A 461,373-nucleotide genomic window follows, 5' to 3' on the forward strand; every position below is an offset into this window, starting at 1 on the left:
ACTGGCTGTCTCTGCGCAGTGATTTTAAGCAAGATCAAAGCGATCTAGGTTCATCACCTTAGTCCACGCCGCCACAAACTCGGTGACAAATCGCGTCTGCGCATCGGCACTGCCATAGACCTCTGCCAAAGCACGTAGTTGGGAGTTAGAGCCAAAAACTAAATCAGCCCTCGTGCCCGTCCATTTCACTTCGCCTGTGCTGCGGTCACGACCTTCAAACTCTTCTTCAGATTTTGACGTCGCCTTCCACTCGGTGCTCATATCTAGCAAATTCACGAAGAAGTCGTTACTAAGTGAACCCACATTTTTGGTGAATACGCCGTGTTGAGTTTGACCATTATTAGCTCCCAACACCCGCATACCGCCAATAAGCACTGTCATTTCTGGCGCGCTCAATGTCATCAGCTGTGCACGATCAAGCAATAATGCCTCTGAAGCGACCGAGTATTTACCCTTCAGGTAATTACGGAAGCCATCGGCGATTGGCTCTAGTGCAGCAAATGACGCGACATCGGTTTGCTCCTGCGATGCATCCATACGGCCCGGCGTAAACGGCACAGTCACAGAGTGCCCAGCGTTCTTGGCAGCCTGTTCGATACCCACACTGCCAGCCAACACGATCAAATCAGCGAGCGACACTTTCTTCGTTCCGCTGTTAAATTCACTCTGAACACCTTCGAGCGCTGCAAGTACCTTGGCCAATTTTGCGGGCTCGTTCGCTTCCCAGTCTTTCTGTGGAGCTAAACGAATACGAGCGCCATTTGCACCACCGCGCATATCCGAACCGCGGAAAGTAGAGGCCGAGGCCCACGCTGTAGAAACTAGCTCAGCAATCGACAATCCCGTCGCAGTGATCTTGGCTTTAAGCGCGGCAATATCGCCATCGTCCACCAATGCATGATCCACTTCTGGAATCGGATCTTGCCAGATCAGTTCCTCCGCCGGCACTTCTGAACCGAGGTAGCGCACCCGTGGCCCCATATCGCGGTGGGTTAATTTGTACCACGCCCTTGCGAATACGTCGGCAAACTCTTGGGGGTTCTCGTAAAAACGTCGAGAGATCTTCTCGTAAGCCGGATCAGCACGAAGTGCTATATCTGTGGTCAACATGGTGGGCACATGACGTTTAGTATCGTCATAGGCATCGGGAATCACACCCGCTCCAGCGCCATCTTTAGGCTGCCACTGGTGGGCACCCGCAGGGCTCTTAGTCAGCTCCCACTCATAGGAAAACAGGTTTTCAAAATAGTTATTACCCCACTGAGTGGGTGTACTAGTCCACGTCACTTCCAGACCACTGGTAATGGCATCTGCACCTTTACCGCTGGCGTAGCTGCTCTTCCAGCCGAAACCCTGCTGCTCTATGCTTCCGCCCTCCGGCTCAACGCCAACCAGGCCGGCATCACCTGCGCCATGGGTTTTACCAAATGTATGACCACCAGCAATGAGTGCCACAGTCTCTTCGTCATCCATCGCCATACGGGCAAAGGTTTCACGAATATCGACGGCCGACGCCAGAGGATCAGGCTTACCATTTGGGCCTTCTGGGTTCACGTAAATTAGCCCCATTTGCACTGCGCCAAGCGGGTTTTCTAAATCTCGATCACCGGTGTAACGCTTATCATCAAGCCACTCACCTTCAGCGCCCCAATAAATATCTAACTCAGGCTCCCAAATATCTTCGCGACCGCCGGCAAAACCAAAAGTTTTAAAGCCCATGGTCTCTAGCGCTACATTGCCGGTGAGAATCATCAGGTCAGCCCAAGAGATTTTCTTACCGTATTTTTGCTTAACGGGCCATAGTAATCTGCGTGCCTTATCAAGGTTGCCGTTGTCTGGCCAGCTATTGAGGGGCGCGAAACGCTGACTACCACTGCCAGCACCGCCTCGACCGTCAGCAATACGGTAGGTACCCGCGCTATGCCATGCCATACGAACAAATAAAGGACCGTAATGACCGAAATCTGCAGGCCACCAGTCTTGGGAGTCGGTCATTACCGCCGCGATATCACTCTTCAAAGCAGCTAAATCAAGGCTTTTAAATTCTTCAGCGTAGTTAAAATCATCGCCCATAGGGTTAGACTTGGCCGAGTGCTGATGCAACATATCGACCCGAAGTTGGTTTGGCCACCAATCGCGATTTGTGGTTCCTGAACCCGCAGCGTGGTTCACCGGACATTTGTTATTTGACATAAAATCGTTTCCCTTCGTTAGTAAAAGTCTTATTTGCCCTACCTTTATAGCCCTAGCAAGCCCAGCTATCCAACTGTACTTATCAATCGAGCTGATAGGTTTTAACTGTTGACGATGCTTTCAGAAACTAACAGCACCAAAATCTCCACGCAGATTGTTACGCGGCGCAAGGATACTCAGACCATCAATGAACCCTAAGTAGCTAAAATAACAGCAGAGTTTGATCTAAGTTATTTTTAGTAAGCCGGCAGATTTGAGCCCCGCCCTCGCAAAAAGGCGATACAACGCCCGCCAAAAAAAGGGCATTAGGTAATACTGACCAAGAATACGCACTCCGCGGGCCGCCCCAAAAACGCACCACCGCACTAAAATACAGCACAGCCAACACTGGAATAAAAATGATTACTGCTTGCTCCAAAACCCAACTTGTCGACCGGGATAATGGCGACCAGAAAAGACCTCTAAAAGGCTTAAAAAATGTAGCCAAGATCGCCACCCATCAGATATAGTAAACGTGTAATTTGGTAACACTCGGCGACACACATTACCCCAGTAAAACGAGACCAGCTTGACGTAGCAAACTGCATATGATGTTGGCTAGCACGCTTATACCTACTGTTTAGGAGAACCTACCGGTTTCTGTCTTAGGTTTACGTTCAACTCTTAGCCTTATGTAATCTACAATTTATGGAATCGCACACATCTACTACCAAGCAAGAAAAGCATCCCGCAGCATTTCTATGGGAGCTAATATCACCCGACAAACATTTCTTTAATGTTGCCATTGTCTACAGTGTCGCCATCAGTATTTTGACACTATCGGTGCCAATTGCGGTACAAACACTCATCAATACTCTGGTTAATATAAGCTCACTAAGAGCTATTATTATCCTGTCGATTCTTTTGTTTTTAGGCCTATCAATTTCTGCTGCATTGTCCGCCATGCGAACGCGCACTATGGAGTATTTTCAACGCAGAATTTATGCGAGATTAACCGCAGAAGTGAGCCTGCACACCATCTATGCCCGTCATGAATACTTCGCAGGACGCAGAAATACCGACATAACAAACCGCTACTTCGATATCGTTGTACTCCAGAAGAACATACCCTTTCTATTAGTGGATGGCTTCGCTCTGCTATTGCAAATGATTGTAGGTTTTACTTTAGTATCGTTTTATCACCCCGTTTTATTAATGTTTAATCTTGGGGTAATACTATCGCTACTATTAATTTGGCGGCTTTGGGGGCACTCTGCGATAAATACCGCAGTAGCACTTTCTCACGCAAAATATCAAACATCTAAATGGCTGGATAGCCTTGCCTATGCACACGAGTTCTTTAAATCAACACGACATATTGATTATGCCCTAGAGCGCACCGAGCAGCTCACCGCGGAATATGTTAAAACGCATAGCGACCACTTTAAGTATACCTTCTCCCAAACTATCGCCTTCCTAATGCTCTATGCAGCTGCAAGTGCAGCCCTCCTAGGCATTGGAGGATGGCTGGTTACTATCAACCAACTATCACTAGGCCAACTCATTGCAGCCGAGTTAATCTTAGCCGCTATTTTGTTTGGCCTATCCAAGACCTCTGAATACCTTAAATTCTATTATGAAATGTGCGGTGCGGCCGACGAACTAGGAAAGATATTTTCAATTCCTCAAGAGAATATCGAAATGAGGGCCAATCGCACTATGGAGGGAAGCTATTTAAGCTTCGAGAACGTCACCCTCGACAATAACCCCTGTAAATTCAATTTCACCATCCCAGAAAAGACTAAAATTGTAGTTCACGCTGAAAACGTAAACACCCAATACAGCTTTATCCACCTTCTAAAGCGCAACATTCATCCACAGTCTGGGGCTATTCAACTGGCAGGCGTCGACTTTAGCGACTTCGATGTCTATCGTTTGCGTCAGGATATCGTCGTCATCGACAGAGCACCCATCGTAGAGTGCACTATCGAAGAATACTTAGATATGTCACAACCTGGATCAGCAATAGCCGAAATGCGATCGGTATTGATGCAGGTAAATATTATGGACGAGATTGATAAGTTACCACAGGGTTTAAAAACCTTACTATCGCCTTTAGGGGACCCATTATCACCCGCATCTTTTTTACAACTTAAGCTCGCGGCAACCCTATTGACGCAACCCAAAATACTAATACTGACACCGTTTTTTGACTTGCTTACCAAGGAGTCAATCAAAAGCATTATGAACTCAATATCTGAATTACCGCTTACCGTTTTGTATTTCACTAAACAAGATCACAGTGACTCAGTCGATCACCAATTACAGCTTGGTGAAACAAAGCAGACATTAATCGCAGGAAAAAACTCACAAACGATACTCCCGCTGAATGACCCAGGAGTTGACCGTGAGTAAGCTGACAGAAGCTAATAGGAAAAAATTTAAAACTCTAGAGGCTCAAAGACTTCCAAGCGCCGCACGCTTGAGCGCGATTCTAACCGCAGCGGGTATTATCGTAATCGCTCTGATCTTATGGTTCACCCCATGGATACAAACTGCAGCTGGACTTGGAAAAGTTAGCGCACTTAAACCCGAAGATCGTATTCAAACAATTAGCGCACTGGTAACGGGTCAAATAGGCAACTGGCATGTTCAAGAAGGTCAGCCGGTCAAAAAAGGTGACCCTATCGTCACCATTGTCGATACAGACCCTAATCTTATAGAGAGATTAAGCGCTGAAAAAGCAGCTGTTGTTTTCGAATATCAAGCCAATATTGTAGCGACAGAAACAGCGAGAATTGATTTTGAAAGACAGAAAAAACTATTTAAACAAGGCTTGGTGTCTCGTCGCGATCTTGAGCTAGCAGATATAAAACACGAGGAATCAAAAGCAAAGCAAGCAAAGACAATGGCGAAGGTCAATCAGGTGGATGTACGCCTGTCTAGGCTTTCATCTCAAACCAAGCTTGCCCCAGGCGATGGCACGATTTCCAGACTTCGATCCGGAGGCACAGCAACTTACATCAAAGCCGGTGAAGAGCTAGCGACATTTATCCCGCGAAACATTAAACGAGCGGTGGCAATGGAAATAAGCGGTTTAGATGCACCACTAGTCAAACCTGGGCAAAAAGTTCGCCTAGAGTTCGAAGGCTGGCCAGTCTTACAGTTTAGTGGTTGGCCCTCAGCCGCGGTGGGTACTTTTGGCGGCCTGGTAAAATTTATCGAACCCGTCGCGTCACTCAAGGGGACATTCACTGTCTGGTTAATTCAAGACCCAGATGACAAATCGTGGCCAAGTGATGGCTTTGTATCCCTTGGTAGCAAAGCAAAAGGCTGGATATTATTAAGTGAGGTCAGTCTAGGTTATGAAGTATGGCGGCAGCTTAACAACTTCCCACCAGAATTCGCTGGCGTCGAAAACGGCCAAAATGGAAAATAATTCGAACGGTTTCATAAGCGTTGTAGCAACTATATTTTTGCTCGTCTTTTCGCTTATACCGTCTACTTATGCCGCGCAAACACTAACTCTCAATGATGTACTACTATCTGCTAATAGCTACTACCCAGATATTTTAGCAGCGCAACAAGAACTACAGCAAGCGAGAGCAGATCGCTTATACGCGCAAGGCGCATTCGACATTGAACTGCAACAAAATACTAGGGCGCGCACCTCAGGCTATTACGACGGCCTATCCGTGGCCCAAAAAGTAATTAAACCTTTACGTTATTCAAATGCAAAATTATTTGCCGAATATCGTATTTCCGACGGCCAATTCCCGATTTATGAAGACGAATTTGTCACCCTAGACCGCGGCGAATTCAGCATGGGTGTATCTTTGTCATTACTGCGAGACGGAGATATTGATAAAAATCGTTTGGCGCTTATTAACTCAGATCTAAATGTCGACATGGAGGAGTTGCGCCAAGAAACGACAATCAACAATATCGGAGTTCAAGCAGCCATTGCGTACCTAAACTGGGTAAACGCACACAAACAGCTTGAGGTGTATCAAAGCTTATTGAAAACTGCCAAATATCGCCACAATGCCATCCAAAAACGAGTCATTCTAGGAAGCTCCGCAGAAATAGAATTATTGGATAATGAGCAAAACATCTTAAAACGTCACTCCCAAGTATTAAATGCCGAGAACGAGTTAGAGCTGACATCTATTGGATTATCAATGTACTGGCGAGACCAACAGGGTCACCCAAAAAAGCCAAGCGCTGAAATCCAGCCCCCCAAGCTGAATGATCTAGCGGCAGATATACGAATAGATATGAACACTTTGATAACCGATGCCCTTTTACAACATCCAGAAATTCAGCAAATCGAGAACGCCTTAAAACAAACAGAAAACACCAATCGATTTCACAGGAATCAGCTCCTACCCAATCTCGATATCTACGCCAAGGTAGGTCAAGACATCGGCGCGGGCAGCGAAACCCGGGACGACTTGGATTCGTTTATTGGTCTTCAATTTAGTATGCCGCTTGAAAGGCGCGCGGCAAGAGGAAAGCTAGATAAAAGCACAGCAAAAATAAAACAGTTAAACTATCTTAAACAAGGTCTAGTAGAATCGCTAAGCGGATCGCTACATCAAGCACACGCAAAATATATCAACAAAAGATCTCAAGCTGAAGTGTCGCTACGCCGCGCCGAAATCACCAAGCAACTAGAGCAGCAAGAAGAAAAGCGCGCTGAACAAGGCGCCAGTAACATTTTCTTGCTTAACGTACGACAAGAGAATAGCGCTGAAGCGCAAGTTGAAGCGATTACGGACCAACTCAAGAGTATTCTAGCCGGCATAGAACTTCTTGGTCGTGCATATAAAGTTAACGAACTTTATTCGGGGGAACTCGCTAGGTAGTGAGTTTGGTATTGCGCGCTTAAAAACACCAAATATCATTATGGAAGCTCAGATTTAAGCTGCCTGTTGCCCATTTCATAGGGGTCTGCAAATTAGATTGTAAGCTAAAGCCTTATCAGTCCAGATCATTTTATCAATAAGTAAATTGATCACGCCCCCCTAACACTTTACACCAAGCACTGATATATTCAGCGCACTGGATGCGAGTGCAGTTGAGACCTAGTTTTGGTGCCGCGCGACTTCCCATAGATTCTAACCATCGACACGCATAGACATACCGACTATCGCCCAGCTTTAGCCCTTTAAAACCAAGCTAATCTATAGGATTAGATAGAAACCATTCTGATTAGATTCGACTGTTTTGTATAAGTATGAGAGTGGCTGTTTCGGCTGGGGCTGGGGTTTAAGCTATATGTTGGGACGGATGTACAGCGGCATAGCTGATAACTATAGCGCTGCGGTGACAGACTGCAACGCTATAGTAACCAGGGAGCCTTAAACTTTCGTTTATGCCACTTAGTTTTAAAGGGCTTATTTTGCGGCCAGATACTGTCGCCAGGAACCAAAATGGCTGATATCTTCTGCGCCGGCTAGACCTGACGCTTCGCAGATAAAGCCACTCACCTGACTGCCGTCTTGCAAGCTGACTTTACCGATACCCAAAGGTGCAGGGATACCCGCTACAAAGCTGCCGAACTCACTGGCGGGTACGGACCACACTTCGACCTCAATAGCGCAGCCCTCGCCTTGCGGCGCAATCACCATACCGGGTCTAAACGGCGGACCACCGGCTAGTGCATAAAGTTTATAGTCTGGCGACGACATAGTTTGTGACAGCAGATAGCCGCCGCGCTCGGTCAACTGCCAGTTAAGCGGCTGTCCCTGTAAATGGGCGCCACACACCGCTACCGCAATGCGTTGCGAGTTATTCACAGGCACGCTCGACAAGGCTTGATAATCAGACTGTAATTTCCCCAGTGGTAATTTAAGGAGTTGCTGAATGCGGTTTGCCACCGACAATAGACGTCGATCACTAAATGCCTCGCCCACTAATGTTAAACCAAAGGGAAAACCACTCTCCGTAAACCCTGTCGGCACTGCCACGCCCGCCAAGTCGAATAGGTTCATATAATTAGTGTAATAGCCTAAATTACTATTTAGCTTAATAGGCTCGGCATTCACTTCATCAATACTGTAGGGTCGGCCTGCAGTTGGTGTTAACAAACAGTCTACGCTCGCCAATACCGCAGTCGCCGCTTTACGCAGCGCTTTTAATCGATACTGCGCCTTAAAGGCATCAACCGCAGAACCTTTGTCACCCGCCGAAATTATAGTGCGAGTAACATCGAGTAGTGCCTCTGGCCGTTCTTGAATCAACGGCGAAGTGGCGATATAACGCTCTGCGACCCAGGGCCCTTCATATAATAAACGTGCGGCTTCTATAAACGGCGCAAAGTCCACTTCGACCAACTCCACCCCGCTCTCCGCAATCGCGTCAAGCGCTTTTTGATAGCAGGCGGCGTAGTCCTCATGACCGAAGAAGGCCAGTTGATCGGCGGCTAACACGCCCATCCGCAAAGGGCCCTGCCATTGTCCGTAGTGCCGAGTGCTATTGGCAAAGGGATTGGCACGGCTATAGGCATCAGCAGCATCTTCGCCCTCGGCGACGGTCAAAATAGCGTTGGCATCGTCGCACTGCAAAGCGAAAATCGTGATGCAATCCAAAGACCGACAGGCCGGCAACATACCACTGGCAGACAACAAACCAATACTCGGCTTTACGCCCACCAAATTATTAAAACACGCTGGCACACGGCCGGAACCTGCCGTGTCTGTGCCCAGTGAAAACGTCGCCATACCCAGCGCTACTGAGACCGCAGAACCGGCACTGGAACCGCCGCTTATCATACTAGCGTCAAAGCTATTTCTGCACGCTCCCCAGGGAGAGCGTGTGCCGACGAGGCCAGTGGCAAACTGATCAAGATTAGCTTTACCGACCGGAATAGCGCCCGCATCAATAAGGCGCTGCACCACAAAAGCCGAGCTTTCCGGTGTATAGGCGAAGCTTTCGCAGGCAGCGGTGGTTGGCACACCCGCCAAATCAATATTATCTTTTATGGCAAAGGGAATACCGTAAAGAGGGAGGTCCTGCGCAGAAGCGGACTCCAAGCGCTGAAAATAGGGTTCCAGCTCTACCATCGAGAGTGGGTAAATCCAAATATTGTGATCGCGATATTGTTCGCAGCGCTGAGCAATAACTCCAAACACCTCACGCGGTGTTGTCGTGCCTGCCAAATAAGCGGCGCGCAATGTCGTCAGGGAAAGGTTCATGCTAAGTCCTCCAGAATAAGTACAGACTGACCGGCACTCACTCTGGCGCCCTCATGTAGTAATTGTTTTTTAACGCGTCCGGCCTGTGGCGCGAATACCGCGATTTCCATCTTCATAGACTCCAGCAATAACAGTGGCTGCCCCTCAGTCACAAGGTCACCTTCTTTTACTAACAATTGCCAAACGCTACCCGCCACCGAACTATCTACGGGGATCTCGCCTTCCTGCAGGCTAATGACATCAGCCGAGTCATCTATTTCGGGCGCTTCGTAATGGAATTGCCCATCCGCATGCCAGCGCGCTAATTCCTCAGCAAAGGCCTGCTCGCGCTGCTCGGTATGAGCGGTGATCTCCTCGCGGTTATCCACCAGCATTTGCTGATAATCCGCGAGAGAAAACTCACCCTCTTCTATGCGCAGCGAATACTTGCCCAAAGGGAAATCATCACGAATTTGCAGCAGCTCTTCCTGGCTGACTTCATAGAAACGAATCTGATCAAAAAAGCGTAGCAGATAGGGCTCGGTGAATTCCTTGGTGCGACGGTAGCGGTTCCACATTTGCAACGTTCTACCAATAAACTGATAGCCGCCCGGCCCTTCCATGCCATAAACACAGAGATAGGAACCACCGATGCCCACCGAGTTTTCAGCAGTCCAAGTACGCGCTGGATTGTATTTTGTGGTCACCAAACGGTGGCGAGGATCAACCGGCGTCGCCACCGGTGCGCCCAAATACACATCACCCAAACCCATGACCAAATACGAGGCATCAAACACGATGTCTTTGACCTCCTCGATACTATCAAGGCCATTAATACGCCGAATGAACTCTAGGTTGCTCGGACACCAGGGAGCATTTTCACGCACCGATTGCTGGTATTTAATAATGGCTTGACGACAAGCTTCATCATCCCAACTCAACGGCAAGTACACCGTCCGCGACGGCACATTGAGCTGCTCCAGCTGCGTTGAAAGATGTTTCTCGGCCACGCTCAATATCGCTAGCAAGTCTGCTAAGGAAATTATCTGGGAGTCGTAATGGAGCTGTAAAGATCGTATGCCCGGTGTCATTTCACGCACCCCAGTCACAGCATTTTCCTGCAAGTATTGCATCAGTGCGTGGGCGCGAAAACGCAGGCGAATATCGAGTTCCAAGGGGCCGTATTCAACTAATAAGAAATGATCGCCAGCGACCCGATACAAGACTTCATCGCCGACCTCCTCGGCGCTCAGACGCTGCACAATAGGCGATGGCAATTCACTCACGGGCGTCATCACTACCGGGGCCGCCGCGAGTGTTTCAATACTGGCTTGCTGGGCAGCCTCGGCCGCTACCGCGTCTTCAATAGTAACCGCCACAAATTGTAATTTATCTCCGGCGCGCAACTGGCCGAGCTTCCAGAGGTCGGCGCTGATGACGGTAGCGGGACACACAAAACCGCCTAATGACGGGCCGTCGGGACCCAGAATAACCGGCATATCGCCGGTAAAATCAACGGTGCCAAAGGCATAGGCATTGTCGTGAATATTCGACGGGTGCATACCCGCCTCGCCGCCACTATCACGCGCCCAATTTGGTTTGGGACCAATCAAACGCACGCCGGTGCGGCTGGAGTTATAGTGCACTTCCCACTGGGCGCCAAAAAACGCTTCAATATCTGCGGGAGTAAAAAAGTCTGGGGCGCCGTGTGGTCCATAGATCACCCTTAAGCTCCAGTCCTGGGTGATTTCAGGTTTAAGCTGAGCGGGTAAATGATTCGCCTCAGACTGCGTGTTAGCTAATGACAAGACATCACCCACCCGCAGCGCGCGACCGCTGTGACCGCCGAATTGACCAAGGGTGAAAGTCGAACGCGACCCTAAATATTCCGGGCATTGAATGCCACCGGCCACAGCCAGATAAGCTCGAGCGCCTGAACTAATACGGCCCAGAGTAAGCGTCTGGCCAGCCTCAATATGTAAAACCTGCCAAGGTAATACTGACATTCCGTCCGCTCCGGCGCTTCCACCAAACACAGTTGCCGGTATCTCTGCGCCGCCAATCACCACATCGGTGGCCACACTAAATTGCAGACTGGGACCTTGCAGTGTCATTTCCAAACCAGCGGCGCGGCTGTCATTACCCAGTAAGCGATTAGCTAAACGGAAGGAATAACTGTCGAAGGGCCCGGATGGCGGCACGCCGACGTCCCAATATCCACTGCGGGCAGGATAATCCTGCACGGTGGTTTGAGTCCCCGCCTGTAACACAGTCATCCGCTGCGGCTGCCACTGAAAATCGTTGAGGTAGCGAGTGGTGATCAGCCCTTCTTTTAGTAAGGGGTCATCTAGCAGCGCCCGCAGATATTCACGGTTGCTAACGATGCCATATAACTCGGTTTCATCTAGGGCTGCAGCCACGCCTTGCAAGGCCGCGCTGCGCTCTGGCGCATGGAATATAACCTTGGCCAACATGGGATCAAAATACGGTGACACTTCAATGCCGCTGTCTAGCCAATGATCGATGCGCAGTCCCTTGGCTTCTGGAAAAGAAACCTTACTAAGCAAACCTGCACAGGGCTGGAACTGGCGATACGGATCTTCGGCATAAACTCGCACTTGCACTGCATGCCCCTTGGGCACCAAGGTTTTGCGCAGTTCAGCAAGATCCGGCAGATCGCCCGCGGCTAACATAAGCATCCATGCAACTAGGTCTATTCCCCACACTGCCTCAGTGACGCCATGCTCTACTTGTAAACGGGTATTCACTTCCAAAAAGTAAAATTCGCGACTGTCTTGATCGTATATAAACTCGACGGTGCCAGCATTGCGATAATTTATTGCTGACAGTAAATCCTCGGCTTGGGTGTAGAGTAAGTGGCGAACAGAATCCGGCAGATTCGGCGCCGGGCATTCTTCCACTACTTTCTGGTTTCGACGTTGAGCCGAGCAGTCGCGCTCACCAATGGCGACCACTTGACCGTAACCATCGCCAAATACCTGAACTTCAATATGCCTAGCGCGGGCGATAAACTTTTCCAGAAACACGCCGTCGTTGGAAAAATTATTGCCGCCCAGTTTTTTAACTTTTTCAAAGCCGCTGCGCAAATCGTCTTCGCTATGACAAACCTGCATGCCGATACCACCGCCGCCGGCAGTACTTTTTAACATTATTGGGTAGCCAATCCCCGCCGCCAAGCTAACAGCGCTTTCCAGATCATTTAGAAGTCCGGTTCCGGGGGGCAGTGGCACGCCCACCGACTCAGCAATTTCTCGCGCTTTATGTTTTAAACCAAAATCGAGCATGTGCTGTGCGGTCGGGCCGATAAAGGCAATACCCGCTGCCTCACAACTGCGAACAAAAGCGGCGTTCTCACTGAGAAAGCCGTAGCCAGGGTGGATAGCTTCTGCGCCACAGCGCTTGGCAATATCGAGGATTTTATCGGCATTGAGATAAGTTTCGGCAGCACCGCCGTCACCTAAGCTATAGTTTTCATCAGCGTTGCGGACATGCAAACTACGGGCATCGGCTTCGGCGTAAACCGCAACGGCGATAATATCAAAATCTTTTAGGGTGCGAATTATCCGCGTGGCAATTGCGCCACGGTTCGCAATCAAAACTTTCTGGAACATAGCAATCCGTTAACGGGCCGTCCCGTTGTGCTATACGACAGTGGCCGTCCACTGAAGCGTTAACAAAACAATGTTTATGCCGAGCTCAAGCTGCGTCCCACACTAAATATTCAATAGGAGTAGGGTTGTAGGCATTGCAGGGATTATTCAACTGGGGGCAATTAGAGATAAGCACGTAAATATCAGCTAAGGCTTTCAGCTCCACGTATTTACCGGCGCCAGAAATACCATCGGCAAAGCTCAGGCCGCCATCTGCGGTGACCGGCACATTCATAAAGAAATTGATATTGTGGGTAATATCGCGCTTGCTCAAACCGTATTCTGGCTTTTCGGCAATGGCCAACATCCAGCTATCTCGGCAGGCGTGCATACACCGTTTTTCCAAATCGTAACGCACGGTATTACTCTCGGTGGCGCAGGCACCGCCAAGGGTATCGTGGCGGCCACAGGTGTCAGCAACAATTTCTAGCATGGGCTGATTTTTATTGCTGCGCAGTATTGAGCCCGCCGTCAAATACACATTGCCCTGCTCGCGAATAGTATCGGTGGCACTGTATCGTTCAGCCGGATCGTCGGCACAATAAAACAAGGTGTCCGCCGCCTGATTACCCTCTAAATCTAATAATCTAAAAACTTGTCCGGCGCTGACTTTACCCAGGTAATAATCACCCGCCAATACCACTTCACGGAATACCGCCGCTGCTTCTGGCAAGTTACTTTCTTTAATCATAATGCAGCCCTCTTCTCAGCTGCCTAGGTAATACAAGGCATTATTTTTAAAACCGCGACGGTTTTCGTCACAGTGATTCAGGCATATATCATTGTCAGTCATCGGCTCGGCTGAGCCCAGTTCAATACCAATACGATGACGGGGATATTGCTCCGCCTGCCGCAAGGGATGCGGGCAGGCATGTATCAACACTAAGGCGTCCATTTCAAGCCTCAGCGTGACGCTACTGCCCGCTGGACTAGCATGTTCTGCCAGCGACATATTGCCGTCGGCATCGGTCACCACTTTGCTGAACCAGTTGATATTGGCCGCCATGTCCGCGCCGCCCATGCCGTACTTTGCCAATTCGGTTAAAAAGGCATCGTAGCCATTCTGGTGCCAGTCATTGCGGTCGCGCTGATAATTGCGCGCGCCCCAGCGATCTGCCACTTGAGCCGCATGACTATTACCACACACCGTGTCATGCCAACCGGCGTCATCACTGATAATGGATGCGAAAATCCGCCCCATATCAGAATACAAGCAATGACCTTGGGAGAGTTTAAACGTGTGCTGACATTTGAGTGTATCTGGGGCGTTATACCGCTCCAATAAATTGCGCGGGTTATAAAAGAGCATACCCGCGTTGCCACCGCCATCTATATCACGCAAGGTGATCTGAGTACCCCGCCGGAGCTCGACAGACCAATGGCCGCCGGCGGGTAGTACTGTTTCATAATTTTGCATTTTTTAAACGTACTCCGGCTGCTCGGCTTCCATCAGACTCTCGTCAATTTCATCGAGTAATTCTTGGGCACACTCTCCCACTGGCAGATCGTAGGTAATCCCGGCGCCGTAAGCATTAGGTGCTTGTGCATCCACCCGACGTTTATCAAATACCCACAGTCGAGTTCCCAGATGGAAGCCCTCTTTTAAGTCGTGGGTAACCATAAATATAGTGAGCTTATGTTTACTCCATAGATCCAGTACCAACTCGTGCATATCTGCACGAATACCGGGATCAAGGGCGCCGAAGGGTTCATCTAGCAATAGAATTCGCGGTTTTAAAATTAAGGCTTGAGCAATCGCCAAACGCTGACGCATACCACCAGAGAGCTCATCGGGGTAACGATGTTGCATATGACTAAGGCCGACAATATTCAACAGCTCGGCTGCCTCTGCCTTTGCGGCCTTTTTAGCACTTCCCCAGAGGAAGCCCGATTTGGTTTTTTCAAACACCCGGGCAATCACCACGTTTTCTAAAACACTTAAATGCGGAAACACGGAATACTGCTGAAACACCACGCCGCGATCTGCATCAGGCTCTGAGGGAATAGGTTTTCCGTCGAGTAAAATACTACCCTGCGATGGCGTTTCAGTACCCAGAAGCATTTTTAGAAAGGTACTTTTACCGCAACCTGAGGCACCAACCAGCGTGACAAATTCGCCCTCTTTTACCGAGGCAGAAATATTCTCCAGAATGACATTGTCGCCATAGCGTTTCCAAATATTGTTAATTTCTATCATGACTTACCCTCCTGCTGAGCGTGCCACGGAAAGGCCAAACGACTGAGCTTGGCAAGCAGATAATCGATAGCGAAAGCTAACACCGTAATCCATGCAACATAGGGCAAAATAACATCCATAGAAAGGTAGCGCCGCACCAAAAACACCCGGTAGCCCAAACCATCTGTCGACGCAATCGCTTCTGCAGCAATGAGGAATAACCACGCCGTGCCCAATGACAGACGCACTGCATCGATCAGTCTTGGCATTAACTGGGGTATCAATACCCGCAAAATAATCTGGCCACTATTAGCGCCCAAGGTTTGTGCTTTAACCAACTGTTCACGGGGAATCTCCAGAGTACGCTTTTGAATATCTCTGGCGATAAAGGGCGTTACGCCGATTGCAATGAGCGCCACCTTAGAGACCTCACCCAATCCGAATACAATAAATAATACTGGCAGCAAAGCCATGGGTGGCACCAGCGATATGACCGTTAGCAGTGGCGCAAAACTGGCATTTAAAACTGGCAAGGCGCCGGTCATCAATCCAAAGAACATGCCCAGTGACGCAGCAATCAGCATACCCAATCCCAGACGCTGTAAGCTGCTGAGGGTATCCTGCCAAAACAAATAATCGCCGGTGCGCTTGCTGGGTTCAAATGCTAGGCGTTGGATGGCATCGCCCATTTGCGCAAAACTAGGTAGTAATTTATCAGCGGCGTTTTCAGCGAGCCGCGCATCTGACGCGGAAATATATAGTAATAGAATTGCCGCAAATGGCAGCAGAGCCAGACCAATTCGCCATATCCGTGAGGGTGTGAAATTGATAAGTCGTTTCATAATCACCTTACCTTGTTAACTGCATTCCCTGTTAAATAGCTTGCTAGCCACGCGCCGCGATTCCATTTAAATCATCACGACACATGACTAGCAAAGGCGTCTTACAATTTGCCGTCAGCGGCCATTTGCATATAGGTAGGGTCAAAGCGGAGCTTAATGTTTTTACTATTACCAAACACGCCCGCTGGGGTTTCTATACCAATGAATCCAGCATCTGGAGCGCCATCGCCCAAGAGACCATGCTTAAAGGAGAACTCTGCAACATTCTTCATGGTGGTTTTGAGTGCGGCACTGTTAGTGAATTCAACCGCGCTGGCTGGGGTATAAAACATTTTGGTGCTGGCGAGTTGCGATTCATAACCGGCTAAGTCGGTACCAGAGGCAACACCCATTTCGGTACGTGCAGCAATACCCTTCTTACCCGCGTCACTCATAGTGGCCATGATTTCATACCAAGCACCGGTCAAGGCTTTACCCAAATTAGGATTCGCTTCGAGGACTTCGGTATTGATAACCAATAGGTCGATTATTTCGCCGGGGATCATCGAAGAATCAAAGACTTTATTCGAGCCAGGCATGTTCAAGATTTCGCTTAGCAGAGGATTCCACGTCGCCACCGAAGTCACACCGGCGGTGGGGAATACCGCAACCATATCAGCGTCTGAGGTATTTACGACGGTGACATCCGACTCAGTCATACCCACGCTTTCTAAGCCGCGAGCAAGTAGATAATGGGAAACGCTTAGCTCAACCAAGTTGACCTGCTGGCCCTTAATGTCCTTAAGCTCTTCGTAACCTTTAAGCACAACCGCGTCATTACCGTTGGAGAAATCGCCAACAATTAAGGCGGTACTGTCAACGCCACCGGCAGCAGGAATGGTCAGAGCGTCCATATTAGTCATGGAGCAAGCTGCAAACGCACCAGTGGTGTACTGGTTAATAGATTCGATGTAATCGTTGATTTGAACGACTTCTATATCGAGGTCGTATTTTTTAGCCCATTTATCGATAATTTTCTGCTCGGAACCGTAGCCCCAAGGCATCCAACCTACGTAAATGGACCAACAAATTTTGAAGCTGTCAGTAGCGGCAGCAGAGAACGACGAAAACGTCAGGGTAAGCAGTAAAGCGGCAATTCGCTTCATAAGTAAACCTCCAGCGGTTTTACACAGATTCATAGAGCACTCCTGGCGGATATCGCCGATCGTCTCCCGGGCTTTTATCCCGCCGTGTAACCTTGTGGTTTAGCAGTGCTGCTAAACGCGCCGAAGGTCGAAAGCTCTCGGACCAGTCACCTCAACAATAATTGAGGTCGGAACCCTAGCTTTCCATTTCCAAATTGTAGTTCGTCCAATGTTCACCAAGAGTGCGGACACAATTACTAATACAGATTTCGTGCCAACCTCAAAGAAAGCTTACTATATGGGCTTATTAGATAGATTAAGGGGGATTACAGAAACCATATAAACGAGCACAAGCTTTAAAACGCACCAAAAAAGAACGCACGCAGCATCATAATGAGACAAAATCACCGCCACTTTCACAGTCAATAGTTAGCCAGTGGATGAGATTACTTGATGATTTAGGAGATTTAGATTGGAGTATTAAAAGCCTGAAACAACTGCGCTTTCTGAATCAGCGCGGTGCCGCGGCGCTTATTAGACCTCGTATTTATGTTCTGCTTGCTAGCGCAGACATTTGCTAACGATAATCACAGCTTTATTATTATTGCATTTCATCGCCCACTTCCTTTCTTGGTCTTTTCTGGGATGGGCGTATACCGCATATTTTTAACTTCGCTCAAGCTTGCAATTAGCTCGGTTTGAAACTGTATTAGCAGCATTCTCTGCTTCTCGCTTTTCTAAAAAAGAGAATGCCTGACAATTCCCTGCAGGCATACGACACCCTTTTGTCTTTCGAGCAGTACCGTTATTATAAAAATAGATTTTAAGCATTACGCTGAAAAATCCGTGTTGCAAAGCACTCTTTTCATCGTTGAGCTAGGATCTTAAATTGGCTTTAGATGCGAAGCGTGCATAAGTTTTGATCAAACTTACAAGCAAATAAAACCACTCTGCAGTATAGGCATTACCTTCCTGAACGCTGCTGCCATTAGCAGTGCCTTGTTTGCCATCCGAGCCAGAGCTACCACCGCAGGCGGTGGTCAGCAGTATCATAAGGAATCCGGCATATTTGATGATGTACTTGCACATGGTTTTAATCATTTCTGCACTCGTTACAGTACTCAATATACGTTGCCAGGAGTGCGGAACAGGTCGAGGTTTACGCATTCTGCCATGGCGGCGTAGCCTTCAGGGCTGGGATGCAGGTTATCGCCGCTGTTGTATTCAGGGGCGAGATAGCCGGGTTTTTCTGGATCTTCGAGGCAGGCGTCGAAATCGACGATGCCGTCGCTGAATTGTTGTGTGCGTATCCATGCATTGACGACATCACGACTGGCGCGGGCCTCAGCGGTGCCGTGCATCACATCAATATCGATGGGCAGGTCGCCAATCAGGGGTAGGCCATCTGTCACCGCGCCTTCGGCCGGCGGGATGGTGCCGAGTGTGATTTTCATGCCAGCAGCATGGATGTCTTCAATCAGTTCGATGTAACCGGCAATCATGTCTTCCGGGCTAGGTGCGGCGCCCGGTTTTGGGTTGCCGAAGTCGTTGGTGCCGATCATCGCCAGCACATGCGTTGCGCCGGTAATGGCGAGGACGTCATAGTCCAGCCGGTTAAGCATGGCTACGCCAAATTGCGGCAACCAGCCGTCGTTCAATAATTGATTGCCACCTATGCCGGCATTGGCGACAGTTAATGGCAGGCCAGCTTCGTGAATACGGCGTTGCAAGTGGTTGGGGTAGCGTTGGTCGGTGGAGGTCATGCGGGCAGCTTCGCCACTCAGGAACTCGGTCGTGGAGCCGGAGCCATCAGTAATGGAGTCGCCCACAGCGACTAGGGTCATCACTTGCTGAGCCGCGGCCACTTCTAGGGCTTCAATGGCCAGAAAGTTACTGGCGTAGCCGTCGGGTACTGCTTGAAACATCGTGCCATTCGGGTCGGTGCTGTGATCCCCTGGGAGACTCATGTAAAGAATTTCGTCTGCGCCCAGATGGCGTGTGATCTGCAGTGTGACTTCAGGTGCGTAAAAGCTGATGCCGACGCGTTCAAAGGCACGGATTGGATAAGCAATGACGTCGGTAACAACCGATTCACCTGCTGGAATGGTGATGCGGCTGTTGCCATCCACCGTCAGCAGACATTCGCTGTCAGGCACTAGCTCGGGTGCGCCGGGTGTGACTTCCTGGGCGATGTGAATACTCTCTAGTGTGACAGGCAGGCTGGAGTAGCGATTCGACAGCCGCAGCTGCATGACTTCTCCATCCCAGTGTGGCGCGAAGAACTGACGAACAGTTAGTGCGGTAATAGGGTGGGTGATAAGGGCGTCGGTAGGTGCAGTGCGCCAGCTGGTGACCATGTGCTGGTCCGCAGGTATCGAATCTACCGGTGAGCAACGCTCATGAGCAGCGGAAGATGTATCGCCGGATTGCCCCTTGTTAACACTTGCGTTGCTTTGGCTATTGTTACCGCCGCAGGAGATTATGGCCAGGCAGGCGCACAGTGCCAAGCTGGCCCTAATTGCATGTAAGGACGTATATAGACGACAAGCCACAGGGTGGCTTGTAAATAGATATGTCACGGGCAGTGCTCCTGCGAGAATATGTACTGGATCTATACTGGCGTTTATTTTTTTATAAGGGGTGATCCCCTGTTCCGCCACTAACTGACACTATGCAGTGTCAAATGTATATGTGATACTTCTTCGTGTCAAATATGTATCTTTGAGCAATAGCCATGAGTTCTATGTCAACAAAATCAGCGCCCGCACCGCAGCGCAGCGGTAAGTACGCCGGCAAGGCAGCTAGTACTCGTCAGGCAGAACGCCGAAAAAAGATACTATCCGCCGGTATTAAACTAATCGGCCGTGAAGGCTATGCCGCAACAAGTATCGATGCGATTTGCCATGAAGCTGGGCTGACCAAACGTTACTTTTATGAGTCCTTCTCGAACAGCGATCAATTGCTTGTTGAGGCTTATCGGACAGTAACCCAGGAATACCTGAGTACGATAATGCTAGCGACAAGGCCGCACCTCAAAGATTCACGCAAGCTGGTGCGGGCCGGATTACAGCAAGCGTTCAGGTTTGTGAAAGACAACCCAGATAAGGCCCGCCTCATCATGATTGAAGCCATGTCTGTTCGGAGTCAGCTGGGTCGGATGTATGGTAAAAGCTACAACGAGTTTGTGGAGCTACTAGTAGGATTTACCAAACCATTTTTGCCTGATAGTGGGCCCGGTGACGTCCTGCTCGCGGTCATGGCGAAAGGTGCCATTGGGGCAATAATTCATTTGTGCCAAGGCTGGATTGCGACTGGCTTCAAGCAACCCCTAGATGAGTTGGTGGCAGGGGCAGAGCTTATATTTAGCGGTATGGGTCGCGAACTGGGGATACCGGCCTGAGCGGATCCATCCTCTACTCCGAATCAATCTGTGGTACCGCGCCTGCGCTATCAATAATCACGATGATTGGGTAAACGGCATCGCATCAAGATGTCGCGAGACACTTGGCCAGATTTGTAGGTTTTGAGAGGTTTTAATTAGTCCAGAGCGCTTGGATGAGGAGGCAATCAAAAGAGCGATGACCAAGCTGCCGCTAAAGGTCAGATCTTGAATAGCCTTCCACTTAATAGTGGCATCTGATGCTTTCTTTGATTCACTTTGAAGGTATTAAACAGTTGTTGTTTAAGCACTCGCTTAGCTCAGCCTTTGTTTTCAAAACTAAAGGATAAAAAAACAGTGCGGCCAACGCCAATACTCTGCGTCGCCCACACTGTTTTTAGTATCAGCCCTTTTTAGGAGCGCCAGACTCACCAGGCCAGCGCGAACCACCAATGGTATCGGCAAACGGCTGGAAGCCTTCTGGATCTAAAGGCCCTTCTAGCGTTATCCGGCGATCTAGAAATGTCGGCGTCCACAAATGTGCTTCAGGCTCGCTACGTACTGGCAATTTACTTGCCACAGGATCCCAAGGGCTGTCATTCAGGGTTAGCTTGCCGCTTAGTTTTTCTACATAGGCGGTGCCATATTTACTGTAAACACGCACAACATGTGGGGGAAAATCGTAGTCGTTAGAGGTCATATCAACCCCGCGCAAGCACTTAATCCACCACTCATTGGTTTCAAACTCGGGCGGAATTTCACCCGGTCCAGTAACCTGGCCAGTATATTCTAGAAAGGTATAACCGCGGTGAGTGACGCTAGCACTAACGCTGTCCATCAGGCGGTAGTATTTAGTTTCACCATAGTATTTAGGCTGCCCCCAACGCTCATGGCTGCCGTATATTGCCGCCTCTTGATCAATAGCAATAGCAAGTGTGTACTCGCCTTCAATACCATTGTAGTTGGCGTCCACATTGACCACACAGCCATATTCTGGCTCATTAAGCACCGGAAAGTTATAAATCGTTAGCGTGACTTTGGGTGTTTTTCCCGGTGTAATCCCAGGCGGTAACAAAGCCGCAATACTAGCAGGATCAGTGAGGTAGCTTATTTTCAGCATCGGCCAATTCAGGATATCTCCGGGTACACCTGCTGGCTTAATCGGATTTGTCATTACTATCTCCTCGTTATCATTAAGGTATCGGGTTTACTATTTTTAATTTTTACGCTATGGCGCTAAGCAACATAGAACTGCTGAAACCATTTGCGGTATTTTGCAATCGGGCCGTCGCCGTCGCATAGCGTTGGGTCTTCTAGGTAAACCTTGTTTTCCCAGATGGGAATGTCCTGCTGAACTTGGTGGACTATTTCATCGCGGAAGCCATTGGCATAGAGCTTGTGCTCGTCTGACTGCTGCTTAGGCATGCTAAAGCTGAATCGCATATGCATACTTTGTTCGTCAATGGGCGTCACAGTACCCATCATTACAATTTCAAATAAGCGCGAGAATTTTTGATAGGTTTGTCCTGGGCCATACGATGAGCTGACCAAGCGGCCCATATCGTAATTTTCACCACTGCGATCGACATTGCCAAACTCGTCAATGGCCTCACTCAAGCTGTCCATGATAGTGCTGCGCTCGTGGCCGTTGATGGTCACTTCGCCCATTGGCATTTCTGGTGCCGAATGCACGGTCACAAAATGCGCTATATCTACCGCATTCTCACCGGTTTCCTGAATGATCGAGTTAATCCGCCAGTCATAGACGTCCAACTCCGTCCATTCCCCTGACTCTAGTTCTGGGTGGGGCTCGACCTCCCAGAGCGGATCAATGCCCTCGGGGTGATACCAGGCCCAAATCATTTGATTAGCTTCAGTTACCGGATAACGACCAATCGCCTGCTTGCCATCGAATCTTGGCGGCATATTCTTGGCGTATGGCACCTTGGTACAAAATCCCTCACCGTTGTATTCCCAGGCATGGAAGGGGCAGCTAATACTCTCCCCTTTTACCACGCCACCGTGCCCAAGGTGGGCACCTAGATGCGGGCAATGCGCGTTGAGCAGAGCGGCCTCACCCGACTCAGTGCGGAACAGCACCAAATCTCGACCAAAATACCGTAGCGGTTTAACGTCGCCAATTTTTAATTGCGCGGTGTATTCAATTGCAAACCATCCAAAAGGAATTGGCTTGTCGTAACGCGTAGTCATACTTTTCTCCCACACTGGCCCACTGAATAGCGGCGCCACTAAAAGGTAACCGCAGTGTAAAAAAAGTATAGGGTTTACCTTTTAAGGTCAAGGGAAGATTTGAAATATGTGGATTAAAGATCATTCACACAGTAAATAAGTGGTCAAACCGCTTTGCCCAGAAGCTAAACGCCCTACAGGCAAATTAAGCCGCGAGGAATGCCCACACGCGCCTTCTGATGTACTACAGTCTGATCGTGATCACATGCGGGGATTTTTATAATTCTATTTTTGGGACTATACCGCTCATAGTCCCCCGGTCTAGACGCGAAGCGCTTTGCCTTGATCCAGAGCACTTACGGCCGTTACCATAATAAAAACACCCTCGTTAAGATGAAATAATAAAAATGACAAAATCAGAAAACCAACGACTTCACTATTTCATAGATAAACAGGAAATATTAGAGTTAATTAACCGATATTGCCAAGCGGCTGACAGGCATGACCCAGAAGCCCTACGCGCGCTCTACCATACCGACGCGCTTGATGACCATGGCGCGTTCTTTAAGGGCTTGGCCATGGATTTTATCGACAAGCTACCTGAAATCCAGGCGCCTATGGAAATACTTCATCACAACGTAACTACGGTCAATATCGAAATTGATGGGGACTATGCTGAGGGTGAAGTCTACATTTTGGCCTTCCATAAAGCTGCCGGCCCGGACGGCAGTATCGATGTGCTGATAGGTGGCCGCTATTTTGACAAATATGAAAAACGGGATGGCAAATGGAAATTCGCCCACCGCGCAGTTGTCACAGACTGGGTGCACATTCAAGACCCGAGCGCCGTCAATTTGGAGCATCCTTTTATTGCGGGCTCGCATATAGGTCGCCCAGGAGCCGATGATCCTTCCTATACGTTTTTTAAGCTCATTAAGCGCCAGACACCTTAAAACGACATCGCTTTCACCATTCGGGTTTCACGCCACAGCTTATAGTTACCCGCTATAGGCCGGTATGGCAGCACAAAGGAAAGCGTTGACTTATGATGCACTCAACGAGTCGGCCCCTCCCCCATTTGCCGGAGGTTCATTTCAACATGCTATTTTTCAAGTAGGTTTGCAGAGTTTGAAACCGTGCCAAGGTGTCGTAATCCTCATTGTGAATCCAGTTCAAAGTAATCAAATTGCTCATACCCACCGTCATCTCAGCGCAAAATTGTGGGCTAAGTTCGGCTTTTAGCTGCGCTTTACCATGGCTAAATAAGCGCAAAAAGCAGTTACTCATAAACTCGAGCTGACTCGCGCCCTGGCTTAAGTTAGTTGACAGCGACCCCACTAAATAGCCAATTAACTCGCGCTCTAGTTTGCTGGCGTTACTATTTCGCGTTGCCAACACCCCCAGCACAAAGTCCAGTTGCTCCGCTAAATCGTCACTCTGCTCTATGGCTTCGGTAATCAGATCATCGGTGCGCTGCAGCAGCTCTGACTGACAAATATCCACCAGCAGATCATGCTTAGAACCGTAGTAGTTATAGAACGTTTTTTTAGCAATATCGACACAATCGCAAATGGCATCAATCGTGATGCCATCGACGCCATGCAAACTGATTAAGTGCAGGGTTTGCTCACAAATATTTTCGCGGACCGCCTTTTTCTTTCTTTCTCGACGTCCAAGCTGTGTTACTGGCAAAATATTTCCCTCAAAACCCAATTTTGGCCTGCGATAGTAACGCAAGCACGGTGGGACAGCCAAACAGGGCTGACACTTAATATCAGCCACTGATCAAGCACCTTAGCTAAAGTACATTCGGAACCGTGGGGGTGGTTTTATTTAAGATGCTATCAACCCGAGCGACAAAACCGGCTCTGGCTTTGTCAGACATTGGTGCGATCCAGAAGACATCGTCACGCACGCCCTGTATAGCAAACTCCGCCACTTCTTCAGGCTCAGTAGTCTCCAACTGCATATCGTACTGGGCCATTATCGCCTTCATATCCTCGACAGAATGAATACCTGAATCAGGCTTGTCGGGATTACCCGGCAGGGCCGCTGGACGATTGCGCTCTGAATTAAAAATACCGGTATTGACTACATTGGGGCCGGGGAATAACGCATTGACCTTAACAGGCGACTGCTGAGCCTGGAGCTGGTAATGCAAATTTTCAGTAATGGCCTGTACCGCCGCCTTGCTAGCCGTATAAATCGGGGTATCGGGCAGCATAAGAAACGCGCCATTACCCGAGCCCGTCACCACAAAATGGGCCTCTTCGTTTTGGGCCACTAATTTAGGCAAGAAGGCATTGATAGAATGAATTAGGCCCCAGGTATTTACCCGAAATCCCCACTCCCAGTCATTTAGCTCGTAGTCCCACATATTACCTGCTTCGCCAGTGCCCACACCCGCATTAGCAAACACCAAATGCATAGCGCCGAAGCGCGTCATAACGGCATCTACAAGCGCATTCATTGACGTTGCATCGGTTACATCGGCGCGCTGACCCATGCACTCACAGCCCAGCGCCTCTAGCTCGGTGATGGTGCGGTCTAAGGCTTTTGTCTCAATATCAGCTATTACTACTTTAGCGCCTTCTTTGGCAAGCAAAAGGGCTATCGCTCGGCCTACGCCGCTTGCTCCACCAGTAATGACTGCCACTTTATTTTTAAAGTCTTTCATACCTTGAGTCTTCCCCTGCCATTTTTAATATTAAGTAACTTGAGAATAAAATTACACTGTAGTATATTTTTTTGCAAGCCGATAAAGTTATCAGCAATCAGTGCAATCTGAGAAGCCATACCGTCATCAGAGAGGATCAACCATGTCCCAAAGTGCCAGCACGCTACCACCAATCGAAACACTGTTTGATCCAAACTCGAAAGCGTATAGCGAGAACCCCACACCGCAATGCCTCGCGATGGCAGCGCGTGGTCCACTGGTTTGGTATGCGCCGTGGCAAGCGTGGATAATGACGCAAATGCCCGACATCATGGACTGCTGGAAGCGCGAATATCTGTCTTCAGACTTTTACGATTGGGAGTTTGCCCCACCGCGCCCCACCGAAGAAAACTGGAATAAATTTGAAAAAGCGCTGGTAGGCCATAGTTTATTGGCTGATCCCGATCATCATCGCTTGGTGCGCCGTATCACCTCTCCAGCATTCTCTCGCAATGTCGTTGAGAACATTCAGCGCCAAATAGAGCCTCATGTTAAACGCCTTTTTGACGACATAGGCACGCCTGAGTCCTTCGACTACATCACTGAGATAGCGGAGCACATCCCGTTTATCTCGATTACTGCCATGGTCGGCATACCTGAAAAATACTGGCCAGAAATGAAGCGGGTTACCCAAACATTTACCGAGACATGGAACCCAACGATCTCTGAAGAGCGTCGCCTGCGAGCACAAGAACACAGCAACAAGGCCATCGACATACTTCAGGTGGTCATTGCGGAACGCCGTGAAAACCCGCAGGAAGGTGACTTCCTCAGCGCCTTGCTAAAAATTGAAGCTGAAAATGACAGCTTTAATGAATGGGACGTCATCACCCTCATCCTCGCCCTAATTGGCGCCGGCGCAGACACGACATTGATCGCCCAGCAATGGTCGGTGTATGCGCTGCTAAAAAACCCGGATCAGATCCCCGCCGCGCTAGAATCTGCAGATGCATTTTCAAACGCCTTCAGTGAAATCAGTCGCTGGTCAGGCAACTCGAAGATGGGCTTTGCGCGCTACGCACCAAGCGATATGCAGCTACTGGGGCAAGACGTGAAGAAAGGTCAAATGGTATTGATGATGCCACACCTTAAGGATCACGATCCCAGCTACTTCGACAGTCCTGAAAAGCTGGATGTAAAACGTAAGTTTGAACCCGATGTGCTGTTTGGCTACGGTCCGCGCTTTTGCATCGGCGCCGCACTCGCCAAACGCCAGTTGTATTTAACCTTGGGAGAAATGTTTAAGCGCTTTCCAAACATCTCACTGGCTGAAGAGCCCGAGCGAGATTTAGAGGATCACAACGCCGTGGTGTTTAAGCGCTTAATTCTTAATACCAACCTAAAGTAACTCATGTCAGTCAGGCACAGGATGTGCCTGACTGCATAGACTCACCTAAGCCGTCGACCTAGCGAGTAACCAAACCACCTCATCGGCAGAGACACCGCCTTTTAGGCCGCCATCTACCGGCACTCTTTCCAGACATTGCACTGTGTAGCTTTTATCGTAATGGTCGCGCAGCTCAACTTCGCTAATCGAGAAAGGCGGCCCCTGTTGTAACTCCTGCTGGTACTCAAAACAAATTATCAGCTGTGGCGCCGATAGAGTGATATCCATCATATGCCGACTGTATTTTGCCCTCATATCTAGGGGCAGAGCCACCAAGGCAGCACGATCATAAATCGCGTCTACGCTGCCGAGCAACTCCGCAGACACATCGAAGATATCACCCACAAATATATCGATATTTTCTGCGTGGTAACGCCGTAACTCGCCCGCGACTAACACGTCGGGAACAACACCCAACTCCTCGAACAAGGCCTTAACCGCGATCTCGCTCAGTTCAGCACCCACAACACGGTATTTATTTATCAATAGCCATGCAATATCTTTGGTCTTGCCGCACAGGGGAATAAACACCCGACTGCCTGCGCTTAAATTCAGTTTAGAAAAATGCGCTTTAAGCAGAGCATTGCCTTGTTTCTGGTGAAAACCAATCTCGTTGGCATCCCAGCGTTCATGCCAAAATTCTGCGTCCATGGACAACTCCTTTTCTAGTCTCACCAATCTACCGATAAACGCTATTCTTGTATGCAGTAGGACTAGAATACCTTATTCACACTCAACTTGAGCTTTGCCCAAGCACATCCCAAAGAAACCATATTAAGTGGGCTTGGCTAGGGGCAGCGTCTCTGCCTCAAGCACGCACGCACGGCGTAAATGGCGCTGATCTGCTTGATATAAATTTTCGTAACTTAACGCTTAAAACAGATAATAGTGAGGTTGAGATAATGGCCCTTTTTACTCGGTTTTTAATAGCGCAGCTGCTGCTTGCAATGTCGGCAGTTACCGTCGCACAGGGCAAAGTGACCATGCAGGGCAGCGACGGTACCGCGCTTTATGGCGAATTTTTAGAAACCTTCAGCACGCCTTGGGCAATGGCCTTATTGCCAGACGGTCAAGGTTTAGTCACTGAAAAAACAGGCACCTTATGGCTTATCGATCAATCGGGTAAGAAGCGCTTCACCGTAAGCAATTTGCCAAAAATAAATGCTCAAGGTCAAGGCGGCCTGGGTGACATTATTGTTCATCCCGACTTTATGAATAATGGCTTAGTCTTTTTATCTTATGTTGAACGCAATGCACAGAACACCAAGCTTAGTGGTGCTGTCGTAGAGCGCGCCAAGCTGACAATCACGGCCTCGGGCGCGGCTTTATCAGAGCGCAACATCATCTGGCGACAAAGCCCAAAAATGACCGGCAATGGACATTACGGCCATCGCTTGGCGATCTCCGCTGAGGGTTATCTGTTTATTACCTCCGGCGATCGCCAAAAATTTACCCCCGCTCAAGATATGGCCATGAATCTGGGCAAAATTATCAGGATCAATCAAGATGGCAGCACGCCCAATGACAACCCGTTTTACGGCGATGGCGAGATAAGCGGCCAAATATGGACCATAGGTCATCGCAATCCCCTAGGTATAGATTTTGACGCCAAGGGTAATCTCTGGGCCCACGAAATGGGACCTAGGCATGGCGATGAGCTAAATCTCATTGAACGTGGCGAGAACTATGGGTATCCGCTGGTTTCTCAGGGCGCTCACTATTCCGGTGCTGACATCCCCAATCATGAGAGCAAACCGAGCTTTGCAGCCCCGACCGCCTATTGGGTGCCTGCAATAAGCCCCGCGGGATTTATAATATACAGGGGCACTAAGTTTAGAGACTGGACAGGCGATGGCTTTGTTGGTGGCTTGTCTTCCAAAGCGCTAGTGCGAGTTAGCTTCTCTGAACATGAAAAGCCACCGATATTACGCGCGCAAGAAGCGGCTAGATACGAATGGGGAAGCAGAGTCAGAGAAATTGAGCAAAGTGAAGCTGGCGACATTTTTATACTAGAAGATGGCGACAATGGCCGCTTACTTAAATTGAGCGCACAACCATAAACCAGTTTAGCTTAAGCCTGCCGACAACAGGCTTAATGTCGATTCCGTGCCGGCGGACCTAGGCTTGGGCTTGGGCTTGGGCTTGGGCTTGCTCTTTGCTAATTTGGCGCAGCGCATTTGCAAACACCTCTGCTGGCTGTCCACCGCTGATGAGGTGTTTGTTATTCACAATCACCGCCGGCACCGACGAAATTCCCATGGTTTGGTAATGCTGCTGCTCTTTTCGAACGTCTTGCGCATAGGTGTCCGCGCTCAGAATAGCTGCCGCGGTATCTGTATCTAGGCCAATTTTTCTCACCGTATTCAAGAGCTGCTGATGGTCGCTAGGATTGCCGGATTCTTTGAAATATAAATCAAACAGCGCCAATTTAAGCTCGGTTTGTTTATTCTCTTGTTTGGCCCAATGCAGCAGCCTATGCGCATCGAAAGTATTGTAAATTCTGCCGCCGCCGCGATGGCCAAATTCATAGCCCACACTCAAACCACGCTGCTTTATGGCCGCCCTATTTTGCTCTATTTGCGCGCTATCAATACCGTACTTTTGACCGAGGTGCTCATTAACATCCTGGCCTTCAGCCGGCATACTCGGATTGAGTTCAAAGGGATGCCAGGTGATGTCGGCACTCACTTCTTTGCTTAATTGTGACAACGCGAGTTGCAAGCTGTTGTAGCCGATAATGCACCAAGGGCACGATACGTCTGACACAATATCAATTTGTAGCTCTACCATCCGATTTTCCCCTTAGACGCTGCACGATGTCGGCATAGTATCACTAAGTGCGAAGAAGCGAATTGGAGATAAATCGACTTGTCAGTAATATTCGTACATTATCCGAGCAACGTTATTATCAACAGTACGATCAATACACCTTAGGCGCTATAGCGCCGTTTTCAAGCTGATACCTAATATGAAAGTTCTACTCGTTATTACCGCATTACTCTTCCTTGTAGCCTGTTCAACGGTAGCTTTTAACAGGTCTGCCGGTTTCCAAAAGACAGAGAATGTAGTCTATAAAAAGATCGACGGCGAATCCCTAGCAGGTGATCTCTATGTCCCCAAAACTGGCGGCCTAAAGCCGGCTGTTGTGGTTGTCCACGGCGGCGGCTGGACTAACCGCAGCGGAACCATGGACGGCATTAGCACAAAACTCGCCAAAGCGGGTTTTGTGGTGTTCAATATCACCTACCGGCTGGCGCCACAGAGCCGCTATCCTGCACCGGTCAACGATGTCTCAGACGCCATCACCTGGCTATATGACCACGCTGACGAATATCAAGTAGACACCAGCAATATCAACGGTTGGGGTTACTCTGCGGGTGCACACCTAATCTTGATGGCCGGTCTAGATAAGCCACAATCACCCCATTTACGCGGCATCGTCGCGGGCGGCACGCCAGCAGACCTCACCCAATGGCCAAACTCGCCAATGGTGCGTAAATTGATTGGCGAGCCCATGGTAAACGCCGCGGAAGAATGGAAAGAAGCCTCTCCTGTTAATCACGTCGCTAAAAATTCACCCGCGGTGTTTTTATACCACGGCCAATGGGACAAGCTCGTCGAGCCAGAGCAAATGGCGTTGATGAAAAAGGCATTGGACAAGCAAGATGTTAAGGTGGAAACCTATACTGTGACCGCTCTCGGCCATCTTCTGACGTATGCAATGGCAGGCGGTGCTGAGCGTCGCGGTATCGGATTTTTACGTGAGCAGAGGCTTGCTGAATAGCAAAAAGACAAGAAAAATTTGCCTGTACAACGGGTACGCGCTGCGGCTACGCTCTCTGGGCCTTCCTTGGACCGGTTTATTCACGCCTTATACCGCAGGTATAGCCGTCCTAAGATCGCCCATCAGTTTGTGGCAACTTTCTCCACGCATATGGTATGGCGAGAGCTCAGTCAGACCTGAAAATTTCGCGTAAAGCACCCTTGTCACTTCAGTTTCAGGCAGATATGCCATCCCCCATGTTGAAAAATTCCGCTCGATCGTCTCTGTATAGTCGAGTATCAGCGGCATTTGATGGCGATCATCGCGGATAATTTTATGATAAATTTCATTGACCGCACTTCGCGATCCCTCTAAACACTGCAGAAAATAGTGTTGGTTGAAGTACAGCAAGCCCGTCACTGCCTTAGCGGCGTTATTTCGCCGCGCGGACACTAATATTTTTTCAATATCTTCTGGCTTAAAACTATTAGAAGGCTGACTGGCGTAGATTAGACGGGTCAAGAACATAGTGTGAGTCTCCAAAGCTCGACACTCATCATACAAACTTTGGAATCCTATTATATTAGCGGGATATACCTATCTAAACTTCGTGTATTACTTAGCAGTATTGCAGAGCGAGGCCTGCAATATTGCTAAGTTTCCAATACCCCTGAGCACTACCCCACGCTATTCAGAACATGGCTATTGCGCGCTATACGGAGTGCCACTGCCTAAGACTTAGCCGTGAGCTTTACCATCATTTTTGAATAACCCTTTACGAAATTCGACTGCACGTATTCGGGCTCGGCGAGCACTTCAATGTTATCAAAGCGCTTGATTAACTCTTCCCAGAGGATACGCAGCTGCATTTCTGCCAAACGGTTACCCATACAGCGGTGAACACCAAAGCCGAAGGACAGATGATTACGGGCATTTTTGCGGTCGATAATAAAATCATCGGGCTGAGCTATAACCCGCTCATCACGATTTCCAGATACATACCACATTACCACTTTGTCGCCTTTTCTGATGGTCTGACCATTCAGCTCGACGTCTTCCTTGGCAACACGGCGCATATAGGCAAGCGGGGTTTGCCAGCGAATAATTTCTGACACCATATTCGGGATCAGGCTCGGCTTGTTCTTGAGCTTAATAAATTCGTCGGGAAACTTACTGAAGGCAAATACACCGCCAGTCATAGAGTTACGGGTGGTGTCGTTGCCGCCCACAATTAGCAGTGCTAGGTTGCCGAGAAACTCCATAGGACGGTTAATCATGTCCTTGGTGTCCTCATTGGCCAGTAGCATGCTGATGAGATCGAAACCCATTTCTTCACCGGCGGCTTTTTTGGCCTCCTTTTCTCGCCACAGCGCGGAAAATGCTTTTGCGACCTCCGCCGCTGCGGTAAAGCCCTGATCAGTTGATAACTCGCCGCCGGTAAGCTCCACGCTACCACCGATAACATCTGACCAATCAGCTAGGTCACGGCGTCGCTCATAAGGGAAGTCAAACAAAGTCGCGAGCATTCTCGCGGTCAGTTCAATAGAGACTTTTTCTACCCAGTCGAAGGGTTCATCAAGGGGGAGGCTGTCTAAAACGTCTGCGGCTCGACTGCGAATCAGACCTTCCATCTCCTTAAGGTTTTGCGGTGCAACAACGCCTTGAACGGCCTGCCGCTGGACATCGTGTTTGGGCGGATCCATGGCAATAAAGGTGTCGGCATGGAGACCTTCAGGGCGGTCGCCCAGCATGATAATAGGTTCGGCCGAGAACAACTCGTGGTGCTTGTCGACAAACATAATGTCTTCATAACGGGTAACCGACCAGAATGGCCCAAAGCGGCTACTTTTTTGATAGTGCACCGGGCGTTCGTCACGCAGGCGCTTAAAGTAAGATTCCCAGCGGTTTTGCTTAAACAGGAATGGGTTGCTAACGTCGATGTCCTTGAGTTCAAGGTCTGCCACGTCGGGAATATCCGCCTCAACAAAGGGTGGAAAGTCCTGAATCTTAAATATCTTCTTCCTCGCCTTCTGATATAAATGAGCACCTTTAATTTGCACATGAATAGGCACGACCGACGCGCTCTTTTCAATTATTGAGGTGCCTTTCTCTATGACTGCTGATTTAATATTCATATGTTTTCCAACCCTGCAAAAATTTTTATTAGTGCTCTAGAGCGCATTTTTTAACCAAGTCCCTTCAGACCTTACATTTGAAATTCAGGTAGACGAACGACCATGCCATCCATAGAGGCGGAGGTTGTTACTTGGCAAGACAAACGCGAGCTAGCAGATTTTTCAGGTGTCATATCCAACATCAGTATTTCTTCTTCACTAGCATTACCAACCGCAGGCACCCATTCGGGGTCAACAATGACATGGCAGGTGCCGCAGGCACATGAACCGCCACAGTCCGCATCGATACCAGGCACCAGATTATCCATCGCGGTTTGCATCAGGGACTTACCCTCTTCAATGTCAACCACGTGCTCGGTGCCGTCATGCTCTACAAAAGTAATAATGCCCATAAAGTCCTCGACTAAATCAATAAATGAAACCCTTTGCAGCAAGCCATGTTTTAATGATTCAGATAAGGCCCGCTATTATTTGCAGCAATTAATCTACTCATAAGTAGATTAATTGTCAAGCGACGTGAATTCTGCGAAAATACGGCCTTTACACCCAGACGACCTGCCCTTTTATCAGACGTCAACGAGATCGCCATGGCACGCCCCAAAAGACAAAATAACTCACCGGAAACGCGCCAGCGTATATTAGAGGCTGCCCGCATTGAATTTGCCGCGCAGGGCATTGCCGCGCCGCTAGAAGCTATCGCGGCGCGATGCGATATTAAGCGGCCATCGTTGCTTCACCACTTTTCATCCAAGCAAGAACTGATCGCCGCCGTCACTGACGACATCCTGCGAATGACCCGGGAGCGCCTGCTCGATACCATCTCAGATCAAAACGGTGATTACGCCACCACTATGCAACAAATATTCGGTGTATTGCGTCAACTTGAACAGGAAGAAAAAGGCGTGGCGGGGGTTTTAGTTCACGCTATGTTGGCGGAAGAAGCAGGTGGTCCAGTGACCACAAGAATGGAGGAGTTCATTGATATTATTTATGCCTCCTCGGCAATGGCGGGTAGTCAAAAAACCCAGAACCCAGAAGAATTTCGAGCCGCGATAGCCCATTTGGTTATTGGTGAATTAACGCGCGAGGCACTGGGCAGCCGGGCCAAGGCACTTTGGGGTAGCGGTGATGGCTTAACCCCATTATTCACCAGCTACTTCCTCGACGACAACTCTCACAAGAAAGATCTATAAGCGGCGCGACTTACTCTTAAACTAATCCCACACCGCGCGTCCTGTCGCACCATAGCTTTGTCGCTATCTGCTCCTCACTAATTCCTTGATGATATCAATTCGTCGGCGCCAGTATCCGCGTCACCGGAGGAAGTCGCCAACTGCCATCCAGAAATTCTGCCCGCGGTGAATACAGGCGCATGGTTAAAGCAAACTGCTCTGCTGGTGACGGCAGCCAATTGACATTAGTCCCACTTGGCTGAGTTTTTTGGATTAAAATATCGAGTGAGCCATCGGCATTGAAATGCAAGTCGTCACGATCGCCTATCGCATATCGCTGAATCGGATTATCAACCAAAAACCCGTGTTGGTCATACATTGTCAGTGACCAAAATGCATCCACGGGTGGTGTCTGACCAGGTTCAAAATGGATTAGATAGGAATGCTCGCCACTTAAAGCACGCTTGCTAATATCGCTGATGGCATTGGGGTAACTTGCTTCTTCCGGCGGCAATGCGCCAAGGCCAACCATCGACACTACCGCTCGCAGCGGATAATTTATTCCGTAGACCCCAATACCGTCACGAATCACCGACCACCCGTTTTCAATTGCACGGTCAGACGCAAGCTCTTCCGCTACTTTTTCCTTAGTCATGCTCACAGCTAGATCAATCAAGCGACGCTGAATAAAGTTATACTGGCTGGCGTCAACAGACTGCCCCGGTTTCACGCCAATTTTCTCTAGCGAGCGAATCATGTCTGTGTCTGCTGCGGCTGGATACTGCTCTGCCATCAACCCTGCTACCGAAGCCAAGAATTCAATATTAGGCATTTCATTGAGACGAGTTGCGGGCCCCTTCTCACCGCGATCTGCGAGGGTTGCTAAAGAGTAAGGCTGGGCAGAACCCGCCAGCGAGCTGCTTTCGAGGGGCTCTAGACGAAAACCCTTATGTAAATTGGCAACCGCGGGTATATCTTGCTTGCCATTAGTTTGGATGCGGCCAATGATCCACACCATATTACTTGGCGCTGGTATTAACTCCATATTATCTGGCACCTCACCCTGCCAGTCTGGCCCTGCAATCAAAAAGCGGCCCGCTTGAGTGCCGTGTGTTCTCTTGCCGACCATGGCAAAGACATTGGTCCAAGCATCCATTAATGGCATAACGTAATAGCGATCACCCATATCCGGCACGGTAAGGACGATGGGTGTGGTGCTTAAATCAAGCCAGGCAATGCTGTATAAAGTATCGACATTGGGGCGCACAACATCGCGAAAGGAATGGTCAGGAAAGTCTTGAATATGATTAAACGCATTAAGCTGCATGCCAGCGCCGGCTTCGGCTAGCATTGTATCCTTGGTGAGCGACATCAGAACCAATGGGTAACCATAGAGGTAAGCATACGAGACCCGTTTCAGATATGAAACCGAATAGAACACCGTAGCCAGCAGCAGAACAATAACAAGCGCTAACTGCCATCGATAGGTGGAGAAGAACTGACGCATACAGCGTGCCTCTTATAATTATTGTATAGAGATCTCAGGCTATATTTCTCGATGCCGGAGATAAGAGAAAAATAAAGTTTGCCTAATGAATATATCGAACATCATTTTATGCAAACACGATTAGTGAGTGCTAATAAAATCCGCACAATCCTTGAGTGCCTGTTTTGCTTCCGGCAAGAACTTACAAAGCACTGGAAAGGCGTGTGGCACGTTTTTCCATTCCCTATAGGTCACATTGCCACCGGCAGCTTCAAGACTGTCCCGTAAGCGTCGTGAGTCATCCCTTAAAACTTCCACCCGACTTGCGATGATAAGACACGGTGGCAAGTCAGCAACGCTACCTTCAAGCGGCGATATTTTACTGTCATCTAAAGGATGGCCCGCCGCGTACATCGCCGCCGACTCGCTTAAAATAGTTTGATTCAGCAGTACGTCCTTGGCGTTATTCTCGACAAACGCCGCACTGGAATATTTAAAATCCAACCACGGTGAAAACAGCAGAAATGACCTTGGCATTGCCATCTTGGCATCGCGTATCTGCTGCATGCAAACCAAGGCTAAGTTGCCACCGGCGCTATCACCAGCCAAGATGATTTTCTGAGACGATCGGCCATTTGCTATCAACTCGCTATATACAGCCATCGTGTCATCGACTGCTGCCGGAAACGGATGCTCCGGCGCCAAGCGATAATCCACCATCAACATCTTTAATTTAGCCTGCTGACAGAGGTACGCTGCCATATGGCGATGGCTATTCATACCACCCATAACGAAGGCACCGCCGTGAAAATACACGCAGATATCAGTCTTATCATTGCCTTCAAGGCTTTTGGGATAAACCCATTCAACTGGGACCCCGGCGACCAGGTCCGGCTTGACTATAACGTTTTTCGAGACGGCGCCAGTATCCAGAGCCATAAACTTACGCAAGCGTTTAAAGCGTCGTTCCGGGCTTAGCCCCATATTCTGCTTTTGCTTCTGCCGAATTAACTTATTCAATATAAAACTCTGCAAACTCATTAATTCTACCGCTCAAAATGATGAAAGTGGGCCCGGCAAAGTCACTATGGGTGAGTCGCTAGGCCTTTTTTGTATGGTAATCAGATAGTCGAAAATCATTCAACTTACGCCGCATTCTAAAAGCAGTCCACGGCCAGTTAATACTATTGCGACCATTTTTGTCGATAAAATAACTTGAGCAACCACTATTCCATACCGTGCTTTGTAATGAATGCTGCATCTTCTTATTAAGCGCCGCACTCGCTGCGGGATCGACCTGAATAGTCGCTATTTTTTTCTTACTGGCCTTCGTGATGGCGCTGCAAATATACTTAATTTGCGCCTCAATAATGACAAAAGCCGATGTGTAAGTATAAAGATTGGGCCCCAGAGTAATAAACAGATTGGGGCAATCTTCTGTCATGGTTCCCAAATAAGCTTGTGGTGACCCCGCCCACAAATCTCCCAGGCGACGTCCACTCACCCCATAAATAATATTGCCTATGGGTGGATTAGACACGTCAAAACCGGTGCCAAAAATAATGACATCAACTTCGCAAGTCGAGCCATCACTGGCAGTTAGCTTATTGCCTTCAATTTTAGTGATTCCGGGCAGCACATCCACATTGTCTTTGCCCAGAGCCCGATACCAGTCGTTTGAGAGCAGAATTCGCTTACAGCCCAGCGCATAATCTGGAAGCAATTTTTTACGTAACTCCGGGTCTTTCACCCCGCGATTAATATTTTTGATTGCGGCTTTTTCAAGTTTGGTAGAGAAGCTCTTGTATTTAAGGTTGTGATTGAGAAATTCAAATTGCAGATACAGCGCCTTTCTGAACAAACTCAGCACCATGGGAAAACGGCGAAAGCGGTTTTTCCAGCGCGGCGAAATTGTAATATCGGCCTTCGGCAATACCCATGGCGGAGTGCGCTGAAACAAGCTCAAGGCTTGCACCTGCGGCTGAATAGCGGGTAAGAATTGAATCGCAGAGCCACCAGAGCCGATAACCGCAACACGCTTATCAGTAAGGTCGTAATCATTGTCCCAGGTTGCCGAGTGAAATGACTTGCCAGTAAAACTTGCCAAGCCTTCAATATTTGGGTAAATCGGCTTGTGCATCGGGCCGCAGGCCATAATCACAAAGCGAGACTTGAAGAGCCCAGCCGTAGTTTTTAAATACCACAGGTTTTCAGATGCCTCCCAGCGGCTCTCCAATAGCTCATGTTGAAAGTAGATATTGGGCATGATGCCAAACTTTTCGGCGGTGTCCTGACAATAGGTTTTAATCTCGCCCTGCTTTGCAAATACCCGCTGCCAGTTTGGGTTGGGCGCAAAGGAAAACGAGTATAAGCTTGAAGGCACATCGCAGGCGCAATCTGGATAAGTGTTTTCCCGCCACACTCCACCGACTTCTGTGGCCTTTTCCAGCACGATATAATCTTGTTTTGCCTCCTTCAGTTTAATGGCTGCACAAATGCCCGATATCCCTGAGCCAATAATAATCACATCATGGTACTTCGCGGTTGTCGCACCGTCTTTTTCTGCTGAAAACTGTGTATTCATTATGTATCGCAACCTATGCCATTTAACGCGCGCTGCTACTATAAAAGCAGTCAGATTAATTCACGCAAGATTTCCAAACGCCGACGGCTCTTAGCCCTTAAGAATTTATGACGGTCTTTACCATCACGTCACTTTCGACTTTCTTATTTTTGTCAAAGGAACGATAAAAATAGCGATACAGCACGCTACCCTCTTCCTTCGCATTTTTCCGCCAGCCATAGATTTTTGGCCGCTCATACGTAATCGCCAATTTCTTCCATAACAACCAGTCGTAGACCGCCAACATATTCTGCAAATTACAGGCAGAATTTCGGCTGCGGCTGTGGTGCTGATGATGCTGGGTTGGAAACGTCAACAGATGACACAAACCATACATGGTTTTTGAGATAATAGGATTTTTGTGATTAAGCAGTTTTAAATCGTAATCTAGGTTTGCATGGGTATGAATCCCCCACAAGCTTTTAATCGCGGTACCAATAGCCCAGGTCTCTACCAAGCCAAAATACAAACAAATATAACCGAACCAATAATTAGGCAGGGTAAAAGCCCAACCCCAGCCCACCACGATGGTCTGGCTAACACTAAGCTCCCCGCGACCATCGGGCCCGCCATGTAGATGATGAGTGCGATGAGTGACTTTATACCAGCGCTGCAGTTTTGCAAGCAGGGGATTGGCAGGTGTGCGTGCGTGGGCAAAATTATGCACCCAGCCATGCAGTAATTCATCAATCAAAATAAAGACAACAACGCTGACTAGCAGATAATCTGCTTCAATCCATTCAAGCGTGCCCCAGGCATCGGCAAAAAAGGCGGTAAACAGAAAATAGCTGCAAAGTATCAACAAGGGTCGCTCTACTATCGAGATCCACGACACCGCTATTCCCAGCATTTGCCAGTCTTTAGGGGTTTGCTTGCCATCGCTATGGGCACCTTTAAGCCACTCATATAGTAAAAACAGCCCAATCACCGCTAAAGAGATCTTTGTATAACCGTCGTCAACATGTTCCATAAAGTCTCTCGATGCCCATCTCACAATGGCAATAATGTAACCTTCGGGCTATTATTAGTAAAATTCAATAATTACATACAGTACATGCATGAAACTTAATTTACGCTCTGTCGACCTGAATCTACTGACCATCTTTGACGCCATCATGAGCTGCGGCCAGATGTCTAAGGCGGCGACGCAATTGCACATGACCCAGCCCGCCGCCAGCCACGCCTTAAAACGGCTTAGACAGACCTTCAATGACGAGCTCTTCATTCGCACTCGGCAAGGCATGAAACCCACCGCCAGAGCGACTGAAATAGCACCGGCGATCCGTGAGGTGCTGGCAAAAATCATCGACACCCTAGATGTTGGAAATATCTTTGAACCTAGGGAGTCAGACCGAATATTTAAAATAGCCTTTGGTCGCTACGGCGAGCTCAATCTACTGCCGCAGTTACTGAATAAAGTGCAGGAATTTGATACCGATATTCGCATTCACTCCCATACCGACGATCAGCAGACCGGTATAGATTTAGTCCGCGACGGCATCATCGACTTTTGTTATGACTTCATTCCGCCCGAGGACAAACGGCTGGATTTCTGCCCATTTAGAAACGAAGAAATAGTCGTCATTGCCAGAAAAAATCATCCCCGAATCAAAACGGAAATCAGCCTCAGCCAGTTTTTTTCTGAAAAGCATATCGTCATGACCTTCGGCAACGACCGGCGCGAACTGCTGGAGAAGTTCATGGCTGAGCAAGGCGGCAAACGCCAGATCTTAACAGAGGTAAACCAGTATCTTGCGGTTCCTACGGTGGTCATGCAGACCGATGGTATCGCTCTCGTTCCCAGGGGCATGGCAGAATTTAAACTCTATAAAGACGAGCTCACCATCTTACCCATGCCCTTGGCCCTGCCGTCCCTACCCACCTACCTTATTTGGCACGGCGCCAACAATCAGGACAAGGGCCACCATTGGTTGAAACAACTTATTTTGGAATGCAGCTAAGCTCACAATCAGACAGACCGTTAAGGACGCCTTAAGTGGCTTACGCCCAAGAGGGTGGGAGACACGTCAGGATGATCTACTAGTTGTATGGTTGTGGCGAAAAAAAGCCCCACAATGCACTCAAGGCTAGATTGTAGGGCTATTTTATTAGGGGCTGGTAAGAGCCCGCTGCCTTAATTTAAGATCTTGGGTTTAGAAGACTTCTATTTTTGCAGCATCTTCCGAGCATTCTGCCTAAACTCTTCGCCGCCCTCGTCGTCCTCCAGCAAATTGCCCAGACTAAATGGTACATCTACGCCCTTGGCCATTCCCGGCTGATCTTTCATCACGCTCATCCAGCGCTGCAGATTGTCCAGCCCGTCAACCGAAACCCCTGACCACTTGTGGGTACGCACCCAGCACCAGTTCGCAATGTCAGCGATCGAGTAATCATCGGCCAGCCAGGCATTTTCCGCCAAACGGCCATCTAGCACTTCAAATAGGCGCCGACTTTCATTTTGATAGCGGTCAATGGCTGGCTGTATTTTCTCAGGAAAATAGCGGTGAAAAACATTAGCCTGGCCCATCATTGGACCAACTCCGCCCATTTGGAACATTAGCCATTGAATGACTTTAGAGCGACCCTTAGCGTCAGTTGGCATCAACTTACCAGTCATCTCTGCCAGATAAATCATGATTGCGCCGGATTCAAACACCGCAAAATCGTCATTACCACGATCAACGATCGCGGGAATACGACCATTGGGGTTGATAGCAAGATAGTCCGCTGCCTTTTGCTCACCCTCACCGATATTGACGAAGTGGGTTTTATAATCAAGCGCCAAGGCCTCTAGCGTACATGACGCTTTGTGGCCGTTGGGCGTTGGCGCTGTATAGAGCTCTATCATTCTATTTTCCTTATTATTATCGAATCTAATAGCCAGATTTACCGTCAACAATTTTCTGATAGAACTCTTCGTCTAAGAGTTCATAGACCGATGAGCCCGGCTTTAAAATGTAAATCGCATCTTCAATTTGATTAATGTCGTAAGCTTCTTTGCGAAGATTACCTTTAAATAATTTAAAGGTAACGGTGGTTTCAGCCTGCCCCTGAATACGCACAAAAACTGGACGCGCAAAGGCGGCAAGCTGGCTGCAAACATAAGTTGAGAAAGAAACAGGGTCAAAGGAGACACCCTCATTCAAGGTCATTGCCGCCATGCCCGCCTTGCCTTCAATGCCCGGTATTTCAACGCCGTAGACATTGGCCATATCAACCTGATCACTGCCGTTAAGAATTTCGCCAACCTCATTGGTGGATACATTCTCGGAACGCCAGCGGAACGTATCACCAACTCTGTCAACAAATTGGTAGTGACCAAGTCCCAAGGCAAAGCCCACATCGATTTGGCGGACTAAATCGCCGGTATTAAACCAGCTGTCGCCACGCTTCACTACGTCGCGGAGGACTTTACTTGCGGTGGCACTTTTGTCTTTGTAACCGTCAAACTGATATCTATCATCAATTTTTGTGAGCAATAAGCCTGCTTCGCCTTTTTTGACCGCAATTAATTTTCCTTTAGGGCTGCGAACCATCTCATCTGCATCAATATCATATTTCACCAACATGACTTTCGCTGAGGTTGTGCCAATGGTGCGGTCTTTGTTCAATAAATTAATAAAAACGGCGTTGCCTTCACTTGAACCATACATTTCGCTAATACGACCCACCTTAAAACGATCTCGAAAGGCTCCCCACACATCGGGTCTCAAGCCATTACCCACCATAGTTTCTAAGGGGTTATTCTTCTCTGCCTCGCATACCGGCTGTGCTGCAAGATAACGGCATAGCTCACCAACATAGACAAACAAATTGGTCTTGTACTCTTGCACCTCGGGCCAAAACTTACTGGCTGAAAACTTGCGACGTAGAAAGATAGACGCGCCGGAATAGAAACACGCGCCAACGCCCGGGCCAAGCCCGGTGAAGTGATACAAGGGCAAACATATATACAAACGATCTTCGGGTTTAGCTCTAAATGCAACGCGAGAATAGGGCTCTGCTGCGCTTAAAAAGCGGCGGTGTAAAATCACTGCCGCCTTGGGAAGACCGGTGGTCCCGGAGGTAAACACGTAAAGCGCTTTTTCACCCGCGGTGATTTCGACAGTTTCTGGGGGGTTGCTAATGGGCATACTATCTATTTCCGCGGCTAGATCGCAGGCCCACTCTGGACATGTTTTTTTGCCGTGATCTTTAACCCACAAGAAATCTTTGTCCGCTAAGCCCAGCTCGCTCTTGACGTCTACAATGCTGTCAATGAGCTCTTCACCAATAATGCATTTTTTGGATTCAGTGGTGGTAACACAATGCACTAAGGGGCGACCTGTTAAACTGGTATTTATCAGTCCGCACGCTGCACCGACCTTGGCCACGGCTACAATACAGGCCAACATTTCAATGCGGTTTTCCATCATCAGGGCAACACTATCGCCGCGTTTTACGCCATGTTTCTTCAACAAATGGGCATACTGATTCGCCAGCTCATTGAACTGTCCCCAGCTTAATTCCCGACCTTCAAAGATGATCGCTGTGCGCTTCTCATATCGAGCTGCGGTTTCTTGAAACAAGCGGCCCAGGGACTTTTTATCAGCGTCCTTAGGTGGCTGAAACAGCACAGCCGGCAGAATAGGTAGAAAGTCTTTTACAACCCGAATAAATTCTTTCACTCACAGCTCCTTGAGAACATATTATTTGTTGGGATTTATATTCTGCGCAGGGAGGGATTCACACTTAGTACTGTCTTAAGGCTAAGAGCTTAGCAAGCCCATTATCCCACCCATTTTAGTAATCACCATAGACCTTATGGTCACCGAACACATTGGCTCCAATGCCGGCGCCTCTATGGTATTGAAGTCAAGACAACTAATCCACATTCCCCCAGAGCGCCGATGTAAGAAAACCACTGCGACAATGGCGACTGAGAGCGCTTTACGCTCTGCTACCATAGCACCCAATGATCAAAAATTCGCCAACATAAATCGTAATATGTGCAAGCTCAACAAAGGCCTCTACAGCAGTAAAAGCGCTTTGATATGCTATCCAGAGCTAGTCTGCGGAGCCTAACTATCCACGCAACGGCACTGCCGAGCATTACTGCCGCGACTGCGCGGCGGTCCCTGTGAGGCCGGCCTTCGGGCTTGGCGATCTCACGTAAAAACCGAAAAATTTTAATGTAATTTTAATCATTCTCTGCGCTAGCTGACCGTTAATTTGAGGCAATCACACATATCAGCTTTTAATGAGCCGCCAAAACACAGGCAGGCCATCCCTCATACCATCCTCGCCACGACCAAGCTCCTTTCATATTTCCAAGTGGCGCCAAGTACCGCTGGCTCGCTCACATCTCCCTAAGTGATCTACATTTTTCAAATTGATTAATTGTATGTTTGTATGCATGATGACAACACAATTTAGAATAAAATAGTTGCCCTCAATATGCGGAGTCTCACATGATCATTTTACATGGCAATTCAGCTTCACCCTATGTACGTAAGGTATTAGCTGTTCTTGCTCTTAAATCATTGCCCTATGAACAAACACAGCAAATGCCGTTTAGTAAAGATGCGGAATTTCAGAAAATAAGCCCTCTTGGTAAAATCCCTGCGCTGCAAGATGGCGATCTCACGATTTGTGACTCCACTGTTATTTGCGAATATCTGGAAGATGCCTACCCAGACGTAGCGGTATACCCAACAGACATTAAAGATAAAGCCAAAGCGCGCTGGCTGGAAGAACTTGGCGGCTCAAGAGTGACCGAGCTGGCATCTGGTATTTTCTTCCAACGGTTTATGCGGCCCATGGCATTTAAGCAAGAACCAGACGAAGAGCTAGTAAGTAAGATCATCAATAAACAACTGCCCCCGATTCTAGATTACTTAGAGTCACAGGTACCCGCTGAAGGCTTTATTTTTGGCAACTTAACGCTGGCTGATATTAGTCTTGTAAGCCCATTTATTAATGCCGGTTATGCAAACTATCAGATTGACGCCGAAGGCTGGCCAAGGTTTTCAGCCTTTATGCAAAGAGTTAAAGAGCATGAAGTCATGAGCCCACTACTCGCCAAAGAAGCCAAGATGCTGGGTATGTAAGCCCAGTAAACCTTGTCGATATTTTTAAACCCTTATCAGCCAGCAGGCAATAAGATTAAAAATATCGACGAGGCTTAATAAATCCATCTCTAAAGATTGCTATCAAACCAGCCCGGATCAATTGGGCCAATAAATATATTCATCGCCGGGCTCAACATATTCGTTAATGGTTTTATCCACCGCTATAGGCGCCTGTATGGTGTAGGGATACAAGGGCCCACGGCCTTGGTCGCGATGGGTATCAAGCAAACCTCGCAATTCTGCTAATACCTCAGGTCTAGACGCGGCAAGATTCACTTTTTCAGTGGGATCTTCTGCCAAATTATACAGCCAGTCTTTTTTAGGTAGCTCAGAGACCTGCAGTTTCCAATCGCCATGGCGCACTACTCGGTAATAGCCACTCTGCCAAAATAGGGTTCGCTTAGGCGTCAGCGCCGGAACACCATCAATGGCCCAGGGCATAATATTTTTGCCATCAATTTCGATATTCTGAGGGAGACTCGCACCCGCTGCCGCCGCTAATGTCGGCATAATATCAATGTGATTGACGGGCATATCCACGGTTGTGCCGGGCTGGATTTTCGCCGGCCATTTCATAAACAGTGGCACTCGAATACCACCCTCGAACATGGTTATTTTCCAACCTCGGTAGGGAGCATTAATGTCCTTCAAACCTAGGTAGCCTGCGCCGCCGTTATCACTGGAAAATACCACGATGGTATTATCGGCAAGCCCCTGCTCTTCAAGGGTTTGCATAATTCTGCCAACACTGCGGTCGATTGAACGAACCATCGCAGCGTAGACTCTCAATCGATGCGGCTTAATATCACCCACTGCCTCATAATCTTCCTTCGTTGCCTGCAAAGGGGTATGCACACCCCAATGGGCGAGATAGAGAAAGAATGGACGATTTTTATTTGCCTTAATGGCCTTGATCGATTCATCTGTCCAGTAGTCAGCCAAATAGCCATTGGGCCTAAAACGGTCGCTACCAGAATTATTAAAAGACGCGGCGTACTGCATTTGCGCCCATTCAAATTTATCTATGGGGTCAAAATCTAGTTTGGCATTGACCACATTGGGATCATCTTCGGCAAGATGCAGGCCGCTGGCCATAAACAAGCTCTCATCAAAGCCTTGATCGTTGGGGGTAAACCCTTCGCCTCTACCCAAGTGCCATTTACCAATATGCATGGTGTGATAGCCGCGCTCCTTTAGCACTTCAGCCACAGTGAGTTCAGATCCCGGCAGACCTTTTTGGTCATAACTTAATCCGCCCTCATCCGCGGCTTTATTATACTTTGCCTTGGGTAAACCGTGATCCATGCTATTTGCAATCATGGCGACGCTTGCGCCCATGCCATCTGGAATGGGGGTAAATTCAAAACCGGTGCGACTGGGGTAGCGCCCGGTCATAATCATTGCCCGAGACGCGGCGCAGATTGGCGCACCGGCATAAGATTGCTGGAACACTGCGCCCTGAGCGGCTAATTGGTCGATATTGGGCGTTTGCACTCTTCCATCGGCAACCCCGCCGCCAAAGCTAGAGATATCATTGATCCCTAGGTCGTCGGCAAGAATAACAATAATATTGGGGGCTTGGGCTGACGCTGATCCGGCGGCGACGCCTTCACCTTGCTGCCACGTAATCTCTCGGTTTGGCCCTATTGGAATCCCATTGTCTGAACGATACTTCACCAGCGCGAGCATTAAATCAATGCGATTAAGCCATGCACCGGAACCCAGTACGATTACGAATACCAGCAAGCTGAGGAGTATTTTTTTAGCCATTACATCTAACCCAATTTTTTATTGTCATTATGTTTTATTGCTAACTACCCTATGCCAATGAATCAAAGCACACAGAATTGATCATCCATTGACATCAGCACTAGACACAAAATATACACTATGTAAATATTATCGCAAGAGCCCAAGATACGTTACGATAAAAACTCAGCGGACTAACATCGCCATAAACAATGATAACTAAACTCCAAATACTCTGGGCGTCGCTCTTATTGTCAATTTCGCCAATGCTTTGCGTCGCCCAAGATATGCAGTGCCACGACTGTCACGAGCAACAAGCGTCAGCTTGGCAGGCATCTCATCATGCTAAATCTATGGAGATCGCCTCACCGGCGTCGGTATTAGGCGACTTCAAGGGCGGTGGTGCAGCGCATAATGGTAGTCAGTTTACATTTAGCCGCATGGCGCAAAAATATATTGTTAATATCCAGAACCCCAAGCTGGAAACCGAAACCTACCAAATTCAATACACTTTTGGCTTTACACCGCTACAGCAGTATTTAATTGAGCTTCCCGGCGGTAAATTCCAGGCACTTCCCATTGCCTGGGATAGTCGCCCGCAGAGCGAAGGTGGGCAGCGTTGGTACGATTTGGAGTCGGATCTACCCTGGGATCATTTTGGCTATACCTGGAACACCAGCTGCGCGGAATGCCACTCCACTAAGCTCGAAAAAAACTACAATCCGGATACTCAAAGCTTTTCAACGCGGTGGCAGGAAATCAATGTTAGCTGCACCGCCTGCCACGGCGATGCCGACAGTCATCGTGAATGGCTGAACAATGAGCAGCCGTCTTCAAGTAAGTATGCTGGGTTTCCCGCAACACTTGCCGAATCTGGAAGCTGGACTTTATATGATGGCGCAAGCATCGCTTCGCGCTCATCCGCGCCCCCAGCACAGCAGCAATTATCGAGCTGCGCACAATGCCATGCCCACCGCAGGATTATCGATGAATGGTCGCTGGACAAGGCCATCGACGACCATATTGATATCTCATTAATAAGCCCGCCACTCTACTATCCCGACGGCCAAATTCATGGCGAAGTGTTTGTGGCGGGATCGTTTATGCAAAGCAAGATGCATCAAGCCGGCGTGGTTTGCAGCAATTGCCATGAACCCCATTCACTTGAATTACGCGCCGAAGGCAATGCGCTTTGCACTCAATGTCATGTCCCTGCGGTTTTCGACACGCCGATACACCACGGCCATGTCCAAGACGCCAGCGGCAGCCAGTGCGTTGACTGCCATATGCCAACGACCACCTATATGGGAGTGGACGAGCGCAGAGATCACCGATTCGGCATACCCAATCCACAGCAGACGATAAGCGACAACATCCCCAATGCCTGCAATCAATGCCATATCGATAAAAGCCCGGAATGGGCTGCCAAATCAATTGTGCAACGGAGCGAGAAACCCGCTATTCGCGACCAACACGCTAGGGTATTTTCGCGCCACGATAGTCAGCAGGGACTGGCGACAGCCGAACTCCAAAGCATCATTAATGACACGGCACTTCCGAGTATTATTCGCGCCTCTGCGCTTATTCGAAGCAATACCGGCGCCGATCGGCAGTCGCTTATAAGCGCAATTACTCAGCTCCGCGACGATTCTCCGCTGGTCAGAATGGCTGCTGTGCGCGCATTTACGCCGCAGCCGCTGAATATTAAAAAGCAGTATTTGTGGGCGCTGGGTAAAGACCGCAGCAAATTGGTCAGACTAGAAGTAGCCAAACTGCTGAGCCCACTTAGGGCCGCCGACCCTAGTCTTGATGCTGAGCAAAGTGCGTTTCTAGAGACCTTAATCAAAGAGTATGAAACCGCGCTTTACATCAATGCCGACAATCCGGCCACGCTGCTAAATTTAAGCAGTTTGTATTTGGACACCCAACGTCCCCATAAAGCAGAACAAGCCCTGCGCAAGGCGATGGCTATCGACGCTGAATACAGCCCCGCCTATATCAATCTAGCGGACCTGTATCGCGCCCAAGGCCAACACCCAAGGTCGTTGTCGACCTTGCTTGATGCAACAGCCTTAATACCAAAGGACGCAAGCCTGCACTACGCCTTGGGGCTGGCCTATTTCCGCTCTAAAGACTATCAACGCGGTGTTGCTGCCATCAGTGTTGCCGCCACACTCGATCCCGAAAATGCCAGTTACCTCTACCTCTATGCGGTGGCCCTAGAGCAGACCGGTGAATCATCGCAAGCGATTAAGGAGCTGCATCGATTTATCGAAGCGTTCCCCGGCAATAGACAAAATCTTGAATTATTAGCGCGCTATGAAATTAAATACGGCGCTGCGGCGCATGCGCTAAAGCACCTTGAGTCTTGGCTAGCGCTAGAGCCTGACTCGGAGGTAGCGAGACAACTACACCAAGCTGCCTCTCGCCAAACCCGAAAGCCAGAATGATATAATACTGCTGCGATATATTAAGGACACACGATGGCACGCCCCTATTTAAACAAAACGGATCGTAAGAAAATGTTGCTCGATACCGCCGCTAGTATTGTCGATAAGCGTGGCTGGGGTGCATTGAGCATGATTACGCTGGCTGAAAAGGCATCTGTAAGCCGGCAGCTGCTATACCAAAATTTCAAATCAGTAGGCCAGCTGACCGAGAATACTGCTGACTATATGTTTGAAGATCTTTACTCCGCGACACAGGCGGTTTTAAGCGACAACGACAACGATATTATTCAGGCAATTCGGGAAGCCCAAGCGGTACTGCTAACCTTTCCCCCCGGCCGCGTTCAAGCACTGTGGAATATCATCTCTCACAACTCTTCCAAGGAACAACATTTCGCTAAAATCAGCCGTCGCTTCCGCCGCCTGATTTCAAACCTCTATACACCGCACATCATGAAGTTGATGAATTTAGACAAAGAACAAGCCGGCCAAACAGCGTGGCTACTTATGATGTCTTTCTGGGGCGCTCAACAGTTAGTGAACGACAAAAGCATTAGCATTGAAGACGCCACCAAACTCATTACATCCCACGTTGAGTGGATTGTGATAGGCCGCCAGGCCCAAAGCAGCCAATAATATTGAGTAAAATGACCACCGGTATTAACTAATAATAAGGAAGCCGCAGCAATGAAACGACATGCACAAGAAATAGAAAACCTTATTAACAATCTAAAGGAGCATGGGCAAGCGGGCTTAAACCCTAGCGAGTCGCAATTGAGAGACTTGCTCAGTGAAGACCGTGACGGTCCTTTGCAATTTGTGAATTTACTTGGATTTCACGACACAGCACGTTATCCCGATGGCCATGAGTTGGCCACGCAGAAGCTCAGCGGCGAAAAAGCCTATGCTAACTACGGTGCGGTAGCACTTAAGCATGTTATGAAACGCGGCGGCACGCTGGTGTGTCTGAACACGGTAGAACAAACCATCATTGGTCCCGGCCACGCCTGGCATCAGGTGGCCATCATGCAATATCCAAACACCGCTGCATTCATCGACATGCTGCTAGACCCTGAATATAGCGCCGCGCTCATTCACCGCGACGCCGGCCTACGACAAACCGAAGTGCTGGTAACACGACCACTATTATAAAAGATACGGGAATTCAGTCGCCAAAGGCGACCTACCCAGAGTGCGACATAAAATGGTTGGGGCCGTGAGAATTGACGGCCACCTCTATTTTTTGCACTGCTATTGGCCGCTACTAGCGATACTCCATTTTTGCGGAAATTCGATTGAATACCCCTGGAAAAAAGCGTTTTATCGTTGGCGCAATTGCACTAATTCCCTTGCCGACAACCACTTCGTCGCGATTATTTATCATCGCCTTAACAATGCCCTTTACACATGTTTCTACCGGCATGCCGTTGATTATCGAATCATCATTTTTATTCTGCGCCTCGCCACTTTCATTCAGGGCATTAATCGCAATATTAGTTTGAATAGAACCAGGACATACCGTCAGGCAATGAATGCCCTGCTGCGCGGTTTCTGCACGCAGGCAGTCCATAAACCCCACCACTGCGAACTTAGAACCCGAGTAACCCGAGCGCAACTTAGAGCCAATTTTTCCTGCGACACTGCTAATACAGACGATCATGCCCTGATGCTGCGCTATCATGCCCGGTAACAATGCCTTGGTCATTGCAACGGAACCAAGGTAATTCACCTCCATTAACTGACGGTAAACGGCTAAATCGGTATCAATGAACAGTGAACGCTGGGAGATACCGGCGTTATTAATCAGCACATGCACCGCGCCAATCTCTGGCAATTGGGATTGCACCGCATCAACTAGCTTATCGGCATCCGCCAAATCCAAGGGCACAACCCAATGCCGCCCCATACCCCCGGGTAGCGACTCTGCTATTTCAATCAAGGCATCGCGACGCCGGGCGGACAAAACAATACGAGCACCTTTTCCTGCTAGCTGTCGACAAAGCTCAAGGCCTATTCCTGAACTGGCCCCGGTAATCCAAATCGTCTTATTCTCGAGATCCATGGCTGCTTCCTATAATTTTCGGTGTGGCGAAATTAAGCTCGCCTAGCAATATGCTCCATGCACCACCCCATAGGCAAGTTTATAAACCGCAGCTGCTCAATAAGCCGCTAATGGCCGTTTTCACGCCAAGGGTAAAACTCAAGCAGCAAAGCGATCTAAGCCTGGTAAATTAACTTGTCGATGGCTAAAGAACGCCAAAATCATCCACATATTGAAAGAATATATGCCATATTGCTAACTTGGCTACCGAGTTTAGCGCTACATACCGACAAGAAAAATAAGGTATTAAACATCTATACCCTGACAGTAATTTAAAACACCGTTTCAAGGACAGCCCCCTTATGAGCGCCAATACACCCTATCGATTAATGGGCCGACCGGAGTCGGGTTACTCGCTGAAAGTACGATCTGCGCTACGCTACAAAAATCTTCCCTTCGAGTGGATGGATCGTTTTAAACATCAGGCCCTATACCAGCAACACGCCAAGGTACCGCTAATTCCTCTCTTGTTGCTGCCCACTGGCAGTGCCATGCAAGATTCGACACCCATACTGGAAATGCTAGAAGAACAACATCCAGAGCGATCACTCCACCCGCCGGACCCCGCCCTGCGATTTCTGTCCGAATTACTAGAAGAGTATGGCGATGAGTGGGTGAACAAACTGATGTTCCACTATCGCTGGGGCTATCCAGCTGACCAGAAACGACGGGGCACGTCACTGGGGCGCGGGGTTGTTGAGGGCAAAGGTTTTAAGCTGCTCGCGCCCATCATGACGCCAATTGCCGCGCGCTTCATTATTAAACGAATGGTGCCGCGAATGGCCTTTGCTGGTGCCAATGAAAACAATGCACCTATTCTGATTGCCTCATTTTCACAGCTGATCGATATGCTGGAAGCCCATCTCAAAACCCGCCCGTATCTATTTGGCGGCAGCCCGGCTTTCGCTGACTTTGGACTTTGGGGACAACTCTGGCAGGCCTGGACTGACGCCAGTTGCGAGACAATAATCGAGCAGCGCGCGCCCTCGGTTGTGGCATGGATCAAACGTATGGAACACCCAAGTATTGAGGGTGAGTTCGAATCCCTTGATTCCTTGACTGCCACCCTAAAACCCATTTTTGAGCGCGAGGTCGGCCCGCATTTTCTTGCCTGGAGCGTGGCCAATGCCAAAGCATATAAGGCCGGTGAAAAGCAGACCGAACTACATATGGATGATCAAAAATACTATCAAAAAACCTTCAAGTATCCGGCCAGCAGTCTCGACATCCTTAAAGAGAAATTTAAGGTCGCAGCGTCCAACCGTGGGCTCACTGATTTTCTCCAAGACACTCATTGTCTGGCCCACCTACAGGCACAGCCATGACTGCGTGAGCATTTCTTAGATGACGAACTTCAGGTGAATATTTTCAATCGATGAGATTCAGCCGAGCAAGTTCAAATCCATAAATTAAAATAAGGACAACAAGGCAATGACACAATGCACCGAGTTATGGGTTGATCGCGGCAACTATCGCAACACCAAAATAGTGAGCGAGGCCAGCCGCCCTTTAAAAGCTGGGGAGATTCTCGTCGCCATCGATAAGTTTGCCCTTACGGCCAACAATGTCAGTTATGCACTTTCGGGGGATATGATCGGCTATTGGAAGTTCTACCCCGCCGCAGATAACTGGGGCAAGGTGCCGGTGTGGGGCTGTGCGAATGTGGTGACATCTGAGTGCCACGATATTGCAGTGGGTGAGCGTCTCTGGGGCTTCTTCCCTATGGCTAGCCATGCCATTCTCGAACCCGGGAAAATCAAAGCCGAGTATTTTAGAGACGTTGCCGCGCATCGCGTCGATCTGCCTGGCCCAAGTCTTTACAGCTCCTACCGGCGGACACAGGCAGAACCTGACTTTGTACAGCAATTTGAAAATCAGCGCTGTCTGCTATTCCCCCTATTCGCCACCTCTTTCATCATCTACGACTACCTGATTGATAATGATTTCTTTGGCGCGCAGCAAGTGGTAATAGGGTCAGCATCATCCAAAACCGGATTCGGGTTGGCCATGATGTTACACAACGACTCGGCGGTGTCACAGGCCGTCATTGGCGTCACCTCAGCTCGTAATAAAGCATTTGTCGACTCCTTAGCCTGCTGCGACCAAATCATTCTGTATGGCGAAGAGCCGCAGATAGACAACACCCTAGCCACCGCCTACGTGGATATGTCTGGCGATACGAAACTGACCACCGCACTTCACCACCATCTGGGCGCCAATATGGTTGAAAGCTGCATGGTCGGTGCTAGTCACTGGGAAAGTAGTGGCGACGTCGGCGAATTGCCTGGTGCCAAACCCAGCTTCTTCTTTGCGCCCAGCCAGATTGCCAAGCGAGATCAAGAGTGGGGCCACGGCGTGGCCATGACAAAAGCTATGGAAGCCAGCTTTAAGGTCGCCTTAAAGGTCAAAGATGTCGTAGAGGTCGAGTGGATTAACGGCGCCGAGGCAGTGAATACGGCATGGCAGGATCTGCTTGATAACAAAGTGTCGGGCAGCACCGGCATTATGGCGTCAATGCTTGCTGGTAGCTAAGGCCTTGCGATGCGGCTGCTAACAATTGTTAGCAGCCGCACTCAGACACTTAGGGCGTGACGATAGAAAATACGCCTTTAAGTTTGTCCTGTAGCGCAAAAAATCGGGCCAGATCTATTTTACTGCCGTCGATAGACAACTCATCAGAAAATAGCAGATCTTTCATGTCCCCCTGCCCTAGAGCAAGATCCAAAAACAAATCATGACTTATATTGAGCGTTGCGTTTGCATCGGGATCTGCTTCTGCCTGACGATGATGCAAAACCGAATTCTTCAGTGTTAAGACGTGAGTTTCGCCTAGATCGGTAAATACGAAGTTAATCGTCATTTCCATACCGTCGGCTTTAGGGCCATTCAATTGCGCCGCCATGACATTAAAGAAATTTGAGCGCGGCGAGTGCACTACCATGTCTTTAGCCACACTCAGGTCCTGAGTCTTACCCGTTTTACCATGGCGAAGTTCGTGAGCACCAGTAAGGTAGACATCGCGCCAGGGACCCGATTCGGCTTGATACCCCAATTGATCATAATTACGCGCCAGCAAGGCTTTGGCCTCTTTGTTCTCTGGCTCGGCAAATACCAGATGATTAAGCAGCGTTGCAACCCAGCGGTAATCGCCCTCAGCAAACGCTTGCCGGGCAATATTTAAGACCTTATCTGCACCGCCCATAGAGGCAATATATCTGCGCCCAATATCCTCGGGTGGCAATGGATTAAGGTTGGCAGGATTACCGTCGTACCAACCGAAATAGCCTTGATAGACCGCGCGCGAATTGTGGGAAGTGGTGCCATAGTAGCCACGGTTTGAAAAACTTTTCTGCAGCGCAGAGGGCAACTCCAACTGCTCAGCGATTTCTATCGGCGTGTAGCCCTTATAAGCCATGCGCAGGGTTTGATCGTGAATATATTTATAGGTGTCACTTTGGACTTCTAAAAACTCAGCGATGCGCGCTTGCCCCCAGATCGGCCAATGGTGGCTGCCAAAATAGACATCAGCCTCTCCAAAGATTTCTGCTGCCTCGTCAATAAAACTGCTCCAGGCCAATGCGTCACGAACTTTAGCGCCGCGTAAGGTATAGAGGTTGTGCATATTTCGCGAAACTAATTCCGCCCCGCAAAATGCTTTTTTCTCCGGCAAATAAAAGGTGAACTCGGCTGGGGCCTCTGAGCCAGAAACATTTTGGAAGACAAAAGAAACACCATCGATAAGTAGGTTTTGACCAGTGTGATCGACTAGATCGGTGGGCGTTAAAATACCCACCGTGCCAATACCTGGCTCTTTGCCCAAGCCACTATCAACATGACCTCGCGGCGTTCTCGGCAGTGGCATACCGTACATATACTCTGCACGGCGATTCATGGTCGGCCCTGCTAAAACATTCTCACTTATCGATTCATCCATGAATCCCGCCGGAGCGATTACCCGAATATCAGCGGCCTTGGTTTGGGCTGCCGACAGCGCCCCTAAGGCACCCCCAAAATGATCGATATGACTGTGAGTAAACAGTATGGCTGAGATTGCACTATCACCAAGATGCTGGCGGGCAAACTCCACCGCCCGCGCAGCTGTCTCAGCCGTCGTCAAAGGATCGACCACAATCCAGCCACTCGAACCTTGAATGATGGTCATATTGGCGAGGTCAAACCCCCGCAGCTGATAAACACCGTCGGTGACTTTAAACAGTCCGTGGATATTATTGAGCTTGGCCTGTCGCCACAGGCTGGGATTGACACTGTCGGGAGCCTCACCGCTAATAAAGTTGTAGGCCGGCTGATCCCATATAATCTTATCCCCTTTACCGCGAACCGTGAGTGAATCGTCACTGGCAATTAGGCCTCGCTGGGCCTCAATAAAATCCTGCTCATCGGCAAAAGGCAGTTCTTGCAATACTTGGCGATTGATATCGGCGGTGTATGTCGTGGCTGGTGTACTGCCATTTTCATCGGCATCTGCAGCCCGTTCTAGCGGCGCATCACTGCCACTGCAGGCACCAAGCAAAGTCATTCCGGCGCACAGCCCCATCGCAGCCAACAGTGTGATCTTATTCATAGCCTATTCCCCATCGCCAAATTATTATTTGTAAATAACCTTAGAGACTGTACACCCGCAAAGCAAGCTCAAGAGCAAGCCAGTCATCGCATTAATACTAGGCTAATGCATAAACCTTACCCCCGCTACACCAGAGACACAAAATGATTGTGGCTTAGTAAAGATTAAGAACTTCAGGAGGAATCGACTGCCAGTGCGCGGGTGATAGAGCGACTCATAGACGCTAAATTCGATAGCAGGCAATGAGGCGTTTTTGTCTAACATTATTATTATACTGGCCATGCGATGCTTGGCAGCATCGCATGGCATAACTTGGGGCGACGCAAGGTCAAAGCTGTTACACCACCCCCATCGCTGGTTCTAACTTGCGCGCAATCGTCGGGTTTTTCTCATACCGGTGAACGTTTCCCAAACACTAATAAGAAACACTTTCAGTGCCGCTTCATTGGGGCGTGGGGCTTTACCACTTCCAATTCTGTGCAGCTGGCGCGTATACCAAGTGACCTCCATAATAGCCATCTTGTCCACCAAGGGAATGCCGGTTTTGATTGGCTTTACGGTTTGACGGGGATTATCACCAGCGAGCAAGCGCCGTGACACATCAGGTTCAATGGCGAGTATCCGCGCGATTCCACAAATATCTAGCGACCCAGATGCCAGCGCTTCATTCATACCAGCGGCACTTCTAAAGCCACCCGTCACCATCAAGGGTGTTTCAGGAATGCGTTTACGGACTTTATCGGCAAAATCTAAGAAGTAGGCTTCACGCTTGCGAGTAGACTCACGCACGCCAGTCATTGCTGGCGCCTCATATGTGCCACCAGAAATTTCAATCAAGTTAATTCCAGCATCGGTGAGAGCCGACATCACCTCTAAAGATTCTTCTTCGGTGAAGCCGCCGCGCTGAAAATCTGCGGAATTAAGTTTAATACCAATAGGAAAGTCAGGCGCAGTCGCGGCGCGCATCGCCTTCAATATCTCCAACACAAAGCGTCGGCGATTCTCGGTACTGCCACCCCATTGATCGGTGCGTTGATTAGTATGCGGAGAGAGGAACTGACTAACCAAATAGCCATGGGCACCATGAATTTGCACGCCGCTAAAACCAGCTTCACGACAAATTCCCGCAGCCTTGGCGAAACGGGCAATAATATCTTCAATTTCTTCCGCGGTCAGTTCACGCGGCGTTTCAAAAAACGCCTGCATAGACTTATTAAACTCAACAGCTGACGGCCCTACTGATTCTTTATTCAAGCCTTTGGGACACTGCCGACCGGGGTGGTTTAATTGCACCCAAATTTCGGCGCCATTTTCTTTACCCGCTGCCGCCCAAGCTTTCAGCGTATCCATATCACGGTCATCTTCTATCACCACATTACCTGGCTCGCCTAGCGCGCGACGATCAACCATTATATTTCCGGTAAACAGTAAAGCCGTGCCACCCGCACCCCAGGTTCGATAAAGCTGCACCAGTTTATCGGTAGCGCGATTATCCATTGTACCTAAGGCTTCGCTCATCGCTGATTTAGCTATGCGGTTAATGAGTGTGCTTCCGCCGGGAAGGGTAAATGCGTCGTTTAAAGTGGCCATGGGTACTCCGTACTTGAAAAATTAAATCGGGGAATATCCCCTGAAAAATGCCAGAAAATGGCAGCTGTGAAGGCGCTGTGAATGAAGACGCAAATAATAACTAAGTAAGCAATGACCAGCAGACGATCGATTTCCAATCATAATCGACCGTGAACTCTTCTTCAAACTGCATTTACGCTAAGGCAGCCACCAAGCCATGGCGTTTGAGTTCACACCCAAAATCCACGGTCAAAAAGTCCGCCTGTCCCAATTTCGACAGCCATGCATTCAAGCACTCTTTATCTGCTTGGGAATATTGCGCCACTATTTTTTGGGTGCGCTGCATGCGCCATAAAGAGTAGCTAAAGGAGGCCCGCTTATACTGGGCATCCATCATCTTAAGTTCAACAAGCCCGGTACTACGAGGCAGTTTATCACCTGATCTAAGTTGTTTAGCCGCTATAATCCCCTTAAGGTCTTGAACGGTTTTGTCCATAAAGGGCATATATTCAGTGAAGATAATTTTAATCACTGGTATCAATGTTTGCGGTATTTCATCATGCTCTAATAGCTCGCCCGATGCCTTATCTCCACGAGCCATTTTTTCCACCCATTTTTGCAAATTAGGCCGTCGGTCCAACCATTCACGTTTAGGCCATGGGTCACGGTTTAAGTGGCCAAACATAGGTCCCAACAAGCCAAAATCTGCAACTGTCGGCCGCTCACCCAATAGATAGCCATGCTCGCCAAAGTGTATCTCAAACAAATCTAATAGGTTCTTCGTCCAGGCCTCCAGCAGAGCAAGCTGCTCTGGCACCACCCCCGTGCTAGGGAGATGCCGCGCCATGTTTTGTAAAAAAGCTTTATCTGTGACTTTATTTCGTATTACGCGCGGCGCAAACGGCAATAAGCTTTTACCGCCTTCTTCACGAAGAAGATTTTCATAATTTTCTGAGTACGACCAGCGACTGTGCAAGGCCACTGGTATCCAGGCATCGTCCACCCAATTTTGAAACAGCTCAGCTACAAAGTTCTGCACTGGCCCCTCAGCCAGCACTGGAGGCTGTGGATGACGTTCTTCCAACTCCGCCATAATCAGTGGTGTATCACAAAGCCACTCACCCTGTTTGGTTTCTAGCGCTGGCATGGCTTGCCGGCCCGTATGTTTAGGGAGAGTCACCAACATATCAATCATATTGATATTTTTTTCGACGTAATCCACACCCTTATAGTTTAAATAACCGCGTATTTTTCCTGCAAAATATGAGGCCTGCCATCCGTAGTATTTGTATTGGCTCTTCATAATCTTTTACCTTATAAGAATTTCAAGACGGCCGTCGATCGCTCTATCGGCAAGCCTTGATAGTGATTTCCAAGACTCGCCGCCATCCGAGCTAGAGGGATATCCGGTATCGCGATCGGTAATAAGTAAATATGACGTGGAGCTGGCAGCGCCACGCTTTGTCCGCAGCGCCCATACAGCCCATGTCATCTGAGCGTGATTCTGCGCCCAGCTCCTGCGTGCTTATTTTTATCTACGCTTCAGCGGCTGCGATGATGTTTGGCAATCACAATAAAAACCACAGCAATAACGATCATAAACAAGCCCAGCAGTAGCTGAGCTCGAAAGCGGTCGTGTAGACCGTTCAGAACAACCTGATGCTGATGGTTATAGCCCTTTGGTGGATCGAGGACGCCGTTGTCTAATTTGTATTGTTCATACAGCGTTAACATGGCTTGAAAGCGCCCGGACTGCTCAGCACTGAGATCTCGGGTCTCACCGGGGTCGGCCACTATATTGAACAAACGCCAGGTATTGTCACCAACCGGCGCGCGGTTATAAACCAGCTTGTAGTCGCCCTGAAACAACACACCATGGCCGGCCAGCTCGTAGCCGACGTAGTCACTATCTGAGTAAATCCGATCTAGCTCAGCGGTCGCCAAGGGCAGCAGGTTCTTGCCCATTATTTGTTCCACCGGTTTACCCGCATAACGAGCGTCGGGGGCAGAAACGCCAGTCAAAGCAAGAATGGTCGGGGTAATATCAGCCACATAGGCAAAGGCATTGGAGAGATTCTGCTGCACCGCCAAGGGTTTGCCCGCCATAATCATGGGCACTCGCAAACCGCCCTCGCCCACATAAAATTTGTAATATGCCAGCGGCGAGGCACTGGCACTGGCAAAGCTCGGCCCAAGATTAACGTAGCTTCCCTTCAAACCTAGGGTGTCGTAATCCGCCGTATAATCCTGACGTGCCAACATCATCCCGGTTCTTACATTATTGAGTACCGCTGGCCCACTGGGCTCGCTGCCGTTATCGGAAGTGAAGATAAAAACCGTGTTATCAAACTCACCAATGTCTTTAAGATAGGTGACGAGCCGCCCGATATGAAAATCCATTGCCTCGACCATACCCGCGTAAACGGCCATGCGCTTGGCCTCAAAGCGTTTATCTTCTTCCGACAAGGCATCCCAGTCTCTGCTGGTATCCATGTCTACTGCCGCCACATCAGACGGGACAATACCTAAGTCGATAGCGCGCTGCCGACGAGCTTCCCGCAACGCCGTCCAGCCATTTAGATACACGCCTTCGTAGCGGTCAGTGAATTCCTGTGGCGCTTGCACCGGCATATGCACTGCCATAAAAGGCAGGTAGGCAAAGAAAGGTTGCTCGGATTGCGGTCTATCGGATTCGATAAAGCCAATCATTTTATCAACCAGAAACTCCGAAGAATAAAAATCATCGGGCAAATCTATAGGCTCACCATCGGCATACCAGTTGGCCTTTTCATAGATTGGTAAATACGGTTTTTGCTCCCAATTATCCGCGCCAGAATCTCCCATGGCGACGGTTCGCTGAAAGCCGCGGCGACTCGGGAGCTTGTCTTGGGTCTGACCAAGATGCCACTTACCCGCCATATAGGTGCGGTAGCCCGCCCCTTCCAACAATGTTGCTACCGTAACCACATTGTCACCCAAGACACCTTGATAGGCCGGGTGATGACGTTGCTGTGGCGGGGTCATTTCTGGAATATTGGCAACCCCAGCGCGATGATTATCAACCCCCGTCAACAACATCGCCCGCGCCGGCGCACAGTTTGCCGCCGTGTGATAGTTGGTGAAGCGTATGCCTTCATTCGCCAAGGCATCGAGTGACGGCGTATTGATTTCACTCCCGTAGGAAGCGAGGTCAGTAAAGCCCAAATCATCCGCCAGTATCAACACAATATTTGGACGCTTTGGCTGGGGCTTCGCCTTTGGCACCGCCTCCGCAGCAAGCACCGAGGTCGCGGAAAGCGCACATAGTAAGCCAGCACAAAAACTCATAATAGAATAACTTTTCATGGCTTGCTGACCACCGACTCCTTTAGCACCCGGGCCGCTATCAGCAGTATCACACTGAAGATAATTTCCGGCGCGATGATTTGCAGTGGCAAAGCGGCATCGTGGATTAGCCAGGCGATCATGCGCCCAAATGCAGTAAGGCCTAAGAGCAGTATGGCTGGGTAATACCATTGTGAATTGCGGGTGCTAAGGGCAATCAGCACGCAAAGACCCAAGGTAATAAAAAATGCGGATAAATCGCCAATCTGGGTACTTCGTCCGACGCCGTCCAGCAAAGGCATACCCAGCTCCGCGGCAATACCTGCCGGTGCAAGCAGCCAACGCAGCCCCATGCTCAAAAATAGCAGGCCGATAAATCCAACAATAAGTCTCAATACTTTTTTCATTCTTTTTCCCTGTGCCTGTATGCAAAAGCGTTACTGTTCGGCGAACACTAGCGCTCGGCGAGTAATTTGACGACGGTGTGTGCAGTTTCCAAACCCGAGTTTTGATTCTGTCCGGTGACGAAGCGTTGCTCTCCATCGACCACAACCCGCGTTGCAAAAATATCGCGAAAGGCGGTAGCGGCCTCGAATACGGCGCCCGCTTTGCGCAGCTCGGTTTCGGGGTGCATCGGCGTGACCTCAATACCAAGCTCTTTAATCTGTTTGTCGGTGACACCAGTAGTGCGGCGTCCGCTAATTAGGAGATTACCGTCGCTGTCCTTGGCTTTAATCAGACCGAGCGCACCATGGCAGACTGAACTGATAATCGTCTTTTTGGGGGAATAGTAGGCCTGACTGACCAACTGGCCGAGATACTCAGAATACCCCATGTCATAGGCGGCGCCCCAGCCACCCGCTAAAAAGATGACGTCGTAGTCACTGGCATCGACCGATACAATGGCGATGGAGTTTTTTACCTTCGCCTGAAACACGGTATCTTCAAGAAAGCGTTCATCTTCCGCGCTGCGGATCACCCGGCGAAAACTCAGCGGGTCGATTGGAATCTGACCACCCTCAATACTGGCCACATCCACGTCCATACCGGCTTCCTTAAAGACATAGTATGGATGCGTCATTTCTGAGGCAAAGACACCCGTTGCATCGCCCTCTGTAGATCCGGGCTCAGCCAAAAAGCCGTGACTGGTGGTAATAATAAGCGCCCGCCCACCGGCAAACTGATAGTGCTCGCCGTTATAATCAGGATGTAAGCCTGCTTTTTTCAGCACCGTTGGCAGCGCGATGGCGACGAGCGCGATGACTGACACAATAACGATAGCCGTGATTTTTATTTTTTTCATAACACCCTCTCGTCAATAATGGCCGCAGATAACCGAACATTACTGAACGCTTTTTATTATCGTCATTACACTAAGTAAAGTAACGGCCGTGGGACTTAATTATCTATTCCACGCTTGCTTGCACTAGCCTCAGCCGTCGACTTCAAATCCTAATCGCTATATTCCAATCAAATGGTTAAGCCACCATCGACAACAATACACTCGCCATTGGTGTAACTAGCTGCATCAGACACCAGGTACAGAACCGTGCCTGCCATTTCCTCAGGCTCCGCGTGGCGGCCCATAGGAATTTGGGATACTGCGGTCTGATAAATGTCATCGTTGCTGAACAAGGCCCCAGCAAATTTGGTTTTGGTAAAACCGGGCAGTAAAGCGTTTACCCGAATACCGTGTGGCGCGCACTCTTTGGCAAAGGCCTTGGTCATATTAACCACCGCCGCCTTGGTGATGGAATATATCCCCTGCAGCGCGGCGGGCTGCAGTGCATTGACCGAGGCAGTATTAATAATGACCCCACTGCCCTGCTCACGCATCAACCGTCCAGCTTCTACCGACATGAAGAAGTAACCGCGAATATTAACCTCAACGGTTTTATTGTATGCCGCTAAATCGGTGTCCAATATATGACCGAAATAGGGATTGGTGGCGGCGTTATTTACCAGGATATCCAATCTGCCATGGGTCTCGCGGATGTGAGCAAAAGCCTGGCCGATATCATCCATACTGCCAACATGACAAGCGAGCGCCTCAGCGCTTCCACCAGCCTCGATAATACTATCCACAACTGCCTGACAATCGATGAGCTTACGGCTAGACACAATGACGTGAGCGCCCTGCTCTGCCAATAGCTTGGCTATCGCTTCGCCAATACCACGACTGGCACCGGTGACCAGCGCAATTTTCTTACTAAGATTAAATAATTGAGTACTCACAAACACTTCTCCAAGAAAATTCAGTGCTAACTACACCGCGTCATAATAAATAGACTTCGCTGGGTCGGCCCTTGAAACACATGCCTCAAGGGAGTGAAAAAACCATTGAGACATCAGCGCTATTTCAATTCGCTGGAGCTTTTACCCAAAAGCTGGCGAGCAATAATCAACTGCTGAATTTGCTGAGTGCCTTCATAGATATCAATAATCTTTGAGTCACGGGCAAATTTTTCCAAGAGCTCACTTTGGCTATAACCCAATTGCCCGCAGATTTCGACACACTTGAGGGCAACGGTATTACCCATCCGGCCGGCCTTGGCTTTTGACATCGACGCATTCATTGAATTTGGCAGACGGTTATCTGCCATCCAAGCCGCTTTGAGAACAAGCAAGCGAGCCGACTCCCAATCGGCCTCCAGCTCATAAAGATCATTTTCCAAGGCACTGAGTTGGTGATAATTTTTAGTATATTTAAGTTCTAGACCGCTTTCTTTAAGTAGGTCTTGAGCCAAATCCAAGGCTGCTCGCGCTAGGCCAATCGCCTGAGCGGCAACCAGCGGCCGGGTATTATCAAAGGTCTGCATCACCCCGCCAAATGCCTTTTTTCGAGCCGCTGCGGTGGTGGCGATGTCAGGACTACCAAGCAAACTAGACTTGGGTACGCGGCAATTTTCGAACACAATCTGCGCCGTGTCCGAGGCTCGAATACCAAGCTTATGCTCTACCCGTGTCACCGTCATACCGGGTGTCCCTTTCGGCACCAAAAAGGACTTGATCGCCGCCTTGCCCATTGAGGTATCCAAGGAAGCCCAAACAACAACCTGACGACAGCGATAACCATCGGTAACAAAAATCTTCTCGCCGTTGATAAGCCATTCATCACCATCTAGAACAGCAGTGGTCTTGATATTCGCGGAATCAGACCCGCAGCCCGGCTCCGTGATTGCCATGGCGGCAAACAACTCACCCCACTCGGTTTTTTGTTCTTCGGTCGCCACCGCCTGCACGGCCGCATTCCCAAGCCCTATAACCGGAAGCGCAAGATACAGACCGGCATCGCCCCAGCACATTGCCTCGGTGGCAACCGCCATGCGCATGCTATTGCCATTGCGATTGCCTTCCTTGGGAGCGTCTTTATCGTTAGGCGCCTGTGGTGAGGATCCAACTTTCAACAAGGCCCCTAATTCCACAAGCTCTTCTGGCAGCTCCCTCTGCTCTAGCAGGTCGTACTTACGCGAAATTGGCCGCAGGCCGCCCTCGGCAAATTGATGCAGAAGCCCATCTAAATCTTGTAAATTTTTAGGTAGTTCTAAATTAATCACGTGATAAATCCTTTTTCAATTAGCGATGGGACGAGCTCAGACGATGGCCATGCCACTGAGGACTTGAAGCGCCCGCAGATTGCGATACCAAAGCTCGACAGGGTGCTCCCGTGTGAAACCATGCCCACCCAATAGTTGAACGCCATCCGTGCCAGTTTTCATACCCACCTTAATTGCCTGTCGATGAGCAAGGTAAGAGGTACGAGTAAAATCTAAACCTTGCTCAGCTTGCGAGGCCGCTCGATAAACCATTAAGCGCAGACCTTCGAGCTCAGTTGCCATATCAGCCACCATAAAGGCGACGGACTGGCGGTTGGATATCGGCTCGCCAAAAGCCACTCGCTGATTCACATAGTCTTTCACATAATCCAATACCGCTTGGCAGGTACCCACCGCAAGCGCAGCGGTTGCAATACGGCTTAAACCAAGAAAATGCTGGAGTTTAAAATCATCGCTCAGCACAGCGTCGCCAGAGACCGGCACATCATTAAGGCTTAAGCAGTAAAGTGGCAGGGGACGCAGCCCCATATAGGCTTCTTTTTCAAAGTCACAAGCCACAGTGAAGTTATCCAGCAGAAAACCCCGCGTGCCCAGCGATTCGCCGCCGCTAGATACGGCATTCGCAAACACCAATAATAGCTTCGCCTCTGGGCCGAAGGGCACCAGACTTTTCTTACCCGACAATAGCCATGAACCATCGTCTTGTTGATGCGCAGTCGTGGCAAGATTCTCAGCATCACAAGCAATGCCGGGCTCCATCAGCGCGATCCCAGCAGCTACAAAGGTGTCTTGTAACAAAGTGGCGGCGACCAGCGCCTGCTGTGATTCACTACCCCACTTCATCACCGTGTTAATGACAGCGAGAGGCGCGAGTATGGCCAGCGCCATAGACATATCGCCTTGCGCCAGATCTTCGGTAAGTAGGGTATTGGAAATGGGCTTGTGGCCGCCGCCAACGCCGCCCAATTTATCTGGAACCGGCATAAAATTCAGACCCAGCTCAGCGGTTTTATCAAGGAACCCCGTCGCTAAGGCCGCTGCTTCGTCGGCATCGCGAGCATTGGGAGCCATTTCTTCACGCGCGAATCGATGCATGACCTCTCTGGTCATGCTCTCTTCTTCGGTCGGTGTTAAATCAAACATAAGGGCGGTTTCAGTCATTATTATTCCTTAGTAATTAAGATCACACTGAGCGTGGAAATACCAAACCTGATACTGACACTCACTGCCAAAAATTGTAAGTCGGTTTACTCTAAAAGCCGAGCTGGTCTAAGCAGTCACTACACGTCAAACTAAGGCTGAAAGATGAGTAAACAACACCCCACTTTTGAGTGTGGCTAGACTCCTTGCAACATCGTCTCGCAAGCGGTGCCTTCAAGTATTTTATCTACCCTCGCGCGATCCTGATTACCCAGTGCGCGATAAGCTTCGTTAATCCACACAAGGCATTTAGCCTGATACGGGAAAGCGCGCTGCTCCCAGCGTTCGCCGTCAATTTCAGTGCTCCACGATTTCTCGCCGGCCTGCACTGCAGCCGCATTGGCCAGCAGCGCAGGGGCATAGACTCGACCCACTTCGGCCAACAATCCCTTTAAGGTATCAGGCTGATCCTCAAGGCGAGTCCAATCACTGTCTTTAGGATTCACCCCCGAAAGATCCTGCATAATATTGACCCAGGCGACGGTGCGAGGCGATAGCTTATGGGCAATACGACGGGGACTGGGATCAACACCAATTAATTGGGTGAGCTGCCCTAAAAGGCCGAAATCGCCCGCTCCGGGGCGATGGCCGAGCATATAGGGTTGTCGGCTCAAATGTTTTTCCATCGCCTGCAGAAAACGCCGATAGCTAGCCTCAATAACTGGCGCGGTAATGTCATTGGAACCGACGTAACTCAGCCTAGAAATCTGCCGACTAGTAAACATGGCTTTGAATTCTGCTGCCTGTGCATCGCTAAGGCTTATATCTGCACAAAATGGTAGCAAGGTTCCGGCATTGTCGGCATCTTCTTCAGGATACCAGCGATAGTGGAACATATACTTGGTGACCCATTCGTCGGCAAAGTCCTCAATCAAATAGTCAATAAAGGCTAATGCCGGGTCCGGTGGAATGACCGAACGGCCATCATATATAGCCTCTAAGCGCCGAATAATGGGACTTGAATCGCAGGTGGCGACTGGCTTGCCAGCTTCGTCTTCAAATAAAAATGTCGGCAAGAAAACCATCTTAGGTTTTTCAATACCCATTTTTTCCAGCACCACTTCTGGCATTCCCCAGGTCACCGCATAATGAATATGTCGATACCGCATTAAGGCAATCATTTTTAATGAATAGGGCGATGCAGTGGCGCCTATTAAGCGCAAGGGTTCACGTATGGGCATCTTAAACCTCCTAGATACTGTCTCGGCAGACAAGCCCAACAAGCATCCACATTTAGAGTACGTACTATTATTTAAATTCTACTCTGCGACGTCCTAATCATGATTAGACGCGCTACAGTTGGGCCAGTTCTCCGCAAACAATATACTATTGTCACAATTGATGCCAGATGTTAAAGCTATACTCAATTTATCTCTAGACGAGAAGATGCAGCGGGGCGAACCGGCCCCATGTAAACATTAACCTTGATTTGATTGGCAAACCTGAAGCGACGCGGCGCTGCTGGTAAATCCCGGTGAAGAGCCGATTGAAACTATTTGAGACAGCAGATTCACAGCCACTAAAGTGACCCAAAATAATTTTCGTCGTACATTGGCCCAGCATTTGAGTGTTACAATTAGACATCGGTATTTAGGGCGTCGAACTCCGTTCTATAAGGTAAGCAGAGCATACAAGATGACTACATCAAATTCGAAAATTTCGCCGGAGAGCGATGGTCGTCGTCAGCGAACAGAACGCAGCCGCACCGCCATTATTGAAGCGTCACTCAGCTTGTTAGAAGAAGGTATTCTGGTACCGACCGCACAGCAAATTTCAGATCGAGCCGGAGTGGGTATACGCACCTTTTTCAGGCATTTCGAAGACATGAACACCCTCTTCGAAGCGGTAGACGACAGCATTCGCAGCCACTACGAAATGCTCATCCTTACCGGCGATCGCAATGGTACGCTGGAAGAACGTATTGATCATGCTGTTGATCGACATGCCGCTGTTTACGAGCAAATCGCCAATATTATTTTATCAGCGGCGGCGCAGCGCTGGCGCTATGATGTACTGCGTAAAAATTATGCTCGCAGTCAACGCGGCCTGCGAAAAGACTTAGATAACTTGCTGCCAGAGATTAAAGACTTACCCCAATCAACACGCGAAGCCATTGATGCCATTGCGTCGTTTGAGATGTGGAATCGACTTCGGGAACATCAGGGCCAAAGCAAGCGCAGCACTATTAGTATTGTGAGCAGCTTACTTAAGACACTGATTATTCAATAAGCAGCATCTATAGAACCAGTCTTCGCCAACATTGACGACTAAAATCGAAATCCGTCCTAAAGCATTAGAAACATTGCGCTAGTGCTTTCTCTCGGCGAGTAGTCTCTGAATTTCTCGAGCAAACAACCAAAGTCTATCCTGCCCCCAAAGTGCAAGTACCTGCTTACCTTCGCCATCGAGTAGCCTAAAACTCGGCACTCCCCAAAGACCAGCGTCGTACATCGCGAGGCGATTTTTCTCTAGCTCTGACTCCCAAGCAGAGTCACCTAAATGCGTTTGGGCAGCCTTCCAATCCAAGCCAGCCTTTTCGACCACCCGCTGTAAACCTTTAAGTTTATTGGTGTTAACACCCTCAGCAAATGCGCAACGCAAAAAGCTAGACAGTAATTCATTGCCCTTGCCCTGCTGACAAGCCCAAGGATAGAGTGAATAACATTGCCTGACGGGATGACCTATGGGATCGTAGATCGGACCGAACGCCGTCCCTGCCGCCCTCGCCTCACGACCGCAGTCGCGCATAATATACGTGCCCTTCTCGCGCGTGGCGGGCACGCCACGCATCACCATCGGCAGTACCGGTTTAACCACTAAATTCACACCCGTGGTTCTCGCCAACTCCAGGGCGCGATCAAATATAATCGCAGTATATGGGCTGCGCAACGACGGGTAGATTTCAAATGTTAGGGTTCCGGTGTCTCGCAGCGAGCCAATTTCAATATCTTTACGGGGAGCAAGTAGCGGCTCACCCCAGCGATTATCTAGACCAAGCTCAACCAAGAGCGACTCAAGATAGCAGAGACGATCAACGCCCCAAAACCACTCATTGCCGTAGTGAAACATGGCCGCCGAGTAATGCCCGAGCGCGGTACGCCGCGCATTGCCTTGCTCAACTTGGCGAGCGGCATCTGCAGGTGCCAGCGCACCAAAGTGATCCGCAAGCGCTGTTAGGGCAGCTTGATCATGATTCCATAGCGCGGTATTCACGGCGACCACACACTCGATAAACCCCGCCGAATCCTGCTTGGCCAATATCGCATTTGCCTGCTCGACCAACTCACACGCTGGCAATTTTTGCGCAGCAGGGAATTCCAGTCCGTAATGCGGCGCAATATGACCGGCATCCTCAACTGCCAACCTCAATAGCAACTCCGGCTCTGGTGCATTATCACCAATAGGGCCAGACACCAGATGACAGATAACATCCACATCATAGCGCTCACTAAACTGCTGCAATAACTGCGCGGCGAGATAGCTATAACCATCATCTACTTGATGAAAGTATTCAATAAGCGCTCTCGATCCGGACTTCGCACGCTGCCTTTCATGTTTTTCGCGGGATTTACGCTGGTAATCGGCATGCGCCAAACGAGTCATAAACAATCTTGACGTCACCCACCGCCGCAGTCGACTTGGCTCCGAGGTCGACGCACCACCCTGATCCTTAAAGGTTTCACTCATTATTCTTATTCCTATATACGATCAATACACAACACTTCAAGGCAGCCATCAGTGCTAGCACTCATCTCAGCACCCACCCAAACATATAATGACACTATTAATGTCATTAGCGTAATTGTACCAACTGGCAAGCAATTCAAAAAGTCGTCAATAAAAAATCTCATCGCAAAGGCGGTCATACAGGCCCAAAAAGAAACCTTCGCGAAACGCGCTCGGGGGGACTAATCGAATATTATACGAAAGGCGACAACGACGCCGCCTGCAGGCTGGCTATAAATTCAGGAAAAATGATGCATGCGACAAGGAATTGCGGGAGCAGTGGCATCGTATGCCTTGTTTTTAAAAACCCGAAAACCAAAGTAAAACCGCACCCACAGGAGAAAAGAAATTGGGCAACAATAAATGTCGAGCGCCTAGATCAGCCATTCTCCCTGAAAACTGAAGACTCCCTCAAATATAGCGCTTTATGAAAGGCTGCTAGGCGGATCAGAAGGCTTTATTAGCCCGAATACCAAAATTGTGGTCTCTAGTGCCATTAGACACTCCCGCTAAATAGCGTGCTTCATACTTAAAACCACCGAAACTCCACCCTATCATCGGCCCAATCTGGTGGCCCTGCTCATTAAAAGAACCAAACTCCCCAAGGCGACCATAGTCATTAAACATCTCGACACCTAGGGTAATTCCACTATCAAGCTTCTTAGATATGCTAGCCCGGGTCTCAATTTCAGTACCGGTGAACGCCTCGTCGCTACCAAACTCCCATGCCCCAATTAGAATGCCACGAATGCGGATACCATTCGCTAGCCCCCATTGATTCGTCCAGTTAACCGCAAACATTTGCGGGTTATCACCCCTGCGCTGGCGGATATCGAAGCGCACACCGCTTGACCAAATATCATCGTCTACTTGCTTTTTAAAGTTATAAAGCATCTCTGCACGAATGTACTCATACAGAAATTCGCCACGATCACGATATTGCAGAATAATGCGGCCTCTGAACTGGTCATTAAAAGCATGTTGATAATGCAAGCGCGACGCCCAGTTGTCTTCTTGGCCATCTTCATCGGCAGGCGCCAAAGCTATACGGAGCTGCATACTACGATCGCCCGCCTTCACCCCCGGACCATGGACCCCAGAGGTGTTCGAGGCATTAACATGCATTGCGGGCGTTAGTAACAAAAAACTGATCGTGACGGCCAATATTCTGTTCAATTTAGCATCCCCATAGTCTTATATTTTTAATACATTAAAAGCAAAAATCCCTAGCTAAAAACTCTAGGGATTAAGAGTCAATATCATAAACCAAGCAAAGTGATAAATTCATTAAAAACACATTAAATTAGGATGAAATAATACACTCTATCATCATAGCTATACGAGTGATTTCAAGATCTTTAAAACCCCATTTTGCGGTACTCAATTCAATCAGTTGCCAGAAAATTTATACGCTTTAGGCAGCTAGTTTAGACCTACATAACTTGCTAGACTAAGCACCACAGATATTACGCTTTGAACCGGCAGTTTCTCACCGCTATATAGCATTTTTAATACTTATTATTAGCTAACAAAGCGTATCGAATCACAAGCATTTTTAGCAGCATTCGAGCCGTTTACTAGCTGTTATATTATCAATCATTAATGATGTCTTAATCTTACGTAGGTCAATATGTATAAGCGTAAACTTTTCTATTTTGGCCTGATCACATCCCTGGTCTTGCTACTTGCTATTCTCAGCACAGTATTATCAGCCAACCTTAATCGCAAAAACCTAAAACAAAGCAATATTGCACAGTCTTTATTGGTTGAGCATGAGCGAGTTTCAGGCATTTCATATCGACTGTTTAAACAGTTAACCGATGAAGTGATTCTTGGCCAAAGTGCCAATCAAGCTATTGTTCGCAATAAACGCGCTTTAATTAGTCAGTCGCTAAGCACCATTAGACAGCTCGAATTAGAACAGAGAGAGGCCCTCGGCGTTCAACACACCAAGGGGAGTGTTGAAGACACTGATGAGCTTGAGCTACTCATTGACGTCATTATCCGAGGATTCCAGCTGGTCTTTACAGGTAGTGAAGAAGCGCCCGTTGACCAACAGGAGCGCTTGCGTAGCTTACTGGAAGTCACGATTGACGATGAATTTAGAGAAGCTATAAATGCAGCGGTAAGCCGGCAAAGCAAGGTGGTTGCAACTATAAACGCACAGATCAATACACTTAATACTGCCATGGTCTGGTTCTCCGGTGGACTTGGCCTAATATCATTTTCTATTATTATTTATGGCTGCTACTGGCTGTTCAATCAGCTTTACCAGCCCATCATTCTAATTCGCAGTGCCACAAATGCTATTGCCTCTGGAGAGTATGACAAACCAATATCGGAGAAATTAGATCAGGAGTTTGAAGAGCTTGCCACCTCGATCAATCAGCTCGCCAAACGCTTAAAAGAGCACGAGGCCAATGAAATAAGATCAAGAAAACAACTCGAGCTTGATGTGGAGCAGCGTACTAGTGAACTCACTAAGGCTAACTTACAGCTTACTAAAATTGATGCACGTCGACGCCAGTTTATTGCTGATGTGTCCCATGAGCTGCGCACGCCCTTAACTATTATTCGCGGTGAAGCTCAGGTCACTTTACGCATGAGAACCGCAAGTCAGGAGGAGTATAAAGAGACTCTATCGGCAATTTTAGAGCAGTCCGTAAATTTAAGTAAGTTAGTTGACGACCTACTAATCCTGACCCGCGCAGAAATGCATCAACTGCAACTTCAAATAGAAAGGCTCAATATAGTCACTCTGCTTAGCGCCGAAGTGGGCCGCTGGCAGCGTCGCAGCGATGATAGACTAATAACTTTCACAGTAGACGAAACGCTGAGGGATATCGACGTAGCAATAGATAAGCCGCGTTTTCAACAAGTGATTTCTATTTTACTCGACAATGCGACCAAGTATTCAAAACCTGCCGGGGCGGTAGAAGTGGGTATTACCAAAAATGAGTCACTTGTCACCATTACCGTAAAAGACACTGGCGAAGGTATTTCTGCCGCTGAAATTGAAAATATATTTGAACGCTTTGTACGCTTTAGTCGTATTAACGAGGGCTTAGGATTAGGCTTACCCATTGCTAAAGCGATAGTCGAGGCACATGGGGGTCAAATAACCGTCAAATCTATTCAAGGAGAAGGCTCGACTTTTTCCGTTATATTACCTACCGAGTTACCCTCATGAATATTCTTATTGCCGATGACGAAAAGCCGTTGACCAATTTTTTGGCTCGCGGTCTCCGGGCAGAAGGTTATGAATGTGTCATTATTAATGAGCTACACGAAGTATTGCCTTATATTAAGAAGCACTCTCCAAAAATAGTGGTATTGGATCGTTTATTTGGGTCGGAAGATAGCTTAACCATTATCGCCGCTATTAAAGCCCTGCCCGCGCCGCCGATGATGTTAATGTTAACGGCTTTAGATGAGGTCAGTGAAAGGGTGAAAGGCTTGCAGGCCGGGGCCGACGACTATTTGTGTAAACCCTTCGACTTTGATGAGCTACTGGCACGTATTACCGCGCTGCGCAGATTGTTGGGCACCGCAGAAAAATCCCCTCAAAATACATTGAGCTTTGCTGGTTTAGAATTGCTGTTAGAGCAGAGAATTGCCATGCTAAAGGGTGAAGAGCTTTCGCTAACGAAAATTGAATATGAGCTACTACTATATTTAATTGAAAATCAGAAAAAAGTATTAACGAGGGAACGTATTCTAAGTCGTGTTTGGCAAACCCATAGCGATCCAAACACCAATATAGTGGATGTATATATTAGTCGACTAAGACGAAAACTGGATAGTGACCAAACGATCACTATCCAGACTTTGCGCGGCACTGGTTATCGCCTTAGCTTAAGCAGCACCTAGTCATCACTAGCAGACTTTAGTTGATGGGTGACAATAACTTAGGATTTACTACCAAGTTGCGTACCCCGTGGGAATAGTCTTCCTTAAAGATATTATCGTCGCACCAATCTTTTACCGAGTTAATATCCACGACCGCAACTTCTGGCCTAACGCTCCAGCTCACTTTTAAGGGCGACGCTGTTTCATTGTGTGATGGACCGGTAGTAGAACCCAAATACTCTACCGGTATGCCCGTATCAGTTGGGATATTTGGCGCCTGGTAATAGCCATTTATGGTGCTCACCGTTGTAAGGTCCTTAAAGTCTATCGCCTTTTTGTCATTCGCTAAGACAATCACCTGCCCTTCGACCCTCAAGCCGGGATTCATCGTGCTGTCAGATAAACATGCACCAAGCGTTGGTCCGGGCTTAATATCAGCGGAGGAAAACACAAAGTGAACTTCAAGGGTATCTCCTGATTGTAATGGGTCGCCCTTAGACGCGCACGCCTTACCTTTGATCGGCTTAAGTTGCGAGGAGCTCAGCTTGCCATCATATACATAGCCGGTTTCCGACCCCTTACCATCCCCGTTTCCGGCATACGTAGTAAAGTTTCCGCCCTTGTGTTCAGCATTTTTATGAAAATGGATATTACATAAATTCATTTGCGCACGGTTTGGCGCAGTGCCAAAAACTCGCTCATTCACGCCATAGCCTTGATCAATATCTCGTGGAGATTGGGGGCCAAAGCCCTTGCCGTCGGTATTAGCTTCTAGGGCAGCACGCTGCTTCTCAACCACACTGTCACTGACCGTGCTGGCCGACGCTGACATAGACACCACTAAGGCGCCACCGATAGCCACAGCGAGAATGTTTTTCTGAACATTAATATTCATCGATTTCATAATATTTATTCCTTTAAAAAGTACGGGGACCGGCCTGTTTAAGTTCAAAGCCCTGCGGCCCCCAATGAGTGAGTGTTATGCCTTTTCTCTTAAAATTTATAGCCAACTGAAACCATATATACGACTGGATCTATCTCAATCGTACTCACCGAACCTCTATCAGCACCTGCACTAAATGTAGCTTCAGTATCAATATCTATCCAGCGCACCGCGCCGTTTATGAACCACTTTTCGTCAAGGATATAATCGGCACCTATCTGAGCAGCAAGGCCAAATGAATTATCAAGAGACAAGTCACTCAAGCCAGCGGCTTCGTTTTCCGACGAAAATTCTTCGTCATAAATAAAGGTGTAATTTAAGCCAATTCCAGCGTAAGGCTGAAAGGCACTACTAGGCGAATTTAAGTAGTAGTTAACGCTAACAGTAGGGGGAAGATGTGTTACCTCGCCGAGTCGGGCTCCATTGCTAAATGACACATCGTGGCTAAAAGGTGTTGCCGCTAGTACTTCAACGTTAATCCTGTCCGTTATGAAGTAAGCGAAGTTCAATCCCAGCTGGGTATCATCTCCAATTTCAAGACTAGCGCCTTGATCGGCGCCGCCGACAAAAACGTTGGAGGTGGATTCGTCGGGGCTAACATTTGCAATACCTACGCGTGCTATTAGATCTCCTTTTTCAAATGCGACGACATGTTGTGAGGCTACTAGGGAAGCTAGGACCGCTATAGTGACACCAGACTTTTTCATTTTTGTTCTCGCAGTAAGTTATCTAAACAGATTCCATATTAAGGAAAGTATCTAAATAACTCTTAACGCCAACATTAAAATTAGATTAAGCAGTGGTGCGGGGGGGAAGAGCATTAAGGGGCATTGCTAGGCGCGCGGAGTCACATCTCAAACTACCAACCTAGCATCTACTCCCCTGCAAGGCAGAAAAAATAAGACGCTACGTGCAGACTTGAGATAACAGTAAGAGTGAAAAAAGTCAGGCTTTAACTTTTCTGAACCTTGAAAATTTGGACTTTGACCTGTTAGCCATATGGGGCATGATGCCCCCCTAGCCCAAATCAGTATCATCATCTAGAATTACTGCGCCAAGCTCGCCCGATTGCTTTCAGCCCCAAGAATTGGTCGGGGCTTACTCGGAAATTGACATTAATGGACTCGACAAGCCTGGCTAACTTGATGCTATTAAAACTTTTCTGGTCGCAGTACTTCGATATCGCTTACGAACAAGATCATCGCGTAATTGTCGTAATACTTTTGCTGTAGAAAGATGGATATTCGGGTCGCCGTGTCAGCATCACACACCACTTCTATGCGAATGTTGCCACTTGCCTCCCAGCCGGCATTACGAACCCCTCGGGTGCCTTTACCACGAGCGTCGGTAATGGTGTAACCATGGGCACCTTGACGTTCGATATCCCGGATCAAAGGCCCTTCTACGGCCGCTTCGGTGATTACCGTCAAGAGCTTGCGTGTATGTCCCTGCATTATTTTTTATCCTCCCATAGCCGCATGCGCCCATTGAGCGAGTGCATAATAAATTGGAATGCCAAACAAGACATTAAACGGGAATGTAACACCTAAGGAGGCCGCCAGCGACAATGTCGGACTGGCCTCGGGTACAGATATTCGCATAGCAGCTGGTACCGCAATATAAGAAGCACTGGCGGCCAAGGTCGCGAGCATGGTGATTCCGCCAACAGACAAGCCCAATGCCAAGCCCAGACCAGTGCCCACTAGCGACGAAAACAGCGGCATCCCAACGCCAAAAGCTACCAGAAATAATCCGTGGCGGCGCAGGCCGCCCACCTGCGTCGCCGTGAGTAAACCCATCTCTAACAAGAACAGGGCCAAAATACCCTTGAAGAGATCAAAGAATAGCGGCGTGATTGAAGACAGTCCCTCAGGTCCAGCAGCCCAACCAATGAGTAGACCGCCCACCAGCAACACAATGCTTTTTCCTAAAAAGACTTCGTGACCAACCTCACGCCAACGCGTCTGCCGAGACAGGCCACGCGCCAGAACAATACCAACTAAAATGGCGGGGATCTCCAACAACACCAAAAGTAGCGGCATGTGCTCTTCAAACGAGACCTGGCGGGAACCGAGAAAGGCGACTGCCACTGCATAGGTGCCAACGCTCACCGAGCCATAATGTGCGGCGATCGAAGCCGCATCTGCGCGCTTGAAGCGGCCTAGGTAAAGAAGTACCGGAAAGGCCAGTAGGGCAAGGAAAAAGCCCATTGCCACCACTGCGACCATATCTGGCAGCAAATCTCCGAAGGGCTGTTTGGCGAGTTCGATACCACCCTTAAGACCGATGGCGAGCAGCAGGAGTATACTCACAAATTCATAAATAGACGCAGGAAGACGCAGCTCCGAACGCAGTAAGCCGGCGACGAGACCTAGCAGAAAAAACAGGATAATAGGATCGGTCACATTCATTGCTATTCTCTATTCCATCTTTGTGTTTAATTTACAGTCAGGCCATCGATCTGACTCAATATGTACAATTATAATGACGCTTTGAATATTGCGTCGACGCCGCTTATGCAGGGCCCGCACATTCTACCCAAGCGCATCACCGATATTCCACCGATAAATATGCAACATCAGGACAACGCAATTCAGTCACTGTTCTTGACCCCATCTATGCTCCGGCGCGGCCTCGTCCACTTCTGGTCGCAATAATCGACCCGTAGCGGCATCTTGGAACCACGCTGGCATCAGGTGATGCGAATTCTGTGCCAGCAGGCAGTCCATTTCATTTCTTAGCTCAGACTCAGAAATAGTTCTGGGGAAAACCGGGATAAAATGCCCTGAGGGCGACCCTTGCTGACGTGCGCTAACGTGTCCAATCAAGGAGTCTAAAAGCAAACGACGGCAAACATCATCGCCATCCTGTTGATCTGCCGCCCCAAGCCAGCAGATTGTCCAAACACCCTGCACCCCTGCCGTCTCTCTGATGTAAATGCCCTGATCGACATCCTGATTCGGCATCGTTAGCACATCCGGATTGTCCGCGACCATATGCGGGTCAAGCCATATGCCAAGCAGCATTTCAGAACTTATTGCGAGATTATGCTTATTCTTAAACGATAAGAAATTGTTCAGCCCAATGGTCCTGTGGGGGATATCGTCCAGGCTCCGCACCAGTGCTAACATACTCATACAATACTCCTTGCGCCCTGCCGACTACCGGAGGCACGTTGTAAGCGGTCGCGCACGGCGTCCCATGCCATTTGAGACGGTGGTTGTTCGACTAGTAGGTATTCACAAGCCCAGGTATCGACTTCTCGTAAATGCGCATAAAGCGATTGCCCATAGGGCTTGGGATCGTTGGGCATCGACAACCAACGACAGCGGCTGTGATGAGGTGCTGGGTCGCTCTGGGACAACACGGCAATCGAGTGTCCGAGATCTAGCAGCGACTGGGCCGCAGCCTTAACGGCCCCTGCCTCGACTAATCTCAGCGGCGTATCTGGCGCGTAATGGGAGTCCATGCTACCCGACACTCTGGGCGCGTCCTCGGTCTTCACACCAAGTGGCTGGCCAAGAATTTGAGCAAGTATGTCAGGCATGACGCTCCCCGGACGCAGCACGCGCGGGTATTTACCACTGAGGTCGAGAATGGTGGATTCCAAGCCTAGCTGACAACAGCCACCATCGATAACACCGTCCACGGCGTCGCCAAATTCTGCCATCACGTGAGTGGCTGAGGTGGAACTCACGCGGCCGAATCGATTGGCGGATGGCGCCGCGACACCACTGCCGAAAGCTCTGAGCAAGGCCAGCGCCACGGGGTGATCCGGCACTCGCAGACCAATAGTGTCTTGACCGCCTGTTACCGCGTCCAAGACCCCCGGTGCACGTTTCAGAATCAGTGTGAGCGGACCTGGCCAGAAGCGCTCTGCCAGCTCCCAGGCGGCATCCGGAATATCTCGCGCCCAGTATTCAATTTCGCTGGCCGCCGACACATGAACAATAAGCGGGTGATCCGCAGGTCGTCCCTTTGCCGTGAAAATACTGGCTACCGCCCGCTCATTTATAGCGTCTGCTCCCAAGCCATAAACGGTCTCGGTTGGGAATGCGATCAAACCGCCGCGTCGCAAGACCCCAGCGGCGTGCGCAATACTTTCTTGCGAGCTCGTATACAGTGCCATTCTCAAACTCCTGTGGACGTCAAAGAGTCACGCCGGCGCACAAGACAAAGCACCAGCCACTCTTGCAGAATTTTTTGCATTTCCACTCCCAGTCTTATCAGCGTCAGCAGCGCTCATTTTCATTTATCTAAATCGCCTTCTACTCGCCTTACTTATCAGTGACGGCGCCCTCCGCGGCGCTGGATACCAGCTTCGCGTACTTGGCCAGCACGCCACGGGTGTAGAGCGGCGCCGGCTGTGTCCAGCGAGCGCGGCGCTCGGCGAGGACAACATCGGAGACCGCAACCCGGATCTCGCGGGTCTCGGCATCGATGGTAATAACATCGCCGTTTTCAATCAGAGCAATGGGTCCACCATCAAAAGCCTCTGGGGTAACATGGCCAACTACGAAGCCGTGCGAACCGCCAGAAAAACGGCCGTCGGTAATAAGCGCGACGTCCTTGCCAAGCCCCTTACCCATAATGGCCGAGGTCGGCGACAGCATTTCGCGCATACCGGGGCCACCTTTAGGGCCTTCATAACGAATCACGATGACATCCCCTGCCACCACCTCACCATTGAGAATCCCCGCTAGCGCCCCCTCTTCACCGTGATAGACGCGGGCAGTGCCTTCGAAGCGCAAGCCTTCCTTGCCGGTGATCTTGGCGACGGCGCCAGTGGGCGACAGATTGCCGTGTAAAATAACGAGGTGCGAGTCCTTCTTAATGGGATTATCAAAGGGACGAATGACGTCTTGATCCGCAGGATAGTCGGCGACATTGGCGAGATTTTCTGCCAGAGTCTTGCCCGTAACAGTGAGCACATCACCGTGCAGCAGGCCAATATCGAGCATCCGCTTCATGAGTGGCTGGATGCCACCAATAGCGACCAACTCCGACATCATGTACTTACCGCTGGGGCGCAGGTCGGCGAGCACCGGCGTGGTATTACCGATCTCGGTGAAGTCATCTAGCGTAAGTTTTACGTCCACCGCATGCGCCATGGCGAGCAGATGCAGCACACCATTGGTGGAACCAGCTAGTGCGATGATGACGCGGATAGCATTTTCAAACGCCTTGCGCGTCATGATGTCGCGCGGCTTGATGTCTTGGCGCAGTAATTCCACAACCTGCTCGCCAGCACGGAAACAGTCCGATGCCTTGTCACTGCTGATCGCATTTTGTGCAGACGAACCAGGCAGCGACATGCCCAGCGCCTCGATGGCTGAGGCCATGGTGTTGGCGGTATACATGCCACCACAAGAACCCGGACCGGGGATGGCGGTGTCTTCAATCTCTTTAACTTGGATTAGGTCGATGTCGCCTTTGGCGTGCTGCCCCACCGCCTCAAACACTGAGATAATATCGGTGTGGCCATGGCCGGGTTTTATGGTGCCGCCATAAACAAAGATGGCTGGACGGTTCAAGCGCGCCATGCCGATAAGACATCCCGGCATATTCTTGTCGCAGCCACCCACCGCGACGAGGCCGTCGAAGCCTTCGCAGCCGACCACGGTTTCGATGGAATCAGCAATCACCTCACGCGACACCAGGGAGTACTTCATGCCCTCTGTGCCATTGGCGATACCATCGGAGATGGTAATGGTATTAAAGATGACAGCCTTGCCACCCCCGGCGTTGGCGCCTTTTTCAGCCTCTTCCGCCAACTTATTAATATGCATATTACAAGGCGTGACATTGGCCCACGTCGAGGCGATACCGATCTGCGGCTTCTTAAAATCGTCATCAGTAAAGCCCACAGCGCGCAACATCGCACGGGCCGGAGTCGACTCCACACCATCCACAACGAGGGCGGAATACTTACGCATATTTTGGGTTATCTCAGTCATCTCAAATCCTTTATGTAGTTTTGACCCGCGTACTTATGCCACGCGGAGTAAACGAGCACCTGCCCATCGCCGCGGCGAAGTCTGCGGTCAGTATGAGTAAAGATCAGGCGCGTCATCTTCATATACAAAGCCTCAGGGGTTGCAATAGTCACAGCGACTTGCCTCGGCGTAGGCCCGATCAGTGACCTCGCGGCTGTGACGATACGCGCACTTGAGGCATCCGTGAACCTCAGCGCGGGTTTCGCGGGTCGGCGCACTGCATTCCGCGCATGGCAGGCCGGCCACTCGATCGACAATCCAGAACCCCGGGGTGCCGCAAGCCGGGCACAGCGAAGCCAGCTTTACCACCAAATCCTCGGCAGCTAGGCGGATGTTTTGCATGCGAGTGGGGTTGGCGTGGGCGCGCCCGTCGGCCTCCAAAAAAACTCGGCCGTTTGAAGATTGTTCCAGTGCCCACGCGAATGCGGCTTCTAGCTGAGTCCAGGAGTGAATGTCTTTGCGGATACGAGGATCATCCTCGGCCTCAGGGCGGATCACCACATAGTGCTCGGGAAAGCCAATTTGATTCGCAAAAGCTGCTGTCGCATTCCAGTCTGCGACCAATTGGTGGGCGGAATTCGCTTTACCGTGGGCGCGGCCTACAAGCTCTAGGCCGCGCTCATCATCGATAAACATCAGTAATTCTACATTCCAAGGTAGCATTCCGGTGAAGGGATCTGCTCCAAAGGCGCCTTCGCTGGCAAGGCCCAGCGGCACGCCAGACATGGCCATACCAATGCGCGCTTTTTTGCGCGCCGCGTCTAGCTGGGTGCCAACACGGGGGATGTCGCGACTAAAGGTCCCCAAGAGATCGGTGTCGTATCCGGTAACGCGCTCTATACGGCAGCCGAGCGCGCTATCCAACACCGGCGCCAACACCTGTTCCTTACCGTGCTGGGTAAGTAGCGCTACGCGCTGGCCGCTATACATCATGCCAGTCATGGCTTCACCGCCGACGTCATCACTCGATAGCGCACCAGCATCACAGTCAAGGTAATAACGGTAAGCGGTAAAACAAAGCCGAGCATGGCAGTGCTATACGCTGGCAGCACCGCGTGCTCGGTGGCCGCCAGAACCAGGTACAGCACATACGCCAAGTAGTAAGCAAGAAACAGCGCGCCCTCCCAGCGGGCAACCCGATGACCCGCGGCGAAAATCGGCAGGCAGGCAAGTGCTACCACCGCCATCACCGGAATATCAAAGCGCAGCAGTGACGCGGCAACGTCAATCCCACCCGGCGTAACTAGGGCTGCGATACCCGCAATCGATAGCAGGTTAAACAGGCAGCTGCCAATCACGTTGCCGACGGCGATGTCACGCTCGCCGCGCATCGCTGCCACGACTGACGTCGCGAGTTCTGGCAGCGACGTACCAGCGGCAACGATCGTCAGACCAATAATGACCTCGCTCACGCCGAACACGCGGGCAATCATCACCGCACTATCTACCAGCCACTGAGCACCCAGCACCAGCAGTATCAGGCCACTAACAATGAGCGCAAGCTGAATGGGCAGACGCTCCAGTCGCGGCACATCACCTTCACCAAAGGCCTGAACATACTCGGCCTGTACCATGGGGCTTTCCTTACGACCTTGCTGAATAGCAAACACCGTGTAAGCCACAATCCCGCCGGTCAGCAACAGACCATCAATCAGGCCAATCCGGCCGTCGAACGCCATGATCCATAACAGCATTGATGCCCCTATCATCAGCGGGACATCAATTCTGACTAACTGCTGTGACACCACCAACGGTGTGATGAGTGCGGAAACCCCAAGGACCACCAATACATTGAAAATATTACTGCCCACGATATTGCCAATGGCGATTCCGGATTGGCCCGCTAAACCCGACTGCACACTCACCGCCAGTTCCGGCGCACTGGTACCGAAGGCGACTACGGTAAGCCCGATGACTAGGGGCGAAATCCCAAAGCGCAGGGCGAGTCGCGAGGCTCCACGTACCAAGAGTTCGGCGCCAAGCACCAGCATTATCAAACCGAGTAGCAAAAACAAAATCACCATTATGTTCATACCCTTTTCACTACAATAAGCACTTCAAAATAACCTCTAATTGCTCACACCACTGGCGAGGCAAGCAAATATAGATAGATTTACCGCCGCGACAAAAGCAGCGCTATTCAACTTAGTTATCACATCATCCCCCTTAAGATGGACTATCGAGATGACCGTACAAGCGCTGCCGCTCTAGGGTTCTGCCTGCTCGCGACACCGCGCGGTTAATCGCCACATGAATGTCCGCCTCAGTGTCTTCTATTAAAATGTCGGGCCAACCCTTGCCGTGAATATGGAGATCGCAGTGCAGCGCTGCACCGCTGCTGTCAGCGTTAGAGAGACATACCGAGATCCGCTGCACCCGATCCTGAAAACGGCTCAGTGCAAACTGTAAACGACGCTCCACATGGACGCGCAACTCCTCGGTCAATATGAGACCGCGAGTCTGAATATCAATCTGCATACTTTTTTCCGCCCCGTCTCGCCTTTAGTCACACCTAGAGCATTTACCACGCATCCTAGACTTGCTTAAGCATCAAGAAAAGCAGATTATTCTTTGCGTTTACATCGTTACAGACTGATTGAGAATTTTACTGGCCATGCTGAACTACAAACAGCTTTACTATTTTTGGAACGTCGCGAAAGCGGGAAGTATCATCCGTGCAGCCGAGCGACTAAACCTCACCCCGCAAACAATTAGTGGCCAGCTCGCCGAGCTGGAGCGAGCATTAGCCACCGATTTATTTCGACGCATCGGCAGGCGTCTAGAGCTGACATCGGCTGGCAAGCTGGCACTATCCCATGCAGATGAGATATTCCAGATCGGCAATGAACTGGAACAATCCTTACGCAGCGGCGCCACCAGTGGTGAGCAATCATTCCGGGTAGGTGTTGGCGACGCAGTGCCTAAAACACTGGCGTATCAGCTCTTGGCGCCAGCTCTCGCACTGGCTGAGCCCGTCCGCCTTATGTGCTACGAAGACAAACTAGAGCGATTGTTCGCAGAGCTGGCTATTCACCAACTCGACCTGGTGATTGCAGACAGACCACTGCCCTCCGAATTAGGGGTAAAAGGCTATAACCACGAGCTGGGCCGCTGCGCCATCAACTTTTACGCGGTGCCAGATTTGGCCGCGCGCTACCGACCCAATTTTCCAAAGTCATTGGACGGAGCTCCGATGTTACTTCCCGGGGATAAGTCGGCGGTTCAAGTACCATTGATGCGCTGGTTCAGCGAACATCAGATCCAGCCACGTATAATTGGCAAATTTGACGATAGCGCACTGATGAAAGCTTTCGGTAAAGCCGGTGAGGGTGTTTTTGCAGCGCCAACCATTTTGCGTGACGAAATTAGCAGTCAGTACGGTGCCGAGGTAATTGGCTGCGCCAGTGAGGTCATACTTCGCTACTATGCCATATCCATCGAGCGCAGACTTACCCATCCAGCGGTCATGGCAGTTAGCGAAGCGGCGAAGCACTCCTTATTTGCCGACACAGATTCTATTCGCTAGTGCGGTGTTCTTCGTATGGTATTCCCTCGCGGAAATACCTGCGTGGAATCACACTTAAAAAGGCCGCGCTTATAACTCCTCCCCCGCAGTCGCCCTGAGGAAAAGCGCTACATGCTGGTCAATATTCATGGCGACCTAGCTTTTTTCCGGCTCGTTAATCTCCACCTCTCCTGGGGTGTTCGGATGGCTTTCCAGTTTGGCCAGCCGTTCCTCTTCACACTCTGATTAGTTGAGTAAGAAATAAGCCAAAAGTTTTTGGTATCTGCAGTTACCACAGGGGCGGTACTTTTTACCTACCCCGGTGCATCGACAAACGGCTGCACCGGGGCGCAGAGTTACCAGCGGTAGCTGGCTTGCAGCGCAAAAGTACGTGGGTTATTAACCAAGCCGTGATGGGTCGTCGCCCCGGTGATGGTTTTCGCGGTCGGCGCGTCAACGCCGTAGAGCACAACCAACTCATCGCTAAGGTTTTTACCCAGCAATGCCACTTCCCACTCGCCGTCTATTGACGACAGGGCAACTCGCCCATTGAATGTTTGGTAGGCGTCCTGCTTGATGCGATCATCCAAATTCGGCGAAGGGTGATAGTCGTCGGTAAAAATGACATCAATATTGGCACGCAGCATCAGTGAGTTACCCAGCGGACGCTCGTAGGCCAGCATCAGATTACCCGAGTAGTCAGCAACGTATTGGTTAGTCTTGCCACTGAAGTCACAGTTAATACCATTGGCATTGTCAGGCACCTGATCCTGAATACAGGTGCCAAACTGGTGGTCCTGAAACTCAAAGTCGAGGAAGGCCAAGCCGCCGGCCAATATCAGGTTTTCGGTCAGGGCCATCCGGCCATCTAGCTCAATACCCTGAGAAACAGCGCCGGCGGCATTACCCACATTAAAACCCAAGGTACCGTCGAAGACACTGACCTGCAGATTATCGAACTCGGTGCGGAACAGCGCCGCATTAAGCTCGGCAGCGCCTTCAAGAAGGGTGCTTTTCAGACCCAACTCAAAGCTAAGCGCTTCCTCTTCTTCAAACTCAAAGCTACCAATCAACACTTGCTGATTAGTACCTGCAGGCGCATTGGGATTAATCGGGGTAGGGTCTGCACTAGGCGACGCATTGGAGCGTGCATCAAAACCGCCTGACTTGTAACCACGGCTAGCGGAGAAGTAGGCCATTAAGTCATCAGTGGCATCCCACTGTAAATTCACCAGCGGTGCGAACTGTACTTCTTCACGCTCACCTTTCAGGTCGTGACGCTCGGCGGCAAAACTGACCGCAGCAGCGGTGTCGACTTCACCCAGCGGCTGAATTGTCCCATCCTCAAAGCCAAATTCGAGTTTGCGCGCACCTTGTTTATTTTCCCAAGTCAGGCGACCACCAAGGGTCAGGCGGAAGGTATCCGCCATATTCCAGGTTGCCTGCATAAAGGTTGAGGCGATGGTTGATTCGCTATTGAAGTTACGCGGTGTGCGGATGCCACGGAGCGCGTTACCGGCATCACCAATACCTAGCAGCTCAAAGCCACTGGAGCCGTCAGCGCCGGGATCAGCATCACCACGGGCACCACCTTCGAGCAGGTCAGCGGCGTTAACCAGTTGCGGAATAATGTCGGAGGGCAGATATAGCGAGTCGAAAAAGTCCAGTTCGCTGTATTGAAAATAGGCACCCGCAATATACTCAAAGTTGTCGCCGGCCGGGGAAATCCAGCGGAATTCTTGGCTGAACTGCTGGTACTCTTCTTGAAACTCAACTTGGAACAGCGGCGCACCGGTGAAGTCGCAGTCACAGTCTTCATCGTACTCATAACCCATAATGCCGGTGATCGAGGTAAATTGGTGGTCGTCGCGATACCAGTCGACATTGGCTGTAAAATTATAGGTGTCGTTATTGCTGAAGTCGCCGTTGCTGTGGCGCTTGCGATCAGCGGTATTGTTCAGTACACCCTCATCGGAGTCGATATCGATAATCGAGCCGTTGGGCTGAAGCTGCAGAAAATTTAACACCGGCGCCGGCAGTAAGCCGGTCAATGCCGCCAAGCCGCCGGCGTCTGGGAATGTTGTGCGATCCATGATCTCGCCGTAGGTGCGACCTTGGAATAAGAAAACATCGGAGTCAGACGCGTAATTGGTAATAATTTCAGAGTTGCGACCGACCACATCAAAGCTACCCGCCTCGATTTTAAACTTGGCCGTGACACTGTCGCTGACATCCCAGCTGAGCTTAATGCGGAAGGTTTCTTCGCTGCGCTGAGCTTCGTCGCGGTCCAACACCAAGTTATCCATAAAGCCGTCTAGCTCGCGCTTGCGCACCGCAAAACGGTAGCCCATGCGATCATTGATCGGGCCGCTGACCACCAAATCGATAATGCGCTCGCTCTGTTCCGGCTCATAGGTGACCTGAACATTGCCTTCAGCATATTCGCTTGGGTTAGCCGTTTGGATACTGATGGCGCCAGCAATACTGTTTTTGCCCAACAGGATGTTCTGCGGGCCGCGCAGTACTTCTACTCGAGACAAATCCAGAAAGGGCGCACGCGCCAACTGAGCGCGACCGAAGGCAATACCATCAACGTACATACCCACCGATTGCTCAAAGCCTTGGTTTTCACCTGAGCCGATGCCGCGAATATAAATATCAGTGCCAATGCCGGATTCCGACATGGTGAAGTTGGGTACATAGGCCTGCAGGTCCTCAATCTTAGCAATGCCCGCCTCCATCATCTTCTCCCCACCGATGGCGCTAACGGAAACCGGCACATCCTGCAGACTTTGCGCCCGCAGCTGGGCGGTAACGACAACTTCTTCAAGCATTGGCGCGGCATGTGCGAGGCTAGCAAGTAAGCTCAATGGCAGTATGGACGATAAGGCACTATTTCTTTTTTTCATTGTGGTCCTCATTTTTCTAGAAGTACGAGCATTGCCCTAAGAATAAACTCGGGCAGATTTTTATTATGTAAGTTTAGCTACTATTTAAGCTAGCTACCCAGCTCCGGTGACGCTGGTATCACTCTAAAATTGTTCATTGAATATTTCTCACGGCAGTTTTTCTCAGGAATAGCTTATTGAGACATTGGCCACAAGGTATGTTTAACAAGTTTTTCGGCGAATGAGAAGATATTACTGACAAAGATCGATAATAAGCCGCCATATTCAAAGCCCGTAACCTTCCGGCCATCCCATCCTCAATAAGGAATACCAATTGAGTGGGAGTCGCTAACAAATATTTGAGACACGATGCTTCGGCATTTTACCCATGACGTCTTTCAGCTAGGCCCGCGGGTCCAGCCCATTTATCTTCGCTGATTGGATCAAGGTCATGATATTCGCCACGTGTTGACGACTGCGCAATGGGCCCGCAAATAAGCAGTTCGAATGATCGAGCTACCACTCGTAGTAACGCGAAGAAAGTGATCAGAGGACCAGCGACAGCCCGCCAGTGACTATGGCAAAAAGAGCCGACAGCCAGATCAGTGTCATCCAAGGGAATGGCGGCTGAGGCGGCTCCACCGCCAATTGTTCCTCCAAATAGGTTCGCAGCAACTGGGTATTGCGTGTGTTGGCCTTATAAATGGCATCAAAGGCATCGCCCACTACGGGCAACAGTCCGCCGAGAAAATCAATCCCCATATTACGCAGCATCCGCAGCTTCACGTCCTTGCTAGCCCCGGCCCGCTGTGCCTCGACCAGTACGTAGCCAGAAAGCAGCAGCCCTGCCACGTCACCCACCACCGGAATCAGGCCGATCACAGCCTCGGCGCCAATCTGAAATTTGGTGAAGGGAATGCCAATGCTACTATCGGTAAAGCGGCTGAACTTATCCAATCTCTCAAGCGTCGCACGCTGTTTAGCTTCAGTTAATTTGTCCATAGTTTTCCTACTCTAGGATCAATCAGCCCCTTTGCTGCATTCTTGGTCCTCGCCCTATTAGCCCTGAAGCTAATAATCGCGCGCTGCTTGCAGACCAGTTTCGAATTCGGTCGGGGGAAGTTAATTTTCCGAAGTATATGGTTAATTTTATTCGGTATCATCATCTAGAAGGAATCAGGAGGACAGATTGTGCATATGACTGTGAGCAATACCACCTAGCCACGCGATTATCTGGCGAGCAAGATCTGCGCTCAAATAAACTTAGAAATAGTAGAGACTACTTAACAACATACCGTAGCCTCTGTCGAGACACCAAAACACCGCCATCCCGCCCATAGTATAAACCGCGACATTGCGCATAAGCGGGCCTGCGCCAGCAAACAGTTTTCGCAGTAACATAAACGCCAAGGCCAGAGCACCTACAAATAGCAACTGGCCTATTTCAATACCCACATTAAAAGAGACCAATCCCGTCAGTACATCACTTTGTGGCAAACCCAGCTCCGCAAGTACACTCGCAAAACCCAAGCCATGAATAAGGCCGAACACCGCGACTATTGGCCAGCGCACTCGCCGCGTTCCCGCTGCGCCATAGCTAAGCTCCACAGCCAGGTAAAGAATTGTGGCGGCAATTGCCAGCTCCACCCACGCCGCCACCTGGGGAATAATCCCCAAACTTACCAACGCCAAGGTTGCACTGTGGCCGACGGTAAACGCGGTAATCGTCAGTGTTAGTTGTCGCCAAGACCTCGCCAGCAGCAGCAACCCGGTAACAAACAGCAAGTGATCAAGCCCGATTAAAATATGCTCGACGCCAAGAACAAAGTACTGCTCCACAACGGCTAAGGTACTTGGCACGGCGGGTACCCTAAAGGTTTGGCCATCACGTCTTATCAGTTGGGTATATTCACGACCATCAGCGAGAGAAACCTTAATGAGTGCTGCGGTTCGACTCGCGGTTAAGCCAGTGATCTGAATATCCTGCCCCTCAAGACCGCCGGGACATTTCAACTGCCAGTGGTATTCGATAGCCGTTCCCACCGCGCGCTGAGTCGAACCTGTCAAAACAGAACAACTTTCGGGCAACACGGGCTCCGGACTCGCCTGCTCACTTGAGGCTGGCGTTCTCCACAGCACATTAAACTGCTGGTTCTTGCCGCCATCAATCTCTAACAAAGATGGGGCTAGCTTATGAGCAAAGCACGGCGCAGCGTATAAAAGAAACAATAGACAAAGTAGACGGATCATTGCAGCTCTCCGCCAGCGGTGACTCCGTAGCCGCTCCTCAATTGCACAAGATAGGCCTCAAGCGCTACTTTTTCTTGCTCCTCCTGCCAACGCTGTGCGAGCTCCCTTCGCACCGTATTAAAGTCTTGCTGCTGGCCAGTATCTATCGCCGTTACTCTAACGATGTGTTGACCAAATACCGAGGGTATCGGGCCTTGCCACACCTTGAGCAAAAACTGTTTTGAATTAAAATATTCACTGAATGACACGCCGAAAACACTCGTTACATCCCGCAATGACTTAGCAGTGAACTGCGAACCAGGCAGAAAAACATCACCCAGACCCTGAGGGGATGAATCAGCCTGCAACTGCTCAAGTGCCAATGCGGCGCGCTCAACGGGATCTCGCTCTCGATCAACGCTGAAAAATAGATGTTCAAAGGTATAGCGCGCAGGTTCTTGCCAAGCAGATAAGTCTGCCTGATAGATATCCATCAACTCTGCGTCTGTCGGGGTGCCTGTCGCCTGACTTCGACCCACACTCACCATACGCTGAAGTATACGGGCGCGTATCACCTCGTCGGACTCATGGATACCCAGTTCAAATGCCGCGCGGATTTTTTCTTTATCACTACCCTCAAAACCGAGGAAATTTGCGTTACGCAATAGACGCTGAAGAATGACACTGTCGTCACGATGAAAATTCAAACGCAATCCTTCGGCAAACAAAATACGTTTATCTAGCTCCTTCGCGACCAGCTTCTTGATGTCGTCCGGTGCTGGCATCCTAGCCGTCATAGTAAAAAAATCATCTACTAATAACTGAGTAGTAGCATCATCCAATGACACCAGCTCGTAGGTTTTTGCAAACCCCCGATACTGTTGTAACCCGAACAGCAAGATGCCAATAAGCAGGAAATGTAACAGCGGCTGCCGAAATAAAAATATCACTATCTGCCCTTGGGACCGTTTAGCCTTAAGTACCGCTAATGAATATCACTCTACGCCGTAAGCGCGAGCGTGATGTTAAAACCCTGTGAATTGTGCGCTTACTCGGTAAGCTCCTCGGCTGCCATACTGTGACAATGCGCTAACTGTTTGGCAAATAGCGCGCTCACCTGCTCCGGTTTTTCAAGACTCGGAAAGTGGTCAGTTCCGCGGGTCTCAATGACTTGCGCTTTTGCTGACTGGCGGGCACTAGCTAGCATAGCCTTCCGCCACAATACTTGGTCACGCTCCCCCGCAATCAAGCACACCGCTGCGAAATGTTCGTAATAGCTGGCATCACTTTTTAACTGCCATTGAATAATATCGGCCACTTGCAAAACCACTGTCGCATACTGCTTAGGAGTATAAGGGAAGGCGGCAACAAGCTTATTTTTGTAGGCGGTCGGCTTCCGTATCATCAAAGCCCGCCGGCGCTTTTCCTCTGGCAAGAGCCGCAGCACAGTAAAAACAAATGGCAGTAGATAGAGGCCAACCGGTTGTAAAAAACGCTCTGCATTATTAGCTAAACGCCCTTGGGGAACAACCGCCGCCTCTAGTACTGCGGTCGCCACTCGAAATAGGTCCGGTTGTTGTCGTCCAGCTTCCAAAACCACAGCGCCGCCCCGAGAATGACCATGAAGGTAGACGGCGCTATCTTTAGCAAAGTGTTCAACCACCTTGACCATACAAAACGCGTCATGGGCAATGGTTCCTGCTTTGTGCGGGTTGATCTGCCACCACACGGGTTCCGGCGACGGCCGAGCTCCAAACGGATTCTGATAGTTAGCGTTATTAATAATGATGAGCCGTGCTGGCGTCTCCCTGTGAACTTTCAAAAAGTAACGCATGTCCTCTAAAAGTCCGGGGAAGCAAATCACCGTTGGCGAGCCCTCCGAGAGCTGAGAATCAATATCCCGCTCGGGGATACAAACTAAATTATCGCCCAGCGTCAGTAATTCACCACTAAAGAATTCAGCGGTGGGCGCAGACCATGATTTGATTGCCAATAGAGATCTAGCTAAATGGACAAATAGAGCAATCCCTATTAGTGACCACAGTAGTGTTGACATAATATTTCTCTTCTCCGAATACCGGAACTATCAAACCTTTACTGGCTCTCAAAACTGCTTTAGCTTGAACAGGTTTTAGGCCAAGCGCGTTTTCAATCCGGCGCGCTCTAGTTTTGGGCCAAGTGGCAATTGGTCTAGTCTATAGCCACACTGCTCTGCGAACCAAATATTCACTTCTTCTTGTTGCTTGCCCGGCAGTTTTAAGCATAACTGCTGCATACGCTGAGCCATCCAAAGAGTGTAAGTCCAAGTGGCGCGTTTAAAGGTTTGTTCCCCCATGGGGAAACTGACCTCCTTAAGAAAGCGCGGAATTATGTCACCTGGCTGTTTGTTTGCTCTTATTACAAACTGATTAAGGTCTTGAGCAAAGGCCTTAAGCATTGGAATAAACTCTGCATACACCCGATCCAAAACGGGAACTAAGGTCGGTGGAATCTCATCATTAGGATAAAGTCCCTGCCCTACAGACTCACCACCATGAGCACGCTTTACCCATGCTTGTAATTTTGGCCGGGGCTCGAGCAATATACGTTTTGGCGCAGGGTCTCGATTCAAGTGACCATAGAAAGACGCTACTAAGCCGTAGTCAGCAATAGTAGGCTGGCCACCTAAAAGGTAATCGTGCGTTGAAAAGTGCTGCTCTAACAGATCGAGCATATTCTCAGTCCATTCCTCAATCATTTTATGTTGCTCAGGGATAAAGCCGACAACCGGGCGAGCGGCATCCAGTCCCCTAGCAATAACTTGCCCCGGTACATTTTGAATAAACTGAGGAAATCCTGGCAAAAACGCTTCTCCAGCTTCTTTTACAAATAGCGATTTGTTTTCAGGGTATGACCAACGGTAATGCATGGCGGTAGGGAGCCAGTATTCACCGGCCCAGGCTTCGAGCAATAGTGAAGCAATGTATTGTTTTGGCGTATTAACACTAATCGAATTATCTTGATGACGCTTTTCAAGCGCTTCAATAATCATGGTACTGTCTTGTAACCAAAGACCCTCTCTGGTTTCAACAACAGGCATTACCCGCACCCCAGTTTTTCTTGGAATTTTTACCAACAAGTCAAAGCCGTTTATTTTTTTATCAAAATAATTCAATCCCTTATAGTTCATATAGGCTCGCACCTTTCCCGAATACATTGAAAGCTGCCAGCTATACAGAGTGTAATCGTAATTCATCAATATATTCCTGAATAAAAAAATGTACTGCATATCAGTGAGAAGGCACAAACCTTGTTATTGATATGGTGAAAGCCTTGTCTAGAATCCAACAGTTAAAAATGGCTTTTCTAGACATGTATTTACGTCCTTTGGCAGCGACGCTCTCCGACACCATGCTCGCATTATTAAACCGTTTGAAAATTTTCTTCGCCCTAGGCGATTGCCTATGGCGACATGGCGTTTAACCGCATCAGCAATAGGCATTTTAAAAAAGCCGGCTGCAATATTGCTAACACCGACATCATGAGAAGCTAACTCTGTCAGTAAAAGGCACTAGTACACCTGAATCGCGGAACTCCAAGCGCGCTCCTGAATCGTCGCAGGAAAGTCAGGCCGGGGATTAAGTCCTGCCCGAATAGCATCCCAGGTAGACCAACGGCAACTTGGATTTTCTAATACTCGCGCGTAGTAAAATGCTCGCTGGCCCTGAGAGTAGCTAGGGTCGCGCCACACTGTGCGCAACTGCGCCGCGCCGCTAGACGCTGAAAGCTCGCAGTTGCTTAAGTCCACGTTAGCGCCGTTGTCCGGACAACGTTGAGTGACTGGATCTACGTCCACCCCGCCGGCACAAGCTGTGTCATACACCGCCTCATGAACCTCACCATCATCGTCGATCCACCCTTTTATAATTTGCAGGCGCTGCAGCGGGGCGCTATTTGCATCAGCCATTGCCCACAATATAAAAGTCGGTTGCTGCTCGTCTTGCAGCGTTAAATGTCCACCCATTGTGACACCACGCTTATAGGCCTCGGCAAGCACATCATTGCTTTTAAGCATATCGTCATCAAAGTCGCTACCAGCGAAAAAACGTAGCGAAATACGCGGTCCCGAGGTCGCAAACGTTTCGCCACGACGAAAGGCTTGATAGATATGCTCGCGGGTATTTGCCTCCGCCCACACGCCGGCTAGACCGGACGCTCCGAAGGTGGGCAGTGCGCCGCCGGTATAGGTTTTTCCGTCGACTGTTTGCACCAAATCCTGCGTAGCTAGTTTAATGGCCAGCCCTTCCCACCAAGCGAATGGAACTGAGCCACGCAGTTTTCCGTCAGCGGAGATCAAACCCAGTTTAGACACATAGTCGTCTTCGCTTACACCGCTGGCCGCATTGTGAGTATCACTTGAGCCAATCACTGCAAAGTCGTAAGGATTGCCGACGCCCATCTTTTCTAAAACCAGTCCTCGCTTCAGAGCGTGGCGCACATAACTGCCCTCAGGCACGCTCATTAAGGAGGATGCGACACGTTCATTGGTAATTTCGAAACCTGCCCATTCGTCCCGTGTCGACAAAGCGGGATGGGTTTCCGAGGTTCCCTTAATTTGAGTAATTTCGACCACCGGTTCATTACGCAAGCGCTGCTGAACATAAGCCGCGTCAATAGGGCTGCCATCGCTCTTGGTCATTTCAAACATGTGACCGTTGGAACCATTGGAATTATGAGGAATCGCTAAACTCTCTACGCCCTGCTCACGCATTGCGTCCATCCAGTCCCATAAATCTTCAGGGTTCGCAGAGTGCAAGGTAGAAAAAGGTTGCACTGGCAGTTGCTCAGTATTCCGAAAAATAACGTTGCGGTGTAGATTGCCGGCATCGGCCGCAGTAGAGGTAAATTCATAGGCCACCAAAGTGGTAAATTTACCGGGCTCGTTATAGCGTCGCGCGGCTTCCACCGTTTCGCGCCAAGCGGCCGACATCACGTCAAGCGCATCACTGACAGGAATTTCACCTGATTTAATGGCATTCACATTTTCGGGCAGGAAATTTGAAAAAGCCTTTATGCGCTTTAGGGTACTCAGCAGATCAGTACCCCGTCGCTCAGGATCATTTAAGCCGTGAATACTCTGAGATGAATTGTGCTTGGAATAATCGCTACCCACCGTGGCCGCTTCCCTAGCGACCCCCATAAACATGGCGTGATCGCTTACCGCATAGAAATCCAGCGGCTCTCGCAATTTCATTTCAAATCCAGCCGGATGCTGCAGCGGCTCGCCGCGGGCGTAGCGATAAGCATCTGCCGGCGTAGCAATAGTACCCACCGAAAAGCCATCGAATGACAAAGTAGTATGGACATGCACATCACCAAAAAACGGCCGACGCGAGCCATCCTCGACGACTCTTTGATCTTGATCTGCGGGAGCCGGCAGTGACAACACACGGTAATCTGCCTCAAATATCTTACTGCGCAGTGTGTCGACAAGGTGCTCTGCGCCGACACTAGGTTGTCGCTGACTAAACCACAGGGCCGCGCCGCCTGAACAAATCAAGACAGCCACTACAATTACTTTTTTACTCATCTAAAATTCCTTTTCGCTCGATGCCTTATTATTTCGCATTTTATTTTCAATATTTAGTTATGCTGTTCACTGCACGCTGATACCGAGCAATCTAATGTCAATGACGACGATTTCAAGGATTTATTCGAGCGAAGCTGTGTGCGCCAATTACCTTTCCTGCTCACTCAAATACCAACATGCGCACTCAATTACGCCGCTGAATTACTAATAAAAGGCAAATAACGACCCTACTGCTAGCAGCAATGACAGCAAATTTATTATTTTGATATTTCTTGAATTAATATCTTATAAAAAAATTACTCTGCCGTTGCCGGGTACACCGCTTCTTTGTCTGCTGCAGTGACGCGCTTATCAAAGCGCAGGCCACCCAGACGCAAGTAACGCAGCGCCCAAATATCGCGAATGTAATTCATATGCAAATTCCAAGGCATTTTATTGCCTTGTTTTGGCAGCGAATCCATGGCGCGCTGAACGTAGCCAGATTGCAGATCTATTTTAATTGCCTCTGTAATTCCTTCGGCAGGAATCTCGGGCCGCACCACACTGAAATCCTTCTTATCCATGTAACGGATCAGTCGGCACACGTAATCGTCTACCAAATCGGTCTTCAAGGTCCAAGATGCATTGGTGTAGCCGACCGAGAAAGCAAAATTAGGCATACTGCTGAGCATCACACCTTTATAATTGTACAAATCCGGCAAGTTGACCGGCTGCTTGTCTAAAGCCAGTGAAACGTCTTTGAGCAACTCCATCCTTAAACCAGTTGCAGTGATAATAATATCGGCATTCAGCTGCTCGCCTGACTGCAGTTTTATTCCGTCGGCATTAAAATTTTCAATATGGTCGGTGACCATGGTGACCTGACCATCTCTAATGGATCGAAATAAATCACCATTCGGTACTAGGCACACCCGCTGATCCCAAGGATTATAGCTTGGCGTGAAATGCTTCTTGATGTCGTATTCCGCACCCAGTTTCTGACGCAGCTGACCGAGTAAGAAGCGCTTGGCGACGACCGGCCGCCGCTTGGAGAGCTGATAGAAAAACATCTGCATCAGAATATTCTTCCACCGCACAATGCTGTGTGTCCATTTTTCAGGGAGTTTGCCGCGCAGGCGGTTAGCCAGCGCATCTTCCTCGGGCGCGCCGATGACATACGTCGGCGAGCGCTGCAGCATGGTCACCTTGGCGCCCCCTTTAACTAGGTTGGGTGCCAAGGTCATAGCGGTTGCGCCACTGCCGATAATAATGACCCGCTTACCCGAGTAATCCAGCTCTTCCGGCCAGTGCTGCGGGTGAATAATGGGCCCTTTAAAATCGTCTCTACCTGCGAACTCCGGCGTGTAACCTTGCTCGTAGTTATAATAACCGGTGCAAATAAATAGAAAACGCGAAGTCATACGCGTGATCTCACCGCTGGCCACCTCCTTAATATCGCACTGCCAGCATTGGGTATGACTGCACCAGTTGGCCGCGACCAACCGTTTACCAAAGCGGATATTTTTATCTACGCCAAACTCCTGAGCAGTTTCGCTTAGGTAAGCGCGAATGTCTTCACCCGGTGATATTGCCTTACGTGACGTCCACGGCTTAAATTTATAGCCGAAGGTGAACATATCCGAGTCCGACCGGATACCGGGGTAGCGGAAAAGATCCCAAGTTCCACCAATGGCCTGGCGCGACTCCACAATAGTGTAGGTCTTTTCTGGAAAGTGCTTTTGATAGTGGACAGCCGCACCGATACCAGAAATACCGGCGCCGATTATTAGCATATCGAGAGTTTCCATCGTCATTCAAACCTCACAAATGATAAGTAAATTCTGCAAACACTCGTCTGCCCGGAGCCATTACTCCAGCATGAGAGCCCGGTTGTATCGGCACATCATTACCACCCAATAGTATCGTTTTATCAGTTGCATTTTTAACACTGACAGTAAACTCCCAGTCTCCATCCAAACCGGCAAGCTTTAAGCCACCACCGACTTCGGTATGGCCACTCATAGAGGCTACCGGATCCAAATCCACGGTAGTATAAAGGTGAGAGCGGTAGGTCATTGTTATACCCACACCTATGTCCACCGGAATACTCTCTCCTAGCAATGGAATCATGCGGCTCAAACTGACCAAGGGTGCAAAACTTACCTCCCATTCCGGTGCCCGCGACAACTCCCGGCCACTCAAGTCACAGACGTCGCCAGACTCTGATTCTGTGGTAAACGGGCATTGAGCAGCGGGGTATTCGTCATAACGGGCATGTAGGTAGGCTATGGAAGCACCCAAGACCAACCAGGAATTAGGGATAAGCTGGCCATCAAGTTCAGCGCCATAGCTAGTAGCCGTCGCAGCATTACCTACCGAGAAGTTTATGCCGTCGAATAAACTAACCTGTAAATCGTCGAACTCGGTGTAAAACAAACCAATGTTAAGCGTCGCCGCGCCGTCGTAAAACCGGGTTTTCACACCGGTCTCAAGCGTGCTTGCTTGCTCCGGTTCAAAGGTGAAATTATCCTTGGTCACGGCCTGCTCGTTGTAGCCACCCGCTTTAAATGCTGTGGCATAGGTGCCGTAAAAAGTAATTTCATCGCTCAAATTGTAGCGCACGCTCAACTTTGGCGAGACATCATCTTCGGTGCGATCCCCGCGCTCATCGTAGCCTTCCTCACCAAGAAAAATATTAAACATAATGTCTGATAATGCATCCGGATGCGCTAAAATGCCCTGAGCTACCTTTCTTTCTTTAGACACGCGCAAGCCAGCAATCAGCGCCAGCTTATCCGTCACATTCCAAGTAGCCTGACCAAACAGAGCAAGCGAGCGGGTATTTTGATCAAAGAAGCGGTCATTATTCTGCGATGCAGCGGCTGCATTATTCAGCCCGAGCAGATTTGCCAGCCGGCCCACGGGACTAACTCCTCCGGTACGGGCCGCTTCCACAATTTCCAGTGCCTTCGAGGTATTCAAGAAAAGTCGAGAATTACCGATAATATCGGCATCAAACAGATAGGCCCCAGCAACCCACTCCAACCATTCCCCCTGTGGCGACGCCACACGAAATTCAGCCGAGCTCTGCGCATAGTAGTCATCTATGTCCAAGCTAATCGCATCTATGGGACCCATATCAGCATCAAACATTTGATCGCGATTAAAAAAAGAATGGCCAATAATCGCCGTCAGTAAATAATCGCCCAAATTATAATCGAACTGCAATGAATAACTGTTGCCAATGCGGTTCGTGTCTTCGCGCTGATTGATAGATCCTTGATGATCACTATTATCCGCCTCTATCTGCGGATCGTAACGGCCGAAAACATCTAGGGTGTAGTCTTCCGCCTTAATCAGTTGTAGACCGAGGCCATTGCCGTAGACCTTGGCGCGGGTCGCTGAAAAATTAATATCGAGACCTTCTACCCAGTTAGGCGCATGCAATTTGAGTCTGCTAATCCTTATATCCCTAGCTGTCTCGAACTCATCCACATTCTGCCGATGGGGGTTATCTGCCGGGTCAAGATCAAAGACTGAATTTCGCACACTGCCGTCCTTCTTGTCTTGATCATGACTTACGCGGAAATTCAAAATACCGTCAATCAAAGGGCCGGCTAGCGCGAAACGGGCGCGCTCTCTATTTAGGTCACCACCCTGCACTGCTAGCTTGCCAGTAAATTCATCTGTGGCTTGCCCGGTGGTGATATTAAGGGCACCTGCGATGGCGTTTTTGCCAAACAATGTACCCTGCGGCCCACGCAGGACTTCCACCTGCTTAACATCGGCCAAGGCCTCAAGCAGGTAATCCTGCCTTCCGTAATAAATGCCGTCGATTGCTAGCGATACCGAACGCTCAAAACCTTTATTGTTGCCCGAGCCTAGACCGCGCATCGTCACAGCACCAAAGGATGGACTCGCAGTAATAACTAAATTCGGAGCGAGCTGCGAGAGCTCATTGACGTCGGTGATGCCTTGCTCGTCAAGAAACTGTTCGCTCATAACGGTGATTGAAATTGGCACATCACGGATGTTCTCGCTACGTTTTTGAGCGGTGACCACTACCTCTTCTAAGCGCGAAGATTGTGAGTCAGTCTGGCTCACTCCGGACTGCGCCAATGCCAGCGTGGAGTGTATTAAAACTACGCCGACGGTTACTGCCGCACACTTATTGATTCGCATATTTTTCTCGCATTATTATTTTATTGTTTTATATATACCGCTCACTCCACTCCCACGCTTACTCTCGGTGGCGAGCCCAAACAGCCACCACCTTTGAGTGATTAGAATATCGCAGAGAGTGTCGCCTGAGCCTCTGAGCCTCTGTCCACTGAGGACTCTAAGTCTATCTAAAAAGGCGTTTAAACAGTGTCCGCTGGCCGCAAGTACTGACCAACTTCTTCTAGCACGCTTGTTGTATCTAAATCCCGATGGTATTTAGAAGGATGGAATCCGGGCAGAAAAAACGTTAGCCAGTCGGGCATAATCCTAAACAACATAGCCTGAGGGGGTAAAAACAGATAACTGAAACCACTTTTCCAGGTCGACAAGCGCTTGGTGTTGCCTTTCTTACGAAGGAAGATATAGGTAATTCTGAGACTGCTAAACAAGAACATCAGGCTGGTAGTGAGCATAACTAAGCGCAACACTAAGCCGCTGCCCCCGGTCGCTTTGTAGACGTCAAAAGCCACCGCGCGGTGCTCAATTTCTTCCACCGCATGCCACTGATATAAGGATCGAATAGCTGGATCCAGACCATTGAACATCACCTCGGGTTTCTTCAACACTTGATTGGCCAATACCGCGGTAAAATGCTCGAGGCATACCGTGACAGCTAGGTTGTAGCGCCGCCACGCCGCACTCTTTTTCCCAGCTTCTGTTCTCGCTCTTAGCATCTTGCCAACGAAACTCTCCACCTCATCCATAGGATAGCCGAAGCGCTTGGGCGACTCGTTCAACTTCATATGGACCAAGGAATGTTGTGCCTCTTGGGCACAGAACTGCTGGATCTCCTCATGCAGTTTTGGATCGCTAATCTCGTCCCGATACGCCAGTACCGAGCGCAAAAAGTAACGCTCGCCCTCTGGAAACGTAATCGACATAGCATTCATGAAGTGCGTTTTGAAGGGATCGTTATCAAAGTAGTATTCACCCACCTGCGAGGTATCGGGTTCAAACTTACGCACCTCGATGAGGTTATCGGTAAAGGATTGTTGCGACGCGGCTAATGTACTCATGGTACTTATTCCTCCATTACTATGCGGATAATATAATTATCCATTATAATGATGTCAACAGTCGCCCCATAAAATCGGTGCTTCAGCCACCTGCAATACCTCTTTTCAACCGTAAGCTGTCATCACATTCGCCACAAATTGCGACACCATCGCATCAAACTGCTTGCGGATCACCGGCTTGGCTGGCACGTGCAGCAGGCGCGGCACCTTGAATCCTTTTAGAACGCCCTCAACCTCCAGTGCGCAGTGAGTCCCTTTATCGTCCTCGGTAGTGGTAAAAAGCCCTGATAAAGTGGCATTGCCAACCCCCCTCAACGCCGCAAAGCGAATTAGGCCGCTGCCTTCATCTACACTGAATTCCGTTGCAAACAACAGGTCATGATGAATACCGCCGATGCCCATACGCTCGAATTCCCACCGATACCGTTGCGAGTCCAGCTCGACCAAAGGTTTAAGTTTTGGGAAGTGGCTAAGGGTTACAGGTATATCGGCAAGGTGCCCAAAGAAGTCATCCACACTCTTGGTCGTGTGGCCGATGGTTTTATACTTGATCTTTACATCCACAATTTGGTTTCCAATATCGTCAATTAAATTAGGGCTTACTAAAACTAGCGCCGCTAGTAAATCGCAGACTACGATTGACCACCCCCGGCAATAGTGATTGAATAATAGCAATCAGATAATAATATTATCCACTAAATTCGACAAAGACTACGCTTATGATCCGCCGATTATTAATACCCACAATCCTACTGATACTACTGGCGGTCACCGCCGCCATAAACGCTGAACGTATCGTTTTGACGGTAGCGGGCTATCTCGCTAAATCTCGCACCGACGTCGGACCAAACCAAAGTATTAGCTGGGAGTCAGCGCCCACACCGGCCGCTGACACTAGCAAACCTCAGGCTCCCAATATTGTATTGATTCTAGCCGATGATATGGGCTGGAACGATGTGAGTTTTTACGGCGGTGATAGCACGGTTACAACCCCTAACCTAGATGCCATAGCTGCGCAGGGCGTCACACTAACACGAGGCTACGCAGGCAATGCCACCTGCGCGCCCAGTCGCGCAGCACTGATGACCGGGCGCTATCCCACGCGCTTTGGCTTTGAATTCACGCCCACGCCACCAGGCATGATGCAGCTTGCCAAACTGGCAAGTTTGGCTGGCATCGACAACGGTAAAATGCGGCCACGACTTATCTATCCCGAGGCAGAAAGTGTTGACTACAGCGATATGGGTATGCCGGGCTCCGAACTGACTGTGGCGGAATTGCTCCAAAGCAGGGGCTACCACACCGTGCATATCGGTAAATGGCATCTGGGCCGCGGCCCCGGCATGATGCCGCAGGATCAGGGCTTTGATGAGTCACTACTCATGGCCAGCGGTCTATACTTGCCGGAAGACCACCCCGACGTGGTCAATGCCAAACAAGACTTTGACCAGATCGATCAGTTTCTGTGGGCCGCAATGCAGTACGCCGTCTCCTTCAACGGCCAGCCGGCGATGGAACCGCGCGGCTATCTGACTGATTACTTTAGCGACAGCGCGGTACAGGTCATTGCGGCCAACCGCGATCGTCCGTTCTTTTTGTACCTCGCCCATTGGGCACCCCACACTCCCCTGCAAGCCACCAAAGCCGACTACGCCGCCGTAGCGCATCTAGAGACCCACCGAGAGCGAGTTTACGCAGCTATGATTCTGGCCCTAGACCGCGGCGTGGGCAGAGTCATGGCAGCATTAAAGGCCAATGGTTTGGATGACAATACCTTGGTGATCTTTTCTTCCGATAACGGTGGCGCCGACTATATCGGCCTACCCAATATTAACGCCCCACTGCGGGGCTGGAAGCAAACGCTGTTTGAAGGCGGTATTCGGGTACCGTTTTTGGCACGCTGGCCGGGACGCATACCAGCGGGTAGCGTATTTGATCAGCCAGTACACCATTTCGATGTGTTCGCTACGGCCGCCGAGGCTGCGGGCGCCGCGCTGCCCACCGACAGAACAATTGACGGCGTCAATCTGCTTCCCTTTCTCAGTGGTCAGCGATCTGATGCGCCCCATAAAGCCTTGTTTTGGCGCAGTGGCGCATCACAAACGGCGATGGTAGATGGCTGGAAGCTAAATATCAGCGACCCACCAGGCAAGGCTTGGCTTTTCGATATGGGCAATGATCCAACAGAAAGAAATAACCTCGCCGAACAACACCCGGACAAGGTAAAGGAATTAATGGCAGCACTGCGGGCGCACAATGCCGAGCAAGCGCCTCCGGCCTGGGAAGCACTGATAGCCAACCCCGTTAATATTGATAAGGATCTTAGTCAGCCAGACGACGAAGACGACGAATATGTGTACTGGTCAAATTGACGCACCGGCGAGTTCGCCCTTTCGAGGGATTTACTTAGCCAACCTCAGATAGGCGTACTCACCGAAATTAGACGCGGGATCTAGCAGCATGACTTTTTCATAATGCGGCCGAGCCTGCGGGGACTCACCGGTGGCATCAAGTAGCTTCGCCAAGTAATAGTGAGCATAGATTTGATACATGGCGCGAACTGCCTCTGACGGCAATGACAATTCTGCGGCGCTTGCGCTGTCAACGATCCCCACTATTTCGCGCAGCGATTCCACCGCCTGCTGATCAGGTGGCAACCATTGTGAAAACATCACGCAAGCTCGGCCTCGCAGTAACTTCACATCTAATTCTTCCATCGCATTGCCAGCAGAGCATTCGCTCATTGCACGCTGATAAAGCAACAATGCTTCACCCATTGTTTTCGAGGCATCTGATATTGCACCGAGTTCCGCGCCCTGCAAAAGCAAATACAACAGCCTTGCGGTGAAAAACCAAATCGAGTTTTCATTGGCACTGTTAAGATGCTTTAAGCACTCTCCCGCGTCAGCCATGCGCTTTTGCATCATAAAAGCGACACATTTAATTGCCCAAAAATGTTGTGGGTCATTACCAGCGGCCAAACTAGCGTCGCAAAGCTGCACCGCGTGCTCGAAGTCCGCAAGCATCACCGCGGCGGCGGCATATTCCTGCGCGCGATCACTGCCAGCCCCACTCTCGCGAATACTGCGCTGCCAGTTTGCAATATCACTACCCACCCCAAAACGCTTGTAAAAGACCGCACTGGGAATATAAATAGCCTCTACGCTGTGCACCATATCCCGCTCGGTGTCATCAAGAATCTGCTGATACTTATGGCGTAAAATCTGGGTCTTGTCGGTAATAAGCCAGCGATTGAAAAGCTGATCAGCCTCTTCGTGATTTACAATACCCTTGCTAAAATCGCCAGTCACAGGCAAGGTTTTAATCAGCGAGTTGATCTGCAATTCTGCCAGCGCAACCAGTGACTTGTGAGCCTCAGAAAACAAACTCAAAGACAGCCCCATCTCACGGGCGTTCCATAACAGACTGACAATATTCTCGTCGTCAGCAGACATCTCTTCATCATCGCTAAGCAAGCCATATTGGCGAAGCTCAGCAATGAATTGATCACTAAACTTTAAGCCCCGTTGACTAGGGCTCTGACCGATCTTCAGGGGATTAATGGTGCCCCCGTGCTGCCGACTAAACTTGCCAGAGAGCAGCTGTATCTCTAAACGCCGAGGGTCGTAGTCTTGCTCAGCTATAATTTCCGCTATCTGGGTTAAAGACAGCCTCGTTTGTTTTTGAAAACGCTGAATCACGGCAATCAACTGTACATGCTGATCTGAGTAAAGCGCCAGGTTAGGGCGTGGCTTGATAGCAGGGGGCAATAAATTATCGCGCAGATAGTACTTGATCATCTCCCGAGTGGCACCAGACTTCTCTACCAGCTCAGAAATACGATAGTGCCCGGATGCGCCGCTAAGCTCTGCGCGTTTAACCATGATGTTCCCTTGATCGAATGAGTGCCGGCCCCACTAAGACTCAACAAAGCGCTTGAGCGCCGACATTTCTTTTGCGGTAGACGAGATCACTTGTGAATTAAATAAACTCGCCGGTACCCCGCCATTTAAATTAGTGTGATTCATATAGGTCACCTCGGTCAGGTCTTCTTTAAGGCGACGAAAAACATAGCGGATATTGGCATCAGCACGGACATGATCCTGAAGCGGGTAATGCGATGCATCGGAGAGAATATCAAGGATGACCACACCGCGCTCGCCGTCGATCGTCAATTGGCTGCGCGCAACTATATCACGGTCAGACAAAGGCCAAGGCATATCGAGTACGCTGTATACATAGCTCGACAGCTCTGTCGGCTTGCTCAACACCCGAGATGTCTTGCACATTTGGCGCCAGGGACTACAACCATTTTTTTGCGCATGTTTGCCATCAAAAGCCCCGACAACCGACTCAACATCAGACTTGATCAAGGTAATAGCTTTAATCGCAAAGTAAGGTGAACCCTCAACTTTACTGCTGTAAACCTGAGTTCCATCTTGCGTAGCGGCCAAGAGCCACGGCCGCGCCGCCGCAAATAACGTTGACGCATGAGCGTCAGGGGCAGCATCCGGCACCGCTTCCGCCAGAGCATTCAAACTGACCGACAAAATAACCGCCAACACTACCCGGAACCAAGCCCGCGCAAAGTTATTTACACCGAAACCAAACACGGCATTAACCCTCACCCTGTATGCTAATAAGACACGCTCACAAGCGAGCTATCATATTACAGCTAGCAGCAACCCCACAATCCTTGGATAATAGAATTATCCGCCAAATATGGATATCACCTCACAAAGACGATATATGCCGTGTGTAGTTAGCAACACACTCATCTGCTTGCTACGGAAAATATAAATCACCTTTAAATGGCGATCACGGGAGTCTGGAATACACCGTTTCACCAGCGGCGAGATCTATTTCGGGTGCGCTTATACTGGTTTCTAAAGTTGGCTATATTTATTGCCTAACTCAGATAGCCAAGCAGTAACTGTAAAAGCGCCTCTCTAAACTCATGATCTTCCAATAACTCAGGCTGTTCCAGCAAGGCGTATTGGAGATTGCCCTGCAGGGTCTGCTCAATTAATTGGCCGCGAAAACGCGGGTTGCCCTTGCATTGATGTCTAGCCAACCAGGGCTCTAACCATTGCTGCCAAGACGGATTGTTCTGCGACTGGGTAAGCTCATCAACGCGACGATGAATATCAAAGCTGTGCTTATATTCACGGAAAAAGGCGGGATCAAGTTTAAGTAGCGCGAGTAATTGTTCGCACTCTAAATCAATAATGGTAGCGAGCGTGTCACTTACGGAGAGATTTGCAAGGGTGTTAAGTTCCTTAAAACGCTTGCTGGTCTGCTCAGCTATATCCACGATAGCCTTGTCGTAAACATCGGCGAGAATAGCTTCCTTACTAGGAAAGTACTGGTATAGCGACGCGATATTAACCCCAGCAACATCGGCAATACGCTGGGTGGTCAGCTTGCCGGCACCCTCTTCATCTAGAATTTTGAAACACGCTTCTTGAATCGCATGCACAGTAAACAGAGCGCGACTCTGCTTAGGTCGCTTGCGCGCTCGTGGTGGTTGCTTATCCGTCATTACCTTAACACTCACTTAAAAATGTAAGCAGGCCATTCACACGCCCACAACATCAAAAAAATATTATTATAATTCAGCTAGTTACATGAACTTTAGAAAAGTGAGAATGCCAGTTGATAACAGCTTGCTCAAGCCTCTAGGCTGGAACCCAATTGTTAATACCGACGGACTTCTCTTATGTATTTCGACTTTGGGTATTATGCCCGGGTTTTACGGCATGTATGGTTTTTAAAAAACTGGCCCGGCCGACAGCGAACACTACTGAGGTTGCTGCTGTGGCTACCCTTGGTCACCGTATTTCACGGTCTATGCTTTTTACTTGATTATATCTTCTTCCCGCGACTGTGGTTCCAGCAGGTTAACAAGCCAGTATTTATTGTAGGTCACGCTCGCAGTGGCACTACCTTGTGTCATCGCTTATTAGCTGGAGACGGGGATAATTTCAGCTACTTTCTTTATTGGGAATTGTTTTTTCCATCACTGCTTCAGAAAAAGGTGATTCGCGGCCTGGGCCGACTCGACCGTCTATTTGGGGCGCCCTGCAAGCGCTACCTGACAAAGTGGGATGATAAGACCTTCGGTAAATTTCGTCATATTCACAATATGAGTTTATGGAACGCAGAGGAGGATCAGTTTGTAATGCGAGCCGCTTTCGTCACTCAACAGTGGGCGATTGATGTACCAATGATGGATAAGATTGACCTGTATCACCTCGACCAAATGTCCGCAAAAAAACGCCGACGCTGGATGCACCACTATCGCGAATGCCTTAAACGCCAACTGTTATTAAATGGCGGTAATCGCATCCACCTCAGCAAAAATCCGCTGATGTCTGGCTGGGTGGGCGCGATCATCGAAACCTTTGCCGATGCCCGTATTGTGGTACTGATGCGCAACCCCAACGACTGTATTCCCAGCACCTTAAAGCTGTTGGAGTTAAGCTGGCGGGCCAAGGGGTGGACGCCCGAGCAATATGACGCCTCACTGCGCGAGATGATGGCTATCTCGTTTGATTCCATGCGTCACCCCCGTCAAGTGCTCACCGCGCACCCACACACCCTTCACGCCTTTGTCGATTACCGCGACATCACCGCGGAGCCGAGACAGACCGCCCATGAAATTTATAAGGCTTTAGAAATGCCATTGTCAGATGATTTTGATGCCTATTTAAAAGCTCATGAAAACACCGAGCGCAGTCACAAAACCCACTTTGAATACACGATCAAAGATTACGAACTCTCTCATAAACAGATTGAAGCCCAACTTGACGATTTGTTTGACGAATACCAATGGCCGCGCTTAAGCGATAGAAATAGCCCTCAGACAATGGAGCAGATTAATGGATAAGCCATCAGCCAGCACTCGTAAATCCAGCAGTGCCTTGGACGCCTCAGCCAGCAAGGAAAAGCTTAAGGCCGCGTGGGATGACATGATTGCTGAACTGCAATTGGCACGTGATGCCATCGACAACCCAGACTACTTTCCACCGGAAGCCAGTGATCGCAGCTTGGCCGAAGGCTATCGTTACCTCTCCGGCTTTATTCATCACGCCGTTGAACGCGCCTTTCACGAAGACGCCGATTTCCCCGCGTTTCGCAACGGTCTGTCGGTGTATAACAAAGCAACCATCGATAATGCCGATGCGATATATTTCTATGCGCCCATCGATGGTAGTAAGCACTATAAAGTGCACGGCAACACCGCGGACAGCCGTCACTGGCGAGGTGAGCCCCGCGCGGAGCAAGGCCCCTTGGCGCCGCAGTATGTGATTTTTGAAGTCCACAAGGGCGCGATGTCTGGCGACAGCGGCAATTTGCGCGAGTTAGTAGCAGGTGACCGCACGGGCTTTGGCAGCTTGGATACGTCGTCCCTACTGGTCGAAGAAAATGGTGATTTTGAAATATTGTTAGGGCCAGAAAAACCCCAGGGCTACAGCGGCAATTTTGTGTGTACCCGCAAACCACCGAGCAAACGCGACCCGGATGGCGGCGATCGCTTTGCCAGTTATATTAGTGGTCGCCAACTGTTTTACGATTGGGGCCGTGAGCAGGCCATCCAGCTGAGTATTACTGCGCTCGACACCGAGGGCCAGCAACCGCCGGCACTGACTAGCGAACGGGGAGCACAACAGCTGCGGAATATGGGCGGCATTATTCGCGGCCAAATGCATTTTTGGCTAGCGTTCTACGATAAGGTGCTTAACTGCAATCAAAGCCATGCCGAGCAAGGCCGCTACTATATGCCGGTCAATGCTTACAACCAGCCCAACGCCGCGTCAAAGGACACCGGTGGCGGTATGAGCACCAATATTTATGCGGGAGGTATTTTTGATTTAGCGGAAGACGAGGCGCTCTACATTGAGGCCAGTTACAGCGGTGAGGCGGTGTACACCAGCATCCACCTTGGCAACCTATGGGGCGAGTCGCCGGACTACGCCAATCATCAAAGCAGTCTCAATGGCTTTCAAACCCATATGCCGGAAGATGGCGTGCAGCGCTGGGTGGTAGCACATCGTGACCCCGGCGTGCCCAACTGGATTGACACCACCGGCCTGACACGAGGCTACCTATCAAATCGCTGGGCCTACTGCCAATTACCGCCACAAGAACAGTGGCCCAATATTAAAGCGCGCAAAGTCGCCTTTGAGAATATTCCGGCCTGCTTCCCGCCGCAGACGCCACGTATCAGTGCGGCGCAACGCAAGGCGGTCATTGCCGAGCGACAACAACATGTGCAAAAACGGTTTAGAGTATTTTAATTTACAATATGATCGACGGGTACTCCGCCATCAGTGTAATAGCGGAAAATTTAACATAGGAAAAAAATAATGAATGTATTAGTTGTAGGTGGCTCAGGCCTTATCGGTGGCGAAATTGCGCTACACCTAAAAAAGCACGGTCATGATGTGACGATTATGGCGCGCAAGATTCCCCAAGCACCGGTGCTTGCGGCCCTACCCTTTTTACAGGGCGATTATGTTAATGATGACTGCGACGATGGCCGCTTAGCAGGATTTGATAGCCTAGTCTTCGCCGCCGCTGCCGATATTCGCAATCTGCCCTACGATGGCTCGGTGACACCCGAGGAGTTTTATACCAAATACAACGACGTGGCCGTACCAAGATTCTTTGCCGCCGCCAAAGCGGCCGGTATTCAGCGGGCAGTCTATATCGGCACATTTTATCCCGTGGTTGCACCAGCGCAAATTGGCCAGTGCGCCTATGTAACGTCACGCCATAATACCGATGTCGCCGTGCGTGCTTTGAACAGCGCCGACTTTAAAGTTTGCTGCCTCAATGCCCCCTTTGTGCTGGGGCAAATTCCAGGCTTGGACACGCCGCATATCACCGCCTTGCTACATTATGTACAGGGCGCAATTCCCGATCTGCCATTGTTTGCGCCACAGGGCGGCACCAACCACATCAGCTCACACTCGCTGGCCCAAGCCGCGCTCAATGCTCTGGAAAACGGTGAAGGTGGCAAAGGCTATTTAGTCGGTGACGAAAACTTATCATGGAAAGACTATCTGGAAATGTGGTGTGAGGCGGCCGGCAATCCCCGCCAATTAGAGGTGCGTGAAGACGATCATCCTATGCTGCCAAATGTGATTATGTTTGCAGGCGCTGGGGCCAGCATTCAATACGAGCCAGAAGACATGGCGGTCCTGAAATACGACCGCCAATGTATCCGGCCTTTGATACAGCAGATAGCGACTTCGTTGAGCGTTGTCGAATAAAGTCACTCGCCGAGGTGCTCTTGGCGCTTGGCGCTTGGCACTTGATGCTTGTGTCCCTACCCCCCGGCTCCGCGCATCCGTCTCCGTTTCTAGGTATGCGCGCAGTGCTTCCCCCGCTAATCAAAAATCTCAAATCAACTGGCAAATGTGATGTCGCGATCAAGTAAACTCCCATCTACCAAATGTGGTTATGGCGATTAACTGATTCGGAAACTAAATATTAAAAGACTCCAATATCTGATATAGATCAATTGCCCGATAAAGATTCAAAAAACATAGATGTAGACGGAACTTCTTTTTGCCACACCCATGCTAATACCGGGGTTATAAGAATTCTCAATGAACAGCTTCATCGCCCCAAAGTTCTTTTAAGCGCTTGTCGCGGCCACAGTTCCAACGATACGCCTTGTAACGAATTGAACTTTTCTTATAAAAATCCTGATGGTAACTTTCGTCACCTTTTATCGGATAGAAAATAGAAGCACTTAAAATGGGTGTAACAACTTTCTTATCAGGGAATTTATTCTCAACGTCTCGTTTAGATTGTTCAGCAATCTTTTTTTCCGCCTCATTGGCCACGAAAATTGCACTTAAATAACTTTCACCCTTATCACAAAATTGGCCTCTTGAATCGAAGGGATCGATATTCACCCAGTAATAATCCAGCAACTCTTGATAACTTACCTTATTGGGATCATAGGTGATCTCAACCGCTTCATAATGACCTTTGTGGTTACCATTGTATGTGGGGTTCTTTAGGGTTCCGCCCGTAAAGCCTGAGACCACATCGCTCACGCCGTCCAGCTTTTCAAAATCTGACTCCATACACCAGAAACACCCTCCCGCCAGAATAGTTTTATCTGCGGCCACATTAGAAGCATATGACAATAAGTTTGCTGCCAAGATAATAAATACCAGTGTACTTTTCATAACACCCCATTCACCTAAGTTATCATTCTGAATACCGCCATCTTGGCACATATCACCCAGCTTGTGATGGTCATTAAAGGTATATTGTTGACCCAATTTGCTCTCTCCCTATATTTTTGTTCTTGCTAAGGTATCTTCTTAGCAGCGCCTGATATACGGCGTGATAACACATAATAAAATATGCCCCCTTGGGCCGCGTCAAAGAGGAAGAAGAGATGAGTCAATGCCCTTTCGCTAACCTACTTAGCCTAGACACATACCAAAACGGAATGCCCTACGATGAGCTTGCGAAAATCCGAGCGCAGGGGTCCATGATGTATATGGAGGACCCGGAAAATGGGGTGCCCTACTGGGCAGTAGTTAAGCGTGACGCCTTAGACTATGTCTCTCAAAATCCGGATTTATTTTCTTCAAACCTGAAAGGCGCCTTCCCCATGGAAGTACCTGAAGGCGAGGAAGACATTCAGGCGATAATGCAAGAAAACATCATTATCTCTATGGATCCACCAAAACACATGAAGTACCGCAAGATAGTTCGCGATGCCTTCACCCCAAAAGCAGTAAGTAATATGGAAGACTGGCTACGCCAGAGTGCACGAAGCATTATTGATCGTGTGGCCAGCAAAGGTGAGTGTGAATTTATCGAAGATGTTGCCGCTGAGCTGCCATTGATGGCCATACTTGAACTATTGGGCGTACCACAGGAAGACCGCAAGCAGTTCTTTGAGTGGACCAATATTATGGCGTTTGCGGATGATCCCGATCTTGCCGTAAGTCGTGATGAAGCCAACACCGTGAGCTTTGAAGTGATGGGATACGCTGCCGAGCTTGCAGCAAAACAGCGCCTAAATCCGACCAGCCAAGTGGTAGAGGCTCTATTGAACGGCGAGGTCGACGGCCAAAAGGTCACTGAAGAAATGTTCGCCTGGATGTTCATCTTGATTATGGTAGGCGGCAACGAAAGCACACGGACGGCAACAGCCCACGGCATGCGCTTGCTAATGGAGCACCCAGACCAGCTGCAGCATTTGGTAGATCATCCCGAAGATATAGCCGATGCCGTTGAAGAGATGCTGCGTTACAACACCGCCTTTATTGCTATGCGTCGCACCGCGACCCAAGATATTGAGTGGAACGGCTATAACATTAAAAAGGGCGATAAAGTCGTACTGCACTATCATGCGGTTAACCACGACGAAGATGTCTTTGGCGACGATGCGATGAAGTTCGATATTCACCGCGCAAAAAGAATGCCGGCATTGCGCCGCGAAATGCGCGCCTTTGGTATTGGCGAACATTTTTGCCTAGGCATGAATTTAGCGCGCATGGAGCTCAATATCATTTTTGAAGAGTTGATCCCGCGCATTCGCAACCCTAAATTTGCCGGCGACGTGACCTATATGCGCTCGTTTTTCATTAACACCATCAAAGCAATGCCCATTACATTTGATGCAACGGCATAGTTTTCGATAGCACAAGGATAGAGCCATCGGCGGCAGGCTTTTTATAAGCCTGCCGCATTGCCCCAGACAAGCGACGGGCGCCCACCGATAAGCTGAATTTGCTTACTCACGCCCACACCGACTCCACAGCTGATGCAATTGTTGCAACTGATCATGCTCTTGCTATAGATTGGGATAAATAACAGGATTAACCCTTACTAGGCTTTTGTCTGAGCAAGAGCCTCAGCGAGGATAGAGCCGCAACACTTTCCGCATGGTATTTGCCATGAACCCTTTACCCGCCAGCGAGATGTTAAACCGTCTGCTGTAACTTCAGGAATAGCTCCCCCGCCTATGAACCCCTTTGACTTTTTTATCGCCAACGAATTTATCTTTGCGGCAACCCAGCTCACGCTTGCGATGCTAGGCATGGGGGCAACACTCACTCCCGGCGATTTTAAGGAAGTGGTACGGGATCCAAGGGGTTTTACTACCGGCGCAGTGATTCAAGTTGTCTTAGTACCATTGGCCTGCTACTTGTTCATTATTGGTTTCACCTTACCTGCCGGTGTTGCCATTGGCTTGGCGCTCTGCGCCGCCATTCCCGGCGGCACCATATCCAACATTTTTACGTTTTTTGCACGTGGCCATGTGGCGCTTTCCATCGCCATTACTGCCATCACCACATTGCTCTGTTTGCTCTCGGTGCCCATCGTGCTTGACTTGCTGGTATACCACCATCTCCCAGGAGAAGTCGTTATTCCCGCTGGGAAAATTGCTTTAGAAATATTGCTGTACCTTTTACTACCACTTGCTATTGGCATGGTGGTGTTGAATCGCGCACCCCGCCTAGCACCGATAGTCTCAAAGTGGGCCATCCGCCTGTCTTTATTTATTATCCTGTTAATCGTTATTGGCGCTTTAGGTGCGGGCCGCTTAGACATGGACGCCTTCGGCGTGCAAAACGCACTGGTGGTTTGGGCGTTTATCGTCGCAATCTGCGCGCTCTCCATTGGAGTGTCCCGCGCGATGCGGCTTGATTGGGCCGATACCGCTGCTATCAATATTGAAGTGGTACTCCGCAATATCAACTTGGGCATCTTGATAAAGGCGTCGCTCTTCCCTGCCATCGTCGGCGTGACTGATCCGGTTGGCGACATGATTTTCTTCACCCTATTATTTTATGGCGCAGCGCAAATGGCCTTTTCAGGGGTATTCATTGTCTTCTATCGCCGCGTAATCGGCGCGGACGTCACCGCCCGTGCCGAGACCTGATAAGCACACAGACATCTCAGTCTTGCCACCTGCCCGTGCGACCTTGCCCAAGCTTAATTGCCTAGCGAAGATAAAGGGCCAACACTGAGCAACAAAGCCATTTCGGGGCTAGAATCCTTAGCGACACACGATGAAATACCGATTAATAGGCTTGAATATCAATAAGTTGATTATTTTCTGAGCAGTCATAGAAATTTGAACCATATTGATCAGAAGTCGTTGACAGAACAAGGCGACATCCATATAGTACGCACCCTGAAGCGCCCGTAGCTCAGCTGGATAGAGTACTCGGCTACGAACCGAGCGGTCGGAGGTTCGAATCCTCCCGGGCGCACCAAACATAAGTCTCTGACTTGTATAAAAAAACCTAGACCTCTGGTCTGGGTTTTTTTATGCCTGAAATTTGGCTGTGACGGGCTCTACCCCATTAACGGGGGATGGCACTCATCAAACCCTGTTTATAATCCCGTCCCACCCGCAGTGAACCAGCACTCGTAATCGATAATTCTCAAAGTTCCTAAAACCATACGCTCGCCTTGAAATCATTTCCATCTTGTTGTGAAAGCCCTCAGTAATACCGTTACTTTTTCTAAATCGCCACATGGCAATAATTGGTGTCATCCAAGACGTTAGCGTCCTCGCCAGTGTGCGCAAGGGGCTGTCGTGCAGCTGCTCCAGTAGCTCAAGATAGCGCGGCAACTTCGTCTTCGCACGGCGGGCGGTTAGGGTCTTGAGTAACGTAAAGCGAATCAGCTTTTGTTTAGCCACGTAGAGCGCCTGCAATGTTGGATACTCGGCGAGGTAGTTCATGAGATTTGCATGCTGTTCATCGCTCAAATTCCACTGGTGCCGACGCATCAGGCTGATTAATCCTCTGTTTTTCCGGCCTTCGGGATCATGCTGCTGCCAGACTTTTAAAAAGTGTTGGTTAATCAATCTCACAACGTGGAATCGGTCGGCCACAATGATGGCGTTAGGGAAGTAGCGTCGGGCAATGCTGCGGTAAGTTTCAGACAGATCCATAACAACTACCTGAACCTTGTCTCGCTCCCCCAAACCCCGCAAATAGCGGCGTAAACTCGGCTCAGAGCGCCCAAGCTTCACGTCGAAGACCTTGTGGTTCTTAAGGTCGACAAACGTGGTGGCATAGCCTTTTTTACGAGTGAAGAAGTGCTCATCAATACCGAGAACCCGAGGGCATGGTCGGTTCGCCATTTCAGATCGCTTCTGAGCAATATGGTGTTGATACCAGCGCTCGACAGTGGCTGCGCTAATGAGGTGAGTTCGCGAGAGCTTGCGCTGGGTCACGCCGCCATCATGTGCCTCGAAGACTTCCAGTCGATACGCCTCAGTGGCGCGGTAACGCGGCCGAATACCCGTGAACGAATGACGGAAATAACGCTTACACTCCTGACAATGGTATTTAGGTACCCGTAGGTGCAAAGTCATCACCTGATTCCCCTGACGAGTGTGTTTCACCGTCCTGACATGGGTAGCCTTAATCCTCAGTCCATCGCCTTGGCAATGCTTACAAGGCGGCCTGTGCACAGGCTTTGCCCAGACTTCGATCCCATTCCTGCGAACTACCCGTTCAATCTCAAGGCCAGGTATGCCTATAATTCTTCCTGCGTGGGACATCGGTATTCTCCATTAAATTGATCTTCGCAAAATCATTTTAATGAATGCCGGTGTCCCCCGTTAATGATGAAGAGCCTAAGAAACCACATCGCCCTCAACATATGTTTTTCGGCCAGTGCCGGACTCAAACTGAAAATATGTAAGTGCACCAATGGCTAGGCAAACAGCCAGGACGCCGGCGGTTAACTTGATGTTCAATTCAACTGACTGCATAACGCTGCGGTTTGGGGCTGACATGGAGCACCTGCGGAATGGCAGTCCCAGCCGAAGGCGATAACACCGTCTTGTTAAGTGCGCCTATTACTAAAATCTTTTCAGGACTACTTTCCATTGCGCCGACTACCTTGACGGTACTCTCGAATAACTTCCCGAAGGAAACCAATGCCTCCAAAGAAAAACAGCCAAAAGACCACAGTTACAGCGATAAATACTAGATAGTTACCTATGGCTACACCCCAATCAATCGGTCGCGATTTTGAAATGTAGGGAACTAGCTGCATAGCTAGTCCACCGAGTAGAAACACAGTTAGGATCAATAAGTAATTTTTCGAGTCCTGCTCCATAAATCTCACTTGTACACTTAACGTTGCCAGCACACGCTGGTTTTTTGAGCGAAGCGAGAAAAACCAGTCGTGTGGCTGGCCTTGTTATGTGAGTTCACCTGCACGGATTATCGCCTCAATTTTAGACAGTTCTGAAAGTAGTTCCGATATCGCCACCTTAGCGTGCCTACTTACCTTCTTATAATCCCAGTAGTGGATTACGCACGCATTTTCATCGTTTACGGGCACAAGCCAAAGCTGCCACTTTTTCTCGTTAATATCTAAGATATCTGCCGACCTAACATCCTCACCTTTATATTCTCGCTGAATGAATATATCTGATGAGCTAGCCCATGCATTAAATGAATTATCTACTTTAGTGAAATCCATGCTATTTACACATAACGCCTTTAGCAGCGGCGGCCGGTACGGCCGTCCGGCCCCGAAGGGGCTTTACTGGCTATACTTGTTAAGTGGCGCCTCAGTTCTGGCACTGAATTAAACATACCATGACCCTCTATATAGCCTACGTGGGGTAGAAACTCTATGAGGTCAAGACCCGTTGGAAATGGAACGAGATCGTAGACGCCCGAAACTACAGTGAAACTACCCTTTTTGTTGGGTTTGGAAAACTCTGGCTTTAAGTTAACACCGTATTCGTCCCAGAATAGACACTCTCCGTTTTCTACATCAATGCCTTCACAGGCTGCAATTGCTTCAGACTTAGAGGGGAAGACCTCCAAGCCCCGATCATCGGTAGAAAACACGAATACCTTCATAGCCACTTAACGCCTAAAGCAGCGGCGGCACAGCCGTCCCGCTGCCTTTATTTGTTACATTTTGAAATATGGTGACTAGATTGCTTAACGCTTCAGGCTCCCACCTTTTCGACGAAACGCGACCGCCACTAGATGGCTCTGAGTAAATTTTAAGGCTAGAGTAAAGCTGCTCAATAAAATTGAAATCAGGCCAATCTTCACCAAGTTCCTTTGCAAGATACCCCAAACTTTTACATTTCCATAAATCGTCGGCAGCTTCATCGATATATGTCTTTTGCTTAGTCGAAATATCCGCTAACCAATCGCCACCATTCTCGCCTGTTTGAATAAAGCCTCTAATTTCGCTATCAGAAAACCGGTAGGCCTGGCTGTAGACCTCAACACAACTTTCACCTATTTCCTTTTCTATCTTAGCGATTCTATCTCGATGCATCGCTGCGATATCGGCTTCCGAGAACAATGGCACAACATAAGCAAAAACCAGGAAAAACCCAAGCGCAAAGAAAACCCCTAGAGTTAAAGATATAAATGCATATTTAACGTATTTCAAAGTGCACCACTCAAATAAATGTAACAGCAAATTCAAATGCGTTGCGCTTTATAACTCGTGTACATAGCGAGTCTAAGCCTTGAGATGATTAAGCAGGATAATTCTATTTAAATCAGAGTGATAGTAAGCCTGAGATGGTTTTTTCATTTGTGTGCATCCTGCATTTGATGTGGCATCCCCGTAGCACAGAGCATAATCACTTCTCAATAAAAATCAATTGCTTAACTGAATTCCACCAGAATTAGTGAGCGCCATGCTGCTGAATACGAGTTTGACCGCGTCAGCGACTGACCGCTATTGTGACATTAGAGCCAATCATTCCCAGTAACTAAGGGGCATCTCCTGATCTGGTAATAAGCAGACGCTCTATCATGGCGTCTCTTGGTCGATCGATATCAGACGCCCCTTAATATCTATTCCGCAAGTCGACGAGGTGCGTCGATGTTCTCATGCAGTACCCGAACGATAAGAATGTAGTGTTTTTCTAGTCGATAAAATACCAAATGGTGCTCTTGGTGAAGCTGGCGATAACCGGGGAGTACGTGACTATAATCGAGTCCCAGTTCAGGATAATCGATCAGCTGATTGATGCCACGCTCCAATTGATCCAAGTACTTATCCGCCTGATCAACACCCCACTCGTTGCAAGTGTAGACCCAAATATCGACGAGATCAGATTCCGCCTCGGGCGTTATTTCAAGACCAAGCACTACTCAGCAGCCTTGATAAGTTTACGCCCAGCCCTTTTAACAGCAGACATATCTAGCGGACGCGATTTGCCACTGGCCTCACCCTTCTTAAGCGCCTGCCTAAGCTCTAAAAGACGCTCTTGGGAATGCTGATCCTGCCTGATAAGGTGGCGGATGTATTCACTGTCGTTGCCGAAATGCCCACCATCAATCTGACACTTCACCCAGTTTTCTTGTTGTTCCGTTAGTGTGATAGTTTTCCGATGCATACTCATGGCGGATCCTACGTCAGCTTGAAAGGTATGATAATATCATACCAATACCTAGCCACAAATCAAAGCTAATATGACGCTAGGGCCTTTCACTAGCTTTTCATGCCGCATATAAAGCGAACGGTTAAAAACACGCAATACGATGAAAGTCGCAAGTATCTCTATGACCTTCACGCCTTAAGCAGAAGCGAGAGGTATTTGCGCGACCTTCTGGCTTAATGGCTTACGCTTTTTCAACGATTATCCGATAATAAAAAGTATTAGGTTTGTCAGAGGATTTTTCCGCAATCATCAGCTTTTGCTCCTCTTTACTCTTCCGCTGAAGCAATCTGTCAATTTTATTTAATGGCTGCTCTGGAAAATACATTTGTGTGGTCAGTTCAATATATCCCTTTTTGGTCACCTTAAAATGAATATGTGGCGGTCGCGACCAGCCTCCTCCAACAGGATAAATACCTGGAAACACAGTACTAAATCGAAACTCTCCGTTCCGTCCACTCGGCACTATCGCCCAGCCCTGAAAGTTGTCGTCGACAGGTGCCGGATTAGGATCATGTGGGTGAGAATATCTTCCAGCCGCGTTAGCTTGCCATAGATCGACGGTAGCGCCTTCGATAGGATTGTCTTCGGTATCAATAACGACGCCATGAATGACGATATGCTGCCCCAAGGCCTTTGCTTTGCGTCCCTTAACCTTGGTAAGGTCAAAATCTGTATCTTGCTGCGCAATCAATGGATAGAACGGACCCTCTATTTCTGTCGGTGTTTGCAAACCTAAGGTCAAATTCCCATTACTTGCAATTGCTTGACCTGCGACACCTAAACTTCCTAGGGCTCCGGCTTTGAGAAAGCGACGACGGTTCATTTAAACCTCCTTTTAGCATAACGCCGGAATCATTGTGACGACGCAGTTGCTGTACACGTTGATTGCCTTGTTATGCGCCTGAATGCTTTTTTTGAAGTCTTTCTGGTGCAATTGCCCACCATACGAACCAAATAAATAAAAATTGAAATGGTAAGCGAATATATAAAAACAACTCCGAGATATCTTTGTATTTTTCAGGGTGTAAAGCCATGTTTATATTAGCTGGATAGACGGCAACAATTAATGCGATCAAGCAATAGCCAGCGAGCAAACGAGTTTGGGGTACTAAAATACCGATTGCACCCAAAATTTCAAATACACCACTGATGATGACGAGTTCTTTGTGGTAAGCCAAATAATCCGGCATCGCCATCATAAAAAAGTCAGCCACAACAAAATGAGCGATACCGCCGATCATAAAAAATAATGCAATAACTAAAAGTGGGATGCGAGGCATCAGTTATTCTCCGGATTAAATTTTTTCACATAATGTTTCGTTAAGGGGCGAGCTTTTGCCCGTCTCAGTGAGCGAAGCGAACGATTTGAACCCGTTGTTAAAGGGCATTACTCACACTCTGTTTTTGGTAACTCAAATAAGTTGAGCTCACCGTTTAATTGCAAAAGCTTCTTGCAGCCAATAAGGCCTAGTGGTTTTCTGTTTGAATCAAGGTGGCTGTATGCCTTAGATGATTTTTGCATCCTGCATTTGGCGCGGCATCCCAGTCGCTTTGAGCATAATCACTTCTCAATAAAAATCAATTACTTAAGTGAATCACATTGGAATTAGTGAGCGCGATGCTGCTGACTACGAGATTGACAGGGAAGCCCCGTTCACTTCACCACTCCACATAGCCTTATAGCGCCATACTGTTGATTCTGCAGCCGTACCCTGTTTGATCTATATCAACGACCGCTAAGCGTCACCAGCCTAATATGATGATCATCGGGGTGGTCGGATTTTCTGGCACCCACTATGCATCGCCTTAATCATCTGAGAAGCCTTAGGTAGTGAGAGGCCCCTTGTCTTCGCGCAACGCCAGTGCGCTTATATGTCAGTTTTCCGTGCTGGCGCGGATGTGGTAGCAATCACCAAACGTCGAGAGAGATATCATGGTCAGTACTACTAAAGAAAATATTGATGCAAATCGTCAAAAAGTGATGCAGCGCCTGCGTAGTGAGCACACTTATATCGCTACCTTGCGCGAAGCGATGTCAGTCGAAATTAACAAATTGAAGCGTCGTACAGAACCAGATCTTGTGATGTTAAGAGATATGCTGCGTTACTTGATGGAGTATCCCGATGTGCATCACCACCCCCTAGAGGATCAGCTGTTTGCAAAGTTAGTTACACATAAAGATGGCGTGCGTTCAGAGGTTCTTGAACTGCTGGCTGAGCATAAAGATTTGGCCAGAGAAAGTTTGCACCTATATCACAAGCTAGATGCTTTGGTGCTCGGTGATGAAAAATTACAAAAAAACCTGTTGCGGGCAAGTTTGACAGATTTTCTAGAGCTATATGGTGAACATGTGCGCCGAGAGGAAACGATTGTTTTTCCTGCCGCTGAGACTTTGTTAAGTCCTGAGGAGTGGCGAGACATTGCCCGCAAACTGCACACGATAGATGACCCGGTCTTCGGTATGAACGTGAGTGAGCAGTATGCACGGCTGCGCCGGAGAATATCTGAAGGAGTAGACACTGCGGTAGCAAATGTTGTTATTTCAGAACTACTGGGGCTGTATGCATTGATTGATGCTTTTGGTGCTGTCTCAGAGGGCGCCGAGGAATTAATAGCATTTAATAGCCAGCAACTTCGCGACTTCAAACGGGAAAATCGTATCTTGTTCAGTGATTCTGATTCTGTGGCGGAGGCCATGAGTAATGCTATAAAAGTGAACCGCCGATTGATTGAGAAAGGCTGGTCGCAGCACTTCGAAATAATGAAAAAAACTGCGCGCGCAGCCTATCTGCCATTCGCGGAAAATGCCGGCGCGATTGTGAGTTTTAACGTTCGTGGTTAGTTAATACGGGAGCTAAGTAACTGTCCACTGTGTTAATCAGGATGATTCTACCGTTCAAAGGCCAAAACAGTGACTGACGGCTATTGCGTGTGGATTCAAATGATCAACGCAACACTCTAATCTGTAGAAGCAGAACAGGAGTGTCGTCCATGAAACAAAGAAAACGAATCCACTACTCAGAAGCGCAGAAAGCCAAAATGTGGGATCGCTGGGAAAAGGGTGATTCCATACATGCTATAGCCAGAGCCTTCGATCGCTATCATAGCTCCGCAAGTAATATCCTCACCCAGAATGGTGGTGTCAGAAACCGCGCTCCCATCTCATTGACGTTGGTAGAGCGCGAAACTATTTCAAGGGGCTTAGCTAGCCAACAAGACCTGACCCCGATGGCTTGTAGCATCATTAGCTCCAAGTAGGCGGCTGCGCCACGCTGGATGTATCGTTGTTGGCCTTTCAAAAATGGCGTCTTTCGATTTATTCTTTGCGAGTGCTTTTGTGATCGCGTCGCTTTATCCACGACCAGTCTTCTTCACCCTGCGACAGAGTCGGTATAACGGACTCCGACCGGGCTGCTAGAACGGGGCTGGTCCGGAAAGTGACTGATATGTTTTTGAGGGGCGTCGCTATAGATTTCTGTGGGAGGACGATTTTCTGAACTGGTAAGCGATCCACGGTCAGCGGGATGCTGCCGTGTGGATCGGCGATGATCGTGAGGAACTTCGCCCTGTCGTTCAACCGTAGCTGGAACGTGGACTCCGCCAGCACGTAGCCGCAGTCCGGGCCGGATGCCCCGTCGCGGTTTTTCTGCGTCGCGTCCGAGGAACTGGCGGGATGGCAGGTCGGGCGGAATCGTGCATAGTCGTCCTCTAAGAAGCAGCCGATGGCGCCATTGTTGGGATCGCCACAATCGCCAACCCACGTGTCCAGTTGCTGCTCCGTAATGGTGCTCTTGTCGTGCTCTTCAGCACCCTTTGAATGTTCACACTCCGAGGTCTTGTCCACCTCGATCTTCACCGTGGCGCGCACCACCGCCAGCGGCCGACCAATCAGCGTTGCGAGGTTAGCATCGCGCAACTCACTCAGAGAGTCCCTTTTCTCGCGGGTCACTTCAATAACCTCGAGCAGGCTTGTCAGCGGATGGGTGGTGTGCAAGCCCAAGCGGAGAAGCGTGTTTACGAGTCGTGCGAGGTGAGGGTTTGGGATATCGAGCGGCGCACCAAGCGGTGTGGCGGCGCCAGGTACACTGCTCCACTTGAGTTTAAAACCCACGTTGTTCGTCGGGACGACCGCCCCAAGGCTCCTGCCCTCGGCATCGAACACCAAGAGTGTATTGTCCAGGTGGTTCGCTAACACCCACCCGCAGATCGAAGAGGCGAGAGCCTCAGGACTCGACTCGCGCTCATCGTCGCTCGCGTCCACTAATTTGAAGGTCACGTGCATGGACTGGCGGTGTACGGGCATAAACCCACCTCATTGATACACGGGACTTGTTTCTTCCCATAGATTTGGATCGTCGATTCTGGCCAGATAACTCTGCAATAAGCGGAAAAAAGTCATTGGCTATACTTTGTAATGCTGCTGAATACGAGTTTAACAGCTTTAAACAAAATAGGCCTTATGCGCTATTCTCCACCGTATACAACGCAAATCATTAACAGGTATTACCACCTGTAAAATAAATAATTTAAGAGGATTCATTCATATCGATTGGCGGAGAATAAAATTTGTTTAAGTCGGCAGGTTTTCACATCGACAACTTCGCCGTCTTGATCCACGACTAGCCAAAGGTAATGCCGTTACCATTGATCGATATAAAACCTTCGTCAACGTATAACGTATCACCATAGCCCCGGTGATTCCGTCGCCATCAGCGTGTTTAAATAGCGCCGAATTTGATGCAACAGAGCCGGATAGCCTCACGACTACAGTGAGCCCGCGCTCGACCATTAAATCCTCTATATCGCGGGGAAACCGGTGGCACTTGTAGTTGTTGATACTCCACATTAGCAGAAACTATGAGTTAACTTGGCAATACCAACGCGGGAGCACTGGCTGTTTCTTGGCATTGAATTACCATCGATTTCAGATAAATAATTTCAAAATGAATTGATCCAGATAATTAGCTGAAAATGCCCAATTTGAAATAAGAATACCATTTACACATGAAATCAGCGGGTTCATTTTGACTGCTATTCGACACCTAGAATCGAACAACAGTCGCAGTGCTAGATAGAAGTGCTCTACTCATTTCGCCTTCCTAAAAACTAGCGGGCGCGCTATGACTGAGCCTACTGATAAAAAAGCACCAATTAAAGTGCTTAATAGCAGCGTACAGAACCACATCACCCAAGGACAAGTACCACAACGTGGGGACATATTTGGGGGCAACTACCGCATCCCAAAACACCTTACCCCCAAGTAGGAGCAATAATGGGACTCACCTACCCTGAACTTCAGCAGGCGCAGTCAAAACGCTCTAGCGCCAGCGCTTGGATATCTGTAGGCCAAGACTGCGCGAACGGTCGGCGAAAGCATAGTGACCCACCGTGCCGAGATTACTATTGGCTAGAGGCGTATCACTGGCGTAGCCAATGGTGCGCTCGTCGGTCAAGTTTTTAGCCACGAGAGCGATATCCCAACCCCGATCTATATGTGCGAATCCCAAGCGACCGTTTACTTTTACATAGCCGTCTTGCTCCATACTCGGGTCGAGATTCGGCGTGGGGTTGAACGCTGAGGTAAACACAAAATCCAAACCGCTGCGCATCTCCCAACTACGGCCCAACTCAAGACTGTAGACAAAACCGAGGTTACCGCTGATATCCGCAGCATACTGATTGGTCTTACCTTTGAAGTCACAGAACGGCACGCCATCGACATAGGAGTCGGGAAGCGGCGCATTATTTGAATAGCCACGGCCGGCATTCACCCGGTCTTGGTAGCACTGACCATTTTCGTAGTCAGTAAATTCGAAGTCCAACCAGGCCATGGAAAAGCTGACCAGCAAGTTTTCAGACAGCGCCGCACGACCATCCAATTCAATCCCCATTGTCCGCGCCTCACCGGCATTGCCGACATTAAAGCCCAGCGTGCCATCAAATACACTGACCTGCAGATCGGTGTATTCGGTGTAGAAAAATGCCACATTGAGTTCCATCACACCGTCGAACAGGGTGTTCTTGGCACCCACTTCAAAACTATTGGCCACCTCGCGATCGAATTCAAAGCTACCTACAATATTGCGGGTATTTAAGTCCGGCGTCAGCGGGTTATTGTCGTGGTCTTTAATTGCATCGTCGGGTGACGGTGATGAATTCGAGCGTGCATCGTAGCCACCAGATTTGAAGCCTCGCGTCAGTGTCGCGTAAACCATGGATTCATCAGTCGCCTCCCACTGCACCGTTAAAATAGGCGAGAAGAAGTCTTCTGTACGTTCGCCGCTCAAATCGTGGCGTTCGCTGAGAAAGGTCCTGCTGGTGATCGCGTCTAACTCACCCTCGGGGCGACGCTGGCCAGTATCGAGGTCAAAGAAGTCGAAGTAACGACTGCCTTCCTTTTCTTCATAGGAATATCGACCGCCGAATGTTAAGCGCAGCGTGTCAGCGATATGCCAGGTAGTTTGTAGAAACGCGGATGCCAAAAACGCCTCCGTCGTGAAGTCTCGTTTGGCGTTTAAACCGGCAACAATATCTCCTGCATCTCCCGGTGGAAACGACCCTCTACCACCGATACCTTCTAGGTTGCCAGCCTGTATAGCCGCCAAGGCATCGGAATAATCCAAAGCATTCAACAACTCAGGAATGGCAGTCCAGCTGCGATCAATATAGAAGCCATCTTTAAAAGTTAATGAGCTTTTGTGCAAATACAGACCACCAATAAACTCAAAATTTTCAGCGGGCGGTGATATCCAACGAAACTCCTGGCTGTACTGTTCATAGTCTTCTGCCAAATCTAACTTGAACAAATTACCACCGGTAAAATCGCAATCGCAGGTTTCAGTGAACTCGTAGTTCAAAAAAGCCGATATTGATGTGAACTCATGGTCATTCACACGGCTCTGTATTTTTAGAATATGGGCGCCCACTTTGTTATTGCTGAAGTCACCATTATTGGAACGCTTTAAATCTTGGTAGTTATTCAGCACCGAACTGTCTTCGTCAATTTGAATCACCACTGCGCCAACAGGTTGACCACCAATCACCAAACCGCCGATCACCAAATTGGTTTCATCCAGCATCTCTGCATAGGTGCGACCGTTAAAGTCATCGCCCTGAGCACCCGTTGTTACCGGGCGCACTGAAGGTCGGTCGTTAACAATTTCTATCTGCCTCCCGGTACCATCAAAAATACTCTGCTCAGTTTTAAACATCACGCTGGTGTTATCACCGAGGGCCCAATCAAGTACCAGTCGCAGGGTCATCTCGTCGCGACTTGGTTCATCGCGATTCAAAGTGAGATTTTCCATATAGCCGTCGAAACGCTTTACTCGTGCAGAGGCCCGCAGCCCAAAAGTGTCAGAGACTGGCGTCGACACCATGAAATCGTAGACCTCCTCCCCGTGACTGGGCTCATGAACAACCGAGACTAAAGCCTCAAATTCCTGTCCGGGCATTGCGCTAATAAGATTAAGCGAGCCAGCAATACTGTTCTTGCCCTGCAGAATATTTTGCGGACCCCGCAATACTTCTACCCGCGCCAGGTCCATAAACGGCGATCGCGACAGCTGGGCGCGACCATAGGAGACGCCATCAAAATACATACCCACCGACTGTTCAAAGCCTTGATTTATGCCCGAGCCAATGCCGCGAATATAAATATTGGTGCCGATAGCCGTTTCCGACATGGTGAGATTGGGCACATAGGCCGCCAAGTCTTCAATTTTGTCGATGCCCGCCTCAAATAACTTCTCACCACCCACGGCATTAACCGACACTGGCACGTCTTGCAGGCTTTCGGAGCGCATGGTCGCAGTCACCACTACCTCCTCCAGTTGAGCCGCATTAATCGGCGACGAGACCAGCGCAGACAAAAGCAGCAAGGAAACACCGAAATTAATAGAGCGTGATCCGCCTGCACAATGAGAAGCGTTGATGACAGTGGCGTAATTTTTAGACAACGAGGCTAAGCCGAATATATACATAGGAGACCTTTTCTATGCCCTTCGTAGGGACTGTTATTATTATGGTTACAGTATTTTGGTTAACGCCAACGCAGAAACAACTTTAGCACCACGGCCAGTCACGCACCCCGCAGCCACTTAACTACCTGCCTCATAACTTAAAAACACAAGCAAAAACCATACAAAATATAGCATTTATCTATCATTAATTATGCATGAAAACACACATCCACACGATCGAATCATAACCCGAAAGCCGAGGAGACTCCATTGTAGCGGCAACGTAAAACTGACAAGAACTTAGCGGCCAATCCAATACTACCCCTCGGCTGCACACAAGCTACGATCACGGTTATGCTGATACGGTCTTGCCTGGCTGTAGTAGGCAATGGACTTCATAAACACCTCTCGTAGACGTCCTGAATGCATTAACACAACCAAGGGTACTGACAAGTTAACTTTCTGAGCTGCAAACAATGACACTCCGCCAACTCAAACAACCGCCCTTTCCCATTCTGAAAACGCACCTTCCCTACGATGACGAAACGTTTCAGCTCGAATCAAATGACGACCAAGATTGAATACATTTGAAACCGCCGCATGAGCCGTCAAAAATTATTGAGCCTGCCGAGCTGACTTGAATTTCCGCATGCCTCGCTCCCTCATCCCACTCAATTCTTGCGATTTCTCGGCGCGGTTATTCTCATATACTTTGATGCTGTGCAGCGTCTCCGGTATCAACTTCCGATGAGCAACACCGCAACACCGCAGCTCCGCAATTGTTATAGGCAGCCCTCGAATAATTCAATGCGGCAGACTGCTCCATTGCCAAAGCATAGCAACAGCTACCGTTACGCTTACCCGAGATACCGATGACTACCACTAACACCGATCCCAAAAAAGTATACTGAGAACAGCGCCAGTCACGGCTATCGCAGCTACAGAATACTGCTTCTTCTGCAAAGCAATGACGGCAGCCGAGACAGCCAATGTTGTTACTGGTTAAGCTAACAAGTGCCTGACCCCTTATGTGACGCTAGAGCCAAACACACCCAGTATCTAAGGGCCACTTCCTGAACTGGCAATAAGCGGACGATAAAAAATACAACATCAGATAGAAATTGGTAGGTTTTTCTACAGCTGCAACGATCTATTGGGCCACACCGCGCCGACTATAAATTGAATATACGACATGCATTCCCGCTCAGGAAAAGCTGCTGAACCTCATCCCCTAAAGCCAACTCATCAATATTTTCAAGCGCTTTGGCAGGCATGATCATTGGGTAATTCGTGCCGAAGAGAACTTTAGTGCGACCGTGGCTGCGCATGAACTCAACCAAAGGCTTCGGATATCTCTTAGCCGTATATGCGGAAGTGTCGATGTAAACATTCTGATGCTTTGTGGCTACTGCTATAGCCTCATCTGTCCAAGGGTAACCAATGTGTCCGGCAACCACTACCAACTCCGGAAAATCCAACGCCACCTGATCTAGGTAGATTGGCCTACCGACCTCCGATGGCATGAGCGGCCCAGTGTGACCAATTTGAGTACAAAATGGGACGCCGAGATCACAACAGGCTGTGTACACGGGATAGAACCGGCGATCGGTCGGTGGAACTTCCCAGAGCCACGGCAAGACTCGTATGGCCTTGAACCCAAGCTCGTTTACGCAGCGCCGAATTTCCCGAACAGCCTCCATTGGCTTCGATATATCTACCGACCCAACTCCAACCAACCTGCCTTGGCCCTCAGCCACGAAACCCGCGACCTCGTCGTTGGAGATCATGACATTACGAGGCGCAACCCAAGCTGAAATCAGACTCCGGTTCACACCGGCCTGATCCATCATAGCTAGAGTCATCTTTACGGGGATTTCCACTGTCGGCATAGGCATCTTCGTCCACTGACGGAGTGACTCAAAGATCGGGTCTTGCGTATGTCTTAAAGTGGGGTGTTGCGCCCAAGCATCAACAATCATCGAAATTCTCTACTGGGGCCCAGGGCCAAAATAACGGACAAAGGCGTTCATTGACTGCCTTGTTATGTGTTTTTCCCCTGAACTTTGGTACGGGGGATTTAAATAGTACATAAACACTAAAATCTCATGTAAGAGTTTTTAATACAAAAACAAATGTGAACCACATGGGCCTCTTTGTATGGACTTCCCAGAGTTTACTAGCCAGTTGATCATTTGAAAATCAGCGACTGACCGCTAATGTGACGCTAGAGCCAAACAATCCCAGTATCTAGACTCACTTCCTGATCTGGTAAAAAACGGACGGTCAATGGGCGATGGATTACATCATTGCCACGCCACAAAGTGGTGATCAGGCTCCGAATTAATGGCCTTGTTAGGAATTTTCTACCCGCTTATTAGGACGCATGTTTCCGCTACTTAATCGCTCTCTAATAATATAAGAGTGCTTACGAACAAGGTCACTGACTTCAGACTTTCTTTCACTAGATTGGGCCTGTTGAATTTCGGCCAAGAACCCATATTTATATCGTTTTTCAAGTATGGGACAACTCGCACCAAGATATTCTTTCGCTAGCTCTTCTGTATCGATATATGCTGCACTAGAATATCCCGCAGCCCTCAAATTTGGACTCAACCAAACACCATCTCGTTCTTGTGGAATCAGCATTCCACCAATCTTTTGGTTAATTTCTAGCGCGATTACCCAATATTTTACCATTGCCATATTAATTTCCTAACGCCCGCATTTGTGACACTAGAGCCAAACACTCCCAGCAATAAGTGCACTGGCCCTATCCATCCACTCTGCTGGCGACATCTGCCCACCCGTTCCGGTAAAACCTGATCAGCTTGCTGCTAAGCAAAACACCTAATCGGCTTCGAGGGGAAGTCTCTTAGGACGCCAATAATAGTAAGATAGCCATAATAGCAAAGCTGTTAACGCCAACCCGCCAATAATCCCAGCCTTCTGTGAATCTTCTGGTTTCAAAATAACAGCGCCATCTACGACTAGCCCACGAACCAAATCGCTTTTAACCTTATGAATTATTGTTATTTGAGCCCCTGGATCAAGCTCTACTCCTTTAAACTTATTACAAGAAAGCCCCGCGCTGCCAAAATTCAGGTGCTCTCCGGAAGGTATTTTAATATCAAATTTATAATGATCACCTCTTAACCTAACGACACATGAAAACTCAATTAACTCGCCCGAAGTGCTCGTATCCTTACGGAGATTCAAAGCCGTAAAACTTACCCATAAAAATACAGACAACAACAACAAAAAGATCGATACAAACTTTCTAAATTTCATTTACTTGGCTCAACATGTTGGAGAGTGTAGTTTCCAATATAAGCAGCATCCAAATAGTTGTTGAGTTGGACTTCCCTTAGTTTACTAGACAAATTGATGATCTGAAAATCAGCGACTGACCGCTAATGTGACGACACTGTCATATTACTCACCTAAAGCCATATTTCCTGAGCTGCAAAGGTAATCCCCCAAATAAATTGCTTCTTTGAACAAGGCCGCTGATTAAATTCGATATACGACAGTCTTACCTATGAAATCATGAAGCGCTCGACACTGGTAACTTGAGAAAAATGTCATTATATCGATGACAACCCATAAAGTTGCCCCCCAGTCGAACCACTGAGCGATTGGAATAAGCTCATACGCATTATGGGGAGCTGCACCAGAGTAAATTGCGCTCGCCGACAACAAGGCAATCACTACCGAGAAGCCCAGCGGAACGATTTCTCTTAGCAAAGCTTGACGGTAACTCATGGAGCCTCCATGTATTGACCTTGCTTTCACCTTCAGAAGCATTTTCCCTAGTGTTTGGCCATACTTGCCATGCATCACTATTCTATAAAGACTGTAACTAACCGCACTGAATAAAAAATACACCCCAAAAACTAGATTTTTAGAATTATTGCCTTCGTAGATAAAGTCCTCAAGAAACATTAACGGAAAGAACAATAACCCATCAACTAACAACGCCCAAAAACGCGGCCAAAAAGTATCATATTGATGATCCGTCGATGTCATATATTTTAACGCCTTGTTTGATATACAGGCTAAAGACAACTAATTATAAGCTTCTTGACCGTCTTTCCCCGCTAGTACTCGTACCATAGCAATAGGATTTGATAATACGTGGATGTATGCAGCCAAGGTATTAGCCTGCCCGGACTTTTTACGTCCGCTAATGTGACGCTAGAGCCAGACGCATCAGCGTTCAGGATGCATTTCCTAATCTGGGTAATAAGCGGACGATCGAGAATACGCAATCCGATGAAGATCATAGATTATTCTGTAGCTTCAGGCATTGAGCTTCAAACCTCGTGTTAGCGCGTCCAGTGGAGATCTTTTTTTTGACCCGAAAGATTTTAATGACTTTTCATGACTTTTTTAAACCTCTTAGTATGGGGATAGAATACTCTTTAGTTTTACGATAAAAATCTTCTTTTCCAGAAACTAATGCGAAGCCAGGCACTGCAAACATTCCCGTCATTACTGAGCCATATTCATAAAAGTAGATTTCACCTGCTACGACGGATATATTTGCACGAAGATCTTTATCCGGCTCCCAAGTGCCCTTATCAAAAAGTACTGTATGCTCTCCAGGCTCTAATTCGATCTCGAAGAATCCACCATTTTTAAGACATCCAATTTTTTTACTATCTACTACCAGGTCAGGACAAAAACCCGAACCATAGAACGCAGCTTGCCTGTAAAAATACGCTATAGCTTTATCGTTCTTAGAATCCGCGACTTGTTGAAAAGCTGGCCCGGTTGCTGTACATGCCACCAATAAAGCGGCGAGTGTAAAGATTAAAAATTTCCTCATACTCTTTCCTTAGTAATAACATTTGTATATCAAGCGCGCTCGGGTTTACCGAAGTGGCAACCCAACATAACTAGCGCAACCTATTGAATTCACTTGAAATAAAGGGAGTTTATGCTGAACCGGGCTTCGATAAAGCGTGCGAGTGCATATGTTTTTTGGTGAGGTCTCATATCTCTTGCCCCAATTTCCCTATGTGGCTTATCTTACGAATCTTTTTCTTGAGAGAGCTGGAAAAACGAGCACTCTGCTCCTTTAAACCGAGCATAAATCTTCGCGAAGAAAAAATATACTGATTTATTAAGCTGGCCGCTATAACTGTATTGTATGTCCGCTTTTGTGACACTAGAGCCAAACACCTTAGCGTTCAGGCGGTGCTTCCTTAAGATGACAAACGGGCGGCGTGGCCGGCGGCCACTGTTCGACTAATAGATGCCAATGATTTACAGCGGTTGCATAGCGCTAACAGCCGTTCTACTTAGTGATCTGTAGTGTAGCGACCGGCAAAGCCAGTTATTCGTCTAAGCAGCCATTTAGGTATTGCACGGCCAGCCAGTATTGCAGCCATGTTCATTGCTCCCGGCACCACAATTACCTCGCCTTTCATGCACGCTTTGTAGCCATCAGCAGCTACCTCATTAACATCGCCAATCAAAAAATCAGGAATATTCAGACCGACGCTATGTTCTTGAGCCGTACTGAGCATATTGGTGGCCGTAATGCCTGGGCACAGCGCAGTAATACTTACGCCGCTGCCCTTAAGCTCTTCAGCCAAGGACTCGGTTAACGACAGCACAAAGGCCTTACTTGCTGCATATATAGCCAAACTGGGTATTGGCTGAAATGACGCAATAGATGCCACATTAAGAACCCGTCCCCTGCCACGCTCTACCATGGCAGGCAAAAAATAATCTAACATTTCAGTTAGGCCACTAATATTTAAATCTAGCATACGGCGGTGAGCCTGGGTGCCAATCTCAACAAACCTACCGTGTTCTAAAACACCGGCATTATTCACTAGCATATCAACTTCAATATCTTGCCGAGCTAAACTTGCGGCCAATTTTTTAGCCGCACCGGGTAGGGATAAATCTGCCGGCTCGACCCAAACCATAATGTTGTGCTCTGCTTGTAGTTGTTGCGCCAGTTCTTCAAGTTTTGCTTGCGAGCGCGCCACCAATACTAGATTGCTGCCGCCCTGCGCGAACAACGCGGCTAGGGATTTGCCAATACCAGAAGAAGCACCAGTGATAAGGGTAGTGTCCATTTTCTGCTCCATATGGGGGGGGGAAATAAACGAAGCTAGGAATCTAGTTCTACGGAAGGCTGCCACCACCACACTTTTTGCTACTCACATGTGGGTTCACATCGATATGACTAGAAATTGAGCCCGGCATTGGAACTTATACTAGCCGTCCATCGCGAATAGCGCCACTAAGCTCCTAGACCTCTCCATCGCCTGCCCAAACGATATCGCTTTGTCATCATCGGCATAGAACATGACATCGACAAATTTCTGGTACTCGCTACGGCAGGATATTGTGTTATCTACCTGTCTAAGCGCTAGGCGCAATGATTGATAGGGGGACTGCTCTAGCTTGAGCGCCCCGGACAACTGGGCAACGGCAAAAGCGGTATAGCAAGATGAACAAACATTAGGGTTTGCATAACGAACAGATCGATATTGGCCCACCGCGCTTATTACCGCGCGGCGGGCCAAATTGAATACCGGCCACAACTACGCAGCTTTAATATACGGTGCGAGATAATCAACTGAGTATGCCCACAGCTTCTCTGCCAATTCTTCATCGCGGCCAAGCTTGGTCGGCTTTGCCTCAGCGTTATTAGCAAAATAACGGCCGCCAATACCATCGAGCGATGGGTGGGTGGCGACAAAGCAGCTCGTTGAAGCGCCTTGGGGAATTGACTTGGCGATAGACATATCGAGTAGTCGTTTAACCGGCGCAGTTTTCATGGCGATACCAACTAGCCCACCCACGTCGCGAGCGAGGTTGGTGTTAATAACTCCAGGATGGATAGCATTGGCAGTAACGCCGGCGTCGCCGAGATGTCGATTAAAGGCAATGGCGGTTAATAGATTGGCCAGCTTTGCCTGCCCATAAAATTGCCACGCGCCGTAGCTTTTGGCCGCATCAAGATTGTCAAAATCAATGCCGCGTTTACTCGCTGCCATGTGTCCGGCGCTAGAGAGCATAACAATACGTGCTTTATTGGCTGCCTTTAGCTGCTCCTGAAGCAAATATACCAGCAGGAAGTGGCCCATATGGTTAGTTAAGAACTGCAGCTCTAGACCGTCTTTTACCTGCGGTTTCGGTAAGGCCATAATACCGGCGTTGCAGATAATGACGTCGACAGGGATGTTTAGGGCTTGAATGGTTTCGGCACAATTTTTTACCGACGCCATATCGCTTAGTTCGCAGACCACCGGAGTCGTTTTGCCAGTGATGCTATCGCAGGCTTTTTGGGCTTTTTCCATGCTGCGAGCGCAGGCGATGATATGGGCGCCACGCAAGGCCAATACGCGCATAGTTTCATGGCCAATCCCGGAGTTTATGCCGGTAATAACAATATTCTTACCGCTGAGATCTCTGCCCTCAGTAACGGCTTCGGCGTCAGCTTTTTTTGAAAAAATCTTTTTTCTCATGATGCTACTCTTTGTAATTAGCGGGAGGGTTAACGGGCGACTGCTATACCCTACAGCATACCCGAGGCGAGTAAGACTGCCTATTTATGGATGCGATGTAATATACGAAGTGGCTGGCCGAGACCAAACGGCCCTTTCACTACTTAATGACCGCTTGCAGATTTAAATCTGGATAACTGACTATACCATCCCCCGGATACTAATAGCCTTGGGGAACCTCACCACTGCCTCAGGTCATACCAGAATCAATGTCTAGACTAAATTACTTTTTGGCGGTCTTCACTTAGCTTGCGGTGAGGCCTAGCATGCCCAAAATATCTACAACACAGATTAAAAAATAGCTCTTAAAGCCATCAAATTAATATGTTGAATTAGGCGTAGCTTCCGGATTTACTTCACCATAAACCTCGTCGGGGTCAACGTCGTTAATGAGTAAGACTTCTCTGACTGCCTCAATATGATCCAGTACTTTTTGGTGGCTATCGCCATACTCATATTTAGTGACTTCAATGGCTTTCGGCATATAAGTAAACGCAATTTTCAGCGCGTTTAAATCCGACTCGTTCATTTTTTCACTCATGTAAACACTCATTTTTTAATGCATTGTCTGGCGATGTTACCGACATAAAATGGGCTTCGCTAGGTGAATTCAGTGCAAAGTAGCGGAGCGCGTGTTGCTCAAATCAGCTACACCTCGCAAGCAAGGATCCCACGCATCGTCTCAGACACCGCTATGCTGGGGCCACGGGATAATCGCAGTAGCCTTTGGCGCCGGGCGTATACAATGTAGACGGATCGATATTGCTCAGTGGCAAGGCATGCTGAAAACGATGCACCAGATCCGGATTGGCGATAAATGCACGGCCGAAGGAGATCCCGGCAATTTGGGGAGTAGCGAGCGCCGCTGCAGCCTCCTGCTGATTATAACTTTCGTTTAGTATTAACGGGCCACTAAAGTTGGCCTTGGCCAGGGCCACATTGTCTTGGATTTTTGGCATACGAATAACGTGTAAATACGCTAAACCCAGTGGGTCGAGTGCTTGAAGTAAAGCCGCAAAGGTTTCCTGATTATTGTCGTCTGCCAGATCATTAAAGGGGTTGCCAGGACAGATACGCATACCCAGCCGATCCGCTCCATCGACCGCCGCCATAGCGGCGACCAAGTCCAGCACAAAACGCAGACGATTTTGCAGGCTGCCACCATATTGGTCAGTTCGATGATTGGTGCCAGTGGATAAAAACTGAGCCGGTAGGTAGCCACTGGTGCAATGCAACTCCACGCCGTCAAATCCAGCTGCGAAGGCTCGACGAGTTGCGGCCACATAATCAGCAATAGTTTGTTCAATGTCCGCCTGGGTCATTGCCTCTGGCATCACAAAGTCCTGCATGCCGTCTTCGGTATACACCTGACCTTTAGCCGCCAATGCAGATGGCGCAATAGTGCGGGCAACACTGCCATCTTCAGCAACTTTGTTCGCTGGGTGGGCCACCCGACCGCAGTGCATTAACTGCAAAACAATTTTGCCACCTTGGCCGTGAACTGCCGCGCAAATATCAGCCCAGGCCTGTTGCTGGGCTGCGTTATACAAACCGGGGGTGCGACAATAACCTTTGCCCTCAGCGCTGGGGTGAGTGCCTTCGGTAATAATCAGTCCGGCACCGGCGCGCTGGCGATAGTATTCGGTCATCAAGGCATTGGGCATATCACCCATCACGTCGGCGCGGGAACGGGTCATCGGCGCCATCACAACGCGATTAGCAAGTTCAATACGCCCCAATTTCACCGGGCCTAATAATGTTGAATTTTCAATAACTGACATATTGCTGCCTTTTGGAGACTGTATTTACCGAACCCTAATTTTTGGTGCGGGCGTACCCCTGCGCAGGGTATTTAAGAATTCGTCAATGGGTGCAGGGGCAGCCACTTCAGGATTATCTTTTGGCGTATTTAGCCAAAATTCTTTCCAGCTCGGGAACAGATCATGAAAGGCGCCGTGATAGGGTTCGCGGCCCGGCCAGCGCATTTTCATATCGCCAATAGGCGGCTTATTCAAATCTGTGGCATACCAATAACAGGGCAGACGCCGTCGAAAATACCAGCGTCCATCAATACGCTGGTAATCATCCCAATACAACATTTGCATAATGACCCACTCGCCACCGCACTCATGCTCGTTCTTGGAATACAGCACACCCACGGCCTTGTCCGGATCAGTAAACTCAATAATGTGATTACCGACTTGATGCGAGGTGCCAGTGAATTGCTGACGCAGGGTATCGTCTAACCACGCCTTTAAATGACTGCGACCGCTGAGTTCGCGGCTAACTCGAATATCCTCAGCAAATAAATTTACGTGAGCATCGAGATCACGCATGTCGAGAGACAGAGAATACTTAGCAACCAACTGGCGAATTTCGTCGAGTGATTCCAGACGATCTATGCGTGCTTCGATTGACTGCGGCATCATTAATCTCCCCAGGCCGCAGCACCGGTATTCAGTTCAGCCATACGACCGCCATCAACCGGTAGCACTGCGCCGGTAATGTAGGACGCCTCATCGCTGGCTAAAAATAAAATCGCATTGGCGCATTCACGCGGATTACCAATACGTTTCAATGGAATTGTTTTCCCTGTGGCTTTCTGGCTTGCCTCATCGGGATTAACAGACTCTAGCGCGGGCGTAAGAAAGGCGCCCGGTACAACAACGTTACAGCGAACTTTAGGCGCCCATTCAATGGAGGCATTGCGAGTTAGCGCAATCATGGCCGCCTTTGCCGCGCTATAACCGGCGGTTCCCACTGATCCTGCTAAACCACACACCGAGGAGATATTGACCACCGCGCCATGATTCTCTTTCAACTGAGGATAGGATTCACGCATCAAGAACATCGCGCCATCCAGTGAAACTTGGAAGTTCTGCAGCCAAGCGCGAGTGCTATGACTAGCTATCATCCCAGGGACCATCGCCACCGCGTTATTGACAATAATATCGATGCGACCAAATTTACCTATAGTATCGGCCACTAGTGTTTTTACAGCTTCTTCTTTGCTGATATCGACCGACAGTGGCAGACACTCGCCACCCATTGCAGCAATCTGCTCAGCCACCAATGTCAGCGGTTCCATGCGGCGACTGCAAATCACCACCTTGGCACCCTCTTCGGCAAAACGAATGGCAGTGGCCGCGCCAATACCCTGTCCACCTCCGGTAATGATGGCAACCTTGTCCTGCAATCTTTTACTCATAACGCTCTCCTATGGATATTTAATCCGCTTTTTATTATTCGGCTTTAGTGCATTGATCTGCGCCACGCTGAAAATAACAACGGCCACCTATCCATACCTTATCGACTTTAAAATTGAGTAAACTGTCATCACCATCTAATGGACTGCGATCCAGTAAAACCAGATCGGCGATCTTGCCCACCTCTAGTGAGCCGCTATCCTTTTCCTTAAAGCTTTGCCAGGCAGCGTCAATGGTTACCGCGCGCAATGCCTGCATGGCGCTGATACCCTGCTGGGGGCCAAGTACAGCGCCGCTGCGAGTCTGCCGGGTGACACTGGCCCACAACAGTCGATTGACTTCCATCGGCACCACAGGCGAATCTGTGTGGACCGTAAAGCGCATTCCCCTAGCGACCGCATCCGCCATCGGACTAATCTGTGAACCACGCAAGGGGCCAAGGAATTGATCGCGATGACGATCGCCCCAAAAGAAGGTATGGGCACTGAAAAAGCTCGGTGTAATATCCAGCTTTTTCATGGCGTCAAGCTGGTCTGGGCGCGCCGTTTGCGCATGAACCAAAATAGTTCGGGTGTCTTCGCGAGGACAAGTTTGCTGCGCTGCGGCCACTGCGGCTATCACCATATCAATGGCCGCGTCGCCGTTTCCGTGCAGGGCCAGTTGCAAACCATGGCAGTACAAGGCCGTCACCTTTTCGTTCAGCTCTGCCTGCTGGTAACGCGGAAATCCTCGATACCCTTGGTCTTGCTGATCGGCTTGCTGTTGGTAATAAGGTTCAGTCAAATACGCGGTGTAACCCTGAATACTGCCATCTACGATCAGCTTAAGCGCTGATGCCGAGAATTTATCGGACTGCAAATCATCAAGATTTAATTCGTCGCTAAGAAACTCGTCAAAATTGGCATCCGCTAAAGGCCAGGTAATCACGCGCTGGGGAATACGCTGTAAACGCGAAAGCCAGTAAAGGCCCTTTAACATGCGGGTATCAACCCCACCGCTCTGCACAGTGGTCACACCCGCGGCTAGGTATTGCGCCGCCGCTGCATCTGTCATGGTAAGAAAATCAAGCGCAGAAAAGTCCATCGCCAGCGGCGCGACCAGATCCGTTGCATGCTCGAGCAGTAAACCCGTTAATTCGCCAGTCTGCGCGTCCCTAACGATCACACCACCATCGGGGTCTGCGGTATCAGTGGTAATACCCGCCAGCCGCAAACCGGCACTATTAACCACCGCCATATGACCGGAGCTATGCATCACATAAATCGGCCGAGTGGTGGATACCGCGTCCAAATCTAGCCGCGATGGGTGGCGCCCTGCCGCCAATAAAGAATCGTCATAGCCAAAGCCGAACAGCCAATCATCATCGCTGCCGTTAGCAAGTCCGCTGCGCAATAAGGTTTGGATATCCGCGATATTATTCACTGCGCCAATCGGCGGGCTGCTTAAATCAATACCGACTGCGCTCAAACCCGTACCGGGAAAATGGCCGTGGGCATCGACAAAGCCCGGCAACAAGCTCCGACCATTAAGGTTGTGCACCACCGTATTAGGGCCGCGCAAAGCGAGAATCTCTTCGTCACTGCCGGTGGCCACAATGCGCTCACCGCGCACGGCGATGGCCGAGACAATTCTATTCTCGTCGTCCATGGTGAGAATCTGAGCGTTGATAAATAATTGCGCCTCTGGCAACTCGGGTTCACTGCCCATCAGCCAGTAATAGCCGCAAACAAAGGTGATCAGCAGTAGCAAGAAGGTGGCTATAGCCAGTCTTAGCACCAGCGTTTTAATCATAATGTTACCGCCAATTCACGAGCGCTGCGCATAGCGCCTTCGATATAGCCAATATCGGCGCAATCACCAATACTATGCATTTCAAGCTTGAGGCTGGCAAATTGCTGGCGCAATTCTTTATCGGGTTCCGCGCCCAAGGCAATAATGACATTATCAGCAAAGACCTGATGCTCTGCCTCACCTTGAGTAAACAGCACTCGGTCTTTGCTAATCTCAACAACCGTGGCTTTGCGATGTAAATCCACACCACTTTCTTTTAGCTGATGCAGTACCCGCCAGCGACGCACCAAACTCAACTCTGCGCCCAGATCGCGCCCCGCTTCCAGAACGGTGACTTTACGGCCACGTTCGGCGAGTAATTCCGCTACTTCCAAACCCACCAGACCGCCACCAATGATGCAGATCTTTTTACCCAGTGGCATATAGAAGTGACTGAGCTTGCGAATAAGGTCGGTATTACGACTAAAGCCCAGCAGCCAGGACACTCGCGTAAGCAGTCGCTGGTGCCACTTCAATTTGCCGTGGGTGCTGCCCGCAAACAACATGTCGCGCAATTCTTCACCATCGAGTACGTGGCTCAAATTCTTGCCAACAATCTCAGGTGCCCGCCGTCGCGCGCCGCTTGCTAATACCACGGTATCAAACCCTGCGGCTTGAATCGCTTCGCTAGTGGCAGTTTTACCCAGCGCTATGGTGACCGGCAAATCAGCCAAGGCATTAATGAGATAGCTCAACAGACGGCCATTTGGCTCATAGGCCAATGCGGCCACTCGAGCGGTGCCACCCAATACCGTGTCGCGCTCCCAAAGACTGACTTTATGACCACGCAGAGCTAAAACCCGGGCCGCCTCCATACCACCGGGACCACCGCCGACCACCAGTATATTGCGGACTTTTTTGCTAGCGACAATCTGGCCTAATTCAGCCTCGCGTCCGACACTGGGATTAACCGCGCACAGCATGGGCTCATTGATAAAGATTTTACTCACGCACACATAGCAATAAATACAGGGGCGCACAGTGTCTTCACGACCGGCCAGTAATTTATTGGGCAAATCCGGATCTGCCAGCAACTTGCGACCCATGGCCACAAAATCGAAGTCGCCAGCGGCGATATGACGTTCGGCCAAAGCCGGCTCAATACGACCCACAGCGATAATAGGAATACTAACGGCGGCTTTAAGCGCGGCGGCATAATCAATATAGCCACCGGGTTTATGCACCAAGGGGCCTTCAGTAAAAGCAATGCCAACACTAACATCAGCATAGGCGCTAACATCAAGGGCGTGGCATCCGGCTGCCTCAAGTAACTTGGCAACGGCAATGGTATCGCTAATACGAATGCCGTCATCAATGCGAAACTCATGGGCATCGAGGCGGCAAATAATAGGGAAGTCACTGCCAATTTCCGCTTTGATTGCGGCAATAATTTCTAATAATAAACGCGCCCGATTACCCACCGAGCCACCATATTCATCATCGCGATGATTGCTGTGCGGCGACAAAAAAGACGAAATTAAATAGCCGTGACCGGCGTGCAGTTCTATGGCGTCAAAACCCGCATCAACAGTGCGCCGCGACGCCGCTACAAATTTAGCGATAACCCAGTCGATGTCGACCTTATCCATCACTTTATAGGTTGGCCCCTTGCCATCGGGTCCTGCTGCGCGAACAAAATTGTTGATTTCTGCGTGGGTCAAACTGTCGAACATATCACCGCGTTTGCGCGTGGGTATTGAGGGCACCAGCATGGGCCGACCGGCAGCGGTATCTTCTTGGGCGACTTTACCACTGTGATTTAGCTGGGCCGCAATTTTACAGCCCTGCGCGTGAACCCGGCTGGTCAGCTGTTTTAATCCCGGCATATAAGCATCAGAAGAAAAACCCACCATATTCGGCATCGCCGCGCCCTTGGGCCAGGCGACCGCAGAGGTCTCCAATACAATCATGCCCACTCCTCCGGACGCACGGGCTTCGTAGTAAGCAATAAGTCGCTCGCCAATCGAACCGTCTTCATTGGCAAACTCTGAGCCCATGGCCGCCATCACAATACGATTGCGAAGCTCTAAACCAGCAATTTTTCCCGGCGACAACAACTGCGAGTAGTGGACATTTCTAGCTGCGATCATCGTCGCCGCCCTCGATCAGAAACTGGCCGTACCAGCGGCGGAACTTGGCAAAAGGTCCATCGCCGTCACACAATAATGGCTTTTCAAGATAACGTTTATGCGCCCAGATAATTTTGTCTTCTTCCATCTGCTGACGAATATCATCAATAATCGCCTGCGCCACCCGGCTGGTTTTACCCCCGTCGCTGCGCTGAATAAACGCGTATTTAGCACGGCTGCGAATGGCGTCAATTGGGGTGATATTGGCCATCAATATCGTGTCGCAAATACCGCTGAAGCGCACCACTGAAAGACCCGGCCCCACACTGCTGTTTTCTATACGACCCTCAATGGTTCCGCGCGGCGTTTCCATCTTAGACTCAAACAAACCATGACGGCAGTGATCCTCAAAACGCATCTCTGTGGGCTCTGGAATTTCCGGGGTGCCATGCACAAAGCAAAAATGCGCGGCATCGACTGCATTCTCGCCAATCTCCTGCATATGGGTATCGAGATCCCATTCATGTATTTGCAATTCACCCCACTCGGCATTATCGACACTGACCTCCTCAATCACTATCGGCTCAAATATGGGCTCGACACCCTCGGGGTGATACCACACATAGATACAGCGATTGGCCTCACGCACATGCCAGCTTGGAATCAGCTTTTCACAACGCGCAACTCTGGGCGGCATGTTCTTGGCATAAGGAATACCCGTGCATTCGCCAGCGCCATTAAACTCCCAACCGTGGAAGGGACACACGATACTTTCTCCGACGACTCGAGAGCCGCCACCAGCATTATCGCGAATACCATAGCCAAGATGCGCCCCCATGTGTGCGCAGTAAGCGTCCAGCACCTTGGCAACACCAGATTCAGTCCGAAAAATCACCAGCTCTTGATCGAAGTATTCCAAGGGTAAGGATTGACCGACAGCCAACTCATGCGAATACAAAACCTGAAACCAACCATAAGGCATAGGCAAGTCAACCCGCGCCCGTTTTGATGAAGCAATAACCTTATTCTTAGCGCTCATGTTTTAACCTCTTACGGCGCCGCCGCCATCCACAGATAGCAGCTGGCCAGTAATAAATGATGCTTTTTCCGATAACAAAAAGGCCACGGCATTGGCAATTTCTGATGGTTCACCAAGGCGGCGCATCGGCGTCACCTTGTTCATCTGCTCTTCCGCCTTGGGTTGTTCTTTAAAATAGTTTTCCAGCCCTGGGGTGCGAATAACGCCCGGAGATACGGCGTTAATTCGCACGCCTTGAGCCGCGTATTCCGCTGCCGCGCTCTTAGTCATAATATTCACACCGCCTTTGGCCGCAGCGTAAGCGGTATTAAAGGCCTGGCCACGTAGCGATGCATTTGATGAGATATTAACGATGGCCCCCGCTCCCTGCTCGAGCATGATGTCCAACTCATACTTCATGCAGAGCCAGGTATTGGTCAAACACATTTCCAGGGTTTGATCGAAAACCGCGCGACTGAATTTATGAATAGGCCCGCTACCCTTGCTCAATGCGGCGTTATTACATGCAATATCTAAACGACCAAAGCGCTCGCATACCGCGGCCACCATGTTAGAAATCTGAGCCTCATCGCTCACATCACAGTAATAAAAAGCAGAGTCGACCCCGTGCTGCCTAAGCGCAGCTGCCGTGGCCTCGCCGGCTTCGCGATTAATGTCAATCACCGCCACACTGGCCCCATCCGCGGCCAGCTGCTCGCAGATCGCCTGCCCGATACCCGTTGCGCCGCCGGTAACTAGGGCGATTTTCTTATGTAATATGCCAGTCACGATTTATCTCCAATAGCAGTGGATGGACCAACTGCGGGTTTAAATGCGATATAAATAATAGGGAGAACCACTAGCGCCGCTACTATCCCCATCAACAGGCCTTTGGCCACGCTGTAATACAGACGACTTAATTCGCTAACACCAAAAATGCTGACAATTTCAAAAATCACCAATAGCAATGGCGCGACTAAAATCAGTCCATAGAGCGCGAGCAAGAGAGCAATAGCGATATTTCGATAGGCAGACATATAGGCAAAAAAGGTGCTGTAATAAGAGGGCGTCGCAGTATTAACCGGTATATTAAGTGGCGCTTTTTTCCGCTGCATAGGCAGAACAATCAAGGTCAAAATAAATATAAGAATCGCTGTTGTCGCCAGATAGTCAACGAATACCCCGGCTCCACCGTATATCGCCAGATGTGTTTTGCCACTACTCAAGAACCAAGCGAAAAGACCATTAACAATAGAATTAGTGACCCCGCTATGTAGCGCGGTTTTAAAGATATAGCTATTATTGTCAGCCATTGCCTACCTCAGATGCGTAATTGCTTTTAATTATTTATGGCTTCATATTACCCCTGATAATAATTCCCTAAAGCACATAATCTTTCATATCGGTCTACATTTAGCACCAGACCGGATAACGAGCGGTTAGTCATGTCTGATATCAATAAAATTCATTACATCTCCGTCGGTAAATTTCGCCGCCTATTAGACTACCTCGATAAAGTTGGCGTTGATTCTGCAGCCATAGCGATCAGCGCCGGCATGGATTCCAAGGCAATACTTAGCGCTCCCCGCGACAGTGTCTTTCCCAGCTACAAGTATTCCAATCTCTACGAACACGCTGCAGCCGCAATGCAGAAAATGGATATTGCCTTGCCCTGGGGCGCGGGCATCGGCACCGACGTATTTCGTTTTATGTGCTATAGCATTATTAATTGCACCAATCTCGGCGAAACCTTGGAACGCGCCCAGCGTTATCAAGAAATGCTCTACCCATTGACCGGATACCGAATACAGCTAAGCCGCGAAAATGGCCTTGCCCAATTGCACTATGATTTTGACATTAACACCTTCAATAGCCGCTTCAGCCCCGATTCTTGGGACCGAACTAGTCATACCGATACTGTGGCGAAAGCATCGGGGCTGCGGGTTTGGTTTGCCTTAATGGGTTGGTTAGTGGGCAGAGACGTTGAAATTTCTGCATTAAAAATATCAGCGCCACCGGTGTCTGATGCCTACAGCGAAAGCCTAGAAAATTTAACCGGTATTCAGCCGGAGTTTAATGCCGATCACACCGCCCTCTATTTCAATGAAGACTGCCTGCGCTACCGGACGGTACATACGACGGCGTCACTGGACGCCTTTCTTGAACACTCGCTATTTTCACTTATCACCCAAGACTCCAAGCCGGCCAGTACTGGCGCTGCGATTAGATCACTACTAGCCAAAAGCGGCACGGGGAGCCTGCCGAGCTTTGAAATGATGGCAGAGAATTTGCACATGTCGCCGTCAAGCTTACGACGTCGCCTGCACGGCGAAGACACCAGCTATCAAGAACTTAAGGATTTATATCGCAGTGACATTGCTATGCGCTTACTGCGCAATAAAAACTTAAAGGTGCACGAGATAGGTGAGCAGCTTGGTTTTTTAGAATCCAGCTCTTTTATCCGCTCATTTCGCAATTGGACTGGCTTAACGCCAAAGCAGTACCGCTCCCAGCTCGACGACAAAACAGAGCAAGAAGATTAATTATTTTCAAATAAAAAATGCAGTGAAATTCGCTTAAAAATGTCACCAAAGGAAGGTAAAGATAGTAGTAATACTCGGTCAAGTATCAGTTTTTTCGAGCCAGTATTACCGTAGATCCTGATCAAATAGTTACTGCTAGCACCGGTAGTCTTATGAGCTTTTCACATTAAAAGCAAAATCCCCGCAATAGCGGGGATTCTATCTGTGGTGCAAGGCAGACCGGGGTCCGTCTCATTATTCTCTAGCGCAAATCAGTAGCGGTAGCGAACTTCCATCCCGAAGGTACGCGGAGCGCCATACTGCTCGGTAATCAAGCCCAAGCCCTGAAAGTTAACTCCGTAGGATGGGTAGTCATCCTTAGTTAGATTATTTACCCAAAGCGAGACCATTAAGTCTCCGGTATCAACCGGAATCGCGCTCAGGCTAAGCCGAGCGTTAACGACGGTCCTCGCATCCATCGAGCTATTTGTATAAAGAAATGGCGTACCGTTAACCACCGAGGGTGATAAGCCAACCTGCTCCCAGGTATCCTGCCAACTTGAATCAACAAACAGGTTAAACTCACCAATCGCGGTGCGAGCGAAGGTATAGTCCAAACTCGCATTCACTTTGTTACTGGGTGAATTAGCGCGTTCGGCCTCGGCACTACCGTCAATACATTGGTTGTTCGCACAGGTATCGGGGAATTCCTCGAAGTCACCAGTGATATAGCTATACGCCAAGCTCACGATCATATCTTCCATCGGCACCACGGCCATTTCTAGCTCACCACCCCAACGCTCGGCTCTGCCCGCATTTATCGTTGTAGAGGTTACCCCACCACCAGTACTTTCAAGAGAGCTTGTCTGCAAATCGTCATACTCATAGGCATACAAGCCAGCGTTCACCCGTAGACGGTTATTCCACCAATCAGATTTAATCCCTACTTCTAGCTGATCGATAGTTTCCTCATCAAAACTATTATTAAAGACCTCACCATTAAAGCCACCGGACCGATAACCTGTTGCATAGCGAATAAAACTATTCACATCTTCAGTAATGTCATAGGCAACAGTGACGTTATAACTAAAGTTATAGAAATTATCATCGCGAGATAAAGCCCGAGCCGGTGACACACCAAAAGGCGTAGAGACCACGCCAAAGTTGTAGGCGATAGTTTTTTCCTCTTCGGTGTATCGCAGCCCTACCGTCAAGGCCAAGCGATCTTCTAAACTGGCGAAGCGATATGTACTCTGACCGAAAACCGCCAAGGAATCCGTTTCTAGGGTGTATTTTTGGGCGTCGCGACCAGATAGCGGCTGGGCAAATGACGCGCGCCGATCAAAATTAGCTTCATCTTCAAACCAGTACAAGCCAAGTACATAGTCAAGCTGCTGGGTCGCACCCACAAACTGAAATTCTTGGGAAAACTGCTCATACTTGGACCGCGTATCTTGATTACTGTGACCCGCACCCAGCTGATCCACGGCATCCCAAAGGGCGTCTACTCCGGGGAAAGACGCGCCACCGCTGCCACCGTAGTATTGCAACAAGACACTGTGAAGACTGTCGTTGTATGCGCCAATCCCGCTGGCATCTAAACTGCTATCGATATCTTCAAGATCACCGGCAACATAGGCCTCTGTCTCGCGCTGGGCGGTGATCGACCTCACGGTGACATCGCCGAGCGCACCTAGCTCGCCTAGCTCCCATTCAGCAGTAATTGCATGCCCATCGACGTCACTTTGGGCGATCGGGGTAGTATCTACCAAACCACCATCAGGGCGACCTTGGCCATTCGCCACTACCCGCTCATAGGCATCAATCGTTTTCTGAATAGAAGGCAGCCAACGGCCACTAATTCGAGGATCGGCGCCTGGTATCATCGATAATCCGGTTGCAGAAGGTTGAACGACATTGCGCAAGAAATCGAGGCGGTTACCGCCTAGGGTTGGACCCTCTGTAAACCCTACTACTTTCTGCAGGGTATTCACTTCATCCAGTTCGCTATGGTCGTAAACATAATCTACTGTCAGGCTCTCGACAGGCTGCCAGCGTAAAGCGACACGCCATGCCTGACGGTCTAAATTATCAAAATCTTCACCGCCAGAATAATTATCATAAAAGCCATCTCGATCTTTAGTCAAAAAGCTCACGGCTCCAGCCAACTTGCCCGCACCTTCACCCGCTTGACCTAGCGAGCCAAAATCAATAGTGGTTTTAAGGGTTTGTAAACCGTAATTACCGATGCCCGCTGTTACATCCACAGCGAACTCGTCTAAGGGCTTTCTGGAAATAATATTCATTGCGCCTGCGGTCGCGTTGCGGCCGTACAAGGTGCCCTGAGGACCACGAAGTACTTCAATACGCTCTATCTGCGCTATGTCTAAGGCTGAGCCAAGCATCTTGCCGATGTATACACCATCGAGATACATACCCACAGCCGGATCAAGAGAGATATTCGCAGGGGAGCCGCCGGAGATACCGCGAATACTTAGGCTGGTTACGCCTCGCGAGCCCGGCGAAGCAAAGCCGCCCATACCCGGCATCGTCGCAAATACGTCATCGGAGTTGCTAATGCCGCGTTTTTCGATGGCATCCCGGGTCAAAGCCGTCATGGCAATAGGGGTTTCTTGTAAGGATTCAACCCGTCGCTCAGCCGTGACTAACACTTCTTCAAGCACGGCTTGCGCCAAACCTGATTGAGCGCTGGCTGCGGCGCTTATTAAGACTAAGGCTTTAATCGTATTTTGACTTTTCATATACATTTTTCCGTCGTTATAATTGTTTTTAACGGCACACCCAGACTAACGTTGCGCTTTAGCGCTTATCTTTTATGCTTACAGCATAGTCCAGTTTTTCAAGGAACACAGAACAAAACAAACCAATTATATAGTCGAAACCGGTCACTCCAATTCAGCCTGATCTCGAACATAGGTCAGCATGGTAGGGACCCGTTCCCGGCCATCACGGCCGCGGTCATCGGCAGAAATGGCAAGACCATCTACACCGCCGTTCGCGCACAATGGGCGACCGGTTTTAATTTGTATTAACCACAATGCGATTTTTTGTATTCCAAATACCAAAGTCTGCCGCTAGCAAGCCAATATCGCCGTCGTGCTCGTTTGCTCAGAGCCTCTCAATACCACTATTAATGAGTGCCCTGCCATAGTTTGACGATACCGACCTCCTGCTGAATATTGGCAATCAATTCCTTGCTTTTAGCCCAAGCGGGAAGACACTTATCAAGAACTCACTGCGGCAAGAGACGCTCTCCAAGCTCGCAAGCCTCGACAATCACATGCCATCCGCGGGCGAAGGTATGCGGTGCAAGGCTGTATTCACTAGATTTTGCCATTGTTAAAACCTATATCGCATCGGGACGGAACATGGCGTCGTGACCGCCGTCTACATACAATATTGATCCACTCACAAAGCCCGCTTCCGAGCTGAGCAGAAAGCCGATCGCATTGGCAATATCTCTAACATCACCGGCCCGCCCTAATGGAATGGAGGCCAAAAAATCTCGGATAGCCCCGCCATACTTGGGATCATTCTCGGTGGCAATGGTCATGGCTGTGCGGGTGTAGCCCGGCGCAACCGCATTTATGCGCACACCGCCGCGAGCATAATCAGGCGCATGATGTCGCAACCATTTTGATATGGCTTGCTTTGAACCGCTGTAAGCGGCGTGGCCAGAGATCGTCGTCAGCGATTTGGCCAGCGCCTCACGATCATCACTAAGTAGGGCGGCAACATACTCTGGATCGGTCTCTTGCGGCGCCGAATTTGAGGATGTAAGGACCGCCGCGCCACGGCGCGTCGCCAAGGCGGCCTTCAAACCTTGAAGTAAGCTTACCGAACCATAAAAATTAACTTCAGGAATCATGGCCGTATTTGGGTTTGCACCACCAATACCAGCGCAGCAAACCAGGCCGTCCAAACCTTGGCTGCTGTGCTTAAGACACTCTTGAAGCGCCGCCTGCCGTCCGGCTTCGGTAGCAAGGTCAGCAATAATGTCACCCTCCAGACGATCAAGACGAATCACTTTCTCACCGTCATCTTCCAGGCGTTGGCTTATTGCCGCGCCTATACCCGAGGCTGCACCGCTTACAATATATAGTCCCACTTCAATTCTCCCTCGCTGACTTCGCAATCACTAAGACACCCGTGCCTGGCCGCCATCAAGCGCAATGGTTTGGCCGTTGACGTATCGACTTTGCTCACTACACAACATACTCACAAAGTCGCCAATATCTTGTTTACACTCGCCAATACGGCGCTGCGGAATCGAGGCTATAAATTCTGCCGCCTCATCCGGCCGATTTTCCGTCCACCACTTCAAGCCAGGAGACATTGCGTGAGGCATAATGACATTGCAGCGAATACCTTCCGGCCCCCATTCACAGGCGGCCGCGCGGCTGATGGATCTGATCGCTTCTTTCACCGCCGCGTAAGCGCCATAACCAGACATATCCCAACGCATGCCCGCTGAAGACGCCAGATTGATTATCACGCCGTCGCCAATTAAATGCGGATAACAGAGTTTCATTAAGCGCAAACTTGCCATTGGCCCCGACTGCCAGCCCGCCTCAATTTTGGTTTCATCTACCTCGAGCAAGGTTCCCAAGGGCACCTCTTGGGCGTTATTTACCAAAATTTGAATACCCCCGGTCTCAGCCACAACGCGTTCAACAGCGGCGACAAGATCCTGGGGATTCTTAACATCAACCCTTATGGCGAGTGACTTACCGCCAGCCTGTTTGATAATTTCTAATGTGGCTTTAAGCTTATCTAAACTGCGGCCTAACAACGCCACCGTGGCGCCACGCTCGGCCAGAGATATGGCAATACCCTGGCCGACGCCCTGTCCCGCTCCGGTGACTATTGCTGTTTTATTTTTCAAGAACTGATCAAGCATCACAAGCTTCCCTTTTTTTATGACATCGATACTAGCGGCCTTGCCAACGCAGCAAGACCACAAAAACATCTAATTTTATGTACATTTTTCTTCAAACTAAGGGCGCGAACTAAATAGACGGTGAAACTGGATGTAAATGTCCTGAGTAAAAAATTCAGGCCGAAATATGCTTGTACCGCGACCACAAACTGCCAGCGGCGCCTATAGCACCCTGAATCAGTAAATATAAAAGGAAGGCATAATGAAATTTAGTTTTAGCCCCAGCATGTGCTCAACGGAGCAGTATTTACCCCTTACACTGGCTGCAGAAGAGGCCGGGTTCAGCAGTATTTCGTTTCCAGACAGCCTCTGTTATCCAGAGCACTCATCCAGTGAGTACCCCTATAACGGCGATGGCTCCAGAGAGTTTTTAAAGGACCTACCCTTTGTTGAACCCATGGTCGCGATTCCTTTTTTAGCAGCTCACACCAGTCGTATTCGCTTTAATACCGGTATTTACAAACTCGCTGTGCGCCAGCCAGTGGTGGTGGCCAAGCAAATATCCACCCTCGCTATACTCAGCAATAATCGCTTCGATTTTGGTGTTGGTCTAAGCCCCTGGCCCGAAGATTTTGAAGCATGCCACGTACCTTGGGAAAAACGCGGACAACGCTTTGACGATCAAATACACATTCTTCGAGGATTACTAAGCGGCGAATTCTTTGCTTATGAAGGCGACCAGCTGAGCATTAATAGTATCAAGCTGTGCCCTGTGCCCAGCGCGCCGATCCCCATTATTGTTGGCGGTCACTCTGACGCGGCATTGCGTCGCGCAGCCAAATTGGGGGACGGTTGGATAGGCGCTGGCGCCAGCGCTGAGGAATACGCGGTGCTCTTGGGCAAGCTTCAGGAATTTCGCAAGCAGTTTGAGCGCGACCACCTGCCGTTTGCAATACATGTGAGTTCAGCAGACGCCTATCACCAATCCGGTCAAGACGCCCTTGCCGCCCTAAACGTCGACGAATGCCATATCGGCTTTCGCAACCCCTATGACGGCAAGCCGGACACAGAAACCGTGGAAGTTAAAATTGAGCAATTACAGGGTTTCGCGAAGAAATTTATCCGCTAAATTAAAATTCAGGGGGCTAGTCTTCCGCCGAGCAAAGTCGGCGGCAGTTTATCTGCGGTGGCGCAGAGCTCCCAAAAGCAGAGCGACATCATTTTACTTCGCTGGGATCTGCCGAATTTATAGTATTATTTTTCGGCGACCAGCTTCACTAAGCCTGATCGTGTTTTTAGCCAGTCGGCTGATTGCTGCCAAACCATCGAAGGTGCAGCGCTACCAATAATGACACCCATATGACCACCGGGCGCCACTCTAAAACTTTTGTCTTTAGAGGCAACCACATCAATGATTTTTTCTGCCGCATCCACGGGCACCAAATAGTCTGATTCACCAGCAAAAGCCAGCAAATTAGATTCAATGCTATCAAGCTCCGCTATTTTCTCACCTATCGGCATCTTACCTTTTGCCAATAGATTTTCTATCGCAGCCCCTTTAATCATGTCCTTCACTACGCCACCGGGGTAACGCCGCATATTATTTAGATAGTCAGAGGTGGTTGAATGGGATTTCACGAACTCTCTATCCCATAAACGCGTCACTAGATCCCAATAAGCCGTGACACTGCCAATCGGATCAGTGGCTTTAAAGGCTAAGGTAGTCGCCCAATCCGGCAGCGACAGCAGCGCTGGATCCAGGGTATTCAATCGCAACTTTGAGTAGCTACCTAGCAATTGTGCCGGGCCATCCAAGGCTTGAGCCACCGACGCGACCGCGCCAAGCACGCCGCTACCTGTGCCTAAATCAATGGGGCTTGCAACGGTTACTATATTTCGTACATGGGGGTCTTTAGCCTGTCCTTGATATAGCAAACTCAATAGACCACCCATACACCAGCCCATCAGCGACACATCCTGGCTACCTGAGTGCTTTCTGATTTTGGATAAAGCCAGGCCCATCATATCGTAGGAATATTCAAGCAAACCTAAGTGGGCATGCTGAGGCCCCGGCTTGCCCCAATCGATTAGATATACTTTAAATCCTGCCGCTACCATATAGCGAACCAAGCTGCGTTCAGGCAATAAATCGAAGGTCTCGGTGGTGACTCCAAGCGGGGGTACCAGCACGAGGGGCACGGCATGTTTGCGCCGCCTAATTGGCATAACGGTGCCATCGCTCATTTTAATCTCAGTTTCACCAGGCAGCTCGTAATAGCGCACCGCCATTAAGTCACCGTCATGAACAAGTTCGAACCAGGTACGTCCTGATTGAATCAATGTGTCGCGATTAAACAACCAGTCAATGCCCGTGGAAGTTGATTCTGCTAACCGCTTATTCAACAACAAGACTCTTCGCAGTATCGCGCTACTTACTTTATTCATGACACAACCTCATCACCAAGCACCAACTCTTCTAATTCATTCAGCGCAGTGCCTAGATAGACTGCTATACGCTGCAAATGTGGCAGAGTGTCACGCGCACCCACCACACCAACGTTTAAGGTCCCCCCATAATTCACACAATCAATACTGAGGGCACTGAACTGCATCAAATGATTCATCGGGTAAATTGTCTCTAAGCGCGCGCCTTTCAAAAATAAGGCAGAGTCGCAACCATCGGTGCTAGAAATCGTCAGGTTAAAACCTTTTGGTACAAACCGACCAACACCCATCAACTGCTTGGAAAACATATTTATCGATTGCACAATGTTATAGCCGTCCGAAAGCGGAGTAGGTAGGGTCCTAGCCACTTGTCGCGCCTTGTTCAAAGACGCCTTTATCACTTCAAGTCGTGAAAGTGGATCGCCAACATCCGTTGCCAATGGCAGCCGGAGCAGCTTTAACACTCTGACTGACTCAGTATCACCTAGGGCAGATACTGACACTGGCGCCATGGCAATCAGAGACTCGTCCGGCAGTGAATTATATTCTTTAAAAAACCGTCGCAAGGCTGTACCGCAGAGGTAGATGAGTACCTGCTTCCTATCACTTTGGGTAGCATCTGCCAGAGTTTGAATGCGAGCGAGTTCAATATGAAAGGTCGAAAATCGGCGCTGACCGTTGATCTTTCTATTTAGGGTTGAGCGAGGTGCATTTCTTGAAAACTGCGCACTGAGGGCCGGCAGCTGAAAAGCTGATTTTTTTAAGGCTTCAAATGTATAGGGTTTCATTACGCTTTTGAACTGATCAATACCATTGTTAGCGCCGCTGGTATCGATACCGTGTTCTGCAAGATTGTCATCGCTAGCCTCATCTTCCTCACCCTGTTTATTGGGTAGCGGCAGTGTCCAGATGGGTCTTACATCTCGCTGCCTAGCCGTCGTTGACAGGCTGGCCATAAACGTTTCAAGGAGATTTACGTCACCTATGAGCGCATGATGAACCTTTAAATAAAAGGCATAGCGACGACCCGCTATGCCCTCAATTAAATGCAGCTCCCACAGCGGACCATCCCTAACGATAGGATTACTGTGCAACCTAGATACCAATATGCCCAGCTCTTTCTCACCACCGGGCTGAGGCAATGCCGAGTGACGGAAATGATGATCTAAACTAAAATGATCATCCTTAAGCAAGCGCGAGCCAAGAATACCTTCGCCAGAAAAACTAAGCCGCTGATTCCACGGCGCGACAGCTTCACCGCCCTCGCGCATAGACGTCGCTAGATCGCTCAGATAGTCTTTATCAGCTTTAGCGGGTATTTTAAAGGTCGCCAAGACGCCCAAATGCATTGGCGTATCACTGGTCTCCATCTTCAACCAAACGAGATTCTGCGGACTCATATCACTAAGTTTCCTGGGTTTATTCGCATATTCGAAGGAAGAATAACAAGCTTTGATTGAATCTTACAGTTGACTAAGTACCTAAATATTAAAGATTAATGCTTTAGGACGGCAAACCGTTCCCGGCAAAATCAAGACCGTGCAGCTCTTAGCAAGTCAGCCATCTATCTAGCCTGAACCCACAACCATTCCATGCAAAGTGCATCCCCCCAATAAGCGGCTAGTCCGTGGGTTTACAGGCCAGACGGCAGTTGGGTTCATAGATAATATAATTGGCACAATACCTCACTGGCGATAATGAACGCACTGCAAGCCAAGACCTTAAGCTATACTGCGCGCCACTCACTTTACGACAATATATTCGGGCCACTATGCCATTTTCAAACCTTGGATTAAGTAATCCTATTCTACAAGCTATTGCAGACTTGGCTTATACAAGTCCTACCCCTATCCAGAAACAAGCCATTCCCATTATCCTTTCTGGTAAAGACCTAATTGCCACCGCACAAACCGGCACCGGCAAAACTGCGGCGTTTGTTCTACCGATTCTAGAGACCTTTAATAAAGAGCGTAAATTGCGTGGTAAACGCATACGCGCGCTAATTCTTACCCCTACCCGTGAATTAGCGGTTCAGGTGGCCGAGAATGTCGCTAAGTACAGTAAATATCTAAACCTAAGCTCTCTGGCTGTTTACGGCGGCGTTGATTCTGAACCGCAAAAGCAGCGCTTAATGGAAGGCATTGACGTTTTGGTGGCCACCCCAGGTAGATTGCTTGATCTGGCGCATCAGCGTGCACTGTACTTTGATGAGCTTGAAGTACTGGTCTTAGATGAAGCGGATAGAATGGTGGATATGGGCTTTATTGATGATATCTATAAGATCATCGCCCGCTTGCCTGACAGCCGTCAGAATCTCTTGTTTTCAGCTACCATGACCCATGAGGTTCGCGGCCTGGCCGATGAATTTTCTGATAGTAAAATGAGCTATGCAGCCGTTGAGATAACGGTTTCATCGCGGGCGTCAACAGCAGTCAATATAGATCAGTGGTTAATCACTGTAGATAAAGACACCAAGTCCGCATTGCTGAGTCACTTAATTAATGACCATAAATGGGACCAAGCCCTCATTTTTATAGAGACCAAACATGGTGCGGCTAAACTGGTCGCTCAGCTTGCAAAACGCGGCATTGAAGCAGATGCCATTCATGGTGGTAAAAGTCAGGCCATGCGTGAGAAGATTTTGGCCGATTTTAAATCTGGCGAACTAAAATATTTAGTGGCTACTGGGGTTGCCGCCCGCGGTCTAGATATTGGCGAGCTTAGTCGCGTTGTTAATTACGACCTACCCTTTAAACCAGAAGACTATATCCACCGCATTGGCCGCACCGGCCGAGCCGGCGCCACTGGTGAGGCGATCTCGTTTGTTGCTTTGAACGATTTTAAGAATCTATGCGCTATTGAACGCCGCTTAGATCGCATAATCGAACGCAAAGAGATTGAAGGCTTCCCGGTCAGAAAAATCGTTCCAGTTTCGGTTTTGAATCATGTGCGCAAGAGCAAGTCACCCACCAGGAGTTGAGTCAAGACGCCGTTAAAACCAAGGCCGTATCGAATACTCCATCAGGATTCAGTTTTTAGAACATTACTAACTGAGAAAGCGATTCGGCGTTTTTTAAATCTGAAGGTGCTGCGCCCAAAGCTAGTATTCAATCAAACCTTACAGATAAAAAAAGGGCCGTTAAAAAACGACCCTTATTGATTAGACTAACAGCCGCTAGCTAAGTCTTAACTTAAAACTCCATCTGCACGCAAAGCGGCTAGAGTTTCGCCATCATAGCCGGCTAATTCACTTAGCACTTGATCAGTATCACTACCCGGCCGTGGCGCTCCGGATTGCACTGAAGGCACGGTGCGACTGAACTTAGGTGCAGGGCCGGGTTGAGTTTCACCATTTACTTCAATGAAGGACTTACGAGCCACATTGTGCGGATGGTGTGGCGCTTCTGTCATCGACAATATTGGCGCGAAACATACGTCGGTCCCTTCAAGCAGCTCACACCACTGATCGCGTGTTTTAGTTTTAAAAATAAGCGTGAGTTTTTCCTTCAGCTCAGGCCAGCGCGTCGGATCTAATTGCGCATCAAAACTTTCGTCTAGCGCTAATTTTTCTTTCAGAATGTGGTAGAACTGAGGCTCGATTGGGCCGATAGAAACGTGCTTAGCATCACTTGTTTCATAGGTTTCATAGAAGTGCGCCCCGCTATCAAGCAGGTTTACACCGCGCTTGTCAGCCCATTGTTTCTGATTAAAGAAGCAATACATCATATGCATTAAGGCTGCTGAACCCTCTACCATTGAGGTGTCGACAACTTGGCCTTTACCACTGCGAGTGGCCTCTAATAATGCAGACACAACGCCGAAAGCCAAGAACATCCCGCCGCCGCCAAAATCACCCACCAAATTAAGCGGTGGAACCGGCTTGTCACCGTCGCGACCCATGGCATGCAGCGCACCAGACAGAGAGATATAGTTAATATCATGACCTGCGGCGCTCGCCATTGGGCCAGTTTGTCCCCAGCCAGTCATGCGGCCATATACCAGTTTTGGATTGCGCGCTGCGCAGTCATCTGGACCGATCCCTAAACGCTCGGCCACGCCGGGCCTAAAGCCTTCAATTAAAGCGTCTGCTGACTCACATAGCTTTAGCAGGGCTTCTACGCCGCGCGGGTCTTTTAAATTAAGGGCAATAGATTTTTTACCGCGCTCGCTGATCACATTAGCGACTGGCGCGTCAGCTGCGGCAGACTTTCTGGAAATGGAGATCACTTCCGCGCCCATGTCAGCAAACATCATTCCCGCGAATGGGGCAGGCCCTAGGCCCTCAATTTCTATAATTCGTATTCCAGCCAGTGGTCCCATGCTTATTCCTGTGTATTTGTTATCAATGAGGTTCAGCTCTACGCTGATTATTGCTTGTTAGTATTTACCAACTCACTGCGGCCATGACCAGAGCGAGAATTCTATGCTCTAACATCACCCAGCCCTCTATTTTGCATGCTCACACCCGCTTAGGGAACCGCTAGAAACACCGTTTTGTATTCTGATGCGGCTTAATACATATCTAGAGCGCGGATGATTCAGCAACGCCTATCACTCGACTTTTAGCAAACGCCAAGAAAGAAGCTAACTGCAAGCAAGAAGGGTAAAACTCAGAGAGAAAAAGATAAGCCTCAATCCACGACGACAATATCGCCCGCGTCGGCAACCGATTTGCGAGGCCGCAATATCAGCAACAGAGGCATAGCGCACACCACGCCAATGGCCATATAGTGAAAATCGCCAAGCATACCAATCACCGCAGACTGGCGCTGTAACTCAAGCTCAACGCCCGCTAATGCATTAACCGCATTTAGGCCATTCGAAGAATTCACATACTCTATCAATGCGGGATTAAACGGTGTGATATTTTCAGCCAGCACTGAATGCGCCATTTTTGTGCCGTAATCTTGATAGGCAAATGCTAAGGCGATGCCTACGCTGCTGCCTACATTGCGTAACAAGCTAAATAAGGATGTCCCTTCACCGCGATATTCTGGCGCCAAGGTAGAAAACGTCAGTGCAGACAGGGGCACAAAAATAAAACCCAAACCCAAGCCTTGGACCACACCGCTAATGACAATTTCCTGAGTGCCGATATCAAGACTAAAGTTCGACATCCAAAATAACGCATAGGCGAGCAAGATCATCCCGAACAAGATGGGCAGCCGGGCATCAACGCGATGTAAAATCTGCCCGGATATCAGCATGGCAATCATAGTACCGATGCCCCGTGGCGCCATGACTAAGCCCGCCGTCACCACCGGATAGCCCTGCAAGCGTTGCAAAAATGGCGGTAGTAAAGCGAAGGTCGAAAACAACACAATACCGAGCATGGCAATGAGAATTAAACCACCCACTAAATTGCGGTCTTTAAATAAATTAGGTGATATGAAAGGTTTATCGGTCGTCAGCGTGTGACTTACAAATAGATATAAGGCCGCGATAACTAAACCACATTCAATCATGATTTCGCTTGACTGGAACCAGTCCAAACTTTGGCCGCGATCCAGCATCAGCTGCAAGGATGCAATCGCAATACTAAGAAATAAGAAGCCAGTAAAATCCATGGGGGCCGAGCCCCGCGGCTTGGCATCTGGCAAGGCAGTCTTTAAGGCCATAAAGGTGGCTATGCCGATGGGTAAATTAATATAAAACACCCAGCGCCAGCTATAATATTCGGTTAACCAACCGCCAAGTGCGGGCCCAAGAATGGGGCCAATCATAACGCCAACCCCCCATACAGCCATTGCAGCGCCCTGCTTTTCAGGGGGATAGCTATCCAATAAGGTGGTTTGCGAAAGAGGTACTAAAGCGGCGCCAAAAACACCCTGAAGCAAGCGATACAAAATAATCTCTGTCAGGCTAGTGGCAATGCCACATAGCATCGAGGCTAAGGTAAAGCCCGCAATAGCAATAAGAAAAATTCGCTTAACGCCATAGCGATTAGCGAGATACCCGGTCGGGGTTGTCGCAATAGCAGAGGCAACAATATACGACGTTAACACCCAGGCAACTTGCTCCTGTGACGCCGACAAACTGCCCTGCATATGCGGCAGAGCAACATTCGCAATAGTGGTATCCAGCGCCTGCATCATGGTGGCTGACAATGTGCCAAAGGTAATTAAACCCATTGCACCAACCGCGACCGCAGGAGTAATCGCTTTAACAGTATTGCTAGCGCTCATTTTATAACTGGCCAGCAATCAACGCTGAATTGACGCCATTCTTACTGCCGTTATCGGATACGGTTCTTTTGTTACTATCTCCACCAAAGAACGCCATCAGCCATTTCATCCGCGCCGGCACACCTGTATCGACTTCTACATTGACACTCAGACCTGCGCGCAGTGGTGACTCGTTATCATGATGCTCAATGGCGAGCCGCACAGGTAGCCGCTGGACAATTTTCACCCAATTTCCTGTGGCATTCTGCGGAGGTAACAAGGCAAATTCTGCCCCAGTGGCTTGTGCAATACTTTGCACTGTTGCCGTCCAAACCTCACCGGGGTAGGCATCAATTTCTACTTCAACTTCTGCACCGGGCACCAACTTAGCAAGCTGATCTTCTTTAAAGTTCACCACTATCCAGGGCTCGCTGTGCGCGACTACGCTGATTAAAGGTAGCCCCGGCATGGCGTACTGCCCTTGCTGAGGCACCTTAGACGCAACACCCGCTATTGGCGCGCGCAGCACACAGCGCTCAAGATTCAAAGTCGCGCGATCTAGCTCGGCTTGCGCAGCCATGACCTCAGGGTGCAGATCAATATTTAGCTCATACTCACCGCCGAGTTGTGCGAGGGTTTCAGCACTGTCGCTCAGCAGTTTATTGACGGTATTACGGGCCACATTAAGATCGCGCTGCGCCTGATCTAGCGCTGTTGCCGACGCCACGCCGCGAAGATGTAAATCGTTAATTCGATGCTGCTGCTTACCCACAAATTCAAGGTCATCTTTTGCTGAGGCCAGCGCCGCTTGTTTCTGAATATACGCGGCTTTCAAGGACTCAATGCGCATATAAGCTTTCTCAAGCTGAGCCTGAGCATCATGCAGCTCGACTTCAAAAGCCCGCGAATTAATCGTTAATAGAATATCCCCAGCCTCAACATACTGGTTCTCGTTTACATTAACCGACGCAATATTGCCGCTGACTTCGGCGCCCACATTGACGACATCAGATTTGATATATGCGTTGTCCGTTGTGATATAGCGACCACCTAAGGCAAACAAATATGCCGCGATAACAACGGCAACAACAGGAACGACTATGAACAAGCGGCTGCGTAAGCGACGTCGACTCGCGATTTGTGCAGCAGTCATATCCTGTGGCGATTGATTTTCATTTTCCATTACACACCTTCCTTGCTAGAACGGACCGACTTCAACTTACTCATGCCAGGCTTCACAGCAATATCACTTGAATCACAAAAATTATTTTTTACCCTTAGCAACAGTTCTTCTAGCACTTTCGCTTCAGCAGCACTAATGCCTGCAAATGCGATCGCTCTGGTCTGCTCTGCAATACCATTTAGCTCTTCTAACAGAGGCTCCGCCTTGTCAGTCAAATACAAGCTCACCGCACGCCGATCTTGCTCCTGCCGTTCACGAAGTACCAAGCCAGCCTTAACAAGACGATCAACACTCTGGGCCACCGTCACCGGGTTGACGTCAAAATGCTCAGCCAGACAAGCCTGATTAATACCTGGCTCTCTTGACAGCTTAAGTAAGGTTAGCCACTGGGGCTGAGTGAGGTTCAAATGCTGGGCGCGACGTCGAAAGTCCTCTCTCACCAACCGCGAGGTCTCGGTCAGTGTCGACGCTGCAATTTGGAGGTGGCGAGTACTTTTCATGGTGCCATACTAGCAAATAGATAGGCACCTATTCAATAGGTGCCTATCTAAATTCATGACCTGTCTGTAAGCCCAAATCGCACTAGCTAGTAACTATCAAACTCTAGGGCTGCATGGACGCACGCGATCGAACACCACTGGGATTTCTCGGCAATCGAGAAGCCTTACCGTCCCCGCACCAGAAAAATAGCGCTGTCAGCGATAGAGAAGCGATAGAGAAGCGATAGAAAAGCGATAGAAAAGCGATAATATGGCTTTGAAAACACTTAAGCGCTTCCCACCCATGGTGGGAAGCTGTGCGCATCTGACTTAACGATGCAAAGACGCTAAATATAATTCAGCAAATTTTGGTGGCTGCTGGATCGAAATATCCATTTCCAGTTTCCGCGCTATATCACTGGCCGAAATCACACCCCGAATCTGGTGCTTCTCTCGCTCTACCACCAAGCAGTGCTGATGACCTGACTGCTTCAATACAGCCAACACATCCGCAACGGTCATCAGATCGAGGTCGCTATAATCAAACACCTTTAAATCTCGGCGCTTGCGCATCATATCCACGACCTGAAGTTCTTCACGATTAAAGCCATTGGCGACTTTTTTAATAATTTCGCCAGCACTCAAATCTTCAAGGGCTATTACACCGACAAACAAGCCATGCTCATCAATCACCAGTTTTAAGCGAACATGTGATCGCCTCATCATATTTTCCGCTTCGACCGCACTACTGTTTGCATCAATGACCAATGGCTCGTATACCGTAAAATCGGTAAACACCACGCTAGCAGGCGAATCGCCACTAATTTCTTGGAAATTATCAGGATGAACCAACTGATCAATCTGATCAGCTTCATACAATTCAAAATGTTTCATTTTGCTATCACTCTGTATATTAAAACTGACTGCCGAACGCCTTAAGCGATCAACCACGTTTCATTCTCAGAGTGCTGCCGGCGGAGCCCGAATGGGCGCATTGGCAACCGCCCCTTGCTCATGGCGATGAAAACTCGACCTTGGAGTACGACCCAGCAGTATATAAACCGGCGCATAATAGGAGTGAAGGTAGGATAGGCTAAGTGCAATATCAGGTGGTTCGGGAAAACCAGAGTCGACCTCAACAATAGCGCTAACACTGCTAGGGAGGGTATTTTTCGCAGCATCATAACTCTCTGCCAGTGCAGAGGTGCACAGCATTAGAAGAACTATGGAAAATACATTGCGCAGCATAAGCGACTCGCTCAAAGCTAAAACCAGATGCACTTACTTGAACTAATGATAACTAGCTCGCCGATACTCTCCCACAATAACGGGGAAATGCGCAAGCCTGTCACACTCAATCAAATGCAAATCTTCGGACTTTACTTACTACCAAAGGTCGAAAACCACAGCTAAGCTATACTATTTAAACGCCACGGAACAATGCGCGCACCGACAATCCTAAGCGTACCTTAAGGTCATTAAAATAGTCATATATATTATAGAGTTACGCCTCAGGCCCGACGCCACCTAGGGCGCGATGACTCAAGCTTCGCCCTCAGGTATATTTATGTAAACTTGAGACTTAACTACTGCGTAGGCGGTACTACTGCACTTACCAGAACAAACAGGTCTTATGGATAAAACCTATTATTTAGAAAGCTGTATAGCCGGCAATGACATTCCGCAGCGAATTGTCCTCGATAAGCTTCCGCTCACCATTGGGCGCAGCAGTGACTGTGCTGCAATTATTAATAGCTCGTCGCTTTCACGTGCTCATGCTCGCATTGAGAGCCGCAACGGCAAAATCGTACTCACCGATTTAGCCAGCACCAATGGCTGCTTTGTTAATCATCAACGTATAGAACACGCTACTGAACTCGAGAAAGGCGATATCGTCCATTTTGCGGGTATTGAGTATTATCTAAATATAGAAGAAGACGTTGAGGAGGAAGATGATCGCACCCGGGTTTTCATGCAGCCCTTACCAAAGCATTTCGCAATAAAAAGCAGAGAATTTACGGAGCTACTAGAACAGGAGCTTGTCACTACCTTCCAACAAATTATTACCTGCCAAAACGGTGACATTTACGGACACGAACTACTTGGTCGAGGCAAACATCCGGGCCTAGGATCGAGTCCGTACGAATTATTTAAGATTGCAGAATCACTAAACAAACAAATTGAGCTCAGTGTATTATTCCGGCGCCGAGGTTTTATACAGGCCGAGCTCGCCGGCATCGATAGACCACTGTTTTTCAACTGCCACCCTGAAGAATGCCACAAGCCTGACAAGCTCTTAATGGAACTAACCGACCTTCGGAAGCTACATCCAGGCCTCGATCTCGTTTTTGAAGTGCATGAAGCGGCGATTACCAACATCGACGCCATGGCGGAAATTCGCAAGGAATTAAGCACCCTCAATATTGGTCTAGCCTATGATGACTTCGGCGCCGGGCAAGCTCGTTTACGCGAACTCACCGAGGCTCCACCAGATATTATTAAGTTCGATATCAGCTTGGTGCGTGGCATTGGTGACAGCGAATCGCCACGGTATAAATTACTCGCATCCCTGAACAAACTTGTACAAGAAATGGGTATACGAACACTGGCGGAAGGCGTAGAAACTGAACAAGATTCCATTGCATGCAAAGACATTGGCATTGATTATTTTCAGGGCTATTTTTATGGCCGTCCTACTGCTATTACTCCCGACTAATTGGCAGGTCGTTGCCCCACCTTAAATCGACATATGACTAGAACTTTATTATCGGCCTAGCCATGTTACATACCAAACACGAAAACGCGAGCTAGGTGCTCACACCTTCAACCCGATTACGACCGCCTTCTTTAGCCTTATATAGCTGCTCATCGGCAGCGGAAATCAAGCGCTTTAAATCTTGGTCATCTGGAACGGTGCAGGCTACGCCCACACTTATAGTCACTCGATCCGCAGTATCAGACGTAGCATGGGGTATAACAAGGTCAAAAATCCGCTGACGAATTGCCTCCGCTTTTTTTAGGGCATCCTCCAGCTTTGTTTCTGGCATCAAGCAGACAAACTCTTCACCGCCGTACCTAGCGGCAATATCTCGACCACGCCACTGACTTTCTTTAAGTGCTTGCGCAACTAGTTTTAAACACGTATCTCCTTCCAAGTGCCCGTAGTGATCGTTATATTTTTTAAAGTGGTCTACATCAATCATAATCATTGCCAAGGGCTGCCCGGTGCGGCGACAAGCTCGCCACTCCGACTCTATGCGCTCATCGAATTGGCGCCGATTTGAAATTCCGGTCAAGCCATCCACAGACGCCAATTCACGCAAAGCATCAGTCTGAATTTTCAACATAAGGTGCGTCTTAACTCTGGCTTTAACCACCGCGGGATTGATGGGCTTACTAATAAAGTCAACGGCGCCCGCCTCTAAGCCTAAGGTTTCTTCTTCAGGACTATTTTGCGAGGTCACAAAAATAACCGGAATATCACTAATCTCGGGCTCCGATTTAATCTTCCGGCACACCTCAACACCATCCATATCAGGCATCACCACATCAAGTAACACTAGATCGGGGCGCTTTTGCCGACATACATCCAGCGCCTGCTGGCCACTAGTTGCCATAAACACTTCGCAGCTCGCGCCGAAGACTTGATACAAGACCTGAATATTTACCGGCTGATCATCGACGATCAGCAATTTCGGCCGCTCAGGATAGGCGCTTCCGGGAGCCAATTCTGACGAGAACAAAGAATGGGTATCACTCATAAATAAATACCTAATAAATACAACTTCCTAAATCCTTAGCTTAAATACAACGTAATCATAAGGACCGCTAGGATGATAAAATAGCCCCAACAATCTCATGTGCTTTAGCAAAATCTAATACCGAGATCGCGTCATCCAAGGCTCGTGCCTGATCACCATAACTAGCTAACCCAGCTTTCATATCAGCATGTACAGCCATTGCTCGCATATTGCTTTCTTTTAACAACATCTGTAGTTCGAGCAACTGAGCGGAATCCGGCGCGACACTACGATCACTACTGGCGCTCGCAACAGCTTGCGGCGGGGATAAACTGTCCGCCAGCGTACGTAAGACCTCGCAGGCCTCTTGCAAAAGCTTCTCTGCACTCAATAGCATGGTTTCAATAACAGCGACCTCAACCACGCTTTTGGCAGCTATTTCAGCTTCTGCCAAACAAGCCGCTAAGGCTTGCGCACCTAGGGTGCCTGAAACCCCGCGCAGGGTGTGCAGCTCGCGCACCGCGCCGGGTCGATTATTGATACGCAACAAGCCCAGAATGTTTTGAATATCATTGCTGTGTCGACTAGCAAACGTACGCGCCTGCCCAGCATATAAGCCGCGATTATTTCCCATCCGCAATAAAGCCTCTTTAAATGAGAATCCAGCAGGGGAATCCGGCAAGGCAGTGACTATTGATTCTTCCACCGGTATTGATGGAGCATCACGTTTTTCTTCACGGCCGCTGGCTTTTAAGATCGCACTCACCAACTCTGCAAGCTCAAAGGGCTTGCCAACATGGTCATTCATACCCGCAGCCAAGCACGCTGCTTTATCAGCAGGCATTGCATTGGCCGTCATCGCTATTATGGGCAAATGTTTAAGTCCTAGCGTTCCACGAATTTCTGCTGTCGCCTCATAGCCATCCATTATAGGCATTTGCAAATCCATTAAAATGACATCGAAGGGCTTAGTCGCATTGCGAATACAATCCACACCAAGCTGCCCATTATCAGCGACCTCGACTTCTGCACCTTCGATGGCCAGTAATTCCCGAGCAACCTGCTGGTTAGTTAAATTGTCTTCTACTAGCAGTATTCGCATCCCTGAGAGCGTATTTTTGGCTACCTTGCCTTCGGTACTGCTTGGCAGCAGCGAAGACAGGGTGCCAGCCTTGGCATCAATCACAGAATTATAAATATCTGAGGCAGTTACCGGCTTCATTAAAAAGCCATCCAGCGGAGAATGTTCGGCGTCCACACGCTTATCGAAGACCTCTCGCGCATGCGCAGTCACCATCACTAGACGTGGCATTGCCGATCCCAAATCTAAATCACGAATCGCTTTTGCGGTTTGCCAACCGTCGACGCCGGGCATCATCCAATCAATAAATGCGATATCAAAATGTTTGCCATTTCGAACACTTTCATTCAGCGCGGCCAAGGCCGCATCACCAGACTCCGCCTCTATCGCCGTCCAGCCCAAAGACACACAAATACCGGCAATAATCTGTCGTGCACTGGCATTATCGTCGACCACCAGAATATGTAAATGTCGACATTCCTTTGACAATTTCCGCCGCCCGGCCTCTATCAACTCTTGGTCTTCAACCTTGTCGACAATTAATGAGAATGAGAATGTGCTGCCCTTGCCTAGTTCACTCTCAACCTCTAACTCACCACCCATCAGTCGAATAAGCCGTTGACTGATAACCAAACCAAGGCCGGTACCACCAAAGCGGCGATTTGTGCCTGCCTCGGCCTGAGTAAATGATTGAAATACACGCTTTTGCTGTTCGCGAGTCATACCGATACCGGTATCACGAACACTGAAACCTAATACCAATCGCTGCTGCCGCTCATGCTGAACATAGAGCGATAACATGACTTCGCCTTTCTGAGTAAACTTCACCGCGTTACCAGCAAGATTAATCAAAATTTGTTTGATTCTCAGCGCATCACCTAACACCACTCTAGGAACCGCCGGATCGATATTGAAGAGGATCTCGACATTCTTTTCGCTAAGATTCATGCTGAGAATCACGGCGATATCACGCAGTACGTCATCAATGATGACGGGGCGAATATCGAGCAACAACTTACCCGCCTCTATCTTAGAAAAATCCAGAATGTCATTAATAATCCCTAACAAAGACTCTGCCGCAACACTGGCCTTGCGAACGTAATCAGCCTGGCGATCAGTCATATCAGTGTATGTTAGCAAATTAAGCATACCCAGAACCGCATTCATCGGGGTGCGAATTTCATGGCTCATATTTGCCAAAAACTCACTTTTCGATTTACTAGCGTCCTCCGCCACTGCTATCGCTGTTTCGAGTTCATTCTGCTGTTGCTTGTGCATGGTTAAGTCCCGCGCTATGCCCAGGTAACCAATAATTTTTTTATCGCTGCCGTATAAAGTATTACTCTTTAACATAACGGGAAAACGGGAGCCGTCCTTACGAACAAAGGTCCACTCACGTTCATAATTCACATCACTAACGACCTGCTTCCCATCGCCTCCAGCCTTGCTCAACCGCTGCAATTCAGGCTGAATCTCAGCAGGCTCGAACAAAATCCACATGGGTTTCTTATTAACAATTTCCTCTGCTTTATAGCCCAGCATTTTCTCTGCGGCAGGATTAAACAAGGTAATGGTACCGTCAGGCTTATTGGTAAATATCGCATAACCGGCATTCGCAAGAATGCCGTTTTGCAAGACAAAAGCTGCCTGTAGCTCGCGGGTGCGTAATTCAATCTGTTGCTCTAGGCTCTCATTTAATTGCTGCAATTGCTCTTGGGCCGATTTCACCTCAGAAATATCACGAATAATATTTGCAACACCAAAAACCTCTCCGTCCTCTCCCTGAACCGGAGACACGGTAATAGCAACATCAAGTAAGTCGCCATTGTCGCGCCGCCGCCGCGTAATAAAATCCGGCACAGTCTCACCGCCGGCTACCCGCTTAAATATTTCCAGCTCCTGCGCTAATAAATCATCAGGCACTATCAGTTCAATCATTCTCTTACCGATGGCCTGCTTAGCACTGTAGCCAAACATCACCTCTGCCGCGCGATTCCAGCTCTTAATCACCCCATCTAGCGTCTTACTAACAACAGCGTCGTCCGTGCCATCAACAATAGCCGCCATCGTCGCGTTCTGCTTATCAGCCAATGCCCGGCGCCTAAGGTTTGCCGCTAAAAGGTATAAAAATAATAGTGAGAAAAAAACAAAACCAAATAGAATATACAGATTTAATATTCTGGCCTCGGCCACCACCGACTCGACGACACTATCAGACGCGGTTACCACTAAATCAACAGACTGGCCGCGGTCATAGGCCACCGTACTTAGCATGGCGTAGACTGCTTGCTTATCATCTAAACGCACAAAAGCCGAATCAGTATCGTCATCACCCGTACTGAACTCGTCAGACCAGCGATAGTTATTGCCAAATTCAAATCCAAATGTTTTTTCTGGCGCCGGATGCAACAGGAAGTCGCCATCATTATTTAAAACATAAATATTTTCTTCCGCGTCTAAGTCTAGGCTTAGGGTTTGAAAAATTTCTGCCATATTCAGGTTAATAACCAAAATACCAAACAACTGCCGATTCTGATCGACTATGGGGGTGGCCAGTCGCAAAGTGGGCACGTAAGGAACTTCTATTTCGCCGTACTCGCGATTTAAATTAATTTCCGATACGTATACTTCTCCAGGCCCGCGAATGACTGCCTCTTTGAAATAGTCGGTGTCGAATTTCTGCTGCAGATTGGTGGCTGGCACATTTTGAATCCGTCCGTTTTTTCGATCGACTCGGACCAGTTCGCGGCCGCCATCATCAATACCGATATAGCGAACCTGCATGACCGACGGGTGAGTTTCCAAGTAAGCTACAAATATTTCCTGCAAGCGCGTAGACCACAATAGGGAGGAGCTACTCTGCTCCTCATCAAAACCATTATTGCGACTTGCGCGGATGATCCCGCCTATCGGCGGCGTACGCGATAGGAAATAGGCATCCTTTTTTAAACGATCGAAGTTCGCCAGCATTGCCTTGCTTCGCGCCACCGCAACGTTATCGAGATAATGTTCCAGCACCTGCCGCTGGTTCTTGCGAACATTGTGATCTGATATGGGAATCATCACTATTGCTGCTAAGGCAAAAACCAACACCACAATCAATACATATTGCCACCGCAATGTGTCTACTAAGTCTTTATAGCTTTTATACACCCGACACTCCCAGTAAAGCCCAATCTGCGCAGCGCTGACAATCACGCCACTTGCCGCAGTATTAATAAGTTTAGTATCTTATAGCGTTGGCGTGGCAAAGTCGCAGCAACTAATGCAGCAAATTTCACATGGGCGGGAGGGTATAAGCGCGACCAAAGGGAAGCTCATCGTGCTTCAAATAAAAAAGAGGCGTAACCATGTACGGATATATCGCTAATCAACTAACGCTATGGCTGGTTCGTTCAAAACACCAGAAGGGCTATACCGAAATACTGAGCGAGCGCCGACTATAGCGTTTACAGTACTGGGCTGAGCATGCGCTCTCTAGCGAAGAGGACATGCTAAGCCCACTGCCCTTATTACCAAGTACCAAGTACTCATTAGGCCAAAGCAATTTTCATCCTTGGCTCAACTAGGCACTCGGTACCAATCATTTCATCGTAGGCGGAATGATGAACCAAATAAGATTTGATCCCGCAGCCGCTTTCGAGCAACACTGATTTAATGTCGCCGATGCTACGGCGGCTTAAAGGCTTGTTATCTAGTTCATAGATTCTCAATAGTTTGCCTTCTAAAGCCACAAAAGCGACGTAAATGCCCCCTTCCACTGACATTATTACAATTTCAGTAATTGGCAGGGCTGCTAATTGATCAGTATAAACTCTTGTCATTTTCCTCACCTATTATTATTTGTGTATGGAATACTCCAAAGCACAAATACAACGACCATTACGTTAATCCTGCAGTAACGGATTCAATCTCAAGGCCTGTTTACTGCGCCGTTGTATCTAAAGCCGTGCTGTCACTGTTAAAAAGCAAGAAAGAGGCCAAATTAAATATTTTTATATGAAATATTTGACTCCTAGTTAGCAGAGCACCCGATTTGAATAAATTTGATATAATTTGGCTTTGATTTAACCAGTGGAAACCCAGCCCTATGTCAATCAAGCCTGTACTTAGCGACGCAACATTAACTGTCACGAATCGTTACGCCATACTGCGCTTTGAGCGCGATGACGTTCGCAATGCCCTTACGGGCACCACGCTGATTGACGATATCTGCGCCACCGTTGAATGGGCGAATGCCAACAAACAGATTTCCTGCCTGATTATCACTGGTAGTGGCTCGGCATTTAGCTCGGGCGGCAATGTAAAAGATATGCGGGACAAGCTAGGTATGTTTGGCGGCAGCCCTAGCGAAATTAGCGATAGTTACAAAAGTGGAATACAACGTATTTCTCGGGTCATGCATAGCGCTGAAATAGTAACTATTGCGGCTGTAAATGGCGCGGCGGTCGGCGCCGGTTTTGATCTATGTTGCATGGCTGACATTCGAATCGGCTGTGAAAACACCCGCTTCGGTGAAACCTTTATCAACCTTGGCATAATCCCTGGTGATGGCGGCGCATGGTTCCTACAGCGTCTACTTGGCTACCAAAGAGCTGCAGAGCTAACATTCAGCGGACGTATCATCGACAGCGCCGAAGCGCTAAGTCTAGGACTGTTACTTGAATGTGTACCAAAAGACACACTTATTGCATGCGCCGAACGCTACGCCAGTGAATATGCAAGTAAACCACCACAGGCATTGAGGGCTGCAAAGCGCCTAATGAAGCTCGCACAGCGCCAGGAGCTTACAGACTTTTTAGACGTATGTGCCGATGTTCAGAGCCAGTGTCATCAAACTGAAGACCACCAACGCGCACTAAATGCGTTCCTCAATAAAACCACTGCGCAATTTGAGGGCAATTAAACTGACTCACGCCTGTAGGTATCAATAAAAGGCGCCACCTCCGCAATATACCGTGAGGTGGCCCGCGGAGAGTTAGCCAGGACTCACTTCCACTTTATCAACCACGCCGCGGCCCTCTTCAAAAATTTCCATCGTGACAGTAAAGCCCCACAAACGGCTAAGGTGTTTCAATACTTCGGTGGCATCATCTGTTAACGGCCGCTCGCGAAGCTGATTATAACGGAGGACCAATGAACGATCCCCCATATGCTCATAGCGGAGTATCTGAATATCTGGGATCAGCACGTCGCGATTGTACTGCTTTGAAAGCAAACGCCTCACCTCACGGTATCCTGCCTCATTGTGGATCGCTTCAACCCGCAGGTGATCCTCTGAATGCTTGTCGGCGATGGCAAATAAATGGAATTCGCGAATCAATTTCGGAGATAGATACTGACCGATAAAAGATTCATCCTTGTAATTGCGCATGGCGAAGTCAAGGACCTCACTCCAGTCTTTGTCAACAATGTCGGGGAACCAGGCGCGATCTTCCTCATCGGGCTCCTCGCAGATTCGCCTTATATCGCGCATCATTGCAAAACCCAGTGCGTAAGGATTAATACCCGAATAAGCAGGATGATCAAAGCTAGGCTGCATCACCACATTGGTGTGCGACTGCAATATTTCAAACATAAAGCCGTCGTCAACCATACCTCGATCATATAGGGTGTTCAGCAAGGTGTAGTGCCAGAATGTAGCCCAGCCCTCGTTCATCACCTTGGTTAGACCCTGAGGATAAAAGTACTGGGCGAGTTTGCGGACAATTCTTACAATTTCACGTTGCCAAGGTTCCAAGGAGGGCGAGTATTTCTCAATAAAATACAGCAAATTTTCCTGAGGTTCAGGGGGAAAAGTGCGCTTCTTCTTTTGCGCCCCGGATTTATCCACGGCTTTTTGAGGAAGGGTTCTCCAGATATCATCATATTGCTTGTAGGCGTGCTCTTCTCGCTCATGCTGACGATGAAGCTCGTCCTCGGCCGACAGTGGTGACGGCCGATGAAAACGATCAACGCCGTGATCCATCAAGGCGTGGCAGGCGTCGATGGTCTCTTCGACACGCGCGTCGCCATAACGCTGCTCACAGTCAAAAATATACTTGCGGGCAAACACCATGTAATCGACAATCGCATCGGCACTGGTCCACTGCTTAAATAAATAATTGCCTTTAAAAAATGAGTTGTGGCCATAGCAAGCGTGCGCAATGACCAGCGCTTGCATGGGCATACTATTGTCTTCCATCAGATAGGCTATACAGGGGTCGGAATTAATCACCAGCTCATAGGCTAGGCCTCGTTGCCCCCGCCGGTAGGCCTCCTCGTTTTGGATAAACTCCTTACCGTAACTCCAGTGACTGTAACTAATGGGCAAACCAACCGATGCGTAAGCATCTAGCATCTGCTCGGAGGCAATCACCTCAATCTGATTAGGGTAGGTATCAAGGCCGTACTCTTTAGCAATAATGCCAATTTCCGCGTCATAACGCTTTAAAAGCTCAAAATCCCAATCACCACCATGGGAGAGTATGGTCTTCTTTGGTTTTACTGAGCTCATACAGACTCCTTGTGAAACAGTTCGCGTAGAACCGGGTACACATCGCTGCGATCCATCACGGTGCTCATCGCAAAGGTTTCATCTCGAATCTGACCATAAGCAGCCGCCAGCGGCGTAATACTAGAAGGACTGTCAGGCACTTCCACATAGGCAAAGTATTTACACAGCGGCAGGATATCCTTGCTCAGCCTCATTGCGCTGCGCTGCGGATCACTGCCAAAGGCATCGCCATCCGACACTTGGGCGCCATATATATTCCACTCATTCGGGGAGTAACGCTCTTGCTGAACCTCAATCATCAAATTTAGTGCCGACATCACCACCGTGCCACCGGTCTGTGGGTCGTGGAAAAAAGCGTGTTCGTCGACTTCCTCGGCATTGGATGTATGTCGAATAAAAACCAGCTCAACCTTTTCATATTTGCGGCTGAGAAAGAGATATAAGAGGGTGTAAAATCGCTTGGCGAGATCTTTCTTTTCTTCTGACATCGAAGCCGACACATCCATCAAGCAAAACATCACGGCTCTACTGATAGGCTTGGGCTCTTTAACACGATGGCGAAATCGCAAATCATATTCATCTAGAAATGGAATCCGGGCGATTCGCTCCTCAAGCGCGTCGATCTCTTCTTGATCGCCACCGGCACGTTTTAATTCTTCAAGCTCGCGCTTGAGCGGCGCCTTAAGCGCAATCCGCCGCGCCATGGCATTTTTCACCGAGCGCGGCACCGCTAAATTGGCAGGCACACCACTTGGCGTATAGCCGGCGCGGCGGTAGGTAAATTGTTCAGAATCGCCTAGCACAGTGCGCGCTAAACGCGGCAGCTCAAGGTCATCAAAAAACAGGTTCATGAACTCTTCTTTGGAAAGAGTAAACATGAAGTTATCCTGCCCTTCCTCACCCTGGCCTTCACCACCCGAGCCGCTGCCACCGCCGCCACCAGACTTAGGTTTGGCGATCATATCACCGGTGTTAAATTCTTTATTACCGGGATGCACCATTTCGCGATCGCCACCACGACCAATTCGAAACTTTGGCTCGGAAATATCTTTGGCAGGAATCCCGACCTCACCACCACGAGACATATCGGTGATAGACCGGTCTGCCACAATATCTGCCACTGAACGCCGCAGCTGCGCCTTATACCGCTTTATGAAGCGCTGGCGATTAGTCGCGTTTTTATTGCGATCATTCAGGCGGCGGTCAATAATCATTGACATGGTGCGCCCCTTTCATTGGTCGTATCGTTAACTACCCTGATTTTCTGACCCGCAGATACCACTCAGACAACAAACGCACCTGCTTAGGCGTATATCCTTTCTCTACCATACGGGTAACAAAGTTCTCATGCTTCTGCTTATCTTCAACAGAAGCTTTGGCGTTAAAGGATATAACCGGCAGCAATTCTTCGGTGCTAGAGAACATTTTCTTCTCTATAACTTCACGGAGCTTCTCGTAGCTGGTCCAACTAGGATTACGACCTTCATTTTGGGCTCTAGCGCGAAGTACAAAGTTAACAATCTCATTTCTGAAATCTTTTGGGTTGGCTATTCCCGCAGGTTTCTCAATTTTCTCAAGCTCGTCATTTAAGGTGCTGCGATCAAAGATGGCGCCAGTTTCAGGATCGCGATAATCCTCATCTTGAATCCAGTAATCGGCAAACGTCACATAGCGATCAAAAATATTCTGACCGTATTCTGAATACGATTCCAAGTAGGAAGTTTGAATCTCTTTACCCACGTATTCCGCATAACGAACCGCAAGCCAACCTTTAATAAATTCCAGATACACTCGCTGTGTGTCTTCTGGTAATTGCTCGCGAAGAATGCGCTGCTCCAGCACAAACATTAAATGTACCGGATTGGCGGCAATCTCAGCGTTGTCATAATTGAATACAGCCGACAACACTTTAAAGGCAAAGCGCGTTGACATGCCGGTCATACCCTCGTCAATACCGGCATAATCTCGGTATTCTTGGAAGGACTTGGCCGCGGGATCGGTATCTTTCAAGGACTCGCCATCATAGACTCGCATCTTGGAATATATGCTCGAATTCTCCGGTTCGCGAAGCCGAGACAAAACCGAGAACTGGGCTAACATTTCCAAGGTTCCGGGCGCGCATGGCGCAGCATGAAGAGAACTGTGGCGAAGTAATTTTTTGTAAATTTTCACCTCTTCTGAAACCTGTAAACAATACGGCACTTTGACTATGTATACGCGGTCAAGGAAGGCTTCATTGTGCTTGTCGTTGCGGAAGCTCTGCCATTCAGATTCATTAGAGTGGGCGAGAATTATTCCATTAAAAGGAATAGCCGAAAAGCCTTCAGTGCCTTTGTAATTACCCTCTTGGGTCGCTGTTAATAAGGGGTGTAACATCTTTATCGGTGCTTTGAACATCTCTACAAATTCAAGCAAACCCTGATTCGCCAAGCACAAGCCACCGGAGTAGGAATAAGCGTCTGGATCATCCTGCGCGAAGGCCTCTAATTTACGAATATCTACCTTACCAACCAGCGTAGAAATATCTTGATTGTTTTCGTCGCCCGGTTCAGTTTTTGTGACCGCAACTTGCTTCAATACCGAGGGCTGTATTCTTACCACCCTGAACTTTGTCAAATCGCCTTCATACTCCTCCAAGCGTTTAATCGCCCAAGGGGAAGATAAGCCTGTGAGGTAGCGCTGAGGAATACCGTACTCTTCTTGCAACTGCTCGCCGTCACGCAGCGGATCAAACAGGCCCAATGGCGACTCATTAATGGGCGAGCCTTTGATGGCGTATATCGGGGCTGCTTCCATTAACTTTTTCAAGCGCTCGGCAATAGATGATTTACCACCACCCACAGGGCCCAGCAGATAAAGCACCTGCTTACGCTCTTCTAAACCTTGAGCAGCATGTCTGAAAAAGGCGACAATTTGCGCAATAACGTCTTCAAGACCATAGAACTCCTCAAAAGCGGGGTATCGAGGAATAAGACGATTAGAAAAAATACGGGAGAGGCGCGGGTCGTTGCGGGTATCTATCAGTTCAGGCTCACCAATGGCGGCAAGCATACGTTCGGCTGGGGTTGCGTAAGCCAGGGGATCTTGACGGCATAGGTCAAGATAAGCCTCCAGGGACATTTCTTCGTCGCGCCCCTTCAGGTATTGCTCACGAACATTATCAAGTATGCCCATCTTTGCAATCTCCTACTGTGCTGTACTTTGACGCCAATCATTGCTGCTCAGATTGCCAAATACCAACGCCTTAAAAGTGTGTAAGCATCTTTACTCTACTCCGTTACGAAAGTCTCATCCAGTTGGTTTATCAATAAATTAGATAAATTTTTTAATAAAAAAATGCCAATATCAAAAAATCGAACACTGTCGTATCGTGATAAAAATCATCATGTGATTAGCAATAATTCTCTATCTTGGATACTACCTATTAAGTCGCACCATGTGCGTATACCCGCGCAAGTGTGAACAGGCTAGCAATGGGTATTGCCGCTCTAGTATCTCTCTATGCCGCGCGTCCACGGTATTTGGCAAGGCCCTTATTAGCGCTCTATTTGACCGAGATTGGCGTGCAACACACTGCCATTAATCACCGGATTGTGAGCACAAAAGAATAGCGTTTCGACTATCTCGACAGGGTCTATCAAGCGGCCATAACTGACCATCCCGGTGATCGCGGCCATCACCTCTGGATCATCACCAATATTGCCTCGCAACATCGCGGTATCAGTAAAACCCGGGCAGATACAGGCAGTATGGATGCCCCGGCCAATCAAGTCCTGCGTAGTCGCCCGCATTAAACCAATAACGCCGTGTTTACTGGCGATATAAGACGCACAGCCCGCCACTGCTTTCTCGCTAAGCGTGGAACCCATATATAAAATTGCCGAACCCGCCTTCATCAAGGGAATCAGCGCGGCATTCAACTGCTGCGGGGCCACCAGATTGACCTGTAACACATCCGCGAAATTTTCCGCGGCCAAGTCCCTAACCGAATCACCATCGTGACGCGCCGCATTGTGAAGTAGCACCACCGCGTCGGCATGCTTAGCGACGGCGTGTAAATCGTCGATGCAAGTATCCAGCCAATCGCGTTTTTGCATATCGACACAAATTTGCTCAGCACCCACTAAGTCGATAGGACGGCGAGACAGATTTACTACCCTATATCCCTCAGCCAGAAAGCGTTTCGCGGTTGCGAAGCCAATGCCTTGGCTGCCGCCGCTTAATATCAAAACCTTGCTCATTTCACCATCTCATGTCGTGTGATATTTAGAAATCGGAAAAGCATTGGCGGCCGCCAAGCAGCCATCAATACGTCCGCAGCGCACCATTTTGGATTCTTTTGACTTTAGCCTCTCTACTCTAAGCGCAAGACCTGGCTAGTCGCGAGTCCAGCTCGCAGAGCCCCACTGCCCCGGCCCAGATGACACTTTCATCACCAGTTCGGCAATCTCATTGCCTTCTATGAACGGCGCGTCAGTGAGTAATAGCTCTAATAAATAGCGGGCAAACTCCTCTACCGTGGTGTTGCGAACCGGCAGCACTAAGGTATCGGTTTTCAAGAAGGGTATTTCTTCACCATTAAACTCAGCAATATAGAATTCACCGCGCTCTACCACCCGCATATACGGCGACTCGGCGGGTAATAAAGTATATTCATCAAGGCGCGAGCACAGCTTACGTAAACGGGACTTTATTTCGACATAGCTAAAGCACATGCCATTGTCGCCAACATCTGCAGTGAGCACTAGACTGACTTTAAAGTTATGGCCGTGCAGACGCTCTCGGTCTGTGGCAGAAAAGATGGTGAAGTGCGCGCCAGAAAATTTTAGATCTTCTTTGCTTATTTCAATACTGGTATAGGCTTTTACAGGCATTACACTCACTATTCCCTATTGGTTGGAAGACGGCTTATTTTTAGCTCTTAGTTATTAACTTGGCCATATGTGACATCCGCTTACAAAACGCAGCACTTCTTTAGCTTAACTCAGCATCGAAGGGCTTACACCCCTGCGCTATCGTAATTCGCCAAGGCTCCCTCAACCGCCGCCAGCAGCTCAGACTCACCTAGACCATCACCATTGATGGTAATGTCGGCATAGCGACGATATAAAGGCAGGCGCTCGCTATAAACGCCCTGCAAATCCTGGCCAGGCGGGCCGGCTATACCCCGCTGGGTAAAATTCTGCACCCGCCGAATAATTTCAGACAGCGGAATATCAATAAAAACACAGGGGCCAAATTGGCGCAAATTCGCCATTGCCGCCCGGCTGTATACGGCGCTTCCCCCTGTTGCGACCACTTGGTTTACAAATTTCCCTGCCGAAAGCACCTCCGCCTCAATTGCGCGCAAATACTCATAGCCTTTGGCATCCAGCAAGGCTTGTAAACTTAGGCCCTCACGCTGCTCTATAAGGCGATCGGTATCCACGAATTGGGCGCCGCTGCGCAGTGCCAAGGCCTCGCCAATAGTAGACTTGCCTGCACCTGGCATACCGATAAGGACAACACTGGACGACGTAATTTCAGACATAGACGGGAACGACACCTTGCGAATACCAAACGCACACTCAATAAGTGGGTCACAGTGCCACAAAAGTTCGGCAAGCAAAAACAAAAAAACGGCAGCTATGGAAATAGCTGCCGCCAAGGTTTTATTCAAAGAGAACTAGATGGAAACTAAGGGTTAGAGGCAAGAATCACCCCTCTCATCACAATGCTAGGACTGAAACATTTCTAGAATTGAAGAAAAGTCGCGCTGTGCATTGCCCTTGGTGGAAAATGAAGCATAAAGACTGCGAGCGAGTGCGCCCATTGGTACTGAACTCTGGGTGGCAAGACTATTTTCCATGGCCAAGCCCAAGTCCTTCAACATCAGCTGGACCATAAAGCCCGGCTGATAGTCATTTGAAGCTGGAGCGGTCGGCATAACATCTGGATAGGGGTTGTAGTTCTCTAGCGACCAATTCTTACCCGAACTGTTTAGCATAATCTCTGACAACACTTTAGGGTCTAGGCCGTTGTTCGCGCCTAGCTGCAAGGCTTCTGCCGTGCCAACCATATGCACAGCTAACAGCATATTGTTGCAAATCTTAGCTATTTGGCCGGCGCCGTGATCACCGGCGTGAAAGATATTCTTACCCATGCCTTGCAAGACCAATTTGCCTCTAGCAAAGCCTTCGGCGCTACCACCACACATAAAGGCCAGTGTACCCGCTTGAGCGGCTTTAACCCCACCAGAAACCGGCGCATCAATCATTTCCAAACCGCGCGCTGCAGCAGCCTCACCCACGCGACGGGCGGTGTCAGCATCAATGGTGCTGCAATCCATAAACAAGGTGCCGTCAGCAGCTTTGGCCACAAGACCTTCGTCACCGAGATACAAGCCAGCGACATGCTTGCCAGCAGGCAACATGGTGATCACCGTATCGGCTCCGGCTAGGGCCTCAAGGGCGGTCGCAGCTTTTGATGCACCCTGCGCCACAACAGCATCCATAGCGGCTGCCACCAAATCGAATACTGTTACTTGGTGACCGGCTTTGACCAGATTGGCAGCCATTGGCCCGCCCATATTACCCAAACCGATAAACGCTACCTTAGCCATAATACCCACCTGTTTATTAGATCTAAGATGTCCAAACGAACACCCCTTATTATTTAAAAAATGAGACAACCGAAACCGCCTCAAAACCTTCTAGAAATACCGATCACACCCGCCGTTAAAGATCGCCCAGAGGGTTCTCTGCCCACGGCGCAGTGAAATGCTGTTCGATGAGATCTTGCGGTACATCTACTGGAGATGAATGCTGCCAAGCTGGGTTACGGTCTTTGTCGATTAACAAAGCTCTAACACCCTCGGCAAACTCTGGCTGACGAATTATCGCCGTAGACAGCAGCATTTCAGCTTGAAATGCTGCTTTTAGACTCAGCCCGTTGCAGCGACGAATCTGTTCGGCAATTAATCGTGCACTTAAAGGCGAACCCGATGCGAGTGTCGCCGCAGCTTTCTGTACCCAAGGATTCTCAGACTGAGCGGCAATAATATTGTTAATTACCCCAAGGTCGTCATCCGCCGAACACAGCTCTGCAATTTCAGAAGCAGCCGCTTCGACATTACCCTCTGGCAAAGCCGCTTTAGAACGCGCGACAAAGGTCGCCATTAAATCAAAGACACGCTCGTGGTTTTCCGCCACCCCAGTTGACCATACCGTCTCGGTTAAGGCATTAAGAACCTCGCCCGAGTATTGATGCTCAACAAAGCCTTCGGCTAAACCTAGGTACACAGCATCGGCCGCATTAAACGACGCACCCGTTAAGGCCAAAAACAGACCAGTATGACCCGGCATCCGGTTCAAAAAGTAGCTACCGCCAACATCTGGATATAGACCAATCGTGATCTCTGGCATTGCCAATCGGGTCTTTTCCGTGACAACGCGATAGCTGCCTGCCGCAAACACACCCATGCCGCCGCCCATGACAATGCCATGCCCCCAAACAATGACCGGCTTGTCGAATTGATGCAGTAAATAATCAACGCGATATTCCTGCTCAAAAAACGCCTCCGCGTATTCACAGGGGCCACCCAGTTGCTCAACAGACGACTTGTATAAAGCCTGGACGTCGCCGCCCGCGCACAGGGCCTTTTGACCTGAACCATGAATAAAGACACAGGCGATATCGCTGCGCTCGCGCCACTCACGGAGCTTAAGCAGCATCAACTCAACCATATTCAGAGTTAGTGAGTTTAGGGTTTTTTCTACATTCAGCGTAATAACACCGACCGAAGGACCACTGAGCGAACGTCGCTCTTCAAATAAAACTTCTTCTACATGAGCCGTCATTACGCGTTCTTCCACTCTGGGCTGCGTTTTTCAAGGAATGCATTTACACCTTCTTTTTGATCCAAGGTGTCAAACAACTGAATAAAACGCTCACGCTCCAGCAATAAACCCTGTGGCATCACTGCTTCGCGTGGACTGTGAATCAATTCTTTACAGAAGGTAACTGAAACGGGGCTTTGCTGAGCAACCTGCGCGGCTAAAGCCAAGGCAGCCTCTTTAGACTTGCCTGACTCAACCACTTCTTCAACGAGACCCAAGCTCAATGCCTTGTCTGCTTTAATCCGTTCGCCACACAATATAATGCGCTTAGCCCAACCTGGACCAACCAAGGCGGTCAAACGCTGGGTACCACCGGCGCAGGGCAGCAAACCCACTTTTGCTTCCGGCAGTGCCATTTGCGCATGAGCTTCTGCAATACGTATATCGCAGGCCAAAGCACACTCCAGACCGCCACCCATAGCAAAACCATTCACGGCCGCAATAGCCACACCGCGAAAATCTGCCAAGGCTTCAAAGGCCTGACCAAATTTCAAACCGATATCTTGGGCAACTGCTTTGTCGCCACTGGCAAACATTTTTAGATCTGCGCCCGCCGAGAAGAATTTCTCGCCAGCGCCCGTGATCACCAGGCTGTATATGTTTTTGTCGGCATTCAAATTAGCGATCAGTTCACGCATACCACTTAATGATTCGGCATCCCATGTATTCGCACCGGGATTGTCGATAGTGATCAATGCCGTATGGTCAATAATCTCAACTTTTAGTTTTTCTGTGGGACTGTAGTTGCTCACTTAATCACCTCCAAGGCACCATCTAACAATAAACGCCGGCCAATAATGACCCGCATAATTTCATTTGTCCCTTCCAGAATTTGATGCACGCGACTGTCGCGCACATGCCGTTCCAGCGGGTATTCTTTGATATAGCCATAGCCGCCATGCAGCTGCAGCGCGTCGTTACAAATGTTAAAACACACATCGGTCGCAAAGCGTTTTGCCATCGCGCAGTAAATACTGGCCTCAGGATCAGCGCTGTCTAATTTGAAGGCCGCCAAGCGCACCATTTGCCGCGCTGCCACCAAATCTGTGGTCATATCAGCCAATTTAAACTGGGTATTTTGGAAGTCTGCAATGGCCTGACCAAATTGCTTACGCTCTTTCACGTAGTCAATGGTTGCCTCTATGGCAGCTTGCGCCGTGCCAATCGAGCAGGTCGCAATATTAATACGACCACCATCCAAGCCCTTCATGGCAATCTTAAAGCCCTGCCCTTCGGTGCCCAGCATATTAGCGGCGGGAACCACCACATCTTCAAAGATTACAGTGCGAGTTGGCTGACTATTCCAGCCCATTTTTTCTTCTTTCTTGCCGTAGCTCACACCCGCCGCGTCCGCCGGAATAGCAAAAGCGCTTATGCCCTTGGCGCCATTGCCACCGGTGCGCAACATCACCACGAGCATGTCAGTTGAGCCAGCACCAGAGATAAACATTTTGCTGCCGTTAACAATATAGTTATCGCCGTCGGCACGCGCCGTGCTGCGCAGATTACCGGCGTCTGAACCTGCACCAGGCTCAGTTAAACAATACGAAGCCAGCTTCTCGCCCATCACCAAATCACCACAACACTCCGCTATCAGAGCCGGTTTGCCATAGCTACCGATCATGCTGGTTGCCATATTGTGGATGGTCAAAAATGCGGCGGTAGACGTGCAGCCCCGCGCCAGCTCTTCGACAATCACGCTGGTATCAAGCCGACTCATACCCAAGCCACCGGCGTCTTCGGGGGTGTACATACCCATAAAACCCAGCTCACCGGCCTGTTTCAGCGCATCTTTGGGGAAAATATGTTCAGCATCCCACTTGGCGGCATTAGGCTTGAACACACCCTCGGAAAATGACCGCGCACTTTCGGCGAACGCTTTTTGATCGTCGGAAAGGTTAAAGTCCATATTGTTCTCTTTTTATTTAGACATAGATAAAGCAGAACGCCGCAATTCCTGCGGCGTTTTGGTACAAGTAATTACTTAAACTTGGCCATAACCTTGCCAAATAGCACGTCATCAGACGGAATCACTTTTGTCACTGCCAATGGCTTAGATACCCAGGTTTCATTGATCAGGTCACGCCACGTAATATTGTTATTGGTGCTATTACCGCCCCATGAGCCACAGCCCAGAGAGAAGGTCTGACGCATACCATTCCACAGATTACCGCTGTTAGAGGCGGCCTGCGGCTGGTTAACCATCACTCGCGATGTTTTGGTCGCATAGGCGAACTTCATAATATTTTCATCGCTATACGAGTAGATACCACATGAGTGACCTTGGCCTTGATACGCTTGAATGGCGTTCGTCATGGCGATAGCGCCGTCAATATCTTTCACGGTGTAGAACGCCATCACTACTGACATTTTTTCACCAGAGAAAGGATGCTCTGGGCCGGTACCGGTTTCAGGCACGATAAAGAAGGTTTTCTCGTCAGGTAAATCAATACCCGCCATTTCCGCCAAGACGCTTGCCGGTTGCGCAACGATCCGGGGCGCAATATGACCGTCTTCCCAAATAATACTCTGCAGCTTGGCCTTTTCTTCAGCGCTACAAATATAACCGCCCTTTGCCTGAAGCTTTTCAAGCAGCGCTTCTACATTCGATTCGAAGGCAATAACGGCGTTATCTGAAGAACACGATGCCGCCAAGTCTAAAGTTTTGGAGATGCGGATTTTTTCAGCCGCTTCATCTAGATCTGCCGTGTCATCGACGGTGATAACGGCGTTACCCGCCCCCACACCCAGAGCAGGCGTGCCGCTGGAATATGCCGACGTCACCATTGGCGCGCCGCCAGTAGCCAAAATACGATCGCACTGTTTCATCAGCTCGGCAGTGCCCTCCATAGAGGGACTATCCATAGAAATAACCAAATCCTCTGGTGCACCGCAGGCCTTAAGTGCTTCGCGCATCAAATCGCAGATCATCTTATTGGTTAGCTTAGAGCGCGGATGTGGCGCAATGATGATGGAATTCCGTCCCTTGACGGCAGAAATTGCCTTAATCACCGGCGTCGCCTCTGGGTTAGTACAGGGCGTTAACGCACCAATAACACCAACAGGCTTGGCTATTTTAACGATATTGCGCTCTTTGTCGTCTTCCAGAATACCCACCGACTTGTCGTCGATAATATCAAAAAGTGCTGCGCGGGTTTTCTTGAAAATCTTGAGAAACTTACCGTCGTAATTACCGAGCTGCGTTTCTTCTACTGTGAACTTGGCAATTTTCTCTGCCACGTCCTGACGTGCAACCGACCACACCATGGCGGTAATCAACTCATCGACTTGCTCTTGGCTGTAGTTCTCAATCTGAGCCTGCGCTTTACGTGAACGCTCAACTAGAGACTTTACTAATACTGCCTCTTCGCTTGTGGCTATGGCGGTTTCAGCGGCCATGGTATTTCTCCGGGTTATTTTTATAACTAACAATAGCGCGCCCAGACTTTTGCTGCCCGCGCATAAACAGGGCTCTATATAAACACATCCCCCCAGTTGGGAGGATTGACTATATTGCCGACTTAATGGACTATATTGCGCACATGATTAAGTGCAACCCACACCCAGTTAAATAAAATAAGTTCATATTTAACAAAGGCTTAATATGAAAATTACTTCTGACTGGCCGCTCCCCCCACTGGGAATTCGCTTTCTTACACCGCAATTTGTGCAAACTCAACTCGCCGGCCACCCCCTCACCGAAGGACTATTTCCGATTGCCATGGGCTATTACCCCGCGGCCTTTGGTCATCGTATGCACCGCCAGCAACAAGACAGCTACCTTCTAATTTACTGCATTGATGGCAAAGGCACCCTGATGTGTGACGACAAACGCTACCGGATTAATAGCGGCGATATTATTCTACTGCCACCCAAGCACCACCATGCCTACAAAGCAGACTCCAAAGACCCATGGACAATCTATTGGTTGCATTTCAATGGCCGCTTGGCCGATCATTTTTACCGGCACATTCAACTGAGTTCGCCGTCATTTAATATTGGCGTGCAACCGCGAGTCATAAGGATATTTGACGGCCTTTCTGAGTTGAGACGCAGCGGATATCAATTCGCGGAATATATTCAAGGGGGCCATCAACTTCAGGCGCTTCTCAGCTACATCGCCCTGCTGGTAAGACAGCAACGCCCGCAAAGCGGCACGGCGCTGAACTGGGAAAGATTGCGAGCGACGATGCAGGAACACATCCACGGCCAACTTAATCTAGATGAATTGGCGGCCAGTGCAAAACTGTCAAAATACCATTTCACTAAAAAGTTTAAGGCGCATACCGGGCAATCACCCATACAGTATTTTATTAATATGAAAATTCAACGCGCCTGTTATTTGCTAGACAGCACCAGCCAATCGGTAAAGCAAGTTGCCTCGGCCGTCGGCTATGACGACCCTTATTATTTTTCTCGGCTGTTTAAAAAAACCATTGGCTTGGCGCCCAGTGATTACCGTCATCATCGCCGAAGCTAGGCCCTAATCCTAAATCAGTAATTCCCCCTTCATGGTCGTTACCGCATATCCCGACAAAACCACCACATCACCGTCTATGCAAATATCGAGCGCGCCACCACGGCTAGATACCTGCCGAGCAGAAAAGGTGTTCTTGCCGGTTTTAAGTGACCAATAGTGTGCCAAGGCGCAATGCGCTGAACCCGTGACAGGATCTTCATTAATACCGGCATTCGGTGCAAAGAACCGCGACACAAAATCTATCGGGGAAGCACTGTCCGCGGCGGCGGTAACGATTAAACCGCGACTCTTTAAGGCCGCAATGCTCACTAAATCTGGCACAAAGCGCTGCACTGCATCCGCACTTAGGAGTTCAATCAAAAGATCTTCCCCCGCCTCTGCGGCGCCGCGCAGCAAGCTTGGATCAACCACGCTATGCGCCCAGCGACCGGCATCTACCTGAGAGGTCATAGTGAGGGGAAAGCGCATCGCCATAACATCATTATTTCGGGTGACCGTGAGTTCGCCACTGCGCGTTATAAAACGCAGAACCTCGTCGTTAACACCAAACTCTGTCCATAGAGCATGCGCCGCCGCCAATGTCGCGTGACCGCACAAGTTGACCTCCATTGCGGGTGTAAACCAGCGCAGAGACCACTGCCCATTGGCCAAGGATTCTATGTAGGCTGTTTCTGATAGATTAAATTCAGCGGCGATCCCCTGCAGTTCCTCGTCAGTGAGGCCCACCTCTAATAGACAAACCGCCGCCGAGTTGCCGCAAAATTTCTGCTGGGTAAACGCATCTACCACCCGATATTTCATTTTAGCTCCCTAAAAATCAAGGCATATCCATGCCGTCCCACCGCAAAGCATAATACTTCACTAGATATATCTCTATCGCTAGCACTTCAACCAAGCAGACAAAGTGCTTCTGCTTTCAATGACGGCTTTAAGACTGACTCTTTTGGGATATTTAAACGAACAAAGCCCAGCAACGAGAATTGCTGGGCTTTGTTCCTTAACTCAGCAAATGCCGAGTTACGGCGGGATACTTCAAGTCGCTACTTTCCCTAGCGACTCTTTTTTATAGTGACTCTTTTTGTAATCACTGATTTCTACTCTTTTGATAACTATGACTCAGGCAGTTCTGCGTTGTGATAAATATTCTGCACATCGTCCAAGTCGTTAAGCATGTCCATGAATTTTTCAAACATGACCACGTCATCGCCTTCAACAGGAGAGGTGTTTTGGGCGAGGAACTGAATTTCATCAACGTCGAAATCAGTCACACCCATTTCAATCAAGGCCTGCTTGGCTTTAAAGTACTCGGTGTTGGGCGCAAAAACTGACACTTTGCCCGCTTCCTTCTCGATATCACTGACGTCAACATCCGCTTCCATTAAGGCTTCCAGGGTCGCCTCTTCGTCGTCACCATCGAAGACAAAAATCGCCGAGTGATCAAACATATGGCTAACACTACCCTGAGTGCCAATTTTACTCTTGGTTTTGTTAAAGCAAAGACGGACATCACCGAAGGTACGGTTTGGATTATCGGTAAGACACTCAACAATAACCATGCAATTACCGGGGCCATAGCCCTCGTAGCGGGCCAGAGAGAAGTCTTCACCGGCGCCACCTTTGGCTTTTTCAATGGCTTTTTCAATAACGTGGGTCGGCACCTGGTCTTTCTTAGCGCGCTCGATCATCCCCCGCAGCGCCAAATTCCCCGTGGGATCAAAGCCCCCAGCCTTGGCGCAGACGTAGATTTCGCGTCCGTATTTACTGTAGACCTTGGCCTTGGCATCTGAGGTTTTGGCCATCGAATCTTTGCGGTTTTGGTAGGCTCTGCCCATTGCGCTGCTCCGCTTAAAATAACAAAAACACGGATTTTACAGTCAGGTATTCAGATAGGGAAACTTTTCGTCACATTCCTGCCAATAAGCCACCTGCAAATCTGCCGTGTTCGAGCTAGATTCGCAGATAAGTCCAGTTTGTGATGCCGGCATTTATCAACGTAAAAACGCCTGACCGCCATCCACAGGCAAGGTATGACCGGTAATATAGGCTGCATCCGGCCCACACAAAAACACCACTACCCTGCCTACATCTTCCTCACAATCACCGACTCGCCCGAGCGGCACGGTACACAGAAAATCCTCAACATCATCGCCACCACTCTCTACCCAGCGACTCATGGCCGGCGACATAGCTAGCGGCATAACACAATTGACGCGGATATTATCTTCGCCCCATTCACAGGCGGCGGCACGACTCAGTGCGCGGGTTGCTTCTTTAGCGGCGGCATAAGCGCCAAAACCTGCAGAGTCAGAACGCATAGCCGCAGAACTGGCGAGATTAACGATACTGCCATCGCCCCGCAAAAAGGGGTAGCAGGCCTTCATAAAGCGGAGAGTGGCTAAAGGACCGGAATCCATGCCATCGAGGTATTCGTCTTCGTTTATTTCGAGGATATTGCCGAGCGGCACAATCTGAGCGTTATTAACTAGAATGTCGACGCCACCAAACTCATCGACGATTTCCAGCACCGCGGCGTCGATATCGTCAGAAACTGTAACATCGCAAACAAAGGCCTGGGCCTCACCGCCCCTACGGTGGATTTCTGCACAGGTGGCCTCTAAGGTGGCTAAGGTTCGACCCAGTACCGCTACCGTCGCACCTTCCGCGGCTAAAGCAAACGCAATACCAGCGCCAACGCCTTGCCCACCACCTGTTACCACCGCAACTTTACTTTGCAGAATAGCCATCACACACACTCCTAGCGACGAATGTGACCAGCCGACTGAGTTTATTCTGCCAGCTGCGCCACGCTTTTCAGAATTAACCGCACCAACAAAGTTTGTCTGCTGACACCGGTTTTTGAAAAAATCGACCGCAGGTGTGTGCGTGCGGTATTGCGGCTCATGCCAAGAGCCGCAGAAGCTTCGTCAAGACTTAGGCCATCAGAAAGCAGCAAGGAGAGTTGCGCTTCGGTTGGCGTAAATCCAAATAGTTGTATAATAACCGCAACCGGGGCCTCTGCTCCATATTCAGGGTCACTGATAAAAATCGCCACCGTCGGTACCGACTTACCTTCAGACCACTCGGTTACCGGCACCGGTCTAGCGATAACACCTAAATCAGCAAAATCGCCGTCTCGCGGCACTCTCATCGCTTCAACGACCGTCGGCTCATCACCACTGCGATGTTCCAATATCCGGTTAATTAAGCGCTGTAATTTCTTGGTGGTTGCTTGGTCACCTAATAATAGATGGCCATCTTCAACACGAACATCCGGTTCACGAATAATCAAATGCTCTGCCATGCGGTTACAACTAAGCACACGACCATTCTCATCCAGAATAATAGTCGCCAATGACAAACTTTCCACCGCACCGGCATATAAATCGCGTTCAGATTCGACTTTATTCAATCTGACATGAAATCGCAGTGCCCGCTCTAAGTGAGGAACCAGGGCATAAATCAAATCGCGATCGGCTTGATCAAAACTCGCCGAATGCTGACCGCGAGCAACCCGCAGTCCGGCATTCATCTCGCCGGGGACAACAATGTCCACCCCCAGAGAGTCGTATAAGCCCGCCGGTTGCATACATAATTTATAGAGTTCACTGTCCAACCAGCCTTCGCCGGGCACCATTTCCATTAAGCTTTTCACTTCGCCGGGGCGCAACGACTGAAAGGGATCCATAGCAAACAGGCGCTCTTGATATCGGGCGATACCCTCAAGATTACCACCCACAACCCGCAACACGCCGCGGCCCTTCTCAGACGGTTTGTTTAGAACCAAGGTTACTGACACCGCGTCCATCATTTTGCGCAGCACTGACAGGAAACCTTGCCAAGGTTCCTCTTCTAATGGACCCTGGTAAATAGTGGCAATTAATTCGTCAAATGCGGGGTTAATCAGCATATCGGCGCCAGCCAGACCTTATTATTTATTAGGGTCGCCAGTATAACTGAGAAACACGCAGACGTAAGGCCTTCGAGCGAAGGCCCATCAAGATGGTTTGATATAAACTACTAGCTCAAACTAACTATTTAAATAAGACCTCTGGCCTTAGCCATGTCTATTGCCAGGTCTTCAATCATATCTTCCTGACCACCCACCGTGCGGCGGCGGCCCAGTTCAACCAAGATGTCCCGCGATGACACCCCGTACTTCGCCGCCGCGCGTTTAGCGAATAGCAAGAAGGAGGAATATACGCCGGCGTAACCCAGGGTTAGGGAATCGCGATCAATCCGAATAGGGCTGTCCATAATGGGCGTCACCAGGTCTTCAGCAACATCCATAATCTTATAAAGATCGATGCCGTGATTCACTTCCATACGATCCATCACCGCAACCAATACTTCCAGCGGCGTATTACCTGCGCCCGCGCCCAAACCCGCCACAGAGCCGTCAATTCGATTAGCGCCGGCTTCTACCGCCACCAATGAGTTCATCACCCCTAGGCTGAGATTGTGATGCGCATGAAATCCCAATTCAGTTTCTGGCTTGAGTTCACGACGCAGTAAAGCGATGCGCTCTTTCACCTGGTCTGGCAGCAAGTAACCCGCCGAATCGGTGCAATAAATACAGTTTGCGCCGAAAGACTCCATGAGCTTAGCCTGCTCAACAATCTGCTCAGCCTCAATCATGTGGGTCATCATTAAGAAACCAACGGTATCCAAGCCCATTTGCGCCGCCATACCGATGTGCTGCTCTGACACATCGGCTTCAGTGCAGTGAGTGGCAACACGAATAGTGGTTACGCCTAAATCCGCAGCCATCTTGAGGTGGTCAACCGTGCCGATACCAGGCAGCAGCAACGCTGAAATTTTTGCATTTTTAACGACGCCAACAACTGCTTTGAGGTATTCCTCGTCGCTGTGCGCCGGAAACCCGTAATTCACTGAGGAACCGCCGAGGCCGTCGCCGTGGGTCACCTCAATCAACGGCATTCCCGCCTCATCTAAGCCCTTGGCAATAGACTTCATTTCATCCAGTGAAATTTGGTGCTGCTTGGCGTGCATGCCATCGCGTAAGCACATATCGTGTAGTACAACTTTTTTACCACGTAAATCCATGTTCCTGTCCCCTTAGACTGACGCCAATGATGGAAGTGAAAAGCGTCCTGCCAGCATTTCTTCTGCAAACATTTCTGCGGTGCGCAGACCGGCAGCAGTCATAATGTCTAAGTTACCCGCGTACTTGGGTAGGAAATCACCCAAACCTTCAACTTCCATATACATCGACACCCGATTGCCATCAAACACCGGACCATTTTTTAGCCGATAACCCGGTACATATTTTTGCACCTCGGCAACCATGTCATTGACCGACCTGCGGATCGCATCCTGATCAGGCTCGTCGTCGGTGAGACAGTGAATCGTGTCGCGCATAATCAGCGGTGGTTCAGCAGGGTTAATTACAATAATCGCCTTACCTTCACGAGCGCCGCCGACTTTCTCGACAGCACCGGCTGTGGTGCGAGTGAATTCGTCGATATTCTTGCGCGTGCCCGGACCCACTGATTTAGAACTCACGGTTGCGACAATTTCGCCGTAACTCACTGACTGCACCCGAGATACCGCTGCCACCATGGGAATGGTCGCCTGACCACCGCAAGTCACCATATTGACATTGCGACTGCCCGCAGCAAGTGCATCCTTAAGATTCACCGGCGGCACGCAATAAGGGCCAATGGCAGCGGGCGTCAGATCAATCATTAAGGCGCCCTGCTCATTCACCTTGCGAGAATTTTCGGCGTGAACATAAGCGGAAGTGGCATCAAAACAAATCTGCACGCCATCGGCTTTCATAGTGGGTAACATGCCGTCGACACCGTCTGCGGTCACTTTCAAACCCATTTCTTTGGCACGCAATAAACCTGGGGATTCTGGGTCAACCCCCACCATCCAGACCGGCTCTATCAGTTCAGAACGTAATGCCTTCATTAGCAAATCGGTACCGATATTGCCGGGGCCGATAATTGCTGCCTTAATCTTTTCCGCCATGGTGTTGCACTCTCTAAATATTAAGCTGAGACGGGGAGACCCGCCTTATACAAATTGAACTGACGCGCGGCCAATACCGTGTAATTCCATTTCCATTTTGTCGCCGGCAATCACCGGTTCTAGCGGTACCAGCGAACCGGACAAGATTACCTCGCCAGCCTTAAAGGGAATGCCAAAGCGTCCCAAGGTATTGGCCAACCACGCTACCGCAGTGAGCGGATTGCCTTGCACGGCGCTACCTAAACCTTCGCTAAGCAGGACGCCGTTTTTCCAAACCGTAATCTTCAAATTCGGCAAATCATGATCGCGGGGGTCAGCGCTAGCGTCGCCCAAGACATACACCCCGCAAGAGGCGTTATCGGCAACGGTATCTTGAATGCGGATATTCCAATCTTTAATTCGCGAATCGACGATTTCAAAGCAGGGCATTATGCATTCAGTCGCGGCCAAAACATCGGCCTCGGTCACACCGGGGCCCTGCAAATCTGCTTTTAGTTTAAAGCCAATCTCAGCTTCGGCGCGGGGCTGAATTAAATTACCGACTACCGTAACGTCCGCGCCATTGGGATAGGCCATTGCATCGGTCAAAAAACCGAAGTCGGGTTGATGTACACCCAACATGTCTTGCACTACCTTGCTGGTCACACCAATCTTTTTACCGACTACCACCTCACCGTCATCATCGACACGACGCTTAAGCATCTGCAATGAAATATGATAAGCATCATCCAAGGTGATCTCAGGAGCTTGCTCGGTTAAAGGCTGCAGGGGCTTGAAATCACGCATAGCCTCGTACAAGTGATCACCGAGGATCTTTATCTGTTCTTTCTGCATCATTAGCCATTTCTCAAAAAATCGTTGGTGGTGCGATTAAACATATCGCGGTGCTCCACCATTACCCAGTGCCCGCACTGAGAAACCAGTGTTAGGCGAATATTCGAACAGTTTTTAGCTAGGGTTTGGATACCCGTTTCTGGCATCATTTTTTCATTAACGCCCCAAAAAGCCAGAATCGGACAGCTAATTTCTGGCAGCCGCGCCGCCATATTCGGTACCACCATCGAGCTTATAACTTGACTATTCTGCTGCTGAAAAATACCCCAACGCTCATTGATCAATTGCTCGTCAACCACACTGTCGTCGTACACGAGTCCGCGGCGAATAAAATCTTCCAAGCGCTCGGGTGCCATCGGCCCGGAAGTAAACACCTCCTTCATCACCTGCATACCCGGCATATGAAAATAATCAGCCTGCTCTTCAATACCCCCAGGCGCCATCAGTACTAGTTTTTCGACTTGGGAGGGGTTATCTAGGGTGAACTTAATAGCGATCGCGCCGCCCAAAGAATTACCAATTAAGGAGCAGGAACTCACCTTTAACTGATCAAGAAGCTGCTTGATGCATTCAACAAAAAGATCGAGGTGATACTGCACATCTTCGGGCTTGTCAGAATAACCGTAGCCAATCAGATCTGGCACAATCACTCGATATCCCTGCTCAAGCAAATACGGGTAGTTGTACTTAAAATTACTATGGCCGCTGGCGCCACTGCCGCTGCCATGTAGAAACACCACTACCGGCCCGCTGCCATTATCTAAATAATGGACGCGCTGGCCATTAGGCAGATCCGCATAGTTTTGCTCGGGTAATCCCGCGACTATCGCTGCCATTATTATCGTTCTCCAGTACCAAATTTCGCAGATTTTAGGTGTCTTAACCAGCGCCACACCGCACGCCCATCAACACTTTATAAGTGCCGCAATGGTAACGGTTTGGGCCAAACACCCTAATACCTCAAATGGATGACAGCTGCGGCAACTCGCTGCGGCCCTACTGAACGACAACATCGCTGAATTGGGTTTCATCACCAAACATCAATCTTGGCGATGGCGGCAGGCGACCATCAATATCTGCCAAACCGTACTCAGCGCCAAGCTCCGCAGCAAACCAGATCTTTCCGGTGCGCGCCATACGCGCCGTATCCGCCGCCAAAGAAGCGATAACACGACCGGTAAATTCCGGCGATTCCACCATATCTATTAACTGGCTATACAACTCGGGTTCGGCAGCAAATACCGCCTGAGTGCGCTCGGTTTTTAGTAATCCCATCCACAGGGAAACAACTGCGACCTGATGAGGCTTAAAATCTACCGCCATATCGTGGGCCATCTTATCAACCGCCGCTTTGCCCGCACCGTAAGCAGGGCCATGCATATAACAACGTCCACCGGGAGACGAGGTATTGACCACTAAGCCACCATTTTTTATCAGCAGGGGCGCCGCGTAATAGGAAGCAACGTAGCTAGACCGCAAACCGACATTCAAAATATCTTGCAGGTTCAGGGGCTTCTCCCAAAAGGGGCCGGATAAGGTTAAACCATCGGGCACACACAGAGCGTTATTCACCAAAATATCGAGTTTGGCGTGATCGCGCGCAATCTGCGCAAACAGCGCAGCAACCTCATGATCATTGCTGTGGTCACACACCACCGCGATACCCTTGCCGCCGCGCCGGCTTATTTCTTCTGCCGTTGCGTAAACCGTTCCAGGCAATACCGAATCGCCCTCGGTCTGACTGCGACCGGTCACATAGACGGTCGCGCCCGCGTCACCCAGCGCCTCGGCAATACCTTTGCCTGCGCCACGACTGGCGCCAGTAACCAGCGCAATACAATCGCTACCTAAAAACATTACCGCTCCTTTTTACACTTTTTTATGTGTTTTATTATCTGTATTCAAAACTTGAAACAACATTGATAAGGCCAGATCGAAACACCGACGCTTATAGCAACAACAGGAGATAATAATAGCTATTGCCATTGATCACCCTCGCACGGATAGACGAGATAGTGGGCGCGACGACATAGGGGATTGCGATGACAATAAGATTGAAATATCTTGGAAATCAGATAAGAACATCATCGCGGATAGCAATTATGCTGACATTTACCAGAAACATCGCGCCGCATGTCGACAAAGAACTGGCTTTAGCTGCCAGCGCCAGACGTGCCAAGCATGCTGCGATTGAGTTCAAGCACCTAGAAAACGCTCATGTGCTAGGACAGGAATCGACCTACCAGCACAGCAAGGTACACGTCTTAATGTTGATATGGGGCTTACGTCAGCACCATTGGCGCGAAGTCCTGGGGCAGCTTTTCAGAATTATAGGGGCCTTGAGCACTACTGCCATTGGGCTAGTACCACGTGGCAATACCGGCGGCAGTAACATCAGCCCCTTTGCAAAACTACCGCTATCACGGGAGCATAGCGACATCATTTCTAGGGCCAAGCAAGATCGGTAATTGGATCGCTACTGCTATTTTAGCGACCAAAGGGATGCGAGCTCGCCCAGCAAACACCCAGTAGCGCTTAGACCATACCGCAGCATTTCTTGTATTTCTTAGCGCTTCCGCACGGGCAGGGATCATTTCTAGCAGGTATTTTCTCGACCACCTGAGTTCCTGCCTTACTTAGTAATAACGTCAGCGCGCTAATATCTTCCACCGCCGCATCCTTGAGATCGACCGAAATTTCGCCGTGCAAATTAGCCTCTGCCAACATCACCTCAACCTCTTTCTTGCGGTCTTCACTCGTGACAATGAGGCTCAGGGGGTATTTTTTACTACCGGCCTTAGTCATCGCCTTCGTCTGGTAACCATGGTTAATATGGCTTTGGCGCGGATCGGTGCGACCTTTAAAGAAAAACTTAGACACGTTCACTTACCTATGAATGATCAAACTGTTAGGACTTGAAAAGAGCAAATCCGCTGCGCGACAATTGTGGCCAACACCAGCGTGGCCGGCACAATACGTCGAACGCGCGTACTTGTCGCTACAAACCTGCTGCGCCCAGTAAAAAGACTTAACTGCAAACACCTATGTCGCGACACGATACAGCTGTGTTTGAGTGTGGGCAGCACAAAAGAAAATAGCGTTTCACGAGGTCACCACAATAGCAATCGACAGCCTTATAGGCCGCCGACTACTATGACTGCGACTGAGTCTGTGACGGCGGCGGGGTATTCGAACTTGGAGTGGCAGCAAAACCAATGGCGTTCCCCAGTTCAACCCGAGAGACATCTACCGCTACGGATAATGTCTGCTTGCCACCGCCACCAAACACAACACCTTTTAAGGGCGTCACATCCGAATAGTCTCGCCCCCAGGCTGTCGTAATATGCTGATCTGCCGGCATGACATCATTGGTAGGATCAAAATCCTGCCATTCGTCACCGGGAATATAGACTGCAAACCAGGCATGAGATGCGTCTGCACCCTGCATTTTTACTTGTCCAGGAGGCGGCAGCGTTTCAAGATAGCCACTCACGTAGCGGGCTGCATAGCCAAGACTGCGTAAGACGCCAATCGCCAAATGGGCAAAGTCTTGGCAAACCCCGCGACGATTTTTTAAAACTTCATCGAGCGGAGTGGCAACAGTAGAAAAACCAGGGTCGTACTTAAAGTCCGCAAAAATACGAGAATTTAAAGCGCTAACCGCCTCTAAGAAAGGCCGATTAGAACTAAACAAATCGCGGGCAAAATCCGCCAACTGAGGGGTATTAGCAATCATCGGTGAATTAAAGCAAAACTCAGAGGCACGCATATCCTCTTGCCCAGCCCCTGCACTTAGAGCGGCCAAAACCTCTGCGCAGGTAATCCCGCCGCTTAGCAAGCGCGGCTCGGATGGCGCAATTTCGACTTCACTATCTACGATTACCTCTAAGGAATGATGCGGTTTTTCCAAGGTAAAATGACACACCACATTACCAAAATAATCAACGCGCTTGATTCTACTTGTCGGCGTGGGAATGATGCGAATATCGCTGTAATTAACCCGCTGACCACTGCATTCACGGGGAATTAAATAGGCCACGTTGTAGCCCTGATTCACCTGGTCGGCGTATTCGTAACGGGTTGAGTGCTTTACCCGATATTTCATGAAACACCTCTGCCGCTCATTTCCACGGGTTGTGGCCCCGCTGCATGATCAAAATAACGATCTGCCAGTGCCTGTGAAGCCGCCTTAAGATCCCCGTCTAACTGTGTAAGTAATTTGCCTAGTTTCAAATACTCCCCGGTTTTCTCGTCGCGCGTCGCGATTTCTTCCAATGGAGTGAGCAATAAATTATTGGTCGCACGTATGATGCAGCGCATATCTTCGTTTAGCTGCACTTTTTGACTGCGACCTTCCACATCCTCCAAGTGGTTGCGCAAACTGTCCAGCTGAAACATGACTGACCGCGGGTTTTGACGATCAAACAACAACAGCTCCATGCCCTTGTCTAAGCGATATCCGCTGCGGTAGTAACGCTTATACACAATACGTGACTCTAAACTTGCCAGTACTGGCTTTAACAAAGGCAAGCCTTGGCCATCGCCTTTCTCTGTGACCAAAATATGACTAAGCAATTCAACCGTTTTTTGCGCGCGTTCTAGGCGACGACCCATTTCCATAAATCGCCAGGCCCGGCCTCGCACCATGCTCTCTTGGCTTAGACCACACAGCGCCAGCAAGCTAGTAATAAGCGGGTCGAGTAATTCTTCTGGTGCAGCTTGCAAGCTACTTTTAAGATTTTTATTGAGGTATTCCATGCCGTCGCGAATGTCGTTAATTAAGCGCAACATGTCATTTGACAGCAACTCCTTAACCCCGTCAGCAGAGTGCAAGATAGCTTCCAGACAATGCGCGATACTGCCGGGTCGAGATCGATTGGACACAATATCGAGTAACTCGTGCTCCGGCGCGTCAAAATCTGCATCTTTGGCAGTAAAACCTGGGAAAGTACCGGTAACCTTTGTGACTGACCGCAATAGTACGCGGCGATTATCCGGCGATAGTGGTTCAATGCTATTCAGCTCTTCAAAAGCTGTACGTACCAAACGTAAGCCCGACTCAGCCCGCTCGGCATAGCGACCAAACCAGAACAAATTATCAATAACACGACTTGGCAAACTGAAATTGCGATCCATCTTTTGTCGCATTAATTTTTCAGGTTCAAAGACGCTGTCTTCTACCTCCGGCTCAGACGCTAAGATCCAAGTATCTTTGCTGCCACCACCATATTGGCTAACAATATGCTGGGTGTCGGTATGGGTGCCAATATGCGTAAGCCCGCCAGGCATAACGCTGTAGGAATTACCACTGGCCACCGTGAATCCGCGCATCACTAAAGGACGGCTACTAAATACTTTGCCATCCAAGGCAGGAGTCTGAGACGGACGCACTGCGCTTTGCGCCACATAATCTATTGGATTTGCCAACACCTTCGCCAACAAATCAGCACGTTCCTGGGCATTTAACTCAGCCACGAATAGGCTGTGACGACCGGGCACACGACAAGTATGCCGGATAAGCAGCTCGTCAAAATGGGCCTTCACGTACTCTAAATCTGCCTTGTCACCGCACCACCACGTTGGTACCGAATTCAAGCGCAGATCACGACCGAGAAAGTGACGCGCAATTGCCGGCATATATTTAGCTAAAACCGGACTTTCTAAAATCCCACTACCCAGAGGGTTGGCGATGATCACGCCACCGGCGCGCGCGACTTCGGTCAAACCGGGAACGCCCTGACCAAAACTGTTCCGCGACGCCACAGGATCGGCCATGCTGTCGTCTATTCGGCGCAGTACCACATCGACTTTGCGCAGACCGTCTAAGGACTTTAACCACAGTGCGCCTTTGCGAACGGTTAAATCACGCCCCTGCACCAGGGGATAACCAAGGTAATTGGCAAGGTAAGCATCTTCAAAGGAGTTTTCTTTAAACGCACCCTGGGTAAGATACACCACTAGAGGCGCGTCTTTGGTTGGACTAAGCTCGGCTAATTTGCGACGCCACTGCAGGAAGAAATTGGACAGTCGATGAACATGAGCATCACGGAACAAACTCGGCATGACCCGTCGCAATACTGTTCTATTCTCTAAAGCATAACCCGTGCCTGACGGTGCTTGGGTACGATCACCTATCACCAACCACTCACCGCTAGCAGAGCGCACTAAATCTGCGGCATGAAATATAAGCTGATGCTCCCCCGGCAGACGAATACCATCACATGCACGAAGAAAGCCGGGATGACTAAAAATGGCGGCGGGCGGGATAACTTTGTTGTGAATGAGCGTTCGCTCACCGTAGAGATCACTAAGAATAAGATTAAGTAGCTCGGAGCGCTCACGAAGCGCATTCTCAATCGATTCCCACTCCTGACTCGATAGAATCATGGGCAGTAAATCTAAGCTCCATGTATGGCTTACATTTTGCTGATCGCCGGGGCTGTAGCTAGCGCCGTCATCACGGAGTATTCGTTTGGCAGTGCGTTGCCGCTCAAGCAGGGCATCCATACCCATGGCATTAAGTACCCGCATGGGATAGTGCCAATGTTCGCGAACATTGCCGTCTGCCCCAATGACCTCGTCATATTGGTCATGCTGCGGTTTATACACAAAACGTTCAGTTAACATGGATGTGGTGCCAGAAGCTTGCGTCGAGTAACAGAATTACCCGAGGTAAAAGGAACATCACCACGGTCCTAACCGCAATCCCCGAATCGTGGAATAATGATTATGCACCACATTGGTGCGGGAATCGCGGCCACTACCAACAGTAAATCACGAGCGGGAAGATTACCGTAAGTCCCATACCTGGGCAAACAATTGCGTGAACGAGGTATACCTAATAACGGCGCCTATGCCGGCTGAAACCAAGTATCTTGGATGGTCTGATGGACCACCATAGAATTTTTCTCAAGCTCGGTGAGATAGGCGGGGAAGCTAATGGATACGTCGCTATAATCACTCCCATCGGTCACCGTTTTCAAAAATTGGTTTAAGCCCGTAACCACCAAGTCACTGGACGGCAACTGCATTGCCGACTCCTGCATGCGCAACAGGCCACAGGCCACCGAGCGGGGAAACAGAGTATCTTCCAGCAAAAACCGCGCAGAGTCATCGCCATTTATCGCTACTTTCATGGTGCGACGATAGGGCATGGTGGCGTTTAAAGTCCCCAACACACTGCCCCAGACTGCATCCAGCACATGATTAGAGTCGCTTTCAATAAGATCGCTGGACATGCTAGCACCCGCCTCCAGAATACGGAGAGTCATATCCGCCCGCTCCAAACTGCGCCCCATATTCAAGAAATGCCACGCCGCATCTCGCCGCATTGTGTCGGCAATCAAACCATTAATCTGCTGACAGGTCTTAATAATCTCTTCCAAAAACTCATGCCGGTAACGGCGGCCTAAACCCTGGGAGATATTTTCTGACACAAAGATTTGGAATTCGTTGACCAACTCCCAACTCTCCTGGGGCACCATGTCGCGAGTGGTGCGGATATTTTCCCTAACCATTTTCAGCGATGACGCCAAAGAGCTTGGATTACTGAGGTCCTCAAGTAAAAATTTCACCACCCGCTTTTCATCTTGCACTGTGAAACGCCGGTTATATTCAGCGTGACTGCCACTGGCAATAACCAGATTGTGCCAACTGATCCCCGTATCTCTAGGTAAATCGAATAACAAACCAGTATAGACTTGTATTAAGCGCGCCATACTTTCCACACGCTCAAGGTAGCGCGCAAACCAATAAACTCGCTCTGCAACTCGCGATAACATCATTATTTTGCGTCCCCTTCCGCCACGATCCAAGTATCTTTACTGCCCCCACCCTGTGAGGAATTAACAACAAGTGAGCCTTTTTTCAAAGCCACCCGTGTTAAACCACCCGTCGTCACCGTCAAATCAGTACCCTGCAACACAAAGGGCCGCAGGTCTAAATGACGCGGCTCCGCTTCGCCCAAGCCCGTGACCACAGGCGCGGTGGAAAGCTTTAAGGTCGGCTGGGCAATATAGTTTCGGGGATTTTCCTGCACGAGTTTACGAAACTCCTCATGGTCTTTTTTGGTCGCATGCGGCCCCACCATCATGCCGTAGCCACCAGACTCATTTGCGGGTTTTACCACCAACTTTTCAATATTCTCAACAACGTATTTAAGCTGCTCAGGGTCATCGCAAAGATAGGTTTCAACATTGGGCAAAATCGCTTTTTCACCTAAATAGTATTCAATCATTTTGGGTACATAGGCGTAGACCACTTTGTCGTCAGCCACCCCCGCGCCAGGCGCATTCACCAAAGTCACATTACCGGCCTGCCAAGCGCGCATAATACCCGGCACACCTAAAATTGAATCAGGATGAAAAGCCTCTGGATCGAGAAATAAATCATCTATCCGGCGATAAACCACATCAACCCGCTCGAGACCTGAAATGGTTTTCATATAAACGCAATCATCTTCATCAACAAATAAATCACTGCCTTCTACTAACTCAACACCCAACTGCTGCGCCAAATAAGCGTGCTCGAAATAAGCCGAGTTATAAATGCCGGGGGTCAAGATGACGATTTCAGGCTGACGTACTTTGCGAGGTGACACCGATGCCAGCATGTTGAACAATTTCGTCGGGTAGTCATCGACGGGTAATATATTATTGGCCTCAAATAATTCAGGCAAAACGCGCTTACTTATCTCGCGGTTCTCCAGCATGTAAGCCACGCCTGACGGCACCCGCAAATTATCTTCCAAAACATAAAACTTACCGTCGGAGTCACGCACCAAATCACAGCCGCAGATATGTGCCCACACGCCTTTCGGCGGTGTAATTCCCACACACTCAGGACGGAAATTTTTAGAGTCTTTTATCAGGTAGGGTGGTACCACACCGTCTTTAAATATTTTTTGCTCATGGTACACATCATTTATAAACAGATTCAGTGCCCGCACTCGCTGCTTAAGGCCCTCGGCGGTCTGTTCCCATTCCTTGGCGCTAATAACCCGTGGAATAAGATCAAAAGGCCATGAGCGATCTATGTTTTCGCCATCGGAATAAACCGTAAAACTCACACCCATATCGCGGACGGTGCTCTCTGCTGCTACCCGTCGGCTCTCAAGTTCTTCGCGACTAAGCCCCCCCAGATATTTCACGACGCGCCGGCTCGCCCGGCGGGCCACTCCTTTGGGCGTTATCATTTCATCAAAAAAATCACTGCCCTGATACTGACTCCAATCGATACCGCCAGATTCCTTGTCTGCACCTTTAGTCATTTATAAAGCACCTTGCTGAAAATTATTTTATTCCAAATTCATTGCGCACCAAAATGGCGCGGGGCAGCTCTGCGTCTCGCGTTGTGTTAGCGCATAATCGTTTTTATCTAGCAGTTATGCCCCCAACAACCCCAAACCTTAGGACCCACTGCAGCAATAGACAGGCCAACTTGCACAATATTCGACAAGCTTTAGCTAATATTTATTCCCATCATCACTTTCACTTATCGTTATAGCATACGCGGCTTTTACACCCAACAGCAGCTAAAATCGCTGCAACTATGGTTTGTATCAGAAAAACTGAATAGCCGCTAGGCCCTAAGACTAAGACCGTAAATAGCTCCGCCTTAGACATTAGCCGACTATTGCTGAATTGCGAATCAATCTATCTTAGATTGTGATAACAGGGTCAAAGTGTGATGCAGCAGAATGCAGGCTGACTCTATTATGCAATTATGCAAATTAAGCCACTTTCGTGTGTTTACCGAGTAAAAACCGCTCTTCCGCCATGCCTTCAGCAACGGCGGCAGTAGAGACGCCGCTTGCCGCAGAACGTTCAAATACTTCAGTCAAGGATGCAGCAATACCGGCTATATGTGCAGATGTACTTGCAGAACTGCCCTCGGCGCGCTGATAGTAAACATCGATAATCCCACCGGCATTAATCATAAAATCCGGTGCGTATATAATACCTCGCTGCCGCAAACGCTCGCCTTGCGCAGCATTGGCCAATTGATTATTGGCAGCGCCAGCGACGATACCGGCCTGAATGATCTCCACGGTATCCGCATTGATTGCCGCGCCCATCGCACAGGGCGCTAATACATCCGCCGCAAAACCGAGAATCTCATCACAGGCGATAATATGGGCGCCAGCAAGCCTAGCCAACTCACAGTTGCGAGTATTAATATCGGCGGCGAAAACCCTCGCACCTTCCAAAATTAGCAGCGATATCAAATGCCGACCAACCGCGCCTGCACCTTGGATGGCAACGTGAACATCAGCCAAATCAGCACTTCCATGCTTAAACTTTAAAGCCGCCTTTATGCCATGAAATACTCCCTCGGCGGTATAGGGTGAGGGATCACCACCATGGCGACCACCGTCCAGAACACCCGACACATAGGAGCTAGACTCCGCGATAATTTTTAAATCGGCCACGGTGGTGCCAGAATCTTCTGCGGTGATATAACGGCCGCCAAGATCCTCAATAAAACGGCCCATCGCCAGTAGTAAATCGCGGGATTTATTTTTACTTGGATCACCCATAATGACCGCCTTCCCCCCACCCAAGGGGAGCCCCGCCAAAGCCGACTTATAGGTCATGCTCCTAGACAATCGCAGCACATCATCAAGTGCGCAGTCATCATTTGCATAGGGATACATTCGGCAGCCACCCAAAGCAGGCCCCAGATTTGAGTTATGCACCGCCACGATCGCCCGCAGACCACTGCGCGCATCATGCTTAAACGCAACAAGCTCATGACCGTCAAAATATGGCGAGTTAAATACTGTCACTCCGCACTCCCGTTAGCTCGCTATTACGATAATCAGGCGGCATTATGAATATCGACTAGCTGCACAATATCGCTAGTCAAACGCTTAATAAGTTGATCGCGGCGCACACGATACTGAGCAATAGCCTCCACTTTCACATGACCAAAACCACGAATATCATCAACCAGTTTGAATAGCTCAATCGCAATACTCACATTGTCTTTGCTGATGTGGGGTAAAACGGTATCAAGCTGGGAAATAAACTCATGGGCTAAGGACCTCTCTGCTCTGCGTTCCGCGCTATAGCCGAATATATCCCACCGAGTTCCGCGTAGGCCTTTAAGCCTAGCCAGTACCTTAAACGCCGATTGCACCCATGCGGAAAAAACTCGCTTCACCGGAAAGCCATCCGCGCCGACCTTCGAAAGCAAGGGAGGCGCCAAATGAAACTGTAATTTATAGTCACCTTCAAACGTGTTATTAAGCTTTTTCAAAAATTCACCATCAGTGTATAAGCGTGCCACTTCATATTCGTCTTTGTATGCCAGTAGTTTATGTAGAGATTTAGCAGCCACGGACGTTAGCTCAGTCGCAACGCCGTTAATAGCTTCGTCCTTAGCCCTAACCGCGTTCAACAGCTCTAAATAGTTATCGGCATACCGTTTATCTTGGTATTTCAGCAAGTGTTGATAGCGATACTGAATAATGTCCTCGACCTGATCCAGCGGCGACCAATGCTCCACTTCGACGCCGGCCGCTTGACGCACCGCATCGATATTATGTGCAGCGTGCCGCCCCCATAAAAATGCCTGCTTATTAAAATCTGCCGCCACACCATTTAAGTCTATCGCGCGATCAATCGCATCGAAGCTGACAGGCACATAGCCCTTTTGAAATGCGTAGCCCAACATAAAGAAATTGCTCGCCAAGGTGTCGCCTAGCAAATGACGTGCTAACTCGGTGGCATCGACAAAGCTCACCTTGCCCTCGCCCACCTCGTCAATAATCAATCGCTTCATAGAGTCTGCTGGAAACTCGGCATCGCGGTTGTAGATAAACTCTGCGGTGGTCATTTCGGTGTCGTTGATGACCGCAACTGTGCGCTCGACATTAACCTTGGCAATAGCCTCATCCGACGCCGACACCACCAAATCACAACCCAATAACAAATCTGCATCCCCCGCCGGGATTCGCACCGCATTAATATCTTCCTGCTTATTTGCCACGCGCAAATGGCTTACTACCGGGCCGAATTTTTGCGCCAAGCCGGTTTGATTCATGGTGGCGCAGCCTTTGCCCTCGATGTGCGCTGCCATGCCCAGGACGGCGGTAATGGTAAGCACTCCCGTTCCACCAACACCGGTAACCACCAAATTCCATGGCCTAATTATCACGGGCAACACCGGCATGGGAATAAGGCCAAAGCTGTCGGGAGCGACCGCGGTATTCTTTTTAGGCCTACCGCCAATGACCGATACAAAGCTGGGACAAAAACCATTCACACAGGAATAGTCTTTATTACACGCGCTTTGGTCTATTTGACGTTTACGACCAAGCTCGGTCTCCTTGGGTAATACCGACAAACAGTTGGATTTCTTGCCACAGTCACCACAACCTTCGCACACCGCTTCATTGATAAAAATACGGCGATTGGGATCAATCATTGTGCCTTTTTTACGACGACGACGTTTTTCTGCCGCGCAGGTTTGCTCAAATATCAGAACCGAGGCACCGGGCACGGTTTGCAACTCAGTTTCAATCGTCAGCAGGTCATCGCGATGACTAATAGTTAAGCCATTCTTTTGTGGCCAAGAATAGTTTTCAGGATGATCAGACACCAATGCGATGCGTTTAATGCCCTCGCCACGCAGTTGCATAATTAGCTGTTCAACCGTTAATGAACCATCAAGCGGCTGCCCCCCGGTCATCGCCACTGCGTCGTTATAGAGAATTTTATAGGTGATATTTACGCCAGCCGCGACGACCTGGCGGATGGCCAGACTACCGGAATGGAAATACGTGCCGTCGCCCAAGTTTTGGAATACATGTTTATTGTCAGTGAACGCGGCTTGTCCCACCCAGGTCACGCCTTCGCCGCCCATTTGGGTAAACGTAATTGCTGGTCGCGTTGGCATCCACGTGCTCATATAGTGGCAACCAATACCACCCAGCGCCACGCTGCCCTCGGGCACCACTGTGGAGGAGTTGTGCGGGCAACCAGAGCAGTAATGTGGGCTACGATTTATAAGGCCATGCTTGTTGGCGATAGATTGCTCTTTTTGATCGTAAAAGCTAAGACGCTTTTCTATTTCATCACTCTTATAAAAACGGCGAATACGCGAGGCAATGGCCCGCGCCACCATCGCCGGCGTCAATTCACTTAGATTAGGCAGCAGGTCTTTGCCCTGTTCATCAAACTCACCAAAAACACGGGGACGATCAGCTACCGGCCAGTTATAGAGTTGTCCGGTAATCTGGTCCTCGATGATGGAGCGCTTCTCTTCTACCACCAGAATTTCTTCCAAACCAGAGGCAAATTCATGGGTTGTTAAAGGCTCTAAGGGCCAGGGCATACCGACTTTGTATACGCGCAAACCGATTGCCGCCGCTTGACCCTGATCTATTCCCAGATCCTCCAAAGCCTGCAAGACGTCAAGATAAGCTTTGCCACTGGTCACAATACCCAAACGCGCCTTAGGGCTATCGATAACAATGCGATTCAGATTATTCGCACGCGCAAAGGCACGCGCGGCGTAAATTTTATATTTATTTAGTCTCAGCTCTTGCGCTAAAGGCGAATCTGGCCAGCGCGCATGCACGCCATCCGGCGGCATATCGAAGTCCTCTGGCAAGACAATTTTAACGCGGCGGGCATCTATCTCCGCTGAGATCGCCGAATCCATATTTTCGGTAATCGCTTTGAGCGCTACCCAACAACCGGCGTAACGCGACAGCTCCCAGCCATAAATACCCAGGTCCAAGACTTCCTGCACATTGGCGGGTGCCAGCACAGGAATAGACGCCCCGATAAACATATGTTCAGACTGATGCGGCAAGGTAGAGGACTTGGCGGCATGATCATCGCCAGCAATCGCTAATACACCGCCGAATTTTGAGGTTCCCACCGCATTGGCATGTTTGATCACATCCATGCTGCGATCTACCCCAGGGCCCTTGCCATACCACATGCCAAATACGCCATCATATTTGGCATTGGGAAACAGACCCACTTCCTGGCTACCGCGCACGGCGGTTGCCGCCAAGTCCTCATTCACCCCCGGAACAAAGTGAATATTGTGTTTATCTAGATATTTTTGGGCCTTCCACATGGCCTGGTCGACACCGCCCAAAGGCGAACCCCGATACCCTGAAATAAAGCCCGCGGTATTTAAACCACGTTCTACGTCGCGCTGATGCTGGAGCATAGGCAGGCGCACCAAGGCCTCAATACCCGTCATATAGGCACGGGTATGATCCAAGCTATACTTATCTTCCAGTGAGATCTTAAGGGCGTGTTCTGACAGAGGCATAGGCTTTGTTCTCCGGCAATGGCTAACAAACTTCTAGACACCAGCTTATATTTTACGCGCGGGATTAATTATTTTATTCATGCACCAATACGGCAATAAATGGTATTTTTTATACCCAAAAATCAACAGAAACACATAATTTAATACAATAAATCAAATTATCTAGCTACTAACACTGGTTTATCCCTGCCCAAAAACCTCTATGCAGAGCCCCTCGACGCCATCATGGCCAGAAACAATTCCGCCGTTGCCAAGGCATCGCTCATGGCATTGTGAGGGGGGTATTCTGGTAGATTATAGCGCTGCCGGCATTCCCCCAAACGCAGATCACCGGCACGAATTATCGGCTGCCGAGAATCCAGTCGTTTTCTTTCCAGAGCCAGGGTGTCCACCAGTGGCATTAGCAATCTTGCACCATGCAAGCGAACACACCATTGATCCAAAAATGCCATATCCATTGCAGCACAATGAAAGATCAGCACCCGCCCTTTTAATGCCTCAAAGAATAGTGGCATCACGTCACTAACAGATAGCGCATCGCCCAAATCACAGTCACGGATATGATGGAAGGTCGCACTGTGGCCAACGCTATCATTGGTACTTAATAAATAATGGGCGGCTTGGCACATATCAATCTGACCGTTTTCAAGGGGGACCCAGGCAATACTCACCACCTCGCCTTCCTTGGGATTTAAGGCAGTGGTTTCCAAATCTACCGCTAAATAGCGATTTTTATGATACTGACCTAGCCGAATGTTATTGCTACTGAGCCACAATGCCTGCAGGCTGGCATCTGCCTGTCGGCGATACCAATATTGGCGCAAACGCAGACCTAACATTTATCCCGCTCTGCGCCGCACATTAATCCAGCCCCTGCAAATAGCTAAGACGGATAGACGCTTGGGCGTCATGAACAATCTTAAACGCATCGCGAAGATTAACTTTACTCAACTTGGACAGCATTCGCGGATCGCAGTAGTTATTTACCTCCTCTCCCGCCGCAAGTTGTTTGGCCTGCAAATCAATTCTCAGCCTGGAAATAAGTGCAAACGCATCTTGCAAACTTTCCACGTCACTACTCACCATCACTTTACGCGCACCGAGCTCACGCAATCTATCCACCGTACTAACAGCGCCAATGCCGTTAGCCAGCGCCCGCAATCTAACCAGTTCAATAACAGGTAGCGCGCCACGCTTTTTAAGATTAAGTTGATCGCGATATTCGCCATTTCGCTCAACAACAAAGCGCCGTAATATTCCTAAGGGCGGAGAAGTCTGCAATACATTTCGCGCCAGGGCTGCGAGAAAAATACTGTTGCGCTGAGTGTGGCCCAGCATATGCTTTTGGAGCTTACGGGCCAATTGATCAGGGCCCCAAATTGCTCGTAGATCAAAGAAAATACTCACCCGCATTACGGCATCAGGGGTTGGATTTTCCATCCAACGATCGACGATCCTCATCCAAGATGACAAAGTCTGCCGCCATTCAGTTGTTTTAGCCATAACATCGCCGGGGCAGTAGATATAACCGCAGGCATCCAGCCCGTCACACACAAAATCGGCAAGCTGACTAAACCACTGCATATCTTCATCACTGGCATTATCGGCAATCAGCAAACCATTATCCTGATCACCCCCTAGCAACTGCTCGCCCCGAGCTTGAGAACCAAAACTCAGCCAGCAAAATTCAACAGGCGCAGGCCCTAGTTTCTGTATTGCCAATTCTATTAAGCGCCGCGTCACGGTTTCACTAACCATATTACTCAAGTGACTAATATGATTGGCGGGGATGCCCGTATTTGCCCAATGCTGAAACAATCTGGGGAGGCGTTTTTGCTGCAGGCTTAAACCAGCAATATCAGATTGCCGCGACAGGCGCTGAACAAAAAATACAGGGTCTTCTTCTCTGGCCAGAGAAATATCCGAGGCGGTGACAATACCAAGCGCGCAACCATCTTCGGCAACGGGTAGATGGTGAATACCATAACGCGTCATCATCACCACGCAGTCAAACAAGCTTTGGGCTGGTGACACCGTGCTAGGGTCAGCCGTCATTACATGGTGAATAGGCAAGGCACCACTGAGGCCGGGTGCGACACACCGCGAACGCAGATCTCTATCGGTGACAATACCGACTAATTTTTCACTTTCTACCACCAGCGCCGAAGACACTCGCTTGTCACTCATCTGCTGCGCCACAACTTGGATACTGGACTGCGGATCAACCTGCAAGAGCGTGGTACTCATCCAGTCTCTGACCGGCTGCATTAGCAGGGTTGCCGCATCGGGATGATCTTCGGCGCGGCGCAAACGCAAACTCGCCTGAACCTCAAAAAAACGGTCAAACTGGCGATGATGGCCGCAGAGATACTGGTAAAATTCCTCAGGTAAGCGGTAGACAAGACAGTCTTCCACCACTCTGAGAACACTGTCTTCGCTGCCGTCCCGAGATCCTTTTAGACGAAAGCCTTCGCCCTCTTCAACGCGCTGCAAAAGCGTGCCTCTGCCGTCAAAAATATCAACCACACCGCTTCGTAATACATACAAGCCTTCGCCATCTTTATCAGGTTGAAAACGATGTTTAACCGGGAAGTAACTCACCTTGGTATTGCGGGCACAGTTTTCTAAGTCTTCAGGAGACAGCTCGTCAAATAGCAAACATTGCGCAAGAAATTCAACAATAACGGCAGTTTCAGGACTCAGGTTTTGGTTCACGTCATCCATCCCCAAATAGCGGCAATAACACGTTCAAACAGCAACATCAGACTTTAAGCTGGCCCCGAAATCAGATAAGGCCGGCTTAGTTGTTAACGGTATGTCGAAAGTCTTGGCCGTAACCGGTTTCATAGTGGGTAAAAATCAAGCCACTACTGCCGTAGTAATAATTATCACCGGCAGCAACCACTACCCTTATTTCGGTCTTATTCTGATCATCAAGAAGGACAAGCCACTCCTTGCCGTCGCCAGCAGTTGCCATCATATCGCTGGGCAGAGCGTCGACATCATTTTCATCAGCCAGTGAAATTTTGGCATCTTGCAAGGGGAAATCTGAGACCATGCGCAATGACAGCACGCCCTCGCTGGGCCGATCTGCATGAAGCACTATTTTGAAATTACCATTAGTCAAAATACATTTGCCGCTTTCATAGCGACACTTTGAACCGGAAACCAGTGGATAGGTCTCGCCTTTTACGGGTGGTAAAGCGGGTTCGGTCACCCAAAAATCAACCGCGAAATACGCCAGAATGGCAAGGATAGGCGTGATAATCATCGCAGCTAAAAAGTGTTTATTCGTTAACATTATTTTTCATCCTAGTGTTTGAACATCGTCAAACTCAAGAAAATACGACGGCCCACACAGGCCGCCGCTAGTTCCTCTACTTCGTTTTAGTGATCCTGGGCAGCCTCAACACCAACCGGCACCCGGATAAACTCCACTAAATCTTGCACGTCTTGTGGAGGCGCTTTAGTCACAGCCGATACCGCGAAGGCCACTGCGAAATTGACAACCGCACCCACTGCACCAAACGCATTGGGCTCAATACCAAAGAACCAGTTCTCTTTCATATCACCAAGGTAGGCGGTACTGGCAACAAACATAATACCCTTGTGCTGGAACACGTAGAACAAGGTTACGCTTATACCGGCAATCATCCCCGCGATTGCACCTTCTTTGGTGATACGGCGATTAAAGATACCCATCATCAACACTGGGAAGATGGAAGACGCTGCCAAACCAAAGGCCAAGGCGACCGTCCCGGCGGCAAAATCGGGCGGATTAAACCCCAGGTACCCCGCTACACCTATCGCACCCGCCATCGCAATCCGGCTCGCCAGCAACTCGGCTTTTTCGGAGATATCCGGCATCATCACCCCCTTCAGCAAATCGTGGGATATTGCCGAGGCGATCGCCAACAGTAAGCCTGCTGCGGTAGATAATGCGGCTGCAAGACCACCTGCTGCCACCAAGGCAATCACCCAGTTCGGTAATTTAGCGATCTCGGGGTTAGCGAGCACAATGATATCTCTATCTAATGTGACCATCTCATTGCTTGTCGCATCCGGAGTGTATTGAATATAGCCGTCGCCATTTTTATCTTCAAATGCCAGCAGCCCAGTTTTCTCCCAGTTTTTAAACCATTGTGGACGTTCTGCATATTCCAAACTCTGGGCAGAGCCAGGCTGGTTAATGGTGTTGTGAAGATTCAAACGCGCCATGGCCGCAACCGCTGGAGCTGTGGTGTATAGCAAGGCAATAAAAATCAAAGCCCAACCCGCAGACGTCCGCGCATCTTTCACCTTAGGTACCGTGAAGAAACGGATAATAACGTGAGGAAGACCCGCCGTACCGATCATCAACGACAAGGTATACATGAACATGTTCAGAGTACTGCCACGCACATTATTGGTGTAGTCAGAAAAACCTATTTCAGTAACAACCTGATCAAGTCGATCCAGCAGATACACATCGGTGCCGCTAATGGTGCTGCCCAAACCCAACTGCGGAATCGGATTACCGGTTAAGTTTAAGGAGATAAACACCGCCGGAATGGTATAGGCCAGAATCAATACACAATACTGCGCAATTTGGGTATAAGTGATGCCCTTCATCCCGCCGACAACGGCGTAAATAAAGACAATCGTCATCCCAACCAATAAACCCACCTCATAGCTGACTTCTAGGAAACGGGAAAACGCGACCCCAACCCCCTTCATCTGACCAATAACGTAGGTTACCGAAATAATAATCAGGCAGACCACGGCTACCATGCGCGCGGTGTTGGAGTAGAAGCGATCACCGATAAATTCCGGCACTGTAAACTTGCCGTATTTACGCAGGTAAGGCGCTAAAAACATCGCCAGCAATACGAAACCACCGGTCCACCCCATCAGGAAGACCGAACCGCCATAGCCCATATAAGCGATCAGCCCAGCCATCGAAATAAACGACGCCGCACTCATCCAGTCAGCCGCCGTGGCCATACCGTTGGCAATAGGGTGAACACCGCCACCCGCCACGTAAAATTCTTTGGTGGAGCCCGCTCGGGCCCAAATCGCAATACCGATGTAGACCGCAAAGGTAAAGCCCACCACAATATATGTCAGAGTTTGTAATTCCATGGTGTCAGTCCTCAGCTCTCGTCATCAACGCCGTATTTACGGTCGAGTTTGCCCATTCTCGATGCGTACACGAAGGTGAGCACCACAAAAACGTATATCGAACCCTGTTGCGCAAACCAGAAGCCCACCTTAAAACCACCGATCCGAAATTGATTGAGGGTATCTACAAACAGGATCCCGCAACCGAAGGACACGATGAACCAGATAATTGAGAGCACTAACATAAGCCTGACATTTTCTCGCCAGTAAGCTTTGGCCATCTCTTTGGATTTAAACGCCATGATTATTCTCCTTCTTGTTATTTGTAAAACTGACACGGCAAGTATGCCTGCCAGCGCTGCTTAGCTTCCATTGGACTTTAGTCGTCCTATTAAAAATCATACTTCACACTGAACTGCAGCCGATCGAGATCACCGCTGTCGTCACCGTTCACAGGAGCCTCTATATTTTTAGTGGCGTGAATAAATTCGGCGCCCAAAGTAAGTGCCTTGACGGGACTGTATAAAAGATTGCCATGAACGCTTTCATAGGAGGACGCCGTAGTACCAGCGACTTGATCGGGGTTGTCTGCAGAAGAGGCTGATAATACAAAGGTACTACGCCACTTATCCGTCCAAAAATGACGATAGGAAACAAAGCCACCCACTTGATCGATGAGTTCAATATCACCCTGATCGTTTATCACGCCGTCGCGATAACCTTGTATACCTAAGTAGCGCCCCAGCGCATCACCGGCATTCAACTGCAGCTTGATATCGTCGGCGCCTAGCTTCCAGATCGCAGCAAAACTAAGGCCGTAACCTATTTCACTATCATCGCCGCTAATGGCAGCCGCCACACTATTGTTAAAGTTCTGTTTATAGGCGATCTCACGCACTAACGCTGCCAAGCTATAGGACACGTTCCCCGCACTGACGTTATAGCGCAGCACCATATCGGGCAGAGCATTATTATCATAAGCATTAGCACCCGCATCTGAACCTGCCGCGCCGTAAAGACCGCTTGAGGGGTTTTCAACTGCAAACATCAAGGAGCGTCCGTCGCTTAAACCATGAGTCCAGCGTACCTGAGGCTGGCGCTCAAATAAGGTGCCAACCGGGCCAACAAAATCTAAGGTTTCAGGGAGGGTGGAAACATTAAAGAAAGTAGACCAAGTCTGACCAGCAAGCAGCGAGCTATTTTCATCGTACTGCCAATTAACAAAGGCGTGACGAATTCGGGTCACCGATGAGTTGCTGATACGTTCGTCGCCAATCTGATTGACGCCAAAATCCATTTCCAAATGACTGGATATATTACCCGCCTCGGTAGGCGTGACAGTCTTAAACCAAATCCGTGAATGGCGCGCCTGCATATCAAAATTGACGTCCCCAGATGCGCCGCCTATAGGAATGGTGGATGGCACTAAAAAGTCATTGCCAACCGTCGCTGTCGGCCGCTCGCCGCCGCTAAACTTACTGGCCAAGGCATCCAGTTTGATATAGCCGCCAAGACTATAAGTGGTTTTACCCAATGACTTCTTATCCTTTGGAGCTTGAGTTTCAGCGAGCGCGGCTTCTAATCTAGCCACCCGCTCTTCCAGGGTTTCAGCAGATGCTGATATTGCAGAAAGGCTAAGGGGTAAAGCCGCCAGTATCGACGTTAGGGCAATAAGTCGTCGTTGTTTGTTATTATCTTTCATTGGTTTCGCTCCCGTTGGAATTTGATCATGCCCAGTGTTTATAGGCCGATAAGGGCTTGCTGAGTATTAGCCATTAGTCATGTGTAGACCAAAGTCTAAGAAACTTTCGCTCATTTACAGACCTCAATTTAAATCCACTTTTAATCAGTCGCTCGACTAAGGTCTAATTTCTATCGGCTATTGTTTAAGGAATAATTGCCAACAAAATAAAGGAGGATATGTGATGTCATCAACCCGCTACCCAGTGATAGAAGCAGTTCGCAAACAGGCTAATCTCAGTGCAGAGCAGTATGAAGCGATGTACCAGCAATCGATAAATGACCCCGATGTCTTCTGGGCCGAGATTGCTAAACGTATTGAGTGGAATCACTTCCCCACTAAAATCAAAAACACTAATTTTGATAAAGACAATCTCGACATCCGCTGGTTTGAAGACGGTCAGCTCAACGCCAGTCACAACTGTCTAGACCGCCACATAGCAAAACATGGTGATAAGACAGCACTGGTATGGGAAGCCGACAGCGAGACTGAAGCTAGTCGCAAGTACAGCTATCAACAGCTGCTCGACGAAGTCTGTAAACTCGCCAATGGCCTCAAGTCAATGGGCATCACAAGAGGCGACATCGTTACGCTTTATATGCCCATGGTGCCTGAGGCGACCATTGCCATGCTGGCCTGCGCCCGCATAGGTGCGGTTCACTCGGTGGTTTTTGGTGGCTTTTCACCTGAGGCCCTAGCGGGAAGAATCAGCGACGGAAAATCAAAACTGGTTATTACTGCAGATGCCGGACGACGCGGCGGTAAGAGCGTCCCACTCAAACACAATGTGGATGACGCTCTAGCACTATGCAAAGCAGATTACGTGCAGTCGGTATTGGTTCTCCGTCACACCAACGATGAGGTGAATTGGTATCCGAAGCGGGACGTGGAGTACCACACCTTGGTTGACGGTCAGTCAACTGCCTGTGTCGCAGAAAATATGAATGCGGAGGATCCGCTGTTTGTTCTCTATACCTCTGGCTCAACGGGCCAGCCAAAAGGCGTGGTGCACACCACCGGCGGCTATCTGGTTTACACCTCGCTAAGCCACCATTATATTTTCGACCACAAAGCCGATGACACCTATTGGTGTATGGCTGATATCGGCTGGATCACTGGCCACAGTTACGCCGTGTACGGACCGCTTAGTAACGGAGCAAGCTGCGTGATGTATGAAGGCGTGCCCAACTACCCTGACGCCGGTCGCCTAGGGCGCATTATTGACAAACATCAGGTCAATGTTCTTTACACCGCCCCGACAGTCATTCGCGCACTTATGGCAACCGCTGACGAAGCACTGGCAAGCAACCACAGAAATTCGCTGCGCTTACTTGGCACTGCCGGCGAGCCCATTAATCCAGAATCGTGGATATGGTTCTTTGAAAAATTCGGTAATGGCCGCTGCCCCATAATGGATACTTGGTGGCAAACCGAAACCGGTGGAGTCATGCTCACGCCACTCCCCGGTGTCACCGAGTTAAAACCTGGCTCGGCCACCAAGCCCTTCTTCGGTATTCAGCCCGCGCTGCTCGACAATGAGGGTAAAGTCCTGACTGGGGCCACCAACGGCAACCTAGTCATCTGTGATAGCTGGCCGGGCCAGATGCGCAGCATCCTTGGCGACCATCAGCGCTTTGCCGACACCTATTTTTCTAGCTTTGCAGGAAACTACTTTAGCAGCGACGGCGCCCGCCGTGATGAAGATGGTGACTACTGGATTACCGGCAGAGTAGATGATGTATTAAATGTATCCGGACACCGCATGGGAACCGCAGAACTGGAAAGCGCTTTGGCCGGACATCCAGCAGTTGCCGAGGCGGCCGTAGTGGGCTTCCCCCACAATATTAAAGGTGAAGGCATCTACATCTATGTAACCTTGGTAGAAGGTCAGCACGCCAGCGCTGAACTCCTTACCGAGCTACGTCAAACACTGCGCACCGAAATCGGCCCGATCGCCTCTCCCGATGTGATTCAGTGGGCTGACGATCTACCTAAAACCCGTTCCGGTAAAATTATGCGCCGCATTCTTCGCAAAATTGCCGCCGACGATTACGACAGTCTGGGCGATATTTCGACTTTGGCTGATCCCTCAGTGGTCGCCCGATTAATAGATGAGCGGCGTGCAATTTTGGGTAACGAGGTATCATAGGGACTGAAACGATATTTGCCGTTTGGCGACTAGTCCGCATAAATCGGCGGGGATCCGTTAACATGCAGCACATTATCCTGTTTTGAAAAATGACTTTTGCTATTAGCTTGCCCCGCCAGTCGGGGCTTTTTATACTCAAGGCATCAAAACAATAAAACAGCTGAGTAACTATGAGCCCACAACGCTTTGTGATTGCCGATGATCATCCACTTTTTCGCGGTGCGCTGCGCGGTGCGCTTGCTCAAGAATTCCCCCAGGCTGAGATTACTGAAGCCGGCGACATCGCCTCACTGCTCACCCGCATTGCAGAAAACGCCGACATCGACCTACTGCTTTTAGATTTGCATATGCCCGGCGCTCAAGGCTTTAGCGGCCTTATCCACCTACAAGGTCAGCACCCAGAAATTCCAGTAGTGGTTATTTCGGCATCAGACTCTGAAGACATTATGTGTCGCGCCATCGATTACGGCGCCACCGGTTTTCTGCCCAAAAGCAGTTCACCCGAGCAAATTGCCGCGGCCATTAACGCTGTCCTCACCGGCGAGCGCTGGCTGCCCAAATATGTAAGTTATAAAACTAGCGACAACCATGAAGAACGCAGCGTTGCCGCTGTCATTGCCAGCCTAACACCGCAGCAATTTAGGGTAGCCAGCTACCTTGTACAGGGCTTACTGAACAAACAAATTGCTTGGGAGCTTAATGTGACCGAAGCCACCATCAAAGCCCATATCACTGAAATCTTCCGCAAATTGGGCGTGCACTCCCGCACTCAAGCGGTATTGCTGCTAGGCAAATTAGATGTCAGCGAGCCAACAGCTTAGCAAAGATTAATATTCTAGCTGCGCATTCTACACTGCCGCTCTAATAAGGCAGATGCTAGTCACAGCGGTCTCAAAAATAGAAACCAGCAACGCAGCAAGCCTTATCAATCGGCTTTGACATCACTACTCGACGTCCCAATAAGTTTACGCATTAAGGCTCTAAGCGCCGCGGGTTTAAGCGGTTTAGTGAGGAAGCGACAGTCTGCCTGCTCCACCTCGCTACGCAGACTGTCGCTATTATCGGCACTGATGATAATTGCCGGTATTGCACTGTCCCAGTGGTATCGAAATGCACGCAGTACATCCAAGCCAGTCTCACCTTGATCAAGATGGTAATCTGCCAAAATGATGTCAGGTGCCTTATCAAGCTTCCACGCAGCCAGAGCATCCGCCAAAGATCCTGCAATACAGACATGACACTGCCATTGGTTTAGCAATGCCTGCATACCCGCGCGAATACCTGCTTCATTGTCGACGCAGAGCACATTCAGCCCCGCCAACTCTAGCTGCAACTGCGATGACTGGACCGGGCTTGCTAACTCAACCGGATCAACAATCGGCAGCGTAATACTAAACATACTGCCCTTGCCCAGCTCTGAATTAAATCCCACCGGGTGCCCCAAGAGCTGACTAATACGCTGCACAATCGACAAACCCAAACCCAAGCCGACATCGCCATCGACACCATTTGCGTCAATCGCGCGCTCGAACTCACCAAAAATCCGGCTGCGATCTTCATCGGCAATACCCGGCCCGGTGTCCCACACCTCAACCGACAATTGCCGCCCCTTACGACGACAACCTAGCACCACACGGCCCTGGCGAGTGTATCGCAAGGCATTGCCCAATAGATTCTGTATGACCCTTCGCAATAGGTGCTGATCGGTATCTACCCAGAGCGAACTGGGCAGCACTTTGAGCACAATGCCGCTGCGCTGAGCAATGACACTGAATTCCCGCCCCAAGGTATCGAGTAAATCCTGAATGGGAAAACTGCCCCGCTTTATCTCCATACGACCGGAGTCTAGTCGAGCAATTTCACGCAGCGAAGTAATCAAGTTTTCGGCACCGGCCAAAGCTTCATCAATGTGTTTTACTTCATCTATCAGGCCTGCCGCCGGGGCCTTATAAGATAGGGCCGCCGTGAATAGACGCGCCGCATTAATCGGCTGTAAAAGATCGTGACTAGCCGACGCTAAAAAGCGATTTTTACTGGCGTAAACTTGGTTTAGCTCTTTTTCTATTTGCGCACGACTGCGATTTTCCTGCTCCAATGACTCGTTGGCAGCAGCAAGTGCAGAGGTTCGCTCCTCAACCCGCTGTTCAAGTTCATCACGAGCCCCCTCAAGGGCCTTTAACACCTGCCGAAACTCGCTGATATCGGTATAGGTTGTTACATAGCCACCGCTACTCATGGGTGTGCCGCAAATCTCAATGACCTTGCCGTTGGGTAAACTCCGCTCTAAGCGATAAGCTTGACCGCTACGTAACATATTCAAACGCCGCTCGACCGCGGTATCGACATCATTCTCAGCGTCTTGCAAATAACCGCGCTCGGCATTGTAATGATAAATTCTGGCAACCGGACAGCCTATATAGAGCAAGCGCTCCGGAAATCCGAAGAGCTCAACGTAGCGGTGATTCCATGCCACCAAATCCAGATTTGCATCCACAACACTGATACCTTGAGGAATAGTCTCTAGAGTAATTTGTAGCAGATCCTGACCGAATTTTATATCGCGGGAAGTGGTGCCAATCAGGGCAACAAACTCCTCCATATCAAGGGGCTTTTTACTGCGCAATAGATCAATGGTTCGATGCGCTGACACCGCCCCAATAATAGCAGCCAATGCCTCTTCGGCCTCTTTAACAATAAACCGCGGCACCCGATCATAATGTAATAGTCGTTGACCAAGCCGCGACTCAAAACGTCGCCATAAAAGCTGTGAACGCTGTTCACCCAGCAGCGGTGTTAACAAGCGCTGCAATTGCCACACTTCGATACTTTGCAGTTCCAAATCGGATCGACGTTGACGATGCCGAATACTAAGATCGGTAAATACTCGAGCTTGACGAAGATCGATGGCCCGAAAACGCGACAACAATGACACCCCAACCAAACACGACACGTTCAGCAATAAACTCCAAAAAACACCATGGCTCAAAGGGTCTAAAAATCCGAAACCTAGGAGACTCTGAGGTGCCAAAAGTGCAAGGCCAAAGGGACCGTTTGTCACCAAAGAACTGTCCTGACCCAGCATGGCAGGCAGCAACAGACAATAAAACCAAAGACTCCCTCCAGCGATAAGGCCAGCAATGACTCCGCGCCGATGAGCTCGACGCCAATAAATTGCAGCCAACATCACTGGGGCAAGTTGAGCTGCCGCCGCAAAAGAAATAAGTCCCAGCGACGCTAGACCCTCGCGAGCGCTGAGTCCCTGCTCTAGGAACCAAGCTGCAAATAGTATCGCCACAATGGCAGACCGCCTTACCCGTTGCAGCCAACGGGCATTGACAACATGCTCACGATGAATTGCCAGCCAAAGGGGCATAACCCACTCATTGCAAATCATAATTGACAGAGTCACGCAGGCCACAATGACCATGCCAGTGGCCGCCGACAAGCCGCCCAGCATGGCTATCAGTGCTAACTCGCTATTACCCGCAGTAATCGGAGCCGACAGCACGAACATATCAGCACTCGGTAAACTACCTGGGAGTAAGGTCTGGCCTGCAAGAGCAATGGGAATAATCAGAACTGCAAACAACAGCAGATAAAGCGGAAACAACCACCGCGCTGTGCGCAGATCCCGGCGACTGTGGTATTCAACATTCATGACATGGAATTGACGGGGAAGACAGAATATTGCCGCCGCGGCTAAGATACCCTGGGTAAGAAAATTTACCGGTTCAGGAGCGTGGGCAAAAATGCCAAAATCCAGCACGTCACCTGGAGAAACTTTGCGTAAAAGCACGGTAATCGCAAATATACCCACCATGACAAAGGCCGTTAACTTCACCACGGACTCAAGCGCAATGGCAGCCATTAAACCGCGGTGCCGATGTCGCTCATCTGCCACACGCGTGCCAAAAAGTACCGTAAACACTATGAGCACTAGGGCCGCGATAAAGCTGGTATTGCCAGAGCTAGCAGGTAGTTCTGCACTCCAAATGCCCTGAACAGTCACCCACGCTTGTGCGGTCGCTTTTAACTGCAGCGCAATGTAAGGCAGGCTGCCAGCTACCGCTATGCCTGTGACCAAGGCCGCAAGAGCTTGACTTTTACCATAGCGAGAGCCGATAAAGTCGGCAATTGACGTGACTCGATTTCGCGCGGCGACCACCGACAAACGCCGCAAAAATGGCCAGGCAAAAATAAAGAGTAAAATAGGGCCCAAATAAATGGGCAGATAGGACCAACCACTATTTGCCGCTCGCCCCACCGCGCCAAAAAAGGTCCAAGAACTGCAATAGACCGCCAAGGACAGACTATAGATCAAGGCCTGCATTACGACAGGACGCTTACCACGACGATCCCCCCACCAGGCAACACCAAACAAGATGCCAATGTAGAGAAACGCCAGCAACATCAGCCACTGGTTAGATTGCACATGCATTTCCTCTATTATTCTAGAGACAGTCTAACGCAGGGCATACATCCTTGCATGCAACAACCTTGATCGGCGCTCTCTAACTTAGCAGGCAGTTTGTGACTAGGAGAATGTCCAAGCGCCGTTATCGGAAAGGCATAGCGACGCTACTCTTCGCGGAGCTTCGTTAAGCCAACAAAACGCGATAGTATCGATTGAAACTCGCCTTTGCTAATATCCACCATTTCCAGCACTCGGCCATAGAGCATAATCGTGGGCACATTTCTGCCACCTAATTCTTTTTGGGTTTCATGCAGGCAATACAGGATGGCGCGCTCCTTTTTATTTAAGCCGTCGCGAACATCTGGCAGATTTTCAAAGACACTGGAATGATAATCTTGGGGGTTTTCGTCTCTGTTCACACTGCCGCCGTGATAGTTAAGGTCTTCTTGTCGTCCATCCCCACAATTCTCCAAGACATTTGCGCGTAGCTATTATTAGAACGGCCAAGAATCACTCAAACTCGGATTGAACATTTCATCATCGCCAATACGGCTTGAAATCATTAGTTCAGCTAGGAAGTGGGCGATGCATGTAACATCAAACTGGGTAATACTATGATCTATTGTAGCAAAGCGAGAGCTGCTTGCGGGAGAGCATTGGCTTGAGCGGTGATGGCGAGACCCGCTTGCTGAAGAATCTGCGCCTTAACTAGGGTCGCCGTCTCCTGAGCATAATCCGCATCAAGTATTCTGGAGCGACTCGCGGTGAGCGATTCTGAGGACGTCTGCAGATTAATAATTGCCGAACCAATTCGATTGATCTGCGCACCGACAGTGGCGCGCTGCGAAGACACATACTCCATCGCGCGATCCATTTTGTTAATGACCTGGTTAGCGGCCGAGACTAAATCTAAATCATTTAAATCCAAGGCCAACGCACTCATCGCGCCAATATCCACCGCAACAACTTCACCAACATTAGCCCCTAACTGGAAGTTCTTGGTATTACTCGCCAACACACCCGCCGCAGCTTCGTCCCAGTTTTCAGCAAAGCCCAATAATTGATCATCGCCGGTGCGCGAGGCGAAATTCGCAACCACCGATTCCGCTGTTCGCACCGCACCGCCGTCAACATTAGCACCACCTATAGCACCAGTGTCAGAGTCGCTTAAGGAGCCACTATCAACCTGCGCCTGAATATAGGTCTGTGCCTCGGCGGTATTAAATGCGCTTGTTAAAAAATTATCTGCACTGGTGTAGGTGCCATTACTAGCAGCATCTATGGCTTCATCGAGTCCGGCATCTTGGTTATTTGTCAAATAACTCATGACATCCTTAATGCCATCCCCGCCCAAGACCTTAATTTCATCATGGAGCTTGCGAACAGCAAGAAAAGCAGCCGAGTATTCATCGCTGGAACCACCCCAAGAACCATCAAGGTCGTCCGCCACCGCCGCTAGCCCAGCCACGCCAAGAGATCCTATAGAGCTTGCTACCCGCTCGTCCGCCCCGTGAATTAGTTCGGCAGCCCCCTCCAAAAACCAGCGCTGATCATCGCTAGCAGTATCAAAAAACGAGGCAATATTCATACTGCGATACATGACTGCATGGACCATTTCATGAGCAATGATTCGATCATTATAAAACGGTGCCGTGCCGCCATCGGGCAAATTTGGCGGCGTAAAATCTGCCATATCGATTTGCAGCGTGACATCACTGGCCTTGCCCGTGAAACTACCGGGAACAACACCGGTGACTCGCGCCGCCGTGCCGCCACTGCCATCACTAAAGCTAGTCAGCTCAATACTTATCTCACCACCGTCAGCAGTTAAACCGAAATACTCCTGAATAAGGGACTCTGATTGCGACAACCAGCCAGAGCGTAAACCATCAAGTACCGCCAACTGATCACTATCGCCCAAGACACTAGACTGAGCAGTAGCAAAAACCGCCTGACCATTAAACGTAGTTTGACGGCCAACGCGATCAATCTCATCGCGAAGTAAGTCCACTTCGCTCTGCAGGGCCTGGCGATCGCTAGTACTATTGGATCCATTGGCCGCTTGAACGGCGAGTTCCCGTATACGCTGCATTGCATCAGTCACTGAGGACAAGGCACCATCGGCGACCTGCAGCATTGATACGCCGTCATTAGCATTGCGCACCGCTTGATCTAGCCCCCGAATCTGACTGGTAAAACGGGTGGAAATCGCCATGCCGGCAGCATCATCGCGTGCACTATTGATACGCAGGCCAGACGATAGGCGTTGCTGCGCCTGGACCAAGGAATTCTCCGAGACCTGCAAATTACGAGCACTATTGAGCGCCGCAATATTGGTGTTAATAGATAAACTCATAGGCGAATAAAACCTAATATCGAGTTATGACACCAACGTATCGACCGTTAGTTAAAAAACTTTAGCTGTTTTTAACAATAGACTGAAGTAAGCAAGATTAGGGTAGCGGTCATCCTGGACAAGCCCCACCCTGGCGATAACGGCTTGTGAGCGAGAATATCTGACCCAACACACGGCGAATACGTATTTTAAGTAGACCCAATAATCGCTAGTGTTTGTATAAATCTGCCACAAACTATTCAATACTTTAATTAGGCTTGCACTATGAGCACTGAACTAAGCAAGCAGGACCTTAGCATTCTCGCCATCCTCCAAACCGACGCTAGTAAAACATCAAGTGACGTTGCGGATATGGTGGGCATGTCGCAATCACCCTGTTGGCGCCGCATCAACCGTATTGAGCAAAATGGTCTGATCCGCAAGAAAGTCGCACTGCTAGATCGCCATGTTTTGGGCATGGATTTGGTAGTATTCGCCACCATCAACCTCACTGCATCAGGTCGCCAAAATCTGCAAGAGTTTGAGCTGTCGGTTGAGAATTTTGATGAGGTTGTCGAGTGCTACACCATGACCGGCATTTGGGATTACATGCTAAAAATTATTGTGAAGGACATTCGAAATTACGAAAGCTTTGTTAGAGATCGCTTACTGTGCCTACCCATGATTCGTGAAATTCACTCACATATCGCGGTAACGGAAATAAAAAACAGCACGGAGTTACCACTCAAAACCCAACTATAACCTTGTGGTTTTTTACTAAAAAGGAAACAGAAAGGAAGCTAAAACTATAAGTGATGAAGGTGGCACGTCCCTGTGCCCCCTCATATCTCGGCGCAAGCGCCGAACTATGAGATGGGGAGTAAACACGCTGAAAAATTCAGCCATGATTATTTGCAACAGCCGTCGAACTCCCGCAATGGAGTTTCGAGCCAGCAGCGCACTCTGTGTAAAAATATACATAGATATACCGCAAGACGCATCCCCCTATTTAGGGGGTAAGAAAAAGCCTAACGGTAAAGAAAGGGCTGCAACTAGCACTCAATTTCGAGGGCGGACTGAAAAATCAGGCTAGGCTTTGGCCCAGACACAGCAAAGCACTGGGGTGAGAATTAAAGCTGTCAATTAAAGTAATAAGCGCCGGATATCCGCCAATAGTTCGCCCATATAAGTAAAGAACTGACCAGCATCCACTCCATTTATCGCACGGTGATCATAGGATAAAGACACCGGCAACATTTTACGCGGCACAAACTCGCTGCCATTCCAGTGCGGCTTAACGGCAAGTTTCGACACCCCCATAATAGCCACTTCTGGCGCATTAATAATAGGTGTAAAACCGGTACCGCCAATACTTCCTAAACTGGAAATCGTAAAGCAGCCTCCCTGCATATCAGCAGGTTTCAATTTACGCTGCTTCGCCTTTTGCGCCAATTCCGCAGATTCTGCCGCCAGTTCCCACAGTGACTTTTTATCAACATCCCTAATCACCGGTACCACCAAGCCAGCCGGGGTATCGACGGCAATACCGATATTGATATATTTTTTGAAGATCATGGTCTCGCCATCGGCACTTAGCGATGCGTTAAACTTCGGGTAAGTGCGCAGAGCCAAAGCGGCCGCTTTCAGCAAAAATGGCAGGGGTGTCAGTTTAACGCCGTGCTGCTCACTTTCTTTTTTCACGCTGGCGCGAAAATCTTCTAGGTCACTAATATCCACATCATCGAACTGAGTCACATGCGGCAGATTCAACCAGCTGCGGTGCATATTTGCCGCCGTCAGTTTGGCTAGCTTACTTGTCGCCTGCACATCGATCTCACCAAACTGGCTATAGTCGATATCGGGGATAGCGGGAATACCGGCACCGCTTGCCGCTCCAGCAGACTTGCCAGTAGCGAGATCTTTAACAAATTTTTGTAAATCTTCTTTGAGAATACGTCCACGTGGGCCGGTGCCCGTGACCTGCTCTAACTCTAAACCAAATTCACGCGCCAATTTTCTAACCGCAGGTCCGGCGTAAACATCGGCGTGGCTAACGACGGTGGGCGCGGTCGGCTCCGACTTACTCAGCACAGGCGCCGGTGAAGCGGCCGGAATCACTGATTTCTCTGCAGTTTGAGCAGCTTTTTCTGGCGCTACTGCTACAGTTTTTTCAACTTCAAGCTGCTCAGCGGAAGATTGATATTCGATTTCCGCGATGATGCTACCTTGTTTGGCGCTGTCGCCGACTTTAATGGCCACCGACAAAATCTTACCGCTATGTGGGGAGGGAATTTCCATAGAAGCTTTGTCAGACTCTAACACCACCAGCGAATCACCTTCGCTAATTTCATCACCCTCAGTGATGCAAACTTCTATAACCTCGACTTGCCCATCGCCACCAATATCGGGTACTTCGATGGTTTCGCGCTTGAGACCCGCAGAAGCCGATTTTTCATTTTTTGCCGAAACGGGCTCAGCCTTAGCAGCAGCTTCCGATTCTGAGGGCTCAAGCTCTGAGGTTTCTCTAGCTTCAGCCTTTTCAGCAGATTGCGCCTCGGTACTATCGACAGCGGCACCCGCCTCTACTTCAAGTTCTAGAATCACATCACCTTCACTAACCGTGCTGCCGTCCTTAATACTAATACTAAGTACCTTGCCGGCCTGTGGCGAAGGAATTTCCATCGAGGCTTTATCAGACTCTACAACCACCAAAGAGTCTTCTTTAGCGATGACATCACCAACTTTTACACAGACCTCAATGACATCAACCTCACCGCCACCGAGATCAGGAATTTTTACCGTTTCTTTAGCCACAAATAAATCCTTCTTAAACGATTAGCTACACAGCGGATTGGATTTATCCACGTCTAAACCAAAAGCCTTAATCGCTTTTGTCACTTCGCTTAGGGCCAGCTGGCCATCGTCGGCCAAGGCTTTTAGTGCCGCCACCACAATATACTGGCGATCTACTTCAAAGTGCTGACGCAACTTCGCCCGGGTATCAGAGCGGCCGTAACCATCAGTACCAAGCACCACATAGCGAGACTCAATATAGGGCCGCAACTGCTCACCATAGGACTTAATATAGTCTGTGGCGCAGATCAATGGTCCCTGCTTGCCGCGCAACTGCTCAGTCACATAAGGCAGCCGGGGCTCACTTTCTGGGTGCAGCATATTCCAGCGATCGCAATCTAAACCATCGCGGCGCAGCAGGTTAATACTGGTAGCACTCCAGACATCAGAATCAACTTTATAATCTGCCTTGAGTATTTTTGCGGCAGCTTCTACTTCTCGTAAAATAGTGCCACTACCCATCAGCTGTACTTTCAATTTGGGCTTTTTAAGCGCCGATGGCGCGAGACAATATAGGCCCTTGATAATACCTTCGGCGCTGCCTTCAGGCATATCTGGGTGGAAGTAATTTTCGTTCATGACGGTGACGTAGTAGAAGACATTTTCCTTATCTTGATACATCCGCCGCATACCATCTTGAATGATGACAGCCAGCTCATAGGAATAAGTCGGGTCGTAAGACACACAGTTAGGAATCATATTGGCCATTAAATGACTGTGACCATCCTGATGCTGCAGGCCCTCACCATTAAGCGTGGTGCGCCCTGCGGTGGCGCCAATTAAAAAGCCCCTAGCCTGAGAGTCACCGGCGGCCCATGCCAAATCCATGATCCGCTGAAAACCGAACATAGAATAAAAAATGTAAAATGGAATCATCGGATAATGATGATTGCTATAGGAGGTGGCCGCAGCCAGCCAAGCCGAGAATGCACCCGCCTCGGTAATACCTTCTTCGAGTATCTGGCCTTGTTTATCTTCTTTGTAAAACATGACCTGATCTGAATCATGGGGGATATAACGCTGGCCCTGGGAGGAGTATATGCCCAGCTGACGGAACATGCCTTCCATGCCAAAAGTACGCGCCTCATCCGGTACAATGGGCACGATGCGAGAGCCCAATTCTTTATCTTTTACCAAACTGGACAGCATGCGTACAAAGGCCATGGTAGAAGAGACTTCACGCTTACCAGTGGACTTGAGTTGGGCGCTAAAGATGTCGATCTCGGGCGTTTTTAAAGCCTTAAACTCCGCCTGTCTGGCCGGTAAAAAGCCGCCAAGCTTTTCACGACGTTTACGCATATACACCATTTCAGGACTATCTTCGGCCGGACGATAATAAGGTACTGACTTTAAGTCGTCGTCACTTATAGGCACGCCAAAACGGTCACGGAATTTTTTCAGTTCTTCTAAATCGAGCTTCTTAACCGAATGGGCTTCGTTCTGAGCTTCACCGCCCTCACCCAAGCCGTAACCCTTAACGGTCATAGCTAAAACCACAGTCGGCCGACCTTTAGTTTCCATGGCCTGTGCGTATGCTGCATAGACTTTATAAGGATCGTGGCCGCCGCGATTAAGATACATAATATCTTCGTCTGACAGGTCTTTGACCAACTCCAGCAACTCTGGATATTTGCCAAAGAAATGTTTACGAGTGTAAGCACCACCATTGGCTTTGTAGTTTTGCAACTCACCATCGACCACTTCGTTCATGCGCCGACGCAATAAGCCAGTGGTATCTTTTTCTAATAATTTATCCCAGTGCCGCCCCCAGATAACTTTAACGACATTCCAACCAGCGCCGCGGAAGACACCTTCTAATTCCTGAATAATTTTGCCGTTGCCGCGCACCGGCCCATCAAGGCGCTGTAAATTACAGTTAACGACAAAAATGAGATTATCCAAACTTTCGCGGCCAGCCAGCGCAATAGACCCCAATGATTCGGGTTCATCACTCTCGCCATCACCCATAAAGCACCACACCTTGCGATCACCATGATCGACCAGTCCACGGCTTTGCTGGTATTTCATTACGTGTGCTTGGTATATCGCTTGGATGGGACCCAAACCCATACTGACAGTAGGAAATTGCCAGTAATCAGGCATCAGCCATGGATGGGGATAAGACGATAAGCCCTTACCATCGACTTCACGCCGGAAACTATCTAACTGCGTCTCATCAATTCGGCCTTCAAGGTAGGAGCGGGCATACATACCCGGCGAGCTGTGGCCTTGGTAGTAAATTAAGTCAGCCTGTTCGCCACCACGGAAAAAGTAGTTAAACCCCACGTCGTACAAGGTAGCGGAGGAGGAAAAGCTGGAAATGTGACCGCCCAAACCCTCGTTATTATCATTGGCGCGCATCACCATGGCCAAGGCGTTCCAGCGGATCATGGAGCGTATTTTACGTTCCATGAACAAGTCACCAGGCATACGGCGCTCATTACTCGGCTCGATGGTGTTACGAAAAGAAGTGGTTATCGCAGAGGGAAGTTCAGTGCCGGCACGCGCTGCGTGTTTGGCCAGCCTTTTCATCAAAAATGCCGTACGCGCGCGCCCGCCATTTTTTAATACGCCATCAAGGGCTTCTAACCACTCTTGGGTTTCTTGGGGGTCTAGATCTTCGCGCAAATCATGATCTTGATACATACACCGTCCTTTCCAAATACAGTGGGCTGCCCAGACCAGCAAGCATTGTGCTTAGATGTGTTCCGCTTACAACTGACTCACCGGAGAGCGATCAGCTCCGGGTGCTTGGAATCAGCCTGTGAGTGACGGTTATCACCTGGCCTAGTGGGTCAAACGCGAGCCTTTTGAGCCTACGAACACCCGAATACAGGAGTTATCAACTATGCTCAAACCCTGATTTACAGGATTTGAGCGACAGAAATTCTCACAGCTTTTTAGCCATAAATCAACTAAATGCAACTATTTTTTATATGAATCATTTGTTGCGCAGTCATTATAGACTGTATCAAAAACAAGGGCTTAGGCCCCGCTATAGACCACCGCCAAGGTATCACTCAAAACGATATGCCGGCAAGGCAGCCTTAAATTGGTCGGGTTCTCCACTCGCATTACCAATGGGCACGGCCTGCGGCCACTTGCCACTATTATAGACCAACAGCGCGCGCTGCCCGGTCTCACCAAGATCACGTTGGGTCAGCGCCAACCAGTCGCCATACTGTAAATCACCTAGCGCCTCGACTAATTGATCTCGGCTATTAAATTCCGGATAGTTGTCCAGCAAGTCCTGCCAGTGACGTCCAGCAGCATCCCACAAATTTTCTGGCTGCTCGGCAAGACGCAGGGACAGGCTAGCCTTATGTTTTTCAAAGCTTGCCTCGTCAACGCCGGCCTTTAACCACTGCTGGATATAAGTCGTAATCTCGTTTTGCACGGATGCGGGATCTAGCACCGGCGATTGAACTAAAAATATCAGGCCTGCCACGTCGCGCTGAGGATATACACTAGCGCTAACAACATAGCCCAACTGCTTGGTAGTCCGCAGCTGATGGTAGAAATCGGCGCTTAACATTTGCGCCGTTAAACCCATCGCCACCCTCGCCTGCAGGCCACTAGTCGCGCTCTGTAAATACATCAATACCGCGCTGTCGTCGTGTTCTGCTGCTATCTGTCTCACTAAGCTCCCCACCGGAAGGTGAGTAATAAATTGTGCCGGTGAACGTGTTTCTAGTGTCATGGGCAGCGCCGCATCTACCAGCCCAGCTAGGGATCTTGCGTCTGCCTCACTAAAGTTACCATCTACTAGCATACGTAAATGCAGATCTTTCATCACGCTCGCCACATGGCTGGCCACCGCAGACATTTCTGCCTTTTGGGTTGCCGCCTCGTGTGCGCTCAAACCCGGCGTTTCCCGGCTCAACATCCGCGGCAACTCGGCAATCACTTGTTGGTAAGGTGACTGCCTACGGGCGTTTTCAAACTGCCGCAGACGCTGCGCTTTCAAACGGCTAAACCGCGCTTGCTGCCATTCCGGGTTTTTCAACACCTGCAGCAGCTCGCGCAATAATTCACCCTGTTTCTGGTTAAATCCACCAACACTGAGTTGAACACCGCGCCAGCCTACCGACACATTAAAGTCCAAGCCCGCCAGCTGTGCGGGATAGGAAAGCTCGTTGAGCTGGTCTTTCACCATCTGCAGCCACAAATCGCTTTTTGCCCGCCGCTCAGCATCCGCTGCCACTTCCTCGGATTCAAGTAACAAATACACTCGGCCCTTTGGCAATTCAAAGGTGTCATCAGTATTCAGCCATAGCTCTACTGGCGTATCGGTAAGCAATTTAGGGATGGCAGAGCCATCACCTTTCTTGAGACTAAAATCTGAGGCAACAAAATTATTTTTAATTGGCAGCCCTAAGCCTGCAGTATTCGCAGAGGTCCACCCGCTTAATTGCTCAGCAGTGATGTCGCGCACACCATACGACACCTGATAGCGCGGTATCTCGAACTCGGTTTCCACGCCCGGGGCAACCAAACTAATAAAACTATTCTCTGGCGTCATGACTTCAAGAAATTCCGCTAACAACCCGGGGCGATACTCATCCATTAAATAAGGACCGCTCAATAATTCCCGCGCGGGAAATTTTTGAAGACCCATCGACAACTGCACGACTTCATTAATAGCAGCTGGCTGCGCTCGGAACATAAACTCCTGATTTGCCAAACCCGCCTGCTCGTTAAAGCGCCACTCTTCAATGCCCTTAGCCCGCAGCAGCGCAATGCCCTCATAAATCAGACCGGCAATCTCATCCACATGTTTAAGACCGGACTCCGTCAACGCAACGTCAACGCCAAACAAAGCACCACCCTGATAATCAAAACTCTGTCCAGCACGCAGGCTATCTGCCCAACCCCGAGCTTTAAGCACCGATAACAAGCTACCACTGCCTTCATGACCCAGAATATTACCAATGTAATTCAAGGGTTTGACATGCCAATACCGTTCAGCATCTGGCACGGGAAAATTTATCGATAAGGAGCGGCGATTTTGCACCGGCTGAATATTTATCCACCGCGGCAAGCTGCCCGCCGTGAACAAAGCTTGCTCAATGGGCGCAAGATCCCGGCCACGATTTTTTACCCCAGCAAACTTGGGCAGCACCATGGCCTCTAACTGATCGAGTGATTCACGACCGATCACCGTTAGAGTCATAATATTGGCTGAATAATTCTTGTCGTAAAACGCGAGCAACTGTTCGCGCAACGCGACTTCATTATCACTGCGCAAGGTCTCGAGATTGCCGACTGAAAATTTAGCAAAGGGATGATCTTGATTAATCTGCGCCTTAAAGACCGCCAACTCTCTGCGCCCATCATCACGTATACGAGCCCGGTATTCTGAGTTCACCGCATTCACTTCACGCTGAACATATTCGGCATTAAACAAAGGTCCGACAAAAAATTGCGCGAACTGATCTAGTGCCGGCTCTAAGGAATCTGCACTAATATCGAAAAAATAATTGGTATGTTCAAAAGAGGTAAAGGCATTGTGACTGCCACCATTGGCGGTTATATACGCTTGATATGCACCGGCCTCTGGGTATTTTTCAGTACCGAGAAACAACATATGCTCTAGGAAGTGGGCTAAACCTTGGTAGTCCTTAGGATCTTGTCGACTGCCAACATTAACATCTAGCGAGGCTGCCGCCTTATCGGCGGCCGAGTCTGAGATCAGCACGACTTTTAGGCCATTTTCCAATTCCGTGTAGCGATATTCTCGCTGATCACTAACGGGCTTTAATACTGCACTAGTATCCCGACTATTTAGCCAGTCAGAGCCCAGCCAGCTACACGCCGCCAACTGAAAGAAAATGACTATCAAACCCACTGATTTTAAATATCTCACAATCCTTCCCTTACCTCATTTGAGTATTAGATATCGCCTGATTCGCCTAGCAGCATGTCGTTAGGATGCAATTCTGGTGTTTTTGGGCGGGGCCAAGCATATAAAATCGCTTTTACTAGGGTTGCCAGGGGAATAGCAAAAAACACCCCCCAAATACCCCAAATACCCCCGAATGCCAGCACCGCCACAATAATGGCCACCGGGTGCATATTCACCGCCTCGGAAAACAACAACGGCACCAAGACATTTCCGTCTAGGGCTTGAATCACACTGTAGACAATGAACAAGGTTAAAAACTCCCCACCCCAGCCCCATTGAATGAAACCCACCAACAATACCGGCAGGGTCACCACCGCCGCACCGATGTAGGGAATGACAACTGAAAGGCCGACAGCAAGGGCTAGCAAGGCAGGGTAATTCAAACCAATGACAACAAAAGCGACATAGGAAACCACCCCAACAATTACAATTTCAACCGCTTTACCGCGCACGTAGTTGGCCACCTGCACATTTGCTTCCGCCCAGACTGCTTTTAATAACGGCCGCCTACCCGGAAGAAAACTTGCCATCCAACCCAATATGGTTTCTTTGTCTTTCAGAAAGAAAAATACCAGTATGGGTATAAGAACGATATTGATCATGACACCCAAGACATTGGGCAACTGGGCGATCGAGAAAGACAATAAATACTGCCCAACCGAACCCAGCTCCTTGCTCGCCAAGGCCATCCATTCTCGAATCTGTTGCTCAGTAAACATTTCCGAGCGCTGCGGCAAGAGCAACAGCAAATGCTGCAATTGACGCAGCATGACCGGCAACTCCTGAAACAAGTTGGTTAACTGCTGCCAAACCAGGGGCAGTAAGACCACCAACACCCCAAAGAAAATAGTCACAAAAACCGTATATGTAATTGTGATGGTCAGCCACCGAGAGACACCCATACCAATGAGTCGAGCCATCAGGCCTTGCATCATAAATGCCAGCACAATACTCGCCATAATCGGCACCAAGACATTTCCCAAGGTCAGCATTAGCAGCAAGCAAGCGACAATCAACAAGAGCAGAACAACCGTCTCTTCTTCTGCAAACAGGCGATCAAACCATGAACGAACGATACCCAGCATGACTGAGGTTCCTATTGGGTTGGTGATGTGAGTTGGGCAGTGTTACTTCTTTTTAAATAGATAGCGATAAGTACCGGCATTATCTTCACTTAGCAGCAAGGCATGACCGCTTTGCTTAGCAAACACCTCGAAATCTCTGACAGACCCGACGTCTGTCGCCAACACTTCAAGCACTTCGCCACAGGCCATTCGATTGAGTGCCTGCTTGGCTTTTAACAATGGCAGAGGGCAATCTAGCCCTACTGCATCTAAAAAAACATCAATATCAGTCATAATCCCCGTGCATAACATGATAAAAACGCTAGTATAGCTCGCCACGTCACCAGCCCCAAGCTAGCACTTTTACAGAATAAGAAGGTCATACGCTAGTACGCTCTTGTATGATCAAGACTCAATCCTGATTTTAGCGATGTAAGGGATATACGATTGACAGTGTTTAAACATTTACTCGGTATTGCTTTGTTGCTGAGCGCAAGCTTCAGCCTAGCCGATAACAGCTCATCAGATAATTTACCTGATCTCGGGGACGTTACCGCATCGCGCTACTCCGCCCAACAAGAGCACGACTTGGGCAGGATGTGGCTGAAAATGTTCCGCAATAGCGTGAAAACTATAAATGATCCTCTCATGCAGGACTATATCGAGTCACTGCTGTACCAACTGGTCTCAAACAGCGAATTAAAAGACCGCCGCCTTGAAACTGTGGTGGTCGACAATCCCACTATCAACGCATTCGCGGTACCCGGTGGAGTCATTGGCGTACACAGCGGCTTATTTCTCAATACCGACAACGAGGCACAGCTTGCCGGCGTTCTCGCCCACGAAATTGCCCATATTAGTCAGCGGCACTTTACCCGCTCACTAGACAAATCTGCACAAAGCACAATTCCAACTCTGGCGGGCTTACTCGCCGGCATCATACTCGCGGCAACAGCCGGTGCTGATGCCGGTATCGCCGCTATCACCGCCACCCAGGCAGCCGCCCTGGATAGCCAGTTGCGCTTTAGTCGTCAAAACGAGCAAGAAGCCGACCGCTTAGGTATGGAGACACTCGCTAAGTCCGGCATGGACCCCAGCGCTGTTCCAGCCATGTTTGAAAATATGAGCAAGAACCTGCGCTATGCCCGATCTAAGCCGCCGGAGTTTCTGCTCACTCACCCACTAACTGAAAGTCGCGTCAGCGACAGCAAAAATCGCGCTCGTCAGTATCCAAGAAGGGTCTACGTCGACAATCTCAATTACCAACTGATGAAAATGCGGGCCACCTTGTTTCACAGCCATAATGCTGAGGATCAGCTTAAAAACTGGTCCGAACCTCAAAACGTTAACGGCGAAGCCTATCGCTACGGGGTGGTCATTGCTTTAATAAAGTTGGAGCGCTGGGACGAAGCCAGAGAAAAACTCGAACCGCTGCTAAAAGATGGCGGCAATCGAATTGCCTATCGGATCGCCGAAGCTGACATCCTTATCGGGAAAAAAGAGATCGACAAGGCAATCGCCCTGCTAAGTGGCTTGTTAACCATCACCCCAGGCAACCATCCTTACACCATGGCGCTTGCCGATGCCTTGCAAGCCGCCAATAGCTACGATGCGGCCGACCTGCTACTCAGCAAACAAACACGCGAGCGATCAGAAGATCCCGATCTATGGTATCAGCTTGCAGAAGTTCGTGGCTTAGCCGGTAATATTCTGGGAGTGCATGTCGCCCGCTCAGAGTATTTTATTCTTGTCGGCCAATTTGAGCGCGCAAAACAACAGCTGCGCTACGCTTATGAGCGCACAGCTAGCAATCATATTGAACAGAGCCGAATCAGGCAGAGACTAAAAGACATTGCCGACATGGAAGAAAAGCTGAAGAAACTATAAATACCGGGCAAATTATAAATGGGAAAAAGGGCAAGCGTCATCTGAAATAAAAAGGCCGCTTAGTTCAGCGGCCTTAGATTTCATTTGGTACTGGATGCTGGCGACGATTAACGCTTGCCGGCGGCAAAATCCAACATCCGAGTGAGAGGCTTCATGGCCTGCACACCCAACTCTGGATCTATAAACACCTCATTTGAACCGCTTTCTAATGCCGCGGCCAAGTTATCCAAGGCATTCATTGCCATCCACGGACAATTTGCACAGCTTCGACACGTTGCCCCGCTGCCAGCGGTAGGCGCAATAATAAATTCTTTATCTGGCACCAACTGCTGCAGCTTATAAAAAATACCTTGGTCAGTTGCCACAATCATTTGCTTATTTGGCAGGTCGCGAGCGGCATTAATAATTTGCGTGGTTGATCCCACCATGTCACCTAGCGCAACCACGCTGGCAGGTGACTCCGGATGCACCAGTACCGCTGCATCTGGATAAACTTGTTTAAGGTCTAAAATACCCTGCGCTTTAAATTCTTCGTGAACGATGCAAGCACCATCCCATAGCAAGACATCGGCGCCCGTCTCGCGGCGAACATAATCGCCTAAATGCTTATCTGGGGCCCACAATATTTTCTGGCCTTCGCCGTCCAAATAATCCACAACATCTAAGGCAATACTGGAGGTGACAACCCAATCAGCGCGAGCTTTTACGGCCGCCGAGGTATTGGCATACACAACCACCGTCCGGTCGGGATGGGCATCACAGAAAGCAGCAAACTCTTCAATAGGGCAACCAATGTCCAAAGAGCAGGTGGCCTCTAGGGTCGGCATTAACACCCGTTTTTCTGGCGACAATATTTTTGCGGTTTCGCCCATAAACTTTACACCGGCAACCACCAATGTAGACGCGTCGTGGTCGCGACCAAATCGCGCCATTTCTAGGGAGTCAGACACGCAGCCACCCGTTTCTTCAGCTAGCGCCTGGATCTCGGGGTCGGTGTAGTAATGCGCCACCAAGACAGCATTTCGCTCAACAAGAAGGCGTTTAATTTTTTCACGCAAAGCCGCCCGCTCGTCAGCAGGTACCTGGGGTCGGTCATGCAACTGCGCCAAATGTTCGCGAACCACCTGTTGCGCTGAAGCTTGTTCCACCATAAATCCATCTCTTTGTCGCAGATACTCGGACGCGGAGTTTAACAGATTTGATGACGGCAATCCCAGCGCTAAGACCCACGCAAATAGCACTCTCTGTCATCAAGACCGAAGTTTAGCGGTGGTTTAAATGCACAATTTTTTATTCTAGCCAAGCTCGAAACACCGTAACATCAAAGCCAAAATCCATAAAAATACTTAAATATCATAGATATACGAAATAAAAACCCAAAAAATCACCTGCCGCGCCACCCATTAAATCTTAGTAAACAACTGTTGACAAACAGGCTCGCCGCAACTATTGTGCACACACGTTCACTAAAATGTGAACATACGTGTACTAACAATTTAAAACCACTGTGTTGCAACTGCCAAAACGCGCAATAAACACAGTTAAAGGAGAAGATATGAGCCTTGCCACTACAACATCCCGCAGCGCATGGCGTCGTATTGTCGATACGCCGATCATTAACGCGCTTGCAGCGCCCCACGGCATTGGTCGCTATCTCGAGGTGATCAATCCGATGTGGTCCCTAGATAAAAGCCGAATTCCCGCACGCATAAGCGCCATTACTGCAGAAACTGACGATAGTGTGAGCATCGAGCTATCGCCCAACGGCGAGTGGACTCACTTCCAGCCGGGACAATTTGTTCAAGTCTTTATTGAGATTGATGGTCGCCAACACAGCCGCAGCTACTCTCTTAGCAATAGCGCCTACAGCCGCAAACCGCGAATCACTGTCAAGGCGCATGATGATGGCTTTGTCTCTAAATACATCAATACGCATTTAAAAGTGGGAGATCGCATAAACATCTCATCTGCGCTAGGCGAGTTTGTGCTGCCTGCGCAAATTCCAAACGCACTGCTTTTCATTGCGGCTGGCAGTGGCATCACTCCCATGATGGCGATGTTAGAAACCCTGCTAGAGCACCACCACAGCGGCGCCATCACCCTGCTCTACTACAGCCGAAATAATGCAAGCTGCATATTCCGCCGGCGCTTAGAAGACTTGGCAAAGAAGCACAGCAACTTTTCATTATTCTTGGTGTTTAGCACTAGCTCAACACCGCAGACATTGCGCGGCCACTTTGATCAGAGTCATTTGCTCAGCGCGATCAGTTCAGAGAATGGCCTTGCAGAGCACACCGGCGCTATCACATTGCCGCTAACGTATGTCTGCGGTCCTGAAGGTCTAATTGACAAAGTAAGCGCCGAATACGAACTTTTGGGACATAGCGATAAGTTGCGCAGTGAGCGATTCAAGGCGCCCACCTCGCAAGCCCCCGGCGAAGCGAGCGGCAGCATTGCCTTCAAGCAAAGCCAGCAGATCATTGATAACGACGGCCGCGCGCTATTAGACCAAGCTGAGGACGCCGGCTTAAATCCACAATCAGGCTGTCGCATGGGAATTTGCCATACCTGCAGCTGCCTCAAAACCAGCGGCACCGTCCGCAATATTAGCACCGGCGAATTAAGCCACGGCGAAGAGCATATAAGACTCTGTGTTTCGCAGGCACTTGGCGATGTCGCCCTGTCGATTTAATGACCACAACAAACACCAATAGCAGCTATTTAAGGGGTAAACCCATGACTAAAATTACACTTAATGAAGACCAACTCGCCGCCTTTGGCAACGAGATAGACGCCATAAAGCAGAGCGCCTTAAAGCAACGCGGTCAAAGAGATGCAACGTACATAAAACGAATTGTATGGATTCAACGAGCGCTGGCTATCGGCTCTAGAATCAGTATTTATGCTGCATTGCCATTTTTACCTTCACTGGGCTTATCGGTCGCTAGCTGGCCGCTGTTCTGGATCCTAATCGGTCTCGGCAGTATCGGCCTGGGCGTGGCCAAAATTCTAGATAATATGGAAATTGGCCACAATATTATTCACGGTCAATACGACTGGATGGGCGATCCACGCTTCCATTCCCAGCACTACGACTGGGATACAAACTGCCCCAGCGATCAGTGGGCACACTCACATAATTATGAACACCATACCTTTACCAACGTGCTCGGCAAAGATCGTGATATTGGCTATGGAATATTACGCATGGATCCCAGCCAACAGTGGCATCCGGCCTATTTGGCAAACCCGATCTACGCCACTCTTTTAATGTTGTTTTTCGATACCGGTGTAGCCCTTCACGATGTCGAAATAGATAGCCTACGCTCAGGTAAAAAGACATTTCGTGAGACCTGGCCAAAACTAAAACAGTCACTGCGTAAAACCGCAAGAATCTTTAGCAAAGATTTTATTCTTTTTCCCGCCTTGGCTGGCCCGCTGTTTCCCATCGTAATGGCGGCAAATGCCGTGGCCAACCTCATTCGTAACATTTGGACCTTCACCATTATATTTTGTGGTCACTTTCCTGCCGAAGTGCATACATTCCCGGAACATGTCTGCGAAAATGAAACACAGGGACACTGGTATTACCGTCAACTGCTTGGCTCAGCCAACCTTGAAGGTGGCAAGCTCTTCCATATCATGAGCGGCAATTTGTCTCATCAAATTGAGCACCACCTGTTTCCAGATGTACCCGCACATCGCTATGCAGAGCTTTCCGTAAAAGTGCGCAAGGTGTGTGAGAAGTACGACATACCCTATAACACTGGCCCATTGTGGAGCCAGTACGCCTCGGTTTGGGCGAAGATCTTTAGACTTTCTCTACCCCAGCAGAACACAGCTACTGCCATTACCGCGTAAGCTAAAACCCCAGCCTGATAAATCCTCTGCTGGTCACATCCAGCAGAGGATTGTAAACTTAGCTGCTAGTTCCTGAGCGCCGCCAATAGCAAAACTGTGAAAGCGTAAGTGAGTTTGGCGAAGGTATCCTTCTCGACCAAGAATCCGGTAACACTATGAGTCGTCCCCAAAAGCGTCATCGCAGCCATGGCGATACGCTAATCAACACTCGACAGGCATTATTAGAAGCGGTTTTAGAGCTGATAAACCGCGACAAAAGCTTCGACGGTATCAGCCTGCGTGAAGTTACCCGTGAAGTAGGTATTACTCCGGGCGCCTTTTATCGACATTTTCCAGATATGGACAGCCTCGGTTTAGAACTGGTCACATCGTCGTTCAGCACGCTGCGCACCATGCTAATAACGGTACGTGCCAACCCCATCCCAGAAGAATTAATTATCCGCCGGTCCGTCGAAACCTTTATCACCTATGTGCGCGCACATCGGCGCCAGTTTCAATTTATTAGCAGAGAAGCCTCCGGTGGCGTTGCCATTATTCGCAATGCTATCAACGACGAATTCAAACAACTCGAAGTCGAACTCGCAAGCGATTTATCGAGGTTAGTAAGCAGTGAGAGCTGGAGCGAAGAAGACTTACAAATGCTGGCTAGCTTGATGATTGGGTCGATGATTCAAATCGTCACCCAACAGCTGATGGGACGACCACGCGGTGAAGACGACGCCGAATTAATTCTCAAAGCCGAAAAACAACTGCGGCTTATCGCTCTGGGTGCAAATGCCTGGCACAGCACGAGCAGCAAGAATGACGCTTGATGACCAAGACCCCCAGCTGTTGATCGATGCCGTAAATCAGATCATGCCATTTGGCAAATACCAAGGTAGGAAATTACTAGAACTACCGGAGCCCTATTTAGTATGGTTTCACAAACAGGGGTTCCCAGCAGGAAAGCTGGGGAATCAATTAGCGCTAATGTACGAAATCAAGCTTAATGGCCTTGAAAATATGCTGAGACCATTACTGCGCTAAACTCATGAAATTTATCGATGCGCCTCAGCACCTCTAAGAAACAAAAAGCTGCTGATAGCTCAGCGACCATGGCTTATCAACTCGCCAAAAATCCATTTTTCAGCATCTCTGGTCTAAACTCTCGAATAATATCTCTATCTGGCTCTAGTAAGGCTTCATTTTTGCCCTCGTAATATATCTCTGACAGAAGATCTTTAATCAAATTTATTCTGGCTTCTTTTTTGTCATTGGCTCGAACCACAATCCAAGGGGCTGACTGATTATGAGTCCGGCTTAGCATCTCATTTCGGGCCGCACTGTAATCGTCCCAGTAGTGCTGAGCTTCACGGTCTATCGGACTAATTTTCCAGTGTGACAGCGCGTCTCTCTCCCGCGCCGCCAGACGCTCGTGCTGCTCCTCTTTGCTGATATCGAGATAGTACTTGCGTATCTTAATCCCAGACTCAATTAGCATACTCTCCAAGGGTTCTACCATCGCGAAAAATTGCTCAAGGTCTGAGTCAGTACAGAAACCCATAACACGCTCAACACCAGCTCGGTTATACCAGCTGCGATTGAAGATAACGAACTCCTGTGATGCTGGTAAATGCGGCACGTAACGCTGAAAATACCAAGTATTGAGATCTCGTTCTGATGGCTTCCCCAAAGCCACAACCCGGGTTTCTCGTGGACTCAAGTGCTGGGTTATTCGCTTTATAACACCATCTTTGCCGGCGGCGTCTCGGCCTTCCATAATGACCAGTATTCGATCGTCGCAGGCAATCAAGTGACGATGTAGTTTCACCAATTCAATCTGTAAAGCGCGCAGGGTCTGCTTGTAGTTTTCCATGGTATTAACCTAATTATCTGATATTACTAACTAAGACGTTTTAACAACGATATCGTGTAGTATTTCGCCGGCCAACGCGACTCGATCTGCCGCGTTAGACATATGACGATAGACTTCTCGACGCTTCATGATTTCTAAAATAAATTGAACGCTAGCAGCAACCGCTTGACGCTCGGGCACATCAAGAGGCTCCAATAGCACCTCCAAGTCACTGGCATCCAGCCGATGGGCATCCGTTAGTGTTGCCATATAGTGGTTAGCATCAAACAATTCGACTAAGGCCGCGCGATACAGGTTTTCGATTTTACGTTCTGTTGTCCGTGCGCGATCCGCGTCGAGTTTTGCCTGTTCGGGCATCTTCTGTAAGGCGCTATACCCGGAATGCAAAGCACGGCTTCCCTCATCGAGCAGAACAGCCATGGCAAGAGTGTGCTCATCTGGGGGCAAGCCAAGCAGATACATTTCGCGCACCGTAGTCTCTGCATAGCTAAGCACATCATCAATAGCTGTTATCGAGCGATAAATATCCTCACGATCAATGGGCGTAGAAAAAGTCTGATGCAAGGCCTCCAAATTACGTTCTTTAAGGCGACCGCCCTGCCTCTCAAATATTCTTGTTTGATTGGCATAATTCTCATCCCCCGTGCGCATATAGTTAAGCAGGGACCCTGAACATTGAACCGCATTTTCACACTGCGCCACGAGTAGCGAAAAGAAATCCTCTGACTTTGGTAAGAGCCGTGAGGCAAACTTCTTCAGCAGGGAAATAGCTTCTTTTTCCGCCATGTCACCTCCATGATTTATCCAAACCTGATAATTAAAGTGCCGAGCTAAGGAGCTCAAAAAGTCCATATATGACAACGCCGAACAGTGCCGTAAAAGGAATAGTCACCAGCCAAACCATGACAATTTCCTTGGCCTTAAACCACCTAACAGCGCGCGGGTGCTCAGAGGCACCCACGCCCATAATAGCGGTGCTAACCACATGAGTCGTCGAGACCGGCCCGCCAAAGATAGAGGCGCCGAATATCACCGCGGTAGAGGCAAGTTGCACATCAAAGCCGTGCAAGGGGCCAAGCTTGTAAATGCCAAACCCCACGGTGCGCACAATACGCCAGCCACCCAGCAAAGTGCCTATAGTAATACTAGCAGCGCTCACCAAAATGACCCAGAAAGGCACACTGAAGTCACCAAGAAAGCCACCGAGCACCAGCATCAGAGTAATGATACCCATGCCCTTTTGTGCGTCGTTGGTGCCGTGGGCAAAGGCTAAGGCAGCGGCGGTGACCCACTGTGCCCGCCGTAGTTTTTTATTTGCACTGGGGGCTGCCGCCCTCAGTATAAGCCGCATAAACTTATGCAGAATAAAGCCCATGGTAAAACCGATAAGTGGCGATATCAGCAGCGCCGTGATTATTTTAAACACCCCCACTAGGCGACCTTGGCGGATCTCATCTAAACCCCAATGTATGTCACTTGCATTCGCGCCCATTAGCACCGCGCCAATTAAGCCGCCTACCAGGGCATGAGAGGAAGAGGAAGGCAGGCCAACCCGCCATGTAAGAAGATTCCACGCTATGGCGGCCAACATGCCGCAGCTCACTATGGAAACCGAGACCAGCTCCGTAAGACCGCTTAGATCAACAAAGCCGCCGATGGTGTCAGCGACAGCGGTTCCCCCGAGTATGGGTCCGAGAAAGGTAAATCCACCCACCAGTATTAAGGACTGCGCCGGCGTCATTGCCCGGGACGCCACCAAGGTGGCAATCATATTGGATGCATCGTGCATGCCATTGGTGAAGTCAAACACGATGACAACTAGAATAGAAAATATGACTAAGACGAGTATAGGTTCCATATCCAGCTATACTACTCCCTGCAAACCAAGCCGCGCGATACAATCTACCGTGATCGCGCTATTTAGAACCATCAACTATATAAGACTAGCCGAGCAACGATACGCCGCGCCAAGGTAATAGCAGCCGACTTTAGCGATGCATTAAAAATGATAAGTTATCCCCAGCAATCCCAGCTTATACTGCTCGGTCAGCTTTTTTTGACCATAACACCCTAGGATCACTCAACTCTTGATAGCAAAACAGACAGCCCATTGAAAGAAAGAATCGATAATTTTATCGCCCCACCCTGCAACGAGAGTATCGACATTCTTTATCAGGATGAACACATACTACTTATCAATAAGCCCACCGGCTTGCTGAGCCTCTCGGGCAAGAATCCCTTAAATAAAGATTCGGTGCATTTCCGCATGCGCAAGATCTTCCCAGATATCACCTTGGCGCATCGTTTAGACTTTGGTACCTCTGGGATCATGATTTTGGCCTTGAACAAGGCCATCAACGCCAAGCTGACTAAGCAGTTCCAATGCCGCAGTGTGCAAAAAACCTATCTAAGCGAATTATTCGGCCATATCGACGAAGACAGTGGTGTTATAGATGCGCCGATTGCAAAAGACGCTGAGAACTTCCCCATGGTCAAAATCTGTGAACAATCGGGTAAGCTCGCTCAGAGTCACTTCCAAGTGATCGCAAGACTAAATAATCCAACTCGCAGTCGAGTGCTCTTCACCCCCATAAGCGGTCGCACTCATCAACTAAGAATTCATAGTCTTGCCATTGGCCACCCTATTCTGGGCTGCGATTTGTATAAAAATCAGCTCTCAGAAAACTTAGCCTCAAGATTGCTATTACACGCCGACTCCTTGGAGTTTGACCATCCTGTAACGGGCAAAAGAATGTCATTAAATTGCCCATGCCCGTTTTAGCACTAATTGCAGATTGAGAGTATTTAATACTCGCAATAGGCGCCAGCTGGTTGCAATGCGTTTAACGCGAAGGCAGCCCGCCCGTTTAAATCGCCTATCACGCTAATAGGGATTACAGCGCAGCACAACCTTGCCAGTAATTTCGGCGCTATCGATGCGCTTATGCACCGCCTGGGCTTGATCTAGATCGACAATGGCGTCAATCTTGGGCTGCAAATGCCCTTGCTTTAATAGAGCGAACAAATGACTCACATCCTCCTTGAACTCTTGGGGGTGTTTTTTACGCCGGTTTTGAATATTGTAAAACTGACTCTCCTTACCATTGGGTAGCATCCGCCACCCTAGCAGTAATTTGAAAAAGCCCCAGAGTAAGGACGGCACTTTCTCTTCGCCGGTGGTTAGCTGCAAAGCACCAAAGCCAATCAGTAAGCCACCACGCTTGAGGCAGCGATAAGATCTTGACCAATTGCGACCGCCAATCGTGTCAAACACCACATCGACACCCTCGCCAGCAGTGAGGCGTTCTATCTCAGAAACAAAGTCGTCTGCCCGGTAATCTATGGGCTCCGCCCCCAATGCGCGAACTGTGTCGTGCTTAGCCTTTGAAGCCGTGCCGTACATTTTAAGACCTTGCAGCCGCCCCAGCTCCAGCAACCCTGTACCTACTGCGCCCGCCGCAGCATGGACTAGACAAGTGGAACCCGCTGGCAGCTCCCTAATCCGTGTCAGCATTTGGTAGGCCGTGGTATACGACAAAATCATCGCCACAGCCGCCGCCGGATCCAAGCCATCTGGGGCGGCAATCAATGAGTCCGCAGATACACATAGATACTGAGAATAGCCGCCTATAACCGGCATGTCCGCCACATACTGCCCTAGCTTAAAATCAGTAACCCCCTCGCCCAAGGCATCTACAACGCCAAACCAATCATAACCAGGAATAAATGGTGGTTTATCCTTTATGCCGTAATACTGACCCTGCCGAACGATGGTGTCTGTAAACCCGGTTCCAGCAGTGAGCACTTTTACCCGCACTTCGCCACGCTTTGGCAGCGGCAAAGAATCTTCTACCCTTAATTTTAGAACCTCAGGCCCACCAAACTCGGAGACCTCAATATAGTGATACGATGTGTTATTGACCATTGCGCAGTCCCTGACGATATAAAGCATTGATAATACCCTGATCACGGCACAAAAAACGCTTACCATCGCCATGTAGCCGCATTACAAGCCTTGCCAAAGTTCTCCTTTACAAGACACCTCAGCACACGCAACTAGAACAGCAGCACTAGCCGCGAAGTCGCATTGTTCCCGGCCCTCCAAACGTACAACAATCCGCAGGCGAAAATTAGAAGCCGAACCGAAAAACCGCGAGTATAAACACCGAGATCTGTGTTACTAGACATTGGTGACGGCCTACACTTTCCTTAAGACACGCATCCCCGCCCCTATCAATGAATGCTTTTTTTCATAAATTGCATAGTAATAACCGCCTCTGGTTTTAGAGCAACTGCTAGACTAAATGACACTATGGATTAAATATTTTACTACGTCATGCGCGCTGAATTCAGACAGCCTAAGAGTGAACTGTCGACTTTAACGTAGTAAATAGTTGATTTAGTTACGCAGTATTCACAGAAAATAACTTAGTCTCGACTCGACCCTATTAAAAACAGATATCAATGATATTACACAGCTAACAAGCTAGCTTTCTACGCCTGACAGCTATTTTATAAAAACCAAAAAATCAACACGCCTAAACAAGAACCCTTATTAAAAGGCGATTATCAATCATTGAGGTTACTATAATGAACACCGCACTAAATGAACCGCTACAAAAATATGATGACGCCAGTGCTATTAGAGATATCTTAGATCAGCAACGAGATAGTTTTAACTTAGATGGCTACCCCGATATAAAAATTCGACTGAACCGCTTAGATCGCTTAGCGAAATTACTTAAAGAAAACAAAGTCCTTATTTCTGAGGCTATATGCAGCGACTTCAGTAATCGCTCAAATTTTGAGAATGTGGTTTTTGATGTACTGGCGGTATTAGAGAGTATTAAGTATTTGCGTAAACGCACAGCTGGCTGGATGAAGCCAGATAACCGTGGGGCAAATTTCCCTCTTAACTTATTCGGTGCCAAGGCCCAAGTATTTTATCAACCATTGGGAGTAATCGGCATTATGGCGCCGTGGAATTTCCCTTCAAATCTCATCTTTTCGCCGCTGGCGAATGTCTTGTCTGCTGGTAACCGAGCTATTCTTAAACCCTCTGAAGTCACGCCGGCTACGTCCGCGTTGATTGCTGAGCTGGTGCCAAAGTATTTCGCGGCGGAAGAGGTGAGCGTGGTAACTGGAGGTCAAGAAACATCCGCAGCCTTTAGCGCTCAGCCTTTTGATCACCTAATCTTCACCGGAGCGCCGTCAATCGCAAAGCATGTTATGCGCGCGGCAGCTGAAAACCTCGTACCCCTAACCCTAGAGCTAGGTGGTAAGTGCCCTGTCGTACTAGGCCGCGACGCCAATATGAAAAGTGCTGTCGAGCGAATCATGACATTCAAAACCTTGAATTCCGGTCAAATCTGTCTCGCGCCTGATTACACATTTATGAAGAAAGAACAGGTTCCCGAATTTATCGAGCTCTGTAAAAAGTACGTAAAGGACACATTTGGCACACTCTCCACTAACGATGACTATTGCTCCATTATCAACCCACGTCATCGCGCAAGAATAGTCGGCTACCTAGATGATGCAAAGCAGCGTGGCACTGAAATCATTCCCTTAAGTGATGACATCGGTTTAGAAAAGCATGCGGACCACCACAAATTAGCGCCAAGTTTGGTGATCGATCCTGCGTATGACAGCAAGATCATGACAGAGGAAATATTTGGCCCCGCGCTGCCAGTTAAAACCTATGAAAATATTAGTGAAGTTATCGACTATATAAACGCCGGCGAGAGACCACTTGCACTCTACTACTTCGGGCATTCCAAGCAAGAGTCAGAGCTACTTAAAACTAATACCACGTCTGGCGGAATGGTTGTGAATGATGTCGCCGCCCATATACTTCAAGACAATCTGCCTTTTGGCGGTGTCGGCAATAGCGGCATGGGCTGCTATCACGGCTTTGATGGCTTCCGTCAGTTCAGCCACGCCAAGGCGTATTATAAGCAGGGGGCGATTAGCCTGACCTCTTTTCTAAAAGCGCCGCGATCGAATGCGGTACTTAAAGTATTTGAAAAGATTATGGGTTGAAGCCCCTAATTAGCATATGCAAACGCCGACTATAAGTCGGCGTTTTTGATTGTAAACCACGATAATACAGCGCAAGGAAAGCTTGGCGATAAAAAATTTAACTTCCGTAAGAGAGAGCTAGAATGGGAGTGTATTTCTGATCTTACGACTATCTTTAACAAGAGTTAAAGTGAGTCTAAGCAGCACTAATCTATATCAATCAGATGAAAATAGAGCATCGCAGCTACCGAAGATACAAGCGTTATCATTCCAAAAAGACCTGGAATAAATATCAAAACGTCGGCCACGGCTCCATCTCCGACCGAAATAAAATCCAGCTTAATCTGGTAGCCATCAAAAAATATACTAGCCATATAAAATAATACACCGCCCCATAAGGCTAATACGAGACCGAGGGAGATCAGCCCTTCCTGCCCTGGCGTCAAGCCCAATGCCGCCAGTGAAATCCCGAAAACAATCACTAAAATCCCGCCAAAAAATAGCCCCGCATATAACGGTCGCCAAGCGGATGAAGAGCCTAAAATCTGCAACTCAAAAAACTGAGATAGTAAATCTAGCGGGATATTAAAAAATAGCTGGAGAAGCAATACAAAACCACCAAGCAAGCCAAGCGCCAGCGACAGAACACCATGAACAAAAAGTGGAGTATTTATTATGTTTTTCATCATTATATAAAGTGTATTTTATAGCGTATCGAAAACACTACTTTTATTATAAAAACGCATCCACGATTAAAGCTTACTCCGCTCGCCCCAATGCACATCGACACCACAAGCCCCCTAACTATATCGGGGGCGATGCAGACGACGCTGTGACCGAGAAACAAGAAATCCAAGCGTTTACAAGGAGACGCCAAACAACCAGACTAACTGCGCAAAGCCTACCAAACCACCGAGCACGCCGCCCAGAAGCACCACTAATAACTGATCCTGCTCAAAAGCAGGTAATAGTAGCTGCTGAAACTCCTTGGGCTTTAAGGCCGCCATTCGCTTGCAAATCAAGTCGATAATCGGTTTCGCCAACTGTTGATTGGCCTCCGGATTATCGATTCTTTCAATGATCCGGCCCGCAGTATATTCCACTGATTTCTTCTTCAAATCTCTAAACGCTTCTGGACTGACGGCCAATTGAGCGGCGATTTTTCCCAGCATGTTTTTATTCAAGGCTCTGGTAACGTGGCGATTAACAATACGATGCACTTCCATACTGTTAGGCCCACCCCACAAATAGTCTACAAAGGCTTTAGGACTAAAGAACTGAGTGGTAAATACTTCCGCAAAGTCTCGACTCACCTCCTGCTGTCTACGCAAATAGAGGCCCTGAATTTTAAATGGACCGATCATTTTTGCCTCAGCTGGATGCGCGATCATCTTCAGCGCGATCCAGTTTGTGCCAGCGCCAACAAATACGCCAAAGGCAGGGAGAACCCAAATATGTGGAAACAGATACCAACACAAGGCCTGTATACACCCCAGGGGAAAACCAAACAATAATCCTGAACGAATAACAAAACGCAGCTCGTTGCCCGCACAACGCAGAAACAACTCATTGAGCACTTCTGGGTTATCACGCACCTGGCTCTCTGCAATGGCAGTAAAATCCACCAAATGGTCCGCGCGGTCACCAAACTCCTTGAGTATTCCCCTAGCCACATCCGGCAACTTGTCTTGAACCTTAGAAAAAACAGCCCTTTTCACCATATCAGGAGCATAATTCCAAGATTGAACGTTCTCCTCTACCAGTACATCTTCTATCCAATCATTGATATGAGGCCCGATCATTTCTTGGATATAACGAACAGAGTCACCGTCATCTAAGACCGCAACAAGTTCTTTTGGTGAGCAGATTTTGGCTACCGACATATTCACCAAATTTCGAATCAAACGTATCCGCAGACGAGGGATGATGCCCTGCCAGCCAAAAAACTGACCAATTCCCACAAAATTCACTGGGTAAAACATCATCTTGATGCCCAAGAGGTTAGTCAGCCATCCGACACCTGCCGTTAAGGGCGCTATAATTAAATACGGTATTAGCTCTGTCCAAACCACGCTCATCTCCATCTCGGTAATCAGTAATCAGTAATCAGTAATCATCTTATAAAAACGGAATTTCGCAATATAAAAAGGTATCTCAACGATAGGGGCCAATTTAAATACAAGGCAGTCAAGGCTATTGGCCATCAACAAACTCCGGTTCCCAAATAAATTCATGGAGCTGTTCGACGACACTTCGCTTGCGTTTCATAAAGACGCGCTCTTATGACTTACCATGAATATTTTGTCAGAGATGAGTGCAGCCTTCCCAGTGACTTATAGTTCTTTAAACTCTTTGGGAGAGCATCCTGTCCACTGCTTAAAGGAGCGAGAAAAATTGCTCGCACTGGCAAAACCAAGCTTATAAGCGACTTGATTAATACGCAGATCGCCAGCTTTTACATATTGCATTGCCAAATTTCGGCGGATCCGGGTAACTATGTCACCAAACGCTGCGCCCTTTTCTTCTAATTTTTGGTGCAGCGTTCTCTCACTCATCGCCAACTCCTTAGCAATATCAGCCTTGCCAAAATGGCCCTTTTCCAAGCCCTCTACCACTAGCTGTTCCACCCGATAGATAATATTCGACTTAAATATTCTATTTAACTGCTCTGTTAACAACTTGTCATTGAGCATTGCCATTTCTGGATTTGCGCTGGGCAATAACTCTATAGCGCTCCTGCGGGAAATTCTCATACCATCAAAAGGCGCATTAACAATGAATTCGCACTGCGCAAAGCCCTCAAGATAGGATTCGACATTTGGACTAGAACAGCGCCTAAGGAAAACTTGGGAGAACCCCGTCCCAACATCTCGAATCTCTCGAATAATAGAAATAACTGCAGCGACAAAACACTCTAAAACCCTATCAAATGTCTCCATCTGCGCCAAAGGACTCGCTGGCGCTGAGATCACCAAAAGAATATGCTCTTCTTCCTCGATCATATCAAAATGACCCGCTGAAATAAGATAGGGCAAAAACCGCTGCAACCGCTCAGCTACACCGATCAAGGTGGTACTGCAGGAAATAGCAAACCCTAGGGCGCTAAGATCAGCGGCCTTAATTCCGGCAAATATTTTAACCCCAATACAGGGGTCACCAGACTTATCCGTAATATAATCTATCAACGCACCAAACTGTTCAAAAGAGATGCGCTCGATCGGGTTATTAACCGACGGTATAGCTAAGCCTACGTCTGAAAAAACATTCTCCACGTTAAGCCCATGAGCCGCCAGCGATCTGGCAACTAGACCGCTAAAACTGGCCGTAAGATTTACTTCGCCGATAATATCGAGAAGATCAACTATCTCACTGGCATTTGAGCTTTGATTATTATTTTCCATAACTAGACATTCTACACCTAGCATCCCCAGCCTCAAAGCCAATAAATTGGCCTGAGCGCCATATGAATGTATTCGATGAGAAAATACCAGCAACTCGCCCCTAATGAATACATTTTCTCCGCGAGAGCATACAAATTGAGACCTATTCTAGGGAAGCCACTGCTAGTATCTAGTCATATAAATAACTAATAAATTAGTGGAGACTAGATAATGGCTAACTCATCAAGCGCGACGCAACAAAAAGACGCAAACCCAGCACCAGTAAAGAAGCTTGCTCGACTAAATTTTAACTCTCACCTAAATGACGAGTTGGTAGAGCAAACATTTGGCACAGAAATCTTACGAGAAGCGAGAGCACGGCTAGAGACCACAGAATTTCAGGAAATGCTGAACCGCCTATTTCAAACCGGCGATGTGACGTCTGATACCCTCGCCAAGAAAATGAGGGATCCCAAGGTAAAAAGCGATTATCAGACTGCCATTAGCAAAGGACTCGATGCGGTCGATGAACCATGCGAAGAACTCATTAACTTTATGAACCACGCCGTCAACATCCCGTCTTTTTTTGATCGGGAGCTTATCGAGGTCGGCGCGGAGGTCTTTTTAACCCGTTTCAACCCACTCACATTTTTTGCCTTTGGTTGGCCCTGCGCTGGACTCCAAGGCGCGTCCGTCGGTATAGCGGCGGCAGCCTGGATGACGAACCAGCCGCCAGAAGCAATGTCGCTAATGGATAATATCAAACGCGATGCAGCCTATCCCCGCTTGGTAGTGCGCTTTTTAGAAACGTTTAGATGGTTCACCGAAGTCGCCCAACCCGGCGCCGGACAGCTATACAGTAACGCCTTTGAGGCAAACTGCCGGGTACGGATGATCCACTCCCACGTACGCAATAGCGTGAAGGTCGATCAGGCTAACTGGAAGTTCACCCCGCCCCTAGGCTGGAATACCGATGAGCTGGGTACCCCACTCTCTGCCGCCGAAGGCTCAATTGTTGTAACCACATTAGCAACTGCGATCATGCTAGCTAAACGAAAATTAAGCATGCAAGTTAGTCAACGTGAAATGGATGGCCTCTTTCAATTCACCAGCTATCTTAACTATATGCAAGGGGTTCCCGAGGAACTGCTTTTCGACAATGCTCATGATACCTCGGTATACTTTGCAGCCTACCTAATGTCGATGGATCCCAACTGCTACAAAGACGCAGTAGACGCCACCTATTACGGGATACAGAATCTCCACCTTGAAAAAAGCTTGTTCCCCGATTCAAAAGTAACTCAGATACTGATGAGCGGTTTACTGCAAGCTTCGTGGCAGGAGATTTACGGCAACCGCCACCAGGAGTTTTACAAAACGCAAAAGCCGGCGCTATGGGCGAAGACACTGTTTAGATCAGTCAAGATCGGTGCCAAGGGCGTAAATATGGCCAGTAAGTATTCACCTTTTCTTAAACGCAAACTTAATGACTCAGGGCTCGCGCTGTGGAATGACCTATTCCCTAATGCTGAGAAAAAAATAAAGCAGCACTATAAATCCGTTACTAACGGTACTGAGCTAGCATAAATACTGAGCATAGGAATAAAATCGTGAATACTACATCAGCAAATATAGTAGCAAAACGCAGCGTGGTGGAAAAATCCAGCATCGCGCTAGCGCTGGATAGCAACGACAAAGCGGCTATTCGGCGCTACCAAAAAAACACACCAAAACCGGATATAAGTCATATCCCGGGAGACAACGGTCTACCCTTTTTAGGCCATTTTTTCCCATTCGTTAATGACATTCACGGCTGGCTAGATAAGCAATATCAGCAGCACGGCCCAGTTTTCAAATTTCGCAGCCCTATTATCGACGCGGTAGTCTTAATCGGACCAGAAGCCAACAAGCTTGCCTTTCAAAACGAAGGCCAAATTTTATCAAACTATCTGGCGTGGAGCCCGACGTTTGAAACGCTTTTCGATAACAGTCTGCTAGCGCGTGACTTTAAGGATCACAAAATTCATCGCAAGACCCTGCAGGCTGCGTTTAAGCGGCCTGCGATAGAAGGTCACATGGCTCTAATGAATCCTTTAATAAAGGACGACTTAGCAACATGGCCAAAGGGTAAAACCATTAACAGCATGAACCACATTAAGACACTGCTGCTAAATGCTGGCGCCAATGTTTTTCTCGGCTCTAAAACCGGCGAAAATACAGATAAGATAAACCAGGCTTTTATTGATATCGTAGCGGGCACATCTGACCCAATACGTAGCAAAGCTATTTGGTTTTCGCCCTACGCAAAAGGTGTAAAGGGAAACAAAACGATAAGTAAATATATTTTCGATAACATCAAGGAGCGCAGAGCTACCGAAAGTCGGGATATGTTTTCTTATTTATGTAATCTCCGCGATGATAATGGCGAACTAATGAGCGACAAGGCCATTAGGGACAACCTAATATTCCTATTATTTGCCGCGCATGACACTACAACCAGTGCACTAAGTGCGGTACTTTATGCGCTTGCCTCAAACCCAGATTGGCAGGAAGAACTTCGTGAAGAGATGCTCGGTCTTAATAAGGAGTTTCTTGAGTTTGACGACATAGATAAGATGGAGAAGACCAGCTGGACCATTAGTGAGGCGCTTAGAATGTACCCTGCGCTACACGGAATGCCACGCTACGCATTAAAAGAGTTTGAATTTAAGGGCCACACAATCCCAGCTAATAGTAATATTTTAGTATCAGCTGTTATGAGCCACTACATGCCGGAATACTGGACAGCTCCCTATACATTCGATCCACTTAGATTTTCACCGGAGAGAGCAGAGGATAAAAAAGACTTTTATCAATACATTCCCTTCGGTGGCGGCGCTCACAAATGCCTCGGAATGCACTTTGCTCAGGTGCAGGCAAAAATGTTTCTTTTCTATTTACTAAAATCGAATCGCGTAAGCAAAGATCCAAAGATGACATCCTACAAAGTTAACCGAGTGCCACTTGCCTTCCCTACGGATGGCTTGCCACTTAAATTCACAGCGATTTAATCTCGCCCTGCAACAGATGGTGAGCTTTAGGGTAGTCAGTCGCCCTAAAGCTCACCACCAATCAAACGACATAATTGAAAACGCCCCCAGGTTTGATATAAGCCAATGGGGGCGCATGTCTATTGACGGCCTCAGCTAAAAGGTCATCAAGAAAGGGAACAACTAGTCTTCTAATATCTAAGGCCAGACATAATAATGAAAATAAGCGCGCCGCTCACAGCAAGGATCCAGAAGTACATTGATCCACGCAGCCATTTAGGTGCGTAGTGTAACTCCATAAAATAGTCCGTGATCAAACTAGCCTTCAGGCCAACCAACATAATGACTAAAATTTCGGCGCTGCGCTTGGGCAGATGGTTAATAAACCAGTCAGCCTCAATTACTACAAACGAAAAAACCGTAATAACTAAAAGGATTATATAGACCGAAGCCGTCGTTACCAAAAAACTACGCGAACTTAGTTCACCACTCATGCTATGGCACCAAATAGAACAAAGAGAATAACAGCAGCCAAAGTAGATCTACCATATGCCAATAGACACCCACTCCTTCGAGTAAACCTATACTAGAGGAACTACCATTTGCGGCCTCCTGCTTGCATCGACTGCGCAACCAGGTGAGTAAACATGCACCGATCAGCACATGCATCAGATGAATGCCGGTGAAGGTAAAGTAGAATTCATAGAATCGGCTACTGGTGACCCCAATGCCGGCATTGATCTTTTCCACATATTCAAAGAGCTTAAAGAATACAAATAGGAGACTAAGGGCGAGTCCCGATAAGAGGGCGTTTGCGCTCGCAGATGGCTTGCCTGATCTATAAAGGATCACGGCCCTTGCTACGAAAAAGGAACTCGTCAATAGAACTAGGGTATTTATCAGACCAACACCCTGATTTAAGGACTGCGAGCCGTCCACAAAGACCTGATAGGTTTCCGGGCTCTCGAAGCGGCGCAGCATAAATGCCACAAACATCGCTCCAAAAACCACAAGATCACCAAATATAAGCACCCAAAAACCGGCCTCCACAGGTACATGAGAGCCGGCCTTGACAGTAAGTTCTCTATTCATCGCTACTAACTAGCATACGCAGATGAATTGGCTTTTGATGAAGCGCTCACTTCAACACCTTGAAGTTTCTTAACCGCACCCCAAAGCGCAACCATCATTACGGCAAAGAAGGCAAACAAGGATATATACGGCAGCCAAAATCCGAATAGACCGTCGTAGGCAAATGGGCCTTGGGTAAAGATATTAATCACACAGGCCGGAGCGCCAAGGGGAATAATCCACATACAGAAATAGCCGAACCATCTAGGGAACAAGGGGTTGGCCTGCTGATCTTTAAATACCGCAATACAAATACACATTACCTGTACAAGTGTCGCCGAGCCTACCCAGGTAGCGACTAACCAACCACCATCATGTAAGGCCTGGGTGATCTCAACCGAACGCTCGGGTCTAAACGCAGCGGTTCCCCAGAAAATCAACATCATGAAAGTGAAGAGAATACCGAATATACCGCTGGCAAGCTGGACGTTAGCCAAGATTGGCATGCCCATCGCCCGCTTCATGACTTCAGCCATAAGAACGAAGAGCGGGATTATAAACGCGAGGCCAAACATTGCGATGCTAAGACCAATTTTCTTCATTAAATTATTTTCTTGATAAAACGCTGCAATTTCGCCGGCACTGGCACTTGCCTGACCCAGCGGAGGCAACATCGGCGCGAGCACAAACACGCCAAGCACCACACAGAAAACAAAAAATCCGGTGCTATATATTGAGTATTCCGCATTTTGAAAGCGGTACTTTTCGTTATCTTTATTCATGACATCCCCACTATTATAGTTTTTAAAAAGCATCTGTAATTATGTAAATCTAACTTACTTTACTTTCTCTATCTTCCCACCGTACAACAAACTCTTTCATATCGGCCGTTTTCATCGACTCCCTATACGAAGCAACTGTGTCAGGCCACACATTAGGATTGCCATTTTTATCTAGGTAATAACTATTGCAGCCAGCCGCCCATATCGTATCTGGCATCGACGCGATCAATTTATCATTGAAGATTTTTGTGGCCTCTGCACTTGCCTGTACAGACAAGAATTCACCTGACAATATTTGCTCTATTAAAGGCATGAAATAGCCAATCTGCCACTCAGCGACTTCAATTACTGAGAAATTGGTAAGTGGGCTATTGGGGCCCATAATCATAAACATATTTGGGAACTCAGGAATTGCCACTCCCCTTAGGGCGAATTCGCCATCATCCCAAACATCATCAAGTAATACGCCAGCTTCGCCACGTATTTTCATGGGACGCATATAATCGTGCATGCGGTAGCCGGTCGCCAAAATAAGAACGTCCATTTCATGCAATTTACCGTCAGCCGTTCTTATACCCTTGGGCTCAATCGACTCGATACCCTCTGTCACCAAATGGGCATTTTCTTTTTGCATGGCGGGATAAAACGTTTCTGACCAAATAAAGCGCTTACATCCCGGCTTATAATCTGGGGTCAGCTTGGCCCTTAAGTCTGGGTCTTTAATTTCACCTAGGCGATCCATGCACTGCTGCTTGAGATTGGCAGTAGTCTGTCCCGTGGTATCAACAAGAATACCATCTACCATCTTCTCAATGCTTTTAAGCATTCTATTGGCCGTATCCTGCATACGCTGCGGATCATCTCTTAAAGCTTGGCGCTGAGATTCACTAACGTCGGGATTGCCGCCAATAAAGGGCGCAACCCAATGGGCTGTGCGTTGAAATAACTCTAGGCTTGCTACTTCATCAATAATTGCAGGCACTAATTGGGTACAGGTGGCGCCGTTACCAATAACACCAACTCGCTTGCCTTTTAAATTTAGGCTTTCATCCCACTTGCCGGTGTGAACCAAATCTCCAGCAAAATCGTCCATACCGGGTATGTCTGGATAATTGAGGTTTCTCAGCACCCCAGTCGCCATAATGACAACGTCAGCGATATCACTTTCGCCATCAGTGGTTTTGATATGCCATTTATTATCCAGAAAGTCGGCTTCAGCGACTTCCTTATTAAACTGAATATAGCTATTCAAATCGTATTTAGCAGAGACGTTGCGGCAATACGCCCGAATCTCCTGCCAAGCAGGATATTGGCGACTAAATTCTGGGCTGCGCTCAAAGGAAAAGGTATAAGACATTGCCGGCACATCGCAGGTCAGACCGGGATATTTATTGGTCTCCCAAGTACCGCCAACATTGGCATTTTTTTCATATACCGTAACATTGCTATATCCGGCCTCTAGCAACTTTATAGCGCAGGCCATTCCGGAAAAACCGGCGCCGACGACAATTACTTTCTTATTGGATTTTTTCTCAAATACCATTGCAATCTAACTCCAGCATTAACTCTTGTAGACTATCAGACGCTGCTCACATGATGCATATACTCAATCCCTATAGAATACTAAAATGCGCAAAATGAATCAGAATCAAGCAGGCTAATACATGCTCAGATAATGAGCTTATTAGCTACTAATAATTGAAGCTATAGATCTCGATCATCGCCGACTGTGCCGAGCGTCCTCGGCCACTAGGGCATGCTGTTAAACCAAAGCCAGTTTATCGATTTATATGGCCAATTAGGCGTATTTACTTTCATTTCAAACCCCCTGGTTATTCAAACCCGCGCCTTTCTTATGCGAGCGTAGTGGCGCGATCGTGAGTAATTCCATCAGCTATATAAGCTGACAATGCGTATACCGTAATCTGCGGATTAACAATGATCGAGCTTGGAAATAAGCTAGCATCCGCGACATAGAGATTTTTTATATCGTGGGTTTCACCGTTTGGACTAACTACGGCGGCGCTTTTGTCAGCACCCATTCGCATCGTCCCCTGCGGGTGATAAGACACCATACGCAAGGTATGCACTTCATTCTCCAGTTTATCTAAGGCCGGCCCGAGATCGCTCTCGGACTCAAGCACAGTTCGACTCACTGTCGGCAAGTAGACGCGCTTCGCGCCCGCAGCGAAAAATATTTTGGCCGCAGCGCTTAGTGCCTTCTTCATGGTCGGAAAATCAATATCAGCTATGGCATAGTTTATTTCTTTCTTACCGGCATTCAGACGAATGTGTCCCACATTATGATCATGAATTAAGGTCACCATCGTTGCGTAATTCTTTATCTTTGACATGAAGTCTAAATGCGCAGCGCCCGTTCCAGGCTCGGTACTGAGAGCCATTTCAATAGGACCAGAGCCTCCCCCTTCCAATATAAAACCACCTTTATCAGGGTGCATATACTCGTCAACATAGCTGCCAAGTAAGGCGCCTCGCCATGGATGTATATCTTCTTCAAATTCAGCAACTACGGCTGACGAGGGGTGACACGCAAAGTTTTTTCCTACCTGGGCGCTGCTATTCGCGATACCGCTTTCTAGGAATAACAACGGTGTCTGAATGGCGCCGGCGGCGCACACTACAATAGCCGCGTTCACCTTTATATCGGCCACAACAGCACCACTAGCGTCGCTAGTACGTGCCGACACGCCTTTAGCCACGCCTGCTTCCGTGTGGATTTTAGTAACTTTGGTGTCAGCGTAGAGGCTAGCACCCAGCTCTAAGGCCCACGGAATATATGTAACGAGCATTGATTGTTTGCGATCGGTTTTACAACCAGCCAGACAATGACCAGTCATCGCACAGGCCCGAGTATTGCGGTGCAAGCGCTTCCAAGAAATTCCCAGCTTATCGCAGCCGCGTATCTGTATGCGGCTATTGGCATTAATCTCGTAGTCTTGATTTTCGTGCACGGAGAGATTCTTTTCTACTTCTTCATAGTAGGGGCGTAAGGCTTCCATTGTGAGATTGTTAAGCCCAAACTCCTGCTGCCACTGCTCTAACACGAAATCTGGTGTGCGAAACGTCACACAGCCGTTCACCACCGTTGAACCACCTACGCACCGCCCTTGGAGGACACCTAGATCGCCATCTTTATTAGTTTGTGCGCCGCCATCCTCGTACAGAAGCTCCATCATATCAGGCAGTTCTTCGTTGAACTCGCTTGAGGGCACATAAGGTCCCGCCTCAAGAATCACCACGCTCATACCGGCCTTAGCGAGCTTATAGGCCATTACCGCACCACCCGCACCAGAGCCAATAACCACCGCGTCAGCATCTAATACGATCTTTCTATCTTTAATATCCTTAGCTTGAATAATATTTAGCATTCACAATTCCACTATTTTTATCGTTTGCATATCTGGTTTACTAAACTGGAATGGGTGCATTTCCAAGCGAGGGTAGATTCCAGCGATCGGAGACAGGGCCCTCATACTCCAAGGGCAGCCATGTTCTCTCGTCACGCCAGTAGGCTAAATAGATAAATTTCTTAAGCACCGTGGCTATAGCGCGCTGCATAGACAGGCCGTTTTGCCAATCGTCAATATATGAGCGTGCATCTTGTGCATCGAGTTTTGAAAACTGGGTAAAATGGCGGCTAAATACTGCAGAACCATAATTAAATAGCTTTAAAGCCACTTTAAGATCAGCTTGTGTCTTCGGATTCATCTCGCCGATCATAGTATCGACGTTGTTGATGATGGGGATAGATGAAGCTGCAACCATCGGGGTTCCCTCGGTAGGTAGCAAGGCTTCTATAAGCTTCTCGAGTACAGTTATCTCGGACGATCCAAGATACTCAATACCTGCGGGCGCAACACGAACTTCTGAACTACAGCCCGTCAGGCCAAATGTCATAAGCCCAGCGCCCACTGTTAAGCCAGACACCAAAAAACTCCGGCGACTAAAAGGCCGAAGCGAGCGCTCCACATCATGACTAAAGCTAGTCTTATTAGTCATCTCACAACCTTGGAATAGATTTTTAAGCTCAACTGGCTATTATTACTAACAATATCGACGCTTATCTTCGTCATACTTATGCCTTATTGTTATTAGAGTAAAAGCCGGATAAATCCGGCTTAACTAGGGTTCTCACAGTCAAAGAGATACCAAGACCCTCGCTTATGAGCAGGGGCTACTAGCGAGTAAACTTTTTGGCGTTGGCGTTATCGTGAGACCTAAAATTGACTTCAGTTTCACTGTCTTTAATCCGCATAAGCTTTTTATAGCCATGAACGAAGGTGCCGTCATGATGAAAGCGATCACTCCAAACATTATTCGGCTTATACTTGCCACGAATATCATTAAACGTTGCCCAAGCCGTCAGCGCCGCCGGTAAGTGACGGGTTACGATGTTCGGTTTTTTAATGTATTTCACTTCCGTAGACAGCTCCTCTCCCGCCATTTTCCAAAGAAAGCTGCCAACGAAATCCTGAAATATAAAATTAACCATCGGTGCTTGCCATGCGGGTGATCGCTCGGTAATAGACTCCTTAATGCCGACAAAAAACGCTTTATTAAGCTCATCGCTAAAGACTGAGGGCTTGCCTTGAGTCGCAATATAGTGATCCAGCAAATACAAGCTTTCCTCGATATTCATCGGAATGCCATTTTCGTGACCACCCATCAAATAAACCACGTAGCGCCACAGCATATCCACGGATTCCATTTGGTCTTCGCTAACCGATCCGCCATATCGCTGCAATACCAGCAAGCTCAATATGCCAAATACCGGAATGCCCACCAAGGTATCAGGCTGTGACATCGGGTCACCATCGGTATCATAATTAAAATAGTCGCCATTTTTCTTGTACATTTGATTGCGTACAAAGGCGTGCATTAGGCGCACGTGCACTGCACACTCAAAACCATAGGAGTAGCGTTTTAAGCCCTGGGGCTCAGCCAATGACGTTATGAAATGCAGACTTTCCACCATGCGATTTTCTTTCTGGCGGACAAAGCGCCCGGTGGCGCCGACCGGGATAGATGTTGCGTAACCGTGGGTGGTAAATAGCAGCGGCAAGAAAGCACCAATACTGATTGCCCAGAAAGGAATATTGCTAAAGAAAGCGCCACCGGCCTCAATCTTACTCCAATCTACCCAATCAGGAACACGATCAAGCTGCTTGAAGAGCGCGACAAAGGCAGGTGGGGGGCTATCGATGGCATCGATGCCCTCTTTCATCGCCTTGCTGAACATTTTTCGGCCTTCGCCGCCCTTCATTTCTGATATAGCAATAACGACGTTGTCCATTAACTCGTCGCCCTGCCAATAGAGATCGTTTACCCGAGCCGGGTAATCTCCCACCATCGTCGGTGCTGCATACTTACCTACGGGGCGGAGTCCCTCGAGAAGAAATTTGCGCATGCCATACCAGGCCGAGTTGTTTTTAATACGCGCTGGCGCTGGTCGCAATGGATCGGTGTCACGGCGATAATAGCAATAGGGATGAAAACCTGTGGATTCACTCTTTGGGCTAAATACTCGTGAATCACTACTGTCATTACTTAATTTTTTACCTGATGCTTCTGCAGTAGCCATGTTCTATCTCTCCGGAACGCGTCGGGCTCAATGATTATTATCTGAGCGTATTATTATCTTAACAACCATCTTAGTTAGTCCTTTCACTTTATGTATACCTCTACAAGCTCAATGAATCTAATTTAGCAGACAATGCATACAAAGGAGCCTAGGCAAAAAAATACATTAGCACGTGTATGGGTATAATTATTGAAGTAAAAATAATACTAATACTTAGTAATACCTAAGGGCAGGAAGAAAATCATTATGTATAAAACTGGCCACTATATTGCTTTCCCTTGTTCAGATGAGCTACGAGCTACCTCAAGGGAATTTATTGGGCTAATGAAAGGCCCGAGCCCTAGAACGCAAAGTAAAAAACTTACCAGTGCTCTGAGCCTGTTCGCGGATGAAATTATTGATGCATTCCTGATCGATATGGTCCGAAACACTGAACTAAACGGCCCACAGCGAAAGCTATTAGAAATGGCAGACTCAGGGCTTAAGAAAACTGCACACGCAGTGATTAATAGATTTTCAAGCAAGCTCGATATTAAACAGCAGACGGGTATTGCCGACCATATAGATTCTTGCCTACTTCCTATAGAACGGGACAATCCACATCAGGTCGAATTCGTCGCCATTCCCATTACACAGGCATTTAGTGAGGAGCTACGTGAAAGCTACAATAAGCTTCACACCGACGGCGTTGACAGCAGTATCCAGAGCATTGTGGCAAATCAAAAAGCGGTCATTGACCGTATGTTTGAATTTCTTATTGATAGGCTTTTAAGCATTGTGAAATTAGGGGCTATCGCTCAGAAAGTCGTGGGAGTGGCTGCAAGCACTTGCCTGAAGATGATGCACTCGACTACTGAAAAACTTCTTTCTGGTATGAGTGAAGCTGAACTAAAAGTAGCCGTTGGCCATTTCGAAGAAATGCTAATCACAGCGCCGCAGCAGGCAAAATGATATCGCTACTTATCGCCTTAATCGCAATTTTTTAAATGATGGACGCCATATATGCAAAACTACAATTATGATGCGGAGTTAAGACCCTACCTGTCCGTATTACCAAGCGTGATAGATCTTTCAACCACGGAGTTAATTCGAGACTTCTGGACCGATTTTGTGTCACGAAGACCACCCTTTGAGAAGTCTAAAAGCTCAAGCAAGATCAGCATTGAAAACCGCACAATACCCGGCCTTAATGGCGCACCCGCCATCGCAATAAGAATCTATCGCCCCAAAATGGCTAGCAAGGCTAAACTTCCGGGAATATACGAAATTCATGGCGGTGGTTTTGTTATTGGCGACTTAGAAATGCAAGACGCCTGGTGCGCCAATATTGCGGTAGAGGTGGGCGCTATAGTGGTATCGGTAGACTACCGACTCGCCCCAGAACACCCCTTCCCTGCAGCCACAAACGACTGCTATGCCGGCTTTTGCTGGCTGTTTGAGCATGCCGAAGAACTGGGCATCGATCCCTCACGCATCGCTATCTCGGGCCAGAGTGCCGGCGCCTGCTTAGCCACTGCGACCACCTTGAGAGCCCGCGATAGTGGCGGTCCGAAGGCCTGCTTTCAGCTACTTGAAATACCCGTATTCGATGACAGAATGGAAACTGCATCAATGCTGGAGTTTAAAAATACGCCGATGTGGAATCACCCCAATGCCATATGGGGCTGGCAACATTACCTAGGACCTGATCATTGTGGTGATGTTTCACCCTATGCTGCACCAGCGCGGGCGCAAGACCTGAGCGGCTTACCCGATACCTATATCTCCACCATGGAATTCGACCCCCTTAGGGATGAAGGCATAGAGTTCGCACTTAGATTAATGAAGGCCGGGGTATCGGTAGAGCTTCACTCCTTCCCGGGTACCTTTCACGGCTCTACCGTCATAACTGCAGCAAAAGTATCGCAAAGAAATACACGAGAAATCATTGAATCACTTAGAAATCACCTAGCCAGATAGTAGCTAGCTTGGTCGCGATTAGATGGATATTAATCTGTATCCATCTAATTGTGATCAAGGCTCAGCAATCCACGCACCAAGACCAACTCCTAAGGTGCTACACATCACTGATAGCTACGCTCACTTAGCGATATTGCCAACCCCAATACTCTGGACTTGCATTGTTCTGAGCGATGTCGAATTAACTTTAGCTTCTTCTTTCTAAGACCAACTATTACTCACAGCACTGTATCTAGTGCGCTTATCTAGCGCCTATACCTAAGGTCTAGTTCTAGAGATTATTTCTAAGGCGTAATATCAAAGATGGGTCACACAATTAACGGGCCTTAAGCCAGCGTGCTCGTTCCACAATTTTCTGTAGTTCGAGCACGCTCCTTAAATTCAAAAGCAGAATAATTTCACTATTGGCAGCAATTAATATTTCCAGGCAAGGCGCAGGCCATAAGTCATTGGCTCACCCGGCGTAATTGATCTACCGAATTCAACACCTTGAGACCCTCTAGTGCGGTCCTCGTCCGTAAGGTTGCGACCGAATAGTGTCAACCTGGTGTTCCATGGCTCATAAAGATAGCCAATTCTTGCTCCCCATAGGGCATAGCCTTCTTCAAGACTTTCTGCACGGTTACTCGGCTCGTAGAAGAACTCATCGGTGAAATACACATCAGCAGCTACCTCCAACTCACCGCGGTCAAACATCCAGGTTTTACTCAACGCTAAATTTCCTGACAGCTCGGGGGTTTTCGGAATGCGATTACCAGAGAAATCTTGATTTTGACTCGTTAGTCCAGAGTTATCAGTATAGCCCTTGGCATTTGGATAAGCAGTAAATTCGGCGGTTTCTAGCCACCCAGCGCCACCAACCAGAACCAAGCCATCGACCAAGTGCGGCGCGATAACCCAGGTCACATCAAAATCAAAACCCCGAATATGAGACTGCTCAGCATTTTCAAAACTAACCGAACCACCGGTTGTCAGTGATACAAACTGAACTTGTTGATTCTCAATTTGATAATCAAAAATGGCTGCACTAAAAATCAAAGTACCTTGCAGGAACTTGGTCTTTACGCCCAACTCCCATGCCTCTATAGACTCTGGCAGGGCGTATGTTGGCGGCCCAGTTACTGCAAAACCGTTATACGTTCCACTTTTGGTGGCTTCTTGGTAAGACAGATAGACAAGCGTTTCTTCATCAAAGGGTCTTAGCTCGAAGGACACCTTTGGACTCGTTGTCACAGTCGCTAGCTTGGTAGATACTCGATCACCTTCCTGGGTCACTGCGTAGTCATAAGTAAACAGCGTGAGCTCTTCTCCACCCGCTAGCAGACCTAATTCAGATTCAAGTAACTCGCGCCCTTCATCCTGGTGCCGCACACCCAGGGTAATATCTAACCATTCAGTCAGCGTAAACGTAGCCTGGGCAAAGAACGACTCCGAATCGGTTGCCACTAGATTTTTTGCGTACAGAACACCGGAATTTAGATTTGCTGGCAGGATACCCAAACCCAAACTATCAACCAAAGATAAGACACCCTGCAATGGCGCTAGCACCGGGTCCAACAAATTGGCATAAAGCTCCAGTCGATCTCCTGGCTCTAGATAGCCCGTGAGACCTTCGAATTTATAAGCTCCCACTATCCATCTCAGCCAGTCACTTCCCCATGAATCTGGGTTTGAAATCAATTGCAATTCTGCGGTTTGTATATCGCCACCAAAGCCTGTATTGGTAAGGCCAATACCTTCCCGACCAGATGCATCAAAATCAACGATGGTTGATGACCTTATCTGCTGATCGCTGGCCAATGCTTTTATATCGAACCACGGTGTAAAGAATTCGATCTTGCCATACAGCATTTCATTATCAACGACACTGCCGCAACAATGGTCCAGCTCGGTTTCATCATCTCCGCGTTTATAATTATTCTCTGGAATGCCAATCGCCTTACCAAGAGTGGTCGGCTCTTCAGATGGTATAACCAATGCACCGGGGGTATCTGCGTTCAGCCTTAATCCCGCAACAGTCGCATCCACCCAATCAAAAGGAGCCCAGCGCAGCTTTAATCGGTAACCTTCACTTTCATCATCATGCATTGGCCCCTCGGGATCAGGCGCGGTGTTTTTTACAAAATGTTCTGTTTTTGCGTAAACCGGAGAGAATGAAAAAGCAAAGGTCTCACCAATAGGAACACTGATATAGGCCTTAGAATGCAGGTCTGGGTAGCTTGCAACCGTTAAGTTTACCTGAGCGTCAAATTCACCGAGCAGGGGATCACGGGTCGTAATATTTAGCGCGCCACCGTTGGCGTTCCGACCAAAAAGTGTTCCCTGCGCGCCTTTTAAAACCTCAATCCTTTCAACGACGCCAAAGTCCTGGGCCAATCCGACCGCAATCGGCAAGTAGATGCCATCAATATATGTGGCCACGCTCGGATCGGCAGTCAGAAATGCATCGGTACCTACACCGCGCAAATAGATGGTTGTAAATGCCATGACATTACTGACATTCAAGGTTGGGGTTACCATCTGAAGATCACTTTGATTGAATATCCCTAGGGCATCCAAGGTCTCTTCACTAAAAGCCTGAACAGAAATTGGCACATCCTGTAGATTCTCTTCGCGCTTTTGCGCGGTCACCATAACCTCTTCCAGTAAACGGCTAGTCTTTTTAGGCTTAGCCGCCTCATTGGCGTTGCCGCCATCAGTTTCTGCAACAACCTGAGCTTGAATCTGCCCAGCGGTAACCGATGCTACAAAAAAAAGTGTAAAACTCGCTTTTCTTATGATTTTTAACACAACATTTCTCCAGGGAGTACACTAGCTCAACAGTAATAGTAATATGTTTGATGTTTGAGCTATTACAATAAAACTAACGTTTTAGTTATTTTGTTATAAAAAAATAAATATACTTATAATTTATCTATTATTATTTCGCCAAATATCATTTTCTAAACACATCAGCTATCTAGCAATTGTTCTGATCCATATTGCGGTAACACCGCCGTGGGCGGTGTTATACAACAGTCTTTCAGGCGTCAAATACCGAGCGTGCTATGATCTCTCTCATGATTTCTGAGCTACCCGCATAGATTCTAGAAATTCGAGCATTGGTATAGAGTCGGCAAATTTCATATTCTTCCATATAGCCAGCGCCACCATGCAGCTGTACACCAACATCAACCATGCGACCCTCTAGTTCACTGGTAACGAGCTTGGCCTTAGCTGCCATGTCTAATGTCAGCTTACCCTCATTGTGCATAACAACGCAGTGATCCACATAAACCTGAGCCATATCCAGCTCCGCACTCAAGGTCGCCATCTGGAAACGGGTATTTTGGAAGTCTGAAATCGCCTTGCCGAAGGCCTTGCGGTCCTTCACAAATTCTTTGGTAACAACAAAAGCCCGATTCGCCGCAGCGACGTAGCCCACCGCCGCTAATAGACGCTCTTCAGCCAGACCAATCATCAAATAATGAAAGCCCTTATGAGCATCGCCGAGGACGTTTTCCTTTGGCACTCTAACGTTATTGAAGAATAATTCGGCGGTATCCTGGGCTTTAAGGCCCATTTTCTTAAGATTGCGACCCCGCTCAAAACCTTCCATGCCGCGCTCCACAATAAACAGGCCAATATGGCGCGGGTTGTCGGGGTTAGTCTTTGCCGCCACGATAACAATATCGGCGTTAATACCATTAGATATATAGGTTTTGGAACCGCTTAGCTCCCAGTGGTCACCATTGTCCACTGCCCGTGTTTTTATACCCGCAATGTCGCTGCCGGCATCTGGCTCGGTCATTGCGACAGCTAAGATCGTCTCACCGGTCACACATTTTGGCAGCAGACGAGCCTTTTGCTCAGCATTACCAATGTTGCCGATATATGGGGCCACTAAACGGCTGTGAAGGGTATGATAAAAACCAGAATCGCTGTAAGTGGCATCCTCTTCCATCATAATTTGCTGATATCGGAAGTCTTCCAAGCCGAGCCCGCCATGAGCTTCGTCGGCCCAAGTCAAAAGAAACCCATGCTCGCCCATTTTCTTGAACATCTCGCGGGGAACAATGCCGGCTTCGCGCCACGCTTCGGTATGAGGCTGAACTTCCTTTTGTAAGAACTTACGATATTGCTCTCGAAATATATGCTGTTCTTCGGTGAATAAAGTACGTTCCACTGATATCTCCCTATGCTAGCGACTAGCAATTAAAGCACTTGTATATATGGACACACCCTATAAATAGCGCGCGATTTGTTAGTAGCAAATTACTTGATTGCCAAATCACAGAGGACTACGGTGTGTTTTGACTAGCCCAGCCTTGGGTTCTACAGCAAGCTAGGAACTTTGCTTCCACCCCAAATACCGTATATCCACAACTATTTTTATTTTGGTACTATTCATTAAATACCATTTCTAAGTATAAGATGAGCATATTTAAACTAACGGACTATGTATACCCGGTTCAATGAAATGAATACGTTTTTGCTCGCAATGCATAGAGAATTACGCAGAACAGACTCAGCCCACTATTCTGCCCCTTAAAATACAGCTAAATTTCGACGTTACGTAGAAAATCCATGTGCCTATCTAGCTCCCCAGAAGGCTCCGCGCACTTTACTGGTGCAATTACGTGGCGCTTCATATATCGCTCTATCAATACAGCTATACCCCTGACAAGAAGACCATATAGCTAGATTTCAGCATTTGACGCCATAACACCCCGCAAGTCGAAGCGACTTGACTCACTGTCACTATCCAGCGTTATATTACTGGTATTGAATTATTCCATAATTATATTCAAGCCATTATGAAAATACTGTGCAGTAAATACAGTTCTTGTGCTGTGCCATAAAAAAGTCGGGACATGTGTTCATACATTTTATTATCTGCATTACATTATTAGTAAACAAATTTTGCTAGTATCGATCACAGATCAATACGCTTTACCCAGCGAAGCAGCGACCTCAGAGCGATCAAACTATTTCCAGTAAGAATATTAGGAATAAGCAACACAGCAACGAGCAGTTTTGAGTATTAAATACACAACAATAAAAAGGCATAATGATGACTAAGAAAAAGCATTACCAGCTCCCACTTGAACGCTTAAAAATACTTGTGCATGAGCACGGCGATGAGGTCTGGCTGCATCAACCAACAAATCGAGTCTGGGCCCAGTACACTTTTAATCAGGTCTATGATTCAGCACTGCGTATCGCCGCCGGCCTTAAAGCTCAAGGTATTAACACTGGCGATCGCGTCGCAATTCTTGCTAAAAATAGCGCCTATTGGATGATCGCAGATTTTGCCTGCATGTTGGGGGGCTTTATTAGTGTGCCGATTTACGCCACTGCAGGTGAGGACACCATTAGTTACGTCATGGAGCACAGTGATAGCAAAGCGATTTTCGTCGGTAAATTAGATGATGGCACGGCAGCGGATGCCGTATTAAACGCTACTAACGTCATTGCTCTTCCTGACTATAATTTAGAAAACCGCATTCCAGATCATCGCTGGCATGATTGGCTGCTCCGCTATGAGCCACTAACAGATATTCATCAGGCGGCCGCGGATGATACGCTCACCATCGCTTACACATCAGGCAGCACCGGTAAGCCCAAGGGTGTAGTTCTATCTCACATAAATCTTGCCGCCGCCGGCCATGACACCGCAGACCTTCTAGGGGCGGGTGACAGTGAACGACGCGTGCTTTCCTACCTACCAATGGCACACATCACCGAACGCTCAATAGTGACCATGCACTCCTTGTACAAGCGGCTCACCATTTACTTTAACGAAGATCTCGCTAGCTTCGTTGAGGACCTAAATATAGCAAAGCCAAGCTTTTTTATGACCGTGCCGCGCCTATGGGCAAAGTTCCAATCTCAGGTGCTGTCAGTCATCCCCGACGAGCAGCTCCAAGAGATGCTTAAGGGCGAAGGCGGAGAAGCGGTAGCTGCGGGCATCCGCGCAAAGTTGGGGCTTAACGAATGCTCGGCCTTCGGCTCCGGCACTGCGCCCATTCCCCCCGGCCTACTCAAGTGGTTTCGGGGCATTGGCATCGATATCGGCGAAGGCTGGGGCATGACAGAAACATCTGGCCCAGCATGCTCCAACCTGCCCTACCACGCCGAGCGGATTGGGAGCATTGGCGTGCCGCTACCCTGCACAGACATGAAGATTTCCGACGAGGGCGAAATTCTTATTCGTGGCACCGCAATATTTAAAGAGTATTACAAGAATCCTGAAGCCACCGCCGAAACCTTTATTGGTGACTGGATGCGCACCGGCGACAAAGGTATCCAAAATGAGGACGGCTCGTTTAGTATTATTGGCCGCGTGAAAGAACAATTCAAAACCGGCAAGGGTAAATATGTGGCGCCGGTTCCCATTGAATGCCTAATTGGCGCTGTACCGCTTATCGAACAAGTTTGTGTAGTGGGGTCTGGTCGCGGTCAGCCAATGGCACTAGCTGTACTCGCTGATTTAGGCACTATCAACAAGGATGACGTTCGCAGCATCATTTCCAGCGCGGTTGCTGAAATGAATGCGGGCTTAGAGTCACATTGCCGTATTGATCACATCCATATATGTGATGAAGCGTGGACTATTGAGAATAATATGCTGACTCCGACGATGAAACTAAAGCGGGATATGCTCGAGGCTAAGTATCGCCATATCATTGAAGGCGAAACCAAGGAGTTGGTGGGCTGGAGCTAAAACCGCTAGCGCGGCGCACTAGAAAAATCTAGTTCGCCGCGCTTACTATCGATCTCATCGCTAAATCGTCCAGTAATACCTTCGCTAAACTGCTTAGCAAACTCCTCGCTTTAACTTCCGCTGCACTTGTTACTACAAACACTACAACCGAGCCAAGCCCAAACGGGCAGCCGAGACTGCCGCCGTGAGCATCGCCATTAAAATTAACTTAAAACGCCCAGACTATTGAGCTCAGCTAACTCGGCTTCGCCATAGCCTAGCTCCGTTAATACGGTCTTCGTGTCCGCACCAGCTTTACGTGGCGAGAACTTCACTTCAGACACGGTGCGACTAAAGCGTGGCGCCGGCGCTGGCTGCACTTCATCAGCTATTTCTATATAGGTATTACGTGCAATATTATGCGGGTGCTTAGGCGCTTCTCGGTAGTCTAGTACCGGGGCGAAGCACACATCACTACCCTCCATAATTTCACACCACTGCGCCTGGGTTTTGGTCTTCAGCGCCGCTGCTATTTTCGCCTTCAAAAGCGGCCATTCACCGGCATTGACCTGATTGGCAAAAGCCGCCGGATCTAGTTCTAGCTTTTCTATAAGCAGGGCATAAAATTGCGGCTCAATCGATCCAATAGAAACAAATTCACCGTCGATAGTTTCATATACATCGTAAAAATGAGCCGCGCCATCAAGCATATTACTCGCGCGCTTTGGCCCCCAAATACCAAGCTTGTCCATACTGTAGAACATAGACATCAAGCTGGCAGAGCCATCAGTTATGGCAGTGTCGATAACCTGACCCAGTCCAGAGTTTTTCGCTTCCAGTAACGCCGCGAGTATTCCCATTACTAAAAAATGACTACCGCCCGCATAGTCACCCACTAAATTGAGGGGTGGCACTGGGGAATCTTGTCTACCAATGGCGGCAAGGGAGCCAGTGAGTGAGATATAATTAATATCGTGACCTGCCGCCTGCGCCAAAGGCCCAGTTTGCCCCCAGCCCGTTATGCGGCCGTAGACAATTTTGGGATTGCGCTGCAAACAGACATCCGGACCAAAACCCAAACGTTCAGCAACACCGGGACGAAAGCCCTCAAAAATAGCATCGGATTGCTCAACGAGCTTCAGCAGCGCTTCAACACCCTGCTCAGTCTTCAAATTAAGAGCAATAGATTTCTTGCCACGTGACTGGCAGTCAAGGTCAGAGGGCAATCCAATGCCGTTGGCCTGTGATGAGCGTTCAACGACGGTGATCTCTGCGCCCATATCCGCCAGCAGCATCCCCGCGTAAGGTCCGGGGCCGATACCCTTCATTTCTATTATTTTAACGCCAGCTAAGGGACCCATTTTATACACTCCTAAAATCACTAATTAGTAAAAAATCAACGGCGATGAAAAACCTACAGGTTGATCATTATGATACGAACACGATTTAAAAAATTTCTTAGTCCATATTGCTACTATAACTTTCAGAAAATATGCGACGGCCGATAATCAGCTTCATGATTTCAGAACTGCCCGCCAGAATGCGGTTGATTCGCGAGTTTTGAAACATCTGACAGATTTCATACTCGGCCATATAGCCATTACCGCCGTGCAGCTGGACGCCTAAATCGAGCATTTTCCATTCAATTTCGCTAGCTTGTAATTTCGCTACAGCGGCCTTCTCAGCGCTAAGCAAATCTGTATTTGAAAGCTGCACACAATGGTCGATATATACTTCTAAGACATCGATCTCAGCTTCCATTTCTGCCATTTTAAATTGGGTGTTCTGCATCTTTGACAGCGGCTTACCGAATACTTTGCGCTGCATTACATAATCGCGGGTCAGATTAAACGCGACCCTTGCATTGGCAACGCTGCCGACTGCCGATATCAATCGCTCCTCCGCTAAGCCCTGCATTAAATGTACAAATCCCATATCGCGCTGACCGAGCATGTTTTCTTTAGGTATCTTGACGTCGCTAAAAAAGAGCTCTGCAGTGTCTTGCGCGTGCAGCCCCATTTTCTCTAAATTCCTACCCCGCTCAAAACCCTCCATGCCGCGCTCAACTACCACCAAGGTCATTGCATGGGGGTTATTGTCTGGGTCGGATTTTGCGGCAACAATTACTAAATCAGAATTGATACCATTGGAGATATAAATCTTGGAGCCATTGAGAACAAAGTGGTCTCCCGCGTCTACGAGAGTAGTGCGCATACCCGCTAAGTCACTGCCTGCATCTGGCTCGGTCATTGCTACCGCTAGGATTGATTCACCGCTAATACACTTGGGTAGCCAGCGTTGTTTTTGCTCTTCAGTAGCAAAATTTCCTAGATACGGACCAACCAGGCGGCTGTGCACGGTTAAAAATAACTCTGCACACCCGGCTCGAAATGCCTCTTCGATAAATATTTGCTCCCAGCGAAAGTCCTTATCCCCCATACCGCCGTATTTTTCATCGGCCCATATTAAAAGGAAACCTTGCTCTCCCGCTTTTCTAAACAATTCGCGATCAAAAATACCATTGATGCGCGCCTGCTTAACGTGGGGCGCAACTTCGGTTTCAAAAAACTTGCGTACTGATTCGCGAAAATAATTTTGCTCTTCCGTAAAATTGCGCATCACTCATTTCCCTGCCATCTTATTTATTATTGATATAAAAAACGGTGGCCCATTTGCACAGACCACCGTAATTTTTACAGCGTTAACTGACTATCTCGATCTTATTATGAGGCGAAGGTTTCGCCCGCTGCCAATTTCGCAGCCACTATTGCTGGCGCTTTAAAGCGTTCGCCATAGCTAGCTTCGAGCTCCGCGCAGCGATCACTAAAGCGCTGTATGCCATAGGTGTTAACAAACTGGATAAAACCACCCGTCCACATTGGCGCGCCAATACCCATGACCGAGCCAATATTACCGTCGACCACGGTGCGCAAGACACCTTCTTCAAGGCACTTCAAAGACTCAATGACTTGACGGAACAATAGGCGATCTTTGACATCTTGATCTGGAAGCGCGACCTCTGGCTTATAGTATTTCTCTATAATAACCGGCCACACAGTTTTACCAGACTCACTCCAGTCATAGTAACCACCGCCGTGATGACGGCCACCACGATCGTGCTCTTCCACCATTAAATTGACGATTTCCATAGTCAGGCTGCGATCACCCATATCTAGGCCCATCTCTTCCCACGTGGCATTCGCCTTGTACTGCAATTGCTGACTGGTTTCATCAGTAATGGTCAACGGCCCTACGGGCATGCCAATGGCCTTACCTAGGTTATCGATTTTAATCGGGTGCAGGCCTTCGTGAATAAGTCTGGCGCCCTCATCGAGGTAAGTACCAAATGTACGGGAGGTGAAGAAGCCAACCGAGTCGTTAACAACAATCGGAATTTTGCGAATTTGCTGAGTGAAATCAAAGGCTTTAGCAAGCGCTTCATCACTGGTTTTTTCGCCGCAAATTATTTCTACCAAGGGCATTTTGTCGACAGGTGAGAAGAAGTGAATACCGATGAAATTATCAGGATTCTTACTGCCTTCGGCCAGTATGGTGATGGGCAAGGTTGAGGTATTGGAACCCCATACCCCGTTCTCTGCCAAGAAGGGCTCTAACTCTTGAGTAATTTTGTGCTTGAGTTCAACATTTTCAAACACAGCCTCAATGATCAGGTCACAACCACGCAGATCTTCATTTTCAGCAGTGGGCTTAATCAGCGCCAATACTTGATCACGTTTTTCCTGCGTCATGCGGCCCTTGGCAACACTTTTATCCAACAGTTTTTGCGAGTAGGCCTTACCTTTATCAGCGCTTTCCTGCGAGATATCTTTGAGGACAACGGCGATACCGGCCATGGCTGAAACATAGGCGATGCCCTGCCCCATCATGCCGGCGCCAAGAATACCGACTTTCTTGGTCAGATTTTTTTCCTGACCTTCAGGACGACTAGATCCAGCATTGATTTTATTCAAGCCAAAGAAGAAAGTAGTAATCAGGTTCTTCGCCTCTGGCGTAGTGACCAGATGCGCGAGCCCGCGACTTTCTATCTTCATCGCAGCATCAAAGCCAACAGTGGCAGCCTGTACCGCGCAATCCAGTATTTCAGCTGGCGCAGGCATCAAACCACGGGTTTGCTTAAACAGCATGGTAGTTGCAACAGGCAGAATCTGCGAGTTGGCTGGATCACTAGCCTTGCCGCCGGGAATTTTAAAGCCCTTAACATCCCATGGCTGAACAGCGGCACTTTCGTCGCCCTTCACAGACAGGATATAAGCCTTGGCGCGGGGCACCAACTCTTCCAGGCTGGCTACCACTTCGTGAATCATACCCGCCGCCAGCGCTTTTTCTGGAACCAGCTTTTTACCCTCTACCAACAGTGGCAGTGCAGACTGCAGCCCCAGCAAACTTACCATACGGACAATACCACCGCCGCCAGGCAATAGGCCCAAGCTGACTTCTGGCAGGCCTATCTGTACCGACTTGTGGTTGTAGGCAATACGGTGATTACAAGCTAGGCATATTTCAAAACCGCCACCCAGAGCAGCGCCATTGATTGCAGCAACCACAGGCACGGGCAACTTTTCTAGGCGACGCAGCTGAGCTTTGCCCGCGTTTAAGCGATCCATCATCACGCCTTCTTGGCCCTTTTCTATCGCCAATAGGTCTTTAATATTACCGCCAGCAAAAAACACTTTTTTGGCCGAAGCGAATATCACGCCCGCCAAGCCCTGCTCTGCTTCTAGTTTTTCAATGGTCTCGCCCATAGCCACGTCATACTCATCGTTCATTGAGTTAACAGGGCCAGTCATGTCCATAGTCACGGTAACAATACCGTCGGTATCTCTTTCGTACTTAAATACGCTCATGTCACTTCTCTCAAATTTGTCTTCTGTATGCGATTTAGAACGCTGTCTATAAATCGCAAGCTAGCAAGTCGCTCGGGGCGCTCTACAGTCTTTCTATAAGGGTACTGATACCCATACCACCGCCGACACACAGTGATAGCATCGCCCGCTTCAAGTTGCGGCGCTCCAGCTCGTCAAGCATCACCGACACCAACATGCCGCCCGTCGCTCCGAGAGGATGCCCCATCGCAATAGCGCCGCCATTTACATTGGTAATTTCGTGATCGATACCTAGGTCTTTCATATAGCGCATGGCCACGGAGGCAAAGGCTTCATTGATCTCCCAAAGATCGACATCGGCGACTGTTAGGCCCGCTACTTTTAGGCACTTCATTGCCGCTGGGCCGGGGCCAGTTAGCATAATGATAGGATCGGTAGATAGCACCGCCGTGGCGACAATGCGCCCGCGTGGCGTCAAGCCCAGATCCTTACCCGCCTTCTCAGAGCCAATTAGTACTGCAGAAGCACCATCGACAATCCCAGATGAATTACCCGGGGTGTGAACATGGTTAATCTTGTCTAATTGATTGTATTTTTTGAGCATTGTGTCGTTAAAACCAAGACCGCCCATGGCCTCGAATGAAGCCCGCAGCTTGCCTAGGGTTTCAATAGTAGTACCGGGCTTAATGAAGTCATCGCGCTCGAGAATCATTAGGCCATTTTTGTCCCGCACTGGCAGCACAGACCTATCGAAGTAGCCATTGTCACGCGCGTGAGCAGCGCGGCGCTGAGACTCAACTGCGAAGGCATCAACATCTTGACGGCTATAGCCATCAAGGGTGGCAATGGTATCGGCACCAATGCCCTGAGGTACAAAGCCCACCTTTAGCATAAAACCGGGATCTTGCCCCATTGCTCCGCCGTCTGCACCCATTGGTACCCGTGACATACTCTCAACGCCACCGGCTACAATGAGATGTTCCCAACCCGAGGCAATTTTCTGCGCAGCAGTGTTTACCGCTTCTAATCCAGAAGCACAAAAGCGATTCAGCTGGACACCGGCAACGGATTCATCCCAGTCAGCATTTTGCACAATCATCTTGGCGATATCGGCTCCCTGCTCATTAACCGGCGCCACACAACCTAAAATCACATCATCTACGTAACTAGTATCAAGGTCATGACGCTGCTGAAGGCCTTTCAACAAGCCGGCGCCTAAGTCGATAGCTTTGACTTCATGTAGTGTGCCGTCAGCTTTACCTTTAGAACGCGGTGTACGCACGGCGTCAAATATATATGCCGGATTGGCAGCTTGTGTACTCATAGTAGCCTCATGTGATGGGTAAACTTTTTCAAGGTCGCTAGTGTTTAACCTGAGAGGTATTTAGGCAATGACGCCCGCCAACAAAAACAGACACTAGGTGACCCCAGAATGCTAAACTCCTGTCATGACAGACATCACCATTGCCACGCCCTTTTTGCGCCAGTCGCTGGAAGGCGCCGCCGCTGCAGGCTACGACACTAAACGCATATTAAAGGAATGCGGAATTTCCCCTGCCCTGCTGGAGCAGAACCAAGCTCGTATCGCCCTGGATAATTTTATACTGCTTCAGCAACGCGTCATGAGGGTAATGAACGATGAGGGCCTGGGCCTCTTCGATAGGCCTGTACGCTTAGGCACATTTGACCTAATAGCTCATGCGATGATGCACTGCACCACTGTCGGCGACATACTTAGGCGCATGTGTCACTACAATAATTTATTTGAAGTCGGCTTCATTCATACCGTAGAAGAAAGCGGTAGCCAGCTTATATACCGACTCCAGCGCCGCCACCCCGGCGCGGTGAAAAACAATTATATTGCGACCTCTATCGTGATGACGATCCACCGGTTTTTATGTTGGGCAAGCGTTACCAGGGTGCCGTTAGCAAGTGTTCACCTCGATTTTCCTCCTCCAGAGTGGGCCTCAGAATATCGATATATTTTCTACGGTTTCCCGGTGAAATTTAATCAAAAGTATATAGAGCTATACTTTGATCAAGATCATATGGCACTCCCCAACCGGCAAGACGTCGGCAGTCTTAAGAGCTATCTTGCGCGCGCGCCACGCAATATTTTTGTTCCAGAAAAAAATCTCAGTTATAGCAGCCAAATTCGCGGTGAGATTCTGCGCAGCATTCAGAATAATGAAGGCATTCCCAGCATGGAAGAGGTTGCTGAAAAGCTAGCAATGCACCCGCAAACACTACGCCGCCGTCTGCGTGATGAATCTACCGATTTCACCGTGGTACGCACACAGGCACGACGTGATGTCGCTATTTATATGCTTAGTAAGCCGCAATATCGCATCGAGGATATTTCAACACAACTGGGCTTTTCGGAGTCAAGCGCCTTTGTTCGGGCGTTTAAAGGCTGGATGGGCATGACGCCTATGGCCTATAGAAAAATGTGATGTATAGCCTCAACTTTCACAGTGCTGCTAGTGTGTAAGTTAAATCACTGGATTGGACATTATTATTTCAATCACTACCCAAGACTGAGTTAGTAGTATGGCAAGCTGCTAAAAAGAAAATTGATTTGCATCCAAAACTGACCCACTATTCGTAAGCAGTATTCATCCACCTCAATCGTTTTTCTTAGACCACAAACAGCTCTAGCAACGATCTATTGATGGATCGATCTATCGTGCCTATTCCGCGCTACTGCGGATGGATATTCAATGCAATTCGACACACAGCCACCTATTTTAAGCCGGGCCTCCCTAGAAGACCCACTGTACTATCTTGAAAATCTGCACACGGTCATCCACTGGGTGAGCCGTCATCACTGCGACTTACTTCAGCCCGAAGAGCTCAACCAACTCAGCGCGCTAGTGGGTATGCCATTGAGCGCACAAGCACTACTGGCAAGGATGGTGATGCGCAAAGGTGATATTTTTCGGGTGGATACACTGCAATATGACGAAATTCCGTCGACGGACGCGGCGCTAGACGCGCTTGAAGCAGCAGGCTTCGTCGATCAATCCCCAAACCTAGACGTTCAGCAGTTGTATCAGCACAGCCGCCACAAAGAGCTACAAGCACTATTGACTGCGACACAACACCCGCCCGCCAAATCGGCTCGCAAGATCGACCTGCTGCCGCTGCTTTTAGAGATGGCGGGAGAAGAGCAATCGCGGTCTTTAAAACACTGGTGGCCTCAGGCCTCATTTACCCTCGTGGCCTTAAAGTGCGACGCGCTGATGGACCGTGTGCGGCTTATGTTCTTTGGCAATCTGCATCAGGACTGGTCTGAGTTTGTCCTAGCAGAGCTGGGTCATCAGGTCTACGAGACCGTGGACTTTAAGCCCGAGTCTCGAGCTTTTCGGCATCGACAAGAAGTAGATCAGTATCTCACCATCCACACTTGCTACTCGCATCTCGCCAATGAAGTCGTTATACCTGACATTCTGCCACTCTGCTCAGATCCTATAGATAACGCTTGGCTGGAACATCGTCGCCAGCGTCTGCTTTTTCAGTTGGCACAATATGCCGAGCGCAGCGGTGAGAATGCACTGGCGACCACAATCTATGCGCAAAGCTCACTTGATGAGGCCCAGGTTCGATATTTCCGCTTACTGGAAAAGAACCTCGACGACGCCAGCGCCAACCTAGACACGCTCGAAAACGCGGCGACGCTGCTCAAGCGCCCAGAGGCGCAATTACATCTGGCTAGAATCGTTCATCGCTTGCGCCGCAAGTCGGGAATCGCCAGTAAAGCGCCACTCAAAAGGGCTATTCCCAGCCAAACGCTGACACTGGCAAATACCGGCCGACGGGTGGAAGCTGCCGTGCTAGAGGCCTTGGCGAGCCGCCCTGCAGTGACCGGCTTTTACACCGAAAACTGGCTATTTACCGGTCTTTTCGGGCTGCTGTTGTGGCCCGTACTTTACACCCCACTGCCTGGCGCCTTTTTTCACCCCTTTCAATCGGGACCGGCCGATCTATTCAGGCCCGATTTTGGCCAGCGGCGCAGCGCGCTAATTAAGCAACGCCTGGCTAGCCTCGACACTACAGAATACCGCTCGCTGATTATGCAATGCTGGCGAGAAAAGCAGGGCATCGCCTGTAAGCTAATTCACTGGTCGGCATTAAACCAAGAGCTGATTGAGCTGGCCCTAGACTTAATACCTGCTGACCACCTCAAAACCGTTTTCCAGCATTTACTCACCGACCTGCGACATCATCGCAGGGGCATGCCCGACCTGATATTTTTCGACCAATACCAACGCAGTTATGAGCTTGTTGAAGTCAAAGGCCCTGGCGACCGGCTGCAAGACCATCAGCGCTTGTGGATTGAAAGCATGCTAGCGGCAGGGCTCCCGGTCTCTATTGCCGAAGTAGTCTGGCAGCCAAGGTCATGAAGCATATCTCCGTTAGATCACTGTGCGAATTTGCCGCGCGAACAGGGAGCCTAGAGTTTCGCTACACGCCTGCACCCAGCGCTGAAGAAGGCGTCATCGGGCATATGACGGTGCAGCAACGACGGCCAGATCCCTATGTCGCAGAGTACGCCCTGAAAGGGCTATGCGAAAACGTGGAGGTCAGTGGCCGAGTCGATGGCTACTATGCGCACCAGCAAGACTGCTTCTTGGAGGAAATAAAAACCCATCGCGGCCATGTCGATCGCATTGGCCCGGGCCGCCGAGCCTTACACTGGGCTCAACTTAAAGTGTATGGCGCCCTGCTCTGCCATCGCGACACACGCGACGCGATCACCCTGCGACTGACCTATTTTGAGGTCCGTGACGAAACTGAAACCACGGACGATCGCACCTTTAGTGCAGATACGCTCTGGGACTATCTAAGCGCGCTGTGCAAACGCTACCTACTGTGGGCAGAGAAAGAAGCGCAACATCGCCAGCAACGAGACCTAGCACTGACGACACTTGAATTTCCCCACGACAATTACCGCACTGGCCAGCGGGACTTATCTGAGACGGTATACAAGGCCGCCAAGTCGCAAAGACCACTGCTGCTGCAGGCGCCCACTGGCATCGGCAAAACGGTCGGCGTTCTTTTTCCTGCTATGCGCGCCATGCCTGACGCCAATCTCGATCGCCTGTTTTTTCTCACCTGCCGCAATACCGGCAGAAAGCTCGGGCTTGAGGGGCTTCGAGTCATTCTCGCTAAACGCAGCACAAGTATCCCTATTCGCATTTTGGAGCTGTCATCACGCGAGGCGGCTTGCGATCACCCAGACAAAGCCTGCCACGGCGATTCTTGCCCCTTGGCCAAGGGCTTTTTCGACCGCTTAGATGGTGCTCGCCAAGAAGCCGTTGAGATGGGTTTTCTGGATCACCAGACACTGCGCGAGATCGCCGGCCGACACGCTATTTGTCGGTATTTTCTGGCCCAAGAAATGGCCCGATGGAGCGACATCGTAGTTGGCGATGTGAATCACTACTACGATCACTTCGCCCTTCTTTACAGCCTGACCCTACAGAATGAATGGCGGGTGATGCCACTAGTAGACGAGGCCCACAATCTAATAGACCGCGCCCGAGGGATGTACAGCATCGCGCTCAGCGAAGCTGAAATGCTCTACACCATGAGCAAGGCGCCCGCGCCCTTGCTTAAGCCACTTTCGGATTTAGAAAGTGCGTGGTCAGACATGATTAAACCGTTTTTAGAAGCAGACATAAGTGCAGACGGGGAGCAAAAGCGTCGCTATTTTTTACCCTCGGTACCGGAAGATCTTAACAATGCCTTGTATAGCCTAATTGCGGCGATCACCGACTACCTTAGCGACCACCCCACCGCCGCAGATGTTCAGCACGTTCTATTTACCGCTCTGGGTTTTCTTAGACTCGCAGAGAAATTTGGCGAACACTCGCTGTGTACATTGGAGTATTCACTCGCTAGTTCTGGCGGCCGCGTCAAAGCGGGTAGCGCAAACCTTAGCATCGATAATCTTATTCCGGCTGACCACCTTAAAGATAGGTTTACCGACGCCTGCAGCACGGTATTGTTTTCGGCGACGCTATCGCCCCCTGGCTATCATTGTGACTTGCTCGGCATGCCAGAAAATACGGTGTTTAAGGATATTGATAGCCCCTTCCACAAAGATCAAATTGATCTGCGTATCATAACCAATATCAGCACCCGTCAAAGCCAGCGGCAAAACTCCTTGTCACCAATTAGCGAACGTATTGGCAAACAGTTTCATACCGCGCCCGGCAATTACCTAGTCTACCTAAGCAGCTTTGAATACCTAAACGCAATTCATGATTGCTTTACAAAACAGCATGCCCACATCATAACCTTCAGACAAAGACCGGGCATGACGCCCGATGCGCGCGAACAATTTATTGTCGATGTGAGTGATAACACGCCGAGCGTCGGCTTTGCCGTTCTCGGCGGAGTATTCTCGGAGGGAATCGACTTACCTGGCGACAAACTCATTGGTGTCTTTGTTGCCACATTGGGACTACCGCCACATGACGATCTGCATGAAGTCTTGCGCGAGCGCCTACAGCAGCGCTATGGCGACGGATACGGTTACACCTATCTGTATCCGGGGCTACAAAAGGTGATACAGGCGGCTGGAAGATTAATCCGCACACCCCAGGATCGCGGCGTCATCGAACTAATTGATGATCGCTATAGAAAGCCCGCATTAAAACAGTTGCTACCGAAATGGTGGGGGCAGTCAGACGATTGATGGGTGAAGACAATAGGCAGTGACGCAGCTAAGTTATGTCGTCCGCCTATATCAGCAAACGCAAACCATAACCGTTTCAGGCACATCAGCTTCGAAAACGATTATACTAACGGCCCATTTCAAGCTGGCCATAATTTTGAATAACGCCTACAAAGCCGACCTAATCCTTGTGCTCGTGACCCTGTTGGCCGCCATCAGTTGGATGTTTTCCAAGGAGGCGGTATTACAGATGCCACCTCTATTATTTATGTCAGTGCGCTTTTTTCTGGCCGGCCTGTTACTTGCCTGTGTCTCTTACAAAGCGCTTGCTAAGCTCGCCTTATCCGGCTGGCTTCACAGCGCCCGAGTGGGTTTGGTGTTTGGCGTTGCTATGTGCTTTTGGGTCACGGGGCTCGCCAAAGCAAGCCATGTAGGGGAAGCCGCTTTTCTAGCCAGCTTAGGTGTGGTGATGGTTCCCATTATTGCTCGGGTGCTATTTCGCGAGGCAATTCCCCGCAGCACTTGGCTCGCATTACCGGTAGCCGTGCTTGGTCTTGGTTTCCTGTCGCTCAGCGCGCCAATGGATCGCGCCCTAAAGTTAGAAACTGCGCATATTCTACTACTGACATCAGCCACCTTCTTCGCCTTGTATTTCAACCTGAATACCCGCGTCACCAATATTCCATCGTCGATACTGAAAAATGGCGAAAGCATCAAAGGAAGCAAAGTTCCGGTGCTCGCCTTAACGACGATTGTGCTGGGCACCACAGGCATAATTACCGGCCTTGTATCGGCGATACTTGAGCCTTGGTATCCAACCTTCGCCAATCTCCAAGCCGAATTAGTGGGCTGGGTTGTGCTCTCAGCCACTATTGGCACGGCCCTGCGCTTCTTGCTTCAGACCTACGCGCAAAGTCTCACCGCCAACAGTCATGGCGTCGTTATTATGGTATTGGAACCACTGTGGACGACCCTAATTGCCATGGCTTGGTTTAGTGAAACCATGAACACAAGCCAATTAGTAGGCTGCTTTTTCATTTTATTGTCGCTAATCGTAAATCGCTTCAAAGCAATTATTCAGCTTGTGCGGCCGAGATAAGCAATGCTGGGATCAGCACGAAACGCTTCATTTTAGTTTCTATCAAGTAGTCACTTTGATGATCGTTTATGCATCGATAAAACGGATGTAGTGCATAGCAACCCCCGCCGGATCCTCTACCTGCGGATAATGCCCTATCTCCGCCAACACCCCAAGATAGTCCAATCGGCAATTAAGCTCTTTGTAACGCGCGACCATATGGGCGCCAGAAACCGGATCAACCGAGCCATTAATGAGCGCCAGAGGAATGGACGATTTTTGCAAGACAGTCACCCAGCGCTCGCGATGCAATTTACGATCTCGCATATAGGTAATTAAATTATGAAAGATATGCTTGCCGTCTTTCTCGTTAATTAGCTGCCAGAATATCGCCAACTCCTCTGCCGTCGGTTTCGTTTGCTGACCAAATACCGAGCTAAAGTTGGCACTAAACTGCTTAAAACCAGCCAATTTATTCACCAGCGGCCCCAGCGGGCTAAGCAATAATTTTTGCGTCAATAAGGCATGGTGAGTCTCTGGAAATAAGCCCCCATTTAAAAAGCAGCACGACAAGCAGCGCCCTGCACCCGCGCCTTCTTGCTGTCTGGCCAATAGCTCCTGTGCGACGGTATCGCCGTAATCGTGGGCCAATACATGGAACTCGCCCAGGGACTTAGCCGCCACCAGCGCCTCAACGATATCGGCCTGACCATGAATAGAGTAAGTACTCACATTAGGTTTATCAGAGTAGCCAAAACCCAACATATCGAGGGCAACTAAGCGAAAGCGGAGTTTCAACTCATCCCAAATGCCAGACCAATCCCAACTTGAGGTTGGAAACCCATGAATAAGCAGCAACACCGGCAACTGACTATCGCCCGTGTCTCTAACAAATATTTGATGGCCACATAAATTCAGCCACTCTCCACCGGCCTTCCAGCTGGCAAGATCGTTTTGTAAGTTACCTGCATTCTCGAAACTCATCGCTACTCCAGACTCACCATGATGTATGACTGACAACAATATTAAAGCACAGCAATTAAAGCCGAACTTGACGTCCAGTTCAAGTTTTGGCTATATTGCTAACATCGCACGTTGAACAGACGGCAGAACAAACCAATTTGAGCGCAGTGATGAAAGCACTTCCTATCCAAGCTAGAGCTAAGCAAAAACGCGCCGCTTTAATTACCGCGGCAAAAGAATGCTTTGTTGAACATGGCTATGACAACACCACGGCCAAATCAATAGCTAGCTGCGCCGGCGTGGCTACCGGCACCTTTTATCAGTATTTCGACAATAAAGAAGACATATTGTGTGTCATCGCACAGCAGCGCATCGAAGATCTCTACCAACAAGTGCCATCAGCAAAAGAGCTGTTTACCCTAAGTGAAAACGCGCAACAAAACAGCGTGAAAGCCGATGCCACCCAAGCTATTTTTCTCTATGTGCTGGAGCTTATCTACGCCTTCCACGAGGAAGAGCCCGAACTGCATCAGGTTTTAGAACAGCGCAGGGCCTTAGATACAAGACTGGCAGAGATTTTAGGTCAAGGCGAAACTTTATTGGACGAGCGCGTATTATTATTCGTGCAAAGCTTCAATATAAAGAATGCAAACGCTGTTGCGTTTAATTTATTCGCCATGGCCGAGGGTTTGGTACATCGTCACGTGTTTGGCAATTCCAGCCAATCGAAAGCGACCACACTGCAATTAGGTGCAGCCATGCTCGCCAGCTATTTTGACCACTTATAAAATAATAGGTAACAAATCATGAGCTCATTACCACCAGTCGATATCGTGATAAAAAATGCAAAGATTTTCAATAATGGTGAGCCCGCCATTATTGAAGACATCGCCATTGCCGGCGGCAAAATAATTGCTCGCGGCAATAATCTCGACACAGAACAGGCGGGACGAGTAATTGATGGGTCTGGCAAATGGCTAATGCCGGGATTCTTCGATATTCATACCCATTACGATCTAGAGCTGGAATTCGCTCCCGGCTTGCCCGAGTCCCTTCGGCATGGCACGACCAGCGTGGTCATTGCCAACTGCAGCTTGGGCCTAGCCTTTGGGAATCAGCGCAGCGGCGATATAGACCCTATTGTCGATTGCTTTGCTAGAGTAGAAAATCTGCCCAAGTCCTTTCTGCGCAGCTGTGCAGAGAAGGTCAACTGGGACTCACCAAAAGCCTATTTGGACCATTTAGAACAGCTTAACCTCGGCCCAAATGTGGTCGCTCTAGTGCCCCACTCTATGCTTCGTATTGACGCCATGGGTTTTGACAACAGCATTAGCCGCGACCCCAGTGACAATGAACTACAGACCATGCAAACCAAGCTCGGCGAGGCACTCAAACTCGGCTACGCCGGCTTTTCGACCGATGCCCTGCCCTTCCACTATCTCGCCAATCAACCCAATTGCGAAAAAACCATACCGACCCAATTCGCTAAATACGGCGAGATTAAAAAGCTGACCCAAGTCGTGCGTGAACACGGCGCCGTATGGCAGGCAACACCACCTAAAGACAGCGCCATTAACACCATCAAAACGTTTTTATTAACCAGTGGCAGGCTTCATAAAAAGCCATTGCGGACCACCGTAGTAGCTGCACTGGACGTTGCCAATAACTGGAAAATATTACGTTTAGCAAAAATGTTGGCTAAAGTTTTAAATTCCAAGCTCATCCAAGGCGACTTCCACCTCCAAGCCCTGGGCGCGCCCTTTAAAGTGTGGTCAGACGGCGCAGTAACTCCACTATCGGAAGAAATTCCCGAGCTGAGACAGCTGAACGAAACCAACTTAGAAGATCGTCCCGCTAGGCTTAAAATTCTCAATAATCCTGAATACATCAAACGCTTTAGAGCGATGTGGCTAAAAGGCAAGCAAGGCTGGGGCGTCGCAAAACTAAAACGCACTCTGAATATTGAAGATTATGCCTTTAACCGCAAGCTCAGTGATATGACCGTGGAAGGCTGCCCGATTGACCATTGGCTTGGCCTCAATATGCAAGACTTGCTAGATCGCATCATTGCAATTAAAAGCGGAAATATCCCCAGTGATATTACTGAGCAAGAACAAGACATCATTAATCGCGACTTCTTTTGGGTAAGTGATGAAGCTGACTTTATGCTGCAACTACTGAGGACCTTCGACCTTGATTTGAGCTGGAGCACGGTCACCGCGAATCGCAACCCTGAGACCACCCGCGAATTGCTAATGAACCCCTTACTTATGCCGGGCTTCAACGACTGCGGCGCACATCTAACCAATATGGCATTCTATGACGTTAATTTGCGCAGCCTGAAGCTAGCGTCTAGTGGCGGAGACCAAGACATCACTTATATTGTGAAGCGCTTAACGAAAGATGCTGCAGATTTATTTGGAGTTAAAGCGGGCACGATTAACCAAGGTGATATTGCTGATTTAATACTGGTGGACCCTGCGCAGCTTGCCAACTATGACGGCGAGGCCAATGTCATTCGCCAGCACCGTACGGAATATAATCACGAGCAATTGGTTAATCGCTCTGACGGCGTAGTACCGCTGGTGATGATTGGCGGTCATATCGCCTGGGAAAACGATGCCTTTAGCAGCGAGCTTGCAACTAAGCCGATGGGTCGACTACTGAAAGCCTCTGCGGCATAGTTAGAAGGACACTGAATAACAGTCATTTGACGATCGATTTGGCAGAGAGCGCATTACATTTAACCGCAAACGCGCTCTCTGCCACTGCATGCTAGCCATTCGCTCAAGCCAGCTGCAACCACTCTTTAAGACTGTTTCCAATATCGGCAATTTCCTCACCACAGACTTCGTGCTGCATGGGATAACTGCGGTAGTTGGGTTTAAAGCCCATGCTTTGCAGTATTTGATTGGCGGTATGACCCATCGTTTCTGGCACCATGGGGTCCTGGCTGCCATGAAAGATATGAATAGGCAGGGCCTTGTTCGCTTCCGCCAGTTTTACTTCCTTAGCTGTTGCGAAATACGTGGACATCGTCAACAAACCCGCCAAGGTCTTGGGGTAAGAAAGCGCGGCGTGATACACCACTGCACCGCCCTGACTGAAACCCGCTAACACAATGCGCTCACTTGCTATACCTGCATCCAATTCGCGCTGAATTAATTCTCCCACCGCCGCAGAAGACGACTCTATCTGCACTATGTCAATCTCGCGCTCTATCGACATAGCCAGTATGTCGTACCATGCGGGCATCACCATGCCGCCGTTTATGGTGACAGGTATCTCGGGTGCATGGGGAAAGACGAAACGAACACCGTGGTTATCTGGCAAACCGAGGTGAGGCACCACTGGAACAAAATCATGGCCGCTGGCACCCAATCCGTGCAGCCAAATCACAGCCGCATCTGCCGTACCTTTCGGTTCTATTACTTCACATTTGAGCAAGGTCTAGCTCCTGAGCGTTAATTAATTTGCGGTTAGAATATCACGGTCAGACTATTCAAGCCTGCGCTCGAATAGTCAACAATGCTATAGACCACCCTTATCGGCCAATCGACTAGAGCAGGCCTGCCCTCATTTTTCTTTGCGCGACTTTATGTCGACTATGGCCTGAAATCCATCATCGTTATCTTGAATAGTTACCCCGGACACCGAATACTTGGCATCACTAATCACCATTCCCACGCCATCCCTGACTCGCACTCGGCGGGTGATTGGCTTCGCTTGCCGAGCAAAATCCTTTGACTTTATTTCATAGTCATCTGAAATATCAATACCGGTGCCACTCACTACGCCAGACATCACTTCTGCCAGCGATTCATCGTCAATATATTGAGAAGATATCTCTTTTATCTCAGCGATTGAGGTGAGCTCTGAGGAGTTGATCTTTTCAGTGATTTTTTCATTCAATCCGGCAATATCTTGCGCATCCTCAAGTTTCGAGCTAACGCCCTTTAAAATTGAACCGCATATTTTGGCATAAGATTTTGATGTTGCTCTTGGTGAGACTTTAAGAAAAGAGTCTATCCAGTACTTAGTTTTCTTACCAAGATTATCAACGACAAAGACTCCTTGAGAGTTAGGCAGAATCAACACTCCCTTTTGTATCTTATTGAGGGAAATACCACTTCGCTCGATTATGTCAAAAGAGTTCGAAGATTCTGTTATTTCAATAAAATCATCCTTGCTTTCGATTTTGAGAATCGCAAGCGCACTAGACGCCACTCCGTCTATCTCAACATCCGAAAAAAGCAAGAAGACGACATCGCCAGCTGATATATTTTGATGCATTGAGTTTGCATATAGATGTTTTGCTACAGCCTGAGTCTGCTCTATAAAAGCACTTGGCTGGTCAAATATTTTTGCAGAGATAGTTGCCATCGCATTCAGTGATAAGTCGGACTCGTGAAAGAAGTCATATACTTCTTGCTGCTTTGAAAGTGGGATAAGGTAGTTCTGAAATAGTAGTTCAACTAATGAGTCACTGACATTCGATTCTTCATTTGCAAGACTAATGCCTTCTTCGCGTATTTTGCTGCCGACTCGATGCACTGCAACATTTGTTAGTCGCGCAGAACTTACATCCAACATTGATTACTCCACTGATCATTTATTATTGATGTCGATTACTTGCTGAATCAACACAAAAAAGTCTACATTATTAGTATTGTGACAATACGCCTTTGCCAATTACACATGTCGACGGAACGTCAAAGTCGGGACGCTTACTGTGCTTCAACACGCAAACGGCAGCGACATGCCGCGCAATGCAACAGCGACAAATCGCTGTTGCATTGCGCTTGCTAAAGACCCGAGTTCAGTACCCATCGCTCTTCAGATTTCACCGAGAAATTTTAACGACCCAAAATACCACGGGCTATGACTTCCTTCATGATTTCTGAGGTACCGGCGTAGATGGTTTGAATACGGGCATCGCGATAGAAACGCGAGATAGGATATTCGTCGGTATAACCATAGCCACCAAATAACTGCAGGCACTCGTTCACCATTTTTACCTGCATTTCAGTAGTTGCATACTTGATCATAGCGGCATCTTCGACGGTCATAGTACCGGCAGCAAACTTCGCCATATGCTGGTCAAACATCGCTTTACACAACTCTAACTCGGTTTTTAATTCAGCTAATTTAAACCGCGTATTTTGAAACTGGCTAACAGTCTGACCAAAGGCTTTGCGCTCTTTCACATAGTCACAGGTAAGGTTAAGTGCGCCTTGCGCGCTACCTATGGCGAGTACGGCGCAACCTAAACGCTCTCTGGGCAGCTCTTGCATCATGTGAGCAAAACCCTTGCCCTCTTGGCCTAGCAGCGCTGAGGCGGGAACACGCAAGTCACTAAAGAATAACTCGGCAGTGTCGCTGCTGTGCTGGCCAATTTTCTCGATTTTACTACCCCGAGAAAAGCCGGGCAGACTTGCGTCAACAAGGAATAAAGACACACCCTTAGCGCCAGCCTTGGGATCGGTTTTGGCGGCCACTACAACAAGATCAGCATGGATGCCGTTGCTGATGAATATCTTTGACCCATTAATAATATATTCATCACCGTCGCGAATAGCGCTAGTGCGCAGTGCGGCCAAATCGCTGCCAGCTCCCGGCTCTGTCATCGCCAGTGCGCCAACAACATCACCGCTAATCATACGAGGCAGCCATTGCTCTTGCTGCTCGGTGGTACCCAAATTATAGATATAAGGTCCGACAATGTTTGCATGGATATTGTAGCCCGTGGCTAAGCCCGCCAGCCCCAATAAACCCATTTCATCTTGAATCATCTGGCTGACAGCAAAGCTGGCACCAGCTGCCCCATACTCTGGCGGCATGTCTACTAACAACATACCCGCTTGGCCCATGGTGCGCCAAAATTCCCGGGGCATGATGTGATCTTTCTCCCACTGCTCATAGTGTGGGAGAACTTCTTGATTTAAGAAGCGCTGCACCATATCGCGATATAGACTAAGTTCTTCATCATTTACATGAGACGCGTTCATAGTTATTCCTTTTGATAGATGTGATTAAAATCGGTTTACCAGGTATCGACAAAGCGTCGCTCTGGACGAGGCTGCATTTTCTTACTAGCGGCCTTAATAGCCTTGGCAATGACTTTTCGGGTATGAGATGGGTCAATAACGGCATCGATTTCTAAGAACGAGGCCGCTTCAGTGGCTTTGCCCAAATCATACATTTCTTCAACAAGTTTATTGAATAGCTCTTTCTTCGCCACCGGATCTTGTTCCGCGTCGAGTTCTTTTTTAAAGCCTAAGGTAACCGCACCCTCTAAACCCATACCACCAAATTCCCCAGTGGGCCATGCCGCACTGTAACTAGGTTTGGCGAAACTCCCGCCAGCCATGGCCATCGCGCCAAGGCCGTATCCTTTACGTAGAAAAATGGTAACTAGAGGTACAGTAATAGCGGCGCCAGCAACAAAAAGACGCGACATTCTTCTGACCGCGGCGGCCTCTTCATTGCGGGGACCCACCATAAAGCCGGGAGTGTCACACAGCGAGACTAAGGGGATGGAATACGCATTACATAGCTGCATAAAACGAGCGGCTTTTTCTGAGGCATCTGAATCAATAGCACCTCCCAGTACTTTGCAGTCGTTAGCTATTAAGCCGAGAGGTTTGCCTTCAATGCGAATAAAGCCGGTAACAATACCGCGACCATCCTTTTCTCGCAGCTCAATAAAGGAGCCCGTATCTGCGATGGCATTAATAATATTGCGCACCGGATAGGCGTAGCGACGATCTTCGGGCAGTAAATGCTGCAGCGTACTCTGATCCGCGCAGCCCCATTCAGCGATGCTGCCCTGAAAAACACCCAATACTTTTTTTGCCATTGCCGTGGCTTCGGCTTCGTCTTTAACCACAATATCGACTACGCCGTTTTTACTCTGCACTTCAATAGGACCAATTTCTGTGGGTTTAAAGATACCAAGGCCGCCGCCTTCGATCATGGCGGGACCGGCCATACCGATCCAACTGGTTTGGGTGGCAATAGTAATGTCAGCGCAGCCAAACAGGGCGGCATTGCCAGCAAAACAATAGCCATTGGCTACCGCTATGCGCGGCACCACACCACTAAGACCAGCCCACAAGGCAAAGGAAAGTATATTTAATCCTGCGATTTGGGTGGTGACATCGGTATCACCGGGACGTCCGCCACCGCCTTCTGTAAACATAAGCACCGGCAATTGCTGTTCTTTGGCGACGGTTAAAATCCGATCGAGCTTGTGGTGATGAAAAAAGCCTTGGCTACCGGCGAGCACCGAGTAGTCATTGATAATAACGGCGACGTCACAGTTTTCGGGGTATAACTCACTATTGATTGTGGCAGTGCCGGTAATAACACCGTCTGCTGCCGTACTCGTTCTTAGCTCTTGCTCTTCAATGCGACCACGCTGCGCGGCGACGGCAAGCTGACCATATTCTATAAATGATCCCTCGTCGCACAAATCACTCAAGTTCTCGCGGGCAGTGCGGTAGCCTTTGTTATGCCGCTTAGCTGCTGCCTCGGAACGACCTTCATCTAGGGTGTTTCGATGACGCTTATGTAATTGCTGTAACTCAGCGCGATCGTGTTTACTATCTTTAGAGGTCACTACGATTGAATCCTTAGAGATACAGTTGCCGGAACAAGCCGCTTCATGATTTCGAGTCGGCGAAGCGAATCTCGTTAAGTCGTCTTTATTAGATTTGACGCTATTGTGGGTCTTAGAGTAAGACTCGGCAAACGGTATTTTATCTACCTCGTCTTTCATCCAAAAGAGCCACCAAAGCTTGTTAGCAAGGCCTGGAGAGAGCAGGCTAGGTGATATGCTCTCCAACATTCTAGGCAGCTAAATTAGGTAATGAGGCCTGTTACCACCAAGGATAAAACTCCGGCATATCTGTAGACGTTCGATCCTTAAACACCGGCGCCCGCTTCTCGAGGAACGATTGAACCCCCTCTTTGCCACTCGTCTGGCTGGCATAGTAGATCGCCAATGAGTCCACTTTATGCGCTTCAATTGGATGCGCCTGCGCAGAACACCGATACATCATCTGTCGGGTCATCGCGATGGCTACCGGACTGTGTTGGGCTATACGTCGCGCAATTTTGTAGGCTTCTTCCAGCAGTTGATCGGCGGGGACCACTGCGGTGACAAATCGCCCAGCCAGCGCTTGCTCAGGTTTCAATATCTCGCCGCTATAGACCCATTCCAGCGCTTGCGAAATACCCACGATACGAGGCAGAAACCAACTGGAACAGGCTTCCGGGGTGATACCAATTTTATTGAATACAAAGCCGATACGCGCGTGCTCGGAGGCTAGGCGAATATCCATGGCACAGGTCATGGTAGCGCCAATCCCCACAGCCGCGCCATTGATAGCGGCGATCACGGGTTTATTACAGTCGTAGATAGCCAGCGTCACCCGGCCGCCGGTGTCGCGTACGCCCGCGATAATCTCAGGATCCTCGAGGCGGTTCTCCATATCATCCATGGTCGGCTTCAAGCTTTCATTCAGACCGAAAACATTGCCGCTCGCAGACAGATCCATGCCCGCACAGAATGCTCGACCTTCGCCGGTTACCACCACCGCGCGCACTTCATCGTCATCGCTGGCACGGTTAAAGGCGTCAATCAATTCACCGGCCATCTCTACCGTGAAGGCATTCAGATGATCGGGACGACTCAGGGTGAGGGTTAAAATGTTATCGGCGACGTCGTAGCGCAGGGTGTTGTAAGACATAGTCATCTCCAGATTTTGAAAGAAAATTAATTACCGCTGAATTGTGGTGGACGCTTTTCGAAGAAGGCCGAGGCGCCTTCCAGTGCATCGTCGGTGCCCTGGGCAAGTAAAAACTGATCGGCATCCATATAGCTAACTGCGTTATCTAAAGCCGTGGCGCTCACATTGATCGCGCGCTTTACCATCCGCACCGGTATCGGTGGCATGGCAGCAACCTGAGCGGCCAACTCACGAGCTCGGTTCAATGCCTCGCCAGGCGCGCAAAGGTAGTCGAATAAACCCCAACGCTCAGCCGTGGTGGCATCCAATGGCTCAGCTAAAATGAGTAACTGCTTAGTTTTGGCTGGGCCGATAAGGTGGGTGAAGCGCGGCACACTTTGCCAACTCATATTCATACCCAGCTTAAGCTCTGGCACATAGAAGCAGGCATTGTCCGCCGCAACGCGCCAGTCGCAAGCCACCGCCAAGGCAGTACCGCCGCCGATACACCAACCTTCAATTGCAACAATAGTGACCGGCTCCAGCGCTTCCCACGCCGCACACATGGCAGGCCCCACCTTCACAAGTTGGCGACGTTCCGCCACGGTCATACTAGGGGCCTTAGCGGCTTCGGGATCTTTAAGATCCATACCGGCACTAAAAATAGCTGGGGCACCGGTCAGAATGATCGCGCTCAACTCGCTGTCAAATTGTAATTCCTGGGCGAGACCTGTCAGCTCCCGCATCAGCGCATTATTCAGGCTGTTAACCTTGTCGGCGGAACGGAATGTGACTTCCAGCACCCGGCCTTGCCGGTGCAAACTTAGGTATTGCCACTGCGTGTCACTCATCACTCCCTCCTCCTGGCGTTCTGCCAACCTTTTCAAGCAATCCCTGCAGGCACTTGCCGCATCGGGCCAGCACCCGCAATCACCTAGCAAACAGCAGCCCATGCGCCACTTTACCTTGTTATACATTTATCTATAAATCTTAGGTCTACACCCCATTCAGCCGCAGCGCGATCTAAACCACCCATACCCGCAACTGAGGCAACACTAAGGCGCTACATATTCACTTTTTCGCTACTTAGAAGCAAATCCATGTCAATGCAATGTTTTGTTGCACTCGACATAAAAGCTTAACAGCTGTATGAATATACAGTATTATGAATTTAAGAGGCTACATTTGTAGATCAGCCGGTGACACGAAGGCGTGATGGCAAAATTTACATAAGCTCGCAGCAACTTATAAATAAGGAGACACAGCCATGTTAGCCGAACAGCTTGTCCCAAAAGAAACGACAGAGACAACGCCATCGACGATGGTCCCAGCACTAGTTAGCCGAGAGCCTTGGTGGGCAACGGCGCCAAAGAGAGGGCAAGATGAAATGACCCTTGAGTGGGGTTATCTCGAAGTATATACCGATGGCAGCTTTCGCTTTGATCGAAGGCGACCCTCCGATTCAGAGATTATAAATCGCACATCCTGCTTGCTGTTATAAGGTTTTCAATGACTTAGCATTACCGTTGAGAACCGGCGAACAGGCGAACAGGCGAACAGGCATTAAATTAGAAGGGAATCAGGCATGGCAACCACCAATAAAATCGCGATAGACATTGAGGAAGTAACGTCAATGACCTGCGACAGTTGTAAGAAGATTTTCGAGAACCCTATTGAAATTCAAGAGTTCCAGTGCATTTTAAAAACCGCCGGTTATGGCTCAATCTTTGGCGATGGTGCGGCGGTTCATTGCGATCTTTGCCAGTACTGCCTACGCGATATGCTCGGCCCTTTTCTTAAGGTCGTTCGCCATAGCCACAGGGCATAGATCTCGACACACTCAATTGCACTGAGTACCCAGCCGCGATATTCAAGTTCATTTACCCACGCAACAATACTTATGCAGCGGGCTTATCATACTGACGGTATAAACAATCTAAAGCCTTAGCGAATATCTCCTATATTACCTCGGAGACAATGTACTTAGGATTTGGTCGGCAGACATTTATGTTTTTTTGGGTTTTACATCGCCACTCACCGTATTGGCGCATCGCCCACACAATACTACGATTTGAAAAATACCAAGCTACAAAATACTAGAACTAAAAGATCCGTATTTAGTGGGACTTCACAAACAAAGTTTTCCGGCAGGAAGCTAGATCACCAATTAGCCCTAATGAGTTCAATCACACTAAATGGCCTCAAAAATACCTTGAGACCATTATCGTGTTAAACCTTACAAACCAACTAACGGCGAATTCAACAAAGGTAGCTGAGGAACTATCGTTAAGCCCGGTGAAATAATGGTTCCGCCACCTAAAACATAGTCTACCGTAGTCAAGGGGTTATCTACCAAGACATCAAATATCGGGATTAACTGGCCTTTCAAAGGGCCACCCAAACTAAGTAATGTATCAATCGGATTTTCTCCAGAAAGCAATATGTCAGATCCAGCGATCAAAAAAACACCGCCATTTTCAAGCGACCGTGGAAATAGACCCAATTGATCGGCAGGTGTATAAAGCGTCGCCAAAGGGCCATCGTTGAGCGAGAAAAGACTAAATATTTCTGCCTGCGCAGAAGCAGTATTACTCATTGTCGATAGCGACACTGCAAGCAGGCATACCCTAACAACAGACTTAGATAAATTATTTATAAATTTCATATTTTTTTCCTTTTTATTCTGAATATCTAAAAAGGCGGATGACGCGCCGTAACGCATCCTCCGCAAGGGTAGTTAACTCACTCAAAACAGGGTATCGAAATCCCACTTTAAACGTAGACCGTAGGTGCGCGGTGGCGCTAGAGTCACGGTACGTCCAAAGTCTTGCTGCACCATCGCCTGGGTATAATCTTTGTCTTTGGCGTTATTAACAAACGCTGTCAACTGCAAGCCTAAAGGATCGTAAAAATAAGACATACGAGCTGCCCACGTCTCATACTGATCTTGAATATAGTGCGGTGAGGCTTGCGGAGTTGTGTTGTATCCGCCGTTGTAATAGTAATCCACACCGAACTCCAGATTACCGAAATCACCCATACTTAAAAATTGGTTGGCAGACACACTTGAACTAAAACGTGGCGTTCTAACAATGCGGTTGCCGCTAAAGTCACGGGCAGGATCACCGGTTAGGCTATCTTCACCAAAGTACAGACCAGTCTCATCATCAAAACCGGCGCCGTTCTTATAGTCAGTATAAAAAGCATCTAGGTACGTTGCACCACCACTAAACACCAAACCGGGGTTTAAATCAGCCATGGGCTGCCATTGGAAATCAATTTCCGCGCCCTCAATTTCAGCCGTACCGGCATTTTTAAAACTTACAATGCCACCAGATGGAATCGCAACCAAGGCCGTTAACAAACCGTCGATTTTAGTCTTAAAAATAGCGCCATTTAAGCGCAAGGTACCGTCAAACAAGTCCGACTTAAACCCGATTTCAACCGCGGTTGCTTCTTCTTTATCAACTGGATCTGGGTTAGTGAAGAAGTTCACAATATTGTAGGTAGGGCTTTTATAACCACGCTGTGCAGAAGCGAATATTTGCAGATTATCGCTAGGAAAGAACTGTATCGCTAAGCGCGGCGAAACGGTTTTTTCCTCTAGATCGGGAGCCTCAAAATCAGAGATACGAATATTCTGCGATCGATCACCGGAACGATAATACTCATTTGGTGGATCGCCCGCTGTCGGCAGCACCACGTCCAAATAGCTATTGGTAATACCACGCACCTCTTCTTGGTATCGAACCCCTGCAGTTACATTAAACCAATCAGTGGTAAACCATGTCGCCTGTGCATAAGCAGAGTTTGATTCAGTGGTGAGAATACCGCCATTACCTAGAACGATATCGGGGGTAGAATTTAGGATTGGTCCCAAAATAGGCGTCAAGAGCTTAGGCAACCCAGCAAGGTTTGCCGCCAAGCCGACAGGATTAAGCGTTAAATATAAACTACCAAAGCCGCCCTCGCCTTCAAGGCGATACAAGCCCGCAACCCACTGCAGGTCTTCTGACAACCAGGTATCTTCGTTGGACAAAACCTGTAATTCATAGGTTTTTTGATCATTAAACTGATCCGCGCTATAAAAATAGGCTTCGGCTTGCTCGGTTGAATCAAGGTCGTAATGCGCCTCATCAACAATCGCATAGTTCTCAGAATATATAAACTTCACATCTACCGGACCGGGATGCCACTCAAAAATACCACCGTATAATTCGTTCATGGTGGAGTTGCCACCGAGATCGTTATTACGCCAAACCCGATCGGGTTCGTCGGCCTCAACACCTGCAAGCAACACCGGGGAGGGCCTTGTGTTCTCTTGCGACAATGAATTACTGGTGAATTGATTTCCGTACGCAGCGATTAAGGTCATAGAAAAGCTATCTAGCGGATCCCAGCGCATTTTTACACGAGCGCCTTCAGCAAACTCGTCTTTCATGGGGCCTGGCTCGCCGAACACTTCATTTCGACCATATAGGTCTTGCGAGCTATTAAATAGGGAGACAGTAAGACCTAGGCTGTCGGTAAGGGGTAAACCTAAGTACAACTGGCTTGCTTTTGCGTTGTAGTTACCCATTTCCGTTTTTAGGTAGCCGGTAAATTCTTCCGGCGGATCTTCAGTGATAATACTGATGGCGCCCCCGGTTGCATTGCGGCCAAACAAGGTGCCCTGGGGACCTTTTAATACCTCAACGCGCTTTACAGCACCCAAAGTATCTTGCTTACCCTGGCTGGGGCCAATATTTATGCCGTCTATATAAGTGGCGATACTGGGGTCGGCGTTCGGCAAAAATGCATCTGTACCAATGCCGCGCAAATAAATAACCGTATATCCATAGGCATAAGTGAATGTAAGGCCCGGAGTAATTTTTTGAAGATCAGCTGTCGAATCAACACCCATTGCATCTAGTTTCTCGCCACTAAATGCGCTAATCATTATGGGGATATCTTGTGAATCCTCTTCGCGCTTTTGCGCCGTAACCATCACTTCTTCAATCAGTCGACTCCCCTGACCAGCGGCATTTGCCATCATTGGGATCGAAATCGCTGCACTACCACCGACAGCTAAAGCCATCATTCGATATAGGTAATTCATTATTTACACACCATTTTTATCTAATTTTTATTAACAGTACCGCAGATCTACAAGGTGTCTGCTGGCAACTACCACTTTCAGATGTAACGCTTTCAAGTCTGTTTTATCAGTGCCGCACTCAAAACTACTGCCGCCACCAGATCTGCGATAGCCAGTATTAATAGTGCCGGGGATACTCCCTGTAAAAATCCATACGACAACCAGCTGGCAGCAAACAACTTCACCAGCAAACTAATAAAGACAAGATCTCTGCTATCTTGAATTCGCAGCCTAAGCATGGAAAAACCAAGTCCTAGCACACCAGCGATGCCGACAAACGTATTTAGGGCAGTCTTTGCCGAGCCGACATAGAACTCGGTATCACCAAAAGACAGTACCAGTCCAATCACGTACTCATTCAGGCAAGGGACTGCCAAAAGTAAAAATAGTCCGACATCCGAGACGTAAAAACTACGATGACTAGGCAGCATTGTCAGTAAACGCCTTGTACGCCACGGTGGTATTCATAAAGTCGCGAAACCATAGCCACTTGCCATCTTTGCACGTGATGACATGTACAAACGGCGACTTAATTTCATTGCCATTTTTTTTCGTAGTAAGCCTCAAACTACCAACAACGATCACCCTATCGTTTTCACAGATAAACTCTTCCGGCTCAAAAACATGGATATCTACCGATGAAAGAACCGTGCTAAAAAATTTCCGGCATTCGGCCACGCCCCTATAATCACCTGCATATGGAATTTCGCTGGGACCATAAAACTCGATATGAGCGTCTTCATGGAGTAGCTCTACTATGCCGTCTACATCGTGACTACCAAATCGAAAAAACACCTCTTTAGTTAGTGCCAAGTTCGATTCTTCTAACTTTTTGGCTTCAATATCACTCATTATTATTCCTCTATTCAGCTTGAGCTATTGTGATGTTCAACTTACCAATTTCGACCTTTGATGCTAACTGGCATAGCAAGCGACTACCGGCTTTCACATGCAGTAATCCATCTAACACACTTTTCTCATCTTCATCGCAGTCAGATAATCTAGCTGTGTCAGTTGCGTCGGTGTAAACATGACAGGTTGCACAAGAGCAGCACCCGCCACATAAGGCGTCTATCTTCATTTCATCGCTTAGGACTGTGAAAAGTTCGCCAAGATCTTCCACACAGTACTCGGCGACCTCGCCAGCTCTATCCCTTACTATTACTTGCATCGCAAAATCCTTAATTAAAAAACGTCACAATCGTTTTCTATGCCTGCTTGGCAATAAGCTCTAGTGGCAATGTGCTAAACCCATAGGCAAGTAATCCACCTGACTGGCGACGAGAGTCGGCCAGACTGCCATCGACGCCAGCACATTTATCAAGAATGACATTCAACATTATTTCAGCTTCCACACGGGCCAGAGGAGCGCCTAGACAATGGTGAATACCGCGACCAAAGGTGATGTGCTTGGTAATATTTTTCCGGCCAATAATGAAATTTTCCGGTTCCGGAAAGATGCTTTCATCGTGATTGGCTGAGGCCATGAAAAACGCAACCCAATCTCCAGCTTTTATTTCTTGACCTGAAATTTCACAATCCTTTAGAACCAGACGAAAAAGACGCTGTGGAGGCCCATCTCTACGAAGACACTCCTCCATGAATGGTCGTATCAAACCGCGATCTTCATTTAGCTTTGAAAACCATGATGGATCTTCCAGCATCACACCCATCAAGTTACCAATGAAATAGGTAGTGGTCTCGGCACCGGCAACTACCAAGGTGATACAGAATAAAGTCACCTCTTCTTTAGAAAGAATATCGCCTTGGTATTCAGCGTTAATGAATGCCGTCATAAGATCATCAGAGACCTCTAGACCTGCCGCAATGTCTGCGTAGCGCTTTTCAACTTTATCGACAAAGTAGTGAAATAGTTCTTCATTGCAGGCCTGACGCTCTGCTGGCGTGAAGTCCGATGACACCATGAAAGCATTCGCCCAGCGCACAAGAAGCTTATAGTCTTCGCGGGGCAAGCCCATCAGGTAAGTCATTACCATGGCGGGAATAACCCCAGCCACTTCCACCATAAAGTCCATCTTGGTATTCAAGGACGCATCGACAATTTTGATAATGTCTGCACGCAGGCGATCAACAATGTCATCGTGAATTCGCTTAGGCGTAAAAGCCATTTTTGCTAAATTTCTAAGCGCGGTATGACGCGGACGATCATGGTTTACCAACATCAAGCTAGGCGCACTTGAATTGGCTTGCATCGGATCTTCCGATGAAAATATTTCGGGATTACGCAGTACGTAGTCAACATCTTCATAGCGTGTTACGACCCATGCTGGATAAGGCGTATCAACACCAGGCACTGTGCCGGGCGGATAATCTAGCAAGCCATTTACAGGCGGGTGAGCACGTAACTGCTTATAAACCGGGTAGGGATTACTGATACATTCCGGCGATAACATATTTCTAACAAGGAGTTCGATATCCGTCTCTGTACTACTCATAGCGTTATTACTCATATCTTCCTCATCAATTTATTAACCATTCTGAACATGCCTGAATATGGCGGTGTGACAAATCCGGATACATCGATAAATCCAGATTTATACACCGCCCTATTATTTGAAAACTCTTTGAAACCGTACTCACCGCGATACTTACCCATACCGCTGCCGCCAACGCCGCCAAATGGCAGATCATCGTTGGCATACTGAAAAATCACGTCGTTCTTAACGAGGCCGCCCGAACTGGTTTCACACGCAACGCGTCTAAATTCAGCTTCGCTGCGACCAAAGTAATAAATAACTAAGGGATGGGAGGATTTGTTGATATAGGTGATTTGTTCGCTAAGATCGCCAATCGTTTTAATAAGTAATACTGGCCCGAATATCTCGGCGCAATTAATCCCGGCATCGTCGGAGGGGTCAATTAAAACGGATAATTGGTAAGCCGATTTATTGGTCCCTGAAAATCTAATAATACGTCCGCCCTGACTCTCGGCCTCAGACACCAAATTATCTAAACGCTGTCTGTGCCGGTCGTTAACAACGGCGACTGAATCAGCAGAGCCTTGTGAAGAATCGATAATTTCAACGGCAGTTTTTAATTCCGCTAGAAATGACTCTAATCTGTCCGGCGCGATTAAAAGATAATCAGGGGCAATACAGATTTGTCCGGCATTAAAGTACTTACCAAAGGCAACACGCTTCGCGGTCAATGTTAGATCCGCCGAATTACTAACAATAACCGGCGATTTGCCACCTAACTCAAGGGTAAGTGGAACAAGGTGGTCAGCCGCATCACGCATAATATGGCGGGCGACCGTTTCGCCGCCGGTGTAAATAATATGATCAAACGGGAGTTTAACGAAGGCCTGAGCAACGTCGACGTCACCACAGGCTACCGACACTTCACCCTCGGAAAAATATTTGGCGATTAAGCTTTCCAGTAACGCCGATGTTGCTGGTGTTGCCTCTGAAGGCTTTATAAACGCGCGGTTACCTGCCGCAAGTACCGAAACCAAGGGCGAAAGCGCCAAATTTATAGGGAAGTTCCATGGACTTACAATACCCACAACACCTTTTGGAAAGGCCTCAACATAGGTCTTGGCACCACTCATTCTCAAACTTAAATCGGGTGTGCGACGCTCCGCTTTCATCCAGAACTTTAAATTCTTTAAGGCATGATTTACTGACTTAATAGTCGTAGTGATGTCGGCAAAGGAGCTCTGATCTACTGAGCGATAGCCAAAATCATGTGATAAAGCCTCGCACCATGCAGTTTCATTCTCAGACAGCATAGCTTTAACACGACCTAGGCGATCCAACCTTATGGCAAGCGAAGGAAAACGCTCCAGCTGGTAGGCACTGCGCAAAGTATCTAATTGGCGCTCAAGATGAATACTCACATCCACAACCTGCTCTAATCATTATCATTTCGAGCAAGAATATACGCCAAAAGAAATAGTGTCAACTCGACACTATTTCTTTTCATTATAATGTCACAGACCAAAGATCTTGACACTGTGTCCAATCGACCCTAAATTCACATACAAATCAATATATTGGGAAGCAAATTGAATAACCGCTGGAAAAAACACGACGACGTGCCCGTCAATCAAGAAACCGCACCAAATATGTTTTTGGACTATTTTTATCCCATTCATTTTTCTATTGGGATGAAGATTGAAGCCGGATTGATGGAGTGCGGCCGTTTAGATCGCCACCAAACTGTGATCATGTGGATACTTCGCTCAGAAACAGCTCGCAGCGGTGAGAAGGCTATCAGCCGCAAAGACATTGTGAGATTAATGACAAACTGGTATGACATCACTAGCAGCAGTGTTTCCAAAGCCTTACGCGCACTTTCCAAAGCCCCACTGAACTATATAGAGCTGGAAGAAGACCCAAATTCAGGACGTGAAAAACTCATCACACTCACCCCAGCAGGGCAGCAACACTGCAATGAAATGATCGCGAGTGCCTGCAATGTGATTAAACGTATTACTGAGAATTTTTCTGACGACGAAAATAAAATGGGCGTCTATATGTTTATGCGTATGGATGACGAATTTTCGAAAATCAGGAGCTGATACTAGCTCCCTTGTAGCTATCATCGATTAGGCTAGTGGACTATTTGTAGGCTGATGGCTCCGTTAAAAGCTTCACATACACAGTAGAGCATGCATAAGCTCAAAAGAAGTTGTCTTCGCAACTTGTCATATTACCCTCGATATGTGGCATACCGCGCCTTAGCATGAGTTATTGGCCGTATAAACGGTTGCGATGTCCGTGGACAACAGCGTAAACACCCTGGCGAAACGGCTCAATCACCGCCGGATTCGAAAGCGGAATATCCCCCCTTATTTAAATCAGTTCAATATGCTTTGCAAAATGCGAATCAATCTTGAATTGAGCGACTCTGCAACACCAAAAATTAATATTTCCCATATAAAACATAGACTTAAAATATCACAGTAGTGGCCCAGTCATTGCTTAACTAGCGCGTATGCACCGTAACTAGCGATTAAGTAACTCGAGACAAGAAATATGACTGAACATATCGGATTCCTAAGAAACCTTAGCTGGATCGCCGCTGGTGAAATGATGGTGAGAGTATCGCGTCTAATTACTACCTTAGTATTGGCCCGCTACTTAAGCCTTAATGATTACGGGCTAGCGGCCTTAGCGATAGCAACAGCTGAAATAGTCCGCGTTCTCGCTAGCAACGGTATTGGTAATTTAATCGTCAAAGCCGAAAACCACAAACTGGCCGTGGTGAGTGCCACCGTATTTTGGCTAAATTTGGCCTTAGGGCTAGTAATGTTTGCATTGCAGTACTCCCTTTCACCGCATATCGCCGCTCTATACAACGCACCCGTGCTGTCAGACCTTCTTCGAGCTCTCTCTGTCACGCACCTAATTTATCCTTTTGCCATGGTGCAATTCAATCTACTACAGCGCAGCAATCGCATGAAGGAAGCCGGGCTAATAATGGGCCTGACAGTAACTGCTGACAATCTCATTGCTGCTGGCCTCGCGATTGCAGGCTTCGGTGTATGGTCGGTTATTTGGCCAAAAATCGGTGCAGCCTTAGTCTGGGTGATCGTTATAAACCGACAAGTAACTTGGCAACCACGCTGGCAGCTTGCTCTCTCTGAACTTAAATCTATGCGCCGCTATTCTGGAGGCGTATTAATGGCTGAATGCCTACGAAACGGACGCAATCAAATTGACCTATTCATATTGGGACGAGTACTGAGTCCGGATCTATTTGGGCTATATGCCTTTGCAAGAAATGCTGGACTAGGCATTAGCTTGTCACTAACACAGGGATTTAATACTGCATTACTCCCTAAGCTATGCGAAGCACAGCGCTCAGGAGAAAACCTTGTTAAGAGCTATATCAGCGCGCTAAAAACCGGGATGACTTTCATCGCGCCAATTATCTTATTGCAAGCCGTCCTAGCCCCCATATATGTACCGTTACTATTTGGCGAACAGTGGGCCGATGCCAGCTTACTGATCAGCTGCCTTTGCCTGTCGGCAATACCACGCATGATATTTGAATCGGGCAGTATGTTTTTCAGGGCGGGCAATGATTTAAGAAAAGAAAATATATTAGCCATCACTTTCACCTCAGTATTCTGTGTGGCTATTGTCTTCGCGGCGCAATGGGGTGCACTGACAGTCACGATGACAATGATTGCCCTCTACCTGCTTGCCGCTATCGTATTAATAGAAGGTCTCGTTTCAAAAGATTACAACAGCCACAGAGCTCTGGCGTAGTTACATCAATTAAACCCCACTTCTGCATTTTCCTAGCTCTAAAAAACTGAGTCATTCCTTGAGCGCCTCCGGCGCTCTTTCCTCGAAAAATATTAAATTTTAGCAAAGCACACACAAGATATTTCAACTATTGAAATTTGCCATTTTTTTTGCGTTGCAATTTGCAAATCCAACCGATAAATAAAAATAAAAACCACCTGAATTCTATTTAAAATCGTTATAAAACAACAGCTTAAATTATAAATACAAGATGGCACACCGGTTGCAAAACTAAGAGTAAAGGCAAGTTATATAACTTTCCAACATTTGTTTTCAGGAGTTCAACCATGCAAAAAGTAAATAAAAAACCCTCAACGCTTACTCCGAAAGATATGTCATCTTTAGTGATCCCCCTACTCTCATTGCCTCTGTGGATCTACCGCAAGGGATATAAGCGGGCATACGATGTGACGGGCAGCGTGCTTCTTATTATCGCACTATCTCCCTTACTACTATTGACCGCAGTGGCAATTGTCTTAGGAAGCAAGGGCGGCATATTCTTCCGCCAGCAGCGTGTTGGTGAAAACGGTCAGCTCTTCGCGATGATCAAGTTTCGCTCAATGAGCACTGATCCCCAGTTACACGCCAAAGTTGCATCTATGGAGAGTGACCGTGACGGAGTATGTAGAAAATTCGTCAATGACCCACGAGTTACTCGCGTTGGACACATCATCCGCAAATTATCCATTGACGAGTTACCCCAATTAATTAACGTCCTGCGGGGCGAAATGTCATTAATCGGCCCCCGTCCCGCATTAGTTTCAGAGGTTGAACAATACAGCGAATACGACCGTCTTCGCTTAAAGGCCTTACCTGGAATTTCTGGACTTTGGCAGGTATCTGGTCGCGCCGACCTTAGCTTCGCTGAACAAATAGATTTGGATCTTCGTTATATCCGCGAACGAAATTTGTTCACTGATATCGCCATCACCCTAAAAACAATACCCGCGGTTCTATTCGGCGCCGGCGCTTATTAATCCCCTCTATATCGAATAAGGAGACAAACCATGGATTTCATTGATAAAGCATTCGAAAACAAGCTAAAAGCTGAAATGCTAGACCTAACTAGAGCGCCATTAGTTAGTGTAGTTATTCCAATGTATAACGCAGCAAAATACCTACCTGCCTGCCTTAATTCGGTATTAGAGCAAAGCTACCGCAACCTAGAAATCATTTGTGTAGACGACGGTTCACCAGATAACTGCGCGGATATCGTGAACAGCTATGATGACAATCGTATTGTATTAGTGAAGCAAAATAATAGAGGTTTGGCAGGTGCAAGAAACACAGGAATTCGCTGGGCAAAGGGCGACTTTGTGGCTCTATTAGATGCAGATGATACCTGGTTCCCTAAGAAGATAGAGATACATGTATCGCACTTGCGTGCGAACCCTGACATCGGCATCAGCTATAGCGGATCTCAGTTTATCGACGAGGCCGGAACAGACATGAAAATTGGTCAGTATCCAAAGCATAAAAATATAAGTGCAGACGATATATTCTGCCGCAACCCAGTGGGCAATGGATCCGCACCAGTACTACGCAAAGCGGTGTTTTCGGAGATCGCTTTTTTTAGCCCCGAACACGGTCATGCCGACGCTATGTACTTTGACGAGAGTTTTCGCCAATCCGAAGATGTTGAATGCTGGCTGAGAATTGCACTATCAACCAAGTGGAAATTTGAAGGGGTGAATGAGGTATTAACATATTATCGAGTAAATGGTGGCGGTCTTTCTGCAAACTGGCAGAAGCAGCTTGCAGCATGGGAGCGATCAGTAGAAAAAAATCGACAGATAGATCCTGATTTTGTCGCCAAGTGGGAATCCTTGGCTCGGGCCTATCAGTACCGTTACTTAGCTCGCCGCGCTATCCAGTCTAGAGATGCTAGTAGCGCAAGAATGTTAACTTTGCTGGCGTTCAAGTCGAACAGTAGCATCATTGTCAAAGATTTTAGTCGCAGCGCTATAACGGCAACATGCGCAATTCTTCTTTCGATATTATCCACACCACAGTATGAAGCCCTTGAGCGCCAGGCAATGGGTATTCCAGCTTAAGCCAAATAAAGTTGAGGTCAGTATGGATAAGCCAATTCTGCACAGTAAATTAATTATTCGTCGTCGGGTCGAGGTCGCTAAGTTTCGACCAGAACGACTCAAGCAACCTATGATTATTGGTTTAATAGTCATTCTACTGACGATAATGATAAGTCGAGAAACAGGGCTGAGTTTTTCCACCTTAAGCGAAGATGCCGGTATGTCAGACACTAAAACCTGGCTGACTGGCGCTCTGTCTACCCTTGGAATAATATTATTAGCGATTGCAGCGGGCATCATGTTATTCACAGCTGGATTTCGTAAACAGCTGGGAATATCAAAACGTAGTAGCGCAGGGTTTTGGTTATCAATATGTACCATAGTACTCATGCTAGATGATGCATTTCAACTTCATGAGACCCTAGCTGGAGAGTTATTTGGTATGTCAGACTGGATTATTCAGATGGCGATTGGCCTGATGATTATTCTCGTGCTGTGCCTGTTTCGGAGTGCCATTCAAAGCTCCTTTATTTTTGCACTACCTGCAATTAGCTTTTGGGCTGGATCGGTTTTGTTTGATTTAGTGTCTGCCGAGTTCTCCTGGTCTTCAGTACTAATGGAAGACAGTTTCAAATTATTGGGTATTTGTTGCTGGCTCCAATTTTCGATTGACATTGGCAATCGGAGTCTACGCGACATAATAGACACAACATCAAGTAGACAACGTGATACAACGAGAAAACCTTTGTAAAAAAAAGGGGGGGGGATGTCCAGCGTGCTCTTAATAGATATGACTTTATTATCCTCAGCCCAGCAACTCAAAACTGGGCGAAGAAATCCAAGCAAGCTTTAGCCTTCACTCCCTCGTGTACAAAGGATAGAATTCAATCGGTAGATCAGCTATCTAAAAACGTGGTTCTATCGATGTAACATTAATAAACTGAAATTCCCCCACGCAAACACGCAGCAACAAAATAATTTCAGCTAAAGATCCGAATAATTTCCCACTTAAGTCGCTTCAGAGGCAAGAGCCTTGTTCTAGAATCACGCAGTAAGGGAAGCACTGCTTCGGATTTGCCGGCGCGAATATTCAACTGAGCAATATGTAAAATGTGATTCGCCGTCAAACGCAGCATATCCTGCTTGCGTGAATCAGCGGAGTTCATTGCGTGAGCAAGAAGTCTTTTACTGAATGGACATTCGCTATCTGGAGGGTTTGTTAAACAGGCACGATTATCAGCATCTTGAAGATAATAGGAAGAAACTCGCTGGGAAAACGCCATAGAATAACGGTAGGCGATACGCACCCACATATCCTGATCCTCCCCCATTGGCTCGCCTTCTGGAAAGCCTCCAACTTGCTTTAAAACCACCGCCGGAACACACGCACAAGAGGGTGTGATCGGTAGTTCACCCCTGCTGGCAACGGCGAAGAAATCATACTCAAACTGGGCCGAGCGTCGTTGCAATGCATTGAATTTGGGTTGTATGACAATGTCGTCGCCTTTCTGATAGCGATGAGCGTAGGCGGTAGAGTAAGCACCACATTGAGGAAAAGCAATCAACAAGCTATCAATTTCCGACAATAAGTACGGAGCCCACAAATCATCTCCGTCCAGGAATACAATGTACTCGCCCTTCGCCTCAGAAATACCGGTATTACGTGCTTTAGACACTCCACCGTTGGCTTGGCAAATAAGCCTTATTCGGGTATCGAGCTGGCTATACTCGCGGACGATGTCGGGCCCTTTATCGGAAGATCCATCATCGACTACAACAACTTCAAAGTCTGAAACGGTCTGCGCAACTATTGAATCAAGCGTGTCTCCGATGTGGCCGGCCTTATTATACAAAGGCACAACTACAGAATACTTCGGCAACTGCATATCGCTGTTCTCAGTCATCAATAGCTGCTCCAATTACTCATTGCTTTTTCTGCTGCTGCACCAATAGCTAGTTGCGGGAATGTATAATCGTCAGCCAATATTCTCGCTAAACTTGTCTCTAGCTTCGCACCATCTATATCAATAGTGTCCATGCCAAAGTCTTCACTTTGCCCTATATCTCGGCACCAATTATGACACTTAGGGTGGTAATTCAACACGATCGCCGGGGTCCCACTTAAATACGCAAATACTGCAGCGTGTAAACGCATTGCCAAAATACCACGCAAACGACTAATTTGATTCACCGCGCGCATCGGGTCAGCTGCATAATGAATAATTTCACAGGGTATATTCTTTAATTTTTGTCGAAGATCTTGATGCACGGGGTGATCGCCCAAATCAGGATGTCCGTTAAAGTCGATTAATCTAACTTCAAACTTCTCCTGCTTGTAGAGTTTGTTCAATGTATTGGCAATAACACTATTTCGATGTAACTCTGCGTTTTCGTCACCACTAAAACGCTCTACCGGGCACAACGCAACGCCAATCGCATTATCTCGATTTGGCGCCAAAGCAGACACAAAGTCAGGCTCAATACTCATGCCAGGTGCTAGATCGAAAGTGAGGGCCACATTGGCATTCGGTGCAATACTACGAGCAATGTCAAAGCTGACGCGATCGCGCAGGCCTGTAAAATCACATCGATTTAGAAAATCAGCACAAACTCGCTCCGCCTCGGAGTCAACAAAAGGGCCGAGACCAACCCCAACTGCACAATGCTTGTTACTGCCTGCAAGCTTCAAATATTGCAATTTCTGCCGTATGTCTTTAGCCGTATGAAAAACGGAACCACCACCAATCACTATATGGCGACTATTCGTTGCTGCGATATACTTTAAAATCCGATCATGGCCTCTAAATTTCTGTTTTTTACTTTGAATAGCTGAAATATTCAAGGCATGACAAACATCACTGCCTCTCGCTGCGGTGGCTGCAATATTATTAGCCATTAGATGACGTCGCGCGCCAGCTGCCGCTGCCGCCATCAACATATCATCACCGGTATTGTGCATGCCGTAGTAACCGACCAATAGAGCGTCAAAACGTTTCATAGAACTATTCCTAAATACGGCCAACGCCGTTCCTTCGTTGCTGTTTCTCTATTATGGCTTTTGATAAGGTGTCGTTGCGAAATGCGATACCAATCAATACTAATGCGGGCCAAAAAAGATAAGCCAACATCTCAATATTTTCGCCAAAACTAAACATGATCAATATGAGAACACAAGAAAGTGCAGCCTGCGCCGTTCGGCAGTTTTGCGCCTGCACCAAAAGTAACATCAAGGTTACAGCCATAGGAATTAATAACGCTAAAAACCCAACAATACCTTTTACAAACAACAAGCCGTACCAACTGTGATGCGAGCCTATAGGCATATACTCTACTAGATGAGGCCCTCGCTCAACGACTCCGTGCCCCCAGATGGGTGCCTCATCTCGCCAGCGCTGGATAGCAATACGTGCCAATGCTGCGCGAACGCGACTAGACCCAGCACGCGCCGACTTGAACTCCTCAACTGATGATTCTGCAAAGTTCATAAGCTGTGTCGCGACAACAGCCATGGTAGAAACACCAACGCCGCCGCTTATCCATAGTGCAGGCGAATTGAGTTTTGAAATAAAATATACCGCTGGCGAAACAAACAACATTGCTACCAAGCCGGCGCGAGATTGGCACATTAATACCATTGCAATACTGCCCAAGATACCTATCCATCGCCAACGCACGTTCTGCTCTTTCAACGCAAAGACGAAATAGAAATTGGCCAATAGGCCTGCCGCCGGCGCCCAGGGTGTAAAGAATCTCCACCGCGGCCCTAGAGACTCTGGATTTATTCCATATAACTGAAACTCGAAAAACTCGGGACCGGGCCCACCAATAATTTTCAGTGGCGAGATATAAATCGTACCTGGAATCGGAGTGTAGGCAGCTACAACAAACAGCGGTATTAACAGTAATGTATGTAAACAAATTACACAGCAAGCCCGATATATTAACTCAGCTCGGATTGGTAAGGTTGCACCGATCATGATGAATAGGGCCAACAGGGCCCAGCCCTTTGCCCAGCCGATACTGGATTTTATAATTGCGGGAATACCTAGATAAAAATCTAAATGGCCTATCAGCAAGGCGACTTCCATCACAAGCATACCAACTACCCAAAGCATGACCACAGGATGAGGCTCAACCTGAATACTTTTTGCCCGCATAGACTGAGGCAACCAGAAATTGTATACCCAGTACATTATTAGTAGCCATGCGAGCACCGGTGCCACAAGGTATACAGCACCCAACATGTAAAAAGGGTAGGTCAGAATTAAAGCGTACCAAATCCACTTTTCGATAATATTTTCTGGATTAACTGCTTGCGCTTCCATAACAAGAATAGTCCGAATAGAGCCATACCGCTTCCGATCACACCACCAACTACGGCAAGAATTTTATTAGGTGAGGCTGGACGCAGCGGCAGCGACGGTGCTGCCAATACTTGAACCAATGGATAAGAGGCGAATATATCGGTCTTACCGGTATCAATTTGTGTCACCGCAGAGGTGTAGACTGCCTCCGCGATTTGATAATTTCGCTCTAGCTCGTCTAGCTGGGACGCCTCTTCAGCAAAAAGTTTAAGGCTATTTTTATGATCGATAATCGCGGTATCTAGGTGTTTAATTTTTCCTAACAGGCCTTCAATTTGTGCGAAAGACACCAACAAATCTTGGAAAAGCGCATCCTGCCCCCCAGAATTATTCATATTTATGAGTTTTATAGTACCCATGTCCTTATGTCCTACCAGCTCAAAACTTCGCTGTTGAAGCGCTGATAGTGTTCCTTTTTGACGGGCGCCTTCTGTCACTACCTGTGGATGGGCATCCCCCCACTTAGAACGAAACACCGCCAGCGTTGCGGTAGCATTTTGATAGTTTTCCAAATTCTCACGAAATTGCTGATCTGCATTGAGAATAAAGGCGCTGGCCGCGAGCTGGGGAGTGATGCCAAGATTGCGGGATAATTGATCCACATAACCACTCACTCTATCGCGCTCCGCGACACTGCCAACCCGATCTTCTTTAATTCGCTCTAAGCGTAAACTCAGCTCCTCATACTGGCGAGCAGATACGTACTGGGAATCCTGTTTGTGCAAAATTAAGGCCAGCTGGGCCTCCTTCAAGCGGTTCTTATATACGGCTAAGGCCTGTGAAACAGCATCTTCTCGGCTTTGAAGTTCATCCGCACGGAGCACCGTAATTCGATGATTGAAAGCCTCGATTAAGGCGCTTCCCTGCTTCTGCGCAAACCCCGGACTCCCGGCCTTAGTAGATACCTTAATAATCGCAGTTTCATCTACTAGCTTTATTACTGGTTGTTTAAAGTCTGAATAATCGATACCAAGTCTTTTTGCTGCAGTACCTATAACCGTGGCACTGAGAAGCATCTCTTTGTAATTAACCCTAGGATTGATCCCCTTGATCCCGAAAGGTGAACTACTACTACTGCTAGCTTCCCCAATACTTTCCAAATTCACTTTGCTCGAGCCACTTTTACCCGGCAGCACGAAAGCAAAATTGCTAACGTATTGAGGAGCAGAGGTAACGTAAAGCCCAACCAAGCCCCAGATGATCACAAACGCAACAACGCCTACGACTATATAACGAGTCCATCGTGGTTTATCAGCCCCATCATTATAAGGTTGCAAGGCTCTGCTTGGGTCAACGCTTGGTGTCATAATCCTCCTACTCCAGTAATCAGCGTAAAATCGAAAATGGCGACGCTACATCCACTATTGCTCTAGCGATGTCACGTATATTAACGATCGTTGAGTCGTAGCAGCTTACCGTATCATTCGGCAGTAGATAGGGATTATTTCCTGGTTCATCGGGGTTGCGTAGTAACTCTTCGATATTCCTCTCAATAACTTCGTTTTTGCCGGTTACAGGGTTCATTCCAACCAATACTGCATAGCGTGAGGAATTTGTCATACGAGTGCCACCGCTGCAGTTACCCGAAACAACCGCCTGCAGAAGCCTAGATCCGTAGGGCATACTACTAGAATACTGGCCAACTGCGGCAGAGGCATTATTCTTCGCACTGTCTGTTAAGTTTGAGATAAAGACACGTATCCCCTTTGGCGTTAATTGAGTAGGACGAATCAACTCAGCCTGCAAACAACCCGCAGACGGCACTATTATCTGGTCACCAGCAATCAGCGGCACATCGCCGCTACTATGCCCGGAAAAGACTCCAGCCAAATTAATTTCTTGCTGCCAGCCATCTCGAATCAAAATAACTTTATCTACCCTCGCGTCAGGACGCACTCCACTCGCGGCACGCAAGGCTTCGCTCAAATAACGCTTAGTAGGATAATCACCACTGATTCGATTTTTATCCTGATGAACTTGTTGCGGTATAAGTTCGTTAATCAACACCCGTCCCGGCTCGTAAACAGCACCTGACACCGACACCATAACGGGCGCCCACTGCAGCGGGCGAACGCTGAGCCGGAGCGTGTGCGCTAAAAAAATCTGCTTCGTAATAAGCATCATACTCAAGCGAGACTCGACTTCTTCGGTATCCAAACCAACAACCTGCAAAGGAGATAGGTAAGGAAGCTCGATATTACCGTCATGACTTACCAAATACTCCCCGCTAAACTCCTCGCCATCATGTATGCGTATATCAATTTTATCCCCCGGCGAAAGCGGGAGTAAGCGGCTGCTCGCTGCATATTGACTGCGTGGTGTGCCTGGATTCCTGAAACCGCTAGGCAGCGGCTGATTTACCGAGTAATTACTTTGGTCTCCAGCAAAGTGAGTCGTATTTTCCGTGCAGCTTGCGATTTGGAGGCGACCAGGACCCTGCGTGTCACTACTAGCTGTGGCAAGTTGCGCAATATCGGCTGGTGATGCCGGCATCTGACTATGGCGACTCGCGGGAGTAGTAGAGCATGCGCTCAATACAAGTAGCATCAGTGAGGCGCTCACCACGCGTAAGTTCAGCGCAAATGGGATAGGACGATGATTTACTTGGCAATAGACTGTCTTCATTTTGGCATTCCAAATAGATTATGGCTCGCGTGATAGGAACTGTCGTCCTTAGTTAAACTAAAGACTGCAGTGCTCGTGCCAATCACTAAAAATATTAAAATACCCATAAAAAACAGTAAGATAAGAAATAATTGTGCCGTTTATGCAATTTCGCACATTGCAAAAATAACGCCTATTCGCATTATGCGACTCATAATGCATTTAACATTGCGCAAATCAGTAACCACCTAGAAATCTCCGGAACTATAGAATCAATAGCTGCTACTTATTGACAAGCGGTGATGGCCAGACGCGAGCCATCACTGCTTGTCCGTGTATTATGCGGCAGCCTTTCGTAGGCGCATAAGAAACAGAGGATTACCAATAATATAGCGCTTCCACATTCTTCCTGGCTCTTGTATTAACCGCCATGTCCACTCCATACCCAGCTCACGCAACCAAATCGGCGCTCTTGAAACTTTATCTGCATAGAAGTCAAACAAACCACCGACAGCCATCACAACAGCAACTTTTAACTTGTGACGATTTTTCATCACCCATTCTTCTTGCAATGGCTGCCCCATACCGACAAGTAGAATATTGGCACCACTGTTGTTAATTTTTTCGATGAGGGCGTCACAATTATCTTTATCAAAGAATCCGTTGTGGGTACCGGCGCTTTGGAGCGATTTATGACGACGTAGCATCGATGCCATAGCCCCCTCGGCAATGCCTTCTTCGCCACCCAGCATATATATACTCTGCCCGTTACGTGCTAGCTGCTCACACAACAGCGGCAACATATCGGTTCCATTAATATTACCCTTGCGACGAATGCCCGTACGGCGGCAAGCTACTTCGATACCGCTGCCATCGGGAAAGACATAATCTACGCTATTCAACGTAGTTCGGAAGGCGTTGTCGTCATAAGCAAGATTGAGGGTATGAGCATTTGCAAAGAAAATGCTTGTCTGGCGGCCCGCTTTGATGTCTCCATCAATGTGGTTTAGCGCACTATCCATACTGACATTCTTGATATTTACACCAAAAATTTGAAATTCCTCGGCGTCGCGCAGTTCCGTATTGGAGCTGTAAAGCATACCTGCCAATAAAGACTTTATAACAATCGCAAGATCTGTCTTTAAACTAGCTTTACTCGAGTATTCCCTGTTGCATGCAGCCTCATCGATAAAATCCAGCCCAGAGATACGACGTAACTCAAATAAGGAGAACATACCCGGCAAGGACTCATCGGCACTAGGTGACGGCGCATGGCCGATGGCTGTAATACGATGACCTACAAGAGCAAAATCACCACGAATAACATTCAAAAGTAACAGTACTCGACTGAGAGTTGCTCGCCCACGAAGTGAGTATGTTTTGACAGGCAACTTCGAGGCACCACGTAAATTATGCACATCCAACACTTTTCGACGATACAAGTGCTGAAGAAGAATATGCGCTAAGATTAACGGGCATAATGATAGAACGGTGATCGCAGCAATAATCCGATCACCGATACGGTTGCTAACTCTCACTGGTGTTGATAATTTTTCTGATGTGAACATGGCTGCTCTCCTGTTTGTATGGAGGGTGTATCGCAACCGATGTGCCACAAACGCTTAAGAATATAAGCGCATGATATATATAGTCTTTTTATGATTTTATCGATTTTTTAAATATGTAAAAAGAAAATAAATCGCGGTATGATTTGCAAATTGCAAAGCGGCCTGCAACATCAAGGCATGCCGCTAAATTTTTAAATGAGGTTCTGCCGCATTGATCGAATCGCAGCAACATAAACAAAAAACCAATTCGGCTAGTGTTTGGGAGTACGCTTTCACCCGCACAGGAGCCACGATACTCTCAATGATTCTGTTCGCGGGTTTAATTTGGACAGCAGGGTTTCTCGAGGCCCAACAGACAAGTAGGGTACGCAGTGAACAAGAAAACGAGCTACTTAGAGAGCTTTCAATCTTAAGGGCTAATCTAGAGTCCGCCTTAAACGCCAAGCTCTATCTCGTTCAGGGCCTAAGTGCAATGGTCCACGCAAACCCCAATTTTAATGAGGAAACTTTTCAAAAATTCGCCAGTGAGTTGGGCGACGGCGTACGATCTGTTAAAAGCTTACAGCTCGCACCTGACGGCGTTGTGACCCATGTCTGGCCCAAAATGCAAAACGAGGACGCAATTGGACATGACCTATTAGCCGACCCAGAGCGTCGTGACGCAGCTGAGAAAGCAATAATTGCCAAAGGTATATGGCTTGCCGGCCCGCTGCACTTAATTCAGGGAGGCGAGGCTCTGATTGGCAGATTGCCGGTTTTCCTAGAGCGAAACGGACAAGATTTCTTTTGGGGCTTCGCTTCAATCCTACTAGACTTCCCCTCCCTGCTTAAAGAGGTTGGCATAAGCGAGTTTGCCGCAAAGAATCAGCTTGCTATTCGCGGGCGCAATGGCACAGGGGAAAAGGGTGCGGTTTTCTTCGGTAATGCATCGATCTTCACTACGGATGCATTGCTTAGTAACATTCAATTGCCGGCCGGAAGTTGGCAGCTAGCTACCTTACCAAGGATGGGGTGGACTAATACTTGGCCTGATCTCTCTCGCAATAGACAAATCGCTTTTTTTGCATCGATGTTGGTCGCTTTAATAGGGTATTCACTTCTGCGGCTACCGAGCATATTACAGCGCTCAATAAGTCGAGCTACTGAAGCACTTAGCAAAAGTGAACGGCAATTTCGTGACGCGATCGAAGCCCTTCCCGACGGTTTCGCCATCTTCGAATCTGATCGACGACTCGCGGTAGTCAATGCGCAACTGCAAAGCCATTATCACACCGTTGATCCAAATCTAGGCATCGGGGATCACTATGAAGATCTTTGGCATGCTGAAATCCGAGCCGGTCGATATTTGTTTGAAAACAAGGCTAAGGAAGATGAGTTTCTTCAAGAACAACTCACTCAAGCGACTCGAAAGGAGTTTTCTACTTCGCGGCAGTTGAAATGTACTGACGGCAGCTGGCTTCAAATATCAGAAAGCCCTATGCGCGACGGCGGAGTTGTTGCCTATTACCGAGATATATCCGAGCTCATTAAGAAAGAACAACAATTAACAGATGAGAAAATACGCGCTGAAACGGCGAATAGAACTAAAACCGATTTCCTTGCAACTATAAGTCACGAATTACGTACGCCACTAAATGCTGTACTGGGATTATTAGGACTAATGACGGAGGATAAAAACCTAAATACAGAACAAAGGGAGTTTATTACAACCGCTTATTCCTCTGCAAAGCACCTACTGAGTCTGCTAAATGAGATTTTAGATATAAGTAAAATGGAAGCAGATAAACTAGAGTTTGAGGAGGAAAGCTTTAGCCTCCACGAAACCCTCGATAATGCCATAAATTTATTGAGGGGTAACGCAACGCAAAAATCATTGATACTGGCACAAGAAATTGACTCGCAATTACAGACACTCGTAGTCGGTGATCAAGGGCGTATTCGCCAAATAGTATTAAACTTACTCGGCAATGCCATAAAGTTCACCGATAGAGGTCGCGTACAACTTAATGCTCGCTGTACAGAAAAAAACGCCGAATCGCTTAGTATTGAGATTGAAGTTATAGACACCGGAATCGGCTTCGATCCAGAAATCGCAACCGAAATATTTGAGCCCTTTGCTCAAGTTGATAGCAGCGCGATCAGACGTTTTTCCGGAACGGGCTTGGGCCTCGCCATCTGCAAGCGTTTGGTTGAAAAAATGGAAGGAGAAATATGGGCCGATAGTTCGCCGGAAGTCGGCTCAGTGTTTACTGTCCGCTTCACGCTACCGATTGCGGAATCGCAGGCACAAATAAGCGAGATAACGCACGACAAGGAAATCAAGATTACGCCGCGTGACCTAGGCTGGCGAACCATGCGTGTACTGCTCGCAGAGGACAATGCAACAAATCGAATGGTTATTCAGGCGATGCTACAGAACAGCGGTTATCATATTGATATAGCACACAATGGCTTAGAAGCTATAAAGATAGCAACAGAGCTAGCGTTTGATCTCATCCTCATGGATATTCAAATGCCCGAAATGGATGGCCTTACCGCGACCAGAGTCCTTCGCAGCAATCACAGATTTTCTGATATCCCCATTATCGGTCTCAGTGCCAACGCAATGCCTGGTTCTAAAGAAGAAATGCTGTCAGCTGGTATGACTAGCTATTTAACGAAACCCGTAGAAAAGCGACAGCTATTAAGCACCATGAAAAGTTGTTTACAATCACCCCCGTCACTGCAGAGCTAACGAGGGATATACCTTTGGGAATATTGAAATATTTCACCCTTGCAATGCCGCAATAAAATCTTTGAGCGCTTTTACGCCAGATTCAATTACCCCCCCCGCACTAGCGAGGAGATCTTTTAACTGAGCATCATCTTTTACTCCAGCGGCAATCTCTAGCCGTAGACAAAATTGTTGCATCACAGTCACACCACAGTAACTGCAACTACCTCTACAAGCATGGGCTAAATCATGGAGTTTAGGATAATCAATATCTTTGAAATCGATTTGTCTTATTTCATGATTAAATTTATTCAATTCATCAATTACCATCTGCATAATCATCTTAACCGCTTCCTCAGATGTATCCTTGAGCAACTGATTTACAACATCTCCATCTAAACTTACCGTCATCGAAAGTTCGTCTAACCCAGACGATTTATGTACAAGCGGCTGGCCTGTGTTATCTCCAAGCCAACGATTCATACAAGTCAGTAACTCATCACGATTAACCGGTTTAGCTAGGAAATCATTCATTCCCGCATCTCTACATCTTGTCTTATCACTGTCGAATGCATTAGCCGTCATAGCAACAATCGGAATGGAAGCCACGCCAGAATCCAATTCGCGAATTATTTTTGTCGCCTGTAATCCATCAAGTACTGGCATTCTTAAATCCATTAGCACCAAACTATAAGTACCTCCTTTCACCGCAAGTACCGCCGCCTCTCCATTGTTTACAATATCTAATTGATAGCCCGCACGATTCAACATAGTTTTAGCAACAAGCTGATTAGCTTCATTGTCTTCAGCAAGAAGTATTTTTGGATTAGATACATTTATTTCAGAGGAAGAAACTGGAGATAATAATTTAGCGTGCTGATCGGGATACATTAAGCGATTTACGAAGGCGCTTGGGCGAAACGGGCGGCTTAGCAATGACTGATAGCCAGCTTGACCAACTAAGAGTGTATCTGCTGCAGACAAATTCCTACCGTAAAGAATGGTCTGTCTACTTGCTACTCCGAAGTCTGCAAGAGTGTTAAGGCAAGACTGCAGTGATCCAACACTAGCTAGATCAATAATTAGCAAGATATCATCCCCAAGAATACTGGGAATTGCTTCTAGATCGCTCACATTTCCACAAGACAAGCCTAGATAACTTGCCTGATCCTCTACTGTTGCCTGTAAACGTTCATTTCTACTACATAGAAAAATTGATCGGCTGTCACTTTTTGCCATACTCAATGAAGGAGACATAGTACTACTAACATCAACAGGAATGATGACTCGGGCTAAACAACCTTGGCCACTATCACTTTCAATACTAATATGACCGTTTAAGTTCTCCGCCAACTTACGGCAAATCGCTAATCCAAGACCTGTACCGCCATACTGGGTACTGTCACTGCTATCTACCTGAGAAAACTCTTTGAATAACTCGTTTTGCCTGTCTTTTGGTATACCAATACCTGTGTCCGCGACCTCAAAAAGCAAATCCGCATGATGGTTTTCGGTCTCTATATGGTGGCAAGTAACCTTTAAGCTTACTCCTCCCGCATCCGTAAATTTCACTGCGTTATCAAGCAAATTGGTAAGTATCCGCCGAATAAAACCTTGATCCGTTGCAATCTCGGCGGGAATAGTAGGATCGAAACAAACTGAAATATCTATATCTTTGCTAGCAGCACGAATCGCAATAACTTCCACTACTTGCTCACATAGTTCAAGTAAATTAAAGCGACTGACACTAACATTAAGCTGCCCCGCTTCAATCTTTGAAAAATCGAGAATATCCTCAATGATTCCAAGCAGTCCCTGCCCCGCACTTAAGGAGGTTTGCATCAATGTACGTTGCTCGTTGTTTTCCGCACTATCTAGTAAAAGATCTATACAGCCAATGATGGCATTTAGGGGCGAGCGAATTTCATGACTCATATGTGCAAGGAAGCTTGATTTGGACTTATTACTCGCCTCAGCGATTCTGCGAGCTTTTTCAAGAGCTTCTTCTTTACTTCGGCGTTCACTGATATCCCTAATTGTGGCAGTGAAAAATATTTCCCCCTCATGCGGCACGGTCGGCGCAATTGTCAACTCACATGGAAACAAACTGCCATCACGACGAGCAGCGTCAACCTCCACCCGGGTATTGATTACCGGCCCTGTGCCACTGACATGGAATCGAACCATTCCATCATGGTGCGCCTGACGTAAATCCTTTGGAATCACTATATCTGCGACATTCTGCCCGATAACTTCGTCCCTAGGATAGCCGAAGAGTATCTCTGCCGAACGACTAAATTCTAGAATTATGCTGTTGCCATCGATGGTAATTATGGCATCGAGACTAGACTCATATAGGGAATGAGATAAAAATTCAAATCTCTTCTCACGCTTATAAATATGTCTCAAACCAATATCGTCTGGATAAATTAATAGTTTATAAGCTAGAGCATCACCTGAATAATGACGTACATTAAAGATTAATTCTTTATCATCTAAACGCGCTGGAAAACTAACCGAACTACCTTCAACTAAATCCGATTCGCGAACAATCAGCGCCAGTAACCCAGGAAAAATGGAGTCAATATCATCACCTGTTTCTAGGGCAGCTAAACTCGACAGCGTATTTTGAGCAGGCATTTCTATGTCTAAAATGTTGCCACTAAGATTCATGACGAAGCCGGCGCATACTTGCAAACCAGCAAACCCATTTAACTCACCTTCTGACATACGAATCGCTCCTCCCCATAGATTTCTACTGCTTGAGCTAGTATTTGTTACCGGCGGCGAAGCGTCAATTCAGACTTAGTCGATTCACAAACCAGCCAGATTAATGCAAATTGCTTTGCAATTTGCAATACATCTTATATGCTCATCACCATGCTTTATTAAAAATAAGACGCAAAACAGAAAAAATACCTTTGATAGCAATAGTTTAGTGTATTTTTCGCTGCTGGTTCCAAATTTGCTTTGCTTATTCGCTATTACCTTCCGAGCAAGCCATTCGCCTACTCGGTGTTATATCGAAACACAATCTAATAGGAGCGAACACATGACACTGGCCAAGCCCCATGCGCTGGTAATATTGTTAGCAGACGACAGCCTACCGGGGCTGATGACGGTGAAAATCACTCTTGAAAAAATGGGGCATACTTGCGTCACCGCAACAGACGGTAGCCAGGCTTTAACAATGGCAGCGCAACACCACTACGACGTCATCTTTCTCGACGAGCAAATGCCAGGCTTGCATGGATCTACAATATGCAGTCAGTTGCGACATGAACCTGGCCCCAATCAACATAGCCGAATCATCTCCCTCAGTGGGGAAAACAATAGTACCCAGTTGGAAAAAATATCCGAAGCTGGATTCGACGAATTGTTGCACAAACCGGTCACTCGGGAGGTTTTAGAGCAATGCCTGGGCGACAACACTAAGGTTAAAACCGGTTCGCAACCACCGGCAGCAGTCAGTAAAAACAGATTACTGAACGAATCGAGCCTAGGTGAGCTTACGGTCGACCTTGGCCTTAGCACTACATTACATCTACTAAAGCTGTTTAACACAGAGTTACAGGCGATGATTGACAGGCTCGCTGGTGCTTCAAAAAATAATGACGAAAAAGAGATTCTAGCTGTCGCTCATATTTTAAAGAACTCCGCCAAATTATATGGCGCTGACTTATTAGCGGCCGAAGCACAAAGCTTAAATGAAACAACTAAGACCGACCTGAACAGCATATTACTAGAAGGACGTCTGCTAGAGCTGCGTTGTTCACAATCACAAGCGGCCGTAACACAGTATATATTTGAAAACTCGCCAAAATAAATCGACTTAAGGCAAAAATAATGGCAATCGAAACCGAAAAACTCGTCTATGTTGTTGAGGACAGTGTTTCCAGTGGCGCACTCTACTGCAGCTATCTTGAACAGGCCGGCTATCAAACCCGTCACTTTACCGATGGTCACTCCGCACTACTGGGAATTAAAGAACAAGTGCCCGACGTACTACTTCAAGACGTCTGCCTACCCGACATTAGTGGTTTGGAAGTCATGCGTTTTGCTAAAGAGCGCAGTGATATTCCTGTCATTATCATAACCGCTAACAGCTCAATAGAGATCGCAGTAGATGCTATGCGCCTTGGAGGTTTTGACTTCATTGAAAAGCCGTTTTCCAAAGACCGGCTAATGACCTCCGTTAAAAGCGCCTGCGAGCAAATAAGAGCAGAGCAAACTAAGCAGTTAAATCAGCCCAGGAGTGTCGCATCAAGCGGGAAACCAAAGACCGTAAGAGACCATTTTGTCGGTGATTCCGTGGAAATGGCCTCAGTTTTTCAGTTGCTAGAAAGTGCCGCACGCAGCAAAGCAAGCGTATTTGTCACTGGGGAAAGTGGCACTGGTAAAGAAGTCTGCGCGCAAGCGCTGCACAATGCTAGCGCACGCGCCGCCGGACCTTTTATCGCTATTAACTGTGCAGCAATTCCTAGCGAACTATTCGAATCAGAAATTTTCGGGCATGAAAAAGGCGCATTTAGTGGCGCGGTGTCGCAACGCATAGGCGCGGCAGAGCAAGCAAACGGCGGCACGCTATTTCTTGATGAAATTTGCGAAATGGACCTAAATCTTCAAGCCAAACTTCTCCGTTTCTTACAAACAGCGTCCTTTCAGCGCGTTGGCGGACAAAAGTTAATGCACTCGGATATTCGCATTGTCTGTGCAACAAATCGAGACCCCGCCAGCGATGTGGCCGAAGGTCGTTTCAGAGAAGATTTATACTACCGCTTAAATGTTATACCGGTACAACTGCCGCCATTACGGGCACGGGGCAATGATGTTGTAGTACTAGCTCAATATTTTTTGCGAGAAAAGAGCGCCGCAAACAGCAAGCATTTTGAGAGGTTTACACCAGAAGCAGAATTAATCATAAAGAAATATAGTTGGCCCGGAAATATTCGCGAATTACAGAATGTACTCGAAAAAATAGTTGTCCTTCACGATAGCGACAAGGTCGATGAGTCTATGCTGAGTTCGCTAAATGACAACATCATCCCACTACGAAACAATAACACTGTATCTTCGGCTGCTATCGATTCAAGGAATAACCTTCAAAGCCCGCAGAGTGGTATACAAGGTTTTCAAAACATTAGACCATTGTGGCAGATAGAAAAAGAAGCCATCGAATCAGCGATTGCGCAGTGCGATGGAAATATCCCCTTAGCCGCAGCTTGTTTGGGTGTAAGTGCTTCAACAATTTACCGAAAAATAAAGGCATGGGAAAGTGGCCAGCACTAATAGGTAATGAATAATTGCTATACACCCATAAAGCTTACTGTAGCCGGGCACAACTCAGATCACCTTAAAATCAAACGCCCCTTGCTGACACAAGTATCCCGCGAGGCGCGGATCACCACGTGGCGTTAATTTAGACTTTAAGTTGCCCTTGGGTTTGCGTTTAATGGTTTTGGGCAGATATGGCCGCGACTAATAATTCCGCGCTCGCAGCCACTACAGGACAGCAGCATGGCGCTGCTTACGGCGAACGCCAGGCTATTAATCCGCCGATGGCCATCAAGGGAAAACCACCGTTGACTCACCCGCCGGCATAGTCAGCACAACGCTGCCATTACTGGCCTGCAGACTTTGACCCGCCGCCTGCACGCGCTGCCCCGCGGGCAGTCCAATTAAGCGCAACTGATAAGGACCATCACTATCTAACTCAATGCGCTTGTCTGGGCGCTCGGCGATGGCGGCTTCCTGCAAATTAATCGTTAGCGCGGCAACCTGAGTCAGACCGGCACGAAGCTCCCCTGTCGTATTTTCTAAACTCCCCAGCTCCCAACTCAGGCCATCCCGCACCGCTGGGCTAAGCGTGGTCGCGTCGGGAAAAATAAGTTCACCGACACTCGCTTTAGGTAGGATCTCTGGCTCTGGCAGGGCACCGGACTGGGCGCGAATTTCTGCATACTCGGCGCCATCAAGGGCCTGTACGTCCTCAAGCCACCAAGCGCCACGAGGCCCCAGCCCCCAGTCGAGATTCACCATGTGTGGTTCCCAGCGGTAGACTAATTCACCGGGGGCAGAGCGCCGCCGCACTTCAGAAGACTGCCACTCCACCATCCACTGCGCCGCTTTTTGAAAAGCGGAGTAGCCCGCATCTTTGAGCGTCCACACAATGTGGTCTTCCACCAAGTAGTGGTCAAAAACATAGCGATAGCCAAAGTCGCGCATGCCGTCCGCCGTAGCCCGCGCATCGGGAAATGGCACCAATTGGTCGAAGGTGCCGTGGGCCTGGTAGTAGCCATTCCACTTAAGGTTTTCCATCAATTCGGGGCCCTTGGGTTCAACGCAGCCATTGTTATCCAAGGAACAGGGCAACAGCTGAGCGCTGGCATGTGAGCCCGCTAAGATCACCCCGCCAAAAAAGACCTCTGGGTATTTCACCATCAAGTTGATGGAGCCTATGGCGCCCATGGAATAACCGGTAGTAAAAACCGCCTCGTTATCAATATTGAAATGTGCCGCCACATCTCGCCACACCTCCCAAAAGTCGAGTTCCGCGGCAGCTTCATAGTAGCCGGCAGAACCGCGACCAAGCGGCGAAACACATACCGACTGGCGTAAAGTCTCGCAGGCCGCTAGTAAGTAGTTAGGTACGCTGGCGCTGTATTGATTGTGATTTTGAGTAAAACTGTGCAACAACCAAGTGAACAGACTCGGCGTCGCCGAGGATGGCAAGTAACTGCTGGGGATATAGATACCATAGGGCTGGACAGTATCGTAGTAACCGGGGTCGGCAACTACACCAGCCTCACTGCGGTCTACACCGGCGGCGAAGCCGCCATCACCCAGTTCCGATCCAGATACCGACGATATATACCAGCGGTTACTGTAGCCATAACGCAGCGGCTCAGGCTCGGTCTCACCCATTCGCGCCCAGTCTATTTGTTGAGAAAACGCCGATACGTCACCGGTGTTTAATGCCATTGACTGATTTTCATCAAACCAGAAATTAAATAATGCAGGCTCATCTTCGTAGTCGCGAAATGCCAAGTTAAACACCGGAGGCTGATTCGGCAGGCTGCGAAAGCCAGCGTTGTCATTGAGAAAACCGCCCTCGCCGTCATTAATACCGGAGGCAACATAGAGAGTCCAAGGCGTATCCGTGGCCAAGATGTCTTCCGGCAGTGCTGCTACAAAAGTGCGCGTCTCCATATCTACCGTCACCGGCGCGACCAGCTGCGGACCATTGCCGTCGTTGTAATCAATAAATGCGCCGTTCGCCGAAAGTAGCACCAGCGCATCTACTCCCGGACTGCGAAGGCCAGCTATGCCAGGCCAGTTGTCGCTACCACCCGGCTGGTTATCAACCGCAAATGCCGCCACCGGCACACTGTGATCGATCAAGGTCTGCCAGTCCACCCGTAAAAATAGCTCGCCGTTACGACGGCCCAGCGCCACAACAAACAGGTCAGCACCGTTGCCGGCCATACTCGCCTGCGGATAGTGAAGGCTGCCACCGGTGGGCGTGCCAATGCGATAAAACGGAACATTGGGCCCTTTTGCGCCGTTAGCGTCGTAGATAAAGTCGGTCCAATAATAGGCTCCATAGGCGTAGCGCCCGGTTCCCGAGGTGCGCGGCGCGCCATCGTCGAATGGCCAGCTCGGTGGGCTAGCACGCAAGGGCAGCTCACCGAATGCCGCTGGCGGAGCACCACTGGGCACTGCACCGCGGGTTTGAACAATCTCCCCTTCCAGCGAAGCAGGGTCGACCGACGAGGAAGATTGACCGCCGCAAGCGGCAAGACTAATCAGCAGCGCAGCAAGCACCGGTACGCGGGCGCACATAGGCAATATCCTTATGTCACATTATTATTATAACGTGTGATATTACACTCCTCGGCGCCTCGACGGCAAAACCCAAACGGATGAGTAGCGCAGCTAACGATATAACCCTGTTGAGGCCGAAGAATGATGACTTCACTGACGACGCTGCGGTCCATGGCGTATATATTCCAAAAGGCGCGCCCAAGACCTCCGCTGGTATTAGTGACTGCTGCGAGATGTCGCTGTTCTCTCAGTATCAGCCCAGGTCAAACACTGAAAATACGAACGCTTGCACCGCGTACTTCTTCACGCAGCGCTTTATCAAAAAACTCAAGCCTCGCACTCCCGCATAGCCTCCCAGCCCCCGTGGACGTCATATTGAGAATGTCACCTCTGTCAGGCTGCAGTATCTGCGGAAAAGACTGGCATTCACCGCGCAACACTTTCTAAGATTGCTAACGAAAAGGGATGCAATACAGGTACTGATAATATTGATACGCTCTGCAATTTCTTTGAGTGGCTCGTAGAAGACCTATTGGTGCATCTTTCAGAACCAATGCCCAAGGTCGACTGACTGGTCAATTCAGCTGATTTGTCATTTATTGCTATTCAGTACTTGGGCACGATTTGGGCACAGTATGGGCACAAGGTGGTCACAGACAAAAAATCGAGACGAAAAAAAAGCGCTGCACATCTGCAACGCTTTGATTTTATTCGCAATTTAGTGGTGGGCCGTGATGGATTCGAACCATCGACCAATTGGTTAAAAGCCAACTGCTCTACCGCTGAGCTAACGGCCCCGAAAGAGGCGCTCATAATACTGTTTTCTAAGGAAAAAACAACCGCCTAGGAGTAAAAAAGCAGTTTAATTACGCCTTTCGGTATCGTGTTGGATCAGCGACCCCTGCTTGCTCAAAACCTTGCCGCCGCAAATAGCAGCTATCGCATCGGCCACAGGCCTCGCCGTCATCGTTAGCTTGATAGCACGAGACTGTTTGGGCGTAATCTACCCCGAGTTTTGTGCCGACATTAACGATATCGGACTTACTGAGTTTCATTAGTGGTGTATGGATATGCATGCCATGCCCTTCCACTCCCGCTTTGGTCGCGACATTAGCTAAGGTCTCGAAGGCTTCGATAAACGCTGGGCGGCAATCTGGGTAACCGGAATAGTCGACGGCATTTACACCAATAAAGATATCATCGGCCTGCAGCACTTCAGCCCAGCCGAGGGCGATAGACAAAAATACGGTGTTTCTTGCCGGCACGTAGGTGACGGGAATACCGCTTGCACCCGCGTCTGGCACCGCAATATTCATATCGGTTAATGCCGAGCCGCCAATGCTACTTAAATCGAGATTGATTATTTTAAACTCGGCCGCACCAAGGGATTCGGCAACACGTTTGGCGGCGACTAATTCGGCGCGATGACGCTGACCGTAATCAAATGCTAAGGCATAGCACTCGTAGTCCGCTGCCCGCGCTTGAGCTAGCACTGTCGCACTGTCTAGACCACCGGATAGTAGTACCACTGCTTTTTTCGACAAAACTCTTCCTCTACTTCTGTTTATACACCGCTAGGGCGTAAATACTTAATGGCCGGCCGCGTCATTCCAAAGCAATTTATGCAATTGCACTTGAAAACGCACGGGCAAATTATCTTCTACGATCCAATTCGCCAAGTCAGTTGCATCTAGCTGGCCAAAGCTCGGCGAAAATAAAACCTCTCCCGCTTTTTCCGCTAAATTATGGGCATCGAGTTGAAATCGTGCCCAGTCATAATCTTCGCGGTTGCACAGCACGAATTTGATTTGATCGTGGCGAGTCATAAAAGCGATATTATCCATAAGATTGCGATGCATTTCACCAGAGCCTGGTGTCTTTAGGTCCATCACCTTTGACACTCGTGAATCGACCTGCCCAACATCTATCGCGCCACTAGTCTCTAAAGACACTTCATAGCCGGCATCACTGAGCGCAGACAGCAGGGTGTGGCATTCTGGCTGAGCGAGGGGCTCGCCACCAGTCACACATACGTAGCGGGGCTTATAAGAGGCGACTTGCGTCAAAATATCTTCTATCTGCCGCCGCTCACCGCCATGAAAGGCGTATTCGGTATCGCAGTAAACACAGCGCAGGGGGCAGCCAGTTAGGCGCACAAATACGGTGGGCAATCCCAAGGTGCGAGATTCGCCCTGTAGGGAATAAAAAATTTCGGTAATACGTAGGCTATTTTTGATCATGGAAGCAGGCTGCCGGATACAGGATTATTACCGGAGACCAGCCGCGCAAGCTTTGCTCCGCGAAAAATTAAAAGTTCTTGCGGAGGAAGTCACGCGATTTATTCACCGCTGAATTACCGGTGTTACCGTAGCGGTCAATCACGTGGGTCAGCATTTCCTGAGCTTTCGTCTTATTGCCATTCAGAAAATAAACCGTGCCTAACTTGTACATAGCCGCAGGGACTTTGCCGTGATCCGGGTAGTCCGTCAGAAGGCGTTGAAATGCCGTCGTCGAAGCCGATAAATTCTGAGGTTTTATAGCGACATATAACTCGCCAAGCCAGTACCAGGCATTGGGGGTATAACGGCCAGCAGGGTATTTTTCTACATAGCTCGCGAACGCTGAGATTGCTTGATCGTATGACGCGCTTTTTACCAAGCCATACGCTTTTGCATAATCTGAGGATTCATCACCGTCGAGCAACACAGAGGAACTGGCTGCCACAGGCGTTGTTAGCGTGGGGCTTTCTGTTAATTCTGCGGCTTCCGCATCTGTCGTCGACGCAGCTACCATTGGATCCGCGGCGGTCGCGTCCAAACTGCGATCGACAGGACTGCCGGCAGTTAAGCGGCGATCCATATCTATATACCGATCCAGACTTTGCTGTTTGAGCTGGCGTAGCTGATACCCTTGTTCTTCCACTGTCCCCCGCAACGCCATCACTTCTTGGCGCAGCAGTTGCAGCTGCTGATACATTTCGCCCTCAATACCACGAGCTGACCGAGAATCAGATCGGGAGGACCCAACATCAACAACTGGGGCTTGCGCCCAAAGCTGTGCCGACAAACACGCTGCCGGCAGCAGTATAGACAGTGGTTTCAAAAACTGCATCAGTACGCCTTTTTATTACTTCAGTTCTACACGACGGTTTTGCGAGTAGGTTGATTCAGACTGACCGAATGCAACTGGACGCTCTTCACCGTAACTAACCGTTTCTATACGGTAGCGTGGAATACCACTGATTGCCATGTAATCAGCGACTGAAATCGCACGACGCTCACCCAAGGCTATATTGTATTCACGGGTACCGCGTTCGTCAGCATGACCTTCCAGACGCACAGGGCCAGTAGTCTTTTTCAGACGAACAATTTGCGCGTCCAATGCTTTGCGTGCCTTCATTGTTAGCGTTGCTTGGTCAAATTCGAAATAAAATACAGTTTCGAGATTCGCCATGTCGTCAGTGTTATACGAAGAATCGCTCATAGAGTCAGTAGACTCTGTGTACGTGCTCACGGTATCAGCGCTTTCCTGACCGCTGCTGTCGGTTTCTGTAGAGGCACAACCAGCTAGCATCGCACTAAAGAAAGCCACACCCAAAAACATACTTTTTGCTTGGTATTTCATCGCATTTTCCCATCAAGTTTTGATTACACACTTCCGACCAAACAATCATTGTTTAATCGGTATTCCATTCCCGGCTACTACTTCATTGAAGAAAAGGCGACCAAGCCGGTTCGCGCACATCCCCGAATCGCGACGGCAATTTATACCTCACACCACCGTCTATCGATACTGCTGCCAAGATGCCTTTGCCATCATACTGCGTAGCGTACAATAGCATACTGGCGTTTGGCGCCACACTAGGTGACTCGTCCAAATTAGTGGTAGTGAGAATTTCGACACGGTTACGCTTTAAATCCATAACTGCGATGTGAAAATTCCCATTCTTCCTATGTACCATGACTAATCCGAGACCATCTGCCAGCACTCTTGCCCTGGCATTATAATCACCTTCAAATGTAACTCGTTCTACTGACCCACTGCTAAGCTCAACTTTATAGATTTGAGGTTTTCCGCCGCGATCAGAGGTAAAAACAATCGACTTCCCGTCCGGCATCCACGCTGGCTCGGTGTCGATGGCAAAGTGATTTGTTATGCGCTGCAAATTTTCAGTCGCCAAATCCATTACATAAATATCAGGGCTGCCGTCCTTTGACAACACCATGGCCATCTTGGTGCCATCCGGTGAAAATGCTGGCGAACTGTTCAAGCCACGAAACGAAGTAAGCTGCGTACGCGCATTTGTGCGCAGGTCCTGAATATAAATAGCAGGGCGCATTGTTTCAAATGATACATAAGCAATTTTCTGACCATCAGGCGACCACGTCGGCGCCATAATTGGCTCTCGACTGTCGAATAACACCGATTCATTGGCCCCATCGATATCGCTTTTCAGCAAGCGGAAGCGGGTTCGGTTACCCCCCTCGCGAACGGCAGAAACATAAAGCAATTTAGTGCGAAAAGCACCACGAATATTTGTGAGTTTTTCATATATTTTATCGCTGACCGTGTGCGCGAGGTAGCGGGGCGTATCAATACTGACGGATTCTTTGCCAGCGAGTATAACGCGCTGGGTATTTACGTCTAAAAGCTCGTAACTTGCGGTTATCGTACCCGTGACTTCTTGGGAAAGCGTGCCAACCACAACATAGTCAACGCCGAGGCTTTTCCAGTCGCGGTAATAGACTTCAGTAGAGTTACGCGGCCGCCCCAACATATCGGAGCGGCTCAAGGGTGCAAACTGACCACTGCGATGTAAATCACTTTCAACAATGGATGCAATATCTTCCGCAACAGTCAGGCCTGACTGCCAGCCAAAAGGCACGATGGCGACTGGCACAGGGTCATCATTACCCTTGTTTATTTCAATAGTGAGGTCAGCCATAGATACCGTGCTGACCATCAGAAATATTAGTGCTGTAATAACTCGTATTAACATTACCGCCTCAAATCTTGGGGAACAAAATCAAAATTAAACCGCCGAAAATTCTTTTCGTACGCGCTAGGATCGATTTTATATAAATCACCTAGCTCATCAATTCTACTTAACTTGGTAATAGCCCTAATTGCCGACAAATCGAAGGCTGGGTTGCCACTACCTTTAATCACTTGATGACCAACAATTTCACCCGTTGGAACCGTGATGATTTGCACAGTTGCCTTCATACCATTGCGAGCCGTTGGCGGCAGTGACCAATTTTGACCTATTAAGGCTGTTATAAGCTCTATATATGTAGAAGCCAGCTCGCCCTCTTCCACCAAATCATCTTCAGATGCCAAGGCATCTGCTAGCTCTTTCTGTTGTTGTTTACGTATCTCTTCTTGCAAAACCCGCTGCTTAGCGTCGTCGCGTGCTTTTTCCTCCGCCTTTTTCTTGCGAATCTCTTCCGGCGTAGGTCCCTTTGGAATGGGCTTTGGCACCGGCTTTGGCACCGGCTTCACCTCTGGCTTGGGCTCAGGCTTTTTAACAGGCTCAGGCTTGGCCACCGGCTTTGGTATTGGCTTGGCCACCGGCGTCGGCTTAGCGGGACGCGACACCGGCTTTTCTATCACCAACTTTGCTTGAATTGCCAAAGGCTTTGCCTTGATCTCAATGACACGGTCGTTACTGGGCATCCCAAACAACAGGAAAGAAATCGCTACGCCATGTAAGACCGCCGTCACCAGTGCCGGCACCAATTTAATATCATTCATCGCGCTTACTTCGCTCCACTGCGCGACGGATCCTCAGTAATCAAGCCGATAGACGTTGCACCAGCGCCCTGCAACACCGCCATCGCTGCTACAACACTGCCATAATCTACCGAACTATCCCCTTTTACCATAATTGGCGTTTTGGGTTTGTTACGCAAAATCTTGCTCAACTTATCGCCAATTTCCGCGAGCTCGAGGGGCTCGCCCTGCTTGTCTGGGTCCCCCAAGGTCACATAATACTTACCGGCCTTATCAACCGAGACCACGATCGGGTCATCATCTGTTTCGGGGACAGGTTGCGTCGATGCCTGTGGCAAATCTACTTGCACGCCTTGTACCAACATCGGCGCCGTCACCATAAATACAATCAGCAATACCAACATGACATCAATGTAGGGAACAACATTGATGTCTGAGATTGGCTTGCGCTTATTTCGCCGAGACATAGCCAGTGCTCCTAATCTCGCGAGTGAATCTGGCGATGCAGAATACTGGAAAATTCTTCTGAAAAGGTATCGTACTTACCTGCGAGGGAGTCTACTTTTGAAGAAAAGCGGTTGTAGCAGACAACGGCGGGAATCGCCGCGATCAAACCCATTGCGGTAGCCACTAGGGCCTCAGAAATACCAGGAGCGACTGTTGCCAAGGTCGCTTGCTGCACTTGTCCAAGGCCGTGGAATGCACCCATGATGCCCCAAACTGTTCCCAGTAAACCAACATAAGGACTGGTCGACCCCACCGTAGCCAAAAAAGGCAAACCGTGTTCCATCGCTTCCTCTTCCCGAGACAGTGCCACGCGCATCGACCGCTGACACGCTTCCATCATGGCATCAGAATCAAGCTTCTTTTTTGCCAGCCGGGTAAACTCTTTAAATCCAGCTCGGAATACACTCTCCATCCCAACCACGCCGCGCTTGTCCGCGCCGTCGGTATACAAGGTATTCAGATCGGTACCCGACCAAAACCGCGACTCAAAGCGCGCCATTTCAGTTTGCGCTTGCCTAAAATACATCACCCGCTGGGCAATCTGATACCAAGACACCACTGAGGCCAGCACTAATATCAGCATTATAATCTGCACAAACAAACTGGCATGGCTAACTAATTGCCAAATGGAAAGCTCTTGTCCCACTGTTAACTCCTGTCGTTTTTGGTTATTACACTATTGTTCTTTAAGCGCCAGCACTGATAGCAATGCCGGCGGCATACGTTTTGGTTTTAAGCTAATCCTATCGACACAGGCTAGTCTAACTTGGGCTTCGCACAGCACTTCGTCGCCGCGATAAACGCGTTGATCAAAACTCAGCGACGCTTTAGCTGCGGCTATGACCTTGGCTGTGACAATAAGTTGCTCATCTAGCTTCGCTGGTCGCAAATATTTTGTAGTTAGATTAGTCACAACAAACATCAGTGAATCATCGATGAAAGCTGCTTTATCAAAACCTTGGGCGCGCATATATTCGGTGCGGGCGCGCTCAAAAAACTTTAAATAGTTCACGTAGAAAACGATGCCACCGGCATCGGTGTCTTCCATATAGACCCGCAACGGCATCTTGAATTCCACTAGGCCACGCCGCCATTGTCGTTAGTGTCGGCATTTTTGGGTAGCTCTAAGCCAAAATGACGATAGGCGTGATTCGTTACCACACGCCCGCGCGGCGTGCGCATAATAAAACCCTGCTGAATGAGATAGGGCTCCAATACATCCTCTATCGTGCCACGCTCTTCGCTTATGGCTGCGGCCAAGCTGTCTACACCTACTGGCCCACCGTCGAATCGCTCAATCATTGCCAACAGTAAACGACGATCTAAGTGATCAAAACCACTGCTGTCGACGTTCAGCATATTTAATGCCTGATCAGCGATTTCTTTAGTGACAATACCATCTGATTTTACGTCAGCGTAATCCCGCACACGGCGCAGCAGGCGATTGGCGATGCGCGGCGTCCCCCTAGACCGCAGGGCAATCTCATGAGCACCGCCAGCATCTAACTGAACACCTAAGATATTGGCCGAGCGCGCCACAATAATTGACAGATCTTTAACGCCGTAAAACTCCAAGCGCTGCACGATGCCAAAGCGGTCACGCAGCGGCGAGGTTAACAAACCGGCTCGGGTTGTTGCTCCGACTAAAGTAAACGGCGGCAAATCTAATTTAATTGACCGCGCTGCGGGACCTTCACCAATCATAATATCCAACTGATAGTCTTCCATCGCCGGATACAGTATTTCTTCTATATTTGGACTGAGTCGATGTATTTCATCAATGAACAGCACATCACCAGCATCCAGGTTGGTCATTAACGCCGCGAGATCACCGGCTTTTTCCAGCACGGGCCCAGAAGTCGTTTTTAGTGACACCCCCATCTCATTGGCCAATATATTTGCCAGCGTGGTTTTCCCCAATCCTGGTGGCCCAAATATCAGGGTGTGATCTAGGGGTTCCTTGCGCATTCGCGCCGCACTAACAAAAATATTCATTTGCTCGCACACCGCGGGCTGGCCAATATAGTCAGCTAGGGTCTTAGGCCGTATTGCGCGATCAAAGCGCTCCTCTAGCGGCTCGCCGACGTCGGGTGCTACTAGGCGGTCAATTTCTATCATGTCTGATTACGGTCTTCACTTGATCATGTTTTTTAGGGCAGCGCGAATCAATTCCTCGCTACTTGCGTCATCTGCTTTTAAGGCGCTAATCGCCTTGCTTGCTTCCTGGGGTTTATAACCCAAGGCCACCAGTGCCGCCTCTGCTTCAGCAATATTCACTTTGGCAGCACTTACTGGCATTGCAATATTGCTACTCGAGCCAGGCAATTCCCAGTCCTTGAGCCGGTCGCGCATTTCAATCACTAATCTCTCGGCGGTCTTTTTACCCACCCCCGGCAACCGCACCAAAGCAGCGGTATTACCCTCTTGTACGCAGCGCACAAAGTCATCGCTATCAATACCGGACATAATCGTCAGCGCCAATTTTGGGCCGACGCCGTTAACCTTGATCAAATCGCGAAACAAGCGTCTCGATGTCACATCACTAAATCCAAATAGCTGCTGTGCATCTTCGCGAACTATAAACTGAGTGTAAAGCGACACCACCTGCCCCAAAGCGGGCAAACCATAAAACGTCGTCATCGGCACTAGCACTTCGTAACCTACGCCATTGACGTCAATAACTATTTCTGTGGCTTGTTTTTCTATGAGCACGCCACGCAATCGGCCAATCATTTACATTCCTTCATTTAAGACGTCCACGACGCAAACGCATCGCAGGCTCAGCAGCCATCCGCTGCAATCCTTGCCGCGCATTGGCATGGCAAATTGCCGCCGCCAGCGCATCTGCAGCATCTTCCTGTGGCGCAGCAGGCAGCTTAAGTAATATTTTAACCATATGTTGAACCTGGGCTTTATCTGCCGCCCCGGTCCCGACAACCGCTTTTTTAATTTGTCTTGCGGTATATTCAGCCACTATTAAACCATGGCTTACACAGGCGACCACCGCCGCCCCGCGCGCCTGCCCCAACTTAAGTGCCGAGCCCGCGCTTTTAGCCATAAAGACTTCTTCCACCACTGCTTCAAGCGGTGAATACTCGGCAATAATGGTCGTTAAACTTTTAAAAATAATATCGAGGCGAGCAGGCAATGGACCTTGCGGCAGCCGAATAACACCACTGGTGATATAACGGTGATGATTTCCCTCCACCTCTATTACACCAAAACCCGTTTTTTGCGATCCGGGGTCGACTCCCAAAATAATAGTCATAGATCCTATAGCTTTCGCTTCTTATCCGAGTAAGCAGAGATCAATACATTCATCGTTGACCCGAGTAAAATCCTAGCAATAGACAATAATTGCAGGTGTATCAATCAAGAAATTGAGAGCAGCAAATACGCGCACCCGCCGCAGGCTCGCCCCACTGCTATTATGCACAGATTTACTGGAATAATGACACGCTCACGAAGCGCGGCTCTGGTGATGGTTTAGTGATGGTTTAGTGATGGTTTAGTAATTGACTAACAATGGTTTAGCGACGTTATGGCAATGGCGCGACGCCATTTAGTGACCACTGTTTAATGCGATGTATATATCCTCAGCGATGTCTGCATTGGTATACACATTCTGGACATCATCCAGATCTTCCAATGCCTCCACCAGACCAAGCAACGATTCAGCGCCCTTTATATCGAGTTCAATAGTCGTCGCCGGCAGCATATGGATATCTGCATGCTCATGCTCGAAACCCGCGACCGTCATAGCTTCTTTTACAGCCATAAAATCTGCAAGCTCGGTTTGCACTTCCATTGTGCGATCGTCATAAGTAATAACATCCACTGCGCCCGCTTCTAAGGCCGCTTCCATAAGCGTGTCTTCATCCAAACCCGCCGCATAGTGGATTTGGCCGATGCGAGTAAACAGATAGGCCACCGAGCCATCAGTACCGAGATTACCACCGCGCTTACTAAAGGCATGACGCACTTCGGCGACCGTCCGGTTGCGATTATCGGTCATACATTCGAGGAATACCGCAACGCCACCGCTGCCATATCCTTCATAAGTCACTTCATCGTAATTGTCGGTATCAGCATTGCCCGCGCCCCGAGCAATGGCCTTGTCGATGGTATCGCGCTTCATATTAGCGGTGAGTGCTTTATCCACAACCGCGCGCAATCGCGGGTTATCTTCTGGCATAGGACCACCTGCCCTTGCGGCAACCACTATTTCTCGAATGAGCTTGGTGAACACTTTACCGCGCTTGGCATCTTGCCCAGCTTTACGGTGCTTTATATTGGCCCACTTGCTGTGACCCGCCATATCAGCCTCCCTGTAAGTAAGGTGAAGATATTACTTATCATGGTGTATTGATAACACCCGCTGCGGCGCAGACGGGTGTTGGTAACGCAGTCAGCGCTATTATTTTTCTTCTAATTTACGCAGGCGAATATTTAACTCACCCAGTTGCTTACTATCAACCACACCCGGTGCATCGGTCATAATACAGGCCGCACTCTGGGTTTTAGGGAAGGCAATCACGTCGCGGATGGATTTGGCGCCGGTCATCAACATCACCAAACGATCTAGACCAAAGGCCAATCCACCGTGTGGCGGTGCGCCGTATTTTAAGGCATCAAGCAAGAAGCCAAACTTTTCATCGGCCTCTTCTGGACCAATACCCAGTACGCGGAATACCGCTTTCTGCATGTCACTGCGGTGGATACGCACAGAACCACCACCTAATTCAGTTCCGTTCAAAACCATATCATAGGCAATAGACAAGGCCTCGCCCGGCGCTTTTTCCAACTCTTCCGGCGAGCATGACGGCGCCGTAAAAGGATGGTGTAAAGACGTCCAGTTGCCGCTGCCGTCCTGCTCAAACATCGGGAAGTCTACTACCCACAGTGGCGCCCACTCACAGGTATATAGTTTAAGATCTTCGCCCAACTTACAACGCAAGGCACCAAGGGCTTCATTAACAACCTTAGTAGTGTCGGCGCCAAAGAAGATCAGGTCGCCATTTTCGGCCTCAAGACGCGCCAAAATAGCTGCGCGAACTGGCTCGGGTAAAAATTTCACAATCGGCGACTGCAGGCCATTTTCCAGATCAGATTTATCGTTAACCTTGATATAAGCCAGACCCTTAGCGCCATATATACCAACAAACTTGGTGTATTCGTCGATTTTCTTGCGGGTCAACGCCTCATTACCGCCAGGTACTTTTAAGGCCGCAACACGCCCATCAGCACTGTTAGCTGGGCCTGAAAAAACTTTAAACTCGACTTCCGTCATCAGGTCGCCAACATCAACCATTTCCAATGGAATACGCATATCTGGCTTGTCGCTGCCAAAGCGCGACATTGCCTCCGCGTATTTCATGGTCGGGAAACTGCCGAGATCGATATTCATTACCTCTTTAAACAGATCGCTAATCATGCCTTCGGTGACAGCCATGATCTGCTTGTCATCCATAAAGGAGGTTTCAATATCGATCTGAGTGAATTCAGGCTGACGATCCGCGCGTAAATCTTCATCGCGGAAACATTTGGCGATTTGATAATAACGGTCAAAGCCAGACACCATTAACAGCTGCTTGAACAGCTGCGGTGACTGCGGCAAGGCGAAGAACTTACCGGCGTGGGTGCGACTAGGCACTAAGTAATCACGGGCACCCTCAGGTGTGGCGCGCGTCAAAATCGGAGTTTCTATATCAAGGAAGTTCTGGCTATCTAAATAGCGACGCAGCACTGACGTAATCTTTGCGCGCAAGCGTAATTTGTCAGAAATCTGCGGACGACGTAAATCTAAGTAGCGATAGCGCAGCCGCACGTCTTCACCAACATTAGTGTGGTCGTCAAGCTGAAAAGGTGGGGTTTCCGACTCATTCAGAATTTCCAGTTCTTTACCCAGCACTTCAATCTCGCCGGTCTTCATATTGGCGTTAACCGTTGCGCCAGCGCGAGCGCGAACCCGGCCCCGAATACGCAGCACGTACTCGCCACGAACACGGTCAGCAGTGCGGAAATGCTCTTCGGTATCTGGGTCAAAAACGACCTGAACAATGCCTTCGCGGTCACGCATATCGAGGAAAATAACCCCGCCATGGTCACGGCGACGGTCAACCCAGCCACACAGGGTGACCTCCTGATCTATATGTTCACTACTCAAGCTGCCGCAATAATGACTGCGCATGTGTTCTATTCTCGCTATATCAAATGTGTATCTAGGTAATGCCATTGGCACTGCGTGCTCTGTGCCAATCGCTAAATTCTAGGGGCCGCTAATGCTATGGCTCGCCCTATCTCAGCGCTAGGAGGCTGGTGCGGAGGACGAACCACCGGCAGAGCCTTCACCTGCTAAATTCTTCTTTTTACCACTGCCTTTAAAATCAGTCTCGTACCAGCCGCCGCCTTTTAGACGAAACCCGGCCGCCGAAATCTTTTTCACCAATGCGGCGGCACCGCACTGTGGGCAGTCTTTTAAAGCAGGATCACTCATTTTCTGCAGTGCTTCATGCTCGTGTTGGCAGGCCTGACACTGGTATTCATAAATCGGCATAAGAAAACTCCCAAAACTCAAAGCAGATAAAAGAAGTCATATCGAGCCAAGCGGCGCAAAAGGAGCGGGATTATAACGCAAAGCGGGGGTGGCAATAAATGCAGCAGCGAGTTTGAGGGGAAATAAACTGTTAGAGAGGGTAAATCAGCCTCGAGCACATCAAAAAATGTCGAGGCTGACGGCAATCAGACTTAAACAGCGAAGTCTTTCAGTTTTTTCAGTGGACGAACCTTAACAGCAACACTCGCTGGCTTGGCTTTGAACATTGTTTCTTCACCAGTAAACGGGTTAATCCCTTTGCGTGCTTTGGTAGCAGGCTTTTTAACCGTGGTGATTTTCATCAGACCGGGAATCGTGAACTCACCCAGAGCACGCTTTTTAACACTGCGCTCAATCAGTACTTCTAGCTCTTCAAGAACCTCACCAACCTGCTTGCGCGTCAAATTGGTGTTCTCAGCGATCTCGGTGAGGATTTGAGTCTTGGTCATTTTCTCAGAGATAGCTGTTGTTTTGCGCTTGGGTGCGGCAGCAGCGGCAGCAACTTTCGCTTTAGCTGGAGCTTTTTTGGGGGCAGCTTTTTTGGGAGCAGCTTTTTTTATCGCCATTAGAATATTCCTGTATCACACGTTAAGTTTTATTGGCCTAAATACGGTTCTGAGCACTAAGCAGCGAGTACCGCACGCTGATCACACATCTGTGCCTGCGACTATCTATAGTAGATTGTGCTAAGCAATACAAGATTAATACGCTTTTTTCGGCCTAAAACACTACAAAAGAAGCATTATTTGTATAACACGCACTATAACTCACGTAAATTTACGTCGCGACAAACTCGGCAGACCAGCCCTACAGAGCTTAGAATTGTGTTTGAGGCCAGCCCTAAACCGAGTTTTATGGCTCGCTCAACAGGGGGACATCGCTAGCAGCGTAGGCGGCGCGCAACCGTTTTAGGTACTTATTCAGCGCATCCACGTCATAGGGTATTGCTGGGAGCAGCCCCCAGACTGGCTTCGGCCACCCCACATCATTGGAAAACCTCGCAATATGGTGAATATGAAGCTGTGGCACCATATTGCCAAGCGCCGCCACGTTTAGTTTTTCGGCATTGAGCTCACTGCGCAGCAGCGCGCACGTGGTATTAGACTCTTTTAGATACAGCTGCTGATCAGCAGCGCTAAGATCGCAGATCTCTCGCAGCTCATCACGCCGCGGCACCAATATCAGCCACAGATACTGACTATCGTTCATCAATAAGACTCGACATAGCGGTAGATCTCCCACCACAGCACAATCTCTTGCCAATACTTCATGTAATTTGAACATCACTCCCCCTGCGGCCTGTACCGCGCAAGCGATCAATCGTAAAATGCTCGGACTCTGATAAACAAGGCCAGAACTTCATTATGCGCGCTAGCCAATTCCTTATTGCCACCCAAAAAGAAACTCCAGCCGACGCTGAAGTCATCAGTCATCAACTTATGCTGCGAGCAGGCATGATACGCAAGCTCGCCACTGGGCTCTACACATGGTTGCCTATGGGCCTGCGAGTATTGCGTAAAGTCGAAGGTATTGTCCGCGAAGAAATGAATCGCAGTGGCGCGATGGAAGTCATGATGCCAATTGTTCAGCCCGCAGAGCTGTGGGAAGAGTCAGGCCGCTGGGAGCAATACGGCGCCGAACTGTTACGAATTGGTGATCGCCACAAGCGCGCTTTCTGTCTTGGCCCCACCCATGAAGAAGTCATTACCGACCTAATTCGCAATGAAATTAAGAGCTACAAACAACTACCGGCAAACTTTTACCAAATTCAAACGAAATTCCGTGATGAGATTCGTCCTCGTTTTGGCGTAATGCGCTCGCGCGAGTTTATTATGAAGGACGCCTATTCCTTCCATAACGACCAAGAATCACTGCAAGCTACTTACGATGTAATGCATGCAAGCTACACTCGCATATTCACCCGCCTAGGTTTGGATTTCCGGCCGGTGATTGCCGACACCGGCTCAATTGGTGGCAGCGGCTCACATGAATTTCATGTTCTGGCCTCTTCAGGCGAAGACGATATCGCCTTCTCTGACACCTCAGACTACGCCGCCAATGTTGAGATGGCCGAGGCACTCGCCCCTGCCGGCGATCGCCCTGCTCCCAGCGGCAACGTAGAAAAACTCTCCACCCCCGGCGCCCACACGATTGATGAAGTGAGCGCCTTGCTGAAGGTTTCAGCCAATCAAATTCTAAAAACGCTAATTGTATACAGCGATAGTGATGAAAACGGTAACAAGGACCTGATCGCTTTAGTGGTGCGCGGCGACCATAGCTTGAATGACATTAAGGCAGAGAAAATCGCCGGCGTCGCATCGCCGCTAAGCTTCGCCAGCGAAGAAGATATTCAGGCCCGCCTAAATTGTAAGCCCGGCTCTATCGGCCCCGCTGGGTTGGACATACGCGTTATTGCCGATCGCAGCGCAGCGCATAGTGCTAACTTTATCTGTGGCGCCAATGAAGACGGCTTTCATCTGAGCGGCGTCAATTGGGATAGAGACGTCAGCTTTGCTGAAACTGCAGATTTGCGCGATGTGGTGGAAGGCGACCCTAGCCCCGACGGCCAAGGCAGCTTGCTAATTAAGCGCGGCATAGAAGTGGGCCATATATTCCAGCTTGGCACTAAATATTCAGAGGCGATGAACGCGACTGTACTCAATGAAAATGGCAAAGATCAAACCATAACAATGGGTTGCTACGGCATTGGTGTCACCCGAGTTGTGGCCTCGGCTATTGAACAAAACCATGATGATAAAGGCATTCTTTGGCCAAGCAGTATTGCGCCTTTCGAGATTGCGATTGTACCTTTAAACATTCAAAAATCTGAGCGCGTTCGCGAACAAGCAGAGCTACTCTACAGCTCCTTGCTGGGTATGGGCTATGACGTACTGCTAGATGATCGCAATGAGCGCCCCGGCGTGAAATTTGCTGACATGGAGCTAATCGGTATACCTCATCGCATCGTGATCGGCGACCGCGGCCTAGACAAAGGCATGTTCGAATATAAAAACCGTCGCGCCAGCGACAATGAGGATGTCGCACTGGACGATATCGTCGACTTCATCCAGCAACAACTGCCTCGCTAAATGTTTGGAGTCAGTACCAAGCAAGCTGGCCTAGCCGTATTAATGACGCGGCTAGGCTTGGTTGTCCTACTGCTAAGTTCAACGTTTAGCCTTGCAGATGCAGTGCCTGCTATGGATGGCGGCGGCGAGACCATGACGGCGGCGCAGCAAGAGCGCGAAGAATTACGGATTTTCCTGAAACAGGCCGTCAGCGATGCAGATAGCTTTAAGGACCGTTTCGATGCCGAGGTTTGGCTATTCGATATGTCCGGCCGCATGGCGCGATTTATTAAAGACCCGCAAGCGCGACTCACTTTTCTACGCAGCGTACACCGCGAAGCCAGTGCCGCAGACTTAAGTCCCGAAATAGTATTGGCACTCATTGAAGTCGAAAGCTATTTTGATCAGTTTGCGGTATCCCGTGTCGGTGCGCAGGGCTTGATGCAAGTTATGCCCTTCTGGAAGAAAGAAATCGGACGCCCCGATGACAACCTCACCAATGCAGATACCAATCTGCGCTACGGCTGCCAGATTTTGCAATTTTATTTACAAAAAGAAAAAGGCAATCTGCATCGCGCGCTGGCCCGCTACAATGGCAGCCTTGGTAAAAGCTGGTATCCAGAGCGAGTATTTGATCGGTGGCGCCGGCATTGGTATAACGGCGAAGTAAACATTTATTAGACTAACGCGGTGGTCTGTCGCCGCCATGCTCTGGCGAACCGGGTCTGGGTGGCTTATCTTGCATGCGCCCCAGTTCTCGCAGCGCAAACTTAAGCCTCTGCTCTGGTGGTAAGGTCGCCAAGACAGTTGCCAGCACTTGGTGGCTGACCTGCTTTAAATTACTGTCAGCCATTCTAATTGCCTGAAAACCGCTATTAATTTGCACCTCAGTGGCTTGCTCGCTTTTTAATATACCCACCATGTCGCGCTTGGCAGCCCGGAGCCGCCTATACGCCTTTGCCATTTCTTTGCGATGCATCTCCAGAACTTGGCGCATAGGTTCCGCCAACTCCTTGGGCTCATCTTTCAATAATTGCTTAGCCATACCATGCATGGCATGACGCTCTTGCCCCATTAAACGATGGCCTATATACAAGCCCAACAGCAAGCCATTTAGCACTAAGGAAACTAACAGAGCGATAACTAGGCTTTTACGTGAATTCATAATTCTGTACCTGCAATCCAATTACTGACTTCATAAGTCGCCGTTGCATCAAAGATATAGATATCGGGGTCGGTATAATCAGCAAAATAACCACTCGCCCCAAGTAACACACCTAATAATGCTGAGGCCATCGCCGCCGCAAAACTCAAACGCCAAGGCGGAGTAAATGACGGCTCGCGAGGCAGCCGCTCGCCGGGCAGAGCAATGTTCGCTAGGCGCACCTGCAAAGCTGCACTTGGCTCCAGATCAGGGACAATATCTTGATACCACTTAGCGAGCTCGCTTTCTTCACACCGCGCGTCTTGCCACCGCAGCGCGCAAGAATCTATGCGCAGAAAAACCGGCAATAGCAGACGAGCTAAGAAGGGCCAATGCGAGGCATCAGCACCGTGGCGCGCCAACAGCGCAGAAAATATTTGTTCTGCCAATGTCATTCCCGACCTCCCAATCGCGTTCGCAGCTGCTGCTTCGCTCGGCTAATTAACGATTCAACCGCTTTAGCCGACAAGCCCATAATAGTTGCGATATCTTTCACCGACACGTCCTGGTAAAAACGAAATGCCATGGCTGCACGCTGATTATCTGGCAGTGATTTTAAGGCATCAAAGACAAGGGCATTATCACCCGCATTCACTATTGGCTCTGGCGCCGCAGTATCGACAATCGACTCGACCAAGTTATCATCGACTACCAAACGCTGCTGAACTCGCTGACGAAAATTGAGGGCTAAATTATTAGCCACGCGATATAACCATGTGGTCAGCTTGGCATCATCGCGCCATTCTGGCGCTTGCTTCCAAAGCCGCTCAAACACCTCTTGGCAAAGGTCTTCTGCGTCATCGCGAGAAAGCACTATGCGGTAGACAAGATTCAACACCATTTTACTATGGCGGCCCAACAGCATCGCAAAAGCCTGTTGGTCGCCATCTGCTACTCGCCGCATCAATTCGATGTCAGATAACTGCACGCTGAATCCTAAAGGTCGGCGAAAAAGGGATATTAATTACACGCCGTCACCCTTGCGGTGTTCGCCGTCATGTCCCTCACCACCGTGACCGCGCATTGCCTTAAACATTTCACGACGATCAATAGTGCCATCGCCATTGCGATCCATGCGCGTCGCCATTTCATCGGTGCTGGCGGCAAACTCGTCTGCAGAAACTTGCCCGTCCTCGTTAGCATCAGCGCGATCAAAGCGGTCTTTCTTGTTTGCTTTGCGCTCAGCCTTCATCTGCGCCTTGTACTCGGTCACTTCTTCACGGCTCAAATTACCGTCACCGTTCAAATCCATTTTTGCAAACTCCGCATTGCGATACTCAGATAGCTCAGTGGTTGTGACAGTGCCATCGCCATTGAGATCAAAATTTGGGCGCGGTTTTCGGTCTTCGCCGGCGATCGCTGACACCGCCGCTAGAGAAACGATAACGCTGAGAATTTTTTGTGCTGTATTCATATTTGTTACTCCCAAGAATCATTGCTTAGAATCATTGATTAGAATTTTGCTTCATTGCTACGGCCGTTAATGATTAAACACCGCAGGTGCAAAAATCCTTCGCAGGGAGCGAAAAATAATAACTAACATAAGAGATATACACTCGGGCTAAGTGATACTGAACTCATAGCGCCACACACCCGCCTCTAAATAACAGCGATTTCTAGGGCCAGAAAGAGTGGGATCGATCGCCGCATAGCCAACATCGCCGTCATACAACATGCAGACAACATCATTATGTGAGGATATTAGGGGCTGAAAATAAGGCACCGTGCGATCAAGATAAAAACGCCTGGCATCATGCTGGGTTCCACAGGCAGCAAGCTCGGCCAGCGTAACCACGGTGGGCGGCAATAGGGCTAGCTCACCACGCCGATGCAGCTGTAAAAAGTGCTCTGGGGTTCCCCAGAGGAAATCATCCATTTCCTCGCCATCAACAAGCACCTCAGCATTGTCACCCTCGGCAAGAAAGAACCAGGTAGCAAATCGACGACCCATGGCGGGTGGCGTTGTCCAATGCGACAGCAGCAAAAAGTCCTGCGTTCGCAAAGAAATGCTGGCTTCTTCCATGGTCTCTCTGGCGGCTGCAGCGCGAGCCGCCTGCTCCTCGTTCGCGGCGCCATCATAATCTTCAGGGTCAAGAGTGCCACCTGGAAAAACCCAATGACCGCCACCGACTTTAAGTTGCTTGTGTCTTCGCAACAGCAGGGTTTCTAGACCTGCATCGCTGTCGCGAGTAATAACGGCTGTTGCCGCCGCTCGAATATCACTTGTCATTGCTTAAAACCCATCGCGCTATATCAACAAATGATCTAGCGTCTCTATTATTGTTTCAGCACGCGGCCGGATTCGAAAGTTATCGGTTAGATCAGCGTAAATTATGGTGCCGCTTTCATCGGTCATCAACACCGTTGGCAATACCGTATCGTAACCATAGCCCAACATTCCCAGCGGCACACCGTGACGATGAACAATACCAAGACTAATTGCCGCTCGGTTATTATCATCCACATAGAATGGCATGGGCACCCCGAGACGGGATTGCTGCGCTGCACTTTTCTTTGGGCTTTGCGGACTTATCAGCACTAGCTCTACACCACGCTCACCGAAGGCATCGTAATGTTTGGCTAGATCCGCCAGCTGTGCCTGACACATTGGACACCAGTTGCCGCGGAAAAATACCCATAACACTTTTTTACCAACAAAACTCGAAGATGATAGCTGCTCGCCATTGAGGGTCGCCAGCGCGAAATCCGGTAACTGCACGCCTTTTTGCAATAACACATTATCGCTACGATCTAGGTAGGTATACCAAAACACATATACCAGCACCCCACCCAGACCAAAAAACAAGGTATAAAAGGTGGGTAGCGGCTCCATCTCTATCACGGTGAGCACCGAGCCTAAGAGCGCCATAACCACTGGTGTTGCTATAAAACGCACAACGCGGATATAGGGGAAGGTATAAACCATACTCATAAAGAGCACCAGCGGCCCAACCGCCAGCAGGGCACCCAACCAAGACAAGCTAAATGTAGCATCTCCCAGAAGGTGACAAATACTTTGGATGGAAATCGCAATACACAAGACCAGATAGGGAATTGCATACCAGCGCTTAAGCTGCGATATCAGGCCCAATATCATCAATTGTTATCCCTGCTATTCACCAAACCTCTTAGCGTTTCACTATGAAACCTGCTTATTGTATTGTAGCTTGACCCTATACGTGCTTTTTAGGCTATTGACCGAAAATAAGTGCGAGCAACGTAAGCGGCAATAGCTCATAAAAATATTAAGACTTAAACTAGCGCCGCATTGAAGGTCATAGCTTACGCCTCGGCGATGCAAAAAAACATAACAACACTAAATATATCAGATAGTTGCAAACACAGGGTGTGGAATCAAATGGCAAAACTTTCGATAATGGATTTAGGCTTTTTTCTGACTGAGACTGACGCAAGCCCCAAACATGTGGGTGGCCTGCTTATGTTTAGCAAGCCCACAGCGGCAGCGGACGACTATGTTGAAAAGCTGGTTGACGAGTATGCCTGCAACATTGATGAAATCCGCGCTCCCTTCAATCAAATCATTCAGTTTTCCGTCTTTAAAGCACCGAGCTGGGAATGTGACAAAAACTTTGATATCAGCAAGCATGTTTTTTATCACACTATAGAAGGTGATGACTTTCGCGACGGTCTTTATGACTTAATTGGTGAGTTACACAGTGTCCGTATGGATCGCAGCCGACCCATGTGGGAAATGCATGTTATTCAAGGTATTGATGACAAGCGTTTCGCACTGTACACCAAGCTGCACCATGCTTATGCCGATGGCGTGACCATGTCATCGTGGCTGGTGAATAGCCTAAGTGAATCTGCGCGAACAAAATCTGTAACACCGATATGGTCAGTTTTACCGCATAAACGCAGGCAAAGTACCGCTGACAGTATCTCAGTCATGAAGGTATTAACGCAGCTCGGCGGCCGCTACACCGATTATATAAAAGCATTTACAGGCCTCAGTAAGCTCAGCGCGCAGCTCGCTTTAGAAACTTTAAACCTAACAAAAAATGCGGTTGCCGTGCCGTTCAGAGCCAATAGTTCCACCCCGCTAACAGGGCAAGTCAGTGCCGGGCGTCAAATCGCCACTGCAGCTGTTGATATGGAGCGAGTGCATCGTCTGCGCAAACTCACTAGATCTACTCTCAATCACATAGCCTTAACGTGTATCGACGGCGCACTGCATCGCTACCTGCAAGATTGCGGAACCGACATCAACGAACCCATCACTATTCAAATGCCGGTGAATTTGCGTAAAAGTGGCGATGATAGCTTGGGTAATAAAATTGGCATAGTGCTTGTCGAACTCGCTAGTAAAACCACCGACCCCTATGAAAGATTGCGTGAAATAGGCTTTACGCTCCGCAATGTACGCTATCAAATTGATGGCGTACCACCGGCATCAGTGATGGCGTATACCGTTCTGCTCGGCGGTGTATCACTGATTGCTGAAGCCCTGAAACTGGGCGACGTACTGCCACCACTAGGTAACACTTTAGTGTCAAATGTACCGGGGCCTGCTAAGGCACTTTACTTAAAAGGAGCAAAACTTGAAGAAATGTACCCGATTAGCGCCTTAACACCGAGCAACCATCTAAATATTACGCTATACAGTTATGACGGCCGTTTACAGTTCGGCTTGGTGGCCACCACTGCCATGCCAAACCTCAATGTTCTTGGCGACTATATACACGATGCATTTGACGACCTAGAAAAGGCCGTTTCTCCATCTTTATTAGCTAACACGAAAAAATAACACCGGAATAGATACCTAAAACTCAAATAAAAACCTGGAGATTTACCATGAGTTATTTTGTCACTGGCGGTACCGGATTTATCGGTAGCGCCCTAATCGAACGTCTCGCCAAGCGCAAAGGCACTATCTACCTCCTAGTGCGCCGCGGTTCAAAACAAAAATACAAAGATCTTCTTGAAAAGAGCGGACTTAGTTCAGACCGCCTAGTGGCGATAAATGGTGATCTATCCAAACCGCGCCTCGGTATTAGCCCCAAAGATATGACAACCCTTAAGGGTTCGGTAAAACACTTCTACCACCTTGCTGCGATTTACGATCTAAAAGCTGACGCGGCGAGCCAAGAGATTGCCAATGTAGAAGGCACTAGAAACGCCATCGCCGCCGCCGAAGCCATGGATGCCAAATGCTTTAACCTAGCTAGCTCTATTGCTGCAGCGGGCTTGTATCGCGGCACCTTCCGTGAAGATATGTTTGAAGAGGCCAAAGGCCTAGAGCACGCGTATTTCCGCACCAAGCATGTCTCAGAGGGTTTAGTGCGTAACGAATGCAAAATACCCTACCGCATATACCGCCCAGCCTTGGTCGTCGGCGATTCTAAGACCGGCCAAATCGACAAGATAGACGGTCCGTATTATTTCTTTAAATTGCTGCAAAGACTTCGTAATCGTATACCGCAGTGGGTACCACTGATCGGCATTGAAGGCGGACAAATGAATATTGTCCCCGTTGACTATGTTGCTGATGCAATGGATTTCTTATCGCACAAGGCTGGCTTAGATGGCCGCTGCTTCCACTTAGTCAATACCGAGTCACAGCTAGTGGGTGAGGTTTTAAATATTTTCTCGAAAGCCGCCCATGCACCCCGCTTTGCAATGCGTATTGATATGCGGATGTTTGCCTTCATTCCAGCATCAATTCTTAATCTAGTGAAAGGGCTGCCACCTGTTCGCAGAATAATAAATGCCATTCTCGCTGATTATCAGATTCCACAAGACGCCGTGAGCTTTATGAATATGCCCACTCGTTTTGATACTCGCGAGACGCTTAAGGCATTGAAAGGCAGCGGAATCGCACCCCCAGCGTTAGAAGACTATGCGCATGTCATCTGGGATTACTGGGAGCGCAATCTCGATCCAGATCTATTTGAAGATCGCTCGCTGCGAGGCAATGTAAAAGACAAAGTTATTGTTATTACCGGCGCGTCATCAGGTATTGGTAAAGCGGCGGCAATTAAATTGGCAGCGGCCGGCGGTAAAGTCGTCTTAGTCGCACGCTCTCTTGAAAAGCTGGAAGAGACTCAAAAGGAAATAGCTGACAAAGGTGGCTCTAGCTATGCTTATAGCTGTGATGTATCCGACTTGGAGTCCTGCGACAAATTAGTCGCCACGGTGCTGGAAAATCATGGCCAGGTGGATGTACTTGTTAATAACGCGGGCCGCTCAATACGGCGCTCACTGGAATTAACGTTTGATCGCTTCCACGACTTTGAACGCACTATGCAGCTGAACTATTTTGGCGCTATTCGTTTAATTATGGGACTGGCTCCGTCAATGCTAGAGCGCAAAGTTGGTCACGTGATTAATATCTCGTCGATTGCGGTCATAGTTGGCACCTCACCGCGCTTTTCGGCATATGCCGCCTCTAAATCGGCTTTAGATGCTTTTTCTAAGGCAGCTGCAGCTGAGTTCTCTGACCGGAATATCGCGTTCACAACGATTAATATGCCACTGGTTAGAACACCGATGATTGGGCCAACATCGATCTATAACTCGGTGCCAACACTGTCTCCGGAAGAAGCGGCAGACATGATTTGTAGCGCCATTATTCGCAGACCGAAACGCATAGCTACGGGCCTTGGCATTACCATGCAAGTCCTTAACGCAATTATGCCAAAGGCGGTGGAGATCACTATGAATATGGTTTTCCGCACATTCCCAGACTCTTCAGCAGCCAAGGGCGACGGTGAAGAAATCAAGACCGAGGCGTCTACCGAGCAAATTGCACTGGCGGCCGTTTTAAAAGGCATTCACGTCTAGGTTCAAGTTCTGGCTTAACATCCACTCAGTCAGTAATAAGCGAGCGAAGCTCGCTTATTACCTAATTGAGCTCCCTTCTTTCTTATTCCGCACAGCTCCTCAATTATTGATCTAGCAATCAAAATCTTCCGTTCACATCAGCATCAAGCTAGCTTGGCTAATTGTATTTTCACTTAAGATAGTTCACCCAATAATGCACAGTAGCGCCTACGGAGTGGATCTTCAGTGGCCTAACTCTGCGAACCTTAATACGGGTAAGGTAAGGACATAAGATGCTAGGACAAACAGCTACGCCGCCTTTTAGCGACACGACGGGAATAACGGGGGGCTCAACGCAAAATTAGCGCCAATCGAGGAGAGTGTATAAAAAGACTTAATGGATACCGCTAAGCGACGCAAGAACCAATGCACCGACTGAAATAGTGGTCACCATAATTAACAAAATACCCAGTAATTTGAGGGGGCGGTATGGCTTACGCTCAACATTGTTATATCCCTGATTCAAAAAGGCGTCTACCTTAGCCTGGTCTTCTGGATACAACTTATTATGTTCGTTTTCCATCATTTCACCACTCGCGATTACAAATGACATTACCCATATACCGGGCAATAAAAAAGGCGGCCCCATTATCGCTGGTTGCCGCCTTATTCTCCAGCTTTACTGCAGTGGCCCCAAATTAGGCCGCATTCTATAGTTAAGCGAAGGCTTCCTCTGGAATATCCATTAAGCTGGCGCTGCCATTGCGAATTGACTCAGTTAAGCCCTTCGCCTGTGGCAGCAAACGCTGAATAAAGAACCGCGCCGTATGCAACTTAGCCTGTCCAAACGCATCACCTTGCTGGCTATCGCCATTTAGGACCGCGCGCGTCATCATCGCCCACATATATGTGTACAGGGTGAAGCCCATAACATGCAGGAACTCGACAGATGCGGCGCCAATGGCATTTGCATCACCGCCTTGGGCTTGTGACAAAACGAACTCGGCTAGCGACTCAAGGTTGTCAACGGACTCATTTAATGGATTTAAGAACTCATCCATACCACTAACCGCGGCGGCTGACGCAGAGAATTCCCGCATTTCAGCAATCAGCACATTGAGATTCCGTCCGCCATTTGCAGCTATCTTACGCCCCATTAAATCAAGCGCCTGAATCCCATTTGTGCCTTCATAAATTTGGCTAATACGCACGTCGCGCACTAATTGCTCCATGCCCCATTCACGAATATACCCGTGGCCACCAAATATCTGCTGGCCCGCAATAGTGCCTTCAAGGCCCTTGTCGGTTATAAAAGCTTTAGCAACCGGAGTGAGTAACTCGACCATTCCATCTGCCTTGGCCTTAGCCTCACCACTAGAAAACTTCGCTTCATCGAGCTGCTTACCAACATAGACTGCAAAGGCGCGACCGGCCTCAACGTAAGCCTTTTGTGTTAACAGCATGCGCCGCACATCGGGGTGCACAACAATCGGATCTGCTGCTGCAGCACTGTTCACTGGGCCAGAAGGCGCCCGGCTTTGAATACGCTCGCGGGCATAAATTGATGACCACTGATAGGCCGCCTCTGCCGCGCTAAGCCCTTGAATACCAACAGACAGGCGCTCGTAGTTCATCATGGTAAACATACCCTGCAAACCACGATTAATCTCGCCAATAAGATAGCCCTGCGCGCCATCAAAATTCATCACACACGTTGCAGAGGCGTTAATACCCATTTTGTGTTCGATGCTACCGCAGTGAACACCGTTATTCTCACCGCTGCTACCGTCGTCATTAACCTTCATCTTCGGAACTAGAAACAAGGAAATACCCTTAGACCCAGCAGGCGCATCCGGCAACTTTGCCAACACCAAATGAATAATATTTTCGGTTAAATCGTGATCGCCACCGGTAATGAAAATCTTGGTGCCACTAATACTGTAGCTGCCATCGGCAAGCGGCTCGGCTTTTGTGCGAATCATGCCTAGGTCGGTACCGGCGTGGCTCTCGGTTAAGCACATCGCGCCTGCCCACTTGCCCGAGTACATATTGGGCAAGAACTTACTCTTTAGCTCTTCTGTCGCATGACTCGATATCGCCAACGCCGCGCCAGAGGTAAGCGTTAAATACAAACCCATCGCGATGTTTGAGGAGTACAGCATTTCTTCAAACAGCAAAACCAACATCTTAGGCATGGTCTGGCCGCCATACTCCGGAGCGCCCGATAATCCACCCCAACCGCCTTCGGCCAATTGGCGAAACGCCTCTGGATAGCCTTTAGGTGTAGTCACAACACCATCAGTCCATTTAACGCCCTCTTCGTGCCCTGATTGGCTAAGCGGCGCCACCAAAGACTCGTTGATCTTTGCGCCTTCTTCGAGGATAGCGTCAGCGAGTTCGCGGTTAACCTCTTCCATTGCGGGCATGGTTTCCCAGAGCTGTTCCGCCTTAAAAACTTCGTGTAAAACGAACTGCATATCACGGAGGGGGGCTTTGTAGTCAGGCATAAATTACTCCTTCTAAATCAGTACGACGGCCATAAGGCCGTCGTTAAGCTATCGAGCAAAAATCATCTAAAACGCGAAGGCGTCTTCAGACATTGCCATCAAACTGTCGGCGCCGTTAAGCATCGCCAATTTATGTGACTCAGTCCTAGGTAAAATTCGCTGATAATAAAAGTGTGCAGTTTGGACCTTCGCTTTAAGGAAAGCATCATCAGCATCGCCGTCTAGGGCAACAGACGCCATACGGGCCCACATATATGCCAAGGACACATAGCCTGCGTACATCAAGTAATCAACCGATGCTGCGCCAACTTCATCTGCATTGCTCATGGCCTTCTCACCTAATTTACCGGTGATATCACCCCACTCCGCATTCAGTGTTGACAGTTTTTCGATAAACGGTGCCATACCAGGCTTATCTTTTTGATCTTTGCAGAATTGGTGAATGACCTTGGTAAACACCATCAACTGCTTGCCGCCACTACCCATTACTTTACGACCAAGTAGGTCCAAAGCTTGAATGCCGGTGGTACCTTCGTAAAGCGTAGCAATCCGTAAATCACGTACGATTTGCTCCATACCCCACTCAGAAATGAAACCGTGACCACCAAATACCTGCATACCGTAATTTGCTGATTCCAGACCGGTTTCGGTCACAAACGCTTTTGCAATTGGCGTTAGCAGTTCAGAAAGCTCTTCCGCTTTACGGCGCTCTTCTTCATCACCAGAGAAGTAAAAGGTATCAACTAGCTGCGCAACCCAATAAATAAATGCGCGACTGCCTTCTGCAAAGGCTTTTTGCGTTAACAGCATACGACGAACATCTGCGTGCACAATTAAGGGATCAGCGGGACCATCCGGATTTTTAGGACCGGTCAATGAACGCATCTGCAAACGATCGCGAGCATAAGCCAGAGCACCTTGAAACGACGCTTCACCGGCAGACAAGCCCTGAAGTGCCGTGCCAAGGCGAGCCGAGTTCATCATGTGGAACATCGCGTTCAAGCCGCGATTTTCTTCACCGACTAAGAAACTTTTGGCGCTATCGAAGTTCATCACACAGGTTGCTGATGCTTTGATACCCATTTTGTGTTCGATACTGCCGCAGTGAACGCCGTTACGCTCACCCACTTCACCGTTCTCGTCTGGCAAGAACTTGGGCACAACGAACAAAGAGATGCCTTTCGTGCCCGCAGGTGCGCCTTCTACACGGGCCAGTACCAGATGGACAATATTCTCCATCATGTCGTGCTCACCACCAGAGATAAAGATCTTAGTCCCGGTTACGTTATAGCTGCCATCGGCATTCATTTCCGCTTTGGTGCGCAATAAGCCAAGGTCAGACCCGCAATGAGACTCAGTCAAGCACATTGTGCCGCCCCAAGTACCATCAGTCATTTTTGGAAGGTAGGTTGCCTGCAGCTCATCGCTAGCATAGGTTTCCAGCAAGCGTGCCGCTGACTGTGACAAGCCGGTGTACATGCCCCAAGACCAACAGGCAGAGCTCACCATTTCAGTCACAACCAAACCGAGGGAGTTAGGCAGACCTTGGCCACCAAACTCAGTATTGGCGGTCATCGAAGTCCAGCCACCCTCGGCAAATTGCTTATAGGCTTCTTTGAACCCGTCCGGCGTAGTCACGCCAGATTCAGACCACGTACAGCCTTGTTGATCGCCAATTTGGTTTAACGGCGAAAGTACATTTTCAGAAAATTTGGCGCCTTCAGAAATGATGGCGTCCATTAAGTCCTCACTTACCTCTTCACGGGTAGCAAGACTGGCAAAGTGTTTATCGCTGTTAAGTACGTCTTTTAGTACAAAATTGATATCGCGAAGTGGAGCTGTGTATTGGGGCATGACAATGACCTCATAAGCAAAAATGTAGCAGATACCTGAATAGGTGCCAATGTTGACAGTGACAACTATAGAGCTTTTATTACGTCATGCAAGTTATTTTAGATTTTCTGGGTTGCGAAAAACCCCTATAAAGTGCCACTTAAGGTCGAGATTCCCAACTATTTCGCTAGCCAAAAAAAACCCCGGAAGACCGGGGTTTTACTATCAACGATTACTTATAGCCAAGTCCAATCAACCGCCACCCAAAAGACCGGTGAGCAAAGTAGCAAGAGAGGCTGGATCAGCTATCAAGCCAGCAATTGCATCGCTTACCGCAGTGGGGTCAGCCAAATCGGTCAGCGTTCCCAACAATGCTGTTTGATCACCAGCCGGAAGACCTGACAAAAGACCAATCAAATCAGCTTGGTCGGCGCCCGGCAAACCGGCAAGCAAGTCGGTCAAGGCTTGTGCGTCAGTTGGAAAACCGCCATCCGCAAAGCCAGTCAATATCGCAATCAACTCTTCTGGACCAGGCGTACCTTCTCCGCCACCCGCCAGACCAGTCAGTATAGCAATCAACTCTTCTGGACCAGGAGTACCTTCTCCGCCACCCGCCAAACCAGTCAATATCGCAATCAACTCTTCTGGACCAGGAGTACCTTCTCCGCCACCCGCCAAACCAGTCAGTATCGCAATCAACTCTTCTGGACCAGGAGTACCTTCTCCGCCACCCGCCAAACCAGTTAGTATCGCAATCAACTCTTCTGGACCAGGCGTGCCTTCTCCGCCACCCGCCAAACCAGTTAGTATCGCAATCAACTCTTCTGGACCAGGCGTGCCTTCTCCGCCACCCGCCAAACCAGTTAGTATCGCAATCAACTCTTCTGGACCAGGGGTGCCTTCTCCGCCACCCGCCAAACCAGTCAGTATCGCAATCAACTCTTCTGGACCAGGCGTGCCTTCTCCGCCACCCGCCAAACCAGTTAGTATCGCAATCAACTCTTCTGGACCAGGAGTACCTTCTCCGCCACCCGCCAAACCAGTCAGTATCGCAATCAACTCTTCTGGACCAGGCGTGCCTTCTCCGCCGCCAGCCAAACCAGTTAGTATCGCAATCAACTCTTCTGGACCAGGCGTGCCTTCTCCGCCACCCGCCAAACCAGTCAGTATCGCAATCAACTCTTCTGGACCAGGCGTGCCTTCCCCGCCACCCGCCAAACCAGTCAGTATCGCAATCAACTCTTCTGGACCAGGGGTGCCTTCTCCGCCGCCGGCCAAACCAGTTAATAAAGCAATGAAATCCTGCACTTGCTGCGGAGTTTGCTCAATAAACATGGCAAACAGGGCCTCAAGCTGCTCTTGACTTGGCTCTTCACCCAGCGCATCTAACAATACTTGAAGCTCTTCTGGTGCATTCTCAGACAAGGTTGCAATAAGCGCGGCAACAGCATCAGGGTCGGCAATAGTTTCGAATAAACCCTGCAACTGCGCCGCAGGATCATTGCCACCACCGCCGGGCACTGTCGGGTCAGTAGCCCCTGTAGGTGCGGCGGCCACACAGGTTTCATACACTTTCACCGCTTCAGTTAAGTCAACAGTTAGCAGCTGCGCATCAATAACCAGCTCGATACGATCGTAATCATTTGGTGCAATAAAACCGAGCAGGTATTTCACTTCATCATTTGACGCCGTGGGGTCTGGAAAGCTAAATGCGCCAGGATCAAAAAACGATGCCGGGTCAGCTGGGTCAAACGCTGGGAACAACGCATCATTACTGCGTATGAGACCCTGACCAAGCAATGCAAGTTGGTTATTTTGATCGATACCTGCCCCCCCATTTTGCTCCCCATTTAAGTAAGTCTTAACGCTAATGCGGCGTAAAATACTTAGATCAACCGTACTATTTGGAATACTGATTATGAAGCCAGCAACCTGTCCAGCAAGAATTGGCGCAGGCATATTCACTTGTAATGTCTGTGAACCAGTAAGCCCCAAACCACCATCGCCTAGGATTACGTCAAGCAGACCAACATCGTAATTAACAATAGCAAATGACGCCAGATCACGATCTATCGCATTGTCTGCCGACACGACCGAGCATCCATCTAGCAATGGCGCCGTTATGTCGGTAATCGTACAAACCAAACCAGTTTCGATTGCTGCTACCGAAGAACCCGCAGGTGCGCCAGCAGTACACTCAAAGTTTTCTGCAATAACGGTTGGGTTACACGCTACCGCATTACCGTTGCCATCAACTTCCTGGCCAGGATTAGGTAGCGGGCAATTGTCTGTGCCATTTGGCACAGTGTCACCATCAATATCATCATCACAAACGTCACCTAGACCGTCATCATCAAAGTCAGCTTGATCGGTATTTGCAACGGTTGGGCAATTATCGACGTCGTCTAAGACGTTATCGCCATCGTTATCAGCTTCACAAGCATCGCCCACACCGTTATTACCGGCATCATCTTGATCCAAGTTTGGCACTAATGGGCAGTTATCTACTGTATCTAAAACACCATCGCCATCATCATCCTGATCACAGGCATTACCCTGACCATTACCATCGGTATCGACTTGGCTTGGATTAGCATTTAACGGACAGTTGTCAGCATTATCAACAAAGCCATCGGTATCGGAATCATCACAAGCATCACCAATCCCATTAGCGGAAACAGTATCTGCTTGGTCAAAATTCGGGGTATTTGGGCAGTTGTCATTTATGTCAGCGATCAAATCACCGTCAGCATCATCCTGACAAGCATCACCAATACCGTCCAAATCACTATCAAGCTGATTTGTATTTACGACGAGTGGGCAGTTATCCGCTCCATTTTCAACACCATCGCCATCTTTATCAGAGTCACACGCATCCCCTGTACCATCGGTATCTAAATCAGCCTGACCGGCGTTAGGGTTAACACGACAGTTATCAACGGTATCTAAAACGCCGTCAGCATCAGAATCATCACATGCGTCGCCAAAACCATCTCCATCAACGTCGTTCTGATTTGTGTTTGCAACAAATGGGCAGTTATCTAAACCGTTCAACACACCATCATTATCGGCGTCCGACTCACAGGCATCACCAGTGCCATCGCCATCAGAATCTAACTGGTTTTGATTGCTAACAAAAGGGCAGTTGTCTGCTCCGTCGAGGACGTTATCATTGTCATCATCCGTATCGCATACATCACCGAAACCGTCAGAATCAGTATCTACTTGGCCGCTATTTGAGATGGCAGGACAGTTATCTATCGGGTCAGCAACACCGTCTGAGTCACCGTCTTCACAGGCATCACCGGTGCCATTATTGTCGGTATCGAACTGTTCTTGGTTCGGCACTAACGGGCAATTATCAACGTTACTTAGTACGCCATCACCGTCCACATCATCTTCACAGGTGTCACCAATATCGTTCCCATTGGCATCTTCTTGAGCGGGATTAGAAACTAATGGGCAGTTATCTACGCCGTCATTTATTCCATCGCCATCATCATCACCGTCACAAACGTCACCCTGGCCATCGGCATCGGTATCACGCTGATTAACATTGGCAGTAACGCGGCAATTATCAATATCATCAAAGATGGAATCATTGTCACTATCATCACACGCATCACCAAAAACATCGCCATCAGCGTTGCTTTGCATCGCGTTAATGACTAAAGGGCAATTATCCTCAGTATCTAAGACGCCATCACCATCATTGTCGTCATCACAAACATTACCGAAGCCATCGCCGTCCGTATCGCGCTGATCAACATTTGCGACATCGATGCAATTATCGACCGTGTCCAAGACACCATCGTTATCGGTATCAAGTTGCGCGCCAGCATTGGAGCCCGACCCTACTGAATTGCTATCATTCGCTGACTTACAAGCAGTCAACTGGAACGACGTGGCCATTACTATCAGCAATGCCACAACTAACTTCTGCAAATGCATGCCCTGCTCCTTCAAGCGATTTTATTTATTATCGAGTTGTTAAACGAAATTCAACACGACGGTTTGATGCGCGCCCAGTGGGCGTATCGTTACTGGCGATAGGTGATGACTCGCCATAGCCTCTTGCCAATAGACGGGATGATAAAACCCCATTGTTAACCAAAAATTGCTTCACCGATGCTGCACGCTGCTGCGACAAATTTAGGTTGTACGCGTCTGACCCAGCGCTATCTGTGTGTCCCGCAATTTCTACGTTTATATTATTTTGATTTTTTAAGAATGAGACGGCATTCATCAAGGTATTTTGACCTAGCGGTGTTAACTGAGCCGAATTTAATTGAAATGTAACATTGGCTATATTGATAACCTGCTGTTCGATAACGCAACCACGGCCGTCTACGCGAGCACCCGGCAAGGTATTAGGACATTCATCAAACTGATCTACCACGCGGTCGCCGTCAGAATCTTTGGGTTGCACTTCAACTTGTTTGTAAACGATTTTCTCAACGACGACTTGCTGTTTCTCTTGAGCTTTACCCAAAGCAACTTCCAAGCCCAAACCAAAACGGATATCAGATCGACCGTCTAAATAGTCATCCTGAACATAGCGCGCTTCGCCACGGTAACGCAGCCATTGCAAGTCTAGAATACGGCCTACAAATCCTAGGCCGACATTCCAGTAGAAGGAATCTTCGTCGAGCGCATCCGGCACAACGTCATTCTCGGCCACACCAACCCCAGCTAAAATGAACGGCGTGAATTGCTCTCTATCACCAAAGCCATACTGAAGGTCTACACCACCACCGGATTGGTAGAAATCACTGCCATTGTTGTCGCCCGTTTCAAAAGTGTTATCAAAATACAGGCCTTCAATATACAGCCGATCGGACAAGGGAAAAGCAACACCTAACTGCCAGCCATTATTAGTAGATTCAACATTTCGGTCAGAATCGGCATTAGTCATCGTGCCAAGACCATATATATGAGGGTACGTTACGTCCTCGCCAGCTAAAGCAGAGACAGAAATTCCACCGAGCACACACAAGAACAAAAACGGAACAGCTAGACCAATGCCTTTATACATCCCCAAACCTCAAAAATTATTTTTGCTATTATTTTTGCTATGAGCCCCATACGCAGCGTCCCTTGCTTTGCTTTCAGCCCAAGACATCCATAAGTATAAATACCTATTGACTCTAATATATCAACCTGAGTATCTCGCAAAAGCTAACAGTTGTTAATGGGGAATGAAAAAATTACCGAACTTTTTGCCTAATCCACTAAGATTGCACCGCAATGAAGCGCAACAATATGAGTATAAAGCGATCTTATTTAATAGTTATTCGAATCACCTGCACAGCGCCAGTAGCTGTGCACTCATAAAAAAGCGGAACACCATAGGAGATTATTACATTAAAGTAATGCGAGAGCAGAAAAATAGCGCAGAAGTATGACCGCGATCACAAAATAGAAATATCCAAACAAGCTGCAACAGCGTCTGCAGCCCGCTGGTCTTGCGCTAGATAAGGGACGACACCAATGCACGGTGCGTCCAGCATGGCTTTTAAGGTGGCAAGGTTTTCTTCAAAACAAGACATACCTGGATCTATCTGATTTGCTACCCAGCCCGCTAAACGCAAACCGTCCGCTCGGATAGCCTCTGCGGTAAGCAATGCATGATTAATACAACCCAACCTCATACCGACCACAAGAATAACCGGAGTTTGCAACTCAGATGCTAGGCCCGACAGCAACTCATGGCGATTTAAGGGGACCCGCCAACCGCCGGCGCCCTCAATCAAAACAAGGTCTGCCGACTGCATCATCACCCCGCGACAGATGCCCGCGAGCTGAGAAACCGTTATCCGCTTACCAGCTTGTTCCGCCGCGATATGGGGCGCAATAGCCGGTTCCAGCAATACCGGGTTAACCTGCTGATACGGCAATACTTCTGTCATCGCCGCCATCAACATGAGGGCATCTTCATTGCGCAAACCGTTGTCTGTTAGCTCTGCACCAGCAGCAACCGGCTTTATCGCAAAAGTCCGCAAACCCCGTAACGCGGCAGCTCTTAGTAAACCGCAAGCAACCAGGGTCTTGCCAACATCGGTATCGGTACCGCTAATAAAGTAATGTCGGCTAGGCAGCATGAAATACTTCGACCCTTATCATCAAGGTTTATTTTTCAACACCAAAGGTCTGCCAGGCTTCACGCAGACGCTCTTGATTCGCGCGGATATAGGCCGGACTCAAACGGTCGCCATTAAAATAGCCGTTACGTAAATTGAAAAACTCTGTCGGAATACCGTTGGGGCCAAACACCAGGCGATTGACCGGCTCACCCAATATAGTATTAATGTCGTAGCGCCAGCTTGGGGTACCTGTTATCTGAACCCCTGCGACCCGACCAACATCCTTGCGGGGTGTTAACGGTATAGTAAATCCAATACCAGCAAAATTATTACCCTCAGACTTTTTATAAATCAGATGTAGGCGCGTGTCGCCAATATGCTGAGTAAAGTCAATTTTATAACCCGAATCTTCGTTGTAAAACTCACCAGCGGTCACATTAATCTCGCTATTGGTGCTCTGGAAGAAATAGCGCCATGAGGCTAAGCGGGCATTACGGGTAATACTCGAATCATGCTTATCTTCAAAGTCAGTAAGAATAATACGGAAGCGATTCCGGCCATCACCTGGCTCCCAGCGACTCTCCAAGGATACACCATCACTAAAGTCGAAAAATCGACCGTAAGAAATCATGGTAGTAAAACCACGCCCCAAACGGAAAGTTTGACTGATAACGCGATCTTTTACACCATCGCGTATCCGCTGCTCCCTGAATACACCACCGAAAATACCGTCTTTGGTGAAATCATCGGTTTCTTGAACAGACCAATTCCTTGAAATATTAAATGCCGCACCCTGCCATAAAGGCACAACAACATCTGTTCGTGCCGCCAATGAGTAATCAAAAACACCAAACTCTGTGCCTAAGGTCGATGAAACAATGGGTTTGAGCATTACGGTTGGGCGAAATGCCAAATACTCCTTCACATCCTCAAAAGTAGACTGAACAACGTTAACACCGCTGCGACGACGCAATTTACTCGTTGGCGCCGCAACCATCACCGACTCTGGCAAGCCACCCCTACCATTCATAAACGCATCCCAAGCTCCAACCTCGCCACCAAGGCCAAAAACCGGGATACCGTATTTTTCAAGCTGCAAATAAAACCGATCGCCCTCCGGCAATATAGAGGCCGCCATACCGATTGCGACCGCCAAGCCGTCAATGACGTTATTGTTATAACTAAGGTTCTCAAAGGCGATAATCCACTCGCGACCGTAGCGTTGAACACGCACTTTTTCTAAGTTTGCGGCAATGAACTCGCGCTTTAGCTGAGCCTCGTTCTCTATGCGCGCACGCACATTTGGATCTACAATTTCAGAATCCGGAGGATACAGCAGTGGATTTTTTTCAAGCTCCGGATCTAAGCCATACTGCTCCTCAACCACAGCAACAGAGCGGGCGGCTAGGGCAACTCGGGGTTGGTCTTTTGGCAACGTACGCTGATATTTTTGTCCCAGTGGAATCTTTACATTAAAACCGTACCAATCATTTCTACCATCGACGCCCTCTTCGCCCGACAGCATCCATAACATCGAGGCCTTCCAGCCCGCTGGCAATAACGAATCTGGTGTCGACAAGCGAACACCGGTATTTTGCGAGTGACCATCATCCTCAAGTATCACGCTCAGCCATTCTGCGGCGGCGTATTCAACACCACCAAAAACCCCATCTAGGCGCAGAGTTTGACCGGCACGACCATCATATTGACCAAAACCCAAGGTCGAACGGAACTTGCCATATTGCCACGTTGTTACTGCGTATTTGGTATCGTATTCATTAATTGCACCGCCAAAATCCTGCTCACCAATGGCAAAGGAGACGCCATTTAGTAGCTCCCAAGGCAATTGTAATTTAACGTTGAATGATAGGTCAGAACCACCCGCAGTCGACCTACCGGTGACATTTCTCCCTGCGATTTCAATATGAGGGAAAATCCCTGCACCGATATTAATATCGTTCCCTTGATCGTTTAATTTTCGAATGCGCGAATACCGCCCATCAATCTGGGCATCCCAAGCAACCGTAGATGTTCCGTATTCTAAAACCGAGGCATCAGGAACGTTAAACAAACCGCTCATACCCTGCATATTCATATTTCCCTGCGCATAACCAAGAGCTGGCACAGCAGAGCACAAGATAAAAGTAGCTATATTCTTATTCAATGAACACCTCTTTTCCATTTAGCGCGGCACTATAATTTGAGCCAAATATAATTCACTAATACATAAAAAAAGGGCGACTGCAAAGCCGCCCTTCTTATCGTTACTACCGGCAAATATCAACCGCCGCTAGCGCCAGCGCCACCAGTACCAGCACCACTACCGCCGCTACCGCCGCTACCGCCACCGCCGGTACCACCAGTACCACCAGTACCACCTGCACAGCCTGCAATAGTTGGCTTAGTAGCTGCGCCACCTGTAGGTGCCGTGCTAGGAGCCGTTAAAGGATGGCCTTTCGCTCCTTTGCCAGTCATATACGCTTGAGCGCGATTGAATAAGTTATCAACCACATCCTGAGGAATAGCAGTCCCACCGGCAATCGCCGCAGATACTTCTTGAGCTAGCGCTGCAGGAGAAATTGCAGGGCTTCTCTCACTAGCAACTAGAGCTAAGCCAGCCAAATAAGCAGCGTAGATGTCTGCTGGGGTTCCAGCACTTAAATCCTCATCCCCAGTTACAACCGGAGTGGGTCCAGCCAAGAAATCTAAACCGGAAGCACTTTCATATAAACCAGGGGCAATGCGATCGGCAATCTCCTTCAGGGAAAGCGACAAAGTCTCAACCCGCTGGCAACTTGCAGGCGTGATGCTTTTGTACAAGGAAACGGCAAATTCAGTGAACGGCGTTACCGCCCAGTTATTGCCCACTAAGGCAAATGTTGCAGCATCAGGCATAATTGAACGAAGGATATCATTGTTGGCAATTAAACCAGCACTAGGATTCGCTTCATCAACATAACTACCACCAGTACAGGTGACAACTAATGGATATTCACTAGGTACGGTTACTATAGTAAAGTCCACTCGACCATCAGGGCCAGTTTTAAACGAACGGGTACCGTTAGCAATTGTTGTTACTAGACAGTCTGCACCAACTAAAGCACCTTGCGCCGCTGTAATGCTGGCCATTATTGTCTGTGGCGCATTCCCATCAGCTTTCTTGTCGGAACCACAACCAACGATAACACCCGCTGACAAAACACCTGCCGCAAGCAATTTAAGCCGCGTACTATTAAACATATTCATATTAAACTCCATTTCCATTCTCAAGACAGATTATTGCCAGCTTTGGCAGCAGATCGCTGCCCCACCCCTTTAATGGCATAAGGTTAAAAGACCTTAGCCAAACATTCAATCTCTAAGTCGCTGAATATTTTGTCATTGCTCGGCAATATTCACAACTACAACCAGCGGCACTAACTCACAACTTCGACTTTAGGAGCACATTAAGCGCTGCGGAAATCGTTTTCAAGACTAAATGCCAGCGAAACAAACTAGACTGCAACCAATACACACATGCCACTTACAAGACAGACGTGCTAGAACACTAGCCACTTTGAGTGGCATTTTTATTAAAATCACATCTATATGAGCTAAACTTAGCAAAAGATGCGCCACAAGCCTTATTACTGCATTCGCAGCGCGAAATTCACCGCAAACCGCCCGCCGACGCAATAAAAATTGAGCTTACTTTACTATAAAGTCAATATATCCGCACCAGAATAATGCGACCTCACAAGCTGCGCGCAACAAAAGGGCATAATAGGCTAGAAACTTGCCTTACTTAGTGCAGCGCAAATACCAAACCTGGTAGGTAGCCGGTAAACGTCCGCCAGGCTCTCTGAACTGCTCATAGGCGGCAGTGAGTGCTTTAATCCGTCCGCGACTCGTCAAGCCACCAGGGCGACCACTATTTACATTATGAGCGCCAATGTTTTTCAGTTCGCGGGTTAAATCCGACAAACGCTCGTATTGCATAAGCTCGCGCACTTCCTGCCATTCCTCAACTTTTAGCCCTGCATTTTCAATAGCGGACAAAATTTCTGGCTGCGGGGCAAATTGATTCACATGCTCGTATCCGTCCACCCGCCGCCATGACTCACGTAACTCATGCAATGTGTCGGGACCCAGTGTTGCGATAACTGCTGAGCCGCCGGGTTTTAACACACGCTCAATCTCCGCATACACGGCCGGTAAATTCTCACACCACTGCAGCGCTAAACTCGAGAAAATTTGATTGACACTGCTATCGGTCAAGGGAAGATCTTCGGCGTCAGCACACAACCATCCGTCAGCAAAAGCTGCGTAACGTCCTTTTGCATATGCCAACATTCCGGGGGCAAGATCCCCCGCCAGCAACTTCCCGCCACCTATATATTGACGCAGAGCTGGTAAGCTATAGCCGGTGCCGCAGCCGAGATCCAGCAGTGTTTCGCTCGGCAATGCGGGCAAGAATGAGACTAATTTATCGGCAATACGCCGTTGAAGCTGTGCGGCGCCATCATAGCTCGACGCCGCCCTGCTGAAAGATCGACCAATGTCAGACTTATTAAGATGGTAGGGCTTGGCATCGTCGAGTAGCTGCCACGAATTGACGAAATCGACGACTGTGTCAATAAATTCTTGAGGCGACGACAGAAAGGGAATGTGACCGCAGCCCATCATGACACTGCATTTGTGGTCGGCATAATTCGCAGCAAACAACTCAGCGCTAGCCACCGGCACAAGCGCATCCTCGGAGCCAAAAACATGTATTACCGGACACCGAATCGCCGCCAGCGCTGCACAGTTATCTAAAGCATTTAAATACTTGAGCCCCTGAGTAAGCGCCGAGGCATTCACCGGTATTGGCTGGCGCCTCAAAATAGCGGCTACCGAGTCTGCACGCTGATCGCCTAAAAGCTGTAATGACCGAAAGCGGCGCAGCCCCTTTACTACGTTCTTTTCAATCGCCGCCTCAAAGGCAAGGAAATCTGCCGATGGCATTGCCGCGGGCCAAACTTCATCTGCGACAAATACCGCGTTGCTCGCCACCGTAATTAAAGCACTAACGCGTTCGGGATATTTTGCGGCTATCGCCGTGGCAAACATCCCACCCAATGACCACCCACAGTAAATAGCCGAATCAGGAAGCACCGGCAAAAGCTGTTCAATCACTGAAGACGTGTCATCACCAGCGCTGCAGGCTGGACTGCGGCCACAGCTCGGCAGATCAATTAAAGTAATATGAAAGTGCCGCCGCAAGGGGGGAATGATACTTCGCCAAATTTCAGCGTCACTCGCCCAGCCGTGTAGCAATACCAGCTCAGCAGCGCCACTGCGGTAAGCGGCAAGGCGCTCACGATAAATCACCGTCATGGGAGCTGTGCCGTAACACGCAACGCTGAAGGAAGCACCTTGTGCAAGGCTGCAAGCAATACGTCTACATCTGCCACTGAGTGTCCAGCAGTTATGGTGATACGCAGCCGAGATTGCCCAACTGCAACCGTAGGTGGGCGAATAGCAGACACAAGCACACCCTCGGCCTCTAAGCCGGCACTTATCGTCATCGCAAGTGCTTCATCACCCACTAATAAAGGCTGAATCGCCGTATTCGACGCCATCAATGGCAGGGCTAACTTCGCAGCGCCATCTTTGAAGTGGCTTATCAACGCCATTAAATGCTCGCGACGCCAAGATTCGGAGCTAAGTAAATCCAAGCTGGCCAAGCTCGCCGCTGCCACAGCAGGCGGCATCGCGGTGGTATATATATAGGGCCGAGCAAACTGGATCAAACTCTCAATCAATAACTCACTGCCCGCAATAAACGCCCCAAAACTGCCAATGCCCTTACCCAATGTACCCATCAGTACCGGTAGCTGATCCTGATCCAGGCCGAAGAGCTCACAACACCCTGCACCGCCGTGCCCAAGCACGCCGAAACCATGGGCATCATCCGCCATTAAATACGCATCATATTTCTTGGCCAATGCCGCCAATTCAGGCAAGGGTGCAATATCGCCATCCATGCTAAAAACAGCGTCAACCACCAGTAAACGCTGACCGGAAGCCGGCAGTTTTTTTAGCCGGCGCTCAAGATCGTCTAGATCGTTGTGATGAAAACGCTGGAATTTCGCGCCGCTTAGAAGGCCCGCGTCGAGCAAGGAAGCATGATTTAAACGATCTTCTAAAATATGATCGCCTTTGCCCATCAACGCAGTAACAGTGCCCAGGTTGGCCATATAGCCGGTAGAAAACAGCAGGGCGCGATCTCGCCCAGTCACTTCGGCAAGACGCTCTTCTAAGCGGTGGTGCACCGCGGAATGGCCGCAAACAAGATGCGATGCACCACCGCCAACACCATAGGTTTGAGCGGCATGCTGCATCGCCGCCACGAGCTGCGGGTGATTGGCCAATCCAAGGTAGTCGTTACTGCAGAACAATAGAACTTCGCGCCCATCGACAATAACCCGCGGACCCTGCGCTGTTTCAAGCACACGCCGTTTTCGGTAGCGAGATTGTTGATGGCGCTCTGTCAGCCGGCGCTGCAGAGCCTCAATCATCATAATTAACTAGCCCGATGAGGCCTATGCCGTTGCGTCGTAAAAGAAGCGGTCGTTCTGCGCTTGCTCAACCGCGCCCAACAAGGCATCACTTTCCGCCTCATCACTATGTTCAACATGACGCTCTTCAGGCTTTATTCCTAAACGACCAAACAACTCCAAGTCTTTATTGGCTTTTGGATTTGGCGTTGTTAATAGCTTTTCCCCATAGAAAATCGAGTTGGCACCCGCAAAATAAGCCAGCGCATGCATTTCCTCGTTCATTGATTCACGGCCTGCTGACAAACGCACATGTGATTGCGGCATCATAATTCGCGCTACCGCGATAGTCCGAATAAAATCAAAGGGATCTAAATCGGCCAAATTAGCCATTGGCGTGCCTTCCACTTTCACCAACATATTAATGGGCACACTCTCCGGCTGCACCGGCAAATTAGCCAACTGCAATAACAAGCCGGCGCGGTCTTTGATCGATTCACCCATGCCGACAATGCCACCGCTACACACTTTAATACCGGCGTCACGGACATTACTCAAAGTACCCAATCTATCTTGGTAGGTACGTGTGGTAATGATTTCACCGTAAAACTCTGGCGAGGTATCTAAGTTGTGGTTGTAATAATCCAAACCCGACTCGGCAAGTTCTGATGCCTGCTCACCCGTTAACATGCCCAAGGTCATGCAGGTTTCTAGGCCCATTTCTTTCACGCCCCTCACCATCGCCGTAACATATGGCATATCTTTCTTTTTCGGTGAGCGCCACGCGGCCCCCATGCAAAACCGGGTAGCACCAGACGCCTTAGCGGCAACCGCTTCGGCCAGCACTTTCTCGACTGCCATTAACTTTTCGTTCTCAAGCCCGGTGTCATAACGGTTGCTCTGAGGGCAATACTTGCAATCTTCAGGGCATGCGCCGGTTTTAATCGACAGCAAGGTGCTGACCTGAACCGCATTGGGATCAAAATTAGCGCGGTGTACCGACTGCGCTTGAAACAACAAATCATTAAATGGCTGAGCAAATAAAGCCTGAACTTCTTCACTGGTCCAGTCTGTGCGAATTGTCGTTAAAGCGGCGGTAGTCATGATAAAGTCCAACACGAAGTTTGTTTAATTTGGCTTACTTTTAGAGCAGCAATAATAAAGGCTTACAGCAAGCTGTCAACCAGCAAGGATGCCCATGGTTAACAGATCTTCGAAAAACGATATTAAAAACCTAATCTATCAACTTATTCCTGGGCGCTGCATTCTGTGCCAAAGCCCCAGCCTGCGGCATATAGATCTATGCCAGAGCTGCGAAAACGAGCTGCCGTGGCTGGGTAGTTGCTGCGAATGTTGTGCGCTGCCCTTGGCGGAGAATCATCAACACACACGCTGCGGGAAATGCCTCCGCAACCCCCCAGCTTTTCGACACTGCATTTGCCCGCTGCGTTATGACTTCCCTGTTGACCGCCTAATAGCGGGCTTTAAACATCAAAAGAAGCTTAAGTATGGCGCAGTGCTCAGCAGACTATGGCTAAGCCACTGCCAAGCTCAAATCAATCACATTCCCGACGCGCTGATACCCGTTCCAATCCACTGGCGACGGCGCCTAATACGCGGCTTCAATCAATCTTCAATGATCGCCAAGGATCTTAGTGCGGCGTTAGATATACCGATATATCACGCCGTCAGCCACCCCCGTGCAACTCGTTCACAACAGGGTTTAAGCGCCGCCGCTAGACGTAAAAATTTGCAGCAGGCATTTGCATTTTCAAAGCATCATAACGTCAACGGCAAACATCTCGCCGTGATAGACGATGTGCTTACAACAACCGCGACAGCCAATACCATGGCCGCTATACTGGCGCGCAACGGCGCTGCCCGCATTGATATTTGGTGTTTGGCGCGCACACCTTGAGGCAAGCAATGACAAAGGAGGAGAAATAAATGCCCACACAAGCCTCTCTCCAATCCACATTGCAGACATTCACATGAGCCATAACGACTGGCTCGCCATTGCCTTAACACTCAAATTAGCGGGCTTAACAACGCTTATTTTATTAGTCATTGGCACGCCACTGGCGTGGTGGCTAGCGCATACCCGCGTTCGTATTAAACCGGTATTAGAGGCCATCATCGCCCTACCTCTGGTACTGCCACCCACCGTTTTAGGCTTTTACTTACTTATTGCCTTTGCACCGAACTCAGCCATCGCTCAATTCTGGCAACTATTAACCGGTGGCACGCTGGCCTTTAGCTTTAGCGCACTGGTCATTGCCTCGGTAATTTATTCCCTGCCCTTTGTAGTCCAGCCCTTGCAGAGTGGCTTTCAGCAACTGTCCAAACCATTAATAGAGGCCTCTGCCAGCCTAGGCGCAGGCCCCATCGACCGTTTCTTCAGTGTCATTTTACCGCTGTGTCGCAGCAATTTTTTAGTGGCCAGCACCCTCGGCTTTGCCCACACCGTCGGCGAATTCGGGGTGGTCTTAATGATTGGCGGCAATATACCCGGCGAGACTCAGGTCCTTTCCATCGCACTTTATGAGCGGGTGGAGTCTTTGCAATACGACACCGCGCACTGGTTGGCCGGCGGACTTATCGCCTTCTCCTTACTGGTGCTGAGCTTTGTGTATTTGGTAAATGGCTACCGTGTCGTCACATCCCCAGTGCAAAACAGTGAGACCGCTAAATGAGTCTCCTGCTATCTCTGCACAAGCAACTCGGCGACTTCAATCTCGATATTGATACGGCATTGCCAAGCTCGGGGGTTACTGCAATTTGCGGACCCAGTGGCAGCGGTAAGACAAGCCTACTTCGCTGCATCGCCGGTTTAGATATCGCCCCCAAAGGCATGGTGCAATTTGTAGGACAAGACTGGCAAACGGAGCGTCGCACCCTAAAAACAGAACACCGCGGTATTGGGCTTGTTTTTCAAGACGCGCAATTATTCCCGCACCTCACCGTGGCCGGCAACCTTGAGTATGCTCGCAAACGGCAATTTAATAGTGCCGGACCGTCAACTGAGCAAGTGTGTGACTGGCTACAAATTACGCCACTGTTAAATCGCTCCATCACCAAACTTTCTGGCGGCGAACGCAAGCGTGTTGCCATCGCCCGCGCACTGCTTCGTCACCCCCAAATTCTGCTGATGGATGAGCCACTGGCGGGCCTGCACGACAGTGCCAGAGAACAAATGCTTGATGTGCTGCAATCGTTAGCCAAACACTTAGCCATTCCCGTTTTGTATGTCAGTCATAGTTTTCATGAAATTAGCCGCCTGGCCGATCACGTTATTTTATTGGAAAACGGCCAGCTCATTGCCGAAGGCGATCTGATCAGCCTAAGCACTCGACTAGACCTGCCCCTCAGCCATCAGCAGGGCGCCGGGGCAGTGCTTAGCGCGCAGCTAGTGGAGCACGATGTAGATTACCAGCTCAGTACAATAGCGCTGGATACTGATCACCAGCTCACCATCAAGCAGATTAGCGCCCCAAAAGGCCAAGCTCTGCGCCTATTTGTGGCCGCAAGAGACGTTAGCATTAACTTAGAAGCACCTCAGAAAAGCAGCATAATGAATATTATGCCATGCACTATTGACGCTATCGAACACCATTCAACAGCGTCTTTAAGCGCCCAGCTCACCATTCGTTTAAAGCTAAACGAGCAATATGTGTTGGCGCATATCACCCGTAAATCCTGTGACCGCCTGCAACTTCAAGAAGGCCAACGCATCTTTGCGCAGATTAAAACTGTCGCCTTAATCAATGAATACGGGCCTACAATATGAGCACGCTAGAACAAATCGATTTCACCAACCTCAATCCCGATCGCGTCATCGACGCAGTTGAAAGCCTCGGCTATGTCAGCGATTTGCGCGTTTTTGCGCTCAATAGCTATGAAAATCGGGTGTATCAATTTGGCTTAGAAGAGAAAGAACCCATCGTGGTGAAATTCTATCGACCCGAGCGCTGGAGCGACGAACAGATATTAGAAGAACATCGCTTTACACAGCAGCTAGCCGATACCGACATACCCGTTATTCCACCCTGGCAAAATACCGCAGGTGACAGCCTATTTCATTTTGAAGGGTATCGCTTTGCCCTGTACCCACGCCGCGGCGGCCACGCGCCGGCATTGGATGATATGGACAATCTCTTCCAACTAGGCCGCCTGTTTGGTCGCTTACACTTGGTGGGCGCAAGCACAACATTCCAAGTCCGCCCCAAGCTCGATGTTGTCAGTTTTGGCGACGAAAGCCGTCGCGATATATTACTCGGTGTGATTCCTGACAGCCTGCAAGAGTCCTATGCAACAACGAGCGAGGATCTCTTAGTGCTTGTGCGCCAGCGCTTTAAAGACATTGCCCCCACGTATATTCGCACCCACGGCGACGGGCATGTCGGCAATATTTTGTCGCGCAGTGACGAGACATGGCTGGTAGACTTTGACGACAGCCGCATGGCACCGGCTATTCAAGATTTATGGATGTTCCTGTCCGGGGAACAAGACGCTCAGCAACGCGCCATCATGGAATTAGTGGAAGGCTATCAAGAGTTTTACGACTTTAATCCCCGAGAATTAGGGCTCATCGAGGCACTGCGAAGCTTGCGGATTATGCATCACGCCGCTTGGTTAGCGCGGCGCTGGGAAGATCCTGCTTTTCCCAAAGCCTTCCCTTGGTTTAATACCGAACGCTATTGGGGCGAACACATTCTACAATTAAGAGAGCAGCTGTCGTTGATGCAAGAACCCGCCTTACGCATGCCCTACTGAACGTTAAATTAGCGGGCACGCATGCCTACGCAGTTAATAATCTGCACCTTTGCGCTGCCCTGATCCAAGCCCCGAAGTTATACGTAGAGCTTGATTATATTTTCGGCACTCGCATACTAACATTCAGCGTTAGTTTCGTTGGTTTCGTCAATTTGATCTTCTAAACTAATAGTTATAATAAACATTCAGACCACTTTTGGGCCCCTGAGTACAATATAAGCTCGCCAGCATTAGTTTTTTATAACGGTTCAGGCCTGAAATCATAACAATCAGTATTAAGTCCGTCCTCTCGTCAGGGCGCAGGAGCCCAAATGTTTACTATCCGCGTAAATGGTGTTGCTCACACCGTCGATGCCAGCGAAGACAAACCTCTACTATGGGTGTTGAGAGAAAATCTAAAGTTAACAGGCACCAAATATGGCTGCGGACAAGCCCTATGTGGCGCGTGCACGGTGCACATTGATGGCCAGCCTACACGCTCCTGTGTGATGCCAATAAGCGCCGTTGGCGAAAAGCAAGTTCGCACAGTTGAAGACATCCGTAATGAGAACATCGGCAGCCTAGTACAACGTGCCTGGCAAGAACTAAATGTCCCCCAGTGCGGCTACTGTCAGTCGGGGCAAATTATGGCGGCAACAGCGCTATTAAAAGACAACAGCTCACCCAGCGATCAAGACATTGATAAAGCCATGTCAGGCAATATCTGTCGCTGCGGCACTTATCCGCGAATACGCCAAGCCATCCATAAAATCGCCACCGAGCAGCTATAGAGGTTGTTGCAATGACTAATTTAAAAAGCGTATCGCGTCGAGATTTTATCCGCGTTAGCGTGCTTGCCGGCGGCGGCCTACTGGTCGCGTGTGGCGGCGGCTCATCCGGCGGCAATGCTCCAAGCAACCCAAACGACAACGACGGCCCACCAACAACGCCTGCGGATGCCTTCCAAGTTGGCGAGTTCATGCGGATCAGTACCGACAACAAAATAACCATCCTCGTCGGCGCGGCAGAGATCGGCCAAGGCGCCCTCACGGCTATACCGATGATCGTCGCTGAAGAGCTTGACGCCGACTGGAGTCAAGTGACATCCGAGTTATCGCCGGTAGCGGCTAACTTTAACAATCCATATTTCCAAAACCTACTTCAATTCACCGTCGCAAGCTCCGCTGTTCGTGGTTATTTTGAAGGGCAACGCAGTGTCGGCGCCGCCGTTCGACAAATGCTGATCAATGCGGCAGCGAAACGCTGGGACGTCGAGGCAAGCACCCTCCGCACCGAAGCGAGCCACGTAATAGATGATATCGGCGGGCGCAGCGCTAGTTACGGTGAACTCTCTAGCGCGGCAGCTGAAGAAGCCATTCCCAACAACCCACCGTTAAAAGATCCGGCAAACTATCGCATCATCGGCACATCTCCACAGCGCTTAGACGCCGCCGACAAAACCGATGGTAGCTTTCAATACGGGATAGATGTTGATATCCCCAATATGCTCACCGCCGTTATTGCTCGGCCACCTAGATTCAACGGCCAAGCCCTTAATGTTGATGATAATGCCGCTCTTGCCGTTCCGGGGGTGAGAGGTGTTTATACTATTATCGGTGGGGTCGCCGTTGTCGCCGACGATTTTTGGGCTGCAGAAAAAGGCCGTAAAGCGCTCACGGTGCAATGGAACGAACTGCTAGCCGGCCGCACTGATTCCGATATCCAGCGCAGTGCCTATGAGCTCAGACTTAACATTCCGGGCCTTCCCATTAGAAACGATGGACTAGTGCTACTTGCGCAGACCTTAGCTAGCGAAACCCTAAGCGCAGACTATTACTTCCCCTTTATGGCTCACGCCGCCATGGAGCCACTGAATGTGGTCGTCGACTATGACGGCAGCAGCGCAGAGATTTGGACTGGCACCCAATCACCAACCCTAGACAAAATTTTTGCGGGCCTTGTTTTAGGTCTACTGCCAGGTCAAATTACGTTTCACGCCATGCCATCAGGCGGCGGCTTTGGACGCAGAGGTAACCCTCTTGCCGACTATGTACGCGACGCCTGCGCGGTAGCCAAGCAATTACAACAACCGGTAAAAGTCATTTGGACACGGGAAGATGACATGAAAGGTGGCTTCTATCGACCAGCCGCCGCCGTCAGAGTGTCCGCGTCTATCGACAGCGCCAACAATATCAGCGCATGGACCCATCGAGCAGTCACCCAAGATGTCACAGCAAGTCTTTATGGCGAAAACCTTCTCGATAACCTCGCTGATTTCACCTTACCTCCGCTTAGGGAGTTAACTGATTTTGATACCGGTATGCCCTACAAAATAGACAATGTGCTGATGGACGCCCATATCACTGCCAATCCCACCATGCCAGCACTGTGGATGCGCTCGGTCAATAAATTTTCAGACGTATTTGCACAAGAGACCTTTGTAGATGAACTGGCAATGAAAGTGGGCAAAAATCCCTACAACTTTCGGCGCGATTTGCTCTCAGAAAAACCACGCCACCGCGCGGTGCTAGACGCCGTCGCCGAGGCTGCTGGCTGGGGTTTTAGCGCCGCCGGAATCAGTCAAGGTATTGCTGTGATGGGACACTGGAATAGCTTTGTTGCACAGGTCGTTGAAGTGTCTGTCTCTGCAAATAGAGAGCTTACCGTCCATCGCGTCGTTAGCGCCGTAGATTGCGGTACTGCGGTGAATCCAGATTTAGTAATAGCCCAAGTCGAATCGGCAATTATTTTTGCGCTATCAAGTATTTTATTCGGTGAAATACTGTTAGAAAACGGTGTTGTTCAGCAAAGTAATTTTGATGATTATCCGGTTCTGCGCATGCATCAAACCCCGGTCATAGAAACCGTTATCGTCAACAGCGCTATGCCAGTGGGTGGCGTGGGCGAACTGGGCGTTCCCTGCGTAGGTCCGGCCCTTGCCAATGCCATTTACGGCGCCATTGGTGAGCGTATTCGAGAGCTGCCGCTCACCCGCAGTAATTTTATAATCGCCTAATCAGGGAGCTGACTATGACACTAAATTCCGCATCTAAGGCTCGCTGGCTGATGGCACTAACCGTTTTCATCACCGCGGCTCTAACAAATGGTAATGCACTCGCGCAATCCCCATTATTCGAGCCGCTTTACGAGGTTTTAACTCACCCAAGGTGCATGAATTGTCATACCGTCACAGACTTTCCACGACAGGGTGACGAACGCCGCCGCCATGACCAATTAGTTGTCAGGGGCGCTGACAACCATGGTGCGCCTACGCTGCAGTGCTCCGCCTGTCATCAAGACGAAAATGTGGCCGACGATGCCGTGCCAGGCGCCCCCCACTGGGCCCTAGCGCCGTTAAGCATGGGCTGGGAGGGCTTGGATGAACGCGGACTTTGTAATGCCCTTAAAGATACCAGCAAAAACGGCAATCGCAGCCTAGAGGACTTATTCGAACATATGACCAAAGACGAATTAGTGTTGTGGGGCTGGACGCCGGGCAGTAATCGCACTACCCCGCCACTTAGCCAGACAGACTTTGAAGAAGCGTTAAAAGCATGGGTCGAAGCCGGCGGGCCTTGTTAAATTAGTCCTTTTTAATACGCCTCTATCGACGTCATTAAAGGCTTACCGCGTGTTGGCTTGGCGGCACTGGTAATTTGCTATGGGTTTTCAATGCCGGGTAGCTTATTTAAGAGGCTTGTCTTTCATGTCGCGCAAATTACTAATCACCGATTCCAATGCCCGATCAAACAGTCGATCATCATCGATAAGCGCTATGGATTGATCGATAAGCGCCGCTTCTAACTCACTGCGGTTAAGCTCGGCGACCTTAATCCCCGAACGGTTTACAAAAATATATTTACCAATGCCATTGATAACGGCGGCTAAACGACAGCGCAGTATACGACCATCGTCCTGACGAAAATCAACCCAATTACCCACCCGCAAGGTTTGTATCCTGTTGGCCAACTCATCAGTCGTTTGCTGATGATTTTCCTTTGCTTTTTCAACATCTAGCTGCGGCGCTAATGGCACAGAATGGGCCTTGGAGGCAGGCCAAGCGTCATCGTCATCGAGGGTTTCAGCCAGCGACGCATCCAAATTCGCCAAATCTGCCTCATCAAAACTGGTGTCGCTCTCAGGCGCTGCAGTACCTTGGCCTTCAAGCCCCGCATCTCGTGGCGACGCCTTGCGCGAATCCCGCGAAGGCGTACTCTTCCGACTAAGCTTGGCGAGATGCAGCCGCTCTAGCTGCTCAAACCAGCGATCAGTTTCGAAGGAATTTAATGAAACTCGTGTAAACCCCAAGCGCAAGGTTTCAACCAACACTGGCAAGGTGGATATCAGTTCGTTTCGATGACCCACATCATCAGAGGGCATGACGCTCCATAGCAAGCGCTCAATCAAACCAGCATCGTCGTTAAAGCGTTCGCTATCTTTACCATGCTGGATATAACTCAGAAATAAAACCTTGCTCCAGCCCAGCTGCAATATTTTAGTTACCACCGGCGGGCAATCAACACCACCCAATTTTCGCTCTAAAATGGCCGCTATATGCATACGCGCATTTTCAGCGGCCGCCTTCCCGTCTTCCGCGTCTACCGTCCTACGCGCAACCAACTCCGCTCGCCGCTGGGCTTTCTCATTAAAAGATAAAAAGTTATCGCAGGCGTCGGCAAAGACCTGAGTATCTACACCAAAATCACGCAAGATACACATCACGACTTCTTCGGTTTTCTTATACAGCGGATCCCGCTCTGCAGCCGCCACAGGCGACCAACCAATACCTGCACTAACCAGGGCACTTAGTAATTTGCGCGCCGGATGCTCATCATGACTAAAAAGGCCCTTATCTAGCATTGCCATTTTTAATACCGGAATCTGCAAGCGGGCAATAAGTCCCTTCAAAGACTCGGCTAAAGCATCACCATCCAGAATAAATTGAAACAGGGCGCCGACGAAATTAATGGTATCTTGATCACGCTGACGCGAAAGTGCCGACACATCGGTATTAGCAACCAAGTTCACCTGCTGCAAGCGCCCTACTAACTTTTGCGCCATAACATCAAAGTCGGTTTGCGCTGAACCGCCCGATGAGTTTTTTACATTGAATTGATCGAATTGCTCATGTTGCATTTCCTGCAGCGCTACCATGAAAGAAGGCTTAGACATCGACGTCTTGGACCCACCAGTCTCGCCACCCTTCCCCAGCAAAGTATCTATCGCATCAAACAAATGCGTGACCAATTCCGCTGACTGCGAACTTTGCGGCGACGCACTCTGCGACTCCTGCTCTGCCGATAACTCAGTATTATCATCCTCTGATTTAGGCGCAGAACTCGCTGATTTTTTCTCAAGCGTTTCCAGCGGTAAACCCTGGGCAGCTAGCACCGGAACCAGCAGTTGGTATAGCTCCCCAAAACCGGCAATCACTTTGGCATCAAAAATCTTAAAAACAATTAGTTTAGCTTTAATATCTATATCTAGTGATTGACAAGCAACACCCAGAGCGGAGGCTATTTTTGCAGGCCCCATTGGTAATTCTTTTGCAGCAAGCAACGGGCCGCTAACAACCTGTTGCCAGGCGGTACATAAAATCCAGACTTCGTGGAGAAAACGGCGCTCCGCTTTATTTGCCATGCCTTCAAGTGCAATCAGCTCTTCAAGTGCTTCTGACTCCAATAATTTAAGTTTGGCTTGACCTCGCTCCAACGACGACGCCACATGGTTATTCGACACCATGGCGACAAACGCTGTGATAAACGCCTCGGAAAAACCCTTTTCAATGCTCTCACGATTAACTCTAATCTCACGCATAGCATCAAAATAAAGGTGCTGTTCGCGAGCATTACTCGCTTCGTCAGCCAGCTCGAACAAGCGGTCATCAACTTCATCAAGGAATACCGTCATACGACCTTGTAAAAAACCACAAGCCTTATCACGTATTGCCGCCAACGCATCGGGCAATGGAACGGCAGCAACAGTCGACTCTCGTCGAGCGTTTAATTTCACTACCTTGGAAGTGGGGTCAGTCATAAAAAGCTATTCTTTTAAATGAAATTACAAGAGTAAAACCTATGGTTATCAACACCTTCACCCATAAGTCGTCGCAAACTATAGAAAGTGCCGACTGCGGTATAGTTATACGTTAAAAGGTCTTTCCGCAGCCATTGTTACAACTACTTATGATGAGCAACAAACTACTACAAATAGGGCACATTTAAGCGTGTCCTGATAGAATACACAACTGCCCTTTTTATTAATCCATCGGCTTGGAAAAATACCATGCAATTTTCAGATGCTTTGCAGCGCGACATCACTGAGACCGTGCGTTTCGCGCTTGCAGAGGATATCGGTAGCGGTGACATTACAGCCCAACTTATCCCCGCCAACCACACCGCGACCGCACGCATTATTACCCGCGAAGCCGCCGTTATTTGCGGCGTTAATTGGGTCAACGAAGTTTTTCAACAGATTGATAACTCGGTCACAATTACCTGGCATATCGCAGACGGCGACTATGTTGCCGCCAACAGTATTTTATTTGAGTTAAACGGCCCGGCTCGCTCGCTGTTGACTGGCGAGCGCACCGCCCTAAATTTCCTACAATTACTGTCGGGTACGGCCACCCTCTGCAAGCAATACTCAGATTTGGTCGCTCACACCAAAGTAAGGTTGTTGGATACTCGAAAAACCATACCGGGATTGCGAACAGCACAAAAGTACGCGGTGAGCTGCGGGGGCTGCCACAATCACAGAATTGGCTTATATGACGCCTTTCTAATTAAAGAGAATCACATTGCCGCCTGCGGTGGTATCGGTGCAGCGATTGCTACAGCTAGAGATATTGCGCCACTAAAACCCATAGAAGTTGAAGTAGAGAGTCTCACTGAACTAGAGATTGCACTGAATAGCGACGCCGACATTATTATGCTCGACAACTTCAGTCTCGACGATATGCGTGAAGGTGTAGCCATCACTGCAGGCCGCGCTAAGTTGGAAGCCTCCGGCAATGTTAGCACCCAAACATTAGCGGCAATCGCAGAAACCGGTGTCGATTTTATTTCAATTGGCGCACTAACAAAACATGCCCAAGCCATAGATCTGTCTATGCGCTTTATTTAAAGCGCCGCATGGCAATAGCACCGCGGCAAACCGGAAATTATCGCTACTGAGTATAGGAGACATCGGTGCTAAAAAATGTACTTAGTGATAAAGCCACCAGACTTTTCATTGTGCTCGGGGGCTTTTTTGTTGCCAATGCGATACTCGCAGAATTAGTTGGCGTTAAAATTTTCTCGCTAGAACATAGCCTCGGTATTCCCCCTCTAAATTTCAATGCATTCGGTATAGATGGACTGGCGTTTAATTTGACGACAGGGGTTTTACTGTGGCCCTTTGTGTTTGTGCTGACCGATTTGATTAACGAATACTATGGCAAACGCGGGGTTCGCTTACTCTCGTATTTAACATCGGGGCTCATCATATATGCCTTCGCCATGGTCTTTATTGGCATACACCTCACACCTGCCGACTTCTGGCCCCAATCTCATATCAACCCAAGCCTGCCTTTAGAGGAGCAAGCGGCACTGCGCAGCCAAGTTGGCGATTACAACGCCGCCTTTAAGTTAGTCTTTGGCCAGGGCCTCTGGATTATCATCGGCTCATTGATTGCTTTCCTCATTGGCCAAATTATTGATATCACCGTCTTTCAGCGCGTGAAGCAAATCACCGGCGAAGGCATGATATGGCTGCGGGCAACCGGTTCCACCCTAATCAGCCAATTCATTGATAGCTTTGTGGTGTTGTTTATTGCCTTTTACATTGGTGCCGACTGGAGCCTACAGCTGGTGCTGGCCATTGGTGTGGTAAATTATATTTATAAGTTTCTAATGGCAATATTACTGACGCCACTGCTGTACGCAGTGCACTACGTCATTGAAAGATACCTAGGCGCTGAAAAGGCCGCGGCAATGAAACATGAGGCGATGTTAGAACCGTAGAACGCGGATACTCTTGTTAACTCGTGATGTGCCCCGCCTGAGGCCGCAAGACAATATCTTCCACCACCACATTGCGGTCCATGCGATAGATATCTAAAAAGGCGCGAGCCACATCTTCAGCGGGCATTAACTGCGCCTTAGCAACACCAGATGCCTGCCAAGATGGCGAGTACGTCGGCCCCGGAGAAACACATGAAACGCGAATACCTTTGCCTCGTACTTCTTCGCGCAGTGCTTTCGTAAACCCGCTCACCGCATGTTTAGCCGCACAATAGGCTGACACGCCAGCATAGCCTTCAAAGCCAGCAGTTGATGACATATTAAAAATATCACCCGACTGCCGCGCTAACATGCTTGGCAATACCATTCGGCTCAATAGAAATGTACTGCGCACGTTTACCGCAATAACATGGTCGAAATCTGCTGCCGTCATATCCTGAATAGCCGCGCCATGCCAACTACCGGCATTATTAATCAACACCGCGACGTCGCCCATATCGCGCTGCAATGCCAGTGAAAAATCGTTTACTTGCTGCTCATCGCTAACATCAACCGCGTAGCACCGCACCTCAGCGGCAGCGCCGCAATTGCCTGCCACCTGCTCCAGTGCGGTCTTATTTCTCGCCACCAAGGCCAAGCGCAGCGGAAAACCTGCGTTTGCAAAACACACGGCAATGGCGGCACCAATGCCTTGAGAGGCCCCACTGATAACAAAGAGAGGCGCTAAAGATTGTGCAGACATAGGACCTCACAAAATAGTTCAGGCACGTCACGTAGCCGAAAATTGTATGCCTAGCAACGCTAGGCATATTCAATAGATCAAACATCAAAAGCAATACGAGATTTCTAGGAGGAGATACTGGCACCTACAAGCCAAAGCCGATCACGCGCATTAGTATCGCTACTAAATCGACACTACATCGACTTTAACAAGCTAAAGTCGACTTGCTTGTCAGCATGGTAAGAAGAGCGAACCAGCGGACCGCTGGCAACGCTTTTAAAACCAAGTTCGTTGGCAATTCGGCCAAACTCGTCGAACTCTTCCGGCGTCACAAAGCGCTCAACCGCCAAATGATCACGGCTGGGTTGCAAATATTGGCCCATGGTAATCATGTCGATATCATGGGCACGCATATCTTTCATTACTTGGATCAGCTCTTCCGCGGTTTCGCCCAAGCCCAACATCAGACCAGATTTGGTCAATACATCAGGACGCCGCTCTTTGTATTTTTTAAGCAAATCTAAAGACCACTGGTAATCCGAGCCAGGGCGTATTTTTTTATACAGACTCGGTACCGACTCAAGATTGTGATTAAACACGTCAGGCGCTTCTTTCTCTAAAATATCTAGCGCCACATCCATTCGGCCACGAAAATCTGGCACCAAAATTTCAATCCGAACCTCAGGACTGAGGGCGCGGGTTTCACGAATGCAGTCGGCAAAATGCTGGGCGCCGCCGTCGCGTAAATCATCGCGGTCCACAGATGTCACCACCACATATTTTAATTTCATTTCGGCGATGGCTTCAGCGAGCTCGCGCGGCTCGTTCTCTGCTAAGGCATTGGGACGACCGTGAGCGACATCGCAAAAGGGACAGCGACGGGTACAAATTTCGCCCATAATCATGAAGGTGGCGGTACCCGCGCTAAAACACTCGCCCAAATTTGGGCAGGCAGCCTCTTCGCATACCGAGGCCAGTTTATGTTTGCGAAGGATACGTTTAATCCGACCCACTTCAGGACCGGTCGACATTTTGACGCGTATCCAAGATGGCTTAGTGGGCAATTCAATCGTCGGAATCACTTTAATCGGAATACGTGCTACTTTCTCCGCACCACGCAATTTCTCACCCTGAACCACTTTTTTAGCAGCGGCCTTCGATACCAGGCCTACGGCGCTGTCAGTTTCTGATTTCATAAAACCCCTGATGCGTCGGGCAAGCAGTGCTCGCTCACTTCCCGACGGTGTAAATAGCCTAATAAATTAGCCAACTCTGCCCCAAGTCTATCGGCAAGTTCATTCTGCGACTGCGGCTCCGCCGCGCTTTGACGGCGAATATCAGTCACTTCCATGCCCTGATGGCCGCAGGGATTGATGCGCTGAAACACGCTGAGGTCCATATCAATATTCAAACTCAGACCGTGGAAAGTGCTACCGCGCCGCACCCGCAAACCCAATTGCGCTATTTTGGCGCCGTTTTCAACGTAGACGCCGGGCGCGTCGGAACGCGGGTGCGAGACTATGCTCACGCTCGCCAACACAGCCACAATACTGTTTTCTATCGCCGTTACAAGGTCGCGGATACCAATACTCAAACGCCGCAAGTCTATCAAAACATAGCCTACCAACTGACCAGGCCCGTGGTAGGTCACTTGGCCACCGCGATCAACTTGTACCACCGGAATATCCCCCGGCATCAATATATGCTCCGGCTTTCCAGCTTGACCCTGGGTAAATACCGCATCATGTTCCAAAAACCACAACTCGTCAGGGCTATTAACATCCCGAATATCGGTATAGTGCTGCATTGCACGCCATACAGGCTCATAGGGTTGGCGGCCAAGTTTACGCACCCAAAGGGTATCTGGCCTGCTCATTTAAAGAACCATCTTAACAATGCCGGTTGCTTTCAATTCGGCAAATATTGTGTCGAGCTGCGGCTTACCCGTCGCGGTAATCACCACCGTCACCGATAAAAACCGACCCTCGCTACTTTCGCGTTCAGTCATCTGCGACTCGTCAATATCCCCCGCATTAGCGCGCATAATATCAATGACTCTCTGGCGTAAACCCTCGCCAGCAACGCCGATGACTTTTATTGGATATTGACAGGGAAACTCCAGCGTTGGATTGCCAGTTTCGGCTTCCCGGGATTCGGTCATAGTAAATTTATTCATAATACTGCTCGCGCGAGATTGCCCCCGCGCATTATCAAGTGATCAAGAAATCAGGTTAACAAAGAACAACACAATACTATCCCAAAGACGCTTTAAAATGCCGCCTTCCTCAACAGCCTGTAACGCCACCAGCGGCACCCGCAGTCTTTCTGCACCCGCCAAACTAACAACTAGCTCGCCATACTCTTGGTCCGCTGTAATCGGCGCAATCAACACTTCATCAACATTTAGCTGAGCATTAAGCGCGTCGCTCTTACCGCGAGGAATAGTAATAAAGACGTCTTTCTGCACCCCCAAACTCACTTCGTCGCTATCGCCCTTCCAAACTTTAGAGCGCGTTAACTCCGTGCCACCAGCGTAAAGCTGGTGGGTTTCAAAATAGCGGAAGCCGTAGGAAAGTAGTTTTTGGGTTTCACGCTCCCGAGCCTTAGCACTGCTGGTGCCCATGACCACAGAAATCAAACGCATACCCTCGCGCTTAGCAGACGTAACCAAACAATATCCAGCGTCGACAGTATGGCCGGTTTTTAATCCATCAACACTCGGATCACTCCACAACAGACCATTGCGATTACTTTGCCGAATATTATTAAAAACAAAATCGCGCTCGCTATAAAGTGCATATTCATTTTTGTAAGCAATGATTGCATTGGCCAAAGTCGCTAAATCTCGCACCGAGATGTAGTGATCTGGATGTGGTAAACCATGAGAGTTAGCGAAGTGGCTATTGCTCATGCCAAGCATCGCCGCGTGCTGGTTCATCATGCCAGCAAAGGCATCTTCACTGCCGGCAAGATGCTCTGCAACCGCAACACTGGAATCGTTACCAGAGGAAATCACCACGCCTTTATGTAAGTCACCAAGGGATACCTGCTTACCTACCTCGATCCACATTAGTGATGAACCGTTAAATATCGGGTTCTGTGCCCACGCATTTTTACTAATGGTGACCATATCATCGTTACTAACTTGACCACGTTCTAGCTCGTAGGACAGCACATAGCTAGTCATCAACTTAGTTAAACTGGCCGGTGGCATACGCTCGTCGGCATTGTGTTCAATCAACACCTCGCCGCTATTGGCGTCCATCAAAAAATAAGCCGATGCCGCGATACTTGGCGCAGCAGGAACCAAATCTGGCTGCGCAACGACGCTCGAGGATAAAACGACCGTTGCCGCGAAGACTGCAAACACTTGCTTAAACATAAGACCCTTTTCTGTTCTCGTTAACTTGATGAGTCACCGGCTTCAACCACTAAATGGGATTCACCGGACCATTGTTGTTGTAATACTTTTTTCGCAGCCTGCGCTGAATAATAATCTACAAAGGGCCCCACTCTGACGCGATGCATCGCCGCCCCTCGATCGCTGCTGCTGGCAATCACGACGGGAAAAGCCAAACCTTCACTCAGCTTCTGCTGCAAGGCGTTTGCAGAAGTAAGTTGCGAGAAAGCAGCTACCTGCAAATAGTAACGTGCCGCCTCACGAGATGCCGCATGGGTATTATCCGTATCAATGACTTCAATTTCTACCCGCGCCGTTCCCCGTTTCGCATAACCAAGCTTCACCGCTGCCGCATATGACAGGTCAATGATACGATCAGAGTGAAACGGGCCGCGATCATTTACCCTCACAATAGCCGTTCGGCCATTATCCAAATTTGTCACTTTGACATAGACTGGAATCGGCAGCGTGCGGTGGGCTGCAGTCATCTCATAGAGACTGTAGATTTCGCCGTTAGACGTTGCGTGACCATGAAACTTGGTGCCATACCACGAGGCAATACCGCGCTCTTTAAAGCCTCGATGCTGATCGACTAAACGATACTCTTTGCCATTGACCTTATAGGGACTAATATTTCCCGCCACTCGCAGCACTTCATGCCGCGGCTGAGCATCCGCAATCATATTTGGATCTAAAGTCTGCAGTGGCGCACCATCTTGCTCTATTTGATACCGCGACTTACCTTGGCCCACAGGGGCACCACGGTTCCCCGCGTCAGCAGAGGACGTATCTCCTTGTTTACTCGATGGCAGGGGCGCGCAGCCAACCGCTAGCAATAACGCAGCTATAGCAACAACACCATATTTCAAGGTGCGGATGCCTTAGCCATTTCAGCAGCAATCAATTCGCTTAGCTGGTAGGCCGCCATCGCGTACATTGAACTGTGGTTATAGCGGGTAATCACATAAAAATTCTGCAAGCCTATCCAGTACTCGGCGCCTTTGTCGCCATCTAACTTCATCGCCGTCGCTTTTTGCTCAGGCGCCAAAGCGCGATCACCAGTAATGCCCGCAGCCTTTAACTCTGCAATGGTTTTCTCAGGCTTAAGCCCGGCATTAAATAAGCTCTCATCAACGCCATCTTTGACCACCGCCGGGCTCACGACAGGTTCGTTTAAACGCCAGCCGTGGCGTTTAAAGTAATTAGCCACACTGCCAACAGCATCAACCGAACTATTTACGATGTCGACCTTGCCATCACCGTCAAAATCGACAGCATAAGCACGGTAGCTACTGGGGATAAATTGGCCATAACCCATTGCACCAGCGTAAGAACCTTTTAAGCTGAATGGCTCAATACCCTGTTCACGCACCATCAACATATATTCTTCGAGCTGACCCAGAAAGAAACTACTGCGACGCGGAAAATCAAAGCCTAAAGTCGCCAAGGCATCGACTACACGAAAACTGCCTTTATTGCGGCCATACCGGGTCTCAACGCCAATAATACCGACAATCATAGACGCGGGAACGCCGAATTCTTTTTCAGCTCGGGTCAACTCTTCGAGATGCTCCTGCCAAAACTCCACACCCTGAGCAACCCGAGAATCTTGGATAAAGATCTTCCGGTAACGCTCCCAGGTCATCACTGACTCTGCAGGCCGTGACATAGCATCCAATATCGATTGCTTAGCTTCCGACTGTTTTAAAATTGCCACCACCCAATCGCGGTCAAAATTATGCTCTTCAACCATTGTTTTAACGAAAGCCGCCGCGCCAGGATGACTGCTGTAGTCAGCCTGCGCCGCGTTGGTAATGAGCAGCGCCGCCACTGCAGCGCTGAAGATTTTTTTAACCATATGTCTGTGCTTGTTTTGTGTTTTCACGTCGCGTCCTATCATTATTGGTGCACCAAACGCTCATCGGCGCAAATACCCATCAAAACCCCAAATCCCACCAATAGAGTGACTAGTGAGGTTCCGCCTTGGCTAACTAATGGCAGGGGAACACCCACCACCGGTAATAAACCTGACACCATGCCCATATTTACAAATACATAGACAAAGAAAGTAAGAATAATACTCCCGCCTAAAAGTCGGCCGAAGCAATTTTTTGCTTGCGATGCTATCCACAGGCCCCGGCTGATAATCAAACCGTAGAGCAACAATAACAGCAATACCCCTCTAAGGCCGAATTCTTCAGCCAAAACCGCAATGATGAAATCAGTGTGGCTTTCCGGCAAAAAGTCCAAATGCGACTGGGTTCCCAACATCCAACCCTTACCCTCAAAACCGCCGGATCCGATCGCCGTTTTCGACTGAATAATATTCCAGCCAGCACCTAATTTATCGAGTTCTGGGTTCAATAATGTAAGGATACGCTGGCGCTGATAATCATGGAGGACAAACTCCCACATGGGATATGCCATCAGCGCCAATAGCCCAAGGCAAGAGGCAATAAATGTCCAACTGATACCCGCCAAAAACAACACAAAAATACCCGAAGCGGCGATCAGTATTGAGGTCCCTAAATCAGGCTGCATCACAATCATCACCGTGGGCAGCAATATCAGCAGCAAGCTGATCATGGTATGGCGGATACCTGGCGGTAATGGATGGCTTGAAAGATACCAAGCCACCGCCATCGGCAGTACTAACTTGGCCAGCTCTGATGGCTGAAAACGAAAGCCGCCTATCTCCAGCCACCGCTGCGCGCCCTTGGCGCCCACACCAGTAAGATCGACCGCCAGTAGCAGGATCAATACCCCGATGTACGCAAAGGGTGCCCAACGACGGAGCTGCTCGGGATGAAGCTGGGCAACTAAGAGCATGACGACAAAAGCGATAGACAGAAACCGGCCCTGTCTCAACACCGTGGCCATACTGCCATCACTGGCGCTATACAGCACCACCAGACCAACACCGCTTAAAATAAGCAATAAAATTAACAGCGGAATATCAATGCGCAGTCGTTGGCTAATACTGCGCTGACTGCTCATACTCCGGCTACTACCGGGCATTTGCCTTAAGAAGTCAGAATTATTCACTGGCGTCGACTCCCGCTACCGCATCCAAAAGCTGCCCCTTACTATCATGCGCAGTACCTAGAGATGGATCACCCAATAGATAGGCGTCAATCACCTTGCGCGCTGCCGGACCAGCAACGCTTCCACCATGTTCGCCATTTTCAAATACCACCGCCACCGCGATTTTTGGATCGCGGGCCGGCGCAAAGGCGATGAACAAAGCGTGATCACGATTCCGCTCACGCAAGGTACTTGAATCGTACTCTTCACCAGCCGCAATACCGACCACTTGCGCGGTGCCGCTTTTTCCAGCAAGACGATAGGCTAAACCCGCCTGCAAACTTCGACCGGTGCCACGGTCGCCATAGATAACCTGTTCCATTGAACGTGTAATACTATCCCAGTGTGCATCAGAGACATCCTCCATCTGACCCATGAGCGGCGCCACCACCGGCTCGTCGCCGACCGAAGACAACAAGCGAGGTGCATATAGATCGCCTCGCGAGGCAATGACTGAAGTCGCGACCGCCAGCTGCAAGGGGGTCGTCAACATAAATCCCTGACCAATGCCGACGTTAATCGTTTCGCCAGGGTACCAGTGGCTACCCCGACTTTTCTCCTTCCACGCCCGGGATGGCATCAAGCCCGAACGTTCATTGGTATTATCGATTCCAGTTGCGTCGCCAAGACCAAACCGCGTGCCAAAACTATGTAAACGGTCAATACCCAATTTATAAGCAAGTTCATAAAAATACACATCGCAAGATTCCACCACTGCCTGTTCTAAATCCACCGTGGCCCCGTGACCAGTGCGCTTCCAATCACGATACCGACGACTGTCGTCTGGCAAACTAAACCAACCCGGATCAGGGATACGGGTTGTCGGCTTAATCACACCGTAATGTAAACCTGCCAGCCCCCACATTGGTTTTATGGTTGATGCAGGCGGGTACTGTCCTTGTAAAGCACGATTAAATAAAGGCAGGTTCGGGTCATTTTGCAGACCCTTGTAATCAAGCGAACTAATACCATTCACAAACAAGTTAGTGTCATAGCTCGGGGCACTCACCATGGCGATAATCGCCCCGGTATGAGGTTCCATCGCAACAATAGCGCCGCGCTGTCCTTGCAATGCCTCATAGGCAACCCGCTGCACATAGGCATCTACGTTTAAGGTAATATCACCGCCGGGCAAAGGATCATGCCTTTCTAATACCCTTAAAATACGGCCATGGGCGTTACTTTCGACGTTTTGATAACCCACCGTGCCGTGCAGTAACTCCTCGTAATATTTTTCAAGACCAATTTTGCCAATGTGATGAGTCCCGCTATAATTTACTGGATCAATCACATCTAGCTCGCGCTCATTAATGCGCCCAACATAGCCCAGCATATGCGCAAATAACTCACCTTGCGGATAATGACGCACCAGCTGCGCATCAATTTCCACCCCCGGCACACGATGTCGATTTACCGCCAGCTTACCAATATCTTCCTCGCTAACCCGAAACTTCAAAGGCACGGCTTCATAGGGTCGGCGGCGACTTAGACGCTTGCGAAACTGTTCAATATCGTCATCAGATAAGGGGATAATTTCATTGATGATCGCCAAAGTATCATCCAGCGACTTCAAGCGTTCCTTCACCACGGTTAGCGTGTAACTAGGAATATTCTCGGCGAGCAGCAGACCATTGCGATCAAAGATCAGCCCGCGCTTAGGCGCAATCGGCAATAGCTGAATGCGATTGCGATCGGACTGGGTTTTATAAATTTCGTAATCAGAAATCTGTAACTGGGAATAGCGCCCTATCACGATCATCGTCATGGTCATCAGTATCAAGATTGATATGGTGACCCGGTAACGATAAACGCGACGTTCATAAAAGGTATTTTTGAGCTGCTGGCGTCTGGTCATATTACTCAGCCATCAGCGATGATAAGGGTGGTTATTGAGAATGGTCCATGCGCGATAAAGCTGCTCAGCGAATAGCACCCTCACCAAGGGATGCGGCAAAGTCATCGCCGACAGGGACCACTTTTGCTTAGCCACCGCCAAACATGAGGCGCTTAGTCCGTCTGGGCCGCCAACCAAGATACTGATATTGTCACCGTCCATCTGCCAGCTCCGCAGAGCCTCAGCCAAACCTTCAGTGCTTACCGCCTTACCTAAGACATCTAGGGCAATCACTCTATCGTCAGCTGGAATCGCCGCGATCATCGCATCACCCTCCTGGGCAATGGCACGGCGAATATCGGTATTCTTGCCCCGCTTAGGCAGGGGAAGTTCTTTAATCTCGAAATTAATTTCCGCCGGAAGACGCTTGCGATACTCCGCCACGCCGTCTTCAACCCAAGCCGGCATTTTAGTGCCGATACAAATAAGGCTAACTCTCATCGTTTCCCGGCACAGGTACCTGCCACAGACGCTCAAGATCATAAAATAAACGCGCTTCTGGCAGCATCACATGCACGACCACATCACCAAAATCTACCAGAACCCAGTCGCCGGCATTTTCGCCTTCGATTCCCAATGGCGTAATACCACGTTTCTTTACTTCCACCCAGACATTATTCGCCAGCGATTTAACATGGCGATTAGAGGTGCCACTGCACACCACCATAAAGTCGGTTACGCCACTTAGTCCGCGCACATCTAGGGCCACAATATCGCGACCTTTTACTTCTTCAAGCGAGTCGGTAACGAGCTTCTTTAATTGTTCAGCATCCATCAAACAGGAATTCCTATGTCTTTCACTGTGTATATAAACCGTGTTCAGCGATATAGTCCGCGACAACGTCGGGAACAAGGTAACGAATCGACCTGCCAGAGGCCAGCCGCTGTCTAATGTCCGTTGCCGATATCGGCAACTGAATCAAACCTAACTCAAAAAAACCACCGGCGCTTAGCACCGCTAACGCACTGGCCTTGTCAAGACGTCGCGCCTCAGCAAATTCAGCCACTGAGGCATCGGCCGCCAAGGGATGATCAGCGCGATGCAATAACAGCACATTAGCCAAATCAAACAGCGACCGCCAATCTTGCCAGCGATGTAATTGATTAAAGGCATCACTACCCATAACTACGGTGAGTGACACCGCCGCGCCCAGCTCAGCACGTAAATCCCGAAGCGTGTCGACCGTATAGGACGGCCCATCACGCAGCAATTCACGACCATCTGCATACAAACCTGATTCACCAGTTATAGCAGCGCTGACCATGGCTAAACGCTGGCTACTTTCAGCGCCGGGCTCACCACGCAGGGGTGGACGATGACTTGGCATCAACCTCAGTTCATCGACACCGAGCGCTTCTTTTATCTCTATTGCCGACCGTAAATGACCATTGTGAACGGGGTCAAAGGTGCCACCAAAAATGGCCACTGATCCACCCACGCCGTTTACTCCTGATGCTTGCGTCGACACGTCCGTCATTTAGACACGGATGTGACCGTCGCCCAACACAATATATTTCTGTGAGGTCAAACCTTCTAATCCGACTGGGCCACGGGCGTGAATTTTATCGGTCGAGATACCAATCTCAGCACCGAGGCCATATTCAAAGCCATCGGCAAACCGAGTCGAGGCGTTAATCATCACGGAACTAGAATCTACCTCGCGCAAAAACCGGCGACCGCTGGTATAGTTTTCGGTAACGATGGATTCGGTGTGCCCCGAGCTATACTGGGCGATATGGTCCATCGCTTGCTCTAATCCAGCCACCACCCGAATCGATAAAATTGGCGCAAGGTACTCGCTTGCCCAATCCTCATCGGTGGCATCGGTGGCGCCCATCAAAATCTGCCGAGTACGCGGACAGCCGCGCAACTCGACCCCTTTTTCAATCATGGCGTCAGCAATTCTAGGCAGCAATTCCTCAGCGCGACTCTCTGCGATAAGCAGAGTCTCCATGGTATTGCAGGTGCCATAACGATGGGTTTTGGCGTTTAAGGCAATAGCAAAGGCCTTGTCAGCATCGGCGGCATCATCAATATAAACATGGCATATACCATCTAGGTGTTTTATCACCGTTACAGTGGCATCACGGGCAATGCGCTCGATAAGCCCCTTGCCGCCCCGCGGCACCACCACATCGACAAATTCTGGCATGGTAATCAACTCACCCACGGCCGCTCTGTCGGTAGTTTCCAATACTTGCACAGCGGTTTCAGGCAAACCCGCCGCCTTTAAACCTTCACGGATACACAGGGCCAAAGCCTGATTGGAATGAATCGCCTCGGAGCCACCGCGCAAAATAGCCGCGTTACCCGACTTCAAACACAGACTAGCCGCCTCTAGGGTCACATTGGGCCGAGACTCATAAATAATGCCGATAACCCCGAGAGGTACCCGCATTTTGCCCACTTGAATACCACTGGGGCGATAATTCATGTCGCTGATAGCGCCAACCGGATCTGCCAGCGCAGCCACTTGGCCTAGCGCTTCAATAATACCGTCGATGCCCTTGGCATCTAAAGCCAATCTATCCATTAATGCCGCGTCTAAACCATTGGCCTCACCAGCGGCGAGATCTTTAGCGTTGGCTGCCAGTATGGCGTCGCGATGCGCATCAACTGCGGCCGCCATCGCCAGCAAAGCGCGATTTTTGACGCCACTGTCTGCAGCGGCCACTGCCCGCGATGCCTGCCGAGCTTGTCGCCCCAGCTGACTCATATACTGTTTAATATCCATTGATTCCGTCGTCTCCACACCAAACGTCGTGAAACGCAGGGGATTATTCACTGATGTCGCGCCAATCTACTACTCGGAAAGACGACACGCCCCAGCACATCTTGTCGCTGAAGATAAAAAAAGAGGGCTAGTATAACGGATTGGAAATGGTCTCACTATCGACAATCTCTACCGAGGGCATTAAGTCTAGCTAGCGAGACCGTCAAGAACCTCATGAAGTGCATCTAAACGACGCAGGGGATCATCAATACTCAATATTTGATACGACTGCTCTTCTGGCAGCGGTAAAAGCTGGGCAAGCCGATTAGCCAAAGCACCGGCCTCGTCAATATCGACAGCCATACCTAAGCGCTGCACATGGGGGTGCTCACCAAGCTGGCGAAGTAAATCACTTAATTCTTCACTGCGCTGCGGCAGCGGCTGCTCCGCTTGCTCTTGCAGCCAATCAATATCTGCCATATACAAACCGCCTTCTGCCTGACGCGCATGATTGATTTTGAAGCGGCGACCGCCTTCAACCACCACACCTAGAAGGCCATCCGGCAACTGATCCCAGTCGGCAATATGCGCCTCAGTCCCTATTAGCGCCAAACTGCTAGGTCGATCACCGGGTGACAGGACTTCCTTGCCCCCTTCCGGCATCCAAACTATGCCAAAGCTAGCTTGGGCGCGCAGAGTATCGCGCACCAGATCCAAATAGCGGCGCTCGAAAATCCGCAAACCCATACGCCCCCCAGGAAACAACACCGTTCGCAAGGGGAACAGAGGTAACTCGAAGCCCGTGATAGCCGCAGCAGCGTCTACCATTAGCCCTTCTCTCCCGCTTCAGGCCCTAGCGGTTTAATCACCAGAATGAGCTTTGGCAATAACAACATTGCGCCCAATAAAGCCGCAATCATCGCAAGCCCAGTTAGCAAACCAAAATAAATACTCGGCGTAAAATTAGACAGCGACAAAATTGAAAACCCGAATACTATAATAATTGAGGTGTAGTACATCGCCTTACCAATACTGGCATGGCTGCGATACATGGCCGCCAGATAATTGCGATCCAGCGCAAACTCTTGCTTAAAGCGGTGAACATAGTGAATGGTATCATCGACACCAATACCCACCGTGATCGCCGCAATGGTGATGGTCATCATATCCAGGGGAATTCCCACCAACCCCATACCACCCAATACCGCACCGGCTGCCAATAAATTTGGCGTTAGCGCAATAAACGCCAAGCTCAAGGAGCGGAACAACAACACAAACATCGCGAGTATCGCCACAAACACCGCGCTCAAGGTCATAATTTGCGAAGTAAACAGGCTTTGCAGCATATTGTTGTAGAGCACCAACATGCCGGTGAGATGAACCTGCTCGGGCTCAAAACCCAGTTCGTCAATTAAGTGGGCACGAATATCCGTTAATAACTGCTGGCGATGCAGCTCGCGGCTTGTTTCCTTAACCCGCACACTGATCCGCACCTGATCGACCTCTGCCGACAAATACGGATCCACCAAAATGGAAGTAATCGAGTCTGGTAGCGAACGTTGCGCCAGTGCTAACTGCAAATCATCGACGTTACCCATCACGATTTGCATCACATCGTAGAACGTTGCCAAAGACAGCACCTTTCCGGTTTCCGGAAGGCTATCTACGTAGTCATGCACCGACTGCACACGCTTCATGCCCGCAACCGTAAACCATTCACTCTGCGAGGCGCTGCTGCCGCCACCAAAGTCGCCGCCGAAGTCGTCACCAAAATCATCGCTGAAATCATTGGCGAAATCATTGCTAAACTCATTTTCAACCGCCGCGGTCTTAGCCACCGGCTTCTCTTTGGGGAGATCTAAAATAATATCCAGCGGGATGGTACCGCCCAGTTCCGAATCAATAGTCTCCATGCCCTGATAAATTTCTGTGGTGTCATGGAAATAATCAATAAAGCGGTTTTCTACTTTGAGCTGGGTAATTCCCCACACGCTCAGCGTTAACAAGCCCGCCGACACTAGCAATATTGTCTTGCCGTAATGCTCCGTTGCCGCCGCAAAATAGCGGGTAAACGTCGCCGAATCATCACTACCCCCAGTCTCAGCGCGAGGCTTTAACAACATCAGCACGCATGGCAACACAATGAATGTCATCGTCAGAGCTGCCAGCACACCTATTGTCATCATCCAGCCAAAATCAATAACCGGTCGGATTCCGCTTACTACCAGAGAGGCAAACGCCACCAAAGTCGTTAACGAGGTATAAATACAGGGCCGCAACATGATCCCGACAGTTTCGGAGACCAGGGTAAACTGATCAGCATTGGGTTGAGCCGCCGCATACTCACGAAAGCGCACCACCAAATGTATGGTTATCGAAAGGGTAATTATGAGCAACAACGCCACAAAGTTTGCAGAGATAACGGTCAAACGCCAATCTAAAAAGCTGAGCAGGCCCAGCATAAACACAACCGTCAGTACGCAGGTCGATAGCGGCAGCAGGGTCCACCGCCAACTGCGGAAAATGGTCGCTAATAAAACCACGATAAACAATAGAATACCGGTACCAAACACCCGCAAATCGCTTTTCACAAAGGCAATCATATCCACGGCAATCATCGGTACGCCGCCAAGAAACACCGTTGCATCGCCGCGGTAATCGTTAACAATAGTCCGCGCCTGCGCAACTAACTTTGCCTGTCGTTCATGAACCTCGGCAGTGTAATCTGCAAAGCTTGTTTCCAGCGTCGCAAGCTCGGTGTGCTCGGCGTCAGTTAAGGTGTTTTTGTCGGCCTTTAGCCGCAGTGCATCGCGCTCATCAAGCAACTCAAAATAACGTTCGTCACGCTGCAAATTAACCTGAAGTGCGGTAGTTCGCCCATCAGCACTGGTTAACAACGACTTATAAATTGGGCTAGTTGCCAGCTCTTGCTTAACCAGCTCGATATCGATCCCCGGTGTTCTCAAGGTCGGAATATCGCCGCCCGTTACCTGACCTAAAGACACCCGCGGGCTTTGCAATAAGGGCACATCTAGAATGGAATTAACGGAAGATACATTTGGCAGTGCGGCCATACGCCCGCGCAATTCATCGAGAGTTTTCAATTGCTCAGGAGCAAACAGGTCACTATTAGGCTGATAGGTCACCAGTAAGAAATCTTCCGAGCCGTAGCGCTTGCTAATTTCTCGGTAGTATTCAAGCGAGGTATCGCCTTCTAAAACCAGAGCATCAGCGGAGGCGTCTAGCTTCATGGTCGGAATATACGTTGCCAGCCAAGCTACGCCCCCTAATAGCAACACCATTACCCAAAAGGCATTTTTTAAAACAATGCGTTGATACAGTGAAAATAGCGCCGCAGACATGCCAAACCCTCAATAACTCGTTTATGCCGGAATGTTTTTATTTCCGGTCCTGGTTTTATTCTGGCGACCACCGGGGTGGCCTAAAAAATTAAGACTCCTCACCCCAGCGTGGCAGCAAAGTTTGCGCTACGCCAAGATGATCGAGAATACGCGCGACAACAAAATCAATCAGATCAGCCACGCTTTCAGGCTGCCGATAAAATCCCGGTGAAGCCGGCATAATAGTGGCACCCATTTGCGTCAAGCTGAGCATATGCTGCAAATGAATCGCCGATAGCGGCATTTCCCTAGGCACCAGTATCAACTGACGACGCTCTTTGAGTGCAACATCGGCAGCGCGTTCAATTAAATTATTACTTGCGCCGCAGGCAATAGCCGACAGTGTACCGGTACTGGCAGGACACACCACCATAGATGAAGGCGCGCCACTGCCCGAGGCAACCGCGGCCATCCAATCTTCTGGACCATGAACCTTAAGCTGTTCTGGCGTGCAAGAAAATCGCTCACACAAATGCTTGGATAAAACGCTCGGACGCCCAGGTAAAGGCTGATCGGTCTCGGTTGCAACAACGAGCAGGGCCGCTTTTGAGATCATAAAATGCACCTCGCAACCGGCGCCAAGCAAACACTCAAGCAAGCGCAAACCGTATTGCGCACCTGAGGCACCCGTCATTGCTAGGGTCACTGACTTCATTGCTTACTCTCCCAACGCGCTCGCAAGGCGCTCAGCAGTCGTTGGTGAACACCACCAAAGCCGCCGTTACTCATTATTACCAAGTGATCACCCGCTTTTAGCGAGCCCAGTAATTCGCGCACAGTACCATCAAGATCGGTACTTAAACGGGCAGGACTGGGACTCTCGGCAATCACTGAATCCAAAGACCAATCCAAACCCGGAGGCTGATACCAAATCACCTCGTCTGCGCAGGCGGTGGCCGGCGCCAAACGATCTTTATAGACACCCATACGCATAGTATTGGACCGCGGTTCAATCAAGGCCACAATTCGACCGCTACTCACCCTCCCACGCAAGCCCTCTAAGGTGGTTGCTATGGCTGTGGGGTGATGCGCAAAATCATCGTAAACAGCAATGCCGGCGATGGTGTCTAATAACTCCATCCGCCGTTTTACACCGCGAAACTGACACAGGGCAGCAATGCCATCTTTTGGCTGAACACCAATATGATGGGCGGCGGCAAGTGCGGCTAGGGCATTATTCACATTGTGCGCGCCGGTGTGCGACCACCTTACAGCGCCTTGCAACACCCCGCGATAAAACACCTCAAAACTCGAGAAATCATCGCTCTGCACTTCAGCCTGCCATTCCGCGAGCTGATTGCGATGACTACTTAAGCGCTCAACTTCACTCCAGCACCCCATTTCAAGTACTTCGTCGAGAGCAGCCTCTGCGGCGGGCACGATAATGCGACCAATGGCCGGCACGGTCCGCACCAAATGATGGAACTGTCGCTGAATGGCAGCCAAATCATCAAAAATATCGGCGTGATCAAATTCAAGATTATTTAGAATGGCAGTGTAGGGACGGTAATGAACAAACTTGGAGCGCTTATCAAAAAAAGCGCTGTCGTACTCATCTGCCTCAATAACAAAAAAATCACTTCCACCCAGGCGCGCGGACAAACCAAAATCATCGGGCACACCGCCAATCAAAAAACCCGGCTGATAGCCGCAGTCTTCCAGTACCCATGCCAACATACTACTGGTGGTCGTTTTGCCGTGAGTCCCAGCGCAAGCCAATACCCAACGACTTTGCAATACATGGTCACTGAGCCACTGCGGGCCTGACGTGTAGGGAATACCACGATTCAAAACATGCTCTACCGCAGGATTACCCCGCGACATCGCATTGCCAATAATCACCAGATCTGGCTCGGGTGATAAATGGGCGGGATCATAGCCTTCCATCAGAGTAATCCCCTGAGATTCCAGCTGTGTACTCATCGGCGGATACACATTGGCATCGGAGCCAGTCACGGTATGCCCCAATTCCCGCGCGAGAATCGCCAAGCCGCCCATAAACGTACCGCAAATACCCAAAATATGGAGATGCATAAATGAAAACGCCACACAGAAAATTCTGTGTGGCATGGTATCACCGCTATCGCGTCAGCTCTACGCTAACAGACCAGTCAGGACGGCCTGCTAGGTTTTGAGACCAAAGATTTTTGGACGAGCATCGAATAGCCCCAAGTCAGCGGCTCAAGCAAGCATACAATGCGACAGGAACTTTACATGGCAGGACATAAGCCCGATTAACAATCGTTTAGCCATTGCGCCACACATCTCCTAGGGCAGTAATAGGCGCAAACATTTTCATTAGCAAGCACGTTTTTCATTAAAAAAGACACCGACTAGTGAGCACTGCATCTCAGAACGCAAGCCCCAACATTGAAGCAAAATCGGGATACAGATATCATTCCACCTACAAAATCTCATGCTGCCAGCACATTCTTGTGTTGCCGACATAAAACTTATCTATCGCGGGTAATAACACCTGCTCATTTAGACAGACGCTTATTTCAGGAGCTGTAATGAAACATTTAAAGATCATACTACTAAGTACTGCGCTATCTGCGGCAAGCCATGCACACTCTCAAGCTCAATCTGCTGGGCTATTGGGAGGCCTTCTTCCTCAGGTAACCGGCATTGCCAGCCAGACTGTACTCCCAGTGGTAAACGGCCTGATCGGTGACAATGAGCTTATCGGCGGCATCGTAGCTCAAGTCAGCGACACCCTAAATACAACGCTGAACACTGTTTTACCAGTTCCAGTACAAGCCTTAGATGTAGTGATTCCACTGATCGACGAACTAACGGGTGATGGCGAAGCACTGCAACTTGGCGGCCTGACACCGGTGCTTCTTGATATTACAAACGCGGCCGTAATCCCACTACTGGGCGGATCTATGGAAGGCGAAGTGTTTTAAATCCCCAACCCTATAACTATTACGGCGCTAGCTGGTAGCTGTTAAGCTCTACGACCAGCTTGCGCCGTCGCATTTCAGCATTTACCCCCTCCCAAGAAAAACAGCATACAGCCTTCAATAGCACCCACCCTTAACAGTCGCCGGTATTGCTATGCACAAAAGACTATGACCTATCGCTAATGAGGTAAAAGCTGCCTTCTATTTAGCTATCCAGCAACTTATTCTCAATACGCTGAATTAGCTTAATCACAGGATAATTATAAAAAAAAAGCCGCTCGATAAGCACGTGAGTGCAAATCAGCGGCAAAGGTAAGGGAAATTAAAAATCTGATCAAATTACAATAATTTTTCCCGACATCCTATCGCCATGTATGGAGCAAATATATCCATACTCCCCTGGTTTATCGAACTTATATGACCAGCTAGAATCGTGGCGAAGACGAGGACTGCGAACAGTACCGATTAAAACAATATGATTTGAGCCATCATGATTCTCAAAGACGACCGTCGTACCAGCTTTCACCGTAAGTACCGCCGGAGTGAAGCGCATAAAATCGACAATAGAAACTACATTCCCGGCTTTCTCAGTGGGATCCGCATGCGGCATTTTTTCAGTGGCAGCCGCCTTTTTTGGCGCAGCCGCTGCAGACATTGCCATGCCAGCGGAGTGTCCTGCATGCGCAGCACTGCCCTTAGCGCCATCAGCACCAACGACATTAATCACACCTTTCATAGAGGAATGCAGACCACATTGATAGGGATAACTTCCCGGCGTTGAAAACATGTGCTTGAAATCAGCACCCTTCATCATTCGCCGGCTCTCTTTGCCATCGACTAGAACCGTGTGGCTAGCGCTATCCAAATTTTTCCACGTCACAGCTTGACCAGGTTTAACGGTTACTTCCTTAGGACCAAATTTATAGCCCTTAATATCGACTTTCACCGGCTCCGCTTCAGCCAACACATCAGACGAAATTACCGCGCCAAGAATCATGGTCATAGCAGCCAGCAAGGTGTAGATGCATGCATACACTTTCATAAATTCCTCCAACATGAAATCCTAGGCAAACACAATAGTCGCAAGAACATCATGAAAAATAACATTTAGTAACTAATAAATTACTTCTTCTGACGTGCCTTGCGCATGCGACTCGTGCGCCAGGTCATCCACACACCAGATATCGACAGCAATACTGCAGCAACACCGACCAAGTTGATCAACTGCGCTCCAAACGTGCCAAACAGGCGACCGCTATGTAAATCTATCAATACCTGCTCTAAGGCCACAGTAGGATGAGAAAAGGGTTCAACATCCACCTTTACATCTTCGGGTAAATCCGCAAGCGCCGACCAGGCCACTTGGCCAGAGTCATCTAATTCATTCCAGCTAAGGCCATCGCTGGTGATATAGGTGTTTTCACCTTGCAAGGCTAAATAAGATGTACCGTCGCGCTCCAACAAACCCAGACCGCGAATATGTCCCGTTGGCAACATATAGCCGCTCTGCTCTTCAATCACAGCACCTTCGGGTGACAGCAATGTCAACTTGTCGCTGGTCGCAACATACAAGGTTTCACCGGCGCCTGTTTTCACATCGACAAAACCCAGTGGCGACGGAATATGTTGTTCTAGGGAAATATCGTTCAACACAGTGTTTTCAGTCGTCGTTACCAGCCAATGATCACCAGAACTATATCCAACACTAGGCACTTCAGGATACAAACCGTATAAGGACATCACCGCAGCGGTATCAACACGAAAAGCATCCAAGCCCATACTAACGCTTTGATTCAAAAGAATACCGCTAAAGCCAAGCCAACCCATAAAAACAAAGGCAAATAAACCCAGGCGCTGATGCCATGTACGCAAGAACATCGAAACATTGAGCTTTGGCTTCCCCCCAGCAGGCTTCTTCGGTTTCTTGAGCGCTTTAACTGACGCCTTGCGTTTAACCGAAGCATCAACAGCGACATGTGCCGTAGATTCTTGTAACTCGCCTGCTAAAAGCGCATTTTGATCACGCATAGTATCTCCGTAAAAACTAAATTATTTCTTGCTTAAAGAATCTAACGTGATTGCCGTCCGCGCCATACGCTTCATCATATCTACCGACACAGTCGCGCCAGTAATATTATCAATCGGCTTATCCAATGTGTTACCTGCCGCTTTTGAACCATTAATCTGATTCAAGAAAGATGGCTCGGCAACTTGTTCACCTCTAGATTCTCGATAAATTAAAACCTTCGAATAATCAACAACGCCGTTATTTATAATAAAACCACAGGTTGTTGGTACGTATCCCTCCTTACCAATGTCATCAAAAATCCAAACAGTTCTATCACCATCCTCCCAGTAGCGAACACGTTGCTGTGGGAAAGAACGCTTAAAAACCTTCGAAATTTCTCTCTGCGACTCGCTATTCAACATCAACATTTTTGGCGCCGGCACGTTAGCCTTAAATACATCAGCCAAAAATACCTCTGGCGTTTGAAACGTTTTATAAAGTTCAAATGCCTTGACGGTAGTTGAGCAAATTAAGCCCAACACCAGAAAAATAAATATCGCTATATAGCGATGATTTGGGGCTAAAACAGCGGCATCTTTCGATGCCGCCTCGCCCGCTTTGTCGTATTGATAAAGCATGCGATCTCCTAATGTAAATTAACGAGTCACAATAGCGTGCTTATAAGGAGCCAAACCAGCAATCATTAAGTTACAAGCTTCATACGTTAAGTTAGTGCGATCACAAGCATTGTAAGCTGCTTCAACAACGGCATTGAACTGAGTTACCGTAATACCTAGGTCAGCATGTGCAGCAGCCATACTAGCTCCTTGGTACTCCTGATCATTACCGCCAAGTACTAACTGTAAAAGCTGAGTATTTAGGTACATCTGTCTTTCGATGTTGCCGTACTCACGAAATATCTTGTTGATACGGTTATCCAGCATGATGAAATGAAATAGGTTTTCTACCCAAAGGCGAACGCCTTCCGGACCGCCAAACTGCTCGAGAGCATCGCTATCGATCGGCGGGTAGGTTGGTGTTTTACCCGTTTGAGAAAAACTGGGTGCTGCAGCCACGCTCAACATAAAGGCTATAGCGATAGTGCGAAATATCTGTTTCATAATTCTCTCCTGATATTCAATTAATATGTCTTAATTACAATTAGAAACTAGCTTGTATAGACAGGTAAAAACCATGCTGATCAGGAGTCAGTGTGATGTTACCTAACATCGCATATGCCGCCGTTATAGAAAGGTTTTTACTTGGGAAATAAGCAACAAAAGCATCGTACCAGTCGCTTTCTTTCTGCGTTAAAGTTCCCGATAAAGCGCCCAGACCTAAAGTCTCAAGAGTGCCCTGCAACTGGGTCAAATCTAAACCGGCCGCGGTCACACCTTGGCCGTCTAAATTGTCACCGTGTTTAGCCCACTCAACACCAATTACCGTATCCTTACGCAGCAAGTACGCTAAAGACACTTCCGGACGAATTTCTTTATCACTGCCATTTGGCCCACCAAAACCAACCAAGCCAGTTTGGTTAGCCGCGGTATATCGAGCCGTAATGTTAATCAAGGTATTGATAGGGAAGAAGATCTTGGTAGCAGCTATATACGCTTCCCAATCCTTGCTCTTATCAGCGCCCAGGGTTCTCAACAAGTCTTCGTTCTTGTTGTCTTTATAGAAACCACCAACTGCGATCTGAGGCATAAGGCTATCGGAGTCATAAATTGCTTCACCCCATACCCGAACCTTAGCGCCAATGATGTCCATTTCAATGGTCGTATTGAATGGTTCAATACCTGTATTAATAGGCGTTCCCGCCAATGCGCCAGTTGCACCGCCAACGGTGTCAAAAACCAGACCAACCGTGTCAAACGTTGAATTGGTAGTTAATGAGCTTTTGGTATAAGACAATTCAAAACGATCCCAGAAACCCACCGCCGCACCAATAGAGTGAAGGGTATAGTTAGCCAGCGGCGCGTAGGTATAATGAATATTACCGTTAACGCCTTGATCAGTTCCGTAACCCGTGATCGTTGCCCAAGGTGTAATACCACCACCACCGGCACCATCAATCATGCTTACGCCACCTGTTGCCAGAACCTTACCGTCGTCGTACCAGCTTCCGTGAGAGATACTGCTCGCGAACATTGCTAGGGCTAATGCCGCTCCTTTACCTACAGGAAACTTACTTCTCTTTGCTTCTTCCATTTTGATGCTCCTAATCAATAGACAAACCACAATGCATAAATAAATGCCCCGCGTTTTCGCGAAAATTCTGTGCCCTGAAAATTTGTAATGACATTTTGCTATCGACTAATAAGAATCGAAATGTGAAAACCTCATCAAAAATCAAAACACGAAATCCGTCTTTTTAAGGGTGCACAAAACAACTTGCAACGGGTGTGCCATATATAAACAGGCTGAACAAGGAAGGGAGATCGAGAAAAATGGTGTGCAAACTTGGTGCGGACAACAGCCACCGAAAATTCGAGTATTGCCTTATTCTGGGGCGATATTCACATCAAAATTAATGACTGGTCATATTATGGAACCAATATCTTTTGACGGTGTAAAATTTCAGTGCGGAAATTTTATTTTCTCAACGCTATAAAATTTACCCATCAATCTCTACTGCACACTTATGCAGCCAAAAATTACCATTACAAAAACACTCCGTCGCACCAAGACTGAGCACAAAAAAAAATTCCAACACTAAAAACATCAAAAACATCAAAACCGGTAGTACACATTAACGCCTGGCAATGTTTGACAGAAAATATCGGACATAATTCCGGAACAGCATTTTCCGCATACCAAATATTACCAGTGCATTATTATAAATAGCCATTATGGTGCCAATAAGTAGATATGGCACCATAACAATACCTCGCCTCTCGGCACTACTTTAATATTTGTGCACAAAGCAGAAGCACAACATAATATTTATGCACCACTCGCAAACTAACACCTCATTTATTGCGCAAAAATGCGTCAAATATTCAATTTACTTGAGAAAAACGTTTTCCATTTGACCCAAACTTATTTGGCACTTTAATTGCTATTAATAAAGAGAATTAAAAAATCACCACATCAAAAGTCTATTTACCCAGGAGTTATAATGAAGCCTTTAAACGTAATATTACTCAGCGCAGCGCTATCTGCAGCTGGCCATGCACACTCGCAAAATCAGCTCACCGGCTTACTTGCTGTTCTTCCACTTGACGGATTGGGCAGCCTTTCTCTACCTGCTGGCGGAGCAGGACTAGGAGGCCTAACTTCCATTCTTTCACTTGACGGATTAGGTGGCCTATCACTACCCGCTGGCGGATCGGGCCTAACTACTATTATTCCACTAGACGGACTCGGCGGACTGCCATCACTATCAGGCGGATCGGGCCTTACATCACTTACCTCTGTGGTCGGCGAAGTGCTTCCTCAGGTACTAGATCTTGTTGATCAGACAGTACTACCGCTAGTCAACGGCTTGCTCGGCGGCAATCAACTGCTTGGCGGCTTAACTCCTGTGACTAGTGATCTACTAGGCTCGGTGGTAAGTTCTGGACTCCCGGTGGTAATACAAGTAGTAGGTCAAGCTGTTCCTGTACTTGATGGTGTAACCGCGTCGGGCAGCGCCTCTTCGCTACCGACTGGCGACTTACTCGGCGGCATTCTCCCAGTAGTACTTGACCTTACTAACAGCACAATCATTCCACTTCTTGGTGGCGTTGTACCGGCCGGGATCATTTAATTTTCAATAGTTTGCTATTCGCGGAGCTAGCTATCAACAGTTGCCTTTTACTTTGAAGAGGCAAAACGCTAGCTTCGCTTTTTACCCTTAGACACTTCTTCTTTAAGCCTCGTTACTTTCATCCCTAGCTGACCACCATCGTTCAATATCAGCAATCACAGTTGAGCCTCAAGACACTCGAATCTCATTAGGCAGGCTTAAAAATTGGCTTAATGTAATTTGAAAAACTAGACGCCTGAAATCCCTTGCTTAATTACTTATCAAGGAAGCAAGATACCCTGAAAATAATTACCTAGGAACATAGCTGATCGGATAATTATCATAGACAAAAACGGGAACGGACCTGCTTTCAAATTTTATCTGTTTAACACGCTGTAGAAGTTTAGATTTGAGCTCAGGGTTAAAAAAGCTTGATGAAACTACTGAAGCGTCACTAACACTGCCATCGGGCTGTATGGTCAAGGAAACAACAACAGTACCCGCACCGATAGTAGAGTCTTTTCGCGCCGCGCGATTAAATATCGCATAAAATGCGCTTTTACTTCTATCAAATGCCAGCTGGACTTCTTCTAAGCTTCGTAATTGCGGCACACCGGCGGCAGCACTACTCGCGCTCGATGAGAGATTTTGCATAGCACCATTGGCAACAGCGATTTTTTGCGTACTATGACTGCCGATATCTATCTTGCTCCCCTTATCGCTTACATTCTCGCCACTAACGATATCTGCATTTGTCCCACGGGTATTAGTACTCAACACATTAGCCGCGGTAGATGGTAGGTCATCCATGACGCGTCCTCTGTCACGCAGCGGTTTGCCAGATACCAATGTTTGAGTCTCGGTGTCGCGCAACATGGCCAGCTGTTCACTAAAAGCCAATACGCCGCTAGCGGCAGCCACTTTCTTAGCGGCGGCAATATTTCTCTCCTGATCTACACGCTCTGGAATAACATCGGCCACTGGGCTAACAGTCGGCGCTATCTCCTTCACCACCTCTATCGGTTTTTTAGGTGCTGCTGGTTTAACGGCCACTTTGGGTTTTACCACTGCCGCAGGGACAGGCGCTGGCGGTATAATTTCGAGATAGTACTCCTCAGGCTGTATTTTTTCGATATCACTAAGCGGATCGACCACCCAAAATGGCAAGCCAATAAACAGTAAGCAGGTAAACCCCAGAACATTTAGCAGGATCTTGCGAAACCGCCTCTCCGCGTCGGAATGGATCCCCCAATAATCAAAGCCTAATACTGGCTGTTTTTCTACAATATTCATTGAGCAGCACCTCGCTCTAGCGCCCTCACAGCCAAGGACACCTTCCCAAACTTGGCCTCCACACAGGTCGCAAGCACCTTCTTTAATAAGTGATACGGCGTTTTGTGATCGGCAACAATATTGACATCCAACATTGGCGCCTCACTCTGACTAAAATCTCTATCAGTTTCACTCATCCGGGAATTAAGTATTGTCGCCAATGATGCGAGGGTTCGGGTATCTTCAGACAAGGCGGCCTCAACGCTCATAACAACAATATCATCGACTAATATACTTCTATCACTTATAGCAACCGCCACTGTCCGCTTAGCTTTTTCTTGCGATATGGAATCTGGCAATTTTAAGTTCTGATACTCCGGGATAACCTCTACAACTAGCGCATTAACAAGAAGGTAACAAACCAGAATCGCAAATATATCTATCAGCGACACGACATTAATTGATACCTGTCGCTTAGCCTGTTTAAGCTTACGCAGGGTACGTCTATCGCTAGCGGTAGTACTCATTTTTCACCCCTACCGTCATTATTAAAATTTTGGGCGGCAATGTCGCCCATGGAAATAGCGGGAAAAAGGCGAGCTTCGGTCTCGGCAACTCCCACCGACGGATACATTCTTATACTATCCATCACACGTATTATCTGCTCGTACGGCACGGCGTCTTCCACTAGCAAAGTCACCCGTTCTTCCGTCGGATAGCTGGCCTTAATTGAAACTAACAGCTCAGTCAACGACGCCGCATCCACTTGTCCATCCACATGAGAAAAACGGCTTTGAGTTTCTCCTTGAGCGATCAGCACCTGGTCTTCAAACAAACTCACCGTCAGCTGAAAGTTATCGGTCGCGGCGACCGGAGTATTACTGCCTAGCGGAATTGTCAAATTTAAGGTGCTAAGTTTAGTGGCTGAAATTGATGAGCCCACTAGTAGAAAAAACACTAGCACCGCAAATATATCGATCATTGAAACGATATTAAGGTCGCTGTGAGCAGATGCTTTCAATTTTCTTTTCATCCGACGGGACCGATGTGAGTGCCGATTATCGAGCTCTTCAAAATCCGCTTCAGCTTGAAATAATGACGTCACAGCAAGCTCCTTAACATATACCTAAAAACCAAGTTAACTAAACTACTTAAAATTTACCGCGTCGCCACTACTAAGCAGTGACACAAATCTTGCGCACGCTGATTCCAAGGTATTTACCACCTCCTCAGCCTGAGTCTGTAAATACGCATGAGCAAACAAACTGGGGATAGCGACTATTAGACCAAAGGCCGTAGAACTCATCGCCTCAGAAATGCCCGCCGAAAGTAAGTTTGCTTTTTCAACGGGATCCACATTACCCAAGGCACCGAAGGCACCAATCAAACCCAATACCGTGCCAAGCAATCCTAACAAGGTGGCAACATTTGAAAATGTGGCCAAATAATGCGTTCTGCGTTCAATGGCCGGTAATATTGACATGAGGCTATCTTCGGTTGCTATTTCTAAGTCGCTGCGTCGCCTCGCCGTGCTTACTCGCTCCAAGCCTTCGCTTAAAATCCGAGCAACAGCAATTTTCGATCCACTAACCACTAGCTTAGCTTCAGCCAAATCGCTACTGGCAAGCAAGGGAGACACCCTGGCCCACAAACGGCGATTTTCTCTAAGTGATTTACCCAGAAAAATAAAGCGCTCAATGCTAATCGCTATAGACAAGGCGAGCACCAGAGCAATGGGATACATGAAGGGTCCGCCATCATTAAAAAACATAACAAAACTACTTATGGCATCCATATACATTCCTCATCGATAATCACAATAATACGTTCATTCATTTACAAGCCCTTACCAGTTATTTCTTTGCAAGCGCCATATTTTGTAGTCCCGCCGTGCTTGGTGCCATTCTGACTTAAGCTTGAATTTCACCGGATCCACAGCTTCAAAATTTTCGCTTAAGAGTCGCGGCGGGCGATCAATATCGCTCGCTTGCTCATTGCTCCATGGCATAAGGTATAAACCTACCGCTGCCGCAGCATCACCATGAACCGTCATACCCATCACGACATCTTTAGTAATGGTATGGCTGTCATCATTAGCGACCGCTGTAGACGTGATGAACATCAAAGCGATGACAAGCAAAGCATCTCTCATCTATCGACCTCACTATTTGAAGCGACATAATTAATACTTTCTTCAAGATTGCGGATCCAGGCACTCACCAAGGTATTTTCTGCATTTGTTTGCGACTGGTAAATTCGATAATGTTCGAGCGCCTCTTTAGGTCGACGCATACTTGACTCATACAGCATCGCGAGATTCAAATGCGCGTCGGAGTATGCGGGATCGATTTCGATTGCCCGCAAATACCACGCAGAAGCGGACTTATAGTCTTTTTTCACGGAACTCAGATATCCCATCCAGTTCATTGCGATGGTATTTTTGGGGCGGCGCTTTAGCGCCTCACTAAAGTAGCGTTCGGCCGCCACATAATCGCGCTGTCCAGCATAGATAATACCGAGATTGGTCCAAGGCCCAGTGTAATTTGGGGCGCTTTCGGTAATGGACTCTAGCGCTGTTTTTGCCGTTTCAAAGTCACCGGCCTGCATCGCGGCTATCGCACGCTTGAACTCTGCCGAGTACCGTGGTTTCGACTGATCGTGCCCCAGCTGCGACTCGGTACTTGCGCAAGCAAGCAGTAAAGTAGATAGGCATACAATGCAGATAATTTTAAAATAGGGAATCATAAACTTTCTCAAGCTGAGGCTGTTTGCCATATTTTGCGGGCGCCAATTTTGCTAATGCCATTAAGCTATTACGTACGCCTGAGGTCCACACACCCTGCTTCACCAGCGCCATATTTGACTCGTATTCCGCGATGGCTTTTTCTTCAAAGGGATAAGCCTGCTCTTCCAATAAAATCATGTATTGCTCAAGTACATCACCGTCCAATTTTTTAGGCACTTCAGACTCAAGTAAAGCGCTTGCAAAATGGCGGTACAATTCTCCCAGCTCATAATTAGCCGATGTTGTAATGTCTGAAAAACCGAAAGACGCAGATTTCGCCAGCGAGCCAATCGCTTTTTCCATTGCCGCCCGTCTGCGCGGCAAGCTCTTATCAATAGGCAGTGACAAAGAAATACTGTTCGCTGTACGCACATCCGCCATCGCCAATTTAAAACTGGCATCTGCAGCCATCAACTGCGAACTCTCGTTGTCTCCGCCCGCCACCTCGTCAGCTACGATAAGGGCGCGTAACCATATAAACTGGCTTTCCGAATTTATTGGATATAACTCAGCAAGAAGTAAGCGCGTCTTTTGGGCATCCTCCAGCGGCAGCGGATAACTATGTAAATAGACCTTTAGGACTCTTTCTCCATCACGACGCAGGCCAGCCGAGATATACAGATTGCCAGCTGTTAGCTGCGCCGTTCTGCGCAGATCTGCAGATGCTGCAGTCCGCCCTGCGAGTCGCTCATACACTTTTGCCGCGCGCCCTGGCCTTGCCGATTTTTGATAAGCCGTTGCCAACATTTTATCGGCGTCAATAATCATACTGTGTTCAATAAATTCAGTAGTGAAACGCTCTAAAACTTGCGCGCTTTGAGCCCAGTCACTGACTTCAAATAATTGCCCTGCAGCATTGTAAGTCGCCTCAGCCACTAAGCTCCTATCTGCTGACAAGCTTGCTGATCGCTGAAATAAAACAGCCGCGAGCCTAGCCTTGCCCTCTGTTCTCGCAAGCTCTGCTTGGCGATATACGGATATTGCCAGGCGACTCTGAGCGACGGTTTTCAATTCCCTGTCTTCGTCGCCTAGGCGAGGCACCAAAGCGGTGTAGAATGTTTCGGAATTCGAGAAGTCACTACTCAAGAAATAGCTGTCCGCTAGCAGACCAAGCGCCTTTGTATGCAACTCCTCATCAGTCCATTTACCATCTTCAAAGAGCGGCAGACAAATCTCGATCACCGCGTCAAAACGTCTTAGTTCATAGTAATCTTCAGCGGCAGCAAGCAGCACAAACGAGCGCTGGGGGTGATCTGGAAAACGGCTGGCAAGCAAGGATATTGCATCAAACACCTGAGCATGTGCCTCGCTGATGCTCTGCTCGGATGCGCGCTCCCTCTTCAAACTTTCATACCACTGACGATACGACTTTACTTGCGCCAAAGCAGAATCACCGGCACTTAGCGAGTCTTTATACTGATAAGCCAACTTTCCATATTGAAGAGCAGCCTCATTAAATCGCTCAGCCTCGTACAGTGAATCAGCATAGTGACCAAGTAGACTCTGGATCTCTTGATCCTCGGGGAAGGCCGTAATAATCGCCAGATAGCGATCAGCAACCTTTGAAAAATGCTGCTTAGCACCGGCTGCGCCGTCTTCTGCCAATTGTTGGGCTTGGGCATGCCGGAAGGTCGCGATGTCATTCATATAACTGCGTATTCGCAGCCGATGACTATCAGGGGTAGTTTCGTCCTGCCAAACCGGAGTCTCCGGGCCATAGCTAAGTAGATATTGCTCTTGGCCGGCAACCGCTAAATCCTTAAAGCCACCATCGAGATAAGAATCTATTGCCAATTCACTGAAGGACTGCGCTAAGGCGTGCGCAGGATGCAGGCTAGCAAATGATTCATAAACACTGGCCGCGTCGGTGTAACGTTTTTCACCTGCAAATATGGCGGCGAGTGTGCGATAAATCACCGGGTAGTAGTATTGATATTGTTCGCTATCGTCGGCGTGAGCAAAATAGTTATTAATGCCGTCTATCGCCGCATACTTTGAAAAGGCCTTGCTCATGCCCCGAACCGCATCGCGGACTAGCTCAGCTTTGTTCTCAGGTGCAAAAACCAGAATTTCATCAAGACTGCTAATCTCTGTATCGATATTCAACTCATCTAGAATTTTTGAAAAGGTCGTCACTGAGTCACTATATTCATCTAACTGGTAATAAGTCCACGCCAGTTTATACTGCGCTAACCACCAATATTCCTTAGCTGAATCACCTTCGGTAATACGTCTATACTCCACCACCGCTTCACCGTAGCGCTTACGCAGATACAGCATTTCAGCGGCCCTAAAGGAGGACTCCCTAAGCCGCTTTGACTGCGGATATTCAAGGGCCAAACGCCTTAGGGAATCGATAGCACGATCATCGTGGTCACTTAAATCATAGGCTCTTGCTAGCTGGTACAACACCAAGTCGGCCGCTCTATAATCTGGGTACTCTTTAAGTAGTCGGGAATATAACTGGCTTGCGGCCTGCAATTCTCGCCTAAGCTCATTCTCCTTGCTGACGACATCGTCAGATTCTGCAAGTTGCGCATCTACAAATTCAACTCTAAGATCCGCGGCGCGCCGCATAGCTTCGGCTTTTATCGCCGGAGCGGCGTTGATACTAATGACTCGCTCATAGTGTTCAATAGCGGCCAGTCTCGCTTCATCAATGGTTTGTTCTATGTTTGAAATTTCTTGCTTCGGCGCTGCACTTAAAATCAGCCGATCCGGGTTCTGCGCATTCCTATCCAAAAGCTCGCCAATGGTTTGCCTGTCACCATCGACCGAGGCCTGCGCCTGCCACGAAACACAAAAAATCAGCAGCAATAGTATTTTCATCGAATAGAACGGTGAGTTCTCGAGGAGTTTATTGAAGCGATTATCAAATATCATGATTCGTTTTCACTCCACACCACATCCAGCAACTGGCTACGAAGGCGCTCATAACTTCTAGCCAGGGCAAATTCGGCTTCTGCCGAATAGGCCTCAGTCCGGCGTCGATACTCACCGATTCGCAGTAACGCCAGATTCTCAAGTGCTTCTGAGCGATGCGAGCGATGCTTATCTATCTCCGCCAAAAGAGCTCTAGCTAGCGCGCGCGCATCATCCAGCTTGGCGCTGCGAAGTGAGCTGTTAGCGTCCAATACCGTATCGTCAATCGCGGATTTTAAGCGAGCATGAATCAGATCTAGCTGGCGAAGTTCCGCAAGCGCTTGGTGAAAACCCGGAGCATCGAGTAATAGCTTCAAATAACCCGTCGTTCTACTTGCTGTTAAATCACTAAGCCAGATATCCCAGCCATTGTTCTCCTGTGCTCCGACCCCAAGAATATTTTTTACTAGACCGCCACTACGGATATCTTTTTCGATAAATGCCAACTCAGCGTCGGCGTGCTTTAGACGATCGATAGCAGAAATATAATATTGCTCCGACCTCGCCACTTGGCCATCCCAGTGGAGCATTACATAAGGAATGATTAACATGACTTCCTGCACCGCGGGATCTAGGGTGTCGCGGCTTAACAGTTCCATCCACGGTACCATCGCTGCAAGAAGATCTTCCTCCTTCTCGCCCTTCGCGATGGCCCCAGCTCGACGAAACGGCGACTCTCTGCGCGACCATGCAATATCATCATCGGATCCCGACCAGAGATAATCACCAGCCAAAGTATCGTAGACATTAGTACTTTCTGACGCGCTTTTCTCCAGAGTGGTATTCGGGCTGAGCATGGCCCAACCCAACCCCACTAAGGCCCTGTTGGCGTAGATACTTAAACGTCTAACTTGACGAAAATGATCAATTGCACCGAACTGATCACCAGTTTCTGCAAGGTAGTATCCCAATATTAAATTGGTCTTATCCTTTAAAAAAATATGATCTATTTCGGTATATTCGCCAGCGGTAATCTCTCGCAATACTTCCACCCCAGCCAAGGGTGTATTCGATTTGAGGAGTGACACACCAAGATTATAATTGTCGTAGATGGCGTCATTAACCATCTGGCCACTATCATGTTTTATCAGCGACACCAACGGCGTAGCAATATCCGTTAAATCTACGTTTAATTCAGAGACTGCAGCTTGTAGCGCAACTTTTAACTCTGACGAAATAGCCAATTTGCCGCTCTGCTTCTGCGCTTCGGCAAATGCAGCAAGGGCATCAAAGGGTTTATGAGTCCGCGCATTGAAATACGCCGCCCGCAGTCGAGGGTCTTCACTTATTCCAGACGAATCGTTTTGAGCCAACACTGACGAACTTGCAGACAACAGTATTAGGGTAAGTAAGATAACTGATTTCATAAGCTGGGCCGCCAATCGCTCACGACCAACTCGGCGCCACCTAACATTTTCTTTAAGCCGTCGCTAAGCAAGCTTAGTTCTATATGAATTTCATCATCAACTTTGACATATTGATCTATACTGGGGAAAATTCGTTTAGTACTGGGTCCAGCGTTACTCGCCAGGGCAACAATCTCCGCCCGGATTCTATGATCACCCGCGGGCAAATTAAATCTACCGATTTCATGCAGCCCCCCCTCTAATAGAACATGCGACTCCATTTCACTATAAACGTATCGAACTGGAGCATTGTCGTCGATTTGGATTTTTGCAGCCTGCACAACAAAGGCATCGGTCTGACTACCCACATAAATATGAATAGGCTTAAGTACGGTTTCGGCATCACGCTTTAAATGCTGAATACTGGCATACAGGTTTAGGGCATCAATCTTTACACGCGCCGTATCAAAATCATCAGAAAATAACGATACCGACTTAAAAGCCAATATAATCACCATCAGAAATTGTATTTTGCTTAAAGAAAAACACACCATAACTACGCCGCCAGAATTTACTGATACTCGCCTTAAAAGAGAACTACGGCTTAGTGTTAGCAAGAGGCGCGCCAAGGATTTTTAGTCGCGAAATATTTACTGACTGAGCGTGATTTCTGATTACTTGATCACGATAAATGTGGGCTAAGACACAAAACACCGGCAGCCGAGGGAGAGTCTAAGACAGATACAGCGTGGCACTCTGCCCGAATAACTCGCAAACGCACCAAACTGGAACGCAAATCCAGTCGAGAAAAATTCATCTGCCGCACCACAACTGCACAGCGCATAAAGTCTGCTATCAGGTCTTTCTTAAATGCGCTATCCAGCCATTCAAGCCGAAAGCCAGCTAACGAAGCAGACTCCACAACAGACACAGCAGCAAAAATAGCGAGATCCCTTGCCAGGTGCGCAGGGGATTTCGGGTCAGCAGCGGCTGAAAGGTGTCTTTCATAAATTCCGGATTGGGATTCGCCAAGTCGTATACAAACTCAGACACGTCGCTGTAACGCAGCTCCGGACTGATACTTAAGGCGCGCGCCAATGAGGCGTCCAGCCACAGCGGTACGTGGGCGTTGTAAGCGCATGCGGAGACATACTCCATGCGCGAAAACGCAATCGTCGTCGCGCAGTTTTGCAGTCGACCCTGATACGGCAGCTGTCCAGTAAGCATTTCAAAAACAATCGCAGCCAATGAGAACTGATCGGCTCGACCGCTCGGCCGCCGACCTAGAATATGCTCTGGGGCAGAGTACTGCGCCGTTCCCAAAACTTTGTCGCGCTCAATAGGCACTGCTATCTCGGCGAGACCAGCCACGTAACAGGAACCAAAATCGATTATTTTCACCGCGCCATCATCGCCAACTAAAATATTATCTGGCTTGATATCTTGATGAAAAGTATCTCGTCGATGCATAGCTTGCAGGCCTTTAGCGACCGGCAGAATAATATCGAGCATCACCTGGGTCGCTGGCTTTGGGTGTTTTTGCATCCACTGCCCCAGTGTTAATCCGGGCGAGTAGTCTGACAAATAATATAAATAGCTTGGCGTTTTTGGCGGCTCAATCACCTCGATCACGTAATCACTCTGAATTCGCCGGCCGATCCAACTCTCTAATATAAAACGCTCTATATACGCAGGATCATCATTAAAATTTGGGGAGGGTGTCTTCATTACGTAGCGCCGATCTGCGAGCGGATCAAACACTTTGTAGAGCTGACTGCGCGGGCTAGCATGGATTTCGGCTTCGACTAGCAAACCATCGACCACCATGCCTGCGCTTAACGGCGGTGGAAATGGCAGCTCTGTAAGCTTGCGATATACGTCGCCAGCATCCGCCAACGGCAAAGCATCAACCCGCAATAACTGGCAGCTCAAATTATCATCACTGCCCGCCGCCAATGCTTCATCAATTAAACACTGCCCTGCGACATCGAGCTCGTCGCCATGCTCGGCGATCAAAGCCTGCATGCGACTACTACTGAGCACATCGTGAATTCCGTCGGTGCTTAAAACGAAGACATCACCAACCGCGACATCTGCGGCGCGGTAGTCGACATCTAGCTTAACATCGAGACCCATAGCGCGGGTCAGATAAGACTGACCACGGCCAACTGGCATGGCGTGGTCGCGGGTGAGCTGCTCGAGAACTCCCTCTCTTAAGCGGTATACCCGACTGTCACCAACATGAAATATATGCGCGGTTTGGGATTTAAAAATAGCGATACTAAGGGTGGAAACATAGCCTTTCTCAGCCTGCATATAATGCTGGCCCTGACCATATAACCAACGATTAAGGGCCGTCAGAACTTGCTGAGCAGACCGCTTTACCGACCAGGAATCTGGCGTTGAATAGTAATCACTTAAAAATCCGGTCACACACGTTTCTGCCGCCTCCTTGCCCGCCTCAGCAGCGGAGACACCATCTGCAATAATAGCCACCGCACCTTTGGTGGTGATTTGATCCTTTTCTGGCACGCGAATGCCTAAGCTATCTTCGTTAACCGGTTTTTGCCCAGCACTGCTGTGCTGGGCTATCGACAATTTCAAACCGCCATCAAAGTGCATTGGGTATGTTCCAGAAAGGATGCTGTTACTAACCCTAGCTTACTTCAATCAGCGCAACACTGCCGTCATCATTCACCTCGGCCGTATGGCCCGCAGGCTCTTCCATATACTGCACCGCTACAAACACGACTGCCGCGCAGGCTGCAATCACCAAGAAGAAGTCGCCATTACTAACGAAGGACAGCACCGTTAGGAAGATAACCGCGCCAACATTCCCATAGGCCCCAGTCATGCCGGCAATTTGCCCTGTCATGCTGCGCTTAACAAGCGGCACAATAGCAAATACTGCACCTTCGCCAGCCTGCACAAAGAATGAACAGCACATGGTAGCCACCACCGCCAGCCAAATCGGCCACGCAGCATCAATCTGACTCAAGACCATATAACCCAAGGTCAAACCAGAAACCAAAATTGACAGGGATTTACGGCGACCAAATCGATCGGACAAATAACCGCCACCGGGACGAGCAACCAAGTTCATAAAAGCAAAGCCCGATGCCAACATGCCAGCCTGCACCGCGCTCAGTGTAAAGGTCTCCATAAAGAACAACGGCAACATCGAGACCACCGCCAATTCAGAGCCAAAGGTCACAAAGTAAGCCACATTAAGAATAGCCACTTGCTTAAACTTGTATTGCTGCATAGGCGGAATTGGGACGTTGTTCAGGACATCACTATTCACTCTTAATATCTGGCTAACTTGCACCACAAACAAGACCGCCAACACTAGGTATAAGGCCATACAAGCGACTTCGCTCAACAAACCCAAGTTCGCCGGCGATAATTTCCATGTCAATACCGCCAGAGCGAGATACATAGGTACGCACATGGCAATATAAAAAACTAAATCGCGCTTGCTACTCACCACCAATCCACCGGACTTCTTGGGTTTAAAATAGGTAGAACCCTTAGGAGTATTGCGGGCGCGCCAGTAAAAGAAAAAACCATAAAGGAATGCCAGAACGCCGGTCGTGCCGATCGCGTAGCGCCAGCCGTCATCACCACCGTAGTACAGCGCTAAGGTAGGCAAGGTCATTGCACCTGCTGCGGAACCAAAGTTACCCCAGCCGCCATATACGCCCTCCGCCAAGCCAACTTGGCGCGCGGGGAACCACTCACCTACCAGGCGAATACCGATAACAAAGCCAGCGCCAATAAAGCCCATTAAAAAGCGTAGCAGCGCGATCATTTCATAGCTATCAGCCGTCGCGAATGCCACACACACCACACCGCCAATAATAAGTAAGGCACTGAAGACAACGCGCGGACCGAAGCGATCCACTAACATACCCACCACCACTCGCGCAGGGATCGTCAAAGCGACGTTCAAAATCATCAAGGCTTTAACCTGCTGGCTACTCAGATCAAAGGCTTCTTGAATGGACGACAGCATCGGCGCAAAGCTAAACCACACTAAAAAAGTAAGAAAGAAAGCAAACCAACTAAGATGCAGTAGGCGAATTTTATCTTGCTTGAGATCAAGCACGTTAAGGGTCGAGGAAGACATGACCAGCTCCAATAGGGATATTACGGAATCTGAGCTGAAGTCAGCAATCACTATGCCAAAGCACCCCCTATTAGCCCGCCCCTTTCTTAAGCTATTGTTTATTAATAATTTAAATTTTTAAAAACGTCCCCCTCGACATTTACGCACCAAATTAGAACACGCAGCAATCATCCAAACCCGCTTAATGCCGCACCAACTTAGGGCCTGGCGCCCCATCAAGCCCCAGACTGCGACCGGCTTTTGCTACAAAATTAGCTGCTAAATGACACAAAATATAATTTAATCTTTTTATATCAATAACTTAAATACGCACTTTTGCAGTGGCATAGCTTTTGCTTTTACGCCTACAGATAGTTTAAAAGCGCGCAAAACCGCACAAGCAAGCCCAATACACGCGCAAATATTTAAGGATGTAAGAATGACTAACAAACAACGCCTACTCATTGTTGGGAACGGTCCGGTTGGCCATCAGTTTATTGAATCGATTGTCGAAAGTGGTCAGTCAGATCGATTCGATATTACTGTCATTGGCGAAGAGCCCCGACACGCTTACGACCGAGTTCATCTCACGGCGTGGTTTGAAACCCGTGAAGCCGCCTCCTTGAATATGGTGAAAGAAGGTTTTTACAGTAATAACGGCATCACCGTTTTTAGTAATGAAAAAGTCATTGAGATTGATCGTGCCGCTAAATGTGTCAGCACCGATAAAGGCCAACAATACAACTACGACAAACTTATTTTATCCACCGGCTCTTTTCCGTTCGTGCCGCCAGTGCCTGGCCACGACCGCAAAAATTGCTTTGTATACCGAACCATCGAAGATTTGGAAGCTATTACCGCCGCCGCTGCGAATGCAAAAGTCGGCGCCGTTGTCGGCGGCGGTTTGCTCGGTCTGGAGGCAGCGAAAGCGATAAAAGACCTGGGCTTAAAAACCCACGTCATCGAATTTGCCCCTCGCCTCATGGCCGTGCAGGTTGACGAGGGCGGCGGCGCTCTGCTGCGACGGAAGATCGAAGATCTCGGCGTGTCAGTGCACACCCAAAAAAATACCCAACACATCGTTGACGGCGAAGACTGCGTTCACAAATTACAATTTGCCGATGGCGCCGAGCTGGAAACCGATATATTGGTATTCTCTGCGGGCATTCGCCCACAAGATGCACTTGCCCGCCAAAGTGAGCTCGAAGTTGGCCCGCGCGGTGGCATCGTGATTAATGACTATTGCCAAACGTCTGACCCGGCCATATACGCCATTGGTGAATGCGCACTCTGGGGTGGCCGTATTTATGGTCTTATCGCGCCTGGCTGGGACATGGCCCGCACCGCAGTAGACCATGTCTTAGGCGGCATTCAAGAAACAAGCTTCACCGGCGCCGACATGAGTACTAAACTCAAGCTAATGGGCGTTGATGTCGCGTCTATCGGTGACGCCCACGCCAGCACGCCGGGCGCCAAGTGCTATACCTTTATTGACGAAAAAGCCGAAGTTTACAAAAAAATTGTGGTTAGCCAAGACGGCCAGCATCTGCTGGGCGCGGTATTGATTGGTGAAGCCAATGACTACGGCACGCTGCTACAGTTCGCACTAAACAAAATTACGCTACCCGAACAACCGGAAAGTATGATCCTGCCCAGCTTGGACGGCAGTGCCGGCCCCGGCCTTGGGGTAGATGCCCTACCTGATGTCGCCCAGATTTGCTCCTGCAACAATGTCAGCAAGGGTGATCTTTGCGCCGCAGTGCAAGGCGGCGCTATGACGGTTGGTGATCTGAAAGCGGGCACCAAGGCCGCAACCACCTGCGGCGGCTGCACCGCACTAGTGGGGCAGGTACTCAATGCTGAACTCACTAAAATGGGTGTCGAGGTCAACACCGATCTCTGCGAGCATTTCCCATATACCCGCCAGGAAATCTACCACCTGGTTAGAGTCGGCGAAATTAAATCCTTCGATGAGCTTTTAGAAAAACACGGCACAGGCCACGGATGTGAAATTTGTAAGCCCACTGGCGCATCCATTCTCGCATCATGCTGGAATGACTACATTCTCGAGCCCAAGCACGCCAGCCTGCAAGACACTAACGATCGCTACCTTGCCAATATGCAAAAGAACGGCACCTACTCTGTCGTGCCGCGCATGGCCGGTGGTGAGGTTACCCCAGACGGCTTAATTGCCGTCGGCCAGGTGGCTAAAAAATACCAGCTCTATACAAAAATTACTGGCGGCCAGCGTGTTGATTTATTCGGCGCCACCCTAGACCAACTTCCGCTTATTTGGGAAGAATTAATCAGTGCTGGCTTTGAATCGGGTCACGCCTATGGCAAGTCTTTGCGTACGGTTAAATCCTGTGTGGGCTCAACCTGGTGCCGCTATGGCGTACAAGACAGTGTCGGCCAAGCCATCGATCTAGAAAACCGCTATAAAGGCCTGCGATCACCCCACAAACTTAAAATGGCGGTATCGGGTTGCACCCGTGAATGCGCAGAAGCGCAGAGCAAAGATGTGGGCATTATTGCCACTGAAAAGGGCTGGAACCTCTATTTGTGCGGCAATGGGGGCATGAAGCCACGCCACGGAGATCTATTTGCCTCAGATATAGACACCGACACCATGGTGAAATATATCGACCGCTTCTTGATGTTCTATGTTCGCACCGCAGACCGCCTGCAACGCACCTCAGTGTGGATGGAGAACCTAGAGGGCGGCCTGGACTATCTCCGCAAGGTCATTATCGATGACTCGCTAGGCATTTGTGCCGATCTTGAAGCCGAAATGGAAAACGTCGTGAACACCTATCAATGCGAATGGAAAACTACCGTTGAAAATCCGGAGAAGGTGAAGCAGTTCCGCAGTTTTGTGAACTCTGACAAAAGCGACCAGGAAATTGTGTTTATTCAAGAACGTGGCCAGATACGTCCCGCGACCGAAGCCGAAAAAATTGCTGACACCGATTTAATCGCCGTCGCTTAAACATCACTAACTAAGGCGCCGATCAGCCAAACACAGGAGGCTGATCGACACTACATTTATATGAGGACTACCCCATGTCGTGGACAACTGTTTGCCGCCTCGATGACATATTGCCAAACACCGGTGTTGCCGCCCTAATTGATCAAACCCAAGTAGCCATATTTCGTGTCGGTGACGCCGTTTACGCCCTGGCTAATAAAGACCCTTTTAGCAATGCCAATGTGCTTTCCAGAGGCATTATTTGCAGCATACAGGGCACGCTCGCGGTGGCTTCACCAATTTACAAACAACACTTTAGCCTTACGGCAGGACAGTGCCTAGAAGACGACAGCGTCTCTATCGACTGCTACGAAGTGCGCACCGAAGGCGATACGGTGCAAATCCTTATTAGCCATTAAGCCAGCACATCAGAACGCCGATTATCAGATTTACCCTAAGTCTCCCCCTCGTCCGGTCGCCACTCAGGTGGGGCCGGCTTTTTTGCCCCAAGTTTAGCACCAATACTATTTAGTGGACGTCATAAATAGCGGTAGTAGACTCCCCACTAAGCGCCCAGACCTATCTCCTATTCTGCTGTTTAAAGCAACACGATCCTGTGCGACAAGATTAAAGCCATTGTGTAGAGAAGCACCTAAAACTATCGTTGCCAAGACCCCGGCGTCAGACTCAGGACATAGCACGCCCTCACGCTGAAATTCAAGCAAGCGTGCCGCAAGTAAACCGTGCAGGGGATGCTGTTTGGCGGCATCATTATTAGCCACCTCACTGCGCCCCCAAAGCGGCGCTGTCAGTGGAATAATCGCAATATAAAATAACTCCGCAGCTTCATAGACACTCTGCAACCAGCTCTTCATATCAGCCTTCAGATCTGCATCAATCGCCTCCTTTACCGCTTGTACCTCCGGCAGACGCTCGCCAATCAGGGCATACAATAATCCCGCCTTATCGCCAAAGTTATTAAACACACTCGCCTCTGTGGTGCCCGCGCAACTCGCAATATGCCGAGTGGTCAAGGCGGAAATACCGTCACTTTGCAACAAGCGGTAGGCCGCATCTAATAATTTTTCCCTAACCCTGGGTCTCGCCATGTCCTCGCCTCTCAGTCCCGTCGACACCGGCTAAAACCAATTGGCATCTGCGGGGGAATCAGTTTTAATCGGCTTATGATACGCAATGAAGTTACCGCGACTGCCTCCAGTCTAGAAGCTAAACGCATACGCTGTAGCACCACCCGCCAAGGCAAGCATAAAATACCAGCTTAAGACATTGCCACTAAAAAAGTGCCACAATAGATAACAATAGCCGCCACTAAAAGATATACGGTATATATTATGTCAGACGAAAAAACAGTCATTATTGAACGCTGCCCTCCCCTACTTTGGGTAACTATAAATCGTCCGGCCGCCCGCAATGCGGTAGACGGAAAAACAGCTAAGGCCCTGGCGGATGCATTTAAAGCCTTTGACACCGACGCCGAACTTTCGGTGGCCATCTTAAGCGGAGCAGAACACAACTTCTGCGCCGGAGCTGATTTAAAAGCTGTTGCCAGTGACGACCCTGACAGACGAAATCCTCTCAATACCGATGGTATCGCCCCCATGGGACCAAGTCGGCTGGAATTGAGTAAACCTGTTATCGCCGCCGTTGACGGTTATTGTGTTGCCGGCGGCTTAGAGCTGGCCCTGTGGTGTGATATGCGAATTGCCACCGAGCGCGCAGTGTTTGGGGTATTCTGCCGACGCTTCGGTGTGCCGCTAATCGACGGCGGCACAGTGCGACTGCCGCGCTTAATCGGCATGAGTCGGGCAATGGATATGATTCTCACCGGTCGCGCTGTAGACGCTGCTGAAGCCTTTGCCATCGGCTTAGCAAACCGCGTAGTGGCTAGCGATGAGCTGCGCGATAGTGCAGAGAAGCTCGCGCTCCAGATTGCCGCACTTCCTCAACAATGCCTGCGCAGTGACCGCCATAGCACCTATCAGCAATGGGGAATGAGTGAAGCCGACGCCATCGCCAATGAATTTCGTCTGGGAATGCAGACCTTCTCCAGCGGCGAAACCGTGTCGGGAGCACAGCGCTTTGAACAAGGTTCCGGCCGTCATGGCAGCACAGAAAACTAAAGCCCCTAAAAACACATACAAGGAACAATATTCGCTACATTGAGTGATTATCCGTGGGGCTCGCTGCGCCGAAACCGCGATATATCAATCGTGCTTTACTACTAGCAAGAATGAATAAACATTATATACAACACAGAAATAAACTATAATTTGAATATCAGAAAAATAATATCTAAGAACATAATACTCACCAACACAGAAGTACACCGTGCGCATTATTCGCTTTAGTTTACTCGCCGCTCTTAGTGTCGCGGCTATTAGTACATTGCTATATAGCTACTATGGCTATAGCCCAGCGCCGCCGCGAATCCAGCTGAGCGGGGAGCTAAGTGAAAACACCATCACCATCGAAGGTAGAGAGCGCAGCTACACAGCGTATATACCGACTAAACTCGCTAAAGATCCAGCTCTGGTATTTATGCTCCACGGCTCTTTGCAAACTGTAAAAGGCGTGCGCGAGTCCACTGCCTACCAATTTGAACAGCTTGCCGAGCAACACAAATTTATTGTGGTATACCCTAGTGGATACAAAAACAACTGGAATGATTGCCAAGGCGAGGCAAATTATCCTGCGCGCGCAGAAAACATCAATGACATAAAATTTATTACATCCCTAGTAAGCGAATTCCATCAGCGCTACGGCAGCGACACCGCCAAGACTTTTATCGCCGGTTACTCCAATGGCGGCCATTTAGGTTTTCGCTTTGCCCTAGAACATCCCAATGCCGTCGCTGGCATAGCCGCCATTAGTGCAAGCTTGCCCGCCGCCGACAACCTAGCCTGCGAAGACACAGGTAAAGCCGTTCCGGTGCTCATCATGAACGGCACTGAAGACCCAATAAACCCGTATTACGGCGGCCAAGTGACCTTATTCGGCTTCGGCAACCGCGGCCGGGTGTTGTCATCCATAAGCAGTGCAGAGCACTTTGCACATAAGGCTGGCTATCATGGCGCCCCCAGCGAGACCAAACACTTCCTAAACAATCGCGCCGATGACCCCACCGCGACAAAATATTATGCTTGGCGCGACGGCGAACACCCAGAGGTGATTCTGTATACCATCGTCGGTGGCGGGCACACTATTCCTCAGGAATACTTTAGAGCGCCGCGAATTCTGGGCGCTAGCAGTAAAGAGATAAATGGTCCTGCAGAGATATGGGCATTTTTCGCACGCCAAATACGCCGCGTAGACACGGCCGGGAAGTAGCAGGGACAATGTTAGTACAAGCTTAGCTGGCGCTCTTGATATTTATTGGGTGGCAAATATATAAGCTGATCACCGCACTTAATTTCACCCGACTCTAAAATTTTGGCACATAAGCCGCCATAACCCAGCATTGCCACTAAACCGCCCTTTCCAAGCGCGGCTTCCATGCGAGAACAGGGGTGACACTGGGCTGTAGCCTGAAAAACCGCATCGCCAATTTTAAAATACTGGTGCCGCAGGGCATTGAGATTAATACCCGACACTAATAAATTTCTTCTCAATATATCCACCGGAATATGCTCAACACCGACGTTTTCGGCAATAGCGCGAATAAACTCAACACTAATAATACTCACCTGCCTGGCGGACCCCTTGCTACCCTCAAGGCGACGATCACCCCGCAAGCCGCGATCTGCAATCGCCAAGGTTTGGCTCACCGCAACCATGGGTTCCTTACGCGCTGGGCGCAGACCAATCCACTCCAAGGTGCCCGGTGACAGTTCATCGAGAAAGCGCGAAATTAAGCGACCCTGTGCATTCATTTTGATTCCTAAACCTTACTTAAACGAGGGATTGTCCGCCCTTTGACTCCGGCCATTCTGGTGGCAAATACTGCAGATCTGCGGCCTCATCAATATCATGAACCGCTGTAAATTCGGTATAGCTCATTCCACATTCCAGCAATCGCCGCCGAGTTAGCTCAGCGACCTTGTCGGTGCTCCAGGGGATATTGGTAAATAAGCGCGACTCATAGCTGCGCATACCGATTAGGGCATAACCGCCGTCTGCACAAGGCACCATGCAGGCATGGTGCTCTTGCAGCTCCGCCGCCGCCCAGCGCAATACCGAGGCATTAATTTCTGGGCAGTCACTGCCAATAATGATCACGGCATCAGTATTTACTAGACCCTGCACGGCGGCGTTGCCCATGCGTTCGCCCAAGTCATCGCCACGCTGCTCACACAAGCCAACACCATCAGGTATCTCTACTGACTGCCAGGCCGGCGACTGCGCTGAAGGGGTCATCCATAAGTTAACCGAAAAACGGTATTCAGTCGGTGTATCTATCAGCAGACTCGCGCCATCTTGAAGTATTTTAGTGAGCATCTTTTTTGCTAAGCTAGCGGCGCCATCTGCACCCAATGCTGGTATCAAACGAGTTTTAGCCAAACCCGCCAGCGGGGCTTTAGCAATAATCTGAATACCCACTTGTGGCAATGGGCGACTTGGCTCTGAACTATTCATAGCGTTTCGCTAAGCTTTGCGGCGACGCCCCCAGCCAATACATAAAACGTAAACGCCACATTAATAAAATGGTCCGCCATATACCACGACGCTGCCAGCGCCGCCCTGAGGTCGTTATTTTAGACCGCAAGCATACCGGGGCTGATAATTTTCGAAGTGCAGCCGACAAGGCAACATCCTCCATCAAGGCCTGATCCAAAAAGCCGCCCACCGCGTCAAACACTTTTCGGCGAACAAAAATGCCCTGATCACCCGTTGCAATACCGCTTAGACGGGAGCGCCAATTTATAAAGAAGGCAATAATTGTAAACATCTTAGCGTCACCGCTAATGCGGACATCAAACCGTCCCCAGGGCTGTGCATCGAGCGCGGAAATGACACTATTGAAAGCCGCATCGGGCAGCTCACTATCAGCATGCAAAAATAATAAATAATTTGCTGTTGCCGCGGCGGCGCCAAAGTTCATTTGCTTTGCCCTTCCGCGGCCACTATGTAGACAGGGAAACCCCAGCGCCGCAATGGCATCTGCGGAGCCATCAGTACTACCACCATCAACAAATATAAGCTCAATACTACGGTCAGTATCTGCTAGCTGGCTGCGTAAGGTCGAACACAGCAGCGCTAATCCGGACGCCTCATTTAATACCGGAATGACGACAGACAATGCGGGAAGGTTTCCACTTCCGCTCTCATGAATTCCCAAATGAAACGTCCATCATTGCAGGTAAATGTCGATTGCTATTCACCAACATCATTTAGATCCCAGTCATAGTCGGTATAGCTGATGCCCAAACTGCCGTCACCCAAACGCGCCACGGCAGACTTGCCGTTTACGATAATACCGGGGCCTGGGGCACTTAAACCCAATACATCTACATACGCGGCCAAGAAACTAGACAGGGACTCTGCGCCACCCCAGCCCTGCTCAAAATCTGTTTTATACCATTTAAAGATAGGTGATATATGTAATTCACCATTTGAAAAATAATTACGACTGCGGTCACTTAAAAAGTTTTGAGTAACAAGATCTAACTGGCCCTCAAGTTTTTCAGCGGTGTACGCGCTATTTAGTAAGGCTGGGCAACCAATGCTGGCACAATTTACAGCGAAGTGAATACGAGGTTCATTGTAACGACCAGAACCGCGAATCAGGCTATGTTCAATATTATCTAGACTTCGGGTCTCACCCAAAAACGGAATAAATTCTTTTTTCCAAGGCGAACTAAAGAAGGACCCCAGATCTTTTATTGACTCCAAATCCGGGTAACGCGTTAATATCAGATCTATTGTCCAGGCGTTATAGGCATTAATCAAAAGCGCCAATTGCTGGTCCTTAGACCAAGAGTCGAACACCTTAACGTCAACGGCCGACAAGCTGGCCAAATAAGCTTGAAGTATATTGCGGTCGTCTTTCATTGCCGCATAATCAACGCGACTCGCCTGCCCGTCTTGTATCATCACAACATGCTTTTGCAGCAAGTTATTCCAAGCCCGATGCGAAAATTCAGCGGCTATTGACGGCGTGACCACACACAATAGCAATACACCGTAACAGACACCGCGCAATGTCTTTTTTACTTGATATTTCACTTAGATATTAACCTCTTCGCCATGCATGAAACTTCAGCAACCATTTCATAATCCACTGCGGGGCGTGCGCTTTCTGCCACTCGCCAGCAACGTATTTATTTGCTTCCGACATACTCGGGTAGCTGTGAATAGTCGCTAATATTTTTTTCAAACCAATGCCGTGTTTCATTGCTAACACATATTCTGCCAGTAACTCGCCAGCCTGCGCGCCAACAATGGTCACACCTAAAATGCGATCTTTGCCCGGCGCGGTAAGCACCTTAATAAAGCCTTCGGCTTGGCTGTCACAGATCGCCCGGTCAAGGTCATCAATACCATAGCGAGTGACTTCATAGCTAATTTTCTTATCAGCCGCTTCCGACTCACTTAGCCCAACGCTCGCCACCTCTGGGTCAACATAAGTCACTCTTGGTATTAGGGTGTAATCTACTTTGAATTTCTTAAAGCTGCCAAATAAACCATTTACCGCCGCATACCATGCTTGATGAGCTGCGACATGGGTAAACTGATACGGTCCAACAACATCGCCCGCTAGCAAGATATGCGGAAAGCTTGTCTCTAGATACTCATTGCCCTTTAACTTAGACACCTCCATGCCCAGATTCTCCAAGCCATAGCCCTTAGTACGTGGCTTACGGCCAACCGCACATAGCAGGGCATCGAATTCAATTATCTGTTCTACGCCAGACTCGTCCGCCACGATCATAAGCTTCTGCTCGCCGTCGCGCTCGCACCGAATCGCGCGCATACCGGTGAGAATATTAACGCCATCGTCACGGAGCGACTGCGCCACTGCCGCCGAAACATCTTCATCATCGCGCACCATAATCCGAGGCAACATCTCTAGCTGGGTGACATTTGAACCCAGGCGGGCAAAGCACTGCGCTAATTCACAACCGATAGGACCACCGCCCAATACTAGCAGTCGCTTGGGTGGCGCTTCATTCTCAGCCAGTGACTCCCACAGGGTGTCACTGGTTAAATAACCCACTTCCTCCAACCCTGGCAGTGGCGGTACCGCTGGCTCCGCGCCGGCTGCAATGATGATTGCGCGCGATGTTAGGCGCTGAACACCGCCGTCATTCAAGGTAATATCAACCGTCCAGGGATCGACGAACTGAGCGTAGCCCTGCAGCACCTCAACGCCCAGCTCAGTATAACGCTCCACACTGTCATGCGGCTCTATGCGAGCGATAACATCCTTAACACGCGCCATAATGCGTCGAAAATCAATCACCGGCTCAGAGGCCGCCAAACCATATTTCTCTCCATGGCGCTGCTGCGTCGCAAGCTTTGCCGTTTTAATTAAGGCCTTACTCGGCACACAGCCGTAGTTGAGGCAGTCACCCCCCATCTTATTGGCCTCAACTAGGGTAACTTTGGCCTTAACCGCCGCGGCAATATAAGAACTGACCAAGCCGGCCGCGCCGCCGCCAATCACAATCAAATTGCGGTCAAAGTGCTTGGGCCGCGACCACTTGGCATTTTCTTTTCTAGTGCTAAGCCACCCCAAACCCTTTTTGGCAAGCAAGGGGAAGATACCCAGTAACACAAAGGAAAATAGCAAGGAGGGCGACAATATTCCCGACAGACTAGTTAAATCGCTAAGTTGGCTACCTGCGTTAACGAACACCAAGGTACCCGGCAGCATGCCGACCTGACTTACCCAATAAAACTGCCTAAGTTTGAGCGGGGTTAATGCCATTAACATATTGATTAAAAAGAAGGGAAATACCGGTACCAGCCTGAGACTGAAGAGGTAGAAACTGCCCTCGCGGGCCACGCCGTCATTAATCGCTTTTAAGCGATCGCCAAAGCGATTTTGTACGGTGTCTCGAAGCACATAGCGAGTCATCAAGAAGGCGAGCGTCGCACCGATACTTGATGCAAAAGAGGCTATCAGCAGCCCCCAGCCCAATCCGAATATCGCGCCTACCAATAAGGTCATGATCGCCGCCCCCGGCAACGACAGCGCGGTGATCAGCACATATGACGCAAATAACACCATTGCCAATATCAGCGGCTGATCAGTCCGCCAAGACGCTAAATCGACTTGTAATTGTTTTGCCCCTTCAAGATTTAAATATTCATTCAACCCTAGGGCAAAAAAGGCGAAAACTAAGACTACAATCAAGCTTAAAAACACGATTTTCTTTATCATCACGACCTCTTAGTTGCGCCCGCAAACCAACAAGCCAAAGAGAACGGGGGCTGTTGACCTTAGTAGTGTCATCTCAATCACTAATTCCAGACTTATATCTCAGAACGAAATCGAATCTCTTAAAAATAATTATTCCTATATTCCCTTCACCTCGATCTCGCTAGTAGAAGTGATAATACCAAGTTAATCATCACGGCCGGCAAAAAGACGTGGCCGAAAAATACTCAGATTAATCTACTGTTACCGCGGCAATTCGAATCATCGAATTACCATAAGAGGCGTGATCAATGCATTGTCAGCAATTTATCCAACGGCCCTTTCGACGCCAATGAATATTGAAAATACGTCGTATAAAATAAGCGCTAGCATCGGGTATGCCACTTACCCAAAGGACGGCGATAACTACGAGTCCCTACTAAAAACAGCTGACCAGGCAATGTATAAAGTAAAGCGCGGCCGCACCGCAGCGCCTTACAGTCCAATATAGAAATACTATAAATACGCCGCTACCGCTTGCACTATAGCTGGAGATTCGCCCTTAGAAACCCAAACAACTAAGGCCGATTTTTTCTGCCCTTTAGCCGGTATTATTGGCCCGGCAACACGCTTGGTTATCGTTTCCCCTAGCTTGCTTGAACCAAAAGGATACTGAACCTGGGACAAAACCACAAAGTCATGCCGCAGCACTCGACCACTATTTTCACCATCAAGTACCTTGGTCTCTAAGCCCATACCGACAATCGCGATATGTACTTGCAAATCCCCATGGTCGTCCGCCGCTGGAGTAAAACTAAGAGCAAGTGTTTCCACGTTCTTTGACCACTGCGCGGACAGCACACCCACTTGCGTATTACTACGCGGCAGTTGATCTGGCGTCACACTCTGACCGCCGTTGAACCAGCCACGCCACTCCCGGTTATTAACCACAAAACCCGGTGTATAGACCTGCGAGACCATACCGCTACGACGTAGTTGCCGCTGTCGATCAGAGAATATCGGCGCCGAAAAACGGTCATCCCAGCCTAATTGATTCCAATAGTCGACATGAAACGCCAGGGGAATGATATGCGAAAATATTGCCGGATCATGACTTAGAGACGACAACCATGCATCAGCATTAGGACAGCTGCTACAACCCTCAGAGGTATATAGCTCAATGGTAGTCGCTGCCTCTTTACCACTGCGCACCTCCAAAGCATGCGCGGGCAGAATTATGAGCAAGGTACTGAACAAGATTTGTGTTGCTGCGGACGACACCCTCTTTCCCATAACATTGCCCCGCTGTTCAAAATCGTACAACTCAGGCAGTGTTATAACGCCCGCTCACAGTTAAATAGACGCGCACAAAGCCGCTACGTTACAAATCTTCGGATGAATTCGTGATTACTTTTCCGAGCGGGATAGCGGCGTCTACAGCAGACACCGCCACGGTAAAAGGACACTACTTATTTATAGCGCGCAACATCCAGGCAGTTTTCTCATGGATTCGCATCCGGTCTGACACCAAGGACGCGGTAGACTCGTCGTCAGCCTCTTGCGCCAGCTTCAAGACCACACGACAACTCTTTACCACCTGCTCATGGCCTGTGGTTAGAATATCTACCATGGCATCCGCTGCCGGCACACCGTCGACCTCTTCGATAGAGCTTAAACGCGAAAATTCTTTATATGTTCCCGGGGCAGCAACGTCTAAGGTACGAATACGCTCGGCAATATCATCAACTGCAAGGGCTAACTCAGTGTAGTGTTCTTCGAACATGAGATGTAAATCACGGAAACGTGGGCCAGTGACATTCCAATGGAAATTGTGAGTTTGCAAATATAGGGTATAGGAATCTGCCAGTAGCACTTTTAAGCCGCCGGCAATCTGTTCGCGATTCGCTTCGCTGATACCAATATCGATTACTTTCATGCAGATTTTCCCTGTTATGGTTTGAATTGTTGTCTGCTGTACGTAAAACAGCTTAGCAACAGACTAACAGGAGCCCATTGATATTTAAAATATTAGTTTTAAATGCAATCGATAGGTGTTAGCTATAGTAGAGCAAGAATCGACTCTTTGTTTCTTATAGAGCAGCGTAGGCTGGAATGCCTTGAGGACAGAGCATAAGGTCGTTAAGCTTGCGCCACAAAATACGATTTATAGTGAATATCCGGAGTACAACATGGCTTTACTGAAGGGCAGCAATAATCGAGTTTATCGGTTTTGCCTAAGCCTAGTCACCCTGTTCGCGATAAGTGCCTGCACCAGCACACCCAAAGAGGCCCCCACCGCGCCAGGTATGCACGGCGGCTTTACCCAATGCGAAGCGCCACGTCAGCAAATGTGCACACGGGAATACCGCCCAGTGTGCGGCCATGTCGATACTGGCATACGTTGTGTGACAACGCCCTGCCCCTCTGAGCGGCATAAAACCTATGGCAATGCCTGTTCAGCCTGCGCAGAAGAGGACGTGATGGGCTACGAAATTGGCGATTGCGCCAGCTATGGAAAATAAAGTTGCCTAAAATCTTACATAAAAAAAGGCCCTAAGCGCGAGCAAAGGGCCTTTTTTATGTGACTATCACTTAACTCACAAAGCTTAGCGCTCAATAATGGCAGTGATACCCTGTCCGCCCGCTGCACAAATTGAAATCAAACCGCGACCACTGCCTTTTTCTTCCAGCATTTTCGCCAGCGTCGCCACAATCCGACCGCCGGTCGCCGCAAACGGATGACCTGCCGCCAATGAGCTGCCGTTCACGTTTAGTTTGCTAAGATCAATACTGCCGAGCGCGCGATCAAGGCCCAGCTTTTCTTTGCAGAAAGCTTCATCTTCCCAGGCCTTCAGCGTTGCTAATACCTGCGCAGCAAACGCCTCATGAATTTCGTAATAATCGAAATCCTGCAATGTCAGCCCAGCTTTCTCCAACATGCGTGGCACCGCGTAAGCAGGCGCAAGCAACAAGCCTTCTTTTTCTGAGGCGCCATTTTTGCCATAAAAATCTACTGCGGCAGTTTCAACAATCGTCAAATAAGCACGTACCGGTAGGCCACGCTCTTTCGCCCACTCTTCGCTGGCAAGCAGAACTGCCGACGCACCATCGGTCAATGTAGAGGAATTACCCGCTGTTAAAGTGCCTTGACCACTTTCTTTGTCGAAGGCTGGCTTTAAGCTAGACAGTTTTTCAAAGGTGGTATCGGGACGTAAAATATTGTCTTTCTCTACGCCGTTAAACGGTGTGATCAAATCGTCAAAAAATCCGCGATCGTAAGCCGCCGCGAGATTTTTGTGGCTGGTACAGGCCAACTGGTCTTGCTGGTCGCGGGGAATTTGCCATGCTTTGGCGGTGACTTCAGTGTGCTCGCCCATAGACATGCCAGTACGAGGCTCAGCATTAGCGGGGATCAAAACACCCACATCCTTGGGACGAAGCTGCAAAAATGGTTTCATTCGATCGCCAAAGCTGCGGGCTTTATTTACCTGCAATAAAATCCTACGTAAGCCTTCACTTACACCAATAGGTGCGTCAGAAGTGGTGTCTACACCACCAGCGATGCCGGCATCAATTTGCCCAAGGGCAATTTTATTGGCAACCACATTAATGGCTTGAAGGCCGGTGCCACAGGCTTGCTGAATATCAAAGCACGGGGTGTTTGGATCCAAAGAGGTGCCCAATACTGATTCACGTGTCAGATTGAAATCACGGCTATGCTTCATAACCGCACCGGCAACCACGTCACCAAGGCAAACATCTTGCAGATTATAACGCTGCACCAAACCTTCTATGGCAGCGGTTAACATTGACTGGTTACTCACTCCAAAGTAGGCCGTATTGGAACGGGTAAACGGAATGCGGTTACCACCGATGATCGCAACGCGCTTAATTGCCTGTGACATAATCTGACCTCAAAAATCGTACGAAGAGTAATGTGGCCGCAGTTTAGCAAGCTTATCTGCTGCGGCATTGGCTGAATCGACCACACTGCAGGTCGGCACTGTCAATCACCTTATAGCGCGCTGCGATTACAATGCGGTTCTTTATAGAGCGGCACAGCGTTTTAATGACCGCGCAAACGGTATATTGGTTTTCATTTATGGCCGTATTCCTGCCTAAAACCAAAATTAGTCTGCCAGCAGACAATGTAAGCCAAACCACTATTTTTACCACCCCTGACGGAGATCTGAGTATGAGCGATAGAATCGAGAAGCTGATTAATTCGGCGGCAGGCAAAAAGCTGCTAAGCGCGATGGGCGTCACCGTAGCCACTGACCTGCAGCGCTACAAGGCCACTCAAGCCAGTTACTTCTCAGGTGCCGTGCTACTTGGCGCAGGCGAAGACGCAAAACTGCTTGCTAATATTCAAGAAAACTTAAGCGACAGCGATGCCCAGGTTTTTTACAGCCCGGAGGCTGCAGCACAAGTCGGTGGCAGTGCAGACAGCAACGCTACAAGCGATCGCTACCAGGCACTGGTATTTGATGGCAGCGGCTTCGTTGACGCGACCGAGCTAGTCGCCGCCTACCGGTTTTTTAATGCCAGTATTCGCAAATTAAAAAGCAGTGGCCGAATCGTAATTATTGGGCGTCCACACCTGCAATGCGCAAATCCTGAAGCCGCAGCGGCCCAGCGCGCTCTAGAAGGCTTGAGTCGCTCGCTGGCCAAAGAAGTGGGCGCCAAAGGTGCTACCGCACAATTAATTACCGTCGCTGACGGCGCAGAAGCCAATATAGACAGCAGCCTGCGCTTTGTTCTGTCGCCTAAATCGGCCTATATCAGCGGTCAGGTCATTAAAGTGCGCGCAGCCGACACCGACACCGGCGCCGACTGGCACAAACCACTGGCGGGCAAAATCGCCTTGGTTACTGGGGCCTCCCGCGGAATAGGTGAAGCTATTGCCGACACCTTAGCCCGCGACGGCGCAACAGTGGTTGGCGTCGATGTTGCCCCCATGGAAGCAGAACTTGGCAAGGTTATGTCGCGCTTGAACGGTAAAGCCGTGATTGCAGATATCACCAGCGCTGACGCGCCAAGTATTATTGCCAAGGCACTTGGTGAGCTCGGCGGTGCCGACATTATTGTCCACAACGCGGGTGTTACCCGTGACAAAACCATTGCAAACATGAGCGAACAGCATTGGCAGATGACCTTAGACATCAATTTGGCTGCTGCTCAGCGCATTACTGCTGAACTACTTAAAACCAACACCATAAACGACGGCGGCAGCATAGTGGGTGTCTCATCGATGAATGGTATTGGTGGTCAGCGCGGTCAAACCAACTACGCAGCATCTAAAGCCGGTGTTATTGGCTACGTTGATTTTATGGCCCAGTCAAAAGAACTGGCAGCTAAAAACATCACGGTTAACGCAGTCGCTCCCGGTTTTATCGAAACCGCCATGACCGCAGCCATTCCCTTGTTTACCCGGATGTTTGGCCGTCGTCTTAATTCGCTATCACAGGGCGGCTTACCAGTAGACGTTGCTGAAACCATATCATTCTTCGGCAACCCCGCCTCGCGCGGTGTAAGTGGCAACACAGTAAGAGTCTGTGGCCAATCTTGGTTTGGCGCATAAACTAAGAGTAAGTTGCTAACTCTGGCTTGATAGATATGCCCCACCAGCACTGGTGGGGCATAAAAGCCGCAAGAAGAAATGTCGCCGCTATTTAAAGTGGCAGTGACGCAAAACACATGTGCCCAACTTTGTTTTTTCTTATACCTTATAAACTAGCAAAATCCACCGCAGGTAGGCATTCAAAACCCGGCTGTGCAAAAAGGTAGCCCTGCATCAATTCGACGCCCGCGTTTTGCAACCAAACCATTTCTTGTTTTGTCTCCACGCCCTCAGCCAACGGGGTGATATTGAGGTCCTTAAATAAATTAATACAATTTCTAATAATATGCTGCCGCGTTATATCTCGATCGATATTGCGACTAAGCGCCATATCGAATTTCACAATATTTGTCTGAAAATCTGCCAGTAGCCCCAAGCCCGAATACCCAGCGCCGAAATCATCAATTGCGGTTACAAAACCAGATTCATTGTAGTAATCGACGATACCCTTAACAAAACTAGTATCATCGACCTTTTCAGCTTCCGTGAATTCAAACATGATTCTATTGCTTGGAAAACCATACTTCTCCGCCGCCTCTAAGGTCGTGCGGATACAGCGCTCAGGCTTATAAATAGCACGGGGGAGAAAGTTAATGCTAAGCATCGAATCAAGCTTTAGCTTTGATGCTAGGGCTATCGCTTTAACTCGGCAAAGTTGGTCGAACAAATAACGATTATCATCATTCACTTTAGAGATTATGGAATACGCAGATTCATTATTTATACCGCGAACCAGTGACTCGTAGCCGAATATCTGCTGCGACTTACAGTTAACAATTGGCTAAAATGCCATAGTAAAGTCGAAGTCAAGACTACCTTTATCTGCACATCTACTGCAGGAAAATCTGTCATAAACAATTGGCCCTTCATCCATATTAAAACCTTCCTCTCATTATGTGCATGATACCCTCGTCCTATCCATGCCCTCCTTTGCCAGAAGCCACCACAAAGGCACCAAACTGCAGAGTAAATTTAGGGAAGATCTCCGGATCGATCAATTTTACTGACCGAAACGCGGTCTTTTATCATCCAGAACTATGGATAAGCGCGTCAATACGTGGAATCCTCTATCTTTAAACTGCACACGACTATTTTTTTAAAACACTCGTAAATTCTGTACGCATATTGAATCAAGGAGGATTCACAATGCCTATAAATAGATCTATTTTCAGCTGCCCGGTCACATCATCAGTACGAACCCTAGTCACACAAGTGGTATTGGCAGTACTTATGGGGTCTCTCATAACTCCCGCTCTCGCGGACTCCACATCTAAACCCGCCCTGATACTGGCCAAGCCCTATCACTCCGACATTAACGTGGCGGACTACTGGATAAGTGAAAAATTAGATGGCGTTCGCGCCTATTGGGATGGCGAAGCGCTTATCTCTAGGCAGGGAAATAGGTATCACGCACCTAGCTGGTTTATTGCAGAGTTTCCCAACACGCCTCTAGATGGCGAGTTGTGGATGGGGCGAGGACGATTTGACGAGCTGTCCGGCGCGGTGCGCAAACAAACGCCGCTCAAGGCCCAGTGGCAGGAGATCCGCTTTATGGCCTTTGACCTACCCGCCGCTGAAGGGAGCTTCGATGCGAGACTTCTTCAACTAAAACAGCTTATCGAGCAAAATAACTCGCCCTATCTAGAACTGGTAGAGCAGCAGAAATTATCCACCGGAAAAGCCTTACTAGCCCATTTAGACGGGGTGATTGCGCAGGGAGGTGAGGGGCTTATGCTGCATTTAGCAAGTGCACCCTACCGAGCCAAGCGCAGCGATGACCTCTTGAAGCTAAAGCGCTATCAAGATGCCGAAGCCACCGTGATTGGCCACTTACCCGGCAAGGGCAAATATAAGGGTATGTTAGGTGCTCTGCTGCTAGAAACCGAGAGTGGCCTGAGATTTAAAATTGGCAGTGGCTTTTCTCAGGAGCAGCGCAAAGCACCGCCCCCGATTGGAAGCACCATAACTTATAAATATTTTGGTTTAAGCAGCAAGGGCACGCCACGTTTCGCAAGTTTTTTGAGAATTAGAAACGAAAATTAACGCTGCTGCGCGTCGCGATGATCAGCAATTGTCATTGAGCTGGGCCGCTTTTTTCTGCTGCCGATATTCTATAGGCGTCAGTTCAGTCCAGCGCTTAAACGCTCTATAGAAGGTACTGGGTTCTGAAAACCCGGTCAGATACACCACGTCGGCAATGCTCTCATCAGTGCGCGCCAACAGCCGCTTCGCTAGCACACAGCGATAATCTGCCAGCACCTGATTAAAGCTAGTTCCCGCCTCAGTCAGTCGCGCCCGCAAGACTCTCTCATTCATATCTAAGCGCGCGGCGATATTTTCCAAGCTTGGCTGTCCAAGCTCCAGCATCTCGGCGATAATTTGCCGGACATCGCCCACCACGTCCTGACGAGAAAGGCGCTCTAGCTGTTTGCTGGCTAATTTTTCATGGAGCTTGAGCAAATCTGGCTCTGCGTGAGTGGAGGGCGTTCCAAGAATCGACGTAGCAAACACCAGTGATGATTCTGGACGTTCGAAATGCACGGGACACCCGAATACTCTTTCGTATTCGGCCACATCGCCAACCACAGCGTGCGTCAAATTAACCGAATCAGCGACAAACGCGCCGTCGGTAACAGCCTGAAAATAACGGATCAAAAACCGCGCAAAGCACTCATTGCGATGCCGAAAACTCGGATCATCGCCACCCGCAAACTCCAGAACCATTTGCGATTGAAGATCGCCTATTCGCAATTCAAACTGCATGGCGTCGGTCACCAAGCGTTGATAGTTTTGCGAACGTTTTAAGCCCTCACCAAAATTTGGACTGCTCAAAAACAAATATTCCAGCACCTGACCGCGATATACCTGAACGGCATCGGCCAAATGCAGACCAATATTTTGATCGCCACTCACCTCTTCCAGCACTCGCCAAAATAGCAGCTGAGCGGTATGGGGAAAGCGCGCGGTGCGATCCTGTAATAAAGTCGGTGAAATTTTACATTCGCTGACAATGCGATCAACATCCAAGCCCATATTCTGCATGGCCGGATATACCAGTTGAATAAGGAAACTGGAATCGCTGAGGTCTGAAAAGTTTTTGGAATGTGATGCTGTCATTCAAGCCGGTTTCTTTTATGCAAAATATCAATACTGCCAAGTATTGACCGAACTGCCGTAAACGACACTGGGCCTGGGCAAATTCTTTACACCAGACTTTTCATTATACTATATGGTTCTTTGATGTTCGTTACAAACTACTGCGCCAAGCTCAGTATGGAGATAGAGTCGAATGACCGCAAGCAATGAGTTAAGGCTAAAAACTCTGCCTAGTACACCACCCATGTTACTAAAAGCAGCGATTACCAGGAAAAAGCCAAGTAACACGCCCACTTTCCCCAGCCAAGCATTAGAAGTGGCCAATGTACAAACCAATATCAAGCAGTTGGGCCGCTACAACGAGGCCTGTGGTTTTGGCGATGACCTCAGCACCCTGTCAGTAAGTTTTTTACATATTCAGGTGTTTCGCTTGCATATGAAAATGATGCTGAGCAAGGAATTCCCCCTATCACCCATGGGCTGCGTGCATTTAAGCAACACCATTATTCAACACCGCCGTATAAGCAGCAATGAAGTTCTGCGGCTACGCTGCAAAATTGCCGACAACAAAGTCACAGATAAGGGCTATGAGTTCACCTTTCACTGCGAGGCTTTCTGTGGAGAAGAGTTGGTGTGGGAAGACACCAGTCGCTATTTATCCCGAGCGAAAACCAATGTTGCCGGCGGCCCCAAAGCAGTTAGGGCTGAGCCACGCGCTTACGCGCAGTCGCTCCCTATGGATATCAGCCGCAGAGATGCCCGCAAATACTCGCGTGCCTCCGGTGACTTTAACCCCATTCACCTGCACGACCTCAGCGCGAAATTGCTGGGCTTTAAACGCATGGTCATCCACGGCATGTGGAGCAAAGCGGCCTGCCTAGCCGCCCTAAGCGGTGAAATTAAAGAGACGGCTTACCGCTGTCATGTCGATTTTAAAACACCCATATTTCTGCCCGTGAGCGTGCGCCTTGATTACGAGGCAAACGGAGCGAATCTGGACTTTGAATTACGCGACAAAAAAGGCGTAAAACCACATCTAGTCGGCCATATCCAGCCGCTCTAAGAAAACCGCACGTGGCTGGGCGAGGCCGTCGCCAGAGTTACCGCAGTAACTCTGGCGATAAATTTTCCACCATGGCGCGGATCCCCTCGCGCCAATCCTTCCGAGTCTCACCGATTAAGGCATGCATTTGGCTAGTATCAATCGAGAGGCTACCGAATGCCGTGGCTTTCTCATTAAAAATTGGTGTAAACCCGCTTAGCTCAGTCAAATAGGCACACCACTCTTCAATACTCACTGCCTGGGAACCGCCAAAGTTTGTGGTGGTGACGTCGGTAGTGGCCGCACCCAATAAGTAGGGGATTTTTTCAATATAGTCATCGGCATGTAATAAGTTATAACTATTGGGCCCCTCCGGGTGGATATCTATCGCTATCTTTTCTTTCATCATTAGCAGGTGATAATAAGGCCAGCCACCGTTATTGCCATAGGGCACACTGAGACGCGCAATCGTGGTTGGAATCTCGAACTGCTTAGCGGCAAAACGACATACCGTCTCGGCGGCAATTTTGGCAATGCTGTAAGTCGGGAACATAGAACGGTGGTTATCACCGAGAGGGTCGCTTTCTTTACGTGGAGACAAGCCCGCGTATTCATAGACCGCCGTTGAAGAGAAGTGTAAGAACGCTTTGGCACTTTTGCAGCGCGCCATCAAATTCCCCACGCCTTCACCATTCGCAGCCAAGTCGTAAGCGAAGTTACCAGATTTGACCACTGCTAAATTCAGCACATAGTCGAATTCATCCGGACAGGCCGCCAAGCTATTTCTGTCAGCAAGGTCGGCACGAATCACCTTTATACCGCGCTTTTCGAATGCTTCTTTCGCACTGTCTTTACTAAATCGCGCCAAGGCCGTGACGTTGGCAATTTTGCTAAGCGCGTCGACTATGGGCGCAGCTACCTGACCAGTCGGACCAGTGATAAGGATATTGGCATTATTGAGATCTACGGGCGTTACCGGCATCGCTCTACTCCTAATTCATTATAAGAGATCGCTGCAGGCTTATTGTTTTATCCTAGCCAGACAACACATATTCTGCGCGAGCAAAATTATCTCCGAGTCACAGGAGTGTATCTAAGCTTTTAAGGGGTTTCGCCATCCAAACGGATGGCGAAAAAAGGAGGGAATACTAGAGGAAGCTTTCCAATTCGCGCAGCCAATCCTGCAATTTCTTCATGTTTTCTGGCCCAAGACGCCACATCCACTTACTGAGCGGATCGGCATTTTCCAGCACCGGATCAACATATTCGTATAGTACTTTTGGCCGTTTCAGAGCAGCGTCGGCTGGAATAGCCTCTACCATTAGCAAATGCTCGATCATGGTCCGCAGCTGATTATCAAACGATTGGGGGTTACCCAATTCATTGTAAGTACCCTCCAAAAACGGTGACCATTTCTTGTAGTAAATCGCCACGTTCTTTGGCTCAACGGTCGTCACAGTATTGACCAGGCCGCTCCAACGCCCGTAATTTCCCGGGTCATTCAGGTAGCCGCGCTCGGTTTTAACCGCCAAGAACGGTTCCTTGTCGTAGACCATAGGCAAATGCTTGGTCGGAAAACGGTAGGTAGCCAACTGATCAACCACTGCCACCCATTTACGCACCTGTTCTTTAGGCTGTAACAATGTGGCCAAAGGCTCAGACAAGCTCGCCGCAGCCGCACGCATTTGCTCGTCGCTACCGTTAATGGCAACTGGGGGTGCCGGCGCCTTAGCCGCTTTTTCGCTATAGTCGTCTTCAGACTCTACCGCCAAGGTTTCTTTGACTGTCTTTTCTGGCTTCGCGTCATCGACAGCCTCAACAACTGTGTCGTAATACTCACTGTTAGTAGACCGATCTAGGACATACCAAACAAACCCGGCAATCCCGACTATGACTACTACCGCAGACAAGGCTTTCCAATTCATTACAAAATCCTGTTTTGATTATGATGCAAGGGTATTCTCTGCTGTCATCCCTGGCAGGCAAGGCATTAACCCTAACGCCGGCAGCAACTACATGCAAATAATGACTTCATGTTATAACTGCCGCTTAGAATCATCAATACAGACGGCCACAAGGACCATATAACAGGGCAAATAAAATTGAAAAACGCCACAGAAAGTGGCGTTCAGAGGGCGCATTTACCAAATCACAGTAAAATCACATCCCTATAGATCGAAATCGTCAAGTAAGCCCAGCTCATCCATCAAGCGTTTCCGCTCTAGGCGCTCTTCGATTTTTCGACGAATACTGCTATCGCCTCCGGCCTTAGGTCCCCGCACGTCAAAATCAACGGATGCGTCGTCCTCTAGGGTGTCGTCAATATCATCATCGGCTAGGTCATTTGCCATTGCTTGCCCACTCCAGTACTGCGTAGATACAGAATGAACCCCTCGGCTATCCGCGGTTGTTCAGGGCACTATTTATGATGATATGAGATTTCTGTCAATACAAATTTATACCTAGAGGGTAAATATGTGATGGCTTCGATCGATTTAGCATACTGAGCAAGCACCGCCAAACAAGCTGAGCGAGGTGCGCCTGCCATCAGCTAGCTAAAGTCTGTTCAAACCATTTAGGGCGGCAGTTCGATATGCCTCCGCCATGGTCGGGTAATTAAAGGTCGTTGTCACAAAATAGCGCAGCGTATTGCCGCCATTTTTCTGTTTCATAATCGCTTGGCCGATATGAATAATTTCCGCCGCTTCGGCACCAAAGCAATGAATCCCTAATATTTCCAACGACTCGGGATGAAACAGTAATTTGAGCATGCCGACGGTCTCGCCACTGATCTGACCTCGGGCGGTGTCTTTGAAAAACGCGCGCCCCACCTCGTAAGGAATCTTGGCCTCGGTCAGCTCGCGCTCAGTCTGCCCCACCGAACTAATTTCCGGCAGGGTATAAATACCGGTAGGCACATCATCGACAAAACGACAGCTATCCTTACCTCTTGCGGAAGCGGCGGCTGATCGCCCTTGGTCGTAAGCGGCACTGGCTAAGCTCGGCCAACCGATGACATCACCGGCGCCAAAGATGCCGGGCACAGAAGTCTGATAATGTTCATCCACAATTAATTGACCGCGATGATCGGTTTCTAGGCCAATGTTCTCTAAACCCAATTGGTGGGTATTGCCGCTTCGTCCATTGCACCACAGCAGCGCATCGGCATGGATACGTTTGCCCGATTCAAGCAAGACCTCCACACCTTTATCGCTGGCCTCAACGGATTGATACACCTCGCGATGGCGAATCATGACGCCCATATTGCGAAGCTGATAGCTGAGGGCGTCAGAAATTTCGTCGTCCAAAAACTCCAGCAGACGCTCACGACTATTAATCAGCTCAATCTTGATGCCGATGCCAGAAAAAATCGACGCGTACTCACAGCCAATAACCCCGGCACCGTAAACAATAATTTTGTTCGGGGTATTCGTCATTTTTAAAATGGTATCGCTGTCATACACCCGCGGATGAGCAAAATCGATATTTGCTGGCCGATACGGTCGCGAACCCGTCGCAATCACCACACTAGCCGCAGTTAGGGTTTCAACTTGACCCTCGTCAGAAACAACTTCGATGGTATTTTTATCAATAAAATGTCCACGCCCAAAAATAAGGCGTATCTGATTGCGATAATAAAAACGACTGCGCATATCAACCTGCCGCGTAATCACTTCATTGGCGTGGCTAAGTAGGCGGGGATAACTCAGCGTGCGGGCATCACCAATATCGCGAAATGCCGGCGTATTATTGTAGCGAATCGCCTGACGCACCATGTGTCGCAGTGCCTTAGATGGAATGGTGCCCTGATGAGTACAAGCTCCGCCAACTGAATTTTGGGCTTCGATCACAGCGACTCGGTGACCGTGTTTCATCGCGTTCAGCGCCGCACTTTCTCCGGCGGGACCACTGCCTAATACTAAAACGTCGTAATCAAATTTCGTCACAGACTTTGTCCTCTACAGCAAATAAACCAATAACACAGCCACCATACGCGCATCACATCTCGGCGTGTTGATTCTGGTAATACTTTGTTTTCACTATTAAGATCACAATTTTAAACGCGACCATAACGCATTTACAGAAATTAATAGCTCATACTTTAGTCGGAGTGTTCAATGCCTAGTGCAGCCGCTAAGCACGTTCGAGAATATTTTGGGGTCCGCACTCTACTTGCGACACATGCCGATATGCGCCGCCTAAAACGCGAGACCAAGGCCACCCACCTACACGGCAATAAGCTCTGGGGAAGCGCCTATCTACTGATCGACTACCTGCAAGAAAACCCACTGCCCGCTGCCAGCAAGGTGCTTGATTTAGGCTGTGGCTGGGGATTAGCCAGCATATATTGCGCCAAGTATCTTGGCAGCGCGGTCACCGCACTCGATGCCGACCCCGCCGTATTCCCGTACTTATCGCTGCTAGCCCAGCACAACGATGTTGATATAAACACCCAATGCGCACATTTCAATCAGCTAGACGCCCACACCCTTGCTCAGTACGACACTATTATTGCCAGCGATATCTGCTTTTGGGACGACATGAGCGAACAGGTATTCGATTTAATTCAACGCGCTGTTGATGCCGGGGTTAAGAAAATCATTATTGCCGATCCTCATCGGCCACCGTTTTTAGCGGTAGCGGAGGCCTGCATTGACGATTTTTTTGCTGAGCTCATGCCTCGTGAAGCCTTGGCAAGGCGCCATCACCGCGGCAGCATATTGTTGATCGAGAACGCCTAAGAAATCTTAATAAGTCAGAAAAAATCACCGCGCGCTGTCTTTAAACTGCAACACCGTCGTCACAATACTGAAAACACATCCGCGTATTGTTTTAGTTGTGAGGATAAAACTATGCGCTTAATACAGTCGATTAATCAGTTCGATGTGCGAATGTTTCTGGCTTGCGTTAATACTCGCCACCAGCAGCACTTATCTCGTGTAGCCCGCAGTGTATCAAAAACTGGCGACGGCTACGCCCAACTCGGCCTCCCCCTTTGCGCTTACGCCATAGGTGTCAACCAAGGCCTAGCCTATTTTAGCGCGGTGATTATTAGTTTTGCCGCCTGGCTACCCGCCTACTGGGTGCTTAAAAACACCTGCCGTAGAAAACGCCCCCCAGCGGCCATCCCGGCATTCAGCGCGGCGATTATTGCCTCAGACGAATTTAGCTTTCCCTCAGGCCACACCGCCGCCGCATTTCTGCTGGCGACCATGACTGTACTGTTCTTTGGTGCGGCCGGGATACCACTGTTTATATGGGCCACCGCCGTCGGGGCGTCACGGGTTATTCTCGGGGTGCATTTCCCCACCGACACCCTCGCCGGCGCCAGCCTAGGCATGGGCATAGCATACTTAGGACATTCTATTGTCACGGCGATCTAGGTCTATCCCGCGATCCACTCGGGGGCAAGCGCCATCCACACCACTCTTTATATTTATGACCTTAGCCAGCGCGCTCCCAACACCAGAGACCGATTATGAAACTGCTTTACGGCGTACAGGGAACCGGTAACGGCCATATCTCCCGCGCCCGCATGATGGCCAAGCACTTTACGGAAAAAAATGTCGACGTCCGCTTTTTATTTTCAGGACGCGCATCCGAACAGTATTTTGATATGGACATTTTTGGTGACTACCAGCTCCGCGACGGGCTCACATTCGCCACTGACAAAGGTAGTATCAGCGCGCTAAAAACCTTGGCTCAGCTTAAACCACTGACCTTTATTCGCGATGTTCGCAATCTTGATCTGAGTAGCTATGACGCCGTGATAACCGACTTTGAACCGGTCACGGCCTGGGCCGCTAGGCTACAAAAAAAGCCTATTATAGGCGTCGGCCACCAGTATGCATTTGACTACCCAGAGGTCCCACAAAGTGGCGTGGACTTGCGCAACCGACTAATTATGCGGTTCTTTGCACCAGTGCAATATCGACTGGGCTTACACTGGAGTCACTTCAACGCCAACATCGCACCACCTATCATCAATCCCGACGAGATTCGCCAGCCCTGCACCACACCCCCACATATTGTGGTGTATCTCCCCTTTGAGGATCAGCGGCAGGTTAGTGAAGTACTAGCAAAATTCCCGAAACAGAAATTTATTCAGTACGCGCCTCAGCTAGAACGTGAGGAATGCGGAAATATCAGCCGCCGGCCCACCAGCTTGCACGATTTTAAACACCAGCTCTGTCATGCCAAGGGCGTTATATGCAATGCCGGCTTTGAGTTAATCAGCGAATGCTTGCACATGGGGATTCCCGCCTTAGCCAAGCCGGTTGCCGGCCAAGCAGAGCAATTAGGAAACGCCGCCGCCTTGAAACAGCTCGGGCTCGCCAGCGTAATGCACGATTTTTCGGCAATCGATATTGAGAACTGGCTCGCCAATACCCCCTCACAGCGGCCCGCCCACTACCCCGATGTTGCGGCGGCAATCTGCGACTGGCTGCTAAGTGGCGAGTGGCATGACAGCAGTGGTTTAGTGTCCTCACTCTGGGAACAAAGCGGTCGACCTAGTCATACGATTGCGGCAACGGGCTGACATTATTAATGAAATATAGCGATCGAGACCACCCTCAGAATCTTTCGGTCAGTATGGAAAGCGCGCTGCACGGACCCGAGCTACCCGATTTTACTGATGTTATGGACGAATGCCGCGGTCGGCTGCGCAACCGCTTGTCTGAACTGATCTCTATGGAGCAGCTTTGCCGTCAGGCCGGTGACTTAATTTCTACCCGTACCGAAGCGCTCATTGACGTTAAGGACTTCACCCTGCCCTTGGTGTCACTTACCATTGGCAACCCTCATACCGCAAAACATTGCCTACTGCTGACCGCCGGTATTCACGGCGTGGAACGCATCGGCACCCAGGTTTTACTAGCGTGGTTAGAAACGGTTATTGAGCGTTGTCGCTGGGACGCCCTTTGGCGCGCGCAGTTTAATACCGATATTGCCATCGTGGCGGTACCTATCGTCAATCCCGGCGGCATGCTTCAGGACTCACGCTGCAATCCCAACGGGGTTGACTTGAATCGTCACGCCCCTATCGACGCTGAAGACAAGGTACCTTTTTTGATTGGCGGTCAGCGCATTTCAAAAGCGATTCCCTGGTATCGAGGTAAACGTGGCGCAGAAGCTGAAGTTGAATTTGTCGCCCTGCAAAATATAATCAATCGTTACTGCCAGATAGATCGTCCGAGTATGCTTATCGATTTTCACTCCGGCTTCGGCTTTCAAGATCAGCTCTGGATTCCCTATGCCTATCGGCGCCAACCCATTGACGACATTGCTAGCTACGTTGCACTTAAATTACTGTGGGAGCGCAATTTCCCCCATCACAATTACGTCTTTGGCCCGCAGGCGATGCACTACCTAAGCCACGGTGATATCTGGGATTACTTCCATCGCCAATGCCGCGCCGACGGTATCACCCTGCTGCCGCTGACCTTAGAAATGGGATCATGGCTGTGGGTTAAAAAACACCCCCAACAACTGTTTAGCTTTGCGGGATTATTCAACCCGACTGTGCCCCATCGCCAAGCCAGGGTCTTGCGAGGCCACCTACTACTGATTGACTTCCTACTCGCCGCAGCTCGGAATATCGAGTACTGGCAGCCCAGTGGCGAGCAGGAGCGTGAAATGCAGCAGATGGCACAGAGTCTTTGGTATCGGCAGTTATGACAGCCCTAGACACCGCACAAGGCCGTTACACGCCCGATATTAAACACTGGATATTTCTTCGTGGTCTAAGTCGCGAGCAAGCGCACTGGGGAGACTTTATACAGCGCTGCGAGGCCGAACTTGGCTGGTGCTGCCACGCCATTGACCTACCAGGATTCGGCAGCGAGCATCAGCGCCCCTCGCCGCTCACTATCGCTGATATTCGCCGCGACGTTCAACAGCGACTGCCACAGGACATCATCGCCAGCGGGCAAGCCTTTGGCGTGGTGGCGCTTTCTTTAGGTGCTATGGTTGCGCTAGATTGGTTAGCGGCGGCGCCCAAAGACATTGCCAAGGCCATTTTTATCAGTAGCAGCAGCGCAGATTGCGGACTACTTAAACGCATAAAACCCAGCGCCATTCCCACCACCGCCCGCGCACTCTTAGCCACTTCACACCCTAGCCAAGAACGCGCCATACTCAAGATGGTAAGCAATAACAAAGCCCAACACGCCGAGTTACTAGACCAGTGGTGCCGCATTCGAGCACTGCGCCCAGCCAGTAAACGCAATGTACTGCGCCAGCTTATTGCCGCATCGACATTCAAATCACCGCCAGCCACTAGTATTTACAATGCTAAGGGCCATTTCATCAGTAGCCGCGCCGACCGCATGGTTTCCTATCAATGCAGTGAATACCTTGCCAAAAAATATCACTGCTGGCTGACACTGCATAATACCGCCGGTCATGACCTACCGATTGATGATGCCGCGTGGTTAATTGGCGTATTCAAAACAATCCAAGGCTAAAGTCACAGTTGCTCGCCATTTGCGGCTGTGCGCCATTCAATAATTGCGATAGCGAATACTTTATTTAGAGAAGGGAACTAGAAAGACCGCCAGAGTAGGACCGAGAGAGATCACTCACAGCCAACACGCCTGTCCTTAGTAAAATACCAAATCTACCCGCCGCTACAGCTCACTCATTAAGTCTTCAATAAAGTGGGCGGATAATTCATGTCTTCCTGCATATCCAGATTTCGCGTAGACAGTACTCGCCTGCAGCCGGACGGTTTTTTCCTTCACATTACGAAGACTGGCAACCTCCTTCATTGATAACCCTTTGATAAGCAGCAAGGCGACCTCGCTCTCTGACGGCGTCAATCCCCACTGGTTAAATTGCTCGCGAATAACGGTCAGTAGCTCTCCTGCAAGCCTTGCATTTTTAGACTTCTCTTCCCTGATAACCAAGCTCAACTGCCTGACATGTTGCAATTCACGAAATAAAATAATGGCAATAGCGACAAACACGCTGAACTCAATAAGAACATGCAGGCGACTATCTCCACCGCCGGCAATATCAGTGATGATATCGTAAGCAAAAAACAAACTTGCCGATGCCAGCACCATTGCCGGCAGATACTTGAGCAATATCTTCATCTATCTCCCGCATATCTCATACCTAGTATGCTGCCGGTATTTTCATCTATTGAACATTTTCTTCCAAATGGCCTCGCCACTCAAGGTATGGAGTATGACAGCGCCGACGTGCAGGGCTAAATATAATGGAATTAGGGATTCACCCACTTCATGCGTCTCCTCAATAAATTCAAATATACTGCTATCAACGCCGCTTCCAAGTACAAATAACGCGGTACCGCTTATCGCCATCCATGCAAACAATATTAAGCCAAAGGCTTGGGTGATGCCCGACAAGCCTTGATGAGGGCCGCGCTCGGGCACACCCAGTCTTAATAGTGTTCTCAGATCTTCTAGAGCCAAGCCCCACTGACGCCGCGAAAATGGCGACCATCCCCTGAAAGAAAGTGCTTGCTGACCGCTAAGCCCCGCCGAAATCCGCAGTAACATAAAGGCAGCCAAGGAAAGTCCCAAATAAGCATGGGCTAAATAGCCTAGCGATTCAGCACTGCCCTCAGCCCATTCGCCCGTTAAAAACGCGGTAATACCAAATACCGCAATCCCCAGGTGAATGGCCTTGGCGTACGTCGGATAAGAGTGCGTATGTTCTACCATGACAAGCTCCAAATAACAGACTAACAATTAACTTCCAGGAACTAAGTTATCCTGTATTTGCAGCAAAGGAATTGGGCAAACCCCCAGTATCAGCGCATTAGGGCATATGTCCTATGGGATTTTGCTCGCTCAATACATAGTCGATATCTCGACAAGGTCGCCGAGACGCGCAAGACGTTTTGTAAATACCAAGAAAAAATATCGGTGGTCTAGAGAAAAGGCTAATGACCCAAAGCTTGCCCCCTTTCTCAAGCGGAAACAGACTTTGGCCATATACGATCCCGAGGGAAGCTGAGCTATATATTGATTTTCATTTGGCCTAGGCTGGCGAGCTTAGGCCGCTTTTGGCTGCTGCCCCGCCGACGATGTTTCACCTAAATAGCGTTTGCGGCGAGCTGGCTTCATTTTTTCTATGTCCACCAGCACCAGGCCGTCGATGCAGTCGGCAAAGTCCGGGTCTACATTAAAGGCGGTAAAGCTTACCCCGCCGTCTTCACACAGCTCGGTATATTGCTTATACAAAGTGGGCACCGAGCAGCCCATCGTCGCCAGCTGCTCTTTAAGTGTGGCGAACTCGCCGCGATAGTCTTCACCGCCAAATACCGTTTCAGTCAATTCACTTCTGTAGGGACTGTTAGCCTTGGCCCATGGCTGCGTTGTCGGGAAGTGAGTCTGATAAAATTGAATCAACAAATCCTTCGCACCACGCGGCAGGCTATCGCTTAGGCTGACTGGGCCGAATAAGTAGCGGACCTCTGGGTAGCGACGCAGGTAAGTGCCCAGGCCCTGCCAGAGATAATCCAGACCATTTCGCCCCCAGTAACGCGGCTGCACGAAGCTCCGCCCCAATTCAGCGCCGCACTCAAAATACTCTTCCGCATAGGGGATCTGATACTCAAACAGCGACTCGCTATATAAGGTCTCTCCTTCTGCTAAATCTTTAATCCGCTTTAAACGATAAGCTCCCACCAACTCCAATTGGTTTTCATCCCACAGCACAATATGATCGTAATAGGCGTCAAAGGCGTCTACATCACGACGATGGCCAGTGCCTTCACCTACGGCGCGAAAGCTCACCTCACGCAAGCGGCCTATCTCACGCATCACGGTGCAATCGCCACTGTATTGATAGCAGTAAATTTCCATGCCGTCGCGGGTGCTACCAAGGTGGTCACATTGGCGGATAGCCCGGCGTAACTCCTGCCTGTCCTCAGGGTGAGCTACCGCCTGCGCAACAGGCATAAAGCAGGGCTCGCCACCGCGCTTGCGACGACCTAATTTGTAAATATGCTTTTTAAACAGCCTAACTTTTGCAGGCGCAGTCAAAGGCAGCTTTTCGTAGATATCGGCTTCAATTGCCGGGCCAATGGTGACTCTTACGGTACGATTACTCTGTTTGAACATCTCTCGAATCAGCCACAGCGTCGACAAGGGTTTCGCCAGCAAAGACAGAGCGTAGAAAAACACCGAATTGCGAGCGTTAATATGCACCGGCAAAATAGGCGCCTTGGCTTTACTCGCAAATTTAATGAAACCATTGCGCCAGCGGCCGTCGCGAATACCTGCAGGGCTGAATCGAGAGACTTCTCCGGCAGGAAATATGATAACCGCACCTTCCGCACTAAGATGATCGTGAATAGCTTGCAGGTTCTCTCTGCGATTACGTTTACCGCTCATATTATCTACCGGCAACAGCAATGAGCGCAGCGGCTTGATCGCATAGAGCAATTCGTTGGCGATCACTTTAACGTCGCTGCGAACTTCTGAAACCAGTTTTAATAGGGCCAAGCCGTCGAGACTACCGATAGGATGATTGGAAATTATCACCACCCGGCCGCTTACGGGAATACGCTCTTTATCCAGCGCGCTAACCGCGTAACCAAAGTCAAAGTAGTCCAGGCACTTTTCGACAAAATCTAAGCCTTGGATATAGGGGTAGTCTTTCTCGAATTGCTTAAATTCCGCCTCGTGAAACAAGTATTTCAAGAGCGCTGATAAGGTTCGCTTTATACGCGGATTGCCCTTGGAGATCTTAGGAAATTGCTCATCAATCACAGAATCAACAGAAATCATAATATCTACTCCAGGTTATTATCCGGCGCGACGCAGCGGCAATAATTGCGCTTTCGCTGGGCCGCCATTATCCGCCATGCTTTGCAATAAGGTCTGATGCTCGGTCCATTGCACCAGTTCTAAATTCCCTTGATAGGTTTCACCCAACAAGGTGCAGTTCTCAATCCAGTCGCCGTCATTGCAATACATTAGACCTTTGATATTTTTCAGTGCCGGCTGATGAATATGGCCACAGATAACACCATCTAATCCACGCCTTGAGGCCTCTTTGACCGCCGCCTCCTCAAAGACGCTAATCACATTTCTAGCATTGGGAATTCGCTGCTTTATATACGTCGCTAAAGACCAATAATTGTGGCCAAAGCGATTCCGCAACACATTAGCCCAGCGGTTCAAAAACAATAAGAAATCGTAGGCTACATCTCCCACTAGATGCTCCCATTTACGCAAGCGTATATGCTCGTCAAGGCAGTCGCCGTGGAACATCAACAAGCGTTTGCCGTTCAATGTGGTATGAATAGCTTCACGCTTTATCTCGATAGGCCCAAGAATATGGCCAACATAGTCACGCAATGGCTCGTCATGATTACCGGGTATATATACCAGCCGGGTGCCGCTACTGGCTTTCGCGAATAAAGCTCTAACCACATCGTAGTGACTGGCTGGCCAGAAGAAGCTGCGCTTAAGCGCCCACAGATCGACGATGTCGCCAACCAGATAAAGTGTTTCGCATTCAACACTGTTAAGAAAATCAAGAAGGTAGTCAGCACGGCAATCTTTAAAGCCGAGATGAATATCGGATAGCCAAATAGTTTTGTATCGCTGTCTTGTTTCCACTCACATGCATCCTCTCTATGCATTTATCGCAAGATTAGGACTTTAAGGTGACAAACAGAGGGCTTTTTGAAGACAAATTTATGACAGCGTTATGAGCGAGGAATACAGGAAAGCTTAAGTAGCATAACTAGCGGAGGTCCATACGTGAGCGCACACTGCTAGCGACTTGTTTTAGAGATCAACTCAAAAATGTATAGATTCAGTGACTATATTGGGCTTTTTTAACCAATAGCATCAGCACGCTTATAGACCGCTATGACGACAGCTAGCGTGCGCAGCCCGGATAGAATTCCGCCAAAATTTCATCGATTTTTTCAAGTGTCAAAGGCTTGCTAGCGAACGCTTTCACACCGGCAATCGCAGTCGCTCTCGCTTCGTCATCGGGATTTAAAGAGGTAGTCAACATTACTACGACGGCGCCTGCCTGATGTTCAACGGGAAGCAAAGCATATTGCTCCAAAAATTCCCAGCCGTTCAGAACCGGCATATTTAGATCCAAGAATATCAATTCGGGGGCTGTATCCCTCCTCCTAGATATAGCAGAAAGATAATCAATTGCTTCACTACCATTCATAAATTCCGTAATAGTTTCGGCGAATCCATATTTTTCAATCACCAATTTATGTATGTAATTAGTTGCTTTGCAATCATCAATTAATAAAACGTGTTTAAGCTTGTTCATTAGCGCCACCTCGCAAGCTAAAATAGAATGTGGAGCCTTCACCAACAAGCGACTCCAGCCAAATATTGCCACCGTGCATCTGCACAATTTTTTTACAGTGCGCTAAACCAATGCCCGACCCTTCAAAGTCATCGCGATTATTTAGGCGTTGGAAAATATTGAAGATTTTATCAAAATGATCTTTTTTAATACCTATGCCATTATCACGAACACAAAACAACCAAGTATTACCACTGCGCTCAGCGCTAATATGTACACGGGGTGTCACGCCTTGCCGTGAAAACTTTATGCCGTTGGATATCAAATTCTGGAACAACATACCAAGCTCAGTGCGTCTTCCCTCAATGCAGGGCAAATCAGTATAGTGTATCTCTGCATGGGTCTCATCAATACGCGCGGCCAAATCATTGCACACACAACCCAATAGTTTTTGACAATCAACTTCTTCCCATTTCGACTCAGCACCCAGGCGACTATAGTCCAACAAGCCTGTCACCAAGTCTCGCATCCTCTGGATCGATTCTAGAATAAAACCGTGAAAAATCTTAAGCTGCTCGTCTTGTTGCTCAACATTATGTTCAACCAATAGATCAACAAAACTTGCCACTGTTCGCAAGGGTTCCTGTAAATCATGTGATGCTATATAGACAAATTGCTCTATTTCTTGATTTAGCGCGATTAGTCTTTTATTACTATCTTCCAGCTCCGCTTGTGCGACCTTCCTTTCCAGCTCTTCTAGCTGAAATATTTTCTGTCGACTCGACAACTCTTTTATAAACTTATCAAACACTCGAGCGAGGTCACCCACTTCCCCATCCGCAGCCAGTGGCAAATCACTAGGACTGGCGTTTTCCCCGTGGTTAGTCAATGCATCTCGCATTCGCCCTATTGGCATAGCTATCCGCCTTGCAATTAGCAGAGCGAGTAAAATGGCTATCGCAGAGATTGCCATTAAAACCAAATATATCTTGTTCAATAACTGCGACCTAAGCCGCAAGGCATCTGCAAAATCATGGGTTGCCGCAACAATAATTCGGCTACTAAAGACGCCTGAACTGTAATTAATGACACGTAATGAATATATCTTTTGCCCTTCACCCTCGCCGACAACCCCTGTTTTAAAGGTATCACCAGAATCTGTTAGCAAGCTCTTAGCAGCGGGAAAGTCGTCTACAATATTTTCACTGCGGCCATATTCAAACTGGAACTGCTTATCAACACTGGAATGCAATATATACTCGCCGACACTATTGCTTAAAAGTACATCGGTGTCGTCACCAGCCAAGAGCCGCAAACTGTCAAAATCTTCTTGCATATTCTGGTTAATAATTAAAACCCCAAAGACAGAGCCATCATCTGCATACAGCGGCGTCGCCGCCCGAATCACCGGCCTTTCTGGTTTCATTACTTGCCCAAACTCGCGGTTCAGCTCAATATCCGACAAATACACCTCGCCAGATTGCGCCTGTATGGCCTTTTGAAAGTAAGGCCTTGCCGACTTATTTTGGAGCTCATCATCAACAACCACACGAATACTACCATTGTCGCCATAGCGATCTACACGCAGCCACTCTGAGCCATCGGCGAGTATCAAGCGGGCCTGATCATAGCGAACTTTGAAATGGAGTACTTCCGACAAGATAGTTGCCAGCTGCTTACGCCATGCCGCAACACTTAGCCCATCGCGAACATCCGAGCTAGTTTTAGCTCCGGCGTTAACAATTGCTTTAATAGGTGCAGTCCGAGACACGATCAATACATCATTAATAAGTTCTCGAATATTTGATGTGAATTTGACTTTTTCTAAGTCAGAGCTTTGATTTAGCTTGCGCTCTGCAGCCTCTAAGAGCTGCGAATCCAGCTCCTGCATAGTGATCGATATGATGACAATATTACTGGCGATAATCAGTAATACCAATGGAAATAGTATTTGTCGCGCGATACTACCCTTCTCGCCAAAAATGGTTATCCGCGACCAAACCTGCATTTCAGCGCCTTTGAATAAAAAGAGTTAACCATTCACTACTATAGGATGCAGGGAAGGTATTTTCTATTGCAATTATCGAATGTCGTATAGGTGTAAACACTCATTGCAGGGCGCAATTAGAAACGTGTTTATGAATAGAGAAGGCAACATGGACGGAATAACAAGACGCTTTATGTGCGCACTAAATCTAAAAAATGATCGACCAGTAAATCAGGGTTCGCGTCGGAAATAGGCGCGCCGTGGTTATAGCCATAACTCACACAGGCAACGGGCATTCCGGCTGCTCTTGCAGCGCGCACATCGTTGATTGAATCACCCACCATGACGGTGTTTTTAACATCGGCACCGAGTTGCTCACAGGCCAGCAATAATGGTGCCGGATCTGGCTTACGGACAGGCAGAGTGTCACCACCGACCAATGTAGGCATGAAAGTATCCATGCCAAAATGCGCCAAAATTGGATAACTGAATCGCGCTGGCTTATTGGTAACACAGGCCATCTTAATACCCTGTTCGTGCCAAAATGAGAGAGCCTGAAAAACGCCACTATACAAGGTCGTTTGCTGGCAGGTTTGCTCGCCATAGTGCTTAAAAAACACCGCAAGTAATTTATCTGTCAACTCTTCGCTTACTGACGTCTCTGGGATTTCCAAAGCGAATGACAAGGCGCGCACTACTAATTTACGCGCGCCATTACCTACCCAAGATCGGGTTCTTGCAAGACCTGCAGGCTGGTAATTTAACTGCTCTAAGCTTGCATCCAGGGCAGCGGCTAAATCCGGCACACTGTCAATCAGGGTGCCGTCTAAATCGAATAGAATCGCCTTCAGCTCACGGCCCTCAAGGAGGCTCTGCAGTTTTGTCATACGCTGGCTAGTTCACTTCGCATTTTTTCAATGACATCAACATACTCACCGCCATTGAAAATAGCCGAACCAGCCACAAATGTGTCGGCACCGGCCGCGGCGATTTCGGCAATATTCTTGGCTGATATTCCGCCGTCGACTTCCAGACGAATATTCCGACCGGATGCATCGATAAGCGCTCTCACTTCTTTGATTTTATCGATAGTTGACGGAATAAAGCTCTGGCCACCAAAACCGGGATTCACCGACATTAACAAAATCATGTCGAGCTTATCCATGACGTATCTCAATACCTCGGGGCCGACCGCGGGATTCAAGACCAAACCTGCCTTACAGCCCGCATCGCGAATCATCTGCAATGAGCGATCAATATGGGTGGAAGCATCGGGATGGAAAGTAATAATACTGGCACCAGCCTCTGCAAAGTCGGCAATCATCCGATCAACCGGCGAGACCATTAAATGCACATCTATCGGCGCTTTTACGCCGTGTTTACGCAGAGCTTTGCACACCATAGGCCCAATGGTGAGATTGGGCACATAGTGATTATCCATCACATCAAAGTGCACAATGTCTGCGCCGGCTTCTAGCACCGCATCCACTTCCGCACCCAGACAGGCAAAATTTGCCGACAGTATTGAAGGCGCTATCCAGTAATCTGCCATAGTGTTTCTCACTTAATTTATCATTTAATTAAAGTCGTTTTCCCGCGCCCAAAAGCACAAGATCGTTAAATACTCAGGCCGGCATTTTACGCCAAGCTGAGCCTAGATTCAGCTACCAGCTTGAGCCTTTAAATATACGTCTAATGCTGCAAGCCGCTCGGGGGTGCCAATATCCCACCAATTGCCCTCATACAAATCGCCGCTTACCGCCGCTCTAGCCATCGCCGTCTGCATCACCGGTTTCAAGGCGCGTTTGCCGGCGCTAAAATCGCTAAATACCGATGGCCGCCAGACACTGATACCAGAAAATGTATAACTAGCTTCATCCCCGACCACGGTCTTCTCTGTGACTAAACCCGAGGCGCTAAGCCCAAAGTCACCTAAAGGATTATGATCCGGGTTTTTAATCATCACTAAATGGGCTGCATCCGGCCGCTTGGCGATTAAAGTGGCGAAGTCAAAATCCGTCCAAATATCGCCATTAATCAGCAGAAAGGGTTCGTCATTGAAATTGCCATCGCATAACAGCGGCAAGGCCTGGACAACACCGCCAGCGGTTTCCAATGGTGTTTGCTCCCGGGATACCTTTATAACTAGCCCCAAGCGACGCCCGACGCCTGCCAAATAGGCGTCTAACTGATCTGCGAGCCAGGAACAATTCACCACAATGTCGCTAACACCAGCGGCAGCCAGCTTTTCAATATGATAGTCAATGAGCGCCTTACCACCAGCCCGTAGCAGGGGTTTGGGCGTGTGATCCGTCAGCGGTCGCATCCGCGTCCCTAAACCGGCGGCAAGAATCATCGCTTTCACAAATCAAGGCCCGTATACCAAGACTGTCCAACAATAATCGGCATCAATTTTTCTTCAAACCAGCCGCAAAACGGCTCAAATTCAGGGTACTGACTGGCCACACTGAGGGTGTAGGCGATGACTAAAGGCAAGTCGCTCAGGTAGTTAGATTTTCCGTCGCGAAGGTGCAAGCGGGCAAAAATGCCCAGCACTTTGATATGACGCTGCATGCCCATCCAGTCGACATCTTGCAAAAAGTCGGCTTCGCTAATATTACTCAATAGACCCGCCCGCATCGCCATTTGGCGATAGACACCAATCCAATCATCGACCTGCTCCGGGGACCAACTGATATAACAGTCGCGGACAAGAGATACCAGATCGTATGTGATGGGGCCCTGCACTGCGTCTTGAAAATCAATCATGCCTAGGCGTTCATCTGCCAACACCATTAAATTACGACTGTGAAAGTCGCGATGAACCAGCACTTGCGCCTGCTGCAGAGCGCGCTCGATCAATAGATCAAAGACGTTTGTGAGCATCGTTTGCTCATCGACATTTAATTTATACCCCAACAGGCCCTCAACAAACCATTCGGGAAACAGCGCCATTTCGGTCTGGAGGCGCGCACCGTCGTAATGGGGAAGCTCGTGTGCCGTCACCGGAATTGCTTGTAGGGTGAGCAGATTACGAAACGCTTGACGATAATAGTGATCCGCCGCCGCACTATTCACCAACAGCGGGCCCAAAAGCTGATCGCCAAAGTCCTCTTGTAATAAGAAGCCGCGCTCTTGATCCCAAGCTAAAAGCTCTGGCACCCGCGCGCCGTGACGATGCAATAGATCCTGAACCATTGAAAAGGCGAGATTATCTTCTTTCTCTGGCGGCGCATGCACCGCAATCACACTGCCACCGGCATTCAATGGCAGTCGGTAATAATGTCGAAAGCTCGCGTCTCCAGACACCACCTCCAGCGCACTCGCCGCATCGCTCGCCGGCAAAGCCAACTGCTGCAAGCACCAGCTATGCAGCTCGCTCAAAATTTGATCCATATCTTAATTCCGTTAACGACCTAATATTAGAGACCATTGTTATGAGGCATCTACTCAAGACTCATATATTTCTCTCTTGTGGCGCGCCCTGATTGCGGCTACCGCTGGCTCAATCACGCTCACCAGCAGTTTTATAGGCATATACACCTTTATTCTCAGCGTGTTTGCTCCCCACAAAATCATGATTCGACGCCGGCAAGGATCACTATGAGCATCACCACAGACCAGAGTTTTAGCCCTTTTATGCACTCAGGCGGGCATCCTAGCAGAGAATGCTTTATTATCCACCTTCGCCAATCCGGGCTCCATCGCCAGAATAAAATCATTTACTGATGCCAGCGTTTCGCCTAATTCTAATATCCCTGCTCACCGCCCTACCGGGGTCGGCGCTAGCACAGGTAAATGCCGCCGCAGATTGCGGTAGCACAGACGCCTCGGCACTCAATACCGACACCTCGGAATTACCAGCGTACTATCAGCACTGGCACTGGGTACCAAACTCCCACCTAAGTGAATCCGCGAAATGCGGCCTCAGCCCCGGCTGCCAAGGGCGATTTATTGAACCTGCAAGAGATTGGGAGGGGGCCGAGAAAACGCCTCTGCGCGCGCCGCTAAACGTCTCCGCGGACACCATTGAATCCGTCGGCGACAAAGCCACCATGACCGGCGACGTCCAGCTCCGCAAAGGCGATCTAAGTTTAGATGCCGGATACGCGCAATATAATCGCAGCAATAACACCGTGATGTTGCGTGACAATGTGGTTTTGCGTCAGCCAGGTATTCTACTGCGGGGTCAGTTCGCCGAAATCAACACTAACAAAGGCTTAGGCGAACTAGAACAAGCGGAAATTTTGAGTTTTGATACCGGTGCCCGCGGCACTGCGGGGCGTATTTCGCGGCCCGACTACAGCCGCTTCGAGCTCGAACAAGCGAGTTACACCCAATGTACACCTGACAATGAAACCTGGTCGCTACACGCCGACAGCATTGTTTTGGATTACGACAGTGGCCGTGGTGTCGCGCGAGGCACCAGTATTCGGGTCTACGACTTCCCAGTATTTTATACGCCCTACCTAAACTTCCCTGTCGATGAACGCCGCGCAACGGGCTTTTTATTCCCGTCTATTGGGGTGGCTGACGGCAGCCTAGACATATCAACACCGTATTACTTAAATCTTGCGCCCAACTACGATGCCATTATTTCACCGCGTTACATCGAGCAACGCGGCGAGGCCCTAGAAGCCGAATTGCGCTATTTAAATAAATACAGCGAATGGGCCGTTAACACCAGCTACCTAGCCAACGATAAACGTGAAGATATCAACCGCTGGCTATTAGGCGTAACCGAGGAAGGCTATATAAATGAGCGCTGGGGCACGGAAGTCGACTTCACTAAAGTCAGCGACGATGACTACTTTAGTGACTTGGGCCTTGCCAATCTAGCGGTCAAACGCAGCACTCACCTAAATCAACAAGCGGCAGTCAATTACAGCTCTGACGATTGGACTGGACGTATTGAAGTGCAGCGCTATCAGACCATTGCCGCGGTTGAAGATCCCTACCAAAAACTGCCACAACTGAGCCTGAACTACCAATCACCGGCAAAGAATTTCAAACTGGAACCCAGCATAGAATTTGAGTACACCCAGTTCGATCACCGCGATAAACTTCGCGATGGTGGCAGCAGAGTCACGGGACAACGCCTGTTTGGCACTGCAGGAGCCAGCCTACCCATGCGCTGGCGCTGGGGTTTTCTTGAACCCGCCATTAAAAGTCGTCATGTTCGCTACGAGCTAGAAGACGCAGATTTAGCCGGCATTGATGGCAGCCCCAGCGCCAGCAGCGGCCAATTTAGCCTTGATAGCGGCCTATATTTTGAACGCGATGTAAAAATATCTGATCAAGACTGGACCCAAACCCTTGAGCCGCGGCTGTTTTACCGCTATGCCGAATATCAAGAGCAAAGCGACCAGCCTGACTTCGACAGCTCTGCTCTGACATTTACTTATCAACAGCTTTTCCGCGACACCCGTTTTACCGGCCACGACCGACTAGACGATGCCAATCAAATTACCGTGGGCGTAAGCAGCCGCTTTATTAATAATAATGCGGGGCGCGAAGTCCTCACTGCCAGCCTTGGTCAATTGCATTATTTTGATGATGGCCGGGTCCAGCTGCCTGGCGATACCGTGCGAAAAAGCAGCAACTCCGATTTGGCTGGCCAAATTCGTATTCTGCCCGACGACAATCGCTGGTTGAGCACTGATATTCTGTATGATGCCCGCCAAGGGGTGCTCAATCAGACCAATCTGAGCTACCATCAGCGCAGCGACAACGGCACACTGTTTAACGCCGGCTATACCTTTCGTCGTAAAGGCAACAATCTCGGTGGTTTAGAGAACGACGTTAAGCAAGGCGACATTTCTTTGAGTTTGCCGCTAAATGACCAGTGGAAACTATTCGCCAAAACCCAATATGATTTCGAGGACGATCGCCCTGTCGAAAATCTTATTGGCGCGGAATACCAGAACTGCTGCTGGCTTACCCGCATTGTTTATCAACGGGCCTTGGAACCCGACGACAACAATGGGTCTAATGTAGTTAGCACCAACAATACCGGAACTCAAAATAATTCTGCTGTATTGATCGAATTTCAGTTAAAGGGACTCGGGGGCCTAGGCACCGCAGTCACCAGTGTTTTAAAGGACAGTATTTTTGGCTACTTATCTGATGACTAATATGCGTTTATTAAAAACTTTTACCGCCGTGCTATTGATTGCGCTGGCGCCATTCACCCAGGCCGAAACCGAGTGGCTAGATAAGGTTGTGGCCATCGTCGATGACGATATCATTCTCGCCAGCGAACTCGACGAACGTGTTCAGGGCATCCAAGCCAATATTGCCCGAACCGGCAAGCAAGCGCCGCCAGAAGAGGAGTTACGCAAAGAGGTTCTCGATTTATTGGTGCTTGAAAACATTCAAATGCAAATGGCCAAGCGCTATGGCCTGCGTATCGATGACGAAGAGTTAAACGGTGCGGTGGCGCGTATTGCCGCCAACAACAATATGTCGATCTCGCAGTTCCAGCAAGCACTGGTCTCTAGCGGCGCCTCTTACCTCGCCGTGCGCGAGCAAATCAGCCGTGAAATGGTTCTTCAGCGCGTGCAAATGGGTAACGTCAATCAGCGTATTCAAGTGACCGAGCAGGAAATCCGAAATTATCTGCAATCGTCAGAAGGCAAGGAAGTCACCTCGCCGGAATTCCACTTTTCACACATCCTCATTCCCGTCAGCTCAGACGCCACTGACGCAGAGAGCAAACAAGCCAAAGCCAAAGCAGCCGCAATAAGCATGAAGCTACGCGCCGGTAAAAATGTGGATAACGCCAGCGACAATATCAGCATCAGCGACCTCGGCTGGCGTAAAGGCACTGAGCTGCCCGCTCTATTTAAAGATGTAGCCGCCAAAATGAATGACGGTGATGTCTCTGAACCACTGCAAAGTGCCAGCGGTTTCCACATTATCAAACTCTTAGAAAGCCGCGGCGTTAAGCAGCTGGTGAAGCAAACCCGTGCTAGCCACATTTTGTTAAAGCCGTCAGCAATCCGCGATGAGTCACAAACTATTGCCCTAGCCAAGCAATTGCGCCAACGCGCTTTAAAGGGTGAAGATTTCCGCGAACTAGCTAAAGAGTTCTCGGAAGATATTGGCTCGGCGCAAGAAGGCGGCGATCTCGGCTGGACAACTCCCGGGCAGCTAGTGCCAGAATTCCAAGAGGCCATGGACGAAACTGCAATCGGTGAAATCCATAAGCCAGTAGCAAGTCAGTTCGGCTGGCATGTTATTAAAGTCATTGAACGTCGCAGCAAAGACGTCACCGACGACATGCGCAAACAAATAGCTCGCAACGCCCTCCACGAGCGCAAATATGCCGACGAACTGGATATTTGGCTGCGCAAGATCCGCAGCGAAGCCTTTGTCGACATTAAAATTTAATGCCTGTACGCCTTGCCATCACCCCCGGCGAACCTGCCGGGGTAGGACCAGAACTTCTAGTTAAACTAGCCCAGCAAGACTTTAATGCAGAGCTCGTGGTCTTTGCCGACCGCGAGATGTTGCGGCAGCGCGCTAAAGACATTGGCCTGCATTTAGATATCATCGATGCCGACTTTAACACCACACCGCAGCGCCATCGGGCGGGTCAGCTACAAGTCGTCAATATCCCATGCAGCAGCCCAGCCATAGCCGGCATACTCAACGCCGACAATGCCAAGTACGTATTAGAAACTCTGCGCCAAGCTACCGATGCCTGCATAGCCGGACACTGCGATGGCCTCGTTACCGGGCCAGTGCAAAAATCAATTATTAACGATGCTGGTATTGCCTTTAGCGGCCACACTGAATTTCTGGCCGAGCGCTGCAATGTCGATAAAGTAGTTATGATGCTGGCCAGTGAGCAGCTGCGTGTCGCTTTAGTGACCACCCACTTACCCTTGAGCGCGGTTCCTGCAGCTATCACTAGCGATAATCTGCAACGCGTTACTGAAATTTTACATAGCGCATTAATACAGCAATTTGGCTGCCAACAGCCCCGCATCTTGGTCTTGGGCCTAAATCCCCACGCCGGCGAAGGCGGGCATATGGGCAGAGAAGAGATCGACACGATAATTCCCTGTCTTGAGCAACTGCGACAGCGCGGCTGGCAACTAGACGGTCCATTACCCGCAGACACGGCATTTACCCCACGCCATCTTGAGCACTGCGACGCCGTACTGGCCATGTACCACGACCAGGGTTTGCCGGTGCTTAAATATCAAGGCTTTGGCCAAGCCGTAAACATTACTCTTGGCCTGCCTATCGTTCGCACCTCCGTAGACCACGGCACCGCCTTGGACTTAGCCGGCAGCGGCCGCGCCGACAGCGGCAGCTTTAACGCCGCCCTCACCACCGCCATATCTATGGCGGAGCACAGCAGCAGGAATAGTTATTAATGCAGTCGCCCCAATCACCACCGCGCCATCAGGCGCGCAAACGTTTTGGTCAGAACTTCCTCAATGATCAGGGAATTATTCGTAGTATTGTTCGCGCGATATCCCCCTTAGAACATCAACGCGTACTAGAAATTGGGCCCGGCCAAGGCGCGATCACCGAATCTATTTTAGCTACTGGCTGCCAACTCGACGTTATTGAGCTAGATCGCGACCTCATTCCCATTCTTGAACATAAATTCGGCGCAGAATCGAATTTTCGTATTCATCAAGGTGACGCGCTCAAGTTCGACTTTGGCGCCCTTGCCGCAGGTGAGAAACTGCGGGTCGTCGGCAATCTGCCCTACAATATATCGACGCCGCTGATATTCCACCTGCTCACGGCCCATGACTGCATTGCCGATATGCACTTTATGCTCCAGAAAGAAGTGGTAGATCGTCTTGCCGCCCAGCCCGGCAGCAAGACCTACGGTCGCCTTGGCATCATGGCCCAATACTATTGCGAAGTAGAATCGCTATTTGATGTACCTCCTGAAGCTTTTACCCCCCAGCCCAAGGTACAATCCGCGATCGTAAGATTAACCCCCTACGAAAAGCCGCCACTCCCAGCAAATAATGTCGAGACCTTGCAAATGGTCTTGCGCAGCGCGTTTAACCAACGCCGAAAAACCTTGCGCAACACCCTAAAAGGGGTTATCGATAACGAGGCAATAGAAAGCTTGGGAATAGATCCCGGCCTTCGCCCCGAACAGCTGGGCTTAGTGGAATATGTTGCCATCGCCAATGCGATAGACAACAACAGCCAGTAATTTGCGGAGCACACCATGCCAGAATCAGCACCAGTAGAAATTAAGGTAGAGAGCCAGTTCCTACCCGACCAATCAGAGCCCGCACAGCAACGCTTTGCCTTTGCCTATACCATTACCATCCGCAATACCGGCGAAGAAGCCGTGCGCCTGCTCAATAGGCATTGGATTATTACCGACGGCGACAACCAAGTTCAGGAAGTGCAAGGTGAAGGCGTTATCGGCAAACAGCCGCTTATTCCGCCAGGTGAGTCATTTAGCTACACCTCGGGCGCAGTCATAGACACGGCTGTCGGCACTATGGAAGGCAGCTATGAAATGATTAGCGCCTCGGGTCGGCCGTTCATCGCGCCTATTGGTATCTTCTCCCTCGCCCGCCCCTCGGCCTTACACTAAGAGCGCCAGGTGAGTCGCTATGCGGTAGGTGATTTGCAGGGCTGTTTAAAGCCCCTGCAATGCCTGCTAGAAAAGGTGAGCTTTAATCCACAGCGCGACCAGCTCTGGCTAGTGGGTGACCTTGTTAATCGCGGTCCCGACTCACTAGACACGCTGCGCTTCCTGTACAGCATTAAAGACAGCCTACATATTACCCTCGGCAACCACGACCTCCACTGTATCGCCTTGGCCCGCGGAACCACTAAGCGAGGACGCCACCCCAGCCTTGATGCACTGCTAAATGCCGCTGACTGCGCCGAGCTAATGCAGTGGTTATTGCAGCAGGCACTGGTGCTGCGTTCAGAAGATGGTCACTACCTGATGAGTCATGCAGGCATTCCTAATGCCTGGAGTAGTGAACAAGCACTGGATCTAAGTCGCGAGGTCGAAGCTGTATTACAGGGCCCAAATGTCGATGAGTTCTTCCACAATATGTACGGCGACGAACCACTGGCGTGGAACGATAATTTACAGGGTTATGAGCGTCTTCGGGCAATTACCAACCACCTCACTCGCATGCGTATCTGCGATGCCGACGGCCAGCTCGAATTAGGCTTTAAAGGTATTGCCGCAGATATCCCCCCACCCTACCGACCTTGGTTTGAATGGCAGGCCGCAGGCAGCCGCAGCGAAACCCTACTATTTGGCCACTGGGCCGCACTGGAATGTAAAACTGATCGCGACGATATTATCGCGCTGGACAGCGGCTGTGTTTGGGGACGCAATATGACCATGCTAAATATGGATAATCGCGACATTTATCGCTGCGAGTGCCAAGCCTAAACTCAAGCTACCCTCTAGCCCCACAGCAGAATGCCCTCACAAACCCCAGCAACAAGCCTAGCCACCGCGAAATGCTATACTGCCAACACATTTTTACGGCAGCAATCATACCTCAGCATGAAAACTTATCTCGTCGGCGGCGCAGTGCGCGACAAACTATTGGACTACCCCTTTCACGAACGAGATTGGGTGGTGGTGGGTGCGCGTCCAGAAGACTTACTCAAGCAGGATTTTCAGCAGGTTGGTAAAGATTTCCCGGTGTTTTTGCATCCCAAAAGCAAAGAGGAATACGCCCTTGCCCGCACCGAACGAAAATCGGGTGCCGGCTATCATGGTTTCGTCTGCGACTTTAGCCCCGACATCACCCTAGAGGATGATCTAAGCCGCCGCGACTTAACCATCAACGCGATGGCCGAAGACGACAACGGCGACATCATCGACCCCTATGGCGGCATGAGCGACCTCAACAACCACCTATTGCGGCATGTATCACCGGCCTTTAGCGAAGACCCGCTGCGCATCTTGCGGGTCGCCCGCTTTGCCGCGCGCTACGCCCATCTTGGCTTTACTGTGGCCGAGGAAACCCAAGACTTAATGCGCACAATGAGTGACAACGGTGAATTATCAACCATCGCCGCCGAACGCATCTGGGTAGAATTGTGTAAGGCGCTCAAGGAGAAATCCCCCGCTGCCTTCTTTACCGTCCTTTTAGATTGCCGCGCACTGCACGCACTTTTTCCGCTGTGGCCGCCCGCCCTAAACACCTCAATACTCGACAGCCTGGCACGCGCCGCAGATTTGAATTTGGATGCCGACATTCGCTTTGCCATCGCCTGCAGCGGACTAAATGCTGATCACTGCAAAACCTTGTGCGGCGAACTTCGCGCTAGTAATAGCGCCGCATGGCTGGCTGAACGCTTTGCTAGCAATATCCCACTGCCGAACTTAAGTAAAAGCGAGGACTGGCTTGCGCTACTTGAAGCCTTCGATTTTGCGCGGCGCCCACAACATCTTGAAGCCTTTGTCGCCGCGGCAAAATTACTGCTGCCCAAGGAAGATCGCCTAGGCCAGTTGCAACTAGCCGCGACGGCTTTGCAAGATATAAAACCGGCCGAATTTATTGCGCAAGGGTTTAAAGGCCCAAAACTAGGCGGGGCTTTGCGAGCAGAAAAAATAAGACGTTTAGGCGAGCTAGGCTGCGGCGCCTAAGACACTAGCCCGCGGATATATCGCGCCCCTGCCATTGAAACGGCACTGGCCACAACTTTTGATCAGACTGATAGTTCTGCCATAAAGTGCGGTAATTGCGACCGTCCACAGGATGACAATGGTCTGGAGCAATTTCACTCAACGGCAACAGCACAAAGGCGTTATAAAGAATTTCTGCGCGGGGCAACTCTATGCCCGCGTGGCAACCGCAGACGTCGTCGTAACTTAAAATATCAATATCTATAGTACGAGGGCTAAACTTTGCCGCCCCTAGCTGCCGGCCATTACTTAACTCTATCGCCCACATTTGCGCGGCAAAGTCTTTTAGTGACATATCCGTGGAAAACCCCACCGCCATATTCAAAAACAAGCTCCCTGGAAACCCCACCGATTCACTTTCGTAAACCCGAGACAATACCAAGGAACCAAACTGCTGATGAAGACTATCAAGCGCTATCGTCATATGCCGATAGCGCTGGGTATTGCTGCCTAGGCTAAGAAACACTTCTGCCATTAACGCTGACCACGTTCAATAATAATGCCGACATCCTTGGCCTGCCGCATAGCGCCCGGCTTGCTCAAGCTTAAGCGCAGCCAAGGCACAGCAAAGTCCGCCATAATCATTTCAGCGCAGCGCTGTGCCAGCGTCTCTACTAAGGCAAACTCACTGCGTTTCACAAAGTCTTCCACAGTCTCGGTGATCGCCTTGTAATTTAAGGTCAGAGCAATGTCATCACCGGCCGCAGCCGGGCGAATATCGGTTCCCAACTCCAAATCCAGCACTAAGGTTTGACGGTGTGCGCGTTCAAAATCGTAGATACCAATAATGGTATCTACCTGTAAACCGCGTATATAAACAATATCCATAGATAGCCTGTTGCCGGACAAAGAGTAAATCAGACTGCGCTTAATTCAGTCATCGGCCAGCGCGGCCGTATTGAAACACTAAGACCCTCGTGCTGACCCGCCTGCAAGCGACAATGACCGGCATAGGCGATCATCGCACCATTATCTGTGCAAAATTCTGGTCTTGGGTAAAATACTTCGCCACCGATCTTCGCCATTTTCTGGGCCAAGCGCGCACGCAATACGGTATTGGCGCTCACGCCACCCGCCATCACCAAGGTACTTAAGTTTTCTTGAACCAGAGCGCGGGTGCATTTAATTACCAAGGTATCCACCACTGCCTCTTGGAACGCCGCCGCAATATCAGCTTGATTCTGGGCATCGTAAGTTCCGGCTTCGCGGCTGGCCGTCACAGTATTTAGGGTAAACGTTTTCAAACCACTAAAACTAAAATCTAAACCTGGGCGATTAACCATGGGCCGCGGAAAGGTATATCGGCCCGGGGTTCCGCGCTCGGCTGCCTTCGCGACTTGCGGGCCACCTGGATAACCCAAATCCAGCATTTTCGCTGCTTTATCGAAAGCTTCACCGGCGGCGTCATCCAAGGACTCACCCAAAATACGGTATTGGCCAATGCCATCAACACGCACAAGCTGGGTATGCCCGCCAGAAACGAGCAGAGCGATAAAGGGAAAGCTCGGCGCGTTTTCTTCCAGCATCGGGGCCAATAAATGCCCTTCCATATGATGCACCGCGACCGCGGGAATACCCCAGCCGTAGGCCATGGCGCGCCCAGCACAGGCACCTACCATCAAGGCGCCGGCAAGACCGGGGCCATTGGTAAATGCTACGCCGTCTAATTGCTCACCGCGCATGCCGGCTTTATCTAAGACCTCGCGGACCAAGGGCAGCAATTTACGCACATGATCCCGCGACGCCAGCTCTGGCACCACGCCACCATATTCGGCATGCAGCGCAACCTGGCTATACAGGGCCTCAGCAAGCAAGCCTTGCTCGGAATCGTATATCGCCACGCCTGTTTCATCACAGGAGGTTTCTAGTCCTAAAACACGCACTTCCAGACTTCCCACGCTAATTGAGGGCGCATGATACTGGCTCAATCGGATTCACACCAGTTATCCCCTTAATGGCTTTGCTTTTTGCCACAACAGAGTATAGAATTCAGCGCCCTTGGAGTGCTGCTTTTTATTTAGCAGTGCAGACAGCAAATTTTGTTCCATTGATTAGGACAGGTTTAACGAATGCCTTCAGTCAAACTCAAAGAAAACGAACCATTTGATATCGCCCTACGCCGTTTTAAGCGTTCTTGCGAAAAAGCAGGCGTATTAGCAGAAGTTCGTCGTCGTGAATTCTACGAAAAGCCAACTTCTGTTCGTAAGCGTCAAGCAGCCGCAGCGGTAAAACGTCACGCTAAGAAAGTATCGCGCGACAACAAAAAGCAGCAACGCCTCTACTAAGAACTCTTTTTAAGAGTTTTTAGTAACGCATAGCGCTTTAGCTCCATCCCTCCTTTGTAAAGGAAACTCCGCGAGCCCATGGCAGATCAAACGCTTAAGAAATCTCTCACAGACGCGATGAAAACCGCGATGCGAGCCAAAGATAAAGCGACATTGAATGCCGTGCGACTCATACTCGCCGAGATAAAACGCATTGAAGTCGACGAGCGCATTGATGTAGATGATGCGCGAGTTTTAGCTGTGCTCGACAAAATGTGCAAGCAACGCCGCGATTCGATTAGCCAGTATGAAAATGCTGACCGCGAAGATCTGGCTGAGCAAGAACGCTTTGAAATGGGCGTTATTCAATCTTATATGCCCACCCCCTTAAGCGACGACGAACTGGAAGGCCTCATCAAAGAAGCCATAAGCACCAGCGGCGCGGAAGCGGTTAAAGACATGGGCAAGGTTGTTGCCCTACTCAAGCCAAAGGTGCAGGGCCGCGCAGACATGGGCGCCGTCAGCAAGAAGATTAAAGCGCTACTTGCCTAGCCCAAACCCCATTGGCAATTGATACCACCAACACCAACTGATACGCTCATTCAACCTCTGCTCCGGAAACGCTGACGTGGCCGCTAAAGGACGTATCCCCCAATATTTTATCGACGATTTGCTCTCCCGGGTCGATATTGTCGATGTTATCAATCGCCGCGTATCGCTAAAGAAAACCGGCAAGAATTACAGCGCCCGCTGCCCATTCCACGAAGAAAAAACCCCCTCCTTCAGCGTTAACCCCGACAAGCAATTTTACTACTGCTTTGGTTGCGGCGCCGGCGGCAACGCGGTGGGGTTTATTATGGATTACGAGCGCCAGGACTTTCCTAGCGCCGTCGACAATCTTGCTCACATTGCCGGGCTAGAGGTTCCCCGCGAAGACCTCAGTCCCCAGCAGCAAGTAAAGCAAGAACGCCGCAAAACCATTTACGATCTTATGGAGCAAGTTTCAGCCCACTACCAAAAGCAACTCCGCTCCGACCCACAATCTCAGCGCGCCATCGACTATCTTAAGCGTCGTGGCTTGAGCGGACGCATCGCTCGCGACTTCAATATTGGCTTTGCACCCCCGGGCTGGGACAATTTACTCAAAGCCTTTGGCGATACCGACGAGCGCAAGCAACAACTAATCGACGCTGGCATGCTGATAGAAAAGGAAGACGGTAAACTCTATGACCGCTTCCGCGACCGCATTATGTTTCCCATCCGCGACAATCGCGGACGTGTTATCGCCTTCGGCGGCAGGGTATTAGGTGACGACAAACCAAAATACCTAAACTCGCCTGAAACCGATATATTTCAAAAGGGCAAAGAACTTTACGGCCTGTATCAAGCCCGCCAAAACAACCGCCACTTAGAACAACTGCTAGTAGTAGAAGGCTATATGGATGTCGTTGCGCTCGCGCAATATGGCATTATGACCGGCATCGCCACCCTCGGCACCGCCAGTAATACCGAGCATTTACGCACCGCATTTCGCTATGCCAGCGAGCTGATATTTTGTTTTGACGGCGATGCTGCAGGCCGCAAAGCGGCAGAGCGAGCCCTGGAAAATGCCCTGCCGGTAATGGAAGACGGCCGGCGAATTCGATTTTTATTTCTACCCGAGGGCGATGACCCCGACAGCGTGGTAAACCGCGACGGCGCCGCTGGATTCCAAAAATTACTGGCCGGCGCCTCACCGCTGGAGCGCTATTTTTTTGAATCATTATATGAGCAGACCGACCCCAATACTCTAGAGGGTAAGGCACGCCTCAGCAAACTAGCACTGCCTAGGCTGCAGCTTTTACCTGAGGGCGTATTTCGCCAACTCATGCTGGACTCACTGGCAGAGCGCACTGGGCTTAGCCGCCAATCTGTCGATCAGCTGCTCAATGAAAGCCAAGCCATCGCGCAACAAGAGGAAGCGAGACCCGCCGCAGTCGAGCAACGGCGCAGCACAACACTCAAGCTGGCCGCAAAAGTACCGGGATCGCGACGCGATCCCCTTCTTTTTGCTCTGGCAATGCTGTTATTTAATCCACGCGGCGCCGCCAGCGGCCCAGCCAGCATTAGCAATATAGACGCCTCGCCATCGGCAGCCCTGCTCAATAACACCATCGCGCTACTGCGAAAACGGCCGGAATCTAGCACCGCCATGCTACTGGGTCACTGGTACGGCCAACCCGAATACGAAGTGATGACCGAGGCACTCAAGACCATTGAGCTGCTAGGCACCGAATTAAACGATGAAAAAGCGGAAACCGCATTTTTCGACACCTTGGCGCACATAGAGGCGCAACGGTCGACCCAAACACTGCGCGGCCACGTCGATGAATTACGAAACCGCAATGAAGTCGACAAACCGCCAAGCGCCAACTACCCTGAACTTAGCGAAGCAGATAAGCAGCAATTACTTACGATTCAGCAGCTTTTAAAACAAAAACACCGCCTGTAGAGTCAAAATCTAACACCACCGTATGCCTCATGGCATTTATCACGACACAGAATGAAGCTGATCAAACACCAATTACTACATTACACCACGAACGAGTCTGGAATTTACTGGTCGGATGGTGGGTGAATAGGGTATAATTTGCGGCTAATTTTTAACCTG

The 461,373-nt window shown here is 49.0% G+C and carries 393 protein-coding genes, 2 tRNA genes, 3 pseudogenes and 1 riboswitch; of the genes and pseudogenes, 108 read left to right on the plus strand and 290 right to left on the minus strand.

The genetic code is table 11. The features are described from left to right. Positions 1–24: 24 nt before the first annotated feature. Complete coding sequence (katG, locus tag AB4875_RS13680; RefSeq protein ID WP_368376614.1) at positions 25–2,193, minus strand: catalase/peroxidase HPI; 2,169 nt, start codon at positions 2,191–2,193, stop codon at positions 25–27. 687 nt (positions 2,194–2,880) lie between these two features. Here katG and AB4875_RS13685 point away from each other — a divergent pair. The 3 genes from AB4875_RS13685 to AB4875_RS13695 are packed head-to-tail and all read left to right on the plus strand — an operon-like array spanning position 2,881 to position 7,040. Next, the gene (locus AB4875_RS13685; RefSeq protein WP_368376615.1) at positions 2,881–4,587 is read left to right on the plus strand and encodes an ABC transporter transmembrane domain-containing protein; all 1,707 of its coding nucleotides are present in this window, start codon (positions 2,881–2,883) and stop codon (positions 4,585–4,587) included. Continuing rightward, positions 4,580–5,611, plus strand: a complete 1,032-nt coding sequence (locus AB4875_RS13690; protein WP_368376616.1) for an HlyD family secretion protein — start codon at positions 4,580–4,582, stop codon at positions 5,609–5,611. The genes AB4875_RS13685 and AB4875_RS13690 overlap by 8 nt, the downstream gene beginning before the upstream one ends. After that, positions 5,601–7,040 (plus strand): TolC family protein, encoded by a 1,440-nt coding sequence (locus AB4875_RS13695; protein ID WP_368376617.1) that lies wholly within the window; start codon positions 5,601–5,603, stop codon positions 7,038–7,040. The genes AB4875_RS13690 and AB4875_RS13695 overlap by 11 nt, the downstream gene beginning before the upstream one ends. A 531-nt stretch (positions 7,041–7,571) precedes the next feature. Here AB4875_RS13695 and atzF read toward each other — a convergent pair. The 9 genes from atzF to AB4875_RS13740 all read right to left on the minus strand — a co-directional run bounded on the left by atzF (position 7,572) and on the right by AB4875_RS13740 (position 19,742). Then, positions 7,572–9,371: an allophanate hydrolase gene (gene atzF, locus AB4875_RS13700; RefSeq protein WP_368376618.1), complete on the minus strand. Its 1,800-nt coding sequence runs from the start codon at positions 9,369–9,371 to the stop codon at positions 7,572–7,574. After that, positions 9,368–12,982 (minus strand): urea carboxylase, encoded by a 3,615-nt coding sequence (gene uca / locus AB4875_RS13705; RefSeq protein ID WP_368376619.1) that lies wholly within the window; start codon positions 12,980–12,982, stop codon positions 9,368–9,370. The genes atzF and uca overlap by 4 nt, the downstream gene beginning before the upstream one ends. A gap of 85 nt (positions 12,983–13,067) precedes the next feature. Then, the gene (locus AB4875_RS13710; protein ID WP_368376620.1) at positions 13,068–13,712 is read right to left on the minus strand and encodes an urea amidolyase associated protein UAAP2; all 645 of its coding nucleotides are present in this window, start codon (positions 13,710–13,712) and stop codon (positions 13,068–13,070) included. 15 nt (positions 13,713–13,727) lie between these two features. Continuing rightward, positions 13,728–14,438: an urea amidolyase associated protein UAAP1 gene (locus tag AB4875_RS13715; protein WP_368376621.1), complete on the minus strand. Its 711-nt coding sequence runs from the start codon at positions 14,436–14,438 to the stop codon at positions 13,728–13,730. Between the two features lie 3 nt (positions 14,439–14,441). Next, the gene (locus tag AB4875_RS13720) at positions 14,442–15,218 is read right to left on the minus strand and encodes an ABC transporter ATP-binding protein (RefSeq protein ID WP_368376622.1); all 777 of its coding nucleotides are present in this window, start codon (positions 15,216–15,218) and stop codon (positions 14,442–14,444) included. Further along, positions 15,215–16,039, minus strand: a complete 825-nt coding sequence (locus AB4875_RS13725; RefSeq protein ID WP_368376623.1) for an ABC transporter permease — start codon at positions 16,037–16,039, stop codon at positions 15,215–15,217. Before AB4875_RS13725 ends, AB4875_RS13720 begins: the two co-directional genes overlap by 4 nt. 101 nt (positions 16,040–16,140) lie before the next feature. Beyond that, positions 16,141–17,184, minus strand: a complete 1,044-nt coding sequence (locus AB4875_RS13730; protein WP_368377085.1) for a putative urea ABC transporter substrate-binding protein — start codon at positions 17,182–17,184, stop codon at positions 16,141–16,143. 61 nt (positions 17,185–17,245) lie between these two features. Further along, positions 17,246–17,374: riboswitch (guanidine-I (ykkC/yxkD leader) on the minus strand. A 665-nt stretch (positions 17,375–18,039) separates the two neighbouring features. Beyond that, positions 18,040–18,288 (minus strand): hypothetical protein, encoded by a 249-nt coding sequence (locus AB4875_RS13735; RefSeq protein WP_368376624.1) that lies wholly within the window; start codon positions 18,286–18,288, stop codon positions 18,040–18,042. After that, a complete protein-coding gene (locus AB4875_RS13740; RefSeq protein ID WP_368376625.1) occupies positions 18,285–19,742 on the minus strand; it encodes a GDSL-type esterase/lipase family protein in 1,458 nt (485 codons plus the stop codon). The genes AB4875_RS13735 and AB4875_RS13740 overlap by 4 nt, the downstream gene beginning before the upstream one ends. Positions 19,743–19,906: 164 nt before the next feature. Between AB4875_RS13740 and AB4875_RS13745 the strand changes: the two genes are divergently transcribed. Next, positions 19,907–20,563, plus strand: coding sequence for a TetR/AcrR family transcriptional regulator (locus AB4875_RS13745; protein ID WP_368376626.1), 657 nt, complete (start codon positions 19,907–19,909; stop codon positions 20,561–20,563). 382 nt (positions 20,564–20,945) lie between these two features. Here AB4875_RS13745 and AB4875_RS13750 read toward each other — a convergent pair whose 3' ends face one another. Both AB4875_RS13750 and AB4875_RS13755 read right to left on the minus strand, forming a co-directional pair. Then, positions 20,946–21,716, minus strand: coding sequence for an acetoacetate decarboxylase family protein (locus AB4875_RS13750; RefSeq protein ID WP_368376627.1), 771 nt, complete (start codon positions 21,714–21,716; stop codon positions 20,946–20,948). Between the two features lie 62 nt (positions 21,717–21,778). Further along, positions 21,779–22,753, minus strand: coding sequence for a Rieske 2Fe-2S domain-containing protein (locus AB4875_RS13755; RefSeq protein WP_368376628.1), 975 nt, complete (start codon positions 22,751–22,753; stop codon positions 21,779–21,781). Positions 22,754–23,139: 386 nt separating this feature from the next. On the opposite strand from AB4875_RS13755, the gene AB4875_RS13760 reads away from it, so the two are divergent. Beyond that, complete coding sequence (locus tag AB4875_RS13760) at positions 23,140–23,685, plus strand: nuclear transport factor 2 family protein (protein WP_368376629.1); 546 nt, start codon at positions 23,140–23,142, stop codon at positions 23,683–23,685. Positions 23,686–23,821: 136 nt separating this feature from the next. On the opposite strand, the gene AB4875_RS13765 is transcribed toward AB4875_RS13760, so the two are convergent. After that, positions 23,822–24,424 (minus strand): TetR/AcrR family transcriptional regulator, encoded by a 603-nt coding sequence (locus tag AB4875_RS13765; RefSeq protein ID WP_368376630.1) that lies wholly within the window; start codon positions 24,422–24,424, stop codon positions 23,822–23,824. 106 nt (positions 24,425–24,530) lie between these two features. Then, positions 24,531–25,409, minus strand: coding sequence for an SDR family NAD(P)-dependent oxidoreductase (locus AB4875_RS13770; protein ID WP_368376631.1), 879 nt, complete (start codon positions 25,407–25,409; stop codon positions 24,531–24,533). 142 nt (positions 25,410–25,551) lie between these two features. Between AB4875_RS13770 and AB4875_RS13775 the strand changes: the two genes are divergently transcribed. Continuing rightward, the gene (locus AB4875_RS13775) at positions 25,552–26,796 is read left to right on the plus strand and encodes a cytochrome P450 (protein WP_368376632.1); all 1,245 of its coding nucleotides are present in this window, start codon (positions 25,552–25,554) and stop codon (positions 26,794–26,796) included. A gap of 45 nt (positions 26,797–26,841) precedes the next feature. On the opposite strand, the gene tmpT is transcribed toward AB4875_RS13775, so the two are convergent. Then, complete coding sequence (gene tmpT, locus AB4875_RS13780; RefSeq protein ID WP_368376633.1) at positions 26,842–27,486, minus strand: thiopurine S-methyltransferase; 645 nt, start codon at positions 27,484–27,486, stop codon at positions 26,842–26,844. Between the two features lie 251 nt (positions 27,487–27,737). On the opposite strand from tmpT, the gene AB4875_RS13785 reads away from it, so the two are divergent. Further along, entirely contained in the window at positions 27,738–28,895 is a 1,158-nt protein-coding gene (locus tag AB4875_RS13785; protein WP_368376634.1) for a PQQ-dependent sugar dehydrogenase, read from the plus strand. Positions 28,896–28,953: 58 nt separating this feature from the next. Here the strand turns inward: AB4875_RS13785 and AB4875_RS13790 are convergent, their stop codons facing one another. Then, positions 28,954–29,625, minus strand: a complete 672-nt coding sequence (locus AB4875_RS13790; RefSeq protein ID WP_368376635.1) for a DsbA family oxidoreductase — start codon at positions 29,623–29,625, stop codon at positions 28,954–28,956. 178 nt (positions 29,626–29,803) lie between these two features. Here AB4875_RS13790 and AB4875_RS13795 point away from each other — a divergent pair, with 178 nt between their 5' ends. Further along, positions 29,804–30,619, plus strand: coding sequence for an alpha/beta hydrolase fold domain-containing protein (locus AB4875_RS13795; protein ID WP_368376636.1), 816 nt, complete (start codon positions 29,804–29,806; stop codon positions 30,617–30,619). An 87-nt stretch (positions 30,620–30,706) separates the two neighbouring features. Here the strand turns inward: AB4875_RS13795 and AB4875_RS13800 are convergent, their stop codons facing one another. From AB4875_RS13800 to AB4875_RS13810, 3 genes are all read right to left on the minus strand, one after another. After that, positions 30,707–31,126 carry a BLUF domain-containing protein gene (locus AB4875_RS13800; protein WP_368376637.1) on the minus strand — a complete coding sequence of 140 codons (420 nt, stop codon included), beginning with the start codon at positions 31,124–31,126 and terminating at the stop codon, positions 30,707–30,709. Between the two features lie 203 nt (positions 31,127–31,329). After that, positions 31,330–32,733: a cytochrome P450 gene (locus AB4875_RS13805; RefSeq protein ID WP_368376638.1), complete on the minus strand. Its 1,404-nt coding sequence runs from the start codon at positions 32,731–32,733 to the stop codon at positions 31,330–31,332. Positions 32,734–32,804: 71 nt separating this feature from the next. Continuing rightward, the gene (locus AB4875_RS13810) at positions 32,805–33,125 is read right to left on the minus strand and encodes a 2Fe-2S iron-sulfur cluster-binding protein (RefSeq protein ID WP_368376639.1); all 321 of its coding nucleotides are present in this window, start codon (positions 33,123–33,125) and stop codon (positions 32,805–32,807) included. Between the two features lie 195 nt (positions 33,126–33,320). Between AB4875_RS13810 and AB4875_RS13815 the strand changes: the two genes are divergently transcribed. Beyond that, the gene (locus AB4875_RS13815) at positions 33,321–33,926 is read left to right on the plus strand and encodes a TetR/AcrR family transcriptional regulator (protein WP_368376640.1); all 606 of its coding nucleotides are present in this window, start codon (positions 33,321–33,323) and stop codon (positions 33,924–33,926) included. A gap of 94 nt (positions 33,927–34,020) precedes the next feature. Here the strand turns inward: AB4875_RS13815 and AB4875_RS13820 are convergent, their stop codons facing one another. From AB4875_RS13820 to AB4875_RS13835, 4 genes are all read right to left on the minus strand, one after another. Continuing rightward, a complete protein-coding gene (locus tag AB4875_RS13820; protein ID WP_368376641.1) occupies positions 34,021–35,412 on the minus strand; it encodes a DUF1254 domain-containing protein in 1,392 nt (463 codons plus the stop codon). A 120-nt stretch (positions 35,413–35,532) separates the two neighbouring features. Continuing rightward, positions 35,533–36,432 (minus strand): alpha/beta hydrolase, encoded by a 900-nt coding sequence (locus tag AB4875_RS13825; RefSeq protein WP_368376642.1) that lies wholly within the window; start codon positions 36,430–36,432, stop codon positions 35,533–35,535. A gap of 58 nt (positions 36,433–36,490) precedes the next feature. Beyond that, a complete protein-coding gene (locus AB4875_RS13830; protein ID WP_368376643.1) occupies positions 36,491–37,975 on the minus strand; it encodes a flavin-containing monooxygenase in 1,485 nt (494 codons plus the stop codon). 97 nt (positions 37,976–38,072) lie between these two features. Next, entirely contained in the window at positions 38,073–38,984 is a 912-nt protein-coding gene (locus AB4875_RS13835; RefSeq protein ID WP_368376644.1) for a sterol desaturase family protein, read from the minus strand. A gap of 88 nt (positions 38,985–39,072) precedes the next feature. On the opposite strand from AB4875_RS13835, the gene AB4875_RS13840 reads away from it, so the two are divergent. After that, positions 39,073–39,975, plus strand: a complete 903-nt coding sequence (locus AB4875_RS13840) for a LysR substrate-binding domain-containing protein (protein ID WP_368376645.1) — start codon at positions 39,073–39,075, stop codon at positions 39,973–39,975. A gap of 203 nt (positions 39,976–40,178) precedes the next feature. Here the strand turns inward: AB4875_RS13840 and AB4875_RS13845 are convergent, their stop codons facing one another. Continuing rightward, positions 40,179–40,862 carry a glutathione S-transferase family protein gene (locus AB4875_RS13845; protein WP_368376646.1) on the minus strand — a complete coding sequence of 228 codons (684 nt, stop codon included), beginning with the start codon at positions 40,860–40,862 and terminating at the stop codon, positions 40,179–40,181. Positions 40,863–40,887: 25 nt separating this feature from the next. Next, a complete protein-coding gene (locus AB4875_RS13850) occupies positions 40,888–42,681 on the minus strand; it encodes a long-chain-acyl-CoA synthetase (RefSeq protein ID WP_368376647.1) in 1,794 nt (597 codons plus the stop codon). 783 nt (positions 42,682–43,464) lie between these two features. Here AB4875_RS13850 and AB4875_RS13855 point away from each other — a divergent pair. After that, a complete protein-coding gene (locus tag AB4875_RS13855) occupies positions 43,465–44,103 on the plus strand; it encodes a glutathione S-transferase family protein (protein ID WP_368376648.1) in 639 nt (212 codons plus the stop codon). Between the two features lie 117 nt (positions 44,104–44,220). Here AB4875_RS13855 and AB4875_RS13860 read toward each other — a convergent pair whose 3' ends face one another. Then, a complete protein-coding gene (locus AB4875_RS13860; protein ID WP_368376649.1) occupies positions 44,221–45,894 on the minus strand; it encodes a sulfatase in 1,674 nt (557 codons plus the stop codon). Positions 45,895–46,085: 191 nt separating this feature from the next. On the opposite strand from AB4875_RS13860, the gene AB4875_RS13865 reads away from it, so the two are divergent. The 3 genes from AB4875_RS13865 to AB4875_RS13875 are packed head-to-tail and all read left to right on the plus strand — an operon-like array spanning position 46,086 to position 49,472. Then, on the plus strand, positions 46,086–48,323 hold the full coding sequence (locus AB4875_RS13865; protein ID WP_368376650.1) for an ammonia-forming cytochrome c nitrite reductase subunit c552: 2,238 nt from the start codon (positions 46,086–46,088) through the stop codon (positions 48,321–48,323). Positions 48,324–48,356: 33 nt separating this feature from the next. Continuing rightward, positions 48,357–48,956: a TetR/AcrR family transcriptional regulator gene (locus tag AB4875_RS13870; RefSeq protein ID WP_368376651.1), complete on the plus strand. Its 600-nt coding sequence runs from the start codon at positions 48,357–48,359 to the stop codon at positions 48,954–48,956. Between the two features lie 51 nt (positions 48,957–49,007). Next, positions 49,008–49,472: a DUF1330 domain-containing protein gene (locus AB4875_RS13875; protein WP_368376652.1), complete on the plus strand. Its 465-nt coding sequence runs from the start codon at positions 49,008–49,010 to the stop codon at positions 49,470–49,472. Between the two features lie 112 nt (positions 49,473–49,584). Here the strand turns inward: AB4875_RS13875 and AB4875_RS13880 are convergent, their stop codons facing one another. After that, positions 49,585–50,382 (minus strand): SDR family oxidoreductase, encoded by a 798-nt coding sequence (locus AB4875_RS13880; protein ID WP_368376653.1) that lies wholly within the window; start codon positions 50,380–50,382, stop codon positions 49,585–49,587. Between the two features lie 341 nt (positions 50,383–50,723). Here AB4875_RS13880 and AB4875_RS13885 point away from each other — a divergent pair, with 341 nt between their 5' ends. Further along, the gene (locus tag AB4875_RS13885; RefSeq protein ID WP_368376654.1) at positions 50,724–51,746 is read left to right on the plus strand and encodes a glutathione S-transferase family protein; all 1,023 of its coding nucleotides are present in this window, start codon (positions 50,724–50,726) and stop codon (positions 51,744–51,746) included. Positions 51,747–51,852: 106 nt separating this feature from the next. After that, positions 51,853–52,953 carry a DUF2855 family protein gene (locus AB4875_RS13890; protein ID WP_368376655.1) on the plus strand — a complete coding sequence of 367 codons (1,101 nt, stop codon included), beginning with the start codon at positions 51,853–51,855 and terminating at the stop codon, positions 52,951–52,953. A gap of 49 nt (positions 52,954–53,002) precedes the next feature. On the opposite strand, the gene AB4875_RS13895 is transcribed toward AB4875_RS13890, so the two are convergent. From AB4875_RS13895 to AB4875_RS13940, 10 genes are all read right to left on the minus strand, one after another. After that, complete coding sequence (locus AB4875_RS13895) at positions 53,003–55,003, minus strand: alkyl/aryl-sulfatase (RefSeq protein ID WP_368376656.1); 2,001 nt, start codon at positions 55,001–55,003, stop codon at positions 53,003–53,005. Positions 55,004–55,363: 360 nt separating this feature from the next. Beyond that, positions 55,364–56,593, minus strand: a complete 1,230-nt coding sequence (locus AB4875_RS13900) for an NADH:flavin oxidoreductase/NADH oxidase family protein (protein ID WP_368376657.1) — start codon at positions 56,591–56,593, stop codon at positions 55,364–55,366. A gap of 172 nt (positions 56,594–56,765) precedes the next feature. Continuing rightward, complete coding sequence (locus AB4875_RS13905) at positions 56,766–57,875, minus strand: glutathione S-transferase family protein (protein ID WP_368376658.1); 1,110 nt, start codon at positions 57,873–57,875, stop codon at positions 56,766–56,768. Between the two features lie 239 nt (positions 57,876–58,114). Next, positions 58,115–59,917 (minus strand): arylsulfatase, encoded by a 1,803-nt coding sequence (locus AB4875_RS13910; protein WP_368376659.1) that lies wholly within the window; start codon positions 59,915–59,917, stop codon positions 58,115–58,117. Further along, positions 59,914–60,303 carry a hypothetical protein gene (locus AB4875_RS13915; protein ID WP_368376660.1) on the minus strand — a complete coding sequence of 130 codons (390 nt, stop codon included), beginning with the start codon at positions 60,301–60,303 and terminating at the stop codon, positions 59,914–59,916. Before AB4875_RS13915 ends, AB4875_RS13910 begins: the two co-directional genes overlap by 4 nt. Before the next feature lie 47 nt (positions 60,304–60,350). Then, positions 60,351–61,199 carry a type 1 glutamine amidotransferase domain-containing protein gene (locus tag AB4875_RS13920; RefSeq protein ID WP_368376661.1) on the minus strand — a complete coding sequence of 283 codons (849 nt, stop codon included), beginning with the start codon at positions 61,197–61,199 and terminating at the stop codon, positions 60,351–60,353. 167 nt (positions 61,200–61,366) lie between these two features. Then, positions 61,367–62,131: an SDR family oxidoreductase gene (locus AB4875_RS13925; protein WP_368376662.1), complete on the minus strand. Its 765-nt coding sequence runs from the start codon at positions 62,129–62,131 to the stop codon at positions 61,367–61,369. Between the two features lie 119 nt (positions 62,132–62,250). Further along, a complete protein-coding gene (locus tag AB4875_RS13930) occupies positions 62,251–63,453 on the minus strand; it encodes an acyl-CoA dehydrogenase family protein (RefSeq protein WP_368376663.1) in 1,203 nt (400 codons plus the stop codon). Positions 63,454–63,489: 36 nt separating this feature from the next. Further along, positions 63,490–64,614 (minus strand): acyl-CoA dehydrogenase family protein, encoded by a 1,125-nt coding sequence (locus AB4875_RS13935; protein WP_368376664.1) that lies wholly within the window; start codon positions 64,612–64,614, stop codon positions 63,490–63,492. A gap of 176 nt (positions 64,615–64,790) precedes the next feature. Next, positions 64,791–65,834: a glutathione S-transferase family protein gene (locus AB4875_RS13940; RefSeq protein WP_368376665.1), complete on the minus strand. Its 1,044-nt coding sequence runs from the start codon at positions 65,832–65,834 to the stop codon at positions 64,791–64,793. 454 nt (positions 65,835–66,288) lie between these two features. Here AB4875_RS13940 and AB4875_RS13945 point away from each other — a divergent pair, with 454 nt between their 5' ends. Further along, positions 66,289–66,882, plus strand: coding sequence for a TetR/AcrR family transcriptional regulator (locus tag AB4875_RS13945; RefSeq protein ID WP_368376666.1), 594 nt, complete (start codon positions 66,289–66,291; stop codon positions 66,880–66,882). Between the two features lie 78 nt (positions 66,883–66,960). Here AB4875_RS13945 and AB4875_RS13950 read toward each other — a convergent pair whose 3' ends face one another. Continuing rightward, entirely contained in the window at positions 66,961–68,340 is a 1,380-nt protein-coding gene (locus tag AB4875_RS13950) for a DsbA family protein (RefSeq protein ID WP_368376667.1), read from the minus strand. Between the two features lie 486 nt (positions 68,341–68,826). Continuing rightward, positions 68,827–69,555, minus strand: coding sequence for a hypothetical protein (locus AB4875_RS13955; RefSeq protein ID WP_368376668.1), 729 nt, complete (start codon positions 69,553–69,555; stop codon positions 68,827–68,829). 454 nt (positions 69,556–70,009) lie between these two features. Here AB4875_RS13955 and AB4875_RS13960 point away from each other — a divergent pair, with 454 nt between their 5' ends. Continuing rightward, positions 70,010–71,569: a sensor histidine kinase gene (locus AB4875_RS13960; protein WP_368376669.1), complete on the plus strand. Its 1,560-nt coding sequence runs from the start codon at positions 70,010–70,012 to the stop codon at positions 71,567–71,569. Next, complete coding sequence (locus AB4875_RS13965; protein ID WP_368376670.1) at positions 71,566–72,249, plus strand: response regulator transcription factor; 684 nt, start codon at positions 71,566–71,568, stop codon at positions 72,247–72,249. The genes AB4875_RS13960 and AB4875_RS13965 overlap by 4 nt, the downstream gene beginning before the upstream one ends. A 16-nt stretch (positions 72,250–72,265) precedes the next feature. Here the strand turns inward: AB4875_RS13965 and AB4875_RS13970 are convergent, their stop codons facing one another. The 10 genes from AB4875_RS13970 to hpf form a co-directional block, all read right to left on the minus strand. Further along, a complete protein-coding gene (locus AB4875_RS13970; RefSeq protein WP_368376671.1) occupies positions 72,266–73,132 on the minus strand; it encodes a delta-class carbonic anhydrase in 867 nt (288 codons plus the stop codon). A gap of 89 nt (positions 73,133–73,221) precedes the next feature. Next, positions 73,222–73,878, minus strand: coding sequence for an OmpW family outer membrane protein (locus AB4875_RS13975; protein WP_368376672.1), 657 nt, complete (start codon positions 73,876–73,878; stop codon positions 73,222–73,224). 444 nt (positions 73,879–74,322) lie between these two features. Further along, positions 74,323–74,625 (minus strand): P-II family nitrogen regulator, encoded by a 303-nt coding sequence (locus tag AB4875_RS13980; RefSeq protein ID WP_368376673.1) that lies wholly within the window; start codon positions 74,623–74,625, stop codon positions 74,323–74,325. A 6-nt stretch (positions 74,626–74,631) separates the two neighbouring features. Further along, positions 74,632–75,582, minus strand: a complete 951-nt coding sequence (locus AB4875_RS13985; RefSeq protein ID WP_368376674.1) for a sodium-dependent bicarbonate transport family permease — start codon at positions 75,580–75,582, stop codon at positions 74,632–74,634. A gap of 186 nt (positions 75,583–75,768) precedes the next feature. Continuing rightward, positions 75,769–76,308: a hypothetical protein gene (locus AB4875_RS13990; protein WP_368376675.1), complete on the minus strand. Its 540-nt coding sequence runs from the start codon at positions 76,306–76,308 to the stop codon at positions 75,769–75,771. After that, positions 76,305–77,300 carry an L-threonylcarbamoyladenylate synthase gene (locus AB4875_RS13995; protein WP_368376676.1) on the minus strand — a complete coding sequence of 332 codons (996 nt, stop codon included), beginning with the start codon at positions 77,298–77,300 and terminating at the stop codon, positions 76,305–76,307. Before AB4875_RS13995 ends, AB4875_RS13990 begins: the two co-directional genes overlap by 4 nt. Positions 77,301–77,448: 148 nt before the next feature. After that, the gene (gene ilvD, locus AB4875_RS14000) at positions 77,449–79,128 is read right to left on the minus strand and encodes a dihydroxy-acid dehydratase (RefSeq protein WP_368376677.1); all 1,680 of its coding nucleotides are present in this window, start codon (positions 79,126–79,128) and stop codon (positions 77,449–77,451) included. A 132-nt stretch (positions 79,129–79,260) separates the two neighbouring features. Beyond that, on the minus strand, positions 79,261–80,109 hold the full coding sequence (locus AB4875_RS14005) for a DUF6671 family protein (protein WP_368376678.1): 849 nt from the start codon (positions 80,107–80,109) through the stop codon (positions 79,261–79,263). After that, a complete protein-coding gene (locus AB4875_RS14010) occupies positions 80,106–81,191 on the minus strand; it encodes a calcium/sodium antiporter (RefSeq protein WP_368376679.1) in 1,086 nt (361 codons plus the stop codon). The genes AB4875_RS14005 and AB4875_RS14010 overlap by 4 nt, the downstream gene beginning before the upstream one ends. Before the next feature lie 142 nt (positions 81,192–81,333). Further along, positions 81,334–81,645 (minus strand): ribosome hibernation-promoting factor, HPF/YfiA family, encoded by a 312-nt coding sequence (hpf, locus tag AB4875_RS14015; RefSeq protein WP_368376680.1) that lies wholly within the window; start codon positions 81,643–81,645, stop codon positions 81,334–81,336. Positions 81,646–81,781: 136 nt separating this feature from the next. On the opposite strand from hpf, the gene nhaR reads away from it, so the two are divergent. Further along, on the plus strand, positions 81,782–82,693 hold the full coding sequence (gene nhaR / locus AB4875_RS14020; RefSeq protein ID WP_368376681.1) for a transcriptional activator NhaR: 912 nt from the start codon (positions 81,782–81,784) through the stop codon (positions 82,691–82,693). A 335-nt stretch (positions 82,694–83,028) separates the two neighbouring features. On the opposite strand, the gene AB4875_RS14025 is transcribed toward nhaR, so the two are convergent. From AB4875_RS14025 to AB4875_RS14050, 6 genes are all read right to left on the minus strand, one after another. Continuing rightward, positions 83,029–85,581, minus strand: a complete 2,553-nt coding sequence (locus AB4875_RS14025) for a TonB-dependent receptor (RefSeq protein ID WP_368376682.1) — start codon at positions 85,579–85,581, stop codon at positions 83,029–83,031. 525 nt (positions 85,582–86,106) lie between these two features. Continuing rightward, positions 86,107–86,562, minus strand: coding sequence for a DUF4112 domain-containing protein (locus AB4875_RS14030; RefSeq protein ID WP_368376683.1), 456 nt, complete (start codon positions 86,560–86,562; stop codon positions 86,107–86,109). A 261-nt stretch (positions 86,563–86,823) separates the two neighbouring features. Next, on the minus strand, positions 86,824–87,810 hold the full coding sequence (locus AB4875_RS14035) for a HupE/UreJ family protein (protein WP_368376684.1): 987 nt from the start codon (positions 87,808–87,810) through the stop codon (positions 86,824–86,826). After that, positions 87,807–88,739, minus strand: a complete 933-nt coding sequence (locus AB4875_RS14040) for a peptidyl-prolyl cis-trans isomerase (protein ID WP_368376685.1) — start codon at positions 88,737–88,739, stop codon at positions 87,807–87,809. Before AB4875_RS14040 ends, AB4875_RS14035 begins: the two co-directional genes overlap by 4 nt. A gap of 98 nt (positions 88,740–88,837) precedes the next feature. Continuing rightward, positions 88,838–89,845, minus strand: coding sequence for an alpha/beta fold hydrolase (locus AB4875_RS14045; protein WP_368376686.1), 1,008 nt, complete (start codon positions 89,843–89,845; stop codon positions 88,838–88,840). 75 nt (positions 89,846–89,920) lie between these two features. Further along, on the minus strand, positions 89,921–91,024 hold the full coding sequence (locus AB4875_RS14050) for a glutathione S-transferase family protein (RefSeq protein WP_368376687.1): 1,104 nt from the start codon (positions 91,022–91,024) through the stop codon (positions 89,921–89,923). 77 nt (positions 91,025–91,101) lie between these two features. Here AB4875_RS14050 and AB4875_RS14055 point away from each other — a divergent pair, with 77 nt between their 5' ends. Further along, the gene (locus tag AB4875_RS14055) at positions 91,102–91,251 is read left to right on the plus strand and encodes a hypothetical protein (protein WP_368376688.1); all 150 of its coding nucleotides are present in this window, start codon (positions 91,102–91,104) and stop codon (positions 91,249–91,251) included. An 88-nt stretch (positions 91,252–91,339) separates the two neighbouring features. On the opposite strand, the gene AB4875_RS14060 is transcribed toward AB4875_RS14055, so the two are convergent. From AB4875_RS14060 to AB4875_RS14080, 5 genes are all read right to left on the minus strand, one after another. Next, positions 91,340–93,358 carry a DUF3604 domain-containing protein gene (locus tag AB4875_RS14060; RefSeq protein WP_368376689.1) on the minus strand — a complete coding sequence of 673 codons (2,019 nt, stop codon included), beginning with the start codon at positions 93,356–93,358 and terminating at the stop codon, positions 91,340–91,342. 296 nt (positions 93,359–93,654) lie between these two features. Next, on the minus strand, positions 93,655–95,151 hold the full coding sequence (locus AB4875_RS14065; protein ID WP_368376690.1) for a flavin-containing monooxygenase: 1,497 nt from the start codon (positions 95,149–95,151) through the stop codon (positions 93,655–93,657). A gap of 7 nt (positions 95,152–95,158) precedes the next feature. After that, the gene (locus tag AB4875_RS14070) at positions 95,159–97,519 is read right to left on the minus strand and encodes a TonB-dependent receptor (RefSeq protein WP_368376691.1); all 2,361 of its coding nucleotides are present in this window, start codon (positions 97,517–97,519) and stop codon (positions 95,159–95,161) included. 179 nt (positions 97,520–97,698) lie between these two features. Further along, positions 97,699–98,574 (minus strand): metal-dependent hydrolase, encoded by an 876-nt coding sequence (locus AB4875_RS14075; RefSeq protein WP_368376692.1) that lies wholly within the window; start codon positions 98,572–98,574, stop codon positions 97,699–97,701. 105 nt (positions 98,575–98,679) lie between these two features. Next, entirely contained in the window at positions 98,680–99,138 is a 459-nt protein-coding gene (locus tag AB4875_RS14080) for an SRPBCC family protein (RefSeq protein ID WP_368376693.1), read from the minus strand. A 155-nt stretch (positions 99,139–99,293) separates the two neighbouring features. Here AB4875_RS14080 and AB4875_RS14085 point away from each other — a divergent pair, with 155 nt between their 5' ends. Next, complete coding sequence (locus AB4875_RS14085) at positions 99,294–100,946, plus strand: sulfatase (protein ID WP_368376694.1); 1,653 nt, start codon at positions 99,294–99,296, stop codon at positions 100,944–100,946. 30 nt (positions 100,947–100,976) lie between these two features. On the opposite strand, the gene AB4875_RS14090 is transcribed toward AB4875_RS14085, so the two are convergent. The 3 genes from AB4875_RS14090 to AB4875_RS14100 all read right to left on the minus strand — a co-directional run bounded on the left by AB4875_RS14090 (position 100,977) and on the right by AB4875_RS14100 (position 104,116). Beyond that, positions 100,977–102,458 carry a MerR family transcriptional regulator gene (locus AB4875_RS14090; protein ID WP_368376695.1) on the minus strand — a complete coding sequence of 494 codons (1,482 nt, stop codon included), beginning with the start codon at positions 102,456–102,458 and terminating at the stop codon, positions 100,977–100,979. 33 nt (positions 102,459–102,491) lie between these two features. Further along, positions 102,492–103,202: an START domain-containing protein gene (locus AB4875_RS14095; protein WP_368376696.1), complete on the minus strand. Its 711-nt coding sequence runs from the start codon at positions 103,200–103,202 to the stop codon at positions 102,492–102,494. A gap of 281 nt (positions 103,203–103,483) precedes the next feature. Further along, complete coding sequence (locus AB4875_RS14100; RefSeq protein ID WP_368376697.1) at positions 103,484–104,116, minus strand: TetR/AcrR family transcriptional regulator; 633 nt, start codon at positions 104,114–104,116, stop codon at positions 103,484–103,486. A 177-nt stretch (positions 104,117–104,293) separates the two neighbouring features. Between AB4875_RS14100 and AB4875_RS14105 the strand changes: the two genes are divergently transcribed. The 3 genes from AB4875_RS14105 to AB4875_RS14115 all read left to right on the plus strand — a co-directional run bounded on the left by AB4875_RS14105 (position 104,294) and on the right by AB4875_RS14115 (position 107,852). Beyond that, positions 104,294–105,463, plus strand: a complete 1,170-nt coding sequence (locus AB4875_RS14105; protein WP_368376698.1) for a sulfotransferase family protein — start codon at positions 104,294–104,296, stop codon at positions 105,461–105,463. After that, positions 105,456–106,874 (plus strand): hypothetical protein, encoded by a 1,419-nt coding sequence (locus AB4875_RS14110; RefSeq protein WP_368376699.1) that lies wholly within the window; start codon positions 105,456–105,458, stop codon positions 106,872–106,874. Before AB4875_RS14105 ends, AB4875_RS14110 begins: the two co-directional genes overlap by 8 nt. 69 nt (positions 106,875–106,943) lie before the next feature. Further along, complete coding sequence (locus AB4875_RS14115; protein ID WP_368376700.1) at positions 106,944–107,852, plus strand: NAD-dependent epimerase/dehydratase family protein; 909 nt, start codon at positions 106,944–106,946, stop codon at positions 107,850–107,852. A 336-nt stretch (positions 107,853–108,188) separates the two neighbouring features. Here AB4875_RS14115 and msrA read toward each other — a convergent pair whose 3' ends face one another. Beyond that, on the minus strand, positions 108,189–108,878 hold the full coding sequence (gene msrA / locus AB4875_RS14120; protein ID WP_368376701.1) for a peptide-methionine (S)-S-oxide reductase MsrA: 690 nt from the start codon (positions 108,876–108,878) through the stop codon (positions 108,189–108,191). 119 nt (positions 108,879–108,997) lie between these two features. Between msrA and AB4875_RS14125 the strand changes: the two genes are divergently transcribed. The 3 genes from AB4875_RS14125 to AB4875_RS14135 all read left to right on the plus strand — a co-directional run bounded on the left by AB4875_RS14125 (position 108,998) and on the right by AB4875_RS14135 (position 111,836). Then, entirely contained in the window at positions 108,998–110,245 is a 1,248-nt protein-coding gene (locus tag AB4875_RS14125; protein ID WP_368376702.1) for a cytochrome P450, read from the plus strand. A 333-nt stretch (positions 110,246–110,578) separates the two neighbouring features. Next, complete coding sequence (locus AB4875_RS14130) at positions 110,579–111,499, plus strand: bile acid:sodium symporter family protein (protein WP_368376703.1); 921 nt, start codon at positions 110,579–110,581, stop codon at positions 111,497–111,499. Positions 111,500–111,759: 260 nt separating this feature from the next. After that, a tRNA-Arg gene (locus tag AB4875_RS14135) sits at positions 111,760–111,836 on the plus strand. Positions 111,837–111,946: 110 nt separating this feature from the next. Here the strand turns inward: AB4875_RS14135 and AB4875_RS14140 are convergent. Continuing rightward, complete coding sequence (locus AB4875_RS14140) at positions 111,947–113,137, minus strand: ISL3 family transposase (protein ID WP_368376704.1); 1,191 nt, start codon at positions 113,135–113,137, stop codon at positions 111,947–111,949. A gap of 75 nt (positions 113,138–113,212) precedes the next feature. Continuing rightward, on the minus strand, positions 113,213–113,374 hold the full coding sequence (locus tag AB4875_RS14145) for a hypothetical protein (RefSeq protein ID WP_368376705.1): 162 nt from the start codon (positions 113,372–113,374) through the stop codon (positions 113,213–113,215). A gap of 14 nt (positions 113,375–113,388) precedes the next feature. On the opposite strand from AB4875_RS14145, the gene AB4875_RS14150 reads away from it, so the two are divergent. After that, positions 113,389–113,571 (plus strand): hypothetical protein, encoded by a 183-nt coding sequence (locus tag AB4875_RS14150; RefSeq protein WP_368376706.1) that lies wholly within the window; start codon positions 113,389–113,391, stop codon positions 113,569–113,571. Between the two features lie 213 nt (positions 113,572–113,784). On the opposite strand, the gene AB4875_RS14155 is transcribed toward AB4875_RS14150, so the two are convergent. From AB4875_RS14155 to AB4875_RS14185, 7 genes are all read right to left on the minus strand, one after another. Then, complete coding sequence (locus AB4875_RS14155; protein ID WP_368376707.1) at positions 113,785–114,069, minus strand: hypothetical protein; 285 nt, start codon at positions 114,067–114,069, stop codon at positions 113,785–113,787. Between the two features lie 20 nt (positions 114,070–114,089). Beyond that, positions 114,090–114,458 carry a hypothetical protein gene (locus AB4875_RS14160; protein ID WP_368376708.1) on the minus strand — a complete coding sequence of 123 codons (369 nt, stop codon included), beginning with the start codon at positions 114,456–114,458 and terminating at the stop codon, positions 114,090–114,092. Between the two features lie 13 nt (positions 114,459–114,471). Next, entirely contained in the window at positions 114,472–115,008 is a 537-nt protein-coding gene (locus AB4875_RS14165) for a hypothetical protein (RefSeq protein ID WP_368376709.1), read from the minus strand. Positions 115,009–115,421: 413 nt separating this feature from the next. Continuing rightward, on the minus strand, positions 115,422–115,718 hold the full coding sequence (locus AB4875_RS14170) for a type II toxin-antitoxin system RelE/ParE family toxin (RefSeq protein ID WP_368376710.1): 297 nt from the start codon (positions 115,716–115,718) through the stop codon (positions 115,422–115,424). Beyond that, positions 115,718–115,972, minus strand: a complete 255-nt coding sequence (locus AB4875_RS14175) for a type II toxin-antitoxin system ParD family antitoxin (protein ID WP_008252542.1) — start codon at positions 115,970–115,972, stop codon at positions 115,718–115,720. The genes AB4875_RS14170 and AB4875_RS14175 overlap by 1 nt, the downstream gene beginning before the upstream one ends. A gap of 220 nt (positions 115,973–116,192) precedes the next feature. Further along, a complete protein-coding gene (locus tag AB4875_RS14180) occupies positions 116,193–116,834 on the minus strand; it encodes a dioxygenase family protein (protein WP_368376711.1) in 642 nt (213 codons plus the stop codon). 70 nt (positions 116,835–116,904) lie between these two features. Next, positions 116,905–117,291, minus strand: coding sequence for a DoxX family protein (locus AB4875_RS14185; protein ID WP_368376712.1), 387 nt, complete (start codon positions 117,289–117,291; stop codon positions 116,905–116,907). Between the two features lie 653 nt (positions 117,292–117,944). Here AB4875_RS14185 and AB4875_RS14190 point away from each other — a divergent pair. Continuing rightward, complete coding sequence (locus AB4875_RS14190; RefSeq protein WP_368376713.1) at positions 117,945–118,853, plus strand: hemerythrin domain-containing protein; 909 nt, start codon at positions 117,945–117,947, stop codon at positions 118,851–118,853. A 149-nt stretch (positions 118,854–119,002) separates the two neighbouring features. Next, a complete protein-coding gene (locus tag AB4875_RS14195; protein WP_368376714.1) occupies positions 119,003–119,269 on the plus strand; it encodes a hypothetical protein in 267 nt (88 codons plus the stop codon). A gap of 58 nt (positions 119,270–119,327) precedes the next feature. Here the strand turns inward: AB4875_RS14195 and AB4875_RS14200 are convergent, their stop codons facing one another. The 21 genes and pseudogenes from AB4875_RS14200 to AB4875_RS14290 form a co-directional block, all read right to left on the minus strand. Further along, positions 119,328–120,314, minus strand: a complete 987-nt coding sequence (locus tag AB4875_RS14200; protein ID WP_368376715.1) for a hypothetical protein — start codon at positions 120,312–120,314, stop codon at positions 119,328–119,330. A gap of 284 nt (positions 120,315–120,598) precedes the next feature. Then, positions 120,599–120,848, minus strand: a pseudogene (locus tag AB4875_RS17400) (DDE-type integrase/transposase/recombinase); the annotation flags it as partial. A gap of 481 nt (positions 120,849–121,329) precedes the next feature. Then, positions 121,330–123,993, minus strand: a complete 2,664-nt coding sequence (locus AB4875_RS14205; protein WP_368376716.1) for a TonB-dependent receptor — start codon at positions 123,991–123,993, stop codon at positions 121,330–121,332. A 471-nt stretch (positions 123,994–124,464) separates the two neighbouring features. Beyond that, positions 124,465–124,758: pseudogene (locus AB4875_RS17405) on the minus strand (transposase family protein); the annotation flags it as partial. A 386-nt stretch (positions 124,759–125,144) separates the two neighbouring features. After that, the gene (locus AB4875_RS14210; RefSeq protein ID WP_368376717.1) at positions 125,145–125,804 is read right to left on the minus strand and encodes an amidohydrolase family protein; all 660 of its coding nucleotides are present in this window, start codon (positions 125,802–125,804) and stop codon (positions 125,145–125,147) included. Between the two features lie 520 nt (positions 125,805–126,324). Further along, positions 126,325–126,675, minus strand: a complete 351-nt coding sequence (locus AB4875_RS14215) for a hypothetical protein (RefSeq protein ID WP_368376718.1) — start codon at positions 126,673–126,675, stop codon at positions 126,325–126,327. Between the two features lie 144 nt (positions 126,676–126,819). Continuing rightward, the gene (locus AB4875_RS14220; RefSeq protein WP_368376719.1) at positions 126,820–127,260 is read right to left on the minus strand and encodes a hypothetical protein; all 441 of its coding nucleotides are present in this window, start codon (positions 127,258–127,260) and stop codon (positions 126,820–126,822) included. A gap of 222 nt (positions 127,261–127,482) precedes the next feature. Next, on the minus strand, positions 127,483–127,998 hold the full coding sequence (locus AB4875_RS14225; protein ID WP_368376720.1) for an RDD family protein: 516 nt from the start codon (positions 127,996–127,998) through the stop codon (positions 127,483–127,485). Positions 127,999–128,350: 352 nt separating this feature from the next. Further along, complete coding sequence (locus AB4875_RS14230; protein WP_368376721.1) at positions 128,351–128,800, minus strand: DUF2846 domain-containing protein; 450 nt, start codon at positions 128,798–128,800, stop codon at positions 128,351–128,353. Between the two features lie 475 nt (positions 128,801–129,275). After that, positions 129,276–130,064, minus strand: a complete 789-nt coding sequence (locus tag AB4875_RS14235; RefSeq protein ID WP_368376722.1) for an SDR family NAD(P)-dependent oxidoreductase — start codon at positions 130,062–130,064, stop codon at positions 129,276–129,278. Positions 130,065–130,205: 141 nt separating this feature from the next. After that, on the minus strand, positions 130,206–130,517 hold the full coding sequence (locus AB4875_RS14240; protein ID WP_368376724.1) for a hypothetical protein: 312 nt from the start codon (positions 130,515–130,517) through the stop codon (positions 130,206–130,208). Positions 130,518–130,535: 18 nt separating this feature from the next. Continuing rightward, positions 130,536–131,462, minus strand: coding sequence for an SDR family oxidoreductase (locus AB4875_RS14245; protein WP_368376725.1), 927 nt, complete (start codon positions 131,460–131,462; stop codon positions 130,536–130,538). A gap of 358 nt (positions 131,463–131,820) precedes the next feature. Next, positions 131,821–132,042 carry a penicillin-binding protein gene (locus tag AB4875_RS14250; protein WP_368376726.1) on the minus strand — a complete coding sequence of 74 codons (222 nt, stop codon included), beginning with the start codon at positions 132,040–132,042 and terminating at the stop codon, positions 131,821–131,823. 151 nt (positions 132,043–132,193) lie between these two features. Beyond that, entirely contained in the window at positions 132,194–133,282 is a 1,089-nt protein-coding gene (locus AB4875_RS14255; protein ID WP_368376727.1) for an alkene reductase, read from the minus strand. Positions 133,283–133,306: 24 nt separating this feature from the next. Beyond that, positions 133,307–133,927 (minus strand): nuclear transport factor 2 family protein, encoded by a 621-nt coding sequence (locus tag AB4875_RS14260; RefSeq protein ID WP_368376728.1) that lies wholly within the window; start codon positions 133,925–133,927, stop codon positions 133,307–133,309. Between the two features lie 2 nt (positions 133,928–133,929). Then, positions 133,930–134,709 (minus strand): SDR family NAD(P)-dependent oxidoreductase, encoded by a 780-nt coding sequence (locus AB4875_RS14265; RefSeq protein WP_368376729.1) that lies wholly within the window; start codon positions 134,707–134,709, stop codon positions 133,930–133,932. A gap of 34 nt (positions 134,710–134,743) precedes the next feature. After that, complete coding sequence (locus tag AB4875_RS14270) at positions 134,744–136,498, minus strand: amidohydrolase (RefSeq protein ID WP_368376730.1); 1,755 nt, start codon at positions 136,496–136,498, stop codon at positions 134,744–134,746. After that, positions 136,495–138,627 (minus strand): oxidoreductase, encoded by a 2,133-nt coding sequence (locus AB4875_RS14275; protein WP_368376731.1) that lies wholly within the window; start codon positions 138,625–138,627, stop codon positions 136,495–136,497. The genes AB4875_RS14270 and AB4875_RS14275 overlap by 4 nt, the downstream gene beginning before the upstream one ends. After that, positions 138,614–139,645 carry an aromatic ring-hydroxylating dioxygenase subunit alpha gene (locus AB4875_RS14280; RefSeq protein ID WP_368376732.1) on the minus strand — a complete coding sequence of 344 codons (1,032 nt, stop codon included), beginning with the start codon at positions 139,643–139,645 and terminating at the stop codon, positions 138,614–138,616. Before AB4875_RS14280 ends, AB4875_RS14275 begins: the two co-directional genes overlap by 14 nt. Positions 139,646–139,648: 3 nt before the next feature. Continuing rightward, positions 139,649–140,413 (minus strand): SDR family NAD(P)-dependent oxidoreductase, encoded by a 765-nt coding sequence (locus AB4875_RS14285; protein ID WP_368376733.1) that lies wholly within the window; start codon positions 140,411–140,413, stop codon positions 139,649–139,651. Next, positions 140,410–140,937 carry a hypothetical protein gene (locus tag AB4875_RS14290; RefSeq protein ID WP_368376734.1) on the minus strand — a complete coding sequence of 176 codons (528 nt, stop codon included), beginning with the start codon at positions 140,935–140,937 and terminating at the stop codon, positions 140,410–140,412. The genes AB4875_RS14285 and AB4875_RS14290 overlap by 4 nt, the downstream gene beginning before the upstream one ends. A gap of 132 nt (positions 140,938–141,069) precedes the next feature. On the opposite strand from AB4875_RS14290, the gene AB4875_RS14295 reads away from it, so the two are divergent. Next, on the plus strand, positions 141,070–142,167 hold the full coding sequence (locus AB4875_RS14295) for an AraC family transcriptional regulator (protein ID WP_368376735.1): 1,098 nt from the start codon (positions 141,070–141,072) through the stop codon (positions 142,165–142,167). Positions 142,168–142,418: 251 nt separating this feature from the next. On the opposite strand, the gene AB4875_RS14300 is transcribed toward AB4875_RS14295, so the two are convergent. The 4 genes from AB4875_RS14300 to AB4875_RS14315 form a co-directional block, all read right to left on the minus strand. Beyond that, entirely contained in the window at positions 142,419–144,908 is a 2,490-nt protein-coding gene (locus AB4875_RS14300; protein WP_368376736.1) for a TonB-dependent receptor, read from the minus strand. 144 nt (positions 144,909–145,052) lie between these two features. Next, entirely contained in the window at positions 145,053–145,205 is a 153-nt protein-coding gene (locus tag AB4875_RS14305; protein ID WP_368376737.1) for a hypothetical protein, read from the minus strand. A 308-nt stretch (positions 145,206–145,513) separates the two neighbouring features. Further along, positions 145,514–146,275, minus strand: a complete 762-nt coding sequence (locus AB4875_RS14310; protein WP_368376738.1) for an SDR family oxidoreductase — start codon at positions 146,273–146,275, stop codon at positions 145,514–145,516. A gap of 30 nt (positions 146,276–146,305) precedes the next feature. After that, a complete protein-coding gene (locus AB4875_RS14315) occupies positions 146,306–147,067 on the minus strand; it encodes an SDR family NAD(P)-dependent oxidoreductase (RefSeq protein ID WP_368376739.1) in 762 nt (253 codons plus the stop codon). Between the two features lie 241 nt (positions 147,068–147,308). Here AB4875_RS14315 and AB4875_RS14320 point away from each other — a divergent pair, with 241 nt between their 5' ends. Continuing rightward, a complete protein-coding gene (locus tag AB4875_RS14320) occupies positions 147,309–148,175 on the plus strand; it encodes a TIGR03619 family F420-dependent LLM class oxidoreductase (protein WP_368376740.1) in 867 nt (288 codons plus the stop codon). 125 nt (positions 148,176–148,300) lie between these two features. Here the strand turns inward: AB4875_RS14320 and AB4875_RS14325 are convergent, their stop codons facing one another. Further along, on the minus strand, positions 148,301–149,491 hold the full coding sequence (locus tag AB4875_RS14325) for an alpha/beta fold hydrolase (protein WP_368376741.1): 1,191 nt from the start codon (positions 149,489–149,491) through the stop codon (positions 148,301–148,303). After that, complete coding sequence (locus AB4875_RS14330; protein ID WP_368376742.1) at positions 149,488–150,891, minus strand: wax ester/triacylglycerol synthase domain-containing protein; 1,404 nt, start codon at positions 150,889–150,891, stop codon at positions 149,488–149,490. The genes AB4875_RS14325 and AB4875_RS14330 overlap by 4 nt, the downstream gene beginning before the upstream one ends. A gap of 371 nt (positions 150,892–151,262) precedes the next feature. On the opposite strand from AB4875_RS14330, the gene AB4875_RS14335 reads away from it, so the two are divergent. Beyond that, positions 151,263–152,471: a DEAD/DEAH box helicase gene (locus AB4875_RS14335; RefSeq protein WP_368376743.1), complete on the plus strand. Its 1,209-nt coding sequence runs from the start codon at positions 151,263–151,265 to the stop codon at positions 152,469–152,471. 206 nt (positions 152,472–152,677) lie between these two features. Here AB4875_RS14335 and AB4875_RS14340 read toward each other — a convergent pair whose 3' ends face one another. The 6 genes from AB4875_RS14340 to AB4875_RS14365 all read right to left on the minus strand — a co-directional run bounded on the left by AB4875_RS14340 (position 152,678) and on the right by AB4875_RS14365 (position 158,580). Then, positions 152,678–153,811, minus strand: a complete 1,134-nt coding sequence (locus tag AB4875_RS14340; protein WP_368376744.1) for a CaiB/BaiF CoA transferase family protein — start codon at positions 153,809–153,811, stop codon at positions 152,678–152,680. Between the two features lie 311 nt (positions 153,812–154,122). Continuing rightward, positions 154,123–155,676 (minus strand): DHA2 family efflux MFS transporter permease subunit, encoded by a 1,554-nt coding sequence (locus AB4875_RS14345; protein ID WP_368376745.1) that lies wholly within the window; start codon positions 155,674–155,676, stop codon positions 154,123–154,125. Position 155,677: 1 nt separating this feature from the next. Then, the gene (locus AB4875_RS14350; protein ID WP_368376746.1) at positions 155,678–156,838 is read right to left on the minus strand and encodes an HlyD family secretion protein; all 1,161 of its coding nucleotides are present in this window, start codon (positions 156,836–156,838) and stop codon (positions 155,678–155,680) included. Beyond that, positions 156,838–157,338 (minus strand): MarR family winged helix-turn-helix transcriptional regulator, encoded by a 501-nt coding sequence (locus AB4875_RS14355; protein WP_368376747.1) that lies wholly within the window; start codon positions 157,336–157,338, stop codon positions 156,838–156,840. Before AB4875_RS14355 ends, AB4875_RS14350 begins: the two co-directional genes overlap by 1 nt. A 309-nt stretch (positions 157,339–157,647) precedes the next feature. Continuing rightward, on the minus strand, positions 157,648–158,211 hold the full coding sequence (locus AB4875_RS14360; protein WP_368376748.1) for a CBS domain-containing protein: 564 nt from the start codon (positions 158,209–158,211) through the stop codon (positions 157,648–157,650). A 66-nt stretch (positions 158,212–158,277) separates the two neighbouring features. Next, positions 158,278–158,580 (minus strand): hypothetical protein, encoded by a 303-nt coding sequence (locus AB4875_RS14365; protein ID WP_368376749.1) that lies wholly within the window; start codon positions 158,578–158,580, stop codon positions 158,278–158,280. Between the two features lie 370 nt (positions 158,581–158,950). On the opposite strand from AB4875_RS14365, the gene AB4875_RS14370 reads away from it, so the two are divergent. Next, positions 158,951–160,033: an EAL domain-containing protein gene (locus AB4875_RS14370; protein ID WP_368376750.1), complete on the plus strand. Its 1,083-nt coding sequence runs from the start codon at positions 158,951–158,953 to the stop codon at positions 160,031–160,033. A gap of 91 nt (positions 160,034–160,124) precedes the next feature. Here AB4875_RS14370 and AB4875_RS14375 read toward each other — a convergent pair whose 3' ends face one another. The 3 genes from AB4875_RS14375 to AB4875_RS14385 all read right to left on the minus strand — a co-directional run bounded on the left by AB4875_RS14375 (position 160,125) and on the right by AB4875_RS14385 (position 165,962). Beyond that, complete coding sequence (locus AB4875_RS14375) at positions 160,125–161,078, minus strand: diguanylate cyclase (protein WP_368376751.1); 954 nt, start codon at positions 161,076–161,078, stop codon at positions 160,125–160,127. A gap of 67 nt (positions 161,079–161,145) precedes the next feature. Beyond that, complete coding sequence (locus AB4875_RS14380; protein ID WP_368376752.1) at positions 161,146–165,291, minus strand: PAS domain S-box protein; 4,146 nt, start codon at positions 165,289–165,291, stop codon at positions 161,146–161,148. Positions 165,292–165,671: 380 nt separating this feature from the next. Continuing rightward, positions 165,672–165,962: a DUF6482 family protein gene (locus AB4875_RS14385; protein ID WP_368376753.1), complete on the minus strand. Its 291-nt coding sequence runs from the start codon at positions 165,960–165,962 to the stop codon at positions 165,672–165,674. A 266-nt stretch (positions 165,963–166,228) separates the two neighbouring features. Here AB4875_RS14385 and AB4875_RS14390 point away from each other — a divergent pair, with 266 nt between their 5' ends. Beyond that, entirely contained in the window at positions 166,229–167,044 is an 816-nt protein-coding gene (locus AB4875_RS14390) for an enoyl-CoA hydratase-related protein (protein WP_368376754.1), read from the plus strand. A gap of 72 nt (positions 167,045–167,116) precedes the next feature. On the opposite strand, the gene AB4875_RS14395 is transcribed toward AB4875_RS14390, so the two are convergent. The 11 genes from AB4875_RS14395 to AB4875_RS14445 all read right to left on the minus strand — a co-directional run bounded on the left by AB4875_RS14395 (position 167,117) and on the right by AB4875_RS14445 (position 179,910). Continuing rightward, positions 167,117–168,634, minus strand: a complete 1,518-nt coding sequence (locus AB4875_RS14395) for a SpoVR family protein (RefSeq protein WP_368376755.1) — start codon at positions 168,632–168,634, stop codon at positions 167,117–167,119. Beyond that, positions 168,631–169,854 (minus strand): YeaH/YhbH family protein, encoded by a 1,224-nt coding sequence (locus AB4875_RS14400; RefSeq protein WP_368376756.1) that lies wholly within the window; start codon positions 169,852–169,854, stop codon positions 168,631–168,633. The genes AB4875_RS14395 and AB4875_RS14400 overlap by 4 nt, the downstream gene beginning before the upstream one ends. 31 nt (positions 169,855–169,885) lie before the next feature. Further along, positions 169,886–171,808, minus strand: a complete 1,923-nt coding sequence (locus tag AB4875_RS14405) for a PrkA family serine protein kinase (RefSeq protein WP_368376757.1) — start codon at positions 171,806–171,808, stop codon at positions 169,886–169,888. A gap of 362 nt (positions 171,809–172,170) precedes the next feature. Next, positions 172,171–172,875: an SDR family NAD(P)-dependent oxidoreductase gene (locus AB4875_RS14410; protein ID WP_368376758.1), complete on the minus strand. Its 705-nt coding sequence runs from the start codon at positions 172,873–172,875 to the stop codon at positions 172,171–172,173. 135 nt (positions 172,876–173,010) lie between these two features. Next, positions 173,011–173,508 (minus strand): 6-pyruvoyl trahydropterin synthase family protein, encoded by a 498-nt coding sequence (locus AB4875_RS14415; protein ID WP_368376759.1) that lies wholly within the window; start codon positions 173,506–173,508, stop codon positions 173,011–173,013. Between the two features lie 125 nt (positions 173,509–173,633). Continuing rightward, positions 173,634–174,164, minus strand: a complete 531-nt coding sequence (locus tag AB4875_RS14420; protein WP_368376760.1) for a shikimate kinase — start codon at positions 174,162–174,164, stop codon at positions 173,634–173,636. 186 nt (positions 174,165–174,350) lie between these two features. Continuing rightward, on the minus strand, positions 174,351–175,235 hold the full coding sequence (mmsB, locus tag AB4875_RS14425) for a 3-hydroxyisobutyrate dehydrogenase (protein WP_368376761.1): 885 nt from the start codon (positions 175,233–175,235) through the stop codon (positions 174,351–174,353). Between the two features lie 115 nt (positions 175,236–175,350). Next, the gene (locus AB4875_RS14430; RefSeq protein ID WP_368376762.1) at positions 175,351–176,472 is read right to left on the minus strand and encodes an enoyl-CoA hydratase/isomerase family protein; all 1,122 of its coding nucleotides are present in this window, start codon (positions 176,470–176,472) and stop codon (positions 175,351–175,353) included. Continuing rightward, positions 176,472–177,263 carry an enoyl-CoA hydratase gene (locus tag AB4875_RS14435; protein WP_368376763.1) on the minus strand — a complete coding sequence of 264 codons (792 nt, stop codon included), beginning with the start codon at positions 177,261–177,263 and terminating at the stop codon, positions 176,472–176,474. The genes AB4875_RS14430 and AB4875_RS14435 overlap by 1 nt, the downstream gene beginning before the upstream one ends. Beyond that, complete coding sequence (locus AB4875_RS14440; RefSeq protein WP_368376764.1) at positions 177,260–178,420, minus strand: acyl-CoA dehydrogenase family protein; 1,161 nt, start codon at positions 178,418–178,420, stop codon at positions 177,260–177,262. The genes AB4875_RS14435 and AB4875_RS14440 overlap by 4 nt, the downstream gene beginning before the upstream one ends. A 71-nt stretch (positions 178,421–178,491) precedes the next feature. Then, on the minus strand, positions 178,492–179,910 hold the full coding sequence (locus tag AB4875_RS14445) for an aldehyde dehydrogenase family protein (RefSeq protein ID WP_368376765.1): 1,419 nt from the start codon (positions 179,908–179,910) through the stop codon (positions 178,492–178,494). Between the two features lie 205 nt (positions 179,911–180,115). Between AB4875_RS14445 and AB4875_RS14450 the strand changes: the two genes are divergently transcribed. Then, positions 180,116–180,991 (plus strand): AraC family transcriptional regulator, encoded by an 876-nt coding sequence (locus AB4875_RS14450; RefSeq protein ID WP_368376766.1) that lies wholly within the window; start codon positions 180,116–180,118, stop codon positions 180,989–180,991. Between the two features lie 9 nt (positions 180,992–181,000). On the opposite strand, the gene AB4875_RS14455 is transcribed toward AB4875_RS14450, so the two are convergent. The 9 genes from AB4875_RS14455 to AB4875_RS14495 form a co-directional block, all read right to left on the minus strand. Then, a complete protein-coding gene (locus AB4875_RS14455) occupies positions 181,001–181,792 on the minus strand; it encodes a PhzF family phenazine biosynthesis protein (RefSeq protein ID WP_368376767.1) in 792 nt (263 codons plus the stop codon). A gap of 308 nt (positions 181,793–182,100) precedes the next feature. Next, positions 182,101–182,823, minus strand: coding sequence for a YebC/PmpR family DNA-binding transcriptional regulator (locus tag AB4875_RS14460; protein WP_368376768.1), 723 nt, complete (start codon positions 182,821–182,823; stop codon positions 182,101–182,103). 156 nt (positions 182,824–182,979) lie between these two features. Continuing rightward, positions 182,980–183,735, minus strand: coding sequence for an SDR family NAD(P)-dependent oxidoreductase (locus AB4875_RS14465; RefSeq protein WP_368376769.1), 756 nt, complete (start codon positions 183,733–183,735; stop codon positions 182,980–182,982). Positions 183,736–183,776: 41 nt separating this feature from the next. Further along, positions 183,777–184,898, minus strand: a complete 1,122-nt coding sequence (locus tag AB4875_RS14470) for a helix-turn-helix transcriptional regulator (RefSeq protein WP_368376770.1) — start codon at positions 184,896–184,898, stop codon at positions 183,777–183,779. Positions 184,899–185,026: 128 nt separating this feature from the next. Further along, complete coding sequence (gene dmpG / locus AB4875_RS14475; RefSeq protein ID WP_368376771.1) at positions 185,027–186,055, minus strand: 4-hydroxy-2-oxovalerate aldolase; 1,029 nt, start codon at positions 186,053–186,055, stop codon at positions 185,027–185,029. A 12-nt stretch (positions 186,056–186,067) separates the two neighbouring features. Then, on the minus strand, positions 186,068–186,985 hold the full coding sequence (locus tag AB4875_RS14480) for an acetaldehyde dehydrogenase (acetylating) (protein ID WP_368376772.1): 918 nt from the start codon (positions 186,983–186,985) through the stop codon (positions 186,068–186,070). Between the two features lie 45 nt (positions 186,986–187,030). Next, positions 187,031–187,822, minus strand: coding sequence for a fumarylacetoacetate hydrolase family protein (locus AB4875_RS14485; RefSeq protein ID WP_438273527.1), 792 nt, complete (start codon positions 187,820–187,822; stop codon positions 187,031–187,033). Further along, a complete protein-coding gene (locus AB4875_RS14490) occupies positions 187,822–188,655 on the minus strand; it encodes an alpha/beta fold hydrolase (protein ID WP_368376773.1) in 834 nt (277 codons plus the stop codon). The genes AB4875_RS14485 and AB4875_RS14490 overlap by 1 nt, the downstream gene beginning before the upstream one ends. Positions 188,656–188,815: 160 nt before the next feature. Beyond that, positions 188,816–189,676, minus strand: a complete 861-nt coding sequence (locus tag AB4875_RS14495; protein ID WP_368376774.1) for an SDR family NAD(P)-dependent oxidoreductase — start codon at positions 189,674–189,676, stop codon at positions 188,816–188,818. A 245-nt stretch (positions 189,677–189,921) separates the two neighbouring features. On the opposite strand from AB4875_RS14495, the gene AB4875_RS14500 reads away from it, so the two are divergent. Then, positions 189,922–190,287 (plus strand): DUF3703 domain-containing protein, encoded by a 366-nt coding sequence (locus tag AB4875_RS14500; RefSeq protein WP_368376775.1) that lies wholly within the window; start codon positions 189,922–189,924, stop codon positions 190,285–190,287. A gap of 67 nt (positions 190,288–190,354) precedes the next feature. On the opposite strand, the gene AB4875_RS14505 is transcribed toward AB4875_RS14500, so the two are convergent. From AB4875_RS14505 to AB4875_RS14565, 13 genes are all read right to left on the minus strand, one after another. After that, positions 190,355–190,699: a PBPRA1643 family SWIM/SEC-C metal-binding motif protein gene (locus AB4875_RS14505; protein WP_368376776.1), complete on the minus strand. Its 345-nt coding sequence runs from the start codon at positions 190,697–190,699 to the stop codon at positions 190,355–190,357. Between the two features lie 271 nt (positions 190,700–190,970). Beyond that, positions 190,971–191,924: a transglutaminase family protein gene (locus AB4875_RS14510; protein WP_368376777.1), complete on the minus strand. Its 954-nt coding sequence runs from the start codon at positions 191,922–191,924 to the stop codon at positions 190,971–190,973. After that, on the minus strand, positions 191,921–194,446 hold the full coding sequence (locus tag AB4875_RS14515) for a circularly permuted type 2 ATP-grasp protein (RefSeq protein WP_368376778.1): 2,526 nt from the start codon (positions 194,444–194,446) through the stop codon (positions 191,921–191,923). The genes AB4875_RS14510 and AB4875_RS14515 overlap by 4 nt, the downstream gene beginning before the upstream one ends. 224 nt (positions 194,447–194,670) lie before the next feature. Next, complete coding sequence (locus tag AB4875_RS14520; protein WP_368376779.1) at positions 194,671–195,603, minus strand: alpha-E domain-containing protein; 933 nt, start codon at positions 195,601–195,603, stop codon at positions 194,671–194,673. Beyond that, complete coding sequence (locus AB4875_RS14525; protein ID WP_368376780.1) at positions 195,603–197,087, minus strand: circularly permuted type 2 ATP-grasp protein; 1,485 nt, start codon at positions 197,085–197,087, stop codon at positions 195,603–195,605. The genes AB4875_RS14520 and AB4875_RS14525 overlap by 1 nt, the downstream gene beginning before the upstream one ends. A 462-nt stretch (positions 197,088–197,549) precedes the next feature. Further along, positions 197,550–198,605 (minus strand): Glu/Leu/Phe/Val family dehydrogenase, encoded by a 1,056-nt coding sequence (locus tag AB4875_RS14530; RefSeq protein WP_368376781.1) that lies wholly within the window; start codon positions 198,603–198,605, stop codon positions 197,550–197,552. A 32-nt stretch (positions 198,606–198,637) separates the two neighbouring features. Beyond that, positions 198,638–202,114, minus strand: coding sequence for an indolepyruvate ferredoxin oxidoreductase family protein (locus AB4875_RS14535; protein WP_368376782.1), 3,477 nt, complete (start codon positions 202,112–202,114; stop codon positions 198,638–198,640). 200 nt (positions 202,115–202,314) lie between these two features. Then, complete coding sequence (locus tag AB4875_RS14540) at positions 202,315–202,953, minus strand: 3'-5' exonuclease (protein ID WP_368376783.1); 639 nt, start codon at positions 202,951–202,953, stop codon at positions 202,315–202,317. 22 nt (positions 202,954–202,975) lie between these two features. After that, a complete protein-coding gene (locus tag AB4875_RS14545) occupies positions 202,976–204,829 on the minus strand; it encodes a DUF294 nucleotidyltransferase-like domain-containing protein (RefSeq protein WP_368376784.1) in 1,854 nt (617 codons plus the stop codon). A gap of 85 nt (positions 204,830–204,914) precedes the next feature. Then, on the minus strand, positions 204,915–205,415 hold the full coding sequence (locus tag AB4875_RS14550; protein ID WP_368376785.1) for a hypothetical protein: 501 nt from the start codon (positions 205,413–205,415) through the stop codon (positions 204,915–204,917). A gap of 86 nt (positions 205,416–205,501) precedes the next feature. Further along, positions 205,502–207,235: a sodium:solute symporter family protein gene (locus AB4875_RS14555; protein ID WP_368376786.1), complete on the minus strand. Its 1,734-nt coding sequence runs from the start codon at positions 207,233–207,235 to the stop codon at positions 205,502–205,504. An 11-nt stretch (positions 207,236–207,246) separates the two neighbouring features. After that, positions 207,247–207,516 carry a DUF4212 domain-containing protein gene (locus AB4875_RS14560; protein WP_368376787.1) on the minus strand — a complete coding sequence of 90 codons (270 nt, stop codon included), beginning with the start codon at positions 207,514–207,516 and terminating at the stop codon, positions 207,247–207,249. Positions 207,517–207,605: 89 nt separating this feature from the next. Continuing rightward, on the minus strand, positions 207,606–208,916 hold the full coding sequence (locus tag AB4875_RS14565) for a DcaP family trimeric outer membrane transporter (protein WP_368376788.1): 1,311 nt from the start codon (positions 208,914–208,916) through the stop codon (positions 207,606–207,608). Positions 208,917–209,139: 223 nt separating this feature from the next. Here AB4875_RS14565 and acs point away from each other — a divergent pair, with 223 nt between their 5' ends. Both acs and AB4875_RS14575 read left to right on the plus strand, forming a co-directional pair. Further along, complete coding sequence (gene acs / locus AB4875_RS14570; protein WP_368377087.1) at positions 209,140–211,104, plus strand: acetate--CoA ligase; 1,965 nt, start codon at positions 209,140–209,142, stop codon at positions 211,102–211,104. A 170-nt stretch (positions 211,105–211,274) separates the two neighbouring features. Then, positions 211,275–211,925 carry a response regulator gene (locus AB4875_RS14575; RefSeq protein WP_368376789.1) on the plus strand — a complete coding sequence of 217 codons (651 nt, stop codon included), beginning with the start codon at positions 211,275–211,277 and terminating at the stop codon, positions 211,923–211,925. Between the two features lie 104 nt (positions 211,926–212,029). Here the strand turns inward: AB4875_RS14575 and AB4875_RS14580 are convergent, their stop codons facing one another. From AB4875_RS14580 to AB4875_RS14590, 3 genes are all read right to left on the minus strand, one after another. After that, positions 212,030–215,536 carry a hybrid sensor histidine kinase/response regulator gene (locus AB4875_RS14580; RefSeq protein WP_368376790.1) on the minus strand — a complete coding sequence of 1,169 codons (3,507 nt, stop codon included), beginning with the start codon at positions 215,534–215,536 and terminating at the stop codon, positions 212,030–212,032. Between the two features lie 146 nt (positions 215,537–215,682). Then, the gene (locus AB4875_RS14585) at positions 215,683–215,937 is read right to left on the minus strand and encodes a hypothetical protein (protein ID WP_368376791.1); all 255 of its coding nucleotides are present in this window, start codon (positions 215,935–215,937) and stop codon (positions 215,683–215,685) included. 200 nt (positions 215,938–216,137) lie between these two features. Then, entirely contained in the window at positions 216,138–217,874 is a 1,737-nt protein-coding gene (locus tag AB4875_RS14590; protein ID WP_368376792.1) for a flagellinolysin, read from the minus strand. 264 nt (positions 217,875–218,138) lie between these two features. Here AB4875_RS14590 and AB4875_RS14595 point away from each other — a divergent pair, with 264 nt between their 5' ends. Next, entirely contained in the window at positions 218,139–218,615 is a 477-nt protein-coding gene (locus AB4875_RS14595; RefSeq protein ID WP_368376793.1) for an Lrp/AsnC family transcriptional regulator, read from the plus strand. A gap of 381 nt (positions 218,616–218,996) precedes the next feature. On the opposite strand, the gene aceF is transcribed toward AB4875_RS14595, so the two are convergent. The 5 genes from aceF to AB4875_RS14620 form a co-directional block, all read right to left on the minus strand. After that, positions 218,997–220,667, minus strand: coding sequence for a dihydrolipoyllysine-residue acetyltransferase (gene aceF, locus AB4875_RS14600; RefSeq protein WP_368376794.1), 1,671 nt, complete (start codon positions 220,665–220,667; stop codon positions 218,997–218,999). Positions 220,668–220,688: 21 nt separating this feature from the next. Then, positions 220,689–223,334, minus strand: a complete 2,646-nt coding sequence (gene aceE / locus AB4875_RS14605) for a pyruvate dehydrogenase (acetyl-transferring), homodimeric type (protein WP_368377088.1) — start codon at positions 223,332–223,334, stop codon at positions 220,689–220,691. A 388-nt stretch (positions 223,335–223,722) separates the two neighbouring features. Continuing rightward, positions 223,723–226,572, minus strand: a complete 2,850-nt coding sequence (locus AB4875_RS14610) for an insulinase family protein (protein WP_368376795.1) — start codon at positions 226,570–226,572, stop codon at positions 223,723–223,725. A 26-nt stretch (positions 226,573–226,598) separates the two neighbouring features. Continuing rightward, positions 226,599–227,696, minus strand: a complete 1,098-nt coding sequence (locus AB4875_RS14615) for an AI-2E family transporter (RefSeq protein WP_368376796.1) — start codon at positions 227,694–227,696, stop codon at positions 226,599–226,601. Between the two features lie 42 nt (positions 227,697–227,738). Continuing rightward, complete coding sequence (locus AB4875_RS14620; RefSeq protein ID WP_368376797.1) at positions 227,739–227,969, minus strand: sulfurtransferase TusA family protein; 231 nt, start codon at positions 227,967–227,969, stop codon at positions 227,739–227,741. A gap of 159 nt (positions 227,970–228,128) precedes the next feature. On the opposite strand from AB4875_RS14620, the gene AB4875_RS14625 reads away from it, so the two are divergent. Next, positions 228,129–229,562, plus strand: a complete 1,434-nt coding sequence (locus tag AB4875_RS14625) for a M48 family metalloprotease (RefSeq protein WP_368377089.1) — start codon at positions 228,129–228,131, stop codon at positions 229,560–229,562. 107 nt (positions 229,563–229,669) lie between these two features. Here the strand turns inward: AB4875_RS14625 and nadA are convergent, their stop codons facing one another. Further along, a complete protein-coding gene (nadA, locus tag AB4875_RS14630; RefSeq protein WP_368376798.1) occupies positions 229,670–230,713 on the minus strand; it encodes a quinolinate synthase NadA in 1,044 nt (347 codons plus the stop codon). A 404-nt stretch (positions 230,714–231,117) separates the two neighbouring features. Here nadA and AB4875_RS14635 point away from each other — a divergent pair, with 404 nt between their 5' ends. From AB4875_RS14635 to AB4875_RS14650, 4 genes are all read left to right on the plus strand, one after another. After that, positions 231,118–232,254 (plus strand): ferredoxin reductase, encoded by a 1,137-nt coding sequence (locus tag AB4875_RS14635; protein WP_368376799.1) that lies wholly within the window; start codon positions 231,118–231,120, stop codon positions 232,252–232,254. Positions 232,255–232,298: 44 nt separating this feature from the next. Beyond that, positions 232,299–233,423, plus strand: coding sequence for a fatty acid desaturase family protein (locus AB4875_RS14640; protein WP_368376800.1), 1,125 nt, complete (start codon positions 232,299–232,301; stop codon positions 233,421–233,423). 155 nt (positions 233,424–233,578) lie between these two features. Next, positions 233,579–234,235 (plus strand): TetR family transcriptional regulator, encoded by a 657-nt coding sequence (locus AB4875_RS14645; protein ID WP_368376801.1) that lies wholly within the window; start codon positions 233,579–233,581, stop codon positions 234,233–234,235. After that, entirely contained in the window at positions 234,225–234,449 is a 225-nt protein-coding gene (locus AB4875_RS14650; protein ID WP_368376802.1) for a DUF3820 family protein, read from the plus strand. Before AB4875_RS14645 ends, AB4875_RS14650 begins: the two co-directional genes overlap by 11 nt. 76 nt (positions 234,450–234,525) lie before the next feature. On the opposite strand, the gene ppk2 is transcribed toward AB4875_RS14650, so the two are convergent. From ppk2 to AB4875_RS14665, 3 genes are read right to left on the minus strand one after another with little or no spacing between them, the layout of a single operon-like run. Beyond that, positions 234,526–235,278 (minus strand): polyphosphate kinase 2, encoded by a 753-nt coding sequence (gene ppk2, locus AB4875_RS14655; RefSeq protein ID WP_368376803.1) that lies wholly within the window; start codon positions 235,276–235,278, stop codon positions 234,526–234,528. Between the two features lie 30 nt (positions 235,279–235,308). After that, on the minus strand, positions 235,309–236,064 hold the full coding sequence (locus tag AB4875_RS14660; protein WP_368376804.1) for a DUF47 domain-containing protein: 756 nt from the start codon (positions 236,062–236,064) through the stop codon (positions 235,309–235,311). Between the two features lie 31 nt (positions 236,065–236,095). Continuing rightward, positions 236,096–237,136, minus strand: coding sequence for an inorganic phosphate transporter (locus tag AB4875_RS14665; RefSeq protein WP_368376805.1), 1,041 nt, complete (start codon positions 237,134–237,136; stop codon positions 236,096–236,098). A gap of 252 nt (positions 237,137–237,388) precedes the next feature. On the opposite strand from AB4875_RS14665, the gene AB4875_RS14670 reads away from it, so the two are divergent. Further along, positions 237,389–238,060 (plus strand): pseudouridine synthase, encoded by a 672-nt coding sequence (locus tag AB4875_RS14670; RefSeq protein ID WP_368376806.1) that lies wholly within the window; start codon positions 237,389–237,391, stop codon positions 238,058–238,060. Between the two features lie 102 nt (positions 238,061–238,162). Here the strand turns inward: AB4875_RS14670 and AB4875_RS14675 are convergent, their stop codons facing one another. Then, positions 238,163–239,203, minus strand: coding sequence for a medium chain dehydrogenase/reductase family protein (locus AB4875_RS14675; RefSeq protein WP_368376807.1), 1,041 nt, complete (start codon positions 239,201–239,203; stop codon positions 238,163–238,165). A 665-nt stretch (positions 239,204–239,868) separates the two neighbouring features. On the opposite strand from AB4875_RS14675, the gene AB4875_RS14680 reads away from it, so the two are divergent. After that, complete coding sequence (locus AB4875_RS14680) at positions 239,869–241,320, plus strand: coniferyl aldehyde dehydrogenase (protein WP_368376808.1); 1,452 nt, start codon at positions 239,869–239,871, stop codon at positions 241,318–241,320. Between the two features lie 185 nt (positions 241,321–241,505). On the opposite strand, the gene AB4875_RS14685 is transcribed toward AB4875_RS14680, so the two are convergent. The 3 genes from AB4875_RS14685 to AB4875_RS14695 form a co-directional block, all read right to left on the minus strand. Beyond that, positions 241,506–241,988, minus strand: coding sequence for a styrene oxide isomerase (locus tag AB4875_RS14685; RefSeq protein ID WP_368376809.1), 483 nt, complete (start codon positions 241,986–241,988; stop codon positions 241,506–241,508). A gap of 171 nt (positions 241,989–242,159) precedes the next feature. Next, positions 242,160–243,371 carry a DUF445 domain-containing protein gene (locus tag AB4875_RS14690; protein ID WP_368376810.1) on the minus strand — a complete coding sequence of 404 codons (1,212 nt, stop codon included), beginning with the start codon at positions 243,369–243,371 and terminating at the stop codon, positions 242,160–242,162. 261 nt (positions 243,372–243,632) lie between these two features. Next, complete coding sequence (locus AB4875_RS14695; RefSeq protein ID WP_368376811.1) at positions 243,633–244,700, minus strand: helix-turn-helix transcriptional regulator; 1,068 nt, start codon at positions 244,698–244,700, stop codon at positions 243,633–243,635. Positions 244,701–244,910: 210 nt separating this feature from the next. Here AB4875_RS14695 and AB4875_RS14700 point away from each other — a divergent pair, with 210 nt between their 5' ends. Together AB4875_RS14700 and AB4875_RS14705 are read left to right on the plus strand one after the other, a co-directional pair. Next, on the plus strand, positions 244,911–246,266 hold the full coding sequence (locus AB4875_RS14700; RefSeq protein ID WP_368376812.1) for an oxygenase MpaB family protein: 1,356 nt from the start codon (positions 244,911–244,913) through the stop codon (positions 246,264–246,266). Between the two features lie 23 nt (positions 246,267–246,289). Beyond that, on the plus strand, positions 246,290–247,729 hold the full coding sequence (locus tag AB4875_RS14705; protein WP_368376813.1) for a cytochrome P450: 1,440 nt from the start codon (positions 246,290–246,292) through the stop codon (positions 247,727–247,729). Between the two features lie 170 nt (positions 247,730–247,899). Here AB4875_RS14705 and AB4875_RS14710 read toward each other — a convergent pair whose 3' ends face one another. From AB4875_RS14710 to AB4875_RS14740, 7 genes are all read right to left on the minus strand, one after another. Further along, the gene (locus AB4875_RS14710) at positions 247,900–248,202 is read right to left on the minus strand and encodes a cytochrome C oxidase subunit IV family protein (RefSeq protein WP_368376814.1); all 303 of its coding nucleotides are present in this window, start codon (positions 248,200–248,202) and stop codon (positions 247,900–247,902) included. Position 248,203: 1 nt separating this feature from the next. Then, on the minus strand, positions 248,204–248,800 hold the full coding sequence (locus tag AB4875_RS14715) for a cytochrome c oxidase subunit 3 (protein ID WP_368376815.1): 597 nt from the start codon (positions 248,798–248,800) through the stop codon (positions 248,204–248,206). A gap of 5 nt (positions 248,801–248,805) precedes the next feature. Next, a complete protein-coding gene (locus AB4875_RS14720; protein ID WP_368376816.1) occupies positions 248,806–249,561 on the minus strand; it encodes a hypothetical protein in 756 nt (251 codons plus the stop codon). Positions 249,562–249,610: 49 nt separating this feature from the next. Beyond that, the gene (locus tag AB4875_RS14725; RefSeq protein ID WP_368376817.1) at positions 249,611–251,104 is read right to left on the minus strand and encodes a flavin-containing monooxygenase; all 1,494 of its coding nucleotides are present in this window, start codon (positions 251,102–251,104) and stop codon (positions 249,611–249,613) included. A gap of 310 nt (positions 251,105–251,414) precedes the next feature. Beyond that, the gene (locus AB4875_RS14730; RefSeq protein ID WP_368376818.1) at positions 251,415–252,950 is read right to left on the minus strand and encodes a GMC family oxidoreductase N-terminal domain-containing protein; all 1,536 of its coding nucleotides are present in this window, start codon (positions 252,948–252,950) and stop codon (positions 251,415–251,417) included. 40 nt (positions 252,951–252,990) lie between these two features. Further along, complete coding sequence (locus AB4875_RS14735) at positions 252,991–253,581, minus strand: hypothetical protein (protein ID WP_368376819.1); 591 nt, start codon at positions 253,579–253,581, stop codon at positions 252,991–252,993. A gap of 178 nt (positions 253,582–253,759) precedes the next feature. After that, a complete protein-coding gene (locus tag AB4875_RS14740) occupies positions 253,760–255,163 on the minus strand; it encodes an oxygenase MpaB family protein (protein ID WP_368376820.1) in 1,404 nt (467 codons plus the stop codon). Positions 255,164–255,409: 246 nt separating this feature from the next. Here AB4875_RS14740 and AB4875_RS14745 point away from each other — a divergent pair, with 246 nt between their 5' ends. Next, entirely contained in the window at positions 255,410–256,114 is a 705-nt protein-coding gene (locus tag AB4875_RS14745; protein WP_368376821.1) for a hypothetical protein, read from the plus strand. 51 nt (positions 256,115–256,165) lie between these two features. Beyond that, positions 256,166–257,122 carry an alpha/beta hydrolase gene (locus AB4875_RS14750; RefSeq protein WP_368376822.1) on the plus strand — a complete coding sequence of 319 codons (957 nt, stop codon included), beginning with the start codon at positions 256,166–256,168 and terminating at the stop codon, positions 257,120–257,122. A 414-nt stretch (positions 257,123–257,536) separates the two neighbouring features. Here AB4875_RS14750 and AB4875_RS14755 read toward each other — a convergent pair whose 3' ends face one another. After that, the gene (locus AB4875_RS14755; protein WP_368376823.1) at positions 257,537–259,912 is read right to left on the minus strand and encodes a TonB-dependent receptor; all 2,376 of its coding nucleotides are present in this window, start codon (positions 259,910–259,912) and stop codon (positions 257,537–257,539) included. Positions 259,913–260,144: 232 nt separating this feature from the next. Beyond that, entirely contained in the window at positions 260,145–261,287 is a 1,143-nt protein-coding gene (locus AB4875_RS14760; protein WP_368376824.1) for an acyl-CoA dehydrogenase family protein, read from the minus strand. An 888-nt stretch (positions 261,288–262,175) separates the two neighbouring features. Between AB4875_RS14760 and AB4875_RS14765 the strand changes: the two genes are divergently transcribed. Then, positions 262,176–263,828: an AMP-binding protein gene (locus AB4875_RS14765; protein WP_368376825.1), complete on the plus strand. Its 1,653-nt coding sequence runs from the start codon at positions 262,176–262,178 to the stop codon at positions 263,826–263,828. A 203-nt stretch (positions 263,829–264,031) separates the two neighbouring features. Here the strand turns inward: AB4875_RS14765 and AB4875_RS14770 are convergent, their stop codons facing one another. From AB4875_RS14770 to AB4875_RS14785, 4 genes are all read right to left on the minus strand, one after another. Further along, a complete protein-coding gene (locus AB4875_RS14770; RefSeq protein ID WP_368376826.1) occupies positions 264,032–265,168 on the minus strand; it encodes a CaiB/BaiF CoA transferase family protein in 1,137 nt (378 codons plus the stop codon). A gap of 97 nt (positions 265,169–265,265) precedes the next feature. Then, complete coding sequence (locus AB4875_RS14775; protein ID WP_368376827.1) at positions 265,266–266,426, minus strand: acyl-CoA dehydrogenase family protein; 1,161 nt, start codon at positions 266,424–266,426, stop codon at positions 265,266–265,268. Positions 266,427–266,530: 104 nt separating this feature from the next. After that, positions 266,531–268,672: a 3-hydroxyacyl-CoA dehydrogenase NAD-binding domain-containing protein gene (locus AB4875_RS14780; protein WP_368376828.1), complete on the minus strand. Its 2,142-nt coding sequence runs from the start codon at positions 268,670–268,672 to the stop codon at positions 266,531–266,533. Positions 268,673–268,754: 82 nt separating this feature from the next. Beyond that, on the minus strand, positions 268,755–269,975 hold the full coding sequence (locus tag AB4875_RS14785) for an acetyl-CoA C-acetyltransferase (RefSeq protein WP_368376829.1): 1,221 nt from the start codon (positions 269,973–269,975) through the stop codon (positions 268,755–268,757). Between the two features lie 124 nt (positions 269,976–270,099). Here AB4875_RS14785 and AB4875_RS14790 point away from each other — a divergent pair, with 124 nt between their 5' ends. The 4 genes from AB4875_RS14790 to AB4875_RS14805 all read left to right on the plus strand — a co-directional run bounded on the left by AB4875_RS14790 (position 270,100) and on the right by AB4875_RS14805 (position 276,432). After that, entirely contained in the window at positions 270,100–271,104 is a 1,005-nt protein-coding gene (locus AB4875_RS14790; RefSeq protein ID WP_368376830.1) for an AraC family transcriptional regulator, read from the plus strand. Positions 271,105–271,371: 267 nt separating this feature from the next. Next, complete coding sequence (locus AB4875_RS14795) at positions 271,372–273,054, plus strand: VRR-NUC domain-containing protein (RefSeq protein WP_368376831.1); 1,683 nt, start codon at positions 271,372–271,374, stop codon at positions 273,052–273,054. After that, the gene (locus AB4875_RS14800) at positions 273,051–275,354 is read left to right on the plus strand and encodes an ATP-dependent DNA helicase (protein WP_368376832.1); all 2,304 of its coding nucleotides are present in this window, start codon (positions 273,051–273,053) and stop codon (positions 275,352–275,354) included. Before AB4875_RS14795 ends, AB4875_RS14800 begins: the two co-directional genes overlap by 4 nt. 136 nt (positions 275,355–275,490) lie before the next feature. Beyond that, on the plus strand, positions 275,491–276,432 hold the full coding sequence (locus tag AB4875_RS14805; protein ID WP_368376833.1) for a DMT family transporter: 942 nt from the start codon (positions 275,491–275,493) through the stop codon (positions 276,430–276,432). Between the two features lie 66 nt (positions 276,433–276,498). On the opposite strand, the gene AB4875_RS14810 is transcribed toward AB4875_RS14805, so the two are convergent. Then, positions 276,499–277,395, minus strand: a complete 897-nt coding sequence (locus AB4875_RS14810; RefSeq protein ID WP_368376834.1) for an alpha/beta fold hydrolase — start codon at positions 277,393–277,395, stop codon at positions 276,499–276,501. A 149-nt stretch (positions 277,396–277,544) separates the two neighbouring features. On the opposite strand from AB4875_RS14810, the gene AB4875_RS14815 reads away from it, so the two are divergent. Both AB4875_RS14815 and AB4875_RS14820 read left to right on the plus strand, forming a co-directional pair. Further along, on the plus strand, positions 277,545–278,162 hold the full coding sequence (locus tag AB4875_RS14815; protein ID WP_368376835.1) for a TetR/AcrR family transcriptional regulator: 618 nt from the start codon (positions 277,545–277,547) through the stop codon (positions 278,160–278,162). 18 nt (positions 278,163–278,180) lie between these two features. After that, complete coding sequence (locus AB4875_RS14820) at positions 278,181–280,058, plus strand: N-acyl-D-amino-acid deacylase family protein (protein ID WP_368376836.1); 1,878 nt, start codon at positions 278,181–278,183, stop codon at positions 280,056–280,058. Between the two features lie 103 nt (positions 280,059–280,161). Here AB4875_RS14820 and AB4875_RS14825 read toward each other — a convergent pair whose 3' ends face one another. The 6 genes from AB4875_RS14825 to AB4875_RS14850 form a co-directional block, all read right to left on the minus strand. Then, complete coding sequence (locus tag AB4875_RS14825; RefSeq protein ID WP_368376837.1) at positions 280,162–280,821, minus strand: alpha/beta hydrolase; 660 nt, start codon at positions 280,819–280,821, stop codon at positions 280,162–280,164. A 129-nt stretch (positions 280,822–280,950) separates the two neighbouring features. Next, positions 280,951–281,967, minus strand: coding sequence for a nucleoid-associated protein (locus AB4875_RS14830; protein WP_368376838.1), 1,017 nt, complete (start codon positions 281,965–281,967; stop codon positions 280,951–280,953). 263 nt (positions 281,968–282,230) lie between these two features. After that, positions 282,231–283,382, minus strand: coding sequence for an acyl-CoA dehydrogenase family protein (locus AB4875_RS14835; protein ID WP_368376839.1), 1,152 nt, complete (start codon positions 283,380–283,382; stop codon positions 282,231–282,233). A gap of 35 nt (positions 283,383–283,417) precedes the next feature. Next, positions 283,418–285,154 carry an acyl-CoA carboxylase subunit beta gene (locus AB4875_RS14840; protein WP_368376840.1) on the minus strand — a complete coding sequence of 579 codons (1,737 nt, stop codon included), beginning with the start codon at positions 285,152–285,154 and terminating at the stop codon, positions 283,418–283,420. Positions 285,155–285,254: 100 nt separating this feature from the next. Then, positions 285,255–286,127 (minus strand): crotonase/enoyl-CoA hydratase family protein, encoded by an 873-nt coding sequence (locus tag AB4875_RS14845; RefSeq protein WP_368376841.1) that lies wholly within the window; start codon positions 286,125–286,127, stop codon positions 285,255–285,257. 26 nt (positions 286,128–286,153) lie between these two features. Then, entirely contained in the window at positions 286,154–286,957 is an 804-nt protein-coding gene (locus AB4875_RS14850; RefSeq protein WP_368376842.1) for an enoyl-CoA hydratase/isomerase family protein, read from the minus strand. Between the two features lie 734 nt (positions 286,958–287,691). Between AB4875_RS14850 and AB4875_RS14855 the strand changes: the two genes are divergently transcribed. Continuing rightward, on the plus strand, positions 287,692–287,934 hold the full coding sequence (locus AB4875_RS14855) for a hypothetical protein (RefSeq protein ID WP_368376843.1): 243 nt from the start codon (positions 287,692–287,694) through the stop codon (positions 287,932–287,934). A 408-nt stretch (positions 287,935–288,342) separates the two neighbouring features. On the opposite strand, the gene AB4875_RS14860 is transcribed toward AB4875_RS14855, so the two are convergent. From AB4875_RS14860 to AB4875_RS14890, 7 genes are all read right to left on the minus strand, one after another. Further along, positions 288,343–288,771: a hypothetical protein gene (locus tag AB4875_RS14860; RefSeq protein ID WP_368376844.1), complete on the minus strand. Its 429-nt coding sequence runs from the start codon at positions 288,769–288,771 to the stop codon at positions 288,343–288,345. 81 nt (positions 288,772–288,852) lie between these two features. Continuing rightward, the gene (locus AB4875_RS14865; protein WP_368376845.1) at positions 288,853–291,204 is read right to left on the minus strand and encodes a TonB-dependent receptor; all 2,352 of its coding nucleotides are present in this window, start codon (positions 291,202–291,204) and stop codon (positions 288,853–288,855) included. A 92-nt stretch (positions 291,205–291,296) separates the two neighbouring features. Next, positions 291,297–291,674 carry a hypothetical protein gene (locus AB4875_RS14870; protein WP_368376846.1) on the minus strand — a complete coding sequence of 126 codons (378 nt, stop codon included), beginning with the start codon at positions 291,672–291,674 and terminating at the stop codon, positions 291,297–291,299. Then, the gene (locus AB4875_RS14875; RefSeq protein WP_368376847.1) at positions 291,664–292,095 is read right to left on the minus strand and encodes a nuclear transport factor 2 family protein; all 432 of its coding nucleotides are present in this window, start codon (positions 292,093–292,095) and stop codon (positions 291,664–291,666) included. Before AB4875_RS14875 ends, AB4875_RS14870 begins: the two co-directional genes overlap by 11 nt. 10 nt (positions 292,096–292,105) lie before the next feature. Next, complete coding sequence (locus tag AB4875_RS14880) at positions 292,106–292,414, minus strand: 2Fe-2S iron-sulfur cluster-binding family protein (protein WP_368376848.1); 309 nt, start codon at positions 292,412–292,414, stop codon at positions 292,106–292,108. A 37-nt stretch (positions 292,415–292,451) separates the two neighbouring features. Beyond that, the gene (locus AB4875_RS14885) at positions 292,452–293,714 is read right to left on the minus strand and encodes a cytochrome P450 (protein WP_368376849.1); all 1,263 of its coding nucleotides are present in this window, start codon (positions 293,712–293,714) and stop codon (positions 292,452–292,454) included. Then, positions 293,711–295,102, minus strand: coding sequence for an aldehyde dehydrogenase family protein (locus AB4875_RS14890; RefSeq protein WP_368376850.1), 1,392 nt, complete (start codon positions 295,100–295,102; stop codon positions 293,711–293,713). The genes AB4875_RS14885 and AB4875_RS14890 overlap by 4 nt, the downstream gene beginning before the upstream one ends. Before the next feature lie 168 nt (positions 295,103–295,270). Between AB4875_RS14890 and AB4875_RS14895 the strand changes: the two genes are divergently transcribed. From AB4875_RS14895 to AB4875_RS14915, 5 genes are all read left to right on the plus strand, one after another. Next, on the plus strand, positions 295,271–295,786 hold the full coding sequence (locus AB4875_RS14895) for a winged helix DNA-binding protein (protein ID WP_368376851.1): 516 nt from the start codon (positions 295,271–295,273) through the stop codon (positions 295,784–295,786). A 457-nt stretch (positions 295,787–296,243) separates the two neighbouring features. Then, the gene (locus AB4875_RS14900; RefSeq protein ID WP_368376852.1) at positions 296,244–297,482 is read left to right on the plus strand and encodes an oligosaccharide flippase family protein; all 1,239 of its coding nucleotides are present in this window, start codon (positions 296,244–296,246) and stop codon (positions 297,480–297,482) included. Positions 297,483–297,808: 326 nt separating this feature from the next. After that, positions 297,809–298,498 carry a sugar transferase gene (locus tag AB4875_RS14905; RefSeq protein ID WP_368376853.1) on the plus strand — a complete coding sequence of 230 codons (690 nt, stop codon included), beginning with the start codon at positions 297,809–297,811 and terminating at the stop codon, positions 298,496–298,498. Positions 298,499–298,528: 30 nt separating this feature from the next. Further along, positions 298,529–299,575, plus strand: coding sequence for a glycosyltransferase family 2 protein (locus AB4875_RS14910; protein ID WP_368376854.1), 1,047 nt, complete (start codon positions 298,529–298,531; stop codon positions 299,573–299,575). A 22-nt stretch (positions 299,576–299,597) separates the two neighbouring features. Next, positions 299,598–300,305, plus strand: a complete 708-nt coding sequence (locus tag AB4875_RS14915; protein ID WP_368376855.1) for a DUF8692 domain-containing protein — start codon at positions 299,598–299,600, stop codon at positions 300,303–300,305. Positions 300,306–300,534: 229 nt separating this feature from the next. Here AB4875_RS14915 and AB4875_RS14920 read toward each other — a convergent pair whose 3' ends face one another. From AB4875_RS14920 to AB4875_RS14945, 6 genes are all read right to left on the minus strand, one after another. Next, the gene (locus AB4875_RS14920) at positions 300,535–301,458 is read right to left on the minus strand and encodes a glycosyltransferase family 2 protein (protein ID WP_368376856.1); all 924 of its coding nucleotides are present in this window, start codon (positions 301,456–301,458) and stop codon (positions 300,535–300,537) included. Then, a complete protein-coding gene (locus tag AB4875_RS14925; protein ID WP_368376857.1) occupies positions 301,458–302,552 on the minus strand; it encodes a polysaccharide pyruvyl transferase family protein in 1,095 nt (364 codons plus the stop codon). Before AB4875_RS14925 ends, AB4875_RS14920 begins: the two co-directional genes overlap by 1 nt. A gap of 10 nt (positions 302,553–302,562) precedes the next feature. Beyond that, on the minus strand, positions 302,563–303,879 hold the full coding sequence (locus AB4875_RS14930) for an O-antigen ligase family protein (RefSeq protein ID WP_368376858.1): 1,317 nt from the start codon (positions 303,877–303,879) through the stop codon (positions 302,563–302,565). Continuing rightward, complete coding sequence (locus tag AB4875_RS14935) at positions 303,819–305,225, minus strand: GumC family protein (RefSeq protein WP_368376859.1); 1,407 nt, start codon at positions 305,223–305,225, stop codon at positions 303,819–303,821. The genes AB4875_RS14930 and AB4875_RS14935 overlap by 61 nt, the downstream gene beginning before the upstream one ends. A gap of 19 nt (positions 305,226–305,244) precedes the next feature. After that, entirely contained in the window at positions 305,245–306,543 is a 1,299-nt protein-coding gene (locus AB4875_RS14940) for a polysaccharide biosynthesis/export family protein (protein WP_368376860.1), read from the minus strand. Positions 306,544–306,860: 317 nt separating this feature from the next. Continuing rightward, positions 306,861–308,090, minus strand: coding sequence for a WecB/TagA/CpsF family glycosyltransferase (locus tag AB4875_RS14945; protein ID WP_368376861.1), 1,230 nt, complete (start codon positions 308,088–308,090; stop codon positions 306,861–306,863). A 301-nt stretch (positions 308,091–308,391) separates the two neighbouring features. Here AB4875_RS14945 and AB4875_RS14950 point away from each other — a divergent pair, with 301 nt between their 5' ends. Then, positions 308,392–310,824 carry an ATP-binding protein gene (locus AB4875_RS14950; RefSeq protein WP_368376862.1) on the plus strand — a complete coding sequence of 811 codons (2,433 nt, stop codon included), beginning with the start codon at positions 308,392–308,394 and terminating at the stop codon, positions 310,822–310,824. Positions 310,825–310,857: 33 nt separating this feature from the next. On the opposite strand, the gene AB4875_RS14955 is transcribed toward AB4875_RS14950, so the two are convergent. Next, the gene (locus tag AB4875_RS14955) at positions 310,858–313,533 is read right to left on the minus strand and encodes an ATP-binding protein (RefSeq protein WP_368376863.1); all 2,676 of its coding nucleotides are present in this window, start codon (positions 313,531–313,533) and stop codon (positions 310,858–310,860) included. Between the two features lie 103 nt (positions 313,534–313,636). Here AB4875_RS14955 and AB4875_RS14960 point away from each other — a divergent pair, with 103 nt between their 5' ends. Beyond that, a complete protein-coding gene (locus AB4875_RS14960; RefSeq protein ID WP_368376864.1) occupies positions 313,637–314,629 on the plus strand; it encodes a response regulator in 993 nt (330 codons plus the stop codon). A gap of 20 nt (positions 314,630–314,649) precedes the next feature. After that, positions 314,650–316,092: a sigma-54-dependent transcriptional regulator gene (locus AB4875_RS14965; RefSeq protein ID WP_368376865.1), complete on the plus strand. Its 1,443-nt coding sequence runs from the start codon at positions 314,650–314,652 to the stop codon at positions 316,090–316,092. A 276-nt stretch (positions 316,093–316,368) separates the two neighbouring features. Here AB4875_RS14965 and AB4875_RS14970 read toward each other — a convergent pair whose 3' ends face one another. Continuing rightward, complete coding sequence (locus tag AB4875_RS14970; protein ID WP_368376866.1) at positions 316,369–318,645, minus strand: hypothetical protein; 2,277 nt, start codon at positions 318,643–318,645, stop codon at positions 316,369–316,371. Between the two features lie 403 nt (positions 318,646–319,048). On the opposite strand from AB4875_RS14970, the pseudogene AB4875_RS14975 reads away from it, so the two are divergent. After that, positions 319,049–319,198 (plus strand): annotated as a pseudogene (locus AB4875_RS14975) (helix-turn-helix domain-containing protein); the annotation flags it as partial. Between the two features lie 151 nt (positions 319,199–319,349). Here AB4875_RS14975 and AB4875_RS14980 read toward each other — a convergent pair. The 18 genes from AB4875_RS14980 to AB4875_RS15065 form a co-directional block, all read right to left on the minus strand. Beyond that, positions 319,350–319,424 (minus strand) — tRNA-Lys (locus AB4875_RS14980). 69 nt (positions 319,425–319,493) lie between these two features. Then, on the minus strand, positions 319,494–320,171 hold the full coding sequence (queC, locus tag AB4875_RS14985) for a 7-cyano-7-deazaguanine synthase QueC (RefSeq protein ID WP_368376867.1): 678 nt from the start codon (positions 320,169–320,171) through the stop codon (positions 319,494–319,496). A 45-nt stretch (positions 320,172–320,216) separates the two neighbouring features. After that, positions 320,217–320,867: a 7-carboxy-7-deazaguanine synthase QueE gene (gene queE, locus AB4875_RS14990; RefSeq protein ID WP_438273528.1), complete on the minus strand. Its 651-nt coding sequence runs from the start codon at positions 320,865–320,867 to the stop codon at positions 320,217–320,219. A 67-nt stretch (positions 320,868–320,934) separates the two neighbouring features. Then, positions 320,935–321,738, minus strand: a complete 804-nt coding sequence (gene ybgF, locus AB4875_RS14995) for a tol-pal system protein YbgF (RefSeq protein WP_368376868.1) — start codon at positions 321,736–321,738, stop codon at positions 320,935–320,937. A 15-nt stretch (positions 321,739–321,753) separates the two neighbouring features. After that, complete coding sequence (locus tag AB4875_RS15000) at positions 321,754–322,251, minus strand: OmpA family protein (RefSeq protein ID WP_368376869.1); 498 nt, start codon at positions 322,249–322,251, stop codon at positions 321,754–321,756. 82 nt (positions 322,252–322,333) lie between these two features. After that, positions 322,334–323,626 carry a Tol-Pal system beta propeller repeat protein TolB gene (tolB, locus tag AB4875_RS15005; protein WP_368376870.1) on the minus strand — a complete coding sequence of 431 codons (1,293 nt, stop codon included), beginning with the start codon at positions 323,624–323,626 and terminating at the stop codon, positions 322,334–322,336. Further along, positions 323,626–324,381: a cell envelope integrity protein TolA gene (tolA, locus tag AB4875_RS15010; protein ID WP_368376871.1), complete on the minus strand. Its 756-nt coding sequence runs from the start codon at positions 324,379–324,381 to the stop codon at positions 323,626–323,628. The genes tolB and tolA overlap by 1 nt, the downstream gene beginning before the upstream one ends. Positions 324,382–324,386: 5 nt before the next feature. Beyond that, complete coding sequence (gene tolR, locus AB4875_RS15015; RefSeq protein ID WP_368376872.1) at positions 324,387–324,827, minus strand: protein TolR; 441 nt, start codon at positions 324,825–324,827, stop codon at positions 324,387–324,389. A gap of 11 nt (positions 324,828–324,838) precedes the next feature. Next, positions 324,839–325,513, minus strand: coding sequence for a protein TolQ (tolQ, locus tag AB4875_RS15020; protein WP_368376873.1), 675 nt, complete (start codon positions 325,511–325,513; stop codon positions 324,839–324,841). Between the two features lie 30 nt (positions 325,514–325,543). Then, entirely contained in the window at positions 325,544–325,945 is a 402-nt protein-coding gene (gene ybgC / locus AB4875_RS15025; protein WP_368376874.1) for a tol-pal system-associated acyl-CoA thioesterase, read from the minus strand. Next, entirely contained in the window at positions 325,945–326,985 is a 1,041-nt protein-coding gene (gene ruvB, locus AB4875_RS15030; RefSeq protein ID WP_368376875.1) for a Holliday junction branch migration DNA helicase RuvB, read from the minus strand. Before ruvB ends, ybgC begins: the two co-directional genes overlap by 1 nt. 15 nt (positions 326,986–327,000) lie before the next feature. Next, a complete protein-coding gene (ruvA, locus tag AB4875_RS15035) occupies positions 327,001–327,600 on the minus strand; it encodes a Holliday junction branch migration protein RuvA (protein ID WP_368376876.1) in 600 nt (199 codons plus the stop codon). Between the two features lie 10 nt (positions 327,601–327,610). Then, positions 327,611–328,135 carry a crossover junction endodeoxyribonuclease RuvC gene (gene ruvC / locus AB4875_RS15040; protein WP_368376877.1) on the minus strand — a complete coding sequence of 175 codons (525 nt, stop codon included), beginning with the start codon at positions 328,133–328,135 and terminating at the stop codon, positions 327,611–327,613. A gap of 294 nt (positions 328,136–328,429) precedes the next feature. Then, positions 328,430–329,185 (minus strand): YebC/PmpR family DNA-binding transcriptional regulator, encoded by a 756-nt coding sequence (locus AB4875_RS15045; RefSeq protein WP_368376878.1) that lies wholly within the window; start codon positions 329,183–329,185, stop codon positions 328,430–328,432. Positions 329,186–329,284: 99 nt separating this feature from the next. After that, positions 329,285–331,057 carry an aspartate--tRNA ligase gene (aspS, locus tag AB4875_RS15050; protein ID WP_368377091.1) on the minus strand — a complete coding sequence of 591 codons (1,773 nt, stop codon included), beginning with the start codon at positions 331,055–331,057 and terminating at the stop codon, positions 329,285–329,287. A 117-nt stretch (positions 331,058–331,174) separates the two neighbouring features. Next, complete coding sequence (locus AB4875_RS15055) at positions 331,175–331,423, minus strand: FmdB family zinc ribbon protein (RefSeq protein ID WP_368376879.1); 249 nt, start codon at positions 331,421–331,423, stop codon at positions 331,175–331,177. A 191-nt stretch (positions 331,424–331,614) separates the two neighbouring features. Further along, entirely contained in the window at positions 331,615–332,028 is a 414-nt protein-coding gene (locus AB4875_RS15060) for an HU family DNA-binding protein (protein WP_368376880.1), read from the minus strand. A gap of 286 nt (positions 332,029–332,314) precedes the next feature. Next, complete coding sequence (locus tag AB4875_RS15065) at positions 332,315–332,746, minus strand: HIT domain-containing protein (RefSeq protein WP_368376881.1); 432 nt, start codon at positions 332,744–332,746, stop codon at positions 332,315–332,317. Between the two features lie 80 nt (positions 332,747–332,826). Here AB4875_RS15065 and AB4875_RS15070 point away from each other — a divergent pair, with 80 nt between their 5' ends. After that, positions 332,827–334,551: a proline--tRNA ligase gene (locus tag AB4875_RS15070; protein WP_368376882.1), complete on the plus strand. Its 1,725-nt coding sequence runs from the start codon at positions 332,827–332,829 to the stop codon at positions 334,549–334,551. Between the two features lie 111 nt (positions 334,552–334,662). Further along, the gene (locus tag AB4875_RS15075) at positions 334,663–335,211 is read left to right on the plus strand and encodes a lytic transglycosylase domain-containing protein (RefSeq protein WP_368377092.1); all 549 of its coding nucleotides are present in this window, start codon (positions 334,663–334,665) and stop codon (positions 335,209–335,211) included. Between the two features lies 1 nt (position 335,212). Here AB4875_RS15075 and AB4875_RS15080 read toward each other — a convergent pair whose 3' ends face one another. The 6 genes from AB4875_RS15080 to AB4875_RS15105 all read right to left on the minus strand — a co-directional run bounded on the left by AB4875_RS15080 (position 335,213) and on the right by AB4875_RS15105 (position 338,831). Then, positions 335,213–335,695 (minus strand): periplasmic heavy metal sensor, encoded by a 483-nt coding sequence (locus AB4875_RS15080; RefSeq protein WP_368376883.1) that lies wholly within the window; start codon positions 335,693–335,695, stop codon positions 335,213–335,215. Continuing rightward, positions 335,692–336,129: a hypothetical protein gene (locus AB4875_RS15085; protein WP_368376884.1), complete on the minus strand. Its 438-nt coding sequence runs from the start codon at positions 336,127–336,129 to the stop codon at positions 335,692–335,694. The genes AB4875_RS15080 and AB4875_RS15085 overlap by 4 nt, the downstream gene beginning before the upstream one ends. Next, positions 336,126–336,662 carry an RNA polymerase sigma factor gene (locus AB4875_RS15090; RefSeq protein WP_368376885.1) on the minus strand — a complete coding sequence of 179 codons (537 nt, stop codon included), beginning with the start codon at positions 336,660–336,662 and terminating at the stop codon, positions 336,126–336,128. Before AB4875_RS15090 ends, AB4875_RS15085 begins: the two co-directional genes overlap by 4 nt. 36 nt (positions 336,663–336,698) lie before the next feature. After that, a complete protein-coding gene (locus AB4875_RS15095; RefSeq protein WP_368376886.1) occupies positions 336,699–337,148 on the minus strand; it encodes an EF-hand domain-containing protein in 450 nt (149 codons plus the stop codon). A 147-nt stretch (positions 337,149–337,295) separates the two neighbouring features. Continuing rightward, positions 337,296–337,964 carry an NUDIX hydrolase gene (locus AB4875_RS15100; RefSeq protein ID WP_368376887.1) on the minus strand — a complete coding sequence of 223 codons (669 nt, stop codon included), beginning with the start codon at positions 337,962–337,964 and terminating at the stop codon, positions 337,296–337,298. Positions 337,965–337,982: 18 nt separating this feature from the next. Further along, complete coding sequence (locus AB4875_RS15105) at positions 337,983–338,831, minus strand: peroxiredoxin family protein (RefSeq protein WP_368376888.1); 849 nt, start codon at positions 338,829–338,831, stop codon at positions 337,983–337,985. 261 nt (positions 338,832–339,092) lie between these two features. Between AB4875_RS15105 and AB4875_RS15110 the strand changes: the two genes are divergently transcribed. Next, complete coding sequence (locus AB4875_RS15110; RefSeq protein ID WP_368376889.1) at positions 339,093–340,502, plus strand: wax ester/triacylglycerol synthase family O-acyltransferase; 1,410 nt, start codon at positions 339,093–339,095, stop codon at positions 340,500–340,502. Positions 340,503–340,549: 47 nt separating this feature from the next. After that, complete coding sequence (locus AB4875_RS15115) at positions 340,550–342,538, plus strand: SDR family oxidoreductase (RefSeq protein WP_368376890.1); 1,989 nt, start codon at positions 340,550–340,552, stop codon at positions 342,536–342,538. 373 nt (positions 342,539–342,911) lie between these two features. Here AB4875_RS15115 and AB4875_RS15120 read toward each other — a convergent pair whose 3' ends face one another. The 11 genes from AB4875_RS15120 to bioB all read right to left on the minus strand — a co-directional run bounded on the left by AB4875_RS15120 (position 342,912) and on the right by bioB (position 360,565). Continuing rightward, complete coding sequence (locus AB4875_RS15120) at positions 342,912–343,130, minus strand: DUF3094 family protein (protein WP_368376891.1); 219 nt, start codon at positions 343,128–343,130, stop codon at positions 342,912–342,914. A gap of 103 nt (positions 343,131–343,233) precedes the next feature. Beyond that, positions 343,234–345,024, minus strand: coding sequence for an acyl-CoA dehydrogenase C-terminal domain-containing protein (locus AB4875_RS15125; protein WP_368376892.1), 1,791 nt, complete (start codon positions 345,022–345,024; stop codon positions 343,234–343,236). Between the two features lie 66 nt (positions 345,025–345,090). Beyond that, a complete protein-coding gene (locus AB4875_RS15130) occupies positions 345,091–346,878 on the minus strand; it encodes an acyl-CoA dehydrogenase C-terminal domain-containing protein (protein ID WP_368376893.1) in 1,788 nt (595 codons plus the stop codon). Between the two features lie 231 nt (positions 346,879–347,109). Continuing rightward, positions 347,110–350,808: a thrombospondin type 3 repeat-containing protein gene (locus tag AB4875_RS15135; RefSeq protein ID WP_368376894.1), complete on the minus strand. Its 3,699-nt coding sequence runs from the start codon at positions 350,806–350,808 to the stop codon at positions 347,110–347,112. 28 nt (positions 350,809–350,836) lie between these two features. Next, positions 350,837–351,892, minus strand: coding sequence for an OmpA family protein (locus AB4875_RS15140; protein ID WP_368376895.1), 1,056 nt, complete (start codon positions 351,890–351,892; stop codon positions 350,837–350,839). Positions 351,893–352,268: 376 nt separating this feature from the next. Further along, entirely contained in the window at positions 352,269–352,958 is a 690-nt protein-coding gene (bioD, locus tag AB4875_RS15145) for a dethiobiotin synthase (protein ID WP_368376896.1), read from the minus strand. 28 nt (positions 352,959–352,986) lie between these two features. Next, positions 352,987–355,104 (minus strand): YjbH domain-containing protein, encoded by a 2,118-nt coding sequence (locus AB4875_RS15150; protein WP_368376897.1) that lies wholly within the window; start codon positions 355,102–355,104, stop codon positions 352,987–352,989. Positions 355,105–355,220: 116 nt separating this feature from the next. Beyond that, a complete protein-coding gene (locus tag AB4875_RS15155) occupies positions 355,221–356,186 on the minus strand; it encodes a hypothetical protein (protein ID WP_368376898.1) in 966 nt (321 codons plus the stop codon). 534 nt (positions 356,187–356,720) lie between these two features. Further along, entirely contained in the window at positions 356,721–358,298 is a 1,578-nt protein-coding gene (bioC, locus tag AB4875_RS15160; RefSeq protein ID WP_368376899.1) for a malonyl-ACP O-methyltransferase BioC, read from the minus strand. Continuing rightward, positions 358,295–359,482: an 8-amino-7-oxononanoate synthase gene (gene bioF, locus AB4875_RS15165; RefSeq protein ID WP_368377093.1), complete on the minus strand. Its 1,188-nt coding sequence runs from the start codon at positions 359,480–359,482 to the stop codon at positions 358,295–358,297. The genes bioC and bioF overlap by 4 nt, the downstream gene beginning before the upstream one ends. A 24-nt stretch (positions 359,483–359,506) precedes the next feature. Next, a complete protein-coding gene (bioB, locus tag AB4875_RS15170; RefSeq protein WP_368376900.1) occupies positions 359,507–360,565 on the minus strand; it encodes a biotin synthase BioB in 1,059 nt (352 codons plus the stop codon). A gap of 94 nt (positions 360,566–360,659) precedes the next feature. On the opposite strand from bioB, the gene AB4875_RS15175 reads away from it, so the two are divergent. The 7 genes from AB4875_RS15175 to AB4875_RS15205 all read left to right on the plus strand — a co-directional run bounded on the left by AB4875_RS15175 (position 360,660) and on the right by AB4875_RS15205 (position 367,795). After that, a complete protein-coding gene (locus AB4875_RS15175) occupies positions 360,660–361,379 on the plus strand; it encodes a double zinc ribbon domain-containing protein (RefSeq protein ID WP_368376901.1) in 720 nt (239 codons plus the stop codon). 73 nt (positions 361,380–361,452) lie between these two features. Further along, positions 361,453–362,154 carry a molybdate ABC transporter permease subunit gene (modB, locus tag AB4875_RS15180; protein WP_368376902.1) on the plus strand — a complete coding sequence of 234 codons (702 nt, stop codon included), beginning with the start codon at positions 361,453–361,455 and terminating at the stop codon, positions 362,152–362,154. Beyond that, a complete protein-coding gene (gene modC / locus AB4875_RS15185; protein WP_368376903.1) occupies positions 362,151–363,248 on the plus strand; it encodes a molybdenum ABC transporter ATP-binding protein in 1,098 nt (365 codons plus the stop codon). Before modB ends, modC begins: the two co-directional genes overlap by 4 nt. Further along, complete coding sequence (locus tag AB4875_RS15190; protein WP_368376904.1) at positions 363,245–364,234, plus strand: serine/threonine protein kinase; 990 nt, start codon at positions 363,245–363,247, stop codon at positions 364,232–364,234. Before modC ends, AB4875_RS15190 begins: the two co-directional genes overlap by 4 nt. Positions 364,235–364,545: 311 nt before the next feature. Further along, positions 364,546–365,004, plus strand: a complete 459-nt coding sequence (locus tag AB4875_RS15195) for a (2Fe-2S)-binding protein (protein ID WP_368376905.1) — start codon at positions 364,546–364,548, stop codon at positions 365,002–365,004. Between the two features lie 11 nt (positions 365,005–365,015). Then, positions 365,016–367,229, plus strand: a complete 2,214-nt coding sequence (locus AB4875_RS15200) for a xanthine dehydrogenase family protein molybdopterin-binding subunit (protein WP_368376906.1) — start codon at positions 365,016–365,018, stop codon at positions 367,227–367,229. A 14-nt stretch (positions 367,230–367,243) separates the two neighbouring features. Further along, a complete protein-coding gene (locus AB4875_RS15205; RefSeq protein WP_368376907.1) occupies positions 367,244–367,795 on the plus strand; it encodes a hypothetical protein in 552 nt (183 codons plus the stop codon). 102 nt (positions 367,796–367,897) lie between these two features. Here the strand turns inward: AB4875_RS15205 and AB4875_RS15210 are convergent, their stop codons facing one another. Continuing rightward, positions 367,898–370,249 carry a DUF1631 domain-containing protein gene (locus AB4875_RS15210; RefSeq protein ID WP_368376908.1) on the minus strand — a complete coding sequence of 784 codons (2,352 nt, stop codon included), beginning with the start codon at positions 370,247–370,249 and terminating at the stop codon, positions 367,898–367,900. Between the two features lie 249 nt (positions 370,250–370,498). Here AB4875_RS15210 and nadC point away from each other — a divergent pair, with 249 nt between their 5' ends. Together nadC and AB4875_RS15220 are read left to right on the plus strand one after the other, a co-directional pair. Next, the gene (gene nadC, locus AB4875_RS15215; protein ID WP_368376909.1) at positions 370,499–371,338 is read left to right on the plus strand and encodes a carboxylating nicotinate-nucleotide diphosphorylase; all 840 of its coding nucleotides are present in this window, start codon (positions 370,499–370,501) and stop codon (positions 371,336–371,338) included. 65 nt (positions 371,339–371,403) lie between these two features. Next, positions 371,404–372,216, plus strand: a complete 813-nt coding sequence (locus AB4875_RS15220) for a queuosine precursor transporter (RefSeq protein WP_368376910.1) — start codon at positions 371,404–371,406, stop codon at positions 372,214–372,216. Positions 372,217–372,232: 16 nt separating this feature from the next. Here AB4875_RS15220 and AB4875_RS15225 read toward each other — a convergent pair whose 3' ends face one another. From AB4875_RS15225 to mpl, 17 genes are all read right to left on the minus strand, one after another. Continuing rightward, on the minus strand, positions 372,233–372,958 hold the full coding sequence (locus tag AB4875_RS15225) for an SDR family oxidoreductase (RefSeq protein WP_368376911.1): 726 nt from the start codon (positions 372,956–372,958) through the stop codon (positions 372,233–372,235). Positions 372,959–373,131: 173 nt separating this feature from the next. Further along, positions 373,132–374,133: a lipoyl synthase gene (lipA, locus tag AB4875_RS15230; protein WP_368376912.1), complete on the minus strand. Its 1,002-nt coding sequence runs from the start codon at positions 374,131–374,133 to the stop codon at positions 373,132–373,134. Further along, entirely contained in the window at positions 374,130–374,813 is a 684-nt protein-coding gene (lipB, locus tag AB4875_RS15235; protein ID WP_368376913.1) for a lipoyl(octanoyl) transferase LipB, read from the minus strand. Before lipB ends, lipA begins: the two co-directional genes overlap by 4 nt. Beyond that, a complete protein-coding gene (locus tag AB4875_RS15240) occupies positions 374,814–375,113 on the minus strand; it encodes an HP0495 family protein (protein WP_368376914.1) in 300 nt (99 codons plus the stop codon). A 42-nt stretch (positions 375,114–375,155) separates the two neighbouring features. Next, positions 375,156–376,319 (minus strand): D-alanyl-D-alanine carboxypeptidase family protein, encoded by a 1,164-nt coding sequence (locus AB4875_RS15245; RefSeq protein ID WP_368376915.1) that lies wholly within the window; start codon positions 376,317–376,319, stop codon positions 375,156–375,158. 20 nt (positions 376,320–376,339) lie between these two features. Beyond that, positions 376,340–377,206: a septal ring lytic transglycosylase RlpA family protein gene (locus AB4875_RS15250; protein WP_368376916.1), complete on the minus strand. Its 867-nt coding sequence runs from the start codon at positions 377,204–377,206 to the stop codon at positions 376,340–376,342. Beyond that, positions 377,203–378,195 carry a lytic murein transglycosylase B gene (mltB, locus tag AB4875_RS15255; protein ID WP_368377094.1) on the minus strand — a complete coding sequence of 331 codons (993 nt, stop codon included), beginning with the start codon at positions 378,193–378,195 and terminating at the stop codon, positions 377,203–377,205. The genes AB4875_RS15250 and mltB overlap by 4 nt, the downstream gene beginning before the upstream one ends. A 41-nt stretch (positions 378,196–378,236) precedes the next feature. Beyond that, entirely contained in the window at positions 378,237–379,382 is a 1,146-nt protein-coding gene (gene rodA / locus AB4875_RS15260) for a rod shape-determining protein RodA (protein WP_368376917.1), read from the minus strand. Then, positions 379,375–381,276: a penicillin-binding protein 2 gene (gene mrdA / locus AB4875_RS15265; protein WP_368376918.1), complete on the minus strand. Its 1,902-nt coding sequence runs from the start codon at positions 381,274–381,276 to the stop codon at positions 379,375–379,377. Before mrdA ends, rodA begins: the two co-directional genes overlap by 8 nt. 12 nt (positions 381,277–381,288) lie before the next feature. After that, the gene (gene rlmH, locus AB4875_RS15270) at positions 381,289–381,756 is read right to left on the minus strand and encodes a 23S rRNA (pseudouridine(1915)-N(3))-methyltransferase RlmH (RefSeq protein ID WP_368376919.1); all 468 of its coding nucleotides are present in this window, start codon (positions 381,754–381,756) and stop codon (positions 381,289–381,291) included. Continuing rightward, positions 381,746–382,090, minus strand: coding sequence for a ribosome silencing factor (gene rsfS / locus AB4875_RS15275; RefSeq protein WP_368376920.1), 345 nt, complete (start codon positions 382,088–382,090; stop codon positions 381,746–381,748). The genes rlmH and rsfS overlap by 11 nt, the downstream gene beginning before the upstream one ends. A gap of 22 nt (positions 382,091–382,112) precedes the next feature. Continuing rightward, positions 382,113–382,754 carry a nicotinate-nucleotide adenylyltransferase gene (nadD, locus tag AB4875_RS15280; protein ID WP_368376921.1) on the minus strand — a complete coding sequence of 214 codons (642 nt, stop codon included), beginning with the start codon at positions 382,752–382,754 and terminating at the stop codon, positions 382,113–382,115. A 39-nt stretch (positions 382,755–382,793) separates the two neighbouring features. Continuing rightward, positions 382,794–384,050: a glutamate-5-semialdehyde dehydrogenase gene (locus AB4875_RS15285; protein WP_368377095.1), complete on the minus strand. Its 1,257-nt coding sequence runs from the start codon at positions 384,048–384,050 to the stop codon at positions 382,794–382,796. 186 nt (positions 384,051–384,236) lie between these two features. Next, positions 384,237–384,857 (minus strand): LON peptidase substrate-binding domain-containing protein, encoded by a 621-nt coding sequence (locus AB4875_RS15290; RefSeq protein ID WP_368376922.1) that lies wholly within the window; start codon positions 384,855–384,857, stop codon positions 384,237–384,239. After that, positions 384,857–387,391, minus strand: coding sequence for an efflux RND transporter permease subunit (locus tag AB4875_RS15295; protein ID WP_368376923.1), 2,535 nt, complete (start codon positions 387,389–387,391; stop codon positions 384,857–384,859). Before AB4875_RS15295 ends, AB4875_RS15290 begins: the two co-directional genes overlap by 1 nt. Positions 387,392–387,479: 88 nt before the next feature. Further along, the gene (locus AB4875_RS15300; RefSeq protein ID WP_368376924.1) at positions 387,480–388,085 is read right to left on the minus strand and encodes a flavin prenyltransferase UbiX; all 606 of its coding nucleotides are present in this window, start codon (positions 388,083–388,085) and stop codon (positions 387,480–387,482) included. Continuing rightward, entirely contained in the window at positions 388,082–389,464 is a 1,383-nt protein-coding gene (gene mpl, locus AB4875_RS15305; protein ID WP_368377096.1) for a UDP-N-acetylmuramate:L-alanyl-gamma-D-glutamyl-meso-diaminopimelate ligase, read from the minus strand. The genes AB4875_RS15300 and mpl overlap by 4 nt, the downstream gene beginning before the upstream one ends. A gap of 479 nt (positions 389,465–389,943) precedes the next feature. On the opposite strand from mpl, the gene AB4875_RS15310 reads away from it, so the two are divergent. Beyond that, positions 389,944–390,339, plus strand: coding sequence for a hypothetical protein (locus AB4875_RS15310; protein WP_368376925.1), 396 nt, complete (start codon positions 389,944–389,946; stop codon positions 390,337–390,339). A gap of 331 nt (positions 390,340–390,670) precedes the next feature. Here the strand turns inward: AB4875_RS15310 and AB4875_RS15315 are convergent, their stop codons facing one another. The 5 genes from AB4875_RS15315 to AB4875_RS15335 form a co-directional block, all read right to left on the minus strand. Further along, positions 390,671–391,378: a cupredoxin domain-containing protein gene (locus AB4875_RS15315; RefSeq protein WP_368376926.1), complete on the minus strand. Its 708-nt coding sequence runs from the start codon at positions 391,376–391,378 to the stop codon at positions 390,671–390,673. A gap of 80 nt (positions 391,379–391,458) precedes the next feature. Beyond that, the gene (locus AB4875_RS15320; protein WP_368376927.1) at positions 391,459–392,364 is read right to left on the minus strand and encodes a PepSY domain-containing protein; all 906 of its coding nucleotides are present in this window, start codon (positions 392,362–392,364) and stop codon (positions 391,459–391,461) included. Between the two features lie 21 nt (positions 392,365–392,385). Then, a complete protein-coding gene (locus AB4875_RS15325) occupies positions 392,386–392,982 on the minus strand; it encodes an FMN-binding protein (protein WP_368376928.1) in 597 nt (198 codons plus the stop codon). A gap of 18 nt (positions 392,983–393,000) precedes the next feature. Continuing rightward, positions 393,001–393,465: a group I truncated hemoglobin gene (locus tag AB4875_RS15330; RefSeq protein ID WP_368376929.1), complete on the minus strand. Its 465-nt coding sequence runs from the start codon at positions 393,463–393,465 to the stop codon at positions 393,001–393,003. A gap of 40 nt (positions 393,466–393,505) precedes the next feature. Beyond that, complete coding sequence (locus tag AB4875_RS15335; protein WP_368376930.1) at positions 393,506–394,555, minus strand: DUF3034 family protein; 1,050 nt, start codon at positions 394,553–394,555, stop codon at positions 393,506–393,508. A gap of 910 nt (positions 394,556–395,465) precedes the next feature. Here AB4875_RS15335 and AB4875_RS15340 point away from each other — a divergent pair. Then, positions 395,466–396,095 (plus strand): hypothetical protein, encoded by a 630-nt coding sequence (locus AB4875_RS15340; protein ID WP_368376931.1) that lies wholly within the window; start codon positions 395,466–395,468, stop codon positions 396,093–396,095. 288 nt (positions 396,096–396,383) lie between these two features. On the opposite strand, the gene AB4875_RS15345 is transcribed toward AB4875_RS15340, so the two are convergent. The 11 genes from AB4875_RS15345 to AB4875_RS15395 form a co-directional block, all read right to left on the minus strand. Continuing rightward, the gene (locus tag AB4875_RS15345) at positions 396,384–397,367 is read right to left on the minus strand and encodes a TonB family protein (RefSeq protein WP_368376932.1); all 984 of its coding nucleotides are present in this window, start codon (positions 397,365–397,367) and stop codon (positions 396,384–396,386) included. Beyond that, positions 397,364–397,873, minus strand: coding sequence for an ExbD/TolR family protein (locus AB4875_RS15350; RefSeq protein WP_368376933.1), 510 nt, complete (start codon positions 397,871–397,873; stop codon positions 397,364–397,366). The genes AB4875_RS15345 and AB4875_RS15350 overlap by 4 nt, the downstream gene beginning before the upstream one ends. Then, on the minus strand, positions 397,870–398,451 hold the full coding sequence (locus AB4875_RS15355; protein WP_368376934.1) for an ExbD/TolR family protein: 582 nt from the start codon (positions 398,449–398,451) through the stop codon (positions 397,870–397,872). The genes AB4875_RS15350 and AB4875_RS15355 overlap by 4 nt, the downstream gene beginning before the upstream one ends. 42 nt (positions 398,452–398,493) lie before the next feature. Next, on the minus strand, positions 398,494–399,141 hold the full coding sequence (locus AB4875_RS15360) for a MotA/TolQ/ExbB proton channel family protein (RefSeq protein WP_368376935.1): 648 nt from the start codon (positions 399,139–399,141) through the stop codon (positions 398,494–398,496). 51 nt (positions 399,142–399,192) lie between these two features. Further along, positions 399,193–399,498 (minus strand): hypothetical protein, encoded by a 306-nt coding sequence (locus AB4875_RS15365; protein WP_368376936.1) that lies wholly within the window; start codon positions 399,496–399,498, stop codon positions 399,193–399,195. Continuing rightward, positions 399,495–400,091 (minus strand): tetratricopeptide repeat protein, encoded by a 597-nt coding sequence (locus tag AB4875_RS15370; RefSeq protein ID WP_368376937.1) that lies wholly within the window; start codon positions 400,089–400,091, stop codon positions 399,495–399,497. Before AB4875_RS15370 ends, AB4875_RS15365 begins: the two co-directional genes overlap by 4 nt. Next, positions 400,075–403,014 carry a tetratricopeptide repeat protein gene (locus AB4875_RS15375; RefSeq protein ID WP_368376938.1) on the minus strand — a complete coding sequence of 980 codons (2,940 nt, stop codon included), beginning with the start codon at positions 403,012–403,014 and terminating at the stop codon, positions 400,075–400,077. Before AB4875_RS15375 ends, AB4875_RS15370 begins: the two co-directional genes overlap by 17 nt. Beyond that, positions 403,011–404,420 carry a hypothetical protein gene (locus AB4875_RS15380; RefSeq protein WP_368376939.1) on the minus strand — a complete coding sequence of 470 codons (1,410 nt, stop codon included), beginning with the start codon at positions 404,418–404,420 and terminating at the stop codon, positions 403,011–403,013. The genes AB4875_RS15375 and AB4875_RS15380 overlap by 4 nt, the downstream gene beginning before the upstream one ends. Then, complete coding sequence (locus AB4875_RS15385; protein WP_368376940.1) at positions 404,417–404,905, minus strand: hypothetical protein; 489 nt, start codon at positions 404,903–404,905, stop codon at positions 404,417–404,419. The genes AB4875_RS15380 and AB4875_RS15385 overlap by 4 nt, the downstream gene beginning before the upstream one ends. A 397-nt stretch (positions 404,906–405,302) precedes the next feature. After that, positions 405,303–407,021: a bifunctional protein-serine/threonine kinase/phosphatase gene (locus AB4875_RS15390; protein ID WP_368376941.1), complete on the minus strand. Its 1,719-nt coding sequence runs from the start codon at positions 407,019–407,021 to the stop codon at positions 405,303–405,305. Positions 407,022–407,055: 34 nt separating this feature from the next. After that, positions 407,056–408,528: a NarK family nitrate/nitrite MFS transporter gene (locus AB4875_RS15395; protein ID WP_368376942.1), complete on the minus strand. Its 1,473-nt coding sequence runs from the start codon at positions 408,526–408,528 to the stop codon at positions 407,056–407,058. Positions 408,529–408,946: 418 nt separating this feature from the next. Here AB4875_RS15395 and nirB point away from each other — a divergent pair, with 418 nt between their 5' ends. Both nirB and nirD read left to right on the plus strand, forming a co-directional pair. Then, the gene (nirB, locus tag AB4875_RS15400; RefSeq protein ID WP_368376943.1) at positions 408,947–411,496 is read left to right on the plus strand and encodes a nitrite reductase large subunit NirB; all 2,550 of its coding nucleotides are present in this window, start codon (positions 408,947–408,949) and stop codon (positions 411,494–411,496) included. A gap of 74 nt (positions 411,497–411,570) precedes the next feature. After that, positions 411,571–411,894, plus strand: a complete 324-nt coding sequence (gene nirD, locus AB4875_RS15405) for a nitrite reductase small subunit NirD (protein WP_368376944.1) — start codon at positions 411,571–411,573, stop codon at positions 411,892–411,894. 105 nt (positions 411,895–411,999) lie between these two features. Here the strand turns inward: nirD and AB4875_RS15410 are convergent, their stop codons facing one another. After that, positions 412,000–412,584 carry a TetR/AcrR family transcriptional regulator gene (locus AB4875_RS15410; RefSeq protein ID WP_368376945.1) on the minus strand — a complete coding sequence of 195 codons (585 nt, stop codon included), beginning with the start codon at positions 412,582–412,584 and terminating at the stop codon, positions 412,000–412,002. A 243-nt stretch (positions 412,585–412,827) separates the two neighbouring features. On the opposite strand from AB4875_RS15410, the gene AB4875_RS15415 reads away from it, so the two are divergent. Then, positions 412,828–413,616, plus strand: coding sequence for a crotonase/enoyl-CoA hydratase family protein (locus AB4875_RS15415; RefSeq protein ID WP_368376946.1), 789 nt, complete (start codon positions 412,828–412,830; stop codon positions 413,614–413,616). Between the two features lie 208 nt (positions 413,617–413,824). Then, positions 413,825–414,823 carry a CE1 family esterase gene (locus tag AB4875_RS15420; RefSeq protein WP_368376947.1) on the plus strand — a complete coding sequence of 333 codons (999 nt, stop codon included), beginning with the start codon at positions 413,825–413,827 and terminating at the stop codon, positions 414,821–414,823. Between the two features lie 11 nt (positions 414,824–414,834). Here AB4875_RS15420 and AB4875_RS15425 read toward each other — a convergent pair whose 3' ends face one another. Genes AB4875_RS15425 through AB4875_RS15445 form a run of 5 tightly spaced genes read right to left on the minus strand, consistent with a single transcriptional unit; the run spans position 414,835 to position 419,819 of the window. Continuing rightward, the gene (locus AB4875_RS15425; protein ID WP_368376948.1) at positions 414,835–415,365 is read right to left on the minus strand and encodes an MOSC domain-containing protein; all 531 of its coding nucleotides are present in this window, start codon (positions 415,363–415,365) and stop codon (positions 414,835–414,837) included. A gap of 19 nt (positions 415,366–415,384) precedes the next feature. After that, the gene (locus tag AB4875_RS15430; protein WP_368376949.1) at positions 415,385–416,068 is read right to left on the minus strand and encodes a TIGR04282 family arsenosugar biosynthesis glycosyltransferase; all 684 of its coding nucleotides are present in this window, start codon (positions 416,066–416,068) and stop codon (positions 415,385–415,387) included. Further along, a complete protein-coding gene (locus tag AB4875_RS15435) occupies positions 416,061–416,771 on the minus strand; it encodes a TIGR04283 family arsenosugar biosynthesis glycosyltransferase (protein ID WP_368376950.1) in 711 nt (236 codons plus the stop codon). Before AB4875_RS15435 ends, AB4875_RS15430 begins: the two co-directional genes overlap by 8 nt. 35 nt (positions 416,772–416,806) lie before the next feature. Beyond that, complete coding sequence (locus AB4875_RS15440; protein WP_368376951.1) at positions 416,807–417,658, minus strand: DUF547 domain-containing protein; 852 nt, start codon at positions 417,656–417,658, stop codon at positions 416,807–416,809. Between the two features lie 7 nt (positions 417,659–417,665). After that, positions 417,666–419,819, minus strand: a complete 2,154-nt coding sequence (locus AB4875_RS15445) for a dihydrolipoyl dehydrogenase family protein (RefSeq protein ID WP_368376952.1) — start codon at positions 419,817–419,819, stop codon at positions 417,666–417,668. A gap of 280 nt (positions 419,820–420,099) precedes the next feature. Here AB4875_RS15445 and AB4875_RS15450 point away from each other — a divergent pair, with 280 nt between their 5' ends. Continuing rightward, on the plus strand, positions 420,100–420,306 hold the full coding sequence (locus tag AB4875_RS15450; protein WP_368376953.1) for a diguanylate cyclase domain-containing protein: 207 nt from the start codon (positions 420,100–420,102) through the stop codon (positions 420,304–420,306). 5 nt (positions 420,307–420,311) lie between these two features. Here the strand turns inward: AB4875_RS15450 and AB4875_RS15455 are convergent, their stop codons facing one another. Beyond that, a complete protein-coding gene (locus AB4875_RS15455; RefSeq protein ID WP_368376954.1) occupies positions 420,312–421,076 on the minus strand; it encodes a DUF1223 domain-containing protein in 765 nt (254 codons plus the stop codon). 184 nt (positions 421,077–421,260) lie between these two features. Further along, positions 421,261–421,731, minus strand: coding sequence for a Dps family protein (locus tag AB4875_RS15460; RefSeq protein WP_368376955.1), 471 nt, complete (start codon positions 421,729–421,731; stop codon positions 421,261–421,263). 253 nt (positions 421,732–421,984) lie between these two features. Between AB4875_RS15460 and AB4875_RS15465 the strand changes: the two genes are divergently transcribed. Further along, positions 421,985–422,317 (plus strand): Kazal-type serine protease inhibitor family protein, encoded by a 333-nt coding sequence (locus AB4875_RS15465; RefSeq protein ID WP_368376956.1) that lies wholly within the window; start codon positions 421,985–421,987, stop codon positions 422,315–422,317. An 84-nt stretch (positions 422,318–422,401) separates the two neighbouring features. On the opposite strand, the gene AB4875_RS15470 is transcribed toward AB4875_RS15465, so the two are convergent. After that, positions 422,402–423,700 (minus strand): acetyl-CoA C-acetyltransferase, encoded by a 1,299-nt coding sequence (locus AB4875_RS15470; RefSeq protein ID WP_368376957.1) that lies wholly within the window; start codon positions 423,698–423,700, stop codon positions 422,402–422,404. Between the two features lie 290 nt (positions 423,701–423,990). Here AB4875_RS15470 and AB4875_RS15475 point away from each other — a divergent pair, with 290 nt between their 5' ends. After that, positions 423,991–425,376, plus strand: a complete 1,386-nt coding sequence (locus AB4875_RS15475) for a 3-oxoacyl-ACP reductase (RefSeq protein WP_368376958.1) — start codon at positions 423,991–423,993, stop codon at positions 425,374–425,376. A 145-nt stretch (positions 425,377–425,521) separates the two neighbouring features. On the opposite strand, the gene AB4875_RS15480 is transcribed toward AB4875_RS15475, so the two are convergent. Beyond that, a complete protein-coding gene (locus AB4875_RS15480) occupies positions 425,522–426,193 on the minus strand; it encodes an EAL domain-containing protein (RefSeq protein ID WP_368377097.1) in 672 nt (223 codons plus the stop codon). 368 nt (positions 426,194–426,561) lie between these two features. Here AB4875_RS15480 and AB4875_RS15485 point away from each other — a divergent pair, with 368 nt between their 5' ends. Continuing rightward, positions 426,562–427,458, plus strand: coding sequence for a DNA ligase (locus AB4875_RS15485; RefSeq protein ID WP_368376959.1), 897 nt, complete (start codon positions 426,562–426,564; stop codon positions 427,456–427,458). Between the two features lie 21 nt (positions 427,459–427,479). Here the strand turns inward: AB4875_RS15485 and AB4875_RS15490 are convergent, their stop codons facing one another. Beyond that, positions 427,480–428,532, minus strand: coding sequence for an AraC family transcriptional regulator (locus tag AB4875_RS15490; RefSeq protein ID WP_368376960.1), 1,053 nt, complete (start codon positions 428,530–428,532; stop codon positions 427,480–427,482). A 172-nt stretch (positions 428,533–428,704) separates the two neighbouring features. On the opposite strand from AB4875_RS15490, the gene AB4875_RS15495 reads away from it, so the two are divergent. Continuing rightward, the gene (locus AB4875_RS15495) at positions 428,705–429,574 is read left to right on the plus strand and encodes a MaoC family dehydratase (protein ID WP_368376961.1); all 870 of its coding nucleotides are present in this window, start codon (positions 428,705–428,707) and stop codon (positions 429,572–429,574) included. 37 nt (positions 429,575–429,611) lie between these two features. On the opposite strand, the gene AB4875_RS15500 is transcribed toward AB4875_RS15495, so the two are convergent. From AB4875_RS15500 to sthA, 4 genes are all read right to left on the minus strand, one after another. Beyond that, positions 429,612–430,535 (minus strand): NAD-dependent epimerase/dehydratase family protein, encoded by a 924-nt coding sequence (locus AB4875_RS15500; protein ID WP_368376962.1) that lies wholly within the window; start codon positions 430,533–430,535, stop codon positions 429,612–429,614. A 166-nt stretch (positions 430,536–430,701) separates the two neighbouring features. Continuing rightward, positions 430,702–431,478 (minus strand): DUF3014 domain-containing protein, encoded by a 777-nt coding sequence (locus tag AB4875_RS15505; protein WP_368376963.1) that lies wholly within the window; start codon positions 431,476–431,478, stop codon positions 430,702–430,704. Positions 431,479–431,721: 243 nt separating this feature from the next. Then, positions 431,722–431,904, minus strand: coding sequence for a PA3496 family putative envelope integrity protein (locus AB4875_RS15510; protein WP_368376964.1), 183 nt, complete (start codon positions 431,902–431,904; stop codon positions 431,722–431,724). 204 nt (positions 431,905–432,108) lie between these two features. Further along, on the minus strand, positions 432,109–433,500 hold the full coding sequence (sthA, locus tag AB4875_RS15515; RefSeq protein WP_368376965.1) for a Si-specific NAD(P)(+) transhydrogenase: 1,392 nt from the start codon (positions 433,498–433,500) through the stop codon (positions 432,109–432,111). A 171-nt stretch (positions 433,501–433,671) separates the two neighbouring features. On the opposite strand from sthA, the gene AB4875_RS15520 reads away from it, so the two are divergent. The 5 genes from AB4875_RS15520 (at position 433,672) to AB4875_RS15540 (ending at position 438,021) form a co-directional block, all read left to right on the plus strand. Beyond that, positions 433,672–434,295 (plus strand): class I SAM-dependent methyltransferase, encoded by a 624-nt coding sequence (locus AB4875_RS15520; protein ID WP_368376966.1) that lies wholly within the window; start codon positions 433,672–433,674, stop codon positions 434,293–434,295. A gap of 111 nt (positions 434,296–434,406) precedes the next feature. Further along, the gene (locus AB4875_RS15525) at positions 434,407–434,937 is read left to right on the plus strand and encodes a phosphatase PAP2 family protein (protein WP_368376967.1); all 531 of its coding nucleotides are present in this window, start codon (positions 434,407–434,409) and stop codon (positions 434,935–434,937) included. A gap of 95 nt (positions 434,938–435,032) precedes the next feature. Beyond that, positions 435,033–436,094 carry an MJ1255/VC2487 family glycosyltransferase gene (locus AB4875_RS15530; RefSeq protein ID WP_368376968.1) on the plus strand — a complete coding sequence of 354 codons (1,062 nt, stop codon included), beginning with the start codon at positions 435,033–435,035 and terminating at the stop codon, positions 436,092–436,094. An 8-nt stretch (positions 436,095–436,102) separates the two neighbouring features. Beyond that, positions 436,103–437,233, plus strand: a complete 1,131-nt coding sequence (locus AB4875_RS15535) for a DUF2817 domain-containing protein (protein WP_368376969.1) — start codon at positions 436,103–436,105, stop codon at positions 437,231–437,233. Further along, positions 437,230–438,021, plus strand: coding sequence for an alpha/beta fold hydrolase (locus tag AB4875_RS15540; protein WP_368376970.1), 792 nt, complete (start codon positions 437,230–437,232; stop codon positions 438,019–438,021). Before AB4875_RS15535 ends, AB4875_RS15540 begins: the two co-directional genes overlap by 4 nt. A 162-nt stretch (positions 438,022–438,183) precedes the next feature. Here AB4875_RS15540 and AB4875_RS15545 read toward each other — a convergent pair whose 3' ends face one another. The 10 genes from AB4875_RS15545 to AB4875_RS15590 all read right to left on the minus strand — a co-directional run bounded on the left by AB4875_RS15545 (position 438,184) and on the right by AB4875_RS15590 (position 448,199). Next, positions 438,184–438,651, minus strand: a complete 468-nt coding sequence (locus AB4875_RS15545; RefSeq protein ID WP_368376971.1) for a helix-turn-helix transcriptional regulator — start codon at positions 438,649–438,651, stop codon at positions 438,184–438,186. A 42-nt stretch (positions 438,652–438,693) separates the two neighbouring features. After that, positions 438,694–439,245, minus strand: coding sequence for a cytochrome b/b6 domain-containing protein (locus AB4875_RS15550; RefSeq protein ID WP_368376972.1), 552 nt, complete (start codon positions 439,243–439,245; stop codon positions 438,694–438,696). A 333-nt stretch (positions 439,246–439,578) separates the two neighbouring features. Continuing rightward, entirely contained in the window at positions 439,579–441,318 is a 1,740-nt protein-coding gene (gene olsF, locus AB4875_RS15555) for a bifunctional ornithine lipid synthase OlsF (protein WP_368376973.1), read from the minus strand. Between the two features lie 18 nt (positions 441,319–441,336). After that, the gene (locus AB4875_RS15560) at positions 441,337–442,155 is read right to left on the minus strand and encodes a UDP-2,3-diacylglucosamine diphosphatase (protein WP_368376974.1); all 819 of its coding nucleotides are present in this window, start codon (positions 442,153–442,155) and stop codon (positions 441,337–441,339) included. 265 nt (positions 442,156–442,420) lie between these two features. After that, on the minus strand, positions 442,421–442,837 hold the full coding sequence (locus AB4875_RS15565; protein ID WP_368376975.1) for a response regulator: 417 nt from the start codon (positions 442,835–442,837) through the stop codon (positions 442,421–442,423). Next, complete coding sequence (locus AB4875_RS15570; protein WP_368376976.1) at positions 442,824–444,824, minus strand: sensor histidine kinase; 2,001 nt, start codon at positions 444,822–444,824, stop codon at positions 442,824–442,826. The genes AB4875_RS15565 and AB4875_RS15570 overlap by 14 nt, the downstream gene beginning before the upstream one ends. Positions 444,825–444,994: 170 nt before the next feature. Continuing rightward, positions 444,995–445,690 (minus strand): phosphoglycolate phosphatase, encoded by a 696-nt coding sequence (locus AB4875_RS15575; RefSeq protein ID WP_368376977.1) that lies wholly within the window; start codon positions 445,688–445,690, stop codon positions 444,995–444,997. After that, positions 445,687–446,355 (minus strand): ribulose-phosphate 3-epimerase, encoded by a 669-nt coding sequence (rpe, locus tag AB4875_RS15580; protein WP_368376978.1) that lies wholly within the window; start codon positions 446,353–446,355, stop codon positions 445,687–445,689. Before rpe ends, AB4875_RS15575 begins: the two co-directional genes overlap by 4 nt. Positions 446,356–446,463: 108 nt before the next feature. Continuing rightward, complete coding sequence (murU, locus tag AB4875_RS15585) at positions 446,464–447,159, minus strand: N-acetylmuramate alpha-1-phosphate uridylyltransferase MurU (RefSeq protein ID WP_438273534.1); 696 nt, start codon at positions 447,157–447,159, stop codon at positions 446,464–446,466. A gap of 5 nt (positions 447,160–447,164) precedes the next feature. After that, positions 447,165–448,199, minus strand: coding sequence for an aminoglycoside phosphotransferase family protein (locus AB4875_RS15590; RefSeq protein WP_368376980.1), 1,035 nt, complete (start codon positions 448,197–448,199; stop codon positions 447,165–447,167). Positions 448,200–448,531: 332 nt separating this feature from the next. Between AB4875_RS15590 and AB4875_RS15595 the strand changes: the two genes are divergently transcribed. The 7 genes from AB4875_RS15595 (at position 448,532) to AB4875_RS15625 (ending at position 456,420) form a co-directional block, all read left to right on the plus strand. Then, positions 448,532–450,937, plus strand: coding sequence for an LPS-assembly protein LptD (locus AB4875_RS15595; RefSeq protein WP_368376981.1), 2,406 nt, complete (start codon positions 448,532–448,534; stop codon positions 450,935–450,937). Beyond that, positions 450,915–452,195 (plus strand): peptidylprolyl isomerase, encoded by a 1,281-nt coding sequence (locus AB4875_RS15600; protein WP_368376982.1) that lies wholly within the window; start codon positions 450,915–450,917, stop codon positions 452,193–452,195. The genes AB4875_RS15595 and AB4875_RS15600 overlap by 23 nt, the downstream gene beginning before the upstream one ends. After that, entirely contained in the window at positions 452,195–453,190 is a 996-nt protein-coding gene (gene pdxA, locus AB4875_RS15605) for a 4-hydroxythreonine-4-phosphate dehydrogenase PdxA (protein ID WP_368376983.1), read from the plus strand. The genes AB4875_RS15600 and pdxA overlap by 1 nt, the downstream gene beginning before the upstream one ends. Then, positions 453,190–453,996, plus strand: a complete 807-nt coding sequence (gene rsmA / locus AB4875_RS15610; protein WP_368376984.1) for a 16S rRNA (adenine(1518)-N(6)/adenine(1519)-N(6))-dimethyltransferase RsmA — start codon at positions 453,190–453,192, stop codon at positions 453,994–453,996. Before pdxA ends, rsmA begins: the two co-directional genes overlap by 1 nt. A 15-nt stretch (positions 453,997–454,011) precedes the next feature. Further along, complete coding sequence (apaG, locus tag AB4875_RS15615) at positions 454,012–454,389, plus strand: Co2+/Mg2+ efflux facilitator ApaG/CorD (RefSeq protein ID WP_368376985.1); 378 nt, start codon at positions 454,012–454,014, stop codon at positions 454,387–454,389. A 9-nt stretch (positions 454,390–454,398) separates the two neighbouring features. After that, positions 454,399–455,211, plus strand: coding sequence for a symmetrical bis(5'-nucleosyl)-tetraphosphatase (locus tag AB4875_RS15620; RefSeq protein WP_368376986.1), 813 nt, complete (start codon positions 454,399–454,401; stop codon positions 455,209–455,211). Between the two features lie 117 nt (positions 455,212–455,328). After that, complete coding sequence (locus AB4875_RS15625; protein ID WP_368376987.1) at positions 455,329–456,420, plus strand: tRNA nucleotidyltransferase/poly(A) polymerase-related protein; 1,092 nt, start codon at positions 455,329–455,331, stop codon at positions 456,418–456,420. 4 nt (positions 456,421–456,424) lie between these two features. Here AB4875_RS15625 and folK read toward each other — a convergent pair whose 3' ends face one another. The 3 genes from folK to tsaD are packed head-to-tail and all read right to left on the minus strand — an operon-like array spanning position 456,425 to position 458,342. Further along, positions 456,425–456,934, minus strand: a complete 510-nt coding sequence (gene folK, locus AB4875_RS15630) for a 2-amino-4-hydroxy-6-hydroxymethyldihydropteridine diphosphokinase (RefSeq protein WP_368376988.1) — start codon at positions 456,932–456,934, stop codon at positions 456,425–456,427. Continuing rightward, positions 456,934–457,287 (minus strand): dihydroneopterin aldolase, encoded by a 354-nt coding sequence (gene folB, locus AB4875_RS15635; RefSeq protein WP_368376989.1) that lies wholly within the window; start codon positions 457,285–457,287, stop codon positions 456,934–456,936. Before folB ends, folK begins: the two co-directional genes overlap by 1 nt. Before the next feature lie 29 nt (positions 457,288–457,316). After that, positions 457,317–458,342, minus strand: coding sequence for a tRNA (adenosine(37)-N6)-threonylcarbamoyltransferase complex transferase subunit TsaD (gene tsaD, locus AB4875_RS15640; protein ID WP_368377098.1), 1,026 nt, complete (start codon positions 458,340–458,342; stop codon positions 457,317–457,319). 186 nt (positions 458,343–458,528) lie between these two features. Between tsaD and rpsU the strand changes: the two genes are divergently transcribed. The 3 genes from rpsU (at position 458,529) to dnaG (ending at position 461,214) form a co-directional block, all read left to right on the plus strand. Next, positions 458,529–458,744 (plus strand): 30S ribosomal protein S21, encoded by a 216-nt coding sequence (rpsU, locus tag AB4875_RS15645; RefSeq protein WP_103682796.1) that lies wholly within the window; start codon positions 458,529–458,531, stop codon positions 458,742–458,744. 78 nt (positions 458,745–458,822) lie between these two features. Further along, positions 458,823–459,275 carry a GatB/YqeY domain-containing protein gene (locus AB4875_RS15650; protein WP_368376990.1) on the plus strand — a complete coding sequence of 151 codons (453 nt, stop codon included), beginning with the start codon at positions 458,823–458,825 and terminating at the stop codon, positions 459,273–459,275. A 76-nt stretch (positions 459,276–459,351) separates the two neighbouring features. Further along, positions 459,352–461,214, plus strand: a complete 1,863-nt coding sequence (dnaG, locus tag AB4875_RS15655) for a DNA primase (protein WP_368376991.1) — start codon at positions 459,352–459,354, stop codon at positions 461,212–461,214. Positions 461,215–461,373: the final 159 nt, after the last annotated feature.

This window comes from Zhongshania sp. R06B22, assembly GCF_040892595.1.
GTDB classification, from domain to species: domain Bacteria; phylum Pseudomonadota; class Gammaproteobacteria; order Pseudomonadales; family Spongiibacteraceae; genus Spongiibacter; species Spongiibacter arctica.

Bases quoted from the DNA above. Each gene is read 5' to 3' on its own strand.
- AB4875_RS14220 (WP_368376719.1), bottom strand. From the start codon at position 127,260: ATGAAATTTAGAAAGTTTGTATCGATCTTTTTGTTGTTGTTGTCTGTA.
- AB4875_RS14885 (WP_368376849.1), bottom strand. From the start codon at position 293,714: ATGAGTAATAACGCTATGAGTAGTACAGAGACGGATATCGAACTCCTT.
- AB4875_RS14350 (WP_368376746.1), bottom strand. From the start codon at position 156,838: ATGGAAAATGAAAATCAATCGCCACAGGATATGACTGCTGCACAAATC.
- bioC (WP_368376899.1), bottom strand. From the start codon at position 358,298: ATGACGGTGATTTATCGTGAGCGCCTTGCCGCTTACCGCAGTGGCGCT.
- AB4875_RS14645 (WP_368376801.1), top strand. From the start codon at position 233,579: ATGAGTCGTCCCCAAAAGCGTCATCGCAGCCATGGCGATACGCTAATC.
- AB4875_RS14130 (WP_368376703.1), top strand. From the start codon at position 110,579: ATGAACCCCTTTGACTTTTTTATCGCCAACGAATTTATCTTTGCGGCA.
- AB4875_RS14190 (WP_368376713.1), top strand. From the start codon at position 117,945: ATGGTCAGTACTACTAAAGAAAATATTGATGCAAATCGTCAAAAAGTG.
- AB4875_RS15345 (WP_368376932.1), bottom strand. From the start codon at position 397,367: ATGAATATTGTAGAAAAACAGCCAGTATTAGGCTTTGATTATTGGGGG.
- AB4875_RS14485 (WP_438273527.1), bottom strand. From the start codon at position 187,822: ATGATGCAGAAAGAACAGATAAAGATCCTCGGTGATCACTTGTACGAG.
- tolR (WP_368376872.1), bottom strand. From the start codon at position 324,827: ATGTCTCGGCGAAATAAGCGCAAGCCAATCTCAGACATCAATGTTGTT.
- AB4875_RS15135 (WP_368376894.1), bottom strand. From the start codon at position 350,808: ATGCATTTGCAGAAGTTAGTTGTGGCATTGCTGATAGTAATGGCCACG.
- AB4875_RS15510 (WP_368376964.1), bottom strand. From the start codon at position 431,904: ATGGCAAATGACCTAGCCGATGATGATATTGACGACACCCTAGAGGAC.
- AB4875_RS14085 (WP_368376694.1), top strand. From the start codon at position 99,294: ATGATCCGCCGATTATTAATACCCACAATCCTACTGATACTACTGGCG.
- AB4875_RS14840 (WP_368376840.1), bottom strand. From the start codon at position 285,154: ATGAAAGACGAGGTAGATAAAATACCGTTTGCCGAGTCTTACTCTAAG.
- AB4875_RS14125 (WP_368376702.1), top strand. From the start codon at position 108,998: ATGAGTCAATGCCCTTTCGCTAACCTACTTAGCCTAGACACATACCAA.
- AB4875_RS14665 (WP_368376805.1), bottom strand. From the start codon at position 237,136: ATGGAACCTATACTCGTCTTAGTCATATTTTCTATTCTAGTTGTCATC.
- AB4875_RS14420 (WP_368376760.1), bottom strand. From the start codon at position 174,164: ATGTCTGAAATTACGTCGTCCAGTGTTGTCCTTATCGGTATGCCAGGT.
- AB4875_RS15335 (WP_368376930.1), bottom strand. From the start codon at position 394,555: ATGGAAGAAGCAAAGAGAAGTAAGTTTCCTGTAGGTAAAGGAGCGGCA.
- AB4875_RS14295 (WP_368376735.1), top strand. From the start codon at position 141,070: ATGTCTGATATCAATAAAATTCATTACATCTCCGTCGGTAAATTTCGC.
- AB4875_RS13935 (WP_368376664.1), bottom strand. From the start codon at position 64,614: ATGACTGAAACCGCCCTTATGTTTGATTTAACACCGACCGAAGAAGAG.
- AB4875_RS15080 (WP_368376883.1), bottom strand. From the start codon at position 335,695: ATGAATTCACGTAAAAGCCTAGTTATCGCTCTGTTAGTTTCCTTAGTG.
- AB4875_RS14520 (WP_368376779.1), bottom strand. From the start codon at position 195,603: ATGATGTTATCGCGAGTTGCAGAGCGAGTTTATTGGTTTGCGCGCTAC.
- AB4875_RS13975 (WP_368376672.1), bottom strand. From the start codon at position 73,878: ATGAAAAAGTCTGGTGTCACTATAGCGGTCCTAGCTTCCCTAGTAGCC.
- AB4875_RS13960 (WP_368376669.1), top strand. From the start codon at position 70,010: ATGTATAAGCGTAAACTTTTCTATTTTGGCCTGATCACATCCCTGGTC.
- AB4875_RS14870 (WP_368376846.1), bottom strand. From the start codon at position 291,674: ATGCTGCCTAGTCATCGTAGTTTTTACGTCTCGGATGTCGGACTATTT.
- AB4875_RS15285 (WP_368377095.1), bottom strand. From the start codon at position 384,050: ATGGATATTAAACAGTATATGAGTCAGCTGGGGCGACAAGCTCGGCAG.
- AB4875_RS14845 (WP_368376841.1), bottom strand. From the start codon at position 286,127: ATGTCTTACAACACCCTGCGCTACGACGTCGCCGATAACATTTTAACC.
- AB4875_RS14750 (WP_368376822.1), top strand. From the start codon at position 256,166: ATGCAAAACTACAATTATGATGCGGAGTTAAGACCCTACCTGTCCGTA.
- AB4875_RS15570 (WP_368376976.1), bottom strand. From the start codon at position 444,824: ATGCAGGTTTGGTCGCGGATAACCATTTTTGGCGAGAAGGGTAGTATC.
- AB4875_RS14255 (WP_368376727.1), bottom strand. From the start codon at position 133,282: ATGTCAGTTATTGAAAATTCAACATTATTAGGCCCGGTGAAATTGGGG.
- AB4875_RS13885 (WP_368376654.1), top strand. From the start codon at position 50,724: ATGAGCGCCAATACACCCTATCGATTAATGGGCCGACCGGAGTCGGGT.
- AB4875_RS15505 (WP_368376963.1), bottom strand. From the start codon at position 431,478: ATGAATTGGAAAGCCTTGTCTGCGGTAGTAGTCATAGTCGGGATTGCC.
- AB4875_RS15155 (WP_368376898.1), bottom strand. From the start codon at position 356,186: ATGAATATGTTTAATAGTACGCGGCTTAAATTGCTTGCGGCAGGTGTT.
- AB4875_RS14035 (WP_368376684.1), bottom strand. From the start codon at position 87,810: ATGATCCGTCTACTTTGTCTATTGTTTCTTTTATACGCTGCGCCGTGC.
- AB4875_RS13720 (WP_368376622.1), bottom strand. From the start codon at position 15,218: ATGATAGAAATTAACAATATTTGGAAACGCTATGGCGACAATGTCATT.
- AB4875_RS14790 (WP_368376830.1), top strand. From the start codon at position 270,100: ATGACAGACATCACCATTGCCACGCCCTTTTTGCGCCAGTCGCTGGAA.
- AB4875_RS14740 (WP_368376820.1), bottom strand. From the start codon at position 255,163: ATGGCTACTGCAGAAGCATCAGGTAAAAAATTAAGTAATGACAGTAGT.
- AB4875_RS15075 (WP_368377092.1), top strand. From the start codon at position 334,663: ATGGATGGCGGCGGCGAGACCATGACGGCGGCGCAGCAAGAGCGCGAA.
- AB4875_RS15140 (WP_368376895.1), bottom strand. From the start codon at position 351,892: ATGTATAAAGGCATTGGTCTAGCTGTTCCGTTTTTGTTCTTGTGTGTG.
- AB4875_RS15340 (WP_368376931.1), top strand. From the start codon at position 395,466: ATGAAGCCTTTAAACGTAATATTACTCAGCGCAGCGCTATCTGCAGCT.
- AB4875_RS15295 (WP_368376923.1), bottom strand. From the start codon at position 387,391: ATGTCTGCGGCGCTATTTTCACTGTATCAACGCATTGTTTTAAAAAAT.
- AB4875_RS14410 (WP_368376758.1), bottom strand. From the start codon at position 172,875: ATGAGCAAGGTTTTGATATTAAGCGGCGGCAGCCAAGGCATTGGCTTC.
- nadC (WP_368376909.1), top strand. From the start codon at position 370,499: ATGCAATTTTCAGATGCTTTGCAGCGCGACATCACTGAGACCGTGCGT.
- AB4875_RS13785 (WP_368376634.1), top strand. From the start codon at position 27,738: ATGGCCCTTTTTACTCGGTTTTTAATAGCGCAGCTGCTGCTTGCAATG.
- AB4875_RS15310 (WP_368376925.1), top strand. From the start codon at position 389,944: ATGAAACATTTAAAGATCATACTACTAAGTACTGCGCTATCTGCGGCA.
- AB4875_RS13990 (WP_368376675.1), bottom strand. From the start codon at position 76,308: ATGAGTATGTTAGCACTGGTGCGGAGCCTGGACGATATCCCCCACAGG.
- AB4875_RS14865 (WP_368376845.1), bottom strand. From the start codon at position 291,204: ATGAATTACCTATATCGAATGATGGCTTTAGCTGTCGGTGGTAGTGCA.
- katG (WP_368376614.1), bottom strand. From the start codon at position 2,193: ATGTCAAATAACAAATGTCCGGTGAACCACGCTGCGGGTTCAGGAACC.
- AB4875_RS14230 (WP_368376721.1), bottom strand. From the start codon at position 128,800: ATGAGGAAATTTTTAATCTTTACACTCGCCGCTTTATTGGTGGCATGT.
- murU (WP_438273534.1), bottom strand. From the start codon at position 447,159: ATGATTCTTGCCGCCGGTTTAGGGACGCGGATGCGACCGCTGACGGAT.
- ruvB (WP_368376875.1), bottom strand. From the start codon at position 326,985: ATGATAGAAATTGACCGCCTAGTAGCACCCGACGTCGGCGAGCCGCTA.
- atzF (WP_368376618.1), bottom strand. From the start codon at position 9,371: ATGAACCTTTCCCTGACGACATTGCGCGCCGCTTATTTGGCAGGCACG.
- AB4875_RS14785 (WP_368376829.1), bottom strand. From the start codon at position 269,975: ATGAGTACACAAGCTGCCAATCCGGCATATATATTTGACGCCGTGCGT.
- AB4875_RS14510 (WP_368376777.1), bottom strand. From the start codon at position 191,924: ATGAAATATCGGGTAAAGCACTCAACCCGTTACGAATACGCCGACCAG.
- AB4875_RS14815 (WP_368376835.1), top strand. From the start codon at position 277,545: ATGAAAGCACTTCCTATCCAAGCTAGAGCTAAGCAAAAACGCGCCGCT.
- AB4875_RS14405 (WP_368376757.1), bottom strand. From the start codon at position 171,808: ATGGGCATACTTGATAATGTTCGTGAGCAATACCTGAAGGGGCGCGAC.
- AB4875_RS14185 (WP_368376712.1), bottom strand. From the start codon at position 117,291: ATGCCTCGCATCCCACTTTTAGTTATTGCATTATTTTTTATGATCGGC.
- AB4875_RS14775 (WP_368376827.1), bottom strand. From the start codon at position 266,426: ATGCGCAATTTTACGGAAGAGCAAAATTATTTTCGCGAATCAGTACGC.
- AB4875_RS14360 (WP_368376748.1), bottom strand. From the start codon at position 158,211: ATGAAACATTTTGAATTGTATGAAGCTGATCAGATTGATCAGTTGGTT.
- AB4875_RS15465 (WP_368376956.1), top strand. From the start codon at position 421,985: ATGGCTTTACTGAAGGGCAGCAATAATCGAGTTTATCGGTTTTGCCTA.
- AB4875_RS15350 (WP_368376933.1), bottom strand. From the start codon at position 397,873: ATGAGTACTACCGCTAGCGATAGACGTACCCTGCGTAAGCTTAAACAG.
- AB4875_RS14835 (WP_368376839.1), bottom strand. From the start codon at position 283,382: ATGAACGCGTCTCATGTAAATGATGAAGAACTTAGTCTATATCGCGAT.
- AB4875_RS14225 (WP_368376720.1), bottom strand. From the start codon at position 127,998: ATGACATCGACGGATCATCAATATGATACTTTTTGGCCGCGTTTTTGG.
- modC (WP_368376903.1), top strand. From the start codon at position 362,151: ATGAGTCTCCTGCTATCTCTGCACAAGCAACTCGGCGACTTCAATCTC.
- AB4875_RS14555 (WP_368376786.1), bottom strand. From the start codon at position 207,235: ATGGAATTACAAACTCTGACATATATTGTGGTGGGCTTTACCTTTGCG.
- AB4875_RS15370 (WP_368376937.1), bottom strand. From the start codon at position 400,091: ATGATTCCCTATTTTAAAATTATCTGCATTGTATGCCTATCTACTTTA.
- AB4875_RS15070 (WP_368376882.1), top strand. From the start codon at position 332,827: ATGCGCGCTAGCCAATTCCTTATTGCCACCCAAAAAGAAACTCCAGCC.
- AB4875_RS14175 (WP_008252542.1), bottom strand. From the start codon at position 115,972: ATGAGTATGCATCGGAAAACTATCACACTAACGGAACAACAAGAAAAC.
- AB4875_RS14390 (WP_368376754.1), top strand. From the start codon at position 166,229: ATGTCAATCAAGCCTGTACTTAGCGACGCAACATTAACTGTCACGAAT.
- AB4875_RS14290 (WP_368376734.1), bottom strand. From the start codon at position 140,937: ATGGCTGACAATAATAGCTATATCTTTAAAACCGCGCTACATAGCGGG.
- AB4875_RS15425 (WP_368376948.1), bottom strand. From the start codon at position 415,365: ATGAATGCACAGGGTCGCTTAATTTCGCGCTTTCTCGATGAACTGTCA.
- AB4875_RS15095 (WP_368376886.1), bottom strand. From the start codon at position 337,148: ATGAATACAGCACAAAAAATTCTCAGCGTTATCGTTTCTCTAGCGGCG.
- AB4875_RS13810 (WP_368376639.1), bottom strand. From the start codon at position 33,125: ATGGGCATTATTACTTTTGTAGAGCATGACGGCACCGAGCACGTGGTT.
- AB4875_RS15650 (WP_368376990.1), top strand. From the start codon at position 458,823: ATGGCAGATCAAACGCTTAAGAAATCTCTCACAGACGCGATGAAAACC.
- nirB (WP_368376943.1), top strand. From the start codon at position 408,947: ATGACTAACAAACAACGCCTACTCATTGTTGGGAACGGTCCGGTTGGC.
- AB4875_RS14710 (WP_368376814.1), bottom strand. From the start codon at position 248,202: ATGAGTGGTGAACTAAGTTCGCGTAGTTTTTTGGTAACGACGGCTTCG.
- AB4875_RS14910 (WP_368376854.1), top strand. From the start codon at position 298,529: ATGGATTTCATTGATAAAGCATTCGAAAACAAGCTAAAAGCTGAAATG.
- AB4875_RS13865 (WP_368376650.1), top strand. From the start codon at position 46,086: ATGATAACTAAACTCCAAATACTCTGGGCGTCGCTCTTATTGTCAATT.
- AB4875_RS13795 (WP_368376636.1), top strand. From the start codon at position 29,804: ATGAAAGTTCTACTCGTTATTACCGCATTACTCTTCCTTGTAGCCTGT.
- AB4875_RS14930 (WP_368376858.1), bottom strand. From the start codon at position 303,879: ATGGAAGCGCAAGCAGTTAATCCAGAAAATATTATCGAAAAGTGGATT.
- AB4875_RS14090 (WP_368376695.1), bottom strand. From the start codon at position 102,458: ATGGTTAAACGCGCAGAGCTTAGCGGCGCATCCGGGCACTATCGTATT.
- AB4875_RS13890 (WP_368376655.1), top strand. From the start codon at position 51,853: ATGACACAATGCACCGAGTTATGGGTTGATCGCGGCAACTATCGCAAC.
- AB4875_RS14695 (WP_368376811.1), bottom strand. From the start codon at position 244,700: ATGGAAAATAATAATCAAAGCTCAAATGCCAGTGAGATAGTTGATCTT.
- mmsB (WP_368376761.1), bottom strand. From the start codon at position 175,235: ATGGCTAAGGTAGCGTTTATCGGTTTGGGTAATATGGGCGGGCCAATG.
- AB4875_RS14715 (WP_368376815.1), bottom strand. From the start codon at position 248,800: ATGAATAGAGAACTTACTGTCAAGGCCGGCTCTCATGTACCTGTGGAG.
- AB4875_RS14100 (WP_368376697.1), bottom strand. From the start codon at position 104,116: ATGACGGATAAGCAACCACCACGAGCGCGCAAGCGACCTAAGCAGAGT.
- AB4875_RS14430 (WP_368376762.1), bottom strand. From the start codon at position 176,472: ATGACGGCTCATGTAGAAGAAGTTTTATTTGAAGAGCGACGTTCGCTC.
- AB4875_RS14280 (WP_368376732.1), bottom strand. From the start codon at position 139,645: ATGAGCGCTAAGAATAAGGTTATTGCTTCATCAAAACGGGCGCGGGTT.
- AB4875_RS13915 (WP_368376660.1), bottom strand. From the start codon at position 60,303: ATGAAAAAAGTATTGAGACTTATTGTTGGATTTATCGGCCTGCTATTT.
- AB4875_RS15110 (WP_368376889.1), top strand. From the start codon at position 339,093: ATGGCAAAACTTTCGATAATGGATTTAGGCTTTTTTCTGACTGAGACT.
- AB4875_RS13845 (WP_368376646.1), bottom strand. From the start codon at position 40,862: ATGATAGAGCTCTATACAGCGCCAACGCCCAACGGCCACAAAGCGTCA.
- AB4875_RS13985 (WP_368376674.1), bottom strand. From the start codon at position 75,582: ATGAATGTGACCGATCCTATTATCCTGTTTTTTCTGCTAGGTCTCGTC.
- AB4875_RS14180 (WP_368376711.1), bottom strand. From the start codon at position 116,834: ATGAACCGTCGTCGCTTTCTCAAAGCCGGAGCCCTAGGAAGTTTAGGT.
- bioD (WP_368376896.1), bottom strand. From the start codon at position 352,958: ATGCTGCCTAGCCGACATTACTTTATTAGCGGTACCGATACCGATGTT.
- AB4875_RS13905 (WP_368376658.1), bottom strand. From the start codon at position 57,875: ATGAAGAGCCAATACAAATACTACGGATGGCAGGCCTCATATTTTGCA.
- AB4875_RS14415 (WP_368376759.1), bottom strand. From the start codon at position 173,508: ATGCCTGTAAAAGCCTATACCAGTATTGAAATAAGCAAAGAAGATCTA.
- AB4875_RS14250 (WP_368376726.1), bottom strand. From the start codon at position 132,042: ATGAGTGAAAAAATGAACGAGTCGGATTTAAACGCGCTGAAAATTGCG.
- mrdA (WP_368376918.1), bottom strand. From the start codon at position 381,276: ATGACCAGACGCCAGCAGCTCAAAAATACCTTTTATGAACGTCGCGTT.
- AB4875_RS14635 (WP_368376799.1), top strand. From the start codon at position 231,118: ATGAGCCTTGCCACTACAACATCCCGCAGCGCATGGCGTCGTATTGTC.
- AB4875_RS15320 (WP_368376927.1), bottom strand. From the start codon at position 392,364: ATGCGTGATCAAAATGCGCTTTTAGCAGGCGAGTTACAAGAATCTACG.
- AB4875_RS14540 (WP_368376783.1), bottom strand. From the start codon at position 202,953: ATGTTAGGTCTGCGTTTGCGCCAATATTGGTATCGCCGACAGGCAGAT.
- AB4875_RS14565 (WP_368376788.1), bottom strand. From the start codon at position 208,916: ATGAAAGATAATAACAAACAACGACGACTTATTGCCCTAACGTCGATA.
- ybgF (WP_368376868.1), bottom strand. From the start codon at position 321,738: ATGCAGTTTTTGAAACCACTGTCTATACTGCTGCCGGCAGCGTGTTTG.
- AB4875_RS14945 (WP_368376861.1), bottom strand. From the start codon at position 308,090: ATGTTCACATCAGAAAAATTATCAACACCAGTGAGAGTTAGCAACCGT.
- acs (WP_368377087.1), top strand. From the start codon at position 209,140: ATGTCATCAACCCGCTACCCAGTGATAGAAGCAGTTCGCAAACAGGCT.
- AB4875_RS14025 (WP_368376682.1), bottom strand. From the start codon at position 85,581: ATGAAAAAAAGAAATAGTGCCTTATCGTCCATACTGCCATTGAGCTTA.
- AB4875_RS14345 (WP_368376745.1), bottom strand. From the start codon at position 155,676: ATGAGCGCTAGCAATACTGTTAAAGCGATTACTCCTGCGGTCGCGGTT.
- AB4875_RS14455 (WP_368376767.1), bottom strand. From the start codon at position 181,792: ATGAAATATCGGGTGGTAGATGCGTTTACCCAGCAGAAATTTTGCGGC.
- folK (WP_368376988.1), bottom strand. From the start codon at position 456,934: ATGGCAGAAGTGTTTCTTAGCCTAGGCAGCAATACCCAGCGCTATCGG.
- AB4875_RS14550 (WP_368376785.1), bottom strand. From the start codon at position 205,415: ATGTTAACGAATAAACACTTTTTAGCTGCGATGATTATCACGCCTATC.
- AB4875_RS13920 (WP_368376661.1), bottom strand. From the start codon at position 61,199: ATGAAAAAAATAAAAATCACGGCTATCGTTATTGTGTCAGTCATCGCG.
- AB4875_RS14275 (WP_368376731.1), bottom strand. From the start codon at position 138,627: ATGATCGCAGCTAGAAATGTCCACTACTCGCAGTTGTTGTCGCCGGGA.
- AB4875_RS13750 (WP_368376627.1), bottom strand. From the start codon at position 21,716: ATGACAAATCCGATTAAGCCAGCAGGTGTACCCGGAGATATCCTGAAT.
- AB4875_RS15205 (WP_368376907.1), top strand. From the start codon at position 367,244: ATGACACTAAATTCCGCATCTAAGGCTCGCTGGCTGATGGCACTAACC.
- AB4875_RS14595 (WP_368376793.1), top strand. From the start codon at position 218,139: ATGAGCACTGAACTAAGCAAGCAGGACCTTAGCATTCTCGCCATCCTC.
- AB4875_RS15300 (WP_368376924.1), bottom strand. From the start codon at position 388,085: ATGAAGTCAGTGACCCTAGCAATGACGGGTGCCTCAGGTGCGCAATAC.
- bioB (WP_368376900.1), bottom strand. From the start codon at position 360,565: ATGACTACCGCCGCTTTAACGACAATTCGCACAGACTGGACCAGTGAA.
- AB4875_RS14720 (WP_368376816.1), bottom strand. From the start codon at position 249,561: ATGAATAAAGATAACGAAAAGTACCGCTTTCAAAATGCGGAATACTCA.
- nirD (WP_368376944.1), top strand. From the start codon at position 411,571: ATGTCGTGGACAACTGTTTGCCGCCTCGATGACATATTGCCAAACACC.
- AB4875_RS14205 (WP_368376716.1), bottom strand. From the start codon at position 123,993: ATGTATATATTCGGCTTAGCCTCGTTGTCTAAAAATTACGCCACTGTC.
- olsF (WP_368376973.1), bottom strand. From the start codon at position 441,318: ATGATTTCTGTTGATTCTGTGATTGATGAGCAATTTCCTAAGATCTCC.
- hpf (WP_368376680.1), bottom strand. From the start codon at position 81,645: ATGCAGATTGATATTCAGACTCGCGGTCTCATATTGACCGAGGAGTTG.
- AB4875_RS13895 (WP_368376656.1), bottom strand. From the start codon at position 55,003: ATGAATAAGATCACACTGTTGGCTGCGATGGGGCTGTGCGCCGGAATG.
- AB4875_RS14320 (WP_368376740.1), top strand. From the start codon at position 147,309: ATGAAATTTAGTTTTAGCCCCAGCATGTGCTCAACGGAGCAGTATTTA.
- AB4875_RS14110 (WP_368376699.1), top strand. From the start codon at position 105,456: ATGGATAAGCCATCAGCCAGCACTCGTAAATCCAGCAGTGCCTTGGAC.
- AB4875_RS14490 (WP_368376773.1), bottom strand. From the start codon at position 188,655: ATGGCAGCGATAGTCGCGGGATTACCCGAGCAAAACTATGCGGATCTG.
- AB4875_RS15360 (WP_368376935.1), bottom strand. From the start codon at position 399,141: ATGGATGCCATAAGTAGTTTTGTTATGTTTTTTAATGATGGCGGACCC.
- AB4875_RS13805 (WP_368376638.1), bottom strand. From the start codon at position 32,733: ATGAATATTAAATCAGCAGTCATAGAGAAAGGCACCTCAATAATTGAA.
- AB4875_RS14375 (WP_368376751.1), bottom strand. From the start codon at position 161,078: ATGAGTGATACCCATTCTTTGTTCTCGTCAGAATTGGCTCCCGGAAGC.
- ruvA (WP_368376876.1), bottom strand. From the start codon at position 327,600: ATGATTGGCCGATTGCGTGGCGTGCTCATAGAAAAACAAGCCACAGAA.
- AB4875_RS15530 (WP_368376968.1), top strand. From the start codon at position 435,033: ATGAAACTGCTTTACGGCGTACAGGGAACCGGTAACGGCCATATCTCC.
- AB4875_RS14700 (WP_368376812.1), top strand. From the start codon at position 244,911: ATGGCTAACTCATCAAGCGCGACGCAACAAAAAGACGCAAACCCAGCA.
- AB4875_RS13710 (WP_368376620.1), bottom strand. From the start codon at position 13,712: ATGATTAAAGAAAGTAACTTGCCAGAAGCAGCGGCGGTATTCCGTGAA.
- AB4875_RS15430 (WP_368376949.1), bottom strand. From the start codon at position 416,068: ATGAATAGTTCAGAGCCAAGTCGCCCATTGCCACAAGTGGGTATTCAG.
- tolA (WP_368376871.1), bottom strand. From the start codon at position 324,381: ATGAATGATATTAAATTGGTGCCGGCACTGGTGACGGCGGTCTTACAT.
- AB4875_RS14070 (WP_368376691.1), bottom strand. From the start codon at position 97,519: ATGCGAATCAATAAGTGTGCGGCAGTAACCGTCGGCGTAGTTTTAATA.
- AB4875_RS15575 (WP_368376977.1), bottom strand. From the start codon at position 445,690: ATGACAAAACTGCAGAGCCTCCTTGAGGGCCGTGAGCTGAAGGCGATT.
- AB4875_RS13910 (WP_368376659.1), bottom strand. From the start codon at position 59,917: ATGAAAAGTTATTCTATTATGAGTTTTTGTGCTGGCTTACTATGTGCG.
- AB4875_RS14215 (WP_368376718.1), bottom strand. From the start codon at position 126,675: ATGGCAATGGTAAAATATTGGGTAATCGCGCTAGAAATTAACCAAAAG.
- AB4875_RS14685 (WP_368376809.1), bottom strand. From the start codon at position 241,988: ATGATGAAAAACATAATAAATACTCCACTTTTTGTTCATGGTGTTCTG.
- AB4875_RS14050 (WP_368376687.1), bottom strand. From the start codon at position 91,024: ATGAATTACGATTACACTCTGTATAGCTGGCAGCTTTCAATGTATTCG.
- AB4875_RS13790 (WP_368376635.1), bottom strand. From the start codon at position 29,625: ATGGTAGAGCTACAAATTGATATTGTGTCAGACGTATCGTGCCCTTGG.
- AB4875_RS15470 (WP_368376957.1), bottom strand. From the start codon at position 423,700: ATGTCACAGGCAATTAAGCGCGTTGCGATCATCGGTGGTAACCGCATT.
- AB4875_RS14525 (WP_368376780.1), bottom strand. From the start codon at position 197,087: ATGACTAAAGGTGCAGACAAGGAATCTGGCGGTATCGATTGGAGTCAG.
- AB4875_RS15105 (WP_368376888.1), bottom strand. From the start codon at position 338,831: ATGATATTGGGCCTGATATCGCAGCTTAAGCGCTGGTATGCAATTCCC.
- AB4875_RS13875 (WP_368376652.1), top strand. From the start codon at position 49,008: ATGAAACGACATGCACAAGAAATAGAAAACCTTATTAACAATCTAAAG.
- AB4875_RS13950 (WP_368376667.1), bottom strand. From the start codon at position 68,340: ATGAGTGAAACCTTTAAGGATCAGGGTGGTGCGTCGACCTCGGAGCCA.
- AB4875_RS15540 (WP_368376970.1), top strand. From the start codon at position 437,230: ATGACAGCCCTAGACACCGCACAAGGCCGTTACACGCCCGATATTAAA.
- lipB (WP_368376913.1), bottom strand. From the start codon at position 374,813: ATGAGCAGGCCAGATACCCTTTGGGTGCGTAAACTTGGCCGCCAACCC.
- AB4875_RS15375 (WP_368376938.1), bottom strand. From the start codon at position 403,014: ATGATATTTGATAATCGCTTCAATAAACTCCTCGAGAACTCACCGTTC.
- AB4875_RS13965 (WP_368376670.1), top strand. From the start codon at position 71,566: ATGAATATTCTTATTGCCGATGACGAAAAGCCGTTGACCAATTTTTTG.
- AB4875_RS14640 (WP_368376800.1), top strand. From the start codon at position 232,299: ATGACTAAAATTACACTTAATGAAGACCAACTCGCCGCCTTTGGCAAC.
- AB4875_RS14965 (WP_368376865.1), top strand. From the start codon at position 314,650: ATGGCAATCGAAACCGAAAAACTCGTCTATGTTGTTGAGGACAGTGTT.
- AB4875_RS15290 (WP_368376922.1), bottom strand. From the start codon at position 384,857: ATGGTAGACGCTGCTGCGGCTATCACGGGCTTCGAGTTACCTCTGTTC.
- AB4875_RS15525 (WP_368376967.1), top strand. From the start codon at position 434,407: ATGCGCTTAATACAGTCGATTAATCAGTTCGATGTGCGAATGTTTCTG.
- AB4875_RS14260 (WP_368376728.1), bottom strand. From the start codon at position 133,927: ATGCCGCAGTCAATCGAAGCACGCATAGATCGTCTGGAATCACTCGAC.
- AB4875_RS14005 (WP_368376678.1), bottom strand. From the start codon at position 80,109: ATGACTGGCATGATGTATAGCGGCCAGCGCGTAGCGCTACTTACCCAG.
- rlmH (WP_368376919.1), bottom strand. From the start codon at position 381,756: ATGAGAGTTAGCCTTATTTGTATCGGCACTAAAATGCCGGCTTGGGTT.
- nhaR (WP_368376681.1), top strand. From the start codon at position 81,782: ATGCTGAACTACAAACAGCTTTACTATTTTTGGAACGTCGCGAAAGCG.
- ilvD (WP_368376677.1), bottom strand. From the start codon at position 79,128: ATGACTGAGATAACCCAAAATATGCGTAAGTATTCCGCCCTCGTTGTG.
- AB4875_RS14780 (WP_368376828.1), bottom strand. From the start codon at position 268,672: ATGAGCGTATTTAAGTACGAAAGAGATACCGACGGTATTGTTACCGTG.
- AB4875_RS14675 (WP_368376807.1), bottom strand. From the start codon at position 239,203: ATGGTCAATAACACATCGTATCACTATATTGAGGTCTCCGAGTTTGGT.
- rpsU (WP_103682796.1), top strand. From the start codon at position 458,529: ATGCCTTCAGTCAAACTCAAAGAAAACGAACCATTTGATATCGCCCTA.
- AB4875_RS13855 (WP_368376648.1), top strand. From the start codon at position 43,465: ATGATCATTTTACATGGCAATTCAGCTTCACCCTATGTACGTAAGGTA.
- AB4875_RS14400 (WP_368376756.1), bottom strand. From the start codon at position 169,854: ATGTCAATGATTATTGACCGCCGCCTGAATGATCGCAATAAAAACGCG.
- AB4875_RS14725 (WP_368376817.1), bottom strand. From the start codon at position 251,104: ATGGTATTTGAGAAAAAATCCAATAAGAAAGTAATTGTCGTCGGCGCC.
- AB4875_RS15315 (WP_368376926.1), bottom strand. From the start codon at position 391,378: ATGAAAGTGTATGCATGCATCTACACCTTGCTGGCTGCTATGACCATG.
- AB4875_RS13900 (WP_368376657.1), bottom strand. From the start codon at position 56,593: ATGGCCACTTTAAACGACGCATTTACCCTTCCCGGCGGAAGCACACTC.
- AB4875_RS13880 (WP_368376653.1), bottom strand. From the start codon at position 50,382: ATGGATCTCGAGAATAAGACGATTTGGATTACCGGGGCCAGTTCAGGA.
- AB4875_RS15545 (WP_368376971.1), bottom strand. From the start codon at position 438,651: ATGAAGATATTGCTCAAGTATCTGCCGGCAATGGTGCTGGCATCGGCA.
- AB4875_RS14970 (WP_368376866.1), bottom strand. From the start codon at position 318,645: ATGTGCGCCCGCGTACCGGTGCTTGCTGCGCTGCTGATTAGTCTTGCC.
- AB4875_RS13870 (WP_368376651.1), top strand. From the start codon at position 48,357: ATGGCACGCCCCTATTTAAACAAAACGGATCGTAAGAAAATGTTGCTC.
- AB4875_RS15390 (WP_368376941.1), bottom strand. From the start codon at position 407,021: ATGCACTTTGATGGCGGTTTGAAATTGTCGATAGCCCAGCACAGCAGT.
- AB4875_RS15100 (WP_368376887.1), bottom strand. From the start codon at position 337,964: ATGACAAGTGATATTCGAGCGGCGGCAACAGCCGTTATTACTCGCGAC.
- AB4875_RS14440 (WP_368376764.1), bottom strand. From the start codon at position 178,420: ATGGACTTTAACCTTTCCGACGATCAAAAAGCGTTCGCCGAAAGTGCG.
- AB4875_RS14940 (WP_368376860.1), bottom strand. From the start codon at position 306,543: ATGAAGACAGTCTATTGCCAAGTAAATCATCGTCCTATCCCATTTGCG.
- AB4875_RS14620 (WP_368376797.1), bottom strand. From the start codon at position 227,969: ATGACTGATATTGATGTTTTTTTAGATGCAGTAGGGCTAGATTGCCCT.
- AB4875_RS13715 (WP_368376621.1), bottom strand. From the start codon at position 14,438: ATGCAAAATTATGAAACAGTACTACCCGCCGGCGGCCATTGGTCTGTC.
- AB4875_RS15240 (WP_368376914.1), bottom strand. From the start codon at position 375,113: ATGAATAAATTTACTATGACCGAATCCCGGGAAGCCGAAACTGGCAAT.
- tmpT (WP_368376633.1), bottom strand. From the start codon at position 27,486: ATGGACGCAGAATTTTGGCATGAACGCTGGGATGCCAACGAGATTGGT.
- AB4875_RS14575 (WP_368376789.1), top strand. From the start codon at position 211,275: ATGAGCCCACAACGCTTTGTGATTGCCGATGATCATCCACTTTTTCGC.
- bioF (WP_368377093.1), bottom strand. From the start codon at position 359,482: ATGATTGAGGCTCTGCAGCGCCGGCTGACAGAGCGCCATCAACAATCT.
- AB4875_RS15085 (WP_368376884.1), bottom strand. From the start codon at position 336,129: ATGACATTGGCAGAACAAATATTTTCTGCGCTGTTGGCGCGCCACGGT.
- AB4875_RS14155 (WP_368376707.1), bottom strand. From the start codon at position 114,069: ATGGATTTCACTAAAGTAGATAATTCATTTAATGCATGGGCTAGCTCA.
- AB4875_RS15495 (WP_368376961.1), top strand. From the start codon at position 428,705: ATGACCGCAAGCAATGAGTTAAGGCTAAAAACTCTGCCTAGTACACCA.
- mltB (WP_368377094.1), bottom strand. From the start codon at position 378,195: ATGGTTAAAAAAATCTTCAGCGCTGCAGTGGCGGCGCTGCTCATTACC.
- AB4875_RS14105 (WP_368376698.1), top strand. From the start codon at position 104,294: ATGTATTTCGACTTTGGGTATTATGCCCGGGTTTTACGGCATGTATGG.
- AB4875_RS15060 (WP_368376880.1), bottom strand. From the start codon at position 332,028: ATGGCGATAAAAAAAGCTGCTCCCAAAAAAGCTGCCCCCAAAAAAGCT.
- lipA (WP_368376912.1), bottom strand. From the start codon at position 374,133: ATGAAATCAGAAACTGACAGCGCCGTAGGCCTGGTATCGAAGGCCGCT.
- AB4875_RS13755 (WP_368376628.1), bottom strand. From the start codon at position 22,753: ATGACTACGCGTTACGACAAGCCAATTCCTTTTGGATGGTTTGCAATT.
- AB4875_RS15395 (WP_368376942.1), bottom strand. From the start codon at position 408,528: ATGTCTTCCTCGACCCTTAACGTGCTTGATCTCAAGCAAGATAAAATT.
- AB4875_RS14300 (WP_368376736.1), bottom strand. From the start codon at position 144,908: ATGAAAAGTCAAAATACGATTAAAGCCTTAGTCTTAATAAGCGCCGCA.
- AB4875_RS14615 (WP_368376796.1), bottom strand. From the start codon at position 227,696: ATGCTGGGTATCGTTCGTTCATGGTTTGATCGCCTGTTTGCAGAAGAA.
- apaG (WP_368376985.1), top strand. From the start codon at position 454,012: ATGCCAGAATCAGCACCAGTAGAAATTAAGGTAGAGAGCCAGTTCCTA.
- AB4875_RS14860 (WP_368376844.1), bottom strand. From the start codon at position 288,771: ATGAAATTTATAAATAATTTATCTAAGTCTGTTGTTAGGGTATGCCTG.
- AB4875_RS14850 (WP_368376842.1), bottom strand. From the start codon at position 286,957: ATGAGTGACACGCAGTGGCAATACCTAAGTTTGCACCGGCAAGGCCGG.
- AB4875_RS14370 (WP_368376750.1), top strand. From the start codon at position 158,951: ATGGATAAAACCTATTATTTAGAAAGCTGTATAGCCGGCAATGACATT.
- AB4875_RS15485 (WP_368376959.1), top strand. From the start codon at position 426,562: ATGCCTATAAATAGATCTATTTTCAGCTGCCCGGTCACATCATCAGTA.
- AB4875_RS13835 (WP_368376644.1), bottom strand. From the start codon at position 38,984: ATGGAACATGTTGACGACGGTTATACAAAGATCTCTTTAGCGGTGATT.
- AB4875_RS13820 (WP_368376641.1), bottom strand. From the start codon at position 35,412: ATGCGTCAGTTCTTCTCCACCTATCGATGGCAGTTAGCGCTTGTTATT.
- AB4875_RS14065 (WP_368376690.1), bottom strand. From the start codon at position 95,151: ATGACGATGGAAACTCTCGATATGCTAATAATCGGCGCCGGTATTTCT.
- AB4875_RS14140 (WP_368376704.1), bottom strand. From the start codon at position 113,137: ATGTCCCACGCAGGAAGAATTATAGGCATACCTGGCCTTGAGATTGAA.
- AB4875_RS14445 (WP_368376765.1), bottom strand. From the start codon at position 179,910: ATGGCCGCTGAAACCGCCATAGCCACAAGCGAAGAGGCAGTATTAGTA.
- tolB (WP_368376870.1), bottom strand. From the start codon at position 323,626: ATGTTAATACGAGTTATTACAGCACTAATATTTCTGATGGTCAGCACG.
- AB4875_RS14465 (WP_368376769.1), bottom strand. From the start codon at position 183,735: ATGGCTATTCTGCAAAGTAAAGTTGCGGTGGTAACAGGTGGTGGGCAA.
- AB4875_RS13840 (WP_368376645.1), top strand. From the start codon at position 39,073: ATGAAACTTAATTTACGCTCTGTCGACCTGAATCTACTGACCATCTTT.
- ppk2 (WP_368376803.1), bottom strand. From the start codon at position 235,278: ATGGAAAACTACAAGCAGACCCTGCGCGCTTTACAGATTGAATTGGTG.
- AB4875_RS15380 (WP_368376939.1), bottom strand. From the start codon at position 404,420: ATGAAATCAGTTATCTTACTTACCCTAATACTGTTGTCTGCAAGTTCG.
- AB4875_RS14500 (WP_368376775.1), top strand. From the start codon at position 189,922: ATGCTGACATTTACCAGAAACATCGCGCCGCATGTCGACAAAGAACTG.
- AB4875_RS14460 (WP_368376768.1), bottom strand. From the start codon at position 182,823: ATGGGCAGAGCCTACCAAAACCGCAAAGATTCGATGGCCAAAACCTCA.
- AB4875_RS13940 (WP_368376665.1), bottom strand. From the start codon at position 65,834: ATGCCCATACGTGAACCCTTGCGCTTAATAGGCGCCACTGCATCGCCC.
- AB4875_RS14855 (WP_368376843.1), top strand. From the start codon at position 287,692: ATGGCAACCACCAATAAAATCGCGATAGACATTGAGGAAGTAACGTCA.
- AB4875_RS15000 (WP_368376869.1), bottom strand. From the start codon at position 322,251: ATGAAATACCAAGCAAAAAGTATGTTTTTGGGTGTGGCTTTCTTTAGT.
- AB4875_RS14150 (WP_368376706.1), top strand. From the start codon at position 113,389: ATGGCAGTCCCAGCCGAAGGCGATAACACCGTCTTGTTAAGTGCGCCT.
- AB4875_RS14535 (WP_368376782.1), bottom strand. From the start codon at position 202,114: ATGCCTCTGTCAGAACACGCCCTTAAGATCTCACTGGAAGATAAGTAT.
- AB4875_RS14935 (WP_368376859.1), bottom strand. From the start codon at position 305,225: ATGACACCAAGCGTTGACCCAAGCAGAGCCTTGCAACCTTATAATGAT.
- AB4875_RS15535 (WP_368376969.1), top strand. From the start codon at position 436,103: ATGAAATATAGCGATCGAGACCACCCTCAGAATCTTTCGGTCAGTATG.
- pdxA (WP_368376983.1), top strand. From the start codon at position 452,195: ATGCCTGTACGCCTTGCCATCACCCCCGGCGAACCTGCCGGGGTAGGA.
- AB4875_RS14030 (WP_368376683.1), bottom strand. From the start codon at position 86,562: ATGGACAAATTAACTGAAGCTAAACAGCGTGCGACGCTTGAGAGATTG.
- AB4875_RS15460 (WP_368376955.1), bottom strand. From the start codon at position 421,731: ATGAAAGTAATCGATATTGGTATCAGCGAAGCGAATCGCGAACAGATT.
- AB4875_RS14905 (WP_368376853.1), top strand. From the start codon at position 297,809: ATGCAAAAAGTAAATAAAAAACCCTCAACGCTTACTCCGAAAGATATG.
- AB4875_RS14915 (WP_368376855.1), top strand. From the start codon at position 299,598: ATGGATAAGCCAATTCTGCACAGTAAATTAATTATTCGTCGTCGGGTC.
- folB (WP_368376989.1), bottom strand. From the start codon at position 457,287: ATGGATATTGTTTATATACGCGGTTTACAGGTAGATACCATTATTGGT.
- AB4875_RS13745 (WP_368376626.1), top strand. From the start codon at position 19,907: ATGTCAACAAAATCAGCGCCCGCACCGCAGCGCAGCGGTAAGTACGCC.
- AB4875_RS13695 (WP_368376617.1), top strand. From the start codon at position 5,601: ATGGAAAATAATTCGAACGGTTTCATAAGCGTTGTAGCAACTATATTT.
- AB4875_RS15055 (WP_368376879.1), bottom strand. From the start codon at position 331,423: ATGCCGATTTATGAATACCAGTGTCAGGCCTGCCAACACGAGCATGAA.
- AB4875_RS13860 (WP_368376649.1), bottom strand. From the start codon at position 45,894: ATGGCTAAAAAAATACTCCTCAGCTTGCTGGTATTCGTAATCGTACTG.
- AB4875_RS14200 (WP_368376715.1), bottom strand. From the start codon at position 120,314: ATGCCCGTACACCGCCAGTCCATGCACGTGACCTTCAAATTAGTGGAC.
- AB4875_RS14385 (WP_368376753.1), bottom strand. From the start codon at position 165,962: ATGACAAGAGTTTATACTGATCAATTAGCAGCCCTGCCAATTACTGAA.
- AB4875_RS15325 (WP_368376928.1), bottom strand. From the start codon at position 392,982: ATGCTTTATCAATACGACAAAGCGGGCGAGGCGGCATCGAAAGATGCC.
- AB4875_RS15445 (WP_368376952.1), bottom strand. From the start codon at position 419,819: ATGATAAAGAAAATCGTGTTTTTAAGCTTGATTGTAGTCTTAGTTTTC.
- AB4875_RS14450 (WP_368376766.1), top strand. From the start codon at position 180,116: ATGAAAATTACTTCTGACTGGCCGCTCCCCCCACTGGGAATTCGCTTT.
- AB4875_RS13815 (WP_368376640.1), top strand. From the start codon at position 33,321: ATGGCACGCCCCAAAAGACAAAATAACTCACCGGAAACGCGCCAGCGT.
- modB (WP_368376902.1), top strand. From the start codon at position 361,453: ATGAGCCATAACGACTGGCTCGCCATTGCCTTAACACTCAAATTAGCG.
- AB4875_RS14160 (WP_368376708.1), bottom strand. From the start codon at position 114,458: ATGAAGGTATTCGTGTTTTCTACCGATGATCGGGGCTTGGAGGTCTTC.
- AB4875_RS15590 (WP_368376980.1), bottom strand. From the start codon at position 448,199: ATGGATCAAATTTTGAGCGAGCTGCATAGCTGGTGCTTGCAGCAGTTG.
- AB4875_RS14335 (WP_368376743.1), top strand. From the start codon at position 151,263: ATGCCATTTTCAAACCTTGGATTAAGTAATCCTATTCTACAAGCTATT.
- AB4875_RS15065 (WP_368376881.1), bottom strand. From the start codon at position 332,746: ATGTTCAAATTACATGAAGTATTGGCAAGAGATTGTGCTGTGGTGGGA.
- AB4875_RS15130 (WP_368376893.1), bottom strand. From the start codon at position 346,878: ATGCCCCAATACACAGCTCCACTTCGCGATATCAATTTTGTACTAAAA.
- AB4875_RS14810 (WP_368376834.1), bottom strand. From the start codon at position 277,395: ATGAGTTTCGAGAATGCAGGTAACTTACAAAACGATCTTGCCAGCTGG.
- AB4875_RS14340 (WP_368376744.1), bottom strand. From the start codon at position 153,811: ATGGGACCACTGGCTGGAATACGAATTATAGAAATTGAGGGCCTAGGG.
- AB4875_RS15125 (WP_368376892.1), bottom strand. From the start codon at position 345,024: ATGCCTGACTACAAAGCCCCCCTCCGTGATATGCAGTTCGTTTTACAC.
- AB4875_RS13770 (WP_368376631.1), bottom strand. From the start codon at position 25,409: ATGAAAGACTTTAAAAATAAAGTGGCAGTCATTACTGGTGGAGCAAGC.
- AB4875_RS14745 (WP_368376821.1), top strand. From the start codon at position 255,410: ATGTATAAAACTGGCCACTATATTGCTTTCCCTTGTTCAGATGAGCTA.
- AB4875_RS14325 (WP_368376741.1), bottom strand. From the start codon at position 149,491: ATGAATAAAGTAAGTAGCGCGATACTGCGAAGAGTCTTGTTGTTGAAT.
- AB4875_RS14795 (WP_368376831.1), top strand. From the start codon at position 271,372: ATGCAATTCGACACACAGCCACCTATTTTAAGCCGGGCCTCCCTAGAA.
- AB4875_RS14145 (WP_368376705.1), bottom strand. From the start codon at position 113,374: ATGTCAGCCCCAAACCGCAGCGTTATGCAGTCAGTTGAATTGAACATC.
- AB4875_RS14480 (WP_368376772.1), bottom strand. From the start codon at position 186,985: ATGGCGGAAAAGATTAAGGCAGCAATTATCGGCCCCGGCAATATCGGT.
- AB4875_RS15210 (WP_368376908.1), bottom strand. From the start codon at position 370,249: ATGACTGACCCCACTTCCAAGGTAGTGAAATTAAACGCTCGACGAGAG.
- AB4875_RS13685 (WP_368376615.1), top strand. From the start codon at position 2,881: ATGGAATCGCACACATCTACTACCAAGCAAGAAAAGCATCCCGCAGCA.
- AB4875_RS15225 (WP_368376911.1), bottom strand. From the start codon at position 372,958: ATGTCTGCACAATCTTTAGCGCCTCTCTTTGTTATCAGTGGGGCCTCT.
- AB4875_RS15415 (WP_368376946.1), top strand. From the start codon at position 412,828: ATGTCAGACGAAAAAACAGTCATTATTGAACGCTGCCCTCCCCTACTT.
- AB4875_RS14590 (WP_368376792.1), bottom strand. From the start codon at position 217,874: ATGAGTTTATCTATTAACACCAATATTGCGGCGCTCAATAGTGCTCGT.
- nadA (WP_368376798.1), bottom strand. From the start codon at position 230,713: ATGGTGGAACAAGCTTCAGCGCAACAGGTGGTTCGCGAACATTTGGCG.
- AB4875_RS13730 (WP_368377085.1), bottom strand. From the start codon at position 17,184: ATGAAGCGAATTGCCGCTTTACTGCTTACCCTGACGTTTTCGTCGTTC.
- AB4875_RS15490 (WP_368376960.1), bottom strand. From the start codon at position 428,532: ATGACAGCATCACATTCCAAAAACTTTTCAGACCTCAGCGATTCCAGT.
- rsfS (WP_368376920.1), bottom strand. From the start codon at position 382,090: ATGGATGCTGAACAATTAAAGAAGCTCGTTACCGACTCGCTTGAAGAA.
- AB4875_RS14960 (WP_368376864.1), top strand. From the start codon at position 313,637: ATGCAAATTGCTTTGCAATTTGCAATACATCTTATATGCTCATCACCA.
- AB4875_RS14045 (WP_368376686.1), bottom strand. From the start codon at position 89,845: ATGTCAACACTACTGTGGTCACTAATAGGGATTGCTCTATTTGTCCAT.
- AB4875_RS15365 (WP_368376936.1), bottom strand. From the start codon at position 399,498: ATGAGAGATGCTTTGCTTGTCATCGCTTTGATGTTCATCACGTCTACA.
- AB4875_RS15200 (WP_368376906.1), top strand. From the start codon at position 365,016: ATGACTAATTTAAAAAGCGTATCGCGTCGAGATTTTATCCGCGTTAGC.
- AB4875_RS14900 (WP_368376852.1), top strand. From the start codon at position 296,244: ATGACTGAACATATCGGATTCCTAAGAAACCTTAGCTGGATCGCCGCT.
- AB4875_RS13725 (WP_368376623.1), bottom strand. From the start codon at position 16,039: ATGAAACGACTTATCAATTTCACACCCTCACGGATATGGCGAATTGGT.
- AB4875_RS13945 (WP_368376666.1), top strand. From the start codon at position 66,289: ATGACTACATCAAATTCGAAAATTTCGCCGGAGAGCGATGGTCGTCGT.
- AB4875_RS14235 (WP_368376722.1), bottom strand. From the start codon at position 130,064: ATGGACACTACCCTTATCACTGGTGCTTCTTCTGGTATTGGCAAATCC.
- AB4875_RS14195 (WP_368376714.1), top strand. From the start codon at position 119,003: ATGAAACAAAGAAAACGAATCCACTACTCAGAAGCGCAGAAAGCCAAA.
- AB4875_RS14115 (WP_368376700.1), top strand. From the start codon at position 106,944: ATGAATGTATTAGTTGTAGGTGGCTCAGGCCTTATCGGTGGCGAAATT.
- AB4875_RS15195 (WP_368376905.1), top strand. From the start codon at position 364,546: ATGTTTACTATCCGCGTAAATGGTGTTGCTCACACCGTCGATGCCAGC.
- AB4875_RS14395 (WP_368376755.1), bottom strand. From the start codon at position 168,634: ATGAGCTCAGTAAAACCAAAGAAGACCATACTCTCCCATGGTGGTGAT.
- AB4875_RS13830 (WP_368376643.1), bottom strand. From the start codon at position 37,975: ATGAATACACAGTTTTCAGCAGAAAAAGACGGTGCGACAACCGCGAAG.
- AB4875_RS14830 (WP_368376838.1), bottom strand. From the start codon at position 281,967: ATGTTGGATGTAAGTTCTGCGCGACTAACAAATGTTGCAGTGCATCGA.
- AB4875_RS14060 (WP_368376689.1), bottom strand. From the start codon at position 93,358: ATGAGTAAAAAAGTAATTGTAGTGGCTGTCTTGATTTGTTCAGGCGGC.
- AB4875_RS13970 (WP_368376671.1), bottom strand. From the start codon at position 73,132: ATGAAATCGATGAATATTAATGTTCAGAAAAACATTCTCGCTGTGGCT.
- AB4875_RS14560 (WP_368376787.1), bottom strand. From the start codon at position 207,516: ATGGCGTTTAAATCCAAAGAGATGGCCAAAGCTTACTGGCGAGAAAAT.
- AB4875_RS14950 (WP_368376862.1), top strand. From the start codon at position 308,392: ATGATTCTGTTCGCGGGTTTAATTTGGACAGCAGGGTTTCTCGAGGCC.
- AB4875_RS14355 (WP_368376747.1), bottom strand. From the start codon at position 157,338: ATGAAAAGTACTCGCCACCTCCAAATTGCAGCGTCGACACTGACCGAG.
- AB4875_RS14955 (WP_368376863.1), bottom strand. From the start codon at position 313,533: ATGTCAGAAGGTGAGTTAAATGGGTTTGCTGGTTTGCAAGTATGCGCC.
- AB4875_RS14495 (WP_368376774.1), bottom strand. From the start codon at position 189,676: ATGTTTTTAGGTAGCGATTGTATTGCGCTGGTTACTGGCGCCAGTCGT.
- AB4875_RS14265 (WP_368376729.1), bottom strand. From the start codon at position 134,709: ATGAGTAAAAGATTGCAGGACAAGGTTGCCATCATTACCGGAGGTGGA.
- AB4875_RS14820 (WP_368376836.1), top strand. From the start codon at position 278,181: ATGAGCTCATTACCACCAGTCGATATCGTGATAAAAAATGCAAAGATT.
- dmpG (WP_368376771.1), bottom strand. From the start codon at position 186,055: ATGGATTTACGTGGTAAAAAAGTTGTACTACACGATATGTGCTTACGC.
- AB4875_RS13775 (WP_368376632.1), top strand. From the start codon at position 25,552: ATGTCCCAAAGTGCCAGCACGCTACCACCAATCGAAACACTGTTTGAT.
- AB4875_RS15500 (WP_368376962.1), bottom strand. From the start codon at position 430,535: ATGCCGGTAACGCCCGTAGATCTCAATAATGCCAATATCCTTATCACT.
- AB4875_RS14245 (WP_368376725.1), bottom strand. From the start codon at position 131,462: ATGAGAAAAAAGATTTTTTCAAAAAAAGCTGACGCCGAAGCCGTTACT.
- AB4875_RS14875 (WP_368376847.1), bottom strand. From the start codon at position 292,095: ATGAGTGATATTGAAGCCAAAAAGTTAGAAGAATCGAACTTGGCACTA.
- AB4875_RS14515 (WP_368376778.1), bottom strand. From the start codon at position 194,446: ATGTTAACTGAACGTTTTGTGTATAAACCGCAGCATGACCAATATGAC.
- AB4875_RS14315 (WP_368376739.1), bottom strand. From the start codon at position 147,067: ATGCTTGATCAGTTCTTGAAAAATAAAACAGCAATAGTCACCGGAGCG.
- AB4875_RS13995 (WP_368376676.1), bottom strand. From the start codon at position 77,300: ATGGCACTGTATACGAGCTCGCAAGAAAGTATTGCGCACGCCGCTGGG.
- AB4875_RS15550 (WP_368376972.1), bottom strand. From the start codon at position 439,245: ATGGTAGAACATACGCACTCTTATCCGACGTACGCCAAGGCCATTCAC.
- AB4875_RS14330 (WP_368376742.1), bottom strand. From the start codon at position 150,891: ATGAGTCCGCAGAATCTCGTTTGGTTGAAGATGGAGACCAGTGATACG.
- AB4875_RS14650 (WP_368376802.1), top strand. From the start codon at position 234,225: ATGACGCTTGATGACCAAGACCCCCAGCTGTTGATCGATGCCGTAAAT.
- AB4875_RS15410 (WP_368376945.1), bottom strand. From the start codon at position 412,584: ATGGCGAGACCCAGGGTTAGGGAAAAATTATTAGATGCGGCCTACCGC.
- AB4875_RS13800 (WP_368376637.1), bottom strand. From the start codon at position 31,126: ATGTTCTTGACCCGTCTAATCTACGCCAGTCAGCCTTCTAATAGTTTT.
- AB4875_RS13980 (WP_368376673.1), bottom strand. From the start codon at position 74,625: ATGCAGGGACATACACGCAAGCTCTTGACGGTAATCACCGAAGCGGCC.
- AB4875_RS15190 (WP_368376904.1), top strand. From the start codon at position 363,245: ATGAGCACGCTAGAACAAATCGATTTCACCAACCTCAATCCCGATCGC.
- mpl (WP_368377096.1), bottom strand. From the start codon at position 389,464: ATGCATCTCCATATTTTGGGTATTTGCGGTACGTTTATGGGCGGCTTG.
- ruvC (WP_368376877.1), bottom strand. From the start codon at position 328,135: ATGACTATTATTTTGGGAGTCGACCCCGGATCGCAAAAAACGGGTTTT.
- AB4875_RS13825 (WP_368376642.1), bottom strand. From the start codon at position 36,432: ATGAGTTTGCAGAGTTTTATATTGAATAAGTTAATTCGGCAGAAGCAA.
- AB4875_RS14470 (WP_368376770.1), bottom strand. From the start codon at position 184,898: ATGCTGATTAACCCCGCATTTGACGAATTAATTGCCACTATTTACCAG.
- AB4875_RS15330 (WP_368376929.1), bottom strand. From the start codon at position 393,465: ATGAAACAGATATTTCGCACTATCGCTATAGCCTTTATGTTGAGCGTG.
- AB4875_RS14920 (WP_368376856.1), bottom strand. From the start codon at position 301,458: ATGACTGAGAACAGCGATATGCAGTTGCCGAAGTATTCTGTAGTTGTG.
- AB4875_RS13760 (WP_368376629.1), top strand. From the start codon at position 23,140: ATGACAAAATCAGAAAACCAACGACTTCACTATTTCATAGATAAACAG.
- AB4875_RS15045 (WP_368376878.1), bottom strand. From the start codon at position 329,185: ATGGCGGGTCACAGCAAGTGGGCCAATATAAAGCACCGTAAAGCTGGG.
- AB4875_RS15120 (WP_368376891.1), bottom strand. From the start codon at position 343,130: ATGTCATTTGTAATCGCGAGTGGTGAAATGATGGAAAACGAACATAAT.
- AB4875_RS15565 (WP_368376975.1), bottom strand. From the start codon at position 442,837: ATGAACAAGCTTAAACACGTTTTATTAATTGATGATTGCAAAGCAACT.
- AB4875_RS14680 (WP_368376808.1), top strand. From the start codon at position 239,869: ATGAACACCGCACTAAATGAACCGCTACAAAAATATGATGACGCCAGT.
- AB4875_RS14770 (WP_368376826.1), bottom strand. From the start codon at position 265,168: ATGGGTCCCTTAGCTGGCGTTAAAATAATAGAAATGAAGGGTATCGGC.
- queE (WP_438273528.1), bottom strand. From the start codon at position 320,867: ATGATCAAAAATAGCCTACGTATTACCGAAATTTTTTATTCCCTACAG.
- AB4875_RS15115 (WP_368376890.1), top strand. From the start codon at position 340,550: ATGAGTTATTTTGTCACTGGCGGTACCGGATTTATCGGTAGCGCCCTA.
- uca (WP_368376619.1), bottom strand. From the start codon at position 12,982: ATGTTCCAGAAAGTTTTGATTGCGAACCGTGGCGCAATTGCCACGCGG.
- AB4875_RS15175 (WP_368376901.1), top strand. From the start codon at position 360,660: ATGGTTAACAGATCTTCGAAAAACGATATTAAAAACCTAATCTATCAA.
- aspS (WP_368377091.1), bottom strand. From the start codon at position 331,057: ATGCGCAGTCATTATTGCGGCAGCTTGAGTAGTGAACATATAGATCAG.
- AB4875_RS14925 (WP_368376857.1), bottom strand. From the start codon at position 302,552: ATGAAACGTTTTGACGCTCTATTGGTCGGTTACTACGGCATGCACAAT.
- AB4875_RS14735 (WP_368376819.1), bottom strand. From the start codon at position 253,581: ATGACTAATAAGACTAGCTTTAGTCATGATGTGGAGCGCTCGCTTCGG.
- AB4875_RS15245 (WP_368376915.1), bottom strand. From the start codon at position 376,319: ATGTTTAAGCAAGTGTTTGCAGTCTTCGCGGCAACGGTCGTTTTATCC.
- AB4875_RS15520 (WP_368376966.1), top strand. From the start codon at position 433,672: ATGCCTAGTGCAGCCGCTAAGCACGTTCGAGAATATTTTGGGGTCCGC.
- AB4875_RS15595 (WP_368376981.1), top strand. From the start codon at position 448,532: ATGCCAGCGTTTCGCCTAATTCTAATATCCCTGCTCACCGCCCTACCG.
- AB4875_RS14730 (WP_368376818.1), bottom strand. From the start codon at position 252,950: ATGCTAAATATTATTCAAGCTAAGGATATTAAAGATAGAAAGATCGTA.
- AB4875_RS14660 (WP_368376804.1), bottom strand. From the start codon at position 236,064: ATGGCGGAAAAAGAAGCTATTTCCCTGCTGAAGAAGTTTGCCTCACGG.
- AB4875_RS14765 (WP_368376825.1), top strand. From the start codon at position 262,176: ATGACTAAGAAAAAGCATTACCAGCTCCCACTTGAACGCTTAAAAATA.
- AB4875_RS15625 (WP_368376987.1), top strand. From the start codon at position 455,329: ATGAAAACTTATCTCGTCGGCGGCGCAGTGCGCGACAAACTATTGGAC.
- AB4875_RS14880 (WP_368376848.1), bottom strand. From the start codon at position 292,414: ATGCAAGTAATAGTAAGGGATAGAGCTGGCGAGGTCGCCGAGTACTGT.
- AB4875_RS14270 (WP_368376730.1), bottom strand. From the start codon at position 136,498: ATGATTAAAACGCTGGTGCTAAGACTGGCTATAGCCACCTTCTTGCTA.
- AB4875_RS14800 (WP_368376832.1), top strand. From the start codon at position 273,051: ATGAAGCATATCTCCGTTAGATCACTGTGCGAATTTGCCGCGCGAACA.
- AB4875_RS14075 (WP_368376692.1), bottom strand. From the start codon at position 98,574: ATGAGTACATTAGCCGCGTCGCAACAATCCTTTACCGATAACCTCATC.
- rpe (WP_368376978.1), bottom strand. From the start codon at position 446,355: ATGGCAGATTACTGGATAGCGCCTTCAATACTGTCGGCAAATTTTGCC.
- AB4875_RS14010 (WP_368376679.1), bottom strand. From the start codon at position 81,191: ATGGTGATTTTGTTTTTGCTACTCGGTTTGATAATGCTGGTGCTTGGC.
- AB4875_RS15475 (WP_368376958.1), top strand. From the start codon at position 423,991: ATGAGCGATAGAATCGAGAAGCTGATTAATTCGGCGGCAGGCAAAAAG.
- rsmA (WP_368376984.1), top strand. From the start codon at position 453,190: ATGCAGTCGCCCCAATCACCACCGCGCCATCAGGCGCGCAAACGTTTT.